Source organism: Commensalibacter sp. B14384M2 (assembly GCF_016101865.1).
GTDB lineage: Bacteria > Pseudomonadota > Alphaproteobacteria > Acetobacterales > Acetobacteraceae > Commensalibacter > Commensalibacter melissae.
Genome location: NZ_JACFPS010000001.1, coordinates 403700 through 821366, shown reverse-complemented (window position 1 = coordinate 821366; position 417667 = coordinate 403700). Strand labels below are relative to the sequence as shown.

Below are 417667 nucleotides of genomic sequence, written 5' to 3'. Positions count from 1 at the left end.
AATAACAAAGATGCCTCCATTAGCAGCTTGAACGGGGATGGAACACTTGCCATCGCCAATAGCCTTCTCAATGCGGGAAGTCTTTACAGTTCTAAGGGTTATTTAACTTTATCGGCATCTTCTCTGTCCAATTCAGGCTCTATATTCGGTAAAACAGCAACGCAATTATTAATAGGCAATCTCTTAACTAATGAAGGTTCTATTTCCGATACAGATAATACTTTAAAAGGCGGAATGATCCAGTCAGAAGGTGACATTAACATTGCAGCAAATTCTCTGAATAATACAGGGTTAATAAATGGATCAAAAGCGGTTACCCTGACATTGGGTGGAGATGTTATCAACCATTCTATGGGTCAGTATTCAGGCGTAATTCAGTCTGGAAAGATCATGCAGATGACGGCTAAAACCCTGCAAAATGACAATGGACAAATTTTAAGTGATGATAATTTACATTTAAATGTTTCTGATAAAATAAGTAATGGAGGATTTCTGCAAGCCAGTAAGGGATTAACGTTATCAACATCTTTTTTAGACAATTCAGGAAATATACTGGCGCTAGATGGTGATTTGGCTATTATACCCTCACAACTTATCCCTACTTTGTCATCAATTACAAATACAGGCAAAATTCAGGCAAATGGAAATATTATAATCAATGCTGCTGCCTATCAAGGTGATGATATGGCTTTATTGACAGCACAAAAGCAAATTCACGCTACCTATACTGGTAATGTTGGTAATAATGGCCAGATTGCAGCAGGTTCTGGACTGGATTTAATTTCTAATTCCTTAATAAACGGAATTTCAGGATTGATTTATACCGGTAATAATGATCTGACCCTGACTGTGATGGGGCAACAGGGATTATTTAATCAGGGAAATATTCAAACAAATGCTGTGGACAGTCATCTTTTACTAAATAGCCTAACCATGATTAATGAGGGCATCGTTTTTGCAAAAGGGAAAGCCACTTTAAAGGCTAATCAGCAGTTCATAAATCGGATTAACCAAGATCATGTTGGTCAAATTCTTGTTCAGGGAGGTGACCTGACGGTTTTTTCTTCAAAGTTTAACAATGCAGGAATCTTGATTGGTCATCAGAATTTACAGCTTGTTTCCTCCGTTCTGGAGAATAACGGATATGTATCTGCTGTTCGCTCATTAAATATCCAAACATCAGAGAGCACAGGTAATCAAACAACCCATTCTGGAATTTCCTTTAATAATGAAAAGCTTGCTTCTGGTTCATTGATTGGTGACACTGTTCAGATATCTTCACAGGTTATAGATAATGGAGGAGGATGGATCCAGGGAAAAAATACTGTCAATCTTACAGCTGACAGGATTGATAATAATCTTGATGGTGTCATTTTATCAACAAATGCGAACACAATATTGCAAGGAAGAGGATCGACAGTTCAGGAAAGTGTTCCAGTTAATATAATTAACAACAATCAGGGGAATATACAGGCTTTTAGTGATCTTTCAATTGCAGCTAAACAATTGAATAACAATAATGGTGTATTGACCAGTCAAAAAGGAAGTATCCGTATCAATCAAGGTTCTTCCGCTCTTGCGCTGGAACAGTTTTTAAATGAAAAAGGAACGGTTCAGTCTTTTGGTGATATAGATCTTGCTGTCAATCATCTTGAAAATTCTGCAGAAAGCAAATTTCTTTCTAATGGATTATTATCACTTACGATTGGTTCTGACTTTGTAAATCAAGGGAATTTATGGGGTGGAAAAGGTATAAATCTGACTGCATCTAACCTGGTTAACACTCAAAGCGGAATGATCAGTGCAGATCAAGGTTCTATTATTTTTAATATTCAGAAAGGATATTTGAAAAATCAAGGAATCGTTCAAAATATTGATACGTCAGGGAATATCTCTGTATTCGCCAATACGTTTGTGAATGATAATGGCAGAATATATTCCAATTCGGATATAAATTTACAAGCTGATTCTTTGTTATCAAATCAAAATAATGGAGAGATTACTGCCTATAAACAAGGAAACATAACGCTTTCTGCTTCCGCTTTGAATAATCAGGGGCTTATTCTTGCAGGAGGTCAACTTGTTGCTAATAGTTCGGCAGATATCAATAATCTTGAAAACGGTTATTTATATGGCTCTAAAGGTTTAGTTCTTAACTCCAATACGGCTATTCACAATCAAGCCCATGGTCAAATCGGATCAGACACAGGAACATTATCGCTTGTTGCGCCTCGTGTAACATTGGACAGATATGGGCAGGTTCTCACCTCAAATGGCATGGCAGATCTGATTGCTTTGCAAGCTCTAAATAATAAAGGATGGTTGCAAGCAAAACAAAGTATCCAGATTTTTACACCATCTTTGGATAATTCTGAGGGAGTAATTATCAGTACAAATGGTGGCACGACGATCGCGCAAAATCAAAATGGAAACGGATTAAATGAATTAAACAATTACAAAGGAACTTTGCAAGCTGCAACAGGAATGAACCTTTATGCCAATAATATAAACAATCAGGGTGGAATGATAATAACGCAGCAAGCTACTGATGAAAATGTCAGGGGGAATATGGTTCTTGCTGCTAACCGGCAAAATCAGGCACTATCCTTTTTAAACCTGAATGAGAACGGTATTATACAATCTTCAGGTAATATAGATATGCACGTCCTAAGCAATGGACTTTCATCCACCGGCCAGATTCTTTCTGCTGCCGCACTGAATGCAACAATTGAAGGGGATCTAAAAAATAACAGTATTATCTTCGGGGCGTTAGGGGGAGCAAATGAAGGTGGTCTGGTTAATCTCGATATTCATGGAGATTATGAAGCCGGACAGGATGGTGGGATAACCTCTAATGGCGATATTCATGTCACGGCAAGAAACATCATAAATAATGGTGTCATATTGGCCATGAATGGATTGGTCTTGGATGGGACCTCGCTTCAAAACAATCAATCTGGACTATTAAGTAGCGGAAACAACCTGACAATCAACATTAAAGGCAATAATGGACAAAACACGCTGAATAATTATGGGGTTATCCAGTCGGATTTGGGATCTATCGCCATGGATGTTGATGGGGATATAATCAACAAGGGAGGGTTAATTCGTACACAGAGCGCCAATGGGGATATTGCAATCAAGGCCGCCTCTTTTACCAACAGCTATACTGGGAAACTTGTTACGGAAACAATTGACAGCACTACTATCTATGATAAGGCTATTAACGATGAAGGACAGGAAGGATACGGAAAATCCAACAAACAGATAGCCCTTGAGGAAGACTTAAATACAAGTGGCTGGGGTGGGGATAGCAATTTATACAAATATTTTTGGAAAGGTAATGTAAAAATGATCAAGGTTTACGCTCCCAAAGATATGTACAAAGCGGATGGGACCCCAGCAAGTGGTTATTTTTACATGTTTCTATCCCAGGGTAGGGGTAATCCAAAAGCCAGGATTGAGGTGACGGAAACTGGAACAAGAACAACCTTGAAAGGCAGTTCAGCCATTGTTACGGCCGGTCATGACTTGATTATTGAAACTTCCGGAAAGATTGTCAATGATGTAAGCCATTTGGAAGCGGGTCATGATTTGACCCTGAATGCGTCATCCCTGGACAATATCGGGTATAAAGATGATATAACTTTTAAACTGGTATGTCACAATGGTAAACTTTGCCGATCCCTATATCCAAAAGATCCAGCCAATGCAGCCAATCCTCCTTATTCACATCCACCTCCATTAGATGGTAACAATAAAAATATTGCATATGTATGGGGGGATAGTTCATATAACCCCGGATTGAGCGGCACGATTATGGCAGGTGGAACCCTGATAGGGATAGTGGCCAATCAGGTTAATAACCGGACAATCAAGATACATGCATCTCCTGATGACTATGTCACGGTCAATCCAAGCCTTCCCTCGGGAAAACAATTGACATCTGTCCAGAGTGAAACGGGCAGAAACGGATTGAATGGGCCTGAAGAAGGTAATCTGGCCAATAATTCATCAAGTGGAAAAGGGGTAAACGGTCAAAACACCACGCTTCCAGGATATGGTGGGGTAGGCAATCCCGAGGGAATTGATCCGGGTTTGCATGTCCATCTTCCAGGTTTTAATTATCAGGGAGTGTCTGAAAGTGTTGACGATATACTCTCATCCATTGCCGGTGGACACGCTTTGTTCAGGCCTAATCCGGATATTAAGGGCAATGACACCGCCAGTATTGGTGAAATAACCGGAGGAAACATTCACAGTATCGATAACGGCAATATCAATAATAATAAAACGAATGGTAATATTAATATTAATGGTAACGGTAACAGCAATATTAATAGTAATAAAACAATTGGTAATATCAATGTTAATGGAAACAGTAATATTGACAATATCAGCAATAATGAAAGCCTTGCCAAACCCGGTACAGCCCCAGCCAAGGTAGGGAGGGCTGTTAATATCAACGATGCGGGCAAAATCAGTGAAGCTGCCACCCAGCAGGGTAAGGTCAATACAAGTGGCGTGCCGGAGGGATCAAGCTATCTTATTGAAACCCGCCCACAATATACATCCTTGCAGAAATTCTATGGGTCGCAATATCTGCTGGATCACCTGAATATTGCCGGCTCATATATGTTCCTGGGGGATGCAGGGTTTGACAGCAACTATATACAGCAGCAATATCTTCAGGCCACAGGGCACAGCTTTGTCGGTGGAACATATAACAATGCCGCTGATATGATGAAGGAACTTCTCGACAATGCCACCGATGAGGCCGACCAGCACGGGTTCAAATTCGGCACCGCCTTGACAAAGGAGCAGCAGGCCTCACTTGCGAAGGATATTGTCTGGTATGTTCCCGCGCTGGTTGATGGCAGACAGGTGCTGGTTCCCCAGCTGTATCTTTCACCAAAAACCGCGGTGATATCCGGTGCCGCCATCGTGGGCAAGGATGTCGGTATCAAGGCCGGCTCCATTCTCAATTCCGGCCTGATGGAGGGGACACACTCGATCGCGCTCACCAGCACACATGGCAACATCATCAATGATGGCGGAACCATAAGGGGCGGGGACATGTCCCTTAATGCCCAGAACGGCTCGATCATCAACCGCGACACGATCAACAACTATCTTGTTGAGGGGGGAACGTCCTCCTATCTTGGTTCACAGGGAAAGATCCTTGCCTCTGGAACCATGGGGATCAAGGCGAGTGACAGCATCATCAGCCGAGGTGGAAGCATCCAGTCCGGATCCGATATGGCGATGCAGGCCGGTTCGATCGATATCGGTGCGGCACAGCTGAATGCCGCCGCCTCCAGCGCCAGTTACGGAAAGCATGAAATGCTGGCCTTTAACGGTAACCAGACCAAGAACTATGGAACCATGGTCAGTGCCGGTAGAAACGCCATCCTGCAATCCACAAGGGGTGACCTGAACCTTGCGGGCAGCACCCTGAATGTCGGGGGTGATGCAGCCCTGTCATCCGCGGGCAATATCGGACTGAACGCCGTCACGGACAAGGGCCTCACCGATGTTAGGGGACATAAATCAGGTGCATTCAATTCAAGTTCGTTCGAGGAAAAAAGAGCCTATACCAATGATATTGGATCGGCTGTCATTGCGGGTGGACAAATCGGCATCACTGCGAAAAACGATGTTAGCCTGGCAGGGGCTATCGCATCCAAAAATGATGTTAATATCAACGCTGGCGGCAATATAACCGAGAACGCGCTCAACTATTCCAACGATACATATGATTATCACCAGACGAAGAAGTTTGGTTTCTTCACGAACGAGGCGCAATTGAGCGTGCAAATTGGCCAAAAGAACGTCACTGATAAAAAGTCGACATCCAATTCCCTGCATACGGCCAGTGACATTATCTCAACTGAGGGTAATGTCAACCTGAATGCAGGCAAGGATATCAATATCAACGGTTCCAATGTTATTGCGGGAAGGGATATCAATATGTCCGGAGATTCAGTGAACTTCAATGCGGTTCAGGATGTATTCAGGGGCGACCAGAAACATAAGGACAGCTTTACCGGGATAGGCCTGAGTGCTAGTGGCTTGCTGGCGAATCTTGCGAAGACGGGCTTTGCGGCGGCCAACACGACGGATGAGAGAATGGAGGCGCTAAACGCCGCGGACATGGCGAGCCAGGGTCTCAACGCGGGATTGGGGAAAAGCGGGATCCTGACGGGAGCGTTTGCCCATGGAGCGGCGACAGCCGTTGACTATAACCTTATAGGGATCACGGCGACCTTCACGCATTCATCGAATAAGAGTCACATGACGTCGACGACGGTCACGGATACCGGATCGACCATAAAGGCTGGAGAGAGAGTGAGTGTGAATGCGGTGAAGGATATCAAAGCCACGGCCAGCAGTATCAGCGGGAACGACGTGATATTCAACGCGGGCCGGGATATCAGCCTGGATGCGGGATACAGAACCAGTCGAAGCAAGACGACCAGTTCCGGAAACAGGGAGGATATAGGGGCGAATGCCAATGTGGGGGCGCACGGGTTTGCGTTTGGAGCGAGAGGTGATGCATCGGTGAGCTGGGGCAAAACCACGACCTATGGCAGGACGGCCATTGACACGGTCGTGAATGGAACAAACTCGATCACCATCAATAATGAGAACGGCAGGCTCGCCCTCAATGGGGCGCAGATTGTCAACAAAAATCCCGATGTGAAAAACGGGGATGGAACAATCACCAAAGGAACACCAAGCAACGGTTCCATCACCATCAACACAGGCAGCATGTCCATTGCAACGCCGCAGAATGTCAACAGGTATCACAGCAACAACAAGACGGTTGGCATGGAGTTCAGCACACCCCTTAGCGACTATCACAATTTTGGTGAGGGAAATCAGCAGGTAAGCAATGAAAAAAAACAAAATGACGTAAATTCTGATATAGAAAATATAAAAAATAATAAATCCAATTTTAAAAAACCTGACACGCCCTATACGAGTGGTGATTTCTTCGGGGACATACGTGTCATTGACAATGATTACGCGTCAACAGAAAAGGAGATGTCCGGACTTTATGCCGGCACGGGAGGGCTGAATGTCAATGTGAGGGGGGACACGACTCTGACAGCCGGCGCCATCACCAGTGCCGCCGATGCCTCCAGAAACCAGATCACCACAGGAAGCCTGCAGGGCAATTCAGTCAGGAACCATTCGATATGGAGCGGTTTCGATATCCAGATGAAACAAAATCTTGATACCAAATACGCTATAGATACGGTTGGCACGGTTGAGGGTGGTACTGAAGTCATAAGTATTCCTGGGAACATACTCGGGAATGGAACGGGCACGAGGATATCGGGCAACAGCATCGTTCACAACAAGCATTCAACGACTGAATCCGTGATCGGGGACAATATCGCCGTGAACGCGGGCAGCGTGAACGGTCATTTCTCGCATGATATCAACGAGGCCAACGGCTATATGGAGGACAAGTTCAATCCTGGCAAGATCAACAATGATTTCAATCTCCAGAACAAGGCGACAGAGGTCATGAACAAGTATGGCAACATGATTGTCGACACGGTTGTCAGTGCGAACAAGCGTGCGGAGAACGTGAAAAACGAAGAGGACAAACTGGATCTGAATCATGCGCTTTCAGAAATCGGCCTGAATAAGAAACCTGATGAATCCCTGATCAATGGCGCGAACGCCACGGCGATAGTCGGGGCCGCGTCCTCGATTGGCGGGGCGATCATGGGGGGTGGCAATGTCGGGCCAACGGCCGCGGGCGCAGCGGGTGGATTGGCTGGCAACATCATCTATAACCACTTCTTCCCTGATGGTCCTTTCGGAAAGGATGACAATAGACTAAATCCCAATAGTCCTAATTATCATCAGGGTAAAAAAACGACAGTAAGAAAGAATGTTATAAATATTGATGAAGCTTTAAGTAATTCAACTCAAAAACAAAATGTTAACGGACATAATATAAAATACGATGACACGACGGACATAAACAAGATAGCCAGCGGCATGATCCATACCGGTATCATTGGCGGTGCGAGTGCGATTACCGGGATCATGGGTGGCAGTGACAATCTCAATGGCACCAACACAGCCATTGACGCCATCACGGGTGGCCTGACAGGTCTTGCCCAGAATGCACCCAAAATTGAGAAGGGCAAAAACAAAGGCAAAAAGCCGGCCGGTAAAGCGGGACCGAAACCCAAAGCCGAACAGGCTGACAGAAACCCGGAGCGGACTGAAAAGAAAGGGGATACAAAATGAGACTTTATTCTTTGGCTAGTTTAATGATGCTGTGTTTATCTCTAACCGCCTGTGCCAACAAGTTTTACATTCCTATATGGAACGAGAAAGGGACTGCGAAACCCCTTTCCAAAACGGATGATGTAATCAGGGTCGTTGTTCCGGAAAGGTTGACAAAATATATAGCTAAAGCACGAAGTAACGATCCTGACGGATACGAAAATGGAAAGAAGTTGGCTGATTATATAGCTATGGCAAAACTGAATACAGAAGACAGGTTGCAAAATTTAAATTATCAATTAACGGATACCGGTCCGCATTCTGGTGGTGATGGTAAACCAAAAAAAATAGACTGGATTGATAGCCAGGGTAATACGCAATATGCCATGACACATGGAGGAAAACCAACCGTATTCGCATTGATTGATGCAAAATTATTAGATACATATAAACAAAGGTTTATAGCCTACGAACCATATTCAAGTGATCCAAGCACAGGTGCAACCACCATGTGGACAAGTAATGTCGATGAAGTCACCATGAATGCAGTAACCTATCACGTTAAATTTGTAAGACCTATTGGTAAGGATAACAAACTTTTACAATGTAATAATTCTTCTTTAAGTATCAATTTTTGTACTTATCCTGACAGTTATTGGGAGGATAGTATAAAAAACACTCCTTATTATGAGACAATTTTTGATGGTGTTGGAGTAATGAATACTAATGCAAGTGATCCCGACTATATCGAAAACCATTTGGTTTCATCGGTATTGTATCAATATCCCAACTTGCTGGGTAGAAAACGTGTCATTCAAATCAGCCAGCCTTTCTTCCAGGTAACCAAAATCACCGATGATAAATAAAACATCATATTCTCATATAATTCTCCCCTTTCAACAGGGACAGCTTTACGGGGATAGGCCTGAGTGCGAGTGGCTTGCTGGCGAATCTTGCGAAGACGGGCTTTGCGGCGGCCAACACGACGGATGAGAGAATGGAGGCGCTAAACGCCGCGGACATGGCGAGCCAGGGTCTCAACGCGGGATTGGGGAAAAGCGGGATCCTGACGGGAGCGTTTGCCCATGGAGCGGCGACAGCCGTTGACTACAACCTTATAGGGATCACGGCGACCTTCACGCATTCATCGAATAAGAGTCACATGACGTCGACGACGGTCACGGATACCGGATCGACCATAAAGGCTGGAGAGAGAGTGAGTGTGAATGCGGTGAAGGATATCAAAGCCACGGCCAGCAGTATCAGCGGGAACGACGTGATATTCAACGCGGGCCGGGATATCAGCCTGGATGCGGGATACAGAACCAGTCGAAGCAAGAGGACCAGTTCCGGGAACAGGGAGGATATAGGGGCGAATGCCAATGTGGGGGCGCACGGGTTCGCGTTTGGAGCGAGAGGTGATGCATCGGTGAGCTGGGGCAAAACCACGACCTATGGCAGGACGGCCATTGACACGGTCGTGAATGGAACAAACTCGGTCACCATCAATAATGAAATCAAATTATAAAAAAATATGTTAATATTTTTTTAACGATTGAATATCTATAAAAAATTAGATAATTTTGTCATTAAAAATGATATAAAAATTAATGGAAATAAGTTAATAAGTTATTATATAAAACGTATAATATATATTATGCCAACTAGCTTTATAAAAAATATATATTTTTATCAATTAGTTTTTTAAAATTTTAAATATGACTCCAACCTAATTTCCCCAATTTGATTTCATTATCATATTCATCCAAAATGTGTATTTGACCATTGTTATATTCTGTGCAATAGCCAATTTTTGTTAATTTGATACCAACACGTTTAGATTCTTCAAGTGCTTTATTTTCTTTGTTAACAGGTATTGTAAGAATAAGTTCATAATCATCACCGCCTGTAATATACGTTTGAAAATAGTCCTTTTGAAATTTTTTAGCCTCATTTGATAATGGTATTGAATTGGTATATATAATAGCGTCAACCCTACTTTCTCGAGTTAAGTGACTAAGATCCTGTACAAGACCATCTGAAATATCCATGGCCGCTGATGCAATTTGATTTAACGATAATTCAATCCTGGGTTGAGGTATGTGATAACGATCAATAAAATACTGATTGGTAGATATTTTACCATCCAAAGCTAATAAACCCATGGCAGCATCACCAATGGTTCCTGTCACCCAAATCCCGTCAGTTGGTTTAGCAGTATTTCGACGTATTGCTTGACCTTTTCTAACTTTTCCTAACATTGTTACTGATAAGGTCATATTATTCAAATTTTTTATTGTATCCCCCCCAAATAGAGAAAGACCATATTTCTTTTGATCATGGGCCAATCCTTTTGTGAAAAGATTCATCCACTGGTGGTTAAAATATTGATCTGGAAGTGATAATGCCAATAAATATCCATATGGTTTTGCCCCCATTGCAGCTATATCAGAAATATTACATCTCAACAATTTGCGAGCAATAAGATCAGCTGGATCATTTTTGAAAAAATGGACACCTTCAGACATAGCATCCATAGTCAAAACAATTTCTTCATTTTGATTCAAAGATACTATTGCAGCATCATCTGTGAGATCAAGAGCTTCAGGGCCACTTAATTTTTTAAAATATTGATCAATAATCTGAAATTCGGGTGGCAATTCCATAAATTAGGCCTTGTTTTGCATCTCTTTCCTTAAACGGTTAGCAAGATTATTTAGAATTCCATTAATCAATACAGATTCATCACCATTACTAAACGCATGTGAAACATCGATATATTCATTGATAATAACTTTTTTTGGTGGTTCAATATTATCAAGCAAAAGTTCTGTAACTGCAGCTCTTAATATGGCTCTAATAATAGGATCCAATCGTTGAAAAGGCCATTCATTTGGTAACGATGATTTAATTATTGTATCAATTTCTGGAGATCGATGTACAAATCCCTGAACAACAGAAGTAAAAAGTGGAATGTTAGGGATATGAGTTTTACCATCAATATAAGTTTCATCATGAAAATCAGGTGAAATACGATGAATCAGAAATTGCTCTATCAATAAATTTGCAGCTTTTTCAATACCCTGTTCCCATTGAAAAATAGCCTGGACCGCTGCAATTCGGGTTAACGTTCTTGGCCTCTTCATTATATTTTTTTGGTCGCTCATTATCATCCTAAAATTAAAAAACTTATATTAATTATAATCTACTATTTTTCATGATGTTCAAGGGTAGGAAGAAGTTCGGCAAAATCTTCAATAACCTGAAAATCACAGTAAACACTGGCAAAACGTATATAGGCAACCTTGTCAATTTTTTTCAGCATTTCCATGGTTGCACCACCTATAGATTCAGATGTAATAACATTGTCACCTAAATCAACAAATTGTTTTTCTAGTTTATTGGCAATCTGATCAATATCTGTAGCCCTAAAAGGACGTTTACGCATTGCAAGTTCGATTGAACGCACAAGCTTTTCTTTATCAAACGGAACTCTTTGTCCATTTCGTTTCAAAACCATCAAGTCTCTTGGTTGAATTCGTTCAATAGTTGTAAAACGCTGATTGCATTTAATACAAATGCGCCTACGTCGGATGGCAGTCCCGTCCTCTGTGGTGCGGCTATCCTTGACCTGGGTATCTTCATTTCCACAAAATGGACAGAACATTTTTTAACCTATATCCCTAATAAAATAATGAATGTAATAATATTTTATTAATAATAACAATAACGGATTAAAATACGGATATTGATATTAAATTTATCTTTAACTTAATAAAGAACATTGAAATCAAATATCAAGGTTTGCAACGGTCAACGCATTATCTACAATAAAATCTCTTCTTGGTTCCACAACATCACCCATCAATGTTGTGAAAATTTCATCTGCATTTTCAAGGTCCCCCACTTTTACCTGCAATAAAGTCCGTGTAGCAGGATCAAGAGTTGTATTCCAAAGCTGATCATCATTCATTTCACCAAGCCCTTTAAAGCGATTAATGGCCAAACCTTTTTTTCCGTTATTCATTAGCAATTTATATACTGAAGATGGACCGCTCACTTTTTCATCTCTTTTATCAATGGACAAGTTTGCAGGTTCATTAAAATCAGTAATCAATTTTTGCCTGTGCTGATTAATCCAAGCAGCATTTTTACTTTTAATAATGGATAAAGGTATAGAATAAGATTCCTTGACACCTCTCACTACACGATGAATTTTCATTCCATCTTCAACACTGATTTGCCATCCTCTTTCTGATTTTGCCGATAAACTGTCAAGTCGATCTTGTAATTCCTGGCGACATTTTGGATCATTCATATTATCCTCGTTTAAAACACCGCACATGACCGCTTGTTCGAGAATCCATAAAGGTGCATATTTTTCAAAAAATCTCAAACGATGAAGTATAGATGAATAATCTTTTACATGATTCTCAAGCTCGTTTTCTCTAAGCTCTGTTCCATCGGCCAAGTACAAAGCTGTATTATTTATCGCTTTTTTCAATAGATAATCTTCAAGCGCTTCATCATTTTTTAAATATCGTTCTTCATTACCTCTTTTTGCTCTGTATAGTGGGGGTTGCGCAATATAAACGTATCCCTTTTCAATCAGTTCAGGCATCTGACGGAAAAAGAAAGTTAATAATAATGTACGTATATGTGATCCATCCACATCCGCATCTGTCATAATAACAATCTTGTGGTATCTTAACTTTTCAAGAGAAAAGCCACCTTGTTCAACATCTCCTCTACCAATACCTGTTCCAAGGGCTGTTATAAGCGTACCAATTTCAGCAGAATTTAACATTCTGTCAAATCGTGCACGTTCAACATTCAAGATTTTGCCTTTTAGTGGCAAAATTGCTTGAAAACGGCGATCCCTTCCCTGTTTTGCAGTACCACCAGCTGAATCTCCCTCAACAATAAAGATTTCCGATTGTGCAGGATCTTTTTCCTGACAGTCAGCTAATTTACCGGGTAAGGAAGAAACGTCCAAAACGCCTTTTCTTCGGGTAAGCTCTCTGGCTTTACGTGCTGCTTCACGAGCTGAAGCAGCATCAAACGCTTTGGAAATGATTAGTTTTGCCTCTTTTGGATGGGTTTCAAACCAATGGCCAAGCATATCAGATATTGAATTCTGAACAGCGGGTTGAACTTCCGAGGATACAAGTTTATCTTTTGTTTGAGATGAAAATTTAGGATCAGGAACTTTTACAGATAATATGGCGGTCAATCCCTCACGCATATCATCTCCTATTAATCCAAGGGATCCTTTTTTATTATTATTTAAAACTTCATCCGCATATTTTCCCACTATACGTGTTAGGGATTGACGAAAACCTGCGAGATGAGTTCCACCATCCTTTTGGGGAATATTGTTTGTGAAACATAATACATGCTCATTATAGGTATCATTCCATACCAAGGAACATTCCACTTTAATGTTGGTTTTTTCGTTATAGAAACTACCGGTAATGGGATCAATAATGTTATTTTTCGATTTAGTTAACCATTTGACAAATTCACTTAGACCACCCTCGTAATGGAATTCTTCCTTTACAACTTCATCTTCACGTTCATCTGTAACGATTATTTCCATACCTGAATTCAAAAAGGCCAGTTCACGTAGGCGGCGAGTTAATATTCCAAATTCAAATACAATATGCGTAAAAATTTCTTTACTTGGTTTAAAGGTGACTTCAGTACCAGTCGGTTCTTCACTTGATCCTTTTTCCGTTAAAGATTGAACTGTTTCACCATTTTCGAAACGGATAAAATATTCCTTACCATTTCGCCAGATACGTACTTCCATCCATTCAGACAACGCATTGACAACTGCTGCACCCACCCCATGGAGACCACCTGAAACCTTATAGGAATTCTGATTGAATTTTCCCCCTGCATGCAATTTTGTCAACACTACCTCAGCAGCACTTATTCCCTCTTCAGGATGAATATCAATGGGTATGCCACGACCGTTATCCCTGACTCTTATGCTGCCATCTTTACATAACGTTAATATACACTGATCGGCAAATCCGGCTTGGGCTTCATCAACGGCATTGTCAACGATTTCAAATACCATATGATGCAATCCGGATCCATCATCTGTATCTCCAATATACATGCCGGGTCTTTTCCTAACTGCCTCCAACCCTTTTAATACAGAAATTGAAGAGGCATCATATTCATTATCACTATCATTATTTAAATGAGATGAATGAATTGAATTATCGTTAGTATTAACCATGTTCAATGGGGCTCCAGAAATAATTAAATTTATATTTATTTTTATTAAACAACAGATGGGTAATAATGCGCATAAAAGAACATTTATTTTACCAGAAAGAATAAATAATCATACTATTTTTCCATGATTCAAGTTTAAAAAATCGTAGTTTTTCTCAAAATCATAAAAATCAGATATCTCGTTCCCTGTGATAATAACAAAACTATCAATATCAAGAAGACTGGAAAGTAGAATTTTCCTATGATAGGAATCAAGATGCGTTAGTGGTTCGTCCAAAAGTAACAAAGGTTGAATTTTCTTATTTGTTTTAATTAATTCAAGCAGTTTTAATATAACACTAATTAAAATCGCTTTTTGCTGACCTGTACTCGCCATCTGCGCAGAAATATTACTTTTATTTTCAAAAAAGACAACATCCATCCGATGGCAACCTAAAGCAGTTGATCTATTCTCCGCATCTTGATCTCGATTCATTTTCCATTTCTGTTTCAGATAGTCTTCCGTTACCAAGGCAGGATGTTTCATAAGATAATCTGCAATGGAACAATTTAATTTTAACAGGGTTTCAGGAAAAGCTTTTTGTATAATATTTATTTGATTTAATTGCTGGATAAAATTAATTCTCGCTGCAGTTATAGCCACGGCATGTCTTGCCATTGATTCTTCAACTGCTTTCAGCCAATTATGATCCAACACATTTGCTGAAAGTAATTTATTTCTTTGAAAAAGTGATTTTTCATAAGCTGCCAATTCTTTGGCATAATATCCCTCCAGACTAATTATAAGTTGATCAAGAAACCGTCTTCGACCAGATGGACCTTCTAAAAATAGTCGATCCATTTGAGGTGTTAACCAAACAGCCGCAAGATAGTGGGTAATTTCATTCTGATTTTGAATTATATTGCCGTTAATCCTATATTGTCGTTTTGATGAAAAAGGAAAACAGCCCGTAGAAAGTGTAAAATTGCTATCATATTGCTGATTTGAAAATTCACCTACTATCCCCCATCCCTGAGTTTGATTATTATTATTGGCCAAATCTTCAATTCTTGCTTTACGTAATCCTCTACCAGGAACCAACAAGGACAACGATTCTAATAAATTTGTTTTACCACTTGCATTTGGACCGTAAGCCACGATTTTTTGGCTTGGAACAGTCCAAACAAGTCGTTCAAAATTACGGAAATTTGTTAAAGTAAGACGTTCTAGCTTCGTCATACTCATTATATAAGCATCTAAATAAGAATATTAAACCCGCATTGGCATTAATACATATAATGCAGAAGGATCATCAACATCACGAACAATTGTCGGGGCTGAATTGTCAGCAAGAATAAATTCTACCTGATTGTCAATCTGGTCGGTTATGTCATTTAAATATCGTGCTTGAAATCCAATTTCCAACGGCGTGGATTCATATTGAACTTGTGAACCGTCAAGTTCTTCCTTTGCATTGCCTTGGTCAACGCTGCTCGCAGATAAAACAAGGGAATTGTTATCCAAAGACAATTTGACTGGACGAGATCTTTCCATACTAATTGCAGCCACTCTTGCCACAGCTGTAGCAAAATCTTGTTTTCCAACCCGTAAAACCTTTGTATTGTTTTTGGGAATGACCCTTTCATATTCCGGAAATGTACCATCAATTAACTTGGACGTTAATGTGACACTTCCAAAATTTAACTGAATACGGGTATCAGATAACATGATCTGGATATTTTCTTCCGCTTCTTCCAGCAATTTATATATTTCATATATAGTCTTGCGGGGTATTATTATACCAGGTATGTTTTTTGCACCTTCAGGCATTGTACATTCGACCTTGGCTAGACGATGACCATCAGTTGCGACAGCGCATAATTTATTTTCGTTTTCACTGTTTGTAATATGAAAATATATGCCGTTTAAATAGTAGCGCGTTTCTTCAGTTGAAATAGCAAATCTTGTCTGTTCAATAAGTTTTCTGAGCACCTCAGTTGAAATCTGAAAATTATGGGGAAAATCACCAGACGTCATGGAAGGAAATTCTTCTACATCCAATACATTCAGGCTGGTTACATACTTACCCGCCTTTAGCGATAATGGCATATCAATACTTGTATGGGTCAGTTCGATTATAGCACTGTCAGGCAGCTTGCGTACAATTTCATATAAAACCGAAGCCGGTGCCGTAACAGCGCCATTTTCCAATGATTCTGCTTGAATGGTTTCAACAATTGCGATTTCCATATCTGTCGCAGTTAATGTCATTTGTCCATCCTGAACCTCAATTAAAACATTGGCAAGAATGGGAATAGTATTACGTTTTTCAGCCACACTTTGAATATGCGCCAGGGCCTTAAGTAATATTGTACGATCAACCTTTAGTTTCATTAACTAAAACCTATTCAAGATATATATAAACAATATAAAATGCTATAAATTATAATGTTTAGCAGTATTCTAAAACAAATACCACAGGAAAATGTCTTAAGTTTCCAACATTCTGCGAAGTAACTCCACATCTTCAGCAAATGAAGAATCTTTTTCCATCAATTCAGCCACTCTACTAATGGCATGCATCACGGTAGTATGATCCCTGTTCCCGAATTTTCTGCCAATTTCAGGTAATGACCTGCTTGTTAATTGTTTTGCCAAATACATTGCGATCTGTCTTGGTCGTGCAACTGCACGGGCTCGTCGGGCAGATGTCATGTCCGTTTGACGAATATTGCAGTGTTCAGCAACCTTTCTTTGAATTTCCTCAATTGTAACACGTCGTTCATGGGATTTTAAGATATCATGAAGAACTTCTTGGGTTGCTTCCAGTGTTATGGGACGTCCGAAAAGATTTGCATGTGCGATTAAACGGTTTAGAGCTCCTTCAAGCTCTCTTACATTTGTAGTAATTTTATGAGCCAGAAATTCCATTACTTTTGGTGAGATAACTACCTTGGCGGATGCCGCCTTAGCTTCTAGAATGGAAATTCTTAATTCATAAGTTGTAGCATGAATATCAGCAACCATTCCGCACCCTAATCGTGTACGCAAACGATCTTCCAGCCCCGATAAATCAGAAGGTGATTTATCGGCAGATACGATGATTTGGCGACCCGCATCAATCAAGGCATTGAATGTATGGAAAAATTCCTCTTGTGTATTGTCTTTGCCAATTAAAAACTGTAAATCATCAATCATCAAAACATCAACCGATCGCAATTCTTCCTTAAATTCTATTGTGGATTGAGAACGAATAGAGGCAATAAAACGGTACATAAATTTTTCAGCTGACATATAGGAAATTGAAATGTTTCCTGCCTTTGCCAATTCAAATCCGATTGCATGCATCAAATGGGTCTTACCCAATCCTACCCCACCATATAGAAATAATGGATTAAACCCTGTGCTTGAAGGGCATTCAGCCACTCTTCTTGAACACGCATAGGCAAATTCATTTGGTTTACCGACTATAAAATTTTCGAAGGTAAATCGTGGATCTAACTGTAAATGTAAAGGAAGCTTATCTTCTTCTTTTGCCTTATCTCCCAAACTGGTATCATTATTAATAACATTTATAGAATGGGCTTCCTTAACATGATTGAGTTTAGTATCTGATTTTTGTTGGTTTGAGAATTCTGTTTTAATATTATCTATGCCAGAATATTTTTCCGCATCGGAACTGTTTTTATGAGATAAAATTTGATCATTTTCAATTTTTGAAGCCAGTTTTAACTCTACTCGACGAATTTGAGGCAGTTCAGCATGCCATAACTGACTTAACTTATTGTTGTATTGAGCTCTAACCCAATCTCTTAGAAAACGGGTGGGTAGATATAAGGTCAGTTCATCTTCATCAATTGCGCCAAGCGTTATTTGCTTCAACCATGTACGATATTCCACCTCACCAACTTCAACCTGCAGGCGGCTACAAATACGCCCCCAATGTATTTCCAATATTGATTTAAGCGTATTGGGGTCTGCATCCTGAAGCGATAATTTAAATTCTTGAGATTCGTTTGTGGGTTCGGACATACGTGAAGAAAACTTATTGAATATGAAAAGTAAGCAGATGTTTTATAACGGTTTCTTTAAAATACACCTCTTTTATACTTTTATAAAGTACCAAAATTTTCCTGATTATAATTTATTATTTCAACATTTAAAGTAAAAAAACCCGATGAATGATATTCATTCGTCGGTTTTCTTTTATAAAGCGAGTTACAGCAAAATGTGTAATTTGCTGTATATATTTAAGCCAATAACTAAGCTGTTTTTAAATTCTTGATCTTTCCTGCCAAGCGAGAAATTTTACGAGCAACAGTATTTTTGTGCATAATACCTTTTGTGCATGCTCTTTGCAATTCTGGCTGTGCATGACGAAGTGCTTCAACAGCGCCTTCTTTGTTTCCTGCCAAAAGAGCTTCTTCAACTTTTTTTACAAAAGTACGAACCCGCGACTTGCGAGCCTTATTACGTTCAGTGCGTTTTAAAGTTTGACGTATACGCTTACGCGCAGATGCGATATTCGCCATGGATTTCCTGTTTGTCTATTTTCGTTTAAATGGATTAATACTACACATTAATGCATGTTATTAATAGCTTACTGTTCATACGTCAAGCGAATTATTCAATGATTTTTTCATTTTTGGCAAATTTCGCAATAAAAACTTGAACGCCCTGCCTGAACCGTTCTTTTTATAACTGTTTTTCTTCCCTTTTGTAAACAGTAATTACACAATTCGCCTTTTTTACCATAAACATTCCATTGCATTTGGAAATAACCTTTTTCACCATTTGAATGAACATAATCACGCATACTAGATCCTCCCGCCTCGATCGCTTTAAGCAAAATGGATTGAATGGATTGAATCAATAATAGAATTTCTTGTCTTTTTAATTCACACGCACTTTGAAAAGGTGAAATTCCAGCAAGAAATAAAGATTCACAAACATAGATATTACCTAACCCAGCAATAACACGTTGATCAAGCATTGTATTTTTAATACATTGTTTTTTAAGTTTAAATTTTTCATGAAGATAATCACATAATATCTCCTGGTGAGAGGAAACGTTAATCCCTGTGTCGGGCAAAGGTTCAGGTCCCATCATTTTTAAAAGATTATGTATCGTATTTGTTGGAAACAAATCTATTATTCCAAAACGCCTTGGATCTATAAACTGAAGACATTCACCTTCATGGGTTAATATCGTTAGATGTTCGTGTTTTTGTTTTTCATAACCTGATGATCCAGAAAGTTGCACGATAATTTTTCCAGACATTCCCAAGTGAAATAAAACAGTCAATCCGTTGTTTAATTCCATTAAAATATATTTGCCACGTCTATTAAATTTTACAATTCTGGTATTTGCCAAGCATGTTTCTAATGTTATAGGTATAGATTGACGTAGGTTAATTCGATGGCGTTGAACGCTTTGGATTGTATGATTAGTCAATTTTTTTTCCAATCCACGTCTAATTATTTCTACTTCGGGCAATTCTGGCATAAGTTTTTCTGAAAATTAATCGTATGAAAAATAATAATGATACCGCTTTTCAATCCAACGAACATATTACCGATTTTGGATTTCGACAAGTTAATGATAAAGAAAAACCTTCAATGGTAAAGGCTGTTTTTGATAGTGTCGCACAAAAATATGATATAATGAATGATTTAATGTCATTGGGCATTCATCGGGTTTGGAAACAGATATTTATTCAAGAGCTGCATCCCACCCCCAATTTAACATTACTTGATTTGGCTGGAGGTACAGGGGACATAAGTTTCGGTTGGTTAAATCGTGGAGGTGGCACGGTTTTTTTAACAGATGTTAATTACAGTATGCTTCATGTAGGTCAGGAACGTGCACTTGACCGTGGATATGTGGACAATATCCATCTTTTTTGTGTTGATGGGGAGAAAATTTGTTTGCCTGATCGATCTGTTGATCGTGTAACTATTTCATTTGGCTTGAGAAATTGTACACACAAGAATCAAGTTCTAGAAGAGGCAAGACGGGTATTGAAACCGGGGGGAAGATTTTTATGTCTTGAATTTTCTAAATTGATCATTCCCTTTTTACGCCCTCTATATGATGCATGGTCTTTTCAGGTATTGCCACGTATAGGTCAAATTATTGCCAAGGATCGTGATAGCTACCAATATCTGGCAGAAAGCATTCGTACTTTTCCAGATCAGGAAACACTTAAATCTCTGATGGAACAGGCTGGATTGGAACGTGTTACTTATCAAAACCTTTCCGGTGGTATAGCAGCAATCCATTCAGGTTGGCGCATATAATTAGTTGCAATTTGAAAAAAAATTCCATGGTACCCAAAAACATTTTACTAATCATTTCTGGCGGAATAGCAGCCTATAAAGCTTTAGAACTCATAAGTCTATTTCGCAAAAATCATCATAATGTAAAATGTGTTTTGACGCAATCAGGGGCTGAATTCATCACTCCCCTATCTTTGCAAACCTTAAGTGGCAATGAAGTTTATCAAGATTTATTTTCATTGACCCAAAATCATAATATTGAACATATTTCATTAACCAGAGAAGCGGATCTTATAATTATCTATCCCGCCTCTGCCAATTTGATTGCAAAAATTGCCTTGGGTATTGCCGATAATCTTGCCAGCACTATTATTTTAGCTGCTCCACCAACTATGCCTGTTCTTATTGCTCCGGCAATGAATGTTCATATGTGGGAAAATCCTATTACACAAAATCATATACAAACACTTAAAGAAAGAAATATGGTCATTGCAGGACCCGCAAAAGGAAAGATGGCCTGTGGAGAGTATGGTTATGGACGCCTTATCTCTCCAGATAAATTTATAGATCATATTCGTAATATCTTGGCGCCTGATCGCCCCTTGGAAGGCAAGAAAGCACTTGTCACAGCTGGTCCAACTTTCGAACCGATTGACCCTATCCGTTTTATAGGTAATTATTCATCAGGCAGACAAGGTTATGCCATTGCAGAAAGCTTACGGGATGCTGGTGCAGAGGTTACCCTGATTTCAGGACCCGTATCACTATCACCACCTGACAATATAAACACCGTAAAAGTTAGGACAGCTAATGAAATGCTAGATGCATGTCTTGCACATTTACCTGTAGATATGGCTGTTATGACTGCTGCAGTTTCTGATTGGCGAGTCAGGAATGTTGCCAAACATAAAATCAAAAAGACAGCGGATATTCTCTCACCAATTCTGGAAATGGAAATCAATCCTGATATTCTTGCAAAAATTTCTCAACTTAAAAATAATCGTCCAAAACTTGTTATCGGATTCGCAGCGGAGACTGAAAACCATTTAAAAAATGCAGTTGATAAAAGAATACGTAAAGGTTGCGATTGGATAGTTGTTAACGATGTCCAATCTTCAACAAATATCATGGGGGGCTCAGAAAATGAGGTGACAATTCTGTCATCCTCTGGTAAGCAGCATTTTGAGAGAGCCAGTAAAGAAAAGATTGGATATCTTTTGACGCAGGAAATCATTACATTTTTCAAATCAGAAAATAGGGGGTAATTAACATGTCCTTGGCACCCTTTCCTAGAATTCGAGTAAAAAGGCTGGCACATTCCATGGAACTGCCACTCCCTTCTTATGCAACCATTGGTGCGGCAGGAATGGACTTACTGGCTGCCGTTAATGAACCGATTACAATCTTATCGCAAGAAATAGCGCTTATTCCTACAGGGTTACAGATAGCTTTACCCCATAATTATGAGTTGCAAATCCGTCCCAGATCAGGATTGGCCCTGAAACATGGAATATTACTTCCCAATTCTCCCGGTACGATTGATGAAGATTATCGTGGTGAAGTTAAAGTAATTTTATTGAACACTGGGAAAGAATCCTTTGTGGTCGAACGTGGTATGCGCATTGCACAAGCTATTATAGCCCCAGTTATTCGGGCAGTTTGGGAAGAAACAGATATTCTCGAAGAAACGGAACGATCGTGTGGAGGTTTTGGAAGTACGGGTGTCTGATCATTTTTTATAAAATATGATCGAGTTTAGTGAATAATTATCGTTCAATCTAACAATAAAATACAATTAAGAGGACTAGGCGGGCAAATGAAAAAACAGAATATTCCCGCCAGCGTAACTGTTCAATCGAAACCAAATATTTTTGATGCAATCACCATTATATGTGTGATTGCACTAGGGGTATCGATTGCAACAGCTACACGGCACGTTATACAACCCTTGAATATGCCAAATGCGCAACTTATACACCTGGATCCCATCTATTTGCCAGGATATGCCATGCGTACAACTTTACGCATGTTTGCCGCTCTTTTCGCTTCTTTACTTTTTACCTTTGGATACGCAGTCTTGGCAGCCAAAAGTCGTAAGGCGGAAATGCTGCTAATTCCTGTTCTCGATATATTGCAATCTGTGCCCATTTTAGGGTTTTTAACCTTTACAGTTGTCTTTTTTATGGGATTATTTCCCGGCAAAATTCTTGGTGCCGAACTGGCTGCAATATTTACGATTTTTACCAGTCAGGCGTGGAATATGGCATTTAGTTTGTATCAATCCCTCAAAACGATACCTCCTGATATGGAAGAAGCCGCACGTTGTTTTGGTTTAACTGGATGGCAACGTTTTTGGAAACTGGAAGTTCCATTCGCTATTCCAGGATTGATCTGGAATATGATGATGTCCATGTCCGGTGGCTGGTTCATGATTGTCTATTCAGAAACAATCACTGTTGGAAATACAAACATTGTTTTGCCTGGAATAGGATCGTATGTAGGTATGGCAATTGAACAAAGAAATCTGGTCGCAATTTTTTATGCAATTGGAGCAATGTTGTTTGTTATTTTGGCATATGACCAATTACTATTCCGGCCTCTGGTTGCATGGTCATCAAAATTTAGGTTTGAAACTACACAAAGCGAAACAGACACTGCTCCTTGGTTTTTACGTCTTATACATAAAACCTATTTTATTCGGTGGGTAATGACCATTATTGGTAAATTAATGCATAAGATTGCCAACCTGCCTCTTGGCAGGAAAAATAATTTCTTCAATGAAAAATTCATTGCAACAAAAACATCAGATGTCATTTATATTTCTGTATTATGTTTTCTGGGCATAATCGCTGGTTTTTACATTTATCACACTGTCCATAACCAATTGACCATTCATGAAATTTTATATGTTATCTGGCTGGGATTTTTAACACTTTTAAGAGTTATAAGCATGATAATTCTGGCAAGTATCATTTGGGTACCTGCAGGAATATGGTTGGGATTACGTCCCAAATGGGCAAAAAGAACACAGGTTATCGCGCAATTCATGGCTGCCTTTCCAGCCAATCTGTTTTTTCCGTTTTTTGTTGTTGGAATTGTTCATTTTCACTTAAGTAGTAATATTTGGTTGACGCCATTGATGATATTGGGAACACAATGGTACATTTTATTTAATGTTGTTGGTGGCGCCTCAAATTTTCCCGGTGATTTGAGAGAGGTGGTAAACAATTTACAAATCCATGGAAAACTATGGTGGTTTAAGATTATGTTGCCTGCCATTTTTCCCTATTATGTTACTGGAGCACTCACTGCATGTGGAGGAGCTTGGAATGCTTCCATCGCTGCAGAATTAGCAAGTTGGGGCAATACAACCTTGATTGCTGAAGGTTTGGGATCATATATCGCACTTGCAACAGAAATGGGCAATACATTTAAGGTCGGACTTGGCATGGTTGTAATGTCGGCCTTTGTCATTCTTTTCAATCGGATTGTCTGGCATCCTTTATATAGTTTTGCGCAACGACGCTTGTCCTTTATCTAAGGAAAAAACCATGAATCAAAAACAGGATATTTTACTTCAAATCAAGAATTGTCAAAAATCATATAAAAAAGATAATAATTCTGAATTGGTGGTTTTAGATAACGTCAATTTAACCTTGAAACAAGGGGAGATTGTCGGATTATTGGGACGCTCTGGCTCTGGAAAATCCACTTTATTGAGAATTATTGCTGGTTTAACCCCACCAAGCAAAGGAGAGGTAAAATGGAAAAACCAATTATTGTCAGGTCCGGCAAAGGATGTAGCAATGGTTTTTCAATCTTTCGCTCTTTTTCCATGGTTGACTGTACAAGATAATGTTCAGTTGGGACTTGAAGCAAAAAACACCCCACGAAAAAATATGGAACAGTTAAGTGAAGAGGCAATAGATCTTATTGGTTTAGGGGGTTATGAAAAGGCTTACCCAAAAGAGCTTTCGGGTGGAATGCGTCAACGTGTTGGATTGGCAAGAGCGTTGGTAGTGCATCCAGATCTTTTATTGATGGATGAACCTTTTTCTGCCCTTGATGTTCTTACAGCTGAAAATTTAAGAACTGATCTTATTGAACTGTGGGTAGAAAAAAAATTACCAGTAAAATCCATTTTGATTGTTACACATAGTATCGAGGAAGCTGTATTGATGTGTGACCGTTTACTTATATTTTCTTCAAATCCGGGTACAATTGCCCACGAGTTGGAAGTTACGTTTCCTCATCCCCGTAATCGGGAAGATCCGGCTTTTCGACAATTTGTTGACCGGATTTATATTCTCATGACTCATCGTGATCCAATCAATGTCGATCCAAACAATATCGATATGAAACAAGCGGTAAATAATCGTTATGCAGCGCTTCCACGTATGTCAATGAATCTTATGATCGGTATGATGGAAACATTATATACAGAACCCTATTGTGGAAAGGCAGATTTGCCTCAATTGGCCAAGAGTCTGCAAATGGAGCTGGATGATTTACTGCCTATTGGTGAAACCTTGCAAATGCTTGAATTCGCTGATATGGCCGAAGGTGATATCCGCCTAACTGAATTGGGAAAAAAACTTGTTAATTCTGAATTGGAAGAACGTAAGGATATATTCCGTAAGAGTTTGATAAAGAATGTTTCATTGATTCGTTCGATACGTTCCATTCTGGATGAACGACCCAACCATAGAGCAAGTGCTGAAAGGTTCCGCGATGAATTGACTGATACCATGTCACCAAATTCAGCACGTCAGACTTTGTTAACCATTATTGGTTGGGTCAGATATGCAGAAATTTTTGATTTTGATGAGGAAACTGACCAGTTTTTCCTTGATGAAGATGACAAGAATATTGATAAATCATAATATTATTTTTTTAGGTAGTCGATAAATTTCTGTCGGAATTTTCGGACTTTTGGTTCAATTACAGCCTGACAATAAGCCTCTTCAGGATGTAATTCAAAATAATTTTGATGTTCTTTTTCAGCTGGATAGAATTTATTCAGCATTTTAATTTCTGTTACAATTGGATTTTTCCATATTTTTTCATCTTGAATTTCTTTTTTAACTTTATAGGCAATTTTTTCCTGCTCTACAGATGCGGGTAAAATTATTGAACGATATTGCGAACCGATATCTCCACCTTGTCGATCTTTCGTCGTGGGATCGTGAATAACAAAAAATAATTTTAATATGTTATCAAGACTAATAGTATCAGGATCATAAATGATTTTTACCACTTCGGCATGCCCAGTTTGATTAGTGCATACCTCCTTATAAGTTGGGTTTTCAGTATATCCTCCTGAATAACCCGGTATAATAGTACGGATACCCTTAACATTTTTTAAAATTGCTTCTATACACCAAAAACATCCGCCACCCAAAACTATATTGTTTGTTAATTGATTTTTTTCATTTCCATGCATATTTTTTCCTTTATACAAGATAAATTTTTTTGATGAATAATCAATTATAATATTTGTAAATATTTGTACAATTAAAAGGATATTGAATTACCTTTTCAACATCCTTAATAGTTGAAAATTTTACTTTTAATTTAAATGCAATAAAGCGGTTTTAAATCGCTTTTCAGATTTTACCAACTGTTTTAACCGTTCACGATTTTCTTCAATAATTTCAGGTCTTGCCTTACTAAGAAAATTCTGGTTGGATAATTTTTTATTCAGCTGTTCAATTTCCAATGCAATTTTTTCGATTTCCTTTGTTAAGCGTTCTTTTTCTTTCTTTATATCAATAATGCCTTGTAAGGGTAAGACCAAAATTGTATCATCTATAATTGTTTGAATCGAACCAGATGGTATTTCATTCTGTAATTTGGCAATAGATTGCACTCTGGCCATTCTGCCAATGGCATCTGACCATTGTTCAATAATTTGGAAATATTTTTGATCAATATCTTTAACCAGAACAGGTATTAGTTTTGCTGGCGGGATATTCATTTCAGCTTTTAAAACACGAATTTCAGTTATTAATTTTATTATAAAATCTATTTCATCATTTGCCTTTTGAGAAATAGCTGTCTCCAATTCATAACTTTTTGGCCATGAAGACGTGATCAGGCTTCCTTTTTTACCAAATCCAAATTCAGCCCAAATAATTTCTGTTACAAACGGAATAACGGGATGTAAAATTTTTAACAAATTCTTTAATACAAAAGCAGTGATTGTTCTAACTTCTTTTACTGTATCGTGGTTATTTTTTTGAAACGCCGATTTTGCAAATTCTAAAAACCAATCACAAAATTTATCCCATGTAAAATGATAACAAACAGAAGCATATTCATCATAACGAAAATTATCCAGAGCAGCTGTGGCCTGTCTAATCGTTTTTGATAATTCTGCTAAAATCCATTGATTTAGGGATAACTGAATATCGGATGGTGAATATTCAGTATTTTCAGTCACTTGATTCATTTCGCAAAATCGTGCAGCATTCCATAACTTGGTGATGAATGTACGATATTCCTCAATACGTTTTTTACTTAGTTTGATATCTCGACCCGGCCCTGTCAAAGCGCAAATAGTGAATCGCATTGCATCAGCACCGAACTCGTCGATTATTTCAATAGGATCAATACCATTCCCTTTGGTTTTGGACATTTTTTGACCTTTTTCGTCACGTACAAGTCCATGTAAATAAATGGTTTTAAAGGGAATATCTTTCATAAAATGCATTCCCATCATCATCATTCTCGCAACCCAAAAGAAAATGATATCAAAACCTGTTATTAACACGTTTCCGGGATAATAACGGTCTAATTCTATTGTTTCATTTGGCCACCCCAATGTCGAAAATGGCCACAATGCGGATGAAAACCATGTATCCAAAACATCTTCATCTCTTCGTAATTCCTGCTCACATCCATAATATTTTAATGCTTGCTGTTTAGCCTCGTTTTCATCATAGGCTACAAAAACAGTATTATCAGGACCATACCACGCGGGTATTTGATGCCCCCACCATAATTGGCGACTTATACACCAGGGTTGCAGATCCCTCATCCAAGCAAAAAAAGTGTTTTCCCATTGTTTGGGAACGAATTTCATCCTTCCCGATTGTACCGCCCTGATAGCAGGTTCAGAAAGCGTTTTTGCGTCACAATACCATTGTGTGGTTAATCTAGGTTCAATAACTGCCCCTCCACGTTCAGCATGAGGAACCTGATGTTTATGCGATTCTATTTTTTCAATATATTCAAGCCTTTTTAATTCTTCGACAATGATTTTACGTGCTTTATCACGAGGTAATGATTGTAAAGAACATATAAAATCTGATTTTTCATTTTCAGATAACTCATTTAGATCAATTGCTGCACTTTCATCCAAAATTGTTATCAATTTCAGGTTGTGACGACGACCTACTTCAAAATCATTAAAATCATGAGCAGGTGTAATTTTCACTGCTCCTGTACCTTTTTCAGGATCTGAATATTCATCGGCAACAATTATAATTTCACGATTAGTTAATGGAACAACAACTTTTTTGCCTATCAGATCTTTATAACGGTCATCTTCTGGATGAACAGCGATTGCAGTATCACCCAACATTGTTTCTGGACGAGTTGTTGCAATAATGATAAATTGAGTATTATCCTCTACTAACGGGTATTTGATATACCAGAGATTTCCCTGTATTTCTCTATTTTCGACTTCAAGATCGGAAACGGCAGATCTGAAAACAGGATCCCAGTTCACCAAACGCTTATCCTGATAAATCAACCCTTCTCGATAAAGCGTGATGAAGACTTTTTTAACAGCTTCAGACAAACCTTCATCCATTGTAAAGCGCTCTCTCCTCCAATCAAGAGATGCACCAACCCGTCTCAATTGTTGGGTAATTTGACCACCAGATTCCTCTTTCCATTGCCAGACACGTTCAATAAATTTTTCCCTACCCAAGATTTTACGATCAATGCCTTGAGCTGTTAATTGACGATCAACAACCAATTGAGTCGAAATACCGGCATGATCCGTACCTGGTTGCCACAACACATCATATCCCTGCATACGACGAAACCTTACAAGGGTATCCTGTAAGGTCATCGTTAGGGCATGTCCTATGTGCAAGGTACCCGTCACATTTGGTGGCGGGATCATTATGGCAAAAGGTTTTCTTTCATTTATTTCCGGGTTGGCTGAAAAAGAACCATTTTTTTCCCATATATGGTATAAATCGTTTTCACAAGCAGATGGATTAAATTTTTTATCTAACATTTATTATATTTATTATACTAAAGAAAAATTATTAACGTCCAGGTTGATCCTGTGCGTAGTCACTCATACCCCACCATCTGTTTTTAACAGCATTATAATATGCTGTATAATCATAATGGGGAACATTCAGTTTAAGGTCTTGTGCCGTTAAACGCCCAATGGCTGAAGCAATACTATAAGATGCCGTTACCATTGAGCTTAAATTCTGAATAAGTGTGGTTTGTGAATTTAACAAGGTTTGTTGCTGTTGTAACATTTCCAATGTTGTACTTGTTCCAACAACAGCCTGTTTTTCAACACCAGCCAAAGCAATGATATTTGACGCAATGGCGGCACGGTTGCTTGCTATGGCCGCTTTGGCTGCCATTAATTTTTGCCAGTTTGTAGAGGCAAGCTGCATGGCACTTCTTCGTTGAGAACTGACTTGACGATGTGCAGCCTGAGCCAACTGTTTTGCTTCACGTATTTTAGAATATTCCGCACCACTTTGATAAATGGGAATGTTTAATTGCAACATACCCATTTTTTGATCTGATGTATTTTGTCCTACTCCTTGATTGACCATGCGTTGATAGGATAAAGAAGCATTAAGCTTAGGCATAATTTCCGATATAGCCACATTTACATCATCTTTTTGTGATGCTTCAGTAAACAGGGCTGAAATCACGTCTGGATTGTTTGATGCTGCCTGTGCAATTGCTTCCTGTTCTGTTTTGATCGGTAAAATCAGAGGTTGAGGTGGTTTAAGATTAGGAGCTGGCGCAATCCCCACAACTTGGGTATAGGTTGCCTCAGCACCACGCAAATCTCCTTCAGTCGTTTGACGCTGTGCTCGTGCTGCGGCTAATGCCGCTTCCGCCTGTGCAGAATCGGTTCGCGTAACTTCTCCAAGATTAAAACGCTGATGTGTGGCCTTGACCTGTTCAGCCAGAATTTTTTCATTGTTAATATTAATCTGTAACAGCTGCTGATATTGTATAACAGCTACATAAGCATCAATAACCTTACTAAAAACCTTTTGTTCAGTTGATAAAAGTTTTGCCCTTTCAGCCATGACCTTGTTTATTGCCTCATGCGTTTGAGCAGTCGTTTTCCCACCCTGATAAATAGGTTGTGTTATATTAACATTTGCACCATATCCAAGTCGTCCACCTGATTTTTGTTCTGTAGTAGATTTAGGATAATGAACTCCTGCAGCACCTAATGCCGGTTCAGAAACACCTAAGTTATAACCCTCTGTCACAACACCAGTCAAACCAGTCGTGATAGTCGGTCTCCAACCTGCATGTGCTGTCGAAACCTGTTCATCCACGGCTCTCAAGCTGGCACGTTCCTGTTGCAAATCTGGATTGGTTAAATAAGCTGTCGCCAGAGCTTCTTCAAGCGTATGCGGAATAAAACTTGGCATACCTGATCCATCATAATTTTGAGCATATACAGTAGTCGATGCAAAAAATGTTAATAAACTTATTCCAAAATTACGATTGACGATCATGATAATACCTTATTAATAACACTTTAAAATAAAATAGCAGCTAAAAAATATTAATTATTTCATGAATTCTGGTAAATAAGGTAAGGCAGCATAAAAACTTTTTTGTATTACTATACCTTCATCAGTCTTTTTTGCTGTAACTGCATGACCTATATCACCATCTTTTTTTAATACCGTAATAATATGACCATTTTTATTTAATTGATCAATCAGTTTTTTTGAAATTTCCTTAATACAGCCGTCAATTATTATGGCATCATAAAATTTATTTTTTGGATATCCATCCTGTAATATTCCATCACACCATTGCACGTCAGATGCATATTCATTACAGAATTTTTTTCCAATAACAGACAACTTTTCATTTTCTTCCAGTGCATATACTTCCGCACCCATTAAGGAAATAATGGCTGAAAGATATCCAGTCCCTGCACCAATAACCAATATTTTTTGCTTTGCCTCAATATTTGCTAGTTGAACAAGTCTGGCGAGCACTCTTGGCTCACTAAGATACCGTTGATCAAAAAGTGAAATATTAATATCTGAATAAGCCATTTCTTTTTGGTTATTCAGAACACAATATTCGCGTGGTAAAACACGCATTATTTCTATTAATTTAACATGACTGACTTCAGCTGGACGTAACTGATTTTCAATCATGTTTTGCCGGGCCTGAACAAAATCAAAATTCGGATGGGTCATTGTTTATAAAATCTCTATATCTATGCTTTCAAAATTAATACCATGAACTACTCAAATATGAAAAGTAAAGTTTTTATACATTTTTTTCTTGACCTTTTTACCAATTTCATTGATATAGGCAATAGCTTGATCAAATGGTCCGGTGGCAGAGTGGCTCATGCAGCGGATTGCAAATCCGTTTACGGGGGTTCAATTCCCTCCCGGACCTCCAGATCTCAAGATTGTTTCACTTTAAGACGAGAGAGAATAAAGTCTTTTAATCTGTTAGGCATAACAAGATCAATCCATTTTAGATAAACAAACAATTTAGGCATAATTAGCTCTGTTTTTCCCTCATCAACCGCTTTAATTATTTTTTGAGTTGCGGTTTCTAATGAAATCATAAAAGGTTTGTTACATTCCAACCTTTGGCTCATGGGTGTATCGACAAATCCAGGAGTGATTAAAGTGATTTTTATATTCCATTTTTTCACGGAAATTCTCAAAGAATCAACAAAACGACTTAAACCGGCTTTTGAACTACTATAGGCAGTTGCAAAAGGCAATGAATGAAATGCAGCAACCGAACCGACAAAGACCAATTGTCCATAAATTCCACGATCAATCATTTGTTGAGCTATTTTATTACCCATGACACATGGTGTTACATAATTCAAATGCATCAGTTTCAATAATAACTCATCACTTTCCAAATTGTTTTTATCCTCCCTTATATCCCCTGAACCGGCAGCCATGATTGCCATATCAATTGTATAATTGATTAATAATGTTTCCAGTTGGCGTAAGCTATTTTTTGAATCTGCAAGATCGATACTAAATATTTGAACCTTTGCCCCTTTGTTTAGACATAATTGTGCCGTTCTATCCAACTTTTCTTGAGAACGACCCCATAAAAAAAGAGTTTTGCCTTTGTTTGCACATGCTATTGCCAACGATTGGCCTATTCCACTGGAAGCCCCGGTAATCAGAATATTTTTTGCAGAATTAAATTGAGTTTTTGATTGATAATTTAAGGTTTGATTGTTTTTTGATAAATTTATATCTATCAAGACAAAATCCTTTTATATATAAAAGCAGAAAATGCTATTTTATAGTTTACATTGGTAAAATTCAAAAATAATAATTCATAATTTCTATGGTTTTTACATGTCCCTTAATTCTTGCTCCATCAATAATATTGATATTGTTCCTGTTCAAACCAAACAACAGCTTAAACTTTTTATTCAATTGCCACGTCTTCTATATAAAGGTTTATCTGGATATGTCCCTCCCTTGGACTGGCAAGAATCAAGCTTATTAGATCCAAAAAAATCAGCTTTTTTTCGATATGGTTCAGCAAAATATTTCATAGCATATAAAAATCATCAACCTGTTGGACGTATTTCTGCACAAATTGATCCGAATGCGTTAAGACAATGGAAGGAACCTGTCGGTTTGTTCGGTGCATTGGATGCAATTGATGATTTATGCGTCGTAAAAAAATTAATAGACGCCGCAACCAAATGGTTGAAACATAATGGCATGGAAAAAATCAGGGGACCTTATACTCTAAATGCCAATTCTGAAATAGGGATAATGATAACAGGGCAAAATGCCTTACCAACCGTTGCCATTCCCTGGCATCCAACCTGGCTTCATCACCATATTGAAGCAGTCGGTCTTGAAAAAGCCATGGATCTACTTTCATATCAGATGAAATTCGGTCCACGAGCTAAACAGGCCCATAAAATACCTGCAGGTTTGAAAATGGGATGTGGAAAATTGGGTAACATTACAACCAGAAAATTAAATACAAAAGAAATTGCGCGGGATGGTGAAATTCTTCGCCAACTTTACAATGATGCATGGCATGATACTTGGGGCTTTGTTCCTCTCACCTCAATCGAGATGTCTGTATTAATTAAAGATTTAAAATCCATGCTAAAACCTGATAATTTTGTTCTGGTTGAACAAAATTATATTCCAGTGGCTGTTGCTTTGGTAATTCCCAATATTTATGATTTAATCATTGATATCGGACCTGATCCATCCCTTTTGGGATATAGTAAATTGATTTATCGAATCTTACGACACCAATTTCATTCAGCCCGCGTTATTTTGCTTGGTATAAGTGGATCCATAAGAGATACAGCTCTGGGAGCTTTGATGCCATCATTGGTTATATCCGAACTTTTTGAACGTGGAGAAGTCTTACCCTATAAAACAATTGAATTGGGATGGATTTTGGAAACAAATCATGGTATGCGAAACTTAATTGAACGGATTGTTCCAGAACCCAATAAAATTCATCGAATGTATGAAATGAAAATATAAAAAAATTTTAGTACGTATAAAGCTGTTCAAATCGAGCTCTATCTATAGGAGAAAGTAACAGCGTTACCTGAATGATTTTTTCGCTATCATGACGCTCAAGAATTTCTCCATGATCATAAAGCCATGCTAAAGCTGAACCATCAACAATATCAATAGCATATGTCAATTTTTCCATTGAACATTGCAATCTTTGATCAATTTTAGAAATGAGCGAGGGTAGATTTTGTCCTGTCAAGGCAGATACACCGACAATATTATCATTTTTGCCTGTTAATTCAGTATAATCTACGAGGTCGATTTTATTGAGAACTTCAATTGTCGATGACCTCCAGTTTTCACTCAATACATCATCTTTCACCATCATGTCCAATACAGAAGAAACATCTTGTTGTTGTTGACGGGTCTCTGGATGTGAAATGTCTCTTACATGTAATATGATATCCGCTTCGGAAATTTCTTCAAGCGTTGCTCTAAAAGCAGCTATCAATTCGGTTGGGAGGTCGCTAATAAAACCAACTGTATCAGAAAGAATGACTGTTTTTCCTGATGGCAGATCAATCTTGCGCATGGTTGGATCAAGTGTAGCAAAAAGTTGATCCTGAGCATGAACAGAAGCCTCTGTCAAATGATTGAATAAAGTGGATTTTCCTGCATTTGTATAGCCAACTAAGGCAATTATAGGAAAAGGGACTTTTCTTCGAGCCTTACGATGCAATCCTCTTGTCCTTCTAACCTGTTCAAGATCTTTTTTTAAACGAGTAATCCGTTCATCAATCAGCCTTCTATCCGCTTCAATTTGGGTTTCACCGGGCCCCCCCATAAACCCAAACCCACCTCTCTGCCTTTCTAAATGAGTCCATGATCTAACTAGTCGGCTACGCTGATATTGTAGGTGGGCAAGTTCAACCTGTAACACACCTTCTCTGGTCTGCGCTCTTTCACCAAAAATATCCAGTATTAAGGCTGTTCGATCTATAACCTTACAATTAAGTTCTTTTTCAAGGTTTCGTTGCTGAATTGGACTTAAACGTGCATCAAAAATAACAACTTGAATCTTTTTCTCAATAATAACAGATTTTAAATTTTCGATATTTCCCCGCCCTATTAAGGTTGAGGAACGGAATGACCGAATATTTATAATCTCTCTATAGACAATATCAATTTTAATAGATGATACTAATCCAACAATCTCTTCAAGCCTAGATTTAGAATTCCTATCATTTTGTTTTAGATTTACATCCCATGGAACAATGACTGCAGCAAAATTTGATGATTTCACTGAATCGGATTCAATCATAAATATAAATTCTCACTTTTCTTCAGATGTTGTGGAAGTTGAAGTCGCTGCAGGTGCATTAAAGGGGAGTTGAACAGGTGACGAGGGCATAATCGTACTTACAGCATGTTTATAAACGAGCTGCGCATGACTTTCTCTACGTAATAATATGGAGAAATTATCAAATCCAGAAATGATTCCCTGTAATTTCACGCCATTCACTAAGAAAACAGTAACTGAAACTTTGGAACGGCGGATCTGATTTAAAAAAACATCTTGAATATTTTGATATGTATCTTTTGACAAAATAAAACCTTTACCAATCACTTTATGAAATTGAAACTTGCATATATTAACAGTTTAATTATTTATATTATTATTATTTCTTTCTTCTGATCCGGTAACTCCTAACTGTTTCAATTTTCTGTGTAAAGCACTTCGTTCCATTCCAACAAAACCAGCAGTCCGACTGATATTGCCACCAAACCGCATTAATTGAGCTTGTAAATATTGCGTTTCAAAAATATCACGAGCCTCTCTTAACGGAAGACTGATGATATCAGTTTGTGTATCGATTTTCAATAAACCCGGTGCGTTTTGACCGACATTTGATGGCAACATATCAGTACGGATGGCTTCATTAACATTTCCAGGCATCATGATTAAAAGCCGTTCCATTAAATTGCGTAATTCACGTACGTTTCCTGGCCATTCATAAGTCTGTAAGGTTGTTAGAGCATCTGCTGATAATTCAATGACTGGCACTCCGGTTAATTCAGAGTAATGCTTCAAAAATAAAGTTGCAAGTTCAGGTATATCTTCTCTTCTTTCCTTCAAGCTTGGAATTTTCAAAGGCACAACTGCAAGACGATAATATAAATCCTTGCGGAATCTTCCATTGGCAATTTCCTGGTTTAAATCCTTATTCGTAATGGCAATAACCCTCACATCAACCTTAACGCGGCTGGAACCGCCAACACGTTGAAATGTTTGATCCTGTAATGCCCGAACAATCTTTCCCTGTGTTTCAAGAGGCATGTCGGCAACCTCATCTAACACCAGCGTACCTCCATGAGCCTTTTCAAGAACACCGGTACGTCTTTGCAAATTATTTTGTGTATTGCCCTCAATACCAAACAATTCCTCCTCAAATCTTGTTGGGGAAAGGGTTGCGCAATTTAATACAAAAAAAGGCCCCTCTGCTCTTTTTGATAATTTATGTATAGCTCGAGCAGCCACTTCTTTTCCCGTACCTGGCGCACCATATATTAGAACTCGAGAATTCGTTGGCGCAACACGCTCAATTTGACTTTTGACAGAATTGATAGTTTGACTTTGTCCATTTAATTTAACTTCGTATCCACTTCGGAAACGTAATTCTTCATTTTCCCTTGCCAATTTTGCAGCTTCCAGAGCACGACGGACTACTACTAGCAGATGATCTGTCTTGAAGGGTTTCTCAATAAAATCATATGCACCATGTTGAAGTGCGGAAACAGCAGTTTCTATTGTTCCATGACCTGATATCATGATAGTGGGAACAGCAGGTTTTTCATTTTGTATGAGTTTAAGAATTTCCAAACCATCCATTTTTGACCCTTGCAACCATATATCAAGAATGACTAAGGATGGTCTTCGTGCATGAAAGGCCTTAATCGCTGAATCCGCATCCCCGGCAAGTCGAGTTTCATACCCCTCATCTTGTAAAATTCCCTCAATGAGTAGTCTAATATCTGGCTCATCATCGACGATTAAAATCTCATGCGTCATATTGTCCTCGTATTTGAAAAGTCAAAATTGATATTGTTCCCCGACCTTCGATCCGATCTTTTAACTGCAATGTCCCATTATGTTCTTCCATAATTTTTTTTACAATAGCGAGACCTAATCCTGTTCCCTTAGGTTTATGGGTTACATAAGGTTCAGTTAACCTTAACCTGTCCTCCTGTGGAAGACCAATTCCATCATCTTTTACTGAAATGATAATAGTATTCTTATTTAACTCTAATGTAACCCAAATATTTCCTATGTAATTTTCATGACCGTTACTTTTTTCATTTTCCATATTTATAGCATCTGATGCATTTTGAAACAAGTTGGTGAGAGCCTGACTTATCAATCGCGCATCACAATTCATTTCAATTTTGTCATTGGGCAAATCCGTATGATATCTTATTTCACAATGTGCATTCTGCTGAAGAAATAATGTTTCCCTAATAATGCGTGTCACTTCGTTTGTTTTGATAACAGGTTGGGGAAGTCGAGCAAAAGATGAAAACTCATCCACCATTCTACCTATATCACCAACGTGACGTACAATTGTATCAATACACTGATTATATATATCCTGATCTTTGGATATCTCTTTAAGAAAACGTCTTCGAAGTCGTTCTGCAGAAAGTTGGATAGGTGTTAAAGGGTTTTTGATTTCGTGCGCAATTCGACGGGCGATATCTGCCCAGGCGGCTTTTCTCTGCGCCGCTTGTAAATCCGTTATATCATCAAAGGTAATTACAAATCCCTCAATTTCATTTCCCCTGATTTCTGGCCCAATCTGGGCAAGCAACATTCTACTCCCAGCAGAGGTTTTGATCTGAATTTCCTTTTGAATTAATTTATGATTGTTATTGATGGTATCTCTTTCTTCGGAAATAATTGATAGCAAGGGAGAGAATTCTGGTACAACATCCGTAATTTTATGTCCTATATAATTCATTAAATCAATAGATAGAAGCTGATTTGCTGATCGATTAGGCAATTCAATTACTGCCTGCTTGTCCAACCCAATCACTCCACTGGAAACACCGGATAAAACCGCTTCGGTGAAACGTCTGCGTTCATCAATTTGCTGATTGGCCTCTATAAGTTCTTTATGCTGGACAGAAAGTTGATTGGTCATTTGATTAAAGGCACGTGCCAAATCGGTTATTTCATCATCCTTACCATATTCAGGTACCCTAACATTGAGGTTACCCTTACTGATCTTTTGTGCGGCTAACGTCAATAACCCGACAGGACGAGCAATTTGATTGGCAATAAAAAGCCCTATCAAAATGGCCACCAAAACAACAAGCAATGCAATCAATGCAAATATAATTACAAACATCACCTGAATTTTTGAACTTTTGTTGTTCAAATCATTATATTGCATAACAACTTTTTCAGTTTTATGCATATGATTAAGAATAACCGGATCAACAGGCCTTATAATCAGTAAAACGAGCGGCGGAGTATCGTTAATAGGAATGGCAGCACGAACTGTTTCCTCATCAGGTGAATCCAAAATTGCCACATCATTATGCGACATCAAGGTCGCTGATCGAGGTAATTGTTTGGCGTATGATGTGTTATTGAATAAACCGCCCGACGCAATTATTTTTTGGGTAAAAGAGTTGTAGACAAAGGCAGCATTTAATCCTCTTAATGTTGCTTGAGAATCAAGAATCTGATCGAGGCTATTACCATCATCATATAGATCCTGACCTGCTTGAGCGTAATTGTTTTGAATACCTTGTATATAATTGGCCAAAGAAAAGGCTTCAGTGCGTATATTGTCATTATGTTCCTGTAAATAACCTTTTGAAGCCAGCAAAGCCTCATTAAGCGCTGTGCTTACCCTGTTATTAAACCAGTTTTGAATGCCAAAATGAAATAAAATTGTCGCAAAAATTCCAACCAAGATGGTTGGAACTATGGCAATAATACTAAATAACACAATCAGCTTGATATGTATTTTTGAACCAACCAACCGTCGTCTATGTTCGGAAATCAAACGAAATATACAAAAGAATAAAGCTAGTATCAATAAAACAAGAACAAATCCGTTAATACTTAAAATAACAAATTGTACCGATGATTTATGAGATGTAACAATTCCACCTGAAAGAATAACAAAAGTGATGATTGTAAAAATCAAGGCCAGCACAACCAAGAAAATAGTGGCTTTTCTATTAGAAAATTTTTCAGTAACCTTATTCACTTTCTGCTTATAGATTTTTCCAGACATGTTGAGCCTTTATGTTTTTTACTCAATTCAAGAAGATTAAACATTTTCATTTTTTTACGTAACGTATTTCGATTTATTCCCAGCATCGAAGCCGTTTTTATTTGATTGCCTTCAGCTTCCACAAGAGCCATTTCAATCAATGGTCGCTCAACTTCCATTATAATTTTTTCATGTAAATTTGAAATTGGTTGACCTTTATTTTCAATAAAGTAACGGTTTAGATGACTTTCAATCAGTTTTGACAAAGGCTTTAATCTGTCCAACTTGAATGATTTATCAATCATGGAAGAATCATTTAAAATCTTTTTTACAAAATCAACCTCGATTGTTTCATAGGGATATAAAATCAATAGACGAGTTATGATATTCTTTAATTCACGAATATTTCCTGGCCAACTATAAGTCAAAAAATAATCCATAGTCTCGTTAGAAAAATTTATAATATTTTGATCATTTTTTAAAAAATGTTGGATAAGTAAAGGTATATCCTCAGTTCTCTCCCTTAAAGGGGGAAGATATAATGGTGCAATATTTAAACAATAAAAGAGATCTTCTCTGAAATGCCCGGTTTTAACCAACTCAAATAGATTGTTTTTTGACGTCGCTATGATACGGTAATTTTTTGTGTTTGAATTATTCGTTGAGAAACAAAAATTTTTTTCAAGAAATTTCAATAGATGAAATTGAGCAGATAGTGATAACTCACCTATTTCATCCAAAAATATTGTACCATTATAGTTTTTCTCCAGATTGTCTATTTCTTTTTTATTTTCAAGAATAAAAGGAGTATATTTCAAAAGCTCATTTTCAATATCATCATCCTGTAAAATAGCCAAATTTATCGTTATAAATGAATTGTTTTTTCTATTACCATAATTGTGTAAAACTTTTGCAACAAGCTCTTTACCTGTTCCGCTTTCTCCCGTGATAAGAACAGTCAAATCAGATTGAATTAGCCTAGCGATCATACGATACAATTCCTGCATCGCTGTTGACTGACCAATTAAGGGTAAATTTTCTTCATGAATAATTCCATCAAAATTGTAAAAATTGACCTTTAAGGATTTTAATGCTTTTTGTACCGTTGCAATTAACTTATTAAGGTCAAAAGGCTTTGGAAAATATTCAAAAATATTCTTTCTTTCAACCTCTAATGCCGTTGAAAGTGTTGATAATGCACTTATAGCAATAATGGGTATGTCAATATTAAATGATTTAATCCTGTCAATAACATCAAAACCATTTATATCAGGCATCATTATGTCTGTAATGACAAGATCAACTTTATTTTTCTTAACCCAATCCAATCCCAATTCAACTTTTGTCGTTGCCATTACATTATATTCTAGTCGTGTAAAGGCCTGACTTAAAACTGTTCTGATCGAGGTATCATCATCCAGAATTAAGATTGTTGATTTTTTTATAACCATTTTTAATTAATTACAACTTAATATCTCAGATTCGATCTGGATTGTTTGATGGGAAGATATATCTTAAAATCAGTGAATTTCTTATTTCGTTCAACATCAATCATACCTCCATGATTTTGAACAATTTTTTTACATAAAGCTAATCCAATTCCCAATCCATTTTCCTTGTCACTAATAAACGGATTAAAAAGATGATCTTTTATTTTTTCAGATATGCCTGCTCCAGTATCTCTAATAACAATCAATAATGGTAAAAAAATATAGTGATGACACGCCTCTTTTATCATCAAATCTGATTGATATTTGGTTATTATACTTATTTCATCTTGATTATCAAAATTTTGCAATGCTTCTGAAGCATTTTTGATAAGATTAAGAAATAATTGTATTAATGCATCTTTATCGCCCATTATTAAAGGTAAGGATGGATCGTATAATGCATTGATTCTGATATCTTTAGCAAAACCATTTTTTGCGATTTGAATAACATGATTCAAAATAGCATGAATATTCAACTTCGAATATTTGATATGTTTATGCGTTTCATCAATATATCTATCAAGCATATTACTTATCCGCTCAACTTCTGTACAAATTAAGCCGGTTAGCTTTTTATCTTCATTTGCAACAGTTTGTTGCAGCAATTGTGCCGCACCACGAATACCCGATAATGGATTTTTTATTTCATGTGAAAGCATTAGTGCCAGGTTTTTTTCAATCTGATTAAAATCAGTTGTTTCCCGTGAATTCCTGATCATATTAAATAAGGAATGATCATGAAATGTAACGATATATAGATCATCATTATTTTCAACTGGAGCCAGAGAAAGAAAAAATTCTTTATTATTACCGTTTTTCAATCTTAATTTCATTCCGTATTGCGTAACAACACGTCTATTTTCTTTTACTTGCGAAAACAATGTTGAAAAAGATATATTTTCCAGTAAAAAATCATTCAATTCACAACAATAGGCGGATTTTCTGGAAATATTCAAAAACAATTCTGCCTGATAATTCAGATAAACAATTTTTCCGAATTGATTGATAATCACCAATGGAAAAGGTAAAGCCTCAATTATCTCATTACTATCTGTAAAAACATGAATATTTTTGCTCATCATAAATTTCAATTAACAAATTCATGCCTTATTAAAAATTCATCACTATGGATATCATAGAATTCGTTAATTGCATAAATTACATCCCTGGCGTTGTCCATTTTATTAATTGATGCTCTGAATGAAGCGGAATCAGGTAAGCCCGCACAATACCATGATAAATGTTTACGGGCCAATCTTAATCCAGAATATTCCCCATAATAGGTTAACATGGAATCATAATGAGATAGAACGATCTCTTTTTCTTCCTGCAAGGTTATAGGTGCTGGAATATCCTTGCATTGCAAGTAATGGATAATCTTGGATAAAAGCCAGGGTTTTCCGTAAACACCCCGTCCAATCATAATTCCGTCAGCCTTTGATTGTTGCAAAGCAATCACAGAAGTATTGAAATCAACAATATCACCGTTAACGATTACTGGAATTTTAACAGCTTCCTTAACATACTTCACAAAAGACCAATCTGCTTTCCCCTTATATAATTGCTGTCGTGTTCTGCCATGCACTGTAATCATTTTAATCCCACATTCTTCAGCAATTCTGGCCAATTGCGGGGCATTTAGGGATTGATGATCCCATCCCATACGCATTTTAAGCGTAACCGGAACATCAACAGCTTTAACCACTGCTTCCAATATAATTGATGCTTTTAATTCATCCTTCATCAGGGCTGAGCCAGCTTGTTGACCCACAGCCACTTTCTTGACGGGGCAGCCAAAATTAATATCAATAATATCAGCGCCTTTATCAACAGCGATTCGTGCAGCCTCAGCCATGGCTTGAGGATCTGAACCAGCCAATTGGGTAGAGTTCAAGCCCTTTGTAATGGGTTCAGCCATTTGCAACGTTGTCTTGTTTTCACGAATCATGGCCCATGAAGCTATCATTTCGGAAACAACCAGACCCGCACCGAATTTCTTGACCAATTGTCTGAATGGAAAATCTGTCACTCCTGCCATAGGTGCCAGAATAACAGGATAGTTGATTATTTTATCCCCAGCAAGGCAAATCGGTTTCAAATAAGGAATGTCTTTAGCGGTATCTGTAATCATTTTCGGTATTTTTTTCAATTTGATTTAGTAAAATTTATCACAATTGATTTATTATTTAAAACATGATTAATAAAGTCTTTTACTTTAATTATAGTTTAACAAAAATATTTTTTTTTATACAATTCAGTTATTATGCGCATCGCCCTTATTCTTCTATCTGCCGGTTCAGGTAAACGGTTCAATCAAAATGGAACGTTACCAAAACAGTATGTTCAATTGCTGGGTCATCCTGTCATCTTTCATGCTACCAAAGCATTTTTACCTCATGTTGATCTTGTACAGCCCGTAGGTGATGCCTCATTGCTGTCTCCAGTTTTAAATGATCTAAAAAGTAATAAGATTTTACCAATCATTCAAGGGGGGGAAGAACGACAGGATAGTGTAAAGGCCGGTCTGGAAGCATTGTCAAAACTTCCCGAACCTGAACAGCCTGATATTGTTCTAATACATGATGGAGCAAGACCGAATGTATCATCTGAGATTATTACAAAGGTAATTGACGCTCTTAAACAATATCCTGCAGCTATTCCCGCCATTCCCGTTGCTGAAACACTTAAAAAATCTAAACAAAATATTATTGAGTATACAGTTTCGAGAGATGATTTATATCGTGCACAAACACCTCAAGGATTTAATTTTCGCCAATTACTTAAAATTCATCGCGGTTCATTCTCCAAAGGAGCGACAGACGATGCAGCGCTTTTTGAACAGGCGGGATTACCCGTTATGTTGGTCATGGGTGATGAAAACAATATTAAATTAACCTACAAAAATGATTTGAAACGATTGGAATGCCTTATGACTAAAGTGATGATTCCGAGAATAGGTTCCGGTTTTGACGTGCATGCTTTTGAAAAAGATCGTCCATTGATCCTGTGCGGTATTAATATACCCTATGAACATGGATTGGCAGGCCATTCAGATGCCGATGTTGCTCTACATGCTTTATGTGATGCTATCTATGGTGCTTTGGCTGAAGGGGATATCGGCAGTCATTTTCCTCCCTCTGATCCTCAATGGAAAAATGCGGATAGCCAAAAATTTATTGTTCATGCCGGAAAACGCATAATAGAACGTGGTGGTAAAATAAGTAATCTGGATATTACCCTGATTTGTGAAAAACCGAAAATGCGTCCGTATATCGATTCAATGAGGCAAAAAATCTCAGAATTGTTGCAACTCAAACTTTCAGCTATATCCGTTAAAGCGACAACTACCGAAAAACTGGGATTTACAGGCCGCCAGGAAGGTATTGCCTGTCAAGCGGTAATATGTTTGCTTATGCCAGAAGAGGAAACTTGGTCTAAAATTTAACTTTCAATATATTTTTTGAGGTTTGATAATCAATTTATTTAAACCTCAATTATTAACACATTCAAGATAATCTACACATTCATTGATTTCTTTCTGTATAAGGTTTAATCTTTGTTGTTGTTCTGCATCATAACCCCAAATTTGAGATTGAATATGTTCATCCAGATAAGCATACTCAAATCCTTCTTGTGCTGATAACTTTCTTTCAAAAATGGCAATTGATAATACAACACTTCCCAATAATGGTATAATTACAGCAAAAAAAGTCAATTCTTCATCAGAAAGCCTCATAATATATGTTTTTATCTTATTGATTGTTTGTTTATCCTGCACAATAGGCATAACCCCTTTTGTCACCCTAAAGGTTATATGTAAAAAGTCTTCAATCCATTGCAAAATAGGTTGCCATAGCTGATTTTGTTTATTTACTAATTGTTTAGGTTTTTCCGCACGATAGCAAAGCAATTCACCATTTACATAGGGAAGAAGGACATCAATATATTTCTTACGATCAGGTTTGATTTTTTCAATAAGAGTACTGATTATTCGCGTAATGGGTAAAGTATCAAATGAAAAAATATCTCCTTTTTTACAACCGGCATTTTGCCATTCATCTACTATTCTTTTTGCTAGCGTTTCGTTAGATACTGTTAGTATCGATTTCTGAGGAAGACGTAATAATTGTTTATCAAGATATATCCTAAAACCATCATCATCTTTGATATAAGTTGCCTTATCCCAAAAACGGCGCAATTTTAATGGTTTGTTCATATAATTTTTCCAATATCAGGTATTTATAATTATTGTGCTCTAGCTTTTGATAAGGAATCTGAACAATAATCGGTGCGTTCAAGCATTTTTTTTATCGTATTAATACTTAGGGTAAAAACCTTATCTTTATTTTTTTCAAAGTTTATAATCGGTTTGTCAAGATTGCCTTTAATAATGATTGGCACGGAGGCACTGAATGAACCCAATGAGATATCGGGAACAATATGAAAATCAATTTGATGTGCGGGTATAGAATAATACCCTGTTCCATTCAGGGCAAATTTTTTAGCCTGAAGTGTAAATGTATCAAAATATAATTGATCATTTTTCAGGTTAAGATGTACTGCCAAACATTGCGTTGAAAGATTCTTTTTCAATGGCAAAGTATCAGCCGCTTTACCTAGATAATGTCTTAATCCTTCAGCCTTGACGATTCCTCCAATTCCGGCCATTCCAACACGTCCAACCATTGAATGAATCCACTGATCATAATTTGAACCTTTAGCTGAAATATTTCCAGTCACTTCAATAGGACCACTATACAATTCTGCCAACTTATATCTTTGTTCCAGCCACTCCATCGGAAAAACGGATGGATGGATCGTAACATACAGTTTTTGATCATCATTGTTATGATTATAGGCGATATCAAGATTAAGATGATTTTGTTTATTAATGAACTGTGCATTGTTAATTTTTAACTGATTGTTATTCCAATTAAAATATCCTGAAAAATTATTAAAATTATATTGATTAAATTGAAGATTTTTACCGTTTATATTACCTTCTGCACCCAAATTGTGCAAAATTTCATCGCGAATATGATTGATTGACTGAATGTCAACTCTAAAAGGCAAATATATTTTACCACTATAAAATATATCATGTGCTTCAACAAAACCAATTTTAGAAAATTGATGGTCAATTTTTAATGCATTTAATTTTATTTTGAGAAATGGATTTTTTCCTCCCACTGTCCCGTGAATCTGTGCTGAATAATTATCTGATGATAAATTTCCCTTTATGGGTATTTCCTTGAGATTATCTGAAAACAATATTTGTTGAAAATTATTCAATGTTCCCAAATCGCCAGCCCAACTGAATATATTGTCATTCAGTTTTCCCTTAAACTGGATATTTATATTTTCATTAAACTGATTGGCCATGATTTGGACATTCGTCAAATCAAAATCTTTGTATGATTCCCTAATTGGAATATAACCCATATTTAATTGTAACAGTTTTATTTTTGGTTTTGAATTTTTCTCCGTTTCTGTATCAATATCTTCAAGTAGCGTATTGAAGGTAATATTTTCAACCAATGGTAAATTGGCATGTGGGAATAACAAATTAAGGTTCTGCAGGTTTAGAATCGCACCTCTTGCCGATATTGAGAAATTTTTCAAATTGATAGAATCTTTTACAGTTCCATTGACATGTATATTTCCGACATTTTGGTTTTGAAAATACTCTGTTAAAACCATTTGGAATTTAACAGGAGATGAAGAAACTACATTTCTATGCAATAGCAAAGCATCCGCATGATTGATACGTCCAGATAATGAAAAATTTGCTTGATGATTATGTCCATTAATTTCAAAACGTATCTTATTCCCTTCAAACTGATCAATATCAACAGTTTTCAAAAGAAAATGGGCATGTTTATTATTTCTAAAATTATCGTAACATGTCTGAACATGACTGAAATTGATTGTCCTGAAATTAACTGTCCATTTTTTCTTATTTTTTTTCTTATTTTTTTCAGACAGAATATCTGATTTTTTATAGGGATGAAATTCCCAGTTTTTTATACCTTCTTGATTTTCTTCCAAATTTAATTTTACATTTGAAAGTTCCAATGCATGAATATTGATATTTTTTTTTAACAAAGACAATAAATTAATTTTCGCTGAAAATTTCCCTGCATGAATGAAATAATCAGCCTTGCCATCTTTTATATTTTCCAAAGCAATATCCGATGCTTTGATTTCAGGCCAGGGAACCAATTGAAGAGACAAATGATTTAAATGGACTTTTCGTCCTGTTTTTTTTTCAATTATTTCTGATAATTGATCATTGATTTTTTGCCGGTCAATCATGTAATTGATTGCAAGGTTACTTCCCGCTATCAATAATACAGAGGCTCCCAAAACACCAATAAATATCTTTTTCTTTTTTAGCATCATTAATCTTTGGATTCATTTAATAATGGTAAGTTAAAAATATAAACTAATCAGAAATAACATGATGGTTTTTTTATGCAATCATAAAACGAAATTAATTTTTCAAATGAAATATTTTCAATTATATTTCTTATCTTTTATTAACTTTGACACAATTACCGGATGGCATATCAAATCCCAATCTCTTAAATGTTTCTTTCATATGGGATGACAATTCAACTTCAACCTCCAGATATCCACCCTGGGGATGAGGAATGATTATTGCGCGGGCATGAAGATGTAGTAATTCTGGAAAACCTTCGAGTGAGCCATTCACTTGATTATATTTTCTATCCCCCAATATAGGACAGTTCATCGCCGAACAATGAACACGAAGTTGATGCATGCGTCCAGTAAGGGGATATAATTCGACCCAGGCAAATTTCCTGGCAGCATAATCTTTAACCATATATTCCGTTACAGCTTTTTGCGCATTTTTATTTTCTTCTGAAACAACGACATATGATTCGCCCGGACGTTCAACTTTCAATAATGGTAGCGTCACCCTACCACTTGATGAAACGGGACGACCTGTTGTAATGGCCCAGTATATTTTTTTTACTGCCCTGCCTCTGAACGCAGCAGTTAGTTTTGCTGCAGCAGCTGGATGACGAGCAATCAATAATATACCGGAAGTATCTTTATCCAAACGATGAACCAAACAGGGACGATAGTTACTATTTTCCCTCAATGCTTCGAGCATTCCGTCAATATGAAATCTTACATTACTACCCCCCTGAACAGCAATACCGGACGGTTTATTTATAACAAATAAATCGCTATCTTCATAAATAATCCAGCTTTTAACTTTTTTTGAAAAATGGGAATCCATGTCATGATTTTTTTTTGATGATAGAACATCTTTTTCAACAAGAGGAAGCCGAACAACATTTCCAGTATTCAAATGTGTAGATGCCTGAATTCTTTTTTTATCAACCCTTATTTGACCGGTTCTGCACAATTTTTGAATCATGCCCTGCGTAAATTGAGGATAATATCTTTTTACCCAACGATCAAGACGCACTTCACCATCTTCATCTTTAACCGTAATATTTAAAATTTTCATATAATCTATTTATTTCTAAGTTTATTCCACTGTTCAAGACGTTTTGAAATGATCTCTTCTGTTCCCCGATGTGTGGGAAAATAAAACTGTTCACGTTTCATACGATCAGGAAAATAGTTTTGTCCAGAAAATCCCTCTTCTGTATCATGATCATACTGATATCCCTTGCCATAACCAAGTTCTTTCATCACTTTGGTTGGCGCGTTCAATATATGGGCGGGAGGCATCAAGCTTCCCGTTTTTTTTGCAACCGCTCTCGCTTTGTTATAGGCTTTATAAACAGCATTGGACTTTGGTGCTGTTGCCAAGTAAACTACCAGTTCAGCCAATGCGATTTCCCCTTCAGGTGATCCTAACCGTTCATAACTCTCCCAAGCTGAAATTGCCAGTATCTGAGCATTAGGTGAGGCTAATCCAATATCTTCCGATGCAAAACGGGTCAATCGTCTTGCAATATATCTTGGATCCTCTCCACCCTCCAACATTCTCGCGAACCAGTACAAGGCAGCATCGGGATCCGAACCTCGAAGTGATTTATGCAGGGCTGAAATCAAATTATAATGCCCATCCCTATCCTTATCATACAATACTGCTTTTTGGCTTAGTAATTCATTTAACGCATTTTCATCAATTTTATGATCAAAATTTTGTTTGATTAATTGTTCTACCATATTCAAGAGATAGCGACCATCTCCATCTGCCATGGCAATAAGAACATGTAAGGCTTTATCCGTAAGAGGCAATTTCTTTTCAGTATTAATTTCAACACGCTGAATGAGTTGTTTCAACGCTTCTTCATCAAGACGTTTCAGTACCATCAATTGGCAACGGGATAACAAAGCACCATTTAACACGAAAGATGGATTTTCAGTGGTCGCCCCTATCAGAATAATAGTTCCATCTTCAACAACGGGTAAAAAACTGTCTTGTTGAGTACGGTTGAAACGGTGAATTTCATCCACAAATAATAGGCTACCCTTACCGGTTTGTTGTCTATATTTTCTTGCCTCGTCAAAAATTTTTTTTAATTCTGCCACCCCGGAAAAAATTGCGGATATTTGAACAAATCTCAAATTTGTATACTGGGAAATAATCCGGGCAATCGTCGTTTTCCCTGTTCCAGGATAACCCCACAAAATCAAACTTGATAAAGTACCATGATTAATCATACGGGTAATAATGCCCTTTTTACCAACCAAATGATTTTGTCCGACAACTTCCTCCAATTCCACTGGCCGCAATTGATCAGCCAGAGGAACCTTATTATCAATCATTGACTTCTTATTTGAATTCTCACTTATAAAGGTGTGATCAGAGGCAAAAAGATCCTTGTCATTATTTGATGAGGAAAAGATCATGAGGAATTCCGAATTACCTTGTCAATTTTATTTATTTCGCGTGAACATTACCGTAGGAGGGCGCTCCTACACCAGGACAACTGCATGGAGAGCCCAGAGGAACTTGATATGGAGTATGACAGCTATAAATTCCTGCCTTGCAAACAGATCCATAACCAACAGATGATTGTGTTCCTGCCGGAACTGGTGTTTCAGCTGTTCCTGAACATCCATTAAGAAACAGTGCGGATGAAACTAAACAGATACCGATACAAAAAAAATGTTTGATATTATTTATTCTTAAATTTACCATTTTCTTTCCATTCATGTTCTTCAATACTATTTTTATTAACGTTATGATTGAATATTATAATTTTCTATCCAAGGATTGATTTTTATCCGACATAAAGTTATCCACAATTTGGGGGATAAACTTGAGGAATAGTTTGTGTGTTATTATAGGATAATATGCTAAAAAACTGTATAAATATATCATTTATGTTATAAACATATATAATATAAAGGTTTTTATCTAACTTTAACAGCTGGATAACATAAACTTTGCAATTATGAAATCAAGCCTTAACTAGAGACTAAATTGAAAAATAGAACAAGATTTTTAACTTTTATAATCACCCTATTTCCCTTGACTGTTTATGGACAATCAAGTGATGAAAAATCAATCAGTTTTTCATATGAACAATTACAACCTATTTTCAAAATTTTACGAACCCAATCAACAACAATAAGTCCCTCATGTATTGAAACCTTAAAAGATATACATGAATTGAAAAAACAAAAAGCCAATGACAAGTTTGACAATGACAGGGATGTCAACAGTAAAATATTAAGATCCCTATACAACAATGCATTGGAATTTTGCAAAGTGGACGCGAGAAATATATGCAGTCACCAAGTTCCCATTTCCATACGCATGGAATGTAGAAAACTTTCAGATTAACAATCCATACGCTGAAAAACCAAATCAATATATATATTTACAATTTTTTTATTTCCAACGCCAGTTTTTGATTTCTGGCATATCTTCACCATATTGGCGAATATATAATTCATGCTCAACAAGTTTGTCTCTCACAAACTGGTCTATATAAGCTATTTTTGATTTGTAACGATCAACCCTGTTCATGATGTTTGATATCAAGTGATAACGATCAAGATTGTTCAATACAACCATATCAAAAGGTGTTGTGGTTGTTCCTTCTTCTCTGAAACCATGAACATGAAAATTTCTTGCATTGCTTCGTTTATAAATAAGCGAGTGAATTAATCTTGGAAAACCATGATAAGCAAAGATAACTGGTTTGTTGATTGTAAACAAGGCATCAAATTCTTGATTTGACAATCCATGTGGATGCTGATCATCTGTCATGAGAGTCATCAGGTCAACAACATTGATAAAACGAATTTTGAGATCTGGTACATATTCGTTAAGAATTTTGGTCGCCGCCAATGCTTCAAGCGTTGGCACATCACCAGCGCATGCCACAATGACATCGGGTTCTTTTCCTTTATCGTTACTGGCCCATTCCCAAATGCCAAGGCCTTTATAACAATGTTTAATTGCCTCATCCATGGTAAGCCACTGGGGCTCTGGCTGCTTGCCGGCAACAATAACATTGATACGGTCCGAACTTTTTAAACAGTGACTCGTGACCAGCAACAGGGTATTAGCATCTGGTGGCAAATAAACCCTGCTCATTTTAGGTTTTTTCGAAACAACATGATCTATAAAACCGGGATCTTGATGACTGAACCCATTATGATCCTGCCGCCAAACATGAGAAGTCAAAAGGATATTTAAAGACGAAATTGGCCGCCGCCATTCCACCTTGCTCGCCTCGTCCAACCACTTTGCAAATTGATTGACCATTGAGTCGACAATATGGATAAAAGCCTCGTAACAGGAAAACAATCCATGTCTTCCAGTCAATAAATATCCTTCAAGCCAACCCTCAACCGTATGTTCACTTAAAATTTCCATCACCTGTCCCTTATGGGCCAAATGATCATCGAAATCATATATTTCGGCATTCCAGACCCGATCGGTTACTTCAAATACCTTATTCAAACGATTTGAATTATTTTCATCAGGGGAAAGAAGCAAAAATTTTTCAGGATTATTTTTAATGACATCTCTTAAAAACTCTCCCATTATCCTGGTTGATTCAGCAATTACATGACCATGTTTCGTCATTTTTACTGCATATTGTCGATAATCAGGTAACTTCAACGGTTGTCTGAGCAACCCGCCATTCCCATTCGGATTGGCGCTCATACGTTTATCCCCCTTGGGTGCCAATTCTGCAATTTCTGGAAATATTGCCCCTTTTTCATCAAATAACGCATCAGGATGATAGGATCTCATCCATTTTTCTAATAATTTCAGATGTTTTGGATTGCTCAAATCCCCAAAAGGAACCTGATGTGCACGCCAATAATCCTCCACTTTTTCTCCATCAATGGTTTTCGGACATGTCCAACCTTTTGGGCTTTTAAAAATAATGGCTGGCCATAATGGACGACCGGTATCATTATTTTTGCGTGCATTCTGTTGTATTCGATGAATACGATTGAATGCAGTATTCATGGCTGAAGCCATTTTCTGATGCATTGAATCTGGATCATTGTCTTCAACAAAAATTGGATCGTAGCCGTACCCCTTGATTAAATTGATTAATTCCTGATGGGATATACGTGCCAATATAGTCGGGTTTGCAATTTTATAGCCATTCAAATGAAGAATGGGTAAGACAGCACCATCTGTTTTTGGATTAACAAATTTATTACTGTGCCATGATGTTGCCAAGGGCCCTGTTTCTGCCTCACCATCACCTATAACACATGCAACGGTCAGATCAGGATTATCAAATATTGCCCCATATGCATGTGAAAGCGAATATCCAAGTTCTCCACCCTCATGAATGGATCCTGGTGTTGGTGCACCTGTATGGCTTGGAATGCCGCCGGGAAAGGAAAATTGTTTGAACAATTTCTGCATTCCCACTTCATCCTGTGTAATCTCGGGAAAAAGTTCTGTATAAGTCCCTTCAAGATAGGTTGACGCCACAACCCCAGGAGCCCCATGACCTGGCCCAGCTATAAAAAGAATATCGTTATCTCGTTCTCTGATAATACGGTTCAGATGAAGATAAATGAAATTGAGGCCCGGGGTTGTTCCCCAATGTCCAAGCAATCGTGGTTTGGTATGTTCCAGTTTCAATGGTTCCCTCAATAAAGGGTTATCCATTAGATAGATCTGTCCGATGGATAGATAATTGGCGGCATGCCACCATTTATTAAATAAGTCCACTTCATGTTCAGATAAAAGCTTTTTATCAGTCATTTTTTACTCCTTGATAAATAGCTATTGTTAAACTCAATAAGAGTTATTAAAACCCCGGATTCATGCACGCTGTTTCGAATTTGATAAAAGCTGTTGTATTTCTTTCAATATGATGAACTCCTCATTGGTCGGGATTGTATATACCTTGATATTGCTTTCTGAAGTACTGATCAGTTCATTTCCATCTTTATTTGCCTGTTCATCGATTTCAATCCCTAGCCAGGACAAAGTCTGACAGACTACAGACCGGACATATGTGGCATGTGCACCGATACCAGCTGTAAAAATCAATCCGTCAATCCCTTTTAGACAAACAATTAGCCGACCTATTTCTCCAATCAGTTTATAAATAAACAAATCCAGTGCCTGTTTGGCAAATTTCGATTTTGGTCCATTTTGGGCAATTTCATGAATAAGACCTCGCATATCACTTGAAACCTCGGATACACCTAACAAACCAGATTGTTTCCAGATTATATCCTCAATTTCATCGGGAGACCTTTTTTCTTCACGAGTCATATATAAGACGACATTTGGATCGATCTGTCCAGTACGTGTACCCATCACCAAACCGTCCAAGGGCGTAAAACTCATGGACGTATCAATGGATTTTCCCTTATTTATAGCCGCAACACTTGAACCATTTCCAAGATGCGCCACAACTATTTTACCCTTGATCAAGGGGGATTTATTTTTTTGCAAATAATGCACGATATAATGATAGGAAAGACCATGAAACCCATAACGTCTCAATCCACTATCATAATATTTTCTTGGAAGGGCAAAGCGTTTAGCTTTATCTGGCATTGTGGCATGAAAAGCGGTATCAAAACAAGCAACCTGAGTAATATCCGGATATTTATCCATTATGACTTTCATGGGAGCAAGGCTGGCCGGTTGATGCAAGGGTACAAATGGTGTCAATGAATCCAGATAACTGTAAATTTTTTGATCAATAACAACAGGACGGTAATATTTCATCCCACCATGAACCACACGATGACCGATTGCCAGAATTCTATCTTTTTTCATAAAATCGAAAAGCCATTTCAAGACCTGATCCAACAATTCATCCCTGGCATCAAGTTTTGCATATTGACCATCTGTCCATTTTTTTTCATGAATGATTTTATCTTGACGATCGGTTATTTTCAAATGTGGTCCTGATCCAATCCCCTCTAGTAATCCTTTGGAATATAATTCAAAATCTGAATTATTCTGACTCCGATACAGAGAAAATTTTAGACTTGATGAACCCGCATTAATGATTAATACGACCGATGCCATACACGAAACCCTTCTAGAAAAATAACCTATATATCTAGAAAAGCATAAAGTTAAAAAACTGTTTTAATCAATCAATAGCATAAATAATTGTGGATAAATCAATTAATTCATAAATTTATATTCAGTTTCTCTTCAGCCTTTCACATACTTAATGATTAATCGTAATTCTTTTTTTGTCAAAAGGATAATGTTAAAATTTATTCCTTAATAATCTTGCCTGATCACGTTTCCAGTCTCGATCAGCTATTGCCTGACGTTTATCCGCTTTTTTCTTACCCTGACCTAGACCTAGTGTTACCTTGGCTATCCCACGGCTGTTAAAAAAAATATCCAGTGGAACCAATGTCATACCATTTCTGCTTATAGCCCCTAGCAATTTAAAAATTTGTTTTTTATGAAGCAGCAGTTTCCTGGGGGCGCGTGGATCAAATTTTGAAAAAAATCCGCCCTGATATTCAGGAATGTAGCTATTGAAAAGCCATATTTCCCCTTCCCTTTCCCCTGCATGGGCCTCGTTAATCGTGGCCCGTCCTAAACGCAAACTTTTTACTTCCGGACCCTTTAACATTATACCCGCTTCCACCTTATCAACAATGGAATAGTTGAACGTGGCTTTACGGTTTTTTGCCACGTTTCCAAAAGAGATTAGAGAATTTTTCTTTTTTTCCGCCATTTAACCCAATAATCCCACTTTTTCCAAAGCCTCTTTAACCCTAATCCGTGTTTTCTCCGCAACAGGCGCAAGCGGTAAACGGCAAGTCTCTCCTGCCAACCCCAGAACGGACGCTGCAAATTTAACGGGGCCTGGATTGCTCTCAATAAAAAGGGCATCATGTAAAACAGACAAACGATCCTGCATAGCCATTGCATTGGCAACATGACCATCTTTCCAGGCCTGTTGCATTTCTGCACATAATTTTGGTGCAATATTAGCCGTCACACTGATACAACCATCACCACCAGCGGCCAAAAATGAAATCGCGGTACCATCTTCTCCCGACAACTGGTTAAAATTCTTTTTAACCGCCCGTCTTACCTGAATGGGTCGGACAAGATTAGCCGTCGCATCTTTGACACCAACAATATAGGGATTTTCTGCAAGTCTTGCCATAGTCTCCACAGACATGTCAATTACTGAGCGGGCTGGTATGTTATAGATATAAACAGGAAATTCCGTCGCCTCTACAATTGACATATAATGACAATACAATCCTTCCTGTGTTGGTTTGTTGTAATAAGGTGTTACGACCAAAGCAGCTGTCGCTCCAATTTCTTTTGCAAATTTAACCATTTCAATAGCTTCAGATGTACTATTTGATCCGGCTCCTGCCAAAACTGGAACCCTACCATTTGCAACCTTGACCGCCACTTCAACAATTTTCCGATGTTCTTCATGAGATAAAGTTGGACTTTCCCCTGTTGTACCAACGGGAGCCAGTACAGCAGTCCCCTCCTGGATCTGCCAATCCACAAATTTTTCAAAAGTAGGAACATCCAGTGAACCATCCTGTTTCATCGGAGTAATTAATGCCGTGATTGAACCTTCAAACCATATACTCATGTTGTCATTATTCCTTATCAATCATTGATATTCAATTATATATAAAATAAGTGTATCAAAATTTTATAAAATTATATATGGACTATACACCCTGACGATATTGTGAAGCAGGATACACCCCCAAAAGAACATAATCATCTGAATAAAATTTCAGTTCATTCAAGGCCTGATTTAACGGGTCATTGTGAACATGTCCTTCCACATCAACCAAAAATTTGGTTGCAACAAACCCCCCTTTATCCATACAGCTTTCCAAACGTGTCATATTTACATTATTTGTCGCAAAACCTCCCAATGCCTTGTAAAGGGCGGATGGAATATTTTTCGTTTTAAATAAAACAGTCGTCATCATGTTTTCACGTTGTGTTGGAATTTTCTTCTCACGTGAAACGATATAAAAGCGGGTTGTATTATAATTTTCATTTTCAACATTGTATCTTAATACATCCAGCCCATTCAATTCTGCCGCAAGTTCCGATGCGATTGCCGCATCTTCCCTGTTATTCATTTTTGCTATAATTTCAGCAGCACCTGCGGTATCAAATTCTGTTATCCGTTCAAGCGACAAATCATTGATTATTTCCGAAACCTGCCCCATTGCCACCGGATGTGTGTGAACCCTTTTGATATCAGAAATTTTTGCATTCTTGATACCTATTAGACAATGTTCAATCCTTTGGAAATGCTCACCAACAATGAAAAGTCCCGAAGAAGGCAAAAGATTATGAATATCAGGCACTCTTCCAACTAAATTATTTTCGCATGGCAACATGGCTTGTTCAGCTTTTCCAGACTGCACAGCTTTTATCGTTTCAATAAAATTTTCACAAGGTAACGTTTCCCATCCCCGCCTTGCCGAACGACAGGCCATATCGGAATAGGCACCTGGTCGACCCTGAAAGGCAATAATTTTGGCAGTCATAAAATAATCCTATTAAATAATTCGTTTTTTTATCCGTTCAAGATCGTCTGGTGTATCAATTCCCAATGGCGCTTCATCTATTACAGCACAACCAATATTCATTCCAGCTTCCAAAGCTCTCAATTGCTCGAGTTTTTCACGTTTCTCAAGTAAAGATTGAGGCAAGTTTATAAAACGGTTAAGAGATTTTCGCGTATATGCATAAATACCGACATGGTGCCATAATGGACCCTTTCCCCATGGAATTGTTGCACGAGAAAAATACAGAGCCTTCGCAAATAATAAATCCTCACTAAAACTGCAAGCCACCTTTACTACGGAAAAAGCCGTCTTTTCAAATTCATTTTTCACGGGAGCTATTAAGGTTCCGATATCTATTCCAGAATATTTCAGCGGTATCAGTGATTTACCAATATCTGATGGATCAATGAGGGGTAAATCGCCCTGAACATTGATAATCGTATCAATGTGATCATATTCCTGCAGTAAGGATAGTGCCTGATAAATTCGGTCTGAACCAGATAAAAGATTTGGATCCGTATCAATTGCCCTGCCCCCGTTCTCCCTGACAATCTCCGAAATTTCCCTGTCACCTGAAGCTACAACCACTGGTCCGATTTTCGTTTTTAAAGCCTGTTCCATCACCCTGACTATCATAGGTTTTCCACCGATATCAACCAAAGGTTTTCGTGGCAGTCTAGTTGAGGCCAATCGTGTTGGAATAAGGATCAAAGCAGGCTTCATCAACAATTCTCTATAAAAAATATATATCAGTTTTTCTTTATGTTGTATTATTAATAATAAGCTTTTATTCTATAATCAATTTAATAATCATAGTTGTTATTCAAGAAACCAAAGAAAAATAAAATGGATAGTTTTGACTGGAACCGTATAGCTGCAGCTTGTGTCATATCCTGTGGAATATTGTTTGGTAGCTGGTTGATAAGTAAGATTTTGATTCCTTACTCACCGCTTACATCATCAGTATATGCTAGTGAAAATCAAGAAACCATTGATCTCAAAACCGCCGATATAGGCAAAGGAAAAATCATTGCCTCACAACAATGCGGAGTATGCCACAGTTTCAGACAGGGTGAACCTGATAAAATAGGGCCTTCACTTTTTAATATCAAAAATAAAAAAATTGCCTCCAGTCCAAACTTTAATTACTCTTCCTCGCTTAAAATACATGAAAACGAATACTGGACTGTGGAAAATCTAAATAAATGGCTTGCCAAACCACTCGCTTTTGCTCCCGCTACTCTAATGGCTTATGGTGGTCTTTCATCAAATAAGGATCGGGCGGATGTTATTGCATATCTAAATTCTCTGACAGGCAATAATCCTCCATCAGGACAAAAATAAAAAAACTAAAATAAAGAACCATTTGCATATGCAATAAATTGTAACTATGCTTAACCCAAAAAATAATTTTTGAAAAATTATAATATTTTAAATTTTATTGATTTCAAACAATAGGTTTTATAATCTTTATGCTCCAACAATTTTAATGTTAAAATTATAAATCAATTAATTTTTTTACCTTTATCACCTATTGTCTAATCAGGAAAATATAGTGAAGAATTTAAATTCTTATCTTCAGATTGCTGAACATGCCCTTCAAGAGGCACAAAAAGTTATTCGTCCCTATTTTAGACATTCAATTCATGCAGATGACAAATATGATGAATCCCCTGTAACAAAAGCCGATCGTGAAGCCGAACAAACAATCCGACAAATCCTAAAACAAGAAACACCCGATTTTGGAATTATTGGAGAGGAATATGGATCAGATAATATAAATTCCAAATTTCAATGGGTTATAGATCCAATTGATGGAACCAGGGCTTTTATAACAGGCCGTCCCTTATTTGGAATATTAATCGCCTTATTGTATGAGGGTAATCCTGTATTGGGAATCATTGACCAACCGATACTCAAAGAGCGCTGGATCGGTCTTGAAGGGTATGAAAGCCAATTTATTTCTGAATTTGGTGGTCATATAGGTACAAGAAAATGTATTGACCTTTCCATAGCCGAAGGTTCTTGCACTGCACCTGAAATCCTTGATCATTCTCCAAACACCCGTTGGAAATCATTATGCCAAAAAATCAAGAGAATGAGCTGGGGTGGAGATTGTTACGCATATGGTTTATTGGCATTGGGTCAAATTGACCTCATAATTGAATATGGCAATAAAATTTGGGATTGGGCGGCCTTGGTTCCAATCATAAAAGGAGCCGGAGGATCAATAACCGACTGGAATGGAAATTCCCTATCTCTTCAAAACAATAATAAATCTGTGCTAGCTTTGGGTGATCCAGACTTAAAACAGGACGTTATCAAAATTTTAAATTTTTAGTTTCTATATATTAAAGAGAAAATTAATGAATTCACATCTATCATTACCCAAAGACAAAATTCATATTCTTTTATTAGAAGGTGTTCATCAAAGTGCCGTCGATTTATTAAAAAAGAATGGGTATAACAACATTACCTATCTTAAGACAGCCTTGGAGGGTGATGCTTTAAAAAAAGCGATCAAAGGTGTACATTTAATCGGTATTCGCTCCCGTACACAATTAACCAAAGAAATCTTGGATGAAGCCGATAAACTGATTGCTATTGGATGTTTTTGCATAGGAACAAATCAAGTTGATCTTAATGCTGCACGCAATCTGGGTATTCCTGTTTTTAATGCCCCCTTCAGCAATACCCGTTCGGTGGCGGAATTGGTAATGGGTGAAATCGTCATGCTTTTAAGGCGCATTTTTGTTCGCTCATCCGAATGTCATAAAGGGCTATGGGACAAAAGCAGTATAAACAGCTGGGAGGTAAGAGGAAAAACTTTAGGAATTGTGGGATATGGATCCATCGGATCACAATTATCAATTTTAGCCGAATCTTTTGGATTACAGGTTATATATTATGACATAGTTGATAAGTTAAGTCATGGAAATGCGCGTCCTGTCCAATCATTGAAAGATCTTTTACAGATAAGTGATATTGTTAGCCTGCATGTGCCTCATAATAAAGGCACTATCAATCTGATAGGCGAAAAAGAGATAGCCTTGATGAAACCCGGTTCATTTCTTATCAATAACGCTAGAGGACAGGTTGTTGATATTGATGCCCTTGTACAAGCATTGAAATCCAATCATCTTTTAGGTGCGGCAATTGATGTATTTCCTGTAGAACCCAAAGTTAAAGGTGAGGAATTCACTTCACCATTACGCGGATTGGATAATGTTATCCTAACACCTCATATCGGTGGATCCACAATCGAGGCGCAAGAACGAATTGGTCGGGAAGTAGGAAATAAGTTTATTGAATATTCGGATGTCGGTTCAACCCTAAGTGCCGTAAATTTTCCAGAGGTTCAGTTGCCAATCCGTTTAAAAGGCACACGATATATGCATGTTCATAAAAACATTCCTGGCATCATGCAAAAAATTAACAACATATTTACCAAGGTCAACGCCAATATTTCCGCTCAATATTTACAGACGGATGGTGAAGTGGGTTATGTTGTCATTGAGGCAACAACCGATGGGGATAAGGAAGTTGATATTGAAATTTTGCGAGCCTTACGCAATCTCGAGGGAACGATCAGGGCTCGAATCCTTTATCGTCCAAATGAGTTGTAATTAATTAAAATTTTAAAGGCAGGATCCATATTCTATAATGTCAATAACCAGAATATCAACTTTTGCCTTTTCTGGTATTGATCCTATTTCTGTGGAAATTCAGGTTCAAATTTCTCGAGGCTTACCGGCATTTACAATTGTTGGTCTGGCTGATAAGGCCGTGACTGAATCCCGTGAACGTGTTAAGGCCGCCCTTATTTCAATGGGCATAGCCTTACCACCGAAACGGATTTTGATAAATCTTTCTCCAGCCGATATTATTAAAGAGGGTACTCATTATGATTTGCCTATTGCATTGGGACTGTTGGTCGCTTTGGATATTATTCCTGAAGAAATGTTATTGAATTATGCAGCTGTTGGCGAATTATCACTTGATGGAAAAATTAGTGCTGTCAACAATGTAATTTCAGCAACTATTGGAGCTGTTTCTCAAGAAAAAGGTTTGATTTGTCCAGCCATACAAGGAAGCGAAGCCCTATTGGGTGGAGATATAGATATACTTGCTGCTCCCGATCTGCTTTCAATCATCCAGCATTTTTTAGGAAAACAGATTTTAACGCCTCCTAAAATGTTACAGTCTCCAAAAACCTCCCATGATTATGATTTGTTTGATATCAAAGGTATGGAAAGTGCAAAACGTGCCCTGGAAATTGCCGCTTCAGGTGGGCATTCAATGTTGATGATTGGGCCGCCAGGATCTGGCAAATCCATGCTTGCAACAAGATTGCCCAGCATTTTACCTGATTTAACCGTACAACAATCTTTAGAGGTTACTCGTATTTATAGTGCTGCGGGATTATTAAACGGTTCTGTCCCTATCAAACAACCTCCCTTTCGAAACCCTCATCATTCTGCCAGTCAAGTTTCATTAACTGGAGGAGGAATAAAAGTGAAACCGGGTGAAATAAGCTTGGCTCATCATGGAATATTATTTTTGGATGAATTTCCTGAATTTACGAGGAACAGTCTTGAAGCATTAAGACAACCGCTTGAAAATGGTAAAATATCTATTGCCAGAGCGATGAATCATATAACTTTCCCTGCGAAATTTCAATTAATTGCCGCAATGAATCCCTGTCGATGTGGATATATGGGCGATACAGAACGTGAGTGTCATCGTGTCCCCCGCTGTGGTGAAGAATATACTCGTAAGATTTCTGGTCCATTATTGGATCGTATCGATATTGTTACCTATATTGAACCGATACAACCACTCGATATCGTTTCCATACCGAATGGTGAAAAAAGTGTAAAGGTTGCAAAACGTGTAAAAAAAGCCAGAGAAAAACAATTTGAAAGACAGAACAATTTAAATTGTGAATTAAATAATAATCAAATATCATTATCTGCCTCGGTGGCGGAAATAGTAGAAAAAGCTTCAGTGCAATTACGCCTTTCTGCCCGAGGCATCACAAGATTATTGAGGGTGGCTCTTACAATCGCAGATCTTTCAGAAAAGGATGAAATTGATATTTCTAGTATTACTGAAGCGTTGTCCTATCGAAAACGTAATCTATTTTAACGTTTTATCAAAAGCTTGTTTTAAATCTTCAATCAAATCATTTTCATTTTCTAAACCGATATGAAACCTACAAGCCGAACCAGTTAAAGTTCTGCTTTTATATTTCCTTCTTATCTCTCCATCAGTGAGTAAAACCAGACTTTCATATCCCCCCCAAGAAGCACCAATTGAAAAAATTTTAAGATGATTAATCATTTCAATAACTTTTTGCAAAATAATATTTTTTTTGAAAACCACTCCAAATACACTGCTTGCACCTGTATAATCTCGTTTCCAAAATTCATGCCCATAACAACTTGGCAATGCGGGATGAAGAACCCGCTCAACATAAGGTTGCCGACTGCACCAGTGTGCAATTTTTAATCCGGTCACTGATTGTTTTTCGAGTCGCGCTGCCATAGTTCTCAACCCACGCAATGTTAACCAGCATACATCTGGCGCTGCCACCTCTCCCATGGCGACAGCATAATCCCTTAAAATATGCCAGTCATCATCACATTTAACTGTAATGGCACCAAGTACTAAATCTGAATGACCATTGGCATATTTTGTTAATGCCTGAACAGATATATCCACTCCATGCTCGAAAGGCTTAAATATACCTATTCCCCATGTATTGTCTAATATTAGTTTAGCTCCATATCTATGAGCTATTTCAGCCGTACCGGCAATATTCTGAATTTCAAAACTATGACTACCGGGACTTTCCGTAAATATTAATTTCGTATTGTTCTGAATATAGGTTTCAATTTCACCAAGATTACAATCAGCAGGGTAGTAGCTGATTTCAACTCCAAATTTTTCCAAAACAGTCTCTGCAAACCGTTTGGTTGGACCATAGATACTGTCAATTATCAAACAATGATCACCTGACGACAAAAAACCTAATAGAGGTATAGTACAAGCCGCCAAACCCGATGATACTACTTGACAATGTGATCCTCCTTCAATTTGGGCAATAACTTGCTCAAGCTGATGCTGATTTGGTGAACCCATTGCTCCATAAAGCGTTTCATGTTCATACTTACCTTTTTCCGAACGACGCATAGCCTCAACTGAAGGATATATAACTGTCGATCCCCGTGCGAGCGGATCATTTACAAACACACCTTTCTCGGGTAATGAGTAGGTCTGTCTACCTATTTGGACCAAAAATGTTGACAAAATTTTCCATCCATAGGAAACGGCCAATTCTTCAGATGATATATAAGACATGCTTTAACCTTTTTGATAAAAAATCTTTTACTTACTGAAAAATCATTTTATAAAGATTTGTCATATTTTTATATTTAAATACTGTTAGCAATAATTGAAATTCATACTTTATAATATTTGCCAATTAGTAATTGTTATCGATAATTAATTATCCCAAAAATGTTACTAAAATTCTTATATATTGAAACACAAAGATTAATTCTTAAATTTGTTGGATCAGAAATAGGTAGTAATATTAATTATATTATCAGATAACTATCCAAGAATATCAATTCATGACCCTTTCAATTACGCCACATTACAAAATTCCTAACATTCCTAAAATATTTTCTCAAATGAAAATTATCAGCTGGAATTTGTTAAGAAAAATTGGAGCATCTCCATATGACGTTGCTTATTTGATCAATAATCACAAACCTGATTTATTGTTAATGCAGGAAGCAACAGAGGAAATTAATATTTTACCCGATCTTGTTGGTGGTTATTACAGTCGTTTTCCATTACCTGGCAGAATTCATGGTGTTGCTTGCTGGAGTCCTTACCCATTTTTTTCGCCACCCACGATTTGCGATTTACCCCGAGGCACGTTAATCAAACGTGTTGCCCAATTGATCGATTATGGAAATTTCTGGATAGCTAATGTCCACCTATCCCATGGTCAGATATTGAACCGTAAACAATTACAGGCTCTTGCCGGTATTCTACCTGATCACGCTGCAGTTTTAGGTGACTTTAACCAGATTGGTCCCGCATTATTACATGGATTCAGAGATGTTGGGCCCAATGAACCAACACATAAAATGGTCAATCTTGTGCCAATTCGTCTCGATCGTTGCTTGATCAAGGGTATGGAATGTATTGCAAGTCAGGTTTTATCCAGATTTACATCCGATCATCATCCAATAATGGTGATACTACGTCCAGTCTTATAAATATGGAAGCAGCAATCGAGTGGTAGCATCTCTTAATTTTACCAAAAAGAATCTTTTTTCAAGCTCTTTTAATTTTAATAGCTTGTTTTTATGCAATATAATGAAATCGTCAATTTTTTCTGAAAATTTTTCATGATAAACTTCCATATTGATTTCAAAATTCAATCTTAAACTGCGCATGTCAATATTTGAACTACCCACAAAGGACCATAAACGGTCAATAACCATCAGTTTGGAATGATTGAAAGGAGGTTTGGCCAACCAGATTTTACATCCATAACGTAAGGGTAATTTATTGTTTATGTTTCTGGCCCAATCAACCAAAAACTGATTGCTTTGTTCAGGGGTAATTATATCAATTTCCACCCCTCGAATGGCAGCCATACATAACAATGATAGAAAACGGTCATCTGGCAAAAAGTAAGGGGTCATAATCCTTATTGATTTACGCGCCAAACTTATTGCCTGCATCATTGTATATTTGATTTTTTCCATATCTGAATCAGGACCAGCGGTTATAATACGACATACCATATCTCCTTCCTCTTTCACTTCTGGAAAAAATTTTTTATCATCCAGCTTTTCCGATGTAATAAAAAACCAGTCCTGCAAAAAAGCTTCGGTTAATTCATGAACAATGGCGCCTTTTACTCTAAAATGAGTGTCTGAAACCGGATTTTTAGGGCATTTTGATAACACGTTTACAGCAGCGATATTTAAACCTCCTATAAACCCAATCTTTCCATCTACCACCAAAATCTTCTTATGAGTTCTTAGGTTTATAAACGCCATTTTCCAGGGAAGAAATGTATGCATAAACCTGTCTATACGAACGCCATGAGCTTTTAAATATTTGGCAATGGGACAATAGAAATAACCGCTACCTATTCCATCGACAAGTACACGGACAACAGCGCCCCTTTCATGTGCCCTGATTATTGCATCGGCAAATTTCCTGCCAATATCATCACTTTTAAGAATATAAGAGGATAAGAAAACGCAACTTTTTGCAGAATTTATTGATTCCAGCATAACGGGATAGGCTTCATCCCCATTATGATATATATCAATATTATTTCCCTTTAATAATGCCCTTTGTGTAAAGCTTTCTACAACTTTAGCCAATGGATAAAAATGACCTTGAACTGTATAATTAAAATTGCTTTTGGTAAATTTATGATGCCAAGGCCTGTGTGTGGCCAATTTTTGTGCCTTTCGGGTAACACGATTTATACCAAACATAAAATACAGAATAAAACCCGTAATTGGCATTATCCACGAGAATCCGATCCATCCTATTGCAGCTTTGGTATCTCTCACATGTTTCAAAACATGATATGTAACCACTATTAATAAAAATAATCTTAGAACCGCCATTACCCAATCTTGCTTGACATCAATAAAAAACAGATAAGTATAAAAGGCAGTCATAAAATTCCATTCCAAATAATTAACAACATATATTTTTATTCTATTTTAATTATGTTATGTTTTAATTATGATCAAATTTAGTAATCGTCAAAACGATTTTAATTCTTATTCTTTCACCAATAAAAATTATTCTGCTGGATTATTTGCTGAAGAAAAAGTAGCGAGCTATTTAAAAAAACTTGACTGGAACATATTGAATCAAAGATACCGCTGTCCATTTGGAGAAATTGATTTAATTGCACAACGTGCTGACTATATATTGTTTGTGGAAGTAAAAAAAAGAAAAACCTTGCGTAAAGCTCTTTTCGCTCTTACTAATAGACAAAAACAAAGATTGATTAATTCCGCGAATTGTTATCTTGAAACATATAACATGAATAATATCAACAATGTTCAATTTGATTATATTATACTAGATTCTCAAAATCGAATTGAACATCTTGAAAATATTACCGCTTATTAGCTGCGATGACGACGAGCTTTAGATTTTTTATGGGATGAAACATTATATAGAGCGTTTCTTACCCTCATTTTTCCTAGATTTTTTTGTCTGTAGGAAATTTTATGAACCAATGATGAATAACTTTTTTTTGAACTCGTGTGATAGGCAACATTCCTTAACATTGGATGTCTTGATTTTCTCACAGTACGTTTGACAGAACGGTAATGATGTACTATAGGTGCAGCCGTAAGGGATGCAAGGGTTAACTTACCAGCTTCCGATTCCGTAACAATATGTTGTGCCTTAACAAAAGAAGGCGTTGAACATCCTAATATTGTAATCCCTAAAACCCAATAAAAAGTTTTTTTTACATTTTTTATCATTATCCCAGACCCTTAAACCAAATACCAACCTAGATATCAAGAAACACATTAAAGGATAATTTAGCAAGAATAAAAAGAAATAAAATAGAATTTTTATTCTTGCGTTGTAAAAATTCTACTATTTACTTGCTGATAATATTTTCATCCTGAAAAAGGGTTTTCAATTCGCCAGTGGCATACATCTCGCGAACAATATCACAACCACCGACAAGCTTTCCCTTGACATAAAGCTGAGGAAAAGTTGGCCAACTGGAAAACTCCTTTAATCCCTGCCTTAATTCATCATTTTCAAGAATATTTACATCCTTGAAGGAAACGCCCATATCAGAAAGAATATGAACCACTTTTGCAGAAAAACCGCAACTTGGAAAGTCTGCTGTACCCTTCATGAAAAGAACAACAGGATTGTTATCGATTTCTTTTTGGATTTGTTGAAATAACGGATTACTCATTTATTGTATAATTCCTTGATTAGATTATTTTAATACAGACGTTTGTAAAGCCAAGGCATGTAAATCTTTATCCATATAATTTTCCAATGCCTTATAGACAAGCTGATGTTGCTGAACTTTGCTTAATCCATCAAATTCTTTAGCGCTGATCTTGCAATAGAAATGTCTTCCATCATTTTTCAATGCACCAACATCAATAATAGCATCAGGAAATACTTCGACTAAGCGATCTTTAATTTCTGAAATATTCATCTTTAAACTTTCATTAAATTTTCAAAGAAGGACTTGGACGCAGCTTTCATTCTTGCAATTGTAATCATGGCACCTGATGGCATGACAAGGCTATCCCCACCAGTATACCCTATTAATCTTGCGGCAACACCCTGTTCTTTTGCTTTTGATATAATTAAATCGGCATCAGAAGTCATGACAATATAACGTCCCTGATCTTCACCAAACCAATAGGCTTCTGGTCGCATACCACTTTCAGGAACATCAAGCGTGCAACCGGTATTTCCTGCCATTGCCATTTCAGCAATTGAAATAAGAAGACCACCATCAGATACATCATGACAAGCTGCAACTAGTCCCTGGTTAATAATGGTGCGAACAAAATCACCATTGAGACGTTCGGTATTTAAATCAACAGGTGGTGGGTAACCTGCCTCTTGTCCCATAATTTCCCTGAGCCATAGTGTTTGACCCAAATGACCTTCCGTCTTACCGATTAGAACAAGTTTGTAATTTTTCTGTAAAGCGTTACCCACTGATTTTGAAATATCTTCAATAACACCTAAACCACCAATGGCAGGTGTAGGCAATACTGAAACATTTTCATTTTGTGCATTACGTGTTTCATTATAAAGTGAAACATTTCCACTGACAACAGGAAAATCTAGTGCGTTACAGGCATCTTTCATACCTTCAATAGCAGCAATAATCTGTCCCATTATTTCAGGTTTTTCCGGATTACCAAAATTTAAATTATCGGTTATTGCCAGTGGTTTGGCACCTACTGCGGTAATGTTGCGCCATGCTTCGGCAACAGCCTGTGCTCCACCCTGATATGCATCGGCTTGACAGTAACGGGGTGTACAGTCTGTTGTTAACGCAAGACCTAAATGATGACCATCAACCTTTACCACCGCTGCATCACCTTGTCCTGGACGATAGACTGTCTGACCGCCAATCGTGCTGTCATATTGATCCCATATCCAGGAACGGGATGCCAAATCAGCACAACCCAGCAATTTTATGACGGATTTTTCAATATCGATAGTAATATTTAAAGGCGCGATAGGTTGTGGTGCAGGATAATTGGAGGATGGTCGTTTATAAAGTGGTGCCTCATCAGCCAGGGGTGCAAGGGGAATATCAGCTTCTGTCTGGTTATGATGTTTGATAACAATACGTCCCGTATCCGTCAGATGTCCAATAATAGCAAAATCCAACTCCCATTTTTCGAAAATTTGCTTGGCAATCTCCGTTCGATCTGCACGCAAGACCATCAGCATTCTTTCCTGACTTTCGGAAAGCATCATTTCATATGCTGTCATCTGGTCTTCACGTTGCGGAACGTGATCCAAATTCAGCTCAATACCGACACCACCTTTTCCGGCCATTTCCACAGCCGATGAGGTCAGACCAGCAGCGCCCATATCTTGGATGGCAACAATGGCATCCGTTGCCATTAATTCTAGACAGGCCTCAATCAGCAATTTTTCAACAAATGGATCTCCAACCTGGACGGTAGGCCGCTTTGATGCTGAATCCTCATCAAATTCCGCAGAAGCCATTGTTGCCCCATGAATGCCATCACGACCCGTTTTGGAACCAACATAAATTACAGGGTTACCTACCCCAGCTGCAGCTGATAAAAATATACGGTCTTTTCTTGCAATTCCAACCGTCATTGCATTGACAAGCGGATTGCCGTTATAACTTTCATGAAAATTGGCTTCTCCACCGACTGTAGGAACACCTACACAATTTCCATATCCTCCGATACCCCGAACCACTCCATCCACAATATGACGAGTCTGGGGATTATCGGGGCTACCAAATCGTAAAGCGTTCAGGTTGGCAATCGGTCGTGCACCCATGGTAAACACATCACGCAAGATACCGCCAACACCTGTTGCCGCACCTTGATAAGGTTCAATAAAAGAGGGATGATTATGGCTTTCCATTTTAAAAACCGCCGCCAAACCCTCGCCAATATCGACAACACCAGCATTCTCACCTGGACCGTGAATAACCCATGGAGCTTTTGTCGGAAGATTTCTTAACCATGCACGGGAAGATTTATAAGAGCAATGTTCTGACCACATGACCGAAAAAATACCCAATTCGGTCAGGCTGGGTGTACGCCCCATGATAGACAAGACTTTCTGATATTCATCAGCAGATAAACCGAACTGTTTTGCCAAAGCTTCATTTACAACCAATTTTTGTATCTTACTCATCAAGCCAAGGTCTCCATAATACCCTGGAATAAAGGTTTTCCATCTTCACTTCCCATTAAGGGATTCACCATATCTTCAGGGTGAGGCATCATTCCACAGATTCTTCCATTCAAACTTACAATACCAGCTATGGCATTAATGCTGCCATTTGGGTTTAACTGTCTATCTTCCGGATTTACAATTCCATTTGCTGAGCTATATCTGAAGGCAATCTGTCCCTCTCCTTCAAGCTGTGTTAAGGTTTCTGAATCACAAAAATAATTTCCATCTCCATGCGCAGTTGCTGTCTTGAAAACATCACCTTTATTCCACCCGCATGTAAAAGCGGTATCATTTCGTTCAATCTTTAAATGACAATCACGAGATAAAAATCTTAGGCTTGCATTCGGTAGCAAAGCACCGGGAAGTAATTTGGCCTCGGTCAAAATCTGAAAACCATTACAAATTCCAAGAATATATCCCCCTTTATTCCCAAAATCACAGATTTCTCTCATTATTGGTGAATGTGCCGCCATTGCACCACAACGCAAATAATCCCCATAACTAAATCCACCAGGCAAAACGATCATATCCAAAGAAGGTAAAGTTGTTTCACGATGCCAAATAATAACGGGAGTTACACCCGTTACCTGTTCAAAGGCAATCACAACATCTCGTTCACGATTGGTACCTGGAAAAACAACGATACCTATTTTCATTACCTTACCCCAACAGATGCGTTTTTACATGGATAAGATTCATGCAAAGCACTAAAGACAGTCGCTCCTGCTGGCTGGTTCAATTGATCTGGATGTGTCTTCATATAATCAATAACTTTTTGACGCATTTCATTGCCAGATACGGAGGGATCAATGCAAAAACCGGCCGGTGCCTTGGGATCGCCTTCATTTTTGGCATAGACTTTTGAAAATGCGACAGAATCAGCAATACCGCTAATATAAATATTACATGCCCTAACCGTCTGTGATTTTTGACATAATTGCAGAAAATCGGCAGCTTTAACTTTACTCACTCTTTGCGCCTGCACTGTTGTATTTGCGCAAGCCATTAACAAAGCGATACCGGATACAGTAAATAATATTTTCTTACCTATACTCATGATAAAACCTCGACTTCAAAATCTTCGATAACACTATTAGCCAATAAATTTTGAGCCATTTCAGTTGTCTTTTTTTTGGCTTCACTTACTGACATTTCTGATAATTCAAGATCGACTACACGTCCAACGCGTACATCTTTTACTTCATTAAAAGACAGATTATGCAATGCATGGTTAATCGCCTTACCTTGTGGATCGAGCACACCCTGTTTCAACTGAATAATCAAACGTAATTTCATTCCATATGCTCCGGATTGCTACTTTCTATAACCTCAAAATTTTTTTCAGGAATAATTTTCAATCGCTTGGCGATTTCCTGATAGGCTTCTTCCACTTTACCAAGATCACGACGGAAGCGATCCTTGTCAAGTTTTTCACCACTTGCCATATCCCAAAAACGACAATTATCAGGTGAGATTTCATCTGCCAAAACGATATGAAATTCATCATCTTTCCATAAACGTCCATATTCAAGCTTGAAATCGATCAGCTTGATTCCGATACCCGCGAACAATCCTCTGAGAAAATCATTGATACGTAAAGTATAACTTACGATTTCATCCATTTCCTGCAAGGTCGCCCAATTGAATGTTGTAATATGATCTTCCAGAACCAGTGGGTCATTCAGTTCATCATTTTTCAAATAATATTCGACAATGGGACGGGGAAGTTTTTTCCCCTCATCCAATCCCAGACGTTTGACAATACTACCCGCCGCAACATTTCTGACCACAATTTCCAAGGGAATGATCTCAACAGATTTTACCAGTTGTTCCCGCATATTCAAACGACGGATAAAATGGGTAGGTATATTAATTTCAGCAAGCTGCAACATCAAATATTCGCTTATGCGATTATTCAATACACCCTTCCCCGTGATTGTACCCTTTTTTGCACCGTTACCAGCCGTTGCATCATCTTTAAAATATTGAACAATTGTTCCAGGTTCAGGTCCTTCGTAAAGAATTTTTGCCTTACCTTCATAAATTTTTCGCCGACGGGTCATTATGTCCCTTAATTTTACAATGTGATTAAAATAAATTGAAATAATAAGTACTTGAAATACAAGCAAATATTATATGAACTTAAATCTATAATATTGCGAGAATTACTGGATTTACAAGCTCTTTTATTCAAGAATGTTTATTCTGGTATAGGCCCGGTTTCACCAAAAACATTCGCATAAATATAATCAAGATTTTTTGTATGCATACTGCCATCCATGGCTTTATCCAGAACCTCAGGACTGATTTTCCCCATGATTTCTGGATCATTTTCCAGATTTTCCCTGAATGTTTTTCCATCTGCTGTATTCAATTTTGTCCAGGTAGCCATGGCACACCGTTGAACGATACGATAGGCCGCCTCTCGTGATAAACCTGCCTTGGCCAATACCAGCAATACCTCACCAGAATGAACAACACCTCCAAGACTTTCAAGATTTGCCTTCATTTGGTCAGGATAAACAACCAGTTTTTCCATAACTCCTGCCAATCTATTCAAGGCAAAATCAAGAGTTACGGTTCCATCAGGACAAATCATTCTTTCCACTGAAGAATGACTGATATCTCTTTCATGCCACAATGCTACATTTTCAAGTGCTGGTATAACATGTGATCTTACAATTCTTGCCAATCCTGTTAAATTTTCTGATAAAACGGGATTGCGTTTATGAGGCATTGCGGAAGACCCTTTTTGATCAGGATGGAAATATTCTTCCGCCTCACGCACTTCAGAGCGTTGCAAATGTCTTATCTCGATTGCTAGACGTTCAATAGAACTTGCAATAATAGCCAAGGTTGAAAAAAAGGCAGCATGCCGATCTCGAGGAATAACCTGTGTTGACACGAGTTCCTTTTGCAGTCCCAAATGTTCGGCGACATAAGCCTCGATCCGTGGATCAATATGCGCATAGGTACCGACGGCACCAGATATGGCGCAAATGGCAATTTCCTTACGGGCAACGGTCAAACGTTCCTTGTTCCGTTTAAACTCCGCATAATATCCAGCCAATTTCAAACCAAAGGTTAGTGGTTCGGCATGTATCCCATGACTTCGACCAATGGTCATGGTATATTTATGGTCATAAGCCTGCTTCTTTAAAGCTTCAAGAACTCGGTCAAGATCTTTTATCAAAAGGTCAGCAGCTTGTGTCAACTGAACAGAGAGACATGTATCCAACACATCAGAAGATGTCATTCCCAAGTGAACAAAACGACTATCCTCCCCTATTTTTCCTGCCAACCATGTTAAAAAAGCGATAACATCATGACGAACCTTGGCTTCGATTGCATCAATAGCCTGGACATCCTCTTTATTGAATGTGGCCATTGCGTGATCCCCATTCTGTCGAATTTTTTTTGCTGAATCCGCCGGGATATACCCATAATTCGACATTGCTTCACAAGCCAAAGCTTCAATTTCAAACCAAATACGATAACGATTCTCAGCATCCCATATAGAAGTCATTTCAGGACGGCTATAACGTGGAATCATTCTCTGGTTTCCTTTCTTCTTTCCGATAGCTTAAAAAAAGTTTATATCATAGATTTTATATAATTCGTCCAGCCTTATTTTGAATAAAATTAAGTTAAATCATCATGAAAGTAATTAATTCCCGATGCTTGATTATATCCTTTCCATTTTTATCGGTCTTATTCGGATAATCCTGCTTGATATAACGCTTGCAGCAGATAATGCCATCGCAATCGGTCTGGCGGTGAATGGATTACCCGAAAGTCAGAAAAAAAAAGCAATATTCTGGGGATTGGGAGCGGCCGCAATTATCCGGATAATGTTTGCTCTTGTTGTACAGTATCTCCTAAAGATCCCCGGACTGAATTTGATCGGTGGTTTCCTTCTTTTATGGGTCTGCTGGGAAATAGTTGATGGAATAAGAAATTCCAATCATGATAAACACAATATCACCCCACCGATTCATAATACTTTAAAAAAATCCATAAGAAGTATCATTATTGCAGATATTTCAATGAGTCTCGATAATATTTTAGGTGTTGCAGGTGCTGCAGGAAACAATTTATGGTTAATGGCGGGAGGAATTTTCCTGTCCGTTACTTTGATGGGAATGGCAGCTTCCTATATCGCAAAATTATTGAACCGTTATAAATGGCTTGCATGGATCGGTGCATTGGTTATTTTAAGTGTTGCTATCGAACTTATCTATAAAGGTGGTGTGCAGCTATACAATCTATTGGGTTAAATTTTAGACTTATAAGGATAATTTTAATGAGTTTTTTGATTAATAACAAAAATAAAATACCTTTCATTTCAATTTTAACTTTTATATCCTTATCATCTATTGGCTGCAGCCAGAGTCATTCAGTGCAAACAAGATCCAGTCATGTCTCTCCTTCACAAAAACTGGCCGTTTCTTTATCTCACGAAACCGGCAAAAATCTCAAAATAAACGATAAGCTCAATCTATACTTACAATTACTTCAGACAAATGACTTTTCAGCAACAACCTATGCTGATTTCATAACCAACAATCCGACATGGCCCAATCAAAATGTTCTCTTAGATCGTATGCAAAAGCAACTTTTGAATGAGACAGATAAAAATGCCATTTCAAACATTTGTAAAACCCAACCCATAAAAAAGGCATCTGCTCTTAAATTTTGTGCACAACAAACTGAGGTTAGACCTGAATTAATTCAAAAAGCTCGATCAGCATGGATATTCTCCATCAATTTACCTGCTGATGAACAAGATATTTTATCTGCTTATAAACAATATTTCACCAAACAAGACAATTGGAACCGATTTGATAGGCTGGAAAACGCGGGTTTAACACTTGCAGCGTCCCGTCAGGTTAAGTATCTTACCTCAGAACAAAGCAATTTGGCTTTGGCACGTCTTGCGTTTAGAAAAAAACAACAAGATGCGGAAAATTATCTAAGTAAACTTTCAAAATCCGATTTAAATGATACAAGTCTAATATACAATCGTCTAAGATGGTTACGTTTACAGAACCGCCAAGAAAAAGCCTTGAAATATTGGCGGTTTACTGGATTAAATGAAGAATTGAAATCAAACCAAAAACGTTTTTGGTTTGAGCGAAACAATCTTATTCGTGACTTTTTGAAAAATAATAATATTAAACAGGCGGCTTCATTAATTACGGATGCCAGTTGCAATCCATCCTCATGTCAACAAGATGAAATATTCTTGGGGGGGTGGATACAATTAAGAAAACTGAATAATGCTTTGAAATCAATAGATTATTTTAAAAAATTAATTCAATCCAATAACATATCAATCAAGTCTCGTGGATATTATTGGCTTGGACGTGCCTATCAAGCAAATAATAATAACAATGAGGCAAATCAGGCATGGAGGGCGGCCTCTAAATATCCGGTTACATTCTATGGACAACTTTCCATTGCTCAACTACACCATTTGAATGTTCAGAATTTACTATTAAATCCAAATTCCCTACAAAAAATTCTTCAAACATATCTTACCAATATCAAGGAAGCTTCCTCTTCCAATTCTCAATATATTTTTTTTAAAAACAATGAGTTAATACAAGCGGCTCAAATTTTGATTGAACAGGGTGATTATAATCATGCCCGTCCTTTTTTAGCAGCCTATAACAAATTACATTTTGATATTGCAAATCAGATCATTAGTGCAAATTATGCCAATCAGATACATTTACCGGACAATGCTGTAACCATATCTCGTCAAGCTGCAGCAAAAGGTTATATATTTTTGAAAAATGGCTGGCCAAGACCTTATGAATCACTTGCAAACGAAAGGTTACCTTCGGGTTTATCCTTGGCAATTATGCGCCAAGAAAGTAGCTTTAATCCAGTTATTGTTAGTCGTGCCCATGCATATGGTCTTATGCAGCTTCTTCCCTCAACCGCTCGTGAATTGTGTCATCAGAAAAAAATACCCCTTAATATGGGTAACCCTGGCAATCTTATTGTTGCTGACAACAATATTCGTTTGGGTACCGCCTATCTAGCAAAACTGATGGAAAGATTTGATAATAATCTCGTTTTCACAATCGCGAGTTATAACGCTGGACCCAACCGTGTGAAAAACTGGTTAAATTCATCAGAAAATAATTCAGTACAAACTTATACTGATATGATAGATTGGATTGAAATGATTCCATATACAGAAACAAGAAATTATGTTCAGCATGTAATGGAAAATATAATGATTTACCAAACCAATATAAATAAATAGAGCCTCTTAGTTTATCAATAAAGGGAATTTGTTTATGAATATGACATTATTGAAAAATAAATGTGATAAGCTTTGTCAGGATATCGCTTTGCTATCACAAAAATTTCCTTTAAAAATTGTCACAGCTGAAAGTTGTACAGCTGGCCTGATTTGTTCTAGTCTCACCAATTTAGCGGGTTCTTCGCACTATATTGAGGGTGGACTGATCACCTACTCCAATGAAATGAAAAAAAATATTCTGGACGTTTCAGAAAACAGCCTAAACCAATTTGGTGCAGTCAGTGAACAAGTTGCCAGAGAAATGGTTCATGGAGCATTAAAAAAAACACCCAATGCCAATTGTGCTGTTTCAGTAACGGGTATTGCAGGTCCAGATGGTGGTTCTTTTAATAAACCTGTAGGATTGGTCTGGATAGCATTTAAACAATCAGGTCATCAGTCTGTTGTACAAAAAAACAATTTTTACGGTAATCGAGATGAAATTCGATTTCAGGCCACCATAAACGCTTTGGTATTAATTAAAAAACATTTTACTTGGGTATAGATTTTTTATTTCTTATCAGCAGATCATTTTAAAAGATCTGCTGATAAACCAATTTTATATAGAATTAATTTGCAGGAGGCATATTATTTGGATTGACTGCACCCTGCGCATTCGCGGGTCCAACAGGTGCCCCCATTGTAGGAGGTGCCGAAGCGTTAATTGGTCCATTTACAGAGGGAGAGGACTGCATAGGAGGTTGTCCCACAACAGGTGTTGAGGGTTGTTGACCCGCTGGACTTTGTGGAGCAAGTACACCAGTGTTGGGATCACGATTTACTGATTGTGCAGTCTGCAAGCTACGGGCATTCAAATCACGCGTGGCTTGATTTTGGCTGTCTTTATCTTGATTATAGGCAGAATGATGATGTCTCGATTTATGAGACTTACCATGTCTTACTTTATGATTGGCAACATGAGAAGCATGATGAACATGCGTTGCCGCCATTGTTGTAGCAGGTAAAGCAAAGGCAAAAGCAGCAGCCATTAGAGATAATTTAAATGTAGAATTCATGATTCTATCCTTTAATATATATAATCAACATTTTAATTTTTATTTTTAGTTAATAAAAATCAGTTCATGTTTATTTGTGTTATTAGTCACAGTTTCATTATACTTTATTATCATTTAAATAGCTACAATCAGGAAAGTAAATAATCCCTCATTATGGGCTTAAACTGGCATCCATAATAAAAAATTATTATGCTGTTGCATAGATATCATCGGCACGCTTGATAAAAGCGGAAACCATTTTTTGGACCGCTTCATGAAAGATCAATCCCATAGCTTTTTGCATTAGCTTTGACTTGAACTCGAAATCGACAAAAAAATCAATTGTGCATCCTTTTTCATCGGGTAGGAAAACCCAATGATTACTTAAATATTTCAAGGGACCCCGATCATAGGTCACTTCAATCTTATCAGGACGATATAACTCAACACGACTACCAAAAACCTCGGTAAAAGGTCCAAAACCGACTTTTAAATCAGCGAGTAAAAGTTCACTATCCTTATATCGAATATACGCTCCGTTACACCAAGGCAAAAATTCTGGGTATAAATCAACCGCGGCAACCAGATCAAACATTTGTTCGGGTGTATGGTTAATTAAACGTTGTTCGGTATGCGTAGGCATCAATCATCACTCCAGAATATTTTGTTATATACACAACAGCTTAATGCAATGCATACCGTTTACGTTTCAACACCGTAAAATCCGCATCGGCATGATAGGATGAACGTGTTAAAGGAGAAGCGCTTACCATTAAGAAACCTTTTGATTTAGCCAATTTTTCCAATTCTTTAAATTCATCAGGATGAATATATTCCACAACAGGTGCATGTTTGGAAGAGGGTTGTAAATATTGACCCAATGTTAAAAAATCTACCTCAGCACATCTTAAATCATCCATAACTTGAATGATTTCTTCCTTTGTTTCTCCCAGACCAAGCATTAACCCCGATTTTGTGAATATGGACGGATTCAGTATTTTTGCCTCATGCAAAATTCGCATTGATTGAAAATAACGGGCGCCTGAACGAATGGATGGATATAAACGTGGAACTGTTTCCATATTATGGTTGAAAACATCGGGTTTGGCTGCGCTGATAACAGCCATCGCCCCATCTTTTCTGAGAAAATCAGGTGTCAGCACCTCAATTGTAACAGTTGAAGAAATATTTCTTATAGCCTTGATAACATTTGCAAAATGGGAGGCCCCACCATCTTTTAAATCATCACGATCAACAGATGTAATTACAACATGACGCAATTTTAATTTTTGAACCATATCAGCAATTTTTGATGGTTCATCATGATCAATTGGATCAGGTTTTCCCGTTGCAACATTACAGAACTTACATGCTCTTGTGCAAATACTTCCCAAAATCATTACTGTTGCGTGACCCTCTGACCAGCATTCACCAATATTTGGACAAGCAGCCTCTGCACAAACGGTATTTAGTTGATAACTCTGAAGCAAGGTATCCGTTTCATTAAAACTGGAACTATGTTTAATCCTTGTTTTAATCCACGCCGGTTTAGGAAGTTTCGCAATATTCTCACCAGATAAAACTGTCTGATGACGAACTACAATACGTTTTACAGTCATTTTAGATCATATTCCCGATTGTAAAAAACAGATACGCAAAACAACATAAAACAATTTTATTTAATTCCTAATAGATTTCTGGCCGCTGCCCCTGCATTTTTTTGTGATAATAGGCTTTCACCCACCAATACTGCACCAGCTCCAACTTTCTGGACAGCCTGAATATCCTCAAACGTTTTTAATCCACTTTCTGAAACAATAATACGGTCAGGAGGAACCAATGGAGCAAGATGTTGAGTTATCGATATATCCGTTTTCAGAGTTTTCAAATTTCTATTATTGATGCCAATAAGAGAAACATCCAATGCCAGCGCCCTGTTCAATTCTTCCCTGTCATGTACTTCTACAAGCACATCCAGCTCCAAACATGTAGCCAATTCCAGTAAGGCGGCCGCTTCCTTATCTTTTAGTGCGGCCATGATCAATAAGATGCAATCTGCTTCAATCACGCGACTTTCGTAAACTTGATAAGGTTCAAGAATAAAATCTTTACGTAGAACAGGAAGGGAACAAGCATCTCTTGCAATTTTTAGATCCTCATTATTTCCATGAAAATATGCATTTTCTGTCAAAACGGATAAACAACAAGCTCCTGCATTTTCATATTGAACCGCGATCATCGCCGGATCATAGTCAGGACGAATAATTCCTGCAGATGGAGACGCTTTTTTACATTCAGCAATTAATCCAATCTGTTTTTTTGCCACCTGGTCTTTTATTATTTTAGCAAAACCGCGAGTTGGCGTATTTTTATTTTTTGCTTCTCGAATAATATCCTTGAAGGATTTTATTTCCGCCCTTTTTGCAACTTCGGCTCTTGTTCTTGCACAAATTCGCTCCAATACATCAGAAGGATGATTTTCAGATTGCAAAATGGCATTCAAAACGGAATTGGATTTTTCTTCGTCATTCATGATATTGTCTAATTAAAAATGGTTTTCATTTTGTATGGCCCGAAGAACTGATAAAGCCTTACCGCTATCGATCGCTTCAGACGCTTGGTTTATAAGTCTCTTCAAGATACAAGGATCAATTTCACCATGTGAATTTATCAAAGAATAACCTTTTACAATATGTAGCGCAATAGCGGTATTTATCAAGACTGTATCACGATAGGCACCTTTTTCACCATAAAGAAGATCCAGCAATGCCTTCGCATTTTCGGAAGGTGTTCCACCCTGTATCTCTGTAAGTGGGGTATGTCTCAGACCGGCCGCTTCCATAGTGGACAATGTTAAATCAACCGGTACAATCCTGTTATTTTCCAGGGCCAGTATCGTTGATGGTCCTGCCAACGTAATTTCATCAACACCGTGTTCGGATTTATTGGGATCAATAAACCCATGAACAGCCCATACCCGTTTTGAACCCAGTTTTTGCAAGACCTTGATTAGAGGATACAACCATTTTTCATGATATACCCCAATCATTTGATATGAAACATTTGCAGGATTGGATAAAGGACCCAGTAAATTAAATATAGTCCGAATTCCAAGTTCTTTACGTACGATATTAATTTCTTTAAGAGCCGGATGATGAATAAAGGCCGATAAAAAAGCCAATTTATTATCACGCAAATTATTTTCAATAACTTCAAAATCATCCTCTGGCATAATACCCAGAGCAGATAGTACATCAACACCACCACTTTTGGATGACTGTGCCCGATTTCCATGTTTGGCAACCGGTATTCCAAGAGCGGCCAGAACAAAACTGACAGCAGTAGAAATATTCAAAGTGCTGCGTCCATCTCCGCCTGTTCCACATACATCAATTGTTTCATCATCAATCAGTTTTATGGACAGCATGCGTTGACGCATTGATTGAACAGCCCCTAAAAGCTCTTCAACCGTTTCACCCCGCATTCGTAATATTATTAAAAAAGCCGCTATTTGAGCATTTGGAACATTACCAGAAAATATATGTTCGAAAATTTCATAGGACTTTTCCGTAGAAAACTTTTGTCCTTGTAAGGCTTGTTGTAAAATATGTGTAAAAGACAAAGTTAAATCCTGTTTTTCAATGACTTTTTTTCATTCCATTCATTTGATAAAAAAAGGAAATTTTTCAATAAATCATGACCTTGTTCAGAAGCAATGCTTTCTGGATGAAATTGCACACCATATAAAGGAAATCTTTTATGTTGCAAAGCCATTAATATATGATCGTCGGTGAATGCCGTTAAATTAAAATCATCAGGGAGACTTTCCGTTTCAATAATTAAAGAATGATAACGAGTTACCTTTAGGGGATTGTGCAAATTCTTAAATATTCCCCTTCCATCATGTTTGATTTTAGAAATTTTTCCATGCATGGGATTTGTCTTGATAATTTTGGCTCCAAATGCCTGCCCAATAGCCTGATGTCCAAGACAAACACCCAAAATGGGGATTCTTGATGCGGCACTTTTAATCAATTCACAACATATCCCTGCATCAGAAGGTGTACAAGGGCCAGGTGAGATAACAATTGCCTCGGGTTTTAATGATATGGCTTCACTTACAGAGATTGAATCATTTCTGTAAACCTGACAGTCACATCCCAAATCACCAAGATATTGGACGAGATTATATGTAAAACTGTCATAATTATCGATAAGTAAAATCATGATTTCTTCGAATTCCAAAAATTTGATTAAAGCATATGATTAATTTGCTTTTTTAGAAAAATTCTTGTTGGTAAACGTATAACGCCAAGCCTCTTCAGCGGCACGAAATAATGCTTTTGCCTTATGTTTTGTCTCTTGGTATTCTGCTTCCGGATCGCTGTCAGCAACCACCCCACACCCTGCTTGAACATACATATGCTGATCTTTAATGAGAGCTGTTCGCAATCCTATACAGGTATCCATACTTCCATCCGCTCCAAAATAGCCAATACATCCTGCATAGGTTGTTCTGCGTGTTGGTTCTACCTCATCAAGAATTTCCATCGCTCTTATTTTGGGTGCTCCCGTTAATGTTCCAGCTGGAAAACCGGCAATCAAAGCATCCAGAGCGGTTAGCCCTTTACGCAATTTACCTTCAACATTTGATGAAATATGCATTACATGGCTAAATCGTTCAATAACAAATTTTTCTGTTACTTTTACACTTCCAATTTCACTGACACGCCCAACATCATTCCGACCCAAATCAATCAGCATAAGATGTTCGGCCAATTCTTTTTTATCAGCCAATAATTCTTTTTCTAACTTGAGGTCTTCTTCATAACTTTTACCTCTTGGACGAGTACCCGCCAAGGGGCGAACCGTTACTTTTCCACCTCTCAACCTGACAAGAATCTCAGGTGACGAGCCAACCAGGGCAAAATTTTCAAGTTGAAGACAAAACAAGAAAGGTGCCGGATTGATTCGTCTTAACGCACGATATAATGATACTGGTGATAAAGCAAAAGGAACAGAAAAGCGTTGACTGGGGACAACCTGAAAGACATCACCATCATAAATATATTTTTTGATATTTTGAACAATATCCCTAAACTGATCTTTGGTTAATGTTGATTGCGGTTTTGGTAATGTTAATGGATTGATATTCGAAGTTTTTTGCTCTAAAGGAAAAGGCTCAGCCAATGCTTCTTGAATTTTTTGCAAGTTTTTTTTTGCCTGAAATTCTGTTTTGTCTGACGTATCCCTTAGAGGTGCCGCCAAAATCAGTTCGTCCTTAACAGCATCAAAAATTGCAAAAACAGAAGGTCTGATCATGATTCCTTCAGGCAAATGAAGATCATTGGCCGGAGGATTGGGCAGATCTTCCATCTGTCTGACCATATCATATCCCAAATATCCAAAGATCCCACCAACCATGGGTGGAATATCCATATCAATTTCTAATTGGCTTTCAGAAATCAATGCACGCAGAGATTCCAGAGGCTTTTTATTTTCCTTAATGTAATTTTCCGCATTGTCTGATGGATTTCGATTAATATAGGCAATTCCATCTATAGATTTCCATATCAAATCGGGAAATAAACCGATAATGGAATAACGTGCTTTGTTTATTCCTCCTTGCACGCTTTCCAGCAAAAAAATATTGGTCAGATTCTTTCCAACCAATTCGGATAATCTTAAAAAAGCAGCAACAGGGGTCAGTAAATCAGCTGATTTAATTGAATATATTACTGTTTTTTGTTGATTAATCTGAAAATCTTCATTCAACACGAAATCTTAATCCCTTTTGAGTTAATGGCTCAGCTGATCAATTAACGCGTCAAGCGCTTTTTTATTGATTGTGGGTTTACTTGATTGTTCTAATGATATTGCATAACTAGCCTCAATATCGTTTTGTAAAGACTGAGCTAATTTATCTTTCAAAATTTGGTAGTTGTCCTGATCATTTTTCGATTGCGGTGTTTCAATCAAATTCAAACTTGCCACCACAAAACCATCATTTGATTCAATCATAGTGACATCCCCAAGTTTCATTGAAAAAGCTGCATTCTGCAATACTGGCGATAGATTCTGGGCTGGCTTTTGTCTAGTAAATCCCTGACTTAACTGTAAGGGAAAACCTGACTTTATTTCTTCAAGTTTCTTTTTCTGAACAAAAACAGCTTTATATATGTCTGTAGCGGCAATATTTGCCTGATGATAAATATCTGCATTTTGCCAGGCTTTTATAACCTTGTTTTTTGCTTTATCATAAGGTTCCTCATGAGCAGGCAATATATCCTCAATTAAAAATGCATAATATGAATTATTTCCGCCATCTATCACAGAAGGATAGGTATTTTTGGCAGTTGAGAAAATTTTGGTCAACATATTCTGTCTGAATTTTCCACTTGCTGGTATAGGTGCCTGTTCTCCATTAAGGGTCAATCCCTGTTCATTAATTGTTCCTTCCACTGCATCAGCACCTATATCAGATGTAATTTTATCAAGACTACTTCCTTCTGCCAAAATGTTCTGTAATTTGGAAACACGACTTCCCAATTCCTGTTTGGCTTGTTCATTTGCAATTTCAACTTTCAATTGTGATTTGGCCTGTTCAAAACTAACAATTTTGGAAGGTAGTATCCGGGTTACTTTAACTACCGACCAACCTAAAGTTGTTTTGAATGGTTCTGTCACTGTTTCAGGATTTGCATTAAAAACCTCATTACCCAGTTCGGGCAAAGGAATTGCCGTTTTTTCTAAACCTGTCATTTCCAAAGCCGTTCCTTGATTATTATGCGCATACTCCTGTATTTTTTCCCAGTTGTTTTGATGACGCCAATATACAGATGCTGTCTGCGCCTGACTTTGCTGGTTAAAAGTCAAGACTTGAAAACTTCTGGCTTCAGAATGAACAAATTGCTTTTTCTTGTATTCATAGGCTTGATGTAAACTTTTATCATCAATCTCCAGACTTTTAGCTATTGTGTCAGGCGATAGAATGACAATTTTTACCCTTCTATATTCAGGGATTTTAAATTCCCATAAATGATTGTCATAATAACGCTTCAATATTTCTTCCTTTGGCGTTTCTCCTGAATGAAAATGACTATATGGCACTGAAACAAAAGATAATTTTCGCGTCTGATTCAAAAATTGATAATAGGGCTGCACAAAACTATCAGAAACTTTAACCCCCGATACAATTGGATCAATCATGTTTTGAATGGATATTTGATCCCGAACCATGGAAAGAAAATATTTTTCGGATATATTTGCCGCTTTTAACTGCAAATTGAATTTTTCACGATCAAATTTTCCATCTGTTTGATATTCAGGCATATTCCAGATTGTATCTCTAATCACCGTATCAGGCACATTAAGCCCCAATGAATGAGCGTTATTAATCAAAATATTTTGCAAAATCAGCTGCTGCAACGTTTGATTAATTGTCATATTTTTAACTATGGGTGGAATTTGGGAAATATCCGAATATCCCTCTTTCATAGCCTCTTGGTATATTTGCTTTTGGGAAAGGTTATCCAATTCCATTACAGAAATTTTTCTATCACCAACCTTGGCAACAACATTAGGATCACCATTAAGGCCATTGTTCCAGACATTCATGAATATGTCACTGACGCCCCATCCAACAAATACAATAAATATGAGTGCGACGAGAATTCGCCCAAACCAGGAATCAATAAATAAATGCCTTAACCGAGATAACATGTGATATAATCCAACCGCGTTATTTTAATTGATAATGAATCATTCTATAATTGATAAGACCAAACTGATCCACAAAAACATTTGAAAATATTATTCATAAACAGCTTTAAAAAACATCCTTTCATAACATATCCACATTATATACTATAAGCTTTATATCTTATCTATCCTGATTATCAAACATTACCTTATTCAAAGGAGTATATTAAAATGAGCAGCCCGATTATTATTGGTAATTGGAAAATGAACGGATTAACCCAAGAGGCAAAACATATTGTTTCAACTTTGCTTACCTATGCAACAAATCATCAGAATTTTGCAAAGACAGTCGTGTGCCCACCGTTCACCCAATTACAACTTGTTAAAGAAATGATCGAAAGCAGCCCTTTTGGACTTGGTGCTCAGGATTGCCATTTTGAAGATAAAGGTGCACATACAGGTGATATTTCCCCTGCCATGTTACAGGATATTGGAGTGAAATACGTTGTTTTGGGTCATTCTGAGCGGAGAAAAGATCATCAGGAGAGTAATCAACTGGTTTTAAAAAAAACAATCGCAGCACAAAACAAAGGGCTATTACCTGTTGTATGTATCGGTGAAACCAAACAAGAGCGAGAAACAAACCAACAAGAAAAAATTGTAGAGGCACAGTTAAAAGCTTCCCTCCCTCAAAATTTTAATGGGTTAGTCGCTTATGAACCTATTTGGGCCATTGGTACCGGATTAACTGCCAATAATGATCAGATTTCTGAAATGATTCAATTCATTCGCAAAAAACTTGTTGCTCAATATGGAGAAAATGGTAAAAAAATATCTATATTATATGGGGGTTCTGTAAAACCTGGTAATGTTAGGGATATTTATGCCACTCCTGAACTGGGCGGTGTTCTAGTTGGAGGCGTTAGCATTGTTCCTGATGATTTCATAAAATTAATTGACATAGCTCAAGAATTTATTAGGTCTTAATCATTATTATCCCTATCGATTGTGAAAGTATATATACACCATGATGACTGCTCTATTAATTTTGCATATAATCGTAACCTTTGCACTGATCGGAATTGTTTTAATTCAAAGAAGTGAAGGTGGAGGATTAGGTATTGGAACCAGTCAAGGCATGGGGGCATTTATGACCGGTCGAGGAACAACCAATCTTTTGACTCGCACTACAGCGATTCTTGCAGCAATTTTTATGATCTTATGCATTACAATGGCTGTTATGAACAAGGGGGCTTCGACCAAAACAAATGATATACTTGCACAACCAGTGCCCAATGAAAAAAACATTCCCCAAAAATAGTTTTTCCCTTAATTACTTCAACTCTTATAAAAGCTACTCCGTGTAAAGAAAGCTGCATGACACGATATATATTCATTACTGGTGGTGTTGTATCCTCATTAGGCAAAGGCATTGCCTCTGCCGCTTTGGCAAGTTTATTGCAATCTCGTGGTTATTCTGTCCGACTGAGAAAACTTGATCCCTATTTGAATGTGGATCCGGGAACCATGAGCCCTTACCAACATGGGGAAGTGTTTGTTACGGATGATGGAGCTGAAACCGACCTGGATTTGGGGCATTACGAACGTTTTACAGGAGTCAATGCAACTAAAAATGATAATGCAACGACCGGTCGTATATATTCTGATGTAATCATGCGCGAAAGACGTGGAGACTATCTAGGCGCAACCGTTCAGGTAATTCCCCATATTACTAATGCAATCAAGTCCGTTATCCTGAACAATTCTGGAGATGTGGATTTCATGTTGGTTGAAATTGGGGGAACAGTCGGTGATATTGAAAGTCTGCCTTTTCTTGAAGCCATACGACAATTAAAAAATGAACTCGGAACAGATCATACATTATTCATTCATCTCACTCTTGTACCATGGATTGCTTCTGCGGGTGAGCTTAAGACAAAACCTACCCAGCATTCTGTCAAAGAATTGCAGAATGTTGGAATACAACCCCAAATTTTATTATGTCGTTGCGATCGCCCTATTCCCAAAAATGAACGACAAAAAATTGCGAATTTTTGTAATGTAAAACCTGAAGCTGTCGTCCCCGCCTTAAACGTTGACACTATTTATGACTGTCCAATTGCCTATCATCAAGAAGGGCTTGATACGGAAGTATTGAAACATTTCAATTTACCATATCAAACTGAACCTGATTTGAGCAAATGGCAGGAAATTGTCGATGCCATTCGTCATCCTCGTTCAGAGGTTAATGTTGCAATCGTGGGTAAATATACTGCCTTGCTCGATAGTTACAAATCCCTCATTGAAGCGTTAATTCACGGTGGAATTGCCAATAAGGTTAAAGTCAACTTTCAATGGATTGAAGCCCAAAAACTTGAAACAATGGATAATCTTTCCGGATTTTTTGAAAATGCAAATGCCATTCTGGTTCCGGGTGGATTTGGTGAACGTGGCAGCGAAGGCAAAATCAAGGCCATACAATATGCAAGGGAGCAAAATATCCCTTTCCTTGGTATTTGCTTTGGAATGCAAATGGCGGTTATTGAATGTGCCCGTAATCTGGCAAATCTTACAAATGCTTCCTCTTCTGAATTTGGTCCAACGGATGAACCCCTTATTGGTATTTTAACAGAATGGATTGATGCTGATCAGGTCAAACATCGATATTCAGGAAATAATATGGGTGGCACAATGCGTTTGGGATCTTATCAAGCTGTTTTGACCCCAAATTCAAAAGTTGCCGAAATCTATGGAGATGTCAAGATTCAAGAGCGGCATCGTCATCGTTATGAAGTTAACATTCATTACAAAGATCAACTTGAAAAAACCGGCCTTAGATTTTCAGGACTTTCTCCGGATGGTGTTTTGCCAGAAATCGTAGAATATACCGACCATCCCTGGTTTATTGCAGTACAGTATCATCCCGAACTCAAATCCAAGCCATTTTCACCTCATCCTCTTTTTTCAAGCTTTATTAAAGCTGCAACAGAACAGGCCATTCCAAAATGATTCTGAATAAATCAGTCAATGTTCAATCCCTGACACTTGCAAATAATTTGCCTTTCATATTAATTGCGGGTCCTTGTCAAATTGAATCTCTAGATCATGCACTTGAAACGGCTGGTATTTTAAAAAATATTTGTCAGGAATTAAATATTGGACTGGTTTATAAAAGTTCTTTTGATAAAGCTAATCGCACCAGTATTGAAACGAAAAGAGGGCCAGGAATGGATAAGGGTCTATCCATTCTTGAAGAGGTAAAGTCAAAGTTGAAAATTCCTGTTTTGACTGATATTCATCTACCAGAACAATGTGCGGAAGTCGCATCAGTTGTAGATATATTACAAATACCTGCTTTTTTATGCAGACAAACGGATTTGTTGATAGCTGCGGCGAAAACTGGAAAAGTTGTCAACGTCAAAAAAGGTCAGTTTCTTGCACCATGGGACATGAAAAATGTAGCCCAAAAAATAGCATCTACAGGCAATGAAAATATTTTGCTATGCGATCGTGGCACATCTTTTGGATATAACACGCTGGTTAGCGATATGCGGGGATTGCCTATAATGGCGCAAACAGGTTATCCAGTTATATATGACGCCACCCATTCTGTTCAGCAACCCGGTGGATTGGGAGGATCATCAGGTGGTCAGAGAAAATTTGTTCCATATTTATCCAGAGCCGCTGTTGCTGTGGGAGTTGCAGGTCTGTTTATTGAAACGCATGAGAATCCAGATCAGGCCCCGAGCGATGGACCAAACATGTTACATTTAAAAGATGTTGCCCCATTAATGAAAACCTTGATTAAAATTGATCAAATTGTTAAATCAGACGGGCAATAAAAACGCTTATCAAACAAACTTCAATCATGATTGTCAATATCCAGCGAATTGAATAATATCCACCTGGCAACTCGCTGGAAAGATAAATTTTTTTCTCATAAGAGAATAATAGCATATAACTTGATATCAAAAGAAAAATTGCGATCAGATCATATTTATAAATTGTCAGTACAATTGTTATTTCACCTATAATGCAGGGTGATATGGCCAGCAACATTCTTTTTTTATTTATTTCCTCACTCTCTGATTGCAAATAGAGAATTGGTTTTTGCATTGCAAGTATCCAGTTTATTCCCCCAGTGAAAGACAAAAGAATTACTGCATAACTGACAAAAGAAATTATCAATTTTTGAATTGAAACAGAAGCAGGATAAAATAGAATGAAAATTGTCATTAAGAACAAGGGTAAAGGCGACAGTATTCCTGTAATAAAAAATATAAAGGGAATACGATTCATAGATTTCTCCATAATGATCAATTATTTTTTTTAAAATTAGCTGAATATTGTAAATAGCTGGCAATTTGACCATTTCTTGATTATACTTGGTAATGTTTAACAAAATGTCCAATATTCTTGGCATTTTACTAAGTTATCAATCTAGTTAAATAGATTTGGAAATACAAATTTTTACTCTTATTAAAAATAAAAATGTAAGGATTAAATAATGAGTACAATTGTTGATATTCATGCTCGGGAAATCCTCGATAGTCGCGGAACCCCAACAATTGAAGTCGATGTAGAACTGGAAACAGGCGTTATTGGACGTGCCGCTGTTCCATCCGGGGCTTCTACCGGCGTTCATGAAGCCGTTGAACTTCGTGATAATGATAAAAACCGTTATAATGGCAAGGGTGTTCAAACAGCTGTTAAAAACGTCAATAGCGAAATATTCGAAGCAATCGTTGGTCTTGAATCCTTGGATCAGTTACAAATTGATCAAACCATGATTGAACTCGATGGTACTCCGAATAAAGGACGTCTTGGCGCTAATGCACTTTTGGGTGTTTCAATGGCTGCTGCCAAGGCGTCAGCAGAGGAATTGGGTCTTCCATTATATCGTTATATAGGTTCTCCATATTCACATATTCTTCCAGTTCCAATGATGAACATCCTGAATGGTGGTAAGCATGCCGACAATCCTATCGACATTCAAGAATTCATGATTGTTCCTCACGGGGCATCTTCAATTGCTGAAGCTGTGCGCATGGGTTCTGAAGTTTTCAATGCATTGAAAAAAGACCTTAAAGCAGCGGGACTAAACACGAATGTTGGTGATGAAGGGGGATTTGCCCCTAACCTCAAATCAGCACATGAAGCATTGTCCTATATCGTAAAAGCTATTGAAAAAGCTGGATACAAAGCTGGTGAGGAGATTTCCTTGGCGCTAGATCTTGCCTCTTCAGAATTTTTCAAGGACGGTAAATATAGTATGACAGGTGAAGGGAAAATTTTCAATTCCAGTCAGATGGTTGATTATATTGCCGAACTTTGCAACAGTTTCCCGATTATTTCTGCAGAAGATGGATGTGCTGAAGATGATTGGGAAGGATGGACTGAATTAACACAAAAACTGGGAAATAAAATCCAATTGGTCGGCGATGATTTATTTGTAACCAATCCTGAAAGACTTGCAAAGGGAATTAAAGCCCATGTAGGTAATTCATTGTTGGTTAAAGTCAATCAAATCGGAACATTATCTGAAACTTTCAAGGCGATGGAATTGGCACATCGTCATGGTTATACAACCGTTGTAAGCCACCGTTCTGGTGAAACTGAAGATGCTACTATTGCTGATTTGGCTGTTGCAACCAATGCAGGACAAATTAAAACCGGTTCCCTTTCCCGTTCTGATCGCATGGCAAAATATAATCAATTAATCAGAATTGAGGAAGATTTGGGAAATACAGCCAAATATGCTGGTCGTAACGCCTTTAGAGCTTTAGAAACCTTGTAATTCTTTTTCAATTGATAAACACGGGGAGAAAATCAATGCATATCATACATGCAATCAAAAGATTTGTAAAAGCAACGATTCCTCCCCTTTTCTTCTTGTTACTGACAGCATATTTTGTAAAAAATACCTTTGATGGGGATCATGGCCTAAAAAGTTATCATATTCAACAGGAACAGATGATAAGAGCACAGCAAAGTCAGCAAGATGCAATTTCCGAACAAGCGGCCTGGGAAAGAAGAGTAAAAGGATTAAAAGAAAATGCCCTTGATGCAGACCTTTTAGATGAGCGAACACGGGTTATGTTAAGTTATTCAAACCAGGAAGAAATTGTTATTCCTTATAGAACAAATGAACATCTTTATTAATATAAAAGATTATTGATTTATTGAAACAAATCTGAATAAAAAAACCCTGACTAAATCAATAGTCAAAGTTTCTTTTTGATCCATAAATTAATTTAAGATTAATTACTTAATTTTCGCTTCACGGAAAACAACGTGTTTACGAACGACTGGATCGTATTTTTTCAATTCCATCTTGCCGGTATGGGCTCTTGCATTTTTTCTGGTTACATAGAAAAAACCAGTTTCCGCCGTTGAAAGCAATTTAATTTGTATTGTGTTACTTTTCGCCATTCTGTCCTCATTTTGATCAGGCTGATTTACTAAAATATAACTATATATTTAAGGGTTATATTTTACATATAAAAGCAAGTCTATTCTTTAATTCAACTTACTTACAAAATTTTAAGATTTTGTCAAATATTATTTGTTCATAATATTTTACGGATTCTAGACCATTTCTTCAGGAATGGAAATACATTCACATAACGTGGAAAGATTATTTGGATTTACATTTGATAGAAAAGGCACTTGTCCCAAAATCTTGACTTTTCCATGACTTATTATAGAATTTTTACAATCCTCGTTCAACGGGCCATTTAAAATTACCCCTGAAATTTTTATATTTCTATTTCTTAAAGCCTCGATTGTCATTAGGGTATGATTCAATGTTCCCAAAATAGTCCGGGCTACAACTATAACAGGTAAATTAATCTTTTCAATAAGATCAATGATAAACAAATGATCATTGATAGGTACAAAAATCCCACCCGCGCCTTCAACTATGTATTTTTTTTCTTGTTTCAAATCAGATACATTCACGTGATCAAGGCTTAATTCACGATTTTCCAGTCTTGCAGCATCTTCAGGAGATAAAGGTGCTTGCAATTTTATAATTGGGGATAAATATTGTGTCTCGGAAAGTTCGGCTAAATGGCAAACTGTATCTGTATCTCCAATATCGCAATTTAAACCTGTTTGAATAGGTTTCCAATAAACCGCATTTAGCAATTTTGTTAAACATGCAGAAATTAGTGTTTTTCCAATATCTGTATCAGTTCCCGTAACAAAAAAACCTTTAGCGGAAAATTTACGGAAAACACCATAGGCTATATGATAAGAACAATAGTTGTAATTTTTACTAAAATCAGAAAGAACTTTCTTAAACTGAGATAACTTCAAGGGTTTTGAGGTTTCGAGAGGAACAGAAGCTCCTATAGAACGAAGTCCTTTGAAAAAATCAATTGCTGTGTCAATTTGAACAATGATCTCATCAGTTTCCCAACGACCGGTTCCTGTTTCTGGCCAAACTGATTGAATAGATTCAATTGATGGATAAGTCTGTAAATTACAGCTAAAATCATTGTCGTTATAGATAGAACGCCATTCTTTAAACGTTTCAAACGTTAGGGTAGAACAAATCAAATAGCCATTTTGTTTCAAATAATTTGTAAGAGTCCTGATTGCACTTGCAACATTATCAAACCATTGGAAAGTCAGGCTTGAACAAATCAAATCATATTTTTCATCCAATTCTGGATATTCACCATCCATAAGCTTAAATGTTAAATCGTATTTATGGTTTTTGAACTTATTTTTTGCACGATTCAGCATTTCAGGTGATATATCCGTCAATACAAAATGTGCATCAGGAAAAAAGTCGATAAGATATTGAGTTAATAATCCAGTTCCACAACCAATTTCAAGAATTGATATTTTTTCTTTACGATCGACTGAAGTTCTGAACTGTTTCCGAATACAATCAGACAATTTTTTCGCAACAATTTTTTGTATTGAGGCAAATTTTTCATATTGATCCGCCTGATCAAAAGCTTTGATTATTTTTTCTTTATAATTTCTAGACATTATTTATAAGTTCTCTGATGATTTCCGCACAGGCATTCGTTTTTGATAAAGGCAATATATGTGTATCATCGTCAAGCCACAAATAGTTGCATTCTTGAAATGATTGTATGGTCATGGTTTCATTAACAACAGGATCTTTTTTTGAAGCTATAACTGTGAGTTTATTTCTGATCTGTGGAATGATATTTCGAACATCCCCAAATTTAAGAAATTCAAGTCCTTTTTGCAATTCTTCAATATTAAAGCTGGGCAAAAAATTTACTACTTGACCACATTGCTGATAAAACTGTTTCATTATAAGATTTGAATCAGTGGATAATCCTCTGGACATACGATCCAGAACCCTTAATGCCACACCTTTCGGAAATGCAGGATCTCTGGAAAATCTGGCGAAACTGTTAATAGCCACGTAATATTTGAAACGAAAAGAAAAATTTTTTAAGAGATATAAAAAACCTAAAGAGTGTCCTACAGCAATATATTTCTCTTGTAAGTTTAAAATTGATTTAAGATTACAATTTTTACCCGTGTTTTTCCCTATAAAACCCAAATCAATTGTTTCCGAGTGGTATTCTTTTAGATTATTTTGTAATTTTTGCCAAAATGATGATGAATATCCCCATCCATGGACAAATAGCAAACGATAATTATTTTTCATGATCAATGAATTGAAATTAGATCAATTGAATGAAAAGATTTTAGTAAATACTCTATTTCATCCTCTCGATGACCGGCACTAAGGGTCAATCGTAAACGACTTCCATAAGAGGGAACGGTGGGTGGACGAATTGGGGTAATCCAGATATTTTTTTCTTTCAAAGCATTTGCCATTAATTGGGCCTTTATCGGTGATCCGACAATAATGGGAATTATATGTGAAATAGACTGACCACATTGATATCCCATTGACTCTAATTGTTTTCTAACCTTTTCAGACTGTTTAACCAAAAAGGCACGTTGGTTTGTTAATGAAGGCATTAATTCTAGTGCTGCCTCAATGCTACCGATTACGGCGGCGGGCAAAGCAGTCGTGTGGATAAAAGCAGAACAAAAATTCACCAGCCATTCACATAAATCTCTGGATCCAGCTATATAGGCTCCAAAACTTCCCCACGCTTTACTAAATGTTCCCATCGTTAAATCAGCAAAGGCAGGGGCCAATCCCTCACCTTTACTTCCAAATATTCCGGTTGCATGTGCGTCATCTAGAAATAAAAAGGCATTAAATTGGTCGGCAACTGATCTTAATCTTTTCAAGTCACAAACATCACCATCCATACTGAATATGGTTTCCGTTAAAATTATTCTTGAACCTTTTTCCCCCTCAATTTTTTTCAATCGTGTTTGTAGATGGTCAAGATCATTGTGACTGAAACGGATCTGTTTAACTTGACCAGCTTTGCATCCATAATGCAAACTGGCATGATTCAATTTATCCGTAAATACCCATACTGGTTTTGGAAAATTTTCAATGAGGGAAGCAACAACCCCGACATTTGCCTGCCAACCTGATGGAAATATTAATGCCGCTTCAGTTCCTAGAAAATTAGCTAGTTTATCCTCGATTTTACCATAATATGAAGCATTGGACGTAATTAATCTGGATGCCCCGCTTCCAGTACCATATTGTCTTAAAAACTTCTCACCTTTAATTTTTAAATTTGCATTGTTTGATAATCCCAGATAATCATTACTGGAAAAATTTATATAACTTTTACCCTTATTTTTTATATGTAATGAATCAATTATTTCAAATGTTGGCAATTCTCTTTTTAAATCCTCTTTAGCTCTTTTGTCTAATTCCCGAGAAAAAAAAATATCAAATCGGTTCATTAAGTTAGTCTTTTCAAGTTTTAAAATTTTTGTTTAGTTATGCAAACTCTACCTTAACAATTATAGGCAAAATCCCATGTTTCATTCAACTTTAAAAAATATATGGTTACCCTATACGCAAATGAATAATTGTAATGCCCCAATTGTTGCAAAAGCCACGCATGGAAGTACAATTATCCTAAATGATGGCGCTAAATTGATTGACGGTATTGCTTCATGGTGGACAGCCTGTCATGGGTATAATCACCCACATATTATCAAAACGGTAAAAAAACAACTTGAACTAATGCCTCATATTATGTTTGGTGGCATTATTCATCAACCTGCAATTGATTTGGCAAAACATCTGGCAAACCTGTTGCCTGGAGATTTAAACAAAGTTTTTTTTTCTGAATCAGGCTCCGTATCTGTGGAAGTGGCACTAAAAATTGCAGCCCAATTCTGGTTAAACCAAAATAACAATATCAAAAACAAAATCATTTCTTTTCATGGTGGATATCATGGTGATACCATGGCGACAATGGCGGTTTGTGATCCTGAAGAAGGAATGCATAATTTATTCAAGAATATTATTCCCCACCAATACAACATTCCTTTGCCTGATACCTCGGAGAAACAAAAGGATTTCATTCAGTTTCTAGAAAAGCATCATAAAACCATTGCTGCAATTATAATTGAACCTTTGATACAGGGAGCTGGAGGCATGTTATTTCATTCTCCAGAAATTTTAAGATTTTTGCGAAAACAAGCTGATCATTTTGAAATTTTATTGATATTTGATGAAATTTTTACGGGGTTTGGCAGAACGGGGAGTTTTTTTGCCTGTGAACAGGCAGATGTCATTCCGGATATCATTACACTTTCAAAAGCATTAAGTGGAGGCACGATGGCATTGGCTGCAACAATTGCAAAAGAATATATATTTAACGGGTTTTTATCTGATAGTGATCAACATGCCCTGATGCATGGACCAACATTTATGGCCAATCCTCTGGCCTGTTCCGCTGCCAATGCATCCTTGGAAGTTTTTGATCAATACAATTGGAAGAATGCAGTCAGTTCCATTGAAAGACAAATGAAAAAAGAATTAACACAATGTAAAAATTTAAAAAATGTCAAGGATATTAGGGTAAAAGGGGCCGTTGCCGTTGTTGAGTTATACAATATTTCAAACTTAAACCGTCTAAAGATAAAATTTATCCAACAGAATGTATGGATACGTCCCTTCAGAAATATCGTTTATCTTACACCCTCTTTCACCATAACATCGGAAGAATTATCCTTGTTAACTAATTCAATATATGATGTGATCAAACATGAATATTAATTTTCACCATCATTTTTTGATGATTTATTTTTACCTCTTTTATTTTCATTTTTAGATGTCGGCAATTGGCTATCCGGAATAATCTTTACAACACCCTTGGAATTGATAATGGTGCTGGTTCCATCCCCATTCGGAACGATTACTGGGGCGTCCTTACCTTTTTCAATATATTTCGCTCCCTGATCCTTAATTGAGTCAGGCAGCCTTCCATTGATGAAATCCGTCATTCCATTTTTGATCTGATATTGTTCCCCAACATTCAGATTACCATCTTCTGGAAAATCAACAGGAACAGATTGCTTATTGATTTGATCATGCGTTACGCTGTCTACATCACCACCTGCCGCTCTACTGTAATCTGATAGGGAGAAACTTTTATCATCACTCGCAACATCACTCAACGTAGGTAATGCAGGAGGACGAGAGGGCCAAATATTTTCACTTTGAGGTAACAAAGGGGTTGTAGCTATCGCCATATTGCCTTTTACCCTTTGCATATTTTCCGCATATCCTTCTGGAGCCTCGGGATTATTTCCTGGTAAAGAAACGGTATCATCAAAAAATTTATCTATCCCGGAACACCCACTTAATATCAAAAATGTGGTAATAAGTGCAGCATAATTCCGCATGATTGTTCTCCATCCGTTTTAAAAATTTGATGATACATAATTTAAAAAAATACATATCCAACAAGATAAAATTCAAATATAAGCTTTTTAAAAATCCGTTTTATTAATAAATCTGATACCCGTATGAATATAACCCCAACCCGTAATCATAGTTAAAATTGCCGCAATCCATAATAATATCGATCCGATAACATTAACCGGAAACCAGTTAATGTTCAATAATTCTGCACTGCTATCTCCAGCAAGTAAAAAACCAATAGCCACCATTTGAAAAGTTGTTTTCCATTTTGCCAGTTTTGTGACAGGTAGGCTGATCTCGAAAGAGGAAAGATATTCTCTTAATCCGCTGACCAGTATTTCTCTTGCCAAGATAATCATTGCAGGAATCAGTCCACCGTATGGAAGACGATCGTAACCAGCCATAACAATCAATATGATACCCACCAGTAATTTATCCGCAATGGGATCAAACATTTTTCCAAAGTCGGAAAGCTGTTGCCATGCACGGGCAAGCTTACCGTCTAAATAATCCGTAATACCAGCGATAATAAATAGTATACAAGCCAATAAATCTGTTACCGGCTTATGAACCATTACAAGAACAGCCACCAATGGTATTATAATTATACGAGACAAGGTAAGACAATTAGGTAAATTATAAAACATTTCTATTTAGGATCACGGCTGAACATTTATCAAAATAGTTATTTAACATTTTATAAAAAAAATGGAATAAAAAATATATATTTTCTTATATTTGTTACTTATATACACCAGGTCTAAAATAATCATATATTGATTCAGCCAATACTCTATTAATACCTGGAATATTTTCTAAATCCGAAACACTGGCCTCTTTAACGGCGCTGGCAGAACCAAAATGGTTTAGTAGATTACGTTTTCTCTTATTACCTATACCCGGAATTGAATCCAGTTCGGATTTTTCTATGCTTTTTAATCTTCCCACTCTATGAGTAGTAATGGCAAATCGATGCGCCTCATCTCTTAATCGTTGCAGATAATACAGAACAGGATCTCTTTCGGACAATTGAAAAGGATTTTGATCACGTGTAAAAAACCACTCTCTCCCTGCATTCCGATCCGGTCCTTTGGCAATACTGACCAAGGCTACATTTTCAATCCCGAGCTCTTTCAAAATTGCATCAACAGCCGAAAACTGTCCCGCACCACCATCTATTAACAGTAAATCAGGGAAATTCTGCCAATCAGCAATTTTACCCTTGTTAAAACGTCTGAATAAAACCTCGCGCATCATACCAAAGTCATCTCCAGGGGTGATATCAGATTTAATTGAAAATTTACGATAACCAGACTTAATAAAACCTTCAGGTCCAGCCACAACCATTGCCCCATATGCATTGGTACCCATTATGTGACTATTATCGTAAATCTCAATTCTTTTCGGAATATCAGACAGATGAAAAATATCACGAACCTGTTCTAATAATTTTGTTTGTGATGCAGTTTCAGCCAATTTCCGATCAAGCGCCATATGGGCATTATGTACCGCATGATCAACAACTGCCCTTTTCTCCCCTATTTTTGGTACATACAAGCTTACCCTTTTCGATGCCCTCATACTTAATGCCTTACTCATCAGCGCTTGGTCAGATAATTTAATATTCATGTATATTTGTGATGGCGGCGGCTTATTTTCATAGAATTGTCCCAAAAAGGCGTCCAAAATTTCTTCGGGGCTTTGATCCTCTGTTTGTATCGGGAATAAAGCACGATTACCATTATTTCTTCCCCCTCTAATAAAAAACACCTGAATACAGGTCAGATAACCTTTTTGCGCAAATGCTATTATATCAGCATTGTCAATTGTAGCAGGATTAATTACTCCATTTGTTTGAACATAGGTAAAGGCCCGAATACGATCACGCATCACCGCGGCACGTTCAAAATCCAATTGTTCTGACGCCTTCTCCATTTCGGTAGCCAATTGCTGCTGAATAATGTTTGTTTCTCCAGAAAGAAATGATTTTGCTTGATTTATGAGATCATCATAATCTGTTTTACTAACGCGATTATCACAAGGACCAGAACATCGTTTGATCTGATAAAGCAAACATGGTCGCTTTCTGGAATTGAAAATACTGTCTTCACAACTTCTTAGCAGAAATATTTTCTGTAAAAGTTCAAGAGTCTGATTGACTGCCCCAACCGAAGCAAACGGCCCCCAATAATAATTTTTCTTGGATATTTTTCCCCGATGTTTATCAATTCTAGGCCATTTTTCTTTTGTAATAACTAACCAGGGGTATGATTTATCATCCCTCAACAAAATATTATATCGTGGTTTAAGACTTTTAATCAGATTGGCTTCAAGTAGTAGAGCCTCAGCTTCCGTATAGGTGGTTATAATTTCCATGGAAGTCGTTTGCAAAATCATTTTACGTATACGCTCGGTCAATTGTGTCAAGCGTGTATAGGAGGATACACGTTTTTTTAAATTTTTTGCTTTACCAACATATAAAACTTCCCCTTTTTCATTAAGCATACGATAAACCCCTGCCGTTTCAGGCATTGTTTTCAAAGCATGCTTAATTGCTTTTGTTCCCTTATACGAATCCAAAGGTTTGTAATCATGAAGTTTCATTGCATTTTTTTTACCATCATCACAAATAAGTTCTGTTATCCTTTTATTTTCTAAGACTTATCTTACTTCTCCACTGATCTTGTGGATAACTCTATGGATGAATATCTAATATATGGATGTAAAAGGCAGTTTATCAAGCCCTTATATGTTTTGCCTAATTTTTAAGCAATTAATATAACTCATTGATTTTCAATCATTTTTATTGTTACATGGAATTATTCAATATTTATAACTAATTTATCACAAACCCTAAAATCACTGTCAAGTCCAATAGTGGACAAAATGAAAATTTTAATTTCAATAATGTAATTATCCACAATTTTCAATATTAAGATTTATTTATTTTTTACTGGACATTTTCTGATTAAATTCCTAAATTGACCTTCTTCTCTTAATTTGAATTTATTTTAAATTATAATCAATTTCCCTTTTCAAATTTGAAATTTCTATATGCGTATAATTAGTTGGAACATTAATTCATTAAGGTTACGCTTGCCTTTGTTAAAACAACTGGTAGAATTAGCAAATCCCGATATTTTATGCCTTCAGGAAACAAAAGTCCCTGATCCTCTTTTTCCCCGATCTGAAATAGAATTGATCGGTTTTCACAATTGTCTTTTTAAAGGAATGAAAAGTTATAACGGCGTTTGTATTTTATCAAAACACCCATTAGGATATCATGTTTCCAATACCAGACAATGGTGCAGTAAAAGTGACTGCAGACATATTTCAGTTCAATTCAATTATAAAAATAAAAAAATAAACCTTCATAATTTCTATATTCCTGCAGGTGGGGATGAACCTGATCCAACTATAAATCCCAAATTCAAACATAAATTAGATTTCCTGACAGAAACAAAAGAATGGTTTTCTCAAAATAAGGAGACCAGTTCAATTCTTGTAGGAGATTTTAATATTGCACCCTTGGAAAATGATGTATGGAACCACAAACAATTATTGAAAATTGTCAGTCATACACCCATTGAAACTGAAAAACTCAATCAATGGTTACATACGGGTTATATTGATGCAATGCGTGAAATAATTCCTCCCCACGAAAAACTATATACCTGGTGGTCTTATAGAAACCGTAACTGGGAAAAGTCAAACCGGGGAAGAAGATTGGATCATTTATGGATTTCCCCAGATCTACGATCACACCTAAAAACAATTCAGGTTTTTAAAGAGGCTAGAAACTGGGACAAACCTTCTGATCATGTCCCAATCATGCTTGAATTAAAATAAATAACTATTCTTCTTTTTTATCAGAAATTGAACTCAGTCGATATCCACCAGCCTCAGTTATCAGAAGGGTTACATTCGAAGGATCAGGCTCGATTTTTTGGCGTAGACGATAAATATGGGTCTCAAGTGTATGGGTTGTCACCGCTGAATTATATCCCCAAACCTCATTCAACAAGACTTGTCTTGGTACTGGTCTTGATCCTGACCGATATAAAAATTTGAGTATGGCAGCCTCTTTTTCAGTTAAACGGATCCGACGATTTGAATCCTGTTGCTGCAACGACTTTGCAGACGGACGAAAAATATAATTGCCAATTGTGAAAACAGCATCCTCACTACTAGCAAAAATACGCATCTGTGCCCTTAATCTTGCCAGTAACTCGGCAATGCGAAATGGTTTTGATACATAATCATTACCGCCTGCATCAAGCCCCCTTACAACATCCTCTTCATTATCTGAACCTGTCAGCATAATAATGGGTGTTCTGCAACCTTCCTTACGTAAATAGGCACATAGATCACATCCATCGCCATCTGGAAGTATTACATCCAATATGATTGCATCATAATGCTTATCAGAATCCAGAATTTTGTTTTTAGCCTCTTTTACCGTTAAGGCACTTGAAACCTCAAATTCTTGATTTTCTTGCAATTGTTCGGTTAGTGTTTCAATTAACTTTGGATCATCATCAACCACTAAAACAGGATGAATGCCTGTCATTGAATTTACCCTTCTTTTAAAACCATATCCCTATTACAAATATAAGGATGAAGTTAGAGATTAGTATCTTTATACTCAAAATTACGTTAATTTTTAATAATTTTTAACTAAAAATTACAAAAATTTTCAATTTTATAGCTCAAAAATAATTTACTTAAACTCAAATTACCCTAAAATTATACCTAAATAATAAAGGGAAATTAACATGAGTATCCTGACCCTTATTTCTTTATTGTTTCTTCTTACCGCAATCTGCGGGGCAATTAATCTGAAATATCTCAAACTTCCCATGACCATAGGGATCATGATTGCCGCATTCATATTTTCAATAATCCTGTTTATCTCGGATTATTTCCTTTCATTTGTTTCCGGATATTCATTTGCACAGAAAATTATCTCACAAATCAATTTTCCCACTTTGCTTCTCAATGGTGCTCTAGCATTTCTGCTTTTTGCAGGAAGTTTGCAAATTTCATTACATGAGTTGTGGAAAGCTCGCTATAATATTGCATCCTTGACAATTATTGGCACTTTATTATCGATATTATTTCTCGGTCTTGTTTTTTGGGTTCTGTTTTATCTATTTTCTATTCCCATTTCTTTACTCTGGTGTCTCACCCTAGGCGCTATTATAGCCCCGACAGATCCGGTTTCAGTTATCAGTATGTTCGGCAGACTAGGCCTTTCCAAACGGTTACAAGCAATTTTTGCTGGAGAAAGTCTTTTCAATGATGGTATAGCTTTAATTGCTTTTACAACATTTTTATCCGTAATCATTCATCAAAAGACCCCATCCACAACCAGTCTATTCTTGATTAGCATAAAAGAGATTGTTGGCAGTGGTCTTCTGGGTATTATAACCGCCACCATTGTTATTTTTATAATCAGACGATTGTCCCACAACGAAATTACCATATTATTTTCACTGGCTTTAGCGACAGGTACCTTTTCTATCGCAAGTGATCTTAACATGTCAGGTCCCATTGCAGTTGTGGCAAGCGGTTTATTGATCGGTAACCATCTTCAAAAACAGCCTGCGGAAAAAAGTGATTCGGTTATTTACTGCTGGCATGTAATTGATGAAATCCTCAACACCATGCTATTTTTGATAATTGGGTTGCAGATTGTCATCATCCCTTTCAGTTATCATATTCTGGTTATCACATTCCTGGCTTTTCCATTTCTGGCAATTACACGTTTCATAGCCCTCAGTCTAAGCGGTTTTGTATTATTATATCAGGATTCAAACCCGAAGGGTTTGATTTCCATTCTAACATGGGGAGGACTAAGAGGAGGCATTTCCCTAGCAATAGCCTTATCTCTCCCCAATATATTTCCAAAAAATGAAATCCTGCTCATCTGTTATGGGTGCGTAGTGTTAACCGTTTTAATTCAAGGATTAACCATGGAATATGTTGTTAATTATTTTTACAGGAAAGAAATAAATTAATTCTTCACCATAACCGTGCAAAAGAAACCATCCGTTTGATTTTGCGCTGGTGTTAATTGAAAACTTGTTTTCTTCATGAATTCTTCGGGTAACAATTCTGGAATCGTATCAGGCTCTACGAGTGAAAAATTGTTATTTCTTTCCAGAAAATTATTGATTTGATCTTGATTTTCCTGACGTAATATTGAACAGGTTGCATATATCAACCTTCCACCTTTTTTTACCATTCTGGCTGCAGAATCAAGAATGTGGGCCTGTTTTTCAACAAGTTCCAATAAATCATTTTCCTTAAACCTTAAACGCGCATCAGGATTACGTCTCCAAGTTCCGGTACCGCTACAAGGTGCATCAACCAAAACACGATCGAAACTTTCAACACGCCTTTTTAACCATTTTGCATCTTCAGCAAAAATATGGGTTTCACAATTAAAAACACCTGCCCTTCGCAAACGACTTTGAGCGGCATTTAACCGAGCGGGAAAAATATCTGATGCAATAATATGCCCCTTATTTTCCATCATCATCGCCATAGCCAACGTTTTACCTCCGGCTCCCGCGCAATAATCCAGGACACGCATTGACGATTTAACACCGGTCATGAGTGCAATTAATTGGCTACCTTCGTCTTGAATTTCAACCAGACCATTTTTGAAAGCATTTGTGGATGTTATGGATTGTCTTCCTTGCGCTCTCAATCCCCATGGAGAAATATTCATTAATTCTGTTTGTATATTTTCAGATGCTAGAATCTCCCTAGCCTTATATCGATCTTCCACTTTTAGAAAATTGACGCGCAAATCAAGAGTAGCTGCTTCCAACAACGTTGAAAGTTCTTTTTCTGTCTGATCCCCGTATTGGCCATTTATGATAGGATATACCCAATCTGGAACTTCATAAATTACCGCTTTGGACATTTCATCGGAAACAAACGGTTTGTTTACCAAAGATTGCAAATATAAAATTTCGTTACTATTCAACAATAATGGCGCATATTTTTCACCCGAATAAAAATTATGCACTTTAGGTATAGAATTTCCTGACAAAACCAAATAAGCTGCGACCATCATACGAGGATTGATCGGACTACCTATTCTTTTCAGCCACCATTCCAACTTTCGATAACAACGTAAAATTTCCCAAACTTTGCCTGAAACAAAACGACGATCCCCTCCTCCAATATAACGGCGCCGCCTGAAAAACCGATTGGCTGTTGAATCTGCCGGGATATATTTTTCTTTCTGAATAGCTAAAAGCAGTTCAATCACTGCCGAAATTTGTGCTGAAGGGGTCATACGTCTTTACTTAAATATCTGATAGACAAATTTATTATTTAATTATGATGATAGTTAGGCGCTTCACGCGTAATTACAACATCATGAACATGGCTTTCCCTCAATCCCGCTCCCGTAATTTTACGGAACTGAACATTTTTTTTCATTTCTTCAATCGTCGCATTGCCAGTATATCCCATACCTGCTTTCAAGCCGCCAACCATCTGATGTATAACTCCTTCTGCCGCCCCTTTGTATGGTACCTGCCCTTCAATGCCTTCAGGAACAAGCTTATGGCTTTCCTTGATATCCTGTTGAAAATAACGGTCAGCAGATCCACGAGCCATGGCACCAAGACTTCCCATTCCGCGGTATGATTTATAGGAACGTCCCTGATATAGAAATACTTCACCAGGGGCTTCATCAGTACCTGCCAGTAAAGATCCAATCATGACAACATCTGCACCCGCACCGATAGCTTTAACAATATCGCCAGACGTGCGAATTCCACCATCTGCTATTAAAGGAATATCGGCAGCATGACAAATTTCAGACACTTCCATTACTGCCGAAAATTGGGGAACTCCTACCCCTGCAACAACACGGGTTGTACAGATTGAACCTGGACCAATTCCAACTTTTACTGCATCAGCGCCAACATCGATCAATGCTTGAGCACCTTCTGGTGTCGCAATATTTCCCGCAATAATTTGAACGTCAGCATAATTTTTCTTGAGGCGCCCTATCGAGTCCAAAACACCCTGGGAATGTCCATGTGCCGTATCTACGACCAAAACGTCAACACCAGCCTCTATAAGCGTGACAGCCCGTTTATATCCGTCCTCACCAACACCTGTGGCAGCAGCACAACGTAAACGACCATATTGATCCTTGTTGGCCAAAGGATAAACGACTGATTTTTCCATATCCTTGACAGTCATTATTCCGACACAACAATCATTTTTATCAACGACAAGCAATTTTTCGATACGATTTTGATGAAGCAGTTTTTTAGCTTCATCGGGACTCACACCCTCTTTGACTGTAACCAGGTTATCTTTTGTCATTAACTCCGCAACAGGTTGTTTTGCATTTGTTGCAAACCGGACATCACGATGCGTGACAATACCAACAAGCCGATTCGTATTTTTTTCAATAACAGGTAGACCACTTATGTTATGGCGTTTCATTGTTGCAATGACTTCTTCTAAAGTCTGTTCAGGATGAACAGTTACCGGATCAACCACCATTCCCGATTCAAAGCGTTTTACCTGCTTGACCTGATTGGCCTGTTCCTGAATGGATAGATTTTTATGAATAACCCCTATTCCTCCATTTTGTGCCATAGCAATGGCCATTGCACATTCGGTCACTGTATCCATGGCTGATGAAATCAAGGGTATATTCAAACGGATAGATCGGGTCAAATTGGACCGAACATCAGCCTGATTAGGCAATACATTAGATTTTGCTGGAATAATCAAAACATCATCAAAAGCAAGGGCTTCTCGAATATGTTTTTGGGAAATAGATGAATGTGCCATTATGGTACCCTTTATTAAAAATTAGAAAATTAAAGATAAAAAGGGATAACCGAAAAAAATCGGGTTCCAATTATTGGCAATTCTTCATACCTAAAAAATTGTGATTAGACAAGCCAAAAATCAATTTTGTGTCAAATAGTGACAAAATCAAATTATCCTTGAAATTTTATCAACACATTCACGATTTATCTTCGGAATTATTCCCTTTAAACCCTGTAGCAATCACATATAACTCTCTGGATTCCTTACGACTTGCTGGAGGTTTTGCATGTTTTACAATTTTAAAGGATCGCTTGAGGTTATTTAACATCAATTTTTCACTTCCCCCCTGGAAAACTTTGGCAATGAAAACTCCATTCAAATTTAAAATTTTTATTGCAAAGTCCAAAGCCTGTTCTGTCAAATTAACTATTCTTATATGATCCGTTGCTGCATGTCCTGTCGTATTAGGGGCCATATCAGACATGACCAGATCCGCCTTACCCTCTAATTTATCCAGTAAAACTTCAAGATTATGGGGCTCTGTAAAATCTCCCTGAAAAATATCAGCTCCCATAACTGGTTCAACTTGCAACAAATCAATACCCACAACTTTGGATGCCTTGTGATATACCGCAACCTGAGACCATCCTCCTGGCGCTGCACCCAGATCAACAACCTTTATTCCCTTTTTTAAAAAATGAAATTTATCATTTAACTCTATCAGCTTATAAGCGGCACGGGACCGCCAGCCATGCTGTTGCGCAGCTTTTACATAAGGATCATTCAACTGACGCGTCAACCATCTTTGTTGAGATGTTGAACGTCCTTTTGTTTTTTTTAAGGTAACCGTTAATCCAGTATCAAAACGCGATTTCTTTTTTTTGCGCGAATTCGAATTCGCATTATCTTTATTCATAGTTTTTACTTTAATTATACTGATTAATTAAATTCATTACTGGTTTAACAAATAATGATGATTTTTATAATAGTTTCTTAACTTGTTTGTCGTCATTTTGGCAATTATTCCATCCCGAATACCCCGATCGGCAACGACAATGTCATTGGCGGGCCACAAGGTATGTATGGCATCAAATATTGCGCATCCAGGTAAAAGATAATGAATTCTTTTTTTATATCGGTCGGAAAGAATTTCAGTCTCTTTGAATTTCTGATCTAGCAAAGTCCTGATTATTTCCTTAAGTTGGGCTGTTTGCAAAGACAAACCATCAATCGCCGCACGATTATACTTGTTTTGATTTAACAAAATGCTTGCAAGGGTGGTTATAGTTCCACTTACCCCTATGAATTGAACCTGATTTCTTACAATCTCTGCCTGAATACGGTGAATGGCCTCGAATTCCATGACCTTGGATAAAACAAAATCAAACATTTGATAGTAATTTTGCAAGGTGGCAATATTGAATTGCTCCCTTAACGTAAGAATGCCAACAGGTATACTGAAACATCCAATCAAAATATATTTTCGTCGCGCAAAATCAATTTTAACCCATGCAATTTCAGTGGAACCACCTCCAATATCAAATAATAGTGCCTTGGTTTTATTACGTTTCAACACATTGTCATATAAAAATGAATTGCAGCCGGCCAAAGCCAGCTCAACCTCTTCCCGTGGTGAAATAACCTTAATTTTCAGTCCTGTTTCATATAAAACCTGACTAAGAAAATGATCAGCATTTGAGGCGCGTCGACAAGCTTCGGTAGCGACAGCATAAAAGGCGGAAAATCTTTTACCTTCAATTTTGGATGCACAATGTCGGAGCGCGACCATTGTACGTTCCATGGCAGCTTGACTCAACTGACCTGTTTCATACAATCCCTCACCCAATCGAACTACTCGATTATAATGGTCAACAATTCTCAACCTGCCACGATCAGATGACACGATCAGCAGACGACAATTATTTGTGCCTAAATCCAATGCCGCAAACATATTTACGCCCTAATTACTTTATCCAGTCAAAGTTAATTCCTTATTTTTTTTATAGCTCCTTAATATTAACACAATTTATTATTAATTTGGATTTTTTTATTAAAATAACTAAAAATTTTTGTAATTAATTTATTTTACCATACCCTTGTTTTATAATTTTTTACATGATATAAGCATCCACATTAAATATATTGGGAGATAGTTTAGCGGTAGAACTACCGGCTCTGACCCGGTCAGCCCTGGTTCGAATCCAGGTCTCCCAGCCAAAAATGTTTCCGTTATGACATTCAAAGATAATAAAATGGAATGGAAAACATTTGCTTTATACCCAGAATGTTCCGTAAAACTGATAGATTATAAAACTGAATTATCTATAAATCTTGAAAAACGGATTGAAAATTTATGGGTTGCCAAAAAAAGATTATACCCAAAATTGTTTAATGGACGTGTATTTACCGCTACTTTGATATTACCCCATCAAATAACGGGATATTGGACAGAATATAGATATGTTTCGGCCCAAATGGAAAATAAGGAGTTCAATGAATTTCTTTGTCTTAAACCTTTGGCTGTAACAGGTTTAATTTTTTGCGATGATGGTTTTATTCTTGGAAAAAGAAACAGTAACAGCGTTTATCTACCCAGTTACTGGCAATGTGCCCCTGCGGGTAGCGTAGAATCACGTCATGAAGAAAAAACTGTAAATTTGCATGAACAATTATTTGTTGAAGCAAGAGAAGAACTTGGATTAAAAAAAGATTTTTTTTCAAATAGCCGCATTCTTATTGCAACTCAACATCCCGAAAAAGGAATAATCGATATCGGAATAATGTTGAAAACACACTTGAATTTTCAACAAATATATAATTATTGGCAAAAAAAAGGCAACTCAGAATATGATGAACTTATATGTATATCCGATTTAACCCTTTTACCTAAACCAATTATTCCATCCACCAGATATTTAATCAAGGCCAGCTATAAAGATAATAATAGGATATGACTAGCTATTTTTAACAATGCCGATCTGTTTGATATCATGAAATTTTAAGTCTTTTTGCATTTCAACAGTCCGTTGCATCATGAATTCAGAAGTGGCCAGAAATACTGGATCTCCGTCTATGTCATCAGCAATGGCACTTCTATTGGAATTAATAAATTTCTCAATTTTGTTTTTTTCACCCTCAAGCCAACGGACCTGTGTAAAAGATACAGTATCAAATCCTATTTCAACGCCGTACTCATGTTTTAAACGCATCTGTAAGACATCAAGTTGCAATATTCCAACCACGCCAACAATAGGCGAAGACCCGTCCTGTGGTTTAAAAAGCTGGACAACTCCCTCTTCTGCAAGCTCAATTAACGCCTGTTTTAATTTCTTGGCTTTCATTGCATCAGCAAGGCGAACCCGTCGCAATATTTCAGGGGCAAAATAGGGTACTCCTGTAAACTGAAGCTCCTCTCCTTCCGTCAAGGAATCTCCAATACGTAATGTGCCATGATTGGGAATTCCAACAACATCTCCCGCAAAAGCCTCTTCTGCCAATTGTCTGTCTCGTGCAAAGAAAAACTGAGGCGTATGTAACGCAAAAGTTTTTCCTGTACGGGTATGTTTCAATTTCATACCTCGTTCTAAACGTCCAGAACAAATACGGGCAAAGGCGATACGATCCCGATGATTTGGATCCATATTTGCCTGAATTTTAAATACAAGGGCAGTCATTGATGGTTCATTTGCCGCCACCAGACGTTGATCACTTTCCTGATTTCGTGGACTTGGGCCAAATTCAACCAATGCATCCAAAAGATCATGAACCCCCAATTCCTTAATCGCACTTCCAAAAAAAACCGGCGTTAAAAAACCTGCCTTAAAATCATCAATATTAAATTCCGGCAGAGCAGCCTTAACCAATTCCACTTCTTCTTTTAATGCTATAACACGATCATCTGTTTCTGGAATTCCCTCTTTTAGGCACATGGTTTGTTTCCGAACATCATAAGCACCCAAAAATTTGGCAGCCCGTCCCACAGGCCATGTTAAAGGTGTTGTTTCAAGAGCCAGTGTAGAGGCCACTTCATCCAGCAATTCAAAAGGATCCTGAGATTCCCTGTCCATCTTGTTGATAAAGGTTACAATCGGTATATCGCGCAAACGACAAATTTCAAAAAGTTTCCGTGTTCTTGCCTCAATCCCTTTTGCCGCATCAATAACCATAACTGCGGCATCAACAGCCGTCAAAGTCCTGTATGTATCTTCAGAAAAATCTTCGTGGCCAGGCGTATCCAACAAGTTAAAAATGCAACCACCATATTCAAACGTCATAACAGAAGTTACAACTGAAATACCGCGATCCTTTTCAATATTCATCCAGTCCGAACGAGTTCGACGCTGTTCCCTTTTAGCACGGACATTTCCCGCCATCTGTATAGCCCCACCAGCATGCAATATACGTTCAGTCAAAGTCGTCTTACCCGCATCAGGATGGGAAATAATAGCAAAAGTGCGACGACGGGAAATTTCTTTATCCAGACTCTGAACTGTATCTAACATCAAGCAGACCTAAATTTATATTGAAAACAATAAACGCACAAAAGCCGAGCAAAAAAATTGCTCGGCATTTTTGTATAAAAATAAAATGTGATTAACGAGAATAAAACTCGACAACCAAATTGGGTTCCATAGTTACAGGATATGGAACATCATTTAATTTTGGCGTACGAACAAATGAACCCTTCATTTGACGATGATCAACCTCTAAATATTCAGGAATATCCCGTTCTTTACTTTGAACTGCATCCAGTACAATGGCAAGTTGTTTTGATCTTTCCCTAACTTCAACAACATCATTATCTTTTAAAGAATATGATGGGATATTAACACGCTTGCCATTTACTAAAATATGTCCATGGTTAATGAACTGACGTGCAGCAAATGGAGTGGATGCAAATTTTAACCGATAAACTACAGCATCCAAACGACGTTCCAACAAATTGATCAAGTTTTCAGAAGTATCACCTTTACGACGAGATGCTTCAGCGTAATAACGACGGAATTGCTTTTCACTGATATTTCCGTAATATCCCTTGAGTTTTTGTTTAGCCATTAACTGAACGCTAAAATCGGAAGGCTTTGCACGGCGGCGTTGACCGTGTTGACCAGGACCATATTCACGCTTGTTAACCGGTGATTTAGCACGTCCCCACAAATTAACCCCTAAACGACGGTTAATTTTATATTTGCTTTGTAAACGCTTACTCATACGTCTAAATATCTTTCTTTATATATGTTAAATATCGCATTGAGGTAAAGCAATATTAGATTTTATTGTACCAGTAGTTCTTTAACTCGCATCAAAGACGGGTTTATATTTGATACAAAGTAACCTCATCACTTCTTTGGATAAAAATAAACCACTTTTCTGGCAGTAGAAGCCTATATATTCAAACTTTAATGAATTGTCAAATAATTAACAGTTTGAATAATATTAAAAAAATTTAAAAATTATTTCGTATTCAACAACCGATATTTGTCGCAGCCTTTTTGAGATCTATTTAAACATGATTGTTTAAAATACTCTTTTGCCGTGGCCTCATCTTGAGGAACCAACTTCCCTTCATGATATATTTCCCCAAGTCGCAATTGGGCATCCGTATTTTCTTGATCTGCAGCTTTATGATAATAGAAAAGAGCCGTCTGAAAATCCTGTAATACACCGTGACCCGCTTCATACATTGTTCCCAACTTGTATAAAGCGCCCTCATATCCCTGATCAGCTGACTTCTGATACAATTCTTTCGCCTTGAAATAATCTAAATCTGTGCCTTTACCTGTATCATATAATGATCCCAGGATATACTGGGCAAAACTATTTCCTTGTTCTGCAGATTTACGGGTCCATTGAAAGGCTTTGGAAAAATCTTGTTTACATCCCTTACCTTCTAAATACATAATTCCAAGAGCGGATTGAGCCATTAGATTCCCTTGCAAAGCAGCCTTATGAAAATAATCAAACGCCTTGTCATAATTCTGCTCAATCCCTTCACCATTCTGATACAAATTACCTAAATAAAACTGCGCTTCAGCATTCCCCTGTCCTGCGGAATGGTTAAACCATTCAATCGCTTTATTATAATCTTGCGGCACAATAACACCCAAGGCATAAAACCGACCTAAAACAAACTGTGCTGGCGCAAATCCTCCGCTGGCAGATTGTGTAAAAAATATAAGGGCTAATCTATCGTTTTTCTGAACCCCTTTACCTGTTAAATAATTTACACCCAACCTATAACAATATTCAGCAGAGGGTAGATAGAGAATTTTTTCAAATTGACCGAACCAGTATGATAAATGGCTTTCATATGCATGGGAACGAACAGGATATGTACATATAAAAAAAGTAGCGGCAAGAATAACAATAATGTTTTTCATTATGAACCTTAATGATTTATAAAATGAAATAAAAAAATATCGTTAACTATCTGTTCATACCAAATTATGACTGATTTTATTAATAAATAAATAGATTAATTTCATAAAAAAAATTAAACTAACTACAATTAACCGCTTTACAAAATTATAAAATATTTTTTCGGAGATCATAATGGATCAATTAATAGCCCAAAAATGGAAATGGTTCGTAGGATTGGGAATATTGTGTTTGATTACCGGCATTCTGTGCCTAATTGACACGGTTTTTGTAACAATTGCAATGGTTATAATTATTGGAATTTTATTAATTATTACAGGTTTGGCCCAACTCATTCACGCCTGTTATCTTAAAGATTGGAGCAGTTTTCTCTGGTCAGCCCTATGCGGTATCATTTATCTTATTGGCGGTATATTATTGATTCGTGAACCTGTTAATGGTTCGGTTATAATTACCATTTTTCTTGGTATTTGTTTTTGTTTTGGTGGAATCATGCGTCTTATGATTGCCTTTAACAATAAAAATACCAAAGGATGGGGGTTGTTGGTATTCAGTGGTATTCTTGGCTTGATTTTAGGGTTTATTCTTTTTGTCAATCCAATAAACGGCCTGTGGTTTATCGGATTCATGGTTGGTTTTGACCTTATCTTCAATGGAACTGCATGGTTGCAACTTGGCTTTACGCTCAAATCCCAAATCAAATAATTTAATTATTTCATGGGGCCCTTAACCAATTCCGCCACAACACCATGAAGGGTTCGTAATTCCTGTTCTGTCACTTCCCCCCTTTGAAAAAGATGATACAGATTACGAATCATTCCTGGCCGTTTTTCCTGATTGCGTAGAAATCCACAATGATCAAGCTCCCTGATCAAATGATTCATAAAATTATTCAGCTCTCCTTTAGTAGCGATATGCGTTTTGTTAGTCTGCAACTGGCGCTCCGGTGTTTCTTCAGTGGACATCCACCACTCATAAGCCATAATCATAACCGCTTGTGATAAATTCAATGACATGAATCTTGGATCCAAGGGATAACGGATCCAATAATCAGTCTGAACAAAATCCTCATTTTCCAACCCGGTTCGCTCTGGCCCAAACAAAATACCGATTTTCAATCCACGATTGGTCATTTCCCGCATTTCACATGCGCCACCACGCGCCGTTAATAAAGGTTTGATAATTTGACGAGGTCTGGGACAGGTTGCAAAAACATGCTGTAAATCCGCAACAGCGGCTTCTACCGTATCGAAAACTTTTGTATGATCCAATAAACGGTCTGCACCAGATGCTGCTCTCCAGGCTTTTGGCTGTGGCCATCCATCTCGCGGGGCCACCAACCGCAAATGGAACAATCCCCCGTTCGCCATCGCTCGAGCTACACTGCCAATATTATCAGCAAGCTGTGGGCGAACCAAAATAACGACAGGTGTATTTCCAACTGGAATCAAATCAGCACCACCATCACGACCTGTCATATTTTTCTCCATGTCGTACCTTGTGGACTGTCTTCCAATAAGATACCCTGAGCTTTGAGCTGGTCACGTATTTTATCCGCCTTGATAAAATCTTTCGATTTTTTTGCATTATTTCTTTCTTGAATTAAGATCTTAATCTCATCTTCATTATCAATATCTTGAAACCATTGAGTTGGTAGACTATTAAACAAGCCAAGCTGTTGACCCGCTCGTTTCAATTTTAAGGCAGAATGTTCATCACCTTGTAAGGCTTTATCTGCAAGTTGATGCATAGATACCAAAGCTTGGGGTGTGTTTAAATCATTTGCCAAAGCATCCATGACTAATTCTGGTAAATCCATTTCTGAATTAAAATTCTGTTCATAAGGCAACAAGGCGCGATAGAAACGATCCATAACCTTTTTAGCATCTTTTAAGGCTTCATCAGTGAAATTCAAAACAGAACGGTAATGAGATTGCAATAATAATAACCGTAATGCTTCTGGATTATGCTTTGTCAATATTTCCCGTATTGTAAAAAAATTGCCCAGAGACTTGGACATTTTTTCACCATTTACCAACAGCATGGCATTATGTAGCCAATAATTGGCAAACTGACTGCCTGGAAAACAACATAGACTTTGTGCACATTCATTTTCGTGGTGGGGAAAAATCAGATCCTGACCACCGCCATGAATATCAAAATTTTCACCAAGGTAACGATGGGACATTGCAGAACATTCAATATGCCAGCCTGGCCTACCCTTTCCCCAGGGACTATCCCATCCTGGTTCATCCTCATTTGAAGGTTTCCATAACACAAAATCACCGGGATTTTTTTTGTAAGTCGCGATCTCAACTCTTGCCCCAGCCAGCAATTCATCTGGATTGCGGCCCGATAAACTCCCATATTTCTTGTATTGATGGACAGAGAAAAGAACATGACCATCAGCTTCATAGGCATATCCCTGACTGACAAGACTGATAATCATCTCTTGTATGTCTTCAATATGTTCTGTAGCTTTTGGTTCAATATCAGGGGGCAAGATAAACATTGAAGCCATATCTTTATGAAATTCTTCAATCGTTCGACAGGTCAATGCTTGAATAGATTCATGATTGGCTCTGGCACGGGCATTTATCTTATCATCAACATCCGTAATATTCCGTACATAAGTCACTTTAGGATAAATTTTCCGCAACAATCTTACCAAAATATCGGCTGTTAACATTGCACGCAAATTGCCAATATGCAAAAAATCGTATACTGTAGGGCCACAAAAATATAAACGGATATTTAAAGAATCTAATGGTTTAAAAGGTAAAATCTTATGATGACGACTGTCATATAGGGAAATTTCTGGCTTATTCATTGTTTTACCTTGTTCATATCCTGTATTCGATTGTGTCCAAACAACACTCAATAAATTAAATCTTTATTCTTTATTAGTCATAAATAAATATAATGCAACTTTCTCAACCAGCTTTTCTGAAAAAAGAACTTTCTGCGATCTTTTTTATTGCCATACCAATCGCATTTGCCCAACTATGTCAAATGGCTATGGGTGTAACCGATACGATTTTATTGGGAAAAGTCGATAAAGAAACCTTAGCAATCGGTGGATTTACAACACAGTTATTTTTTACTGTTTGTGTTGTTTTGCAATCGGCGTTGAGTTCAGCTGCAATTTTAATTGCTGAATATATAGGATCAAGAAAAATTTCACAGATATCCAAAATTTATTGGACAACCTATATATTTGGATTAATTCTCTGTATTCCCTGCTATTTTCTTTTGAAATCGACAAACTTTATATTGATGTGGACAGGTGAAAATCCTGATATGATTGCAAAATCCAGTCATTTTATGGATATTCTCTTATGGGGTATGCCCCCTGTTCTTGTTGGAACAGGTCTAATAAGAGTTGTTTTACCAGCTTTTAATGCCTCGAAAATTCTTTTGCAAATAACACCTTTAACAACAATTATCAATGCCTTGTTAAATGCAGCCTTTATTTATGGTTTATGGGGCGCCCCTAAAATGGGCTTGTATGGTTCAGCAATTGGCAGCACAATTACTTTGTGGGTTTCAACAATTTTATTTATTGGAGTAACACATTGCAAAAAGAATTTAAAACAATATCTTTATCCTTTTAAAATTGATTTGTCCTTGCTTTTACCCTTGATGCGTCTGGGGCTGCCCATCTGTGTCAGTTCAGCAGCTGAAATGCTTCTTTTCCTTGCAACTTCTTTCCGGGCAGGACTACTTGGAACCGATGCACTTGCCGCCCATCAAATTGCCAACAGCTTTGCCACTTTTACGTTCATGATACCCCTTGCCATTTCTCAGGCCGCCAATGTTCGGGTAAGTTATTGGGTTGGCGCTCAAAAACCTTTGTATGCAAAAAATTCAGGTTTTTTATCTATCGGTCTTGGTTCTGTTTTTATGGGGCTGATTGGTATAATCATTTTCATTTTCCCGAAAACCATTGTCAGTCTTTTTATTAATATTCATTCAGTCAGTAATCAATCAACAATTGAAATCGCGGTCGTTATATTGAAAATTGTTGCTCTTTTCCAGATTGTTGACGGTATGCAAGGCGTTGCGATGGGTGCATTACGCGGATTGAAAGATACCACAATCCCGATGATCTTTGCTTTGATAAGCTATTGGGTAATTGGATATACACTGAGTGGTTGGTTTGCATTTTCATTGAACTATAAAGCTCCAGGATTGTGGACAGGCATGGCTATTGGCCTTGCTGTTATTGCTGTATTGGCAACAGCACGTTTTTATTATCTTACCTATCGTCCAAGCAGAATAATGGAACGTGCCTTACGTTAGAGAAAAATCAAAATTTAAAGGATACGGAAACAGATCCATAATTAAATAATCCACTTTTTTGTCCCCTGAATTCTTGGGTCTGCCAAATTTGGGTATAAGCGATTTTATATCCTTTGATAATTAAAGCGGCCCCTGCAAGAATTTCGCCAACATCTGATCTTTTTGAAACATGTTGCGCATGTGATTTAGAGGGATCCCCTTGCAAAGTGGCATTATAGGCTACAGCCTGACCATCTACACCACCAAATAAATACCAGTTAACAAAACAGGTTCCAACATAGGCATCAGTACCGTCATTTCCCGAACCAATTCTTGCAGGTCCGAAATCACTTTCAAGACCCTGTCCAAAACGGAATAGGGAACCGATTTGCCCATAAATTCTATAAATCCCTATTGCACCATTAGCTGAAGGTAAGATATCAAAATCAACCGGTCCAGCATGCCCTGCGAGAAATCTCCATGTTCTACCCATTTGAACCTGAAAAACGGGCACACTCTTTAACTGGTTGTGCCAGCCACGGTTTTTGTGATCCCCAGTAATGGCATGAAAACCATTTTGAACCTGACGTCCCATAGCTCCGGGGCCTAAAACACCGGCTTGAATACCAAACACACTCCTCGTATCATCCGTGTCACTTATAAGATTAACGGTTGTTAATAAAACCCCAGCATAAGGTCGATCATAAGGCAATCTCTGGCTCGATTGAGTATCACGTGGTGTAAATATCGACTGCTGCAATCCCCAATGAATTCGTTGCATTCCCTTTCCCAAAAGAAACGTATTCATATCCGCAACAGGTTGAGGCAACGTGTCAGTAGGAGATGTCCACCCTATTCTAAGTCCGTTTGTATAATATTGATCAGACGTTCCTTTCAAGGTTGAGGCTGCATCATTTTCCCATTGTATTGTTAGGGTATTATATGGATCTTGTTTTGGTGTTGAAAAAGAAGAATGAGAATAGAATAAACCCATTGAACAGATGGAAAAACATGATAATAAATTTGTTAATGACAAATAATCCCGTTTGCCCATTTTCAACCTTTTGACTCTAAATATTCTATTTAACCTAAACTTATAAAATCAAAAAACAAAATTTGAATATAGTATATTAAAATAAAAGATTATTTTCTTAATATGCAACCTATTCACAAATTAAATTATTGAATAATCAATTTTTATCCATAAAATGATTCCATAAGGCATTTGGTATTTTCTCATTCAAAAATTCCTTGTGAATCTTCAATTCTTTTTCAGTAGCTTTCATGAAAACGGGTTGATGAATATGATTTTTTTTATAGGTTTTTCTTATTTTTTCCTTTGTTTGATTATCAAAGCTCAATCCTCTCTGACGGCCTCCCGTAAGCTGAATATACACCTCTGACAATAATTTACAGTCCAACAACGCGTTATGTGTTGTGCGTTCTGACAAATCTATTGAAAACCGTCGACATAATGCATCCAGGCTATTTGGCGAGGATGGATATTGAGCGCGGGCAATTTGTAAGGTATCAACCATTCTGTCCAGTAATAATGTTGGACGATTGATATATTTCAGTTCTGAATTTACAAATTTAAAATCAAACGGTGCATTATGCGCGATCAGGGGATCATTTTGAATAAAATTCAGAAACTCGTCAGCAATATCCTTGAATTTTGGCTTACCTTGCAGATCTTCAATTGTAAATCCATGAATTCGTGTTGCCTCAACAGGAATATCTCGCTCTGGATCAATCAAAACATGATAAAAATTATCTGTTGGCAAATCATTGATTAACTCTATTGCGGCAATTTCTATAATTCGATCGCCATTATCTGGATTGACACCTGTTGTCTCTGTATCAAAAAGGACAGACCTTTTTTTCATAATTGATCTTTCTTCATTAATATAGCCAAGCGCTTTACCTGAATGTAAGTATATGCCCTATTCAATCCTGTTTGAATAACCCTATCCGCCCATTGACATTTCAAACTATTGGGAAGCTGATGGGAAATAAGTATTTCAGCCTGTTTCCATGAAATTCCACCTCGATTGATAATGCGTATTTTTTGAATTTGCTTTGGTGCATTAACCAAAAGAGTTTTGGTGCATACTTGATCTATCTTTTTTTCGAACAATAAGGGAATATCCAATACACACCATAATTTTCTTTTTCCCTGCCAAAATTGGATGAATTTTTTTCGTTCCATATCAACCAATGGAAGAATAATGTTTTCAATTTTTTTTAGATTATTCCGATCCTGTGAAATTAATTTCCTCAAATAGGATCGATCAAGTATATTGTCATGCACTGACCCGGGAAAAGCTTTGGCAAGAAATGGTAAAGCTTTACCATCAGATCCCTGTAATTGATGCACAACATGGTCAGCATCAAAAACTGGGAAACCCTCTTTACGCAACTGGGAACATACCGTGGTTTTACCCATACCCATTCCACCTGTTACGCCCAATATCTTCATAATGAAATATTATTCTCTAATTGTTTTGGCAACATATTCGATTGTCTCGGAATCAACCTTGGGATCCACTCCAAACCATTCGCGAAAACCGAAACGGGCCTGGTGAAGCAGCATCCCCAATCCTTCAATGGTCTTCAAATTGAATTCTTTTGCCACTTTTAACAGAGGGGTTAAACGAGGAACATAGACAATATCCGTAACAACCAAACCTGATTTTGCTTTGGATAGATCAAAATTAAAACTTTCTTTCCCTTCCATTCCCAAAGAGGTTGTATTTACCAGTAAGTCATATTGACCCAATAAAGATGTCCAGGTATCCCATGCGATGACATTACCTGTCCCAAGATCTTGAGCAAGCTGCAATGCCCTGGAATTTGTGCGATTTGCTATTGTAATCTTCGCTTTCTCATGGGCAAGCGATGAAATAACCGAACGTGCAGCCCCACCTGCTCCAAGTATTAGTACATTACAATTTTTAATTCTGATGTTATGATCTCTAAGGGATTCTATAAAACCAGCACCATCTGTAGAAGTGCCAAATATCTTACCGTCATTTTTAAAAGTCAAGGTATTGACAGAACCTATTTTCCTTGCGATTTCATCAACCTCATCACAACATGAAAAGGCAATTTCTTTATTGGGGATGGTTATATTGCATCCTTTAAACCCCGAAGCTGACAGGCCAATTATGACTTTTTTGAAATTTTCAGGCTTAACGGCCAGAGGAATGTAAACCCCGTCAATTCCATACCGATTCAACCAAAAATTATGAAGCAGGGGAGATCGGGAATGTTTAACTGGCCACCCAAGAACCGCAGCCACTTTAGCCTTTCCTGTTATAATATTCATCGTTTTCCGTATTCCTGTAAAGTCAGTGGCAATAAGTAAGTCAGACGATCCGCCCATTCCCTTTGCTGTATTTCCGATCTTATTAAATCCTGTCGAATCTCCAGTTCCAAATATGGCAATTTTCTTCCAAACGCATGACAAGGAACAGAATAATCATTCTTCTCATTTAATCGATAGGGTTCGTTATCTCCAATTGGAAATTCATAATATTGCTCAAGATATTTTTTGAATATTAATCCGAATTCCGGATAACGATCATGCAAAATACCCGCATGCCAAGGTCTTTCAATATTATCCATTTGAGGTGTAAAGCTGTGCAGCGCTATTAAACAGGTTGAAATCTGCGCATTTTGTCGACGTTCAATATCCTGTTCAATACAAGCATGATAGGAATTGTAAATTGATGAAACACGTGATTTTTTTTCCTCATCAGACAAATCAAGATTACCTTTTATAACTGTTTTATCGCTAATTTCAATAATCAGGTTTTCATGTTTTGGATTTCTGTTGCAATCAATGACAAGTCTTGAATAGTTTTGAAGAATTAACGTGGCATTTAATTTTTTTGCAAGTTTTTTCCCTACCCCTTTTATTCCAATATCAAAAGCAATATGTCGCTCAAGATCATTTGGCTCCAATCCAAGGTTATTTAGTTTTTCAGGAATGAATTTCCCTGCATGATCACAAATAATCAAAAAGGGTGAAATCGAATGTCGGTTTATCATATTCACAGGATCAGGATCATTGACTGATAAAATACTGGATGATTTTGATTTGTAAAACATAAACGCAGTCAGTTTGTTGGGTTCTGGATTATTTTAATATACTAACATAATGATGATTAACACAAAATAAATGTTCACTGAGATTTAAATCAAAAAAACCAACCTTTGATTGCAACATTTTGGAGAATTGTTCAATCTGATATTTCATATCAGGAGTTATTTCGTCATTAACATAATGTACCAATACAATTTGAGTCGCATCATTTTCAATTGCTTTCTTTAGTATAGACGCAACAGAATTTTTTGATGGATACACCATAAAATATTCTTTGATGAAGTTATATTGACTGTTTAAATAAATTATCCTCAAGGATTTAAGATTGATTTTATCCTGTTTTGGAAAGTTTTTTTCCAAAAAAACAACCATTTCATTCAATCGTTTAAAACTTGTTGGCACAATTAAATCAGACATGCATAGACGCAAAGCCACCAATTGAATGAATTGTATCAATTCAGTAAATCTCTTACTGTATATGATCTGATCAATACAATCTGTATTTGCTTTGATAACATGCCTCAAAGAACCATGCTGGTTAATCAACTGTTTTGCCAAAGGTTTTGTATCCTTTCTGGGAATGACTGAATATAACAGCATTTCAAGGATCTCGTAATCTTCGAGAACATCTGTTCCCCTGGATAAAATTTTTGAACGCATACGGTTGCGATGTCCCCTACCGTCCAAATTTTTAAAAGGTTTGCTTCCTTTATCATTCGAGGGTAAAGAAGAATTATGATCCATTAATATGTTCAACCTGTTATCATTTGATTTCATCAATCACCTTATCAACAATATTGAAAATTAATTCAATCCTGTAAAGCGTAATGACCCAATATCTAAGCCAACTTAACGAAACGCAAAAAAAAGCTGTTGAAACAACAGAAGGTCCTATTCTAGTGCTGGCTGGTGCCGGAACCGGTAAAACTCGTGTTTTAACATCACGTTTTGCCCATATTCTCCTTTCAGGAAAAGCGTATCCCAATCAGATTTTAGCGGTGACTTTTACCAATAAAGCTTCAAGAGAAATGAGCGAAAGAATTGCCAGCCTTATAAATAAGCCAGTCGAGGGATTATGGTTGGGAAGTTTTCATAAAATATGTGCAAGGATGTTAAGGCAAAATGCTACACTTGTCGGATTAACCTCTAATTTCACCATTCTGGACACAGATGATCAATTACGCCTAATCAAGCAAATTACCCCCGCTTATTCAATCGACACAAAAAGAGTATCCCCACAGTTAATTCTTGGTACAATCCAGTTCTGGAAAGACAAGGGTTACTCACCGGATAATTTGCCTAATGATGAAATAAATAAATCCGGAAATTCCCTAATCAAGACAATTTATGCCCATTATCAAAAACGCCTGCGGGAAATTAACGCATGTGATTTTGGCGATCTTATGCTGCACATGTTTAATATTTTTAGCCAGCATCAACATATCTTGGAAAAATATCAGCGTTATTTTACGTATATTATGGTTGATGAATATCAAGACACCAATATGATACAATATTTGTGGTTAAAATTATTAGCCCAAAAAAATGGACAAGAAGCCAATATTTGCTGTGTGGGAGATGACGATCAATCCATTTATTCCTGGCGTGGGGCAGATATAACCAATATTTTGAGATTTGAAAGGGATTTTCCAGGGGCTAAAATTATCCGTTTGGAAAATAATTATCGTTCAACCTCCTCTATCCTTGGTGCTGCGTCAGGCTTGATATCATTTAACTCGCAGCGATTGGGAAAAACTCTTCACGCTGCCAATGCCACCGTTGAAGGAGAAAAAGTTAAAATTCTCTCAACCTATGATTCCGATGAAGAGGCAAGAATCATTTGTAAAAATATTATTGATTTTCACAAAAAGAAACAACATTTTGGCGATATGGCAATCCTGATGCGTACCAGTTCCCAAACCCGTCCTTTTGAGGAATGCATGATTAAATTGGGAATACCCTATAAAATCATTAGCGGGGTAAGGTTTTACGAACGTGCTGAAATACGCGATGTCATCGCTTACATGCGTATTGTCGCCCAGCCGTCAGATGATTTGGCATTTGAAAGAATCATTAATGTTCCGAAACGCGGGATTGGCAAAGCCGCCCTTCAGAAATTGCATCTGCTTTCCCGAGAGTCCAATATTTCCCTAACGATGGCAGCACAGCAAGCATTAAATCAGGAAATAATCAGGGGTAAGGTAGCGAGTGAACTGAATCAACTGATGCTTCAACTTGAAATGGCAAGATCCACGAGTGAAAAAGATGGTCATCTAAAGGCGATTGATAACCTGATTCATCAGTGCGGCTATATTGAGATGTGGCAGCAAAACAATTCTGTTGAATCAGAAGGCAGACTTGAAAACATCAGGGAACTTTTCCGGGCGATGTCCGAGTTTCAATCTTTGAATGAATTCTTGGAACATATCTCTCTTATAATGGATAATGATGAACTGAGTGGAGATGACAAGGTCAATTTAATGACACTTCACGCCGCCAAGGGCCTTGAATTTGATACTGTTTTTTTGCCGGGATGGGAGGAAGGCCTTTTTCCCTCACAACGCACACTTGATGAAAATGGATTGAATGGCTTGGAAGAGGAAAGACGTTTGGCCTATGTTGGCATTACCCGTGCCAGGCGAAATCTGGTGATATCCTATGCCGCAAACCGCCAGATTTATGGAAACTGGCAATCAGCAATTCCCAGCCGTTTCATTGAAGAATTACCCAGCCAGTTTATTGTAAATCCGTCAATCAGAATCAATAGAAACAATAGTAATCCAAATTATTTTGATAATTTGAATTTTGGAAAAAAACAGAAAGGAACCCGAGACACCATTTCTTTTGGAAATATTTTTACACCGAATAAACAACGTCAAAATTTGCCAAAATCAAAAAATATTCCTGTAGGTGCCCGTGTGTTTCATCAAAAATTCGGTTATGGAACTGTATTAAAGACTGAACAGAATAAACTTGAAATCAATTTCGATAAAACCGGAATTAAAAACGTTATAGACAGCTTTGTGACGGAAACATCATGACATTAAAAACTAAACGGCATGCCAATGCGCTTGAAACCATTTCACTAATTGTTCCAGAAAAACATATTGAAATATTTGAACAGGCCCTGAACACGGTTTGCCCGACCGTAGGGATATTTGAGGAAAATGAAGACAAGAATCTTTGGCGATTGGAGGGAATCAAGGATACAGGCTATGGAGATAAAGAGCTTAACAATGCAATTACGTTAGCAGGCGGCCTTACCCAGTTCTTTCCAGAAATCCAAAAACATTCCACTGAAACAGAAGGATGGCTTGCAAAAACCTATGAATCTTTTCCTGCACAAAAAGTGGGTAATATGTTCATTATTCGTGGCACGCATTTGAACGATCCAATCTCTTCTTCACGTGTTGTTTTAACCCTTGATGCAGGTGTGGCTTTTGGATCTGGTGAACATGGTTCAACTCGTGGATGTCTAATTGCCCTTGAAAAGATCGCTTATAAAAATCCTCGTAAAATTCTTGATCTTGGATGTGGTTCAGGAATTTTGGCAATGGCTGCAGCTGCCTTATTCCACAAAAAGGTTCTGGCTGTTGATATTGAACCATGGTCCGTTCGAGCTGCCCGAGAAAATGTTAAAAGAAACAAACTGGGGAATTTCGTCCATTGTGAGGTTGGTAATGGTTGGCTGACACCTTCAATTCGAAAGCAAGCCCCATATGATCTTGTTTTTGCCAATATTCTTGCACGTCCCTTATGTAAAATGGCCAGAAATCTAGCCAGAAATTTACAACCTGAAGGTATAGCAATATTATCGGGTCTACTTGTATCCCAAACAGCAATGGTATTGTCCGCACATCAAAAACAGGGTCTGAAGCTTGAAGACAAAGTTACACAGGGACATTGGGCGACATTAATTCTTAAAAAACCGAGAGAAAAATGATTCAAATCCGCCATGCATTAATTACGGATCTTAACAGTATCCTCCAGATCGTTAATCGAGAGATTATTTATGGAACGGCTTTCTGGATGACAAAAGTCCGCACCTATGATGAACAGCTAGTATGGTTCGAAAACCATGAAAAAGAGGGATTCCCGATTTTTGTTGCCGTCAATGAACAGCAAAAAATCCTCGGTTTTGCCACATATGGACATTTCAGGGCCTATGACGGGTATAAACATACTGTTGAGCATTCGGTTTATCTGATTCCGGAAGCCCAGGGTCAAGGACTTGGCAAAAAACTGATGAAGCATCTTGTGAATTATGCCTCCCAAAATAATGTGCATGTCATGGTCGCTGCCATAACCGCCAATAACCAGGCCTCGATACGATTACATGAATGGTTCGGATTCAAACATGCAGGTATCTTACCGCAAACAGGAATAAAATTTGAAAAATGGCTGGATCTATTGTTCATGTACAAAATAATAAATTAAGATCATTAATAACCTTGAATAAAATCATCTTATGCAACATACAGAAAAACTGTCTTCGCTACGTTCCATACTAAAAAAAGATCATCTTGACGGATTTATAATCAATCGCGGGGATGAATTTCTCAATGAATATGTCGCTCCTTATGCCGAACGCCTTGCGTGGTTGACTGGATTTACGGGAAGTGCAGGCATGGCTATTGTATTACCGGATAATGCTGCTGTATTTTCAGATGGACGCTATATTCTTCAAATGCAACAGCAGCTTGACCAAGAATTATGGGAATATCACCATATTTCCCATAAATCACCTCTTGCATGGATCTTAGATCACAATCATCTGCAAAAATTAAAATTAGGATATGACCCAAGATTAATGAGTCAAAAAAACTTGGAATCACTACAAAATAATAAAATAATACTTGTTCCAATCACTGATAATCCAATAGACACAATTTGGCTGGATCAACCAGGCTATCCTAATCAACCTATTGAACCTCATCCTCTGGAATTTTCTGGTTTATCGCATCATAATAAAATCGAAAAATTGCAAAAAGAACTACTTTTCAACAATGAAGATGCATTTATATTTTGTGATCCAGCCTCTATATGCTGGCTTCTTAATATTCGTGGTTCCGATGTTCCATATAGCCCTATCCCGCTTGTTTTTGCAATTTTATATAGAGATCATGTATGTTTATATGCAGATCAGGAACAATATTCCGAAACACTGTCAGATTTTCTCGGTCACACTGTAAAATTATGTTCACGAAATGATATATATTCAGATTTAAGAAAAATCACATCTTTTGTCATAGGATTGGATAGAAATCAGACACCGATAGGATTTATTCAACTTCTAGAAAAACAAGAAATATCAATTCATTATCGTACAAATCCCATTCTGTTGCCCAAGTCATGCAAAAATCAAGTTGAACAAAAAGGTGCCATAAATGCCCATATCAGGGACGGTATTGCAATGTGCCGTTTTTTATTCTGGCTTGAGAAACATGGTATTGATAAATCCGAAACTGTAGTGGCAGAAAAACTCAACCAGTTCAGAATAGAAACCGGGGGAAAATTTTACAAAGAGGAGAGTTTTCCCGCAATCTCTGCCATCGGTTCCAACGGCGCGATTGTCCATTACCAAGCAACAAAAACAAACCACTCGATTATAAGGAAAAATCAGCTTTACCTTATTGACAGTGGCGGGCAGTACAAAGACGGAACCACAGATATCACCCGCACCATTTGGATGGGAAAAAATTTTGCCCCCTCCTCAATTCGTGAACAGGCAACAATGGTTCTAAAAGGCCATATCGCACTTTCATCAGCCATTTTTCCAATTGGAACAACAGGGAGTCAACTTGACGTATTGGCACGTTACGCTTTATGGCAGAACGGTTTGAATTATGATCACGGAACTGGTCATGGTGTGGGAAGTTATCTTTCCGTACATGAAGGTCCCTGTCGAATATCATCACAACCCTTTCCTATTTCCCTAAAAGAAGGAATGATTCTTTCCAATGAACCAGGATACTATCTTGCTGGACATCATGGTATCCGTCTTGAAAACCTTTTACTTGTTTGCAAGGCCCCTTATGATAACTTTTTGAAATTTAAACCCTTAACGCTTGTCCCTTTTGACTGGAAAATCATAAATTCAACTTTGTTAACCCCACAGGAAAAAAATTGGTTAAACAATTATCATAAACAAATTACCGATTTGATCTATCCTCATCTGAATAAAAACGAGCAAACATGGCTCATGAAAATGTGCACGTTCATTTGATAGTTGATGCCTTTATTAACCCCGAGATCGATGATAAAAAATATATGAAATTAACATAGATTTAATTTTTATTTAGAATCATTCAAAGGTACAATCATGTCAAATCTATCTCTAATTCCAGCCACCCTTATCCCAGGCGATGGAATAGGTCCCGAAATTGTTGGTGCAACTATCGAAATTCTCGATGCCATTCAGGCACCATTCAAATGGGACAGACAACTTGCGGGCATGGCTGGCGTGGATGCATCAGGCGATCCATTACCTCAGTCAACAATCGAGAGTATTCACAAAACTGGCCTGGTATTGAAAGGACCCCTGACAACACCTGTAGGTAAAGGTTACCGTTCAATCAATGTTACCCTGCGCAGGGAATTCGGACTTTATGCAAATGTTCGTCCCACCAAAACTCTTATTAAGGGTGGCAGATTTGATAATATTGACATTGTTGTAGTACGTGAAAATCTCGAAGGTTTTTATGCCGCCATGGAAAATCATATCCCTGTTGATAATGATCTGAAAGCTATCGCTACATGTGCAGGTTACACCTCACGTAAAGAATGCCGGAGAATTGTTAAATTTGCCTTTGATTATGCAGTGCAAAACAATCGTAAAAAGGTTACACTTGTTCACAAGGCCAATATTCTTAAAGAATTATGCGGTCTGTTTCTTGAAGAGGGTCGCAAGGTTGCCAAGGAATACGAAGGCAAAATTGCCTGTGAGGAACGTATTGTTGATGCCTGTTCGATGGAACTGGTTATAAAACCCGAAACCTACGATGTAATCGTTACAACCAATCTCTTCGGGGATATTCTATCAGACCTGACATCAGGTTTAACAGGTGGACTGGGTCTTGCACCAGGCGCTAATATCGGTGAAAAAGCGGCAATGTTTGAGGCTGTTCATGGTTCCGCTCCAGATATAGCAGGTAAAAACTGCGCCAATCCTATCGCTGTGTTGAGAGCCGCAGCCTTAATGCTGAAACATGTTAAACGTGATGATCTTGCAAAAAGAATTGATAAGGCAATTCATAAGGTTGTTGTCGAGGATAAAATCAGAACCCGTGACCTGGGAGGTAATGTAACGACAAAAGAAATTACGGCGGCATTAAAACAAGCTGTAGCTTAATTTATCATAATCTTCGATTTATATAGATTTTCTTACAGGCATTTTGTAAAATATATTTACAGTTTTAAATAAGTTCATTTCAAATTTATTTACTTAATTTCTTGGAATGGTAATTGTTACACTTATTTACAAAATATTCATATTTAGGAGATTATAATTATGGCTAAATGTTGCAAAAAAATCTTTAAAACCCTTGTTGGTTTGGGATTTGCTGCATGTGGAACAAGCAAGGTTTTAGGCGCTAGCATCCAAGAAAAAAGATTTTCTGAAATGAATTGGTCTCAAACCAATATGAAAATAGTTGGTGGCCTTGAAGTTGCTGGGGCATCAATGCTTTTATGCAAAAAAACCTCTAAATTGGGCGCTCTTACCCTATTGGCAGCTGCAACATGCATGTTTGCTGCAGGTCTGAAACATAAAAGAAAACAGGATCTCGCTCTTGATGGCGTTGGTATCTTTGCCGCTCTCTCGCTTTTACGGTGTAAAAAAAATTAAAATCTGAATCTTAATGCCCCTTTTATTTAAGGTTAAATTACTTTAATAAAAGGGGCTTTAATGTATATCTCAAGGATTTTGATGCGAATTTCTCCTAAACGTCCGATAAAATCAGTCATTTCCATTTATTTTTTCTTGATACTTGCAAATATACTTGCATGGATTTGGGCGCTGAAATCATTTTACCAATCACCACTTCTTCTCAACACAGCATTTTTGGCTTGGGTATTCGGTTTACGTCATGCAGTGGATGCAGACCACATTGCTGCCATTGATAATGTTGTCAGACAATTTACCCAACATAAAAAACCTTCCCTTGCCACTGGATTATGGTTTGCTCTTGGTCATTCAAGTATAGTTATTCTTTTTTGTCTGCTCGTTGCAGTTTTTGCCAATCGGTTCAAAACACAAATTGATGAATTCCAATTAATTGGTGGCACCCTAGCGACTTTGGTATCCGGCAGTTTCTTGTTGATCATAGCATTTATCAATTTTTTTATATTTTTGAAAATTTGGAAAATATTCAAAGATTTTCGTGCAAATAAATCCTATTCAATCGAGGATATGGATAATATACTCGCTTCAAGAGGATTTTTATCGAGAATTTTAAAACCCGCCTTTCGCATGGTGTCCAAGGAATGGCATATGTTACCATTGGGTTTTCTTTTCGGTTTGGGATTCGATACCGCAACCGAGATCGGTTTATTGGGAATTGCCGCCATACAGGCAGCTAAAGGCATGGCCACGTGGGATATTATGGTTTTTCCGCTTTTATTTACTTGCGGAATGACCTTGATTGACACTACAGACAGTATTGTTATGACAGGTGCCTATAATTGGGCATTTAAAGAACCACTAAGGAAATTATGGTATAATCTAACCATGACTGGCCTTTCAATCTTTATCGCGACTGTCATTGGTGGAATTGAAATTCTAGGGTTGTTACAGGAAAAATTCAAGCTTTCCGGATTTTTTTGGGATCAAGTTCAAGAATTACAAGAAAATCTTGGGTCAGCAGGTTTCATAATTATCAGTATATTTATACTCTGCTGGATCTCATCCTTTACAATATTTCATAAATTTAGGAAAGCTACCTAATTATTCATTACATTTTACCCAAGATTGCTGACAGAGCATTTAGATCCTTTTGTGAAGGATCATCATTTACCCTGGATCTTCTTGCATTGTAATTATCGAGCAATTTTTGTTTCTGATTTAACTGCTGTTGCGTCAAACTATGATTCGCTCGAGCATCCTGCAATTTTTTCCGTACAGCCCAAGCCTGATTATCTATTTGAGTCAATTGATTGCGTCTTTGTTCTAACCTGGACTGCAATTCAATGGATTGTGAATGAGCCTGAGCCGCATTTTGTTGCTGATTTACCGCATTTTGCTGTTCATATTGCAATTGATTATTCAAATTCTGGGAGCGTTTATTATAACCACTACCAACGGAACATCCCAATCCGCTAAAAAAATTTGTTTTATCAGGATCACAACTTTGAGGATTGGAACAGTTTGTCAATATCATGAATGAAGTTAAGGGTATGATAAATTGATAGAATTTCATTAATAAATCCTTTTGAAAATTTATTTTAATCAACCTGCAGGTTGATTGTTCATGCCATTCACTAAAATATTCTCGGCATATTTTAAACGGCTAACTGCTGCATCTGTTGATTGTGCTTCCTGCTCAAAACGATTATCATGAGCTATCTGAGCGTATTGGTGCATTTGTTCACTTTGTTTAGAATAATAATTTATCTTATTGTTTAATTGGGCTTTTTGATTATTAAAATGAGATAATTGTTGTTTATATTGTCTAACAGTAATTTTTTTTGACGCTATCTGTTTATTAAGGTTTGCCAGTTGTCTCTGTAACTGAGTAACCTGCAGCGATGCCTGTTGCGCGTCATTACTTGCATTCAAGGCTATCTGATGAGCGGCGGCAATTTGTTTGTTTAATTGATCTTCCTGTAACTGCTGATTTTCTGTACGATGTGCAACAGCATATCCAGCACCGGTTCCCAATGCCGCTCCACTTAATGAACCAATCAAAGCCCCCTTACCATGACCAGCCAAACCTCCCACCAAAGCCCCAAGAGCTGCACCGCTCAATGCTCCTGTCCCAAGCGTTTGATTGAATTGGGAATTTCTTTGCATTTGTCGATTTTGTTCGGGAGATAGATTTGGATTATAGGCAGGTGTACATGCCATTAATGAAAAACAGGAACAGCCAATAATAATTTTAGTAAAATAGGATCTGGACATACGTTACCTTAATATTTTATTAAATACAAAAAATCTAAACCAAATGGGTTCATGATCCAATCCTTTAATAAATTTTGGAATCACGATAATTGTTGTAAGGTGATAATTATATCATAAAAGAGATATTTATTTATACTATTTGAGTTAACTGACCTATAAACATTCAGATTTGTTCATTTCATATAAAAGTACAATACGCATGTATGAATACCCTTTTTTAAAAAAAGTAATATTTCAATTTTTTTTCACATTTTTATTATCTTTGGCACTTATTACAATGACTTCAGCATCAACATCACATCCTTTTATTGAATTAAATAATCAAGGAAAACTTCAGGGATATTTTGATAACCAACTAGCTATTTTCAAAGGGATTCCATATGCCACGCCTCCTGTTCGTTCATTCAGGTGGTTTCCCCCACAGCCTGTTCAGCCTTGGCAGGGAATCAAAACAACCACTGAATATGGACCAAATTGCAGTCAGTATCCCAATCGATGGGATAAGAAAGAAACCTTTCCTATAACAAGCGAGGATTGTTTATATCTTAATATCTGGATGCCAAAATCCTTTTTTGGAAAAAACGAAACCCAAAAAAAATATCCTGTAATGGTCTGGATTCATGGCGGTGGTTTTGTGTCCGGCGGAAGTAATCAGGAAATCTTCGATGGCAGTTCAATGGCAAATGAAGGGGTTATAGTTGTCACTTTCAATTATAGACTTGGACGTTTTGGTTTTTTTGCACGTCCGGACTTGCAGCAAGAAAATGAGGAGAACAAATGGGCAAACTATGGAATTATGGACCAAATTGCAGCTTTACAATGGGTACAGAAAAATATTTCCTCTTTTGGGGGGGATAGCGATAATATCACCTTATTTGGCGAATCTGCCGGCGGCGCCTCAATTATATCCCTAATGACCATTTCAGAGGCAAAAGGTTTATTTAATAAGGCCATTATTCAATCTGGAACAGGGCATTCACGCTTTTTCCCACCCAGAACCATTGATGACGCAGAAAAAACAGGCCTAAATTTCGCAAAAAAAAATAATATCCAAAACGATGAATATGCTTTGGAAAATTTACGTAAGCTACCTGCTGAAACCATTGTCGATAAATTGAATTTAGATGATCTACAACCTGACTATTTTTCAGGATTGGTTATTGATGGTATCATGTTGAAGCAATCCCTTGATAGTGCTTTTGAAAAAGGTGATTTTTACCCTGTTCCTACATTAATCGGTGATACGAGTGGTGATGGTTTTATGATTAACCAATCCGGTTTGAAAGATTTGGCAGAAAAGCTGGGAATGAATATAAAGGATCTCAATAAAATTTATAATCCGGATGGAAAACTATCCGAAACCAGAATTTTGCATCAATTTATGGCCGATATTCAAATTCTTGAACCGACCCGGTTATTGACACAACAAATTGCCAGTAAAAATGTTCCTGTCTATCGCTATCGTTTTTCCTATATTACCAGTTCGGCCCGTCCTTATACTTCCTATGGGGCACCACATGCATCAGAATTACCCTATGTTTTTGGAACGTTGAACAAAGTCTACTCATCCTTGACACCTCAAGATAATGCCATGTCAGAAGCAATAAAAAAATATTGGGTCAATTTTGCAAAATATTCAAAACCTAAAGTAGACGGATTATCGGAATTTTCCGAATTTAAAATTCATCCTGATAAATTACTCAATTTTTCAACAACCGGTATCAATTTTGAAACTGATCCATTTCAATCGAGATTGGATTATATTGAAAATGCATTAAAAAAATAAAAAAATCCTGACTAAGAGATCAAATCTATATTGTCTCATGATTCTCTTTCGAAGTCTGTAACAGTAAGTTTATGGACTTCAATTATTGTTTTTATTATTGATGTTCACAGAATCTCTTGCCTGATTAGACTGAATATTTTTCATATCTTGCAGAACATATACATTTGTCCACTTACTTTTTGGTAAAGAGAGCAATACCTGTATTCGATTGGCAAAAAATGCCAGATTATTGAGTTTTCTAGCTTTATATGCTGTTTCAATCATGGTGAATTGTTTTTTTCTATCAATAATCGATGATGAATCTGCTATTTTACGGATAGTTTCCAAATACCCGTCAATTGAATTATTTAAGATTTGTTTATGATTGATAATGTTTGATTTTATATCGTTTTTTTGTTTTTGGCTCAACATATTCAAAAGCGATAATTCCTTTTCCAAAATCAATATTGTATGTTGATTCTCCCAAATATTTAGTGCCAGAGCGGATGCCGCTTCAATTTGGGCACGCATGGTTGCCGCCAAGAAATCATTACGAGCTCTGGCATCCTGATCCAGTTGTGTTGATATCTGTTCAAGTCCGGCCTTTAAGGATGCCTCTGTTGTCTGTTTCTTCAGCTTATCAATCAGCTGATGCGTATTGGCTGTCATTTTTTGGGATTTTTGTAATAATTGATCAAACTCAGATGAAGCCTGATTGGTTTCTTGCAGGCTACCCAATGTAGGTGCGGAAATAACAACTCTAAAACCCATGGTTGCGAGATGTGTCGGTTGATTGGTATTTTGATCATATAAAGGGATCTCCTCACGTAATGCCGTATTGAGATCCGATGGATTAAATGTATAATTTCCACCTTTTACAATTATTCCACCTGTTAGTCCATGCTGACGTCCCACACGATTCAAATGATAATAATCCTGCATCATTTGACCCACTTCTCCCAACATATCATATAACCCCAAAGGATTTGGTTTCATGCTACCTACCGTTTGAACCTGACCATTTGCCAGTTCCGATCCAGACATAACATATTCTTCAATTCCTTCTGGCATTGGCCATGTTGGTGCAAGAAAATCCGTTCCGCTAACCTTGTTGCCTCCCTGAGCAGCATAATACCATTCCGCTTCTGTAGGTAAACGGATATAACCATATTTATTACCACGTTTTGGCAATGAATTTTTAGCATGTTGCAATAGCCAAACAGACCATTTTTCCGCAAAATTTTCAGCCTCAAACCATGAAATATTATTGACTGCTTTCTGTCCTGACTGATCGGGTTGTTTGCATGAATCCTGATCTAGAATGGCATCATATTGATTTCTTGTAACGTCATATTTCCCAATATAATAGAAATTACTTCCATTCACCCCGCTAGAAAATGGTGCTGCAAGCTGCGCTTGCCTTATATAATCGCTATAACCTTGCTGGGTTTCAGATTGTCCTATCTGAATTGGTAAATCATCCAAAACTCCACCTTCTGTCGGCACTTCAACCTTACGAAAAACCATTTTACCTCCACAAGGCAATGGCAAGACAAAATCATCCTTCATTGGATGGATATCTATAAATTTACTTGGCCATGATGCGTTTATTGCTTTTGAAATAGTAGGAAAAAATCCAATACCAAGTCCAATAATCAAAACAATTTGTTTCATAAAGCAATTACCCCTTCCCATGGCTGTATTTTGGCTGCTCTCTTTCCCGATAAAAAACTGATTATTAAACTTGCCCCAAAGGTTAAACAGATAGTTGCCAAAATCAATTCCTTATTCAACAAAAATAAAACATGATTTTGTGGTAGAATATTTTTAAATAAATGATTGATCAGTTCTCCTGCTCCTATCGCGGCAACGAACGAGATCGCCAGACCGCAAAATGCAAGAATAAAAGATTGAAAAAGTGGAAAAAAAATTAAATCCAATGAACAAAACCCAGAATAGCGCAATAAAGCCAGAGATCTGTGTTTACGTTCGGTATTTGCCCAAAGGCCAGATCCCAATGAAATACATAAACCGCCCCCTCCTAATGACGCAATTAAGATGAAAAGATATTGCAAGTGTTGTGTTAACGATAATAATCCAGAAACATCTCCTGCTCTTGATATGATATCTATATTGTTATTACGTAGATTCCTGTCTAATTTTGGCACATCAGTCAAATTTTTGGCATATAACCGGAAACCAGAATACACGATATTTGGCGGTATTTTGAAATTATTAACTTGAACGGGCCAGTTTTCAATACCATCCTGATAGGTTTCCACTGCAACAGCCAATGACAAGGATACAAAGGCGCAATCCTTATCTGTAACGGAGGGTGGCAATACAGATACGACTTTCAAAGGAAAATTTACTTGCTGTTTAGTATTATGAAATATTCTTTCAAGAATGGCATTTACTTGGTCTCCCTCATGAATATGCAAATAGCTGGCCGCTGAGGCTGATAAAAAAATTTCATCATTTTCTTGTATAAAAGCAGAAATATTACCTAACAAGGGGTCACCTTTGGCTGAAGGTACTAACATGATATGCCTGCCATCACCATTATTCTTGTCAGCCATATTTTCCATAAACAAACTTGCTGCCAATGTACGGGTTCGAGGCATGATAAATGCAATATCGTTATTTGAATTAATGTTCTTTATATCACCAAGGGAAAAACTACGATTGGATATTGTGACTATTTCCCTGACATGAGGATCTTCAAGCAATGATTGCCTAATACTGGTTAATACACCACTTCTTAATCCGGCAATGACAATTAAAGGGGCCAAAACCGCGACAATGCCCAGAATATGGCATAATGATAAAATTGGTTCATTTTTCAAGTCTTTCCAGGCAAGTTTAGCGGATAAAAATAAATGCAGATTTTTATGCATGGATCCGTAACCGAGTTATTTTCGTTTCATTGTCAATATAACACGCCATCTCCTTTAAACCATATTGTAACGCCCTTTTAACATCATGTGAGGTCATGATTAAAACGGATCCAGCCTCTGTTACTGTCTCAACCAATAAATGTAAAATTTCGTCGGCTAGAGTGGGATGAACAGAAGCCGTGGGTTCATCCGCCAAAACAATCATGGGCCTATTGATTAATGCTCTTGCAACAGCCACCCTTTGACGCTGGCCAACAGATACCTGACATGGCTTTTTAAATAAAATTGGTCCAATTTCAAGAAAGGTAATCAACTGATCAAACCAGATTTTGTTCTTTTTTCCAATAATCGATAAGGGTAGAGTTATATTTTCCTTTACAGTTATAAAAGGAATTAGACCCGCTGTTTGCGGAACAAAACCAAAATATGCTGACCTTAAATGAGCCAATTGATCCTGCCTGTAATTATTCCATAATTTTAAAATATTATTTTGTTCAAAATAGAAATTACGTCCTTTTGTCGGTTTCAAGGATAAGGATAACATTCCCAATATCGTACTTTTACCACATCCTGAAGGACCAGAAATGAGTATACGATCACCATGTTTAATTTCTGCATGATCAATATTGATTTTGATACCGTCAGAAAATTCATATGCAACATTATCAAGAAAAATAAAGGGATTTCCCGAAAATTCTCTCATCAAGGCAAGGCTTCCAAGGGAACAGGATAAACCGCTTCACCAGGATCTTTGCTTCCAGTTAACTGTACCCAAAGATCAGGATGAGACTCATATTCCTGATAAAGTCGTAAACGGCTTTCAACATTATTCAGAACTGTTCTTTGCGCAATTGCTCCCATTGCCAGCCAATCCTGTTCCGAAATGTTCATGATATCCGACTTATAAGGTAAACCTTGCAAATATTCTCCCAGTAATCCGCCAATATTTTTAGATTGGGAAATTTTTTGCGGATCACGGGCTGCTGTTGCAAAGGCTGAACGAAGTTGGGTAAAAAACGTCTGTGGTTCGGTTCTTCCCGCTAATCCTGTTTTCAAGATGATCTGTAAGGATTGGGCTAAATCTGACAACTGGTTTTTGGTTAAGAGAACACGTACTTCAATGGCCTTTTTAACTGGATTAGTCAAATCCCGATCTGTTGTATAACTTGAAATCACATCAGGAACGGAAGTATTTTCCTCCTTACCCATATAGGCAAGACGCATAGCCTGGCTGACAACTTTGATTTGATCCTCTGCTTTTTTAGATTGAGCATTTTTCTTTGACGGATTCAATCCTGCTATAGGTCTACCTGTTGTATCCGCCACCTGTTGCAATAATGCCATTGTGAGGGTCTGAATCACTTCTGAAAAAGCCTCTGGTGTCCCCCCCCTAACAGGAAAATATAAGGATCCAGCCGTACCAAACTGACTTAGCTTTCTATATTGGCTTGTGGCCCTGGTATGATTATTGACTTTCTGACCTGCAGGCGTTAATAAATGAACAACAAATACAGCAACACCTTTTGATTCAGCAAGCTGTTTGATTTCTTCAATTCCCAGTTTAGTTATACTGTGAGGATCATTTGCCTCCCTTGCACCTGCATCCGTCACCAGAATAATATATTTACCAGCTGATTGATTCCAGTCAATTTCATCAAGTGCGGTTTTAATTCCAGCGATAGCATCCTCGTCAAAAGATTTTGACGAAACTTTTGCATCATGAACAGAAGCTATGGCATTGTTAACACTATCCACAGGTTGCTTGAAATCAGGTCTTGCAAAAACCTTTGTTTCATATTCCAGTGACGGATTATCTTTTAAACTGTCCCGAAAGGCAACCAATCCAAAACGAAAATTATTTTTAACCGCTGTATTTTTTATTGAATTAATCAATGATTTAACCGCTGCCTGAGTTTGTTCAATATAGGGTTCCATACTTACAGTCGTATCCATAACAAACACCAAACTGGCCTTGAAATTCCTCAAATTCGCTGGCGATGAATCAGGGTTGCTTTTTTGTGACGGAGCGGAAACGACATGAAGCAAACGTAATGGAGGACCACTTGGACGATCTATCTGCTGGGCATCAAGAATTGGCAGCAAATAGAAATTATGAGTGATATCTACATATGTTTCAGGTTCCATGGCTATCACCGGACCAGGATTACCGGCCAGCGCATTTTTTGCTAATTCCTTGGCTTTATCCCCACCAGATTGATCCAGCAATATCTGTTTTTCATCCTGCTCATTTTTCATGAACAATGAACGCTCGCGTCCAGCCGGATTGGTAAAGGCACCAACCATTGTATGCGCCCAGTTAATTACTTTATCAGCTGGCACCCAGCCTACAATATGACCCTGGGTATCGCTTCCAACCTGCAACCAATCTTCATTTCCCTGTATATCTTTCTGACGTTTATAAACATAAAAAACCTTGAAGCCCTCAATCGGTTTCGCATTCTGATTTGAGGGTGAATCTGATAAGACAACACCAGGTCTAGTTATGATTTTTTGATAAAGATTATGTTTTCCTTCCATAAGCAATGGTGTGGAGGATGGGGAAACAGCAGGATCAGCAAAAATAACTGAGGAACTTTCTATTGCTGAAAAATACAATAGCGAAAGAATTAATGATTTATTCAGAATTTTTCTCACTGCCAAAAATCCTTTAACGTAAGACGAGCCATTTCATCCCCAGTTTCAGCTTTTTTACTTAACCAGTCGTACAATGCCTGACGTGGGGCAACAACTTCTCGAGAGCCTTTTTGGGCAGCCATCTGGAAATATCGTGCCGCTTCACGCATATCAGGACTGGGAATGGGACCATCCACCTTGAAATTTACAGGACTGTAAAGTAAACCCAACTTGACCATTGCTTCACTTTCCCCCTTGGATGCTGCATTTTCCAGTAACAAAATTCCATCATCAGCCTGCTTATTTTCTAACCGCCTTTCCCCCTCTTTAGTAATAGCCAATGTGCTGGGTGCTTTGCTAAGAACATCCTGTAATGGCATTACTTCCAAATTTTCCGCCTTGTTTTGGGAATTGGATTTGGTTGATTCAGGAAAAGATTGCTTCTGGGAATTTTCAGATTGTTTTCCATCATCATTATTCTTTTTATCATTACTCTGTTTTATTACAGGTTTGTTTTCTAAAGTTTTTTCCTTAACAGAAGGATTTTTATTGGGAACATGATGTTTTTTTATATAAATTCCTGTTCCAATGCTGAATAACGACAAAAGACCCAAACCTGATCCTAAAATTATCCAGGGTAGTTTGCTTCTGGTCTTGTTTGATTCTCCATGCAGATTTTCACTATTCAATAAATCCTCTTTCTGTGGAAAAACGGAGCGTTTCTTTTGTATCTCTGGATTTATAACCGGTAAATCAGGTTTGTTTTCATTCTGATTAACTCGATTATTTTCAGTATCCATTACAACAGTTTCTATATCCGGTTCAGCTCCCGATTGATCCAGGGAAACAGTGGGTTCTTCTTGTTGCCCATTTATTTTATTAACTATTTCTAAATTTTCTTTCTCTTTCCCGGGACTGCTGACATCATCTATTTTTTTATTTTCAACAACTTTTCTGGAAACACTTCGTTTGCCGATAATGGGAGGCCAGATTACGGTTTGGACAAGATCCAGTTCCGGAACCTTGATCTGGCATGGGCTCCCCGCCTCCAGTAAATCACATAAACGGTCAGCTTCAATAAATAAAACTAGATCATTTCCTTGTTGTTCCTGACGTATAACCTTTTGAACAGGAATTGAGGGAAATTGTGGAAACGTAATATTAAAATTCTGTCCCTTCAAATCTGCCTTACTTATTACGGTAATAGCGGCTTCACCTGGTCCTGATGCTGAAATTTTTAATACCGAATTCATTTTATAAACCTTTTAATACGGTTATGATACGCCCCAAGGCTTCATTTGCAGCTGGATCAATTCCATCAAGACTGGACGCGCCAGCATTTTCTTCAAATCGCTGTACCATGGCTGAAATCCAATCTCGAACAAAACGTTCGTGATATGGAACGGGATGTTCAGGTAAAATCAATATATCATTGGGTGCCTCTCTTGGTTCGAACACATGATGCTCACCCTTTAATCCTCTTGTCATGGGTCTTTCAGATAATGGTACGGAATGATAACCCAAATAATAAACAAAATTACCAATTTCCATTTCTGCCAACAAAACCTGTGTTTCACCCTTTAATGAACCACTGGTGAAAAGCGCCGCATTGCGTCTTAATTGTTCAGCAAGCCTGTCCCTGAGATTTAACCGTCTTGCAAGCAAGGATATCTCTGCCGTTAATGCGGTTAATTGTTCTGTTGAAATATAAAAATGCTGTTCAACCTGATCATTACGAGAAAAATCATCCATAATATGATTCCATTTGGACAATACTAAATCGGCATATTGTTCATGACGATCTTTTGCCTGTCCCGTATCCACTTCTTTTTCCTGTTTTTGATCCGATAAATCAGCATCTGGAAACATATCCTGAAAAAGATCGTCTACATCACTTGTTCGACCGATCAACAATCTCTGGTTGGAAAGCTGCATTTCCATACTATGCCATGCTTCCATCATATCCTCTCGCCTAACCTGGAGTGACCGTAACAAAGATCCAAACATTTGTGATTTGACGGATTGCATCAATGATAGAGCTATTGATTGAGCCTCCGATGAAGCCTTTTTGATAGCTTTTTCCGTATTGCCACTATGATAATAAGGTGAAATAAAACGTGCCAGGTTAACAGCAAGATGTTCGATCTGTCCATTAATCTGTTCAACTTTTAACCGTGCGTCACATACTTTTCCCAATGCACCGGCAAGATAGGTGATACCTCCATCATTTGGCTGCAAAACAGCATTCCATGCCTTTTCAGGATCAGCCACATAACGCTTGATTTCAGGATTACTCAAATAAGCCTGTTTCATCGTTTCAACTAAATTTTTTGCCCGTTCAGCAATTCCAACTTCTTCCTTATGTCCGTTAACGACCGTATAATCCATAACAGCTGGGAAACTTATAGAGGGACTGCGTAACCAGTAAAGATTATTGAAAGGATGATTATCTCTCCAATTCTCAATCCAACTGCACGTTTTAAAAAAGTCAATTAGACTTGCATTAATTCTGGCTGTCCATCTTGTGCTTGATGAAGGAGATTCTCCTGCTTTTTGTTCAAACTCCCGATCAAATTTTGTTAAAACAACAAACAAATTATCTCTTTGTTTATTACGTTCTTCTTCCGTCGCACCAATACTGTTTTTTACCCATCCATCAATCATACCTGGCAGGGTTGAAACATTCTGTATGGAATCACCAATACACAATAACATTGCCGAAATTTCACGTTCGGCTTCATAGCGTTGAAAAAGATAGGCCACCTTTCCCCGAAGAAATAAACGTCCCAAAGCTTCTGGTGCCTGGAGAAACGCTTGTGGATCGTAAATCATTTCTCTTGATCTTGCGCCAGGAAAATCAAGCAAATCCGTTTCCTTGAGAAATGCCCATGGAGCATCACTTCCTATTGGAACGGTTAATTCTGCCGTCAATGCCGTTACAATTGAACGATCAATTGATTGTCTTTCCCCTTTTGAAGTCAAAACGGTAATTTTATCCTGGGAATTCATTCCAAGCGTGAATAGGGTTTCAACATTCAATATACTTTTCTCTCTTGGCTTCAATGCTTCTGTAGAGCAATAGACATTTTCCGTTTTTCCCAAATTTCCTAAAACTGTAAATAAATTTCTTCCTAAATTAGTAAATTGTCCCAGATTGTTCCATAATGGTGAAAACAAGACAGCCGATTCATGAGCTGGAATATACGGAACGGTTTCCCTCAGTTGCTGCCAGTAAATTTCTCTTAATTTTTCAAATCTATGATGGTCGGGATATTGTTTTTTTAAATATTCATATAGAACCTCTATATCATCAATATCTATAATTGAATTAATGATCTTGTCTTGCATAAAAGGTTTCATGGACTGAAACAAATTCTGTAGTGACTGATCGTCAATTTCGGCATCTTTTGTCTTAAAATCCTCAATTGATGTATTGGTCAATATTTTTATGACATCAACCGCTGACAACAATCGTAATGGAACAGGCATATTTTCATCAATAACGTCAATTTTCCGCGTCGTAAAACGAGATACAAGCCCCGTTGATTCATTACCCCCTTGTGGATTTATATCTGTTAAGAAATTAAGATTCTCTTTTTGATAATACGCTATCAATGCCTGTCCTGGTTTTGTCGCCAAACTTGAAACAAGATAGGATTTACCTGCCTGAGACGCTCCAAAAACCGCCACGGCAGGTGGCTGGTAAGCTGCATTGTCAAGTTGTCTGGCCTGCCGACGAAATCGACTAAGGGTATATTTGACTGCATCCCCATCTCCCCTAATGGCTTTTGGATTATCTTCAAACCAGTGTAAAGCCATATCAGCAGAACATAATACATTCCCGGTTCTTTTTTGCAGATGCCTGGTCATTTCTTGAATATCGTTTGGCATATTAAATAATCTTTCTCTAGGCTAAGGTAAAGCGACCTGTATCACGCCAATAACCTTCGGAATTCATCATGGTTTGCAATCTCAAGACCAAAAGCCGGGTGGGATATTGCTCGCCATTCCGATCTGTTATTTCAACAATCCTGAATTGTTCGCGATCTGAATAATCATTTTTTAGATTTTCCTTTTCTTGATCGATATCCTGACGCTTAATTGTTACCGTCAAAGGCAGGGCAATTTTATTGAGAGCATTGAAATTATTTATTTCCAAAACATATAATGGCGACGCTGGCCATCTTTCAATTCCAAGCTGACGAAAACCAATCTTGGTGGTATTTTCAAAATCATCAATCTTGAAACCTACATCTTCTTGAGGCTTCCTTTCGGGTAAATCTATATTTGAAAGCCAAACATTTTTATTCCTCAACTGACCATTTTTTTCCAAACGACCAATAAAACGTACAGTGGAATACATATGCAAATCACGTGATCGTAATACAAAATTCTGTAACTTCCCTTCCGCCTGTAAACATAAAGATGCACCAACTACAACGGTGGTTTTTGGATCACTTATACGGTTCTGAGCATCACGAAAAGGATAATATGCACCAACGCGATAATGGTACATACCTATAATACGGTGAACCGGAACCGGCATGGCGGCCATAATCATATCAACAATTCTGCGTAATCTTGAAGGTCTACCTGAAATCAACAAGACATCACAATCATAGGTCCAAATTGCTTCGCACAATTTCGCTATGACATCACCCATAACATATGTGATCGAGGCCTCAACCTGTTGCACCTTGGCTATGATTTCCAAGTCGGTTATTTTAAAATTTTCTGCTCCTGCCTTTTTGGCAAGGGTCTGAATGTAATTTTGGGATCGCTCAATATTTTCCTTGTCCTCACCAAGAACATCGCCAATATGGAATGCATCAAGTATATCGATTGTTCGATCAGTTACATTTTCATAACGGGACAATATTGCCAATGCAACCGGTTCCAAAACATTATTGACAAAAAGCTGTCTTAAATGACGCTCCTGTTCTGATTGCCCTCCCCAGTCCTGTCCAATGGCGGAACTAAAAAATGCCTGGGTGTCAATTACGCCCGCTTTACGTAGGGAATTTTCCATTATGGGTAAAATGATATGCGTTATGATATGTTCAAGAATATCATCCCCTGCTATTTTAAAGCTTTCCCTAAATTCCTGATGTGGACAAATTGTCTCACCCACAGGCACAGAATAGGAACTTATCATCAAGTCAGTCGTTCCACCTCCAATATCCAAGCTTGCTATCCTAATTTTCGGTATCCGGTTATCAGTTTCCCTATCTTTATCGACATGACCGTTTAATTGCATGAACTCATCCAAATTTCCACCGAGACGTTCGGTAATCTCGTTATATAACCAAACGATTTGGGTTGCTGTTGCCTCATCAAGATGCGTGTGAATTTTTGGCCGTTCATTTATAGATATACCCAGCATTTCGCAATATAAATCAATGGCTGAAATCGCACGATTACGTAAGATTTTCTGTTCCGCTACCGGCATACCGGGAGGTAATGTCAATGTTACAGACCGAAGATGTCTCATTAAAGTTTTATTTTGTCTTTGTTCACGATTTTGAGGCGAGTTCATCTGTAATCTCGCTTGAAACAAAATTTCCACAAGCATAAAGGTAAATAATGAACTCCGTGAAAAATTTGGTTGTGTAGTGATATTCTCCCCTATTAAACGTTCCTCCTCAGTCAAAACACGACCATCCGGTGAAATCATTGCCATAAATGCCCCCGTAACTGGAGGATCGATTATTCTGCCCGAAATACCCATGGAACGGCTATTGTAACGCCAGCTTTGCAAAGATAAACGCGTGTCCCATATATATCTTTTAGGAGATGTAATACCGGTTATACCTTCATTTCCAATTCTTGTCCCTGCCAAATGTGCCGCCTCATAACCTACCCTGACCGGACTTGGCCAATAAAAGGCAGACACCCTTCCGGAACGACGAGAGAGAAGATCACTTCCAAAATTTGCACGAGCAAATTCTATACAGCTTGGAAATGGTTTGTCATATTTAAGATTGGGACGTGAAAGATCTCTAAGAATCAAAGGATAGCTATTTGAAAAATTAACATCCTGTCCCGGATGATCCTCAACTAAAATTCCACAGCTCCTTGAATTTCCCAAATCCAGAATTAGGTCTACCTCAACCGGGACTTGTGATGTTATTCCCTTACCACCATCCAGCAAATGCACTGATGGTAAGGTTTGCAAGGAGGTTAAAATCTGTAGGAATGCCTGATAGACGGCATAATGCCAACAATATCGTTCTTCATATAAAGTACTATTGACAACATTTTCCTGTTTGATTTTCAAAAGCCAATCACCAACCCATCCTTCATTCAAAAACCATGCCACATCAGTAAAATTAGAAACGAATTTATAACAGTCCTGTCTTTGGCTATCTTCTATAGTGGGTGCATTATAAATTTCATTATTATCCTGTGTTTGCAAACTTGTATCAAAGACAAGATCAAATTGATACAAATCCTCCCTTATCTGTGTAAGATATCCACGTACCCAATTTGCCGGTCCATTTCGAAAATGCTCATTACCTGTTTCTTCACCCGATATGAGCGCAAAAAAAGGCAAGGGTATCCATTGATGCAGAAACATTTGCATCATCCCTTTCCAGGAAACCTCATAAATCTGATTTTCAGGTGGAACCTGACCGGATTGAACATCCCTCAACACACCTGTTTCGGGATCCTCCCTAAGGGAATGCAAGATATAACGTGGTGTACCATCATCATATTCACCATTACGCTCTTCCCAAAACCAGCAATGAACATTTTTTAATTGCGCAACAGGAATTTTTATAGACCAAAACTGTATTCCACTGTCAGGAATTAAAGTGATGATACGAGACATATGATTCTCAATCCCCTGAGAAATATTAGGATACAAATTGATAGATTAAACTATAACAGCTATTATAAAATAAAAAATAAATAATTGAATTGTTTTAACGACCGAATTTTTGTGAAATAATTTTGAAAATCTATTTAAATATAAATTTCAACCAATTAAAAAATAAATAATATTCTGAGTATGATTGAACATTATATTTATTAAGTTTCATATCTTGACTATATAAATCAAATACCGTACCTAAATTACTAGGTATATTAATAATCATGAACATTCCGATTGAAAACAATCAAAAACGGTTTTTGCCCATTGTCGCAGCAATATCATTTTTCATGGCTGCACTTGATTCAACTGCCGTCAATACAATAATTCCCTACTTATCCAATTTTTTTAACACACCTTTATTCAAAACAAAAAATATCATTATTTATTATATGGTGGCTGGATCCCTATTTATTCCTCTTACGGGATATCTATGCCAAAAACATGGATGTCGCATAATTTTTTGTCTTTCACTGGCAATTTTTACATCTGGTTCTCTTTTATGCGGACTTTCCCATAACTTGAATGAATTGTTAATCGCAAGGATTATTCAGGGTTCTGGAGGAGCACTTATGCTGCCGATCGGTCGATTGGCAATTATCCAGACCTTTTCCAAAGACGAACTGGTAAAAGCATTAAGTATGGTAACCCTTCCCGCTTTGACTGGTCCCTTGATCGGTCCCATTGTTGGGGGGATGATCACTTCTTATTTTCATTGGTCTCTAATATTTTTAATCAATATACCCTTCGGTATTCTTGGAATTATATTTGCCTTACGAATTTTTCCCGATATCAAGGATAAATCAATTAAAATGGATTATACAGGGTACGGAATATTTGCCATTTCAATAGCCTTTCTTACCTATGCACTCAGTCTATTTAGTGAAACAAAACAATTTAAAATTCCAACCCTGATTCTTATTCTGGGTATCCTTTTAATGATATTTTACTGGATAAAATCCTATAATCATAAACACCCCTTATTTCATCACAACCTTTTTAAAGTAAGAAGCTTCACAATTGGAATTTTCGGTAACATCGTTGCACGTATCGGATGCGGCGCCGTGCCATTCATGCTGCCATTGATGTTACAAATTCTATTGGGACTTTCACCCGTAAAATGTGGTTTTGCAATGTTACCATTGGCCATTGCTTCTTTTGTAGGAAAATCTTTCGTCGATCAGATTATAAGACAGACCGGTTACCGACGTTTTCTGTTTATCAACACTATATTGCTCAGTTTTTCATATATTTCGTATGTAACTGTAACAAGTTCATCCAGCTGGACATTACTGATTGTTCTAATGCTCATTACTGGATTTATAAATTCCATTCAATTTACAGCCATGAATACAGTTACCGTTATTGATCTATCTTTTAGTAAACAACCTTCAGGAAGCGGTCTATTATCCACAGTCATGCAACTTTCCATGGCTTCTGGTGTTGCCGTCTCTGCAATACTTTTAAATGTAGATCAATCTTTGCATCCCAATTCCGCTCCTGCAATGCATTTTCATTTTACATGGTTTTGGTTGGGTATAACGACACTTTTCAGCTCTTTTATCTTTTGGTTTTTGCCAAAAGGAAAATAATTATTCTTCTTTATTATTTATAAAATACAATTTTTCCCGTTTATAGGATATCCATATTTTATTTAGTGCAAACCAGTCTGAACCAATCAGCATATCTGCTTCATCATGCAATGGGGATACGGTCAATGTAGGTTTGATTTCAACCTGTCCACCAATTTCGAAACGCTTAAATTGATACCAGTGATAAACAACCTCTTTTGAACCAATCGAGCTTGCCAGTCCACCCGGACGTGTGGCCAGCTCATCTTCATGAATTCCCATTTCTTTTACTTTTTGAAGGGCAACTATTCGGGATCGTGCACCACTGTCAATTAGGGCTTCTAGGGGAAACTGATCAATTCTTACCTTTGTAAACACACGAAAACCTTTTTTGTCCAAATCAGTAATATGACCTTTTTCTTGCCAAAAAGGTGGTACCATACATAATAATGAATGGCTGTTCACCTCCCATAAATTCAGCTTTCCTGTTTTTAATGAAAATTCAACATCAAAATTTGATAATATATCTCCACCGATCAATCCTGAAATGGCAGGTTTAATTCTTGGAAATTGAGGTAAATTACCAACTGGTATAGATAAAGCGCCCAGATTGTACGTTCCTATGTGCATATTTCGGATAAAAACATTTTGTACTGTTTTACTTCCCCCTTTTGAACCCAGTATTACTGTTTTTTGGCCTGGATCCACAGGTAAATGCAGCCTTGAAGCTCCATCCAAAGAAATAAGACTTCCTTCTGAACCTGTGTCAATAATCAGGGAAACCATTTGTCCATTAATTTGAAAATCCCCTATTATATATCCTCCTATATTTCTGAGAGGAATTTGCGCAATTTTTTCATAACTGCATAAATTCCTTTCGGCTTTGGCTGAATCAAAAGACCATAAGCCTGTAAAAAAATAAAATGTCAGAATGAGTTTTTTCATATTTTTCTGTTTATATTCGCTTTGGGATGGGCTTTATTCCATACTTCCAGTAAATGAGATTCATCCATCAATGTATAACGCTGCGTTGTAGACAGGCTTGCATGTCCTAACAACATCTGTATTGTTCTTAAATCTCCTCCGTTTTGTAAAATATGGGTGGCAAATGAATGACGTAGAGCATGAGGTGTTGCCAATTCTGACAATCCCATCATGCGTCTGTATTCACGCATATTTTTTTGGGCAATCGATGGATTTAACCTTTTGCCTTTAACACCGACAAAAACTGGTGATTGAGATTTTATCATAAAAGGGTAATGTTTTTCCCATTTTATTAATGCCTCAGCCACATAGGACAAAATCGGCACAAGTCGTTCCTTATTTCCTTTACCGGTTATCCTTAAGGTTGCACCCTCACGGGTCAGATCTGCATTTCTGAGATCCCCCCAATTTAAGGATAAAGCCTCAGACAACCGCAAACCACAACCATACAACAATGTAAATAAAGCGATGTCACGATTTTGAGTCATTGGGGACTGATCAACAATCGCAATATTCCTAGTCAACTCTGAAGCCTCTTTTTCCGTCAATGGATGAGGTAAAGGTTGATTGACCTTTGGAATCTTTATTAATGAAGCAATATTATTCTCAATATAATAAAACCTTGCCAAAAAGCGATAAAATGACCGCAATGCGGATAAACGTCTTTTACGTGTACGGATTGCGGCATCTTGCGTATGTCGACCCTGACCAAGATAATGACTTTTAAGGGCTTTGTTATTTTCATCCGCCATCCATGCTCTGACATCCTTATATGAAAGATCGGCAAGATCATGCCCGGTTATTTCTTTACCCCTATAATTTGCAAAAAATTGTAAAAAAAGGGTTAAATCTTGTTGATAGGCAATAATACTATTAGATGAGGCTCTTTGACTGTCCCTCATCCATTTCAAGAAATGCTTTAAATAATCTTCTGCCAGCATGATTGGATCCTTTTCAACACGATTCTGTCACTGAAATGATAATTTATTATAAATTCCATATTCTGTAAAAATGATTGACCGGCCCATGTCCCTTACCCACTTGCAGCTGATTGCCAGCCTTAAGTGCATGCCCTAGATAAGTCTTGGCCTCTCTGACCGCATCAGGAATTTCCATAACGGGAATCAAGGCTGTTATGGCAGAAGACAACGTGCATCCTGTACCGTGATTATTATTTGTCAGCACTCTTTCATCCTCATAATCGAAAATTTCATTCTTATTACATAATACATCTAAACAGTTAAATCCCTCGAGATGTCCCCCTTTTAACAAAACCCAATGAGATCCAAATGAAAGTAATTTCTGTGCCTCCTCTTTCATTTCCAGCATTGTTATTGGATCATTTCTATTCAATAAAACACATGCCTCCGGGATATTCGGGGTAATAAGCGTGGCAAGAGGAAATAGTTCGTCCTTCAATGCATTAACTGCCGCATCATTGATCAAATGATCACCGCTTTTTGCCACCATGACAGGATCAATAACGACCTTGGCAACATTATATTCTCTCAGTTTCTGGGCTACAATCCTGACAATAAGCTCATTGCCAAGCATTCCGATTTTGACAGCGTCAACATGGATATCCTGAAAAATCGCATCGATCTGATCTGCAACCATATTAGGATCCATAATCTGAAAAGATCTTACCCCTTGGGTATTTTGCGCAACAACCGCCGTTATAACTGACATTGCATAAGTTCCCAATGCGGAAAAAGTTTTGATATCAGCCTGGATTCCCGCCCCTCCACTTGGATCGGTTCCAGCAATTGTTAAAATATTTTTAATCATGTAGATCCCAATTTATGTCTAATATTTTATGATTATAGTTTTAATTCATTCTAGAGATATATTTTATCTTAAATCCAGAACATATAGTCTCAAACAATGCTATACTATCCTCGTAAAATAAGATTTTGCCTCAATTTCAATTGAGTTTGTCAAATGAATCCTGATATTTTATCTGATATGCCTCTATCTTACCGTAAAATAGTCCCGGTTCTTCTTCCTTACCCATTCAAGGAACCTTTTGATTATATAATTCCACACGACCTAAAAATAGAAAAAATCATTCCCGGTACCCTAGTTATTGTACCGCTCAATCAACGTAAGGAAATAGGGGTTGTCTGGCAAGATCACGTTCTATCAGGCAATTTGTCTTTATTATCCACCCCCAAAAAAGAAAAAAGAAAATTAAAAGAAATTATTTCCATTTTACCCATTCAGCCCTTACCGAGAGTTTTAATGCAATTCATTGATTGGATGGCAAATTACAATTTTACAGAATCAGGTTCCGTTCTGGCAATGGCAATCCGTAATATCAGAACTCTCACCGTTCCCTTAAAAAAAGAATATGGATGGATAAAAACTTCACCTTTGCCAACAAACTTGAAAATTACCGAAAAAAGAAAAAAAATTCTGGATTTCATGAATATTCCAGATCAAGCCTATACAACAAGGGAATTGACAGAAAATTTACATATAAAACCCTCGGTTATTTATGGACTGGAAAAATCAGGAGGCATTTTCAAACAACCCCTTACCAATTTTACGCAATTTTCAAAACCTGATCCCAATTTTCATCAACCTAGTCTTTCCGAAGAACAAACCAAAGCAACAACTTTTTTAAAGAAACAAGTCGATAAGAAAAAATTTTCTGTTACTTTACTGCAAGGCATTACCGGTTCAGGAAAAACAGAAGTTTATATGCAAGCCATAGCTTCCTGCATCGAACAGAATAAACAAGTTCTGGTTTTATTGCCAGAAATCGCTTTGTCAGCTCAATGGACCAACCGGTTTTACAAACGTTTTGGCGTAAATCCTGCACTATGGCATTCCGATCTAGGTTTAAAACACCGTAAACAAACCTGGATGGCTATATTAAAAAATGAAGTTTTCGTGTTAGTTGGTGCGAGATCCGCCCTATTTCTCCCTTTTTATGATCTGGGATTGATAATTGTGGACGAGGAACACGAATCTTCCTTCAAACAGGAGGAAGGTGTTATCTATAATGCCAGAGATATGGCCATTGTCAGGGCTAAACTATCCTCGTGTCCTATTATTTTGGTTTCCGCCACCCCTTCAATGGAAACCCTGATAAATGCGCATCAGGGAAAATATTTTCATCTCACCTTAACCAAACGACATGGTGGGGCTATCATGCCACGAACCAAACTGGTTGACATGAAAATACATCCACCAGAAAAAGGACATTTCCTGTCACCACCTCTTGTAAAGGCAACACAGGAAAAACTTGACAAAAACGAACAGGTCTTGTTTTTTTTGAACAGGCGCGGTTACGCCCCTTTAACTTTATGCCGTGCTTGTGGTTACCGTCTTGAATGTCCACATTGTTCAGCATGGTTGGTTGAGCATCGCAGCACTAGAAAACTGGTATGTCATCATTGCAATTATTCTATACCCGTTCCGCTGGAATGTCCCCATTGCAATACCAAGAATAGTCTGGTTCCCATTGGTCCTGGAATTGAACGCATTACCGAAGAGGCAAGAATTACCTTTCCTGACGCAAAAATCCTTGTCATGTCCAGTGACTGTTTAAACAGCCCCAAAATGACAGCCGAAGCCGTTCGCCAAATTATGCAAAAAGAAGTCAACCTTATTATCGGCACCCAAATTGTTGCCAAGGGATGGCATTTCCCTGATCTTACTCTTGTTGGGGTTATAGATGCCGATTTGGGATTAACCGGCGCAGATTTACGTGCGGCTGAAAAAACATTACAGTTATTGCATCAGGTCGGGGGTAGAGCCGGTCGAGCCAGATTTCCCGGTACAGTTATAATTCAAAGTTTTTTAACAGATCATCCCGTAATGGAGACGTTAATCAAAGGTGATTTCAATCAATTCATGATCGAAGAGGCGCATGAGCGTAAAGCCGGATTTTGGCCTCCTTACGGTCGATTGGCCGCCATAATCGTAAGTGCGGATACAAATCAGGATGCTTTGGAAACAGCTCAAGAACTCGGTCTAAATGCACCCAGCCGAGATGGGGTCATCGTTTTGGGACCTGCCCCAGCTCCCCTATCTCTGCTTCGTAACCGTTATCGACAGCGTTTATTGTTAAGAACACATAAATCCATCGCCATACAGCCGATCCTACATCAATGGTTGGATCCAATTAAACCCAAAAAAAACGTAAAAATAACCGTGGATATCGATCCAATATCGTTTTTGTAAAATCAATTAAGATTTATAGTCTGAATATTTTCATAATTAGAATTCATATAAAATATTCTGTATGAAATCTTAATTAATCGCTCGCATCCAATGATGTTTTTATTTATTATGTTTTCTCGTTATTAATTTATTTGTACTGATCAGGAGATCCCATGCCTAACTCCCCTACAATTCATTCTGATTCTCTTACAGAAGGATTGATGGATTATTCAAAGGAACTTTTAATCGTCACACATAACGGACGTTTTCATATTGACGATGTTTTCGCCTTTACAACCTTATTTCTTGCATTGGATTTAGAAAATAGACCCTTTCGGCTAGAAAGAACACGTAACCCTGAAATCATTGAAAAAGCTGATATTGTTTTTGATGTTGGGGGAATTTTTGATGGCAAGCGTTATTTTGACCATCACCAGATTGGTGCTCCTGAAAGAGATATCAAACAGACACCCAAAAACATGGAAGGAACCATTCCCTATAGTTCTGCCGGTCTTATATGGACCGCTTTTGGCTTGGATGTCATTAAAAAACTAGCCCCTGACCTGGATGAGAAATCACATCGTGTTGCGCATAGTGTAATTGAAAAAGCGCTAGTCATTCCCATAGATGCAATCGATAATGGAAAAATGCAACCTGAAAACGGATTAAATTTTTCATCAATCATAAATATTTTCAATCCTGCGTGGGATTGCGACGACCCGTCAAACCAGCTGGAACGTTTTTTTGAGGCAAGTAAAATCGTTCAAACTGTTTTGATTTATCAACTTAATATTGAATTTGCTCGTAACAGAGCCATCAGCTGTTGTGAAGAAGCATACAAGAACAGCCCCGATAACCGTATTTTGATGTTGCCTCGCTGGATGCCACATATATATCCGATTTTTGCCAATGGTTGGAATACACAACTGGTAATTTACCCTGCAGAAAATGAATGGCGTGTCGGGACAGTTCCGATCCGTATGCACGGAAACGATCGACGTAGATTGTTTCCTGCCAGCTGGGGAGGACTAGAAGGTGAAAACCTAGAAAAAGAAACAGGAATTCAAGGGGCGAAATTCGTTCACAAGGGATTGTTCATAGCTGTTGCCACATCAAAAGAGGCAGCAATCGCACTTGCGCACAAAACCCTGGAATAATTTATAGAAAACTATAATTAAGGATTAGAATTCGTGTTAATCCTTAATCTTGTCTAATCTAATTTACAGGTGAATACCCAAGCATAAATATTTGATTTCAAGATAATCATCTATACCATATTTGGAACCTTCCCTTCCAAGACCTGATGCCTTTATTCCACCAAAAGGTGCCATTTCATTTGAAATCAAACCAGTATTAATTCCCACAATCCCGTATTCCAAGGCTTCTGATACACGTGTTATTCTTGAAATATCATTGGCATAAAAATATGATGCCAAACCAAATTCCGTATCATTGGCCAGATGAATAACCTCTTCTTCAGTTTCAAAGCGATATACAGGCGCCAAAGGTCCAAAAGTTTCCTCTTTCGAAACCAGTGCATTAAATGGTACATTCGATAAAATTGTCGGCTCGAAAAAACATCCTTCAAGAGCTTTACCACCCATGACAACAGTTGCGCCTTTATTTACAGCATCATCAATATGTTCTTTCACCTTTTTCAAGGCATTTCGATCAATCAAGGGACCAATGGTTACATCTTTATTCAATCCATTGCCAACCTTGAGTTTGGTAACGGCATGTTTAAATTTTTCAATAAACTGATCATAAACTGAATCATGAACATAAAATCGATTTGCACAGACACAAGTTTGACCCGCATTTCGATATTTGGACATCATTGCCCCTTCCACCGCCGCATCAATATCTGCATCTTCAAAAACGATGAAGGGTGCATTCCCCCCCAATTCCATTGATAATTTTTTTACCGTACCGGCTGATTCCTGTATTAATTGAGCACCAATTTCTGTTGATCCTGTAAAGGTTAGTTTACGAACTATTGAATTTGAGGTCAACTCTCCACCAATTTCCCCTGAGGATCCTGTAATGATATTGAAAACCCCTGGCGGTAATCCAGCTTCTTCAGCAAGCACACCCAGGGCCAAGGCAGAGTAAGGGGTCATACTTGCGGGTTTAAGTACCATTGAACATCCAACTGCCAATGCTGGACCAGCCTTGCGGGTAATCATCGCGTTGGGAAAATTCCAGGGGGTAATTGCTGCCGTAACCCCAATTGGTTGTTTGATAACCGAAATCCGTTTGTCTGCCATGTGTCCGGGAATGGTATCGCCATAAACCCTTTTTGCCTCTTCGGCAAACCATTCCAGATAAGACGCGCCATATTGAATTTCCCCCTTAGCCTCCGCCAAGGGTTTCCCCTGTTCAAGTGTGAGAATTAATGCAAGATCATCCTTGTTTTCTTCCATTAATTCATACCAACGACGCAAAATGACAGATCGCTCTTTTGCGGTTTTTTTTCGCCACGCAATCTGGGCGGTTTGTGCGGCATTGATAGCCCTTTTTGTTTCGTTACCACCCATTTTCGGAACAGTTCCAATAATTTCATCAGTTGCAGGATTGACAACCTGAATTACTTGACCATTGTCTGCATTCAACCATTGACCATCAATGAAACATTGCTGTTTGAACAATGACTTGTTTTTTAAATCGTCAAGACTTTTTTGAACCATGCCTGTTGCTTTCTACCATATGGAATAATTAATGTTATTGAGATTATAACAAAGCGAATTCTGTTTTGTTATAATTTACATTATTATAACAAAGAATTGTTTTTGATTTATATTTTATAATAGATCCATATTAAAATTTTACTGAAAACAACTTGCATAACAATCTATTTTGCTGTTGTATATTTTGTAACAAAATTACTTAAAACTAAAGATAAAAGAAAGATAAGAAAATGAATTCCGGAAAACAATTTCCGATTAAATTCTCCCAAAATCCAAACAGCCTGTCAAAAAAGGAACGTGAGGCAATTTTAAAAAAACCTGGTTTTGGGCAAAAATTCACAGACCATATGTTGATAATTCATTATAATGATGAAAAGAAATGGTATGATGCGGAAATCAAGGCTTACGGACCAATTAGTTTGGATCCTGCCGTTTGCGTTTTTCATTATGCACAAGAAATATTTGAAGGCATGAAGGCCTATAAGGCAAATGATGGTCGTATTCTTTTATTCAGACCCGAAGCCAACGCCAAACGTTTTGCCAATTCGGCCAAAAGGCTTGCCATGGCCCAACTTCCTGAATCAATTTATTTACAAGCCATTAATGAATTTGTTAAAGCGGAAAAGAACTGGATCCCAGACCAGGAGATAGGTTCTCTATATCTCCGTCCTTTCATGATTGCCAGCAAACCTTATCTTGGTGTTAAACCTTCCCCGGAATATCTGTTTATGCTGATTGCCTCGCCAGCCGGTTCCTATTTTTCCAAAGATGCGCAATCTGTATCTGTATGGGTTTCTGAATTCTATACAAGGGCGGCCCCCGGTGGAACTGGAGAGGTTAAATGTGGTGGAAATTATGCCGCCAGCCTTGCCGCCCAACAGGAAGCTACGAAAAATCAGTGTGACCAACTTATTTTTCTTGATTCTGTAGAGCATAAATGGATTGAGGAAATGGGAGGGATGAATATCTTTTTTGTATTCAAAGATGGAACTTTATTAACCCCCCCCTTAAGTGGAACCATTCTACCTGGGGTAACCCGTGATTCTCTTATTACCTTAGCAAAAGATAAGGGACTGACCGTTAAACAGGAAAAATATTCAATCCATCAATTGATTGACGATATTCAATCAAAAAAAATCTCTGAAATCTTTGCCTGTGGCACTGCCGCTGTCATTACGCCTATTGGAAAAATAAAAAATTCAAAAGGCGAATATATCATAAATGAAGGTAAATCAGGAAAAATTACCCAAGACCTTCGTAAAAGTTTGATTGACATTCAATTCGGAAATGTCATTGATCCCTATCAATGGGTAAAAATAGTAAAATAAAAACTTTTTGTTTTTCTTATCTTTAATAACCATTTTCCAAACTAAATAGATATATATTTTAGGGAAAATGGTTTTCGTATTCTGAAAATCCGAATTTAGCTTGGCTTATACAATAATTAAACTTACTTAACATGGATGGCAATCCAAGCAAATCAACAATATTTACGGGTTGTTGACCATATTCAACAACAACCAAATCTGCATAGGATAATTTTTGCAACAAATAGTTGAAATCCTTTAAATTCAAACGATTCATCAACATATTTTTATCCATCGCTTTCATCGTGAACAAAAAATGTTCCTTATTAATTGTCAAGGCTATATTTTTATTTCTACCCGGAATTTGCTTACCTTTTGAATCCCATAAAATCAAACCAACATTATTTGCATCCCTTTCAAACCCAAGAACCAGATCATTTGAAAGAACATGACATGAATTAATTTGCTGTTTCATATGTGAATAATGAAACGCTGTCCAATTTCCTTCATGTCCATCCAGATGATATGTTTGTTCCGCAGCTTTCACTTGCAAGCAAAATAAAAATAAACTGTAAACTAAAAATAAATAATTACGAAACATCATCTTGATTATCGTTTAAATATACCTGTGGACTGATGACCATTTTCGTCTATATATGTACATCTTGCTTCGCGATCATTCAATCTTGTACAAACATTTTTACCACTGATAAGATGAAAATCTCCCTGACAGTCCTCTGGTTGATTCAGTACAAGCTGTTCGCCCTGAAACCCGGCATATAAAGGTCCCTGACATGTCCCACCATCTCGCCTTGTTAAAACCTGATGACCCGCCGCGTTCGGATTAAAACACAAGGACCAGTTTGTTACAGGTTGATGAGAATTGAAAAATAAACCGTGCGTATATAATTCTAGATGTGTTGTCAAATGCCAACATCCCTTTAACATTGTCGTGTCTTTCTTGTTCCAGGATTCTTTTGGAAGATCAACCTTGTTATTGGATTTAACATCTGTTTTTGGTGGAACAGTTGAATTTACGGGAGGTTTTGGAACATTTTTTTTCTGCAAAGTTTCTATATCAGGTAAATTCGGATTATCTTTCAGGGATGGTATTTCAGGTAATTGTTCAGGTGGTGGTAAAGGGTCAATTTTTGTTGGATCAATAGGTACTAAGGGTTTTACCGAAGGAATTCGACATTGATTTTGTAAAATATTCCACTGTTCAAGCAACTTATTTCGTTCATCCGCCAATTGATCCTGACGTTTTTTGTCATTCATTACATGCCTGACTTTATTTTCCGAAGGATAAATGATTTCACATTTTTTTCCATTTAAATCTTCATCCGTCCAAAATATTGACGTCAATAAACCTAATGCAAAAGCACTCAATGCTGTAATCCAAGGAAATCTGTTCCAAAAAAACAAATGTTTTCTCTTTTTTCTCTCAACACCCATCAATGGATCATAGGTTTTCTGGTCACATGAAAAACCCCATGCAGTGATTACAGGTTTTCCATCAACGGCATACAAAAAATCCAAGCCAGGAAATTGACGGCATTGATTGAAAAATCTTGAAAGCGTGAGACCAGGATAATGTTGAGTTATTTCCTCAATATCCAGCAAAATTGAACGTGTTGCCTGTAATAATTTTTGCTGCTGATTTTGATCAAGTTCTTTCCATGAAAAACTTGTTTGTCCCTCCGCATTCCAACGAACGATATCGTTATTGAATTCTGGCTGAGCAAAAATTCTTGCGTGATCCGCATCACTATAGGTTAATATTTCATTATATATCTGATGATAAAAATTCTGTTGCCGATTAAAAAGAGGTTTTAACCGATTGATTTTTTGTCGACTTAATACCAAAACCATCAGGTTCATTCCTTATTGACCAAAGAATGAAGATCATTTTGTTTTTTTAGTATCACGCCAACAACAAGCAATGTCAAAAAAAACAACACCAAAGGTAAAAGCCAATAATAACGACAATAATTTATTGATATGATTCCTTTCCACCATGGCAATATCATCAATAATAGTAAAATGAGACCACTTGTTATCCATGGCCAAAAATTTTTGTTCTCAATGCGATTATTAAATGGTGAAACTGGAGGAGGAAGAATTGTCATAACTTTCATATTCCTCTCCTTTCCCTTGGCGGACAAAACTTCCTTTTTTGAATAAGGCTGATTTGATTCATGTCCCCATTCCAATATGGCTGGTCCATGAGGGGTTGCGATTATGAATTCGTCATTGGGAAATTGTAATGCATCCAAAAGAAGCTTGCCTCTTTGCTTTTGCAATGAATCTGGAGAGTTTATCAAACACTGAGCGTATTTTTTCCCTTTTTCGATATAATCATACGCCTCTTTTAAATTCTCCTCTTTTGATAAATGTTTGACAGGGAGATTTTGGCTGTCGACAGGCAAATACCAATCAACCTCTCCTCTTCCCCGATCCAATTGAGGTTCAAGCAATAAAGCGGCACATTCAGGACCGACATTCTTCTTCAAAAGATCATGCAGAATATGCCAGTTTTCCAATATTAATTGACCATTCATTCCAAGGGGTTTTGCCTTATTGAAATTAGTTGTAATAATCGGTCTTCCTGGAATAAATTGCAATTTCATTTTAAATTATCCTTTTTAGATTCAATAGGATCAGAAGATGATTGATTATTATCCTGCTCGGATTTGTCAGATTTAAATGCGGGCTTGTCAGCCGATTGGTCTTGCTTTTCCACCGGTTCAGACTGGCAGACTCCCGATTGAACCTGGATAGGTAGATTTGAGGATTGTAAAACTCTAACAATCATGTCGGATTTTTGGGCATAATTTCCATGGGAGGATGTATACTGATCCATCGTTACAAACGTGTTTACTCCAACTACCCTTCCACAAAGATCAACCAGTGGACCTCCAGAATTACCCGGGGAAACCATTGCGCTATGAGGCATTATTTTTTCGCCATTGTGATTATTCTGAATTCCGTTAATCTGTCCCTTGGTCAATATAACACCAGGAATTGCTTGTAGATCACCCTTCATCAATCTTTGCATCGCATCATCCTGGCTTATCATGATTGCCGGATAACCTGCAGCGACAACATCCTGTAAGGGTCGTGCATCTAATGAAAAACTCAGAGGTTGTTGCGGTGGCGCATTTTCAACCTTAAGAATTGCCAGGTCCAGTCCTCCATTTTCTATAGTCTGACTTACAGAAACAACATGAGCAAGTTTCAACTGTCCCAAGGATTTATTGGTAACCATTACAGAATTGTTCTTGGCATTTTCAACCACATGTCGATTAGTCACGATTGTGTCGGATGTGACGAAAAATCCTGTACCCGAAGCGGCAGATACATCATCGTCCTTTAACACCATTATAAAAACAGTACTTTTTTCAAGCAGTTCCGGTAAACTACCTTCAAAAATTTTTCCGGTTGAAGTCATTGGTGTAAATGGATGTTCTAAACTTTTATTTAATGATGGATCTGCACGAGATTCCCTTATGTTACAAGGTGGATTTTTTAACCTATCCTTCAAAATCTTAATTTCTGTTTCCAGATCATGATTGGATTTCTCTATTTGCGGATATTGTTTAACAAGATTATGAGCTTCCCGAACTGTAATTCCATTAATTTTGATTGGATGTTCAGCAAAAATTATTCGCCAACCCAACAATAAACCTATAAAAAAAAACAAAATCGCCGCTATTAATCGAGATAAAACAAATTGATTATTGAAATTTGTCAAAAACCGAAAACGTGATGATATTTTAGGATTTACCGTAGAATTTTCTTGTGATTTAATAGATGACTTTATTTGTCCATTAACCTTTTTTTCATCAGAGAAATGTGAAATGACGTCTTTTGCAGGTTTGGGCTCAGATGAAAATTCAAACAAGGATGGTAAATATATTCCTGAATTTTTATTGTCCTGAAAAGAATTTCCTCCCCAATTCTTAATAATTATCTTATCCCTGCTTGTAAGAATATCCCTAAAATCCCTAATATGTAAAACAGCTTCAACAATTTTTCCGCTCGAACTGTCCCTGGATATATTTTTAAACAAATTTTTAAATGAAATAGCCATTTTCTGATAAATTTGCTGCTTTTGCGGCCCAGTTATTATTTTTGGTTCTTCAAGGGTATCCACATACCAGGAAATCAATAACGTATCTTTATTTTGATTTTCTGTAACAACAGGTTCAGCCAATTGTATATCTGGACAATACTGAGAAAAAATTTTGATGATCAAATCGTATTTTTCATATATAATTTGATCATTAATAGTCATTATTTCTGATTTTTTTAGATTCTGTTTGTCAAGAAGAAATAATGTCATATTTGCTCGCAAATTTTATGAAATATCTTTTAAACTTAATGATAGTAATCCAATGTTATATTCTTGCCAAGTATGGCATAACAAAGCCAAGCTTTGAGTCCCGTATAACAAGCAATTATCAATAAAATAAAATCAGGCAAAACTTGCCAAAACTATTCATTTTTAAAGACAAAAAACAAAAAATAATTTAAGATAATTGAAAAAATCAAATTAGGATTTTTAAATAAACCTTTTTACCAAATTATATTATAATAATTTCAAATGTAAAAAAATAACGGAATGATTTTCCAAATCGGATACACCAATGCTAACTATCAAAAATTATTTGAATTTGAATATCATTATCGGAATTACATTGGCATTAATCCCCTTATCTGCTCATGCAAAAAATGACAAGTCTTTGACAACAATGGAAATTCGGACTTTACAGACAAGGGAATTCCCGAATTTATCTTCTTCTCAAGCCTATCAAATTGCTTTGTCTACCTTTCAGGATCTTGGATTTATTATTACAGAAACTTCACCTGCCATGGGGCTTATCGCTGCCAACCAGACTCACCCTGATTTAAATCAGGTTATTTTGGCAACTTTAACTTTAAGTTCAAAAAATGATTCTGTTCATACAATCATTGCACGCCTATCCTTAAGTGCCTATCCACTTTATAATGGTGAAGAAGGTGCAAATTTAAACGGTGGTCCTCCAAGACAATCTGAAATCATTCGATCCCCTGTAACATATCAACAGTTTTTTGATGCCTTTTCCTATTCACTATCCCTTCATCAAAATTACACATCTCGATGAAAATGACACTTAAATTTTTTCTTTGCATATTAGGGTTGTCATGTTTCTCACTGACAGCTTGTTCAAACAATAATGAATCTGTGCTTCCCGCCACTCAAAAACGTGTAAATGAAACGCGTACATTCGAGGCACCTAATCAAGATATTTTGTTGAAAACCATTATTACAACACTGCAGGATCAAGGTTTTAATATTGTAAAAGTCAATTTGGACAGTTCCGAGGTAACGGCACAACAAAACAGCAATATAATTTTGAGTGTAATGACATATTCCATTGATAAAAATAAATTTGCTGTAAGAGTCAATGGACAAATTTACAATAATTTCAGCGCTTCCTCAACCGGATATGAAAATATAGTAGACCCTGTTTTTTATCAAAAGAATTTTTTTGAACCACTATCCCGATCACTATTCTTGCAAAATCAACCATTTTAATCTTACTGTAAATAATGGCTTTTCTATTTAATTATGGACAAACATCATGCGCTTTCTCAAATATATGATTATTCCCACCACAGTTTTACTCATGGCTGGTTGTGAATCAGCATCAAAACAGACCCAAGATGCTCAGACGGCTCAAAATACAGATGCCCATCTGACTCTTGGAACCATTGAAAGCCAACTTCATAAAGGTATGAGTAATGCCTCGGTTGTTGAAATTTTTGGGCCACCCAATATTGTAACTTCCGATGATCAACATCAGGAAGTATGGGTGTATGATCGGATTTCAACCATGCGTACACATTCCAGTTCGGGAGGATGGGCAACCATTGTTATCCTCGGGTTGGGAAACAAAGCCAATACATCCAGCACGTCACAACGAACACTCACCTTGATTGTTAAATTTGACCATAATCAAAAAGTTAGAGATTATTCTTATAGATATAGCAATTTCTAGGAATGCAAACATTTTCTCGTATATATATTTCTATATCCCTTTGGGGCCAAATCTTCATTGGGATCATGGTTTTATTAAATCCGCTTCAAACTGTTTTGGCAAAACCGCAACAGACTCTTGCACTAAGGGCTGTTCAGAGTCGATCATTTGAAACTACGGATCAGCAAAAAATGATCCAGGCCATTTCATCTACGCTGCAAGACATGGGATATATCATTGTGAGATCAAATGATCAGATCGGTTTTGTCACGGCAACTCATTTTACAGATGACATAATTGAAATTACCGTTACGACACAACCCAATAAAGATCATATTATCGTCAGGGCTATGGCTCGTATGAATAACTTGCCATTGGACAAAAACCCTGAATTCTATCAAAATTTTTTTAATCAGTTATCTCAAGCCACATTCTTGAACGCCAACGCCATTTATTAGAGATCAGGATAAATTACGTGACAACGTATCAAAAAATTCCTGATAAACTTGGGGTGACGTTACGGGATATTGATTGTAGCGCAAAGCTATACGAACTGTCGTACCATGGTTCACCATTGATATTAACATTATATTTGCCTGCATAATATGTCCGTTTTCCAGACGTATGACTTCAATCAGATGGCTTAGATCATCCACCCTGACAATTTGAAAATCCAGACTGACCAGTGTTTTAATTACGGCTTGATTAACCCTATTTATATCTGACTGATCAAATTGCCGCATTTGCATATTACGAAGCTGACCTGTCGGTAAATCAGTTAATCTCAGGCTTGTTGGTATGGAATTCCCATTACATCCTGCCAACAATAAAACCACGACCACAGAAAATAAATGAAAAATTTTCATTAGGATTGAGCCTGTAAATAAATTGCTTTTGACAAAGCATCAAAGAAATTCTGATAAATTTTTGGATCCCGGACTAACCAGATTTCACCGACATGTCCGTCATTGTAAAAATCACGCATTTCAATTGAAACATGAATTTGAAATCCTTTTTTATTATTTTCCAAAGGCAAAAGCACAACAGAAACAGAACTGTTTTTCTTGGCAACATATAAACTATTTTGTCCACCAGCCAGTTCAAACGGTCCCAGCTGAATTGCCAAATTTCCACCCGCCCACGGTTTTTGATGAAAATGAGTGATCGGAATTCCAAAAAAACTCAAAGGCTGACCAATATCATATGTCTGGTCTGCATATAAGGTGCCAACCCCCGCATTCACCTCTCTTATAACATAATGCTGATCTTGGACAACATTCATTACAGCACGCATAAGCTCTGATCTATCAGTTATATCGAAATCCCTGCTTTGCATCGAAAAACGAGCGACCCTGTCTGAGGTTAACCTCATACTATTTTGAGGAGGTGTATCAGAAGTTGAACATGCACTTAAAAAAATTAAGATGACAACCAAACTGTCTAGACAATAAGAAATTAGGTTTTTCTTATCCATATTCACATAATCCGTCTTGACTTCTGAAATCTTGAAACGAATTTCCAATATTTAAAAGCCTATATTTAATAACTGTAACAAATATTGTAATCATAAAATATACAGTTTCATTCTACATTAATATTTTCCCATATTAAAATAAACAAGATATATTTGTTTGGATCGTTTCGTTATAAATTCTTTACCGTTTTACCATGGATTCTTTATGAGTGATAAATCAAACTTCAGGGCAGGTTCAATCTAAAGGGTAACTCCTAGCAATAAGCAGGGAAGTTTTCCTTTAAAAATTGATTCTGATTCAGTCATTGGTTCCAAAAATACTTTTTTTACTTAATTAACCCACTCTTTTGCCAGAATCCCTCTTGGAAAAACATGTTTGTGCCATTATTAATTTACCTTTCAACCATCAGGGATCAACTGCATTCGACACGATAGTGCTTTGTATGCCTGATTCCAAAAGTTATTACATTCCTATTCAGCCAGATTACTCAATTCCAAATGGAGGTTCTTTATTTTAATGGCTACCAAATATATGACCGTTTCCTGGGATCAATTACACAAAGATGCCCGTATATTATCTGAACGCTTGAGCAATTTTAATTTCAGAGGAATTATCGCGATAACACGTGGCGGGTTAATTCCCGCGGGAATTATTGCACGTGAATTGGAACTTCGTTTGATTGATACAATATCAGTTGTCACTTATGATGAAGAAAAAAGAGGTGAATTAAATATCATTAAAAATCCCTCCATTACCGAAGATGGTAATGGTTTTCTAATTATTGATGACCTTGTTGATTCGGGAATTACTGCCAAAGCTATTCGTAAGTTGTTACCAAAAGCTTATTTTGCCTGCCTTTATGCCAAACCTGCCGGCAAGGAATATACTGACCAATTTATCATGGAAGTTCAACAGGATATGTGGATCCTATTCCCATGGGATATGGCCCCCGCCTTTGCACCCCCTCTTATCAAATCCCAAAAAAAATAAAAAAAAAGCATATTTTATAAAAAAATAACTTGCCTTATAGCGCAGAACAGGATAGCTATAAGGCCATTCGGGGTGTGGCGCAGCCTGGCTAGCGCGCTTGTTTTGGGTACAAGAGGCCCCCGGTTCGAATCCGGGCTCCCCGACCATTAATAAAGACCTTGGGTTAAAATCCTTGGGTATTTTTTAATAAGCAAAAGAGGTTTTCATGACGCGGGCGCGAATTTATAAATGCCCTCAAAAGGCTACACAATCTGGTAAAATTCGCAGTCATAGATGGATTCTTGATTATGGACAATCCTCCCCTCGATCACACGATTCCTTAACTGGATGGGTAGGATGTAGTGAGACACAAACTGAAGTAAAACTCAGTTTCCCTACAAAAGATCAAGCAATTCAATATGCAGAAAAAAATTCAATTGCTTATGATTTGGAAGAACCAGGTAGTCATCATTATGTTGTCAAAAATTATGAAGATAATTTTCACAACAATCGGAAAATGAACTGGACTCATTGAAATTATTTTTTGCGCCCTTAGCTCAGCTGGATAGAGCAACAGCCTTCTAAGCTGTGGGCCGCTGGTTCGAATCCAGCAGGGCGCATTTCCAATTTTTCGCAAAGCTGCTTAATCATTTTTTATAGATGGCAAATTCCAAACCTGTTGTTTCTGATGATAAACAACTTTAGGTAATAATACATAAATTGGATGATAATCAGGATCAAGCCATCTAAGAATTTGTGTCATATCCTTTTCATCCATTGCTGTACAACCTGAAGTCACCGCATTCGCATTTTTTCTTAAATGTGCAAAGATACAGCTTCCATAATGAGGAATATTCTTCTCATTATGTTCAATGACAAAACCTAATTTATAAAGTTGGTCCCCTTTAAAATGAATATCCCTACGCATAGGTTCAGACAAAATAAATTTTTCTTTTAAAGAAAAAATTTGTTTATCAATAATTTGATTATATTGAGACGATGTAGGATCATCAATACAGTAGTCATATTGTGTCATGACATGGTAAGGATAATTTATAGAAAGATTATTCCTATAACCAAATGCAAAACCTATTTTGAATATTCCAACAGGACTGCGCTTATCACCCTCTTTTTTGTACAGACCTTCTTGGATAAATGGATGCAATCCCCTGCCCCAAGCCAATCCTTGACTACCTAGAGATACAGAAACACCATTTCCTTTTTTGTGCCATTTTGAATGCAAATATTCAAATTTGTATAACTTTCCCCTATTACTATACCATCCATCAGTTATAACAACGATCATTTGCTGTTTTTTTTGCCAGTGATACAAAATTGATTTTTGTGAATGATTACAACTTGAAAAAAATAAACAACCTATTAATGGAATGATTTTTTTTGAAAATAAATTAAACAAATTATTCAATATCCATTTTTGATGAACACCATATTCTCAAACAGAATCGAAAACAATTTTTACTATAAAAATACAATAATAACGTATCACCAAATATACGATTCATTAAGCTGCCACTTTCAATCAGTATCTCAAATAATATGTAATATTTTCAATTACTTACCTAAGGTAAAGCTAACCATCTCCGATTAAATTACAATATAATAATTTCGTTGCAGTTAAGTACATAATTACGTAAATATAGTTCATATCCTGTTTTTTTCATTATTAAATTAGAACAATAGCGCAATAAATAAACATAAAATTTATAATAAAATTATCATATTTATATAATTCTTGTTTTATTCAATGGATAAATTATGTAAGAAGCGACATAATCTTAAATATTATATTTTCAGTTTCGAGGATTTTTATGTCTGTTTTTTCTCAATTTGACAATAATATACGCACTCAGAACTCTTTAAGAGATAAAATTACGGCGACAATACGACTTCCAGAAACGGAATGTGTCAAAACCCTACTTCCACAAGCTACCCTATCTGATGAAATGAACAGACAGATATCGGAACATGCAAGATCACTAACACAATATTTAAGAGAACATCGCAACCTGAAGGGTGTCGAGACTCTTGTTCAGGAATTTTCATTATCTTCCGCCGAAGGCGTTGCACTTATGTGCCTTGCCGAAGCTCTTTTACGCATTCCTGATACTGAAACACGTGATGCATTAATCAGGGATAAGATCAGCACTGGTGACTGGATATCACATGCAGGTTTCAAGAAACCTATTTTCACCAACGCCGCCGCATGGGGACTTGCTTTGACAGGAAAACTCGTTACGCCTGTAAAAGAAAAAAATCTTGCAGCAACCCTTACAAAATTGGTACAGCGGCAGGGTGAAAGCATAATCCGTATCGCCCTTGATCGGGCTATGCGCATGATGGGTGAACAATTTGTTCTTGGCCAAACAATGGAAGAGGCTTTAAACCAAAGCAGAAAAATGGAGGATATCGGATTTCGTTATTCGTACGATATGCTTGGTGAGGCTGCGATAACAGAAGAAGATGCGGAACGTTACAGGGTTGATTATGAAAATGCGTTGCATGCAATCGGCCGTTCAACACATGGTAACTCGGTTTATGAACGTGCTGGATTATCCATTAAATTATCCGCTTTACACCCCCGTTATTCTCGTTCCCAATATGACCGAGTCATGAAAGAACTCCTTCCGACTTTAACGAATTTGGTTCTTCTTGCACGCCAATATAATATTGGCATTAATATTGATGCAGAAGAGAGTGAGCGCCTTGAAATCTCTCTTGATTTGATGGAAGCCTTATGTAATCACCCAGATCTGAAAAACTGGAATGGTATTGGTTTTGTTGTCCAAGCTTATGGCCGCAGGGCTCCCTATGTCCTGGATTATTTGATTGATCTGGCTCGTCGAACAAACCGCAGATTGATGGTACGTTTGGTAAAGGGTGCCTATTGGGACAGTGAAATTAAAAAAGCGCAGGTTGAAGGTCAATCCGATTTTCCTGTCTATACCCGCAAAATTCATACAGATATTAGTTATATTGCATGCGCGAAAAAATTATTGTCCAATAGAGACGCAATTTTTCCACAGTTTGCCACACATAATGTTCGAACACTTGCAACAATTTATGCACTTGCAGGAAAAGATTATGATATTGAACAATATGAATTTCAGTGTCTCCATGGTATGGGTGAACAGTTATATAGCAAAATCGTACAAGCGGGTGATCTTTCACGACCATGTCGTATATACGCCCCTGTAGGAACACATGAAACTTTGCTTGCTTATCTTGTTCGCAGATTATTGGAGAATGGAGCTAATTCTTCATTTGTAAACCAGATTGGCAACAGTGACATTTCAATTGATCAACTGATTGCAAACCCTGTGGATGAAGCTCTGAAAATAAATCCTGTTGGCAGTCCTCATCCATCCATCCGTTTACCACGCTCCATTTATGGTCAGGAAAGACTGAATTCAAGAGGCATTGATTTCAACAATGAATTTATTCTACATGATCTTTCTAAGGCCCTTAAAGATTCTCCAGCATCTTGGGAAGCATTTCCAATTCTTGCAGGAAAGAAAACTAAGTTCAAAAACAAACCATTGGATGTTTTAAATCCTGCTGATCATAACGATAAGGTAGGGACAGTTATCGAGGCATCACAAGCGGAAATTGATCGTGCGTTCAAATCGGCAGTAAAGGGTGCCAAGGACTGGGCTGGATTGGATCCTGATAAAAGGGCCGTTCCTTTGCTGAAAGCTGCAGATCTTTTGGAAGAGCAATTGTATCCTTTATTGGGATTGATTATTCGTGAAGCGGGAAAATCTTTTCCCAATGCCCTGGCTGAAGTAAGAGAAGCGATTGACTTTCTCAGATACTATGGTTCAACAGTTGCCAGAACTTTCAATAATAATACTCACGCACCATTGAGTGGACCCGTTGTTTGCATCAGCCCATGGAATTTCCCACTGGCCATTTTTATCGGGCAAATTTCTGCAGCTCTTGCTGCCGGAAATCCTGTTATTGCCAAACCAGCCGAGGAAACGCCTTTAATTGCCACTAGGGCAGTCCAAATCATGCATGAAGCGGGTATACCGGAAGAAATTCTTCAATTATTACCCGGTAAGGGAGATATTGGGGCATCTCTTATTTCAAATAAGGAAGTTCATGGAGTAATGTTTACAGGATCAACAGCAGTTGCCCGTGAAATTTCTAAAAATCTTGCCAGCAGAAGATCTCCATCAGGCAACATTATTCCTTTTGTGGCTGAAACAGGCGGCCAAAATGCACTTATCGTTGATTCCTCTGCCCTCGCTGAACAAGTTGTTGTTGATATCATCAGTTCTGCATTTGACAGTGCCGGTCAACGATGCTCTGCCCTAAGGGTATTGTACGTTCAGGAAGATTGCGCAGATCGGGTTATTACCATGTTACGGGGTGCAACCAAGGAGCTTATTATAGATAATCCTCTTTCTCTCAAAACCGACATAGGTCCTGTAATCAGTCAGGATGCATTAAATCGTCTAAATAATCATGTCGAATATATGAAAAAGAAAAGATTTAAGATCTGGTCCCTACCTTTACCTGAAAAAACAGAAAATGGTACATTTATGATGCCGACCATAATCGAAATCAATCAGATATCCGATATTCCTGATGAAGTTTTTGGTCCTGTCCTTCATGTTGTTCGATTTAGACGAGATCAGATTGACGATATAATTAAATCGGTAAACCAAACAGGATTTGGCTTAACGTTTGGTATTCATTCCCGTATTGATGAAACCATTGAGGATGTAACAAAAAAAATTAATGCCGGTAATATCTACATTAACCGTAATATCATCGGGGCGATTGTTGGCGTACAACCTTTTGGAGGAAAAGGTCTTTCCGGAACAGGTCCAAAGGCAGGTGCACCTTTCATTCTAAGAAGGATGTTGCAACAAAGCCCCGTATTCGATGAATTCCCCAAACAATCTCTATCCCCCATTGCACAGCAGTGGCTGGACTGGTTGACAAGCAATCAAAAGCAATTTGTTTCTACAGCAAAAAATCTGTTATCCCATACAATAGTAAATTCAAATATTGAATTAAATGGACCTGTTGGTGAAAAAAATATTTACTCTCTCTCACCACGAGGAACAGTATTATGTATCGCTAAAACACGAGATATCTTATTGAGACAAATTTCCTTGTCCCTGAAATGTGGAAATTCAGTCCTGATTTTTGCACCTGATCAGATCACAGAATGGTATTCACAATTGCCCCATGAATTGTCATTACACATCAGAAAGGTAAAATCAATGAATGAGCAACCTTGCACGATCATTCTGGGTGAAAAAGATGTTCCCGAATTTGAAGAGGCTCGTCAGAACATGGCATTTTCAGACAATGGAATTATTTCTGCACTAGATGTAGATGAAAATTTCGAAAATACGGATCTTCTCATGGAAGAGATCTCCATAAGCAATAACACGACTGCTGCAGGGGGAAATGCCTCTTTAATGACAATAGATTAATATCAATTTTGATTTATAAAACACAAACCCTTATTATTTTATATAATATAGGGGTTCAATAAAGACCGACCCTATTTACAGAATAAAAAAGATAGGGTTTTCATTTATTAATGTTTTCAATTATTTACCATATCCAAAACATTAAAACCCATGCCCCAACAACGGGTATTACAGATACAGTATAAAGGGTAAACGATAAAAACATTTGATAAAAATATTTATTATATTTCCGAAGAATTTTATAGCCCAAGTATAAACTCCAAATACTGGCACCCCCTAGAATAATCGCACGCATATCCTTTAGCCACCAAAAGACAATCCCCTCATATTGAAGTAATTTGACACTTGTTGCGTTGAGACCGAGAAAAAGACCTGCCGCTGCCAAAGGTATGAGTGCTTGTGAAAAATATAGATAAAAATCAGGTTTATGATAAAGTCTGGCCAAAAATTTGTAGATCAATGTTAACCACACGCCATAAAGGATTCCGGATCCAAGAATGTAGAAACTGACACAAAAGCCATCCAGCAAATTGAAACTATCATTGTTGGCAGGGTAATTCGTTAAAATCCACCAGGGAGCCGTTGCATTCAATGGCAAAAATATTTCATGATTAACCAACCATTCTGCCAAATATTGTTTAAAATAAACGAACCAAGGCGAAACCGTCCACGTAAATGCTCCAATAGCAACGCCAATCATACCGAATAACAATAGTCTGATCTGCCAAATATTTTGCTGTTCATTACCGTAAACAAGAATTTCTTCATTCACGGACCTCGTCTGCAAACTGACAGCATTTCTATAGCCTGCACAACGTCCACACATATGGCAAGCTGAAACGCCATGAAGCTGTCGAATATTAATCATTGGTGGGCAATGCGGATTTGAATGCTCTTTTTCTTGAAATTCTGACCATTTTTGCTGATCTGTCTTAAAAGTAAAAGGAGAAAGCCGAGAAAGAAGATTAAACACACCATTAACCGGGCACAGATAACGACACCAGACACGGTTACCATTTCCATATAGATAGCCTATAACTATTGCTGCTGCTGTTGAACCTCCCAGTATCAATAATGCAGGTATCGCATAATCATAAACACTTATAAGTTGTCCATACAAAGTGGTTAATATAAAAGCAATCGCTGGCCAACCTCTCCATTTGAGTAAACGGGGGATTTTCTTGTTTCGTCCGAAATTTTTGGATGTCCATTCCGTCAAAGTTCCCTCTGGACAAAATACACCACACCAAATTCGTCCTATAAATAACATTGACAATATTACAAAGGGCCACCAGATCCCCCAAAAAACAAATTGGGCAAATAAAACAATATTGTTAAAAATATGCGAATGTTTTGGGGGTAAATGCATTAAGGCGGGAATAATCAGAAGCAAAAAATAAATTGCAACAACAAACCATTTAATTCCCTGAATAATGGTTTGATGACGTTGCATAGCAATTCCCGTTTGATTAATTGCCTTTTTCAGCAAAACCCTCATTATTTGTTCCAATGTTATTTATTGTATTAATAAGTTTTTTTAAAAGTTACGTTGCACAATAAAATGGCAATGAACCAGTAAATAACAAGAGCTGAAATTTGCATTAATGAAGGTTCCGCATGATAACCTGTCAAACCTGTTAAGGTACTGTTGTCAGGAATAAACCCTGCTGTACTCCATACAGGATTATCCATAAAATTATAAATCCATTCCGGAATATCATAAGCGGCAATCTGGACAGAGGCTTTATCAATGGCGCTTATAAAAAGTCCACCACCAATTAGAAGCAAAAGAAATTCACTGACAATGAAAAACCATTTCCATGAAATGAATTTAAATGATTTCTGTAAACACCAAAATGTTAGCAATGCCAAGATTAATCCCAAAAAACCGCCCAGTATAAATAATCCCAATGAAGATCCCTTTTGTTCCGCACCAATACCTGCCAAAAATACAACTGTTTCTGATCCTTCTCTTGCGACTGCCAGCATGGATAAAAGAAGAATCCCTATTCCACTTCCGGATTTCTGTACACTTTCGGCTGCCTCCTGTTCAAGATGCTTTTTCATACCTCTACCATGATGATGCATCCAGATTACCATTTGCAATATCAAACATGCCGCGACAAACATCATAATGGTAAAAAACCATTCTCCACCTGCACCGGCAAACCAAGTGCTGGCGATCCAAAATGCAACAGCCAATAATCCTGCAAGCGCCAGACCAAGTCCCGTCCCAATCCATAGCTGTCTTGTCAGGGATACCAGATTTTCCCTTCTCAGCCATGCATATAAAATGCCTATAACCAGTAATGCCTCAACGCTCTCACGCCATACAATAAACAAAGGCGCACCCATAATAAAAACTCCTATTTGGAAATAATGTCAAAGCCTGGCATATTGACGTGAAAATCATCGATAAAATGATATTTCCCGGTTTTAAGCGGATGTATAACCACGAAAGAGGTCACATCAGGCCCCAAGACCTTTTCAACCCTTAAAGAAAGATTTTCAAATTCAGCCGGTACTTTACCTGTATTTTTAATGGTAATTTTAAAACGCTGGTTTGTCGGCACTTCTATTGATGAGGGTTTAAAAACACCATCCGTGATGGTGATATCATAATTTTGAAGTGGTGCACCGAAAACGTGTACTGGCCAAATGGAAAACAATGACAAAACAGCATAAAATTTTTTCATTCTAAATATCCGAAAATATGCTTTTAATGATTGGATTATCAATAAACAATCTCAAATTATTAAGATGTAATATTTATTTATAAATATGTTGAACGTCTTAATAATTTATATTTAATCGCTGGTTTAAATATTAATATCCACCCTTTTTACCAGTTCCGGCATATGTAAAGTCATATTGTGTGACACATTCCCCAAACCAGGGTGCAACACCCGTTTCCTTGTCAACATGACGACCAAACATGGATTCTCTGGCCGGTGGAAGAAGCGTGAGTTTTAAATGATATTTTCCCGCTCCCAGAAGTTTGATATTCTCGCCATAATGAGGTCCATCATTTGCAACCATTGGATGAAGTATACCTTGTAATTTTTTCTCATCACCAATTTTGGTTAACTCATAAGATACTTGTAGATAAGGCATCCAGCTGCCTTCTTGAAAACCATTTTTATTATTGGCTGTTGCATGAATATCCGCTTCAAGATGAACATCAGATTTTGCCGCTGACAACATGATACCGTCAGGCTCCATTTCAATTGGCTGCAGATAGACTGCAGCAATTTCCATATTTCCACATATCTGTGGTTTGCCAATGGGATATTCTACGGCAAAGGCTGGTGTTGACAATAGGATTGTACAACCTATCAAAAGATATTTCTTAAACATTATAAATTACTTTCCTTAATCAAATATGTGATCGAATCAATGAGTTAGAGCATAAAATGAGAATAGAAATCAATTTTATATGCAAATAAAAATTAATAGCAACTGTTTATATTAAAATATCAAATTTATTCATAAAAGTTTATAACAATGCATTCATATGGATGTTTAACCAGACCTGTATATTCAAAAAGAATTGCCTGATTGTCAGAAATCTTGGACAAATACAACCCAATATCTTATTTCAATAAGAAAACAATTATTATCATTTTACAAAATAAAATGTGAATTACTTAATAAAATTTATGTAATGTTAAAAAATTATTTAACAAGATATTTATGTAATTTTTTATTATTGATATTAGATAAATATTTTAATTAATTTATTATATATAATTAGGAACAATTTAATTGTTTTTAAAATTTATTATCAGGGATTTTTTATATTTCCATGATAATAAATTTATTTTCTGGTAAAATCATTCTTTATTTATATTTGAAATCAGTTTTTGAATGACTTGAATAACAAAAGTTGAAGTTATTGATTTCGTACATTCATAATGTCTGGGCGTATCACGATGTCGCGGACACCACGTATAATTATCATGTTCGAATTCATATTTCATATCATTCCAGCAGGAATTACAGACATGCCAATTTATAATCCGATAAGGCGTATAGAATTCGTTCATGGGATGGGTAAATCCGGAAATCATGACAACAGGAATATTCATTGTCCACGCCATCCAGGACAATCCTGAACTCAATCCAACAAAAAATTCGGCATGTTTCAACCACCTTGCGCGTTCTGATAAAGGCCGGTTTCCTGTTTCATTTTCCGCATTGTAAGGTATGGAATTAAATATTATACCATGTCCCGAAATGGTATTCTGATCAATGCAGATCACCCTGTAATTTTGACTTTTCAAATAATCAACAACAAGTTCCCAACCTTTGGGATTGTTCCAATATTTACATTGAGAGCTTGCTTGAACGGCAATACATACATATTTTTCTTTGATAGGCCTGGATTCATCAGGTAACCTAAGGGTTAGTTTCTCATCTTTTTCTGTCGATAACCCTAAAATGTAAGCTGCTGTTTTATGCAACCCCACCAACCTGAAATCACATGGCTGATATAAATTTTGTTCGTCCTTGAAAAACAGACCAAAATAATAACAGGCATAACTATCAGAAAATATGTTATTTTCCTCGGCCTTTTTCATTGTTGTAAAATTGATTTCTGGATATGATCTTTTTAAAAGATCAATAAATTTTTCATCAATTATACAGTGCAGCTTACACGAATGTTTTTTCTTGAATTCAATAGCATAGGGTAACCAGGCAAAAGTATCACCGATTGTTCCAACCGGACATTGAATGACAACCTTTTTATCTTTTAGATCAAGTTGATGATTGAACAATTGTCTGGTTACATTATTTTCTATTTCCTCCACAGTAATTTTAAAATTGACATAAAAACGTTTGGAGGAACTGACCGTTCCCCCAGCGACTTGACCTTGGAACAGGATATTGCCGGTATCAAGATCTTGCAATGTAACTTTCCATAATCCCTTTTCTCTTTTGGGAAGCATCACTCTGGCACCCAAATTGAAATCGTATCGGATTTCTTTGGGTGCCGACTGAGTAGGTACAGGTGTCACATTTACATAGGATTTTTTATCCTTTGATGATGCAGACGTCATGTAAATCCGATTTTACTGTTGTACCGCTTTTCTGTGTTCTTCATTTTCCTCAAGAACATAGGGACCTGCAGAAACGATTTCCAGAACGAGAACACATTTATCGTCTTTGCAATAATCCTCCAAAGGTAAAAAGGCATTGCCATTTGTCCATCTGACTGAATCACTGTCCAGTTTATGCCATCCATCAAGATTTTCTTCACTGAGATGAACATCAATATCAAAACTCTTATTTTTATTGAAAAGCTTGATGCTCTTGATCAATAGACCGAGATAGCGTCTATCATCAACAAATGGACCAATAACATCACTTGGTCGGCTTGCACGGGAAACAATCCGGACATTCTTGGTATTTTTTGGAATAACGAAGGTTACTTTTCCATTATCAATTCGTTTTTCGATAACATTGCCATTATCGGCTATAAGGCAAATATCATGATCATTTGTAATTAGGGGTTTTCTGCCTTTTCTATCAATATGTTTGGCCAAAGCCTGATCCAAGAGGGAATTATATACTTTTTCCACACTATCACGATCAACGTTTAATGGAGCCGCGGCATCATTTACCCAATTTTTAGGCAACCGGATAACATTATTTTCAACATCCTTGATGGTGTCCCTGGTATTCAAATAACTTTCAGTAAGCATCCCATTCGCCGTGATGACAGAATGTTCTCCTGTTTCAATATGATAGTATCTGTACATTTTTTGTGAATGATCGTAATAAATGGAATGATTATTGACCAACATACGCACGGGTATAAATTTACCATCAATAAACAGGCAATGTTCAGGTGTTACATAAGTATCTTGATACGGAATATTCTCGGAAATGGCATCTTTCAGAATACAGACAGGATATCCACCCTCATCATCGGGCAAATGCGTGTTAACAAAATGTGTATCACTGACTATGGAGGTTATGGGCTGTAATTGCAACCCGTTTTCTGTGTGAATATAAACCCTGTCATTCACCACAAGATTTTCAACCGCGATATCACCCCTATCAGTTTTGATTAAAGTTCCGGCTAAAAAGCATGGATATGTTTCATCACCTTTAACGGGTAATGTTATATCTGTTCCATTTGCATTTGCTGAATTATCAATATGAGGATTAACAAACCCTGCGCCATTTGCTATAGTATATTGACCTGCACCATCTGTTGTACGAAAAGAGCTTGATCCCCCCTTCAAATTGGGATTTCTTAATATACCTCCGTTTCTATAATTTTCATCTTTAACATCCTTACTTGTGGTAGGATTATAAAAAGTGTCATCATCAGATATTCCACCATTTTCAATTTTGGATACTTCTGATATATATTTATTGTGTTGTGAAATTCCCCCACTGGATATATTAAGATAACCATTAAAAACCGTGGAGTTTGTCAGTTTACCACCCGACTGAATATTTATAGTTGGATTAGCATCACCACTAAAGCCACTCATATTAGCTATTTGATTGAGACCATCCACGACTGCCCCACTATGAATAGTCAATATGCCATGAATCATATCTACAGGACCATAAATCTTTTCGGAGTTGGGCTGTCCTTCCCGTTGAAAATAGGTTTTACCTTCTTCATCCACATCCGCGATCCAGTTGCCACCTGTTAACAGAGGATAGTCATTTTCTATCGGATAATTTGTAAAATCAGGCGGGACATAGTCTTCAGGTTCATTATATACAGCCCCACTTGCTATATGTAATTTAACATTTTGAGCGCCTGAATTAATGGAGGTAATATCAGGCATATGATGATCGGTCATAACGGCACCTGACGCGTAGTAAATGTTTGACCTGTTTGCCGCAGTTCTGAAAGAGCTTGATCCCCCCTTCAAATTGCTATTAATTAATGTACCGCCACTTTCTGCTGTATCACCTGGATTGTAGAATGTATCATTATTTGAAATTCCGCCATTATCTATCGTCACTTTTTCTGATACCATAGAGTTATCGGATGAGATACCGCCATTATAAATATGAATATCACCATTTATAAGATTGGAATCTTTAATCACACCACCTGACTTAACATTAATTAATGGATTAGCATGATCACCATTGAATCCACTCATATTCGCTATTTCATTTAACCCACTTACGACAGCACCACTTTCAATATCCAATATGCCATGAATCATGTTTACTGGCCCCTTGACACTGATACCACTGCTTACATAGACAGTATTCCCGGCATCATCTAGTTTTGCGGTCCAACGGCCACCGGATAATATTGGATAATCATTCTTAATAACAAGATGCCTAAAATCCGTATCACTTGAAATAATATTATTACCAGCCATAACAGTTTTATCCCTATAAAATAAAAAATTAAATAATCTAAATCAATCTTTCCAATTGTTTAATATTTCACTTAAGCAATATGAAACCAATTTTCAATATATAATTATAATTTTACCACAATTATAATTATGATGTAATTAATGAAATTATTAACATAATAATTATTTTTAAGATACTGATTTTATTCAGAATTAAAATTCAACTTAAATTTATATAGGTAAATCGGACAAATTCAGTATAAATTTAACAAATTCATGACGTTTTGAAAACGTAAATAATCCTAAACAAAAATAATATGTGAATAATACATATATATTATTGATAAATATGTAAAAAATTTAATAATCGATCATATCAAAAAATTAGTTAGCATTTTTTAGCCTAGAATATATTAAAATATCATTAAAAAATTTTATTCTTTTTTGAATTGTAACATTTCATGGGACTAATTAATTTCTTTATTTACAAATCCCAGTACAGTAATATGCTGACCGATTTAATTTGAATAGTAATATAATTTAATTTTTAAATATAGGGCCATATTCATGACAATATTAGTTACAGGTGGTTGCGGTTATATTGGAAGCCATACTTGTATTCAACTAATAAAACAAGGTATTGATCCAGTTATCATTGACAATCTTTATAACGGCAAGGAAATCGTTCTTGATCGCATTAAAAAGATTACTGGAAAACGACCAAGATTTTATCAAGGGGATATTAGAAACAAAGATCTTTTAGACACCATATTCAAAGAAAACAATATAAAGGGAGTTATTCATTTTGCAGGACTGAAAGCCGTTGGTGAATCGGTACGCAAACCATTGGAATATTATGATGTCAATGTTTATGGTACTATCAATTTGCTTGATGCCATGAAAAAGGCCAACGTCAAAAAATTTATTTTCAGTTCATCCGCAACTGTTTACGGAACCCAGCCGATTATTCCATATATCGAAACCATGGAAACCGGAGAGCCAACCCAACCATACGGTCGCAGCAAGCTCTTCATTGAGAAAATTCTTCAGGATCTATCAATCGCGGACCAGGACTGGTCAATTACAATATTAAGATATTTCAATCCCGTAGGAGCGCATCCATCAGGATTGATTGGCGAGGATCCCCAGGGTATTCCCAATAATCTCATGCCTTATATCACTCAGGTAGCTATTGGAAAATTGGCCTCCCTTGCAGTATTCGGCAATGATTATGAAACCAGAGATGGAACGTGCATCAGGGATTTTATTCATGTTATGGATTTGGCTGATGGACACTTGGCCGCACTCAACTATAATGACACCCAATCAGGAGTTAATATTTTCAATTTGGGTTCCGGTCAGGGAAATAGTGTACTGGAGGTTATAGCCACTTTTGAAAATGTGTTCAGAAAAAAATTGCCATATCATTTTGCCCCACGCCGTGATGGAGATCTACCCGCATATTGGGCTAATGCTGATCGTGCCAAAAAATTATTGAATTGGGAAACGAGATTGAATCTGCATGATATGGTACAGGATTCTTGGAACTGGCAAAGTAAAAATCCCAACGGTTTTGAAGGGTAGCTTTTAAATTAGCGATATATTGATCAAATTATCACAATCTGTAAAACATTGATTGTGATAATTCATTCAACCTTTTAAATGACAGATCAATTGTGCAGAAGCCAATGAATGATGATGCACGTTAAAACCGACGAAAGCTGGGGTTGAGGAAGGTGTCACATCTATTCTTGCTATATTCAATGCATGAATCGTAATTATATAACGATGCGGTTTTCCAGGTGGTGGTGCTCCACCCCCGTATTCCTTTTGACCAAAATCATTTCGAATCTCGATTGCACCTTCAGGCAGCAATTTATTGGAGGAAGCCCCTTCAACCAGATGTGTTATGTTGGGTGATATATTGACAACAACCCAATGCCACCATCCAGACCCGGTTGGAGCATCAGGATCGTACATGGTTATAACAAAGCTTTTTGTATTATCTGGAGCATCCTCCCAAAATAAAGAGGGGGAAAGATTACCTCCATTCTGTCCCATGCCATGATAACGTTGGGCATTGGGCATTTCATCACCTTCTTTATAGGAATGGCTCCAAATTCGGAAAACCATATCAATCTCCTTTAATATGTCATTATATGACAGTTATATTTTATTTTTCTAAGACTGTATATGGTTTTAATTTTGCAGAGATTACAAATAATTTGATATTACATGCAAATTCTTTACATTTTTTATTTCATAAATCCTGGAAAATGAAATTGAATATCAAAAATTGTCAATATTTGCCGCCACTCTTTCTTCAAAATTTTTTCTTGCCCTGGGCAAGTCTTTATTTATTAAGGAAAACACATTTTTCTCTAGAAAATAACGGGATAATTTCAAACCATTCATCCAATCTTTCTGATTGCCATTTTCTTCCTCATTCAGAAAAAAAGATGGAAAAGGGAATAATTTTCGCTTCCACTTTCCTGCCATAACTTCCGTAACCACTTTTCCCGTACGTGGAGACACAAAAAAAGATTGACACTTGTCAGATTCATAACAGATTGATATATCCAACGCATACCCCAGTGCCGCAAGAAAATTTAATTCCCATCGTAATAGCCGAGGAACAATTTCTTTATTTGAATCTGTAGGGTTTTCCGCGACAAAATCAAGATATTGTAAAGATGATTTTGCAATATATTCCACCGGTTGACGCTCGAGTAATCCACTCTCGGCTACAGCACATAAGGACAGCATGGCTGAAAATGCTAATGGACAAAGCGATAGAATTGCAAAATTCGAACGTATCAATTCGCCTTTGAAATATCCCAACTGATCTGATAGTTTCGCTGACCAATCGACATTGACAAAATTTCCCGTCTGCCAAATGGAAATTTGACGACGGGAAATCATACCCTTGACAAGCCCCCTGAATAATCCCTGCTCTAGCGAAAGAACAGACACTATTCCATCAGTTTCTCCATAAGGGCGTGTATTCAAAACAATAACCGGGGAAGACCATTCCTGCATTCTATCTCCCCCACCCTGTTAATTGTAATCAACCCTTGGCAGCTTGGGCAACTTCAGCAGCAAAATCGCTTTCTTCTTTTTCAATGCCTTCACCCAGATGGAAACGTTCAAAGGCAACAAGTTTTGCTCCATTTTTGTCAACAACAGCCTTGACTTTGCTTTCACCATCATGAATCCACGTTTGTTCCAAAAGAACAACTTCTTCATAGAATTTACGTAAGCGACCCTCAACCATTTTTTCAATGATATTGTCCGGTTTACCTGATGCACGCGCCTGTTCAATAAAAATGCTTTTTTCACGTTCAACAGCGGCAGGATCAATTTCTTCAACACTTAATGCAATTGGACGTACAGCGGCTACCTGCATACCAATTTTACGACCGAGATCCTCAATTTCATCAGATGCTTCAGGTGCCTCCAAAGCAACCAGTACACCAATTTTTCCTAAACCTGGACGCAAGGCGGAATGAACATAGCTTGCTACAACACCAGAAGAAACTTCAAAAACACGCACACGTCGAATGGTCATGTTTTCACCAATTGTGGCAATCAAGTTGGTTAGATTTTCTGCAACAGTTTTTCCATTTTCCATTGTGGCATTTTTCAACGCCTCGACATCTTCACCCACTGTCAATGCAACTTTGGCGACATCCTCAACAAATTGTTGAAACTGTTCATTTCTGGCGACAAAATCGGTTTCAGCATTAATTTCGACCATGGCGGCCTTGTTACCCGCTGTCGCAATTCCTACCAATCCCTCAGCAGCCACACGGTTGGATTTTTTTGCAGCAGTAGCCAATCCCTTTTTACGTAACCAATCAATAGCTTCCTCGATATTGCCAGCTGTCTGATTAAGCGCCTTTTTGCAATCCATCATGCCGGCACCGGTTTTTTCACGTAATTCTTTTACTAATGCAGCTGTAATCTCTGCCATCATTTTTCCCTTTTCTTAACACACGAACGTCTCGATCAATATCGAGACGTTATGCTTGTATCATTTAATATAAATTGATTTTTTGACGAATTTCATATTGAATCGTCAACAATCAGAAAACTTATTGGCAATTAAGCTGGAACGTCTGGTGTCTCTTGTACAGAAACAGATTCCATAATAATTTCAGGAGGCAATTCCTCTGCTGCACCAATATCTTCACCTGCGGCACCTAATTCCTTGGAAATACCATCCAACACAGCACCGGCAACCAAATCACAATATAAATTGATTGAACGTAATGCATCATCATTTCCTGGAATTGGATAGGTAATCCCATCAGGATCTGAATTGCTATCCAGGACAGCTACAACAGGAATACCCAATTTGTTAGCTTCCTGTACAGCCAATTTTTCCTTATTCGTATCAATGATAAAGAGTATGTCCGGCAAACCACCCATTTCCTTGATACCGCCAAGTGAACGTTCCAATTTATCACGTTCACGGGTCAACTGAAGAATCTCTTTCTTGGTCAACCCAATTGTATCGCCATCAAGCGTTTCTTCGATCTGGCGTAAACGCTTGATAGAATTGGTAATGGTCTTCCAGTTTGTCAGCATACCCCCTAGCCAACGGTGATTGACATAGTACTGCCCACAACGTTTGGCTGTTTCCGCAACAATCTCAGAAGCTGTACGTTTAGTGCCAACAAACAATACTCTTCCACCATTGGCAACTGTATCACGAACGGCATGTAATGCACGATCCAGCATAGGAACCGTTTGTTGAAGATCAATAATATGAACCTGGTTACGGACACCAAATAAGAAAGGTGCCATTTTAGGGTTCCAGCGACGTGTATGATGTCCGAAATGAACACCCGCTTCCAATAACTGACGCAAAGTAAAATCTGGCATTGCCATAAATATTATCCTTATAACTGGTTAAACCTCCGTAAAGTACCGATTACCTTTTTCAAGCACCAGCGGTCGAACCTTTACGTGTGAATTGTCGAACAATTTCGATCATATCGTATATGATAGATTTTAGATAAAAATTCAAGTGAATCTTTAATAAAGAAACATATGCAAAAATATTGATCTTTATGAAAACATTTTTTAAATTTCTTTATTCTTGATTATCAAAAAAAATAATGAATAATTAGTGTAAAATAAATGACTTCATTATCATTTAGTCTTATGCGTAAAATCATCCAATATAAATAATCATTATCTATTATTTTGAAACTCCTTGATTATTTCTAATAATTTCAATCCATAATGTTCCAATTTCATATTCCCTACACCTTTTATATCCTTAAAATCTTTCAAGGTTTGGGGATTACAAAGAGCTACTTCCCTTAACACCGAATCATGAAAAATGATATATGGAGGAACCTGTTGTTTACGCGCCTCATCTGATCGCCATTTTTTTAATTCATCAAATAATTTATGCCGGTTTTGTGTTATTAGCAATGTATCGTCTGTATTTTGATATTTATATATTTCAGATTTTTCAATATCTTCACGCAGAAATAAACTCTTTTTCCCCCTTAACAACGGACGGGCTTTTTCTTGGTTTAGAAACAAATTTGAAAATTCCTCTCCCTGACGCAAAACATCTCGGGCCATCAATTGGTGAATAACGGAACGCCAAAAATTGTGTGACTTATCTTTCCCAATACCAAATAAAGAAAGTCGATCATGCTGGAAATTTTCAACTTGAATATTATATTTGCCTCGCAATACATTAATAATATGCATTGCTCCAAAACGTTGTCCGGTGCGGTATACTGCAGAAATCACTTTCTGAGCCGCTATAGTTCCATTTAACAGTCTTACAGGATTTTTACAATTATCACAGTGATTACAAGACTTATCCAGGTTTTCTCCAAAACAATGCAACAAAAGTTTTGTTCGGCATTCAGCCGTTTCAGATAATGCCACCATCATATCAAGTCTTGAACACGCGATTTTCTTCTGTTCATCTGTAATCGCAGAATGTTCAAGAAAATATCGCGCCTTAGCAACATCAGCACCATTATAGAATAAAACGGTTTCGGCAAGATCACCATCCCGTCCAGCTCGACCTATTTGTTGATAATAATCTTCTGGTCCCCTGGGCATATCCAAATGTACAACCAATCTGACATCCGGACGATCGATTCCCATTCCAAAAGCAACCGTCGCAACGATAATTAAAGGCTCTCCTGATCGAAACCTTAATAGGATACCTCTTTTTTCAAGTGCGGATAAACCGGCATGATAAGCCACAGCGTTAAAACCATAACGAACAAGATTATGAGCTGTTCGTTCAGATTTATTACGACTTCCACAATACACGATACAAGCCGCATCCCGATATTTTTTTAATAATTCCCTTAGCTGTTTGGATTCGGTATTTTTTTGTATTACACGTATAAATAAATTAGGCCGATGAAAACTGGATCGCAGAATTTTGGCTTCAGGCATATCCAAAGCCTGAATGATATCTTTTTGCGTGACTGGATCAGCTGTTGCTGTAAGGGCAATTCTTGGAACAGAGGGAAATATCCGAGGTAAATCACATAAAAGGCGATATTCCGGACGAAAATCATGCCCCCATACGGATATACAATGGGCTTCATCAATTGCAATCATGGAAATTTGAATTTTTTCCAAAAATTTCAATGTATCGTTTTGGAGTAAGCGTTCTGGGGAAACATATAAGAGTTTGAGTTTTTTTGAAGCAATATCATGACGGATATTGTATGCTTCCTCATTTTCCAATTCTGAGTGTAATGCACCTGCACTTACACCTAATTGCCTTAAAGCTGCTACCTGATCATCCATCAACGCAATTAATGGTGAAATAACCAAGCCCATTCCAGGACGACACAAAGCCGGGATTTGATAACAGATACTTTTACCTCCCCCGGTGGGCATCAATAACAAAACATCCTGATTTTGCATTACAAGATCAATCGCCTGTTTTTGCAAACCACGAAAACATTGATACCCAAAAACTGTTTCTAGTATTTTTTGGGGGTCTCTCTCATCATGAAATCTAACTTTATCAAACAAGTTAAAAAAGATTATCCAGATAGAATTTATTGAACTATAATTTCCACACGTCTTGCCGCCACTTGACTTTTACGATTTTCTGGCGGACGGGGAATATCATGAACACGATTTGACAGAACTCCATCATCCACAACCTTTTGTGCAACAATTTTGGCACGCTGAATTGCCATCATTTCATCTTTGGATAAATCGCCATAAATTGCTGCATAACCTTTGACATAAACCTGTTTTTCAGGAAATTTTTTCGCATAAGTAGCAGCTTGAGAAATGGTTTTGTTAGCCGAATCATCCAGATCCGTGGAAGCAAATGGAAAAAATACAACATAGGTTCTGTCATTCTTTTGCGTTAAAGAACCGGATTGGGAACATGCCCCCAACAAAATGGATGCTAGTAAAACAGGAACAAATCGACGCATTTAATTACTTTCTTTCAAGGCAACATTTTCAAATCAATATATAATATCAACAAGTAATAAAATATATAATTTTCTTTTATTCCGCAACTAGTTGTCCATTAGATAACCGCCATACCTCATCTATGTTTTCAACACCCGTTAAACGGTGCATTATCAAAATCACCGTTCGGTTGCCTGTTATCTGATTTAGGGTTTGAAAAAACGCTTTTTCAGTATCACCGTCTAATCCTGATGTTGGTTCATCCAAAAGTAAAATCGGGGCTTTTAGTAACAATGTACGTGCCAATGCAATCCTTCTTCCCTGTCCTCCGGAAACCTTTACACCACCCTCTCCAAGCCAGGTATCCAGTCCATCCGGCATCTCACGAACAACATTTGCCACTGCAGCATCAGAAAGGGCTTGCCACAAATCTTCCTCTGTCGCATCAGGGTTTACAAGCAAAAGATTCTGACGAATTGTATCATCAAATAAATGGGTGTTTTGAGAAAGCCATGCTATTCGTTTGCGGACTGATTCATTATCAAACCAGTCAAGATTTTGATCAGCCAATGTTATTGAGCCCTTTGTTGGCTGAATGACCTTTAATAACAAGGCCGCCAGAGTGGATTTTCCCACACCGGATGATCCTATAATGGCAATTTTTTTTCCTTGTGCAATCGTCAGGTTCAAATTCTGATAAAGCCATGGTTGTGAATCTCCCCAACGAAACGATACATTCCGAAACTTGATATCCCCGGTTTCAGGTGGAACTTTACTAGATTTAGAATTGTCTTCAACTTTTTTATTGTCATTAATATTCACAACTCTTATGGCGGCATTGACGATTTGACCTGCCAAACCTCCTGCCTTGCTCAAAGGAACGACCAATTCAAATGCTGTAATAGTCAGAAAAAGACAGAAAACCGTGTGAAAAGCGTTCAATCCATGAAAACCAATGTTCAATCCGCTCATCAATACAAATAAAACAGCAACTTGACCAAAAAAATATGCGATGACTTCTATTAACGCTACTTCCCTTGCCTGAATATATTGTTGATCAAAAAGTTCATTTTCATTTTTTTTGATTAATATGGAAACTCGATGTTCTGCTCCAAAGGCTCTTATTTCCCTTAAACCATGAATAAAATCCAGAACTGTTATTCTCAGCTGTGCCGTACCCTGAACAAGTTTTTTCCCTCTTTTCCGGGTTATGAAGCCCGCACCAAATGGGCATAAAAATGCAGAAATTCCATAACAAATCACGATAGATACAGCCAATGCCAAATTATAGTGGGCTATAACTGTAAAAAGCACAAAAGATGTCAATATGGAACCGAAAAACGGTAAAATAAGACGCAAATATAATCCGTCCAATGTTTCAATATCAGAAACCAATCGGGATAATATATCCCCACTATGACGGAAACCCAATCCTGCCGCACTCCCCATAGCAAGTGTACGGAAAAACCATATCCTTAAGTCTGCTAAAGCATGAAACATGGCATTATGGGTAAACAATCTTTCCACATATCGCATAATCATGCGGGAAACCCCGACCATTTTTAAAAACAGTGAGCTGGTTATGATTGCACCCATAGCTGTCAAGGCAACCTTGCCCCCGGCAAAGCTCATTAAAGCCAATCCCAATAATACGGCAATCAAGGAGATAAAAATTCCAAAAAGTAAAGCGGGCAACCGTTTATACCATATCGAAAATATTGTTTTAAACGCTGCCGTCACGGAGGATTTTTCAGATCTGGTAATATCTTGAATATTTTGCATATTATCCTTCCTTCTGACAGGAAATTATAAATCCATGATTTAAATTGATGTGTATACCAGGCAATTTTTGCCCCTGTTCCGAATGGGTGGCCATAATGACTGTTCTATTTTCAGTCAGTTTCAACAATTGATTAAAAATATCCCTCTCCGTTTCGGGATCAAGATGAGCTGTAGGTTCGTCAAGCAATAATAATGGAGCGTTTTTCAGATATGCTCGTGCAATAGCAATTCTTTGGGCCTGACCACCCGATAACCCATAACCGTTTTCACCAATCACCGTATCAAGCCCATGCGGTAAATCTAATAAATATCGATCTATTGCCGCCGCTTCAATGGCTTGTTGAAATTCTTGCTCGGTTGCGGAGGGTCTGGCAAACATAATATTCTCACGAATAGTACCGCAAAAAATAACAGGTTTTTGTCCGATCCATGCCATTAATTTTGACAATGAAGCAGCCGAATATTCGGTAATATCCAATCCATTTACCAAAACCTGCCCCTCATTCGGCTTTATAAATCCGAGAATCATTTCGATAATGGTTGATTTTCCTGCACCAGACTGACCTATCAATAAAGCTCTTTCCCCTGCCTTGATGTCGAAATTCAAGGAATGTAATATACGACCTCTTTGAGCGTCCCAATGATAGGAAACATTTTTAAAGCTTATTTCCACTTTATCATTGAAAGGAATATCCTTTACATTGGTTGAAAATTCATTTTTGACAGGCAATTCAACAATAGATGCAGCCGTTCCGCCAAGTCGTGCCCTGTCCTGATAGGCCAGAGCCAAACTGCGTAGAGGACCAAAAAACTCCGGAATAATCAATAAAGTAAAGAGAATATGCGTGACAGGAATAGATTGTATTGAATGAATTTGGACAAATTGACTTCCATCCATCAACACTACCAGAATAATCGCGATAATCATCGCACAATCAATAGAGGCAGACGACAAGAAAGCTACCCGTAATATTTTCATCGTTCTCTTACGCAATTCATCTGCTGATAATGCAAGTCTATTGGCCATGTCATCTGATCGACCAGCCAATACAATCGTTGCAATCCCTCTTACTCTATCAAGAAATTGAGCCTGCAAACGGGTCATTGCCAAAAATTGCTTTCTTGCAGCCATGGCTGCTCCAATTCCAAAAATTGCCTGTGCAATAGGAACCATCAAACCACATAAACCCATAATCAACGCTGACCATGGTTGAACCAAATACACGAAAAAAAGAATAAGTAGTGGTGAGGCAATCCATAGAACCGATGCCGGCAACCATCGTGAAAAATAACCATCCAAAGATTCAACCTGATCAACCGCCAATGCTGTCAAAGCGCCACTTGATTGTCGCCTTAATATTGAAGGACCGATTTGCATAATATGATTGATAATCAAATTACGTAGGCGATGCCGTGCTTTAAGACCGATTTTGATCGTAAAGTCACCTTCCAAAAAAAATACGCATCCTTTGAGAAGCGATAGTAACAGATAAAATAATATCAGTATTGAAATTGGAAATTGTATTGGTATGGATGGTACCAAGATTTTTCCGATAATTTCAGCAATCACCCATGCCATACCGACAGCAATCAAACTTGAAAGCAATCCTAAAATTACAAGAGGGAAAATTGCCTTTTTGCCAATTTTCGTTTGTAATCTTGTCCAGTTTTTAATTTTTGTTTTTTTATCAGGCATATAATCCACTCTTTATCACGATAAAAAGATGCATTGGCAATTCAATCTGGGTAATTTACAATTTAAAAAGTAAAAAAAAAATTATCAGATTATTCAAAATTTCAGTAATTTTATTTATTCCCAAATTTTTAAAAACAAAATCAATTTATTATCAAAATTTTGTCTATTTAATAAAAATATTTACATCTTCATATTTAATAAATATGTTTTAATATACAAATTTACTTATATAGCAAACATTCTGTAAACCACATTATCTCATTATATGTCATCCCCACTTTTGCTTATACAAAATCTTTCTTACAGTTTTGGAGGTCACCCCCTTTTTACCGACCTGAATTTCAATATTGCAAATAATGAAAAATTATGTCTGGTCGGTAGAAATGGATCAGGGAAATCCACCTTATTCAAAATTATAATGGGATTGCAAAATAGAGATTCAGGAAATCTTTTTATACAGCCTGGCACTACCATTCAATGCCTATCCCAAGAACCTGATCTTTCTTATTTCACAAAAACCATTGATTATGTTTGTTCAGAATTACCCAGTCCGGATGATCATTTTCGTGGGCGAATTCTGCTTGAGGCACTGGGATTAACTGGTAATGAAAATCCTGCACATCTATCAGGGGGTGAAACAAGACGCTGTGCACTGGCCAAGGTTTTAGCTCCAAGACCAGATCTATTACTGTTAGATGAACCCACAAATCATCTGGATCTTCCAACAATAGAATGGCTGGAATCTGAATTAAAATCTTTATCTTCTGCAGTTTTAGTGATCAGCCATGACCGTCGATTTCTGGATAATATGGCAAAAGGCATTATCTGGCTGGATAGAGGACAGGCAAGGCAACTTTCCATGAGATTTTCCGAATTTGAATTATGGAGGGAGAATTTTTTCGAACAGGAAGCACTGGAGTATCATAAGTTAAACCGTCAAATTGCAAGAGAGGAGGATTGGGTGCGTTACGGCGTTACCGCCCGACGCAAACGTAATGTTAGACGAATGGCGGAACTTTCAGAACTTCGTCTAAAAAGAAAAAACCATATACAGAATCCTTCCTTGGACACCCTACAATCAAGTGATGCAGAAAATTCCGGTAAAATTGTCATAGATGCAAAAAACGTAACCAAATCCTATAATTCAAGAACAATCATAAATAATTTAAATTTACGTATTGTACGTGGAGATCGGCTTGGCATTATTGGTCCAAATGGTGCCGGCAAAAGTACGTTGCTGAAATTATTGACAGAGCAGGAACTGCCTGATCAGGGAGAAATCAAACTTGGAAGCAAACTTGAGATCAATTATCTAGATCAACACAGACAGATTCTTGATCCTGAAAAAACATTGGCAGAAACGCTTACACGTGGACGTGGTGATTATGTAGATGTCGGAGGGGAAAAAAAACACGTTATCGGATATATGAAACAGTATCTTTTTCAACCAGAGCAAGCAAAAACACCCGTGAAGGTTTTATCTGGTGGAGAAAAAGCTCGATTATTGCTTGCTTGTGCTTTGAGCCAACCTTCAAACCTGATGATTCTGGATGAACCTACGAATGATTTTGATTTGGAAACGCTTGATTTGTTACAGGAAGTGTTGTCCACTTATAAAGGAACCCTTATTCTGGTCAGTCATGATCGAGATTTTCTTGATCGAATTGCCACTTCAGTTCTTGTAGCTGAAGGTGATGGTATCTGGACAGAATATGCCGGTGGATATTCTGACATGATGGCACTTCGTGAATATAAACAGGAAAATCTTATCAGGAAAACACAAAATAAATCGCAAAAATCAACATATTCAAAAACACCCATTAAACCCAAACCAAAAAAACTTTCATACAAAGACCAGTATGAACTGGATCATTTACCAGAAAAGCTTCAGAAACTTCAAATCTCTATAATGCAGCTGAACCAACATCTCAATGATCCAGGATTATATCAGGAAGACCCTGATTTATTTGAAAAATTCACACGGCAATTACTGGATAAACAAAAAGAACAAGAAAAACTTGAGGAAAGATGGCTTGAATTGGAAATTTTGCAGGAGAATTTGAAATCAAATGATGAATAAAGTAATCCATTTAATCAGTAAATCCTGTAATTTTAAATTATTTGTTTTACCTGATTGAATTGTCTGTCATGACAGCCATATATTTTGTAATATGTTGTAGGAATGACATGAAATATCAAGCAACTTCCGGCTTTAAATATCAACAATTTGAAAATCACGTATAATTATAAGGAGGAACCCTGTTCATGGAAAATCATAGCTATCCATTTTACAATCCAAGGTTAAGTTATGAGGAAAACTACCAGAAAGGCCCTTTTGGAGATTTTACACAAAAACCGGAAATTTCTATTGTAAACCAACCTACTGTTCATTTTCTGGGAAATAAGATTAATCTACCATTCGGTATTCCCGCCGGACCTTTACTCAATGGCAAATATGTAAAGGCGGCACTGGACTGGGGATATGATTTGTGCGTCTATAAGACGGTCAGAACAAAAAAATATAAATGCCATCCCCTTCCCAATGTCTTGGCTGTCCATCCGGAACATAGACTTTCAGAAAATGTTGATACAGTATTAGCTGATCAAAATTATGATTTGCCTTTATCCATAACAAACTCTTTTGGTGTCCCTTCTTTTGATCCAGATATATGGCAACCTGACATGGAGGACGCAGTTAATTATGCAAAACCTGGACAGGTTGTAATCGGCAGTTTCCAGGGCACATTGGGTGTTACCAATCATATCGAGGAAAATTATGCAGAAGCGGCCCGTTTGGTCGATGAGACAGGTGTTCCCCTTCTAGAGGCAAATTTGAGCTGTCCCAATGAAGGGGTAAATAACCTTTTATGTTTTGATATTGATAAGGTTGAACGGATTGCCCACGCGATCAAGAATGCCGTACCAGATAAACCATTGATGCTTAAATTGGCTTATTTTAAAGATAACAAACTTCTTTATTCTTTTCTTGAAAGATTGGCTCCTATCGTTGACGGCTTCTGCGCAATCAACACCCTTTCGGCAAGACCTGTGACCTCTCAAGGTAAACAGGCTTTGGGAGGGGATCGTCCAACAGGAGGAGTTTGTGGTGATGCAATTCGTTGGGCCGGTGAAGAAATGGTTTCCCGCCTATATGAATGGAGAGCCAATCATAATGAAAAATTTGTCATTATAGGTGTTGGGGGGGTCAATAGCCCAGAACATTATCAAACATATCTTTCCCTGGGTGCTGATGCTGTCATGAGTGCAACCGGCGCAATGTGGAATCCTGCGCTAGCATTACAAATAAAAAAGGCGCTTCAATAATTTTTTACATTAAATCAAGTTATCAAAATAAAAATATTTTCGATAACTTGATTTAAAGGCTTCTCCTGTTAATTTTTCATTTATTTCAAAAACAACAACCTTGTATTATTATAAATGTCATTTAATCTATATTATGACGATTATACAGTTCATTTTTTAGTAAATGGTTATTGTAATATTATCCTGTTTAAAAATTTTAAAATATAATCCTAGATAGCATGAAATCATTTGCCACTGGATCATATCATTTTCACATCAATATTAATTTTTATGGAAAATTAATTGTGAAACTTCGAAAATTAATACTGCAAAACTTTTTATCATGCTGATCATTTCCATCGATGTGAAAAACGCATTATTTACCATTTCTTCATAACAATTAGCACAAACCAACAAAACTGTTTTGTTACATCATGGTAAATTACAGAACCATATCCCTTTAAAGATATATTAATATTAAAAGCTATTTGTTTTAGAATTCAATAATCCAGAAACCTGCATTCGCTCTCTTGATTCTTTTATACTTTTGATCACCGCCAATGCTGCATTCAAAGCCCTTCGCCCCGCAACCCCATCCACGAGAACTGGTATTCCATCAAGACAGGATTTTACAAAAGCATTATGCTCAGCCTCCATATTATCATGATCTTTCCATTTCACCACTTCTCTTCTAAATCCATTGGTACCAGGTAAAGGCATACCCTTTTCTTTTCCAATCATGACCAATTGATTTTCCACAAAATCAGCCGATAAATACCCTTCTTCGGAAAAAATTCGCATTTTACGCTCAGTTTTTAAGGAAATACGACTGGCTGCAATGGTCGCAACGCATCCATTTTCAAAAGTAACCCGAGCATTTGCTATGTCTTCGAATTCTGATGTCACGGATGCACCCAACGCATCCACTTTTCGTATATGAGATGGTACGATAGCTAGAACAAGATCGAGATCATGGATCATTAGATCAAGAATAACAGAAACATCAACCCCTCTCGGCTTGAAAGGTGCAATTCGCATGGTTTCAATATATAAAGGCTTCTTTATACGTTCATGTATAACTTTCTGTTCCACTGAATAACGTAAAAGATGCCCAACTTGCAAGACAAGTCCACGACTATTTGCCAGATCAATGAGATGATCAGCCTGATCAAGCGTTGAGGCAATCGGTTTTTCTATTAAAACATGCCTACCTTTTTCAAGGGCCTCAAGGGCCAATTCATAATGAAATTCGGCAGGTGCGGCAATAATCAAGGCATCACAAGATTGTAACAGCTGGTCAAGTGGCATATAGGGAACATTACCGGCTTCTTTTCCAACTTTTATTGCATTGCCAATTACTGGATCATAGATACCGATCAGATTTTCACGCTCTGCTTTAAAAGATTTTAAAGCATGAAAACGACCAAAATATCCCGCCCCAGCAATACCCACACGCAAAATCGACTGTTCTGCCATTTGTTTTCTCGCTTTATATTAAATTTAAACTTACAATTTTTCTTAAATTTGGATAGAAAATAAAATATTCTTAAACGTATTTAAACATTGTTTTTATTTATAATGCTATATATACCTTGCCATATAATAGTATTATAACCAAAACATATTGCATCGAATAACATGACAACGACCCTGTTGTTAAACGTTCCCTTTAACCATTTTCAGTCCATCGGGACAAAAAGGATTTAGTCGTTACTGCGATGATGTATTACAGTCGAACAAAACTTGCCCTGGTTTTCGCCACTTGTTTCATGGGGCTATTATTATGTTTACCCAATTTTGTTAAACATCCATCTTTTAAGATACCTTGGCATCAGATCCATCTTGGCCTTGATTTAAAAGGAGGATCCTATTTACTGATGCAGGTGGATGTGGAGACCATCAGCAAAAACCGTTTACAGACGTTGAGTGACAATGTTCGGCAAACCCTTATTTCCAAAAATCTGGGTTATCGCAATTTACATATGGTTCCCAAAGATCATACCATTGTTTTTAATTTGCGTGATCCAAGTGAAAAAGAGGGTGTTATATCTGCATTGAGATCAATGCCAAAAGCGGTTCCCAATGAATTTGAGGTTAGTAATAACAATGATCAAATTAGAATGGAACTTTCAACTGATGCAATGCAGCACCGCGCAAGCGAGGCGGTAACTCAATCCATTGAAATTGTTCGCAAACGTATCGATGCAACAGGTGCTGTCGATCCATCCATAACCCGTCAGGGTACAGACAGAATCGTTGTTCAGCTACCGGGCGTCAGTGATCCGAACCGGATTAAGCAATTACTTGGTACAACAGCTAAAATGACATTTCACTTATTGGATGAAAATGCAAACCCAAACCTACCTCCACCCGGTGTAACATTTCTTCCAACAGCTGGAAATGAAAATGAAAAATTACCAATACGTGATCATATTGAAGTTGACGGTGCCGACCTAACAGGAGCAAGTGCTGGATTTGATCAGCAAAGTGGCGAATATGCAGTAAATTTCAGTTTTGACAATGCAGGCGCACAATCTTTCGCAAATGTTACCCGTGCCAATATCAACAAACGTTTTGCTATAGTATTGGATAATAAGGTTATAGAGGCACCTGTCATTCGGACTCCAATCACAGGCGGGAATGGTCAAATTACAGGCGGATTTGATGCGCAAAAAGCCACTGATCTTGCCTTACTTTTACGAGCAGGTGCCTTGCCTGCTCCGCTAAAAGTGATGGAAGAACGTTCAATTGGTCCATCACTGGGGGCTGATGCTATCAGGGCTGGAGGATTGAGTCTGGTAAGCGGTTTTGTCCTTGTGATTATTTTTATGCTTCTATTTTATGGTCGTTTTGGTCTCTATGCGAACATCGCTTTATTTGCAAATCTCGTATTGATGAGTGCCATTTTATCTCTTTTCGAAGCGACACTAACCTTGCCAGGTATGGCGGGAATGCTTCTAACCCTTGGAATGGCAGTTGACGCAAATATTCTTATCAATGAACGCATTCGCGAAGAAACACGTAATGGCCGTACGCCCCTTAACGCTTTACAAACTGGATTTGATCGTGCTCTCAATACAATCATCGACAGTAACGTCACCGCTTTCATTGCACACGTCATGTTATTCATATTTGGAACGGGTGCGGTCAAGGGATTTGCATTGACTATCACCATTGGTATTGTTACGACCCTTTTCACCACCTTATGCCTCTCCTGGATGCTGACAATTCGCTGGTATGCTGTCACCCGCCCTAAAGAACTTCCGATTTGAAAGAAAGAATATGCTTGGTCGTCCTTTATTACATCTCGTCCCACATGGCACAAAAATTCATTTTATGCGTGGACGCTTTGCCGGCCTGATAACATCAGCGGTTTTATCTATTGCATCAATTATTCTTTTCTTTCATCCCGGCTTGACATTGGGACTGGATTTCCGTGGCGGTATTGTGGTTGAAGCGCAAACTCCTGAACCTGCTGATTTTAGCAAATTGCGCAAATTTTTATCTGATGCCGACATTACAGCAGCTGGATTACAACAATTTGGTGGGAAAAATAATGTCCTGATCCGGCTTGACGCACCCAAAGAAAATAATGGCGATGCAACCCAGATATTGATCAGCAAAGTCAGATCAGCCGTTACAAATTATGAAACTGGTACAAAAATTGTACGAGCCGATGCTGTTGGTGCCTCTGTTTCCTCTGAATTATTCAGAAATGGGCTTTTGGCACTTGGAATTAGTCTTTTTATGATTATGATTTATATCTGGTTTCGATTTGAATGGGAATTTGCACTTAGCGCCATTATAACCTTGCTTCTTGATTTAACAAAAACAATCGGATTTCTTGTAATCACACATTTTGAATTCGATCTGGTCATGGTGGCTGCCATCTTGACAATTCTAGGTTATTCAACAAACGATAAAGTTGTCGTATATGATCGAGTAAGGGAAAATCTAAGAAAATATCATTCCATGCCATTTCAAGAATTGCTTGACCTATCAATTAATGAAACGTTAAGCAGAACCCTTGCCACTTCGTTTACCGTGTTTTTAGCCGCCTTACCTCTTGCTCTGTTCGGTGGTGCATCTCTTTCTGGTTTTGCCTGGATAATGTTATTTGGTATTATAGTGGGAACTTCTTCCTCCATCTTCATTGCCGCTCCCCTGCTTCTATTTATGGAAGAGGGAAGCTTGAGAAGAAAAACCAAAAGATCATCCTAGAATTATTTCATGAGCAGTTTAAAAGAACTGCTCAATTTTTAACGAATATTATTTTTATTCAAAGACTGTATCAGTATTTCCACAGAATTTTTTGCATTTTTCAAATTATGCTTATTCGGTTTCGATAATGCCATCATAACGTAATGTTTAGCATTTTGATCCTTTAAAAAAATATCCTGGAAATCAGTCAATGAAACAGAAGATAAGCTACCTAGATAACCAATACACATACCATGAGTAAATATGTAATTGTAGGCAATGGAATGTGGGGTTACGCGTTCAGATGACTTTAATGAATTTTCTTGTGATTGACAGGCACTCAAGGGAAACAAAAAAAGGGTTAATCCTAATAAAACATATCGCTTAAACATTTAAAACTTCTTTGTTCCCATAGACTTGTAATCAATTTATCAAAAATTGATCTATGATTGTTTTCTGTTTGCAAGAATATCTCTTATTTCCTGCAGTAAAACTTCCTGTTTTGTTGGTTGTGCGGCTTTAACTTCTTGCTGCGTCTTGATGCGATTATAGATATCATTCAACCCTCTGACAATCAGGAAAACAACAAATCCGATAATTAGAAACTGAATAATCGTGTTGAGAAAAACTCCAAAGTTTAAAGTTACCGCACCTATTCTTTGTGCCTCGGCCAGTGTTTTAACATGAGGTCCCTTTAAGGTGATAAATAAATTACTGAAATCGACACCACCTAGAAACAAACCAATGATGGGATTGAAAATATCATTCACCAAACTTTTAACCACACTTGTAAAAGCGGCACCAACGATAATACCCACAGCCAGATCAACAACATTACCCCGCATGATAAAGGATTCAAATTCATGAATCCATTTAATGCTCCTACTTTTTTTAGCCATATTTTCATTACTCATTTTCATTTCCATTCAATTGCTCTAAAAAATAGTTACGTATCAATTATATTTGAAAAAAGAATTTTAAATAAGAAAAAAATGTCAAACAGTAAAAAATAACAAAGAAGAGATTGATTTCGAGCAGTAAAATGACTATAAATACATTTTCTTTCTCCGTCTGTTAACGGAGTTTTTTTTACAATCTGTTAAGAGAAAATCATGAAAAACGATATCCATCCAGATTATCACGAAATTACAGTCGTCATGACAGACGGTACTGAATTCAAAACCCGTTCCTGTTATGGCTCTAATGGCGATACATTGCGTCTTGACGTAGATCCTAAATCTCATCCTGCATGGACCGGAGTTCAGCGTATCAATGATACACGGGGTCAAGTTGCGAAATTTAACAAGCGTTTTGCTGGTATCGGACAAAAAAAGGTTTAAATAATTAGATTATTTTATTAACCTTATTGATGTAAGGGTGACTTCATCACCCTTACATCAATCAAATAAAATTACTAAATTACATTACAACTTTTAAAATAGTCTATATTGTTTTAACTTAAAATTTACAGTTTTAAGTTTTTAATAATATTCTACTCTATTTTTATCATACAGGATTGTCATGACCTTACCTCTTATGCCTAAGGCTACCGCAGTATGGCTTATTGAAAAAACTGCTTTAACCTTTAATCAAATTGCAGAATTTTGTGGCATGCATCCTTTGGAAGTCCAGGCAATTGCCGATGGCGAGGTAGCTCAAAGTATCATTGGCTATGATCCTGTTGCTAATGGACAGTTAACCCAAGAAGAGATTAATCGCTGTGAGGCTGATCCAGATCGAAAGCTAAAACTATCAGCAAATCGCATGCAAATCGTCAAGCGATCAAAAGGCGCAAGATATACTCCCATTTCAAAGAGAAATGATCGTCCTGATGCAATTGCCTTCCTGTTAAGAAACTATCCCCAATTGCTAGATCAGCAAATTGCCAAGCTTTTGGGGACGACTAAAGATACAATTGCCAAGGTAAGAGATAAACAGCATTGGAATTCCGCTAATATTAAACCACGTGATCCAATCATACTGGGATTATGCAGTCAAATGGATTTAAACAGTGCTGTTGCCGAGGCGAACAGACGTGTTGAGAAGGATGAGACGGATACCTCTTCCCTTAATCCCTCAGAAACAACAGAACATCAGGAATCTTCAAAAACAAAGAAAGAAGAGCTAGATATCAATCATATATTTTCCAATTATTCTGAAAAAAACAATCAATCCGACGATCTAAATTAATTATGCCATTATCCCATCCCTCTTCATCAAATATCTCCCTTGCTGTTGGTGTTATTATGGGCAGCCAGTCGGACTGGGATATTATGAGTCACAGTGCTGATATATTAAAAAAACTTGATATATCACATGAAGTAAAAATTGTATCGGCTCATCGTACACCCGATCGATTAAGAGAATATGCAATATCCGCTGTTGAACGGGGAATCAGGGTTATTATTGCAGGCGCAGGTGGCGCTGCACATCTTCCCGGTATGGTTGCCGCCTGGACACATTTACCTGTTCTTGGTGTACCAATGCAAACCCATGCCCTAAACGGTAAGGACAGTTTGTTATCAATTGTGCAAATGCCTGCAGGTATTCCGGTTGGCACCTTGGCCATCGGAAAAGCTGGGGCCATTAATGCGGCACTTTTGGCAATATCTATCCTATCTATCGCTGATCAGTCAATCGCTCAACGCTTAGTTTCCTGGCGCAAAGCACAAACAGATTCTGTCGCTATTTCTCCACTTTAATTATACATTATTAATAAGAGGGACTTATGCTCTTACCTAATTCAACCATAGGAATCGTTGGAGGCGGACAATTAGGCAGAATGTCTGCTGTAGCGGCGGCACGTCTTGGATTTAGAACACATATTTTATCTGACATTATGGATGCCCCTGCCGCTCAAGTGGCTTCTGGCATTACGATTGGATCTTATCATGATCAATCAATTTTAAAACAATTTGCTGAACAGGTTGATGTCATAACATTTGAATTTGAAAATATAAATATAGAAGGAATAGAATATCTTGCCACCGTACGACCTGTTCATCCTTCCAGCAATGTCTTAAAAATCAGCCAAGACAGGTTTCTTGAAAAAGACTTTTTAAATCAACATGATATTCCAACCACTCAATGGATTTCTATTTTTCAGTTAGAAGATGGCATAAATGCGGCAGAAAAACTGGGGCTTCCTTTTATCCTAAAAACCACTAGATTGGGATATGATGGTAAAGGTCAGGCCGTTATCCGTACCGACGAAGAATTCAAAAAAGCCTTTAAAAATTTGAAGCCCCATCCTCTAATTGCTGAAAAAAAAGTAAACTTTTATAAAGAAATTAGCGTGATGGTTGTTCAGAATGAACATGATGAATTACAAACATTCGATGTTACTGAAAACCGACATAAAAATGGAATTCTTGACCTCAGCATCGCACCAGCCCGAATTACCTCAGCATTGCAAAATAAAGCCAAAGAAATCGCAGTTAAGATAGCCCAGGCTCTCAAACTTGTTGGTATCTTGGGAGTTGAAATGTTCATTGATGATCAGGATAATATTCTTGTCAATGAAATAGCACCCCGTCCTCACAATTCAGGACATTGGACAATGAATGCCTGTCCCTTTGACCAATTTGAAATGCATATTCGTGCTGTCGCAAATCTTCCCTTACCGCCTATAGCTCGACATTCGGATGCCATTATGAAAAATCTTATAGGCCCCCAAACACTGGAATATTGGCCAAAGATTTTAGAAAATGATCGAATGATAGGACATTTATACGGAAAAAAGGAAGCAAAACCGGGTCGAAAAATGGGACATGTCAATATAAATTTTCCATATAATGGTTTACCCGGAGAATTCGGAATTAAAGCGGCATTATCATTTCTTTGTTCTGGGGATTAAGCAATCCACTTTCCACAAAAGAAAAATAGATACCATTCCCGATTATTATATGATCGGCGATATCAATATTAACTGCTTCCAAGGCTTCAACTAATATATATGTTAACTTTTTATCCGCTTCCGAAGGTAACGCTATTCCACTAGGATGATTATGTACCAGAATCAAGGATTCAACATCGAATTTAAGAGCATATTTCGCTATTTCACGGATATGGATGGATGTGGTACTCACGGTTCCTGAAGTTTGATGACTGATTGAAATGATATGGGCATTCCTATCGAGAAGAATAATATAGAAATGTTCAATCGTTTCTCTTGATAAGAAAGCAATTAGATAATCGGTTAAATATTTTTTAAACTGTAGAATGTTTTTATTATAAATTTCTGATTTCAAAATACGTATACTTGCTGCATAAATAAGGGAAATAAACGCTATATCCTTTTCAGATAAATTAAATTCCTCAATTAACTGATTTTTGTCATAGGTAAAAAGATGCGGAAAAGATCCAAGTTTTGTTAGAATATTTTCTTGCCAATTTTCATTATGTTGTTCAAATTTTATCCATTGGGATAACAAAGTTAAATATTGTGAATCAGATTTTATATTATCTTGTTTTTCTTTCATAAAACTGTGCATTTTCATATTGAAAACATCCTCAATTCTCAAAATGTTGATTCCTTATGTTCGAATAGGATAAGTTCTTTATTAATACAGTTTAAATATTAATTACGTAAGATTATTAAGATTATATATACCAATAAATTAGGAGATTGAATTCTTGAATCAAAAAACTGCCAACAAACAGTGGGGAGGACGTTTCACCTCTGGACCTTCAGCCATTATGGAGCAAATAAATGCCTCTATCGGCTTTGATAAAAACTTATGGAAACAGGATATACAAGGGTCAATAGCTCATGCAGAAATGCTGGCCAAACAGAAAATAATTTCCGAAACGGATAAAAACAGTATTCATCAAGGCCTTAGGGAAATTGAGCGAGAAATTCAATCTGGTCAATTCGAATTTAGCAGAGCCCTTGAGGATATTCATATGAATATCGAAGCCCGTTTGGCAGAACGTATCGGTGAGGCAGGAAAAAGGCTTCATACAGCACGTTCAAGAAATGACCAAGTTGCGACAGATTTTCGTTTATGGATCAGACAAAATATCGATGAATTAATTCCAATGATAAATCATCTGATGCTGACCCTTGCTTCCCGAGCTCTGGAATATGCGGAAACAGCTATGCCCGGTTTCACTCATTTGCAATCTGCCCAACCGGTAACGTTCGGTCATCATTTACTGGCTTATACAGAAATGTTGAATCGGGATCGGGGACGATTGATAGATGCACGCAGACGACTAAATGAAAATCCCTTGGGTGCGGCGGCTTTAGCTGGCACCTCATTCCCAATTGACCGCCAATTGACTTCTAAATTATTGGGATTTGACCGTCCCATGGCAAATTCACTTGACGCGGTCTCTGATCGTGATTTTGCCCTGGAATATCTTTCCGCTCTTTCCATCATATCGATTCATCTTTCACGCATGGCGGAAGAAATTGTAATTTGGTGTTCACCTCCTTTTTCTTTTATCCAGCTTTCAGATGCCTATACTACAGGTTCATCCATCATGCCACAAAAACGAAATCCAGATGCCGCCGAACTGGTTCGGGCCAAAGTTGGACGAATTTCAGGGGCGCTTACAGGACTTTTGACCGTTATGAAGGGTCTTCCTCTCGCATATGTTAAAGATATGCAAGAAGACAAGGAACAGGTTTTTGCTGCAACCGAAACTATTATTCTGTGTTTAGCCGCTTGTTCAGGAATGATTGCAGATTTAAAGGCCAATCAAGACAATATGGCCTATTGGGCAGGGTCCGGTTTCTCTACAGCCACAGATCTCGCAGACTGGCTGGTTAAAGAATTAGAATTACCCTTCAGAACAGCTCATCATGTAACAGGAAAAATTGTCAGCTATGCCGAAACACATAATCTTGCTCTTGAGAATGTGCCTTTACAAAAAATGCAGGAAATCGAACCTTTGATTAACAATGATATATATTCAGTTTTAGGAGTTCAGTCCTCACTTGCCTCTCGAACCAGTGAAGGTGGCACCGCTCCCAAAAATGTAAGAAAATCTGCAAAAATATGGATCGATAAATTAAAGGATATATCATGAAACGTTTTTTTTCTCTTTTTTTCGCTCTTGGTAGTCTTGCAATCCTCACAATCACCCTGTCTGGATGTGGCAAAAAAGCATCTCCTAAACCGGTTGGTCCCCCCGAAAAAGTAATTTATCCCCGAGCCTATCCACCTCAAGACTAATCCATTAATCCCTGGGTGGAGTGGTGAGTAACACGGCCATGCCACCGGGACGATTTGAATAAGCGGCAATCTGAATGGCCGTTATAACCCATTCCTTATTTTTATTTACTGTAAACAAAGGGGCACCACTACTTCCATATGTGGCTTGACAGTCATGCGCAAGAATGGTTTTACCCCCATTATTTTTTAATATATCGGTTACATGACATTTTTGATCAGCATATAAGACTTCTTGACGGTCCTGATCATAACCAGCCAGATATATATTCATACCGATATAAGGTTGATCTTTATTAAAACCGAAAAAATCCTCTTGATTTGTTTTTTTATCATTAAGCACAAGATAGGCCCAGTCATGGTGAATATTGTCCAATGTGGCTTTTTCCGAACCCTCTCCCTTATAATTTTCTGATTTAATAATATTAAGGACATTATAAGCTGATCGATAAGTTTGTCGCTGGTATCCCAGAAGAAAATGAACAGAATGTGGGTTGACAAAATGATTGGTTTTTCTAATCCATAAACAATGAGCTGCAGTTATCACCAATCTTGAACTGACAAGAAATCCCGTACAATGCGTACCAAGCTCTGTTTGTACACGTCCCAAAATCTGCCAAGGTTTCTCTGCAGCATTTACCAATTGTCGATGATTGTTTTTTTGGCTAATGCCTGGCAAATCTTTTGCGGGAACGGAATAGGATAAGGTTGAAATCGATATAAATATCGTGCATGCAAATATCCTGATAAAAATATTCAATTTTCCATCCCTTATCGCTATTTCTTTTTTCCTTAATAAAGAATAATTATATTATTCTATCCTACTGTTTTTTATAGATTGTTATAAAATCAGTATAATATTATTTTTTTCCGACTAAAGGCTTTTTGATTAATGTCATCTTCTAAAACCGAACCTGAAACAAATTATCAAACCCTTTTACAAACGCATCCAGACTTTATTATTGATGAAAAGAAGGGGCTCTGTTTTGGTAAAGTTCCACTTCAATCTCTTACTGATCATTATGGTAGTCCTGTATGGGTAATCAATGCAGATATATTAACATCACGTTTTCAAAAACTTTCTAAAGCATTTCTGCAAAACAAAATGGACATTTCTATTCATTATGCTGTGAAAGCAAATGATCATCTGGCCATACTTGATCTTTTGGCAAAAGAAGGAGCGGGAGTTGACATTGTCAGTCTGGGTGAATTAAAGAGAGCACTAAAAGTCAATATCAACCCACGAAAAATTTGTTTTTCAGGAGTGGGAAAAACAGAGGAAGAATTAAAAGCCGCCATTCAATTAGAAATAGGCCAAATCAATGTTGAGAGCCGTGAAGAGCTTCATCTTATTTCTAAAATAGCAATAGATACAGGAAAAAAAGCCGCAATTTGTTTAAGAATAAATCCTGATGTCGATGCCAGAACGCATCATAAAATTACTACAGGTTTGGCGGAAAACAAATTTGGTATCGCTTATGAGCAAGCTCTTCAGGTTTACAAAGAAGCAAGCCAACTGAATAATATTCTCCCATTGGGATTTGATGTCCATATTGGTAGTCAGATTTCATCTGTAGAGCCCTATAAAAAAGCTTTTTTAAAAATGGGAAAACTTGTTAAACAAGCACGTAAAGAAGGATTAGAGGTCTCTGTTCTAGACTGTGGAGGTGGTTTTGGCATTTCTTACTATGACGAAAAAGAGTCCGACCCATATGCTCTAGCTAATTTAATGCAAGAAATTTTCTCTTCCCTTAATATCCGTATTTGCATTGAACCTGGCCGCTGGCTGGTTGGTCCGGCAGGTATCCTGATCAGCAAAGTTATCAGAAGAAAAAACAATGGGCCAGAGGCAGCCCCTTTCATTATTCTTGATGCTGCCATGAACGACCTTTTGCGTCCAGCGATGTACGATGCGTGGCACGGTATCTTACCTATACAGGTTGAAATATATAAGCGTCCCTTGGAAAAACAGAATATTGACGGTCCAATATGCGAATCCAGTGATATTTTTGCTCGCCAACGGTTACTTCCCCAATTAAGGGAAAATGATGAAATTGCCATTCTGGATGCCGGTGCCTATGGACACGTCATGAGTTCCTCTTATAATGCCCGTCCCCAAGCTTTACAATTGATGATCAAGGATAAAAGATTATTTGTTATCAAACCACGACAAACATTTGAATCCTTATGGAATAATGAAACTATACCCAACGGATAATTGATTTATATTATACCGAACATGTAAGCACAGTCAGTCATTATGGCATTCAGATTGGTTTTCTTTTATTTATAAAGGTCAATAAATAAAAATATATTTAATAAATATGTTTTTATTTCATTAGGTTTTAATCAAAAAAAGCACTTTATTTTTTTAGTGCTTTTTTAAAAATTATTTCAATCTATAGCTCACACCATAATCGCATCAAATTATGATAAACATTTGTCAACTCTAAAATCTGAGGATCATTATCATCCATTCTGGTTCTTAACTTAATAATCGACATATCCAGATCAAATAAAACCCGCCTCTTGTCAGAATCTCGAATCATTGACTGGGTCCAGAAAAAAGATGCCCAACGACTGCCACGCGTTATTTTGCTGACAGAATGCAAGCTGTAGGTTGGGTAAACAATCATGTCGCCAGCAGGGAGCTTGATTGATTGCGCACCACTTGGATCATGCATGATCAGCTCTCCACCATCATACTCCTCAGGATTATTTAAAAACAAAGTCGAGGATACATCCGTTCTGATACGCATATTGGCTTCATGAATTGGACGTAACGCATTATCAACATGATCAGGAAACTCCATGCCTTCATCATAACGGTTGAATAAAGGCGGGCAAACCCGATAAGGAACAACTGCGGAATTGAAAATCGGATTACGTCCCAGAGCTTTCAATATAATTTCTCCCAATTCTTTACTTTCGGATGATTTCTGGTCAATTTGTATATTACGCTTGACCTGGGCAGATTGTTCACCTGCTGTTACCTTACCATCTACAAAAGGCGCCCGTCTATAAACAGACTGAACGTAAGCCAACTCTTCTTTATTTAAAACTTGAGGAATATGAATGATCATCAAACTAACCTGATTATATTTTAAAGTTATTCTAACATGTTCAAACTGAACATGAATGCTCTACCATTAGATGGTGTCACACGATTACTGAATAAAGAGTCATAGTTCAAACGGTTGGTCAGATTGTAAATATTGAACGACACTTTCCAATGATCGTCGAATTTATGAGAAAGCATGGCATCAATCGTTACATTTGATGGTACTTTTGCATTGTTTCTGTTATTCAAATAAACTGGTCCACGCCATGTTACACCTCCACCAATCAACAGGTTGTATGGTGTATTGGGCATTATATTATACGTTGTCCATAAATTTCCCTGATGAGAGGGAACATAGAACATACGATTTCCCTTGACATTAGGCGTTAAAGAACCTGTAACTTTGCTATGATATGCAGCAAAGGCACCATAAACGCTCCAATTATTCGTGATATTACCGGATATACCCAATTCAATCCCCTGATTGTAACCTTTGTCACCCGTACTTGTCACCGCTCCTGACAATGGATCACTAACCATCTGGTTGCTTTTTTCAAGATGGAACAAAGATGCTGTCAGTCCCAGTCGCTGATTCAAAAGACTCCATTTTCCACCTAGTTCATATAAATGGCTTTTTTCCGGTTTCATTCCATTTTGACCATCCTTCATCGGTGCATACGAATTCGTCAAATACATACCCAATGGCGTTGTAGAGGATGACCATGTGAAATAGTAGGCCTGATTTTCATCAGGATTGAAGAGCAAACTTACTGTCGGATTGAACACATTATCGTTCGTCGACATACGGTGCGTTGTAAAGGATTTGCCCCCTTGGGTATTATAAAACGCTTCCCAGTTGTCATAACGGAAACCACCCTTAATTGACCAGGCTTTGGTGAACCATATCTGGTCATACAAGAAAACACCAACATCACGGGAATGCCCATATCTACGGGATGGATCCCCTACTTTACTGTTGGGATCACCAGGCATGATATGTATTGGATAATCAATCGCATCCGTTGGATGAACAAGATTGTTGTTTGGCAGGGATGCGGAAAATTGCCCGTAATGACGGCTTTCATGAGCATAGGCAATGTCAACACCAGCCGTTAATTGATGTTTGATAAAACTTGTATTGAAATTGGCAATTGTTGATAAAACGTTTTGGAACGACCAAGTGCTCTGTTCATATGGACTTGGACCTGCCGTTTGAATAATAGCGTCCTGAGGACGACCATCAAAATATGGGTCACTACAATCTGCTGGCGTACATTTAGGTCGTGTAACAGAAAACTGACGTTGATAATTACCATATCGAGTATCGTTATGGATAACAATATCAGGAGTGATGTTATAGGTTAAGCGTCCCGTAACCTGGTTATCCTGGGTTTGGTCCTTATCCATTTTGTTACCATACCAATTTCCCCTTCTTATTCCATATTCAGTCGCAGGTCTACCAATTGTATGACCAGGTTTTGTAATTACAGGAACACCGTAATCGGGAATGCGATCATCCTGTTGATGTACAAATTGCAAAACATAACTTAAATCTGTTCCCAGACCAAAAGCTATGGATGGCGCCAGACCCCAACGATGGGAATATAAATTATCTCTTCCCACAACATTATTGCTGTTGGCCATACCTTCCATACGAACAGCAATATTATCATTAATCTGCTTGTTCAAATCAAAAGTGCCACGGTAATAATCACCGTTTCCACCAGTAAATTCAGCTTTATATTGATCTTTCAAAATTGGTTTTTTTGTTACAACATTAATGGCACCACCCGTAGTTCCATTCCCAAATACAGATGAAGATGGACCCTTAATAACCACAACATTTTCATAATTGAAACTGTCACGGCTATAGACACCGAAATCTCTCAGGCCATCTTCATAAATATCATTCTGGGCCTGAAAACCGCGGATAAGAAACTGATTTCCGGACATGCCGCCACGTCCCTCCCCAACGGAAGAGGTTACCCCCGGTACATTTTTTAATGCTTCATCAAGAGATTTGACATTTTGCTCTTCCATAATTTTGGCCGGAACAAGATTGATATTCTGAGGGGTATGCATGATATCCTGTGGCATCAAACTGACACCTGTATTCTGCGTCAGAATATTATCATTCTTTTTTCCACGAACAAAAATATACTCATTCGTTGTTGACTGGTTATCTGTTGTTTGATCTTTTGTTATTTGTTGATTTACTTTATTTGCTGATGCTGCAACAGCATTGTTCGATTTTTCTGCATTTGCAGATTTGGTGATAGCGGCATTCCCTAATAATCCGACCATTACTGCCAATGATACAGGTTGAAGCGTCCTTTTTATTCCTGACAATTTAAAAATCCATCCAATAAAATACTGATAATGATAATTAATAACATGAGATATTGAGAATCATTATCAGTATACAGATACAATTGCAACTGGCGGAAATCAAATAAATCATGATGGTTTGTAAATGATTAAATAGACAACAAAAATTGTAAAATTATTTTTTACATATTTTTAAAGAGTTATAATAAATTTCATCCGTTTGAGATTGACTGAATTTTAATTCAAATTTTCAAAATATGTGATAATAATACAATAGGTATAAAAATAAATGTTTTATAAATATGACAAATTATTGGTTAATTAAATCGGAACCTTCTGCTTTTTCATGGCAGGAACAATTGAAAAACAAAATCGAACCCTGGACAGGGGTGAGAAATCATCAGGCAAAAAAAAATCTACAATTAATGAAAAAAAATGATCTGGCTTTTTTCTACCATTCCAATGAAGGTAAGGAAATTGTTGGTATTGTCAGAATTGATAAAGAGGCCTATCCCGATCCGACCGATACAGAACATAAATGGTTTTGTGTTGATGTAGAGACAATATGTTCGGTACCTGTACCCATTACCCTAAAAAAAATCAAATCCATTCCTGAACTGGAAGATATAGCACTTATTAAACAATCCAGATTGTCAGTAATGCCAATCAGTTCAAAACATTGGCAAATTTTATGTGATCTTGGAAATGTGAAATTATAAGTAAATTCATTTTTCTTGCTAAAATTTAATAAACACTTGGACAAGTTATGAAAAACAACAATAAACAAATTCCCGATCATATTCATCTTTACCAGCATGACATACCTTCCGGACTAGATCTTGGAAAAATAGTCGCAATTGACACTGAGACCATGGGATTAAATCATGATCGAGACCGGCTTTGTTTGATTCAGTTAAGCAAAGGGGATGGACAGGTTCATATTGTCCAGTTTGTACCCGAACGGCTTGGTGGTAAAGGGTTCAATTCCTGCCCCAATCTAAAAAAATTACTTACTGATCTCTCCATTGCAAAATTAATGCACTTTGCCCGATTTGATGTCGGGATATTACAAAAAACCTTTCAAATAAGTATGAAATCCGTAATTTGTACAAAAATTGCAGCTAAATTGGTCAGAACTTTTACGGATAAACACGGACTGGCTGTTCTATGCAGAGAATTACTTGATATTGAATTAAGTAAACAGCAACAAACTTCAGATTGGGGTTCACCAACCCTGAACATTGAACAATTGACCTATGCAGCTGCAGATGTTCTTTATCTTCATCAATTGTGGGAAATCTTGAAAGTTTTATTAATCAGGGAAAACCGTTTGGAAATTGCAGAATCCTGTTTTTCATTTTTACCAACAAGAGCCACCCTGGATCAGCTCGGATATCTAGATCCTGATATATTCGATCATCGCGGTTAAGAATTTAACAGTTTCATTTCATTTTGAAACTCTATATATATTATTATATCTGTTTTAATAATAATTAAATTTAATCAAGTGCATTGAAATGACCAAAATTGCCTCATCAGAGATTGATACAGCTCTTGAAGCTCTATCTATAGAATCTAATGGCATCCTGGATTTGATTAATGCACTTCGAGACAAAACCGAACTTACTCAATCTTTCCTGGAAACCGCCAATCTCATATCTGAAATTAATGGTCGGGTGGTATTAACCGGAATTGGCAAATCTGGGCATATTGCAAAAAAAATTCAATCAACACTGGCCTCCACTGGTACACCATCTCTCTTTGTTCATCCTTCTGAGGCTTCCCATGGAGATCTGGGAATGATTCAAAAAGATGACATCATTCTGGCTGTATCCGCTTCTGGTGAAACCCAGGAATTATTCAATATAATTATTCATGCAAAACGATTCAGCATCCCATTGATTAGCATAACAACCAATCCACAATCGACCTTGGCAAAAAATTCCAGCATAATTCTCTCACTTCCCCATTCAAGGGAGGCATGCCCACTGGGTTTGGCACCAACGACCAGCACGTTAATGCAACTGGCAATAGGAGATGCCCTGGCAATAACATTATTGAAAATGAGGCACTTCACCGCATCAGATTTCGGTATTTATCATCCTGGTGGTAGATTGGGCAGCAGACTTAAGATTGTTGAAGATTTAATGCACACAGACAAGGATATCCCCTTGGGGCATTCAAGGATGCCTATCACCGATGCAATCATGGAAATGACTCAAAAAGCCCTGGGTTGCATTGGTATTATTTCTGAAAATGGGAGGCTGATCGGGCTGATAACAGATGGCGATCTAAGGCGAGCATTCAACAAGGATATAAGAAAATTGACAACTCAAGAAATCATGAATCCCTCGCCTCTTACCATTAAATCCGATATGCTGGCTGCTGAAGCGCTGAAACTCATGAATAATGATAATCATCCCATTACCTGTTTATTTGTCGTGGATTCCAGAAATCATCCAATAGGGGTTTTGCACATTCATGACCTTTTACGAGCGGGCATTGCATGAATATGTCAACAAACAGTCAACCAAATGAAGAATCTAGTTCAAAAAACAAAATTGAAAGAACCGATTTTCAGGACAAGGAAAAATATTTAAGTCATAGATCACAAAATATCATTGAAAGACGGCATATTCCTAAACCCGCGGAAATGGAACGTCGGAACACCATTATGAAGTGGGTTAAATGGGGCCTACCAATTACAGCCCTTGTTTTGTTAAGTTCCATTGCTGTCTGGCCGGAGATTGATCGGGCTTTGCATACCAACAAGGAAGTGATGAAACAGCTTTCCCGTATCAAGATTGAAAGTGGAACCATGATTGACGCTACTTTTCATGGCTTGGATACACATAATCGACCCTATACCATAACATCTGAAAAAGTTGTTCAGAAATCTAACAATAGCAATCTTATCCATCTAGGCAATCCAAAAGCTGATATTTTATTGCAGGACAATGTTTGGATGATGGTCACGGCAGACAAGGGAAATTATACACAGCATGAGCAGGATTTAGAATTGATTAAACATGTTGTTTTATACCGAAATGATGGTGTTTTCATGTATAGCGATATGGCAGACGTTGCTTTAAAGTCCTCTGTTGTGACTGGCAACAACTGGATTCATGCTGAAGGACCATTTGGCATCTTGGATGCCCAAACCTATTTCCTTGACTTGCATACCGGGATTGCCCAATTTAAAGGACCAGGCCGATTGGTCTTGAATGATGATAAAAAAAATAATTCCTCCAATCTTACTCAAGCTAAATCATCGGAATAAAATTGATGAATAAACGCAATTTATTACCTTTCGCCATTTCTAGTATCTTTTATGGCTTTTTCAACATCCATACTGTCCATGCTCAAAGTATTGATCTATCACATGGTGGACAGATTACGGTTACAGCTCTTGGAGGATTTGACTGGGATCAAAACGCCAAAAAAGTGACCGCCTATACTCAAGCCAAGGCAGTTCGTGAAAATGTAACGGTCACAGCAGACAGACTTATCGCCTATTATCGAAAAAAAGCTGGCGATACAGAATCAAAGTCCTCCCAAAACCCCAATTCTCAACAAAAAAGCGGTGATATAACTCAAAGCGATTCAGGTTCAAATGAAATATATCGTCTGTACGCTTATGGTCATGTTCATATTTATACGAATACCGATCAGGCCTGGGGAGATAAAGCAGTTTATGATATTGATCAGGCAACCCTGGTTTTAACGGGTAAACATATGAAATTAACCACCCCTCAAAATGTCATGACCGCAAAAGATGCCATGGAATATCACTCCCAAACCAGAATGTCAGTTGGTCGGGGTGATGCAACCGTAATTAATATCAAGGATGGTCGACAAATCAATGCGGATGTACTGGTTGGCTATAGCAGCCCTGATGATCAAAAAAAACCTGAACAAAAAAATAACGTGACTGACAGTAAGAAATCTGATGACCTTACCAAATCCGGAAAGTTGGAAAAAGTCAACGCATTTGGTAACGTCGTCGTGCGAACCCAATCTGAAACTGTTCGTGGAGACCGCGGTGTTTATGTTCCCAATACAGGAATCGCCCGCATCGTGGGCAATGTTCATATCACAAGAGGCCAAAACCAGCTAAATGGTCATGCTGCCATTATCAACATGCATACCGGTATTGCTCACATGACAGAAATGCCTGGTCAAAGAGTCCAGGGACTGGTCGTTCCAAACCAAGCAAATCAAAATAATCAACCAAGCGATAAAAAATAGTTTTTAATTTTTATAAGTGAGTTTCAAATTCCATGCCTGAAACCGAATCTGCTTCCAATAATACATCATCAACCAAAAATTTACCTGATAATGAAGGGCTATTTGCAGACAACATAGGAAAAACCTATAAAAAACGACAGGTTGTCAAAAACGTGTCATTACGCGTTCATCGAGGAGAAGCTGTCGGTCTTTTGGGCCCAAATGGTGCTGGCAAGACTACAAGTTTTTATATGATTGTTGGGTTAGTTCAGCCAGATACAGGATCAATTCGCCTTGATAACACAGATATTACCAAATTGCCAATGTATCGGCGAGCAAGACTTGGCATTGGTTATCTGCCTCAAGAGGCAAGTATATTTAGGGGGTTGAATGTAGAACAAAATATTATGGCAGTTCTGGAAGTTGTTGAATCCAATGCCGATAAAAGACATGAAACGCTTGATGGATTATTGGCGGAATTCGGAATTTCACATTTACGACATTCCCCCTCCCTTTCCCTATCTGGTGGAGAAAGACGCCGTTTGGAAATCGCCCGAGCGCTTGCCAGCGATCCGAATTACATTCTTCTGGATGAGCCCTTAGCTGGAATTGATCCAATTGCTGTCGGAGAAATTCGTGATCTTGTTTCCCATCTCAAAGATCGTGAAATTGGTGTGTTAATTACGGATCATAATGTAAGAGAAACCCTGGAAATTATTGATAGGGCATATATCATGAACAGTGGCCAGCTTCTTATGGAAGGACGTCCTGAAGAAGTGGTCGCTCATGAAGATGTACGTAGAGTTTATTTGGGGGAAAAATTCACATTATAATTCACCTTAACGGTTAAAAGTTAACTATAGATCTTACCGTTAACCAAAATGATAGAACAATTACCACCCACGCGTTGATAAAGCTTTAATTTTGAAAAATTAGATACTAGAATAGTAAGGAATATAACTAAGGGAGAACCGTAATGGATATTTCCATCTTTGGTAATAAAATTGATATTCCTGATTGGTTTAGAAACAAGATTAATCAAAATCTTCAAGAAATCACGCAAAAATATTTTAAAAATATCGTTGATTGTTCAGTAACATTTAACAAATCCCCATCCGATTATCATTGTCAGATACATATCCATGCTTCTCGATCCCTTTCATTACGTGGAGAGGGAAATGCAGATAATGTACAAGAATCTTTTAATATTGCCCTTGAACATTTACATAACAGACTGAAAAAATATAAGGGACGGTTGATTACAAAAAGAGATCATGCCCCTTCTGCCCATGAATTATTCGAAGGTAACCAATATATTATTGATAATGATATCCCCTTGGAAACATCGGTGGAGTTTCAAAAAGATGTAAAAATCATTGATAAAAAAACGACTCATATAGATACATTATCGCTTCAAGATGCCATCATGGTTCTAGATTTATCTGAAAGACCGGTATTGATGTTTAAAAATCTGGATAATAACCGTATCAATGTCATATATAAGCAAAATGAAGATAGGATAATTCTACTGGATTCAGGAATGATATCTTGAACAAAAAAACAGGGATAAATCCCTGTTTTTTATACTAAATATTATCTTGTTATTATCAATTAATGAACCATGATAGGCATCATTTCCTGCTGCAAGATCGCAGCATATGCTGTCTTGGCATTGTCCGTCACTGCCATAGGTGTCCCATCAGCCGCATGAATGGCAAATGCCTGTTCACCATTGATCGTGATTTCCTTTACGTAAGCCAATTGGGACACACCCAAGGCTTTTAGCTGATTGTCTGTTAAATGACGAACATCAACAACGTCACTACCTTCTTTGGTCGCAATTAATTTAGATTTTTCCTTGATGTCGAAATCCTTCATAATTGATCAAGACCTCCTTTAAAAACAGATGGCAAGATAATCCTGCATCTTTCAATATAATATCATTCTTTTTCTGTAAGTTGCAAACTTCGTATCGCACCAGAGCGATAGGCATCTGATGTGCCAACTTTCTGTGACATAACTTTATTATATGATTTACGCCTTGCATTGGAATTTTGTACTATTTCAATATGGCGGATTCTTGTCTCCGGTTTGGGCCGGATAATATCAATATGAAGCAAACCATTATCCAGCCATGCTCGTTCAACCTTGATACCCTCAGCCAAAATAAAAGCTCTTTGAAATTGCCTTGCCGCAATTCCTCGGTAAAGAAATACACGCTCTTCATTATCTTCAAGCTGCCTGCCACGAATGACCAGCTGATTATCTTCCTGCGTTATTTGCAAATCTTCCATCATGAAACCAGCTACAGCCAAGGTAATCCGTAAACTGGAAGATCCAATTTGTTCTATATTATAGGGCGGATAACCATCAGAAGTCGATTTTGCCGCTCGTTCTAAAATCTGTTCCAAATGATCAAAGCCCAGGAACATAGGCGATGTAAAAAGCCTTCCTGACATGAAAGCCCCCTCCTTTAATATATTGAAGCGAGACATATAACTAGGCCCAAAATGGCACCTGTCTATTTTATTATATGGAATAATCGCCAAGGACTACAAGTATTATATCTTTTAAAATTAGATTTCGCACCATAACAAAATATTGTATTAATATATTAAATCTTTATATAGACAATGATAGAATAATTTAAACTATGGCACAAATTTAGAAAATGAATGACGATATTGAAACAAGACCTGTTTTACTTGCAACCAACCCTTTTTTACGTAAAAAAACCAAAATCGTTGTAAAAGAGGATTTGAAAGACGTAAAAGAACTTTTACCCATGATGTTTGAAACCATGTACAAGGCAGGTGGTATCGGTTTGGCTGCTCCTCAGGTTGGAATTGGGCTGAGATTTTTCGTTATTGATCTCATGCAGAATAATCAGTCAGAAAAAATTGTCATTTTAAATCCTGAAATTATTGAGAAATCAGAAGAATTGGAAAGTTATAAAGAAGGTTGCCTGTCTTTTCCAGATCAATATTCCGATGTAATTCGCCCTGAAAAAATTAAAATCAGCTATATGGATATTAATGGAAGTCGCCAAGAAATGGAGGCTGATGGATTGCTTGCACGTTGTATTCAACATGAAACAGATCATCTTGATGGAATATTGTTTGTGGATCATATTTCAAGCCTTAAACGTAACATTATTATGCGTAAAATTATCAAAGAGCAAAAAAGACACCGCTAATTATATATACGAGAAGCTAGGATGCGTATTGTCTTCATGGGAACACCGGATTTTGCTGTTCCCGCTTTACAGGCACTTTATCAAGCCGGACATGAAATTGTTGCCGTATATTGTCAACCTCCCCGCCCTGCTGGCAGGGGGAGGAAAATGACCCCCTGTGCCGTGCAAAATATTGCCGAGCAATTGCATATTCCCGTCTTTTCACCAATCAAATTAAAAAACCAGCCAAGAGAATTTGAACAGTTCGCCTCTTTTAATCCTGATATAGCTATAGTTGCAGCTTACGGACTTATTCTACCTGAGGAAATACTTACACTACCTAAATTAGGCTGTATCAATATCCATGCAAGTCTTCTTCCACGCTGGCGAGGAGCCTCGCCCATTCAGACGGCAATCTGGTCAGGTGATCAAAAATCAGGTGTCAGCATAATGCAGATGGACAAAGGTCTTGACACAGGAGCCGTTTATATTGAAAAGTCTATACCAATTACAAAAAAAACGACAACTCAAATTCTTCACGATCAACTTGCGCAATTAGGGGGTGAACTCATACTTGAAACCCTTTCAGAATTGACAGAAAATCCAAATTCAAAACCAGTTCCACAATTATCAGGGCTCGCAACCTACGCTAGGCAATTGACAAAAGAGGATGGCAAAATTGATTGGAATCAATCAGCTGAATCTATTGATCGACAAATTCGTGCCTTGACACCCTGGCCTGGGACATTCTGCTTTCTAGAAGGAAAATTACTTAAGATTCTTAAAGCTGAGCTCAGCTCTCAATCAAGCATGGCAGAATCTGGAACAATTATACATCCTGATTTTTATGTGGCATGTGGTGAAAATCAGGTTCTTAAAATTCTGGAATTACAATTGACTGGAAAGAAAAAAATGCCAATCAATGAATTTCTCAAAGGTTATCATCTCAAATTGAATACAAAACTTGTCTAATGAATTTTACCATACAGAGATGGGCCGTCAAAATCGAATATGATGGTACAGGTCTTGTTGGATGGCAACGGCAGGATAACGGCCTTTCTGTTCAGCAAATATTAGAAGAGGCTGCCTGCAAACTATGCAACGGTCAATTTAAAATAGCCAGCATTACCGCCGGTCGGACAGATGCCGGTGTTCATGCCTTGGGACAAGTGGCCCATCTTGATTTTCCGGCACATATACCCTTAACAGCCAAAAAAATTCGCGATGGCTTAAATTACTATATGAAACCTCATGCCGTTACAATCTTGCAATCAGGGCTGGTTGATGCAGAATGGAATGCACGTTTTTCTGCAATAAAACGAAAATATATTTATGTCATTCTCAACCGTCAGAGCCGTCCTGCTTTGGATATTAATCATGTATGGCATGTACGAAAGAAATTAAATGTTGATGCTATGAACGAAGCTGCTCAAACCTTATTGGGAAGCCATGATTTTACATCATTCAGAGCTACTGCATGTCAGGCAAAATCACCAATCCGTATTTTAGACAAATTTAACGTTTATCAAATTGATGATAAAATTTATTTTGAAACACAGGCCCGTTCATTTTTACATCATCAAGTACGTAATATGGTAGGAACCCTTAAAATGATTGGAGACGGATATTGGCCAATAAAACAGGCCTATGCAATTTTACAGGGTAGAGATAGAAAATTGGCAGGAATCAAAGCTCCTGCAACAGGTTTATTCCTCAAGGAAATAACCTATCCGGATGACCCTTTTCAGTGAACAGCTGACAATTCATGTGATAGTCTGACCAGTGTATCACTGTTACAAATTGACAAAACAAACAACAATATTACTTCAGAAAAAAACAAACTGATAACAACGATTAGAGATTGTTTATTGTTAATCTGTAATCCCACTTTAATTGTCATCCATGATATCCAGATCATGTAAGCCAGATATAAAATCATTAAAACCGCCATAAAGCCCAATATAATTGATGGCGTAAAACCAGGTAACGATACAATCATCATACCTATAATCAAATCTAAAATTGGCATCCATTGACACCAACAATAACTTGAAACTGTTCTTTTCCAAAATCTTTCCTTATGCCAAAGGACGGAAAAAGAATGAATCAAAATCGGTATAAGTAATACTGTACATAATTTATATAAAAATAATGATATGGTAAAAATAAATAAATATGCTTTTTTTGCCTGAACAACACTTAATATATTAAAACCATCAATGACCACCAATAATGCTATCCATGGTGCCAGAGCACTTAACACTCCATCTGTTGAAGAGGGAAACAAATTTATCCCTTCTTCCTTACCACCACCCAGAGCAAGCATCCCCTTGAAAATATCTTTGAGCTTTGAATCAGAAGATTTCTTTTGATTATTTGAATTAAGTGTCATAGGAAATAATTTTTCAAAAACTGTGTGTAAATTGAACTTAATTTTTTTAAATCTTCAATGGGTACAGCTTCATTCACTTTATGCATAGTCTGCCCGACAAGACCAAATTCAGCAACATTACAATAATTTGAAATAAACCGAGCATCGGAGGTTCCCCCCCCTGTATCCAGACGTGGTTTAACAGATGATATTTCTTCAATTGCCAAACGAATTGCCTGCACTTCATTTCCTGGTTCTGTCAAAAATGCCTCACCAGATACAACTATATCTATTTTACAATGTTCTGCAACACGTCTGGCTTGAGTTTCAATCCAGCCTATTAAAGAATTCCCATTATGTAAATGATTAAAACGAATATTTAACCGCGCCGTCGCAGTGGCAGGAATTAAATTTGTCGTTTTATTCCCTACATCAATAGATGTCACTTGAACAGATGAAGGCTGAAACCATTTATTCCCCTTGTCTAAAGATAATGTTGTTAAAGAGGATAATATTTCTATCAATTTATGAATTGGATTATCTGCAAGATGAGGATAGGCGACATGCCCTTGGATACCTTCAACAGTAATAACCGCATTCAAACTACCCCGACGCCCAATTTTAATTACATCGCCCAACTCCTGTGCTGATGTTGGTTCACCCACCAGACAAAAATCAGGAATATGTTTTTTTTCCTTCATCCACTCAAGTACTTTAACAGTACCATTAACACCGGGCCCTTCTTCATCTCCTGTAATCAAAAAACTTAATGACCCAGTAAAATTAGCTTGAAGAGATAGGAAATTTTCAACCGCTGTTACAAATGCAGCAATGCCACCTTTCATATCACAGGCACCACGTCCGTAAATGATATTATCTTCAATAACGCCTTGAAAAGGATTATGTTGCCAATCATTATTTCCCGCAGGAACAACATCTGTATGACCAGCAAAACATAAATGTGGCTTTCCTGTCCCGTAACGCGCAAAAAAATTCAAAACGTTGTCATTACTTTCACCATAAGGCAAATCATATATTTCAAAACCAATTTTTTTCAGTCTTGTTTTTAAAATATCCTGCGCTCCAAGATCTTGTGGTGTAACTGACGGACAACGAATCAGATCTTGCAATAGCTTTACGGGATCGTGCATATTAAATGGAACCAATCTTTTTCAGTATTTAACTTCTTAACAGCTCATTGATTGAAGTTTTTGAGCGTGTCCTTTCATCTACACGTTTGATAATAACCGCGCAAGCCAATCCAGGTAAAGTATTGCCGTCTTCACTTACCGCTTTTTTAGGCGGAAGGGTTCCGGGAACAACAACTGAATAAGCTGGTACCCGTCCCATGAACACTTCTCCGGTATTACGATCAATTACTTTCGTTGACGCACCTAAAAATACACCCATTGAAAGAACACTGCCTTTTTCAACAATAACTCCCTCTGCCACTTCACAGCGGGCCCCGATAAAACAATCATCTTCAATAATGACTGGAGCAGCCTGTAGGGGTTCCAATACTCCACCAATACCCACACCACCACTGATATGACAGTTTTTACCGATTTGTGCACAGCTCCCAACCGTTACCCAAGTGTCAATCATGGTTCCACTATCCACATATGCACCCACATTGACAAAACTTGGCATCAAAACAACATTTGAAGCAATATAGGCTGAACGACGTACAATTGATCCTGGAACAGCACGAAAACCGGCTTTGGCAAAATCGGCATCCCCCCAGTTGTTGAATTTTAATGAAACTTTATCATAAGCGGCAATACCAATTTCACTTTTCATCGCATGATTATCGTAAAGACGAAAAGACAAGAGTACCGCCTTTTTAATCCATTCATGTATTGTCCATTTTTGATCGGCTTGTGTTGCAACCCGTAACTTGCCAATATCAAGAAAATTTAATACTTGATCGACCGTTTCCCTTGCAACTCCCTGTGTTGTGGGCGATAATTGGGCCCGATTTTCCCATAATTTATCAATTTCATTTTGCAAGGCATCTATATCTGTCATAAATTTTTTCCCTTATCAAATAATAAAATAATTTATATTATAATACTTTACCAGAACGAATTAAGGTCCCTGATCCACCCTCAGTAAATAATTCCAGTAAACAGGCATGTGGTACTCGTCCATCCATAATTACTGCAGCTTGGGCGCCAGCTTTAACTGCCTCTAGACATGTTTCAATCTTTGGAATCATTCCACCTGTTATAATTCCTGATGCTATTGCTTCCTTGGCTTCTTCTTCCGTTAATTCAGAAATAAGATTTCCATCTTTATCCAAGACACCCGGTACATCAGTTAACATAAATAATCTTGATGCCCTGACTGCCCCGGCAATTGACCCTGCGGCAATATCGGCATTAATATTATAGGTTTGCCCCTGTTTATCGGTTCCAATAGGTGCAACAACAGGAATTAGTCCAGAACCAGATAAAGCATATAAAACCCTAGGATCAATATGAACAGGTTCACCAACCAGTCCCAGGTCAATTGTTTTCTCACATTTGAGAGTTTCATCCCAGACATGTTTAACAAGCTTGTGCGCCTCAATTAAGCCGCCGTCCTTACCTGATATACCCACTGCCAAAGCGCCAGCCTGATTAATGAGGGTCGCAACCTGCTTGTTGACTGTCCCGGCCAGAACCATTTCAATCACATCAATTATAGCCTCACTCGTAATACGCAAACCATCAATGAAATTCGATTCAATTTCCATCCGCTTCAGCATTTGATTTATTTGGGGACCTCCCCCATGAACAATTATTGGATTGATTCCAACCTGTTTCAAAAGCGCAATATCATGACCGAAATCGTTTGACAAGTGATTGTCAACCATGGCATGACCACCATATTTGATAACAATCGTATCACCCGTATAGCGTCTTAAATATGGCAGGGCTCTTGCAAGCGTCTTGGCTTGTTCATGCGCCTCTTTGGCAGCTTCCTTAACTGACTCTAACGATTGATGATTACCCATAATAGTTAAATCCTGATGATTCTCTTAGATAAGCTGAGCCAAATCAGCCCGAAGTTCTTGAATACCTATATTTTTTTGACTGCTTGTAAAACGTATATAAGGATAGGCAGCAGTATGTTTTGCAATCAAGTCCTTTATCTCTTGTTCTTTTTGTGAAAATTGAACCGAGCTCAAACCATCACATTTTGTCATTACAATCTGAAATGTAACAGCCGCTCTATCCAATAAATTCATAATCTGATGATCACTTTCTTTTAGCTCTATACGAGCGTCAAGCAAAAGCATAACCCTTAAAAGCGTTGGTCTTCCCCTTAAAAAGGAAAACATCATCTTTTGCCAATCTTTTTTAACGGATTGAGAGGCCTTGGCATAGCCATAGCCTGGCATATCAACAAAGACCAAACAACCACCAATATTGAAAAAATTCAATTGTTGAGTTCTTCCTGGCTCTGAAGAAGCTCTTGCCAGCGTTTTTTGCCCTGTTAACGCATTAATCAAGCTCGATTTACCTACATTTGAACGTCCGGCAAAAGCAACTTCCGGTAATAAGGAGGGTTCAAGCTGATTTAACCGTTGTGCACCAAAGAAAAATTTTGCTTCTCGAGAAAAAAGAAGCCGCCCAGCTTCAATAAACTGGGCATTTTCATTATTTTGATGAGTGGATATGCCATTTTTTGAAAACATGGCTACCTATCCTTTTTTTGATTTAGAAATGGCTTGTTTTTCCTTGATTGCCATATGTTTTTGAATAACAAGCTGCTGAATTGCTGTTAACAGGTTGTTCCAACTATAATAAATTACCAATCCAACAGGTTGCGTAGCCAGTACAACCGTAAAAATAGCTGGCATCAATTGAAACATTTTCTTCTGGACAGGATCAATTACGGCAGGATTCAATTTTTGCTGCAAGAACATTGTTGTCCCAAATAACAAAGGCCAGATACCGACATGCAACAAAGGTGAAATAACAGAAGGATCAAAAGGAATAAGACCAAATAAATTCAGTATATTCGTTGGATCCGGGGCTGACAAATCATGAATCCATCCAAAAAACGGCGCATGGCGCATTTCAATTGTGACGTACAAATCCTTATACAAACACCAGAAAATCGGAATCTGAATTAACATCGGCAAACAACCACTGGCAGGATTTACCCCCTGCTCCTTGTACAATAGCATCATCTGCTGATTCATCTGTGTCTGGTCGCCTTTATAGCGTTCACGAATTTCTTTCATTTTTGGCTGCAATTCTTTCATCTTGCCCATCGAATGAAATTGTTTTGAAGCCAAAGGATAAAAAACAAGTTTTACAATCAAGGTAAATGTTAATAAAGCAAGACCGAAATTACCCCATAAACCATTTAACCAATCCAGAACGATAAAAATTGGATAGGTAAGAAATGAAAACCACCCGAAATCAACAGATTTCCAGAAATTGGGAATATGATATTCTTTTTCATAGCGGTTAAGAAGGTGAAGTTCTTTCGCGCCAGAAAATACATTTCCATCCGTTACGACAACCTCACCAGGTCCTACAGAAATTGGCTGTTGTGAAGTGAAACCAACCTGGTATGTCCCTTTTTGATTTTCTGAATCTCCTGAATTATTCGCATGATCTTCTGGAACAAATCCATAATGAACTGTTACATTCTTGTCCTGTTGTGGAACAATGGCATTTAACCAGTATTTATCGGTTATACCCGCCCAGCCCCCTTTACTGTTCTGACTCCAGGCAATATGATGTTCCCCTTTGGAATTTTCCCGCAGATATTTATAGGAATTTTGTTCCAGACGATCATTTATAATTCCTAATGGCCCTTCATGCATTAAATATCCACCAACCTCTTTTGGTGCATATCCACGATTAACACGTCCATAAAAAACAAAATGAACAGGTTGACTTGATTTATTTTTAACCTTTTGCTCAATATGAAAAAGATATTCCTTATCAAGTGAAATAATTTTCTGGAATTCAATTCCTGCACCATTATCCCAAGTCAGGGTTAAAGGATGGCCAGGAGTTAATTTTTCTTCATCCGCCTTCCATACAGAAGTTGAATCAGGAAATTTAACAGACGTATTATCCGTATTAAACCAACCTGTTTCAATATAATTGGGTTCTTTACTATCTGCCTTGTCAAGGACTCTAACCAATGGTGAATCAGCTTTAACCGTTTCATGATAGTTTTTTAAAACCAAATCATCGAAAACAGCACCCCGAAGATTGATTGATCCTTTTACAGCGTTTGCCTCAAAAGGAATTCTCACTTCAGGACCAGTCACTTTTGCTATTGTTTTAATTTCATGAGGAATATTGGACTGGGACTGTCCGGTTCCAGTTTGTTGAGTCACCTGTTTTTCATTTTCATGCACTGAAGACGTTTGAGGCGTAAAATATTCAAATGCAAAAAGAATTAAAACAGAAAGTAAAGTCGCCAGAAAAAAGCGCTTATTATCCATTCAAAGCCAGCCAATCATTCTTTGTTTTAGAAAACTAATAACTTGTTTTTTTTGGAGGAACAGGGTCATTTCCACCCGCATTCCAAGGGTTACATCGCAAAATGCGCCATCCACCAAATAAAATGCCCTTTACAACACCATGTTGTTCTATAGCTATCTTCATATATTCACTACAACTTGGATTAAAACGACAATTATGTCCCAAAAATGGGCTTATACACAACCGATAAAAATCAATTGAATGAATAAGCAATTTTTTCATTTACGCATCAAATTTCATGCCAGCCTTCTTTAAAGCATGGTAAAAATCGTGGACGATATGGGGATAAGGTTTTGAAAAAGTTTTGTTACGTCCTATTAGAACCAAATCAACCCCACATAGACATATTTCTTTTCCAGCTTGATAAATCACGGCTCGCAATCGGCGTTTTATACGGTTTCGTACAACCGCGTTTCCTACCTTTTTTGTCACGGTAAACCCTACCCTTCCCGGTTGATTATCATGCCTGTTCAAGAATTGTAATACCAAACTGGATGTAGGGATTTTTTGCCCTTGAGCAGCCACTTTCAAAAAGTGCACTCTTTTTTTCAAGTGTAAAAGCTTAAAATCTGATTGAATTGACTGAACCCTTTGTAACCTTATCTTTCTAAAAAGTCGTTCTGACAAAGCAGATCTTACGCAGAAAGACGTTTACGACCTTTGGCCCTACGACTTGAAATAACCTTGCGACCGCCAACAGTAGCCATACGTGCACGAAAACCGTGGCGATGTTTACGAACAATTTTGGAAGGTTGATAGGTACGCTTCACGAAATTTCTCCTTAAAAATATTGCAAATTGTATTTATTCCAGAATAAGCCATCAAAGGTCAACAGAATAATAACTCTTAAAAAGCTGTTTATAATCTGATTATGGGAAATCGTCAATCAAACTCAATAGCCATAAAATGTTTTTTATGATATTTTAAGAGAATTACTCAATATATATAATGCTTGAAAATGACATTTCATAAAAATCAATTCCATTTATGCAAAAATTTATTAAATTATGTTGTCTATTTGCTTGAAGGCGTTTTGGTTTATTTAATTTTAATGTTACTCTATAAATACAATTTAGATATAAAGCTGATTTTGCTATCTGGTTGCCTGATTTTTTGTGCAACTCTTTTTCTAATGAATTTCTTGTTTCAATCGCAAATATATAAAGTTAAAAACAATCATTATCGACAACTTTCACTTTTAAGACATGATGTTAAGGGCTTGTTATCACCAGCCTTATTACAGGCCGATCGCATCATCCTCAATAAGTCTGCTGATAAAAAAATTATTCAATCAGCAGAATCAATCGCCAGTTCTATTGAAAAAACTTCTGATTATCTAAATTCCACAAAAAAGATTGATAATTTATTCTAATTATTTTGAATGAGTTCAATTTTGTAACCGTCTGGATCCTCCACAAAAGCTATGAATGTTTTCCCAAATTTAACGGGTCCTGGTTCACGAGTAATTTTGCCACCCGATTGTCTAATTTTCTCAACCAATTGGGTAACATCATCAACACCAAAAGCAAGATGACCAAATCCTGTTCCCACATTATAGGGCGTTTCACTTCCCCAATTATAGGTCAGTTCGAGTTCTGCCCCACCTTTGTCATTACCTTGATAGGCCATATAAACCAATGTATACTTACCCTCTGGCACATCCTTACGACGCACTTCATGAAGCCCCAGTGTTTTATAAAATGAAATGGACTTGTCAAGATCGAAAACCCGAAGCATTGTATGTAAAAACATTGACATTCAATTTTCCTTACGCAAATATTTTTGTTCAAATGTCACAGGATTATAGCTTAACAGAAACAGGCCTTTTTGATTTGCAATTGCAACCATTTCGTCTTTGTGGATTAATAACGTTCCCTCTGCCTCGAAGGCGATACCTCTTAATCCGGAATAATGGGCATTATATACCGTTTTTGGACCAATGGTTGGCATATCGGCTTTTCGTTCCTGATTCGGTTTGACCTGTTTGATCAAAATGCCGCCCAAACCTGGTTGCTGACAGTCTTTCGCCCGTTTTAACATGGCATCAGTTCCTTCCATGGCTTCTACAGCAATAACCAATTCATTTTGAACAATACAAGCCTGTCCAATATCAAGCTCTCCTATAACTTTATTAATTTTAATTCCTTTAGCAATATCCTGTAAAGCCAATTTATCTGGAATAACATCTCCTAAAATTCCCTCATATACAGGCTGTAAAAATTCATGAGCTCCTCGTACCGTAAACCCTTCCTCATTTAGCACACGAACAAGGGAGGCAAGCAATCCATCATCTCCAGCAAAAAGGGCCTTACCTATTTTTCCTAATATTCTTACCCCTTCCGGGTCTGGACGAAGATCAAAAAACGATGGTCGTTTCACTGGTCCAATCAAGACAAGTTCTTTACAATTATTCTGGCGTAAAATATTTAGAATATGTCCTGCAGCGGCTAATCTTACATATTCATGTGGCCAAGAGCTGACAATATGAGGTTCTGCAAAATCCTTAAAAGCCACAATAAAAATAGAATATCCTTTTTTCTTTGCAGCTTCTGCAACCTTTCCTGGCAAAGGTCCTCCTCCTGCCAAGATACCTAAAACAGGCTGTTGTCGGTTTTTATCCATCTAATATTTAATCATCATTTTCAGAAGAGGAAATCATGCGTCCAACTTTAACCAATCCACGTCGGCTCGGATTCTGAATAAAATCCAGTATTTCCTTTACACGCTCAATATGTCCATATTTTTCGTGCACTAATTTCAACCGTTCATCAAAAACCATTTCTTGTTCATTTTCTTTCGGGAAAAGAATTCGATAAACGCCTCTTAAAGCATGCAACTCCTGATTTTTAACCCCATTTCGTTTCAGCCAAATCCAATGCATTCCCACCAAACGGGCCCGATTACCTATTACACTACCGTAGGGTATGACATCAGATTCAACTCCTGTTACACCCCCTACCAAGGCCCCTCTACCAATTCTTACGAATTGATGAATAGCTGCACATCCCATAATTCGGGCATCATCATCTATGTGAACATGCCCCCCTAGGACAACATTGTTCACAATGATCACTCTATCTCCTAAATAGCAATCATGTGCAATATGAGAGTTAACCATTATCAGACAATCGGAACCTACGCGGGTCACCCCATTTCCGATAGCTGTTCCGCGATGAATTGTCACTTGTTCCCGAACAATGGTACGGGCACCAATGATACAGCTTGTCAACTCACCTTTATATTTCAAATCTTGCGGGGCCAGACCAATTGTAGAGAATGGATAATAGACTGAATCTTTACCCAAAACAGTTTTTCCCTCGACAATGACATTTGCTATAAGTTTTGCACCATCTTCAACAACAACATCATCACCAACAATACACCATGGACCAATATGTATTCCCTGTCCCAACTTAGCTTTTTCAGACACAATTGCCGATGGATGGATATAACAATCACGAGAGGAACGATTTTTTTGTATATTTTTTGTCAGAGTTTCCTCCATCCCCTTAAAAAACTTTAAAACAACTCAATACTTATAATTATGATAAAATTAAGTTTATATTTTAAATATTTCCATAAATGAATTTTTAGCCAACAATCATGGCACTGAAAATTGCCTCAGCCACTGAAACTCCATTAACTTTTGCTATACCGCGAAATTTCCAGACATTTGCACGGTTACGTTCTTTTTCCACATGAATATGCAATTGATCCCCTGGAACAACCGGCTTTCTGAATTTCGCGCTATCCACAGTCATAAAATATACGAGTTTACCTTCGAATTCACTTCCAAGTGTTTTTACGACCAAAACCGCTGCTGTCTGAGCCATAGCTTCAATTATTAAAACACCAGGCATAACAGGATGTCCCGGAAAATGCCCAATAAAAAACTGATCATTTACCGTAACATTCTTAATCCCTGTTGCAGAGCTTCCCAATTTTACATCGACTACACGATCAATAAGCAAAAATGGATATCGATGTGGAATAGCCTTCATTATTCCCTCGATATCAATAACAGATATATCGATTTCACTATTTATTGTATCTGATTGAACTGTAGAATTTTCTAGATTTTTATTCACGTTTTCAAACCATTATAAGAACGAAAAAATTAATTATTATTGCAAAACAAGAATGTTCATTCTTTTTCTTTTGAAGACGACTTAACAAGACGCCTTAAAAAAGCAACATTTCTGAAAAACTCTCGAAAAGGCATTGCCGGACTACCAATTACATCAGATTTAGCATCAATATCCGACATTACTCCACATTGTGCACCTATTCGGGCATGTTCCCCAATATGGATATGTCCAATCAAACCTGCCTGTGCAGCAATTGTAACGAAATCCTCCAATCGGGTCGAGCCGGATATTCCAGCCTGGGCTACCACAATGCAGCATTTTCCCATTTGGACATTATGTCCGATTTGAACTAGATTATCTATTCTCGATCCCTCACCAATAACCGTATCTCTTACCGATCCCCGATCAATTGTTGAGTTAGAACCAATTTCAACATCGTCTTTCAGGATAACTTTACCAATTTGAGGCACACTTAAAAAACCATGTTCACTAATGGCAAAACCAAATCCATCCTGTCCTATCCTAACTCCTGGATATAATGTAATTCTATTCCCCAAAATTGCACAGCTCAAAGAAACATGACTTCCAATTCGACAGTTTTCACCAATTTCCACACCCTGTTCAATGACAGTATGTGACCCAATAATTGAACCCTTTCCAATTTTCACGTTTGCCTTTATCACTACAAATTCCTGGATTTCAACTTCATCATCAATCTGGGCAGTTGAGTCAATACAGGCAGAAGAATGAATACCGGCTTGAACCGAACTTTTAGGATAAAACAAAGATGCTATTCTCGCCCATTCCAAATACGGGTTTTTTGTTACCAATGCATGAGAATGATGGGGTATTTTATCTGCAAAAGCAGGTGAAACAATTATTAATCCGGCTTTTGTTTGAGATAGCAAGTCAATATATCGTTTATTATCAAGAAAACTAACCTCATTTTGCGTGGCTGATTGCAAAGGTGCAATTCCCATTAAATCAAAAGATTTATCTCGACCATTGTATGCTGGAACAAATTTGGCTTCAGAAGTCCCAATAATCTGTTCCAAGGCAATAGGCGCAGACTTTTTAAAAAAACGAGAATCACCAGGACAATTATTAATCGTATTCAGATTCACTTTATAATAACACCTGATTTTATTAATTATTTGGTTGTTTTCTTTGGTTCAACCGCTTTGGTCTGAGATTTTTGAGGTTCAGGATTCGCTGTTGTTGGCATTGTTCCACTTTTTGCCAATTCTTCAGGATCGACATTTGCCGCAGGCACAAAAACAGATGGTAGATTTTTATTAAGCTCTTTTAAAACATCATTTGTAATATCAAGCTCATTAACGCTTAATGCGACTTGTTCACGATGTAGTACCAAATTCATATTATGACTGGAAGCCACATTCTGAATAATCTGAATCAATTCACGTTCAATCTGTCCAAAAGAAACTTGTGCCGCCTCTTGAATAATTCTGCTTCGATTGCGAAAATCCTTTTGTGCCTTTAAAACACGTGCCTGTAACTGACGTGCACGCGATTGAATTTGTTCAGAAGTCATTGTTCTAGCTTTTGCCTGAATTTGCTGCTGTTCCGAACGCCAAACTTTTTGTTCTTTTTGAACATCCTGTTGCAAATTGTCCCTACGAGCTTCCAATAATTTTGAGGCTTCAAGATAAGCGGTTGATTGACGCATAACATCCGGAACACTGATTACCCCAATTACAGCCTGTGGTGGTGGATTGGATTTTGCAATAGGGGCTGGTGTCGGAATTGGTGGTAATGGCAAAACAGGCTGATTTTGATTCTGCATATCGGTTTCATCGGAATCATCCGTGTCAGGAACAGAAGCAACCGGTACAGCTTTACTAACATTAGCAGTGGAATGCTTTACTGTTTTTGACGTATTGATAACAGGTTTTGTCTGGCTCCCTTTAGGAATGAACCATCCATTATTCTCGTCTGCGGCATGGACAGAATTATTAAATCCAGAAAATGAAGGAATAATCATTAACCCTGTCACTGCCAAAAAAAGCTTTAAATTTTTTGCCATTATAAATCCTTAAAACTGTTGTCCAAAACCAAACCTTAATAGTTGTACCCGGTCACGTCTCTGTTTGACAATAGGTATACCAACATCAACATTCAACATACCGAAAGGACTTTTCCATGAGATACCAGCACCAGTACTTACACGCGGTGTCATTGAATTTCCCCAAATCGGTGTATAACGATCTCCATCAGTCGCTTTATTGGTATAACGGCGTTTGACACGCATTCCTCCCAAAGCACCCATATCCACAAAATAACGACCCATTAAACCCAGATCACGTGAAGCGGGCATGGGAAAATTAATTTGTGCTGAAGCCGTGTACATGAAACGACCTCCCAGGAAATCTTCTTCACCATGGGATTTACCCTCAACCACATGACTGATTGGATGGGTTCTTGGTCCAACTCCACCATCATAGAAACCACGCAAATTGTTACCACCAAGATAAAAGTTATCAATAACGCTTCTATGATTATGTCCTGAAATATCGCTTATATACCCTGCACCACCACTGATACTCAATGTCCAATCACGATTACCGGTAAAATCATCCAGGGGGAAATACTGGGCAGCATCAATTTTACCGCGAACATATTTCGTGTCACCACCGACACCAGCAAAATCTCCACCCAGGCGAACCAAGGTTCCACTGTGAGGATTCATTCTCGAATCTCTCGTGTCATAAGTAATCGTCGTACCAATTTGCGACAAGAATGAATAGCCTTTTTGATCAAGAATATAGAAAGATGAGTGGCTCCAAATATCATGAACCCTTCTTTCCATAATCGAATATGTCCATTGCTGTGACAGAACGTTATTAAACGCGTATCCGATACGGAAAGTTGCGCCATACCTGTTTTCGGCATAGTTCTGATAAGTCTGATAATTATTTTCAAGATAGAATATATCAATTCCCGCAACCATATTTTTACCCAGAAAATATGGATCTGTTATCGAAAAATCAGCTTGTCGAGCATAATAGGCCATCGTACCGTTAATTCCCGCATCAACCCCTGTTCCAAGGAAATTACGCTGCCTTAACCCTATATTTCCCAACACACCGGAATCCGTGGAATATCCTCCCCCTAGTGAGAATTCACCTGTTGGTTTTTCCTGAACATTTACAGAAACCATTCGTTTATCAGGAGCGGAACCTTTACTTTTTTCTACTTTGACAGTTTTGAAATATCCCAAATCCTCAACTGATTGCTTTATATATTTTTCGGTTGTATCAGTAAAAGGATCATTTTCAGCTATAGGCAACTCACGACGGATAACCTTATCCTGAGTCACCGTATTACCGTTAATGTCTATTCTCTCAACATAAACCCTCGGCCCTTCCATAACATCAAAAAGCAGATCAACAATCTTTTTTTCCGGGTTACGCGCAATTTCAGGTCTTACCACGGCAAAAGGATGCCCCTGTGACTGCAATGTCTCCTGAATATCTTTAGCTAAGTCATCAATTTCCTTGCCATCATAGATTTGCCCTTTACGTATTGGAATCATCCGTTGAACTTTTTCAGCTGTCACATTTTCAACATTTGAACGGGCATCAACCTTACCCAGACGATATTGAGGCCCCTCTTCCATTGTATAGGTGATGTAAAAAGATTTATGGTCAGATGATAATTCACCCGTAGCATTGATCATTTTGAAATCGACATAACCGTTACGTAAATAAAATCTTCGAATCAATTCCGCATCATAACGGACACGTTCCGGATTATACTGATCGGAAGAGGAAAAGAATCGATACCACGCAGCTTCTTTTGAAGAGGTTACCTGACTTAAACGTGCCTCACTGAATGCATGGTTACCAACAAAAGTAAGTTTTTTAATTAAAGTTTTAGGACCCTCATCAATTCTAAAAACAACATCAATACGATTATGAGACAGGTTGATAATTTGTGGCGTAACAGTTACTGAATAACGTCCTTTTGCACCATACATGGCTAGGATACGCTGACGATCAGAAGCAATCAGTGAAGGGGAATAAACAGAACGCGCCCTCAAGGAAGTGTATTTTTGAATATCTGTATCCTTGAGTTTGGAATTACCCTCATAAGCTACACGATTGATAATCGGATTCTCTATAACCTTGATTTGTAACGTACTGCCGGAACGATGCAGGCTTATATCTTTGAATAAACCTGTGGCATAAAGTGTTTTTAAAGAACGATCCAATAAATCCTTATTAAATGGATCACCTGGTTGAGCCAGCATATAAGAAAGAACTGTCGGGGTTTCAACTCGATCATTTCCATATACTTCAATTGATTGGATAATGCCGCCCTGTTTCGTTATTTGATTATCAACAGAACGCTTTTTATTACGGGATTTTTTTATAGAACTTCGACGATAATCCGCTTTTTTATGATGAGATGCATAGGAAGTTTTACTTGTTGTTTGAGCATGTAACGATACGCACATAAAAGGAAATATGCATACAGAAGCAAACAACGCCGAACGTTTACCGGACAAATCAGCCACCCTTTATTACCAAAACAAATCCATTCAATTCAATATCACAAGAAATACAACAATTAAATCAAATTTTATTTCTTAAACTAAAGGGGTAACGATTTTTAATCCTTTTTACAAGTTTTTGATTACAGAAATTGAATAGAATTTATTTACTGTGGCTTGTAAACCAGCTTATCAAACCTAATTGTGATATATCGTTATATGTTGAAAATAAAAAAAGCAACAAAATCAATCCGAAACCGATTTGAAATGCCCATGCCTGAATTTTTTTATGCACAGGTTTACGATATACAGCTTCAATAACATAAAATAATAACCGTCCTCCATCCAACATTGGAATCGGAAACAAATTTATAAGGCCTAAATTAATGGATAAGACTGCCATCATTAAGATTAATTGATCAAAACCTTTTTCAGCAACTTGACCAGAAATCTGGGCTATTTTTATTGGTCCGCCCAGTTCACTCAAGGAACGTTGTCTGGTAACCATCTGCCCCAGTCCAATAACAGTGTCAGCGGTTATATTCCATGTTTCTCGGAATGCATATACGACAGAATCTTCGATTGACAATCGATGTTTTTCAACAAAAATTCTGCCCATGACAATCCCCAACTGCCCTACTGATTTATGGTCAATTAATTTTGAACTAATTGTGATCGGCAATGAAACTTCCTTACCTTCTCTCTTCACAATCACCGTTGTCATCATTCCCGGATGCTTTTTCGCAAATAAAGCCAGGGATTGAGCATCAGGATTTTTATATCTGTCAATTTGAATAATAATATCATTGGGCTTCATACCAGCTTGGCTGGCAGCACTATTGGGAACAATATTTTCCACCACTGGTTTAATAAAAGGTTTACCTGAAATTGCGAATACACCGGCAAACAGGATCACGGCTAAAACAAAATTAAAAAAAGGTCCTGCAAAAATAACGATTGAACGATCCATTACAGGTTTTGCATGAAATGTCTTCCCAGGAATCCAATTTGCTTTTTGTTCATCCGTGGCATCTTCCGGATCTTCAAATCCATGCGGTTTTACGTAACCACCCAACGGAATAGGACATAATCGCCATTCGGTTCCAACCTTATCACGCCATTTATATAGCGGTTTGCCAAAACCAATTGAAAATACGTCGACATGAACCCCACGCCAACGTGCAGCCAAATAATGACCAAGTTCATGAATGAATACAAGCACTCCTAATACAAATATGAAAGAGATAATTGTTACTATAAACGCATGCATCCAGTCTTACCCTATATTTCTTAGATTAGTTATTGTAATTGTTCAGCCACTCTTTTGCGCAACGACGAGCTTCCATATCCCAATGCAACACATCTTCTAGTGAATTCGCCGTCGGTGCACCAAGTTTTTGCATGACGGTTTCAACTAGAACCGCTATATGGAGAAAACGAATTTTTTCATGAAGAAATGCATCAACTGCCACTTCATTGGCTGCTGATAGAATGGTTGGCGCACATTTACCAGCTTTCAAGGATTCACGCGCCAATCTTAAAGCTGGAAATCTTGTTTCGTCAGGTGCTTCAAAATCCAACTTTCCTGCCTTGGCAAGATTCAATCGTTCAACATTTGAATACATTCTCTTCGGCCACGCCAGAGTATGAGCAATTGGAATTCTCATATCTGGAGAACCAAGTTGCGCCAAGATACTTCCATCTTCATATTGTACCATACTGTGTACAATAGATTGGGGGTGGATTAAAACATCAATTTTATTCTCGCTTACGGAAAACAACCTAGCCGCCTCAATAATTTCCAATCCTTTATTAAACATTGTTGCTGAATCAATGGTAATCTTGGCACCCATCGTCCATGTCGGATGTTTTAAAGCCTGATCTAGTGAAACATTTTTCATCTCTTCAAGGGAAAATTTTCGAAATGGCCCACCAGAGGCGGTTAGAATGATTTTTTCAATTGCATTATATTGTTTGTCCGCCATTGACTGAAAAACAGCATTATGCTCGGAATCAACAGGAAGTAATGTCGCGCCAGCCTTTTTCACGGCCTTTAACATCACATCTCCAGCTGAAACCAAGGCCTCTTTGTTAGCCAAGGCAACATAACGACCGTTTTTAACGGCGGCCAAAGTTGGTTCCAAGCCAATGGCACCAGTAATAGCCGCCATTGTCCAATCAACAGGAATAGCTGCCGCTTCCAAGACAGCCTGACGCCCTCCCATTACCTTTACAGGGAAAGAATTCAGCAATTCTTTCAATTCTGGTAAAAATTGATCATCTGCAATAACAGCATATTCAGCATTAAGCCTAATTGCCTGTTCAGCAAGTCTTTTAAAATTCTTGCCCCCAATCAAGGCAACCGTTTTGAACGCCTGGGGATCTTGCAACAAGAGATCAACTGTCGAACACCCAATACTTCCTGTACAACCCAATATTGAAACCGTCTTCATTTCCTGAAAATCCTCATCATGTCCAAAACCAGAATGCTCCCTTTATTATTTAAACAAATATAAAGGTATATTAGGTTTTATATTAAATATTAATTGATTATTAGCTAGCGATCCACCATTCCATTTGACACCCTCTATTTCAGATGGCAGGAAGAAAGTAAGAAGAGCGACCAAAATTGATACTGTCAACAAAGCATCGCAACGATCCAGAACCCCTCCATGTCCCGGAATGATTTTGCCTGAATCTTTAACACCTAAAATACGTTTAAGTTTACTTTCAAGCAAATCACCAATTTGCGCCATAATACCGATAAGAACACTCAAAACACATCCGATAAGATAGGAATGTCCTATTCCTTGATTCAAATATCCAATGATACAGGCGCCGATGCACCCGGCACCAATCAATCCGCCTATAGCCCCCGACCAGGTTTTGCCAGGAGAGACAGAAGGAATGAGTTTGGGTCCACCAACAAGCTTTCCAACAAGATAGGCACAACTGTCACTTGCAATAACAACCGAAACAATCCAGATGATCATCCAGGTTTGAAAGCCTGTCATAAATCGTAGCCATAATAAAGATAAACCAGCGCCACCGATAATCACTGATCCCAACCATAATTGTGGTCCAAAGATAAAGGCAAATCCCAATATGATATAAAGCGATTGTGTCCACATCCCTTCAAGGGCGGCGCAATAGGCTATAACGGGCCAAAATAAAAACAGGCACCCCTTAAAATTTTTATAACTAATTTTAAAAAGATTTTCCCATTCATATACCATTACGATACTTATAATGGAAATCATACCGATGTAATACCATTCACCCCATACAATACAAATCAAAGCAGCAGGAACAATAATCACTGCAGAAACAATTCGTACAGGCAAATCCTGCCAGGAAGCTTGCTGATTATTATTCACTATCTTCTAATCCCGGTCTGGCACCAAAACGTCGTTCCCGACGAATATAAATATCTATAACCCTATCAAAATCCTCTTTGTCAAAATCTGGCCAAAGCGTATCAATGAAAATTAATTCAGCATAAGCGGCCTGCCATAAAAGAAAATTCGATAATCTGCTTTCACCACTTGTTCGTAAAATAAGATCTGGATCTGGTATATCTGCCGTAAAAAGATATGATGCAAATAAATCTTCCGTTATGTCCCGTGAATCAAGCAACTTGTCAACCCGATCCTGACAAATTCTTTTAACTGCCTGAATAACCTCTCCTCTCCCTCCATAGGAAAGAGCCAAAGTCAGGACAAGCGCATCATTATTCTTTGTCAAATATTCCACTGCATGCAAATCGTTTTGAAGATTTTGGTCAAAACGTGTAATATCACCGATTATACGAATACGAATATTCTGCTTATGAAGCTTTTTAACTTCGCTTTTAAGGTAAAATTTCAAGAGGCCGGTTAAATCTGATACTTCCTCTGGTGTTCTTTGCCAATTTTCAGAAGAAAACGCATAAAGAGTCAACCATCTTATCTTTTTTTCAATAGCAAATTCTATACTGCGTTTGACCGCCTGTGCACCTGCACGATGTCCGGCAATTCTCGGCAATCCTCTTGCAGCCGCCCAACGACTGTTGCCATCCATAATGATCGCAACATGTTGGGGTATTTCACAATCATCCATTGTTGATGATATTTTGACATTATCATGAACAGTAGGTAAAACCATTAATTATCAACCTGATGTTTATGATCTATACCTGTTTAATGTCACGTTCTTTTTCAGCAAAAACCTCATCAATTTTATTGACATACTGATCTGTTATTTTCTGAATTTCATCAGACCAATCTTTTACATCATCTTGGCTGATTTCACCTTTTTTTTCAGCAGCTTTGGTTTTGTCCATTCCATCACGACGAACACCCCTCACCGCAATTTTTGCATTTTCAGCATACCGGCTTGCAGCCTTAACCATTTCATTACGTCGCTCTTCGGTTAACTGTGGAATAGGCACTCTAATTAATTGCCCGTCAGGAATAGGATTCAATCCCAACCCACTTTCCCTTATCGCCTTGTCTACAGCGGATGCTAGCGTCTTGTCCCATACTTGAACAGATAACATTCGTGATTCTGGCGCTGTAATGGAAGCGACCTGAGTAATTGGTGTAATGCTTCCATAAGCATCAACGCGAATAGGCTCCAGCAAGGCCGGAGTTGCACGTCCCGAACGCAACCCTGCCAGATCATGCTTAAAAGATTCAATAGCACTCTGCATACGTCGTGTCAGATCCTGCTTTAAACTATTAATATCATCAACCACATCAACACCTTTTAAAATTATTAAGATTATTTAATTTATCTTTTACTTATGATTTGAAGAAGAAGCAACCACTCTGGTACAAACACCATTCCCCAATAACACATTTTCAAAATTGCCCTCTTTGTGTACATTAAACACTATCATTGGCAACTTATTATCCTGAGCCAGACTGAAAGCCGTCGCATCCATGATATTTAATTCCTTGATGAGAGCCTCAGAATAGGTGATTGTATCATATCTTTTGGCATCAGGATTGTTCTTGGGGTCGCTATCATAGACACCGTCAACCTGTGTACCTTTCAGCATAATATCACATCCCATCTCAATGGCTCGCAACGCTGCAGCTGTATCCGTAGTAAAATAGGGATTTCCCGTACCCGCCGCAAAAATAACCACCCGTCCCTGTTTTATATGTGAAATGGCCTTGTTTCTTACATAATTTTCTGCAATCTGAGGAATATCAATCGCCGACATGATACAGCTTTCAATATGATGCTGTTCCAAAACATTATGCAAAACAATTGCGTTAATCACTGTAGCCAGCATTCCAGCATAATCACCATGAACACGATCTATTCCCTTGGAGGCTGCAGTCATGCCACGAAAAATATTGCCACCACCGATTACCAAACAAACTTCCACACCAGACTTAACAACATTGGCGATATCGCTTACAATAGCGTTTGCAATTTTTGGATCGATACCATAACTACCTTCACCCAGTAAAGCCTCACCTGAAATTTTCAATAAAACTCGTTTAGGAACAATTTTTTCTGAAGAAACCATTATAAATTCACATTGTAAATAAAGTTTTTTTAAGTGGTTAAAGATATTATATCAGCCATTAAAATTTTGAAAGAATGAAAATAAATTTTAATTGATTAACAAACAATGCTTACCCTATGAAAGATCAAGCCCTATGGCTTTTAATCGATTATTTTCACTATCCCAATTCTTTCTTTCCTTAACTGTTAAAAAAACGTGACATGGCCGTTCCAATAAACGAGAAAGTTCTTTTCGGGCCCGTTCACCGATCATTCGTATTTTTTGTCCTTGATGCCCAATTATAATCGCTTTGTGATTGGGTTTAGAGACATATATTACCAAATCAACCCGTATTGAATGATCAGATTTTTCTTTGAAACTTTCTGTTTCAACGGTTATTGCATAAGGAATTTCTTCATGAGTCTTCATAAAAATTTGTTCACGCACCAACTCGGCAGCAAGCAACCGGTCTGGCAAATTGGTCAAATCATCATCTGGATATAGCCATGGCCCTTCAGGAACCTCTTTTGCCAGTGCTTCCATTAAATCATTTACACCATTCCCCTTTTTCGCACTCACCATAAAACTACGTTCTATTGAAAGTAAACTATTAACCTGATCTGCAAGAGGTAACAGTTTCTGGGGGATAATTTTATCAATTTTATTTAATACCAACCAAATACGGCGGCTAGTTTCCTTCAATTTTTGAATTATAAGGTTAATCTCTTCATTTAATCCATTATGTGCATCCAGAATAAAAAGAGTTATATCTGAATCCACCGCACCGGTCCAGGCATTTGAAACCATCAATTCGTCCAGACGTCTTTTAGGCTTAAATATACCTGGTGTATCGACCAAAAGAATTTGAGATTGCTGATACATAACAATTCCCAATATCCTCATTCTTGTTGTTTGTGCCTTGGGGCTGACAATTGACAATTTCGCCCCTACCATTTGATTTAACAAAGTTGATTTACCAGCATTTGGCGCGCCTATTAATGCAACAAAACCGCAACGCATCACTTATTACCCTGTCTCTTGATTTTATTAACCTTATTTAGTTTGCCCAGCAAATCCTTGGCTGCCGCACTCTGTGCACTTCTTTTGCTTCCCCCTTTACCTTGTCCCTCCATATTTTGTGCCTTGACGTTTATAATAAATACAGGCGTATGGGACGGACCCTCTTGGGAAACCAATTCATATACTGGTAAAGGCAATCCTCTTGTCAACAGCCATTCTTGCAATGCTGTTTTTGAATCTTTGGGAGGCAGCGCCTGCGCTTTCATAATATCAACCCATAATTTACGGACGAATTTTCTGACAGGTTCAAGTCCTCCATCAAGATACATCGCCCCCAAAATAGCCTCTACAGCATCAGCCAGAACACTTTCGGTATAATTGACCCCGGCTTTTTCTTCATGTAATGCAACATGAATACTGTTATGAATTTCAAGTTTTGATGCTATTTTTGCCAAAACTGTTTTGGACACAAGATTGGCATGACGAGGTCCAAGATCACCTTCCTGCTCATCCGGAAAACGTTCCAATAACCATTCCGCCATCACCAATCCTAAAACACGGTCACCAATAAACTCCAACCGTTCATTTGACCGGGCTCTTTTCCTTTTTTTATGTGCATATTTTTGTTCATACACTGCGGAACGATGGGTTAAAGCCTTTCGGAACAATGACTTTTTTACAAATTCATATCCCAGTTTATTTTCAAGTTCTTTTTCAGAAGAATTCAGGGAGTTAATAGTTATTTTTGTCATTTTACCGCTTTAAACAATCTATCCCAACGTATTTCAACTGGCCAATACCAAAATTGCCAAACTGGATGCTGACTATCATAAGAATAAAAAATAAACTGCACTTTCCCGATTAAGTGATCAATTGGGACATATCCAAGATAATCTGGCGAATTAGGATCTGTGAATCGACTGTCCGCACTATGTTCACGATTATCACCCATAGCGAAAAAATGTCCCTGAGGCACCTTGTAGATAACAGTATTATTTACGTTTAATTCCCCATTCCATAAATAGGGAGATTGTTCATATTCATCAAAATCTTTTTGCAGAATATCGTGTTTAACAATTTTACTATTGGCTGGTAGGAATTCAGTAAATCGATGATCCACTTCAACAGGAACAGAAGAATTCTCTTTATAGTGATATTCTCCTCTAAATTGACGTTCAACGGCCTTGCCATTTACGTATAAAACACTATTTTTTACCTGAACAGTGTCTCCCGGCAAACCGATAATTCTTTTTACGTAGTAATCGTAGGGAGGCTTAGTACTTCTGAAAACAGCTACATCTCCTCTTTTCGGAGCTTTATACCATAGCCTGCCTTTAAGATCCGGATGATAGAAAGGTAAGGAATAGCGAGAATACCCATAACTGTATTTACTAACAAAAATATAATCCCCAACCAGAAGGGTCGGGATCATTGAACCAGATGGGATATTGCAGGGCTCGAATAGTAAAATGCGTATAACAAGAATAATAAGACCACCCCAAAAGATAGTAGAAATCAATTCCTTGATCTGATGCCATATTGAATCATGTTTTTCATTATTTCCTGTATCTTTTACAGGTTTATTTATCTTATCCTGATTATTTTCCATATAAACAATCTATCTTGTTAAATTCCTAATAGGTGCCCGATTTAGATGCGGTATTTCAAAGTTTCACGATCACTGTTCATTTACGGTATTCATTGGAAGCATTTCAATAATAACTTGCGCAAATGCATAAGGATATTCATCACTCATGGTCAGTAAAATATTCGTTTTTTTATTTTTATCAATTAATTTTTGTAAAGATCTGAAAGCGCCATTATATAATCTTAATGTTGGTTTACCTTTTTCGTTATTGACAATTTCAATATCCTTGTAAAAAACCTCTTCTGTAAATCCCGTACCCAATGCCTTGGCACAGGCCTCCTTTGCTGCCCACCGCTTGGCATAAGTCCCAGACTTAAGTTTGTCTGATCGCATTTCAGCCTTTTTTATCTCTTTATCAGTAAATATACGATGAAGAAAACGTTCCTTATGGTGTGTAATGACTTTTTCGATACGACGAATGTCACATAAATCTGACCCAATACCAATAATCACTTTATTTCTCCATTAATCATGAACATGATCGTTCAACATGGACAATCCCCTTGACCATTTGCAAACCATTGATAACCTGATTTAAATGTGTAAGGTCTTTAACTTCCACATCCAAAAGAATTTCGATGAAATCCATATGTCGGTTAACAATTTTCAAATTTATCAAAGAGCCATCATACTGAACAATACGATTGGCAATAGTTGCCAGAATGACGTTGTCGTTTTCCGCCACAATTTTAATACGCGCTGTATAATTTTTCTGTCTATTCACCTGGTTTAATATATCATAGTCCCAATCCAGACTCATAAAACGTTCTGGGGTAGCAGAAAAACTGTTTAATGTTGAACATTCCTTGCGATGAATAGTGATCCCCTTGCCTGTTGCAACAATACCAACAATGGCATCATCGGGAATTGGATGACAGCAACCCGCAAAATGAACCACAATTCCCTTATCCATACCTTTCAATGGGGAAGAGAATTTATGATCGTCTTTATTTTTATTTTGGCTAATACGGCCTTTATCGCTTAACCCGGGCACAAAACGAGGGGCACGTTTAATAGGTTTTAATTCTGGGTAAGCAACATATACTATATCTTTGGCAGAAATATTATCGCTACCCACCGCTATATATAATTCATCAAGAGAGGTTTGTTTAAAATTCTTTAAAACAGTTTCAAGAATTTTTTGTGATCCATCAACACCTTCCTGCCGAAAAGCCTTAGCCAACGCAACACGTCCAGCTTCCATTTTCAATTCTTTTTGTTGATTACTTACAAAATGACGAATTCGAGCTCTGGCTTTTCCAGTAACTACAAATCTTTCCCAGGATGGAGAAGGGTTACCTTCCCGTGCAGTCATAATTTCCACTTGATCACCATTTTTTAATTTTTGGCGCAAGGGAATAAGTCGTCCATTCACTTTTGCACCAACACAACGATCCCCAACCTGACTATGAACCGCATAGGCAAAGTCGACAGGTGTCGCTCCTCTTGGTAGCTGGATCAATTCCCCTTTCGGTGTAAAACAAAAAACGAGATCCTGATATAATTCCAGCTTCGTATTTTCCAAAAATTCATCTGGAGCTGTTGAATCTTCAAGAATTTCAAGAAGATCCTGAACCCAGCGTAATTTTTTCATCTTGGCAGCAATGCCAATAACCTGGTCATTATTTTTACTGTTTTTGTTAATAATCGGCAGCTGCTTATATATCCAATGAGACGCAACACCATTTTCAGCAATATCATGCATCTCTCTTGTACGGATTTGAATTTCAATTTTCTGATTGCGAGGAAAACGCAAGGTTACCCCCGTATGAATACTCTGATAACCATTGGCCTTGGGCGCTGAAATATAGTCTTTAAAACGTCCGGCTACAACAGGGTAATGACTATGCACTATACCAAGGGCTGTATAACAATCCTCTTTGGTTTCAACCACAATTCGAAATGCCATTATGTCGGAAAGCTGTTCAAAGGTAACCTGCCTTCGCTGCATTTTTTCCCAAATAGAGTAACAAGATTTTTCCCTTCCCGTTACCTCGACCTGCTTCAACCCACCCTTTTGGCAGATTGCCTTAAGCTCGGCACAGACTTCCTCAATAATATCTGCACCCTGTCCACGCAAGAAATTTAAACGCGCTTTAATAGAAGCATCTGCCTCAGGTTCCAAAACAGAAAATGCAATATTTTGCAATTCCCTTTTCACATTATCCATTCCGATACGTTCGGCCAATGGCGCGTAAATATCCATTGTTTCACGAGCAATACGCTGCCTACGATCCAGTCTTTGAACATAGTGTAAAGTACGCATGTTATGCAGACGATCAGCAAGCTTGACAATCAATACACGTATATCCTTGGACATCGCCAAGACAAGTTTACGAAAATTTTCAGCTTGTTTTGTCTTATCAGATTGTAATTCAAGCCTTGTCAGTTTGGTAACGCCATCCACCAAATCTGCAACAACCTTGCTGAATTCTTTTTCTATAAATTCTCGGGTAATTTCTGTATCTTCTATCGTATCATGCAAAAGACCTGTTACGATAGAGGCAATGTCAACTTTCATATGAGCCAAAATATTTGCCACAGCCAAAGGATGTGTAATATATGGGGCCCCATTGTCACGATACTGTTTCTCGTGTGCTTGAACAGAAATTCTAAAAGCTTTCTCTACACAAGCAACATTCGCCTCCGGCTCATATTTCCGAATACGATCAATTAATCCAGCGCAATCAATTTGATTGCTTTCACTCAAGGCTATGGGAAAGCTAATATTTTCCACTTACAATCCAAAAATTAAATGACACTCTTATTTAATTTTATAGATTATAAAACTGAAAAATAAAATTAAATTATTCCTCTTTATTTTCAGAAGCCATGCGACGACGATCCAATTCATGCATGATCTGATTAATGTTCTCAAAGGAATTTGTCGGTTTGGCCTGCTCTTCCTCGATTGAAACATCTTGAAGGCCAAAGATATTTTTTTCCGCCGGGATCAGATCTGCAACCTCCTCCTCCACTGGTTCAGGTTCAGGAGCACGAGTCAGGGTACGGATAATATCATTTTTAATTGTTGCAAGATCAATTTTTTCATCTGCAATTTCTCTTAGGGCAACCACTGGATTTTTATCATTGTCACGATCTATAGTTAACGCCTCACCTCTTGAAATGTTGCGTGCTCGTTGTGAAGCATAAAGCACCAATTCAAAACGATTAGGAATTTTTTCAACACAATCTTCTACAGTAACGCGTGCCATTCAAATTAATCTCCAGATTCAAAAGGATTTCACCAATATCATATTTTTATCAAGAAATCAAATATAAGGTTCAATACCCTGATCAGGTGGTAGTTCTGATATTAATTCATCAAGTGATTTCTTGCTTTCGGGATGAACCCAATTTGGCAATACATCTCTTAAGGGATATAAAACAAAAGCCCTTAAATGTGCCCGGGGATGCGGCACGATCAATCGTGATGAATCTTTGATGATTTTGTCATGATATGCGATTATATCGAGGTCAAGCGGGCGAGATTCATTTATCTTTTGACGTATTCTACCTGCTTTGTCCTCCAAATCATTTAAAATTGACAGTAAATCCTCGCATGGAATTTGACTATCAAATAATATGACACCATTTATATATAAAGGTTGAGATGACGGCGGAATTGGTGTAGTTTGGTACATTGGAGAAACGACCATGGAGGTATCATTAAGTTTTTTACCCAAATAATAAAATGCTTTTTGACACATTTCATAAGGGTTGTCTCCCCATACTCCTGGAAGGTTGCTTCCGACTGAAATAATAATCATAGTTTTGTAATAATTACCTAAATAAATAAATTTACATCACAAGGATACAAAATATCTCGCCTTTTAATGTAAAATTGATATAACCTATAAAATGTTGATATAACTGATAAAACAAATTATGTATAACGATTTTTATTCTTATTTAACTCCTGCTTTCAAAAATTTTAAGGTGCTTATAAATGTTTCTTAAAAATAATGAAAAGGTCTGCTTATTTATCGATGGAGCAAACCTTTATTCCGCATCACGCAATCTGAATTTTGATGTCGATTACAGAAATTTACTCAATTTTTTTAAAAAACAATGTAACGTCATTCGTGCCTATTATTATTCTGCCGTCCTAGATACAGAAGAATATTCTCCATTAAAACCCCTGACTGACTGGTTGGCCTATAATGGATTTCTTCTGGTTACCAAGAATGCCCGTGAATTTACAGACCAAAATGGTCGGCGACGGGTAAAAGGAAGCATGGATATTGAATTGGCTGTCGATATGATGGAAATCGCTCCAAAAATTGATCATGCCATATTATTCAGTGGTGATGCCGATTTACGACGCCTTGTTGAATCCGTTCAACGACAGGGGGTACGTGTTTCTGTCGTATCTTCTATCAAAACCAACCCACCCATGATTGGTGATGAATTAAGAAGACAAGCCGATCAATTTATTGAATTAACAAGCATTGCACCCGAGTTCACTCGACGGCCAAATGAAGCCCAACAATAACTATACATAATCTTTATATCCAATTTTATTACAGTCTATTTTTTCAAAAAATATTTAATTTCATGATAAATTTAACACCTGACATAAATTGTAGCATTTGTCCTCGTCTTAAAAATTTTAGAGAAGAAAATAAAGAAAAATTTCCCACAGGCTGGAATGCACCTGTTCCAACCTGGGGGAATATTGATTCAGAATTACTTATTGTTGGTCTAGCTCCGGGATTAAAAGGGGCAAACTTGACCGGGCGTCCTTTCACGGGAGATTATGCAGGCATTTTACTCTACAATACTCTTATCAAATACAAATTTGCCTCTGGAACCTATCAGGCTGATCCCAATGATAGTTTGACCCTGATCAATTGTAAAATCTTAAATGCCGTTCGTTGCGTACCACCTCAAAATAAACCCACAACGCAAGAGGAAAAAAACTGTCGCCCTTATTTGAAATCAGCAATTGAAAATATGATGAATTTAAAAATTATTTTGGCGTTAGGTGTAATTGCACATAAAAATATTTTGTCATGTTTTAACATTTCGAATTCTAAAGTGAAATTCAAGCATGGACAATATATTCAACTAAATAAAAAAATATCGCTAGTCGACAGCTATCATGTATCAAAATACAATACGAGTACCAGATTATTAACAACGGAAATGTTTGAAAATTTGATAGAATCTATTCACGTCAAACTTGATTAGGATTACTTTCTCTTTTTTAAAAAAAATTGAAAAATAATTATCAAGATCATTATTACAACTAATAATCCATAAACAAATAACGGGAATATTCCAAGAGCCATCTCTACTGTCATAACTTAAATTCTACAGTTTTTTACAAGTTATAATATTTTCTAAATAAAATAACCCATTTCAATTAAAATAAAAAATTTTGTTTCTAAAAATTGCAATAGATTTTGCTGATATTTTTATCTACTCATTTTATTTAAAATATTCAAATATACTCTTTAATTTTATTAAATAAATACCTTTATTAAAAGAAAACAAATATAACTAAATTAAAACTACAAACAACCTTTATAAAACAAAACACAAATCTTATACTTACACTATGATAGGAAATACTATGCCTTCTAAAATAAATGTAAGAGATATCCCCGTACAAAACATTAATTGTGGAAATATCATTTTTTATCTTGATCAACTATGGAAGGTCATAAAAATAAGATATTCCCTTAAAAATTCATGCATCAATTTTCATGCCATAAGACAAATCAATAATACAGACACAACATCTCTTGAAAATATAGACAAGGATATTATCCAATTGCAAAGAGTTCCCGAGGCTTCCATCACAATTGTTGAAAATACCTAACTTATTACTTATCAGCCATCTGAATTCTTTTTTATATATAAATGTTTCATTATTATTATAATTATTATTTATATAAAAAAAATTTAAATTCCTCTATAATAATATCAAGACTGTTGCTTTTTTATTATTTCTGATAATAATAATTATTATCATTAAGCGTTACAAATCATATTATGCATCAAAAAACTTTATTCTTGATAAAATCCATTCATCGCTGGATAGGGCTGGCAGGTGGATGGTTTCTTTTTATAATTATTATTTCAGGCAGCCTAACCTTATTTGATAGTGAAATCAATCAATGGATGCGGCCAGAACTTGCACGGGTCAAACCGGCCCCCCTTTCCTCCAAGGCACTGGATAATGCCTACAAAATTTGGACATATAGCCAAAATATGCCCAAAAATTTAATTAAACTTCCCTCTTCTCGCGATCCCTATCTATATGTTTCCTATTTAAAAGGCAATATAAAACGCAATATTGTTCTTGACCCTCATGAAGGGAATATTATTCCAGTCCGAAATACAGCAGGCGCTTCATTTATCGTTTCCATTCATAAAAAACTATATATGAATCCTAGATATGGACAATTTATTTTACTTATTGTCGCTTTTTTCTTTATTCTTTCAATCATTACTGGTGTGATTTTACATTATAAACCCTTTATCAAAATGCTTTTTAACCTTCAGGTCAAGGCTGCCCCCCTTCGACAACAACTTAATTATCATACGTCCATTGGAATAATTTTCTTGCCATTTCTTTTTATAATAGCATTAAGCGGTTTTTTATTCATCATTCCTCATTATCTACCTTCTCCTCATCCTCAATCAAAACCTGAAAATATATATAAAGACAATCTGAACACATTATCTAAACAAAATTTACTCAATTTAGTTAATGAAACTGAACGTTATTTTAATAATCCCGCAGGATTCATTTTTTTTACTCCTAAAGAAATAAAAATAAGTGAAGCGAACAATAGTCATCTAACCAGTTTTAAAAATCTAGTTGGTTTTGATAAAACTTCAGGAAAATTAACATCACATTCTTCCTTATCCCCCATGTTTGGTTATCCTGAAAAAGTTATTTTTGGCATTCATATGGCCAGGGCAGGTGGAGCCATATTCAGAACTATCAATTTTATATTAGGATTGGGCAGTGCGTTTTGCATAGCTTTTGGTCTTTTATATTATTCTAATCGCCATAAAAATAAACTTTTTACAAACAAAATAACCTATATTGGATATAAAACAATTGAAGGAATTAATACTAGCGTCATTATGGGAACTCTTATAGGATTCATATCCCTTTTATGGATCAATCGATTTATTCCCTTTGATTTTCCAAACAGAATCCATAATGAAATTTTTTTATTTTTCACAATATGTCTTCTTGTCTGCATTTACGGTTTTTTATCAGCATATTTTAACTATACAAATAATGCCTTAAAAAAATTAATGACAATATTCAGCTATCTCTGTCTACTTCTTCCTATTGTGGATCTGTTATTCAATAATACCCTGATAAAAGCCTCGTTACTGAATGGAAATTTCCTTTTTATAAAAATGGATGGCACAGTTTTTATTTTAGGAATTGTTTCATTATTGTTTTGCTCATATTTAAATAAAAAATCTTATCTATCATGATCATACTTATTATAACGTTAAATATTCTTGGCATATTCGTTTTTGCTGGCAGTCTGAAGAAATTTCAAGATAAACTACCAAACCAGTATTCAAACGAACAAATAAAATATTATTGTAAAATTATCAGTGTGTTGCTTATATTTTGCAGCTTTATACTTTGTCATTTATGTTGGAGGAAGATAGGCTGGATAATTGGGGTCAACCTGACTTCCATCAATGTGCTTGCAGTCACTATCGTGATAAGTTACTTTCCTCAATTTTTTTTAAAATGGAATGGCAAATTTCATTCTATATTTGCTTCATAGTCAGGCAAGTATCTATATAAATTTATTCATTTATGGTCTGGCAGTAATTTCGTATCAAGACCCATCAATTGACCTAATCGGGACAAACGACGTGAGACTGTCTCACTGATAACAGCATCCAGATGATGATAATAATATAATGTAAGTTTCTTTTTCCCAACTTTTAACCGTGTTCTCAACAAAAGGTTGGGAAGATTTCCTGATAATGTATATGCCAATCGAAATGCCAGTCCCAATATTACGGCCTGTTCATAATGTTTAGGAGAAAGAATTTTCTTGGAAGCAGACAGAAATTTATCATTCATGGTGGCATCATAACGTATCGCAATTGTCAAGGCCAAAAAGGCTCGCAACTGATGATCAAACGCCATGCCGGCCATTCGTAAAATACGATAATAAGCCTGCTCTTTACGATAGGCTGGATGGTCATGACAACCACAATCAGAAATCATACAGGCTACCCAGCGTTTTTGCTGCATATCCTGATCTTCATTATTAAAAAGTGAATCTGTCCACTTGATCAGGGCGGAAGGAAATTCCTGTACACGACCCAATCGTTTACAAATATCTAAAGCTGCAGCTTCTTGTGGGTTTTGATTACGATTATTTTCGGCAATAACATTTCGCATATACCAACCTTCCCGAACCCCCTCTGCGCAAAAAATAATTTTTGACGGTTTCAAAATCATTAATAACTGTTTCAACACCGTGGCGGCATATGGTAAATCGTTTAACCTTTTATGAATTAAGGCCTGTGTATTTAAATTTCCATCTTTTAGCTTAAGTAAAATCCAATCCACAAGAATTTTTGCTTCATTATAAGAAAGCGTGTAATAATGAACGATACAAATCGGATAAGAAGTGTATTCCATATATAATTGTGCCATTGCCCGAAAAGCGCCACCGACCAAATATAATTTTTTCTTTTTGGATTCATGCAACCATTTAACCGATTTTATATCCCTACCCGCAATAACATTCGCTTTTGGAATTTTCTTGCCTGCACGATCCATCAGGCGAATAACACCCAAAGACAAGGTTTGTGCATTATATCGCTGCTGATTTGAAATTTGCACCAGCTCCATAGAGCCACCACCAATATCCGCAACAACACCGTCCGCATTCGGAATACTGCACATTACACCTGCAGCGGCATAATCCGCTTCCTGTTCGCCAGTCAATATTTGAACAGGTACACAAGGCATCCATTTATGCAATTTTTTTAAAAATTCATGTCCATCATCTGCATCTCTAACCGCTGCAGTCGCTAGGACAACAAATGGATCCGCCTTCATTGTCGTGGCAATTGCATAAAACCTTTTAAAAACATCTTCGGCTAACAAGACACCTTGCGGATTGAGTTTACCTGTTTTTTCCAACCCGCTTCCCAATCTAAGTGTGGCTTTTTCATTAAAGATAATTACGGGATTACGCTCCCTTCCTTCAAAAACAACTAAACGAACGGAATTCGAGCCCAAATCAACAATTGCTGATCGTATTGAGGAAGAGGAATGGATCATTATTATTTCCTTTGAGGCAAAAAATTATAATAGATTATAGTCTAATCCAAAGGCCTTGTATCCAACGAGGGATTCTCCATAAAATAGTTATGTGCGGAAAAAGGAGGTTCCGAAGATTCAAGACGTTTCCATTTTTTATCCCTCCCCAATTGCCAAGACTGCATATTATCTTTCAGATTTGCAACCATTAACTGATTTAAAATTTTATAATGAATATCTTCTGGCAAGATAGGTATCATTTCCTCGATTCGACGATCCATATTTCTTTCCATCCAATCTGCAGAAGACATATAGACTTTAGCCGATCTTGAAGGAAGCTCGTACCCGTTTCCAAATACAAAAACTCTGGCATGTTCAAGAAAACGGCCAACAATTGATTTGACAAATATATTTTCAGAAAGATTTTTGATACCCGGACGAAGACAACAAATTCCTCGAACAATTATATTTATTTTTACACCTGCACAAGACGCCTCATATAATTTGTCAATTAATTGTGGATCCACAAGAGAATTCATTTTAAGCCACATCGCACCTGGTTTGCCTGCTTTTACGAAAGCAATTTCATCATCAATCAATTCATTTAAGGTTTTACGGATGGTTAAAGGCGAAAACGCAATTTTTTCCATTTTGTCAGGACGTGCATATCCCGTGACATAATTAAATAATTTGGCCGCATCACGCGTTAATTCGGCATTACAGGTAAAATAGGATAAATCAGTATAAATTTTTGCTGTAATCGGATGATAATTGCCAGTGCCAAAATGGGCATAAGAGCGTATGTTTCCCCCCTCTCTTCGAACAACAAGACTCAATTTTGCATGGGTCTTCCAATCGGCAAAACCGAAAACAACCTGCACACCGGCTGCCTCCAAATCCCGTGAAAGACGAATATTGGCTTCTTCATCAAAACGGGCCCTTAATTCAACAATGGCTGTTACGGAAATTCCATTTTCTGCTGCCTCAATTAAAGCTTTGACAATGGGACTGTCCCGGGATGTTCGATATAAAGTTTGTTTAATGGCTAAAACCTGAGAGTCTTGAGCCGCCTGACGCAAAAACTGAATCACAACATCAAAACTCTCGAAAGGATGGTATGCCAACAAATCTTTTGAGCGTAACAGGGCAAAACAGTCCCCGGCACTTTCCCGAATACGCGCGGGAAGATGAGGTGAATAATATGGAAAAAGGAGATCTGGCCTGTTATCAACAATGAGTTGCTTAACATCCACCAATCCCAGTATTCCCTTATGAACCGTCACCTCTTCTGGAGGCACTTCCAAAGCATGGGCAACTATTTCACCAAGTTTTGGAGGGAAATGTTCATCGATATCCAAATGAATCACAACCCCGCGTCTTCTTCTTTTCAAGGCTGTTTCATAGGATCTCACCAGATCCTCCGCTTCTTCTTCAAATTCGACATCTGTATCACGAATAACGCGTAACAAGCCATAATTCGCAATTTTGTATCCAGGAAATATCGATGAAATAAATATCCTAACCAAATCCTCTAATAAAACAAATCTTTGAATTTTATTGCTACATAACGATAAAGGCAAAGGTATAAAACGCAACAGCTGCGACGGCAATAAAATCATCACATATTTGCGGCTGCTATTTTGGCTAATCAATCTTAAAGCAATTGCGAGATTTAAATTTGGTATAAATGGAATGGGATGGGCAGGATCCAAGGCAATAGGGGTCAGGATTGGAAAAATACGCTCCATAAAAAATTGATGTAACCAGTCCAGATCTTCCTTGTTCAATTCTTCTGCCTTACAAACAATGATACCTGAATCACTCAATAATTTTATAAGTTCATGATAGATCCGTTGCTGGTCACTAAATAGTCCCTTAACCCTTTCCTGAATGGCAACTAATTGTTCTGCAGGTGTTAAACCATCAGGAGAAAGTGCTATCAACCCCTCTCTCACTTGACCGGTCAGTCCCGCAACACGTACGGAATAAAATTCATCAAGATTGCTTGCACTAATGGATAAAAAACGTAATCTTTCCAAAAGTGGATTATGTTTGTTTTCGGCTTCCTCTACGACCCTTTGGTTAAAATCAAGCCATGATAATTCCCGATTAATAAAACGCTCATAATCCATTTTGATATTATTAGATATCTGAATACTGTTTCGCTGCTTAATTTTGCGACCCGACTTTTTCACAGCAATTTTATTTTGTGTCAAATGATTGATATTCGATATATTTTTACGATTTTTTTGGATCATGTAATATTACTTTATACTGAATTATTTGCATTAAAAATTATTTTATTAATTTATCAATTTTAACACAATTTTCTCTAATTTTTTTAAATAATTCAAAATCACGTCTAATTATAACATATTATTTCTATATCATTATAAAATTGACAATTCATCAAGAATTTTCATGACAAGATTTCTGGTCATTCCCCCCTGTTCAACAAGGGTTATTTCATCTAACCGTTCAATAAACTGACGTACTGCAAAAGCTGTTCTTGGTAATCGTAACTGAATAATATCCATAATGGACGTTGGAATAACCAATTGCCTGTCAGCTACTAACCGAAGAAATAAAAGCCGTAATAATTCCTCTTCAGGTTGTTCAATTTTAATCGCTATGATTGACCGTAATCGGCTAGCCAAATCGGGCAACTCAACTTCCCATCGAGCTGGTGAGGAACGCCCTCCTAGAACAGTTATGATCCGCAACTCTTTGGTCATGTTTAAAATATGCAACAATGAATGAAAATCAGTGACTAGATCGGCATCATCTATAACAATGGCTTTTATTTCTTTATTTTGTAATTTTTCGGACCAATATACAGAAGAGTTTTTTTGTAAAGCAGAAGCTGGAATATATAGGGCCTGTTTCCTTTCCGCCCATATTTGCAATAAATGCGTTTTACCTGTTCCTGAATCTCCCCATATTGCCAAACGTCGATCTGGCCAATCTGGCACATTGTAGGTTGTTTTACTGATCCCAAGCCAGGTCCGTGCATCAAAATTTGAAGGTGAATTTATAAAATCTGAAGAAATAAAACGAGGTTTATAGGTAAAGGGTAAAGCGAGCTGCCTTGACGTATTAAAAAAACAATTTTGTTTATTTTTTTCCTGCATCACTACTTTACCAAAATTCAATCTATCCTATAAACCCTATTATGGTGTAAAACTATCCTATAACCATTTCAAGATAAACCTATAAAGCAAGAATAGAGGCTGCTTAATAATGAAGTCAGATTTTTCTGAGAATACAGAACTAAATAACCAGCAGGATGAAATCACCTATGAAAATGCTGGTGTCAGTATTGCCACAGGGGATGCATTGATCGAAGCTATAAAACCGGTTGTCTCCCAAACTCATAATAATGGTGTTATGGGTAATCTGGGCGGATTTGGTGCGTTATTTGACTTAAAAGCAACCGGCTATCTAGATCCAATTCTTGTTTCAGGAACCGATGGGGTTGGAACAAAGCTTTTGCCCGCAATCGAAACAGGGCTGTGCGACAATATCGGATTTGATCTAGTTGGAATGTGTGTGAATGATATCGTTGTGCAAGGCGCAAGACCTTTGTTTTTTCTCGATTATTTTGCTACCGGAAAATTAGAGCTTGATCAGGCACAACGTATCATACAAAGTATCAGTAAGGCCTGTGAAGCAAGTGGCTGTGCCTTGATTGGTGGAGAAACAGCGGAAATGCCGGGGATGTACAAGGAAAAGCATTATGATCTGGCCGGATTCGCCGTTGGAGCAGTTGAAAGAGATCAGATTCTACCCAAAAATATCACTAGCGGTGATAAAATTATCGCTTTGACATCAAATGGTGTTCATTCCAACGGATTTTCCTTGGTACGTTCAATTGTAAAAGCCCAAAACCTGTCATGGGACGATGTGGCACCTTTCGATCCCAACCAGTTTCTTGGAGAGGCATTACTCGCCCCGACACAGCTTTATGTAAAACCTGTACTAAAACTTCATGAGGCTGGACTACTAAACGGGGCCGCCCATATTACAGGCGGTGGAATTATCGGCAATCTTCCACGTATTTTGCCAGACAATCTTGTAGCTGTTGTTGACGGACAAAGCTGGCCCATGCCACCAGTATTTTCATGGCTGGCCCACGCTGGCAACGTTCAACCAGAGGAAATGCTGAAAGTATTTAATTGCGGTATTGGCATGATATTGATCACATCAGATTTTGAAGCCGTGAATAAACTACTTAATGATACCGATGTCCAAGCCTATATCATTGGCCAGATTGAACCAAAAACCGAACTCGATAATGATCAACAGGTATTCTTCAGCGACCTACCCGATTTTACCTTTATTCCTGAAATTGATTAACAAGGTGAGAACCCTTTAAATGTCGAAGAAAAAACGTATAGCGATCATGATAAGCGGACGTGGTTCAAATATGCGTTCCCTTATTGATGCATGTGCCAAACCCTCTTTCCCAGCATCAATTGAGTTGATCATTAGTAATAACCCAGATGCAGAAGGATTGGAAATCGCCCGCAAATCGGGTATTACCACTCAAGTCATTGATGACTATGATTTTGGCAATAACCGACAAGCTCATGAACGCCAAATTAATGCGGCCCTTCAAGCCCATCATGTTACAACAATCTGTCTTGCAGGTTATATGCGACTTTTAAGCCCGTTTTTGATCAATGAATGGAAAGGTAAGATCCTAAATATTCATCCAAGTCTCTTACCAGCTTTTCCTGGTTTAGATACCCATAAAAAAGCCCTTAAAAAAGGGGTGAAGATACATGGTTGCACCATTCATATCGTAACAGAAAAAATGGATGATGGTCCTATTCTAGGTCAGGCAGCAATTCCTGTTCTTCCCGATGATACAGAAAACACCTTGGCAAAACGTGTATTGGACCAAGAACATCTTCTTTATCCAAGAGTTTTAAAGAATTTTCTATTGGGATTTGAAGCTGATTCGACTTCTGATACCCTGATTAATGGATAAATTTAAAAAGGTTGGAGATAAAGATCTCCAACCATTGGTTTTATACGCAGATTTCAATGTCTGAAAAAAAGAAGCGAATTTCAGTAGCTGCATTTTCGGCAGAATCAGATCCATGAACTGAATTGGCCTCAATTGATTCAGCAAATTGCGCACGAATCGTGTGTGCTTGAGCTTTTTTAGGATCTGTTGCACCCATGATATCACGATTTTTTTGAACAGCGTTTTCGCCCTCCAAAACCTGAACCACGACAGGACCACTTATCATAAATTCAACCAGATCATTGAAAAAAGGACGTTCTTTATGAACTGAATAAAAAGCTTCAGCTTGCTGCTTGCTTAGCTGAATACGTTTTTGTCCAACGATTTTTAATCCCGTCCCTTCAATTAAAGCGTTGATTTTACCAGTCAAATTACGACGTGTTGCATCTGGTTTTAAAATTGACAGTGTTCTTTGTAAAGTCATATTGAAATTTCCTTTAATCTGTAAATATATTGCAGAGAAAAATACTCTATTGGTAAATAGAAGTATTTCTCTTATCTTGTCGATAGTTTTTTTATCATATTTTGCGGGCAGATTTGTGAGTACGCTGGTTATAAATCACCTTACCCTTCGAATTTTAGGTCGTCCCCTCTTGGAAGATGCTTCCCTTACCATTGAGAATGGGCAAAAAGTTGGACTGGTTGGCCGAAATGGAACAGGAAAATCAACATTGCTAGCCGCAATTTCTGGAGACATATCAATTGATGGAGGTGAGATTCTTTTATCAAACCGTATAAAAATGGCACGGGTTAAACAGGAAACACCATCTGGTAATTTATCATTAATTGAAACAGTGCTTTCTGCGGATAAAGAACGTACGTATCTCATAAATGAGGCTGAATCAACACGGGATGGGTATCGGCTTGCTGAAATTCATGAAAGACTAATAGCCATACAAGCTGACAGCGCTCCGGCTCGCGCAGCAACCATTCTTGCAGGTTTGGGTTTTAGTGCAGAAAACCAACAACGTCCTATTTCGGATTTTTCTGGTGGATGGAGAATGCGAGTTGCTCTAGCGAGCACATTGTTTTTAAATCCCGATTTACTGCTCCTTGATGAACCCACCAATCATCTTGATTTAGAAGCGACTTTGTGGTTGCAATCCTGGATCAACAATTTTTCTGGCAGTGCAATAATTGTCAGCCATGATCGCAATCTTTTGAATGAATGTGTTGATGCCATTGCCCATCTTCATCATCAGAAATTGTCCATGACAGCTGGAGGATATGATGAATTTATCAGAATAAATAACGAAAAAATACTTCAACAAAATCGGGAAACTGAAAAAATAGCCGCGAAACGTGCTCATATGCAAGCTTTTGTCGATCGCTTTCGTGCCAAGGCGACCAAGGCCAGACAAGCGCAAGCACGCTTAAAAGCACTTGAAAAACTGCCTGTTTTGGAAGAAATTGTTGAGGAAAAAGCAATACATTTCGAATTTCCCCAACCTGTACAATTACCGCCTCCATTAATTACCCTTGATCAAGTCAAGGTTGGATACGGCGATCATGTTGTACTTTCCAATTTAACATTAAGAATTGATCCAGATGACCGTATTGCCCTTTTGGGTGCAAATGGTAACGGTAAATCAACCTTTATCAAACTTATCGCAGGTTGTCTGAAACCAATGGAAGGTAGCATTCATAATCACACCAAACTTTCTGTTGGTTATTTTGCTCAACATCAGTTAGAAGAACTTATTCCTAATCAAACCCCATTCAGTCATCTTGAAAAGGTTTTACCAAAAGCCACACCCACTGAATTGAGAGCGCAACTTGCCCGATTTGGATTAAATACCGAGCAAATTGATACCCCTGTTCAATCCTTGTCTGGTGGAGAAAAAGCTCGACTTGTTCTGGCTCTTATCACACGTTATAAACCCAATATCCTATTGCTTGATGAACCTACCAATCATTTGGATCTTGATGCAAAAGAATCCCTAATTCATGCATTATCCTCCTTTGAAGGAGCTGTCATACTTATTTCCCATGATCCACGTCTGATAGAACTGATAGCTGACCGACTTTGGTTGGTTAATAATGGTACAGTTGAATCTTTTGATGGTGATATCAATGATTACCGTCAATGGCTAACGGATAATAAACGTATTCTTGATTCATCCGTAAAAAATACAGAAACTGGCTCATCTCAAAAATTAGCACGCAAGGAAAGAGCGGAAAAACGGAAAATACTTCAACCGTTAAAAAATAAAATAAAGGCTCTTGAATTACTTATTCAGAAAAATAGTGAAGCCTATCTCAAAATTGAACAAAAAATGGCTGAACCAGAGTTTTATTCAAATGTATCAGCTGAAGAAATAACAAAATTACAAATCGAATTGGCTGAATATCAAAAACGAAAAAATCAAGCCGAAGAAGATTGGTTTATTTTACAAGATAAACTGGAAAATACTGAAAAAGAATTGTAAATAATTTATAATATACTAACAGGCAATGAATATGATTTCATCATTGCCTGTTAATAAAATATTGAATCAGTCCAGTTTAGGATGTTGATCAATCAGTATCTGTCTACGTCGTTCCAAATCTGCGATTTTTTCATCAATTTCCTCAACTTTTTGCTCTATCGTATCAAAATGTTCTGATAAAATTTCTTTGGCCTCATTACGATCGGAAGCTGTTGGTGTTTCACCTCTTAAGGGTTTATTGGCCGTTTCAGGCATTCGTATTCCTGTCCACAGTCCTATTAATGAAATACCCATCAAATAAAATGCAGGCATATTTAAGTTATGCGTTGCTTCAACCATCCATGCCACAATTGTTGGTGTCATGCCTGCGATTAAAATCGAAATATTAAAAGCAATCGCCAGTGCGCTATAACGAATTTGAGTTGGAAAAATAGCTGGCAGAATTGAAGCCATCACACCGATAAAACAATTCAATAATATGGCAAGAATTAATAAACCAATAAATATAAAACCGACTGAATTCGTTTGAATCATCAAAAAGGCAGGATAAGATAATAAAAAAAGTCCAGTGCTACCCCCCAATATAAAAGGGCGTCGTCCAATTTTATCACTTGTCATTCCAATTATAGGCTGAACAAATAACATACCAACCATTACGGCAATAATAATCAATACGCCGTGATTTTCTGAATAATGCAAATTATGTGAAAGATAACTCGGCATATAAGTCAAAAGAACGTAATACGTCACGTTGGTAACAATTACTATTCCAACGCATATCATTAAACTTTTCCAATATTTACCGGCCACTTCCCGATATGATAGCTTGGGTGAATTTCTGAGGTTTACCTTACTTTCAGCCTCCATATCCTCAACATGCTTTTGAAAGGCTGGTGTTTCCTCCAATTCATGACGCAAATATAAACCTATTGCTCCCAAAGGAAGGGCTAAAAAGAAAGGAATACGCCATCCCCATCTCTCAAACTGCACATCAGAAATCATGCTGGATATCAAAACAACAACACCAGCCCCAATTACAAACCCTGCGATGGATCCAAAATCAAGCCAACTTCCCATTAATCCACGTTTACGATCAGGGGAATATTCCGCGACAAAAATTGCGGCACCAGAATATTCTCCACCTACTGAAAACCCCTGTACAAGCTTTGCAATCAATAATAAGACCGGGGACATAATACCAATGGATTGATAACTTGGGATTAATCCAATACTACAAGTACCCAATGACATTATGATTATAGTTATCGCCAGGATTTTTTGTCTTCCGTACCGATCTCCCAAAATACCACAAACTATTCCCCCCAATGGACGAACAAGAAAAGGAACAGAAAAAGTCCCCAATGAGGCAATCATTTGAACACTTGGTGAAGCATCAGGAAAAAAAACCTTACCCAATACAAAGGCCAAAAATCCATAAACCCCAAAATCGAACCATTCCATTGCATTTCCAAGTGCGGCTGCAGTTATGGCTTTTTTTAATTTATCATCATCGATAATGGTGATGTCATTAATATTCATTGGTTTATATATTTTTTTTACTGGCCTCATTAATATTTCCTTCAAAAGTATAATTTATCTTCATAAATCAATTTTTTTTATTTTTTAAATTTTTAATTTTTTTTGATTTTAACAAGATTTAAACATTTTAAGGAAAATCTGTCCTTTCATAATCATATTGATCAACAAGCTTTCTTAATGGATCAAAAGCACTATCATTACAATCTTTTACAAATATCTTGCTTTCACTCTCATTGATGACTTCATAAAATATCTTATTATTCCAATCCGCCTGGCTGATCCCAAGCCACAATACCAAAGTGAAAGGATGGGGTTTTTCCTGTTCAGGTTTGTTAATATAATAGTTTTTGTCCAGATCACGATTAAACTGAATTTCAACATCCCCGGTGGATGGCGGGTTCTGATGTAATGGTCCCCAACCTTTTAGATTGGATTTTATCCATTTCTTAACCGATTCAAGCTCTGAAGGTGTTAAACTACGTTTTTTGTGCAAGGGCCCAACAACAATTTCTGCATTGACTATCGGTGGAAAAGTAACAGGTTGAATTTTATCCCTGACCGAAAGCCATATAATCATCACAATGGTAAGACAAACGATTAATACAAGGGTTAAAATTATATTTTGCTTTCTCATTCTTTTATTTTTTTACTTTTAAAACTGCTTGAATAACACGGTTAACCTGAGCATTCGAAAGTTCTGGATGAATAGGTAATGCCAAAATCCGTTTGGAAATTTCCTCTGATACTGACAAATATGTTCCATCATGATAGGAGTGATAGGCAGGTTGTAAATGCAATGGTAAGGGATAATAAATGGCCGAGGGAATATTTTCAGCCTTTAACGTATCTTGTACAAATTTGCGTTCTGCTTCATCACTTAATAGAATTGAATAAATTGCCCAGGCACTTTTACTATTTAATACCCGAGCAGGTATTTTTACACAAGACAAAAGCGCGGCATCGTATAAAGTTGCAATTTCTTCTCTTCTTACAAGCTCCTCTTCAAGATAACCGAATTTGGCCAACAATATTGCTGCCTGTATCGTATCCAAACGTCCATTTATTCCCGTTCGCAAAACCTGATAACGTGTTTGTCCTTCGCCATGCGAACGCAACGAGCGATAAAGTTCAAACTTTTCTAAACTGTTTGTAAAAATTGCACCACCATCCCCATAGGCTCCAAAAGGTTTTGATGGAAAAAATGAGGTGATCGTGGCATCTGCCTGACTACCCAGTTTCTTTCCATGATATTGACCACCAAAGGACTGAGCACAATCATCCAACAAAAATAAATTTTCATCTTTAGCAATCTGGCATAATTCATTCCATGGCGCAGGCTGTCCAAAAAGATCTACCCCAATAATGGCTTTAGGTTTTAATTTATTTTCTTTTTTAACCTTATCAATTGCATTTTTGAGATTAATTGGATCAATTTGAAAAGTTTCAGGATTAATATCAACAAAAATGGGAGTTGCACCCAGCAATAATGGAACCTCAGCTGTTGCTGTATAGGTAAATGCAGGTAAAAATACAGCATCCCCTCTTCCAACATTTTCACCCATTAACGCAATCTGGATTGCATCTGTTCCAGATGAAACCCCTATACAATATGAAGCCCCGACATATTCCGCCAAACGATCTTCAAGTTCCTGAACTTCAGGTCCTAAAATAAACTTTCCATGTGAAAAAACCTTGTCTATACGATCTTTTAAAATCTTTCCTATACGTGCCTGTTGTTTGTTCAAATCTAAAAATAATATCGGATCATTCATATTCACCTCTAGTATAATTTTTTAAATTATCTTATTCGATTTTTTGATTTCGTTCATTTAATTCGACAAATGTTTAAATTCAGGCACTAATTTCTGCACATATGTTATTGCCTCAACAACATCATTATTATCACATGCATATCTAATCCGATCGATATATTCTGTAACCACCTTGATATCCATACCTTTGGGCGTTGCCATCAATAAACCGTCATGATCAGTTGGAACTGGGGCTTCACGACCATAAAATAATTCCTCAAATAATTTTTCACCAGGTTTTGCCCCGGTAAATTCTATGACTATGTCCTCATCCGGTTTTAACCCGGCAAGGCGAATCATCTGACGTGCCAAATCTAGAATTTTTATGGGTTTTCCCATATCAAGTACAAAAATGCCCCCCTGATGCAACATCTCATCCGTTTTGTCTCCATTCCCAAATCTTATTGTTGCTCTTACGCTAGCCTGTAAAACCAACCCTACCGCTTCTGGAATAGTCATAAAATAACGTTGCATATTTGGATCGGTAACCGTCAAAGGTCCTCCATGACTCAACTGACGCTTGAACAGGGGAACAACAGATCCTGTTGAGCCAAGAACATTTCCAAACCTTACCGTAATGAATCGCATTTTGCTCATACCCAACCATTCAAAACCCTGATTTTTCTTTTCAGTATCATGGTCACGAATGGTTTTATCGAGAGACTGACAATACATTTCTGCAATTCGTTTTGAAACGCCCATAAAGCTTGAGGGATTAACCGCTTTATCAGTAGATATCATAATAAATGCCTGTGTCCCGCATTTAACAGCAGCATCAGCCACAACACGCGTGCCAATAATATTTGTTAAAAATCCCTCGATTGGATTATTCTCGATTGTAAATACATGTTTCAATGCTGCAGCATGAAAGACCAAATCTGGTTTATATTTTTGAAAAAGGGAATCCACTCTTTTCTTCTCTCGAATATTGATCAAGATCGTTTCCCTTAAACCTGCAAAATTACTTTCCGATAATTCAATATTTATCTTCCATAGTGCATATTCGCTTTGATCAAGCAACAATAATAATTTAGGGGATAAATCAGCAACTTGCCGAACCAATTCTGATCCTATACTTCCTCCCGCACCTGTAATGGCCACGACTTTGCCCTTTATCATTTCAGCCATGCCAGCACGATCCAAGACAATCTGTGGCCTGTTCAATAATTCATCAAGAGCAATCGGTTTCAATTCTAAATTGGCGGCAGGTGATAAATGGGTAATTACTGGTGTTCTCTGAACATCAATATTCCATTTACCCGCAATTGCTAAAAAATCCCGCAATTGCTCCCCTCTTAATTCTTGACCAATAATCACGAATAAAGAAGGTAATTTTTTTTGTGCATCAAGCTGTGTCAGTATGACAGAAAAATCATCCAAACTTCCTAAAATGGGAATATTATGAATACGATGCCCTTTTCTATTCTGACGAAAAGAGATCAGTCCCATAACCGATAATGCGTTTGAATGATCAAGCCGTATAGCCCGCATAAACAGATCAATATCTGCATCATTTCCAACAATGATAATTTTTCTTTTTTTATTGAAATAATTCCTAAATGCTTCTGAAGATAAAATCCGGTAACCTATTCTACCACCGCCCATTAATAGCAAAAGAACCATTGCATAAATAAACGGAAATGTCACGGAAGGCAATGGATATCCGGTTACATACAATAAACAGGTGAATAATATCGCACTGCCTACAGATGCAGCGGCTATATTTAACAAATCCGCTATCCCGGAAAAACGCCAATATTGTTGTGGAATATGAAATGGTATTCCACTAACCAGCAAGGTCAATACACCACCCGTTAAAAACCATAATGGATGGATAAACCCGCCCTGTGGATCAGAAAGCCAACGTGCCAATGGAGCAGCAATGGCTGCCAACAGACCATCCATAAAAATATTGATAGCAATACGATTAAATATCTTTTTTTGTTGGCTAGAAATAGTTACACTAGGCTGTTGCAAAATCACTTTTCCATTTAAATAATGTAAAATAACTTTATTTAATTACATTACATTTAAAAAACAATGAACTCTGTAAACTATAAATATTTGTTACTTATCTGGCTTATCTCCAATACACTATTATCCGCAACAATTGTGAAATATGTTGCCTCAGTTGGTATTATGGATAATCCAAACCAACGGAGTTCTCATACATTTCCAATACCAAAAGGCGGTGGGATAGGTATCATTTCCGCCTTTTTAACTGCCAATATAAGTTTTATTTACTTATTTAACCAGCATTATTCTTTATCAATCATAGGTTTATTATCAACCATTACATTCATATCATTATTTTCGTGGCTGGACGATATCAAACAATGGTCAGCCTTATCCAAACTGGCAATTCAATTTATTGCATCCGTAAGTGTTTGTATTTTTGTCTTTCCAGCCTCTTTCTTAGAAAACCATTTATATTTGCTTCCTTTTTTTATAATCTGGCTTGTTTATATAACTAATGCTTATAATTTTATGGATGGTTTAAACGGTTTGGCTGCTGGAGTTGCCGCAATCTGCTGCCTGTTTATTTATTTTTATAGCACAAATCTGGAAAATAAAATTTTTGCATTATCTCTATTGACTGGATTGCTCGGTTTTCTTCCTTTTAATTTCCCAAAAGCTGAAATTTTTATGGGAGATGTCGGCAGTCAAGCTTGCGGTTTGATATTGGCCTCTTTTGCCATTATCCCCTTAGGCACAGCGATCAATTCAGACTTTGTCACCTTAATTTCTCAAAATATAATAATATTTTTTCTTTTGTTTGGTTTCATTTTTGATGTGACCTTTACATTAATACGTAGAATAATTAACAAGGAACCTTATTTACAAGCACATCGCAGCCATTTATATCAAATGGCACATCGCAGTCATATTTCTCCGATTTTAATCACGTTTATAGAATGTTTATTTTGCATTTGGGGTGGTTTTTTATTCTATCTATTCCCCCTTACTTCATTGCAAAACATTGAACTCGCATGCTCGCTACTGATTTTGCCTCAACTTATCTGGACTTTATTCATTCTTTACAAAACACAGTCTTTAAATATAAAAAAATGGTAACTGTATGATATCCAGTTACCATTTTCCAAAAATTCAAGCAACTATTTTTTCATTTTATCTAGTTGTTCACCATTTAATTCATCTGCAGTCATATGACTTTTATTTGCAGATTTTTTAATGTTTTTTTCTTTCTGCTTGTCAGCTTCAGCTGCTTTTTGCAAATGTTTATCAACAAATTTAATTTCAAAACCTGCAGGTGCACCGGCCAATCTTCCGCCAACAGTGTTTGTATCCATTTTAATGATAACATTCTTTGCATTTTTTAGATTTCCAGCCCCTACACCAACACCAGCTGTGGCTTCACCCGTAGCGGCGGCATATTTTCCAGCAAAATCATATATATTTTTTAACTGAAAAACACGTCCTGTTGCTTGAGATTTTGAAAAACCTAATGCAACAACATCACCACCCTTTATCTTGAACTTGTAAACATGTCCCCTATAATGAAGAATACCATCTCCCCAAGTATAACCAACGCCTAAATCTGCTGAATGAAAGGTCATAGTCACCGTACCTACGGATTTTTCAGAAGATGCAGCAGCTTGGTGAACACGTTTGTGATGATTGGTCGCATATATTGGATTAATTAAAAAAGACGATCCAATCAGAGTAGCGGCAAAGAGTAAGTTATTATTTTTCATTATGATTTCCCCAAATAGTTTCTGTACTATAATAACACTTACCTGGAAATAAATAAATATATTAAACTACATTCTCATTTTGGGTATTAAATAAAAAAGCAGTTATTAAATTAATAACTGCTCTTACAACATATATAGTAATTGTTATATAACCATTATTATTGCTTCACAGCTTCGCTCATAATGGATTGAATATTCTGCAAATATTCATAACCTTCTTCTGTACGCTGCACTAATACAGAGCGACGATCCATAGGGTCTGTTTTTCTACCTAGCAAATTGAGTTCTTCCAATCGATCCAGAGCTCTTGTGATAGCCGGTTTTGAAACTCTTAGAGCCGCTGCCAATCCACGAACAGTCTGAACTGTTTCATTCAAATAACAAATCAAGAAAACAGCCAATTGACGTGCTGACAAGTCAGGTTTATCCTGACGTACCATTGTCGTGATTGTATTCTGGAGAATAACAATCTGTTGTTCAAAAGGGATTTTTTTAGAAGTCATTTTATAACCTTTGAATAATTACTTACATATAACGTTGTGTCAGTTAAACAAATGAGTATTATGACTTAAAATATCAACCTTCTCTACAAAAAATTATAACAAATTAATTACAATTAATTTGACACACCAAAAAAACATAGGAAAAGTAATAAAAATTTCTCATTGAAAAATTAGTTTATTAAGATTTAAGCTTTATTTACCTCCTTTTATTTTGATAGTAAAATTATTTTACTCTTTTTTTTTGATTTTGTAACTATATAATAACAAAAAGTAATAAAAATAAACCAAGCACTTCCGATATATAATGCCATACGCGTGTCAAACTGTATCATTAGCGTCAATAACGTGAAAAAAATAAAAATTATGCAAAGAATGCAGGAGATATATCCACCAGGTAATTTGAAGAAAGAACTCATGTGTTTATGAAGATGTTTTTTTCTATACTGGATATAGGACAGTAATATTAGCAACCAAGTAAATAATGAAATAATTGTCGCAACGGAAGCCACCAAAGTAAAAATTTCAATAATACTTTTATTATTAAAAAGTAATAAGATAACTGAAGTTAATAAACATAAGCAAGAAAATCTCAGACCATTTATCGGTATAGAATGTTTGGATAATTTTCCAAAAAAAGCAGGCGCTTTATTAAGTCTTGCCAAACCATATAACATACGGCTACTGGAAAATACCCCGCTGTTTGTAGATGATGCAGCTGACGTAATCACAACAATATAGACTATTGCAGCAGCTGCAGGGAGACCAGCAAACAAAAACAACATGATAAATGGACTTTTGGATGGATTGATACTTTGCCAAGGAATAACCGCCATAATAACCATTACAGAAAATACGTAAAACATCAAAATTCTTAAAGGGATATTATTAATGGCCTTGGGTAAATTTTTTTCCGGATCTTTAGATTCAGCCGCAACAGTACCAATCAGCTCAACTCCAATAAAGGCAAAGGTGGCACTTTGAAATCCAGCCAAAAACCCCTCAAATCCATTAGGAAACAAATTACCATGATTCCATATGTTTTTTACAGAGGTCACGTCTCCTGATGGAGAACGAAAACCCGTAACGATAAAAAAGATACCAACAAGAATTAAAACAATAATGGCTAGAATTTTGATAATGGCAAAACTAAATTCCATTTCACCAAATATTCGAACAGTCAAACGGTTTAAAATATAAAATATTGCGATACAGCATAGAGCCGGTATCCAAGAATACAAATTGGGATAAAATATTTGCGTATATCCTGAAATGGCAATTAGATCTGCAATACCAATGACAATCCAGCACAACCAGTAAGACCAACCCAAAACAAAGCCGCAACAAGGTCCAAGCAATTCTGTAACAAAATCTACAAATGATCTGTATCGTAAATCAGATAAAAGAATTTCGCCCAAGGCACGCATTACAAGGAATACAATAATACCAATAATACAGTAAATAAAAATAATAGAAGGACCAGCAAGTGAAATCGTATTAGCCGCTCCCATAAAAAGACCAGTGCCTATACACCCTCCAATTGCAATTAACTGCATATGTCGGTTACTCAAATTTCTTTTTAATTCTGTATCTATACCCTGACCCATAAAAAACCTTTATTACATTGATTTTTCAAACGTGTTTGAAAATGATTAATTTTTTGCAAGCAATAAATTAATTATTTAATTATTAATTAAAATAAAATTTCAAAACAATTGTAATTTATAATTATCATTGAATGATTATCTAATTAATTTATCTATTATCCTGTACGCTTATCAAAAACAGCTGATATAAATTACCTAATAATGACACAAATCAAAGCAATACTTGGACCAACAAATACTGGCAAGACCTATACAGCCCTTGAACGCTTGCTTGCTTATCCTTCCGGAATCATTGGATTTCCCCTAAGGCTTCTTGCCAAGGAAAACTATGACCGAATGGTTAAAATCAAAGGAAAAAAAAATGTCGGGCTTATAACAGGTGAGGAAAAAATTGTTCCACCCCAGGCAAAATGGTTTTCCTGCACTGTTGAGGCAATGCCCGTTCATATACCCGTTGATATTGTCATCATTGATGAAATTCAGCTTTGTTCAGATCCAGATCGTGGACACATTTTTACCCACCGGCTTCTTCATTGCCGCGGAACATATGAAACAATTTTTCTCGGGGCTGATACAATCATCCCTATTTTGAAAAAACTTGTTCCATCTATCGAAATACAAACACGGCCAAGACTTTCATCATTAGTATATAATGGATTTACCAAATTAACAAAATTACCACCACGTTGTGCAATTGTTGCCTTTTCAGCCCATGAAGTTTATGCCATTGCAGAATTGGTCAAGCGTCAAAAAGGTGGATGTGCAATTATCATGGGACGACTTTCTCCCCGTACCCGTAATGCACAAATGGAACTTTATCAAAATAAAGAGGTTGACTATTTGATTGCCACCGATGCAATTGGCATGGGTTTGAATATGGATGTCAATCATATCGCTTTTGTGAATTTATCAAAATATGATGGACGACAGATGCGTAATCTCTATCCAAGTGAAATTGCTCAAATTGCAGGTAGGGCTGGGAGAGGCTCAAGGGATGGAACATTTGGCATAACCGCGAATTGTCCAATAATTTCTGATAAAATTGTCAATGCCATAGAAAATCATGCTTTCGATCCCATAAAACAAATTTATTGGCGTAATCATGATCTCGATTTTCAAAATCCCCTGACACTTTTTTCCACCTTAACCACACCTTCACTGTTTCCACAGCTTATAACTGGTCAATATTCTTCTGATCTTAAAAACCTATCTTATCTTATCCAAGACCATGAAGTACGTTCAATATGTACGTCACAATTTAAAACTGAATTGTTATGGGAATGTTGTCAAATACCCGACTTTAAAAAAATTGGCAGTGAATATCATGCACGGATATGTAAACAAATTTTCCTTTTTTTGATCAAACAAGGCCATATACCTGAAAATTGGATTGATCAGCAAATTCAACAGCTAAATCATTTGCAGGGGGACATCGATACCTTAATGCAGAGACTTGCCAGTATTCGTATCTATTCATTTTTAACAACAAAAAATAATTGGGTAGAATCATCATCTTATTGGCACGCCCAAACAAAAGAGATAGAAGAAAAACTTTCCGACGCGCTACATGACAGTTTGGTATCAAAGTTCGTTAATCAAAGGGTCACAAACCTTATCCATCATTTATCTCACTCTAAACAAATAAATGCCTTTACCTCTATAACAAATGAAGGGAATATTTCAATTGATGGCGAGTTTATTGGTAAAATTCGGGGATTTTGTTTTCAACTTCCGGATTCAATCCATAAAGACGAACGCTCTTTTATTTTAAAAAAAATTAATAAATCGATTGAAAAATTTATCCCTCAACAGGTTAATCGATTAATTCACGATAATGATAAAGAATTTATGATAGATCATGATAAAAAAATTATATCATGGCAAAAATCACCAATCGCTCAATTAAAAAAAGGCAAGGATTTTTTTCATCCAGATATCTGCCTTTTAAATAAGGATTTAATTCAACAAGTTTTTCAAAATTTAATCTTGAGAAGATTGAAAGAATTTTTAGAAAATTATAATCGAAGATTATTTCCAAATTTTTTTAATGCCTTGGATAATGATAACAACACATCAGAACTACGTGGAATTCTGCATCAACTTTATGAAAATGGAGGCATTTTATGGACTGAACAATATTTCAATTTGTCAAAAGACACAATTAAACAATTGAAACATTACAAGATTCATTATGGAAATCACGCAATTTATATCGAAAATTTTTTTAAAGAAAAACAATATTATTTACGACATACACTCCTCACACTCAATGAACAGATTGCTAATCCTGTTTTACTTTCACCTAAACAGATTGCTTATTTAACTTCTTCGACAATGAACAAAAATCTTGTTGCCAAGATGGGATGGCTTGTTGCCAATAAACAGATCATCAGATTGGATATTGCAGAAAAATTGACGTTCAAGCTTAAGAAAGCTTCAAAAAAACATCCTGTTTGTTTTCATAAAAAATGGATGGCACCTGTTCCATATTATAATGATAACATTATTCCACTACTTAAATCTCTAAAATTGCAACCCAAAAAACCTGAAAAATTAACATATGAAAAATTTGGCCCTCCAGCACCCTTATTAATTAAAAAAATTAAAATAAAAAAACAGCGCAAAATTAAACATATGACGCATCTTACCCAAGATAATCCATTTAACATTCTTAAAAACTTTCTTTTGAATCGTACATGAACTATCAAACTGAGCTAACCTGTCAACGTATTGATATCTGGCTTTGGCATGCTAGAATATATAAATCCCGATCGATTAGTCATTTCTCGATTAAAAACGAAATTATAAAAATAAATTCAAAATCAGTTATCAAACCTGCAACTTTAATAAAAAAAGACGATATCATTACCATTCCCTGGAACAACAGTAGCAGGGTAATACAGGTCTTGGGTTTTTCAACCCGAAGAGTTTCAGCAAAATTATGTCACTCTTTATACAAAGAAATTCTTGAAAAATAGATTTTGATGTAATAAAGAAAATGAATAATTTTCTTGTTAGTCATCAAGATGATACCTAACTTATATAAGTAAGCTATTTTATATAATTAAGAAAAACAATTATTTAGGGAAAAACCCTTATTTAACTAGTATGAATCGGAGAAAACAATGGCCTATGTGGTCACAGAAAACTGTATCCGCTGCAAATATATGGATTGTGTAGAAGTATGTCCCGTCGACTGCTTCTATGCGGGTGAAAATTTTCTAGTTATAAGCCCAGAAGAATGTATCGATTGTGGAGTATGTGAACCTGAATGCCCTGCAGAAGCTATATTCCCTGACAGTGATGATCGTTCTACCGACTGGATTGAGATCAATGCTGAACTGTCCAAATCATGGCCAAACATTACAAGAAAAGAAAATACACCTTCGGATGCTGATGAATGGAACGGAAAGCCTGATAAAAAAGATATGCTTTCCCGGAAACCGCATAAGAGCTAATGTATATCAGTCTTTAATCAATAAAAAACCCTTTATCAAATGATAAAGGGTTTTTTTACAACTTGATTTCATTTTGCCCCATAATGATTTACAGGACAAAACGTAAATATAATTATCGAGACATCATGTTATAACTTGCATTATGCATTACGAATAACGTTCCAAATACAATAACGATTGCTACGAAAAGCGAAAATGCATAACTTACCAAATCAACACGTTTTTCTGGAGACACACTGACATGCAAGAAAAATACTGACTGAACAATAATTTGTAATGCTGCCAATACCCCAAGCGTAGTTGCAGTAGCCATCGTTGAAAACATATGTTCCATAACGATATAAAAAGCAATTACCGTAAGGATGATCGATAATACATACCCGACTATATAGGATGCTACAGAGCCGTGTCCTGCCTCTTCTGAGGCTGTAGTGTGATTTTCTGTCATTATGCCATACTCAACAGGTAAACGAAACTAAATACGCAAATCCAAACAATATCCAAGAAATGCCAAAATAAACTCATACAAGCCAATCTTGGCATCATTGTTTTGTTTAGACCCTTTGTTACCAATTGAATCATCAGAACCGTCATCCAAATCAGACCCAAAGTAACATGTAAGCCATGCGTTCCAACAAGTGTAAAGAATGCCGACCAATAAGCGCTAACGGTTGGTGAGGCACCATGTTGAACAAAAGCGATAAACTCTTGAACTTCCAAAACAAGGAACCCTAAACCAAGAATGGCTGAAACCACCATCCATAAAAGTGTTCCATTGTTACTGTTACGACGCGCCTGAATCATCGCGAAACCGAAGGTAAGTGAACTTGTCAACAGCAAGGCAGTTTCAATAGCCACTCGTCCCAGTTCAAACATTTCTTTACTGGTTGGACCACCAGCAAACTGATTTCTTAAAACCGCATAACTGGTAAATAAACACCCAAAGACAATGCAGTCCGACATCAAATACATCCAAAAGCCAAAGAATGAATGATTTTCATGCTCATGTTCGTGTTCATGAACATTTTGTGAAGTATTTGACATCGTTGTACTCATATTCTCAGCCATTATTCAGCCACCTGTGTCATAAGTTTACGAGAATGTTCTTTTTCAATACGTTCAACTTCTGAAGCAGGAATGACATATTCTTTATCATCTTTAAAGCTATAGCCAATAGCTAATACAAAATTAAGAATTACGGTAACAATCACAAGCCACCAGATATGCCAAACTGCCGCAAATCCCAGAACCAATGCAAACATGCCATGCCAAAAACCTGCAGACGTGTTTTTAGGCATAAGAATATCCTTATAGGTTTCAGACGTACGACGTGTATCAATTCCATGCTCTTTATTATATGCATAAGCATCACGTGATTGAACAACTGGAATATGAGCAAAGTTATAAACAGGAGCTGGAGAAGAAGTTGACCATTCAAGACTACGACCATCCCATGGATCACCCGTTACATCAATATTTTCAGGTTTTTTCGCGTTAATAATACCAAGGAAAATCTGTAATAATTGGCAAACAACACCACAAAGGATACAAAATACACCAACACAGGCAATCTGTAACCAGAAATGCCAATTGGGATTGTCATAATGATTCAAACGACGAACCATTCCATCAAATCCGGTAATGTATAATGGAACAAATGAAAGGAAAAATCCAAAGAACCAGAAAAAGAATGCGGCCTTACCAAGTTTCTGACTCATCTTGAAACCGGTTACTTTTGGAGCCCAAAAATTCATCCCCGCGACATAACCAAAATAAACACCACCAATAATAGTATTATGGAAGTGAGCAATCAAGAATTCACTATTATGCAAAACGAAGTCACTGGCTGGAATTGCCAGCATAACCCCGGTCATACCACCAATAACGAAAACAATCATAAATCCGATTGTCCAATACATTGGTGCAGTAAATTCGATACGTCCTCTAAACATGGTAAAGAGCCAGTTAAAGACCTTAACTCCTGTTGGGATGGCAATGATCATCGTCATGATACCAAAAAAGGTATTAACATTTGCTCCGGCACCCATTGTAAAGAAGTGGTGAACCCAAACCAGCAAGGACAAGGTCGTAATCGCCAAACTTGCATAAACCATTGTTGCATAACCGAATAATGGTTTTTTGCAAAATACAGGAACAACTTCCGAGAAAACACCAAAGGCAGGAATTACAAGAATGTAAACTTCAGGATGTCCCCATGCCCAGATCAGATTCAAATACAACATTACATTTCCACCACCATCATTGGTAAAGAAATGCATTCCACAATAACGATCCAGTGCCAATTCAGCCACAGCCACTGTCAAGGCAGGGAATGTCGTAAAAATCATGATACAAGATGCAATAACAGTCCATGTGAAAACAGGAATACGCATCCATGTCATTCCTGGGGCACGCATTTTGACAACTGTAGTTATAAAGTTAACAGCAGTCAAAAGCGTTCCAACACCGGAAATCTGAACAGCCCAGATATAATAGTCTACCCCTACGCCAGGACTAAACTGCAATTCAGAAACAGGTGGATAGGCCAACCAACCAGCAGTCGAGAAATCACCAATAAACAAAGAGATGTTAACTAGTATAGCACCAGCAGTCGTTAACCAAAAACTTAATGAGTTGATAAATGGAAAAGCGACGTCACGAGCACCAATCTGCAAAGGAACGATAAGGTTAAATAGACCCTGCATAAATGCCATGGCCATGAAGAAAATCATGATTGTACCATGAGCAGTGAAAATTTGGTCATAATGCGATGGAGGCAGGTAACCAGGACTATTATAAGCCATGGCCTGTTGCAGACGCATCATGATAGCATCCGCAAATCCACGGAATAACATAACAAGTGCAAGCACGATGTACATTATACCGATACGCTTGTGATCAACCGAGAAAAGCCAGTTTCTGAACAATACACCCCATTTACCATAGTATGTGATCGCTCCTAAAACAGCCAATCCAACAATAACTACCCCAATAAATGTCCCTACCAATATAGGTACATGATATGGAATAGCCGAAAGACTTAATTTACCTAACATTTATCTATTCCTCTGCGTGCTTCATTTCACCAGATTGACTTGAGCTCATATGAATCATTTGCCCAGTAGCTTTATCCATAACCATACCATTGTTATATTTTGCTATGATTGTATCGAATAAAACCGGTTCAACATGAGCATAGTATTCAACTGGATTTTTAATACTATCTTCATGCAGTTTAGCATATGTTTCATTGTTCAAGTCTTGAGAAGACGCACGAACTTTTTCAATCCAGTCCTGAAATCCCTTTTCATCTTTAACCAATGTACGGAATCTCATATCTGAATATCCAGCACCACTGTAATTATTGGTTTCCCCCAAATAATCACCTTCTGTAGAAGCCAATAAATGCAATTGAGTTTGCATACCAGCCATTACATAGACTTGTGACCCTAGCTGCGGAATCCAAAAAGAGTTCATTGTCGCATCGGACGTTAATCGGAAGGAAACTGGTGTATTAACAGGTACTACCAATTGATTAACTGTGGCTATACCATATTCAGGATAAATAAATAACCATTTCCAGTTTAACGCAACAACCTGAACATCAATTGGTTTGACTTGTGGATTATCAGCAGGTGCAGCGATTGGTTTATAAGGATCCAATTCATGAGATGAAACAAATGTTTTATATGCAAGAAAAGCAATCAAACACATTGGAATTCCCCACATACATATTTCAATCGGAAGTGAGAAATCCCATTTTGGTGAATATGTTGCACTGGTATTTGATGCACGATAACGTCTTGCAATAATTAAGGTTGCAATAATAACGGGAATAACAACGCAAAGCATTGCCCCTACCGTCATCATAATCAATTCTTTCTCACTTTGTCCTATCGGTCCTTTTGGATCAAATAAAACCAAGTTACATCCACCCAACATAAGAGTAGATGTTAAACCCACTACCGATAATGTAATTTTCGGTAATAATTTTTTCATTCTATGCCTCGTTGATTCTGACATCGCTCAACTCATCAGCGTGTTTATTTTATAAAACTTCTTTTTAATTGAGAAATCATATAAAAAAACAGTTTTATATTATTAAATTTTTACATAAAATTCATTCTTCATAAAAAGACCACAATTTTTTCTAAATTTAGACATATAATCATGATCTTAGTATAATGTTATTTTATATCTAATTGTTTACTATAAATAACATCCCATTACAACTCACTTTATAAGCAAGCACTTATTAAATATCGATTATGGATTATGGCTATAATCAAAAAAAAATAGTGCTGAATAAATCAGCACTATTTTCAACATTCATAAAACTGTCATTTTAAACTTAGTTGTCGTTTTGACGAACACCCATGAATTGCAGCATAAACTGAAACAGGTTGATAAAATTCAAATACATACTTAAGGCATCATAAACGCTGGCTTTAAGCACGATATCAGACCCTTCATATTGATAGAGATTTTGATAGGAAAGCTTAATACGTTGAGTATCCGTAGCGGCAAGACCTGTAAAAATGATCACTCCAACTATATTAATGATTAATCCTAGTTGTCCGCTTTTGAAAAAGATATTCGCAACCATGGCTAAAACAAGACCAAACAGACCCATCCCTAAAAAAGAACCTATTCCTGTCAAATCTTTGTGAGTTGAGTATCCCCACAAAGACATTCCCGCAAACATACCTGCTGTGACCACAAACGTCCTTACGATGGATTCACCTGTATATACATAAAAGATATTTGCCATACTAACGCCCATGACACCACAAAATACCCAGAAAAGTGTTTGGGCAGCTTGCGTTGAAAGGCGATTGACCCCAAAGGACATTACCAATACAAATGCCAATGGTGAAAAAATAGCGATATAACCCAATAATGTTGGTGTGATTCCAATGGTTCTGTACCCCATCACTACCGGATGATAAAATATATTACCTAAAGATGTGTTAACAACCAAATATGAAACTAATGCAGTTAGCAACAACCCTGATGCCATCCAATTAAAGATACGAAGCATATAATTTCTAAGACCTGCATCATATGCGACTTTGGCATTGACATTGGTCATATTGTTATAAGAATCAGGACGAAATACCATTTACTTTACTCATTAAAATTTTCATAGACTTATATAATATATTTCATTTACAGCCCAAATATCAAGCATTGAAAAAAAATATGTTATATTCATAATTAATACGCAAAGAGTTGAATTATAAAAACAGAATTGATCATATGCGCTTATTTATAGGTATTGATTTCCCAGATTATGTAACTCGCCATTTAAGTCAATTAAGAGGTAGTTTGACTTATGTAAGATGGTATGACCCTAGGACCTACCACCTCACACTAAATTTTATAGGTGAAATTAATGACTATGATCTGTTGAATGATCTTGATTTAACACTTGAAAAAATATCGCCCCCTTCATTCAATTTGACAATTGATAAGGTTAATCTATTTCAAACAGCATCCAATACCCAAATATTATGGGCGGGGATCCAGCCTTCGGAGAGTCTGGTTCATTTACGTAAAAAAGTGGAACAAATCTTAAGACAATTAGAAATCAAAACTCAAAAACAAAAATTTGTTCCCCATATTACACTGGGGAAAGGTTCTTACCTTCCTCAAGAACATATCAAACAATGGTTGAATCATTATAACCTGTTAAAAATTCCCGATATTGAAATAACCCACTTCTCATTGTTCAGCTCGTATCCTGGTAAGGAGCAGCCCAATTACATAATTGAGAAAAATTATCCATTATCTTTTCAAACTTAAGATTTTTTGAATTTACCAATCAGATTAATCATAAAACTAGCATACTGGACTTCACAACAAACAAAATGATCCGTTTTATCCAGTTTCAAACTCGCCAATCCAAAATCGTGATAAATGGTCAGGTATTTTTTTCCCGCACCCCAAAAACCAATAGACCGATTTTCCTGTAACGCCAAATCCCTAAGACGCCAAATAGTATTGACAATTTCACGTTCATTACCCACGGGATCTCCTATTCCGACTAAAAAATTATCCTTACGAATAAAAGGTATAGCCGTTCCCTCCTTTGAGCAGATCAAGATACCATTCGGTTTAATATCATCCAGTAATTTATTGTCTGTATCAGACATAACCCGATATAATTCTTTAGTTTCCCCTGACCAGGGCCATGAAACTATTTTTGCTGGAAGCATCAGCTTAAACAATATTAAAATTCCGCTTATTCCCACCACTGCAATAATTATTTTTGTTGCGATTGAAATATTGCCAGAGAAAAAAACCTGAACAACTCCATATTGAGCAATTGATTGCGGGATTAACCAGTTTATTATCAATACAGTGGTTAAAAATAAAATAACCTCTACTATAATTTTGCTGGAAAACGGTGCATCCGTTAAACTGGCTGATCGATAATAACATTTTCTAAACGGAGCAATAAAAAACGCAACCAAAGTCAGTATGGCCGGAATAATGAGATAAGTTCCCATAATCAACGTAATTACTGCTGATGCAATTAAAATACAAAGACTTAATCCCCATGCGAGTGTAATTCTACGGACTAATGACACCGTAAGAGTTAATAGGATAAGACCTAAAAATGATAAAATATAATCGCCTGTAAGTTCAATAAATAATGAAAAAGTTCCTGCATCGTGAAGAATCAATCCTGAATCAAACAAAGGCACAGCCAGATCAATCAAAGCGCAAATAAAAACTGCCGCTGCTGCAATGGCTACAGAAAAAGCCGCATCACTCTCCCGCAGATTTTCATCAATGAATAGAGATGGATTGAATCGTAACAAATTCTTTTTTCTGGGCTTATCAAATATGGATTTGCTTCTAATTAAAATTTCATGCACTGCAAACATACTGCCTGCAATAAACAATGGTATTAAATAATACAAAAACCGGAAAACAAATATAACACACATAATATTGGCCATTGGCATATAATTTTTTAAAGCCAATATCATGCTGCCCTCAAACACCCCTGCACCTCCAGGTACACTTGATATTAACCCGGCAATATAAGAAGCGATATAAATCGCCATAAAAGACATAAAATCAAGTGCAGGATAACCGATCATGATTGAATGAGACGGCACGACACAATAAGGGATTGCAGCCGTTATTATAACTTCAGCAGTTGCGACAACAATTTGTGAAATAGCCATGGATGGCCGAGGAAACGATAAAGTATATTTCCAGACTTTTAACGTGTTGCATCGGAATGAAAGAAAAATATAACCAAAGACCCCTAACCACGCGACAATTCCGATAAAAATAAATATCCAGCCTGGCAATGCCTGCCCAATGATTGGTAATGAATTCGATTTAAATATTAATAACGCGCCTACTAGCACCGCAACACCTATAAAATAGGTAATGGAACAAAAGGCGATAACCTGAAGGATTTCTAAAGGCTTAAGCCCCCAACTCCCATATAACCGGAAACGAACCATTGCTCCAGAAACTGCCGATAAACCAATATTATGTGAAAGCACATAGGAACAAAAAGATGCAAAGGCAGTTTTCAAAAAAGACAAGCGGTATCCAATTTGTCTAACAGCCATTTTATCATAAAACGACAGGACAAAAAATGACAATAAGGTGCACGCTCCAGCCATTAACAAGGAAAAAGTGGGAATTTGTTCAAAAGATAGCTTAATCTCTTTCAGGCTGAGATGTTTGAATTCCTTTTGCACAACATAAATTGCAGCCATGAATAACAAAACACCAAGAATACGAGAACAATATTTTAAATGAATCTTCCAACCCGTGTTTTTATAATGTTTCCCATCATTCTGGGTGTTATTGAGTTTTTCGAAATCCGATGGCTGCATGAATCTTCTATGTTATAATTGATAAAGCAAAATCTTTCGATCTTCTTATATTTATCTTTTTACCGCCTTGTTAATCAACTCTATTGTTTCTTTTATTCCATATACGGCGATAAACATTCCGAAACGTGGCCCATCTTTTTGTCCGAGTAACACTTCATAAAGACAACCAAACCAATCCCTTAACGGTTCAAATTCGTATTTTTTACCGATTGCAAACACCAAATTTTGTAAAATATCTGGTTTATGCTCTTCCGCTGGTAATTTCTTCAATTCAACAGATAACTCAATCAAAGCCCTTGCCTCTCGTTCATCCGGTGTACGATAAACCTTGTGGGGACGAATGAAATCAGCATAATATGCCAGGGCATTCTCTACTAGCTGAGCCAACATGGGGTTATTATCTGGCGATACAGATTCATCATATCGTTTAAGAAATCCCCATAATATCTCGGCTCTTTCCGCGTTCGCAACACTGGCAAGATTTAATAACATTGCGAATGAAATCGTACTTCCCGCTTTTTTTGGTAAAACACCTCCATGTATGAACCAGGCAGGATTAGCATATTTCTTTTCTTTTTCAGCGGGTCCGACACTATCATCTCCCCGCTCTGATTTCTGCCAATTTTCAACATGTTTAAGATATTCATCTGTAGTCTTGGGTATAACATCAAAAAATAATCTTTTCGCCCGTCTAGGTGCATTAAACATATATTGCGCAAGACTTTCCGAGGGACCATATCGCAACCATTCTTCAATCGACAGTCCATTTCCTTTCGATTTTGAGATTTTTTGCCCCTGATCATCAAGAAATAATTCATATGTTAGATTGGCTGGTGGAGTGCCACCAAGAATTTTACAAATCTTGCTTGAAAGTCGAACACTGTCAATCAGATCCTTTCCTGACATTTCATAATCTACCCCCAGGGCATACCAGCGCATTGCCCAATCAGCTTTCCATTGTAATTTTGCATTTCCACCTGTAACAGGGGTTTCAAAAAGCTTGCCATTCCCATCACGCCATTGAATAGTTCCAGATACCGGATCAATTTTTTCCATAGGAACTTGCATAACAATTCCCGTTTCAGGATGGACAGGTAACACAGGGGAATAGGTGGCCCGTCTTTCTTCTCTCAGTGTCGGTGCAATTACAGCAACTATCTTGTCGTGAACTTCCAATATTCTTTTCAAAGCGGAATCGAATTTTCCTGATTGATAATATTCTGTTGAGGAGGCAAATTCATATTCAAATCCAAAATGATCAAGAAAGGAACAAAGTTGGGCATTATTATGTGCACCAAAAGATTCATGTGTTCCAAATGGATCAGGTATACTTGACAAAGGTTTTCCTAAATGTTCTTTTAACATTTCCTGATTAGGTACATTTTCTGGAATTTTACGTAAACCATCCATATCATCTGAAAATGCAAGAATGACAGCTTTTTTCCCTGTCAGGGCCTGATATGCCTGGCTGACCCAAGAAGTGCGAGCCACTTCGCCAAATGTTCCGATATGCGGTAAACCAGAAGGGCCATATCCTGTTTCAAGCAAGGCGGGTTTATCCGATTTATCTTTTTTATTCCGAACATGTTCAGCCAATTTTACGGCTTCCTCGAAAGGCCATATTTTGGGTATTGAAGTAAAAGAAGAAAAATCGTTTATTGTCATTATTTTACAGCCACTATAAAAATGCCTGCCCTCTGATTAAATATGGATTTAAAAAACTATTATCTGTTAGATTAACAGGATAAAAATCAATATATTATCATATACGTATGAATTGTTAGAAAATAAATGGTTTTAAAAGATTATTCCGCATTAATTATTCATGATAATCAATTTTCATTATTTAATACGGATGGAGAAATTCTTAATTTACCGTTACAGACATTGATTGCTGAACTTGAACAAACAACTGAATTGCTGATCATACACAAATCTTATACCTACCGTAAACTAAAATCCCCAAAAACCATTCATACTGACCGGTGGCTTGATTTGCTTGAACTTGCCGCATTTGTATTTCCCGTTCAATCATTTGGCTATACAGTCACAAATTTTGCCAATGCATTAAAAATCCCCATGCCTTTAAATCCTGAAGCTGATTTTTTAATAATTATCTGCGATTATCTTATCCTAAAATTCAAGGAAGAATATAATCATGGCAACAAAGACCTGATTGCCGCTCGGCTAGCGGCCCTCTATCATGCACAATGGTTATGGGCTCCAATATTATTATCTGCACTTGATATTTCTCTACCGTTACCAGCGCAACAACTGCAAGCTTCTGACGCGCTCAGAATATGGCAACGATTACCAAAATGGCAAGAACTTTCCCCACGTCCCCAACCCAGCCAATTTCCTGTCAAACGCCAGGAAACCTTTAATCGTTTAGCCGAAATTCTGGGACCTGGCGCTGAAGATCGAGCTGGACAAATTGATTTTACAGATGTTGCCCGTTATGCATTTGAACCTTGTGTGGAACAGGGAAAACCCAATATTGTATTAGCCGAGGCAGGAACAGGTACAGGAAAGACCTCTGCCTATATTGCTCCAGCAAGTTTATGGGCTGAACACAATAAAGGAACAGTTTGGATAAATACCTACACGCGCCATTTACAAAGGCAAATCGAACATGAATTCCATCATCTTTATCCAGATCCTGCCACCCGCAAGAAAAAAATTGTTGTCCGAAAAGGTAGAGAGAATTATTTATGTTTATTAAATTTAGATGAATATATTACGCTTCATTTCAATAAAAATGATGGTAACGGTGATAATATCGCCATTATTTTATTATGCAACTGGGCTGAACAAAGCAATGATGGTGATCTTTTTGGAGGTGACCTGCCCAACTGGTTCCATGATCTTTTTGACAACAGAATATTATCTATTCTTGCTGAAAGACGGGGTGAATGCATTCATGCAAGTTGCCCACATTACCAGACTTGTTTTGTTGAACATTCCATTCGCAGAGCCCAAAATGCAGAAATTGTTATTGCAAATCACGCCCTGGTCATTAACCACTTTGCCTGGTCTTTAGATAATGCCTCTCCTGAATGGGAAAGTAATCTACCGTCCCGCTTGATTTTTGACGAGGCCCATCATATATCGGATGCAGCTGATTCAGCTTTTTCAACCGCTTTCTCGGCTACTGAAACCAGCGAATTGAGACGATGGCTATTAGGAAATGAAGGAAACAATACACGTTCAAAAGGATTGAAAAAGCGTATTCATGACGTAATTATTGGCAATAAAGCGCTTGAAAAGGATTTGGAAGAAATTATTGATTCCGCCTTTATTTTACCCCCCTTAAATTGGTCAAGTCATCTTGCATCATTTCATGACAATAAGGATGAAAACCTAACCAATTTATCTGAGCGTTTCTTTTACCTCATATATCAGCAAATACAAGCCCGTTCTTCCCGTAACCAAATTATCAATCAGTCCTACGCAGAAACAAGACAATATGAATGCGATCTCTATCCGCTATTACCGGAATTAGTTGCACTTGTACCAAATTTAATTCAATCCTTTCAAAAATTGCTAAACTGTCTTTTAAAATTTACACGCAATATAGAAACCAAATTAAATAATGAAAAAGACTCTCTGGACAAAATGTCCCTTGAGAGACTTGAGACAACTCACGCAACATTAACCCGGAAAGCGGTTACTCCCTTAACTCTATGGTTGGATCTTTTGACTTCACTGAATAAACCAGAACATTCCAATAGCCAACCTAAAACTCATGTTTCATTTCTGAAATCTGAACATAAGAATAAAAATATAACAAACGTAGGTTTATTTCATCATTGGCTTGACCCAACCATTCCATTGATGAAAATGCTGGCACCTTCAATACAAGGTATGCTTTTCACCTCTGCAACCTTACGCGATGAAAGTAACAATGACACAGAAGCATCCTGGCAAGCAGCCGAACAAAGAGTTGGGACAGAACATCTTCCCGTTCAACCTCTTAGAGCTGCATTAAGTTGTCCCTTCAATTATGACAAACAAGCCCGCGTTTTTGTAGTTAATGACATTAATATTCATTCCATCAATGAAGTGGCCCATGCCTACCTGCATTTATTCAAGGCCTCCAAAGGTGGCGCATTGGGATTGTTTACAGCAATTCATCGGTTACGTGCAATTTATCACCAGATTAATGAATCTTTGGAAAAAGATAATATTTCTCTTTTTGCGCAACATATCGATCCATTGAGTAATAATAGTCTGGTTGAATTGTTTAAAAATGATATGCGCTCCTGTCTATTGGGTACTGATGCCATGCGGGATGGAATCAATATTCCAGGCAATTCTTTACGCCTTGTTGTATTTGAAAGAATACCCTGGCCTCGCCCTGATATTCTTTATCGAGAAAGAAGAATGTATTTTTATAAAGACAAACCCAATCTTTATGATGAGCAAATTGTTCGCTTGCGCTTAAGACAGGCTTTTGGCAGATTGATACGTACTCAATCAGACAAGGGAATTTTTATTATTTTGGACCGTCGTACACCAACTCGTGTATTGTCCGCTTTCCCAAAAAATGTTCCGATACGAAGACAGAGCCTACAAGAGGTAATCAATCAGACGACCCTTTTTTATGTAAAATAAATCATCATAAACAACAAAACCAGCTCTTTATCAAAAGAGCTGGCTTGCTTACGGTAAATAGATAACTCTAATACCAGTAATCGTATGCTTCGATCTTACAAAGGCTTGAGATTAGCTGCAGCAGCTTTACCTCTTTCTGTTACAATATCATAGCTTACACGCTGATTTTCCTTCAAATCACGAAGTCCAGCAGCCTGAACAGCTGTAATATGCACAAAAACGTCCTTGCCACCTTCTTCAGGGACAATAAAACCAAATCCTTTTGTAGGATTAAACCATTTCACGGTTCCAGTATACATTATAACCGCGCATCCTTATCATATATAGAATATCAAGCCCTGAAACATAGACCTGATATAGAGTTAAAATCAAAACGAATAAATCGTTTACCTATTCAGAAAGAAAACTTTCATGAGACTATTTGACACATAAAATAAATAAACTGTCAATATAATTATTATTTATTAAATAAAAAAAACATATATATTGTAAATTTAATATAAAATATAAATAAATTTTTAGTATTTATTAAAATTTTAGAATATTTATTTATTATTTAGAATAAAACACTTAAAAAATATATCGCAACATTTCATTTACAATATTATTCAAGACTATTTAATATGGTTAATTTAATAATTACTACTTCATAATTGTGATCAAATATTCACATATATAAAAAGGTTACTGCCATTATCGACAGTAACCTTTCAGGATAAGATAATTATTTAGTTATTATCCTTTGTGCAATAAGGGAGAAATTAGAAATCCATTCCACCCATACCACCCATACCACCCATGCCTGCAGGCATTTCAGGAGCTTTTTTCTCTGGACGTTCTGCAACCATCGCTTCAGTTGTAATCAACAGACCGGCTACAGAAGCCGCATCTTGTAAAGCGCTACGAACAACCTTTGTCGGATCAATGATACCGGCCTGAACGAGATCTTTATATTCTCCAACCTGAGCATCAAAACCGAAATTATATGAGTCATTTTCAAGAACTTTACCAGCGATAACCGCACCGTCTTCACCAGCATTTTCAACAATTTGGCGTAATGGGGTTTGCAATGCCTTGCGAACAATATCAACACCAACACGTTGATCATCATTTTCGTGAGTATGATTGGAAAGTCTTAAAGATGCACGTGCCAATGCGGTACCACCACCTGGAACAATACCTTCCTCAACTGCTGCACGAGTTGCATGAAGAGCATCATCCACACGATCACGACGTTCCTTAACTTCCACCTCTGTAGATCCACCAACGCGGATAACAGCAACACCACCTGCTAATTTAGCAAGACGTTCCTGTAATTTCTCACGATCATAATCTGAGGTTGTCTCTTCAATCTGAGCACGGATTTGGTTACAACGTCCCTTGATTTGATCAACGTCACCAGTACCTTCAACGATTGTTGTATTTTCCTTATCGATATGAACTTTTTTAGCGTTACCAAGCATTTTAATTGTAACGTTTTCAAGTTTAATGCCAATATCTTCACTTACAACCTGACCACCGGTTAAAATGGCAATATCTTCAAGCATTGCCTTACGACGATCACCAAAACCAGGCGCTTTCACAGCAGCAATTTTTAAGCCACCACGCAACTTGTTAACAACCAAGGTTGCCAATGCCTCACCATCAACATCTTCAGCAATAATCAACAATGGACGACCGCTTTGAACAACACTTTCCAACAAAGGCAGCATTGGCTGTAAAGATGAAAGCTTCTTTTCATGGATCAAGATTAAAGGATTATCAAGATCAGCGGTCATTTTTTCTGCGTTTGTAACGAAATATGGAGAAATATAACCACGATCAAATTGCATTCCCTCAACAACATCGAGTTCTGTTTGCAATCCTTTGGCTTCCTCAACAGTGATAACGCCCTCTTTGCCAACTTTTTCCATGGCTTTGCTGATCATATCACCAATTTCTTTTTCACCATTTGCAGAAATGGTTCCAACCTGAGCAATTTCAGATTGGGTAGAAATTTTCTTTGTTTTTGCCTTCAATTCTTCAACAACGATTGAAACCGCCTTATCAATTCCACGTTTCAGATCCATAGGATTCATACCTGCAGCAACCGATTTTAACCCCTCACGAACAATCGCTTGAGCTAAAACCGTGGCGGTTGTTGTTCCGTCACCGGCAACATCATTGGTTTTTGAAGCAACCTCGCGAACCATCTGGGCGCCCATATTCTCAAACTTGTCAGCAAGCTCGATTTCTTTTGCAACAGATACACCGTCCTTGGTAATACGGGGTGCACCAAAGCTTTTATCAAGAACAACGTTACGTCCTTTTGGACCCAAGGTTACCTTAACTGCATCTGCCAGAATATCAACTCCACGTAACATACGTTGACGTGCATCAGCACCAAATCTTACATCTTTGGCTGCCATAATCTTAATCTCCTACAAGAAATTCTTTAAAAAAAGTCAAAATCAAAACTGGTGAAAAATTGCGGATTAACCTACAATTCCCATAATATCGCTTTCTTTCATAATCAAAAGCTCTTCGCCATTTAATTTGACTTCGGTCCCAGACCATTTACCGAATAAAACTTTATCACCTTTTTTAACATCCAGAGGAACAATTTGTCCCTGCTCATTACGAGCTCCCGGACCTACGGCAATGACTTCGCCTTCTTGAGGTTTTTCTTTTGCTGTATCTGGAATGATAATTCCACCGACAGTTTTTTCTTCGCTGTTTAGCCGACGTACGACTACACGGTCATGTAATGGACGAAAATTCGTCATTTGGATCGCTCCATAATTTCTATATAATGCCCTTAATCAAAGCAGCATTATGGGTTTTAACTACGCGCGTTTTTGCCGCGTTACTCCAAATATTACAGTGGCATTATTGCCACTTATATTTGGTTTTAAGGTAACCATAATCATGTACAATGTCAACTAAATTTAATTCCTATGCACAGATATAAGTTACTTAAATTTTATCGATTGATTTATTGTGTATAATTACAATATATTTTAAAGAATAATACTTATTAAGTAAGTTGCTTACAAAAGATTTTATCACATAACATAACATGCTTTCAGACTTAAATCTCTTTTTCCGTAACCTCATATCGTCTTATGAATGCTAAAAATAAAAAAAATCTTCTTTTGAAAATTGGTCAGGAATTTTTTGCAAGCCAAGGTTTTACAAATGTTGGTTTAGCTGAAATTCTCAAACAAGCAAATATTCCCAAAGGCTCATTCTATTATTATTTCAATTCCAAGGAAGATTACGGCGTTCAGGTCATTGATCACTATATTGACAATTATATAATGGCTCTACAGTCCTTACTTAAGTCTTCTTCCCTTTCAGGAAAAGATCGTTTACTTAAATATTGGGAAAAATGGCAATTTTCACAATGCGACAATAATTTTGAGGGACATTGTCTTATCGTTAAATTAAGTTCTGAGGTGACGGATTATTCCGAACCGATGCGTAAGGCATTCTGTAGAGGAACCGACCGGATATTATCCCTTATCGCACAAATTATTGCCATAGGCCAAAAAGATAATTCCATTCACAATCAGGCTGACAATTTTTTTATAGCTCAACAACTATATCAACAATGGTTGGGAGCAAGTTTAATGGTGAAAATACAAAAACGGTCTACAGCATTTACTATCGCTCTCCATTTCACAAACTTTCTTCTTGACAATAATATTTAATTTTTCATAGATTAATAGACGACCGGTCTACTATTTTTTGAAAATATAATTATTAGTGAGGTTTACCACTATGCCTATTCTATTTGATCCCATTCAGTTGGGCGCAATAAAAGCTTCCAACCGTATCATCATGGCTCCTATGTCACGTTCAAGAGCGACAAAAGATCACATTCCCACCCCTATGATGATTGAATATTATCGTCAAAGGGCAACAGCTGGTTTGATCATTTCCGAGGGTACAGGAATTTCACAAGAGGGAATGGGATTTCCCTATGCTCCTGGTATATGGAATAAGGAACAGGTTGAAGCTTGGAAACCCATAACCCAGGCTGTTCATGATGAAGGCGGTAAAATTATTTGCCAATTGTGGCATATGGGACGCACAGTACATTCTTCATTTTATCCATCTCCCATTTCTGCATCAGCAACCACAGCGCCAGGTCATGCACATACTTATGATGGGAAGAAACCCTATGTCCAGGCAAGGGCTTTACCTGTTAATGAAATTCCAAGATTACTCAATGATTATGCCAAAGCGGCACAAAATGCTATGGACTCTGGTTTTGATGGTGTCCAGATTCATGCCGCAAATGGCTACCTGATTGATGAATTTTTACGTGACAGCAGTAATTTCCGTCAAGATGAATATGGCGGTTCAATTGAAAATCGCCTACGTCTACTAATCGAGATTACGAAAATGGTTTGCCATGAGGTGGGTTCAGATCGAACATCTGTGCGTCTTTCTCCAAATGAACGTGTACAGGGTGTATTTGACAGCAATGCCAAAAGCCTTTTTATCGCTGCCAGCCAAGCGTTGAGTAGAGAAAAAATTAATTTCCTGGAAGTCAGGGAACCACAAATCGGCAATAAAGATAATTATGTGGAGAAAGATTTGACAGATGCTGACTATCATCCACCGATTTTTCCTTCTATGCGGGAAAATTTCAAGGGTAATTTCGTTATTAATGGAACGTATAACGGTCAACTGGCCCAAAAAATTGTTAAAACGGGACAAGCCGATGCAGTTTCATTTGGTCGTCCTTTTATTTCCAATCCGGATTTGGTCGAAAAAATTAAAACGGGCAAACCCTTTGTCCCACATGATTCGTCCATTTGGTATACTCAGGATGAAAAAGGCTATATTGACTTCAAGTAAAATAATGAATGAATAGCCTTCCCGTATCTTTAATGATAATATCATTATGTTCATTTGCTTACGTCAATAGATAAAACTGACTTAACAAGATAATAACATTGGAAAAATTAAATGGTTACTTTATTTGACTCTATTCAATTGGGCGCAATAAAAGCATCTAACCGTATCATCATGGCACCCTTAACCCGGGGACGGGCCACAAAGGATCATATTCCAACTTCTTTAATGATAGAATATTATCGCCAAAGAGCCTCTGCAGGTCTGATCATTTCAGAAGGAACAGGAATTTCACAAGAGGGATTGGGATGGGCATATGCACCAGGCATATGGAATAAACAGCAAGTTGAGGCATGGAAACCTGTAACCCAGGCTGTTCATGATGAGGGGGGTCATATTATTTGTCAGTTATGGCATATGGGTCGAACCGTACATCCATCATTTTATCCTTCTCCTATTTCCGCATCAGCAACAACAGCTCCAAGATATGCACATACATATGAAGGAAAAAAGCCGTATGAAAAAGCACGTGCATTACCCAAAGAGGAAATTCCCCGATTAATCAATGATTATATAAAAGCTGCAAATCATGCCATGGAAGCGGGATTTGACGGTGTACAAATTCATGCCGCCAATGGATATTTGATTGATGAATTTTTAAGAGACAATTGCAATTTTAGAACGGATGAGTACGGCGGAAGTATTGAAAATAGAATCAGGCTACTAATTGAAATAACACATAATGTCTGCAAAACAGTGGGATCAGACAGAACATCAGTTAGACTTTCACCAAATGAGGAAATTCAAGGCGTTCATGACAGTAATCCCGAACCATTATTTATTGCCGCCTCAAAGGCTTTAAGTAAAGAAAATATTAATTTTTTGGAAGTGAGGGAACCACGACCAGGTGAAGACAATTTTGTCATGTCAACACTTACAGATCAGGATTTCTATCCTCCCATCGCTCCCGCAATGAGGAAAAATTTTAAGGGAAATTTTGTCATTAATGGCTCCTATAATGGGCACTCTGCTCAAAAAATTATCAAGAACAATGAGGCGGATGCCGTTTCATTCGGCCGACCATTTATTTCCAATCCCGACCTTGTTCACAAAATTAAAAATGATATCCCCCTAAAACCATCTGATAGCAAAACCTGGTTCAGTCAGGGAAAAGAAGGTTATACGGATTATCACGTTGCAAAATAATCCAAGCTCTACTCTGGTTTATAAAAATTGATCAGAGTAGATTCAAAAATGAAATTATAAAACCCGACCAGCAATCGTTTTTAAACGTTCAACCAAAACAGGATCACGTTTTTCCGGTGCCGTTATCAATGCATAATCCAGGGCATGTTTACATTGACATTCACTGTTTCCCTGAGGTCTTTTCCCTAAAGCTGGAATAAATTTCTCAACCAAAGAGCTAGCATGTCTGGCATTTTGCTTCAGTATTCCGACAACAGCTTCAACGCTAACCGCATCATGCTCCTCATGCCAACAATCATAATCGGTAACCATAGCAATTGTCGCATAACAGATTTCTGCCTCTCGCGCCAAAGCTGCCTCTGGCATATTGGTCATACCAATAACCGATGCACCCCATGAACGATAAAGCTGACTTTCCGCCCGTGTTGAAAACTGGGGGCCTTCCATAACAAGATAGGTTCCCCCCTTGACAACTTTGATTTCTAATTGTTTTGCCTGTTCATACAGCATCTGACACAATTTAGGACAAAATGGATCAGCCAGAGATACATGGGCAACCAATCCCTTTTCAAAAAAACTTTTGGTTCGTAAACGTGAACGGTCAATTAATTGATCCACAACAACAAATGTACCTGGGGACAATTCCTCTTTCAGGGAACCGACAGCAGAAACAGAAACAAGATCCGTAACACCTAGTTTTTTCATCGCTGCAATATTCGCCCGATAATTCACATCTGTTGGGGAATATACATGGCCCCGACCATGTCTCGGTAAGAATACACAGGAAACACCATCAAGTGTGCCTTTTAATAACTGATCGGATGGCTTGCCCCAGGGCGTATCAACTTCCACCCACTGTTGATCACTCAAACCTGAAATATTATATAATCCCGAACCACCGATAACCCCAATAACAGGTTTATCATGAGTATGACTATTTATTGACATTTGACCACACTTTACGATTAATAAGAAATACCAGAATAACGATAAAAATCATATAAAGGAAAAACATTATTCCCATACGATGACGTTCTGTCAAATGGGGATGTGCAGCCCAATTCAGAAAAATGACAACATCTTTTGCTTGTTGTTCAACAGTTGCTGGCGTGCCATCTTCATAATGAATACCTCCATCAGTCAAAGGAGGTTTCATCCCTATCTGGTGATGCGGTGCATAAAGATTATAATATGAGGCTTTATTGTCAAAATGAAAACCTGATGGTGCAGTTTCATAACCCAATAATAGAGCCATCACATAATCGGCCCCGTTTTTTCTAATCATCATGTAACGTGAAAAATCCGGCGGTATTTTACCGTTATTGGCTGTTTTCGCAATATTATCATTAAAGTACGGTTTTTTTAAATAATCAGTTACATTGGCTGGACGGTAATAATCCTGCCCTTGATTATCCTTGCCATCCATGACCTGCTCCCTATGGGCAATTTTATCAATATGCTCAAGAGTCAATCCCATTTGCTGCAAATCAGCATAACGCATCACATTGATGGAGTGACATGAGGCACATTTTTGTCTATAAACCTGATACCCCCTTTGCACACTCGCATTGTCAAAATATCCTAATGAACCTTTAAAGCTCCACTCATAATGCGGTAAAGTAATTTCATGATTTTTAATTAATTGATTTTTATCCGCTGCCCAGATTGTCATTATTGCCGTTATAAAAATCAGGATATTTAAGAAAAAACCTAGAACAATCCTCTTAACCATACCCATAAATCGCGTCCTATTTATTATCACATAATGAAGAATCATGTAATTTACATCCAATTTCAAAACGGGCCGATAAGGGTAAAATCACTAAAAAATGGCAATAATAATACAATAATGAAAGGCGTCCCAACCATATAAGTGAGTTAAATGTATGAAATTTTCCTACAATACCCAACATTACGAAAGCAATAACCAAAATAATCAATGATATACGGTAAATAGGTCTGTATCGTGCCGATTTAACAGGTGATGAGTCCAGCCACGGAACCAAGAATAAAAGAAAAATCGTTCCTGCTGATAAAACCATTCCCCCAAATTTATATGGTATTATTTGTAAAATTCCGTAAAAAGGTAAGAAATACCATTCTGGAGCAATGGACGCTGGGGTTTCCAGTGGATTGGCTGGAATATAATTTTCACTATTTGTCAACAACCCTGGTTCAAAAAAAATCAAAATAACCATTATTAATCCGGAAACGCCTAGAACTAGCCCATCTTTTGCCACAAAATAAGGAAAGAAAGGAAGAACATTCTTTTTTGATGTAATATCGATTCCTTCAGGATTATTGGATTTTACATGATGCATGCAAATGACATGAAGAAAAACGATAAAACAGATTACAAACGCCAAAACAAAATGAATTGTATAGTAACGATGTAATGTCAGTGCGTTTGGTATTTCCCCACCCATCAACCAACTGGACAAATTTTGTCCTATGATTGGAATGGATGAAATCGCTTGAATAACTACATTAGCAGCCCAGTAAGACATTTGCCCCCATGGCAATATATATCCAGCAAAAGCCGTTATCATTACAGAAACTGTCAAAATCATCCCCGAACACCAGACCAGCTCTCTTGGTGATTTATAAGAACCGTAATATAATCCCCTAAACAAATGCAAATATAGAAAAGCCAGAAACAAATTTGATCCTGCCATATGAATGGATCTAATTAACCAGCCGCTTGGCACCCTTCTTTCAATCATCTCTATTGATAGAAAAGCATGATAAGGCAAAGCCGTATAATATAAAGTTAAAAAAATCCCCGTCAGTAACATCAAGAATAAAATAACAGTTAAGGCAGCACCAAATGTCCACCAAATATTCAAATTCTTAGGCATTGGAAACTGAATGTATTCTTTCTGAATTACCGAAAAAAAGGGAAAACGTTTGTCCAGCCATAATTTAAAAGACTGTTTGTTCCTAACAGTTTTTTTTCTTTGCCCATTCTGGGATAAATTCAGATCACCCATGCCATTAACTTACTCAATAAAAAGCATACAAATTCTAAAAAATTATAAATAGTATAATAAATAACAATTTCGCCTTTATATTGCTACAATTCCATGTAAAATAAAACCAGTCATGTTTTTTATTAATGATTTACTTGTTTTTTCCTCTTAAAAAAATAATTTTCTATAAAGCAATCCTTCATGTCTTTATCGATATCCAGACGACATCTACTTAAATTTTTATCTCTGACAGGTATGACAACAGCTCTACCCTCATTACCTATTAAGGCTAATGAAGTTTTATCAACGGTTGACCCTACTAAAGATGGTAAAGATGACTATTCACTTATCGTGGGTGGTACAAAAGAAAGTCGAATAGGTCAATTTTCCAGCACACTAGCAGATTTATTTAAACAGAATATCGAGAGTAACCCTTTGTTATCTCTGCAATTCACAACTGGTTATGATAGTGTAACAGCATCAAATTTATTCGATACAAGATTAACCCAAGACGGCTCGATCGCATTGATAACTTCTGGATCTGCCATTATCGCAGCCTTGGCCGCTGATCCGCGTGTTCATTTTGATTATCAACATTGGATACCTGTATTTTCAACCATCACTCCAATTATTGTCATATCGAGGCAACCTTTTCACAACTCTATTCCTGATCTTTTAAAAAATAGAACAATGAAAGTTGGAGTCTCCACCCTTATTGGAAAAGAACTTCCAACATTATTGGGAATTGAACTTTTACAAATCAGTACTAAACCCGTAATCGGAATTACAACGTTATCAACTGGAATTGAAGCGTTACGTAACCGAACAATAGATATATTACAGATAGATTCCCCTGAGGGGTTTGCAGAACTGCCAAAATTGTTGGCCGAGGGATTTCATATCTTTTTTTCATTTGATCAGGAATCCTCGTATAGCCCTTCTTTTTCCAGTCTCTACACGAAATTGCCCCATTATCGCACAGGCAACACATTATTTGAAATATGGCAAACCCTTGCCCTTGCAGCCAGAATTAATTTTGCCGTTTTCTTGCCCATGCTGACCCCTTCAGCGCTTGTTACAAAATGGCGTTTGAATTTCGAAAAAATCACTGATAATCCTTATTTTCAATCAATTGTACATGCCAACAATATTGTCACTCAAAATAGTTTGAAAACAATTGATAATTTTTCAAAATTGATTCCTTCTGCTACAGCAACTTTGGCATTGAGACGCTGGTTGTCATTGAAAATTTCCCAATGGGAAAATTGAAAAAAATTCTAACGCCTTTTTTTCAGTAGAATTCTAACCGCTCCATTATTCGTAGCAGACACATAGGAAGTTGCAAGTATCATTGAATGTATATAAGGACGATTTAACCAATGAGGTAATTCTCTTTTGAGTATACCACCACCTTGGGATAGATTTCCAACACCTGTTATAATTTCGATACATCTTATTTGTTGTCTATAGGCATTTAAAATAAAATTTTCCAAGGATAAAAATGCATGATGTGCTGTAAAACCGTGTAAATCTAATCTCCATTGGGATTTTAACTCGCCATTCTGAAACTTCTTCCAGGTATTTTTATCCAGTCCGGGTTGTTTCTGTCCAATTGCCATGAAAGAATCATTTTTATTATCTAATTGATTCTTATGAGCTTTAAAAAGTTTATAATGCTGTATGAACAAGGAATTTTCATTCAGCACTATTTTCTTAATATTGTTCGTCTGTTTGAAATTATTTTTATTCGTTTGTTTTTGAGACATGAAAAATGAATCAAGATCATTTTTTATATATATTAATTTATCCCGTTTTGCAGATTTTTTAATTGAATATGTAAAATTATCCCATAATATTCGTTCCTCTATACTAAGCTGTCTTTTTTTCAAAATAATCCTCTTTCATTTACCCTTATCCTATCACAACAAAAAAACCTTTCACCCGTTTTAACAGGTGAAAGGTTAAACAAATAAACTAGCTTGAAATTATGGATTCATTTTATCAATAGATTGACCTTGATATTTTCCTGTTAATGATTTCAGGAATTCTACAATATCATCAACATCCTGATCTGGAATTTGATGATCAGGAGTTTGATATTTAACCATTTCAATTACAGCCTCTTTTAGGGTTTTCGCACTGCCATCATGAAAATAAGGCGCGGTCAAGGCAATATTGCGTAATAAGGGAATCTTAAAGAAGAAACGATCATTTTGATCATGTGTAAAATTAAATCGGCCAAAATCCGCATTTGTCAAGGCTTTGTTTAGACGATCCTGGAAAAAATCACGTTGCAGTCCCATTTTGGCAAAAGATGCTCCACCAACACCGACTCCATTATGGCAACTTGCACAACCGATATTCTTAAAAACTTGATACCCATGTTTAGCCCGTTCACTAATCGCACTGTCTATTCCCTTCAAATACATATCAAAGGGACTGTCTGGCGTAATCAAGGTTTTTTCATATTCTGCAATCGCTTCTGTTATTGTTTTCTGGTCAATTACGGAACTGTTATAGACATTCATGAAATCTTTTTCATATGAAGGGTCTTTACGTAATTTATCAGCAACTTCCTCCCATTTTTTTGATCCCATTTCAATTGGGTTCATTACGGGCCCTGCAGCCTGTGCCATCAGATCGCTGGCTCTTCCGTCCCAAAACTGGGTGTGATTGAATACAGAATTATATACGGTGGGTACATTGATAGGACCTTTTTGACCATTAATCCCGGTTGCTGTTACAAGATTATCCACCCCGCCCTTTTTCAGATCATGGCATGAAGCACAGGTAAGGGTATTGTCACCAGACAAACGTTTTTCGAAAAACAGTTTTTCTCCCAGGGCAACCTTTTTGGCATCGACATCTAAAGATTCAGGAATAGGTTGAATGGGTTCATCAGCAAATTGTTCTGCCACACCTGATGTTGCGTAACTTTGTCTACGTTCACGCTTGATCCATTTAATCACGGTATCCCGTTGCTCAGCTGAAAGGCGTGCATGCCAGTGCATTAATAAATACAGTGATGGCGGCATAAGATTTCGTTGCATTACGAATTCTATACGAGACAGGGAAACATTATCAACTGGCTCGCCTTTATTCATCGCATCAAGAACGGGTTCAAGATGAAAATTTTCCAGTCCCTTTGTGCGATCACTTTGCATCAACTGATTTGCCACAGGTATCTTGAAATAGAAAGGCATATCCACTTTTTGCGTATGACAGTAATCACAACGGGCTTCCCTTAAAACATTAAAAGCATCCATCGCCATTTTATCGTGACGCAATGGTGAACTATCTGACAAACTAGGAGCTGTAGAATGATCATAACGGGTTAAATACGTAACAACCCCTCCATAAATGATGGCAAAAACCACCAGAAGCATTAAAATAAGTTTTTTCATCCACTGTTTTCCAAACAATACATAACCTAGAATTTTTATAAATCTTTAGAATTTCAAAAAAAATATCAAGTTTTGAATTAATAATAAATCAGAATTTATCTTTTATTTGGTCAATATCGCTTTTTCCAACCTTTCTTTGGCAATTTTTACATAATTTTTATCAATATCCATTCCTATGGCCCTTCCCCCTTCATAATGGGCTGCCAATAAAGTAGTTCCCGTACCCATAAACGGATCCACTACAACTGGATTTTTTCTTCCATGCAACCTTAGACACATTTGGGGCAACGCAATTGGAAAAGTTCCAGGATGATTGAATTTTTCCGATTTTTTTCTAATCGTGTCATAGGGAATAAACCATACATCACCTCGACAACGTAGATCATACGTATGAGATCGTCTAGCAATATTGGACTTATCCTTATATGGAACCCCTACATTGAGACGATTTAACTGCACGATTCCAGTTTTCGTCAAATGGAATATATATTCATGATTGCGATGCAGAAATCGTTTGCTGACTACAGGTTTGAAATGACCGTAACTTTCCTCACCTATTGAAATAGACTTCACCCATTCTATGTGATTTTGCAATATGAAAATTTTTCTCAATCGGACAATCAGTTCAAATGGCAACCAAGGATTTGATGATGATCCGGCAATATTCAAAAAAAACGAAGCATCATCCTTCATAACTCTTTTAATTTCAAAACAGATTTTTTCAAGCCAATCGAGATATTCTGCCTCTCCCTTTTTATCCTGATAAGCGCTATAGACTATACCAAGGTTATATGGGGGAGAGGTAATAAAAACATCTACGGAACGGTCTTTCATTTTTTGCAAAACCGTTAAACAATCCCCCCTAATAATAGTATGCCTATCAACCCTGAAGCTATATGGACGCAATAAAAGTTCCTGTTTTATTTGAACTTTGGTCTTTTTACGTAAAGACACCTAAAATCTCACTTGATTATCGCTTCACTGATGCAGGAACTGACTGATTGGAATGGGAAAACTGACGGGGCAACAAAAGATATATCTTTCCTTTTTCATTCATCAGCCCCGCATACCATTCAGCGGTCTTACCCCATCCGGTGAATAGGTCCAGCCGGTTCATTCCATGAATATCCCCGCCCAAGTCATGGGCAAAGACCATATGTTTCCATGACCTTTTATCCTGATGTCCAGGTTCAGGCATTAGGGTTTCAATCCATAAAGGACTACCCAACGGTATCCATTTTTTATCAACAGCAGCAGATCGGCCTGCACTTAAACTAACATTAAAAGCACCTTTTGGTCCTTCATCAAGAATTTGATTATTTAAAATTTTAAAGAAAACGTAATTTTTATTTTCTTCCATCAGGGAGAGTGCTTGATCAGGATGGTTGAATAGCCACGTCCTCAATGAATAAATATTGATTGCATCAGAATTCATATATCCTTTGTCAATAAGGATTTTTCCTAATGGTGTATAGGGTTGTCCATTCTTGCCGGCATAAGCCAGACGTAAAATTTTACCGTCCGGTAACAAAATCCGGCCTGATCCTTGAATTTGCATAAAAAACAGATCTGCCGAATTTTTTAACCAGACAATTTCAAGATTTTTACCGTTTAATGCCCCTCTGTCAATTTCAGCACGTGTGTAGTAGGGAATGAATTGATTATTCTGCATGTGACCATACTGAATTTGACCATCAACAGTTTTACGCGCTTTCAGATCGTTGGGACGTGTATATACAGGTACTTGATAATTGCCTGTTTTTACAGTTGACCCTTCAATTTCTGGTTCATAATATCCTGTCACCTTTCCTTTTTGAATTCTATAGGAATATTGATAGGGTTGCAGCCATTGTTCAAAAAAGTTTTTCACTTGTAGAGGTTGTTTGATATCAATCTGTTCCGCAGCAATACAAACTGGAATCCAATCCTTAGTCTGACTTCCTGGCAAACCGCTGACTCCTCCAAGATAAGTGGTAGCTGGCAATTTTCTTATCTGCCTACAGGTTTGACGAAAAACTGTCAAAATTTGTGAGTGGTTTTCCTGATTCCATCCTTGTAATACCTGATAGGAAACGGGATAGAATTCTGACAGTTTTTCCTGACCTTCCTGTACACAAGCGGTCAGACATATCCCAAGGGATATCGATATTGCACGAACAAAACGTTTCATAACAAGCCTATTAAATTCAAGTTCCTGTACGAGTTGATTTTAAACGCCAGGAAATATCCTGACCATTCATTCCTAATACACGTTCAAATAACCAGAAATCAATAAATTCCGTCACAGATTCCGTACCAACTACAGGTTCTTTCTTTTTATCAAATATACAATTCAGTTGATCGGAAATGATCTTAACCTCAATCAATGCTTTTTTAGGATCAACTTCAGATTTAATCTCAGCTTTTGTTATAGCGATCGAACAAATTGCTTTGATTTCAATTTTTTGAATTTCGTGTGCCTCTTGACGTTTTTTAATGGCCCTTTCAAATGAAGAATAGGCATCTGATGTCAACATTGACCCAAGACTATTTAAGTCTGCATTAGCGAATGCAGTTAGAATTTTACGAAATACTATTTCAGTGCCTGCTACAAATTTTTGTGGAACAAAAGTTGAATCGAGCGCGCTAATTTTTTGTAAAGTCTGTCCTAATTCACTATTGGCAGCCGGTATTTCATAATTAACCTTGGGTACAGGTGCTACTGCTGGCTGTACGGGTTTATTTTTTGTATTTGATAAAAAAGCTGGTGCTTTAACTGTCAAGGAAATGGCTTCATGTTTCTCAAATCCGGTTTTTTTTCCTAATACGCTTCGCAAACGGAGAATCAGAAAAATCGCTATCAAGGAAAATATTATAATATCTATGGGAATATCACCTACAGAAAAATCCATCTTTTAACCTGTTAACTTGAACCTATATTGAAGTTATTTACTATATTCTTTTATGATCATTTAAAACATTAAAAACAAATTATTTTATTTAATTATTTCAATTTTTAAACTGCCTCTTGTTTTTTTATTATAAGTTTAATTAGTATAAATCGTTTTATTTAATGATAAAATTTATGTTATATGAAAATTTAAAAATTTTTAAATTAAGAATAAAGAATATATAGAGAATATAATGACTGACTCAACAAATACGGTATCGAGCAATCAAACAGAAGGAACACCCCCTTCCCTTCCATTAACCCTTAATATCCAGTTTACAAAAGATCTTTCATTTGAAGTCCCTCACGGAGCTGCCATTTTCGCAAGTTTGCAAGAGGCTCCCCAAATATCGGTTTCAATTGACACAAATGCCAACCGATTAAATGAAAACGGAGTTTATGAGGTCAGTTTAAAAATTAAAATTGACGCTGTAGAGGCACAAAAACAAAATGAAGGTGCCAGTCGCACAATTTTTATTGCGGAACTTATCTACTGTGCTGTTGTAACCCTGAATAATCCGCCAGAAGAATTGATTGAACCCATTCTTCTTGTCGAAGTTCCTCGTTTGATTTTCCCTTATGCACGAAATATTATAAGTGAAGTTACACGAGATGGAGGGTTTCCACCCGTTGTTCTACAACCCATAGATTTTGTTTCTTTATGGCAAAATAAACAACAACAGGCAGCCCAAACACATACCGAGGCAGGTCATGCATAATTTTGAGCATGCTATCACTTTATAAGATAAAGCATGGATTCAGTAGAGGGATGATCCGCAACGACAATCCCTTTCCACTGAAAATTCTCCAATACCTTTTTCACTTTTTCACTTATTGCAATAGCATAAATCTGGTTAAGCAAATATCTATACTCTTCATATAGAAGATCCTTAAAAAACTGGGCTGTTTCCGAAGAGAAAAATAGAATTGTATTAATTTCCCCCTGTTTGAGTTTCTCAATAAAAGAAAAAGGTATAAAATCTTTTCGTCTGGTTTCGTACACTTCTTCCACAATCATTTTGAAACCAGAATTTTGTAAATTGGAAATCAATTTTTTTCCCTGCCCTTTTCCTACAGGAAACAATAAACCGCCTTGTTTGGGAAACAATTCCCTTTGAATTAAATCATTCAAAGCGTTCGAATCTTTATGCGCACTTTGAACCTTTTCAAAACCAGCAATTTTAGCATCATGCGCAGTTATATCGCCAACAGCAAAAACAGGGATATCCCTATATCTTATATCTTGCCGAATAAATAATCTTACCGTAGAAATGATGGCTTGGCGGCTTGTAAACAAAATAGCCTGAATTTGATCAATATTGGTAAATTCAACAGACAATTGATTAACATTCATCAAGGGTAAGGCTAATGTTTTCCATCCCAATTTCTGAACCTTTAAAATCGTTTCACTCAACCCTGGTTCTGGCCGAGTTATTACAACATAATTTTTTTGCTTGTCACCCAATTTCAAGACTCAAAAATATCATTCGGACTATCTTTACGCAATTGTTTACCTAACTCATGACCGATCAATTCAGCTTCTTCCAGGGTTCCTATAACATCTTTTTTGATTAAAAAAGAACCGTCTTCTCTTGCAACCAATCCAGTTAAATGCAACCGTTCTTCCTGACCCGGAAAAGAAACAACCCTTGCATACCCGCCAATTGGTGTTCGACAAGATCCATCAAGCTCAGCCAGCAAGGCACGTTCAGCGCTGGATACCGCCTTTGCCTCCCTATTTTCAATTGCCGAAAGCATTTCAAGCAATTCTGTGTCCTTTTCTCTAACTGTGATTCCAACAATACCTTGACCCGCCGCTGGAACCATAATTGAGGGATCAATCAAAACATCAATTCGATGCTCCATATCCAGTCTTTGCAATCCTGCAGCAGCAAGAAAAGTTGCATCAAATTGTTTTGAGGTAATTTTATCCAAACGTGTCTGAATATTACCCCTCAACAATCCAAATTTCAAATCAGGTCTATAATGCAGCAATTGAGCCTGACGTCGTACGGAAGAAGACCCGATCAACGCGCCTTTTGGTAAAACATCAAATGGATTTTTAGAATCAATGGGTTGATATTCACTTCTAACAATTAAAGCATCCCTCGCATCTTGTCTTTTTAGCGCACATGCCAAAACAAGACCTTTGGGCAGGTCTGTTTCTAGATCTTTAAGGCTATGGACAGCAAAATCAATATTCCCTTCCAACAGCTGTTCATGAATTTCCTTGGCAAATAATCCCTTGCCACCGATTTCAGCCAAACGTCGATCCTGTATGCGATCTCCTGAAGTATGAATTTGAAATTCCTGAAACGCCCCAATCTGACGTAATAAAGGGCAGAATTGTGTCAATAATGTGAGAAAATTGCGAGTCTGGACCAAGGCCAAAGGAGAACCCCTGGTTCCTACTCGCAGGGGCAGTCCTCTTTTTCCATGGGCTTTAATATAGTTTGCTTTCTGTAATTCCGCAGCCTTGGCGGCAACCCGTTGTAAATTGGGATTTGAAGCAATATGTACTATGTTTTTGATATCCATAAAAATATACTTTATCTATATTTATGCTCATATTCTCTTTAAAAGAAAAATATTCATTATGATATCCATACACCAAACACGTATAAAAACAAATAACTGCTTTAAAATTCTGGCTATTGAATCTTCTTGTGATGATACAGCATGCGCAATCATTCGTTCGGACGGAATGGTTTTGGGAGAAAAGGTTCATTCACAAAAGGAACATGTTCATTTTGGTGGTGTGGTACCAGAAATAGCTGCCCGTGCTCATATGCACCATCTTCCTTCTTTGGTAAATTCATTGTTGGATGAGGCAAAAGTTTCTTGGTGTCAAATTGATGCCATTGCCGCAACCTGCGGACCCGGTTTAATTGGTGGGGTGATTGTTGGCAGCAGTTTTGCAAAAGGTCTGGCACTTTCAAAAAAAATTCCCTTTATTGGTATCAATCACATCGAGGCTCATGCCCTTACCGTCCGTTTACCGGATATTTCAAGCAAGAAAATAGAATTTCCCTATCTATTATTTTTAACATCAGGTGGCCATTGTCAATGTATCTATGTTGACGATGTCGGTAAATATCAGCATTTGGGAGGTACTATTGATGATGCGGCTGGCGAGGCTTTTGATAAAGTTGCAAAAATGCTTGGACTTCCCTGGCCTGGTGGTCCAGCCCTTGAAGCCTTGGCAAAAGAGGGAAATGAAAATGCATTCATCATGCCTCATCCTTTATATGGCCGTGACGGATGTGACTTCTCATTTTCCGGACTTAAAACGGCAGTGGCTAATTTACTTGAACCCTATAAGGACTTATCTTGCTTGCCACGCTCTTTGGCAGCTGACATTGCGGCGAGTTTCCAGAAAACTATAACGGATACCATTATCAACAGATTAGAGAATGCCATTCAAATGGCCCCTAAAACCAAAATTCTTGCAACAGCTGGTGGGGTTGCGGCCAACCAATATTTAAAGTTTCATCTAATGAGACTTGCCAGTCAATATAATATGGAATTTATAGCCCCTCCAATTCGTTATTGTACGGATAACGCAGTTATGATTGGATGGACAGCAATTGAAATTTTAAAAAAGACCATTACAAATAATTTTATTCCAAACGACATTGATTTGATACCTCGTCCACGTTGGCCTTTGTCTGAAATGAAGTCTCGTTTTGAACACTAAGTCTTTTATTATTTGAAGGATTATGAAACATGAAGAAATCAATTGCTGTCATTGGTGCCGGCGCTTGGGGAATAGCCCTTGCCATTCATGTTGCTCGTACAAATGCCAACGTATATTTATGGAGTAGAAAAGAGCTTCCCGATCCAAATACAAAAACACTTTCAAGATTAAAAAATTTCCCTTTACCAAATAATATTCAGGTTCATAATTCATTTCCAAAGAGGGCCGATCTTATTTTTTTGGCAGTACCTCTTCAATTTATCCGCTCCATTCTACCGAATATCAATAGTTTACAATGTCCGATTATTGTCTGCTGCAAAGGTGTAGAACAGCAAACCCTTAAATTTCCATCAGAAATAATTGAAGAATTTGTGCCAAAACAGAATATCGCCATTTTGTCAGGCCCAAATTTTGCTCACGAAGTAGCAGCAAATTTACCAACAGCCAGTGTTATCGCGTCTGACAACATACAAATGGCCCAGGAAATTTCAGATGAAATTTCAACTTTTAATTTTCGTTTTTATAAAAATGATGATCCCATTGGTGTTCAAATTGGCGGTGCTGCAAAAAACATATTTGCAATTGCCGCAGGAGCGGCAATTGGGGCCGGTTTGGGGGAAAATGCCCGTGCTTCGCTAATAACCCGTGGTATTAGCGAACTCTCGAGACTCAGTCTCGGATTGGGAGGATCTCCCAGAACATTATCAGGATTGGCTGGATTGGGAGACATGATTTTGACATGCACGGGAACGTCATCTAGAAACTATTCATTAGGAATCGAGTTAGGTAATGGAAAAAAACTTGACGCCATCCTAAAGGAAAGAACTGTCGTGACAGAAGGCGTTACAACCACTCCCGCCTTGCTTAAAAGAGCGCAAAACCATCATATTGACGTTCCAATTATTGAAACAGTCGCCGCCATATTAAGTGATAAAATCACCATTCATCAAGCAAAGGAAAGATTGATGTCCCGTCCCATTCCTTTCGAATAAATAAACATTTATATTTGAAATAATATTTAATATAATAAAAAAAATTTTAAAAATCTTGTCAACGAAACTGAATCCATAACATATATAATGACCACATCACTCTATGATTTAACTATATCCTCTTCTACAGGAGAAAGTATTAACCTTGGTAAATTTCAGGGTAAGCCTTTATTAATTATCAATACCGCGTCTCATTGTAAATTTACGCCTCAATATGAAGATTTACAGGATTTATGGCTTTATTTTAGAAATTGGGATTTGAATATTATCGCCATTCCTTCCGGTGATTTCGGCAATCAAGAGTTTGAAACAAATGAAGAAATCAGGAATTTTTGTCTTAAGCGTTATCATATTGATTTTATTCTGGCCCAAAAAAGCCATGTAAAGGGAAAACAGGCCATTCCACTTTTTCAATGGCTGAATAAGGCAGGGGGATATATATCAAAACCAAGATGGAATTTCTATAAATATATTATAAGCCGTCAGGGTAAGTTGTCATCTTGGTACTCATGTTTAACACGTCCTTCATCCAAGAGGTTTATTAATGCGGTTGAACGTGTAGCCTATGATTTATAAATCTGATAATAACTAAATAATATTGTTTTATAAAACACCTCCACCTTGGTAAAGGTTTCAATGTTTAAAAATCTTTTAACAGTCAGTGGATGGACCATGTTAAGCCGTCTTCTTGGACTGGTTCGGGATCAACTGCTTGCCGCCTTTCTTGGGGCCGGTTCTTTACAGGATGCCTATCAGGTTGCTTTTAGGTTACCAAACATGTTTCGCCGTTTATTTGGTGAAGGCGCTTTTAACGCCGCTTTTGTCCCCTTATTCACCCTAACTCTTGATAAGAAAAATATTAACGAGGCTAAAAAATTTGCAAATGAATCGTTCAATATTCTTATATTCATCTTGTTGATTTTCACCTTACTGGGTGAAATTTTTATGCCCCAACTGCTTCACATCATAGCTCCAGGTTTTACCACCGATAAAAATCGTTATCATGAAGCCATTATTTTAAGCCGTATTACCTTTCCCTATATGATCTTAATCTGTGGAGCAGCTTTATTGGCTGGTGTTTTGAACAGTTTACATCATTTCAGCATTGCCGCTGCTGCTTATGTCAGTTTTAATATATTTGGAATTGCCGCGCTGCTCTGGTTAACCCCTTTTATGCCAAACGCAGCATGGGCTGCAGCATGGGGAGTTACAATTTCAGGAGTGGCCCAGTTTGGCATTTTATGGTTAGCGGCAAGAAAAGCTGGGATCACTATCCTTTTCCATCGACCAAAATTAAGTCCAAGTATCAAAAAACTCTTTAGGAAGATGACCCCCGGCATTATTGGAAGTGGCATCACACAGATCAATTTAACCATTGATACAATCATCGCCACCTTGTTACCGACCGGTAGCGTTTCAGTCATGTATTTTGCTGACCGAATTAATCAGCTACCCCTTGGTGTTCTAGGAGCTGCTGCAGGAACAACCCTATTACCCCTATTAACAAAAGAGCTTAATACCGGAAATAAAGAAGCTGCCTTATCCATTCAAAATAAAACTCTTGATTATTGTTTGCTTTTGACACTTCCTGCAGCTTTTGGTTTATTTACCTTGGCCCCTCTTATAATTTCAACTTTATTTGGTCATGGTGCTTTTAATCTTGACGCTGTCTATAAATCAGCTCAATCCTTACGGACCTATACAGTTGGCCTTCCAGCCTTTATCCTTATCAAGGTTTTATCTCCTGGTTTTTTTGCCCGTGGTGATACATCTACTCCTGTAAAAATCGGTATATTCACCCTTTTGTTGAATTTCATCCTGAATCTTATATTCATGTATCCTCTTGCCCATATGGGCCCCCCTCTGGCAAGCAGTATTGCGGCCATTGCTAATGTCGGGGCCCTTGCTTTCATTTTATGGAAGAAAGATGCGTTTTACCTACCAGTTTCTATAATAAAACGTATCATTTATATGATTGTTGCCGCATTCATCATGAGTTTGAGCATATTTTTGACAGAAATGATTTTCTTTCAAAATATAATTAAAAACCCAATTTTATTTCGTATAATAGATCTTTCTATTTTAGTATTAACAGGCGGACTTGTTTATGGAGGAATTCTTCACATTCTTGATATCATTGATTTGAATTCGACTTGCCTAAAAGTCAGACAAAGAATTTTGAAACGATAAATAAAAAAGCAGTTTAAACAGGTATATATGACACTTCCTTCTGCAAAAGGTGCCACACCCGTAATGGCACAATGGTTTTCTCTTAAAAAAGAACATCCTGATGCCCTTCTTTTCTTTAGAATGGGTGATTTTTTTGAACTGTTCTTTCATGATGCAGAAGCGGCGGCAAATGCACTCGATATTGCCCTGACTGCTCGTGGTACCCATGCCGGACAGCCAATTCCCATGTGTGGTGTTCCCGTTGGTACTGCTGCAACCTATCTTGCTCGTCTCATCAAAAAAGGATTCAAGGTTGCCGTTGCAGAACAAACAGAAAGTCCAAAAAACAGAGGAAAAAATCAAAAAGGCCCGCTTTCAAGAGCTGTTATACGTTTAATCACTCCAGGAACCCTGACCGAAGATGAATTATTAAACGCTTCTCAACCAAATTATATCCTTTGTATCATCCCTGACCTTAAAAAAAATTCCTCCAATCTGGGAGCGGCATGGATTGATATCTCAACAGGAATTTTTGAAACTAGCTATTTCAAATCCTTTCAATTAGATGATTTTTTAGCCCGTATCAATCCCTCTGAAATCTTGGCACCCAATCAATTATATCTAAATTCTTATGAAAATCGTCAAACAATATTGAATGAAATCAGTAATATCAAGATTGCTCAAAAACAACTTGCGACTTTATTCAATATCAACTCCTTATCCGCACTAGGTGATTTCAAAAATGAAGAAATTATTGCTGGATATGAACTGATCACCTATATTGGCCAAACACAAAATGGTAGAATTCCACAATTATCACGTCCTCAATCACAAAAATACGAATCAATCCTAGCTATTGATCCAGCAACGAGAAACAGTCTTGAAATTCTTGAAAATAATGCCGGCAACAACCAATTTACCCTATTTTCCAGCATTAACCGTGCCATTACGGCACCAGGTTCAAGAATGTTGGCAAATTGGCTGTCGTCACCCCTGACTGAAATCGATAAAATTGAAGCCCGACAAAAAGGATGGATTTATCTATATCAAAATACACAGCTTCTAACCCTTCTACGCCAGACCCTGAAAGGTTCGCCAGACATTTCCCGCTCTTTGGGTCGAATTTCGGTCGGCAGAGGTTCTCCCCGTGACCTGGCATCCATACGAAACGGTTTGCATGTTGCCAGAAAAATAGCACAAATCTTGTCGAAATACGAAAAAAAAATTGACCGGACTCCACCCTATATCCATAAAATCAAGCATTATCTTTTATCAGGAAACATCCTTCTTGAAAATTTAACCAAAGCCTTGATGGAAAATCTTCCCCTTAAACTGGAAGAGGGTTCAATTATCAAAGAGGGTTATGATGAAAAGCTTGACACTTACCGTCATCTTCATCAGCAAAGCCGGCAAATAATTATTGATTTGCAACAAAAATACTGCAAAAAATATGATATCTCCACATTAAAGATTCGATTTAGCAACCAATTGGGATATATCATTGAGCTTAGTCGTACTGCAGCCGCAAAATTAAAAGATTGTCCAGAACTGATTTTAAGACAGGGAACAGTTAATCTTGCACGTTATACAACCGACGAATTAAATATCTTAAATACAAAGATCCTTGAAGCTTCCTCCATTTCTGCAGAATATGAAAAGATGCTTTTTGATAAGCTGATTGAGGAAACGTTACGGGAAAGGGATTTGCCGCTTCTGGCAAACGCCATTGCCGTCATTGATGTTTTACAGGCATGTGCGACGCTTTATTCCTCGCAAGAATGGTGTGTACCAACTTTAACCAATGATACACGCTTCACACTTAAAAACGCACGCCATCCAGTTGTTGAGGCCGCGTTACAAAAACCTGATAAGTTTACACCCAACTCCTGCAATTTATCCAACAATAAAAGGGTTATGCTGCTTACAGGTCCTAACATGGCCGGAAAATCAACATTCCTAAGACAAGTCGCCCTAAACGTCATTCTTGCACAAAGTGGTTTGCCCTTACCTGCAACAAATGCCGAAATTGGAATTGTCGATCGCCTGTTCTCAAGGGTGGGTGCCTCTGATGACCTTGCCAATGGCCGATCAACCTTTATGGTTGAAATGACCGAGGCAGCTTCAATTCTAAATCAGGCTGGTCCCCGTTCTCTTGTTGTAATTGATGAAATAGGAAGAGGAACTTCAACTCTGGATGGATTGGCCATCGCTTGGGCTATATTAGAAACCTTGCATAATACTATACAATGTCGTACAATTTTTGCCACACATTTTCATGAATTATCACAATTGACCCATCATTTGCCATTTATACAAAATTTTACCATGAAAATTAAAGAATGGAAAGGTTCCATAATTTTCCAATATGAGGTAGTGCCTGGCGCAGCCGAACATAGTTGGGGTATTCATGTCGCACAGTTAGCAGGTGTGCCAACAACAACGTTAAACAGGGCAAAATCGGTTTTACAAACTCTTGAAACGCAACAGTATGGTTCCCAAATCTCACTTCCTCTATCAGACACTGATGCAACGGTTGGAAATCAGGATCATTTCCAAGTAAATTTTGATACTAAAAAACGAAAAATGCTTAATGAAATAGAAACTGCCTTTATGGAAATCAATCCTGATCAAATCACTCCAATGGATGCCATAAATATTCTTTATAAACTAAAAAAAGTTATTGATAGATGATGATTTTTTTTTAATTATTATCTGTAAATGCCCTTTATTCTATTATGAAATTGGTTAAATAAATTGAAGCAATCTTTACTTAATTTCTCCTCTAACCCTGAAAAAGCGACAGAATCTCTTCGCAATTACGTTCAAAAGATTTTAAATAATAATCCAGATTTATCCAGAGAGGAATTGCTTCAAATTTTCAGACGTCATCTCGGGCGCATCCAGACACAAATTCAATCCGAATTTGAGATATCCAAAATTCCAGGACTGAAAGCCGCCACGGAATTGGCCGAATATATTGACGGTTTAATTACCGTTATATTTGATTTTATCTATAAAACCTTACCCTCCACAGATATCGCCACACATTCCATAGCATTGGTCGCGACAGGTGGATATGGAAGAAAGGCCCTTGCCCCGTTCAGTGATATTGACCTTCTTTTTTTAACGTCTGAGCGTCCCTCAAGCAATCTGCTCAATACGATTGAACAATTTTTATATTTTCTTTGGGATTTAGGGTTAAAAGTTGGTCATGCCACACGTTCCATTTCGGAATGTCTTTCAACAGCACAAAAAGACATAACCATTTTGACCACTTTACTTGATTCACGTTTTGTAAGCGGAGATCAGAAACTTTTCAACCAATTTAGTATTGAATTCAAAAGGACCCATGAAACCGTGGGTGATGTTCGTTATATTCAGGAAAAGCGTAAAGAGAAAAAAAACAGGTACAAAAAATTTGGAGAAACTCCGTATCTAGTTGAACCTAATATCAAAGAAGGTTTGGGAGGACTAAGAGACTTACAGACAATTCATTGGGAATGCCGCTATATCCTCGGGTTAAATCAGCAGGACAATATCTTCATCAATCCATATATTGGATCCTTGAATGTACTGAATGAACAAGAGGTTCGACGTTTAAGGAGAGCGCATAATTTTTTATGGACGGTTCGTTTTCAGTTGCACTATATCGCAGGACGAGCTGAAGACCGATTGACTTTTGATATGCAGCCCATCATTGGGGGGAGGATGGGATACACACGACATGGACAACAAGTCGGTGTTGAACGATTTATGCGACATTATTTTCTTACGGCCCGCGAAATAACGCGTTTAACCTATGTTATCGAGGCGGCTTTATATCTTCATGCCCAACGGCTCAAAATAACCGATTACCAAAACAATAAATTTCTTGAACATACCGGTTTTGCCCTTTTAGAAAACCAGCTTTTTCCAACGCCAAAAATTTCATTTGACAATCAGCCCATTTACATGATGCGGATGCTTAAGATTGCCCAGACCCAAAAACGTGCCATTCATCCTCTGGCAATTCATCAAATGATCAGAGCGGAACGACAGACCAACCTATTACGTGGGGACAAAGAGGCTTCCCATATTTTCCTTGATCTGTTATGCGATATACCGAAAGTACTTACTTCAAAGGCACGCTATAAACGTCTAAGCCAGAATAAAAATGAACGTCAGATAGCTGTTCCGTTTGACCCAGTCTCGGACGAACAATATAATTTTCATTGGCTGCAAATCCTTAATACAACAGGTGTATTGGGTCAGTTCATTCCTGAATGGCGTCATATGGTGGGACAGATGCAATTTGATACCTATCATGTATTTACCGTTGATCAACATAGTATTGAAGCTGTCAAACTTTTGGCGCTACTCGAAGCAGGATATTATCCCGAGGATTTGCATTTTGCCTACAAACTCATTCAGGGATTACAGTCACGACGGGCATTATATCTTGCCACCCTTCTTCATGATTCAGGCAAAGGCAAAGGTTCAGATCATTCTGAACTTGGTTCTCAAATGGCGGTTAATATTTGTGCAAGATTGCATATGTCAGCCGATGAATCAGATACCGTTTCCTGGCTTATCCTTCATCACCTGCTTTTAAGCAGTACTGCATTTCAACGCGATATCGATGATCCAAAAACAATTTTGGATCTGGTTGATACCATTCAATCTCCAGAACGTCTTCGTTTATTATTTTTACTAACCGTTTCTGATATTCGTGCCGTTAACGATAAAGTTTGGAATGCATGGAAAGCCACCCTTTTAGTCGAACTTTACAATCGAATATCCGAGGTTTTAGAAGGAAGTCTTGCAACTGCTGAACAAGATACCCGAGTCCACCAGAGTAAAGATAGTATCACCAACCTGTTGAATAGCAAAGAATTCAATTCATGGGAAATTGATGATTTTATCAAGCTGGGATATGCCAGTTATTGGCTATCTTTTGATCAAGACACATATTTGCGCCACGCGGAAATAATTACAAAAGCGAATCAAGCAAGCTCTCCCCTAACGGTCCATACCCATCCCATTCATGACCGTGGTGTCACAGAAGTCACCATCTATACACAGGATCACTCCGGTTTATTTTCAAAAATCGCAGGTGCCCTATCGATTGCTGGGGCATCCATTGTGGATGCACGAATTCACACCCTCACAAATGGCATGATTCTTGATACATTCTGGATACAAAACGCCTCCAAAGATGTTTTTGATGAACCCCACCGTCTGAAAAGAGTTGAGGAATTAATACATTCAACTCTCGAACAGAAAACAGACATAGAACAATGCATATATAATTATTCCCATCACCTGTTATATGGAAGACGTATGCGGGCAATTCATGTCCCTCCCCGTGTAGTTATAGATAATCAAGCTTCTAACAGTTTTACCGTCATTGAAATCAATGGACGTGACCGGATTGGTTTACTTTATGATGTGACAAAGACTATTAAGGAACAAAATCTACAGATAAGTTCCGCCCATATTACAACTTATGGTATTAGAGCCGTGGATGTTTTCTATGTTAAAGACGCGTTTGGTCTAAAAATTCAAGATAAAACCAAATTGTCTCTCATAAGAGACGCTATTCTTCAAAAACTATACCAAGCTGAAGAAAAAATTACTGGTCAACAATCTGAAAAATCTAAGGTAACACAACATCAACCTCAGTCAGAGAATATCAATTTATAAATTTACTTACTTTTTTTTCCAATGCAAGTTTTACCTTATCAATGACAGCTTGCCAGCTCTCTTCCCCATTCCTCGCTTTTTCTTGTTTAAATAATGTCAAAGTTGGATACCACAAATTTTTTTTTGGTATATCGGGACTTTGATTGTACCATCGCCAGTCCCCACCATAACGGTTTAAAAGCCAGGTCTCTTTACCTAAAATACCGGCAAGATGCGCTATTACAGTATCAACTGTTATGATCAAGTCCATTTTCTGCATAATTATGGCTGTATCAAGTAAATCACCCTGTGGTAAAGTCAATATTTTATATTTATCAAGTAATTTCTGAGAAAAATTCATTTGTAAAGATTGAAAAATCACATGTTGAATTGAAAATAACGTTGATAATAATTTAAAAGATATAGACCTTATTCGGTCAAATCGATAATCCGGACTACCTGCCCAACAAATTCCAACATGAAATTTGTTTTCATGCAAAACTATTTCATTTGTTTTATCAAGAATAACTGTAGGCATAATTGGAATGAAATTGATATCTAACAAATAGGGCAAACTCATTAATCTTGCCTGGAAATCAATTGGCTGATTAATTTCCTCCCCTTTTACAATAACTTTACAAATATTATTTAATTCTTGTTGAACAATAACCAATCCAACCAATCGATATACTGGTAAAGGAACTTCCAAAATTATAGAAAGGTTTTTATCTAAATATGGTAGATACCGGATAAACTGAAGAATATCCCCCAATCCCTGTTCTGATCTTATCAGCAATGTGCCTTTTAGCACTTTCCCATCCCAAAAAGGTATATCAGAATATTCTGGAGCAATTTCAAGTAGAGGATGACGAGATTCCATAAGTCTCCAGCCTTTTTTAAATTGACACTTAGCCAATAATATCGATGACAAATTATATTTTATTCTGTTCTGATCTTCCTCTGACAAAAAATGTAAATCATCATCATGAAACAATCTAATATACAATTTTTCAGCCTCGTCAATCATTCCTAATTCAAAAAATAACGTACCTAAATTCAAGCCTATTTTCAGATCTGCCGGAAATTTGTCATAAACCTTCTTCAGTAACTTTAGAGATTTCAGCAATGATCCCTCTGCCATATAAACAAGGGACAAATTAACCTGACATTCTGAATTGTCATTCTGCTTATCAAATGCTTTTTCCAAATAATGTTTGGCTTCATCAATTTGATTTAATTGAAATAATATCCCCCCTAAATTAGCATAGGCACCGTAATCATCATGTTTTAAATGAATAATTTTCTTATAAACAATAACAGCTTCATCCAACAAATTTAACGCCTGCAAAACCAATGCAAGTTTGAATAGAAAATCTATTTCTCCTGGATTATTCCTGACAGATTCCTGTGCAACCGACAAAGCTGTTTCATAAAAATGCCGATCCCAATAAAAATCGATCAAATCATTCCAATAATTGAATGTCTTCTGTTGTAATTCAACCGCCTGCTTAAATGCCTGTTCGGCACGTGTATAATCATCTAAATCATTATAAACTCTTGCTATGGCGTTTAATGCCCGATCATCGGATGGTTGTAAAATAATTGCACTTTTTAGCGCTGATTTAGCCTCATTTAAATGACCCTGACAATGCAACGCTTTCCCAAGAATTACATAATATTCAGGTTTGGAAGAAAATTGGACGGCCCTACCTGCGAAACCTATGGATAGATCAAACCTTTTGGCCATATAAAAAACAAGTGAGCGCCCATATAATGCATCTGGTTCATCAGGATTGCTTTCTAAAATTTCAAAGAAAGCTTGATCCGCTTCTTGAAATTTTCCCTCGGATATGTAATCCATACCCAATTTTATCAACAGCTTATAATTTGTCATAAACAAATGTCACTTTATAAACAGAAGAATGGTCAAAAATTAATCAATACAAATTTTTTGGTTTAAAATTTCGTGCGTTATACATTTTTTTTATTCTATTATGAGAATAACAGTATTAAATAAGGTTAGTCTCTATCATAATCTTTGATTTTAACTTATAAATAAACAAAAATTAACTGGTAATAGAATATTCATCATGAGCATTTTAAAATATTGTTTCATTGCCCTGTCCATGATCCTGATGGTTGTGTTCGTCTCTTTTGACAAGGGTATGGCAAAGCAAAAATTAGATCAACCCTCTCTATTACCATCCAATGCGTTACAAAGCGTTGCAACTGTTAATCAATATATTCCAAATTATATTGCGGTTGATACAGAAAAAAGAATTTTTGTTCAATTTTTCAATTACAATAGAGATTCAGGCCCTTCTCTGGCAACTATAAACGCTGATAACTCAGTTACTCCATATCCGGGAGGTCAATGGAATGACTGGAACAAGACATCCAACCTTGATCCCTCAAACGCATTTGTTGGATTGTCTGGAATGACCTTAACACCTGATGGTTATCTATGGATCATTGATAATGGTATCGATAAATTCGGGAACAAGCCAAATAAAAAAGGCATTAAAATAATTAAGATAGATATTAAAACCAATAAGGTTGTTGATACCTATCCCATTCCTTCCTCTGTCATTTTGCCTAAATCGGTTTTTAATGCGTTGGCTGTCCACGACCATCATGCTTATTTTGCAGATAAAGGTGCTCCCGCCTTGATTATTATGGATTTAAACAATAATCAAGCCAGACGTGTCTTAAGCAATTCATCCAGCCTATATTCTCGACAACCCATTATCGTCAATCATAATCTTATACGTCCAAGTAGCGATCAGAATTCTTTTTTCAATGTTAACCAAATCGCAATCACCCCCGACGGAAAAAGACTTTATTATCAGGCTGTCAGTGGACCACTTTATCGTATCGACACCATGTATCTCAATGATCCTACATATTCGGAATCCGAATTAAATGAAGCGATGATTTTATGGCTTGAAACTCCCTCTTCAGGTGGGATCACATGTGATAATGAAGGCAATCTTTATTTTACTGACATATCCACAAACAGTATCTATCGTTTTACCCAGGGACGCATTTTAAATAAAATTGTTACGGATCCCCGCCTACAATGGCCCGCTCATCCTTTTGTTCTACAGGATAAAACCCTATATACTCCTGTAAATCAGTTTATCCATCATTCGGCACTGGATCATAATAATCATTCAACGATTAAATGGCCTTTGACGATTTACAAAATTGACCTTCCACCCTTAAAATAAACTCTATCTAAAAAACAGGTTACCATGCGTTACATATCCACACGGGGACAAGCCCCAATTTTAAATTTTTCTCATACGCTCCTTACGGGTCTTGCAGAAGATGGAGGCTTATATATTCCTGAAACCTGGCCACACCTTTCCCATAATGATCTTAGGGAATTGAGAAAGCTTGATTATTCAGAACTTGCCGCAAAAATTATTGGTTTATTTACAGGGGATGATATACCTGCTCCCATCCTTTTGGATTTATGCAAACAATCCTACGCAAGCTTTAACCATAAAGCAATTGTCCCCTTGGTTCAGCTTGAACACAACCTTTTTGTTCAGGAACTTTTTCATGGTCCCACCCTGGCTTTTAAAGATATGGCGATGCAGCTTTTGGGACGCCTGTTTGATTATGTTCTCAGCCAACGAGAGGAGCATATCACAATTGTAGGTGCAACGTCAGGCGATACAGGCTCTGCCGCAATAGAGGCTTTTAAGGACAGTAAATATCTTACAGTCACTATTTTACATCCCTATGGACGCACTTCAGAAGTTCAGCGTCGTCAAATGACAACCGTCCTTTCACCCAATATCAATAATATTGCCATTAAAGGTTCCTTTGATGATTGCCAGGATTTAGTCAAGTCCATGTTTGCGGACATGCCATTCCGTAAAGAAATGCATTTATCTGCCATAAATTCCATTAATTGGGGGCGTATCGCCGCACAAATTCCCTATTATATTTATGCGGCACTATGTTTAGGCGCTCCTGACCGTGAGGTTTCCTTTACTGTCCCAACAGGAAATTTCGGCAATATACTTGCCGCATGGACGGCAAAGAAAATGGGGCTTCCCATTAGATTTTTAGGAGTCGCCTCCAATCATAATGATATCCTAACACGCTTTTTATTAAATAATGACATGAGTATACAAGAGGTAAAACCGAGTTTATCTCCCTCAATGGATATCCAGATTTCTTCGAATTTTGAACGGTTGCTTTTTGAATTGCTTGATCGTGATGCAGCGCAATGCTGTCAAATCATGCAAAATTTCCGCAAGGATGGAAAAATGAATATTCCTGAACAATCCTGGACAAAAGCGACTCAGAATTTTAAGGGAATGTCACTGAATAATGAAGAAACGAAAAAAGCCATTACAAAAATTTTCAAAGATTCACTGTATCTTGCAGACCCACATACTGCAATCGGAATAATAACCGCACAAAAATATCTTGAAAAAGATGTCCCTATGGTAGCTGTTGCAACAGCTCATCCGGCCAAATTCCCTGATGCGATTAAACAGGCAACAGGAATTCTTCCTCCACTGCCACTTGCAATGGCGGATTTATATGAAAGAAAAGAAAACTATCAAATTCTTCCTGCAGATTTACAAGCGATTGAAAATTCAGTCCGCACTGTAGCCTATCAAAATAATTTTTAATTTTAGGATAATTATGAATCAAGCCATAAATATCACACGTCTTCCTTCCGGCATGTTGGTCGTGACTGAACAGATGAAACATGTAGAAACCGTTTCCATGGGAGCTTATGTTTCAGTCGGGACAAGATATGAAAAGGCTGAAGAAAATGGAATATCCCATTTTCTGGAACATATGGCTTTCAAGGGTACACACTCGCGCTCTGCATCCGTTATTGCGGAAACGGTTGAAAATGTTGGTGGACACATCAATGCCTTTACCGCCCGCGAACTTACAGCCTATTATCTTAAACTTTTAAAGGATGATGTGGAACTTGGAACAGATATTCTGGGCGATATCTTGACCCATAGTATTTTTGATGCGGAAGAATTTGAAAAAGAAAGAAGTGTTATTCTTCAGGAAATCGGTCAAGTTAATGATACACCTGATGAAATCATTTTCGATTATTTCCAGGAAACCGCTTATCCCGATCAACCAATGGGACGTCCCACTCTTGGGACAAGCAGTATTATCAGATCTTTGCAAAAAGAACATCTGCAACACTATATGAATTCACATTATAATGCGGAAAATATTATTTTCTCTGCAGCTGGTAATATTGAACACAATAAAATTGTTGCGTATGTAAACAAATATTTCAAAGACTTACCAAAAAAAAAATCAGTCTCTCCTGTTGCAGCCCTATATAAAGGTGGGGAATTCAGAAAATTAAAACACTTGGATCAGGCACATATTATTCTGGGCTTTCCATCATTTACATTCAAACATCCATGTTATTATGCCTCCATTCTTTTATCTATTATTCTCGGTGGCGGAATGTCCTCTCGTCTTTTTCAGGAAATACGAGAAAAAAGAGGGCTTGTTTACACAATCTACGCTTATAACCTTACCCATCAGGATGATGGAATATTCAGTATTTATACAGGTACTGGTAAAGAACAGGTCAAGGAATTAATGCCTGTTCTTGTACAAGAATTGAAAAAAATTCAAAAATACATCAAGCCCGAGGAATTACAACGCACCAAGGCTCAATTAAAGTCTTCCCTGTTAATGTCAATGGAAAGCACTAACAGCCGTTGTGAACAACTTGCACGTCATTTACAGATTTATGGCCGGATCATTTCCCCCCAGGAAATTTCCAAACGCATTGATGCTGTCACCCTTGATGACATATGCCAAGTTGCAAAACACATTTTTACCCGTGTTCCCACGCTAACAGCGCTGGGTCCCATTGAAAACGTTCCATTTCTATCAAGTATTACCGAAAGTCTTGCACAATGACAGATCATAAAGATTTTATCAAAAACCTGATTTTAAAGGCTAAAAAGGCAGGGGCGACCGATGCGGATGCAATCTATCTTGAATCTACATCCGTTGGTGTGCAGGTCAGAAATGGTCAGGTGGAAGAGCTTGAACGTTCCGAATCAAAAACAGTTGGATTAAGAGTTTTAGTTAACAAACGCGTTTCAACAGTCTCAACAACTGATTTGCAACAACAGAATATGGAAAAGCTGGTAGAGCATGCTATTTCAATGGCAAAAATATTGCCAGAGGATCCCTATGCCGAATTGCCCGCACCCTCAGAAAAAAATTATATTGAACCGCAAAAGCTAGATCTGTATGACCCTACAGAACAATCAACCAAACAGATGATTGAGCAAGCCAAAGCCGTGGAAACTGCCGCAATAACCATAAAAGGAATAACAAATAGTATGGGAGGAAGCTGCAGTTATGGCAAGACAGCTATGACCCTGGCAAACAGTAAGGGTTTTTTGGGATCTTATCAACGTACCTCTCATTCGCTGGCTGTTTGTGTTCTGGCAGGAACCGGTACAGAAATGCAAAGAGATTATGACTTTCATTCCTCTGTTCATCTTCAGGATTTACAGTCCCCCAAAATCATCGGTGAAAATGCCGCCCGTAAAACGTTGGCCAAATTAAATCCTTCCAAACCCAAAACAGGTATATTATCTGTCGTTTTTCATCCTCGGGTTGCCAACAGCATTGTTTCTCATCTGGCAAGTGCATTAAATGGTCATGCAATTGCAAAAGGAACTTCTTTTTTGAAAGAGAAAATGGGACAGTTTGTTTTTCCCGAAAATATAACCATTATTGATAATCCATACAAAATAAGAGGGTTGGCATCTCGTCCTTTTGATGCTGAAGGATTGTTTCCTGAAGAATTGAAACTGGTTGATTCTGGTAAAATAGCCAATTGGTTGTTAGACAATCGTACAGCAAAACAACTCGGTCTGCAAAGCAACGGTCACGCAACCAGAGGTCCATCATCTCCACCCACACCAACGACAACCAATCTGTATATTCAGCCTGGCGAACAAACCCCCGAAGAATTGATGAAAGATATTGCAGAAGGTATTTACATAACAGAACTATTAGGTTCATCGGTCAATATTGTCACAGGTGACTATAGTCGTGGTGCCAGTGGGTTCATGATCAGAAATGGAAAAATTGCTGAACCAATTATGGAATTCACACTTGCCGGCAATCTAATGGACATGTTTTCAAAACTTCACGTCGCAAACGATCTTGATTTCAGATATACTACCAATAGTCCAACTCTACGGATTGATGAAATCAGTATTGCTGGACAATAATTTCATAACCTTAAGAGATGGATCAATAAAATGAAACGTGCGACCTTACACAGCCGTACACTGTTATTTTTATTAAGTGCTGCTTTGATTAGCCCCCCGCTCCTCATTTCTTCCTCTCATCAAGCTGAAGCAAGAGCAGGACGAGGGTTTTCCATGGGTAGCAGGGGAAGCAGAACCTTCAGCTCACCTTCCTATACTAGAATAACACCTAATGGAGGACAATCTTTTCAACGTACCATGACGAGACCTCCAGCAACTAATAATTCAGGTTTTAATGCGCGCCCTGTAGCACCGTCAGCTCCAACTACGCGACAGATATCCCCCAATAACGCAACAGCTCCGCAAAGAGGAAATTTTCTTAAAGGAATTGCCGGAGGAGTTGCCGGAGCAGCTGCCTATGATATGTTGATGGGTCATCATCAAACCAACGCCCAAACTCCCGCTGCTAATGCCAATCAAAATACTGATCAGAACATGAATCCGTCAGATCCCAATACAATGCAATCACATCCGACACCAATGTCTCAACAGACACCCAAAAAGCATAATTCATCAGGATCTCTTGTATGGATTATAGTTCTTGGGCTTCTGGTATGGTTTGGTATCCGTTATTTTCGCAAAAATTCTGCCATTAATAAAGAACAAGGAAACAATAATTCAATAAATCCGATTAAGGAATATATCAAGGAATCAAATATACAACTTAATCAAAACGATTATACTGTTTTTCAACAACGACTCATCGAAATACAGGAAGCCTGGAATCATCAGGATTTAGGAAGTATGCAAAAAATTGCCACTCCCGAGATGGTGTCTTATTTCAATGAGCAACTTACCGATTTGGCTAGTAAAGGTCTGCATAACAGCACTTCAAATGTACAATTTGAACAAGGGGATCTTTCCGAAGTTTGGACAGAAGGTACACGTGAATATGCTACAGTGGCTATGCGTTATTCGCTAATCGATATAACGACCGACAATAACGGAAACGTTGTAGAAGGTAATCCAAATCAGCCTGTAACTGTAACAGAACTTTGGACTTTCGTACGATCGGTTGATCATAATTGGTGGTTATTGTCTGCCATCCAACAACAGAAATAATTTAAACTTTGATTAAGGTGATAATATATAAAATTCCACTTAATCCCAAAAATGCATAAAATAAAATTTTATTCCTTTGAATGTTACGGCGTTTTTTTTCCTGCCTTTCTTCAAGGGATATTTTTTTTTCAAAATATATCATGATTGATATTAGACACCCCATAAATCATAAATATAATGATCTATAATCAAGGCTAAAAATAGAAAGAAGAGATAAATCAAAGAAAAACGAAAAGACCATCTTGCCGCTTTATCACTTCTTAAACTTTTTCCTGAATGATCCTGTTTTTCAAGTAAAACACAAATGGCCATAAACATAAATCCGACATTCAATATCAACGCTGCCACCATATAGACGCTATGCGTGAAATGAAAATACACAGGCAATAAACTGACAATGGCCAACAAAATAGTATATATGAAAATCTGCCACCGTGTATGTCTGGCCCCTTTTACAACTGGAAGCATGGGAATACCAGCCCGTCCATAATCCTTGCAAGCATATAGGGATAAAGACCAAAAATGGGGAGGTGTCCAGAAAAAAACAATCAAAAACAGTATTATTGGGAATAATTGGATCTGTCCAGTTACACTTATCCAACCTATCAAGGGAGGAAAAGCACCCGCTGCCCCACCAATAACAATATTTTGCGGGGTTGATCTTTTTAACCAAACTGTATAAATCACACTATAATAAAATATTGAAAACGCCAGTATAAAACTTGCAAAAAAATTTGTAGCCAGAAACATAAGGATGACAGAGATAATGGATACAGTTACCCCATAAATCAAAGCATCTGAAGATTGAACCCTCCCCGAGGGCAAAGGACGGGTTATAGTCCTGTTCATAACACGATCAATATCCTGATCGTACCACATGTTAATGGCACCAGCACCTCCTGACGCAAGACAAATACAAATAATACTTATCAAAGAAATAAAAGGGTTTGCATATCCAGGTGCCAAAATAATGCCGACAATTCCTGTAAAAACAACCAAAGAAATAACCCTCGGTTTTAACAGAAGGAACCAATCCCTGACATTGCTTCCAACAATTAATGGGTCGAAGCGTATACGCTGGTTGACTGCATTATTCTCAATCTGAATTTTACTCATCTGTTTTGCTTGTTTGCAGTAAACATGGGAGAAGGCAATTTCCATTCATTCGTGATTGCACCTTTACCCCAATAATTGGCTACAGGTTTAACCACGTTATAAAATATGGCATTGATAATCACACCCTGAAAAACAAATATGGATAGTCCCATAAATATGTCACCCCAAAAAACTGTGTTTCTACCTAATGGGATTATTTTCAATGTCAGAACAATTCCAATCATTGTAATCACAAAATGTGAAATTCCCAATGATTCTGAATATTGTTTTCCAAAAATTTTACCCATCCAAAAATAAAACCCTGCAAAAATTGATAATATAATTGCATAAGTTAGAGTTGAATGAATCTGATTTATTCCTTGAATTAATCCTTTATATGGCCAAGCAAAAAGTAAAAGGAACAAGCAACCCAACGACCATAACATAGGCGTTGATATGTTTTTTAAGCCTGTTTTAAACAATTTCAATGCAAAAATACTTAAAACCCATATCAATCCATATAAACCAATAGCAAATATAGTTTCGATGTTCGCAAATGAATCTGTCTGAAAGTAGACTTCTGTAAATATGGATTTATTCCAAAATAAAAATAATAGAAGAGAGAATGCTGTTGTAATGCCAATTAATAAAATTTTATCCGATTTGATTTTCTTTTCTGATATTGTCTGAAAAATATGAAATAAGATACCAAAAGATGGCAAGATTAAAACTACAACCATGGGAAAAACGAAATTTTTTACAGTTTGTGAAATCGCCCAATCCAACTGCATATTATAATTTAAATAATCTCGTGTTAATATCCCCAATAATATTGATCCCACTCCCAATAAAAAACTCGCACTTATAACATGCATCCAGGCAAATAGGGGAATTGAGTAATATTTAATATCCTGCCCACGATTATTAATAAAAGTAACAAGGACATTAATTGAAAATAAAACCGAACCAATTGACCAAAATACCAAGCTTATCAAGCTCATCAATCCAGTTTCTGAATTAAAAAAGGAAAAAAAATTAAAGAAAAATCCTGTCCATAATAAAATGATTGAAAGGATATTGATTAATGGAAACGCAAAATTTCTACTTCCAATTAAAACAGGAAAGAACCATGAACCGAAGGCTACCATTAATGCTGGCTGTAAGACAAAAAAAACCATCATTCTGGCATGAGTCTGGAAAATATTAATAGCAGCAGTTTGGTCATGAATTTGAAATAATAAAGGTAAAAATTCATTCAGTTGGTAATATAAAGCGGTGATCCCTCCACTTAATCCTGCCAAGATAGCCAAAATAATGGCACTCATTCCTACTTTATAATTGATTTTCATTAATAATTTTCCACAAATATACTTTTTTTAGAGTATATCTATCTTTCAAAACTAACCAAAGTAAATAATCCTAAAGGCGGAACCGAATTTACTTCAGCCCTTTTTAACACTTCTGGTGGTAACAAGGACTGAATGGCAAAATCGGGATGCCAACCCAATGCCTTGGATGCAGGAGCCATAATTCGTTCAACATATGACCGGAGTCCTTTTTGAGCTATAAAATGATTCACAAAAAGAATATGCCCACCAGGCTTCACTACACGTTGTAATTCCTTAAACAATCGGTCTGGATGAGGCACAACCGAGGCAACAAACATGCCGACCGCAATGTCAAAAGAATCCGTTTCAAAAGTCGTTGCCTCAGCATCCATTTCCAACAATGCATCAACATTATTGATTTTTTCTTTTTTCACACGCTGTTTGGCCTTTTCCAGCATATCGGTTGAAAGGTCAATACCCGTCACTCTTTTATCATTATGATAAGAAGGTAAAGCCAGGCCAGTTCCGACACCCACCTCTAATATTTTTTTTCCCGGTAAAGAATTAACCTTTTCAACGGCACATCGTCGGCCAAATGAAGAAACTGTACCAAAAACAGTATCATAAACCTTAGCCCAGCGACGATAGGCAAGCTTAACTGCATCTGCATTTAAGGCAGTATGAGGTAAAGGAGACACGCTATTGCTCCAAATTTGGTGAAATAACAAAATAATACAAAAATAACACCTTATAATCCAATTTCATAAAAATAGAAATTTTTTTTATTTACCTTAAAATTAAAGTATTATTTTTTATAATTTTTCTTTGGATAATCAAAATTCATCGAACACTCTTTATTGTTTCCCGAATTATGTCTATACTCCATTTTGTTAACAAATTAAATAAAATTATAATTAGGACTTAAGCGTTAAAATGTTAATGACAATTGTGGTATGGATCCTCGCGATTGGATCAATCATACTATGGAGCTATAATTTTACTTACCTAAAACATCGTGAAATATACGAGTGGTTTGATAATAAATTTGGCAAGGATGATCCCATACCGCCAATGCCTTCAAAATCGAATTCTGATCAATCCAGTGATGACAAAAAAAATAATCTTTAATTCTTTTTCATTTTAGATAGTATTCAATATTATTCCAGATACAAGCGGCAGAATTCATTTGATTAAAACGGTCCAGCTCTTGTAACCCTGTTGGTGAGGTGACATTAATTTCAGTAAGGTAATCCCCCAATACATCTATCCCAACAAAAATCAACCCCTGCTCTTTCAGGGTTTTACCTATTTTAGAGCAAATATAAAGATCCCGTTCAGTTAATTGAGTTTTCTCCGCCACTCCCCCAACATGCATATTGGATCGCATATCTCCTTTTTGCGGAACTCGATTGATTGCACCGATAGGTTCCCCATCAACTAAAATGATCCTTTTGTCTCCCCTTTTAACGGAAGGCTCATAACGTTGCACCATCAGGGGTTCATTGGATATTGAAAACTGCATTTCTAACAATGCATTAAAATTCTCATCCTCATCCTGAATGCGGAAAACGCCTACACCCCCATTCCCGAACAACGGTTTAACAACAATATCTTTGTATTCCTCCCTAAACATCCGAATTGTTTCGACATCACGAGAAACAAGCGTGGGAGGCATTAATTCAGGCCAAAATGTAGCCATTAATTTTTCCGGTGAATTTCGAACGGATTTTGGATTATTTACAACAAATACCTTGTCCTTGCCCACACCATGAATACGTTCCAGAATATGTGTGGCAGTAATATATCCCATATCAAAAGGTGGATCCTGGCGCATCAACAGCACGTCAAAATCTGCCAGATTCACGGTTTCCACTTCTCCAAATTTTACATGATCACCTATAACCTTTTGAATATTAACTTTTCGACCTCGTGCTGTTACATACTTACTTTTTTCATTATTGAACAAACTTAAGCTATTTACAGAATAAACAAAAAGTGAATAACCACGAGCCTGTGCCTCGATCATCAATGCAAATGTTGAATCTCCATGAATATTTATCTTTTCCAAAGGATCCATTTGTACCGCGATTTTTAACATTTTTAAATATCCATTCTATTCTGACTCTGCATCATAAGTGATTTCTAAAATTTCAAGGTATTTTTCACCAACAGGGGTTTGCAACCTTATTTCATCCCCTACTCTAGCACGCATTAATGCCCTAGCTACAGGGGATACTAGACTTATTTGCCCTTTTTCCGTGATTGCTTCATCTGTTCCAACAATAGTAACCCTATGCTCACAATCATCCTCGGTTAAATAGCGCACTGTAGCACCAAAAAAAACCCGATCTTTTCCCTGTTGATCAATGGGGTTTACAATTTGTGCGTTCTCTAACCGTTTGGATAAAAATCGAACCCGACGATCAATCTCACGCAATCTTTTTTTTCCATAAAGATAATCTCCATTTTCAGATCGATCTCCATTACCGGCTGCCCATGAAACAATCTCCACTATTTTTGGACGCTCTTCATGCAATAGTTGCAATAATTCCTTTTTCAAACGTGTATAACCCCAAGGGGTGATATAAGGTAAAGACATATAAACAAACCTAAATTTTAAAATAATTTCTATATTCCCATAAAGGAATAGAATATCCTGCCTTTTAAAATTTGCCCCGGTTTTAAGATAAACAAGCCGCGATCCGAAATTTCTGGCATATTGATTGCATTATTCATGTTAGTTGCCGGTTCCATAGTAAAAAAAGATTGGTCTGGTGGGGTATATACAACAAAATGCCGAAAAATAACGCTGGCAGAAACCGTTAAGAAACTATTACTATATTTCCAGCGGATAAACGCTTCGCGATCCCAGTTCACATAACAATTATCCAGAAAATCGTCTTGTTTCAAAATACGCATTTGATCAAAGTTCCATTGATCTTCGTTCAACATGCGACCCTCTGGCAATCCATCCGGACCATTGTTCCATACAGACGGTGCCGAAAAACCGATTTCAACAAGATTTCTTCTTGGCAAATAGGGATGAAAGCCCATCCCGATGGGTTGTTTGCAAATATCAGTATTTTTACATGACATTTGTATAAACAATCCACTTTCATAAACACAATATCTCAACCTGGCAAAATATGCATAGGGCCATTCCTTTTGAGATCCCTTATCCGGATTATAATTCAAAGTTAAAACAACACTATTTTCCGTAAAGGATTCAAGATCCCAAGACCTTTGCCATGCATTACCATGAATGGAATCCTTTCCGTTCGACGCATTGGGGGTTAATTGATAAACACTGTTATTGAATTTAAATTTACCGTTTGCAATACGATTAGAATAAGGCAACATTGGATAGGCTGCAATAATCTGGTCAGAATGTCTCGTCAAGGGCGAACGCTCGACTGGATAAAAAATCAATAAATCTTTTCTCAACCAATATGCTATGGCTCCACCCAAAGAAGGATATATGCCAATTCTATTATTTCCCGCCTTAATTTCCAGCATCCCGCATCCCTATTTAATGTTTCTTTGATCTTTGACGCCTCGATGGACCATAGCCTCCCCCACCAGGTCCAAGAGGTCTTGGTTTAAAATTGCTTTTTAGGATTCTCCCCTCTTCTCTGGTACGGATTGTCGGTTCAATATCAGAAATTAATCCCATATCTAAATCTTCCAATCTCTTTATTTCATCTCGTATACGAGCAGCCTCTTCAAACTCAAGATTGGTGGCAGCGTTACGCATTTCCTTTTCCAATTCTGCTATGGTTCCTTTCAGGTCCTTCCCTACCAGAGAATGAATATCAGAAAATTCTGTTGGGGAAACCGTTACATAATCCTGTTCATAAACAGAAGCAATGATCTCTCCAATTTTCTTTTTTACCGTTGCTGGCGTAATATTATGATCTTCATTCCATTGTGTCTGTTTTTCACGACGTCTTGCAGTTTCTTCGATCGCATATTTTAAACTGTCCGTAATTTTATCCGCATATAATAAAACACGCCCATCAACATTTCTTGCTGCCCGTCCAATCGTCTGTATCAAAGAGGTTCTTGACCTTAAAAATCCTTCTTTGTCAGCATCAAGAATGGCCACCAATTGACACTCTGGTATATCCAGACCCTCCCTTAGAAGATTAATCCCTACCAGAACATCTATCACACCCAAACGCAAATCCCTTATAATCTCTATACGCTCCAAAGTATCGATATCTGAATGAAGATAACGAACCTTTATACCAGCTTCACTCATATAATCAGTTAATTTTTCAGCCCATTTTTTGGTTAGAGTTGTAACAAGAACACGCCCACCCTTCTTGATGACCTTATTTGCCTCGGATAATAAATCATCCACTTGCAATTCAATTGGTCTTATATCAGTAACAGGATCAGTCAAACCGGTTGGACGTATGACCTGTTCAATAAACACGCCTCCTGTTTTCTCTAACTCCCAGGGACCTGGTGTCGCACTGACAAAAATGCTCTGGGGACGATAACAATCCCATTCCGCAAAATTAAGTGGCCTATTGTCCATACAAGAAGGGAGTCGAAAACCAAAATCCGAAAGCGTTTTTTTACGTGCATAATCCCCCCGTTCCATTCCTCCTATCTGAGGTACACTTACATGACTTTCATCCACGATAAGCAAGGCATCTTCTGGCAGATATTCAAAAAGAGTAGGTGGAGGTTCACCGGGATTGCGTCCTGAAAGATAACGGGAATAATTCTCAATACCCTTACACAATCCTGTTGTTTCGATCATTTCAAGATCAAAAGTTGTACGCTGTTGAATACGTTCGGCCTCCAACAATTTGCCTTCAGCTACAAATTGATCAATTCTTTCCTTCAACTCAACCTTGATATTTTTAATTGCCTGATTCAAGGTTGGTCTTGGCGTAACAAAATGACTATTGGCATAAATAGTTATCGACTTTAAGTTTGCTGTATTAACCCCGGTCAAAGGATCAAATTCGTTAATTGATTCAACTTCATCCCCAAAGAGCTGAATTCTCCAGGCACGATCAGCGTTTTGAACGGGAAAAATATCTATTGTTTCGCCTCTTACACGAAACGTTCCCCGCTGAAAGGCCATATCATTTCTACGATATTGCTGTTCTACCAAAGCTTTTAGCAAATCCTCACGATTTACCACTCCGCCTTCCTCAACCCGCACAACCATATGAGAATAGGTTTCTGGAGATCCAATACCGTAAATACAGGAAACAGAGCCAACTATAATAACATCATTACGTTCTAGTAAAGCCTGTGTGGCCGCATGTCGCATACGGTCAATCTGTTCATTGATCTGACTATCTTTTTCTATATAAGTGTCAGATCGAGGCACATAGGCTTCCGGTTGATAATAATCATAATAACTGACAAAATATTCAACCGCATTATTTGGAAAAAATTCTTTCATTTCTCCATAAAGCTGCGCTGCAAGCGTTTTATTGGGTGCTAAAATCAAGGTTGGTTTTTGCACGGCCTCAATAACCTTGGCCATGGTAAAAGTTTTGCCTGAACCTGTTACACCCAATAAGACCTGGTCACGATCTCCAGCCTCAATTCCATCAGTAAGTTGTTTGATGGCGTTTGGCTGATCTCCTGAGGGCTGAAATTGCGATACAATTTCCAACCTGTTCATTTTCGGCTTTGCCGGAATCTTTTCTGGATGAAAAATGACAGTTCCGCTTCTTTTTGGTTTTTTCATGGAAATTATCTGATTTTGTTATGATTTCTATATTTGATTTAAGATTAAGACTTTGTATTTGCTATATTATATAGCATAATAAATGGTCTACTAAAATGAACAATCCCAGTTCATAGATCAAAAAAACAAATGTCTGTTTTCATTGCCTGAAATATTCGATAAAATCCATTTATATAAAAAATCATTCATTTAAATCAAACAGAGATACAATGTCTAATTCATCTTGTCACACCAATCAACCGAATCATGATACAATAAAATCCGAAAAGAAAAAATCGGATCAACTTCCTTCTTGGGACCTGACAGATTTGTACCCATCACCCGATTGTCAAGAATTAAAGAATGATTTGCAAAAAGCTCAAACCCTCATCACACAATTTTCTGAAAAATGGAAGGGAAATTTATCCCAGACATCAAGTCAGGAATTAAACCAGGCTCTTAAAAGTTATGAAATAATCAACGAAATATTGGGAAGGATTGGATCTTATGCTCAACTGATTTTCGCAACTGATTCAACCAATCTTCAAAATACCAAATTTTATCAGGATATCCATGAAAAAATAACTGGATTAAGCACGCAGTTTCTTTTCTTTACTCTGGAATTGAACCAGCTTAGCGAGGAGAATATCAAGAATAAAATGCAGGACAACGAATTACTGCAGTGGAAACCGTTTCTTGATAAAATCCGTATATTGCGCCCTTATCAGTTAAGTAATGAAATCGAAAAGCTTTTCCATGAAAAAGCAGTTACGGGAGCCAATGCATGGTCAAGATTATATGACGAAACATTGGCGACACTGGAAATCCCCTTAAAAGATAAAACCGTCCCTTTAGGTGAGGCTTTGAATAAATTATCATCTTCACAAGCAAAAAAAAGAAAAGATGCAGCCCAGGGATTGAGTTCGGTATTTTCGAAAAATCTGAGACTTTTCTCGATTATTACAAATACGTTGGCAAAGGATAAGCAAATCTCTGACCAATGGCGTGGTTTTTCCCGTCCAGACTCACAACGAAATTGTGATAACCAGATTGAAGACAGTGTCGTTGATGCGCTGGTTACCGCTGTTACCAATAATTATCAAAATCTGTCACACCGCTACTATCTATTAAAAGCAAAATGGCTGGATGTGGACAAATTACATCATTGGGATCGTAATGCTCCCTTACCGGAAGATCATGATCAACTTATACCCTGGAGAGACGCGAAGACAATCGTTTATCAAGCGTATCATGAATTTGATCCTCGGCTGGGCAAAATGATTGATCAGTTTTTACATAGTCCATGGATTGATGCCACACTTCGTACTGGGAAATCCTCTGGTGCCTTTGCCCATCCCACTGTTCCATCGGTTCATCCCTATATTCTTCTTAATTACCATGGTCGCAGCCGAGATGTCATGACATTGGCCCATGAGCTGGGGCACGGAATTCACCAGATTCTTGCTGCAAAACAGGGATATATTCTATCTGATACACCGCTGACCCTTGCTGAAACAGCCAGTGTATTCGGAGAAATGCTGACTTTCCAGAGCCTTTTAAAAAACCAAACAGATCCCAGACATCGTCATATTCTCTTAAGCCGTAAGGTTGAGGATATGTTAAACACAGTAGTAAGACAAATTGCATTTTATCAATTTGAACGCAAGGTTCACGAAGCCAGACGTAAGAACGAGCTTTTACCTGAACAAATTGGTCAGCTCTGGCTTGAAACGCAACAAAAAAGCCTTGGCCCAGCTTTTGAATTTACACCAGACTATAATACATATTGGACATATATACCGCATTTCATCCATACACCTTTTTATGTTTATGCCTATGCGTTTGGTGATTGTTTGGTTAATGCACTCTATAATGTCTATCAGGAAGGGTTTCCCGACTTCCAGGACCTTTATATTGAAATGCTGAAGGCGGGTGGAACAAAAAGTCATAAAGAACTTTTGGCGCCTTTTGGATTGGATGCCTCTGATCCAGCCTTTTGGCAAAAAGGATTGAATGTAATCAATGATTTCATAGATGAACTGGAACAAATTTAGATGGTGCATAATAACGATAATCTTGATAAAACCAGTTTATTCAGTGGAATGAAACGTATGGTCAATTCTACCCGGGCGGTGGGGGGAATTGCCGCACGGTTGGCTGGTGAAAAAATGGGAATACCGATTAACAAAGCTTCCCATGCAGAAGAGTTGAAAAACATTCTTGGGAATCTCAAAGGCCCCATGATGAAGGTGGCGCAATTAATCAGTACCATTCCCAATATCCTGCCTGATGAATATGCCGATGAATTGGCGCAATTACAATCAAATGCCCCTCCGATGGGATGGTCTTTCGTCCGTCGTCGCATGAGGGGAGAATTGGGTCCGAACTGGGAAACCGCTTTTGACGAATTTTCACATGAAGCTGTCGCCGCAGCCAGTCTTGGTCAAGTCCACAAGGCAAAATTGCACGATGGAAGGGAAGTTGCCTGTAAATTACAATATCCCGACATGATTAGCACTGTTGAATCAGACCTCAAGCAACTTCGTCTATTAATTGCTTTATACCATCGATTGGACAATGCAATTAAACAGGATGAGGTTTACAAAGAACTTGTTACACGTTTACAGGAAGAACTGGATTATAAAAGAGAAGCGGCCAATTTAAGACTTTTCTCCTATATGCTCAAAAATAATGACACAACAGTTATACCAAATGTAATTGAAAATCTTTCCACTGAACGTCTTATAACCATGGATTGGATAGAGGGAAAGAATCTAAGATCCCTGATCACACCTGAATTAGATCAGGCTCATAGGAACAATATTGCCTGCGCACTCTTTAAAGCCTGGTATATTCCTTTTTATCAATATGGTGTCATTCATGGTGACCCGCATATGGGAAATTTTCTTATCAATCATCAAAATCAACTGTGTCTTCTTGATTTCGGTTCGATACGAATTTTTCAGGGTAAATTTGTCAAGGGTGTTATTGATCTTTGCCGTGCCGTAGAAACTAACAATGAGGAATTAGCCTATCAGGCCTACACCTCATGGGGATTTAAAAACATTTCCAAAGAGACAATGACTGTTCTAAATGAATGGGCAAGTTTTCTCTATGCCCCCCTTACCCAGGATAAAGACCGTTATATACAAGATGATACAGATCCGGATTTGGGACGTAAATTGGCCAATAAAGTACATAAAGGGCTTCAACAGGCTGGGGGAGTGACACCACCACGAGAATTTGTTCTGGTTGATCGTTCTGCGATAGGACTTGGAAGTTTATTTACAAGATTAAATGCAAAATTAAACTGGCATCAATTATTTCAGGAAATCATTGCAGATTTTGATGTTGACAAACTAGATCAGGAACAGGAAAAGGCAATAGAATTGGCCCGTGTTCCTCCCCCTTTGGAATAGAATAACGGCTACAGTGATTTAGTATGGAAAATTTGCTAGATCACTGTAGATATCAGGCAGTTAAAAGATTTAATACAAACCTTTAACTGCATGATATAATTTTTTGAATTTTTGATATTTTTCTTGATATTGCGCACTGACAGATTGATTGGGAACATAGGTTGCCTGTATGGAAGGTTCTGGCAATAAATCTCCAAATACTACATTTGGATGACAATTCAACATTGCCAATCTTGCGGCACCCAATGCTGGCCCCACATCTCCACCTTCACGATATTGCAACGTTTCTCCTGTAATATCAGCCAGCAATTGACGCCAAAAAGAGCTTCTTGCCCCTCCGCCAATCAAACTGATATGGTCTGGCCTTAAACCCGTGGCATGTAAAACTTCCATACCCTCCGCCAATCCAAAACTTACCCCCTCTATTACTGCCTTGGCTATATCCTTCCGATCATGTTGATGGGTTAAGCCAAACAACATTCCATTTGCCTGGGGATTATTATGAGGCGTTCGCTCACCCGAAAGATAGGGAAGAAAAATAACGGATGATGGAATTGAAGAGGCCTGTCCTGCCATTTCCAACAATTTAGGCACTGTCTGAATTCCCATAATCCGAGCAGCCCAATCCAAACAGGAAGCAGCACTCAGCATAACAGACATTAGATGCCAGGTGTTCGGCAATGCATGACAGAAACTGTGAACAGCCTGTTTACAATTATTCAAAAACCCATCACTTGCTACAAAATATACCCCGGATGTTCCCAAAGAAAGCATAGCCTGACCTTTTCGCCAGATACCAACCCCAATTGCTCCAACGGCATTATCACCACCACCGGCAATAACCGAAGCTTTTGAAGTCATTCCCCATCGTTGCGCTAATTCAGGTTTAACCGTTCCGGTTGCCTGATTGCCTTCAAACAATTGAGGCATATTTTTTCGCGTCAACCCACATGCCTTTAATAAATCATCATTCCATTGACGATTTTTGACATCAAGCCACATAGTTCCAGATGCATCAGACATATCAGATGCATAAATTCCCGTTATCAACCAGCGAAGATAATCCTTGGGTAATAAGACTTTATCAATTTGTTGATATACTTCCGGCTCATGTTTGCGAACCCAAGCTATCTTGGGTGCGGTAAAACCAGGCATCAGTATATTGCCTGTTATCTCTCTTGAATTTTGTACATTCTCCTCAATTTCATTACACTCCCGATAACTACGCCCATCATTCCATAAAATAGCAGGTCGCAATATTTTACCATTTTTATCCAGCAAAACTGCCCCATGCATTTGACCCGTCAACCCTATCGCTTTTACATCTTTCAAGGAATATTGACTCGATAGTGACAAAAAAACCTTGTCTGTCGCCTCCCACCAATCAATTGGATTTTGTTCTGACCAAAGGGGATGGGGACGATAAACTTTCAGTTTTTCAGTATGGCTGGCGACAATCTGATGGTTATCATTCAATAAAATACCTTTAATACCTGATGTTCCAAGGTCAATCCCGATATACATAACCATCCTTTATAATGAAATATAATACAAAAATAATATCACTTATTTGACTGTTCCAAGCGTGACGCAGGAATTTGAAAATCCCTTATTGCAACTTTCATTCAAAAGTTTTTTAGCCTTTCCCTTATTCTTTGGAAAATCCTTGCCAGACAGAAAAGCCATTCCAAGATTATACATTGCCTGGGCATTCCCTTCCTTAACAGAATTTTGCAAATAATATTCTGCCTTGCCAATATCCTTCTTAACATCCTGTCCAGTCAGATATATCTGTCCCAACAGACGGGCCGCTTCGGAATTTCCATTACTAGCCAAGATATCAAATAGTTTAATTGCCTCAGATACGTCTTTTTTTGTACCAACCCCCTTATAATACATCTTGGCAAGAATGAATTGGGAATCTAGATCTCCTGCCGCAGTGCCTTGCATATAATATTGGAAAGCCTGACTGTCATCTTTTTGAACCCCCAATCCATTTTCATAAAGTTGACCCAGATTATAATAAGCCTTTACTTTTCCTTGTTCAGCCGCCTCCTTAAACCAATAAATGGCCTTGGAGTAGTTCTTGTCAATCTGATCATTATTTTTATATAATTCTGCCAACACAAACTGGGTTTGTGCATCTCCCTGATTTGCACCCTTTTGATAGTATTGAATGGCCTTATTGATATCCCTTTTCACCCCTTGACCTGTTTCATACATCAAACCTAGAGTATAGATCGCATGAATATTATTTTGCGCTTCAGCCTTTTCAAACCAGAATTTGGCCTGATCATAATTTTTTTCTATGAAAAATCCCTGTTCATATAATTTACCCAGATAGAATTGCGCCTGAGCGTTCCCCTGTATTGCAGATTTTTTATACCAATCAACAGCTGCTGACGGGTCTTTCGGAATTCCGCTGCCTTTTTCATACATAGTGGCCAATTGAAATTGTGCCTTACTATCTCCTGCCTGTGCCGCTTTTTTAAAAAGGTCAAAGGCTTTCTGAAAATCCTTGTTAACCCCTCTTCCTTCCAGATATAATTCCCCCAAGGCATAAATTGCGTCATTATTTCCGGAATTGACCGCCATGTTGAACCAGTTCAGTGCCTTGGAATAATCCTGGGAAACAATTTTTCCCTCTTCATACAAAATCGCCAATTTATATTGTGCTTCCGAATATCCTTTTTCAGCAGCCTGCTGCAATAAAGATAATGCCAATTGCGAATTTGGATTAACCCCTTTACCCACCATATACATCATTGCGAGATTGTATTGAGCTGTCACATTCTTTTTCGAGGCTTTTTCATACCAATAAAGAGCCTTGGAATATTCTTTATCAACCCCAGTCCCGTTTTCATACATATTGCCAAGTTTATATTGGGCGTCAGCATAACCTTTATAGGCGGCCTGTTCAAAACATCGTTGAGCCAATTTCGGACTTTTTGTAATATATTTCCCTTCCAGATAAAGATTTCCAAGAAAATACAAGGCATGAATATTTCCCTGATCGGCAGATTTTTTGATCAGTTCTATACCTTTAGTTACATTTCTATCATTTCCCTCAAGATAAATGATACCCAATTGATACTGCGCATTTGTCTCCCCCTTGTCTGCAGCGGTTTGATACCAGCGAATTGCACGTGAAAGATCTTTTTTTACCCCCTTGCCATTCTTGTACATATTGCCAAGTACATATTGGGCCTTTACATATCCGTGACGGGCTGCCTTGCGATATAACTGAATAGCTTTTTGATAATTCTGCTCGGTATTTTCGCCATATTCATACATCACACCCAGCATATATTGAGCCTCGACATTTCCCGCCTCAGCTGATTGCTCAAAATATTCACGTGCTTTTTTATAGTTCTGAGACGTACCCTCACCCTGCATATAAAGATTTGCACGATTAAATTGTGCCTCAATAAATCCCTGACGAATCGTTTTATAGAAACAGATGCACAAAAACACAAAAATTATGCAAATTACTGCTGCACTTTTACCGATAAAGGCAATCTTAGATCTGGACATAAACCCAACAATAACAAAAAAGAAAATGAATTAAGGCTGAATTATAAAGAATTTAATCGATAAAATAAACTTAACAAATCAATTTATTAAAGGCTCGGATTCCGCTTTATCTCATCTTGAAACCTGATAATGAAATATATCAGTTACAGATATCATGTTTCGCTTAATCGAATTAGCTCCATCCCTTTTTGATGATCGTGAGGTATTCCTCTTCCCTCTAGATACATTTTTCCAAGGATTAACTGTGATTTTTTATGATTTTGATCGGCAGCTTTTTGAAACCATGCCGCAGCCTTATGATTATCCTGGATAACACCATCTCCCTTATAATACATGACCCCCAAATTAAATTGAGCCAAAACATAACCTTGTTCCGCAGCTTTTTTAAAATAATCATAGGCCTTTTGAAGATTTATTCTTGATGTCTTTCCAGTTAAATAAAGATATCCCAAATTATATTGAGCATTCATATCATTTTGATCGGCTGCCTGTTCATACCAATACACGGCTTTGTCAATATTCTGGAGGACACCCTTACCCTCCTCATACATTTGTCCAAGCATGAATTGCGCCTTGACGTAACCCTGCATCGCGGCCTTGTTATAAAAGCTGAAAGCCCTCTTATAATCTAATTCGACCGTATTTCCAGTAAAGTACAGATTGGCTACAAAATATTGTGCCTCAACGTCATCCTGATAGGCGGCTTTCTCAAAATAACCTCTGGCTTTATTAGTATTTTTTTCTCCACCTTCACCATTCCAATACATCAAAGCTAGATTATATTCCGCTTTACGATCTCCCTGATTAGCAGACAGTTCAAAATATTCACGTGCTTTTTCAAGATCCCTCGAAACACCTTGACCATTCATATAGATGAACGCCAGATTAGTTTTTGCCTCCATATTACCTTTTTGGGCGGCCTGTTCGAAATAAACCCTTGCTTTACTATAATCCTTATCAACACCCTTACCATCAAGATAGATTAAACCTAGATTGAATAAAGCCTCACCCTCACCCTGACGAGCGGCCATTAAAAAATATTCATTGGCCTTTTGATAATTTTGCTCGACAATTTGGGCATCCATATAAATCTGCCCCAGTATCATCATTGCCTTTGTATTACCTTTTTGGGCCGCATTTTCAAACAATTCAAAAGCTTTTTCAACGTCAGCTTTAACACCCAAGCCCTCGTAATAAATTATAGCCTTATACAAAATACCTTGCGCATATCCCGATGCAGCAGCTTTTTCAAAATATTCCAAGGCTTGTTTGTAATTTTGTGAAACACCATCCCCGTTAAAATACATTAAACCTATATCAACAGGATTGTTTCGTATTGCAGGTGAAGTTTCAGTTTGTATCCGATGATTTTTTTTATTATTGGATTTATTGATTATATAAAATAATGCAATGAAACCTGTACATAAAAGAATAATTATAAAAAAAATCATATGAACCCTATCGATTCAAATTGAATGTTTAGATCCAAAATAATTCTGAAAACGAAGATAATCAATAGTAAAATTAGTTATTTATAATTCGAAAATACTTGTTCACACTAAATTAATACTTGCCTCTTATTCAGTAACAACTTTATATTTCCTATAAATCCAATTTGAATTTTTTAAGAAAATTTGATCATGAAAAACATTAAACCAATTTCTCTTGAAGATTGTCTTCCTCTCAGACAGAAAGTCTTATGGCCTTCATTAACAGTGGAGGAATGTATTGACCCAGAAGATCAATATTCAAAACATGTTGGATATATTCTTGATAACCAGGTTGTCAGCTGTTTTTCCATTTATCCAAAATTGCAAAACAATTATCAAATTCGTAAATTTGCAACTTCCCCCTCTTTTCAAAGAAAAGGTATTGGGACAAAACTTTTCACAACTGTTCTTAATGAGCTGAAACAAAAGAAAATTGAATTTGTGACGCTGAATGCAAGAATAACCGCGGTTGAATTTTATAAAAAATTTGATTTTTATTTATCCGGAGAAAAATTCATTAAAAAAAATATATTATTTATTCCAATGCAAATCGCATTGAAAGGTTTTAATTTTAAATATAATTCAATTGAATAATTATTCTAAAGATATGTAACTATACAGAATAAAAATTTATTGAATGGCGGAGGGGATGGGAATCATATTCGTTATTTATCCTATTGATTAAACATAAAATCAATATCATAAATAATGATTTGTACCCACTTTTGTACCCACTTTCTACAAACTGCCCAAATATCTTATAAAACAGAAAAAATCATGACGATTCGAACGCATGATTACTCACAATCAATTCTTCATTTATCTTTGTTGATCTGGAATTACACGAATATTTAATTGGAACAATATGATAATGGAAATCTTTAAATATATCCCTTGTCTCATTTGTATTATTGATTGAAAGGATAAAACTACCTTTTATATTTTTTAACATATCGGCAAGTTTATAAAAATCATCCTTAGAAAATTGATTTCCATAATAACGCTCTGTACCTAAATACGGTGGGTCTAGATAATGAAGCGTATTAGCTTTATCTTGCCTTATGATAAATTCATCATATGGAGAACACTCAATAAACACTTTAGACAATCTTTTATGCAATAACCGTATTTTTTTTTCTAATAGATAAATATTGAAATTTGATCCAGATAATTTCATACCGCTATGATTAGCTTTACCTCCAAATGCATGTTTTTGAAGATATAAGAAACAAAAGGCCCGCTCAATATCTGTCAGGCTCTCCCTTGGAAATGTTCTCAATCTATAAAACTCATCTCTTGATGATAATTGCCATTGGCATAATTCAATCAAGGCATCTTTATGGCGTTGCACTACCCTAAATAAATTAATGATATCTTTATTAATGTCATTTATTACCTCTTCACCAACAATTTTATTTCTTCTTAGAAAAATACCTCCCATACCCAGAAAAGGTTCAACATACCGTTCATGAGGTATTTGATTGATCACATTAATTATTTTTTTTGCAAGTTTTCTTTTTCCTCCAATATATCCAGCCAATGGTTCAACTGGTTTTAAATTATCCATAGATTTTCCTTTTCATTTAACAATCAATGGCTTGTTGGAAACGATTAATATTCTTTTGCCAATCCGCCTTTCCCAACGCCGTATTGTAGTACTTCTTGTGATACTGGGCCATTGCTGTTGCATTATGGGAATCTGGCAGTATCTCCCTGATCCGGATATAGAAAACGCGGCACATGGCCGCTGCAAAGAAAAGATTTCCTGTCAATGTCTCGGGTTTCGGTATCCCCCTGTTGTCCAGGTTAAAATCACCCGCGATATGCATTAAAAGACTTCTTAGAGGTTGCCTTCTCGCATTGTTGAGATAATTTTCCCAGATATCGTGATAGGTCACAGGCTCCATCTGACATGGACCCAACGCAGGTCCCTTTCCAAGCTGTTTGAGATATGTATAGTTGCTTGCATATCCCTCCACCAGAAAAGTTCCCGTGACCTGATTGATCGCCCTTTGACCACCCAGATTTATATAATTCAGGGCTGGTGTTATCACTTCATGTTTTAAATGATTAAGATAAATTCCACCTGTGGTTTTTGTCATACTGGTTTTTCCTTTTTAGAATGGGAAATGGATAATAAAAAACCCACCGCAATGGGTGGGTAAGAAAGAAAAATAAACAATTAACTTAATTATTTACAACCAGTTTCAATTTAATTCTTGGCTTTTCAGTTAATCCATACATTATTCTTAATTCGTCTTCATTTATATTCGTTATTTGGCACAAATCTTCCATTGAGTATCCAAGCTGTTCCAAATGCACCTTGATTAATTGACTTAAGGATGAAGGAATTTCTTTAAAATTATTCAATTCCACAGGCTCATTTTTTCTATATCCACGCCTGGACATCTCAATCTGATAATATTTTAACCCCCTATCGGTGATTTTTCCTAAACTCCAAGCCTTAAACATTAACGCCTGCATAGAAACACCCCATTTTCTTTTCAATTCCGCAAATCGTTGAATGGATAATTTAAACGCAAAATCACGTTTTATCTCCTCATCTGGGATTAAAAAAGATGCAGCAAAACAATTTGCTTCGTTTTCCTGTTCTTCATTCGGGACACGGTGCATTAATAAATGTCCTAATTCATGCATTAACGAAAAACGATAACGATCTATAGATAAATACTTGTTAATGAAAATAATAGGTGGCATCCCTCCATAAGACGCATGACAAAAACCATCCATTTTCATCGTGCCAAAATCCATAGGAATGACAATAATACCAGCACGTTCAATCATACAAGTAATGTTATACACTGGACCCAATGGAACATTCCATACATGCTTGAGAAGAGCTGCTACCTCGGCAGGGTCTTTTTCATCACAATTTATTTTATAGATTTCTTCCAACTCTGGCTCAAATTCTATGGAATCTAAAAATTTACAAATATGCATTCTGTATAAATTAGCTTTGGCCTGAATCACCTTATGATTATTTACTGAAATGGATTTCTGTGTCCTATAAAAACTGTATGAAAAATCATACAAGGGAACATGATTGAAAAAAAACTTGGGTCGAACATCTAAAGCTTTTGATAAATTTTCAATCTGTTCTTGAGTTGGTTCCAGCAAACCATGTTCTATTTTTGATAATGTTCCCTGTGTTATCCCATCGTTCATTTTAGCAATCAACTCCTTTTGTGTTAATCGCCTCAAATTGCGTGCAAGAAGCAATAAATCACCATTAAACTGATTGCTTCCTTTGATCATCATTCAACCTCTTTGATTTTATAATATTAGCTTGTCTAACTGTATTGTCATTTATATTTACCAAATCATTATTTGCTGTTTCATTGATTTGATCTTCTATCATATTAGCAGAAACCAGATGCATGTACCAGTCTAAACCAGCTTTTTGATCACCAATTGTATGTAATATGACTAACTGCATAATATCCGCATCTCTTTGGGATAAACTCCATCCCAAATGAAAAAAGAAAATTTGCTGATTTTTATAATCTTTCAATTCATTTTTTAATGCAATATTGTTTGGATGATTTAAGTATCCATTGACGTTATGTTCTATATAATATTTACTACTCTCTGACCTATTATATAACCCGTTTCTTATATTTAGTGTATCAATAGGATTTGTTTTCCTGATTTTAAAAACCAAAGCGTATTCTGAGTGCCTATAAATTAAATATTTATTCTCTTTACCACCCTCAAAACAAAACCAATAATTTGAATCAACACAAAACCCTTTTAGATAACCATATAAAACAGTGGTAACAAGACCATTTTTAATACGAGGTTCTAAATGACAATTCATAATTTCAGTTTTTTTTAATCCTGTTTTTGTCCCTTGTATTGCAACATTTATAAGGATATCCACTTCACGCAATTTCAGAGCCTTAAAATTATCTTTATACATATTTTAAAACTTTCAATAAAAATAAACATTTATATTTACGATAACATTCATACTGTCTTTTACAAGAGAAAATATTCTTAAAATATTTCATATTGTAGAATATTTTATAAATTTTACAGAAGATTTTCCTTTATTTTTTAATTTTATTAAAAAATAAGCTTTCAATGATCAAACTATGTTCAAGCATGAATTTTTTAATCCTAGTTCTATTACATATATTTAATAAAATTTAATTTATTTTGAAATATCTGCCACTTATAGCATAATTACATAAGATATAAACTTTTATTCAATTAGAGAATAGGCAGGTTCTTTATAAGAATTGCGCCTTTTATAATTTGAAATTAAAGAGTAATTTTTATCTCCTTTTTAGAATTATTAATTTAATAAAATTATAATTATGAGTAATATTAAAGTAATAACTGTTTTATTGTGCGACCAAAATACTATTAGTATAATGGAATCTTTTAATAAAAAAAAAGAACTTGATAATAATGCTAAAAAAATAATTAATTTAATAAAACAAAATGATAAACCTAACGTTTATCTTAGTTTTAACTTATCCATTTTAGAAAGTGACAAAAAACGATTTCCTACAATGGAGGAGATGCATGCTTATATAAATAATGAATATAATAAAATTATAAATTTTATAAAAGAAAATTGTAAATATATTCAACATGATTTAGATATATTAAAATATTTATTACGTTTTCCAAACGAAGAGGAAGAGAAGTCCTTTGAAAAATCAATAAAAAATAATGATTTTATAAATTTTTTAAATAAAATGAACAAAATTTTATATAAAGATTTTCCTAACGAAAAAGCCCTTGAAAATTGTAAAAAAATTATAAAAATAGCGTCACAATATAATTTAAATCCTTTCGCTCCAATTGTTATGAGTTGTATACTAATTGCTTGTAAACATAAGAATATATCTGGTAAATCTGCTATAAATATTAAACACGTTTTCAAATTTGGCGAAAATTTTAATGCATATAACGCTTTTTGTGACGTTAATAATATACACAAACGATTACTTATACTCAAAATGGATAGGGAACAAGAAAAGGAAAATTGCGAATCAAAACAAATTAATTGTCAATTACTTACTGCAGATAAATCTCTAAAATATTTAGATAGCTTATTCGAATATCAACCTAATGATTTGCCTACTGAAGAAGATGATAAAAATGATAATAAAATTGTATATATAAGTTATAACTTTGATAAATTTACTTCAGACTATTTCCCCGCATTAGATAAAGAAAAAGGTGAATATAAAGAATTATTAAAACTTTTATCTACCCCGCCAAATCCTGACAATGGCACAGATGGCGTGAATGACCATGCTTAACGGTATGCAGATCGCTATGATCGGAATGACCCAGGGATCATGGATCCTGATCCACTCACAATTGTTCAGCCACCACCATTTGCAAAACTCATAGACTGTATTCATGATCCCTTATCACCCCCGCCAGTATTCTTGCCAGGGTGTAAAGGTTCACCAGAGCGAATGTTCCCCAGGCGACAATGCCAAAATGCCAGTGCCTCTCGTAGACAAGCATGTTCAGCACCCCCCATATGAAAAGGGATGCCGCCAGAAAAGAGGCCACACCCCTCAACCTGAAACTTCCGCACATCAATGAAACAAGCTGCAGCGTCCCTGTAAGTATGAATGACCCTTCCCAAATACAGGCCGGAAGGATAGCCCTGAACCCATTGACGAACGAACAGTGAAAGATGTTGCCGGCCATGAAATATGCAAGTGCATACATTCCCGTCATGACCAGCAGTATCGAGCTCCACCACTCACCCGGGCAATGGTTACGATGTTTTTGGTGTCGCCTGTTTTCCATTGGTGCCATCCCCGTTCTTTCCATCTTTTCCAGCCTGCCTGTCTGGCAGCCTGAAAGAGGCAAGAAGATGAATGAGAGACCACAGCCTGTGCAATCCGCTTTTTGGATCAGGCTCTTTCCAGAACCGTATGACAAGGGTGCACAGGGTCACGATGAAAGTGACAACCGCGACAACATCACCCGCCACATTGCTGGGCAGGACATTGATGATATATTGCAGAAGCTCGGCAAAAAAATCCATTTGTTTTTTCCTTGGATATAGACATAAAAAAACCACCCTAGCGGTGGCTGGTATCTCTGGTGTTCTGGCATGCCATGATCATGTCACGCAGGCTTTTGTAATCCAGCAGGTAACGAATGATCTCGCTGTCAGGTTTTAACGCCTTGATCTCGCTGGAAAGCTTTTCCTGTGACTGGGACGTGTAATCCCTCAACGGCGGGCATTCAATCCGGTAGACAACGCGTGGTGATGACGAGCATGCCGCAAGAAAAACCGCCGCGAGTAAAATAATGGCTTTCATCAGAATTGCCCTTTCTCCAGCACATCTTCCAATTCCTCCATGTTTCCAGGTGAATGATTGGCTGCCTGCTGCATTGCCTGAACAGTCTGAATGGTATGCCGGTCATTTTTGATGACTTCATCCTGTGTCCTGATCAGGTTGTTTCTATTCGCGGCCCTTCGGCCTGTCAGGTAAAGCAGTCCCGCCATGATCAACCCTTTCCCTTTCCATAAAAAAGAGCATACGGACTTGATAATAAGTATTATATTTTCCATCTGTGTTTCCTTTTCCAGACATGAAAAAACCACCCGTTAAGGTGGTTTGTTATTTCTTATATTATGGATATTATTTTTTATTTTTTAGAAAGTTACGTTTTATCAATTCCAAGACATTTTCTTCACGAGTAACAAATAGTCCATGTAAAACAATCTTTACCATTCCAATCACCGCGATAATACTTGTCCCAACCAAAATCATCATGACATTTTTATTTAGATGAAAATGGTTAAACTTAAATCCCTGAAAAAAAATAATAATAAAAATAAAATATGTAAAAGAATATAAAAATAAAAATATCAAATAAGCATATTTTTTACGTAAATATGTATTGTCATTATAACGATTATTAACCGACGTTATTATTTTAAAAATATATTCCTGATGAAAAACTTCTTGGGTATTATTTAATTGATCCAAATCTCCAATTATCTTTTTGTCAGATTTTTCATTAAAATTTTCTTTTATTGAAAATTCAGGTTTAATAGCAGATAAAATTTCCTCGTCATACGTCTCATTACTTTTAAAATCTGACATTGAGGATTACCTTTTATTTTTTTTTCTGTTTTCTAACAAATTATTATAATGATCCTTAATTAATTCATTAGGAATTGTTGATCTGTCACCAAATTTATTATGAATCTTACTCCAGGGCGTATCAGGTTGATGCGTTAAAGCTGATAATTGAAAAGCATTGAAATCTTGATAATTATTCCATACCGCATTAATCAGGTTTATGTCATCTTGGGTCAAATTCGCCTGAACCTCATCTCCTCTTTTATCCAAAGCCCAGGCACCAGGGCTACTATCATTTTCTCTTATAGATTCCATAACCGAGCCTGAACCATATATTGCCAATGAAGAATATAAATTAGGATAAACAGGCCCATAACGCCATGCTTCAACTGGGTCTCGGATAAGTGGAATGTTTCTTAAGGCAAGGCTCCAACCATGTGCGATATAGGGGAGTTTTTGCAATTGCATATTAGTAAGCTGTCTACCACTATTTTTTGCCAAATATAAAAAATAATTTGCAATTGCTCTGGCGTCATAACCTTGATTTTTAGAATTTACATTACGGGGTTCCATCATCTTAATTGAACTCCTTTTATTAAAAAATATAGTGGTATCGTCATAAAAAATTGTACTAGTAAAGTTTATTTAATATTATCAATGATAAACGACAACCTATGTTATTACAACATTATCCTACATTATCCTACATTATACAACAATGAAGCTAATTTATCCATCTATATTGGATTATGGAAAGAGGATGACCCAAAAGCAATAGGGATAGAAGATATTGGCTATACACAAAATGACAACCTGTACAACCGATATGATTGCCTGGAAACAAAATGTTACCAGATGATATCTCTAGGCAATTCCCTCCTATCCGTAATACCTGAATTGCTGATCCAGCCACTGGATACGGCGTTTGGCGAAATTAAGGATGAAATTCACCGACCATTTCTTGCCATCATCTGAAATGACCTTGCCATTTCCCAGTCCGACCTCTGCGTTCATGATCCACAAATCAAGGTCTTTCCTTATCATGTCCGGATTGATAAGGTCTGATTTGTCCTTGATGATTTTTGAAAATGTTTCGTGGGATATCTTTCCCGTGTCCCTAAGGTAACGCCATCTCGCCCGTATTTCCGGCGTGAAACTGTTATGGATTGTTTCAAAGAATACCGGATCCTGCCCGTCAATCATCCTGTCACGTTTGGTTATCCATCCAATCCTGAAAGGATCACTGTCATCCGCACTCAGATATTGATCGACAATACCGAATGTCTGGTCCTCATCGTAGGGATATATATACGTGACACCCGATGCCGGCGTGGCATTCCAGCTGCACAGCATGAAATTGTTCACCAGACTGTCAGGGGAAAAACAGACCTCGCAGAGCAGGATATAGTCAATGAAACATTCAAGATCGATATATTCCCGATATGTCTCTTTCATGCTCACCCTGCCCGCGATACAGTCCGAAGACCATCGCAGGAATCTTTTCAGGAAACTGACACTGTCATCCGTGTTCGGATCGGGCGAGTATATCTCCCATTCTTGAGGATTGTAGTTACCGTCTGTCCAGAACGTGCTGGCATGATCGGGCTGGGCAAGAAAATGTCTTGGGTTCGATGAATCAATCAGGTACTGGTCATTGTCATTGTCCGACCTTATTATATACATCCCAAGGAATTCCCCGTCATGATACAGCTCGCATGGAAAACCGTCGGTTGAAAACAGCACTGATGTTCTCATTCCGAGATTGTCCCTGTCATAATAGGAATAGGCGGAGGCCGGTGCAAGCAGCCCCGCCTCATCCCGATGGAAATTCCGCCATATCTCGGTTGTGACGATATCCCTGAGCAGGGTTCTGTCTGTTCCGTAGCCTTTCAGGACAAGACCGTTCATAGGGGCCCAGTCCCCGATTTTCACCTTAAGTTTTTTACCTGTCTCCGCATTTTTGAACTTGATCTTGAAATTTTTCTTTGCGGAATTAAGGCTTGTCTGTCCCTGCAGGTTCCATGTTCCTGTCGAGGAAAACAGGGGTATTGTTCCCTCGAAAACGGATACACTCATATCCACACCGTCCTTGCCTGCCGGAATGTCCCCCCTGATAGAGACCCTCCATGGCCTGTCCGGTTTCGATATCACGATATAGTCCCAGTCACCAGCCGTGTTGTCATTTCCATACTGGACAAGGCTGCCGTTATTGACAAATCCTGTCGTTGGTTGTTTGGATAGATCAGCCATAGATCAACCTTCCATAATAGTTTCCAATACCGTCAGACATGAATTCGACAATAGTCACCGAACCCGCCCTTGTATCGATAAAAGGCTGTTTATCATGCCATCTGACAGATGCGTCGAACTCAACCTCGCAATTCCCCTCACAGGGTTGCTGGAGAATGACTGTCATGCGTTGCAGCTGACCCTTTTGCCCTTTACCGAGTGAAATACTGCACGCTTTCCGGAACAGAAGACGATAGCTGATCTCTCCCGATTTCGGGAACATCAGGGTAATGGCCGGATCATTCACGATCCTGTTTTCAACCGGTATACCGGCAGACAGACGGTCGACAATCTGCCCGCCTGTCATTTCCTGTCCCAACGATCCTTTCGCGAGACCCTGTGTCATGTCAAACCGGCTCATTTTGATTTGCCCTCAAGTTTCACCAGACGTGCCTCGAGATCGTTGATCTTCTGTTTATGAGCGGCCAAAAGCATGCAGAGAACCTCTGTATATCTCAGGTTCTGGCGTAAAATGACATTCCCTTTCTCATCCTTTGGCATTTCCTGGACAGACTTGAGGATCGGGTTCCCGTTTTTATCCCTCTCTCCTGTATCCACCATCCTGAATTCAGGTGATGCATCCTGCGTCCACATGGCATAATCGGACGGGTCAAGTCCGGCATCCATGATCGCCTTTTCGATATCCTGCGCGATAAAACCTGTATGGACACGCGCCTTGTCCTCACCCTTCTCTTTTATCGCGTCATTCAGCCTGTAATTGACAACATTGACATTATACAGGGCCTCCATCAGTTTTTTGTCTGAATTTCCGGCTTTCTCATCAAGGATGGACGTGACGGTCTTGACATTTTTGTCCGAGGTCACGTTTGGTGCGGTCTTTGTGAAAACATTGTTCCATGAATTCCCCCCACGTCCCAGATCACCACCGCCATCATTGAGGGGATGGAAGGAAATGGCCCCGAAAGCGAAATTGGCATTGGTTCCGTCCGACCATATCGTGTTGACAAAAGTCTTGTTGTTTCCCTCATTCCCATCGGAGTTCACGGAATACTGCATGTGAATTTCCCTGGAATTTGGATTGGGTTCATAATCCTGTGTATAATCATCATTTATTGCTCTCAGGCCCGCATTGATCCAGGTGAAACCGTCATCAATTTTTGGAGGCGGATAGGTGAACTGACCGGTTTTATCAAGAATTGTGGTTCCAAGGGGTTTGTTCGCTCCGTCCTTCGTGAAATAGGTATCGGGGTTTATCTTCTGGTTGATATCGTCAACACCCTTCTTCGCCTCATTAGCCGCCGCATTGATATTGGCGATATTGCCGTTTATATCATTTACCGTTTTGGCGACTTCAGAGATTGTCTTTGGTGTGACTCCACCATCAATTGAAACGGTACATGCGGAAAGATCAAGGTCTTTTGGAGAATTGTTAGCCATTTTAATATCCTGTTTGATTTTATTGATAGGTTTTAGGTCTGCATGTCAGTCTGGCGAGCAGAGAACGCCGCCATTGTTCATGCTGTGTCTGTAATGGACACTGCCGTCCGTAAGAACGATATTGCCGTCCAGGGACAATCCTTTCGGCATGGACTTGCCACCGTTGACATAGCTGTCCGGTGCGAGGAAAACGCTTCCGTTTACTGAAAAGTCATCAGGCAATGACGCGACCTGATCAATCGCCACGATCTGTCCGTTATCGTCCCTGAACAGTCCCGTATCCACACTGATGACTGTCCCGTCATCCATTGAGAATTCAAGATTGGCATCATTGCCCATCGCGATGGAGCGAATACCGTTGCCACGGACACCTGTAGCCCCCATAACGACAACAATACCGTCCTGATTTTCGTAAAGTATTCCCTCCTCGCGAATGGGAAGGATACAGACAAAATCAAGCGTTTCCTCATGTTCTGTCGTTATCTCGCAACGAACGGGAACATTCGAGTTCAACTCACCGCCACTCAGTCGAACCGTGAAAGTCTGGTCCTGGAATGTGTATTTGTCAGCCGTTACCTTGCTGTCACTGGCAGGCCCAACCTTCACCGATGCAATCCTGTCATCCGCAAGCATGCGGTTCCTTACAGAAAAACTGTAGAATTTCTTTTCTGTTGGCCCCTTGCATGACAGTTTCAGTCTGGTACTCCCAAGACATCCGCCAGGCAATTCAAATATTTCACGATCAGTCTGTGAAACATCTGTTTCCTTGTTATTCTGTATATTGTTTGGTTTGTCTTTATCCGTTGCGGTATCTTTGGATTCATCTTGATAAGGTATAGTCATCTTTGTATTTTTTTGGCTTTTTGAAAAATCATACACCATTATTTATATCCTGATTTTCTAGTTAACGTGTGAACTGGAATTTTATGTAACCTGTGGAACCGTCCCCTCCCTGCCATGTATGGGGTTTCTGTCTGTCCCTGGTGCATCCACCCGCACCACCGGCTCCATAACCGGAACCGGATTGTGCCTTGTCATCCCAGTTTGGTGTCCCACCCTGTCCCAGTGGTGTGCCTCCACCAGCACCCCCAAGGTGATCATCCTCTGTGGCGTTATCGACACCATGTCCCCCGTCTGCACCATTGGGACTTCCCCCCTTGCCACCAGCCGTGTCCAATATGCCGCCTCCGGCATAGGGTGTGTTTCCACCGCCACCGCCTGTCACCCTGAGTATCTCTGTTTCATCAATCCTTACAAAACTGTCACCACCATTGCCCCCTACCTCATAATTGCCAATTCCACCGTTCCCGATTTGTAAAAAAACCTTTTGGTTGGGCATCACGTCATGAACGATATCCTGCCGGTAACCGCCTGAACCGCCGCCACCTCCAGATTTTCCTCCGCCGCCCTCTTCACCGCCACCGCCACCGCCGCCACCGGCGATAAGCCATCCGATTTTCATCTTGCGGCATCCCCTGGGAATGACGTAGTCATACTGGCCGGCTGTCAGTTCAATGACAGGCTGATCATTCCATATCGCCTCTCCCCATTCCATCTTCGGTATCAGGTCAACGCCGGCCACCAGCACACGCGGTGTCTTCCCGATACTGTATCCGTTCCGGGACGCGTGGTTTCTCACCCCGTTGCTCAGGTCATTCAAGATATCCGCCGTTATCAGGTCGCCCTTCCTGATCATGTAATGGTCGAAGCCGTCCATCTCCCTACGGTATTTACGAACGACCTCGTTGTAATCATCCGCATAAAAAATACCGTTGATAAAAAGTGTGTTTCCCTCATAGTTGTGCATTGTTTCCCACCCTAGTTCTGTTTGATAACGCACTCGACATGACGGATTGACGTTTCATGACTGTTTTCCATGGAAAATCCGATATGTTTCTCACCGTCTCCCGCTTTTCTCGCCACACCGGATATTTCGGAAATGGTTATGGGATCACCCTTGTCGATCATGCCTGTCATGAGAACGGGAACACGGCCTGCCAGTGCGACCGGCAACGCGTTCCTCTCGTCCCTGATTGCCGTATTCATCACATAGGCTGGGGCTGTTGAGATTACCCCATAAAAAAAGCCCCCTATGGAGGCTCTCGTTATCTCTTTCTCACCGCCTATTTTCACAAGCGTCCCTGGATCATATCTCTCGTCGGCAATATAGTATTCCGCAAGGTCTGCGCAAAATGCGGACATGGAAACCCCGTTGAACTCTTTGGCATCAATGGTTCCATTGTCACGAAAATGAAACTCATACTTGTCATTGACGCTCAGTTTCACCATGCTTCCAACATTCAGCTGATCATAGAGCCATAATTTATAAAACAGGCCGTCATCTTTTTTGCAGAACAGTGCGTTTCCATTGAAATGTCCGCCATCATCCCATGTCCTGTTTCCGGAATTGATGGTGATGTCACCAGGCGTCTCAATGGTGTTGGCATTCATTTTACCGGATATGTCGGCACTGCCTGCATGAATATTTCCAGATGCGTTTATCATGCCCGCTGTTATCGAATTGCATGAGAAATCTCCAAGATTGCTGAGACGGAAATAGCCGGTTGTTCCACCACCTTTCACACCAAGAACAATATTGGTTCTGTCACCGATTATCTCCTCGACATTCACCCATCCTGACACGTCATCTCTGATCCATATATGATACATCTTGCTGATGTTCACCTTGCCATCGGACTTCTCAATACCATACATATTGATATTGCCGTTTACCGTCTGATTGTTGGTTGTAATCGTGTCGCAGTTTATGGATTCGTTGATCTGGAGATCATTGCATGTTAATTTTCCCATATTGCTGAGACGGAAATAGTTTGTTGTCCCACCACCCTGCACACCGACAACAATGTTGGTTACCAGACCGATTATCTCCTCGACATTCATCCATCCTGACACGTCATCTCTGATCCATAGATGGATCATCTTGCTGATGTTCACCTTGCCATCGGACTTCTCGATACCGCGTATATCGATATTGCCGTTTACCGTCTGATTGTTGGTTTCCAATAATTTGGAAAATTTAACATCACTTTTAACCTCTTGTTTGGTTTCTGATTTTAATCTTAAAAATTCTGAATTAGCCCATTTTATAGCACTATCAAATAAATTGACCCAATCAGAATTTACATTTCCAGGAATGGTTAGATTATTATCTTTTGTGGAAACCCAAAAATTATTGTTATCACCACTAACAATTGCATATTTTCTATATCCACCGATAGCATTTGCAAAAGATTGGTTAAAAGGGTTTATCTGTGCCAATTTCAAGATGGAATTCGTTATTCTATCTGAAAATATATTAATAGAGTCATTATCATTCACATCAATATCTAAAGTGTTTACAATAAATTGTGACAGACCGGATGCCGGAACTGTAGCCTGTCTCAATGTTTTGTTTATTTGTGATGATGATGCAATTCCTGATTTCACACCATTTTCATATATTCCATTTGTTGATAGTGCATCAACATATTCTTCATCTGTCAGAACATTGGCATTTATTCCTTGTGCCCAAGGATAAATATTATTTTTTACCATTTATTGGTTTTCCTCAAATTTGTATATGACATTTACCCCAGCAGGTTTTAAAGGCAAATAATTGTTTTCAATCATTGACCTGCATATTTTTGAAACTGAACCTTTTATCAAAAAGGTCACATTCATATTATTTTCTTCAATATCAGCAACATACCCGTTCGGCTTAATCGCGTAATTAATGATATTTATTGCACCTGGAAGCGTTCCATCCCAATGATTGCAAGCTATTTTTAATTTTATAAAAGTCCTGTAGATATTATCGGATAATTTTGCGATTTCATTTTTTGCATTACCAATTTCCCACCATATGCCCTCATCCCATCCCAATTTTTCCGTATCCCATGAAAAAAAAGCCTCAATATCAAGTGCGACATATCGAGATAATCCAACCCACATTCCAACAGCATCAAGTTGTGTTCCAGTCGCCGTGTCCAAATCATAATATTTATAGGCTCTTTCACAGAGATTGACTAAATCTGCAAAACCCTGGCATGAAAAGGCAACTGTTTGAACAAACTTGGGTTTGTCCTGATGTTCCGAGGTGATTAGATCAGTAAAACTATTGTCATAAGCTGTCATATTTACTCTGTTGCATTAATCGTTATGTTGGCGACTGGACACATGGGTTTCTGATTAAATGCCAGTTTCAAGTTTGATGAAGATAGGTTATTCCTGTCCAAACCTATCTGAATATCAATGATGTCATAAGTTAAACCGCCATTATCATTAGGCAAGGTAGATTGCGCAAACAATCTCGTTGTATAAATTACACATCCAATTTTTTGAGATAGAATATAACTTGAAACATTTTGTGCGATTGATTGACCAATTTCATTGGTATAATCTGTAAGGGCCTGCAATCTAATTGAAACAAAGATATCAATTTCAATTGGACGTAAAAAATTGATTGTCTGTTGTCCACCAATCGGGTTTATCACTGTAACACTTGTCTCACCATAAGTGCCAACACCCATAGATTTTTTGTTTGCGATGATGGTTGCTATTTCATTAGCGTCACCTCCATCAACAACAAGTGCTATACTGTTTGCAGGAATACCTTTTTCATCTTTATTGCCAAGGTTGTTTTCGTAACCCTTGACATCAATCACACCCTTTAGATTTAATATCGCACCTATCAATGCATCCATTATACTGTATGCAGATATCATTGTGCTTGCAGCCTGTTGAATACGCAAATCAGCATCAGACTGGGGCTCTTTCCCGACAGATGCCGTAGTTGCGTTCGTAACTGTCTGCCAGCCATTCGTTGGGGTTTTTATAACTGTCAATGTCGATATATTGACAGTTACCGCACCTGGAACCTGACATATGGAAGTTACCGTTATTTCTCCTGAAGACGGAATAACGACCGTAACAGGCAATTTCCATGTATAATTGTTAATTGTATCCTGTATCAATCCGTTTTGTATAATTGTTCCAGGAACACCAGTGATGATAACATCACAAGAGGAATTGCTACCATCCTTACGTTTAATTCCATTTATTTTTACATTACTTGATAATGCGGTACCTTGAGCCTTTGCGGGAGAAAATGAGTTGAAGACAGCTATCATGGCCTGATTGCTCGCATTTACAGCCTGAGCCTGAATGGCGATCCATTGTCCGTCCTGGGTTGAATTATCCAAGACAATATCCTGTCCATAAATTGAACGGTATTGTTCTTGAAACCAATTTAGAATAACATCATAAGTTGGAGCGGTAATACCTTTATCTGTCACATTACATATAATTTGAGAAATACTCATTTATTACGTTTCTCCATAATCTATTGATGTCTTGCCATAGGTTGTTTGTACAATTGCATTTACATTCAACTTACGGTTGTTAAGCCGGCTTTGATAATGTTCAATATGACTGACACCTTGTGTGTCCAATATTCTTTCTCTAATAACAGCATCATAAATATTGGCTGTATGTTCACCCAAAACATTGGTTGCCCAGGGTATCCCGTCACTTGTGTCGAAAAACCATTCCCCTGTCCATAATTTCAATCTTGAATCAAGCAGTTGAGAAACAACCCTTGGATGATCAGAAAGGAAATTGTTCAGGGATTGTCCAAACTGCATGTCTCCATTTTTATCAACAATTCTTATTTTCATTTTGGAGTTCCCGTTTCCTCACCACCAGGTTGAACACCACCATGTTTATGATTTTTCAGACTTATTCCTCCACCAATAACATCACCAGATGCTTTCATCTCACCTTTTATATTTACATCACCTTCAATATTGATGGATTTTGCCTTGATATTGATCTGATTGTTATCTAACTCGATTAACAGATCATCATTATCACTTTTTATCTGTAAGGAAGATGTGTTTATGTTTTTGAATGGTTTCGATTTGCTTGTCAGACCGACAAGACATATTCCATCTGAAAGATCATGCTGACGAAAATCATATGGTGGTTGACCTGTACCGGATTGCCACCATTCATCTATGGAGCGGCTTGCGAAAAGAACCATGCACTCATCACCGGATTTTATTGGGAAAGTTATGGAATATCCACCACCTCTCGGGAACATTACCGGACAATGGGGCAATATTGGTAAATCATGAAAAGTCTTGCTACCATCATCAATAATGTCATATCCCTTGATTGCCAGTTTCACTGATGCAACAGGTGTATTGTCTTGTATAAAATATTTAACGACTATACCTGGCAACATCGTCCACATACGTCCTTGCAAGGCATCACCGATCAATAAAAGTTCCTCTTGTCTGTCAGGATATCTTTCCCTGGTATCCATTAAAAAGCTCCTATGGTTCTTTGTGTCTGAACCGCCGATACATCAACGGCAATGCAACAAATAGTCGAGTACCAAACATTATCTCTTGTATCTCCCTCATGATCTACATAGGCGATACGATAGGTTCCTGTTGGAGATGTTCCTATAACACTTCTACGTTCAACACCATTTTCATTTGTCATGACCTGATTTCCACCATTGATTGCGCTATATGAGACATCGGCTTGCGCATCAAGAGTTCTGGCATCCTTTATTTGAACAAGTACATTTCTTTTTAAACGGGCGTTCATTAGGCAGGTTGCCTGAACGCCATCAGGAGTCTGAACGGGAACGCCAATAAGACCTGTTTTTGGTGACAGGATTATTGCCTCTTCATTTTGCGATTGTGGCTTCACCATATCTGGTATATGATAAAACGAAACACCATTATCATCTATATTCCATGCGGCAGATGTTGAATGCGCAAGAACACGACAATGATCACGTGTCATGCCATACATTATTTTCGGACGTGGAGCCGATCCTGTCAATGATGGGAAATCGCCTTTGCCAACATTTTCTTTTTTGGCCATATCCTCAACAATCTGGGAATGCGCATGTTTATATGACCAACCTGCCGGTAGCACTGCTGAACTTACTGCCTCTGCATATGCCATCCCACCAGTCACAGCTATAATTTCCAAAAAGGTGTCTACAGGATTTTCCTGTCCATCTCTAATTTGCTGTATTTTTCCCTCAAACAATACTGAAGATTCTTTTTGATAACCAATTGATAAACTAATGGATGTATAGAATGATTTGGCATTATTTATAGTAATTGGTGAAGGATTCCATATTTTTAATACAAGCTTTCTTGGAGTTTGAATAGTTCCATGCGTTACCCTGAATGTAATCCTCAACAAGGATAAATCTTCTGTATTACCTGCATTATCTGAAACCACTAATATACAGCTTCTCAAGAATTGTAATGACATAATTTATCCAATAAAAAAGCCACCCAAATGGATGGCTTGTATCGTTTTGATGGTTATTTAGAAAAACTGGTTATCTATACGGTAAGCCCAGATATGGGCTCACCATAGAGATTAGGAATCTGGTCGCTCATCGTTAAAATCATATATTCCGCAATGAATCGATATCATCATCAATATTCCCCAGTAATGAGGTGATGCATTTTAACGTATTTATCAACTCAAGTTTGTAAGTCGGGTCTTTTGGAGACAAACAGTCAATGCTCTTGATAACCTTCTTCATGATTTCATTATGGACATTCAGATTTTTCACGCAATTTTTTACCGTTTCCTCAATATAATGTATCTTTTTCTCGTGAGAGCAACTCTCGTTAATATTCAGAGTTATATTGGTCATAACACTAGCCATTCAATCTTTCATTCAATTGTTGAATAACAATTAATAATTTTTAATAACACTCTTGATATCCACGAACATAACCCTACATAAAAGAAGCCTATATATTTTTTAAACCATACTAGGTGCGTAGATAGTGAACAGATTGTTCAGAGAAGGTCACTATCTACAATATGGTTTTATCGATGTTTATCGATACAAATAATAAAGCTTGTTTATATATGATTAATATTCATTAACTAAAATTAACCAGTAAAGATAAGATATCAAGATAATATTTCTTAAAGGAATTAACTTTTATTTCTTTGAGTTATTAATATTTACTTAATAAAAGAGTATATATATTATAATCCACGTCATTAATTCCGGTGATTACTGTTCACGATCACGTCTATACATGATTCGAGAACATTTCGGACAATCTGGTCAGTCCCTTTGGCGTTATCCTCACCTGTTCACTGATCCTGCCTGTTCCATCACTCAATGAAACCTCCGTCACCTTATGCTCAAGCAATCCCTGCTTGATCTTGTCCTGATAGGCAAGCCAGTTCTTGTTGCCAGTCCGTCGGTAAATCCATTCATGGGAATTGAGATAGAAAAACAGTTCCTTTGGCCCCATCTGAAGATTCTTCGCCACGTCCGTGATGCATAACGAACCGTCCGCCGCTGCAATGCGATCAAATCCATCCGCCTTCGGTTTCAATTCCTTAATCTGCTCGGCTTGATCTGCAGCAAGACGTAATGCCTCAGGATAAGATTGTGGAATTTGGAAATGGCCAACAGGTTGATATTTACCTTGAACCAAATCATCATACGCACGAATGACCTTCAGATGAAAAGCCGGACTGATCCACATTGCATAGGCGTAAACAAGTTCCTTGACTACGTATGTTCCTTGGTTATTTCCACCCTTGATTACATTAACAGGATTAACCAATTTATCCGATGCTATAATTTTAGCATCGCCTAATTCATTAATTAATTCAACAGTTTGAGCATTTTTTAACCAATTACCTGGTCTTTTTGTTTCACTCATGCCAGAAGCACGATGACAGTCATTCAGACAGTAACGACCCTCATCATCCTGTCTGATTTTAGTGTTAGCAATTATTAATTTTTGATGAGAAAAAGAATGAAAAGGTTCATGTGAATTTGTATTTAGATTTTGATCCATAACGGCTCTCCTTTACCCTCATTAATAATGAGAGTATTTTTTCATCGTCTCTTGTTAATGCTTGAAAGAATTGTTGGTTGAGGGTACCAGATGAAGCCGACCCTGCCCCATCACCTTATCGATATGGTTCCGGATGATGTTCTCACCTTCATAACCGAGCCATTCACTGATCCCGTCGATGTGATAGATATACCGACCCGTTTCACGACTGATCTGGATCATCGATGCCTTGTCCATCCTGATAAGATAACGGTGTATCCTTCCCGAACATCTGCATGACAATGTCCGTCTCCCTTTCTGGGGAACATTCTTTTCCTTAAGGACGGCGATGATAGGTTTGTAGTATGTCACGAAAGCGGCGGATGGATCGAAACCTGTTTTCAGGAATTCGACATCCCGATACACTTTCTCGAAATCTTTCCGTAAAATGGCAACGGCCTTGTTGACAACCGATTTGGTTATCCCGCCGTATTGGATAGGTGATAATGTTTTTGATTGATTACGTAATTGATTTTCACACCAGATAAAATAACGACGAATTAGGCGACCCTTTTCATTATTCTCAACCATCGCCAATTCTTTGGCCATATCAAGAGTCAAACTATATGTTTTAGATTTTCTATCACCACCATGACTTAATTTTTGATTCCCCCGTTTGGGGGAATCAAAATATTGATAATCTACACCTTCAACAAAACTATATCTTGTTATTCTTTTTTGTATCCATGTAGAAAAATCTCTACCAACGCCTAAACATTCATGTAAATTTCTCGCATCATCAATTCCCAAAACATTTTGTCCACCGATTACAACATCTGTCGCAATACATAATTGAGATATTTCTGAAAACTCTTTTGGCAGTGTATTTGCATTATTAGAAATATTTGCTATATTCTGATTATTCATGTTAGAATTTCTTTCGTGATGATTTGAGATAAAGCAGCGGGTTCGTCGTCAAACTGTGCCGCTGCTTTTTTATTATCAAAATTGCATTTCATTATTTTTAACTCCCTCATTTTTTAAAATTTTCAAGCCAGTTTCCAAAATCTTGCACATGGCCCTTGTCCTGCTTGAATACTCATTTTCAATCCCCCATTTATCAATATTTTCCAATAATTTCGTTGGGATACGAAATGAAACATTACTTCGATCAATTAACGGAAATTTATTACCATATCCAATAGTCATTATTATTATTCCTTTTTATATTTTTTTAATGATATGCACATATTATGCATTACAAATTAGTATACTAAATTTATCTATAATTCAAGCTCTATTTGCAATTTTTTTGTATTACATATATTTATTTATGAATAACGGAAATTTATTAAGTATAAAAAATGGCACAAACAACTAGAAAGCGTAACATTAATAGAACTGAGAGCTTAACGATACGTCTTGATCCTAAAACAAGATTCGCATTAGAATTTGTATCAAGAATTACCAAACAAACAATCACAACAGTTGTAGAAAGTGCAATCAGGGATATAGCAGAAAAAACATATTCTGATATTTCTAAAACCTATACAGATAATTATAAAGAAGTGAATGACACCAATTGGAAATATTATTGGGACGTTAATGAGGGAGTTAGATTTATTAACCTGGCTAAAGATCCAAATACAAATCCTACTTATGATGAGGAAGAAATATTAGAATTTATAAAAATACATTGGAAATATTTTTCAGAAGATGAAGTTTTATATAGGTTACGAAGAGATTGTATTGATGTAATATGGCCCCATATAAATAAGTTAATTAAGATATGGAGAGAAACAAAATCAAACAATAGACAAGAAGCTTCTGACTATATGCAGCAATTACTTGATAAAGCTAATATATCCATAGATAAAAAAAGTTAATTAAAAGATTACAATCCTTTTATTTGTTAAATTTTTGCTCCCCCGTTTGGGGGAGCAAACAATATTGATCCATAAACATAAGTTATTTCTTAACATAAGGTTTTCCCCAAAACGGGGGAAAACCCTATAATAATGAAAAGGGTGTAGATAATATCTACATCCTTTGATGCTATAAACCGTAGAAAACTCCCAAAGCTCAAATTTGAGCTTTGGCGGAAAACAGCCATTTATAACCAAATCAATGATGCTATTTCTACTCATTGTAAAGCAGAAGAAAACTACAAATCTCCCATTTTGGTAAGTTTAGGAATAAAGATAAATTCTCCTTCTATAGGGGCCCTGAATCAGGGATCCATAGACCTTTAAACGAAAAGGGGGTACGCAAAACGTACACCCTATATATTAATGATAGTAATGAAGGATGATGTCGGTATTACCGACGCCATGGGTATAATGATTATGTCGGTATTACCAACGCAATCGGAATGATGAAAAGGATGTCATTAATAGTGACACCCTTGAACCATAGAAAACGATATAAACAAGGTTTGCTCCACCGTGGCGCGAACCCCCATTTCATCTAATTTTACCACTCATCAAATATGAGGAACGCTCCTATTTCCTGTATGATCATAGGTGACTCCATATTTGGCGTCACCTTCATCTGCAAACCACTCCAATATTATGACATTACTGCATAAAAATTATGTGATTTTGGTTTTTAAAATTTGTTCCATTCTGTTTTCTGTATGATGTCCGCGATAATGTCAAACCGCTCACCCGTCAGTATATTGAAGACTATAGTGAAGAGATTTTCATTTTCCCATCTGAAGATTCTTCGCCACGTCCGTGATACATAACGAACCGTCCGCCGCTGCAATGCGATCAAATCCATCCGCCTTCGGTTTCAATGCATTATTCTCATTTTCAAGCATCAAGCATTTTTCCGTATAGGTTAATAGCGTGTTTCTCAGAAAGATGGGATCATCAAGATTGACAACAGGCTGATATTTTCCCTGTACCAAATTAGAGAGCGAAAATCAAAAGTTATAAAGCTTACTCAAAAGCTGTTTGAACAAAAAGTTCAAAAGAGAATTAAAAGATTTCAAGAAAGGTTAAATAATAATCGTGATGGAGGGATAGAACTTTAATCATCATTAAGTAAGAAGTTTTGAAAATTCTTCATAAGGTAAAATATAATCTAAGGAAGGTATTGAATACACAAATTCTGTTATTGGTCTACCTTCATTTAAATTTTCAATATTAAAAGTTGCTTTTTCAAAAAGTTTATTTTCAGGTTCATCTCCTCGTTTTACTTGAGTTGCAAAAGATAATTCTGAATAAATCCAAGGAGATATTAATTTTTTATTTTCATTAATAGATTGTTTGGTCTCTAAGAAAAAAAAGTAATCTGATTTTTCAATCATTCTATGTAGAGCTGCACTTAAAATTAAAAAAAGATTGCTTGTTGTAAAATTTCTTTTATCATAATCATAATTACCAACGCTGTTTAAACAGCATATTTTATCAATTTCTTTTAATAATTCATATATATTTCCCCAAAGTATAGAGTCGACAAAAACCTTATATTCATATTCTTTTTCTAAAAAATTTGCTAAGTTAATGACCTTATTATTATCGCTGTGTGCGTAAGATAAAAAGATATCATATTTATTTTCTGGAAAAAATTTTTCAATAATATCATCACCAGATATAGTTGCTTTATTGTTGTTAATATCTTTTACAAAATCACCAAGATATTCATTAATTTTTTTGCGTTTATCGCTATAATCATTTAAATTTATGAATGATTCATTACTATAATTATCAAAATTTTCTACATAAAAACTTTTATACATTTTATTATACCTACGTAACTTATAAAAATACAAAATAATATTAATGATAAATAAAGTAAAACAGATACAGAATAAAGAGCTTTAAGCATTTGATAGCATGTAATGCTTTCTCTTTTTAAATTATATAAATCAGTAAATTGCAAATTATGACTGTGAAGTTTTTCTATAAATTTTTTATGATTGTTCCTGAAAGCGCGTTCCATACACAAGTAGTAAGCATCTAAAATCCAGCAAGTAATTATAGGAAATACAGCATACATACAATTGGATATTTGTTTATTACTAGCTAAAATAGAAAACACTGCTGCAGTTATAGCTAAACACCATTGTTTACAATTCACACTATTATTAGCAAGCCGCGTGATAATATTCTGAAGTATATTAATGTGTTGTTGTACCGCAGAGGAGTCATAGTTTAAAATTTTTTCTGACATGTGTGGCTTCTTATTTTAAATTTTTTAATAATCCGACATTAATAACAATTACCCACCGTAAAAGTATCTGAAAATCATAAATGATCTACTAATCATTTTTCATTTATCATGCACGATATTAACAAATTTTTTAGAAAATCTATAAATTTTACATTTCAAAATTATTTTACTATAGTTTCTAATTTCAAGTAATTTTCATCTTTAGAAAATCCCTGTTAAGATATATTCTCCTCATCCTTATTATTCCCCTTATTTGTGAATGCACAGGAAAACAATAGCAAATCTCCCAATCTGATAACTGTTGATGGTGAAGGGATATCGCAAACAAAACCTTATAAATTAAAATGATAAAACATTGCGCTTTGCGAGATGAATATATAACTTATTTGAAAACCAAAGGATGGTGCTGGGGCAAGCCAGGAGATTTTGTATATCAAGAAAAGTGGGAGCACTGTCAAAACTAGATAATGACATATAAATATGATTCATTTCCCAGATTATTGAAAGTCGGAACTTTATCAGAATTTCCATCTGTAACCACGACAAGACCAAACGAGAACTTTATATAGCTGAACTGTTCAAGCAAATTGGCCCCCGTGACAAGAGGAACACCCAACAGGATCGGAGTGCCGTCCGCATTCATAATATCAAGAATCCATCCTCCATTAGGCGCATTGCAATAGAACAGACGCAATTGATAGTTTTTTTGTAAAATTGAGATGTTGAAACTCTGGTTTGCTGGAATCAATGGTATTTCATACAGCTTGTTCATTGGAACAGCTCACTTATTCTATCTGACAGGCTGTCATTATCGACATTTTTCAATTGTTTCGTGCCCATCTTCAATTGGGATGATGTTTTGGAGGAAAATTTTTGCACATTTGTCGGGGTTGATATTTTCCCCATTGATGTCTCGACTATTTGCACAGACCTGCAATTCAATATGACCATCATGGAATATGTGGTGTTTTCAGTTGTTTCTGTATCAATGGATTCAATCAGGACATTTTTATATTTTCTCTTGCTTGTGACAACTGTACACAAAACACGTTTTTGTTGCAATTTTCTTAACGACTCATAAACCTCATTGATATAATTCTCTCCCAATTTACCGGTTACGAAATTGCTCAGCTTAAAATCGGAAAAATTTTCAGTCAAGGCTTTCAGACTTGAATTTGACCAACCCCATTCAAGCGTGAATTGAGGTGGAATAACATAGGCATGATCCGTAATTGCGGCACCGGTTTGAATGGGATGCGAGGTTATCCCCAATGTATCTTTATGTCGTTCACGCATGACAAGGTCAGGAATGACCTTAACATCTCCATTGCCAAGAGAATGACCACTGTTAAACAATAGACTGGTTGCAATATCGGTAAAACTCATGCCCTGCGTCCTTTCATATTTCTCACCAGTGAATTATTCTGAGCCTGCCGTGTTATATTTTTAATCTCGTTTGCAGTCGCATGCGGGTCTTTTGCTCCATTAACGGTAATATTCTGATTGATTGTTTGACTGTTATTGACACTTTTCTGTGCCATGGGCATCAATTTTGTCATCAGATCAATGTTATGAGCATAACCTATGCGTTTAAGCATATTCGGGTCATTCATGTTTTCCCCCGATATTTCAATATATTTATTAAAAGCCGCAGTAGCAGAATCAAGATCGGAAGATTTCATAAAATTTCTAAAGTTCTTTGTTTGATCTCCATTCTTCAATTCCCAAACCGCCGCTCTCATGGCATCCGCAAAATTTGCTTTCCATACATCAATACCTGTACCTTTCAAGATTTTGTCACGACGATCTTCATTCCATTGCTCCAACCCGCCATGACCTCCCGGCCCTTTTTTCGCGGGATCAAGACTGCTTTCCTGTTGCCAGTTCCCGATCATGGCAATAGCGTGAACCCTGTCAATCCCTTGAGAGGTGAGATATTGCATGGCCTGCTGAACCCTGTCAAAATTCAGGCCTGTCAATTTTTGCTGGGCACCAACAACAGCACCCGCCGCACGCTCCCTATAATCCCGCATCATTTGATCAGTGGCCTCAGCATCTTTTTTACTGAAATCCTTTAGGTCATCGAATGCCAGCTTGATATTATCCCATGATGAATTGAATCGACCATTTAGCAGGTCATCCAGCGCGCCACTGATATGCTGGATCAATTTTCCAAGTTCCGTAAAGGTCGCGAGAAACTCTGTTTTGAAATAGCTTAATAAAGGGGCTGTCCATTCTCTAATATTGGGCCACATAGTCCTGAAAATATCCATGATATTCTCTATGGATTTTGTGAACGCATCGATACCAGGTTTCCATTTTTCCCAATCTATTAGGGATTTGCTACCATCTTTCCATTTTTTATAATCATTGTATAAAGAAAGGATAAACGCCCCAAGTAAGAATACAATACCCAGGGGAGTTGCCTTCAATGCCGTTGATAGGACTACCCATCCCAAATATAGCTCACCTAATGTTTTGATCCATCCCAATGATCCATCATCCAGTTTCATAAACTGATTATAAAGACCGGAAATGGCATCAACACCTTCGCTGAACATTCTAAACAGTTTTTCAGAAAGATCGATCACGAAACGCGATATTTTTTCAATGGCATCAGTTATTTCCCTTGAATGGGATATCAACAAATTGCGGAATTTTACAATATCTCCGCCAATACCATCCATTAGGGAGACAGCCACACGGTCTCGTAAAGCCTTTATCGCGACAGCGGTCAGATTGAACTGCCGCATGAATTTCACTGATTTTCTGGCGGCCTGATCCTGATTGACACCAACAGCCTTATAAATATCAGAATATTGTTTTCCAAAATTTCCCAGGCCTCGCATCATGGCCTGAAGAGTGTTTTCATCAATTCCCAACACGCCCGCTGATGCTTTGGCCTGCCAGTATGGCATTGTCTTGAATTGTGAGGAAAGGTCTTGCATGATCATGGATGTGTCACGCAATCTGCCTTCAGCGTCCCTGGTATTGACTCCCAAACGTTGAATGAACGATTCCGCTCCGGGAGAAGACCTTAAAAAGTTGCCAATTGACTGCAAGCTTGCTCTTGCCGCCTCCGCATTTCCCCCAACCTGTGACACTGCAAAAGCCAATTGCTGCATACCAGCTACAGTAGACTGAGCTCGATCACTTGAAAACTCAAGCTGATTATATGATTCGGCAACTTTTGAAACGGCAACAACCACACCCATGAATGATGCGGTAACAGCCAATGCTGTTTTTTTAACTGTTTCGAGAGCCTCAATAAATCTCTGTTGTCCCTGCTCGTCGATTTTCCAACCCAATCCGACAAGGAATTCCTGAATTACACTAGATGATGCCATTGTTTTTTATTGATTCTGATTTGCTTTTTGAGCTCTTATCTCGTTTTCCGCCTTTGCATTCAACGCGTCATTCATAAGAGCGAAATCATTTAGATCAAGTGTCCCGTTATATAGTGATTCCATTTTACATATACCTGCCAAAACAGGACGCATCATGAAATCCATACAATCCGGCAATGTAACTGCCTTGAAATTTACGCCGCACCCAGTCGCTTCGTATTGGAGGGGACGGCGGGAATAAAACCCCCGAGATTGTATAAAATCACTGACCATGTCAATGTAAGCATGTCAGGCAATTCAATCCATTCATAAGCCAAACCACCAGTTCTATGCCATATCGGGAAATCACGTTCATGTTCTTCATCACGATATTCCACAGTCTGCAAACACGTGCTAATGATATAATCAGCATCATTATCTGATAATTTGGCTATTTCCTCACCAATTTTAGTTAAATTAAAAGATTTTTTTGCCTCCATGATGTTGCTGCCAGAAGGAACACCATCAGCAAATGAGGCGATAATTGGCGCAAGTCGACGTGTCAGATGAAACTGTTGCATCGCCGATAATTTTTTAAAAGTAAATTTTTTACCCTTGATTACCACATGATCGCTGATTTTAAAAAAATCTTCTCTAAATGAATTTTCCAATGTTGATTTTTCCATTTTTAATATGTTCCCAACATACCTATAATTTGACCGCAGTGAAAAGACCATGTAAGTATGGCACCATTATTTGCATATGATATATCCGGCTGTTTTTGAAAGGCGCAGGTATTGCAGACAATAGTATCTTTTGAATTTTTCTGTTCAATTGAAATGGTATTTTTTCCCCATAGGGAAGATGACATTCTTGTCGCATTGTAAGCCGCTTGCAAAAGTGCGTTTTTGGGACTCACCTGGAATAATTTTACCGAGACAGTACCAGCATTTGTTGCATGTAACGAATGCATTACCGTATGATCCGCCCCAGTCAACATGGTATTTTTGTCACCCACCATTTGAATGGTGATACCTTCTTCCGCATTTCCGGAACCCTCTCCCAAAGAAATGGAAAATCCTGGCCCACCTATAGTACAGGTAACGTCTAAAAAAGAATAAGTTGATCCTACTTGCATATCTAATTTCTCACATTAACAATAAGATTGGAAAAATGAACGGCTCCAGCCAGTTTACAGGCTATCTGCATAGTCACCGCCTTACGGGCTGCCCGATCAGCGGAAGATTGTGTGGCAATAGGTGGAGCATAGATATAATAGCCATTATTAAGCATATGATTTGTTTTCAGAATACCTATATCTGGGCCATCCCATAATCCTGGTGCAAAAAATCCATTAATGACATATTGTTGACAAACCTGATCATAGGCATTTTTTAGAGTTGTCATCCCTTCATCTGTCAATGGTATTTTATTGTCACTATATAAAAGGTTGAAACCGGCCACTTGTAAGTTATTTTGCAATGAATCAACGCCTATTCTTGTATCAGCCCATGTTCCATCAGACATATACCCTTCCTGAATAATTGATTCACCATTCTGAAGAAGAACAAAAACATTGCATTTTCTTGATGCGAGAACTTTATATTGTGAAGATGTTAATGTTTCACTTTCAATTGTAGGTTCATTTTTAAACTTTAGAGTTAAAGTTGTATTTTCACCCGTATAATCAACAGTTGCAATTCTTGCAAAAGCACTGATTGCCGCATAAGGATTTGAAGAACTGTACTGGCACCATGTTCGAGACAATTTTGCCTTGTTTAATAAATAAGCCAGATTGTTGTCACTGTTTTCCTGAATGGCTCCCACTTCCCGAGTTGTCACCCATAATGTCCTGGAAGGGGAAAAACCTTCTATATCTTTTGCGACTTCCACAATTTGCTGATTATCAATTTCCTTGGAAAAGGCAAGTCCCAATCCATACCAATCACAGGAAGATTGTGAAAGCCCCAATACCGCTTGTCGCAAATCATTTTCTGTTCCTTCAAAATCCATTCTTGCTATATATAGAGTTGAAGGTTGCGGTGACTGGGCAAAAAAAACTTTCGCCGCATTGTATTCTGGGCTATCTACCGTAAATCCATCAGTGGCGAGTGCATCTAAACTTTCATATAAATGCAAGGTTTTATTATCCAAAACCTTACTGTCACCCAATATCAAGAAAGAACCAAAATTACGGGTGGATGTAGCTTGTGGTTCAAGGGTAACTGACACATTGACAATATCAGATAATGGCAGACCTTGCGTCATTTTATATTCTCCGTTGTGAATGATTGTTTAACATATTCCGCTGTAATGACGCCATCTGATGAAACAGCACTTTTAATAGGATAAATTCTTTTTTCATGACGTCTTATTTTTAATGTTATGTCCGTTCTTGGTAAAAATAGCCTATTGATCAATTCAGGAAATCTTATGGGATTTGTTGCATTCATGAATGCCATTCCATGTTCTGATAAAATAATCCTGTTTTGGGATAAGGTTAGACCAATCCGTAAATTCATTGCATTCAATGTTGCGTTTGGCCCATAAAATGAGACAAGCAATGATAAGGTTTCATGGAAACCAACAATCAATCCAATTCCATCCTGGAAATATTTATAGTCATTAATATCTGGTTCGATATCGACAATACCCAAAGCACACCAATCCATATTTCTATCTGGTTGCGGTGGAGGGTTTTCTTGCCAACGTCTGCGACATAAATTTCTTGATAATCCTGTTATTTGTGAAATTAAGTCGCCAAAGATTATATCTAAATCTTTGTCATTTTCCGCACCGCTACCTTCTGTTGGCATAATTCCATCAGGCGTTGGAGAATTGGCTTTCATGCTGTATCACCATTATCTCTCATATTTAAAAGAGCACATTTTGCCATTGTGTAGCCAAGTCCAAAATTTCCCCAATTATCAACTGATACAACCACATATGAACTGTTATTGACATCAATAATATCTGCCGATATATCATCATGACCAGCAATCAGATGAAATTTTGTATACACAGTACATCCGCCTTGCAATCGTTCAGCATTAGGCAATCTTATCAATTCCTGTGCGGATATCGGTTGAACCACACCATGTGTTTTATATTTGAAAGTATCAAGTTTACTTTCACCATTTTCATCAATCCTGTTAATCGAGCGTTTCACCTCGATAAATTGTGAAAAATCAGGATCATCCAATACATCTGTAACATCTAAAAAAGGCATGGTTTAATTTTTCTTCTCACGAATTACATAAACAATACTATTTTGTAAGTTTCCAGTATCGATTAAAGGTTGAGCTAAAGAAGTCCCAGGAGAGCCTCCATTCAAACGATTTTTCAATTCTTCTTCAGCACCGATTTTTGATCCACCACCTCTTCTTATTCTTGCTTTTAATGTTGCATCAGAAAGTGGTGCAAATGGCCCGGTATCCATTTTATCCTTGACTGCACCAACAGCCATTAAACCAACTTTATGCAAACCCTTTATGAATTCATTTTCCCTTCCATTCAAAGCATGGGCACCAGCCTTTTTTAAAATATTAACAGCTGTATTTTTGACGGAATTTACTCCAGGAACCAAAAAAGGTCTTGCAGGTATGTTATGTTCAGGAGAACCTGTTTCCAGGACATATCCAATCAATGCGTTGCTAACACCAGTTCCATCATTACGATCAGCTGTGTCTTTGGGAATACCAATTAAGACACGTTTATTGGACATTGATCGAATTGTTTTCAATATTTTTTCAGATTTGTCATTATCTATTGAAATTCTCATCAGAATTGCAATCCTCCCAACAACCGTCCATAACGCTTCGACCAAATCCAATAACGTTGTCCATATGAGGTCAGGTTATAATAGCCTGCATCGCTATAACATGCGTTTCCTGTATCATAACTTTTGCTTACAGAACCAACGGACTTACTGGCAATAACTCCGTTGGTTAACCCTGGTGTGGCATTCCCATTCTCATTTTGGTTAATAGATATAACCAATTCATGAGCCGCGAATAGACATACACCCCATTTCCAATTATCTCCCCAAAGATCGATATTGACGAATTCAATACCAATTTTGATGAAACTCAATATTGTTTGATCTGGATATCGCTTTTGTTCAGTATCATCGCCTTGAATAAATTCTGGGAAATAATAAAAAAAATCATCAAGACCTATTTTATGGGTTGAGTCTATGATGATTTCGTTATTATTTTCCATTTTTATTATTCTTATTCAAACCAGTTTTTTGATCATTCTGATTGGGTGGTTCGGGTGGATCAAAATCTCTCTTGTTTTCTTCCAATACAATTGCCCGTTCTTTGACAAAAGGATGAGAAACAAGTTTGTCATCTATTTCATGTCTACCCACCTGATAGTATATTTTATCAATAAAAAATGGGTATTTAACCAATATAACAGACATTATACACCATCCATATATGAAACTGTATCAGGATAGACAATTTCCACCTGTCCTAATGTGCAATAATAACAAAGTGAATATATTAAATTGGAAACAGATAAAGTTGACGCTTGAAGAGGTGTCATTGGATAACGAACATAATTCTGATCTTTTGTATAGAATACTATCCTGTTTTCCTTGTTTTTACGGACTTCAGCATCCAGCCATTTAACAGGGTAAATATTTAAGGGGGCACCATTCATTGACTGTGTATAAACATTGTTCTTTTTAATATACTCCAATATGGACATTGTACCAGCTGCTGATACGGTAATATTTAATTTATTAAACAATTTAGGTGGCACCAGAATATGAGATGGAGGGACACGAAATGCACTTGCTTTCCATGTCTGTGACATACCATCTAAAATACTGTCCTGAATGGCTTTTGCATCAGCTGTATCCCATTTTATGGTTGAATTGCCAACTGATACATCGGCATGATTGGTTAATCCATATGCTTTATCCCATTCCGGTGCACCCATATAAACCATATGATCTATATTCATTTGATGGGCGGATTGTATTGCGGCCAATTTTTGTTGATCAATTGGCTGCCCAGTTTCTTTTGATCTTTGCAATTCAAGTTCTGAATATTTTAAATTGTAAACAACATCCCTGATAGGCAATGTTACTTTTTCAGTATCAACACTTGCAGATGGAATAGCGGTGGATTCATCACCAAACCATGGAATACCAGAACCAGAAGCTTCGGTACCTCCTGTCAATCCAAATTTAGACCTTGAAAAACTTGATAACTGATGGGCAACCGTGATATCTTCACGTAAATCAATATCCCTTGACCAGGAACAATACTGCAAAGGTTGGTGAAGAATATAGTCATATTTTTCCAATTGACTTATAAGATAAACACCATTGCTATCATTAACTTGTACTCTTGAAGTATCATATGTTATAGGCATAATTATTTAATCCCAAAAGAAATTTCTGTTATTCCATCAACACCAGCATTACCTTCAAACTGTGCATTCGGAAGCTTAATAGTATTCCCATCGCCTGAATCAGCGGCCTCAACACCTCCCAAAGGGGATGTATCAGATGGGGAACCAGTACGGATAAAAACAGCTGCACCCTTTTTCGCCATTGCCGCTCCATATAATCTGACAGTCATATAACCACGCCTTGCGACTGGAACCGCACCACCGTTAACTTGTGGATATCCGCCAAAACCATCATCTGCGATTGCACGACTTGGAAAATTACGCACTAAAAAACCCTGGATAACATCTGCTGTATCCTTTTCTGCCAAAGGAACAATTCTTCCTTTATCATCATATTTTACAGGTCGTCCGAAACCGTATTTACTCCAATCGGCATCAGGTGATAAAATTTCACTGAATACATCACCATTAGCGGATTGCCTTGATAAATTTCCTTCAAAACCTGTGTCTATTCGATATAAATAAGCAACCATTTATTTTATCCCTGTTTTTTATTCCAAAATTCATGATTAATATTATTAATATGAGCTAAAGTTATTTCACTATTTCCCACTACTGATCTGGCCGACATACTTCCGCCAGTATTATTATTGTTGTTATTATTGTATTTGACTGCTGTTCCAGCGGCCTGGAATGCGGTGAAAAGGGCATCACTTGTCATGTTGCGAGGTGGTTTATTGCCAATAAATTGACGAATAATGTCTCCATTTTCCCCTTTTAATCCCCGTTCCAATGCGGCGATACGAGTTGCATTGATCATTTTATATTGATCAGCTTTCTTGGCTTTCATATCTATTGCACCAGTTTTAATGCCAGGTGATAGCAATTCAGCATTTGCCAATGTGTTTTGTCTCAGATAAACAAAAGCCGCATCACCAATTGGTGCCTGTTTACCTTCCTCAACCAAAGCTGACACTTCATCCTCTACAGTTTTCTCAACTTTCTTTTCTTCGATATTATCGTCGCCAACAGTTGATGGTTCTGATACAGATTGGTTTGAATTTTCACTTGATGGATTACCATTATTCTGTTGACCATTATCATCAGATGTTTTAGCTGTATTTGTTAACGCATTAACCAAAGCGTCAATTTTACCGCCCAACCCTGTAATGGCATCCAGAATTTGCTTTTGCATGGTTTGGCCATTTTCTGTATTACCTTCACCTTCCTCTTTATCTTTAGGCATGATTTTTGGAGGTATTGGCTCCTGTCTTGTATTAGTATCTTGGTCTGGCACTTCACTTGCTCCTTCACGAATAGCATTGCCAAGGCTTTCAGCATCGTTTGCCGCAATAGCGTTCAATGCTTTCTCCGCCCATTTAAGTGGTTTAAAACCCATTCTTTTTTTCCTTTGAAAATTATGATTGTCTCCAATACGGACACCTCTGCCACCTCGTCCACGATCCACAATTGCAAGGTGATTACCAATCATGGATGTTTGTTTATAATGTCCTGGCTTACCTTCAATAGGTTCATATTCAGCTTCATAACCAGGACTTACCTCTTGCAATCTCTTACTTTCAACTGCATTCAAGGCATCTCTGCCTCTAATCACCAGATCAGCCAAGAGGTAATTATTTAAAGCATCCTCACCCTGTCTAATATTTCGAATGGTACCTTGTGTATATTCATTCATATTGTCAGGATTAACAAAAACAGGTGGATGTTGTAATGTTATTGGAGATGCTTCAAAACTTTCAATGACGGGCTGACTAAATAATAAATCACCATCACGATGAACAGTAATAATCCCATTTGGTGAATCAATAGGATCATCATTGGTATCCATTTGTCCGCCCAATTCAGAAATACCATATTCCATTGTTCCTGTTCTGGCGAAAGGAACATTTCTGCATAAGATACCTCCATCTGGCAAACGCTCACGCGTTATACCTTCCTTTCCTATCGTAAACACATCGTTTAACAAATAAGGTAAGGTATCTTTCATCTTAACTTTATTCATTTTTAATCTCAAAATTGAACTAGGGTAAAACACCTGCAATTAGGTAATGCACCAGCATGACCGGTTAGGTTATCCAATGTTGGAGGATCATCCCATTTAACAAATTTACCATTCATTGATTTATGAGAAGGTCTGGTACGTTTGTATTTATGCGCACGCCATATATATCCAGGTGAACCAATTTGTTCTGCCCTTGCCTTGGTAAGTGCAAAAGAAGCTTTATTCATTTCAGTTCTTGCAATAAGTCTGGCTCTTGTTTCAGTAACAAGACCTGATTTCATGATATCATCTTTAATCTGATCATATCTTTCACCGCGAATAAGGCTTTCTTTTGCCAACCTTTGAATACGTTCAGCCGCATCTATTGGTAAAGAGGTTATGTAATGCACCTGTTCCTTTAAAATCTGGTCAAAAGCATTACTGATATCAGTGTTTTTTAACTCTTCCCTTAAACCAATCCCGATTTCATCTGCATATGTAAACCATTGTTTTTTATTTATTTGTTCAGCATTTTTAATAACGTTTTCTGCAATATTAACAGCCCACGGAGTTAGTTCATTGGCATAATTATGAAGAATACGTTCTATATTTGAAGGGTCTTTAAGTATTTTTTCAGGATCACCAATCCGCTCTATTAGCTTACCTATATTTACAGCGATTTTCCTTAAAGAACGTTCATATTGTAGAGAAGCTGACCTAGATGGACTGAACCTTGGTTTGTCCTGTCTTTTCATTATTATTTTCCATTATATGATTAGGAATACTTGTAAGATTAGTCCTGTTCTCATCAATGGGCGGTGGATCATTTTTAGATTCTTCTATCAAATCTGGTGAAATTGTATCCCATGCACCATCTTCATCAGATTTTGCCTTTAATTCAGAAAGAGCTGTCTCTCTGGTTATCAATCCGCATTCAAACGCACTTATAACCATATTTGTTCTAGTAGATGCCAATTCAGCTTTTTCTTTTTCATTTAATCCCCATAATGAATTAAATCTGAAATCAAGAGTTTCTGGTGCTGCCTTTCCAAAAGTAGATTGATATAATAATTTTAAAATATTATGAACCGCACCTCTATACCCCTCCTGTCTCTGGGCAATTCCTTCCTGATATTGACGAATCTCGCTTTCACCAGTTGCAAAACCAGAAGGACTTTGTCCCATTAAACGAGTTAGGGGTATTTGGAATGCACCACTCAATTGAGCTGAAAACTGCATTAATATTGAATCCAGACCAGTAAATGCATATGTTGAAACTTCAAATTCATCTTTTGCATCCAGACAGGTCAATCCTTCATTGGATTGCAGTGATCTTATATACTCAAGTCTTTTATATAAACCCTCCACGGCTTTTTTATTACCGCTACCAATAACCTCAGATAAATTATTGAGCTTTAAAGTTCTTAATCTTGCCTGATAGACAAGTTGTGCGGCTCCCAATGTCGCACTATCAAATGCGGTAAGGATATCGAAAGCTCTCTCTACAACAGACATCCCCCATCCGTTTTCTGTTTGCCTGGAATATGGTGGCAATTTAATGCCATCCATCCGTATTACACGTGTATAATGAACTTTCCTTCCAGCATAAACCCAACCACCTGATATCTGTTCAAAACTTGGTAAAATATCATACCATTCAGGATAGCCGTAATTTCCACCAAATTTATGAACTGTTTGAATAAGATTTTGATTAACAACCCAACGGTCTAATGGGAAAATACCCTTGAACTGATCCTTCCCAACCGTTTCCATATTTAATGGAGTTTCCGGATTTTGACCATCGATCATTAAAATACCGATTGAACCGCCATATAACCTTGCCCATTTTATTGTTTCGCCAATTGAAGCCCATATATTTAAATTTGAAATTTGAGACTGTATAGCCGCCAATTCATTTGGATCATCCAAACCAAGGATATCAATTCCTGCACGTGTCATATCATCAGCAACACAGTCAACCGCATTGCCAATAACCCATGAACCACGATAAATACTATCTAAAAGAGCCCTGTCACGAGTTACAATGTTGTAATTGTATCCACTTCCTGATGAAAGATTTCTTTGATGACGACCTGTTCTTGTTAATGGATTAATATAGCCATCATTAACATTGGATTTGGATTTTGATTTGGATCCTCCTCTATAATTTCTTTTTATTTTCACCATATTAAACCATCTGCCATACGTTCATAAAAAGCGGTTATATTTTCTTTAAGACATATTTGTTCAAATGCCCCAGAAGAAGCATCAATCTGGTCATCATGCGATCCACTTGGAAAAGCTGCCAATTCATCAATATAAGTCCTGTTCCAGTTTGCTCTTAGCAGGGACACGTTTCCTATATTAACCTGTGATGCAAAAGGATCTGCTCTTGTGGCTTTATCTCCGGTTTCCCTGACAGCCTCAATTTTATAACCTGAAAGGATTTTTGCATAATATTGCGCTTGTGCCACACCGGCCTGTCCTGGGTCTTGTGGGATAACAATCTTAACATCATAACCATCCTGACTGGCAACAGCCTTGACTGTTTTTTCAACTTCATCAGGCAAGCCACGCAATCTCACGATATCAAGAATGGTATATCCTCCATCCGTATTACGTTGCATTTTAACGCCGACAGTCCAATCAGGATCGTATTTTCCAACATCTTTTGAGGCGGCAAAATCCCACCGCCTGACAACTTGAGAATTAGTAGGAGCCGCATCAACAATATTTAGCATATTGACTTTGAAAATTGATCCAGTTGATAGCGTTGGTTCACCTTGATACAAAGCTGACCAATCACGTTCACCGACTGCCTTTTTGATTTGCTCCAACTCTTCTCGATTATAAGCTTCCGGCCATAAAGGATCGCCGATATTTCTGTTTAATAAATCATTACTATCATTTGCAATAGCTGGTAAATTAATAACCTCCCATTTTTCACCAGTACCATTATTCATTTCATTCAATAATCTTCCTGATAAATCATCAACATGCCAACGTGTCTGAACGATAATGATTGCCCCACCAGGCATAATTCGTGTTCTTAGAACTGACTTGTACCAATCCCAGATATTTTCACGCATCACTTCGCTTTCCGCATCTTGCCTATCCTTAACAGGATCATCAATTATTGCCAGATGCCCACCGTAACCAGTCATACTTCCACCGACACCTGCTGTTAGGAAAACACCACCTTTGTTTGTTTCCCATAAATCCTTTGCCTTACTGTCGGTTGCAAGTGTCACATCAGGAAATAAACATTGAAATTTATTTGAAGCCACCAAATTACGAACATCACGACCGAATTTATCCGCAAGTTTAGCTGAATAGCTTGCCGTAATAATTTGTTTTGAAGGATTGCGTCCCAAAAACCATGCAGGAAACCTTTTGGAAGCAAGTTCACTTTTTCCATGACGCGGTGGCATGAAAACCATCAGGCGATCAATTTCACCTCGTTCAACCGCCTCAAGCTTTTCACATAATAAATGATGATGTTGACCTATGTGATAATCATGTTTTGTATATGTAGTAAAATCAATCAAGTTCTGCCGTGCAAGCTTTCGGCATGACAGTTCTCTAAGTATCCTCTTCTTCGCTAACTGTCTCTTCTCCATCCTCGATAAGTCTATTAAGCTCATCGTCACTCATTTTATCCAGTTTAACTTGATTTAATTCAACTTTTGATTCTGACAGCTTTGCATGTATATAAGGAGCGGCACCCCTTGCCGCTTCCAATGCAAGACGATAATCATCTTCTGCATAAGCCCTATTCATAATATCAACCATAATTGTCAATGGATCCTTGCAATCTTCAGAATCAATTTTTGCAAGAACCTTCTTGGCGGATATCTTGTTTCGCAAACCTTTCTTTCTACCAGCTCCGTTTCTGTAACCACCACGCGCCATTTTTAGTCTTCATTTTTGATTTATTTGATTTATTTGATTTTTTTTCAAACAATATTGGTTTTCTGCTGTTTTGATCGTAAACTAAATATCTTCAGTCATGCAATTTTGGCAGTTCAAACTTCTTGCGTTTTACACTGGAACCCAAAGCTGGGAATGGGTCTATACCTGTTTTATGAGTAAAAAAGGAAATGCTTGTTATATAACAGGTTGAATTGTTTTTATTATAGCATACATATACAGCCCCTCTATTCAATACCGGAATATAAATGGCCTTGAACACAGCATACGGAACCCATATATGAAAATATCCAATTGTCTTGACAGGTAAATTAAATATAGGGCCTGTAACTACATATAACTTTTGATATTTTAAAGCCAACAATCTTGTTTGGTGTTCTATCCAATTCCATTTTCCACTATTCAAATGATGATCTTGTGGAATAATATTTTTCCATATAAAAGTCTGAACTTGTGAATTATAGTCAGGCATATCCCCACTAGGAGTCATGTGACCACGATCATAACCTGTTTTAATATAATTTCTTATAACAGAATTTTTATAATCAAAATGTCCATATCGTTTCATACGAAATGTGGATTGGATTTGATCCTTGGTTAATATTTCTGCTGAATATATATTTCCAAATGTAATATCTGAATATCCAATTGCATACTTGTTATAACAAGTGTTATGAGTAACGATATTTACTTTTGGAGGTTTATTGTTTAAATAAAATTGCGAACAGGTTGTTTGTGATTTAACGTTTTCACTAAAATATATAGAAAAGCAAAATAGAAAAAATAATCGTAACATATATACTAATAAATTGGATAAATTAATTAACAAGATATGGAAAATCTTAATATCAATTTATCCATTTATCAATTATGATAACTATTTATCATAAACTCTAGTCTTTGCTAGAGACAATTATCCATTTTGATAAAAATGTATCATACGAGTTGAACTCGTGCAAGTGTTATTTTTATTTTTTTATCGGGGAGGATAAAAAACCCCTATTATTACAAAAGGGTTTTTAGGTTTTCTATAATGCCACTTATAAGTAGTTCCTAAATATAAATATAAATCTTTTTTTTGGAAAAAATTATCTAAATATTGTTTTTTAACTTTTTCAACAGCTTCTTCTTCACTATTTGAATTTTTCAAACAATTAAGATATAATTGCCCAACCTCCCAATCTATAATACTTAACGTGCTTTTCTTATCCTGATCATCAATAAATTCATAAAAAAATTTTTTTGATAATAATGGCATTAAATCGCGCTTGTTAGTATCGGATAAATCAAAAAAATCAGGTTGTTCCACCATACCCCTATAAAATATTTCCTGTTTCTTTTTATCAACGTCTTTAACATGGAAATTAATAAATTTTTTTGGTTTAAATATCGCTAAGGAAATTTTATTTTCATAAGCTAAATTTATAATTTCATTTTTATTTTTATAAATTTTACTTTTTTTAAATATTATATCTTTCCGCTTTTCCCATCCATCTTTTTTAGTATCAATCAATTCACCTGGTTTAATTTTTTCTACATCTACGATTCTATAACTTTCTGGACGTGTATCTTTTGTATTTTTTTCTATTTTAGCTTCAATCCATTGATACTTTTTATAACGATTTTTATAATCGCAAAACCGGAAAGGTATAGGATATAATCTAATCCATGATCCATCCTCTCTAAATCCAGCGGTACAAACGGTTTCAATATATTTAGAAGAACGACTTGGATATGTTTTTACTACAATAAAAATTTTAGCATTTTCCATTTTTACCTTCTTAAATATGTTTTATTTTGTAATTCCAATCCGGTCTGGATGCTAGTAACTTTGCCACTCTACTTCTATGACATTTTATATATACAGATTCGAAACAAGTTATTGCAATTCTTTTGTTATTGTCCATTATAACTTTTAATTTATCCAAATATTCCGACTTTTCCGTAGAAATATATTTTTCATATGAATCAAATAAATTATCATAATCATTTTGAGTATTTAATTCTTTTCTAGATTCCGAAACAATTCCCAATTCTGGTAAGTGACAATATTCAATATTTAACTGTTTTAATATTTGTTTTAATGAATCTTTAGAAAATCCATACTTACGACTTATTGCATTTTTTCTTACATCACAAAGAACACTTATATTATTCTTAATTAAACTGTTTAAATAATTCTCAAGTGTGATTCCTTCATATCCAATAGTAAAAAATGTAGAGTCTTGTTGCCTTGGTCGTATTTTATTAATTAGATATAACTCATCTTTATTCAATATTTCAGAAATGATCTGGCTTTTTATTCCATAATAAGGATAGTTTTTAAAAATATAACGGCTTAATTCTTTATTTTTAAGATATTTAAAACGATTTATAAATAATGTAAGTCTTTTTTGCTCTATATTATCCAACTCATTGATATAATCATTACTTGTTATCAATCTCCATTTATCACTGGAATCGATCAATCCAAAATCAATCAATTTCCGACGATCTGCATAAGATTGATATGAAAAACAACCATATTTAGAAGGGATAAATTCATAACTTTTATTTTCCTGATATAAAATTGTATATAAAAAAAGATATTCCTGTAATTCCAAGCTAGACAAACACCCATCAAACACCTGCAATAGTGCAAGCAATAATTTTTGACGTTTATAAAGTTTAATATTTTTTCTATAAGACATAATAATTAATAATTTTATTAGATGGGTGAAGAATATATTTTACCAATATCACTTTCCATTATCTCTTCCAAGCGTATACAGGCCGAATTAATATTCCCGTACAGTTTATTTTTCTCGATATTCAAACGTTTCCCTATTTCTTGACAATCCATATTACCTATTGCAAGCATGACAATGATATCGCTATTAAATACACCCAACATATTTTTGATCTTGAAAATCTTTTCAAATGCACGGCTTTGCCTGAATGTTGGTTCAAAATCACGTCCGTATATCTTCTTGTTATGGAAAAGATCGCTGATTGTCGCATATATGTTCTTTGTCCTTCCAACAGACTGTTCACACAATATCGCGAACCTGTCCAGGCAATCCCTTTGTTTCTGTGTTATTACGCAACGACTTAGAAGCCTGTCATACGAACATTGACGACGTATCCTTGTCTCTTTCTGCTTTGGATTTTCCGGATTTACACCGATTTCCAGGACAATTTCACGTGTTGCAAAACGTTTTTCAAGATTATGCAACTTTATAATCGGTGGAATTGACCTTGTATTCCTGTTTTTTCTTGCCATGCTCTAAATATTCCATTGCCTGATCAGTTTTTAATGGATATGCGATCCAGTTCTGCGGTCGGTCTTTTCCATCCATGGTCGAACACGAACCATGCATAGGTCTGGGTGCCGCTGTTTCTTGAAACATTCTGGTAATCGCCTGGATACATCGTGATCCTCTCGACGAATGTATGAACCCGTGCAAGCTTGCCAAGCCTGAACAGATCCTCGCGTGCCATTGATGCATAGAATGTTATGTTGAGGAACAGATAGACACGGTGTCTTGACTGTCTCAACGCTTTCCATGCAATCTTTTCAGCATGTTTGTAAGGAGGATTGGATATGATGCAATCCCACCGCCTTTCATTTTCATACTCAAGAAAATCACGTTGCTGGAAACAAGTTGTTCTGTACCCCCTGTCCTCGATATCGCCACCCTCGACATTATGGTAACCATGTTCATAAAGGGTATTGAGTATGTTTCCCTGTCCACAGCATGGATCAAGAATTGTGTTTCCCAACCCACCGTATATTTCCTCCGCCCTGATCAAGGCTCTGGTACATTCCACAGGCTCGACGTACCAGTCATTTTTCTCACGTTCTGTCATGTAAAATTCCTAGAAAGGTATTTCGTCATCATGGAAACCGTCATTGTTTCCCGATGAATTCTGGTCACGTCTCTGATTGCCGATATTTATGAGACTACCCTTGTAATCACTGACAACGATCTCGGTAACATACCGTCTGTTTCCCATATTGTCGTCCCATGTGTGGGTCTTGATCCTGCCCTCTATGTAGACCTGATCACCCTTTTTAAGGTATTTTTCCGCATATCCAGCCATGTTATCGCTAAATACAACGATCCTGTGCCAATCGGTCAGCGTTTTCGTTTCACCCGTATTTTTGTCCCTGTATCTTTCACCAGTCGCAACGGACAACAAAGCGATCCTGTTTCCCTGCCGCGTTGACTTCATTTCAGGATCACGACCAAGACGACCGACAATGATTACCTTGTTTATGCTACCGGACATCTTATTTCCCCACCAGTTTGCTTATCTGTTCTTCGCTCATTCCTGAAACGACAAGCTGGCTTTTGTAATAAAATGGGATGATTAATGAAGGAATAAACAATATCAATAAAATTATGACAAATATAGATAATCGTTTAATATGTTTAGAACCTCTTTTTGGTGATATTTCATATTCATCTTCATAGGAAAAATATTTAACAGATATTAAAATTATTGATAAAAATATAAAAATAAAACAAGTAATAGAAATAAAACCACATAAATCATGTAAAGAAACATACATGATTTTTGCATGGTTAATTGCGTTGATGTCCATTTCCATAATCCTTTAAATAAGCATCCAAATCCTCCATGACCGGAATTCCATATTCCGTCATTAATGGAACAAGAAAGTTATTGAGTGCAAAAAGCCTGTTTTCCAATGTTTCTTTTGATACTTTTGTATTATTGCAATACTTGCCAGGATTTGTTGATCTTTCCTGTATTTGTAAAAGAACCAGTGTCAGATGGGCTGAAATAGCCCTGGACAACTTTTCATTGCTCTTTAACATCGCAGATATATCAAAAACAACCTCATCGATTTTATTCTCGTTTTCAGGGGATATTTTGATATTATAGTTGTTTGTAACCTGTTTATTATCCATCATGCAACTCCCACAATCAATCCGGCATTGCTGATTATCTCAAACTGACGTTTTGCACTTTCAACCAGCCTGATTTTTTCAAGAAAAATATTCCTTATTCTCTCGTCCTCAATTTCATTCATTTTCTCTGTAAGGAACTGAATGATCCGGTCATGATCCCTTCTCGAGATATCATCCGGGAAATACCTTTCAACCACTTCATCCATCTCGGTAACAAGATTGTCGACAGGTTTCAAACGCTCCCTGATTGCCCTTATCCTCAGACTGTATTCCTCTTCCTCTTTTTCCCTTATTCTTGCCTCTTTCACGCGTTTTCTTTCCATCTCTTCCAGAACGCTATCTTTCCCTGATGAAAATACGCCATTCACAATAGATTTCAGATTTTCGATTTCGTCATCCAGTTTCTTTTTCTCCTCATCAAGAACCCGCTTTATCTCGTTCGCTGACGGGAAGAATTTGCTGATGGTTGACAACCTGTAGGCAATTGTCTCGTTGAATATACAATCCGGATAATTCCGGAATGTTCCATAGGTCGCCTTCACCCTGAAACTAAAATCATTTTTTCCGTAGGAATTTGCGACTTGCACATTCACAATCGACAGAACCTTGCAGACAGTTTCCATTGTCAGCGGAATTGAGGACATGTTTATCAATCGATCAAGATGCTCTTTCGCCTCCCGACGTGATTTCTCATCGATACCGACAGGTTTGGAAGAGATCACCAGGTCAGTCATGCCTTCTCGTGAATATCTGGAAATACCCGCATGATTTCTAAACTGTCTGATCCATTGTGGAATGGAAGCGATAACCATCTGCAGGGATTGATTTCCTGACGTTCTTACCTGGTTCATCAAAAACCTCCGTATCGTTCATTGTGTTCCTCAATCATCCAGTCAAACTTGCCCGGTTTTTCCTGATTGCAATTTTGCCAGTTTTTCCTTGGGAAAGGATGAATATTCCGGTATTGGGACGATCTTCTGCACCAGTTGCGCCACGTCGCGTTCCAGTCCCGTTTTTTGGCATTCGCTCCAGCTTTTGAACGCCAATAATCACAGAACTCCCTGTGAGTGTTCTCTGGATCAATTCCCTCATCCAACGCGCATTGACGGTTTTTATCCGTCAGCTCCCAATCGTCTGGCAAAATTGTTCCAGACAATGGATTTCTGGATTTTGGCTTGACCTGCTTTTTTTCATCAGGGGGAATTAAAGGGGGTATATTATCTACGTTAGTAGATATATCTTGTTCTTTATTCTTGTTCTTGTTCTTATATATAGACGAATCTTGATTTATTGGCTGTTTACCGCAAATCTGTGTAACACTTTTGGTAACACTACCGGTAACAGGGGTGGTAACACCATCGGTAACAGGCCTGGTAACAGAAGGCGTGACAGACCTGGTCATGCGTCGACAAAAGATAACACCGTTTTCGTCTTTTGATAAAACACCTTTCTTCTCCAGTTCCGCCAGATAACGGATGACATATTGTTTGTGACCGTTTGTGAAATTGGCTATTTGAGTGATCGTCATCGGCTGTCCGTTCAATTCCAGATATCCGTAACGATCAGACCGTGTCATGAGACCGATCAACTCAAACCACAAACCTCTTGCGCCATAAGAGCAGCTTTGAAGATTTATATCGAGTTGCCAGTCTTTGAAATAAAACTTTACCCAGCTATGATTTTTAGGCATATTTGTCATGATAATTCCCCTTCCGTATGGTTCCCGGGGAAAATCGACGTTTCATATATATCGTGGACTGGATATACTTTTTCTGTAAAGTAAGACCCTTTTATATTTACCGGGTTTACAATTTTTGAATCATTCTCTAATTTTATCATTGCTCTTACTTTCAAAAGAGTGGGCATTGTGGGGTGTCGCGGCGTCGAAACTCTGACCCCCACAATTGAGTGTTTCATGTCTATATTTTTTCATTTACATACCCAACGCACGACGATAGACATCAAATAGATTCTCCTGATATCCTCGTTGATACATTTTTTATCAACCTCGAAATCCTCTATTTTATCGACCGCCTCGCATAAATATTTCCTGAATTCCTGTTCACTGACCATTGTCTATCCACTCCTTTATATCGCCGGTTCAGTCCCTTCCTATTTTCCATCCTGTTTTACCTTTTCCTGCAAATCACGATTAACCTCCAGCAATTTTCTGGCCTGATTATTCATGATAATGACTTGAGACCATATTTCCCCTTTACATAATGCAAAAGACAGAAAACCCAATCGCAATTCGATAAAGCCATCACCATGGTCAAATCCAAAACCACGCCAAGCAGCTGTTATAATTCCTGTAAACACTTTCTGGTTTCCTTTACTGTTCTTATGATCTCTTTTTCCAATTCAGGACAATCAGCCATTAGGGTAATCAAGTCCTGCATTCTCGGTGCGTTTTTACCATATAGCCAGTTTTTAAAAGTGACCATTGACCAACCACGCTTAACAGCGACAAGCTTTGGAGCGTTACGCACTTTTCCATATCTTTTCTGTATGTGTCGTTGAGTCATCTCAACACAAAATTCATTGGTAACCATGGTAAAAATTTTACACTTTTTTTGACTAAAAATTTTCAACAATTTCCTCCATAACTATAACTGTTCGTCAAAATAGTTATGGAGGAAGAAAGTATGGGCCTAAGAATTTTTTCTAACTCCCCTGTATTTTTTTAAAAATATCAGGACGCAATTCTTCACGGGGGATACCTGTCATATGTTCAACCTCGACTACCCGCTTGGGTGGTACCTGTTTCCATTGACAAACAGCAGAATGTGAAATTCCCAATTTTTTCCCCCAATAAGAAGGGCCGCCTGTTTTATGAATAAGTTTTTTTAAATTCATCATAAAATTAATGTAAGAGATTCTTACCTTAAAATCAATATAAAAAGTAAGTAAAACAATCACAATAATCATTAATTTATAGTTTTATAGAAAAATGGAAACTTTAGGTCAAAAAATTAAGAGACTAAGACAGCTTAGAAACCTTTCTCAAGTCACGGTCGCGGACGCCATAGGAATTACGCGTCCATTTTTGACTGGCATTGAAAGAGGAAGAGAGGCTCCAGGAAGGGAAACTTTGGTCGCGTTGGCAAATTTTTTTGAAGTTTCCGTAGATTGGCTTGTCAATAGCCAGAATAAAGATGAAGCCACTTATACGCTCAATAAAAAAGAGGCTCGATTACTTTTCGCCTTTAGAAACATGAATGCGGAAAAAGCGGATATGTTTTTAAAGCTGATGACTGATGCGGCTCAACATAATGAGAAAACCAACAAATAAAAAATATAAATCCCGAATGACAAAAAAGTAAATTAAAGTATTTTTATCATATAACAAATATTGAACTATATAACGCTAATATTAGCTTATTAAAAAAAAAGAAATCAATCAAAATAAGGATGCAAAATCAAGATAATTCATCAAATCAAAATTTTAGATTGCTATACAAAGCTTGGTAATTTGGTCTTTAAACAGTGTAGGAAAGGTAAAATTATAATTAACACAAAATAAAGAAAACAATTACCCAAAATTCACTTTATATTTAAAAACAATTTCTTTAATATCCAATCATTGCATTAAGGAAATTATTATGCCTACTAAAAATAAAGAAAAAAGAATTACGTTAAGAGCTTTTCAAATTAACAATTCAAGAATAGATAAAACAACAAGTGATTTTTATAAGATTTTAAAAGATAAATTAATAATATCATCGAATTCTGGTAGTCGAGCAATGCCTGCAAATCATAACGAAAAAAATGGTGAAAGAGATCTTATTTCATTCTACAATTTTATAGATAATCCTACAGCTATTTTTTGTCTTATGATGCGTATTGCCCCAGGAGACAATCATGAAGCTTTTTCTGAAAAAATATTAGATAAAAAAACATTTACACTTGAAGATATAAAAACAAACTCTAACTCTGCAAATTCTATTACTTGCCTTGATTCCTATTATTTTTTATTACAAAGTGATGTATTAATTACAAATCTGCCGAGTAATCAAACTATTAAAAACCTGCAAACCTATCTAAATTGGTTTACTAGCAATACATTAGTAGAATTCACCCCTATTATTGAAACTCAAAATATTAAACTGAGTGAAGTTAAACAAATAACAATAGGTGATGAAGCAATAAACATTACTTTAAGAAAAAATCAAGATCAAGAAACTTCTTCTCATTCAACTATTGTTTCAACAATAATAACTCTAAAAAATTTAGGGATAGAGCAAATTAGAAATATATTACAAGATGCTAAGTCATTAGAAGAAATAAATATAGATGAATTTATTGATGTAGATTTAACAATTAAATTCAAAAAACCACGGAAAATGACAAAAGAAGATTACCAAAACAAATTTGGGGCAATGTTAAAACCTGTATCTGATCTCCAAAACTTCACTTTTAAAGATAAACATGGTAAAATAATAGCACATGGAGATAAGATTTCAAAACATAAAGAGGTAATGATCCCAATGACAAAAAATAACAATCTAAATGAAATAAAACTTATGCAAGATATGAGCAAATATGCAGCAGAAATAAATAATGAAAAAAGCACTTCTTAAAATTTGCATTATTATTATATGTACAGTTGTATACTCATCTATAACTTTACTAAGACCTAATTCAACCTTTACATCAACTGTTTTTAATATTTCTGGTATTATGTTTTCAATAGGTTTAGGGTTAATCGTAACATTTAATTTAACAGGAGTAAAAAACAAAAAATATATTAAAAAAATTAGACAAAATATAAAACATATATCGCAATTATTTATTATACACTTTTCTCTAGCTTCCATATGCTTTTTGCTTAATAGTATCGATAACAGTTCTAAAAATATAGTTATTTATTCTCACTTACATGTTAGATTTAATTTAAGCGTAGCTTACAATATAGTTATTATTTATTCTATCATATATTTCATCATTAACTTTTTGGCTATACAAACACTTAAAGATGATATTTTTGACAAAACTAATGAAGAATAATTTATAAAAATAAATTCACTTAGGCAGCGATATACTCAAATATATATTGAAATTTAGATATTTCAAAAACGGTATAAAATCTAATTAAAAAAAACAATTAATAATAAAAATTATGTAAATTTTTCTTACATTTCCTATTGACAGTAATGTAAGAATCTCTTACTGTAGATTACAGGAATGATTGATACACCCTTCAACCAACACTATAAAGAGGCAAACCATGAAACATGACATAGATTCCAAATGGTTAAACAAGGGACAGGTATGCCAGCGATTAGGTGGCATTAATTATACAACCCTGGACTATCTGATCAGTGAAAATAATTTTCCTCAAGGGTTCAAGGCAAAAGTTGTTCGTTTTGTTAAATGGTATATTCCCGCCATTGAGGCATGGGAACGAAAACAGTTTAACATTCTTCCTCAAAAAGGAATCCCCACAGAGGGAAAGGATATGACGAAAGCCACATCCTAGTTCTATTCACAATGTCAATGAGCTGTTATCATTACTTATTTCGCATAATGCGATTTAATTGTCAATATTAAAATAACGGATAATGCTAATTAATTTTCGCAATTTTAATATCTAATGGAGATATGAAAATAGGAAATAGTTTTAAATTGTACAGAAAAAGTAAAGGTATCGGGCAAGCGATGATGGCAGAAATTGCCGGAGCGTCCATAACCTCTATTAGTGACTGGGAAAGAGGACGAAATAACCCTGAATTATCAAAGTTGATTAAGATTGCGGAGTATTTCGATGACACACTAGATGAAATTATATTTTTTAATGAGAATCGACAAAAGAAAAATACCAGAGAAGAACAGAAAATTTTGGAAAACTACAGAAAAGCTCCCATGAATATTCAACAATCTATCAGGATCATGCTTAATATATAAAATTAATTTCGCATGATGTTAAATAAATATCTTGACTGATATAACGCATTATGCGAAATTAAGGTCATAAAGGAAACAAAATCTTTAATACCGTAAGGAAATATATAATGAAACATAATTCATCATAAATCCCAACTAGGGAAGACCATGACAAAGCCACGGTCTTAAATATTCACAAGGTCAATGAGCTGTTTGTTAATTAATTTATTACTTTATAAGTAAATTACTTGTCAAGCAAAAATTACGTATAACGTTATGTTTTCAGAAATACAAATAATCGATAATGCATTAGGAGGAATCTTAATGCAGAATAATATCAAAAAATGGCGAGATAAGATTGGCAAAACACAAGAAGAGCTTGCTGACTATATGAATGTTAGCGTTCCTACTGTATCAAGATGGGAAACAGGAGTTAATGATGTAACTTTAACAAGATTAAAGAATATTGCTGAATATTTTAATATAACAGTTCCTGAATTACTTTCTGATCCCGAAGATATCACACGATTCTTTAAAGCAAGAAGAATAAGTGAAAATATGGATAAAGACACTTATAACGCATGGATTGAAGTTGGAAATATTATGCAAAAGAAAAAATAATTTACTTTTAAAGTAATAAAATATTTGACATTAATATTACTTATTAAGTAAGTTAGAGTCATAAAGGAAACAAAAACCTTTTGATCGGCTACAGTACAAACAAAAAAAAGACCGAGCGGCAACTCGATCTTTTCCCTAACCCATAATGGAGTAAAAAATAATGTATTTTATCAGTACTATTAAAAAACTGTTTTGTCCAGAAAATTCTTCCAGTGAGATCGACAAACGGTATGACAGTCATGATTCGTATATCATTCATTTTTATGAATTAGAAATACAGGGAATGAAAAACAGGATTTGTTCATTGAAAGACAATATAAAAAAAATGGAGCGTTGTGAAATAAGGATAGCCGGTCTCAATCAGGAAAGGGCGAAACATTACCGTGACCAGCGTGAGGAATATGAACGCCAGGTTAAAGAACTGCAAAACAGTATCTCCCTAAGAGAGGCGATACTTGATGTAAATCATTCAATTTTTGGAATGAAAGGCATAAATGGCCATGCATGATACTGATATAGACAGTTTCCTGAAAGAGAAACATAACGACCTGATCAAACCGATTTTCAATGAGTATGTTCAGATCATGAAAAGAGAGAATATGCCGGACGATCATAGATTGGCTGAATCCGTGTATACATTGAACAGGTTCGTTGGTGCGATAAAATCGTTTACGGAACTGGCAAAATTAAAGCTTACTGAAAACATGCAAAAAGATGGTGTCTTGAGCTACAAGACAAAAGACCTGACAGTTTCCCTTGTCAGTCCGGTTCCGTCCTGCATCATATCTGATCCCGACATTATTTCCAGGCAGCATCCTGAGTTAATGTCCCCTCCCAAACCTGACAAGACCGAGATAGCGAAAAGACTTCGCAAGGGTGAGGAAATAAATGGAGCGTATCTGAATAATGGTGGGCCACCAACATTGAGAATTACGCCGGTAAGTAAAAATGCAAATCCATATGCGGGAGAAAATAGCCATGAACAATAAAGTAGTCACACTTCCAAGGGAAAACCTGCCTGTTCAATCTGTTCAATCAATTCAACATAAGCAACCTGTCGGATCGAGTACAAAGTTTGAACCAAACAGTTTTCAGGAATTGATTTTATTTTCCGATAGACTGGCAAGAACAAACTTTGTTCCCAAAAATTACAGGGGTAAACCGAATGACATATTATGCGCCATCCAGATGGGTGCCGAGCTTGGACTTTCCCCAATGCTTTCCTTGCAGAATATAGCCGTTATAAATGACAGGCCTTCCATATATGGCGATGCAATGCTTGCGATATGCAAGGCATCCCCTCTTTGTGAAAGTATAGAGGAATATCTTGACGGGGATCAATCACAAATCAATACATTGACAGCTATATGCAAGGTCAGGAGAAGAGGTTTCAAAAATGAGATAACAGGCTCTTTTAGCTGGAAAGATGCCGAAAAGGCTGGACTTACAAAAAGAGGTGTCTGGTTATCATACCCAAAAAGAATGCTGCAAATGAGGGCCCGTGGTTTCGCTCTCAGGGACGCTTTTCCTGATTTGCTGAATGGCCTGATAACCCGTGAAGAGGCAAATGATTACCAGCATGAGGAAAACGGTTGCAGACAGAAAGATGACAGTCATACGTGCGATGACAATAACAGGTTTAGCAACCAAATTAACCATAACGGTGATGGCAACCTGTCAAACAATGACATTGAAGACAAATATGAACGCTGTTTCCAATATATCAAAACAATAGAAACAACCAGAAAACTTGAGGATTTTACACGGCATTCAAAATTCATAAATCTATGTAGTGAGATAAGTCATGAACAGAAAGAAAGGCTGTATGAACTTGTAAATCAAAAGGCGGATAGTCTCAATCAGGAATATCATGATGATTTCATTGAGGAAATGCCTGACTGCTGATTGACAGGGGATATATTGAAATGCTGGCAATTCATGAAAAAAACAGTATAAAACCTGATAAATGGTACGATTGCAATGGAAAGGATTTTTACAATTTTGCGATTGACAGATTAAGACCAAGCCAGTTGGAGGTCTGGGGATACCGCTATTATGAGGACGATCCGAATTACAGGGACGAAACGGATGAACTGTTTTATCTTACCCGTATTGGAAGCACAATTTCATATGGTCTTGATGATAATTATGACGAGGTGGCGATACTTACATCATCAATCAGCTGCTGGAGATTGAGACCGCAAAAATTAAGTGAAATAAACCGCTGACACAAGGATTTTCCAGATGGATATGATTGTGTTGCTGACAATATTGATATCCAGTTCCGCATGGTTTGGATACGCATTGTCAAACGTTATGAATAATAGAAATAAACACCAGTGATTAAATGAGGCGAGATCATGAATAACAAATTATCATCTATCGTGAAAAAATCAGCAAGAAAACGATTCTGTCTAACTGTCAGGCAATTCGCGATAATGACAATGGTCTATATGGATGGAATTGAGGACAGTACGGGTTACTATGCAAACGATCTCAATCTATCAAGAGCGGATGTTTGCAAGGCACTCAATCGCCTGGAAGAAATACATCTTGTAAAACGTGAAAAACATTTATGCGATGACAGAAAAATCAAGGTTACAAAAACCGATACCGGTATCCAGTACATGAAAAATATTGGTGCCATTCATTAATATAAAAGATCAAACAAGACAAAATAGACTGCCGATACAATGAATAAAGATCATATTAAAATAGAAAGTGATGATATCAATCTTATAGTTGAAAAAATTATTCAACAAATAGATAAATATATCAATAATGAGAATAAATTTTTTAGCCTTCAGGGTTTGCAAAAAAGATATGACCTGCCAAAGCTGGATAGAAGAACCCTGATTGATATGTCCAATAAAAAGGGATTCCCGAAACCATTACAGTTTTCAGAAAAGAGGGATATATGGTTGAGAAGTGAAGTGAAGGAATGGGAAGAGAAAATCAAAAAGGAACGCAACTGATCACCTCCTGGGCATAATGGTCAATTCCCTTACTGGTCTCAGTCCGTCGAACAGTAAATCCGCCCATATCTGGTATAACTGTTTTCTTCTTTCAGAATGTTCCGCACGATTATATGCTGCCTCAACCATATTTTTTGGTGAATGTGCCAGCATCATATCAATGATAGAGCGGTCTTCTGGATATTTTTCATTCATGATACTTGAAAAAGACGCTCTGAACCCATGCGGTGTGTGAATATCTTTATAACCAGCCCTGTTGATTAAATATCCCATCGCATTTTCACTCATTGGTTTCAGTATCGAGCGATCACCTGGAAATACATACGGACTGTTTCCAGAAAAATTTTTCACCTCATTCAATATTTCCCTTGCCTGACTGGATAGAAAAACTTTATGTCCTTTTTTCATTTTCATACGTTGCGATGGTATTGACCATACATCTCCATCAATCTCATCCCATCGCATTCCCCGCAATTCTCCAGGCCTTACAAATACAATCGATAATAAGCGTATGGCAAGCTTGGTTATCGGTCTTCCCGGTTCCAATTCAATTTTATTCAGCATTTCCTTTAGTGATTCGAGATTGGTAATAGCGGGCTGCTTTCTTTTCCTTACAACTTTTTTCAATGAACCTTTAACGAGATAGGCCGGATTATTCTCTTTATAAATTCCAATTGAAATGGCGTAGTTGAAAACAGATTCGATTCTTTGCCTTATTCTATGGGCGGTTTCAATAGATCCTTTATTTTCTATTTTTTGCAATAAACCGTAAATCAGCGGGGTATTGATATCATGAATAACCAGATGCCCTATATGAGGAATGATATTTTTCCGCAGTGAGGTCATGACATCATTGGCGTGCCGTTTTGTCCATCTATCCCTGTTTAAATCCCACCATCTGTTTACAATATTCTCGAACGTGTTTTCCTGCTGTATGGATTGAAAATATTTTTGTTGCAATTTGGCGATTCCAGGATCAATACCTTTTGCAATATCCTCCTTTGCCTCATCTCTAGCTTTTCTTGCATCCGCCAGTGATACCTGTGGATATAAACCGAAAGTCAACAGTTTCTCTTTTTTTGCGAAAGTGTATTTGAAACGCCATATCTTGGAGTTTGCTTTTGTGATAACCAGGTATAAACCGCGTTCATAAAGCTTGTTTCTACCCTTTTCCTGATATTTGGCTGTTTTTATGGCTTTATCCGTTAACATCTATATACCCCAAGATGAAAAATCATATACCCCAGAATATACCCCAATATTAAATGCGTTCAAATGTTTTATAATGTAGGATAATGTTTGTTAATTTACTTAAAAATACCAGTTTTCTGCGGGAAATGTTGGGTAATGTGGGATAATGTTTTATTGAATGGCGGAGAAGGTGGGATTCGAACCCACGGTACGCTATTCACGCACGGCGGTTTTCAAGACCGCTGCCTTAAACCACTCGGCCACCTCTCCGACTTATGAAAACTTCATATATGATTTAACGTGGATTTGGCAAGCATTTTTTTTACTTTTATTAATAAAACTGATTTTGAAAATGAAATATCATTATAAGATTAATTTGTTTAGATTAATAATAAAATAAAACATTAAATCGCCAAATCTTTGATAGAGTGACAAACATATCAGGTATTTCTTGATTATGTCTTATAAACCTTCTTTTTATCGGATATTTTATTACAATATTGTGCAATGATCGCAATTACAAATAGCTGAATTTGATGAAAAATCATTAAAGGCAATATTATCATTCCCACCATTGAGGGAGGCAATAACACGTTTGCAATTGGAACCCCGGAAGCTAGAGATTTTTTTGATCCACAAAAAACAATGCTGATTTGGTCCTGCCAACAAAATTTAAAAAGTTTCGATAGCAAAAAAGAAATTATTAAAATTGAATCTAGTAAAACCACGTCAATTAAAATCAGTTTCATAAGCTGATACAAGGATAATTTGTACCATAAACCCATATTCACTGCCTGACTAAAAGCTGTATAAACAACAATCAGGATTGACCCACGATCAGAACAGGATAAAAGACGGGAATTTCTTAATGCCCATTCCCTTATCCACGGCTGCAGGATCTGTCCCATGATAAAGGGTAATAACAATTGGTAAACTATGTTAAGATTATCTCTTGAAAAAATAGCCTGATGATGATTAGAAAATATTAATCCAACCAAAAAAGGAGTTATGAAAATTCCCAGAATATTTGAGGCAGTAGCTGAACATATTGCAGCCGGCACATTTCCTTTTGCGATTGATGTAAATGCAATTGACGATTGTACTGTAGATGGTAAACAGCATAAAAAAAGAATGCCTATCCATAAATCAGGCAATAACATTTTTGGGAATAAATAATGCAAGCCTAATCCCAGTATAGGAAAAATGACAAACGTACATGCAAAAATTAGTAAATGTAATCTCCAGTGAAAAATACCCTCAATCACTGCTTGACGAGATAACCTTGCACCTTGCAAAAAAAACATAAGAGCAATGGCTATTACAGCCAGATTATTAAAAAAAAGAACACCCGAACCGTGACATGGAAAAAAACTTGCCATTGCAACGGTCATTAATAGTAAAATTAAAAACGGGTCCAGATATTTCGGCATTGAAAATCCTTAACCTTTTAGTTTTGATCCAAATCATTATCCAACTATTATAATTTTCAATCTTTTGTAAATAACCCTTTAATATCTTTCTTAATATCGATATAGTTTAATTCTTTTTTGAAAATGAAAAATGTTTCTATGGTTATGAGTATATTTTTAAAGTCTTTGCCTTTTTTCGTGCTGATGCTTATTTATTCACTATTTAATAATGCAGTAACTTTCGCTTCTGTAACTTGGCATTCATACTGTTCAAATATATCATCAGACACTGTTGATCATCATATCAATTCTTTACAAGTTACTAATTATACTGTCAAAATTCCGGATAATTCCAATGTTTTCCTGAATAGCAAACAGTTAATGGTAAACCAGAGCGGTAAAACCTTGTCCAAGGATCAGTTGCAAAGAGTTACCAATATCACATCGACCGGATTGTTGACCGTATTTCTGAAATATCAAATCAATTCCTGTAACAAAAATTACTATACTGATTCTATTACACCTATATTAAAACAACTTAAACAAAACGAACAACTTACCATTATATGGCGAAACATTTTAATAAAAAATTTAAACAATGCCTACAAAGCTGATGAAATACGGTTGCAAGTTCAAAATATCGCTGACAATGTAAATTTGAAACTGTTTTTTTCAGGTCTGAATGAAATAAATCCCTCTCAAAAATCAAACCTTTTCCTTCCAAGAGAAGGCATTTTGAATCTGAATACCCCTACAAAATATTATCCCCTAATTTTAGCCGCCGCGAGTGGCAATAATGAGGATAAATTTTATGACCTGTCATTACCGTTAAAAATCAATAACTTAATGATGCAGAACAATTTAACCCATATTACTGCGTATGGAAACGCCTTACTTGACCGAGAGCTCAACTTCCAATCGGCAAAAGGTAAAATCACTGTAAGCAATATGGAAAAATTGATTGCAAATAGTGGTTCTACCCGTATAAATAATCTAAAGACAGCATTGATTTTGGCTAAATTTGCCGGACGTTCTGTCGGAAACAATAATCTTGAATGGGATATAAACTGGCAGGGAAATCTGTTCAAGGTTAATAATGTTCCCATTCCCGTATGGTAATTTAAACAAAGAATATGAATTAAACAGTAACCTGATTAATGGGTTTGATACCATACTGATTATTTTCTGAACCGGGAAAACTTGCTATAACAAGAAAAATAATCTGAATTAAAAAATTGAGGTATAGATAGGGTAAGGGAATAATCATCAACAAAACCCACCAACCTGACAAATTAAGATCATGCAGGCGACGTATGAACAGTACAAATGATGGAAAGATCGTTAATAAAAAATATATTAAAAAAAATAGATGGATATCACAATAATAATAATGAAAAGTCACTCTGTAAATCAAATGAAAATATTCATCTATACAAAATAAAAAATATAGAATCAGACTATTTAGAATTGCAAAACACCAAAAACCTGATCTGCTTGTCCTGCCACTGAAATAAAAATAATGAAGTATAGCATCCCACCAATTCGATATAAAAATTGAAATCACCCGACCCAATCGAATATTATGCATCTTCATCATTTTATTTATTTCTCAAAAAAAAGCGAAACCATGGCTTCCCATGACTGCACCAATGATTGTAATGAAACTGATGGTTAATAAAAACCAGTGTAATCTCTGAACCTTAACATATACATTATCGGGTTGTTGCTGACCACTATCCCCTAATTTTTTATTGAGTATAAAGGGTTCAATAACAAATAACATGGTTGTAAAGATTAACCACACCAAAAACATGGCATGCATCCACCAAAATTCTATATGCTCAAATCGATTCCATATTTGCATTCGCCATACCATGTAAAACCCGGATAATCCGGCTATCAAAGTTGTAAAACGAGCCTGTGTAGCAAAACGCCTTTCAATACGATGAAATATAGACAATCGTTCGCTGGATGAAAAATTTTTACGAATGGTTGGTAGAAGAACCGTTGTCACCATACATACCCCACCTATCCAAATTACAATTGCCAATACATGTAAAGCCCGCGCCAAAATTAAATCTGACATCTTGTTTCTCTTGAATTAATTAATATGTATATTTTTTACATCAATTTAATTTGAAAAAAATAAAAGTGCAATTATAATTTGCAAGGTAATAATATAAATAGCGAAATTTAATGTTCAAAACTTTGCAATAGCAAAGAAAATGCCTGTGTAAAATTGTTTCGATTGGGGTATCTCAGATAATATCCTGAAAAAGAGGGACAGTATTCAGATAAAACATGTACAAGATGTTTTTGCTGAATGGCGTGATAAACCTCTTTCAAGGGTATATAGGCAAAACCAAAACCATCCAGTGTGGCCTGTATGACCTGGGTTAGGGTATTACAAGAAAATTGACCTTCCATATGGATTATTTGTGTATTACCCTTTACAACAAATTCCCAATCATACTGATTTTGCATAAAAGAAAGAAAGTAGTTTATAGATTGATGTTTGAGCAAATCATGCGGCGTTTTTGGAATTTTTTTATCTTGTAAATATAATGGTGACGCGACAACCGCTATTTGGACAGGTGCGCTAATTTTTATTGATAAGAAATCTTTGTCTACAACTTCGCCAAGGCTTATTTTTGCATCATATTTTCCATGAATTTCTTTTTGAAGATTGGAAGAAACCTCTACATTAAATTTTATATCAGGATAATGTCGCAAAAAATTTCGCAAATGAGGCCATACAACAAAGTTTGCAGCATGTTCATCTGTTAAAAGATTGATATTTCCAAAAGGCCTTTTTTTCAAATCAATAATCTTGCCAAGCTCTTCAACAATTTCCTCTAATCTCGGCGCAATATTTTTCAATAAAATCTCACCAAGCTTGGTTGGCTCTACACTTCGTGTAGTACGGGATAATAATTGCACATCTAGATTTTTTTCAAGATTTCGCATGGTATGACTTAATGCGGATTGGGATACACCTAATTTTGATGCTGCCTTTGTAAAACTTCTTTCTTTAGCAATTGTTAAAAAAACCAAAAGATCATTGACATTTTTTTGCAACATAATCTAATTTCTCTACTTAACTTTATTTATTTCTTAAAAAAACATTTAAATTACGTAACATTATCATTGGATTAAAAAATATTCAATGATTTTAATAAATTATGTCTTATTAATAAATAAATTCATGAATGCTTCAAAATGTCATTTCTAGCTAAATTCAGTCTGCCTAATTTAGGAAATGACGTTTTATTATCGGTAAATTTCAACAAGCTTGTTTAATAAGAATTGACAACGCTGAATCCGTTTTGCAAACGGGGTTTCTCGCAAATATATCAATTTACCATCAGGACGCAATCTCACAGACTGATCTTTAATACCGGCTATCCATTGTACTAATCCTTCAGGATTTTTGAATTGATTGTTAAAAAACTGAACAACAACCCCTTTCGGTCCAGCCTCAATGCGATTAACACCAACTTTTTTACAAAGTTTTTTCAGTTTCATTACATGAAGCAGATTGCTTACTTCTTCAGGCAAGGTCCCAAAACGATCTATCAATTCCACTTGCATGGCTTCAATATCATCATGATTTTCCAGATTGCCTATTCGTCGATATAAACCCAATCTTACTGATAGATCCGTCACATAGGTTTCCGGGATCAGAACAGGTAATCCCAAAGTGATATTGGGTGTCCAATCCTGATTTTCCAATAACTGATTATTTTTTTCTGCACGGAGGCTTGCCACTGTTTCTTCAAGCATCTTCTGGTATAGCTCAACGCCAACTTCCCGAATATGACCAGACTGTTCTTCTCCCAGCAGATTACCCGCCCCTCTCAAATCCAGATCGTGAGATGCCAAAGTGAATCCTGCCCCAAGATTATCCAGTGACTGCATTATTTCCAGTCGCTTTTCAGAATTCTTGGAAAGAAAATGATGCTGTGGCCATGTCAAATACGCATATCCACGCTGTTTTCCCCGTCCCACACGACCTCTCAATTGATATAACTGACCTAATCCAAAATGATCAGCCTTATAGATTATCAGTGTATTGACAGTTGGCATGTCCAGTCCACTTTCAACAATATTGGTCGAAAGCAATACATCATATTTACCTTCATTGAATTCAGTCATCACCCGTTCAAGTTCTGTAGGGGATAACCGCCCATGAGCTTGTACCAACCGTAAATCTGGAACTATATCCAAAAGTTGATCTTGCAGGTTTTGCAAATCCTGAACACGTGGTGCAACACAGAATATTTGCCCCCCTCTGAATCGCTCCCTTTGAATAGCCTCTCGAATAACGATACGATCAAAGGGCATGATAAAAGTTCTAACAGCCAAACGATCAATTGGAGGCGTTGCGATTAGACTTATCTCTCGCATTCCAGTCAATGATAATTGCAACGTCCTTGGTAATGGGGTGGCAGATAATGTCAATACATGAATATCTTCACGCAAGGTTTTCAATTTCTCTTTGTGCGCAACACCAAAATGCTGTTCTTCATCTATAATAAGCATACCCAAATTTGCAAACTTGATCGTCTTGGCTAGTAAAGCATGTGTACCAATCACTATATTGACATTGCCATCTGCCAATTCCTTTTTGATCTGTGCCGCATTTTTTGATGTCACCATTCTGGAAAGTTGGGCAATTTTTACCGGAAATCCCTCAAAACGTTTCACAAAGGTTTGATAATGTTGACGTGCCAATAGGGTTGTCGGTACCACAACCGCCACCTGGCTTCCATTCATGGCCACAATAAAAGTGGCACGTAATGCCACTTCTGTCTTACCAAAACCAACATCACCACAAATCAAACGATCCATGGGACGTCCGGAAGCAAGATCCTGAATAATATCAGCAACAGCCCTTGCCTGATCATCCGTTTCAATAAAGGGAAACCGTGCACAGAACTCCTCCCACAATCCTTCAGGAGGGGTCTCGATCGTCGCTTCCTGCATCAAGCGGGCCGCGGCTGTTTTCAATAACTCACCAGCCATGTCCCGAATACGAGCCTTCATTGTGGCTTTACGTTTTTGCCATGCAGGACTTCCCAGTTTATCCAGAGCAACACCCGTTTGATCAGATCCATAACGGCTCAATAACTCAATATTTTCGATAGGTAAGAATAATTTTTCATCACCATGATAAACAAGTGCCAGACAATCGTGTGGCGCAGCACCTATTTCCAGATTAACCAGTCCTTGATAACGACCAATCCCATATTCCTGATGTACAATAAGATCTCCCTCGCTAATTTCAGAAGCTTCTGAAATGAACTGCTCGGCTTTTTTCCGTTTTCTATGTGGACGTGAAATTCTTTCCCCTAACAAGTCGGCTTCAGAAACAAGAATGAAATCATCGGCAACAAATCCGCGATCCAAACCAAAAGTCAATAATCCAACAGAAGCTTCCCTGAAATTTTTAACTTCTTGCCACCCTTCCAGTTTCTGAACTGCGATTTTGTGTTCTTTCAATAATGTAGCGATGCGCTCTCTTGATCCGTTTGTCCAGCCGGCAACCAATGTTTTCCGTCCAGATGAATACCATTCCCTGAATCTTGACTTGAACATATCAAAAACATTATCGGCTTCGACTGTCAGATTACTTTTAGCAAAAACTATACCTGGCCTTCCCCCTGCATCCATTCCACTGGATCCGTCAGGCATTGCAAAAGGATAAAAATACACCCCTTTATATCGCGTGACTATATGATTCCACTCAGATTGAGTAAGATATAGCAAATCAGGTGGTAAGGGACGATATACAACTTCGCCATTTCTTACTGGCTGTTTGCGGGCTTCATAATGATCAGCAATCATTTCCAGTCTTGGTTGCAATGCCTCCTCGGCCTGATATGAAAAAGACAGTTTAACATCAGAAACATAATCAAAAAACGTTTCCATCTTATCATGAAAAAGAGGTAACCAATGTTCAAGTCCTTGAACCATTCGGCCTTCCGAAACGGCTTCATAAATTGGATCACTCATTGATCCCTGACCAAACAGTTCTCGCCATTTCGTACGAAACCTTGATATGCTTTCCCCATCCAGAGAATAAGCTGCGGTAGGTCTTAAAACAAGTTCCGTAACTTTCCGAGTTGAACGTTGCGTAATCGGATCAAAACAGCGAATTGAATCTATCTCATCTCCGAATAAATCCAAGCGGACAGGCTCTTCTTCCCCAGCCAGGAAAATATCAAATAAACTACCCCTCAAGGCAAATTCACCCGGTTCCATAACTGTATCCGTACGATTGTATCCCTGCGCAACAAGAAGTTCGACTAAAAATTCCTGATCCAGACTTTCACCCTGTTTAAGGGTCAGAGCACGTCCTGCAAAGACTGATCTGGGTGCTATTTTTTGTAACAGTGCGGGTATTGTCGTCAATATGATCCTTGGCCCGGTCAAGGGTTCAAGTAATTGCGTCAATGTTGCTACCTGTTCCGAGGTTATCGCCTTGTTCGGGGATACACGGTCATAAGGCAAACAATCCCAGGCAGGAAAATTCAAAACATTTAGTTGAGGTGCGATATAATAGAGTAAATCAGCCAACCGGTTCATATCTATATCATTCCGTGCGACATGAACCAGAACATGGTTATCTTTTTGATAACATTCCTGAGCAATTTTACTTAATAAAAAGGCATCATATCCCTCGGGAGCTCCCCATATCGGCAAAAAATTTTTAAATTGCTTTTTTGAGGCTCCCCCCATGCGATTTCTCCTTAATGTTTATTCGGTTTATTTTGTTGAGCAAAATGATATAGCGAAAGAAAAACAGGACTCTCAATTTTTTTTGGGTAAGGCTCGAAACCTGTCAACCATAACATCAAATCTGTATCAGCCAATTCCATTATTTTTTCAAAATCCTCAATTTCAATAATTGTCATTGCTGGTACATTCATCATCGCAAACTGACCGATGATTAAGTCAGCCTCGAAGGTCCCTCTATGAGTTGCACGATAAATCAGTCTGCGTTTTCGTGCCTCAAGTGAACTTATATTTTCTTTTTGCTCTACCATTTAACATATCCTATACTGATATCTAAATTTAAACAATTCTACACTCTCATAACCAAAATAATCATGAGTCCCCCCTCTATTCCACCTTCCCTTTATCTTTCCATAAAACCTATATTGTCCCCCTTATCCAGTCTTAAAGGTATAGGTCCGAAATTGAGCAAGTTAATGACCCATGCAATTGGTGGTGAGCGAATTATTGATTTACTCTTTCATTTGCCCACTTCAATAATTGACCGACGATATCGCCCCAAATTGCAAAATGCAATCCCTGGAAAAATAGTTACACTTCAAATAGAAATTACCCATATTGAAAAACCCCGTCATCATAAACAACCCTGGCGTATATTTGTTAACGATGGCAGTGCTAAAGCTGAAATGATATTTTTTTCATCGTGGCAAGCAAAAAAACTGACCCTTGATACAATATTTGTTGTTTCAGGTCTTTTAGAAAATAAAAATAACAAACTGATTATAACCAATCCACATTATATTGAACCTATATATAACCAACAGGCCATTCCATTAATCGAACCTGTATGGCCCTTAACAGCAGGCCTTTTCCCAAAAAATCTTTCAAAAGCTTTACGCCTGGCATTAAACCTATGTCCCGAATTGCCCGAATGGATCAATCCTTCCCTTTTACATCAACACCATTGGCCAAGTTTTAAAGAAGCGCTTCATTTGCTACATTTTCCAGGAGATTTCCCCACTTTTTTTGAAAATCAAACCTATGAAGCTGTTGAAAGTCGGGCACGTTCCCGTTTGGCATTTGATGAGTTATTCGCGGAACAATTAGCCATTACAAAAATAAAACATACAAATCAGTTAACCACAGGAAAATCCCTGATTGGTGATAATCATCTTATTTGCCACGCTTTACAAAAATTCGGATATTCACTGACATTTTCCCAAAGACAGGCATTCAGGGAAATTCAGACAGATATGGAACGCCCTTATCGCATGCTAAGATTATTACAGGGAGATGTCGGTTCCGGTAAAACCATTATTGCTATAATGGCCGCCTTACAGGCTGTTGAAGCGGGATTCCAAAGTGTTATTATGGCACCCACTGAAATTCTTGCCAGACAACATTATGAAACCTTTATGAAACTTGCTCCTGTTGAAATTTCATTTTTAAGCAGTTCCATAAAAGGAATAGCTCGCAAGGAAACCCTCGATAAAATTAAAACCGGAAAAACAAAAATTGCTATCGGTACACATGCCCTGTTTCAGGAACAAGTTGTTTTTCATAACCTGGCGCTTGTCATTATTGACGAACAACATCGTTTCGGTGTTGAACAACGCATTAGACTGGGGGAAAAGGGGGAAAATACAGATACACTTGTAATGACAGCAACCCCTATTCCAAGAACCCTTTTACTGACAAGATGGGGAGAATTGCAGGTTAGTCATCTTACAGAAAAACCTGCAAACCGGAAACCTATACATACCACGCTACATGCATTAAGCAAAACTGATAAAATCTTGGAGGGTATCAAAAGAGCCATTCAAAAAGGTTGTCAAATATTCTGGGTCTGTCCTCTAGTTGAAGAAAGCGAGGTTATGGATCTGGCTGCAGTCAAAGATCGTTACATGAGCCTACAGCATTATTTTGGTATCGAGAATGTAGGCCTAGCGCATGGCCAACAAGATACCGGCAAAAGACAAGCTGAACTTGATAAATTTGCACACAATAAAACCAAAATACTAGTTGCCACCACAGTCATCGAGGTTGGCGTCAATATTCCCAATGCTAACATCATGGTTATTGAACATGCAGAACGTTTTGGTCTTGCACAATTGCATCAATTACGTGGGCGTGTTGGAAGAGGAGAAAAACAGTCATACTGTCTTCTTTTACATGATGATAAAATTAGTTATATAGCGAAAAAAAGATTATCCCTCATACGAGACACAGAGAATGGCTTCCTGATAGCTGATGAGGATTTCAGGATACGGGGCGGCGGAGAGGTAACAGGTCGTAGACAATCCGGTTTACCCAATTTTAAAATGGTCAATGAAATCATGTTGGATCATTGGATTAATACAGCCTGGAAAGCTGCTGAATACTGGTATAACAAAGAAACTCAAGCCTCTATTGATGAAAAAACGTCAATACAAGTTTTACTCATGTTATTTGAAAAAAATAATATTCAAAACCTTATCAAAGCAGGATGATTTCCAGAATAGCATCACAGTAATGCAACAAAACAATTTTCAATAAATTATAATTTGTAATTCAAAAAATCTGAGGAAACATCATTTTAAGATAATTAAATTAACATAAATTTATTCTTCAATTATTGAAATAATTTCATATTTAATTTGCCACAAATCAATAATATTATAACATATTGACAAATATTTCCTTTCTCTTTTTTATATTTTCATTTATTTCAAAAAAATTAAAGTTTCATATAATGATTTCAAATAATTTAATTTTAAAACAAGATTTCCGTTCATTTGAAAAAATATCAAAGCAAAAAAAAATTTGTATTTCATCCCCTGCCATTTTATCTCTTCCCAAAAATTTTAATACTATAACAGGTAAAAGGGATTTCATGCGAGGGTTGTCTTATTATAACGTAAGATCAAATCCTAAAAATAATGATCAAATAACTTTACCTCTTACGTATTTGACTCTATTTACCCTTAAAAACGCATATTTTATCGTTTTCCCGGGACTGGACGGAGTAATCGTAACATCCGAAGGATATATCGTTGATGAACCTTCTTTTTTTTTATAAAACAACAATTGCCACCCAGTGAAAATCATTCTGGCTTTTTATTTCCAGACATTGAACAAAAGTCCAGTTTAGATAGTGTTTTTGTGGGTTTTGACGCTGCTTGCTTTAATTATTATCATTGGTTATTGTATGGAATCTCCAAAACACAATTAGCCAATTCCATATTGCCACCTGATACAATTCTTGCCTTACCATCTGAACATAGCCTATTCGACAATCGGCAATGCGCTTTCTCCCCAACAACTTATGTTCAAAGCCTTGAATATAGTGGATTGATTAATCGTGCCACTTTTATGAATTATGGTATTTACCCTGTAAAAAATCTGCATTTCTTCTGGCATAAACCCCTGATGCCGGAATTATATCTAACATTTGATGAAATTTATACCTTATTCGATACAATCCAGCCCCCTGTCAATACTTCATTACCCAAACGTTTTTACATTTCAAGGGAACATCATCCAAATCCTCGAATTAGTTTTGATGAACAGCGTATTATTGATAAAGTTTTGAATGAGAAATCAATTGAAAAAGTGTTTCTTGAAAACATGGATTTTGCTGCACAAGTCAATCTTTTTCGTCAGGCTGATCTGATTATCGCCCCTCATGGTGCAGCTTTAGCAAATATGGTCTTTGCAAAAAAAGATACAGCTCTATTGGAGTTAAATAGAAAACTGGATAACCAAAATCATCTGCGTAATTGTTTCTATCTTCTTACCGCAGTTAAAAAGCAACGTTATGGTTGCATAAATTTAAGTGATCAACCTTTAACAGAAAATGATTTATCCAGTGCGATAAATCAATTGATAAATTAGAATTCCTTCATCTGATCATTAAATGCAATATTAACAAACAAAAATCAAGGTAAGGTAAATTAAGAAATATTATAATATTTTAACAGTTCACCCTTTAGGAAAAATTTTTTCCGCAGTTTAATAAATCCCCCCAATGATTAATAAACCCAATATTCTCAATTATGATTCAGTTTTCAGATATCGCATAAGTAACGCATATTCGAGAGAAAGATTTTTCTGGACAGGAATATAGACAATATGACTATTTCCTGGTGCGATTTTAATGGCTTCCCCTTTCGTGTTTTCCATTTTTTCTAAAGTAAAGCTAACATTTCCGCCAGGAGTCATTATTTCTAGTTGATCACCAATTTCAAAACGGTTTTTAACCGCGATTTCGGCAAGGCCATCCCTGAAATTACCAGTGAATTCACCAGCAAATTGCTGTTTAACCGAAATTGATGAACCTGTTTCATAATTTTGATATTCATTATGTTTATGTCGACTTAAAAAACCTTCAGTATATCCACGATGAGCCAGAGATTCCAAACTTGTCATCAAATTCATATCAAATGGCCGACCTGCCAAGGCATCGTCAATTGCCTTGCGATATATTTGAGCAGTACGGGCACAATAATAATGAGATTTTGTTCTCCCTTCAATTTTAAGGGAATAAACACCAATATTAACCAACTTTTCAACATGCTGGATTGCTCTCAGATCCTTCGAATTCATGATATAAGTGCCATGTTCATCCTCAAAGGCTGTCATCTCCTCATCAGGGCGTTTTTCTTCGCGCAGAATGAAAACTTTATCCGTTGTCTCCCCTTCACCCAAGGTAGGTGGAACATCACCAGATTTACAACATGTTTCAGATTGGTTTTTATTGACAATTTCTCCCAATTCATTTTCACTTGCCTCTTCAACATCATATTTCCAGCGACAAGAGTTTGTACATGTTCCCTGATTGGCATCACGGTGATTAATATATCCCGACAATAGACACCGACCTGAATAAGCCATGCAAAGGGCCCCATGCACAAATACCTCCAATTCGATATCTGGAACATGTTGATGAATTTCTTCAATTTCCTTGAGGGAAAGCTCACGTGACAAGATAACCCGTGTTAATCCCATCTCTTTCCAAAATTTAACCGTGGCCCAATTAACAGCATTGGCCTGGACGGATAAATGTATGGCCATTTGAGGAAAATGTTGCCTCACCATCATAATTAGTCCAGGGTCAGACATGATCAAAGCATCAGGTCCCATGGTAACAACAGGCTCCAAATCTTTGATAAATGTCTTTAACTTTGCATTATGAGGTGCAATATTAACCACCACATAGAAAGATTTTCCTTGAGCATGTGCCTCATCAATACCGATTTTAAGATTTTGGTGATTGAATTCATTATTGCGAACTCGCAGACTGTAACGTGGCTGTCCTGCATAGACCGCATCTGCACCGTATGCGAATGCATATCGCATGGCTTTTAACGTACCGGCTGGACTTAAAAGTTCTGTTTTCAAAGATTGACGCATAACAAGGTAAAACTTTAATGAAATAAAAAAGCCTTTTTAACAAGGCCAAGAAATTTTTCAACCTTTTAAAAAAGCTATATGAAGATAAAATTATTTATCTTCATAATTTAATTTATCTAGGCAAGAGAACATGCCTCCGTTAACCGTCTGACCACTCTTTCTCGCCCAATCAGCGGTAAAAGCCCTCTCATCTCCGGCCCTTTATCCTCTCGTGTTAATGCCAGACGCAATGGATGAAAAAGAGATTTTCCCTTTCGACCACTAACCTCTTTCAAAATATTGGTCCATTGGCTCCAGGTCTCTTGCCCCCAAGGTTCAGTTGGCAAACATTCCAAGGCCAGATGAAGATATGATTTATCTTCATCCGCAACTTCAGGAATAATATCCTCATGAACCAAATCCCACCAATATCGCGTTTCAGACAATATATCGATATTGGGTCGGACAATATTCCAGAATTCTTCTGTAACAGCTTCAGGCAATCGATCTCTGACTTCTGAAAATTCCATTGTATGTAAACACTTTTTATTCAATGCCAACATTTGTTGAATATCGAACCTTGCTGGTGAACGCGAATATGAGGATAAATCATAATCCTTTGCCAATTCGTCAACAGACAACAATTGTGGATCTCTTGATGTCCCCAATCTTGCCAGATAGGAAACCACAGCTTTTGCCTCCAATCCATCCTCGCGTAATCGGCGCAAAGAGATACTTCCCAATCGTTTTGAAAGCTTACCCCCATCCTCGTCAAGCAGTAACGGTAGATGTGCAAACTGGATCGTATTTGGATGATCAGTCAATGCCTCAATCAAATCCAGTTGAACACCTGTATTTGTCACATGATCCTCACCCCGGATAATATGCGTAATGCCACTTTCAAGATCATCGACAACTGATGCCAAAGTATATAAAACGGTACCATCCGCCTTGATCATGACTGGATCGGAAATGGAGGATAATTTGACGTGACAGTCACCCATAACCAAGTCTTTCCATTTCATTTCACGCCCAGAAAGCATGAAGCGCCAATGAGGTTTTTTTCCGTTTGCCTCTGACTCTTTTCGTTGTTCAGACGTAAGCTTAAGCATTGCCCGATCATAAATAGGAGGCTTATTTTGCCGACGACGCAACTCTCTTTTAAAATCAAGCTCCTGTTTAGTTTCAAAGCATGGATACAGACGCCCAGACTGTTTTAATTTTTCTATTGCCAATTGATAACGATCCATACGTTCAGATTGACGCATGAATTCATCCCAGCCAATCCCAAACCATTTTAATGCCTGATATATTTCCCGAACATATTCCTCCTTGGAGCGTTCAACATCCGTATCATCAATACGCAACATAAAGGTTCCACCATGATGACGGGCATAAAGTGCATTAGCAACTGCTAGACGGGCATTTCCTACATGCATTAAACCAGTAGGACTTGGGGCAAAACGTAATTTCATAATCTGTACTTGTATTTTAATTAACAAAGAAAACTTATATTATTTGTCGTCTTCAGGAAAATCATCCTCTTCCACCAAACGACGTGGATCAAGCGCACGCCAGTCCCTTTCCATTGGCGTAGCAACATTTTCAATAAACATCATAATGGAATCCGAAGAATCCCAATTCTCTTTTTCTCGTGAATCAACAACTTTCGCATCTTCTCCAAAAGCTGACCAAGCATCAAAGATTTCCTGTCGTGAAGCTCCCGGAATACGGCATCTTTCAACACTGTCCCGAACATAAGTTTTGGCGAATGCATTGGCATGTTCCAAACTGTAAAAACCGGCAACCACTTCAGTGACCTCATTTTTTTGCTCACTCGAAAGATCAAAGATCTGTACATTATATTCTCTCTTGTCTTCTTTGTTCTGATCTTCTTGATTTTGCAAATTATTTACCCCATTCATATATTATAAATTATCATATTCCCAAGTTAGGCATATACTGTCGGGCAAGATTAATCAAAAATTCCCGACCTTTTTTAACCAAAGGTTTGCCATTATAGGCAATAATATCGGCAGTTGCATATGTTTCATTCCATAAAACAGGAATGAATGAACCGGTCCCGACAATATCAACCGGGGCTCTTGCTTCAGAAATGATACGACATTTCTCGATATCAAACCCCGATGAGGCAATGATCTTAACCCTATCAAATCCGGCCTCATCAAGTTTTTTACGCATATACCATATTGCAGCCGCAGAGACACCTGTTCCTGCCAGATATGTCAATTCTTTTTCGGAACAATAGCGTTGAATTGTTTCAGGAGCATATCGCATTAACAGTTCATATGATGACTGTCTATTCAGTCCTTCAATGTATCGTCCACCATGAGTATCCAAGCGCAGCAAAACTTTACCCTGGGCCGCCAATTCTGGAAAAGCCTTGCAAACCGCCAATCCATCGGTAATTTCTTGACCAAAGTAATCAACCAATACACCAAGTTCCTGATCTGGAAACTGCCCATGAAACATTTCAGCAGCTTTAAGGGTTGAACCGGCATAACCGATCAAGGCGTGCGGCATTGTTCCAAGTCCATGATGTAATCCATAAAATTTTGAGGTTATCGTACTCGCAGTCCCGATAAATCCTTTCGCTCCGTTCTTTTTTTGTGCTGCCTTGCTACCAACCCATGCAGCATACTCCACCAACTCCTGCATTTCATAACCGGCACAATGTCGCGCATCCATCGCGATGAAGCTTGTATCTGGCAAAAGTTGGGTCATCTGAAACGCATTGCAGGCGGCAACACAACAGGCGCCGAGTTTTTGCAATAATATGGTTTCCAGTGTGACAAGCTGTTTAAAGGATCCCTTTAAGTATAGTATCGGCAACCCTGCTCCAACCCATTCCCCTTCTGGAAATGCCAGTTTATAACTGGCATTAATTTTTTCCCTGGCGATAATATGCTCTAGCCATTCAAGAGCAATACGAGGTGCAGAAATTACAGGACGTCGTAAAAAAACGGCATAAACAACTTCTGTATCCCCATATTGCTCGATTATTTTCTGTGTACGAACAAAATACATATCCGTACGATTTAATATTTCCTCATTATTACCAGGTACTGTCACAGCCAAGGTAGATGACAGAATTTTATCCACGTTCTTTTTCTCTAATCCATCAGTCATCCATTTGACTTTCAATAATATTACAAAACAATATTCCTGTTAATGAGCCGCAAAATTTCTTTTGGTCAACTCATCAGCAAGCAGAAAAGCGATTTCCAAAGACTGTTCAGCATTTAAACGAGGATCACAAAATGTCTGGTATCGTTTTGCAAGATCAGACTCCTTTAGATGATGGACTCCACCGATACATTCCGTAACATTTGTTCCGGTCATTTCAACATGAATACCACCCGGAATAGCGTTTGAAGAAGTCATTACATCAAAAAAACCTATAACTTCAGCAAGTATTGAATCAAATGAACGTGTCTTGACCCCGTTACTTGTTGAAATCGTGTTCCCATGCATTGGATCGCAAAGCCATGTAACAATATGACCAGAATCTTTAATCCCCTGAACTATCTTGGGCAAATAATCCCTAACTTTTGCAGCCCCCATGCGACTGATCAGAGAAATACGTCCCGGTTCATTGTTTGGATTCAAAATATCCAACAATTTTAATAAATCCTCCAAATCGGCAGATGGACCAACCTTGATACCAACCGGATTTTTAACGCCTCGCAAAAATTCAACGTGCGCACCATCAGGTTGACGTGTTCTATCACCTATCCATAAAAAATGCGCCGAACAATTATACCAGTCATCGGATGTTGAATCAATTCGTGTCAAAGCCTGTTCATAGGGCAATAATAAGGCTTCATGAGATGTGTAAAATTCTGTTTCATGAATTTGCGGCGTATTTTGTGATGTCAAGCCACAAGCTTTCATAAACGCTAGAGTTTCATCTATTCGATTGGCCAATTTGTTGTATTGTTTTGCCAGAGGCAGGCGCTTGACAAAATCCAGATTCCAGCGATGGACTTCATTTAGATTAGCATAGCCACCATTTGCAAATGCACGGATCAAATTCAAGGTCCCAGCTGACTGGAAATAGGCAATTTCCATTCTTCTCGGATCTGGAGTACGGGCCTCTTTCGTAAATTCAGCTCCATTGATAATTTCGCCACGGTATGATAAAAGACTCATACCGTTCTTATTTTCATGTGATGAAGAGCGTGGTTTGGCAAATTGACCTGCAATGCGACCAATTTTTACAACAGGAACTTTTGCTCCAAACGTCAGGACGACAGCCATTTGAAGAATAACCCTGAACATATCCCGAATGATATCAGCCGTAAATTCCTCAAAATTTTCAGCGCAAGGCCCACCCTGTAATACAAATGCCTTACCTTCCGCTGCTGCTGCCAATTGCTTTTTCAGTTTACGCGTCTCACCTGCAAAAACCAAAGGTGGATATTGGAATAATTTATCTTCGATTAATTTCAATACGGATTGATCTGGATATTCTGGCACCTGTTTAATTGGAAATGAACGCCAAGAATCTGGTGTCCAGTTCTTATTTACATTAGCATCAGACAATATCTTACTATCCATTGTAAATCCTGTTTCAATAAAAGCTTAAATTACAAATATTTTATCTAATATTTTACATTCAAACATACAATAACATTTTCCTAAAAAAACATATTATTTATCTTATAATATAAAAAATTAACCATATTTATAAAATAATTAACCAGCAGCTTTAATATTGTATGGTGTTTCATATAATATACTCTATACAGATACACGATTTTTATATAAAACTTTCCTTAAATATCTTTGACCTTGAACGAATGGGAACAACAGTTAATGATGATTTTCTCTCGCCGGGCTTTTCTTGCCAGCTTAACCGCATTTATCCTTTATTCGGGTATTCCGCAAGAAACTAAAGCCGCCTCCACCGTTCAAACTATTCGTGTCGGTATCATTAGTGGTCCTGAAGAGGAACTGGCCCTTACCGCCAAGGAAGTTGCAAAAACAAAAAACATTGATATTCAACTGGTCAATTTTGACGATTACAATATTCCAAATGAAGCGCTTGTTGGTAAAGATATTGATGCCAACGCTTTCCAAACAGTTCCCTTCATGGATGCGCAAATTCAAGCAAGAAATTATAAATTGGCCGTTCTTGGAAAAACATGGGCAGAACCACTGGGTTTTTACTCACATAAAATCAAATCCATCCGTGATCTTCCTGACCAAGCAAAAATCGCCATTCCCAATGATCCTTCCAATCAAGGCAGAGCTCTTAATCTTCTAGTGAAAGCCAATCTCATCCAACTACGGCAGAATGCTCCGGCATTACCTAGACTTGGGGATGTCATCAGTAATCCACATCATTTTCAACTTATTGATCTTGACGCCGCCCAATTATCCCGTGCCCTAGATGATGTCACAATGGCCGCGGTCAATACGAATTTCGTCATACCGGCCGGGATCAATCCAAAATCTGCTTTACTTAGAGAGGATATTAAAGACAGTCCTTATGACAATATCTTGGTTGTACGTAAAGGGGATGAAAACCGCCCTGAAATGAAATTGTTGCTGGAGAGTTTTCAATCCGATGCCGTGAAAAAGACAATGGAAGATAAATTTCACGGCGCTATATTGCCTGCATGGTGACACATTCTTTTCCTCAATGCAGTTTAATTGATAAAAATTTATGACTTCAGATTTACCCGTTATTGAATTTGACAATGTATGCAGAAATTTTGGCAATCATGCCGCATTATCCAACCTTACTTTCTCGATTCAAAAAGGAGAAATAGTTGGAATTATCGGACACTCTGGAGCAGGAAAAACAACTCTGCTACGATGTTTGGCGGGGCTGGAAAAACCAACAAGTGGCAAGGTCAAGATTGAAGGAAAAGATATAGCCCATTTGCCTGAAAAGGCTCTTATTCCATTGAGACAGCGAATTGGGCTGGTTTTTCAGCATTTTAATCTACTTAATTCTAAAAATGTTTTAAATAATATTGCCCTTCCCTTGAAAATTGCAGGGATTCCTAAAGCCAAGCGAATTGAGAAAGCAAAAGAATTGCTCGAGCTGGTTGGCATTCCTGACAAGGCCCTCAATTATCCAGCCCAGTTATCGGGGGGGCAAAAACAACGTGTTGGAATAGCAAGAGCCCTGGCAGCCAATCCCGCCCTTTTGTTATGTGATGAGGCAACCTCTGCCCTTGACCCAGAAACGACACGTTCAATAATTGAACTTTTATTACGAATTAATCAGAAACTAAAACTTACAATTGTTTTGATCACTCATGAAATGAGTGTTATCCGCCTTTTAGCAGATCGAGTTTTTGTTCTGCAAAAAGGTAAAATCATCGAGGAGGGAGCAGTCGGTAAAGTTTTTGCTCATCCGCAATCGGAAACAACCCAACAATTATTGCAAGAGGAACAGCCTTCCCTTCCCCAAAGTATATCGCAAAATATTCATCCCAACCCTGACAGGAATGACCATGCCATTCTACATGTCGTCATGATGGGCAAGGTTGTAAGAGATCCCTTAATAGCTAATCTTCAAAAAGATTATCAAATTTCCGCAGTACTGTTGGAAGGAAACATAACCCATATACGTGAAACACCAATTGGCACGACATTTCTTGCCGTTCCTGCGGATCAATGGCAACAAACAATAACAGCTCTTACAAGCATGGGTGTTGAGACAGTTGAAAAGGTTGGTTATGTCCGTCTTTAATCTTGATCAAATGAATAATCTCATAAGTCAGTACTCTCATATTTCAACATATCAACTTGAGCAGTTATATATTGCTATTGGCCAGACATTGAAAATGACTCTAGCTTGTGGTTTGCTAACCTTGACAGGTGGATTACCTCTCGCCCTTTTCCTGGTTATCACCGCACCTGACGGTTTAAGGCCCGCACCGATATGTAATCGATCGATTGGATTCATTATTAATATATTCCGATCCATTCCTTTTATAATATTGCTAGTGGCCCTAATTCCCGTAACACGATTTCTTGTTGGAACCGCTATTGGCACGACTGCAGCAATTGTTCCGTTAACTATTGCAACTATTCCCTATTTTACCAGAATAGCGGAAGTTTCCCTTAAGGAAGTCGACCGTAATCTTATTGAGGCAGTTAAAGCGATGGGAGGAAGCAATTTTACAATTATTAAAGAGGTTCTATTGCCTGAAGCTTTACCGGGACTCATTTCCGGTTTTACCGTGACTCTAATCCTGATTATTGGAATATCCGCCATGGCTGGGACCATTGGGGCAGGTGGATTGGGTCATTATGCTATACAATATGGATATCAACAATTCAGATCGGATATTATGGGAATTGTAATCGTTATATTGGTGCTCATGATTTCAGGAATTCAATGGTTGGGAGATTATCTTGCAAGAAAATATAATCACCGTTAATCCTTAGATAAAATTAAAATTACTGATATTTCTGAAATCATCAAATATGTTTTTATTTCATTTTATGTTATAGATTGAAGAATAAACCCATCCATTTCATCACGGGCTTAACTTTTCAAATTTGGTATATTATATCAAGAACGTAAATTATAAATCTATATCAGCTATTTTTTAGAGCCATAAAGGATAAATTATAATGAATTGGTTTAAAACTGGATTGTATACAGTTTTACTTTCTACGACTTTACTATCTGTCAAAACTTATGCACAAGTTACGCCAATCAATCAAGAAGAAAGCGGAACTTTACCAGGCTTATCCAAACAATCCGTTCAAATGAAATCCCAGGAAGCTGAAAAAGGGGGTGAACATATTACCGTTCGAGGACACCGTGAACCACCTCCCGGTTATACCTATGCGCCTTCCATGAACATGCAAAATGGACCAGATCCCGAGCATCAACAAGCTTTGGCTGAATCGAAAGACAAGGTAAGTGGTGCCAATCTTTCAAAATATGGTACAGCGTATCAGGAAAGTGGCCCAATGGGACAGGGGAAATTAGGAGATTCAACAGGAAATGGATGGTTAACCCCCCGATAATCAAACTTTTAATTTTGTTTATCTGTAACCCTTGCAACCTGACGAAGGGTTACAATTTCCTCCGCAGAGGTTGGATGAATACCGATTGTTTCATCAAAAACTGCCTTGGTTAAACCTGCCGCAACTGCAACTGAAAATCCTTGCAGCATTTCTGGTGCGTCATCTCCGACAATATGAAGTCCAACAACCTTTTGCGACGATTGATCAACGATCATTTTAATAAAGGTTTTAACCTTACGTTCCGTTAAACTATAGCGCATTGACGTAAAATTGGAGATATAGATATCAACTGCTCCTTTTAGCGCAGCCTCATCTTCAGTTAAACCAATGCTTCCAATTGGTGGATTAAAAAATACAGCCTTTGGAATGTAGTCATAGTTACTTTTACGAATTTTATTTCCGAATAAACGATCAGCCAGGGCATGTCCTTGAGCAATGGCTACAGGAGTAAGATTAACAAAATCTATCACATCACCGATGGCATAAATATGGGGAATTCGAGTTTCAAAATCTTCATTAACAATGATTTCCCCTTTTTTCCCCTTTTCAATCCCAATTTTTTCAAGATTTAATCCTGACAAATTGGGATGCCGACCAGTGGCAAAAAATACACAATCTGTTTGCACCACTTCTCCGTTATCAAGATAAAGATGATATTGCTCACCTTGTTTAATAATCTTTTTTGGATGGGCTTTGACATGTTGAATAATATCCTTACGCTGTTCAATCGCATCATAGACAGCCTGACGTATATCCTGATCAAATCCTCTGAGGGGAACAGGTTGACGATAGACCAAATCCACATATGAACCCAGTCCGGCAAATATGCCGGCAAATTCAAGTGCAATATATCCAGATCCAATGATGGCAATATTTTCCGGACGTTTTGACAAATAAAAAGCTTCATCTGAAGTAATGGCGTATTCATTTCCTTCAATATCAAGTTTCGTGGGTGATGAGCCTGTTGCAATAACAATATGTTTGCCTGTAATAAATTTATCTTCTGCTTTTTCATCAGATAATACAGAAGATGAAATTTTAAGAGTATGATCATCTTTGAAAGAGGCATGACCTGTAAATAGAATCACTCCCGCCCTTTCCAACATGGAAATATAAATATTATTTAACCGTTTTATTTCCTTGTTTTTTGCCTCAATAAATTCAGGCCAATGATGGTGTCCGGGAACCGTATCCCATCCATATCCATGACTATCTTTGACCTGATTGTTAAAATTGCTTGCATAAACCATAAGCTTTTTTGGTACACAGCCAATATTTACGCAGGTACCACCCCAATATTGTTTTTCAACAACCGCAACACGGGCACCATGGGAAGCTGCAATACGGGCACAGCGAACACCGCCTGAACCTGCTCCTATAACAATAAGGTCAAAGTCGTATTTCATGAATTATTGCTCCGCAAATGCTTTTTCAATTACAAAGGAACCAGGTGATGAACCGTTACCTTCTACAAAACCTCTTTTTTCAAGAATTGACTTGGTTTCCGCCAACATTTCTGGAGAACCGCAAATCATAGCACGATCATGTTCGGGATCCATAACAGGTAAATTAATATCAGAAAACAGTTTCTCATTTTCAATCAGGGTCGTGATACGATCTCTTACAGGAAATTCCTCACGAGTAACTGTAGGATAATAAACCAGTTTTTCTTTCACATATTCTCCCAGAAATTCATTATTTGGCAAATCATTTAAAATATAATTATGATAAGCCAGTTCCCCTTTGATGCGTACAGTATGGGTCAGGACCACTTTTTCAAAATTCTCGTATACCTCTGGATCACGAATAAGGCTCATGAAAGGTGCCAATCCGGTTCCCGTTGAAAAGAAATATAAGTTTCGACCGGGTTTCAAATTAGGAAGCACCAGGGTTCCCGTTGGTTTACGTCCAATAAGAACCGTATCACCGACCTTCATATGACATAAACGTGAAGTCAAGGGACCATCAGGAACCTTGATTGACAGAAATTCAAGATGTTCTTCATAATTAGCGCTTGCAACACTATAAGCTCGCAATAAAGGTTTGTCATTTACCTCGATTCCGATCATGCAAAATTGACCATTTTCAAATCTTAAACTTGAGGTGCGCGTACAAGTGAAAGAAAAAAGACGGTCCGTCCAATGATGAACAGATAAAACCTTTTCAGCATTTAAGTGACTATATTCTTTAGAGGGCGGGGAAAGACGAAAAGAATCATCAATCATCACTGATTCTGTCATTATTTACTAATCTCCTGCAATATTGGTCAATTTATATGAAATTTATCTTATATATTGAAACCCAATTCGTCATTTTTAAAAAATTACCGTGTTTAAAATTATCTCTAATAAGAAAATACTGATAAAATTTTTTGATTCAATCTTATTTAATCAATTTTTTCAAATTATACATAAATATAAGGCATTAAAATAAAAAAACTTATATTATAAGTACAATATGTTGCGAAAAACCTATATCATCTTTTATCTTGTATTCTAGATATGTACTAAATAATAAAATTCAATTTTTTAATCTGTTAAATCATATGAACTCATCCCCTGCTGAACTTGCCCTTTACAAAGTCTTACAAGAAACCCGGCTAGATATTACGCCTCAAGAGGAAAATCGTCTAAAAAAACTCATTGAACGCCAACTTGAAACTGACTCTGACACGATTGCACCAGCAAATTTTATAAAACTTCTCTGTACTATTCGTAGAAAGGGATGGGCCAAAAAAATAACCCAGCTTGTCCAACAAAAAAAATATGTTTGGGTTCAACCCGAAGATATTGCATGGGCGGTTTCGTTTATTCACACACCTGAACCCAATGAAACTAATTTTGAAAATGCATTGCAGCTTGCCCTAGGAAACCGTTTGAAACAATCAAGCGGCAATGCCCATGAGGCAATTCAAAATTTACAGCTTGAAACCAATAATGTCTCAGCTAGAACATTCGATAATGAACAATTGACAATTATGGCAGATACCGTTGCCATGGCTTTTGATATACAGGATAAAGATAGTTTTATTGATCAGATTTTGACAGATTATAAGATCAATAAAGAAAAAGATGAACAGTTACTACAAACAGCCAAGGCCCGTAAGAAACAGGAGATAAAACGACAAAGGGAATGGGAAAATAGCCTTGTAAGCTTCAAGGATATACCCGCAATATTGCATTGCTCGTCCAGGGATGCCCTAAAATGGATTGGGCAGAACAGAATTCCAATTGCCCAGAAAATAAAGAAACGCGGAAAAGATATTTGGAAATTTGATCCTGTTGAATTGAGAAAATTACGCAATCAAATTACAAGTTGGATCGAAGAAATCCCTAAGGAAAAAAAGGGTAAATATATAAACCTTGGTGATCTCAATATCAAAAACAAGGTATTGGCCAATGTAGCGGCAATGGATCGATATGCAGGGCATTTTATAACAGCCCGCTCCCTGAAAAGACATATCACCATTGTGACTGGACCAACCAACAGTGGAAAATCTTATACTGCCTTGGAAGCAATGGCTAAAAGTGAGAGTGGAATTGCCCTTGCACCACTACGTTTATTGGCGCATGAATTCAAGGAAGCCCTGGCGGAACGTGATATTGAGGCATCCTTAAAAACGGGTGAGGAGCGCAATATTATCCCCGGAAGCCGTTTTCTGGCAGCTACTGTAGAAATGTGCCCGATGGACAATCCTGTTGATGTGGCATTGATTGATGAGGCGCAAATGCTGACAGATCCTGATCGTGGCGCAGCATGGACGGCTGCAATTATGGGCGTTCCGGCACGCCATGTTTTTGTTCTGGGTTCACCAGAATGTATCCCTATTGTCAAACGCATTGCCAATTTATGTGATGACCCCTGTGACGAGATTATTCTACAAAGAAAAAGTCCCCTTATCACTGCCAGTTCGCCAATCAGGTTATCAAAATTGAGAACGGGTGATGCACTTATCGCCTTTTCAAGAAGAGAGGTTTTGGATCTACGTTCCCTTCTAATGCAGAAAGGTCACCGCGTTGCTGTAATATATGGGGCCTTGAGTCCGGAAGTCAGGCGGGCGGAAGCAAAACGCTTCAATAATGGCGAGGCAGATATTTTAATCGCAACAGACGCTATCGGTATGGGATTAAATTTAGCCATCAAACGTGTTATATTCAGCACGATCTTTAAATTCGATGGTCAAACCAGGCGCCCCCTCACATCCCAGGAAATCAAGCAAATAGGCGGACGTGCAGGTCGATATGGCAAGCATGAAAACGGAATTGTAGGTATTATGGCTGGTGCGGGCGATCCTACCTTCATCCATCGTAATCTGGAGGCCCCTCCAATCCAGGAAGATGATTTGCGACCCCTGGTGCAACCTGACAGTGATATTGTTCAAGCAATTGCCAATGAAATCAATTCAACGAGTTTATTCGGTGTATTGACACGCTTGAAACGGGCTGTTTTACGTCCTGATGATCCCAATTATCGATTGGCAAAAATGGAGGAAACATTCGCGATTGCATCCTCACTGGAGGGAGTGGATGGTCTTTCCCTTAAAGATCGCTGGACATACTCAACATGTCCGGTCGATGACCGTGACAATGGCATTCAACGGCTTACCCATTGGGCAGCAGATCATGCTGCCGGCAAAACCATACCCGCCCCTGGATCTGGAAAATTACCCAATCCAGCCCAGGCATCCCGACGCGAACTTGAACGCGCTGAAAAAATGCATAAACGCCTGGTAAGTTGGCGCTGGCTATCCTTGCGTTTTCCAGATTTTTACCCAGATTTGGAAAATGCCGAGAAAAATACAAAGAAATTAAATGAATGGATTGAATCAGTCCTTCGCCAAAAACGCAGGAAAATTGAATTGTAAATTGTTGATTTTTACAAATTCTTTAATGAAACAAGATGATACAATAAATTATTACTATTTCATCTTGTTTATTTTAAAAGTGAATTAATCAAAATCTTTTCGATAAAATCGATTTTGGAGAAGGCAATGTTGTGGTTTTATCAATTAGGGTATCCACGACTTTATTCTTAACAGGCTTTAGTAAATTGGCCGTTTTAATACCTAACCTCCTTAATTTCCACAATCCCTTTTCTTCACGTGTATAAAGCGTTGCAATAGTGTTTGTCAGGGTAAACATCGGCATGGTTTTGATTCTTAACCGTTTTTCGAAATGACGCAATTGTTTCGATGTGCCGATTTCCTCTCCCCTTTTTAAACCTGCCAAAACTTCATCTGCCAGGATTTCCTGGGCAATCAGGGCAAAATTGTAACCATGGGCTGTGATAGGATGCATTCCAATAGCCGTATCGCCGACCAAGGCAGCATGTCTTGTTTCAAACCGGTTGGCAAATACAGTTTTCAAAGGATAAACATGCCGGGTGGAAACAAGCTCCATTTTTCCAAGCCGTCCATGTATGCGTTTCATTATTTCCAGATTGAATTGTTCGGCTTCCAACGATCTGACCCGATTCATTTCATCAGGAGGAAGAGACAATACAACAGAAGTGACATTATTATTCAATGGCAGTAAGGCAACAGTCTGTCCTTTGTCAAACCATTGCAAGGCAACTTGATGATGAGGCAACTCATGCTTCATACGACATACCATCATATGACGATGAAAATCATGCAGCAAATATCCAATTTCAAGACTGTCTCTTATTTTGGAGAAACGTCCGTCACTTACAACAGCCAGTTTTGTAGAAAAAACTGCATCGTCCTGATCTGCATTGGAATATTCAACCCGGGCATAATCAACAAAGCAATTTAATTTATTACAGCGTGTCTTGGATAAAACAGTAATCCCTTCACGAGATTGAACCTCTTCAAATGTTGCCTTTCGGATCAGATGATTTGGGACAAGATAGCCAAGAGCCTCTTCGCCCTTTCCCTGCGTGTCAAAAATCAAAGGATTGTTTTCTTCCCCATTCTCAACCCTGGCCTCCCTGAGCGAAGAAATTTCATCTTCAGGAATACGGTCCCATATCCCCATTGATTTCATCAATGAAACGGAATGATGGGTCAAAGCTATTTCACGACCATCAAAAGAAGGTTCTTGCAAAGCTGTCATTGGGGCTGGATCAATAACAGTGACTTTCAGTCCAATTCCTTCCAGGGACAATGCCGCACTTAATCCTGCAGGACCCCCGCCAATCACAACAACATCCATCATATCTTTAATCTTTAACATCGTTTCATCTCTTTAACTATTTATGAATCAATTTTGAAATTTACTGCACTTCCCTGCCAGTTAGCGACATAATCATCCACTGAAACCCGTGGAGGTGCCTCAGATCCTTCCACTGGTGTTCCGATAAACATAAACCCGATCATTCTATACGGTTTTTTCAGTCCCAATAATTCCGTAATTTCAGGAACATCAATGGGGCCTGTAATCCATTTTGCACCAAATCCCAGAACATGGACAGCATTCAATATATTCATGGTTGCTGCTGATGCTGCCATCAACTGTTCATCAAGGGAGATAGACGTCTTGTCATCATGAAATTGACGAAATCCAAGTGCCAAGATCAAAGGGGCATTCGAAAAATTTTGCACTATTTTGGTTATATAAGCGGGGGGATAACAAGAATCCGGTTTTGTAAGGATCTTTTCCAATGATCTTACCCATTTTTCTCGATACTCTTTACCAATAATCACAAAACGCCAGGGACGTAAGCGCCCATGATCAGGAGCCCGCATCGCTGTTGATAAAATTTGATGCAATTCATCGTCATTTGGCGCAGGTTGAGTTAATGAACCACATGAAAAACGAGAAAGCAGAAAATCAATATTTGACATAAAATTATCCATTACAATAAAGTTATTTATAATTTTACCATTTATAATGTAAGTTTCATATCAAATCTAAACTTACTGTAATTTCCTCGAGACAAAAATACGTAAAAAGTATTATGAATTTAAGTTTTATTCATAAGAAATTCATCATTTCATAATTTCATTTCTTACTCTTTAATCTTGGCATTCCGGCAAAAGCAAGTTATTAATTGAATGTCAAATATAATTTATATTTTAAAGTTATCTTTTATGAATACGCAAAGACAGGTATCCGTACATCGCAAAACCTCGGAAACAGATATCCAGCTCACCCTGAATCTTGATGGAGCAGGTCAGTCCAATATCGAAACGGGAATCGGTTTTTTTGACCACATGCTGACAGCTCTTACCAAACATGGCTTGTTTAACTTGGACATAATGGTCAAAGGCGATCTACATATTGATTTTCATCATACAGTGGAAGATGTCGGCATAACTTTGGGTCAAGCATTCCAGAAAGCGATTGGAGAGAAAAAAGGAATCTGTCGGTTTGGACAAGCCTCTGTTCCTCTGGATGAGGCCTTGAGCGAAGTCGTTATCGATATTTCTGGTCGCCCATACCTGGCATGGAACGTGTCTTTTCCAACAGAAAAGATAGGAAAGATGGATACCGAATTATTTGAAGAATTTTTTCGTGGGTTTGTGATGAGCGCCCATTTGAATCTGCATGCTATATTGCATGCGGGTCGTAATTCCCATCATATTGCCGAGGCAACATTTAAAGCAACTGCACGTGCTTTGCGAATGGCTTGTGAATTCGATTCACGTGCTTTGCATTCCATTCCATCAACCAAAGGTGTGTTGTGAAATATTTTACTGTCTATGCAAACCAAAACCAACCTTCCGAATTAAAACTGGTGCCTGAGGGTTTTTCCTGGCTCGTATTTATACTTGGACCTGTTGGTCTTTTTGTCCAAAAAAGCTGGATTCATGGATTAATTCTTTTAAGTATTTGTTTTTCACTGATTATCTGGATACATCCATCTTTCTTCTTGATGGCTTTGGTACATTTTATAGTAGGTTGCTTTGCCTTCCACTTTCAAAGAACGGAATTGCAATGGGCAGGATGGAATCTTCAAACCGTAATTGCCGCACCCAATAAGAAATTTGCTCTTCTTCGTTTACTTGATAAAAAACACCGTTTAACAAACTATATCAATTCATGAAACATAAACCCGACAGCATTATTGTTATTGATTATAACGGCGGAAACCTTGCCTCCGCTCAACGCGCCCTGATTGCGGCGGCCCACATGATCAATCTGCCTGTTAATGTTGAAATCAGCAACAAACCAGAACATGTTCAAAATGCGGACCGTCTTATATTACCTGGTCAGGGAGCGTTTGCAGATTGCATGAGTGGATTGCAATCCATTCCCGGTTTGCTTGAATCGTTAAATGCCAAAGTTCGGCAAGGGACCCCTTTCCTAGGAATTTGTGTTGGCATGCAAATAATGGCTGAACAGGGATTGGAACATAAAACAACCAAAGGTTTGGGATGGATCCAGGGTAAAATAAAACCTATCGATACAACAGATTTACCTTTACCCCATATGGGATGGAATGAACTAAATTTTAAAGTAAATGCACATCCTGTTATGAATGGAATAAATCCAGGTGATCATGCATATTTTGTCCATTCATATGCTTTGTCCGCTGAAGATAACAAGGATATTATCGCCACAACCGATTATGGCATATCCATTCCGGCCATCATCGCCAAAAAGAATGCGATTGGCACGCAGTTTCATGTCGAAAAGAGTCAACAGGTTGGATTACATATTTTGGCAAATTTCCTAAGATGGAATCCTACCCCCGCTTAGCAAGTATTTATTAATTACAATGGATAACATCAACTCAAACCTACTTCCAAAAATCGAATTAGAACAAATTACCACCCTTGATAATGACGATGATTTGCATGCAATCTGTGAATCTCTGGAAGCCGCGATATTGGCTGGTTATCATTGTCGCTGGGTTAAGGCACCACCAAGACAATTGTTGGAAAGCTATATAAAGGGATCGTTACTTGTTCCCGAAAAAACTCTTTTCACAGGTCGAATGGATGGACATATTGTCGCATTTTGCGAGGTTGAAACACCACTAAAGGAAGAGGAATCTCCCTATATTGCTGCAGAAATCACCATTTTTGCAGTTGCACCCTATGCCATAAATGTCGGCGTCAGTAAACGTTTACTTTTAAAAATCGAACAGACCATTGCCCAACTAGGTTTCCCGATCATTAATGTGCAAATTGATGAAAGTCAGAAAAAATTATTTCAGTTTTATTTGAAAAATGGATATCATCATTGGGCAACCCACCCTTATTATCGAAAAATCAACGGGCAAATTTTCAGGGGATATTTTTTATATAAATCCTTTTTGAACCTACCATAATTTTAACTTCATGAAGTGTAACTTATTTATGTCCAGCTTTTCTTCAGCAGTCCATCCCCTAACATTATATCCCGCGATTGATTTGAAAAATGGTCAATGTGTTCGATTACGTCAGGGTGAAATGGATCAGGCAACAATATATTCTGACAATCCCGGTGAACAAGCGCGAAACTGGAATAATCAGGGTTGTAAATGGTTACATGTTGTTGACCTTGATGGTGCCTTTGCAAAAAAATCTGTTAATACAGAAGCTATTTTAAGCATTCTTGCCAATTCTCAGGTGCCTGTTCAACTTGGAGGTGGAATACGGGACTTAAATGCTATCGAATATTGGCTTTATAAGGGCATAAAAAGAGTTATCCTCGGTAGTGTCGCCGTTAAAAATTCCAGACTAGTTTATCAGGCCTGCAAATCCTTTCCTGGTCAAATCGTGATTGGTATTGATGCCAAAAAAGGATATGTATCCACCGAAGGTTGGGCGGAAACCTCTGAAATGAAAGCCCTGGACCTCGCCTTACGTTTACAGGACAGCGGTGCTTCTGCCATTATCTTTACTGAAATTGAACGAGATGGCATGTTATCCGGACTTGATCTTGAACAAACTGCCAATCTTGCCCATCATCTCCAGATACCGATTATCGCCAGTGGAGGCATTGGTAACCTTGCACATATTGAGGCATTACGAAACGTTGCCAATCAGGAGCCAGGAATAGAGGGGGTAATTGTTGGT

The 417667-nt window shown here is 37.4% G+C and carries 400 protein-coding genes and 5 tRNA genes (1 of these 405 only partly in view); 138 read left to right on the top strand and 267 right to left on the bottom strand.

Annotated elements, in window-relative coordinates; translation table 11 throughout:
* Positions 1-27: 27 nt before the first annotated feature.
* From H3R33_RS03835 to H3R33_RS03825, 3 genes are all read left to right on the top strand, one after another.
* On the top strand, positions 28-8274 hold the full coding sequence (locus tag H3R33_RS03835; protein ID WP_232351101.1) for a hemagglutinin repeat-containing protein: 8247 nt from the start codon (positions 28-30) through the stop codon (positions 8272-8274).
* Positions 8271-9119, top strand: coding sequence for a hypothetical protein (locus H3R33_RS03830; RefSeq protein WP_198185360.1), 849 nt, complete (start codon positions 8271-8273; stop codon positions 9117-9119). The genes H3R33_RS03835 and H3R33_RS03830 overlap by 4 nt, the downstream gene beginning before the upstream one ends.
* 131 nt (positions 9120-9250) lie before the next feature.
* Complete coding sequence (locus tag H3R33_RS03825) at positions 9251-9781, top strand: hemagglutinin repeat-containing protein (RefSeq protein WP_198198871.1); 531 nt, start codon at positions 9251-9253, stop codon at positions 9779-9781.
* 184 nt (positions 9782-9965) lie between these two features.
* Here the strand turns inward: H3R33_RS03825 and thiL are convergent, their stop codons facing one another.
* The 9 genes from thiL to mutM form a co-directional block, all read right to left on the bottom strand.
* Positions 9966-10919 (bottom strand): thiamine-phosphate kinase, encoded by a 954-nt coding sequence (gene thiL, locus H3R33_RS03820; protein ID WP_198185358.1) that lies wholly within the window; start codon positions 10917-10919, stop codon positions 9966-9968.
* A gap of 3 nt (positions 10920-10922) precedes the next feature.
* Positions 10923-11420: a transcription antitermination factor NusB gene (gene nusB / locus H3R33_RS03815; protein ID WP_198185357.1), complete on the bottom strand. Its 498-nt coding sequence runs from the start codon at positions 11418-11420 to the stop codon at positions 10923-10925.
* Positions 11421-11461: 41 nt separating this feature from the next.
* Entirely contained in the window at positions 11462-11920 is a 459-nt protein-coding gene (gene nrdR, locus H3R33_RS03810) for a transcriptional regulator NrdR (RefSeq protein ID WP_198185356.1), read from the bottom strand.
* A gap of 123 nt (positions 11921-12043) precedes the next feature.
* On the bottom strand, positions 12044-14503 hold the full coding sequence (gyrB, locus tag H3R33_RS03805) for a DNA topoisomerase (ATP-hydrolyzing) subunit B (protein ID WP_198185355.1): 2460 nt from the start codon (positions 14501-14503) through the stop codon (positions 12044-12046).
* Between the two features lie 108 nt (positions 14504-14611).
* On the bottom strand, positions 14612-15727 hold the full coding sequence (gene recF / locus H3R33_RS03800; protein WP_198185354.1) for a DNA replication/repair protein RecF: 1116 nt from the start codon (positions 15725-15727) through the stop codon (positions 14612-14614).
* 24 nt (positions 15728-15751) lie between these two features.
* The gene (gene dnaN / locus H3R33_RS03795) at positions 15752-16876 is read right to left on the bottom strand and encodes a DNA polymerase III subunit beta (RefSeq protein WP_198185353.1); all 1125 of its coding nucleotides are present in this window, start codon (positions 16874-16876) and stop codon (positions 15752-15754) included.
* Positions 16877-16972: 96 nt separating this feature from the next.
* Complete coding sequence (dnaA, locus tag H3R33_RS03790; RefSeq protein ID WP_198185352.1) at positions 16973-18514, bottom strand: chromosomal replication initiator protein DnaA; 1542 nt, start codon at positions 18512-18514, stop codon at positions 16973-16975.
* Positions 18515-18744: 230 nt separating this feature from the next.
* Positions 18745-19014: a 30S ribosomal protein S20 gene (gene rpsT / locus H3R33_RS03785; protein ID WP_110437968.1), complete on the bottom strand. Its 270-nt coding sequence runs from the start codon at positions 19012-19014 to the stop codon at positions 18745-18747.
* Between the two features lie 107 nt (positions 19015-19121).
* Positions 19122-19988, bottom strand: a complete 867-nt coding sequence (mutM, locus tag H3R33_RS03780) for a bifunctional DNA-formamidopyrimidine glycosylase/DNA-(apurinic or apyrimidinic site) lyase (RefSeq protein WP_198185351.1) — start codon at positions 19986-19988, stop codon at positions 19122-19124.
* Positions 19989-20011: 23 nt separating this feature from the next.
* On the opposite strand from mutM, the gene H3R33_RS03775 reads away from it, so the two are divergent.
* From H3R33_RS03775 to H3R33_RS03755, 5 genes are all read left to right on the top strand, one after another.
* Complete coding sequence (locus H3R33_RS03775) at positions 20012-20782, top strand: class I SAM-dependent methyltransferase (RefSeq protein ID WP_198185350.1); 771 nt, start codon at positions 20012-20014, stop codon at positions 20780-20782.
* 26 nt (positions 20783-20808) lie between these two features.
* Positions 20809-22026, top strand: a complete 1218-nt coding sequence (coaBC, locus tag H3R33_RS03770) for a bifunctional phosphopantothenoylcysteine decarboxylase/phosphopantothenate--cysteine ligase CoaBC (protein ID WP_198185349.1) — start codon at positions 20809-20811, stop codon at positions 22024-22026.
* Between the two features lie 5 nt (positions 22027-22031).
* On the top strand, positions 22032-22490 hold the full coding sequence (gene dut, locus H3R33_RS03765; RefSeq protein WP_122123561.1) for a dUTP diphosphatase: 459 nt from the start codon (positions 22032-22034) through the stop codon (positions 22488-22490).
* Positions 22491-22577: 87 nt separating this feature from the next.
* The gene (locus H3R33_RS03760; RefSeq protein ID WP_198185348.1) at positions 22578-24302 is read left to right on the top strand and encodes an ABC transporter permease subunit; all 1725 of its coding nucleotides are present in this window, start codon (positions 22578-22580) and stop codon (positions 24300-24302) included.
* 10 nt (positions 24303-24312) lie between these two features.
* Entirely contained in the window at positions 24313-25644 is a 1332-nt protein-coding gene (locus H3R33_RS03755; RefSeq protein WP_110437974.1) for an AAA-associated domain-containing protein, read from the top strand.
* 2 nt (positions 25645-25646) lie between these two features.
* On the opposite strand, the gene msrA is transcribed toward H3R33_RS03755, so the two are convergent.
* From msrA to H3R33_RS03735, 4 genes are all read right to left on the bottom strand, one after another.
* Positions 25647-26204, bottom strand: a complete 558-nt coding sequence (gene msrA / locus H3R33_RS03750) for a peptide-methionine (S)-S-oxide reductase MsrA (RefSeq protein WP_198185347.1) — start codon at positions 26202-26204, stop codon at positions 25647-25649.
* Positions 26205-26330: 126 nt separating this feature from the next.
* Complete coding sequence (locus H3R33_RS03745) at positions 26331-29012, bottom strand: valine--tRNA ligase (RefSeq protein WP_198185346.1); 2682 nt, start codon at positions 29010-29012, stop codon at positions 26331-26333.
* A 31-nt stretch (positions 29013-29043) separates the two neighbouring features.
* Positions 29044-30507, bottom strand: a complete 1464-nt coding sequence (locus H3R33_RS03740; protein WP_110437977.1) for a TolC family outer membrane protein — start codon at positions 30505-30507, stop codon at positions 29044-29046.
* A 54-nt stretch (positions 30508-30561) separates the two neighbouring features.
* On the bottom strand, positions 30562-31209 hold the full coding sequence (locus H3R33_RS03735; RefSeq protein WP_122123565.1) for a protein-L-isoaspartate O-methyltransferase: 648 nt from the start codon (positions 31207-31209) through the stop codon (positions 30562-30564).
* A gap of 136 nt (positions 31210-31345) precedes the next feature.
* Between H3R33_RS03735 and H3R33_RS03730 the strand changes: the two genes are divergently transcribed.
* Positions 31346-31420, top strand: a tRNA-Cys gene (locus H3R33_RS03730).
* A 4-nt stretch (positions 31421-31424) separates the two neighbouring features.
* Here H3R33_RS03730 and H3R33_RS03725 read toward each other — a convergent pair.
* Positions 31425-32258: an SDR family oxidoreductase gene (locus H3R33_RS03725; RefSeq protein ID WP_198185345.1), complete on the bottom strand. Its 834-nt coding sequence runs from the start codon at positions 32256-32258 to the stop codon at positions 31425-31427.
* Between the two features lie 97 nt (positions 32259-32355).
* On the opposite strand from H3R33_RS03725, the gene H3R33_RS03720 reads away from it, so the two are divergent.
* Positions 32356-33522, top strand: coding sequence for a hypothetical protein (locus H3R33_RS03720; RefSeq protein WP_122123567.1), 1167 nt, complete (start codon positions 32356-32358; stop codon positions 33520-33522).
* Between the two features lie 7 nt (positions 33523-33529).
* Here the strand turns inward: H3R33_RS03720 and hflX are convergent, their stop codons facing one another.
* Genes hflX through dusB form a run of 7 tightly spaced genes read right to left on the bottom strand, consistent with a single transcriptional unit; the run spans position 33530 to position 42404 of the window.
* Positions 33530-34819: a GTPase HflX gene (gene hflX, locus H3R33_RS03715; protein ID WP_198185344.1), complete on the bottom strand. Its 1290-nt coding sequence runs from the start codon at positions 34817-34819 to the stop codon at positions 33530-33532.
* Positions 34820-34831: 12 nt separating this feature from the next.
* Positions 34832-35104: an RNA chaperone Hfq gene (gene hfq, locus H3R33_RS03710; protein WP_122124269.1), complete on the bottom strand. Its 273-nt coding sequence runs from the start codon at positions 35102-35104 to the stop codon at positions 34832-34834.
* A gap of 54 nt (positions 35105-35158) precedes the next feature.
* Positions 35159-36568: a sigma-54 dependent transcriptional regulator gene (locus H3R33_RS03705; protein WP_155571923.1), complete on the bottom strand. Its 1410-nt coding sequence runs from the start codon at positions 36566-36568 to the stop codon at positions 35159-35161.
* Positions 36558-38804, bottom strand: a complete 2247-nt coding sequence (locus H3R33_RS03700) for a PAS domain-containing sensor histidine kinase (protein ID WP_198185343.1) — start codon at positions 38802-38804, stop codon at positions 36558-36560. The genes H3R33_RS03705 and H3R33_RS03700 overlap by 11 nt, the downstream gene beginning before the upstream one ends.
* The gene (locus H3R33_RS03695) at positions 38774-40234 is read right to left on the bottom strand and encodes a sigma-54 dependent transcriptional regulator (RefSeq protein ID WP_198185342.1); all 1461 of its coding nucleotides are present in this window, start codon (positions 40232-40234) and stop codon (positions 38774-38776) included. The genes H3R33_RS03700 and H3R33_RS03695 overlap by 31 nt, the downstream gene beginning before the upstream one ends.
* A gap of 17 nt (positions 40235-40251) precedes the next feature.
* Positions 40252-41352, bottom strand: coding sequence for a nitrogen regulation protein NR(II) (locus H3R33_RS03690; RefSeq protein WP_198185341.1), 1101 nt, complete (start codon positions 41350-41352; stop codon positions 40252-40254).
* A gap of 8 nt (positions 41353-41360) precedes the next feature.
* A complete protein-coding gene (gene dusB / locus H3R33_RS03685) occupies positions 41361-42404 on the bottom strand; it encodes a tRNA dihydrouridine synthase DusB (protein WP_155568101.1) in 1044 nt (347 codons plus the stop codon).
* 132 nt (positions 42405-42536) lie between these two features.
* Between dusB and H3R33_RS03680 the strand changes: the two genes are divergently transcribed.
* Positions 42537-43718, top strand: coding sequence for a bifunctional 2-C-methyl-D-erythritol 4-phosphate cytidylyltransferase/2-C-methyl-D-erythritol 2,4-cyclodiphosphate synthase (locus H3R33_RS03680; protein ID WP_198185340.1), 1182 nt, complete (start codon positions 42537-42539; stop codon positions 43716-43718).
* A 45-nt stretch (positions 43719-43763) separates the two neighbouring features.
* Here H3R33_RS03680 and H3R33_RS03675 read toward each other — a convergent pair whose 3' ends face one another.
* The 5 genes from H3R33_RS03675 to H3R33_RS03655 form a co-directional block, all read right to left on the bottom strand.
* Positions 43764-44489: an ATP12 family chaperone protein gene (locus tag H3R33_RS03675; RefSeq protein ID WP_198185339.1), complete on the bottom strand. Its 726-nt coding sequence runs from the start codon at positions 44487-44489 to the stop codon at positions 43764-43766.
* 29 nt (positions 44490-44518) lie between these two features.
* Positions 44519-46675, bottom strand: a complete 2157-nt coding sequence (locus H3R33_RS03670; RefSeq protein ID WP_198185338.1) for an AsmA family protein — start codon at positions 46673-46675, stop codon at positions 44519-44521.
* A gap of 127 nt (positions 46676-46802) precedes the next feature.
* Positions 46803-47777 carry an RluA family pseudouridine synthase gene (locus H3R33_RS03665; protein WP_155568105.1) on the bottom strand — a complete coding sequence of 325 codons (975 nt, stop codon included), beginning with the start codon at positions 47775-47777 and terminating at the stop codon, positions 46803-46805.
* Between the two features lie 5 nt (positions 47778-47782).
* A complete protein-coding gene (locus H3R33_RS03660) occupies positions 47783-49051 on the bottom strand; it encodes a replication-associated recombination protein A (RefSeq protein WP_232342206.1) in 1269 nt (422 codons plus the stop codon).
* Between the two features lie 115 nt (positions 49052-49166).
* A complete protein-coding gene (locus H3R33_RS03655; RefSeq protein WP_155580410.1) occupies positions 49167-49427 on the bottom strand; it encodes a hypothetical protein in 261 nt (86 codons plus the stop codon).
* A 285-nt stretch (positions 49428-49712) separates the two neighbouring features.
* Between H3R33_RS03655 and H3R33_RS03650 the strand changes: the two genes are divergently transcribed.
* Positions 49713-50075: a hypothetical protein gene (locus H3R33_RS03650; protein ID WP_110437991.1), complete on the top strand. Its 363-nt coding sequence runs from the start codon at positions 49713-49715 to the stop codon at positions 50073-50075.
* Positions 50076-50123: 48 nt separating this feature from the next.
* Here the strand turns inward: H3R33_RS03650 and H3R33_RS03645 are convergent, their stop codons facing one another.
* The 6 genes from H3R33_RS03645 to H3R33_RS03620 all read right to left on the bottom strand — a co-directional run bounded on the left by H3R33_RS03645 (position 50124) and on the right by H3R33_RS03620 (position 56992).
* Positions 50124-52478 carry a phosphoketolase gene (locus H3R33_RS03645; protein ID WP_198185336.1) on the bottom strand — a complete coding sequence of 785 codons (2355 nt, stop codon included), beginning with the start codon at positions 52476-52478 and terminating at the stop codon, positions 50124-50126.
* Between the two features lie 60 nt (positions 52479-52538).
* The gene (locus H3R33_RS03640; RefSeq protein WP_198185335.1) at positions 52539-53765 is read right to left on the bottom strand and encodes an acetate/propionate family kinase; all 1227 of its coding nucleotides are present in this window, start codon (positions 53763-53765) and stop codon (positions 52539-52541) included.
* 190 nt (positions 53766-53955) lie between these two features.
* On the bottom strand, positions 53956-54438 hold the full coding sequence (gene smpB, locus H3R33_RS03635; protein ID WP_198185334.1) for an SsrA-binding protein SmpB: 483 nt from the start codon (positions 54436-54438) through the stop codon (positions 53956-53958).
* Positions 54439-55326, bottom strand: coding sequence for a 4-hydroxy-tetrahydrodipicolinate synthase (dapA, locus tag H3R33_RS03630; RefSeq protein WP_198185333.1), 888 nt, complete (start codon positions 55324-55326; stop codon positions 54439-54441).
* An 82-nt stretch (positions 55327-55408) separates the two neighbouring features.
* Entirely contained in the window at positions 55409-56248 is an 840-nt protein-coding gene (locus tag H3R33_RS03625) for a prephenate dehydratase (protein WP_198185332.1), read from the bottom strand.
* 12 nt (positions 56249-56260) lie between these two features.
* Positions 56261-56992, bottom strand: a complete 732-nt coding sequence (locus H3R33_RS03620; protein ID WP_198185331.1) for a 3-deoxy-manno-octulosonate cytidylyltransferase — start codon at positions 56990-56992, stop codon at positions 56261-56263.
* Positions 56993-57115: 123 nt separating this feature from the next.
* Here H3R33_RS03620 and H3R33_RS03615 point away from each other — a divergent pair, with 123 nt between their 5' ends.
* From H3R33_RS03615 to H3R33_RS03600, 4 genes are all read left to right on the top strand, one after another.
* Positions 57116-57613 (top strand): cytochrome c family protein, encoded by a 498-nt coding sequence (locus H3R33_RS03615; protein ID WP_122123584.1) that lies wholly within the window; start codon positions 57116-57118, stop codon positions 57611-57613.
* Positions 57614-57824: 211 nt separating this feature from the next.
* On the top strand, positions 57825-58610 hold the full coding sequence (locus H3R33_RS03610; protein WP_347401041.1) for an inositol monophosphatase family protein: 786 nt from the start codon (positions 57825-57827) through the stop codon (positions 58608-58610).
* A 25-nt stretch (positions 58611-58635) separates the two neighbouring features.
* Entirely contained in the window at positions 58636-59895 is a 1260-nt protein-coding gene (gene serA, locus H3R33_RS03605; RefSeq protein WP_198185330.1) for a phosphoglycerate dehydrogenase, read from the top strand.
* Positions 59896-59932: 37 nt separating this feature from the next.
* On the top strand, positions 59933-61417 hold the full coding sequence (locus H3R33_RS03600; protein ID WP_198185329.1) for a YifB family Mg chelatase-like AAA ATPase: 1485 nt from the start codon (positions 59933-59935) through the stop codon (positions 61415-61417).
* Here the strand turns inward: H3R33_RS03600 and metC are convergent.
* The gene (gene metC, locus H3R33_RS03595; RefSeq protein ID WP_198185328.1) at positions 61409-62632 is read right to left on the bottom strand and encodes a cystathionine beta-lyase; all 1224 of its coding nucleotides are present in this window, start codon (positions 62630-62632) and stop codon (positions 61409-61411) included. The two genes, H3R33_RS03600 and metC, sit on opposite strands and share 9 nt — an antisense overlap.
* A 275-nt stretch (positions 62633-62907) precedes the next feature.
* Here metC and H3R33_RS03590 point away from each other — a divergent pair, with 275 nt between their 5' ends.
* Positions 62908-63564 carry an endonuclease/exonuclease/phosphatase family protein gene (locus H3R33_RS03590; protein WP_155566812.1) on the top strand — a complete coding sequence of 219 codons (657 nt, stop codon included), beginning with the start codon at positions 62908-62910 and terminating at the stop codon, positions 63562-63564.
* Here the strand turns inward: H3R33_RS03590 and cls are convergent.
* Positions 63559-64995, bottom strand: coding sequence for a cardiolipin synthase (cls, locus tag H3R33_RS03585; protein WP_198185327.1), 1437 nt, complete (start codon positions 64993-64995; stop codon positions 63559-63561). The genes H3R33_RS03590 and cls overlap by 6 nt on opposite strands.
* A 67-nt stretch (positions 64996-65062) precedes the next feature.
* On the opposite strand from cls, the gene H3R33_RS03580 reads away from it, so the two are divergent.
* Positions 65063-65458, top strand: coding sequence for a YraN family protein (locus tag H3R33_RS03580; protein WP_110438004.1), 396 nt, complete (start codon positions 65063-65065; stop codon positions 65456-65458).
* Here H3R33_RS03580 and H3R33_RS03575 read toward each other — a convergent pair.
* The 9 genes from H3R33_RS03575 to purB all read right to left on the bottom strand — a co-directional run bounded on the left by H3R33_RS03575 (position 65455) and on the right by purB (position 72332).
* Entirely contained in the window at positions 65455-65820 is a 366-nt protein-coding gene (locus H3R33_RS03575; protein WP_198185326.1) for a hypothetical protein, read from the bottom strand. The two genes, H3R33_RS03580 and H3R33_RS03575, sit on opposite strands and share 4 nt — an antisense overlap.
* A gap of 122 nt (positions 65821-65942) precedes the next feature.
* Positions 65943-66272 carry a Grx4 family monothiol glutaredoxin gene (gene grxD, locus H3R33_RS03570; RefSeq protein ID WP_155565467.1) on the bottom strand — a complete coding sequence of 110 codons (330 nt, stop codon included), beginning with the start codon at positions 66270-66272 and terminating at the stop codon, positions 65943-65945.
* Positions 66273-66296: 24 nt separating this feature from the next.
* Entirely contained in the window at positions 66297-66524 is a 228-nt protein-coding gene (locus H3R33_RS03565; protein ID WP_110438007.1) for a BolA/IbaG family iron-sulfur metabolism protein, read from the bottom strand.
* 2 nt (positions 66525-66526) lie between these two features.
* The gene (gene purL, locus H3R33_RS03560; RefSeq protein WP_198185325.1) at positions 66527-68737 is read right to left on the bottom strand and encodes a phosphoribosylformylglycinamidine synthase subunit PurL; all 2211 of its coding nucleotides are present in this window, start codon (positions 68735-68737) and stop codon (positions 66527-66529) included.
* Positions 68737-69435, bottom strand: a complete 699-nt coding sequence (purQ, locus tag H3R33_RS03555) for a phosphoribosylformylglycinamidine synthase subunit PurQ (RefSeq protein ID WP_198185324.1) — start codon at positions 69433-69435, stop codon at positions 68737-68739. The genes purL and purQ overlap by 1 nt, the downstream gene beginning before the upstream one ends.
* Positions 69435-69836: a Rap1a/Tai family immunity protein gene (locus tag H3R33_RS03550; protein ID WP_155568119.1), complete on the bottom strand. Its 402-nt coding sequence runs from the start codon at positions 69834-69836 to the stop codon at positions 69435-69437. The genes purQ and H3R33_RS03550 overlap by 1 nt, the downstream gene beginning before the upstream one ends.
* A complete protein-coding gene (purS, locus tag H3R33_RS03545; RefSeq protein WP_198185323.1) occupies positions 69833-70075 on the bottom strand; it encodes a phosphoribosylformylglycinamidine synthase subunit PurS in 243 nt (80 codons plus the stop codon). Before purS ends, H3R33_RS03550 begins: the two co-directional genes overlap by 4 nt.
* Entirely contained in the window at positions 70072-70842 is a 771-nt protein-coding gene (purC, locus tag H3R33_RS03540; protein WP_110438012.1) for a phosphoribosylaminoimidazolesuccinocarboxamide synthase, read from the bottom strand. The genes purS and purC overlap by 4 nt, the downstream gene beginning before the upstream one ends.
* 137 nt (positions 70843-70979) lie before the next feature.
* The gene (purB, locus tag H3R33_RS03535) at positions 70980-72332 is read right to left on the bottom strand and encodes an adenylosuccinate lyase (RefSeq protein WP_198185322.1); all 1353 of its coding nucleotides are present in this window, start codon (positions 72330-72332) and stop codon (positions 70980-70982) included.
* A 124-nt stretch (positions 72333-72456) separates the two neighbouring features.
* On the opposite strand from purB, the gene H3R33_RS03530 reads away from it, so the two are divergent.
* The 3 genes from H3R33_RS03530 to H3R33_RS03520 are packed head-to-tail and all read left to right on the top strand — an operon-like array spanning position 72457 to position 75600.
* The gene (locus tag H3R33_RS03530) at positions 72457-73056 is read left to right on the top strand and encodes a YjbE family putative metal transport protein (protein WP_198185321.1); all 600 of its coding nucleotides are present in this window, start codon (positions 72457-72459) and stop codon (positions 73054-73056) included.
* A gap of 26 nt (positions 73057-73082) precedes the next feature.
* On the top strand, positions 73083-75056 hold the full coding sequence (locus tag H3R33_RS03525) for a lytic transglycosylase domain-containing protein (protein WP_198185320.1): 1974 nt from the start codon (positions 73083-73085) through the stop codon (positions 75054-75056).
* A 34-nt stretch (positions 75057-75090) separates the two neighbouring features.
* The gene (locus H3R33_RS03520) at positions 75091-75600 is read left to right on the top strand and encodes a CinA family protein (protein ID WP_198185319.1); all 510 of its coding nucleotides are present in this window, start codon (positions 75091-75093) and stop codon (positions 75598-75600) included.
* Between the two features lie 64 nt (positions 75601-75664).
* On the opposite strand, the gene H3R33_RS03515 is transcribed toward H3R33_RS03520, so the two are convergent.
* From H3R33_RS03515 to H3R33_RS03480, 8 genes are all read right to left on the bottom strand, one after another.
* Positions 75665-76111, bottom strand: a complete 447-nt coding sequence (locus H3R33_RS03515) for a hypothetical protein (protein WP_198185318.1) — start codon at positions 76109-76111, stop codon at positions 75665-75667.
* 187 nt (positions 76112-76298) lie between these two features.
* Positions 76299-76733, bottom strand: coding sequence for a type II toxin-antitoxin system RatA family toxin (locus tag H3R33_RS03510; RefSeq protein WP_110438018.1), 435 nt, complete (start codon positions 76731-76733; stop codon positions 76299-76301).
* Between the two features lie 40 nt (positions 76734-76773).
* Entirely contained in the window at positions 76774-77709 is a 936-nt protein-coding gene (lipA, locus tag H3R33_RS03505) for a lipoyl synthase (protein WP_198185317.1), read from the bottom strand.
* A gap of 56 nt (positions 77710-77765) precedes the next feature.
* A complete protein-coding gene (gene trpC, locus H3R33_RS03500) occupies positions 77766-78623 on the bottom strand; it encodes an indole-3-glycerol phosphate synthase TrpC (protein WP_122123602.1) in 858 nt (285 codons plus the stop codon).
* A gap of 12 nt (positions 78624-78635) precedes the next feature.
* Positions 78636-79712 (bottom strand): anthranilate phosphoribosyltransferase, encoded by a 1077-nt coding sequence (trpD, locus tag H3R33_RS03495; RefSeq protein ID WP_155565479.1) that lies wholly within the window; start codon positions 79710-79712, stop codon positions 78636-78638.
* Positions 79713-79714: 2 nt separating this feature from the next.
* A complete protein-coding gene (locus tag H3R33_RS03490; protein WP_198185316.1) occupies positions 79715-80317 on the bottom strand; it encodes an aminodeoxychorismate/anthranilate synthase component II in 603 nt (200 codons plus the stop codon).
* Positions 80318-80356: 39 nt separating this feature from the next.
* Entirely contained in the window at positions 80357-81868 is a 1512-nt protein-coding gene (gene trpE / locus H3R33_RS03485; protein ID WP_198185315.1) for an anthranilate synthase component I, read from the bottom strand.
* Between the two features lie 21 nt (positions 81869-81889).
* A complete protein-coding gene (locus tag H3R33_RS03480; protein ID WP_198185314.1) occupies positions 81890-83812 on the bottom strand; it encodes a peptidylprolyl isomerase in 1923 nt (640 codons plus the stop codon).
* Between the two features lie 210 nt (positions 83813-84022).
* On the opposite strand from H3R33_RS03480, the gene tpiA reads away from it, so the two are divergent.
* Genes tpiA through kdsA form a run of 4 tightly spaced genes read left to right on the top strand, consistent with a single transcriptional unit; the run spans position 84023 to position 87633 of the window.
* Positions 84023-84778: a triose-phosphate isomerase gene (tpiA, locus tag H3R33_RS03475; protein ID WP_155565482.1), complete on the top strand. Its 756-nt coding sequence runs from the start codon at positions 84023-84025 to the stop codon at positions 84776-84778.
* Positions 84779-84818: 40 nt separating this feature from the next.
* Complete coding sequence (secG, locus tag H3R33_RS03470; RefSeq protein WP_155580432.1) at positions 84819-85112, top strand: preprotein translocase subunit SecG; 294 nt, start codon at positions 84819-84821, stop codon at positions 85110-85112.
* Positions 85113-85168: 56 nt separating this feature from the next.
* The gene (locus H3R33_RS03465; protein ID WP_198185313.1) at positions 85169-86800 is read left to right on the top strand and encodes a CTP synthase; all 1632 of its coding nucleotides are present in this window, start codon (positions 85169-85171) and stop codon (positions 86798-86800) included.
* Positions 86797-87633 (top strand): 3-deoxy-8-phosphooctulonate synthase, encoded by an 837-nt coding sequence (gene kdsA, locus H3R33_RS03460; RefSeq protein ID WP_198185312.1) that lies wholly within the window; start codon positions 86797-86799, stop codon positions 87631-87633. The genes H3R33_RS03465 and kdsA overlap by 4 nt, the downstream gene beginning before the upstream one ends.
* Here the strand turns inward: kdsA and H3R33_RS03455 are convergent.
* Complete coding sequence (locus tag H3R33_RS03455; RefSeq protein WP_196424853.1) at positions 87614-88090, bottom strand: DUF3429 domain-containing protein; 477 nt, start codon at positions 88088-88090, stop codon at positions 87614-87616. The genes kdsA and H3R33_RS03455 overlap by 20 nt on opposite strands.
* 208 nt (positions 88091-88298) lie before the next feature.
* Between H3R33_RS03455 and eno the strand changes: the two genes are divergently transcribed.
* Positions 88299-89588, top strand: coding sequence for a phosphopyruvate hydratase (gene eno, locus H3R33_RS03450; protein WP_155568132.1), 1290 nt, complete (start codon positions 88299-88301; stop codon positions 89586-89588).
* 35 nt (positions 89589-89623) lie between these two features.
* Positions 89624-89953 (top strand): septum formation initiator family protein, encoded by a 330-nt coding sequence (locus tag H3R33_RS03445; RefSeq protein ID WP_155565488.1) that lies wholly within the window; start codon positions 89624-89626, stop codon positions 89951-89953.
* A gap of 102 nt (positions 89954-90055) precedes the next feature.
* On the opposite strand, the gene rpmG is transcribed toward H3R33_RS03445, so the two are convergent.
* From rpmG to H3R33_RS03425, 4 genes are all read right to left on the bottom strand, one after another.
* Positions 90056-90223, bottom strand: a complete 168-nt coding sequence (gene rpmG / locus H3R33_RS03440) for a 50S ribosomal protein L33 (protein ID WP_008853818.1) — start codon at positions 90221-90223, stop codon at positions 90056-90058.
* Between the two features lie 156 nt (positions 90224-90379).
* Positions 90380-91795, bottom strand: coding sequence for a dethiobiotin synthase (gene bioD / locus H3R33_RS03435; protein ID WP_198194837.1), 1416 nt, complete (start codon positions 91793-91795; stop codon positions 90380-90382).
* A complete protein-coding gene (locus tag H3R33_RS03430) occupies positions 91788-92453 on the bottom strand; it encodes a hypothetical protein (RefSeq protein WP_155565490.1) in 666 nt (221 codons plus the stop codon). The genes bioD and H3R33_RS03430 overlap by 8 nt, the downstream gene beginning before the upstream one ends.
* A 2-nt stretch (positions 92454-92455) precedes the next feature.
* Positions 92456-93628: a pyridoxal phosphate-dependent aminotransferase family protein gene (locus H3R33_RS03425; protein WP_198185310.1), complete on the bottom strand. Its 1173-nt coding sequence runs from the start codon at positions 93626-93628 to the stop codon at positions 92456-92458.
* A 76-nt stretch (positions 93629-93704) separates the two neighbouring features.
* Here H3R33_RS03425 and H3R33_RS03420 point away from each other — a divergent pair, with 76 nt between their 5' ends.
* A complete protein-coding gene (locus H3R33_RS03420; protein ID WP_198185309.1) occupies positions 93705-94955 on the top strand; it encodes an adenosylmethionine--8-amino-7-oxononanoate transaminase in 1251 nt (416 codons plus the stop codon).
* Here H3R33_RS03420 and H3R33_RS03415 read toward each other — a convergent pair.
* From H3R33_RS03415 to uvrC, 3 genes are all read right to left on the bottom strand, one after another.
* A complete protein-coding gene (locus H3R33_RS03415) occupies positions 94952-95584 on the bottom strand; it encodes a hypothetical protein (protein WP_198185308.1) in 633 nt (210 codons plus the stop codon). The two genes, H3R33_RS03420 and H3R33_RS03415, sit on opposite strands and share 4 nt — an antisense overlap.
* 87 nt (positions 95585-95671) lie before the next feature.
* A complete protein-coding gene (pgsA, locus tag H3R33_RS03410; protein ID WP_155565494.1) occupies positions 95672-96250 on the bottom strand; it encodes a CDP-diacylglycerol--glycerol-3-phosphate 3-phosphatidyltransferase in 579 nt (192 codons plus the stop codon).
* A 94-nt stretch (positions 96251-96344) separates the two neighbouring features.
* The gene (gene uvrC, locus H3R33_RS03405; RefSeq protein ID WP_198185307.1) at positions 96345-98207 is read right to left on the bottom strand and encodes an excinuclease ABC subunit UvrC; all 1863 of its coding nucleotides are present in this window, start codon (positions 98205-98207) and stop codon (positions 96345-96347) included.
* 450 nt (positions 98208-98657) lie between these two features.
* Here uvrC and xth point away from each other — a divergent pair, with 450 nt between their 5' ends.
* Positions 98658-99452 (top strand): exodeoxyribonuclease III, encoded by a 795-nt coding sequence (xth, locus tag H3R33_RS03400; protein ID WP_198185306.1) that lies wholly within the window; start codon positions 98658-98660, stop codon positions 99450-99452.
* Positions 99453-99456: 4 nt separating this feature from the next.
* Here the strand turns inward: xth and H3R33_RS03395 are convergent, their stop codons facing one another.
* A complete protein-coding gene (locus H3R33_RS03395; RefSeq protein WP_198185305.1) occupies positions 99457-100173 on the bottom strand; it encodes a response regulator transcription factor in 717 nt (238 codons plus the stop codon).
* Positions 100174-100378: 205 nt separating this feature from the next.
* Here H3R33_RS03395 and H3R33_RS03390 point away from each other — a divergent pair, with 205 nt between their 5' ends.
* On the top strand, positions 100379-101623 hold the full coding sequence (locus H3R33_RS03390) for a sodium:proton antiporter (protein WP_198198869.1): 1245 nt from the start codon (positions 100379-100381) through the stop codon (positions 101621-101623).
* Here the strand turns inward: H3R33_RS03390 and H3R33_RS03385 are convergent.
* The 4 genes from H3R33_RS03385 to H3R33_RS03370 form a co-directional block, all read right to left on the bottom strand.
* Positions 101620-102915, bottom strand: a complete 1296-nt coding sequence (locus H3R33_RS03385; protein ID WP_198185304.1) for an RsmB/NOP family class I SAM-dependent RNA methyltransferase — start codon at positions 102913-102915, stop codon at positions 101620-101622. The two genes, H3R33_RS03390 and H3R33_RS03385, sit on opposite strands and share 4 nt — an antisense overlap.
* Positions 102916-102953: 38 nt before the next feature.
* Positions 102954-104438, bottom strand: coding sequence for an IMP dehydrogenase (gene guaB / locus H3R33_RS03380; RefSeq protein ID WP_110438043.1), 1485 nt, complete (start codon positions 104436-104438; stop codon positions 102954-102956).
* 178 nt (positions 104439-104616) lie between these two features.
* Positions 104617-105336, bottom strand: coding sequence for an RlmE family RNA methyltransferase (locus H3R33_RS03375; protein WP_155565500.1), 720 nt, complete (start codon positions 105334-105336; stop codon positions 104617-104619).
* A 36-nt stretch (positions 105337-105372) separates the two neighbouring features.
* Complete coding sequence (locus H3R33_RS03370; RefSeq protein WP_198185303.1) at positions 105373-106371, bottom strand: Ppx/GppA family phosphatase; 999 nt, start codon at positions 106369-106371, stop codon at positions 105373-105375.
* 192 nt (positions 106372-106563) lie between these two features.
* Between H3R33_RS03370 and H3R33_RS03365 the strand changes: the two genes are divergently transcribed.
* Positions 106564-106637 (top strand) — tRNA-Gln (locus H3R33_RS03365).
* Positions 106638-106672: 35 nt separating this feature from the next.
* Positions 106673-107374, top strand: coding sequence for a hypothetical protein (locus tag H3R33_RS03360; protein ID WP_198185302.1), 702 nt, complete (start codon positions 106673-106675; stop codon positions 107372-107374).
* Here the strand turns inward: H3R33_RS03360 and H3R33_RS03355 are convergent, their stop codons facing one another.
* The 3 genes from H3R33_RS03355 to H3R33_RS03345 form a co-directional block, all read right to left on the bottom strand.
* The gene (locus tag H3R33_RS03355) at positions 107375-108922 is read right to left on the bottom strand and encodes a peptide chain release factor 3 (RefSeq protein ID WP_198185301.1); all 1548 of its coding nucleotides are present in this window, start codon (positions 108920-108922) and stop codon (positions 107375-107377) included.
* Between the two features lie 91 nt (positions 108923-109013).
* Entirely contained in the window at positions 109014-109631 is a 618-nt protein-coding gene (rpsD, locus tag H3R33_RS03350; protein ID WP_110438048.1) for a 30S ribosomal protein S4, read from the bottom strand.
* Positions 109632-109873: 242 nt separating this feature from the next.
* Positions 109874-110800, bottom strand: a complete 927-nt coding sequence (locus tag H3R33_RS03345) for an SEL1-like repeat protein (protein ID WP_198185300.1) — start codon at positions 110798-110800, stop codon at positions 109874-109876.
* 172 nt (positions 110801-110972) lie between these two features.
* On the opposite strand from H3R33_RS03345, the gene H3R33_RS03340 reads away from it, so the two are divergent.
* Positions 110973-111503, top strand: coding sequence for an HdeD family acid-resistance protein (locus H3R33_RS03340; RefSeq protein WP_110438050.1), 531 nt, complete (start codon positions 110973-110975; stop codon positions 111501-111503).
* Between the two features lie 5 nt (positions 111504-111508).
* Here the strand turns inward: H3R33_RS03340 and H3R33_RS03335 are convergent, their stop codons facing one another.
* Positions 111509-112276 carry an RNA methyltransferase gene (locus H3R33_RS03335; protein ID WP_196424250.1) on the bottom strand — a complete coding sequence of 256 codons (768 nt, stop codon included), beginning with the start codon at positions 112274-112276 and terminating at the stop codon, positions 111509-111511.
* Positions 112273-113628 carry a cysteine--tRNA ligase gene (gene cysS, locus H3R33_RS03330; protein WP_198185378.1) on the bottom strand — a complete coding sequence of 452 codons (1356 nt, stop codon included), beginning with the start codon at positions 113626-113628 and terminating at the stop codon, positions 112273-112275. The genes H3R33_RS03335 and cysS overlap by 4 nt, the downstream gene beginning before the upstream one ends.
* Before the next feature lie 92 nt (positions 113629-113720).
* Here cysS and H3R33_RS03325 point away from each other — a divergent pair, with 92 nt between their 5' ends.
* Positions 113721-115100 (top strand): MATE family efflux transporter, encoded by a 1380-nt coding sequence (locus H3R33_RS03325; RefSeq protein ID WP_198185299.1) that lies wholly within the window; start codon positions 113721-113723, stop codon positions 115098-115100.
* A gap of 7 nt (positions 115101-115107) precedes the next feature.
* On the opposite strand, the gene H3R33_RS03320 is transcribed toward H3R33_RS03325, so the two are convergent.
* The 6 genes from H3R33_RS03320 to H3R33_RS03295 all read right to left on the bottom strand — a co-directional run bounded on the left by H3R33_RS03320 (position 115108) and on the right by H3R33_RS03295 (position 119931).
* Positions 115108-116133 carry a lipid A deacylase LpxR family protein gene (locus H3R33_RS03320; protein ID WP_198185298.1) on the bottom strand — a complete coding sequence of 342 codons (1026 nt, stop codon included), beginning with the start codon at positions 116131-116133 and terminating at the stop codon, positions 115108-115110.
* Positions 116134-116269: 136 nt separating this feature from the next.
* Positions 116270-116965 (bottom strand): DNA polymerase III subunit epsilon, encoded by a 696-nt coding sequence (gene dnaQ / locus H3R33_RS03315; RefSeq protein ID WP_155568149.1) that lies wholly within the window; start codon positions 116963-116965, stop codon positions 116270-116272.
* Positions 116962-117558, bottom strand: coding sequence for a dephospho-CoA kinase (gene coaE / locus H3R33_RS03310; protein ID WP_198185297.1), 597 nt, complete (start codon positions 117556-117558; stop codon positions 116962-116964). The genes dnaQ and coaE overlap by 4 nt, the downstream gene beginning before the upstream one ends.
* A 9-nt stretch (positions 117559-117567) precedes the next feature.
* Complete coding sequence (locus H3R33_RS03305) at positions 117568-118407, bottom strand: shikimate dehydrogenase (RefSeq protein ID WP_198185377.1); 840 nt, start codon at positions 118405-118407, stop codon at positions 117568-117570.
* Positions 118404-119192 (bottom strand): N-formylglutamate amidohydrolase, encoded by a 789-nt coding sequence (locus tag H3R33_RS03300; RefSeq protein ID WP_198185296.1) that lies wholly within the window; start codon positions 119190-119192, stop codon positions 118404-118406. The genes H3R33_RS03305 and H3R33_RS03300 overlap by 4 nt, the downstream gene beginning before the upstream one ends.
* Positions 119193-119220: 28 nt before the next feature.
* Complete coding sequence (locus H3R33_RS03295) at positions 119221-119931, bottom strand: JAB domain-containing protein (protein WP_198194851.1); 711 nt, start codon at positions 119929-119931, stop codon at positions 119221-119223.
* Between the two features lie 83 nt (positions 119932-120014).
* Here H3R33_RS03295 and H3R33_RS03290 point away from each other — a divergent pair, with 83 nt between their 5' ends.
* From H3R33_RS03290 to H3R33_RS03260, 7 genes are all read left to right on the top strand, one after another.
* On the top strand, positions 120015-122228 hold the full coding sequence (locus tag H3R33_RS03290) for an ATP-dependent helicase (RefSeq protein ID WP_198185294.1): 2214 nt from the start codon (positions 120015-120017) through the stop codon (positions 122226-122228).
* Positions 122225-123130 (top strand): 50S ribosomal protein L11 methyltransferase, encoded by a 906-nt coding sequence (locus H3R33_RS03285; RefSeq protein WP_198185293.1) that lies wholly within the window; start codon positions 122225-122227, stop codon positions 123128-123130. Before H3R33_RS03290 ends, H3R33_RS03285 begins: the two co-directional genes overlap by 4 nt.
* Positions 123127-123624: a GNAT family N-acetyltransferase gene (locus tag H3R33_RS03280; RefSeq protein WP_110438061.1), complete on the top strand. Its 498-nt coding sequence runs from the start codon at positions 123127-123129 to the stop codon at positions 123622-123624. Before H3R33_RS03285 ends, H3R33_RS03280 begins: the two co-directional genes overlap by 4 nt.
* Before the next feature lie 31 nt (positions 123625-123655).
* Entirely contained in the window at positions 123656-125413 is a 1758-nt protein-coding gene (locus tag H3R33_RS03275; RefSeq protein ID WP_198185292.1) for an aminopeptidase P family protein, read from the top strand.
* 96 nt (positions 125414-125509) lie between these two features.
* Complete coding sequence (locus tag H3R33_RS03270) at positions 125510-126538, top strand: isocitrate/isopropylmalate dehydrogenase family protein (protein WP_198185291.1); 1029 nt, start codon at positions 125510-125512, stop codon at positions 126536-126538.
* 159 nt (positions 126539-126697) lie between these two features.
* Positions 126698-127033 carry a DoxX family protein gene (locus H3R33_RS03265; RefSeq protein ID WP_110438064.1) on the top strand — a complete coding sequence of 112 codons (336 nt, stop codon included), beginning with the start codon at positions 126698-126700 and terminating at the stop codon, positions 127031-127033.
* An 81-nt stretch (positions 127034-127114) separates the two neighbouring features.
* A complete protein-coding gene (locus H3R33_RS03260; RefSeq protein WP_198185290.1) occupies positions 127115-128131 on the top strand; it encodes a HoxN/HupN/NixA family nickel/cobalt transporter in 1017 nt (338 codons plus the stop codon).
* 7 nt (positions 128132-128138) lie between these two features.
* Here H3R33_RS03260 and H3R33_RS03255 read toward each other — a convergent pair whose 3' ends face one another.
* On the bottom strand, positions 128139-128603 hold the full coding sequence (locus tag H3R33_RS03255; RefSeq protein WP_198185289.1) for a hypothetical protein: 465 nt from the start codon (positions 128601-128603) through the stop codon (positions 128139-128141).
* Positions 128604-128632: 29 nt separating this feature from the next.
* Entirely contained in the window at positions 128633-129304 is a 672-nt protein-coding gene (locus tag H3R33_RS03250) for a glycine zipper domain-containing protein (protein ID WP_232342197.1), read from the bottom strand.
* Between the two features lie 277 nt (positions 129305-129581).
* Here H3R33_RS03250 and H3R33_RS03245 point away from each other — a divergent pair, with 277 nt between their 5' ends.
* Complete coding sequence (locus H3R33_RS03245; RefSeq protein ID WP_198185288.1) at positions 129582-131090, top strand: carboxylesterase/lipase family protein; 1509 nt, start codon at positions 129582-129584, stop codon at positions 131088-131090.
* Positions 131091-131168: 78 nt separating this feature from the next.
* On the opposite strand, the gene H3R33_RS03240 is transcribed toward H3R33_RS03245, so the two are convergent.
* The 7 genes from H3R33_RS03240 to H3R33_RS03210 are packed head-to-tail and all read right to left on the bottom strand — an operon-like array spanning position 131169 to position 143432.
* Positions 131169-132743, bottom strand: a complete 1575-nt coding sequence (locus H3R33_RS03240) for an SUMF1/EgtB/PvdO family nonheme iron enzyme (RefSeq protein WP_198185287.1) — start codon at positions 132741-132743, stop codon at positions 131169-131171.
* Positions 132740-133966 carry an ABC transporter permease gene (locus H3R33_RS03235; RefSeq protein ID WP_198185286.1) on the bottom strand — a complete coding sequence of 409 codons (1227 nt, stop codon included), beginning with the start codon at positions 133964-133966 and terminating at the stop codon, positions 132740-132742. The genes H3R33_RS03240 and H3R33_RS03235 overlap by 4 nt, the downstream gene beginning before the upstream one ends.
* Positions 133959-134669, bottom strand: coding sequence for an ABC transporter ATP-binding protein (locus H3R33_RS03230; RefSeq protein ID WP_198185285.1), 711 nt, complete (start codon positions 134667-134669; stop codon positions 133959-133961). Before H3R33_RS03230 ends, H3R33_RS03235 begins: the two co-directional genes overlap by 8 nt.
* The gene (locus H3R33_RS03225) at positions 134669-136621 is read right to left on the bottom strand and encodes a vWA domain-containing protein (protein WP_347401042.1); all 1953 of its coding nucleotides are present in this window, start codon (positions 136619-136621) and stop codon (positions 134669-134671) included. The genes H3R33_RS03230 and H3R33_RS03225 overlap by 1 nt, the downstream gene beginning before the upstream one ends.
* Positions 136618-137853: a sel1 repeat family protein gene (locus H3R33_RS03220; protein ID WP_198185284.1), complete on the bottom strand. Its 1236-nt coding sequence runs from the start codon at positions 137851-137853 to the stop codon at positions 136618-136620. The genes H3R33_RS03225 and H3R33_RS03220 overlap by 4 nt, the downstream gene beginning before the upstream one ends.
* A 1-nt stretch (position 137854) precedes the next feature.
* Positions 137855-140491: a virulence factor SrfC family protein gene (locus H3R33_RS03215; protein WP_198185283.1), complete on the bottom strand. Its 2637-nt coding sequence runs from the start codon at positions 140489-140491 to the stop codon at positions 137855-137857.
* A gap of 16 nt (positions 140492-140507) precedes the next feature.
* Complete coding sequence (locus H3R33_RS03210; RefSeq protein ID WP_198185282.1) at positions 140508-143432, bottom strand: virulence factor SrfB; 2925 nt, start codon at positions 143430-143432, stop codon at positions 140508-140510.
* Between the two features lie 266 nt (positions 143433-143698).
* Between H3R33_RS03210 and H3R33_RS03205 the strand changes: the two genes are divergently transcribed.
* Positions 143699-145066, top strand: a complete 1368-nt coding sequence (locus H3R33_RS03205; RefSeq protein WP_198185281.1) for an MFS transporter — start codon at positions 143699-143701, stop codon at positions 145064-145066.
* On the opposite strand, the gene H3R33_RS03200 is transcribed toward H3R33_RS03205, so the two are convergent.
* Genes H3R33_RS03200 through thiD form a run of 3 tightly spaced genes read right to left on the bottom strand, consistent with a single transcriptional unit; the run spans position 145067 to position 147817 of the window.
* Entirely contained in the window at positions 145067-145990 is a 924-nt protein-coding gene (locus H3R33_RS03200; protein ID WP_198185280.1) for a retroviral-like aspartic protease family protein, read from the bottom strand.
* Positions 145987-146970, bottom strand: coding sequence for a tyrosine recombinase XerC (locus H3R33_RS03195; RefSeq protein WP_155580470.1), 984 nt, complete (start codon positions 146968-146970; stop codon positions 145987-145989). Before H3R33_RS03195 ends, H3R33_RS03200 begins: the two co-directional genes overlap by 4 nt.
* 46 nt (positions 146971-147016) lie before the next feature.
* Positions 147017-147817 carry a bifunctional hydroxymethylpyrimidine kinase/phosphomethylpyrimidine kinase gene (gene thiD, locus H3R33_RS03190; RefSeq protein WP_198185279.1) on the bottom strand — a complete coding sequence of 267 codons (801 nt, stop codon included), beginning with the start codon at positions 147815-147817 and terminating at the stop codon, positions 147017-147019.
* A gap of 153 nt (positions 147818-147970) precedes the next feature.
* Between thiD and H3R33_RS03185 the strand changes: the two genes are divergently transcribed.
* Complete coding sequence (locus tag H3R33_RS03185) at positions 147971-150220, top strand: primosomal protein N' (protein WP_232342196.1); 2250 nt, start codon at positions 147971-147973, stop codon at positions 150218-150220.
* A gap of 152 nt (positions 150221-150372) precedes the next feature.
* Positions 150373-151356 carry an MYG1 family protein gene (locus H3R33_RS03180; protein ID WP_155565528.1) on the top strand — a complete coding sequence of 328 codons (984 nt, stop codon included), beginning with the start codon at positions 150373-150375 and terminating at the stop codon, positions 151354-151356.
* A 63-nt stretch (positions 151357-151419) separates the two neighbouring features.
* On the opposite strand, the gene gabD is transcribed toward H3R33_RS03180, so the two are convergent.
* Positions 151420-152886, bottom strand: a complete 1467-nt coding sequence (gene gabD, locus H3R33_RS03175) for an NADP-dependent succinate-semialdehyde dehydrogenase (protein ID WP_198185278.1) — start codon at positions 152884-152886, stop codon at positions 151420-151422.
* Between the two features lie 230 nt (positions 152887-153116).
* Between gabD and H3R33_RS03170 the strand changes: the two genes are divergently transcribed.
* Complete coding sequence (locus H3R33_RS03170) at positions 153117-154214, top strand: branched-chain amino acid aminotransferase (protein ID WP_198185277.1); 1098 nt, start codon at positions 153117-153119, stop codon at positions 154212-154214.
* A 58-nt stretch (positions 154215-154272) separates the two neighbouring features.
* Here the strand turns inward: H3R33_RS03170 and H3R33_RS03165 are convergent, their stop codons facing one another.
* Genes H3R33_RS03165 through H3R33_RS03150 form a run of 4 tightly spaced genes read right to left on the bottom strand, consistent with a single transcriptional unit; the run spans position 154273 to position 158538 of the window.
* A complete protein-coding gene (locus H3R33_RS03165) occupies positions 154273-154797 on the bottom strand; it encodes a hypothetical protein (protein WP_198185276.1) in 525 nt (174 codons plus the stop codon).
* A gap of 5 nt (positions 154798-154802) precedes the next feature.
* On the bottom strand, positions 154803-156065 hold the full coding sequence (locus H3R33_RS03160; protein ID WP_198185275.1) for a hypothetical protein: 1263 nt from the start codon (positions 156063-156065) through the stop codon (positions 154803-154805).
* Between the two features lie 5 nt (positions 156066-156070).
* Complete coding sequence (locus H3R33_RS03155; RefSeq protein WP_198185274.1) at positions 156071-156823, bottom strand: hypothetical protein; 753 nt, start codon at positions 156821-156823, stop codon at positions 156071-156073.
* On the bottom strand, positions 156820-158538 hold the full coding sequence (locus tag H3R33_RS03150; RefSeq protein WP_198185273.1) for a serine protease: 1719 nt from the start codon (positions 158536-158538) through the stop codon (positions 156820-156822). Before H3R33_RS03150 ends, H3R33_RS03155 begins: the two co-directional genes overlap by 4 nt.
* A gap of 304 nt (positions 158539-158842) precedes the next feature.
* Here H3R33_RS03150 and H3R33_RS03145 point away from each other — a divergent pair, with 304 nt between their 5' ends.
* The 4 genes from H3R33_RS03145 to H3R33_RS03130 all read left to right on the top strand — a co-directional run bounded on the left by H3R33_RS03145 (position 158843) and on the right by H3R33_RS03130 (position 160674).
* Positions 158843-159340 carry a hypothetical protein gene (locus H3R33_RS03145; RefSeq protein ID WP_110438086.1) on the top strand — a complete coding sequence of 166 codons (498 nt, stop codon included), beginning with the start codon at positions 158843-158845 and terminating at the stop codon, positions 159338-159340.
* Between the two features lie 2 nt (positions 159341-159342).
* Entirely contained in the window at positions 159343-159774 is a 432-nt protein-coding gene (locus H3R33_RS03140) for a hypothetical protein (protein ID WP_198185272.1), read from the top strand.
* Positions 159775-159820: 46 nt separating this feature from the next.
* Positions 159821-160237 (top strand): outer membrane protein assembly factor BamE, encoded by a 417-nt coding sequence (locus H3R33_RS03135; protein ID WP_110438088.1) that lies wholly within the window; start codon positions 159821-159823, stop codon positions 160235-160237.
* A 65-nt stretch (positions 160238-160302) separates the two neighbouring features.
* A complete protein-coding gene (locus H3R33_RS03130; RefSeq protein WP_146206640.1) occupies positions 160303-160674 on the top strand; it encodes a DUF1499 domain-containing protein in 372 nt (123 codons plus the stop codon).
* Positions 160675-160677: 3 nt separating this feature from the next.
* On the opposite strand, the gene H3R33_RS03125 is transcribed toward H3R33_RS03130, so the two are convergent.
* Both H3R33_RS03125 and H3R33_RS03120 read right to left on the bottom strand, forming a co-directional pair.
* On the bottom strand, positions 160678-161082 hold the full coding sequence (locus H3R33_RS03125; RefSeq protein ID WP_110438090.1) for a hypothetical protein: 405 nt from the start codon (positions 161080-161082) through the stop codon (positions 160678-160680).
* Complete coding sequence (locus H3R33_RS03120) at positions 161082-161690, bottom strand: hypothetical protein (protein WP_197037441.1); 609 nt, start codon at positions 161688-161690, stop codon at positions 161082-161084. The genes H3R33_RS03125 and H3R33_RS03120 overlap by 1 nt, the downstream gene beginning before the upstream one ends.
* 517 nt (positions 161691-162207) lie before the next feature.
* On the opposite strand from H3R33_RS03120, the gene gpt reads away from it, so the two are divergent.
* From gpt to H3R33_RS03100, 4 genes are all read left to right on the top strand, one after another.
* Complete coding sequence (gene gpt, locus H3R33_RS03115; RefSeq protein ID WP_110438092.1) at positions 162208-162681, top strand: xanthine phosphoribosyltransferase; 474 nt, start codon at positions 162208-162210, stop codon at positions 162679-162681.
* Between the two features lie 68 nt (positions 162682-162749).
* Positions 162750-162827 (top strand) — tRNA-Pro (locus tag H3R33_RS03110).
* Between the two features lie 59 nt (positions 162828-162886).
* Positions 162887-163195, top strand: coding sequence for an NADH dehydrogenase ubiquinone Fe-S protein 4 (locus tag H3R33_RS03105; protein ID WP_122123665.1), 309 nt, complete (start codon positions 162887-162889; stop codon positions 163193-163195).
* 11 nt (positions 163196-163206) lie between these two features.
* Positions 163207-163280: transfer RNA gene (locus tag H3R33_RS03100), tRNA-Arg, on the top strand.
* 23 nt (positions 163281-163303) lie between these two features.
* Here the strand turns inward: H3R33_RS03100 and H3R33_RS03095 are convergent.
* A complete protein-coding gene (locus H3R33_RS03095; protein ID WP_198185271.1) occupies positions 163304-163966 on the bottom strand; it encodes a L,D-transpeptidase in 663 nt (220 codons plus the stop codon).
* Between the two features lie 523 nt (positions 163967-164489).
* Here H3R33_RS03095 and putA point away from each other — a divergent pair.
* Positions 164490-168131 (top strand): bifunctional proline dehydrogenase/L-glutamate gamma-semialdehyde dehydrogenase PutA, encoded by a 3642-nt coding sequence (gene putA / locus H3R33_RS03090; protein WP_198185270.1) that lies wholly within the window; start codon positions 164490-164492, stop codon positions 168129-168131.
* 124 nt (positions 168132-168255) lie between these two features.
* Here putA and H3R33_RS03085 read toward each other — a convergent pair whose 3' ends face one another.
* The 6 genes from H3R33_RS03085 to H3R33_RS03060 all read right to left on the bottom strand — a co-directional run bounded on the left by H3R33_RS03085 (position 168256) and on the right by H3R33_RS03060 (position 175495).
* Positions 168256-169629: a 4Fe-4S binding protein gene (locus H3R33_RS03085; protein WP_198185269.1), complete on the bottom strand. Its 1374-nt coding sequence runs from the start codon at positions 169627-169629 to the stop codon at positions 168256-168258.
* 26 nt (positions 169630-169655) lie between these two features.
* Positions 169656-170486: an FTR1 family protein gene (locus tag H3R33_RS03080; protein ID WP_110438097.1), complete on the bottom strand. Its 831-nt coding sequence runs from the start codon at positions 170484-170486 to the stop codon at positions 169656-169658.
* Positions 170487-170497: 11 nt separating this feature from the next.
* Positions 170498-170827 (bottom strand): cupredoxin domain-containing protein, encoded by a 330-nt coding sequence (locus H3R33_RS03075; RefSeq protein ID WP_198185268.1) that lies wholly within the window; start codon positions 170825-170827, stop codon positions 170498-170500.
* A gap of 130 nt (positions 170828-170957) precedes the next feature.
* Positions 170958-171488 carry an iron transporter gene (locus tag H3R33_RS03070; RefSeq protein ID WP_122123669.1) on the bottom strand — a complete coding sequence of 177 codons (531 nt, stop codon included), beginning with the start codon at positions 171486-171488 and terminating at the stop codon, positions 170958-170960.
* 476 nt (positions 171489-171964) lie between these two features.
* Positions 171965-173191, bottom strand: a complete 1227-nt coding sequence (locus tag H3R33_RS03065) for an autotransporter strand-loop-strand O-heptosyltransferase (protein WP_122123670.1) — start codon at positions 173189-173191, stop codon at positions 171965-171967.
* A 12-nt stretch (positions 173192-173203) separates the two neighbouring features.
* Positions 173204-175495 carry a Hint domain-containing protein gene (locus tag H3R33_RS03060; RefSeq protein ID WP_198185267.1) on the bottom strand — a complete coding sequence of 764 codons (2292 nt, stop codon included), beginning with the start codon at positions 175493-175495 and terminating at the stop codon, positions 173204-173206.
* Between the two features lie 546 nt (positions 175496-176041).
* On the opposite strand from H3R33_RS03060, the gene galE reads away from it, so the two are divergent.
* The gene (galE, locus tag H3R33_RS03055) at positions 176042-177058 is read left to right on the top strand and encodes a UDP-glucose 4-epimerase GalE (RefSeq protein WP_155565546.1); all 1017 of its coding nucleotides are present in this window, start codon (positions 176042-176044) and stop codon (positions 177056-177058) included.
* 66 nt (positions 177059-177124) lie between these two features.
* Here galE and H3R33_RS03050 read toward each other — a convergent pair whose 3' ends face one another.
* From H3R33_RS03050 to cydD, 8 genes are all read right to left on the bottom strand, one after another.
* A complete protein-coding gene (locus tag H3R33_RS03050; protein ID WP_110438103.1) occupies positions 177125-177607 on the bottom strand; it encodes a YbhB/YbcL family Raf kinase inhibitor-like protein in 483 nt (160 codons plus the stop codon).
* 156 nt (positions 177608-177763) lie between these two features.
* Complete coding sequence (recO, locus tag H3R33_RS03045) at positions 177764-178513, bottom strand: DNA repair protein RecO (RefSeq protein WP_198185266.1); 750 nt, start codon at positions 178511-178513, stop codon at positions 177764-177766.
* A 28-nt stretch (positions 178514-178541) separates the two neighbouring features.
* On the bottom strand, positions 178542-179447 hold the full coding sequence (tsf, locus tag H3R33_RS03040) for a translation elongation factor Ts (RefSeq protein ID WP_198185373.1): 906 nt from the start codon (positions 179445-179447) through the stop codon (positions 178542-178544).
* Positions 179448-179578: 131 nt separating this feature from the next.
* The gene (rpsB, locus tag H3R33_RS03035; RefSeq protein WP_110438106.1) at positions 179579-180367 is read right to left on the bottom strand and encodes a 30S ribosomal protein S2; all 789 of its coding nucleotides are present in this window, start codon (positions 180365-180367) and stop codon (positions 179579-179581) included.
* Positions 180368-180673: 306 nt separating this feature from the next.
* Entirely contained in the window at positions 180674-182506 is a 1833-nt protein-coding gene (gene recQ / locus H3R33_RS03030; protein WP_232351043.1) for a DNA helicase RecQ, read from the bottom strand.
* A 26-nt stretch (positions 182507-182532) separates the two neighbouring features.
* Positions 182533-182922, bottom strand: a complete 390-nt coding sequence (locus H3R33_RS03025) for an OmpA family protein (protein ID WP_122123676.1) — start codon at positions 182920-182922, stop codon at positions 182533-182535.
* 76 nt (positions 182923-182998) lie between these two features.
* Positions 182999-184684: a thiol reductant ABC exporter subunit CydC gene (cydC, locus tag H3R33_RS03020; protein WP_198185264.1), complete on the bottom strand. Its 1686-nt coding sequence runs from the start codon at positions 184682-184684 to the stop codon at positions 182999-183001.
* Position 184685: 1 nt separating this feature from the next.
* On the bottom strand, positions 184686-186380 hold the full coding sequence (gene cydD, locus H3R33_RS03015; RefSeq protein ID WP_198185263.1) for a thiol reductant ABC exporter subunit CydD: 1695 nt from the start codon (positions 186378-186380) through the stop codon (positions 184686-184688).
* 265 nt (positions 186381-186645) lie between these two features.
* Here cydD and H3R33_RS03010 point away from each other — a divergent pair, with 265 nt between their 5' ends.
* Positions 186646-188460, top strand: a complete 1815-nt coding sequence (locus tag H3R33_RS03010; RefSeq protein ID WP_198185262.1) for an ABC-F family ATP-binding cassette domain-containing protein — start codon at positions 186646-186648, stop codon at positions 188458-188460.
* 185 nt (positions 188461-188645) lie between these two features.
* A complete protein-coding gene (locus tag H3R33_RS03005) occupies positions 188646-189704 on the top strand; it encodes a tRNA-dihydrouridine synthase (protein ID WP_198185261.1) in 1059 nt (352 codons plus the stop codon).
* Between the two features lie 456 nt (positions 189705-190160).
* Here H3R33_RS03005 and H3R33_RS03000 read toward each other — a convergent pair whose 3' ends face one another.
* Positions 190161-191159 (bottom strand): Gfo/Idh/MocA family protein, encoded by a 999-nt coding sequence (locus H3R33_RS03000; protein ID WP_198185260.1) that lies wholly within the window; start codon positions 191157-191159, stop codon positions 190161-190163.
* Between the two features lie 242 nt (positions 191160-191401).
* Between H3R33_RS03000 and secD the strand changes: the two genes are divergently transcribed.
* Together secD and secF are read left to right on the top strand one after the other, a co-directional pair.
* Positions 191402-192955: a protein translocase subunit SecD gene (gene secD / locus H3R33_RS02995; RefSeq protein WP_198185259.1), complete on the top strand. Its 1554-nt coding sequence runs from the start codon at positions 191402-191404 to the stop codon at positions 192953-192955.
* Positions 192956-192965: 10 nt separating this feature from the next.
* Complete coding sequence (secF, locus tag H3R33_RS02990; RefSeq protein ID WP_198185258.1) at positions 192966-193904, top strand: protein translocase subunit SecF; 939 nt, start codon at positions 192966-192968, stop codon at positions 193902-193904.
* A gap of 38 nt (positions 193905-193942) precedes the next feature.
* Here secF and H3R33_RS02985 read toward each other — a convergent pair whose 3' ends face one another.
* Together H3R33_RS02985 and mscL are read right to left on the bottom strand one after the other, a co-directional pair.
* On the bottom strand, positions 193943-194275 hold the full coding sequence (locus H3R33_RS02985; RefSeq protein WP_198185257.1) for a hypothetical protein: 333 nt from the start codon (positions 194273-194275) through the stop codon (positions 193943-193945).
* A gap of 51 nt (positions 194276-194326) precedes the next feature.
* Positions 194327-194797, bottom strand: coding sequence for a large-conductance mechanosensitive channel protein MscL (mscL, locus tag H3R33_RS02980; RefSeq protein ID WP_230880500.1), 471 nt, complete (start codon positions 194795-194797; stop codon positions 194327-194329).
* A 198-nt stretch (positions 194798-194995) separates the two neighbouring features.
* Here mscL and rpmE point away from each other — a divergent pair, with 198 nt between their 5' ends.
* From rpmE to H3R33_RS02960, 4 genes are all read left to right on the top strand, one after another.
* Complete coding sequence (gene rpmE / locus H3R33_RS02975) at positions 194996-195223, top strand: 50S ribosomal protein L31 (protein ID WP_110438117.1); 228 nt, start codon at positions 194996-194998, stop codon at positions 195221-195223.
* A 181-nt stretch (positions 195224-195404) separates the two neighbouring features.
* Positions 195405-196073: a DUF1013 domain-containing protein gene (locus tag H3R33_RS02970; RefSeq protein WP_198185256.1), complete on the top strand. Its 669-nt coding sequence runs from the start codon at positions 195405-195407 to the stop codon at positions 196071-196073.
* A 2-nt stretch (positions 196074-196075) separates the two neighbouring features.
* Positions 196076-196585: a 5-(carboxyamino)imidazole ribonucleotide mutase gene (gene purE, locus H3R33_RS02965; protein WP_198185255.1), complete on the top strand. Its 510-nt coding sequence runs from the start codon at positions 196076-196078 to the stop codon at positions 196583-196585.
* Positions 196586-196611: 26 nt separating this feature from the next.
* Positions 196612-197739: a 5-(carboxyamino)imidazole ribonucleotide synthase gene (locus tag H3R33_RS02960; RefSeq protein ID WP_198185254.1), complete on the top strand. Its 1128-nt coding sequence runs from the start codon at positions 196612-196614 to the stop codon at positions 197737-197739.
* Here the strand turns inward: H3R33_RS02960 and H3R33_RS02955 are convergent.
* Positions 197702-198364, bottom strand: a complete 663-nt coding sequence (locus tag H3R33_RS02955) for a RadC family protein (protein WP_198185253.1) — start codon at positions 198362-198364, stop codon at positions 197702-197704. The genes H3R33_RS02960 and H3R33_RS02955 overlap by 38 nt on opposite strands.
* A gap of 154 nt (positions 198365-198518) precedes the next feature.
* Here H3R33_RS02955 and argH point away from each other — a divergent pair, with 154 nt between their 5' ends.
* Both argH and H3R33_RS02945 read left to right on the top strand, forming a co-directional pair.
* Positions 198519-199919: an argininosuccinate lyase gene (gene argH / locus H3R33_RS02950; protein WP_232342195.1), complete on the top strand. Its 1401-nt coding sequence runs from the start codon at positions 198519-198521 to the stop codon at positions 199917-199919.
* On the top strand, positions 199916-200065 hold the full coding sequence (locus H3R33_RS02945; RefSeq protein WP_196424512.1) for a hypothetical protein: 150 nt from the start codon (positions 199916-199918) through the stop codon (positions 200063-200065). Before argH ends, H3R33_RS02945 begins: the two co-directional genes overlap by 4 nt.
* A gap of 4 nt (positions 200066-200069) precedes the next feature.
* Here the strand turns inward: H3R33_RS02945 and H3R33_RS02940 are convergent, their stop codons facing one another.
* Positions 200070-200822, bottom strand: a complete 753-nt coding sequence (locus tag H3R33_RS02940; protein WP_198185252.1) for a serine protease — start codon at positions 200820-200822, stop codon at positions 200070-200072.
* A gap of 132 nt (positions 200823-200954) precedes the next feature.
* Between H3R33_RS02940 and lysA the strand changes: the two genes are divergently transcribed.
* Positions 200955-202280 carry a diaminopimelate decarboxylase gene (gene lysA / locus H3R33_RS02935; RefSeq protein ID WP_198185251.1) on the top strand — a complete coding sequence of 442 codons (1326 nt, stop codon included), beginning with the start codon at positions 200955-200957 and terminating at the stop codon, positions 202278-202280.
* Positions 202281-202461: 181 nt separating this feature from the next.
* On the opposite strand, the gene H3R33_RS02930 is transcribed toward lysA, so the two are convergent.
* Together H3R33_RS02930 and H3R33_RS02925 are read right to left on the bottom strand one after the other, a co-directional pair.
* Entirely contained in the window at positions 202462-203145 is a 684-nt protein-coding gene (locus tag H3R33_RS02930; RefSeq protein WP_198185250.1) for a Fe2+-dependent dioxygenase, read from the bottom strand.
* Positions 203146-203171: 26 nt separating this feature from the next.
* On the bottom strand, positions 203172-205472 hold the full coding sequence (locus H3R33_RS02925) for a TonB-dependent siderophore receptor (protein ID WP_232342194.1): 2301 nt from the start codon (positions 205470-205472) through the stop codon (positions 203172-203174).
* A gap of 281 nt (positions 205473-205753) precedes the next feature.
* On the opposite strand from H3R33_RS02925, the gene H3R33_RS02920 reads away from it, so the two are divergent.
* From H3R33_RS02920 to hpf, 7 genes are all read left to right on the top strand, one after another.
* Complete coding sequence (locus tag H3R33_RS02920) at positions 205754-206170, top strand: EVE domain-containing protein (RefSeq protein ID WP_198185249.1); 417 nt, start codon at positions 205754-205756, stop codon at positions 206168-206170.
* Between the two features lie 47 nt (positions 206171-206217).
* On the top strand, positions 206218-206880 hold the full coding sequence (locus tag H3R33_RS02915; protein ID WP_198185248.1) for a ribonuclease D: 663 nt from the start codon (positions 206218-206220) through the stop codon (positions 206878-206880).
* 88 nt (positions 206881-206968) lie between these two features.
* Entirely contained in the window at positions 206969-207961 is a 993-nt protein-coding gene (locus H3R33_RS02910) for an SIS domain-containing protein (RefSeq protein WP_198185247.1), read from the top strand.
* A complete protein-coding gene (lptC, locus tag H3R33_RS02905) occupies positions 207958-208731 on the top strand; it encodes an LPS export ABC transporter periplasmic protein LptC (RefSeq protein WP_232342193.1) in 774 nt (257 codons plus the stop codon). The genes H3R33_RS02910 and lptC overlap by 4 nt, the downstream gene beginning before the upstream one ends.
* A gap of 5 nt (positions 208732-208736) precedes the next feature.
* Entirely contained in the window at positions 208737-209699 is a 963-nt protein-coding gene (locus H3R33_RS02900) for an LptA/OstA family protein (RefSeq protein WP_198185246.1), read from the top strand.
* 32 nt (positions 209700-209731) lie between these two features.
* Positions 209732-210511, top strand: coding sequence for an LPS export ABC transporter ATP-binding protein (gene lptB / locus H3R33_RS02895; RefSeq protein ID WP_122123696.1), 780 nt, complete (start codon positions 209732-209734; stop codon positions 210509-210511).
* Positions 210512-210654: 143 nt separating this feature from the next.
* Positions 210655-211230: a ribosome hibernation-promoting factor, HPF/YfiA family gene (gene hpf, locus H3R33_RS02890; protein ID WP_155568206.1), complete on the top strand. Its 576-nt coding sequence runs from the start codon at positions 210655-210657 to the stop codon at positions 211228-211230.
* A 59-nt stretch (positions 211231-211289) separates the two neighbouring features.
* Here hpf and H3R33_RS02885 read toward each other — a convergent pair whose 3' ends face one another.
* Positions 211290-211556 carry a DUF1150 family protein gene (locus H3R33_RS02885; protein ID WP_110438132.1) on the bottom strand — a complete coding sequence of 89 codons (267 nt, stop codon included), beginning with the start codon at positions 211554-211556 and terminating at the stop codon, positions 211290-211292.
* A 62-nt stretch (positions 211557-211618) separates the two neighbouring features.
* On the bottom strand, positions 211619-212137 hold the full coding sequence (locus H3R33_RS02880; RefSeq protein WP_122123698.1) for an Hsp20 family protein: 519 nt from the start codon (positions 212135-212137) through the stop codon (positions 211619-211621).
* 212 nt (positions 212138-212349) lie between these two features.
* Between H3R33_RS02880 and def the strand changes: the two genes are divergently transcribed.
* Genes def through truA form a run of 3 tightly spaced genes read left to right on the top strand, consistent with a single transcriptional unit; the run spans position 212350 to position 214604 of the window.
* A complete protein-coding gene (gene def / locus H3R33_RS02875) occupies positions 212350-212874 on the top strand; it encodes a peptide deformylase (protein WP_198185245.1) in 525 nt (174 codons plus the stop codon).
* 21 nt (positions 212875-212895) lie between these two features.
* Positions 212896-213825 (top strand): methionyl-tRNA formyltransferase, encoded by a 930-nt coding sequence (fmt, locus tag H3R33_RS02870; protein WP_155568208.1) that lies wholly within the window; start codon positions 212896-212898, stop codon positions 213823-213825.
* Positions 213825-214604 (top strand): tRNA pseudouridine(38-40) synthase TruA, encoded by a 780-nt coding sequence (gene truA / locus H3R33_RS02865; RefSeq protein ID WP_110438136.1) that lies wholly within the window; start codon positions 213825-213827, stop codon positions 214602-214604. The genes fmt and truA overlap by 1 nt, the downstream gene beginning before the upstream one ends.
* Here truA and H3R33_RS02860 read toward each other — a convergent pair.
* From H3R33_RS02860 to rpmH, 9 genes are read right to left on the bottom strand one after another with little or no spacing between them, the layout of a single operon-like run.
* Positions 214598-215245 carry a hypothetical protein gene (locus H3R33_RS02860; RefSeq protein ID WP_110438137.1) on the bottom strand — a complete coding sequence of 216 codons (648 nt, stop codon included), beginning with the start codon at positions 215243-215245 and terminating at the stop codon, positions 214598-214600. The genes truA and H3R33_RS02860 overlap by 7 nt on opposite strands.
* Positions 215242-216375, bottom strand: a complete 1134-nt coding sequence (dapE, locus tag H3R33_RS02855) for a succinyl-diaminopimelate desuccinylase (RefSeq protein WP_198185244.1) — start codon at positions 216373-216375, stop codon at positions 215242-215244. The genes H3R33_RS02860 and dapE overlap by 4 nt, the downstream gene beginning before the upstream one ends.
* A gap of 28 nt (positions 216376-216403) precedes the next feature.
* On the bottom strand, positions 216404-217252 hold the full coding sequence (gene dapD / locus H3R33_RS02850; RefSeq protein ID WP_198185243.1) for a 2,3,4,5-tetrahydropyridine-2,6-dicarboxylate N-succinyltransferase: 849 nt from the start codon (positions 217250-217252) through the stop codon (positions 216404-216406).
* A gap of 37 nt (positions 217253-217289) precedes the next feature.
* Positions 217290-218222 carry an acetylglutamate kinase gene (gene argB, locus H3R33_RS02845; RefSeq protein ID WP_155568211.1) on the bottom strand — a complete coding sequence of 311 codons (933 nt, stop codon included), beginning with the start codon at positions 218220-218222 and terminating at the stop codon, positions 217290-217292.
* A 24-nt stretch (positions 218223-218246) separates the two neighbouring features.
* On the bottom strand, positions 218247-218906 hold the full coding sequence (gene yihA, locus H3R33_RS02840) for a ribosome biogenesis GTP-binding protein YihA/YsxC (RefSeq protein ID WP_198185242.1): 660 nt from the start codon (positions 218904-218906) through the stop codon (positions 218247-218249).
* A 6-nt stretch (positions 218907-218912) separates the two neighbouring features.
* Positions 218913-220682: a membrane protein insertase YidC gene (gene yidC / locus H3R33_RS02835; protein ID WP_198185241.1), complete on the bottom strand. Its 1770-nt coding sequence runs from the start codon at positions 220680-220682 to the stop codon at positions 218913-218915.
* Between the two features lie 34 nt (positions 220683-220716).
* Complete coding sequence (gene yidD, locus H3R33_RS02830) at positions 220717-220944, bottom strand: membrane protein insertion efficiency factor YidD (RefSeq protein ID WP_155565576.1); 228 nt, start codon at positions 220942-220944, stop codon at positions 220717-220719.
* Complete coding sequence (gene rnpA / locus H3R33_RS02825) at positions 220945-221301, bottom strand: ribonuclease P protein component (protein WP_198185369.1); 357 nt, start codon at positions 221299-221301, stop codon at positions 220945-220947.
* Positions 221302-221357: 56 nt separating this feature from the next.
* Entirely contained in the window at positions 221358-221492 is a 135-nt protein-coding gene (rpmH, locus tag H3R33_RS02820; protein WP_110438144.1) for a 50S ribosomal protein L34, read from the bottom strand.
* Between the two features lie 371 nt (positions 221493-221863).
* On the opposite strand from rpmH, the gene H3R33_RS02815 reads away from it, so the two are divergent.
* On the top strand, positions 221864-222094 hold the full coding sequence (locus H3R33_RS02815; RefSeq protein WP_155565578.1) for a hypothetical protein: 231 nt from the start codon (positions 221864-221866) through the stop codon (positions 222092-222094).
* On the opposite strand, the gene gloA is transcribed toward H3R33_RS02815, so the two are convergent.
* The 20 genes from gloA to folK all read right to left on the bottom strand — a co-directional run bounded on the left by gloA (position 222091) and on the right by folK (position 241261).
* Positions 222091-222480, bottom strand: coding sequence for a lactoylglutathione lyase (gloA, locus tag H3R33_RS02810; protein WP_198185240.1), 390 nt, complete (start codon positions 222478-222480; stop codon positions 222091-222093). The two genes, H3R33_RS02815 and gloA, sit on opposite strands and share 4 nt — an antisense overlap.
* Positions 222481-223344 carry an LpxI family protein gene (locus H3R33_RS02805; RefSeq protein WP_155569347.1) on the bottom strand — a complete coding sequence of 288 codons (864 nt, stop codon included), beginning with the start codon at positions 223342-223344 and terminating at the stop codon, positions 222481-222483.
* 7 nt (positions 223345-223351) lie between these two features.
* Complete coding sequence (gene lpxA / locus H3R33_RS02800; RefSeq protein WP_198185239.1) at positions 223352-224227, bottom strand: acyl-ACP--UDP-N-acetylglucosamine O-acyltransferase; 876 nt, start codon at positions 224225-224227, stop codon at positions 223352-223354.
* An 85-nt stretch (positions 224228-224312) separates the two neighbouring features.
* Positions 224313-224768 carry a 3-hydroxyacyl-ACP dehydratase FabZ gene (fabZ, locus tag H3R33_RS02795; protein ID WP_347400847.1) on the bottom strand — a complete coding sequence of 152 codons (456 nt, stop codon included), beginning with the start codon at positions 224766-224768 and terminating at the stop codon, positions 224313-224315.
* A 98-nt stretch (positions 224769-224866) separates the two neighbouring features.
* The gene (lpxD, locus tag H3R33_RS02790) at positions 224867-225934 is read right to left on the bottom strand and encodes a UDP-3-O-(3-hydroxymyristoyl)glucosamine N-acyltransferase (protein ID WP_110438150.1); all 1068 of its coding nucleotides are present in this window, start codon (positions 225932-225934) and stop codon (positions 224867-224869) included.
* Between the two features lie 26 nt (positions 225935-225960).
* Positions 225961-226854, bottom strand: a complete 894-nt coding sequence (locus tag H3R33_RS02785) for an OmpH family outer membrane protein (protein ID WP_232342192.1) — start codon at positions 226852-226854, stop codon at positions 225961-225963.
* A 9-nt stretch (positions 226855-226863) separates the two neighbouring features.
* Positions 226864-229287, bottom strand: coding sequence for an outer membrane protein assembly factor BamA (gene bamA, locus H3R33_RS02780; RefSeq protein ID WP_198185367.1), 2424 nt, complete (start codon positions 229285-229287; stop codon positions 226864-226866).
* Positions 229288-229486: 199 nt separating this feature from the next.
* Entirely contained in the window at positions 229487-230593 is a 1107-nt protein-coding gene (gene rseP / locus H3R33_RS02775; protein ID WP_198185238.1) for an RIP metalloprotease RseP, read from the bottom strand.
* Positions 230594-230618: 25 nt separating this feature from the next.
* Entirely contained in the window at positions 230619-231776 is a 1158-nt protein-coding gene (dxr, locus tag H3R33_RS02770; RefSeq protein ID WP_198185237.1) for a 1-deoxy-D-xylulose-5-phosphate reductoisomerase, read from the bottom strand.
* Between the two features lie 45 nt (positions 231777-231821).
* Positions 231822-232700 carry a phosphatidate cytidylyltransferase gene (locus H3R33_RS02765; RefSeq protein WP_198185236.1) on the bottom strand — a complete coding sequence of 293 codons (879 nt, stop codon included), beginning with the start codon at positions 232698-232700 and terminating at the stop codon, positions 231822-231824.
* A complete protein-coding gene (locus H3R33_RS02760) occupies positions 232693-233466 on the bottom strand; it encodes an isoprenyl transferase (protein WP_232342191.1) in 774 nt (257 codons plus the stop codon). The genes H3R33_RS02765 and H3R33_RS02760 overlap by 8 nt, the downstream gene beginning before the upstream one ends.
* Positions 233467-233491: 25 nt before the next feature.
* A complete protein-coding gene (gene frr / locus H3R33_RS02755; RefSeq protein ID WP_155565942.1) occupies positions 233492-234013 on the bottom strand; it encodes a ribosome recycling factor in 522 nt (173 codons plus the stop codon).
* 87 nt (positions 234014-234100) lie between these two features.
* The gene (gene pyrH / locus H3R33_RS02750; protein ID WP_198185234.1) at positions 234101-234844 is read right to left on the bottom strand and encodes a UMP kinase; all 744 of its coding nucleotides are present in this window, start codon (positions 234842-234844) and stop codon (positions 234101-234103) included.
* 114 nt (positions 234845-234958) lie between these two features.
* Positions 234959-235843 (bottom strand): GTPase Era, encoded by an 885-nt coding sequence (era, locus tag H3R33_RS02745; protein WP_198185233.1) that lies wholly within the window; start codon positions 235841-235843, stop codon positions 234959-234961.
* Entirely contained in the window at positions 235843-236595 is a 753-nt protein-coding gene (gene rnc, locus H3R33_RS02740) for a ribonuclease III (protein WP_198185232.1), read from the bottom strand. The genes era and rnc overlap by 1 nt, the downstream gene beginning before the upstream one ends.
* Positions 236592-237452: a signal peptidase I gene (lepB, locus tag H3R33_RS02735; RefSeq protein WP_155565588.1), complete on the bottom strand. Its 861-nt coding sequence runs from the start codon at positions 237450-237452 to the stop codon at positions 236592-236594. Before lepB ends, rnc begins: the two co-directional genes overlap by 4 nt.
* Positions 237453-237521: 69 nt before the next feature.
* Entirely contained in the window at positions 237522-237944 is a 423-nt protein-coding gene (gene acpS, locus H3R33_RS02730) for a holo-ACP synthase (RefSeq protein WP_122123716.1), read from the bottom strand.
* Positions 237945-237960: 16 nt separating this feature from the next.
* Positions 237961-240228 (bottom strand): bifunctional (p)ppGpp synthetase/guanosine-3',5'-bis(diphosphate) 3'-pyrophosphohydrolase, encoded by a 2268-nt coding sequence (locus H3R33_RS02725; protein WP_110438162.1) that lies wholly within the window; start codon positions 240226-240228, stop codon positions 237961-237963.
* 70 nt (positions 240229-240298) lie between these two features.
* Positions 240299-240706, bottom strand: coding sequence for a DNA-directed RNA polymerase subunit omega (rpoZ, locus tag H3R33_RS02720; RefSeq protein ID WP_110438163.1), 408 nt, complete (start codon positions 240704-240706; stop codon positions 240299-240301).
* 57 nt (positions 240707-240763) lie between these two features.
* A complete protein-coding gene (folK, locus tag H3R33_RS02715; protein WP_198185231.1) occupies positions 240764-241261 on the bottom strand; it encodes a 2-amino-4-hydroxy-6-hydroxymethyldihydropteridine diphosphokinase in 498 nt (165 codons plus the stop codon).
* Between the two features lie 179 nt (positions 241262-241440).
* On the opposite strand from folK, the gene H3R33_RS02710 reads away from it, so the two are divergent.
* From H3R33_RS02710 to H3R33_RS02695, 4 genes are all read left to right on the top strand, one after another.
* Complete coding sequence (locus tag H3R33_RS02710) at positions 241441-241986, top strand: NYN domain-containing protein (RefSeq protein WP_110438165.1); 546 nt, start codon at positions 241441-241443, stop codon at positions 241984-241986.
* 62 nt (positions 241987-242048) lie between these two features.
* The gene (locus H3R33_RS02705) at positions 242049-242684 is read left to right on the top strand and encodes a uracil-DNA glycosylase (protein ID WP_198185230.1); all 636 of its coding nucleotides are present in this window, start codon (positions 242049-242051) and stop codon (positions 242682-242684) included.
* Positions 242685-243069: 385 nt separating this feature from the next.
* On the top strand, positions 243070-243318 hold the full coding sequence (locus H3R33_RS02700) for a hypothetical protein (RefSeq protein WP_110438167.1): 249 nt from the start codon (positions 243070-243072) through the stop codon (positions 243316-243318).
* A 173-nt stretch (positions 243319-243491) separates the two neighbouring features.
* The gene (locus H3R33_RS02695) at positions 243492-244961 is read left to right on the top strand and encodes a PepSY domain-containing protein (RefSeq protein ID WP_198185229.1); all 1470 of its coding nucleotides are present in this window, start codon (positions 243492-243494) and stop codon (positions 244959-244961) included.
* 331 nt (positions 244962-245292) lie between these two features.
* On the opposite strand, the gene H3R33_RS02690 is transcribed toward H3R33_RS02695, so the two are convergent.
* From H3R33_RS02690 to H3R33_RS02680, 3 genes are all read right to left on the bottom strand, one after another.
* Entirely contained in the window at positions 245293-246786 is a 1494-nt protein-coding gene (locus tag H3R33_RS02690) for a Ppx/GppA family phosphatase (protein WP_110438170.1), read from the bottom strand.
* Positions 246787-246827: 41 nt separating this feature from the next.
* Entirely contained in the window at positions 246828-249023 is a 2196-nt protein-coding gene (locus tag H3R33_RS02685) for an RNA degradosome polyphosphate kinase (RefSeq protein ID WP_198185228.1), read from the bottom strand.
* A gap of 132 nt (positions 249024-249155) precedes the next feature.
* Positions 249156-249896: a DnaA ATPase domain-containing protein gene (locus tag H3R33_RS02680; RefSeq protein WP_198185227.1), complete on the bottom strand. Its 741-nt coding sequence runs from the start codon at positions 249894-249896 to the stop codon at positions 249156-249158.
* 109 nt (positions 249897-250005) lie between these two features.
* Here H3R33_RS02680 and purM point away from each other — a divergent pair, with 109 nt between their 5' ends.
* Both purM and purN read left to right on the top strand, forming a co-directional pair.
* A complete protein-coding gene (gene purM / locus H3R33_RS02675; protein WP_198185226.1) occupies positions 250006-251121 on the top strand; it encodes a phosphoribosylformylglycinamidine cyclo-ligase in 1116 nt (371 codons plus the stop codon).
* A gap of 19 nt (positions 251122-251140) precedes the next feature.
* Complete coding sequence (gene purN, locus H3R33_RS02670) at positions 251141-251758, top strand: phosphoribosylglycinamide formyltransferase (RefSeq protein ID WP_198185225.1); 618 nt, start codon at positions 251141-251143, stop codon at positions 251756-251758.
* Between the two features lie 40 nt (positions 251759-251798).
* Here the strand turns inward: purN and ndk are convergent, their stop codons facing one another.
* A complete protein-coding gene (ndk, locus tag H3R33_RS02665; protein WP_198185224.1) occupies positions 251799-252221 on the bottom strand; it encodes a nucleoside-diphosphate kinase in 423 nt (140 codons plus the stop codon).
* 115 nt (positions 252222-252336) lie between these two features.
* Here ndk and H3R33_RS02660 point away from each other — a divergent pair, with 115 nt between their 5' ends.
* Positions 252337-254226 carry an ABC-F family ATP-binding cassette domain-containing protein gene (locus tag H3R33_RS02660; protein ID WP_198185223.1) on the top strand — a complete coding sequence of 630 codons (1890 nt, stop codon included), beginning with the start codon at positions 252337-252339 and terminating at the stop codon, positions 254224-254226.
* Between the two features lie 66 nt (positions 254227-254292).
* Here H3R33_RS02660 and proP read toward each other — a convergent pair whose 3' ends face one another.
* The 4 genes from proP to H3R33_RS02640 form a co-directional block, all read right to left on the bottom strand.
* Complete coding sequence (proP, locus tag H3R33_RS02655; RefSeq protein WP_198185222.1) at positions 254293-255795, bottom strand: glycine betaine/L-proline transporter ProP; 1503 nt, start codon at positions 255793-255795, stop codon at positions 254293-254295.
* A 97-nt stretch (positions 255796-255892) separates the two neighbouring features.
* On the bottom strand, positions 255893-256399 hold the full coding sequence (locus H3R33_RS02650; protein ID WP_198185221.1) for a hypothetical protein: 507 nt from the start codon (positions 256397-256399) through the stop codon (positions 255893-255895).
* 4 nt (positions 256400-256403) lie between these two features.
* Positions 256404-257537, bottom strand: a complete 1134-nt coding sequence (locus H3R33_RS02645) for a DegT/DnrJ/EryC1/StrS aminotransferase family protein (RefSeq protein WP_198185220.1) — start codon at positions 257535-257537, stop codon at positions 256404-256406.
* Positions 257538-257594: 57 nt separating this feature from the next.
* Positions 257595-259553 carry a nucleoside-diphosphate sugar epimerase/dehydratase gene (locus tag H3R33_RS02640; protein ID WP_232342190.1) on the bottom strand — a complete coding sequence of 653 codons (1959 nt, stop codon included), beginning with the start codon at positions 259551-259553 and terminating at the stop codon, positions 257595-257597.
* 63 nt (positions 259554-259616) lie between these two features.
* Here H3R33_RS02640 and H3R33_RS02635 point away from each other — a divergent pair, with 63 nt between their 5' ends.
* Positions 259617-260651: a UDP-phosphate alpha N-acetylglucosaminyltransferase gene (locus H3R33_RS02635; RefSeq protein WP_198185219.1), complete on the top strand. Its 1035-nt coding sequence runs from the start codon at positions 259617-259619 to the stop codon at positions 260649-260651.
* Between the two features lie 41 nt (positions 260652-260692).
* On the opposite strand, the gene H3R33_RS02630 is transcribed toward H3R33_RS02635, so the two are convergent.
* From H3R33_RS02630 to H3R33_RS02620, 3 genes are all read right to left on the bottom strand, one after another.
* Positions 260693-261292 carry a hypothetical protein gene (locus tag H3R33_RS02630; protein ID WP_198185218.1) on the bottom strand — a complete coding sequence of 200 codons (600 nt, stop codon included), beginning with the start codon at positions 261290-261292 and terminating at the stop codon, positions 260693-260695.
* Between the two features lie 158 nt (positions 261293-261450).
* Complete coding sequence (locus H3R33_RS02625; RefSeq protein WP_110438182.1) at positions 261451-261795, bottom strand: MarR family transcriptional regulator; 345 nt, start codon at positions 261793-261795, stop codon at positions 261451-261453.
* Between the two features lie 206 nt (positions 261796-262001).
* A complete protein-coding gene (locus H3R33_RS02620; RefSeq protein WP_198185217.1) occupies positions 262002-263399 on the bottom strand; it encodes an amino acid permease in 1398 nt (465 codons plus the stop codon).
* Positions 263400-263600: 201 nt separating this feature from the next.
* Here H3R33_RS02620 and H3R33_RS02615 point away from each other — a divergent pair, with 201 nt between their 5' ends.
* The 3 genes from H3R33_RS02615 to fdxA all read left to right on the top strand — a co-directional run bounded on the left by H3R33_RS02615 (position 263601) and on the right by fdxA (position 266857).
* Positions 263601-266099 (top strand): helicase-related protein, encoded by a 2499-nt coding sequence (locus H3R33_RS02615; RefSeq protein ID WP_198185216.1) that lies wholly within the window; start codon positions 263601-263603, stop codon positions 266097-266099.
* Positions 266096-266377 (top strand): RNA-binding S4 domain-containing protein, encoded by a 282-nt coding sequence (locus H3R33_RS02610; RefSeq protein ID WP_155566944.1) that lies wholly within the window; start codon positions 266096-266098, stop codon positions 266375-266377. The genes H3R33_RS02615 and H3R33_RS02610 overlap by 4 nt, the downstream gene beginning before the upstream one ends.
* Positions 266378-266524: 147 nt before the next feature.
* Positions 266525-266857 carry a ferredoxin FdxA gene (gene fdxA, locus H3R33_RS02605; protein WP_198185215.1) on the top strand — a complete coding sequence of 111 codons (333 nt, stop codon included), beginning with the start codon at positions 266525-266527 and terminating at the stop codon, positions 266855-266857.
* Positions 266858-266969: 112 nt separating this feature from the next.
* Here fdxA and cyoD read toward each other — a convergent pair whose 3' ends face one another.
* The 5 genes from cyoD to H3R33_RS02580 form a co-directional block, all read right to left on the bottom strand.
* Positions 266970-267305 carry a cytochrome o ubiquinol oxidase subunit IV gene (gene cyoD / locus H3R33_RS02600; RefSeq protein ID WP_110438187.1) on the bottom strand — a complete coding sequence of 112 codons (336 nt, stop codon included), beginning with the start codon at positions 267303-267305 and terminating at the stop codon, positions 266970-266972.
* Positions 267305-267925, bottom strand: coding sequence for a cytochrome o ubiquinol oxidase subunit III (cyoC, locus tag H3R33_RS02595; protein WP_196424137.1), 621 nt, complete (start codon positions 267923-267925; stop codon positions 267305-267307). Before cyoC ends, cyoD begins: the two co-directional genes overlap by 1 nt.
* The gene (cyoB, locus tag H3R33_RS02590; protein ID WP_110438188.1) at positions 267925-269913 is read right to left on the bottom strand and encodes a cytochrome o ubiquinol oxidase subunit I; all 1989 of its coding nucleotides are present in this window, start codon (positions 269911-269913) and stop codon (positions 267925-267927) included. Before cyoB ends, cyoC begins: the two co-directional genes overlap by 1 nt.
* 4 nt (positions 269914-269917) lie before the next feature.
* The gene (cyoA, locus tag H3R33_RS02585) at positions 269918-270880 is read right to left on the bottom strand and encodes a ubiquinol oxidase subunit II (RefSeq protein ID WP_370552698.1); all 963 of its coding nucleotides are present in this window, start codon (positions 270878-270880) and stop codon (positions 269918-269920) included.
* A 328-nt stretch (positions 270881-271208) separates the two neighbouring features.
* Positions 271209-271979: a Bax inhibitor-1/YccA family protein gene (locus H3R33_RS02580; RefSeq protein ID WP_198185214.1), complete on the bottom strand. Its 771-nt coding sequence runs from the start codon at positions 271977-271979 to the stop codon at positions 271209-271211.
* A 137-nt stretch (positions 271980-272116) separates the two neighbouring features.
* Here H3R33_RS02580 and thpR point away from each other — a divergent pair, with 137 nt between their 5' ends.
* Complete coding sequence (gene thpR, locus H3R33_RS02575) at positions 272117-272662, top strand: RNA 2',3'-cyclic phosphodiesterase (RefSeq protein WP_198185213.1); 546 nt, start codon at positions 272117-272119, stop codon at positions 272660-272662.
* Here the strand turns inward: thpR and H3R33_RS02570 are convergent.
* Entirely contained in the window at positions 272659-274725 is a 2067-nt protein-coding gene (locus tag H3R33_RS02570; protein WP_198185212.1) for a lysylphosphatidylglycerol synthase domain-containing protein, read from the bottom strand. The genes thpR and H3R33_RS02570 overlap by 4 nt on opposite strands.
* Before the next feature lie 51 nt (positions 274726-274776).
* On the bottom strand, positions 274777-276390 hold the full coding sequence (locus tag H3R33_RS02565; protein WP_198185211.1) for a lysine--tRNA ligase: 1614 nt from the start codon (positions 276388-276390) through the stop codon (positions 274777-274779).
* Positions 276391-276516: 126 nt separating this feature from the next.
* On the opposite strand from H3R33_RS02565, the gene H3R33_RS02560 reads away from it, so the two are divergent.
* A complete protein-coding gene (locus H3R33_RS02560; protein WP_198185210.1) occupies positions 276517-279339 on the top strand; it encodes an ATP-dependent DNA helicase in 2823 nt (940 codons plus the stop codon).
* Between the two features lie 95 nt (positions 279340-279434).
* Here the strand turns inward: H3R33_RS02560 and H3R33_RS02555 are convergent, their stop codons facing one another.
* The 3 genes from H3R33_RS02555 to groES form a co-directional block, all read right to left on the bottom strand.
* Positions 279435-279638 (bottom strand): cold-shock protein, encoded by a 204-nt coding sequence (locus H3R33_RS02555; RefSeq protein WP_110438195.1) that lies wholly within the window; start codon positions 279636-279638, stop codon positions 279435-279437.
* A 462-nt stretch (positions 279639-280100) separates the two neighbouring features.
* Positions 280101-281747, bottom strand: coding sequence for a chaperonin GroEL (gene groL / locus H3R33_RS02550; protein ID WP_110438196.1), 1647 nt, complete (start codon positions 281745-281747; stop codon positions 280101-280103).
* A 66-nt stretch (positions 281748-281813) separates the two neighbouring features.
* A complete protein-coding gene (gene groES, locus H3R33_RS02545; RefSeq protein ID WP_110438197.1) occupies positions 281814-282104 on the bottom strand; it encodes a co-chaperone GroES in 291 nt (96 codons plus the stop codon).
* Between the two features lie 339 nt (positions 282105-282443).
* On the opposite strand from groES, the gene H3R33_RS02540 reads away from it, so the two are divergent.
* From H3R33_RS02540 to H3R33_RS02530, 3 genes are all read left to right on the top strand, one after another.
* Entirely contained in the window at positions 282444-283031 is a 588-nt protein-coding gene (locus tag H3R33_RS02540; RefSeq protein WP_122123737.1) for a TetR/AcrR family transcriptional regulator, read from the top strand.
* A gap of 70 nt (positions 283032-283101) precedes the next feature.
* The gene (locus H3R33_RS02535; protein ID WP_198185209.1) at positions 283102-284187 is read left to right on the top strand and encodes an alkene reductase; all 1086 of its coding nucleotides are present in this window, start codon (positions 283102-283104) and stop codon (positions 284185-284187) included.
* A gap of 111 nt (positions 284188-284298) precedes the next feature.
* A complete protein-coding gene (locus H3R33_RS02530) occupies positions 284299-285390 on the top strand; it encodes an alkene reductase (RefSeq protein ID WP_198185208.1) in 1092 nt (363 codons plus the stop codon).
* 54 nt (positions 285391-285444) lie between these two features.
* Here the strand turns inward: H3R33_RS02530 and H3R33_RS02525 are convergent, their stop codons facing one another.
* Genes H3R33_RS02525 through H3R33_RS02515 form a run of 3 tightly spaced genes read right to left on the bottom strand, consistent with a single transcriptional unit; the run spans position 285445 to position 288380 of the window.
* Positions 285445-286338, bottom strand: a complete 894-nt coding sequence (locus tag H3R33_RS02525) for an S-methyl-5'-thioadenosine phosphorylase (RefSeq protein ID WP_198185207.1) — start codon at positions 286336-286338, stop codon at positions 285445-285447.
* Entirely contained in the window at positions 286325-287128 is an 804-nt protein-coding gene (locus H3R33_RS02520; RefSeq protein WP_198185206.1) for a cytochrome c1, read from the bottom strand. Before H3R33_RS02520 ends, H3R33_RS02525 begins: the two co-directional genes overlap by 14 nt.
* 10 nt (positions 287129-287138) lie before the next feature.
* Positions 287139-288380 carry a cytochrome b N-terminal domain-containing protein gene (locus H3R33_RS02515; RefSeq protein WP_198185205.1) on the bottom strand — a complete coding sequence of 414 codons (1242 nt, stop codon included), beginning with the start codon at positions 288378-288380 and terminating at the stop codon, positions 287139-287141.
* Between the two features lie 180 nt (positions 288381-288560).
* Between H3R33_RS02515 and H3R33_RS02510 the strand changes: the two genes are divergently transcribed.
* On the top strand, positions 288561-289628 hold the full coding sequence (locus tag H3R33_RS02510; protein ID WP_110438204.1) for a hypothetical protein: 1068 nt from the start codon (positions 288561-288563) through the stop codon (positions 289626-289628).
* Positions 289629-289636: 8 nt separating this feature from the next.
* On the opposite strand, the gene H3R33_RS02505 is transcribed toward H3R33_RS02510, so the two are convergent.
* The 5 genes from H3R33_RS02505 to H3R33_RS02485 all read right to left on the bottom strand — a co-directional run bounded on the left by H3R33_RS02505 (position 289637) and on the right by H3R33_RS02485 (position 294654).
* On the bottom strand, positions 289637-290125 hold the full coding sequence (locus tag H3R33_RS02505; protein ID WP_198185204.1) for a Smr/MutS family protein: 489 nt from the start codon (positions 290123-290125) through the stop codon (positions 289637-289639).
* Positions 290126-290344: 219 nt separating this feature from the next.
* Complete coding sequence (locus tag H3R33_RS02500) at positions 290345-291763, bottom strand: cytochrome-c peroxidase (protein ID WP_198185203.1); 1419 nt, start codon at positions 291761-291763, stop codon at positions 290345-290347.
* A 102-nt stretch (positions 291764-291865) separates the two neighbouring features.
* The gene (locus H3R33_RS02495; RefSeq protein WP_370552700.1) at positions 291866-292687 is read right to left on the bottom strand and encodes a site-specific DNA-methyltransferase; all 822 of its coding nucleotides are present in this window, start codon (positions 292685-292687) and stop codon (positions 291866-291868) included.
* 46 nt (positions 292688-292733) lie between these two features.
* Positions 292734-293933: a murein transglycosylase A gene (locus H3R33_RS02490; RefSeq protein ID WP_198185202.1), complete on the bottom strand. Its 1200-nt coding sequence runs from the start codon at positions 293931-293933 to the stop codon at positions 292734-292736.
* A gap of 16 nt (positions 293934-293949) precedes the next feature.
* Positions 293950-294654, bottom strand: a complete 705-nt coding sequence (locus H3R33_RS02485) for a Tim44/TimA family putative adaptor protein (RefSeq protein WP_155566959.1) — start codon at positions 294652-294654, stop codon at positions 293950-293952.
* Positions 294655-294886: 232 nt separating this feature from the next.
* Between H3R33_RS02485 and secB the strand changes: the two genes are divergently transcribed.
* Positions 294887-295411, top strand: a complete 525-nt coding sequence (gene secB, locus H3R33_RS02480; protein WP_155565623.1) for a protein-export chaperone SecB — start codon at positions 294887-294889, stop codon at positions 295409-295411.
* Positions 295412-295425: 14 nt separating this feature from the next.
* Here secB and H3R33_RS02475 read toward each other — a convergent pair whose 3' ends face one another.
* Both H3R33_RS02475 and hemC read right to left on the bottom strand, forming a co-directional pair.
* Positions 295426-296163: a uroporphyrinogen-III synthase gene (locus tag H3R33_RS02475; protein WP_198185201.1), complete on the bottom strand. Its 738-nt coding sequence runs from the start codon at positions 296161-296163 to the stop codon at positions 295426-295428.
* On the bottom strand, positions 296160-297230 hold the full coding sequence (gene hemC, locus H3R33_RS02470; RefSeq protein WP_198185200.1) for a hydroxymethylbilane synthase: 1071 nt from the start codon (positions 297228-297230) through the stop codon (positions 296160-296162). Before hemC ends, H3R33_RS02475 begins: the two co-directional genes overlap by 4 nt.
* A gap of 58 nt (positions 297231-297288) precedes the next feature.
* Here hemC and tsaD point away from each other — a divergent pair, with 58 nt between their 5' ends.
* The 6 genes from tsaD to H3R33_RS02440 all read left to right on the top strand — a co-directional run bounded on the left by tsaD (position 297289) and on the right by H3R33_RS02440 (position 307232).
* Positions 297289-298389 (top strand): tRNA (adenosine(37)-N6)-threonylcarbamoyltransferase complex transferase subunit TsaD, encoded by a 1101-nt coding sequence (gene tsaD / locus H3R33_RS02465; RefSeq protein ID WP_198185199.1) that lies wholly within the window; start codon positions 297289-297291, stop codon positions 298387-298389.
* A gap of 29 nt (positions 298390-298418) precedes the next feature.
* Entirely contained in the window at positions 298419-299381 is a 963-nt protein-coding gene (locus H3R33_RS02460; protein WP_110438213.1) for an NAD(P)H-dependent glycerol-3-phosphate dehydrogenase, read from the top strand.
* 87 nt (positions 299382-299468) lie between these two features.
* Positions 299469-299957: a glutathione peroxidase gene (locus H3R33_RS02455; protein ID WP_110438214.1), complete on the top strand. Its 489-nt coding sequence runs from the start codon at positions 299469-299471 to the stop codon at positions 299955-299957.
* 60 nt (positions 299958-300017) lie between these two features.
* On the top strand, positions 300018-301571 hold the full coding sequence (gene murJ, locus H3R33_RS02450) for a murein biosynthesis integral membrane protein MurJ (protein ID WP_155568250.1): 1554 nt from the start codon (positions 300018-300020) through the stop codon (positions 301569-301571).
* 27 nt (positions 301572-301598) lie between these two features.
* Positions 301599-304241: a DNA mismatch repair protein MutS gene (gene mutS, locus H3R33_RS02445; RefSeq protein ID WP_198185198.1), complete on the top strand. Its 2643-nt coding sequence runs from the start codon at positions 301599-301601 to the stop codon at positions 304239-304241.
* 63 nt (positions 304242-304304) lie between these two features.
* On the top strand, positions 304305-307232 hold the full coding sequence (locus H3R33_RS02440; RefSeq protein WP_198185197.1) for a [protein-PII] uridylyltransferase: 2928 nt from the start codon (positions 304305-304307) through the stop codon (positions 307230-307232).
* Here the strand turns inward: H3R33_RS02440 and H3R33_RS02435 are convergent.
* Complete coding sequence (locus tag H3R33_RS02435; protein ID WP_198185196.1) at positions 307222-309105, bottom strand: lipopolysaccharide assembly protein LapB; 1884 nt, start codon at positions 309103-309105, stop codon at positions 307222-307224. The genes H3R33_RS02440 and H3R33_RS02435 overlap by 11 nt on opposite strands.
* A 196-nt stretch (positions 309106-309301) precedes the next feature.
* Here H3R33_RS02435 and H3R33_RS02430 point away from each other — a divergent pair, with 196 nt between their 5' ends.
* Genes H3R33_RS02430 through H3R33_RS02410 form a run of 5 tightly spaced genes read left to right on the top strand, consistent with a single transcriptional unit; the run spans position 309302 to position 315580 of the window.
* The gene (locus H3R33_RS02430; RefSeq protein WP_122123758.1) at positions 309302-310441 is read left to right on the top strand and encodes an L-dopachrome tautomerase-related protein; all 1140 of its coding nucleotides are present in this window, start codon (positions 309302-309304) and stop codon (positions 310439-310441) included.
* 24 nt (positions 310442-310465) lie between these two features.
* Entirely contained in the window at positions 310466-311866 is a 1401-nt protein-coding gene (thrC, locus tag H3R33_RS02425; protein WP_198185195.1) for a threonine synthase, read from the top strand.
* A gap of 13 nt (positions 311867-311879) precedes the next feature.
* Positions 311880-313145, top strand: a complete 1266-nt coding sequence (locus H3R33_RS02420) for a pitrilysin family protein (RefSeq protein ID WP_198185194.1) — start codon at positions 311880-311882, stop codon at positions 313143-313145.
* Entirely contained in the window at positions 313142-314479 is a 1338-nt protein-coding gene (locus H3R33_RS02415; RefSeq protein WP_198185193.1) for a TldD/PmbA family protein, read from the top strand. Before H3R33_RS02420 ends, H3R33_RS02415 begins: the two co-directional genes overlap by 4 nt.
* 30 nt (positions 314480-314509) lie before the next feature.
* A complete protein-coding gene (locus H3R33_RS02410; protein WP_232342189.1) occupies positions 314510-315580 on the top strand; it encodes a TIM44-like domain-containing protein in 1071 nt (356 codons plus the stop codon).
* Positions 315581-315730: 150 nt separating this feature from the next.
* Here the strand turns inward: H3R33_RS02410 and H3R33_RS02405 are convergent, their stop codons facing one another.
* From H3R33_RS02405 to H3R33_RS02395, 3 genes are read right to left on the bottom strand one after another with little or no spacing between them, the layout of a single operon-like run.
* Positions 315731-316696, bottom strand: a complete 966-nt coding sequence (locus H3R33_RS02405; RefSeq protein ID WP_155565948.1) for a heme o synthase — start codon at positions 316694-316696, stop codon at positions 315731-315733.
* Positions 316693-318024, bottom strand: a complete 1332-nt coding sequence (locus H3R33_RS02400) for a cbb3-type cytochrome c oxidase subunit I (protein WP_198185192.1) — start codon at positions 318022-318024, stop codon at positions 316693-316695. The genes H3R33_RS02405 and H3R33_RS02400 overlap by 4 nt, the downstream gene beginning before the upstream one ends.
* A 38-nt stretch (positions 318025-318062) precedes the next feature.
* Entirely contained in the window at positions 318063-318737 is a 675-nt protein-coding gene (locus H3R33_RS02395) for a class I SAM-dependent methyltransferase (RefSeq protein WP_370552699.1), read from the bottom strand.
* Positions 318738-318942: 205 nt separating this feature from the next.
* Between H3R33_RS02395 and H3R33_RS02390 the strand changes: the two genes are divergently transcribed.
* On the top strand, positions 318943-319131 hold the full coding sequence (locus H3R33_RS02390) for a hypothetical protein (protein ID WP_155565638.1): 189 nt from the start codon (positions 318943-318945) through the stop codon (positions 319129-319131).
* A 7-nt stretch (positions 319132-319138) separates the two neighbouring features.
* On the opposite strand, the gene gshB is transcribed toward H3R33_RS02390, so the two are convergent.
* From gshB to uvrB, 4 genes are read right to left on the bottom strand one after another with little or no spacing between them, the layout of a single operon-like run.
* Positions 319139-320101, bottom strand: coding sequence for a glutathione synthase (gene gshB, locus H3R33_RS02385; protein WP_198185190.1), 963 nt, complete (start codon positions 320099-320101; stop codon positions 319139-319141).
* Between the two features lie 15 nt (positions 320102-320116).
* A complete protein-coding gene (greB, locus tag H3R33_RS02380; protein WP_110438227.1) occupies positions 320117-320602 on the bottom strand; it encodes a transcription elongation factor GreB in 486 nt (161 codons plus the stop codon).
* Positions 320603-320631: 29 nt separating this feature from the next.
* Positions 320632-321519, bottom strand: coding sequence for an aldose 1-epimerase (locus tag H3R33_RS02375; protein ID WP_110438228.1), 888 nt, complete (start codon positions 321517-321519; stop codon positions 320632-320634).
* Positions 321520-321532: 13 nt separating this feature from the next.
* A complete protein-coding gene (gene uvrB / locus H3R33_RS02370) occupies positions 321533-323722 on the bottom strand; it encodes an excinuclease ABC subunit UvrB (RefSeq protein WP_283949375.1) in 2190 nt (729 codons plus the stop codon).
* 209 nt (positions 323723-323931) lie between these two features.
* Between uvrB and H3R33_RS02365 the strand changes: the two genes are divergently transcribed.
* Positions 323932-325755: a M3 family oligoendopeptidase gene (locus H3R33_RS02365; RefSeq protein WP_198185189.1), complete on the top strand. Its 1824-nt coding sequence runs from the start codon at positions 323932-323934 to the stop codon at positions 325753-325755.
* Positions 325756-327120, top strand: a complete 1365-nt coding sequence (locus tag H3R33_RS02360; protein ID WP_198185188.1) for an AarF/ABC1/UbiB kinase family protein — start codon at positions 325756-325758, stop codon at positions 327118-327120. It abuts the gene before it with no gap.
* Positions 327121-327189: 69 nt separating this feature from the next.
* Here H3R33_RS02360 and xylB read toward each other — a convergent pair whose 3' ends face one another.
* The 3 genes from xylB to H3R33_RS02345 form a co-directional block, all read right to left on the bottom strand.
* Positions 327190-328644, bottom strand: a complete 1455-nt coding sequence (gene xylB / locus H3R33_RS02355; RefSeq protein WP_198185187.1) for a xylulokinase — start codon at positions 328642-328644, stop codon at positions 327190-327192.
* 42 nt (positions 328645-328686) lie between these two features.
* Positions 328687-330654 carry a tetratricopeptide repeat protein gene (locus H3R33_RS02350; RefSeq protein WP_122123772.1) on the bottom strand — a complete coding sequence of 656 codons (1968 nt, stop codon included), beginning with the start codon at positions 330652-330654 and terminating at the stop codon, positions 328687-328689.
* A 152-nt stretch (positions 330655-330806) separates the two neighbouring features.
* Positions 330807-332105, bottom strand: coding sequence for an SEL1-like repeat protein (locus H3R33_RS02345; protein ID WP_155566981.1), 1299 nt, complete (start codon positions 332103-332105; stop codon positions 330807-330809).
* A 189-nt stretch (positions 332106-332294) separates the two neighbouring features.
* Between H3R33_RS02345 and H3R33_RS02340 the strand changes: the two genes are divergently transcribed.
* Positions 332295-332738, top strand: a complete 444-nt coding sequence (locus tag H3R33_RS02340; RefSeq protein ID WP_198185186.1) for a GNAT family N-acetyltransferase — start codon at positions 332295-332297, stop codon at positions 332736-332738.
* 181 nt (positions 332739-332919) lie between these two features.
* On the opposite strand, the gene H3R33_RS02335 is transcribed toward H3R33_RS02340, so the two are convergent.
* The 4 genes from H3R33_RS02335 to H3R33_RS02320 form a co-directional block, all read right to left on the bottom strand.
* Positions 332920-333711 (bottom strand): Dam family site-specific DNA-(adenine-N6)-methyltransferase, encoded by a 792-nt coding sequence (locus tag H3R33_RS02335; protein WP_155568907.1) that lies wholly within the window; start codon positions 333709-333711, stop codon positions 332920-332922.
* A gap of 16 nt (positions 333712-333727) precedes the next feature.
* Positions 333728-334246, bottom strand: coding sequence for a hypothetical protein (locus tag H3R33_RS02330; RefSeq protein ID WP_198185185.1), 519 nt, complete (start codon positions 334244-334246; stop codon positions 333728-333730).
* Between the two features lie 85 nt (positions 334247-334331).
* The gene (locus H3R33_RS02325; protein ID WP_198198867.1) at positions 334332-335423 is read right to left on the bottom strand and encodes an ImmA/IrrE family metallo-endopeptidase; all 1092 of its coding nucleotides are present in this window, start codon (positions 335421-335423) and stop codon (positions 334332-334334) included.
* Positions 335395-336054, bottom strand: coding sequence for a hypothetical protein (locus H3R33_RS02320; RefSeq protein ID WP_198198864.1), 660 nt, complete (start codon positions 336052-336054; stop codon positions 335395-335397). Before H3R33_RS02320 ends, H3R33_RS02325 begins: the two co-directional genes overlap by 29 nt.
* A 430-nt stretch (positions 336055-336484) precedes the next feature.
* On the opposite strand from H3R33_RS02320, the gene H3R33_RS02315 reads away from it, so the two are divergent.
* On the top strand, positions 336485-337441 hold the full coding sequence (locus H3R33_RS02315; protein ID WP_198184689.1) for a hypothetical protein: 957 nt from the start codon (positions 336485-336487) through the stop codon (positions 337439-337441).
* A 101-nt stretch (positions 337442-337542) separates the two neighbouring features.
* On the opposite strand, the gene H3R33_RS02310 is transcribed toward H3R33_RS02315, so the two are convergent.
* From H3R33_RS02310 to H3R33_RS02210, 21 genes are all read right to left on the bottom strand, one after another.
* Positions 337543-337896, bottom strand: coding sequence for a hypothetical protein (locus tag H3R33_RS02310; protein ID WP_198184688.1), 354 nt, complete (start codon positions 337894-337896; stop codon positions 337543-337545).
* Positions 337897-337914: 18 nt separating this feature from the next.
* Complete coding sequence (locus tag H3R33_RS02305; protein WP_198184687.1) at positions 337915-338187, bottom strand: hypothetical protein; 273 nt, start codon at positions 338185-338187, stop codon at positions 337915-337917.
* Positions 338188-338224: 37 nt separating this feature from the next.
* Entirely contained in the window at positions 338225-338467 is a 243-nt protein-coding gene (locus H3R33_RS02300) for a hypothetical protein (protein ID WP_198198862.1), read from the bottom strand.
* The gene (locus H3R33_RS02295) at positions 338467-338721 is read right to left on the bottom strand and encodes a hypothetical protein (protein WP_198198860.1); all 255 of its coding nucleotides are present in this window, start codon (positions 338719-338721) and stop codon (positions 338467-338469) included. The genes H3R33_RS02300 and H3R33_RS02295 overlap by 1 nt, the downstream gene beginning before the upstream one ends.
* Before the next feature lie 70 nt (positions 338722-338791).
* A complete protein-coding gene (locus H3R33_RS02290) occupies positions 338792-339259 on the bottom strand; it encodes a hypothetical protein (protein WP_198184685.1) in 468 nt (155 codons plus the stop codon).
* Between the two features lie 6 nt (positions 339260-339265).
* Positions 339266-339814 (bottom strand): Panacea domain-containing protein, encoded by a 549-nt coding sequence (locus tag H3R33_RS02285; RefSeq protein WP_198184684.1) that lies wholly within the window; start codon positions 339812-339814, stop codon positions 339266-339268.
* Between the two features lie 303 nt (positions 339815-340117).
* On the bottom strand, positions 340118-341314 hold the full coding sequence (locus tag H3R33_RS02280) for a CotH kinase family protein (RefSeq protein WP_232351104.1): 1197 nt from the start codon (positions 341312-341314) through the stop codon (positions 340118-340120).
* Between the two features lie 166 nt (positions 341315-341480).
* Complete coding sequence (locus H3R33_RS02275; RefSeq protein WP_198184682.1) at positions 341481-341888, bottom strand: hypothetical protein; 408 nt, start codon at positions 341886-341888, stop codon at positions 341481-341483.
* Positions 341885-342925, bottom strand: a complete 1041-nt coding sequence (locus H3R33_RS02270; protein WP_198184681.1) for a tail fiber domain-containing protein — start codon at positions 342923-342925, stop codon at positions 341885-341887. Before H3R33_RS02270 ends, H3R33_RS02275 begins: the two co-directional genes overlap by 4 nt.
* Before the next feature lie 45 nt (positions 342926-342970).
* Positions 342971-343807: a hypothetical protein gene (locus H3R33_RS02265; RefSeq protein ID WP_198184680.1), complete on the bottom strand. Its 837-nt coding sequence runs from the start codon at positions 343805-343807 to the stop codon at positions 342971-342973.
* A 22-nt stretch (positions 343808-343829) separates the two neighbouring features.
* A complete protein-coding gene (locus tag H3R33_RS02260; protein WP_198184679.1) occupies positions 343830-344732 on the bottom strand; it encodes a glycine-rich domain-containing protein in 903 nt (300 codons plus the stop codon).
* Between the two features lie 11 nt (positions 344733-344743).
* Positions 344744-346480, bottom strand: a complete 1737-nt coding sequence (locus H3R33_RS02255; protein ID WP_198184678.1) for a hypothetical protein — start codon at positions 346478-346480, stop codon at positions 344744-344746.
* Positions 346481-347059: a DUF2612 domain-containing protein gene (locus H3R33_RS02250; RefSeq protein ID WP_198184677.1), complete on the bottom strand. Its 579-nt coding sequence runs from the start codon at positions 347057-347059 to the stop codon at positions 346481-346483.
* A 2-nt stretch (positions 347060-347061) separates the two neighbouring features.
* On the bottom strand, positions 347062-348246 hold the full coding sequence (locus tag H3R33_RS02245) for a baseplate J/gp47 family protein (RefSeq protein WP_155569789.1): 1185 nt from the start codon (positions 348244-348246) through the stop codon (positions 347062-347064).
* Between the two features lie 3 nt (positions 348247-348249).
* Entirely contained in the window at positions 348250-348600 is a 351-nt protein-coding gene (locus tag H3R33_RS02240; protein WP_230880462.1) for a hypothetical protein, read from the bottom strand.
* Entirely contained in the window at positions 348597-349250 is a 654-nt protein-coding gene (locus tag H3R33_RS02235) for a Gp138 family membrane-puncturing spike protein (RefSeq protein ID WP_155567734.1), read from the bottom strand. Before H3R33_RS02235 ends, H3R33_RS02240 begins: the two co-directional genes overlap by 4 nt.
* The gene (locus H3R33_RS02230; protein WP_198184676.1) at positions 349250-350224 is read right to left on the bottom strand and encodes a hypothetical protein; all 975 of its coding nucleotides are present in this window, start codon (positions 350222-350224) and stop codon (positions 349250-349252) included. The genes H3R33_RS02235 and H3R33_RS02230 overlap by 1 nt, the downstream gene beginning before the upstream one ends.
* A gap of 139 nt (positions 350225-350363) precedes the next feature.
* Positions 350364-350618, bottom strand: coding sequence for a hypothetical protein (locus tag H3R33_RS02225; protein WP_155567732.1), 255 nt, complete (start codon positions 350616-350618; stop codon positions 350364-350366).
* A gap of 391 nt (positions 350619-351009) precedes the next feature.
* Entirely contained in the window at positions 351010-351792 is a 783-nt protein-coding gene (locus H3R33_RS02220; protein WP_198184675.1) for a phage antirepressor KilAC domain-containing protein, read from the bottom strand.
* A gap of 54 nt (positions 351793-351846) precedes the next feature.
* Entirely contained in the window at positions 351847-352698 is an 852-nt protein-coding gene (locus H3R33_RS02215; protein WP_198184674.1) for an antA/AntB antirepressor family protein, read from the bottom strand.
* A gap of 75 nt (positions 352699-352773) precedes the next feature.
* Complete coding sequence (locus H3R33_RS02210) at positions 352774-352980, bottom strand: hypothetical protein (RefSeq protein WP_198184673.1); 207 nt, start codon at positions 352978-352980, stop codon at positions 352774-352776.
* A gap of 155 nt (positions 352981-353135) precedes the next feature.
* Here H3R33_RS02210 and H3R33_RS02205 point away from each other — a divergent pair, with 155 nt between their 5' ends.
* Positions 353136-353657, top strand: coding sequence for a hypothetical protein (locus H3R33_RS02205; RefSeq protein ID WP_155572452.1), 522 nt, complete (start codon positions 353136-353138; stop codon positions 353655-353657).
* A 457-nt stretch (positions 353658-354114) separates the two neighbouring features.
* On the opposite strand, the gene H3R33_RS09120 is transcribed toward H3R33_RS02205, so the two are convergent.
* The 36 genes from H3R33_RS09120 to H3R33_RS02030 form a co-directional block, all read right to left on the bottom strand.
* Positions 354115-354237: a hypothetical protein gene (locus H3R33_RS09120; protein WP_255520029.1), complete on the bottom strand. Its 123-nt coding sequence runs from the start codon at positions 354235-354237 to the stop codon at positions 354115-354117.
* Positions 354238-354472: 235 nt separating this feature from the next.
* The gene (locus H3R33_RS02200) at positions 354473-354682 is read right to left on the bottom strand and encodes a phage antirepressor KilAC domain-containing protein (RefSeq protein WP_155572450.1); all 210 of its coding nucleotides are present in this window, start codon (positions 354680-354682) and stop codon (positions 354473-354475) included.
* A 132-nt stretch (positions 354683-354814) separates the two neighbouring features.
* Positions 354815-355516: a toll/interleukin-1 receptor domain-containing protein gene (locus H3R33_RS02195; RefSeq protein WP_198184672.1), complete on the bottom strand. Its 702-nt coding sequence runs from the start codon at positions 355514-355516 to the stop codon at positions 354815-354817.
* Positions 355495-355950: a hypothetical protein gene (locus H3R33_RS02190; protein ID WP_155572448.1), complete on the bottom strand. Its 456-nt coding sequence runs from the start codon at positions 355948-355950 to the stop codon at positions 355495-355497. The genes H3R33_RS02195 and H3R33_RS02190 overlap by 22 nt, the downstream gene beginning before the upstream one ends.
* A gap of 460 nt (positions 355951-356410) precedes the next feature.
* Positions 356411-356722, bottom strand: a complete 312-nt coding sequence (locus tag H3R33_RS02185; protein WP_198184671.1) for a phage baseplate plug protein — start codon at positions 356720-356722, stop codon at positions 356411-356413.
* The gene (locus H3R33_RS02180; protein ID WP_198184670.1) at positions 356719-357336 is read right to left on the bottom strand and encodes a phage baseplate protein; all 618 of its coding nucleotides are present in this window, start codon (positions 357334-357336) and stop codon (positions 356719-356721) included. Before H3R33_RS02180 ends, H3R33_RS02185 begins: the two co-directional genes overlap by 4 nt.
* Positions 357333-359297 carry a phage tail tip lysozyme gene (locus H3R33_RS02175; RefSeq protein ID WP_155572428.1) on the bottom strand — a complete coding sequence of 655 codons (1965 nt, stop codon included), beginning with the start codon at positions 359295-359297 and terminating at the stop codon, positions 357333-357335. Before H3R33_RS02175 ends, H3R33_RS02180 begins: the two co-directional genes overlap by 4 nt.
* A 6-nt stretch (positions 359298-359303) precedes the next feature.
* Positions 359304-359474, bottom strand: a complete 171-nt coding sequence (locus H3R33_RS02170) for a DUF6889 family protein (protein WP_198184715.1) — start codon at positions 359472-359474, stop codon at positions 359304-359306.
* A gap of 17 nt (positions 359475-359491) precedes the next feature.
* Positions 359492-359962 carry a phage tail assembly chaperone gene (locus H3R33_RS02165; RefSeq protein ID WP_155572426.1) on the bottom strand — a complete coding sequence of 157 codons (471 nt, stop codon included), beginning with the start codon at positions 359960-359962 and terminating at the stop codon, positions 359492-359494.
* Positions 359963-359964: 2 nt separating this feature from the next.
* The gene (locus H3R33_RS02160) at positions 359965-360414 is read right to left on the bottom strand and encodes a phage protein (protein WP_155569803.1); all 450 of its coding nucleotides are present in this window, start codon (positions 360412-360414) and stop codon (positions 359965-359967) included.
* Between the two features lie 2 nt (positions 360415-360416).
* A complete protein-coding gene (locus tag H3R33_RS02155; protein ID WP_198184669.1) occupies positions 360417-361544 on the bottom strand; it encodes a DUF3383 family protein in 1128 nt (375 codons plus the stop codon).
* Positions 361541-362125, bottom strand: a complete 585-nt coding sequence (locus H3R33_RS02150; protein ID WP_198184668.1) for a hypothetical protein — start codon at positions 362123-362125, stop codon at positions 361541-361543. The genes H3R33_RS02155 and H3R33_RS02150 overlap by 4 nt, the downstream gene beginning before the upstream one ends.
* Entirely contained in the window at positions 362122-362505 is a 384-nt protein-coding gene (locus tag H3R33_RS02145; RefSeq protein ID WP_198184667.1) for a hypothetical protein, read from the bottom strand. The genes H3R33_RS02150 and H3R33_RS02145 overlap by 4 nt, the downstream gene beginning before the upstream one ends.
* A 3-nt stretch (positions 362506-362508) precedes the next feature.
* On the bottom strand, positions 362509-363108 hold the full coding sequence (locus H3R33_RS02140; RefSeq protein WP_232351040.1) for a hypothetical protein: 600 nt from the start codon (positions 363106-363108) through the stop codon (positions 362509-362511).
* Positions 363057-363497 (bottom strand): DUF4054 domain-containing protein, encoded by a 441-nt coding sequence (locus H3R33_RS02135; protein WP_155572423.1) that lies wholly within the window; start codon positions 363495-363497, stop codon positions 363057-363059. Before H3R33_RS02135 ends, H3R33_RS02140 begins: the two co-directional genes overlap by 52 nt.
* Positions 363487-363702: a hypothetical protein gene (locus H3R33_RS02130; protein ID WP_155569809.1), complete on the bottom strand. Its 216-nt coding sequence runs from the start codon at positions 363700-363702 to the stop codon at positions 363487-363489. Before H3R33_RS02130 ends, H3R33_RS02135 begins: the two co-directional genes overlap by 11 nt.
* A complete protein-coding gene (locus tag H3R33_RS02125) occupies positions 363702-364664 on the bottom strand; it encodes a major capsid family protein (protein ID WP_155569810.1) in 963 nt (320 codons plus the stop codon). Before H3R33_RS02125 ends, H3R33_RS02130 begins: the two co-directional genes overlap by 1 nt.
* Positions 364665-364666: 2 nt before the next feature.
* The gene (locus H3R33_RS02120) at positions 364667-365176 is read right to left on the bottom strand and encodes a hypothetical protein (protein WP_155569811.1); all 510 of its coding nucleotides are present in this window, start codon (positions 365174-365176) and stop codon (positions 364667-364669) included.
* Positions 365177-365181: 5 nt separating this feature from the next.
* Positions 365182-366666 carry a DUF2213 domain-containing protein gene (locus H3R33_RS02115; protein WP_198184665.1) on the bottom strand — a complete coding sequence of 495 codons (1485 nt, stop codon included), beginning with the start codon at positions 366664-366666 and terminating at the stop codon, positions 365182-365184.
* An 8-nt stretch (positions 366667-366674) separates the two neighbouring features.
* Positions 366675-367400, bottom strand: coding sequence for a phage minor head protein (locus tag H3R33_RS02110; RefSeq protein WP_198184664.1), 726 nt, complete (start codon positions 367398-367400; stop codon positions 366675-366677).
* The gene (locus H3R33_RS02105; protein WP_198184663.1) at positions 367363-368832 is read right to left on the bottom strand and encodes a DUF1073 domain-containing protein; all 1470 of its coding nucleotides are present in this window, start codon (positions 368830-368832) and stop codon (positions 367363-367365) included. Before H3R33_RS02105 ends, H3R33_RS02110 begins: the two co-directional genes overlap by 38 nt.
* A complete protein-coding gene (gene terL / locus H3R33_RS02100) occupies positions 368826-370289 on the bottom strand; it encodes a phage terminase large subunit (RefSeq protein ID WP_232342108.1) in 1464 nt (487 codons plus the stop codon). Before terL ends, H3R33_RS02105 begins: the two co-directional genes overlap by 7 nt.
* A complete protein-coding gene (locus H3R33_RS02095; RefSeq protein ID WP_155569815.1) occupies positions 370228-370557 on the bottom strand; it encodes a hypothetical protein in 330 nt (109 codons plus the stop codon). Before H3R33_RS02095 ends, terL begins: the two co-directional genes overlap by 62 nt.
* Before the next feature lie 91 nt (positions 370558-370648).
* Entirely contained in the window at positions 370649-371371 is a 723-nt protein-coding gene (locus H3R33_RS02090; RefSeq protein WP_198184662.1) for a DNA/RNA non-specific endonuclease, read from the bottom strand.
* A gap of 180 nt (positions 371372-371551) precedes the next feature.
* Positions 371552-372346 (bottom strand): hypothetical protein, encoded by a 795-nt coding sequence (locus H3R33_RS02085; protein ID WP_155580618.1) that lies wholly within the window; start codon positions 372344-372346, stop codon positions 371552-371554.
* A gap of 10 nt (positions 372347-372356) precedes the next feature.
* Positions 372357-373265, bottom strand: a complete 909-nt coding sequence (locus H3R33_RS02080) for a DUF488 family protein (RefSeq protein ID WP_155580619.1) — start codon at positions 373263-373265, stop codon at positions 372357-372359.
* 17 nt (positions 373266-373282) lie between these two features.
* Positions 373283-373837: a hypothetical protein gene (locus tag H3R33_RS02075; RefSeq protein ID WP_198184661.1), complete on the bottom strand. Its 555-nt coding sequence runs from the start codon at positions 373835-373837 to the stop codon at positions 373283-373285.
* A gap of 23 nt (positions 373838-373860) precedes the next feature.
* Positions 373861-374424, bottom strand: coding sequence for a hypothetical protein (locus tag H3R33_RS02070; protein WP_198184660.1), 564 nt, complete (start codon positions 374422-374424; stop codon positions 373861-373863).
* 9 nt (positions 374425-374433) lie between these two features.
* Positions 374434-374847, bottom strand: a complete 414-nt coding sequence (gene ssb, locus H3R33_RS02065; protein ID WP_198184659.1) for a single-stranded DNA-binding protein — start codon at positions 374845-374847, stop codon at positions 374434-374436.
* Between the two features lie 296 nt (positions 374848-375143).
* On the bottom strand, positions 375144-375494 hold the full coding sequence (locus tag H3R33_RS02060) for a hypothetical protein (protein WP_198184658.1): 351 nt from the start codon (positions 375492-375494) through the stop codon (positions 375144-375146).
* Entirely contained in the window at positions 375491-376342 is an 852-nt protein-coding gene (locus H3R33_RS02055) for a hypothetical protein (protein ID WP_198184657.1), read from the bottom strand. The genes H3R33_RS02060 and H3R33_RS02055 overlap by 4 nt, the downstream gene beginning before the upstream one ends.
* Positions 376342-377190, bottom strand: a complete 849-nt coding sequence (locus tag H3R33_RS02050) for a hypothetical protein (protein WP_198184656.1) — start codon at positions 377188-377190, stop codon at positions 376342-376344. Before H3R33_RS02050 ends, H3R33_RS02055 begins: the two co-directional genes overlap by 1 nt.
* A gap of 230 nt (positions 377191-377420) precedes the next feature.
* The gene (locus tag H3R33_RS02045; RefSeq protein ID WP_198184655.1) at positions 377421-377564 is read right to left on the bottom strand and encodes a hypothetical protein; all 144 of its coding nucleotides are present in this window, start codon (positions 377562-377564) and stop codon (positions 377421-377423) included.
* Between the two features lie 39 nt (positions 377565-377603).
* Positions 377604-377810, bottom strand: coding sequence for a hypothetical protein (locus H3R33_RS02040; protein WP_198184654.1), 207 nt, complete (start codon positions 377808-377810; stop codon positions 377604-377606).
* Positions 377792-378043 (bottom strand): hypothetical protein, encoded by a 252-nt coding sequence (locus H3R33_RS02035; RefSeq protein WP_198184653.1) that lies wholly within the window; start codon positions 378041-378043, stop codon positions 377792-377794. Before H3R33_RS02035 ends, H3R33_RS02040 begins: the two co-directional genes overlap by 19 nt.
* A gap of 112 nt (positions 378044-378155) precedes the next feature.
* Positions 378156-378350 (bottom strand): Cro/CI family transcriptional regulator, encoded by a 195-nt coding sequence (locus H3R33_RS02030; RefSeq protein ID WP_155572409.1) that lies wholly within the window; start codon positions 378348-378350, stop codon positions 378156-378158.
* Positions 378351-378441: 91 nt separating this feature from the next.
* Between H3R33_RS02030 and H3R33_RS02025 the strand changes: the two genes are divergently transcribed.
* The 11 genes from H3R33_RS02025 to H3R33_RS01975 all read left to right on the top strand — a co-directional run bounded on the left by H3R33_RS02025 (position 378442) and on the right by H3R33_RS01975 (position 384970).
* Positions 378442-378783: a helix-turn-helix domain-containing protein gene (locus H3R33_RS02025; RefSeq protein ID WP_198184652.1), complete on the top strand. Its 342-nt coding sequence runs from the start codon at positions 378442-378444 to the stop codon at positions 378781-378783.
* A gap of 310 nt (positions 378784-379093) precedes the next feature.
* The gene (locus H3R33_RS02020; protein ID WP_198184651.1) at positions 379094-380071 is read left to right on the top strand and encodes a hypothetical protein; all 978 of its coding nucleotides are present in this window, start codon (positions 379094-379096) and stop codon (positions 380069-380071) included.
* 647 nt (positions 380072-380718) lie between these two features.
* Entirely contained in the window at positions 380719-380970 is a 252-nt protein-coding gene (locus H3R33_RS02015) for an AlpA family transcriptional regulator (RefSeq protein ID WP_198184649.1), read from the top strand.
* Positions 380971-381092: 122 nt separating this feature from the next.
* Entirely contained in the window at positions 381093-381395 is a 303-nt protein-coding gene (locus tag H3R33_RS02010) for a helix-turn-helix transcriptional regulator (protein WP_155572405.1), read from the top strand.
* A gap of 303 nt (positions 381396-381698) precedes the next feature.
* Entirely contained in the window at positions 381699-381995 is a 297-nt protein-coding gene (locus H3R33_RS02005; RefSeq protein ID WP_196424204.1) for a helix-turn-helix domain-containing protein, read from the top strand.
* A gap of 160 nt (positions 381996-382155) precedes the next feature.
* Positions 382156-382503 (top strand): hypothetical protein, encoded by a 348-nt coding sequence (locus tag H3R33_RS02000; RefSeq protein WP_198184648.1) that lies wholly within the window; start codon positions 382156-382158, stop codon positions 382501-382503.
* A complete protein-coding gene (locus tag H3R33_RS01995) occupies positions 382496-382984 on the top strand; it encodes a siphovirus Gp157 family protein (protein ID WP_198184647.1) in 489 nt (162 codons plus the stop codon). Before H3R33_RS02000 ends, H3R33_RS01995 begins: the two co-directional genes overlap by 8 nt.
* Positions 382974-383900, top strand: coding sequence for a hypothetical protein (locus H3R33_RS01990; protein ID WP_198184646.1), 927 nt, complete (start codon positions 382974-382976; stop codon positions 383898-383900). Before H3R33_RS01995 ends, H3R33_RS01990 begins: the two co-directional genes overlap by 11 nt.
* A gap of 20 nt (positions 383901-383920) precedes the next feature.
* Positions 383921-384223: a hypothetical protein gene (locus tag H3R33_RS01985; protein ID WP_198184645.1), complete on the top strand. Its 303-nt coding sequence runs from the start codon at positions 383921-383923 to the stop codon at positions 384221-384223.
* 132 nt (positions 384224-384355) lie between these two features.
* The gene (locus H3R33_RS01980; protein WP_155569419.1) at positions 384356-384649 is read left to right on the top strand and encodes a MarR family winged helix-turn-helix transcriptional regulator; all 294 of its coding nucleotides are present in this window, start codon (positions 384356-384358) and stop codon (positions 384647-384649) included.
* Positions 384650-384688: 39 nt separating this feature from the next.
* On the top strand, positions 384689-384970 hold the full coding sequence (locus H3R33_RS01975) for an AlpA family phage regulatory protein (RefSeq protein ID WP_155580639.1): 282 nt from the start codon (positions 384689-384691) through the stop codon (positions 384968-384970).
* Here H3R33_RS01975 and H3R33_RS01970 read toward each other — a convergent pair whose 3' ends face one another.
* From H3R33_RS01970 to H3R33_RS01960, 3 genes are all read right to left on the bottom strand, one after another.
* Entirely contained in the window at positions 384971-386182 is a 1212-nt protein-coding gene (locus H3R33_RS01970; protein WP_198198856.1) for a phage integrase central domain-containing protein, read from the bottom strand.
* 158 nt (positions 386183-386340) lie between these two features.
* Positions 386341-386431, bottom strand: a tRNA-Ser gene (locus H3R33_RS01965).
* Between the two features lie 185 nt (positions 386432-386616).
* On the bottom strand, positions 386617-387591 hold the full coding sequence (locus H3R33_RS01960) for a bile acid:sodium symporter family protein (RefSeq protein WP_198184643.1): 975 nt from the start codon (positions 387589-387591) through the stop codon (positions 386617-386619).
* 144 nt (positions 387592-387735) lie between these two features.
* On the opposite strand from H3R33_RS01960, the gene H3R33_RS01955 reads away from it, so the two are divergent.
* Complete coding sequence (locus H3R33_RS01955; protein ID WP_198184642.1) at positions 387736-388689, top strand: hypothetical protein; 954 nt, start codon at positions 387736-387738, stop codon at positions 388687-388689.
* Between the two features lie 19 nt (positions 388690-388708).
* Here the strand turns inward: H3R33_RS01955 and H3R33_RS01950 are convergent, their stop codons facing one another.
* From H3R33_RS01950 to H3R33_RS01930, 5 genes are all read right to left on the bottom strand, one after another.
* Entirely contained in the window at positions 388709-389167 is a 459-nt protein-coding gene (locus H3R33_RS01950) for a DUF805 domain-containing protein (protein ID WP_155568267.1), read from the bottom strand.
* A 12-nt stretch (positions 389168-389179) separates the two neighbouring features.
* Positions 389180-389656 (bottom strand): hypothetical protein, encoded by a 477-nt coding sequence (locus H3R33_RS01945; protein ID WP_198184641.1) that lies wholly within the window; start codon positions 389654-389656, stop codon positions 389180-389182.
* A gap of 107 nt (positions 389657-389763) precedes the next feature.
* The gene (locus H3R33_RS01940; protein ID WP_122123776.1) at positions 389764-390651 is read right to left on the bottom strand and encodes a LysR family transcriptional regulator; all 888 of its coding nucleotides are present in this window, start codon (positions 390649-390651) and stop codon (positions 389764-389766) included.
* Between the two features lie 189 nt (positions 390652-390840).
* The gene (gene mfd, locus H3R33_RS01935; RefSeq protein ID WP_198184640.1) at positions 390841-394311 is read right to left on the bottom strand and encodes a transcription-repair coupling factor; all 3471 of its coding nucleotides are present in this window, start codon (positions 394309-394311) and stop codon (positions 390841-390843) included.
* Between the two features lie 11 nt (positions 394312-394322).
* Positions 394323-394619, bottom strand: a complete 297-nt coding sequence (locus H3R33_RS01930) for a succinate dehydrogenase assembly factor 2 (protein ID WP_110438242.1) — start codon at positions 394617-394619, stop codon at positions 394323-394325.
* A 63-nt stretch (positions 394620-394682) separates the two neighbouring features.
* Between H3R33_RS01930 and recG the strand changes: the two genes are divergently transcribed.
* The 3 genes from recG (at position 394683) to H3R33_RS01915 (ending at position 398181) form a co-directional block, all read left to right on the top strand.
* A complete protein-coding gene (gene recG / locus H3R33_RS01925; protein ID WP_198184639.1) occupies positions 394683-396797 on the top strand; it encodes an ATP-dependent DNA helicase RecG in 2115 nt (704 codons plus the stop codon).
* A gap of 383 nt (positions 396798-397180) precedes the next feature.
* The gene (locus H3R33_RS01920; protein WP_198184638.1) at positions 397181-397366 is read left to right on the top strand and encodes a hypothetical protein; all 186 of its coding nucleotides are present in this window, start codon (positions 397181-397183) and stop codon (positions 397364-397366) included.
* An 8-nt stretch (positions 397367-397374) separates the two neighbouring features.
* A complete protein-coding gene (locus H3R33_RS01915; RefSeq protein ID WP_198184637.1) occupies positions 397375-398181 on the top strand; it encodes a DUF563 domain-containing protein in 807 nt (268 codons plus the stop codon).
* A gap of 159 nt (positions 398182-398340) precedes the next feature.
* Here H3R33_RS01915 and yegQ read toward each other — a convergent pair whose 3' ends face one another.
* From yegQ to H3R33_RS01890, 5 genes are all read right to left on the bottom strand, one after another.
* Positions 398341-399699 (bottom strand): tRNA 5-hydroxyuridine modification protein YegQ, encoded by a 1359-nt coding sequence (gene yegQ, locus H3R33_RS01910; protein WP_198184636.1) that lies wholly within the window; start codon positions 399697-399699, stop codon positions 398341-398343.
* Between the two features lie 116 nt (positions 399700-399815).
* On the bottom strand, positions 399816-401153 hold the full coding sequence (gene gltX, locus H3R33_RS01905) for a glutamate--tRNA ligase (protein ID WP_110438246.1): 1338 nt from the start codon (positions 401151-401153) through the stop codon (positions 399816-399818).
* Between the two features lie 39 nt (positions 401154-401192).
* Positions 401193-401585 (bottom strand): hypothetical protein, encoded by a 393-nt coding sequence (locus tag H3R33_RS01900; RefSeq protein ID WP_110438598.1) that lies wholly within the window; start codon positions 401583-401585, stop codon positions 401193-401195.
* A gap of 31 nt (positions 401586-401616) precedes the next feature.
* On the bottom strand, positions 401617-402828 hold the full coding sequence (locus H3R33_RS01895) for a nicotinate phosphoribosyltransferase (protein ID WP_370533600.1): 1212 nt from the start codon (positions 402826-402828) through the stop codon (positions 401617-401619).
* A gap of 39 nt (positions 402829-402867) precedes the next feature.
* Entirely contained in the window at positions 402868-404259 is a 1392-nt protein-coding gene (locus H3R33_RS01890) for a class II 3-deoxy-7-phosphoheptulonate synthase (RefSeq protein WP_110438247.1), read from the bottom strand.
* A 258-nt stretch (positions 404260-404517) separates the two neighbouring features.
* Between H3R33_RS01890 and H3R33_RS01885 the strand changes: the two genes are divergently transcribed.
* From H3R33_RS01885 to H3R33_RS01870, 4 genes are all read left to right on the top strand, one after another.
* Positions 404518-405330, top strand: a complete 813-nt coding sequence (locus tag H3R33_RS01885; RefSeq protein ID WP_232342107.1) for a MetQ/NlpA family ABC transporter substrate-binding protein — start codon at positions 404518-404520, stop codon at positions 405328-405330.
* Positions 405331-405370: 40 nt separating this feature from the next.
* A complete protein-coding gene (locus H3R33_RS01880; protein WP_110438248.1) occupies positions 405371-406408 on the top strand; it encodes a methionine ABC transporter ATP-binding protein in 1038 nt (345 codons plus the stop codon).
* A gap of 40 nt (positions 406409-406448) precedes the next feature.
* The gene (locus tag H3R33_RS01875) at positions 406449-407102 is read left to right on the top strand and encodes a methionine ABC transporter permease (protein ID WP_198184712.1); all 654 of its coding nucleotides are present in this window, start codon (positions 406449-406451) and stop codon (positions 407100-407102) included.
* Between the two features lie 196 nt (positions 407103-407298).
* Positions 407299-407700 carry a hypothetical protein gene (locus tag H3R33_RS01870; RefSeq protein ID WP_110438249.1) on the top strand — a complete coding sequence of 134 codons (402 nt, stop codon included), beginning with the start codon at positions 407299-407301 and terminating at the stop codon, positions 407698-407700.
* 8 nt (positions 407701-407708) lie between these two features.
* Here the strand turns inward: H3R33_RS01870 and gorA are convergent, their stop codons facing one another.
* Both gorA and H3R33_RS01860 read right to left on the bottom strand, forming a co-directional pair.
* Positions 407709-409106 carry a glutathione-disulfide reductase gene (gene gorA / locus H3R33_RS01865; RefSeq protein WP_198184635.1) on the bottom strand — a complete coding sequence of 466 codons (1398 nt, stop codon included), beginning with the start codon at positions 409104-409106 and terminating at the stop codon, positions 407709-407711.
* A gap of 3 nt (positions 409107-409109) precedes the next feature.
* Positions 409110-409940, bottom strand: a complete 831-nt coding sequence (locus H3R33_RS01860; RefSeq protein ID WP_198184634.1) for a ferredoxin--NADP reductase — start codon at positions 409938-409940, stop codon at positions 409110-409112.
* A gap of 305 nt (positions 409941-410245) precedes the next feature.
* Here H3R33_RS01860 and H3R33_RS01855 point away from each other — a divergent pair, with 305 nt between their 5' ends.
* Positions 410246-412564 carry a helicase-related protein gene (locus tag H3R33_RS01855; protein WP_198184633.1) on the top strand — a complete coding sequence of 773 codons (2319 nt, stop codon included), beginning with the start codon at positions 410246-410248 and terminating at the stop codon, positions 412562-412564.
* Positions 412565-412652: 88 nt separating this feature from the next.
* Here H3R33_RS01855 and ubiM read toward each other — a convergent pair whose 3' ends face one another.
* The gene (gene ubiM, locus H3R33_RS01850) at positions 412653-413894 is read right to left on the bottom strand and encodes a 5-demethoxyubiquinol-8 5-hydroxylase UbiM (RefSeq protein WP_198184632.1); all 1242 of its coding nucleotides are present in this window, start codon (positions 413892-413894) and stop codon (positions 412653-412655) included.
* 20 nt (positions 413895-413914) lie between these two features.
* On the bottom strand, positions 413915-414505 hold the full coding sequence (locus tag H3R33_RS01845; protein ID WP_162988599.1) for a nitroreductase: 591 nt from the start codon (positions 414503-414505) through the stop codon (positions 413915-413917).
* Positions 414506-414751: 246 nt separating this feature from the next.
* Here H3R33_RS01845 and hisB point away from each other — a divergent pair, with 246 nt between their 5' ends.
* The 5 genes in view from hisB to hisA are tightly spaced (at most 28 nt apart) and all read left to right on the top strand, a layout consistent with a single transcriptional unit that may run on beyond the window.
* Positions 414752-415348: an imidazoleglycerol-phosphate dehydratase HisB gene (hisB, locus tag H3R33_RS01840; protein WP_198184631.1), complete on the top strand. Its 597-nt coding sequence runs from the start codon at positions 414752-414754 to the stop codon at positions 415346-415348.
* Positions 415345-415707: a hypothetical protein gene (locus H3R33_RS01835; RefSeq protein ID WP_110438255.1), complete on the top strand. Its 363-nt coding sequence runs from the start codon at positions 415345-415347 to the stop codon at positions 415705-415707. The genes hisB and H3R33_RS01835 overlap by 4 nt, the downstream gene beginning before the upstream one ends.
* Positions 415704-416363, top strand: coding sequence for an imidazole glycerol phosphate synthase subunit HisH (gene hisH / locus H3R33_RS01830; RefSeq protein WP_198184630.1), 660 nt, complete (start codon positions 415704-415706; stop codon positions 416361-416363). Before H3R33_RS01835 ends, hisH begins: the two co-directional genes overlap by 4 nt.
* A gap of 19 nt (positions 416364-416382) precedes the next feature.
* Positions 416383-416937: a GNAT family N-acetyltransferase gene (locus H3R33_RS09190; protein WP_347400684.1), complete on the top strand. Its 555-nt coding sequence runs from the start codon at positions 416383-416385 to the stop codon at positions 416935-416937.
* 28 nt (positions 416938-416965) lie between these two features.
* Positions 416966-417667 carry the 5' portion of a 1-(5-phosphoribosyl)-5-[(5-phosphoribosylamino)methylideneamino]imidazole-4-carboxamide isomerase gene (gene hisA, locus H3R33_RS09185; RefSeq protein ID WP_347400748.1) on the top strand. The gene runs 63 nt beyond the window's last position, so the window shows 702 of its 765 coding nt (coding positions 1-702); the start codon lies at positions 416966-416968; its stop codon lies beyond the right edge, outside the window.

Excerpts from the sequence above, each read along its gene's own strand:
- H3R33_RS03830 (WP_198185360.1), top strand. The coding sequence starts at position 8,271 with ATGAGACTTTATTCTTTGGCTAGTTTAATGATGCTGTGTTTATCTCTA.
- H3R33_RS03825 (WP_198198871.1), top strand. The coding sequence starts at position 9,251 with ATGGAGGCGCTAAACGCCGCGGACATGGCGAGCCAGGGTCTCAACGCG.
- thiL (WP_198185358.1), bottom strand. The coding sequence starts at position 10,919 with ATGGAATTGCCACCCGAATTTCAGATTATTGATCAATATTTTAAAAAA.
- nusB (WP_198185357.1), bottom strand. The coding sequence starts at position 11,420 with ATGAGCGACCAAAAAAATATAATGAAGAGGCCAAGAACGTTAACCCGA.
- nrdR (WP_198185356.1), bottom strand. The coding sequence starts at position 11,920 with ATGTTCTGTCCATTTTGTGGAAATGAAGATACCCAGGTCAAGGATAGC.
- gyrB (WP_198185355.1), bottom strand. The coding sequence starts at position 14,503 with ATGGTTAATACTAACGATAATTCAATTCATTCATCTCATTTAAATAAT.
- recF (WP_198185354.1), bottom strand. The coding sequence starts at position 15,727 with ATGAGTATGACGAAGCTAGAACGTCTTACTTTAACAAATTTCCGTAAT.
- dnaN (WP_198185353.1), bottom strand. The coding sequence starts at position 16,876 with ATGAAACTAAAGGTTGATCGTACAATATTACTTAAGGCCCTGGCGCAT.
- dnaA (WP_198185352.1), bottom strand. The coding sequence starts at position 18,514 with ATGTCCGAACCCACAAACGAATCTCAAGAATTTAAATTATCGCTTCAG.
- rpsT (WP_110437968.1), bottom strand. The coding sequence starts at position 19,014 with ATGGCGAATATCGCATCTGCGCGTAAGCGTATACGTCAAACTTTAAAA.
- mutM (WP_198185351.1), bottom strand. The coding sequence starts at position 19,988 with ATGCCAGAATTGCCCGAAGTAGAAATAATTAGACGTGGATTGGAAAAA.
- H3R33_RS03775 (WP_198185350.1), top strand. The coding sequence starts at position 20,012 with ATGAAAAATAATAATGATACCGCTTTTCAATCCAACGAACATATTACC.
- coaBC (WP_198185349.1), top strand. The coding sequence starts at position 20,809 with ATGGTACCCAAAAACATTTTACTAATCATTTCTGGCGGAATAGCAGCC.
- dut (WP_122123561.1), top strand. The coding sequence starts at position 22,032 with ATGTCCTTGGCACCCTTTCCTAGAATTCGAGTAAAAAGGCTGGCACAT.
- H3R33_RS03760 (WP_198185348.1), top strand. The coding sequence starts at position 22,578 with ATGAAAAAACAGAATATTCCCGCCAGCGTAACTGTTCAATCGAAACCA.
- H3R33_RS03755 (WP_110437974.1), top strand. The coding sequence starts at position 24,313 with ATGAATCAAAAACAGGATATTTTACTTCAAATCAAGAATTGTCAAAAA.
- msrA (WP_198185347.1), bottom strand. The coding sequence starts at position 26,204 with ATGCATGGAAATGAAAAAAATCAATTAACAAACAATATAGTTTTGGGT.
- H3R33_RS03745 (WP_198185346.1), bottom strand. The coding sequence starts at position 29,012 with ATGTTAGATAAAAAATTTAATCCATCTGCTTGTGAAAACGATTTATAC.
- H3R33_RS03740 (WP_110437977.1), bottom strand. The coding sequence starts at position 30,507 with ATGATCGTCAATCGTAATTTTGGAATAAGTTTATTAACATTTTTTGCA.
- H3R33_RS03735 (WP_122123565.1), bottom strand. The coding sequence starts at position 31,209 with ATGACCCATCCGAATTTTGATTTTGTTCAGGCCCGGCAAAACATGATT.
- H3R33_RS03720 (WP_122123567.1), top strand. The coding sequence starts at position 32,356 with ATGTCCCTTAATTCTTGCTCCATCAATAATATTGATATTGTTCCTGTT.
- hflX (WP_198185344.1), bottom strand. The coding sequence starts at position 34,819 with ATGATTGAATCCGATTCAGTGAAATCATCAAATTTTGCTGCAGTCATT.
- H3R33_RS03705 (WP_155571923.1), bottom strand. The coding sequence starts at position 36,568 with ATGACGCATGAGATTTTAATCGTCGATGATGAGCCAGATATTAGACTA.
- H3R33_RS03700 (WP_198185343.1), bottom strand. The coding sequence starts at position 38,804 with ATGTCTGGAAAAATCTATAAGCAGAAAGTGAATAAGGTTACTGAAAAA.
- H3R33_RS03695 (WP_198185342.1), bottom strand. The coding sequence starts at position 40,234 with ATGGTTATAAAAAAATCAACAATCTTAATTCTGGATGATGATACCTCG.
- H3R33_RS03690 (WP_198185341.1), bottom strand. The coding sequence starts at position 41,352 with ATGAGCAAAAATATTCATGTTTTTACAGATAGTAATGAGATAATTGAG.
- dusB (WP_155568101.1), bottom strand. The coding sequence starts at position 42,404 with ATGATTACAGATACCGCTAAAGACATTCCTTATTTGAAACCGATTTGC.
- H3R33_RS03680 (WP_198185340.1), top strand. The coding sequence starts at position 42,537 with ATGCGCATCGCCCTTATTCTTCTATCTGCCGGTTCAGGTAAACGGTTC.
- H3R33_RS03675 (WP_198185339.1), bottom strand. The coding sequence starts at position 44,489 with ATGAACAAACCATTAAAATTGCGCCGTTTTTGGGATAAGGCAACTTAT.
- H3R33_RS03670 (WP_198185338.1), bottom strand. The coding sequence starts at position 46,675 with ATGATGCTAAAAAAGAAAAAGATATTTATTGGTGTTTTGGGAGCCTCT.
- H3R33_RS03665 (WP_155568105.1), bottom strand. The coding sequence starts at position 47,777 with ATGAAAATTTTAAATATTACGGTTAAAGATGAAGATGGTGAAGTGCGT.
- H3R33_RS03660 (WP_232342206.1), bottom strand. The coding sequence starts at position 49,051 with ATGATTGATAATAAGGTTCCTCTGGCTGATCAATTGCGGCCAGTGGAA.
- H3R33_RS03655 (WP_155580410.1), bottom strand. The coding sequence starts at position 49,427 with ATGGTAAATTTAAGAATAAATAATATCAAACATTTTTTTTGTATCGGT.
- H3R33_RS03645 (WP_198185336.1), bottom strand. The coding sequence starts at position 52,478 with ATGACTGATAAAAAGCTTTTATCTGAACATGAAGTGGACTTATTTAAT.
- H3R33_RS03640 (WP_198185335.1), bottom strand. The coding sequence starts at position 53,765 with ATGGCATCGGTCGTATTAATCATTAATGCGGGTTCATCAAGTCTAAAA.
- smpB (WP_198185334.1), bottom strand. The coding sequence starts at position 54,438 with ATGGCGGAAAAAAAGAAAAATTCTCTAATCTCTTTTGGAAACGTGGCA.
- dapA (WP_198185333.1), bottom strand. The coding sequence starts at position 55,326 with ATGAGTATATGGTTTGAAGGTTCAATCACGGCATTAATTACTCCGATG.
- H3R33_RS03625 (WP_198185332.1), bottom strand. The coding sequence starts at position 56,248 with ATGACTGCCAAAATTATTGCCTTTCAGGGTCGACCAGGTGCCTATTCC.
- H3R33_RS03620 (WP_198185331.1), bottom strand. The coding sequence starts at position 56,992 with ATGAAGCCTGCTTTGATCCTTATTCCAACACGATTGGCCTCAACTAGA.
- H3R33_RS03615 (WP_122123584.1), top strand. The coding sequence starts at position 57,116 with ATGGATAGTTTTGACTGGAACCGTATAGCTGCAGCTTGTGTCATATCC.
- serA (WP_198185330.1), top strand. The coding sequence starts at position 58,636 with ATGAATTCACATCTATCATTACCCAAAGACAAAATTCATATTCTTTTA.
- H3R33_RS03600 (WP_198185329.1), top strand. The coding sequence starts at position 59,933 with ATGTCAATAACCAGAATATCAACTTTTGCCTTTTCTGGTATTGATCCT.
- metC (WP_198185328.1), bottom strand. The coding sequence starts at position 62,632 with ATGTCTTATATATCATCTGAAGAATTGGCCGTTTCCTATGGATGGAAA.
- H3R33_RS03590 (WP_155566812.1), top strand. The coding sequence starts at position 62,908 with ATGACCCTTTCAATTACGCCACATTACAAAATTCCTAACATTCCTAAA.
- cls (WP_198185327.1), bottom strand. The coding sequence starts at position 64,995 with ATGACTGCCTTTTATACTTATCTGTTTTTTATTGATGTCAAGCAAGAT.
- H3R33_RS03580 (WP_110438004.1), top strand. The coding sequence starts at position 65,063 with ATGATCAAATTTAGTAATCGTCAAAACGATTTTAATTCTTATTCTTTC.
- H3R33_RS03575 (WP_198185326.1), bottom strand. The coding sequence starts at position 65,820 with ATGATAAAAAATGTAAAAAAAACTTTTTATTGGGTTTTAGGGATTACA.
- grxD (WP_155565467.1), bottom strand. The coding sequence starts at position 66,272 with ATGAGTAATCCGTTATTTCAACAAATCCAAAAAGAAATCGATAACAAT.
- H3R33_RS03565 (WP_110438007.1), bottom strand. The coding sequence starts at position 66,524 with ATGAATATTTCAGAAATTAAAGATCGCTTAGTCGAAGTATTTCCTGAT.
- purL (WP_198185325.1), bottom strand. The coding sequence starts at position 68,737 with ATGAGTAAGATACAAAAATTGGTTGTAAATGAAGCTTTGGCAAAACAG.
- purQ (WP_198185324.1), bottom strand. The coding sequence starts at position 69,435 with ATGAAAATAGGTATCGTTGTTTTTCCAGGTACCAATCGTGAACGAGAT.
- H3R33_RS03550 (WP_155568119.1), bottom strand. The coding sequence starts at position 69,836 with ATGAGTATAGGTAAGAAAATATTATTTACTGTATCCGGTATCGCTTTG.
- purS (WP_198185323.1), bottom strand. The coding sequence starts at position 70,075 with ATGAAATTACGTTTGATTATTCAGTTGAAACAGGGTGTGCTCGATCCA.
- purC (WP_110438012.1), bottom strand. The coding sequence starts at position 70,842 with ATGACCCGTCGGCGAAAAATTTATGAAGGTAAGGCAAAAATTCTTTAC.
- purB (WP_198185322.1), bottom strand. The coding sequence starts at position 72,332 with ATGATTCCACGTTATAGCCGTCCTGAAATGACTTCTATATGGGATGCT.
- H3R33_RS03530 (WP_198185321.1), top strand. The coding sequence starts at position 72,457 with ATGCTTGATTATATCCTTTCCATTTTTATCGGTCTTATTCGGATAATC.
- H3R33_RS03525 (WP_198185320.1), top strand. The coding sequence starts at position 73,083 with ATGAGTTTTTTGATTAATAACAAAAATAAAATACCTTTCATTTCAATT.
- H3R33_RS03520 (WP_198185319.1), top strand. The coding sequence starts at position 75,091 with ATGAATATGACATTATTGAAAAATAAATGTGATAAGCTTTGTCAGGAT.
- H3R33_RS03515 (WP_198185318.1), bottom strand. The coding sequence starts at position 76,111 with ATGAATTCTACATTTAAATTATCTCTAATGGCTGCTGCTTTTGCCTTT.
- H3R33_RS03510 (WP_110438018.1), bottom strand. The coding sequence starts at position 76,733 with ATGCCTACGCATACCGAACAACGTTTAATTAACCATACACCCGAACAA.
- lipA (WP_198185317.1), bottom strand. The coding sequence starts at position 77,709 with ATGACTGTAAAACGTATTGTAGTTCGTCATCAGACAGTTTTATCTGGT.
- trpC (WP_122123602.1), bottom strand. The coding sequence starts at position 78,623 with ATGAATGACGAAGAAAAATCCAATTCCGTTTTGAATGCCATTTTGCAA.
- H3R33_RS03490 (WP_198185316.1), bottom strand. The coding sequence starts at position 80,317 with ATGATTTTACTTATCGATAATTATGACAGTTTTACATATAATCTCGTC.
- H3R33_RS03480 (WP_198185314.1), bottom strand. The coding sequence starts at position 83,812 with ATGTTATCTCGGTTAAGGCATTTATTTATTGATTCCTGGTTTGGGCGA.
- tpiA (WP_155565482.1), top strand. The coding sequence starts at position 84,023 with ATGAGCAGCCCGATTATTATTGGTAATTGGAAAATGAACGGATTAACC.
- secG (WP_155580432.1), top strand. The coding sequence starts at position 84,819 with ATGATGACTGCTCTATTAATTTTGCATATAATCGTAACCTTTGCACTG.
- H3R33_RS03465 (WP_198185313.1), top strand. The coding sequence starts at position 85,169 with ATGACACGATATATATTCATTACTGGTGGTGTTGTATCCTCATTAGGC.
- kdsA (WP_198185312.1), top strand. The coding sequence starts at position 86,797 with ATGATTCTGAATAAATCAGTCAATGTTCAATCCCTGACACTTGCAAAT.
- H3R33_RS03455 (WP_196424853.1), bottom strand. The coding sequence starts at position 88,090 with ATGAATCGTATTCCCTTTATATTTTTTATTACAGGAATACTGTCGCCT.
- eno (WP_155568132.1), top strand. The coding sequence starts at position 88,299 with ATGAGTACAATTGTTGATATTCATGCTCGGGAAATCCTCGATAGTCGC.
- H3R33_RS03445 (WP_155565488.1), top strand. The coding sequence starts at position 89,624 with ATGCATATCATACATGCAATCAAAAGATTTGTAAAAGCAACGATTCCT.
- rpmG (WP_008853818.1), bottom strand. The coding sequence starts at position 90,223 with ATGGCGAAAAGTAACACAATACAAATTAAATTGCTTTCAACGGCGGAA.
- bioD (WP_198194837.1), bottom strand. The coding sequence starts at position 91,795 with ATGTCTAGAAATTATAAAGAAAAAATAATCAAAGCTTTTGATCAGGCG.
- H3R33_RS03430 (WP_155565490.1), bottom strand. The coding sequence starts at position 92,453 with ATGAAAAATAATTATCGTTTGCTATTTGTCCATGGATGGGGATATTCA.
- H3R33_RS03425 (WP_198185310.1), bottom strand. The coding sequence starts at position 93,628 with ATGAACCGATTTGATATTTTTTTTTCTCGGGAATTAGACAAAAGAGCT.
- H3R33_RS03420 (WP_198185309.1), top strand. The coding sequence starts at position 93,705 with ATGTTTCATTCAACTTTAAAAAATATATGGTTACCCTATACGCAAATG.
- H3R33_RS03415 (WP_198185308.1), bottom strand. The coding sequence starts at position 95,584 with ATGCGGAATTATGCTGCACTTATTACCACATTTTTGATATTAAGTGGG.
- pgsA (WP_155565494.1), bottom strand. The coding sequence starts at position 96,250 with ATGTTTTATAATTTACCTAATTGTCTTACCTTGTCTCGTATAATTATA.
- uvrC (WP_198185307.1), bottom strand. The coding sequence starts at position 98,207 with ATGAAACTTCATGATTACAAACCTTTGGATTCGTATAAGGGAACAAAA.
- xth (WP_198185306.1), top strand. The coding sequence starts at position 98,658 with ATGCGTATAATTAGTTGGAACATTAATTCATTAAGGTTACGCTTGCCT.
- H3R33_RS03395 (WP_198185305.1), bottom strand. The coding sequence starts at position 100,173 with ATGACAGGCATTCATCCTGTTTTAGTGGTTGATGATGATCCAAAGTTA.
- H3R33_RS03390 (WP_198198869.1), top strand. The coding sequence starts at position 100,379 with ATGAGTATCCTGACCCTTATTTCTTTATTGTTTCTTCTTACCGCAATC.
- H3R33_RS03385 (WP_198185304.1), bottom strand. The coding sequence starts at position 102,915 with ATGACCCCTTCAGCACAAATTTCGGCAGTGATTGAACTGCTTTTAGCT.
- guaB (WP_110438043.1), bottom strand. The coding sequence starts at position 104,438 with ATGGCACATTCATCTATTTCCCAAAAACATATTCGAGAAGCCCTTGCT.
- H3R33_RS03375 (WP_155565500.1), bottom strand. The coding sequence starts at position 105,336 with ATGAATAAAGATAATGCGAATTCGAATTCGCGCAAAAAAAAGAAATCG.
- H3R33_RS03370 (WP_198185303.1), bottom strand. The coding sequence starts at position 106,371 with ATGTTTGCGGCATTGGATTTAGGCACAAATAATTGTCGTCTGCTGATC.
- H3R33_RS03360 (WP_198185302.1), top strand. The coding sequence starts at position 106,673 with ATGGAATGGAAAACATTTGCTTTATACCCAGAATGTTCCGTAAAACTG.
- H3R33_RS03355 (WP_198185301.1), bottom strand. The coding sequence starts at position 108,922 with ATGTTAGATACAGTTCAGAGTCTGGATAAAGAAATTTCCCGTCGTCGC.
- rpsD (WP_110438048.1), bottom strand. The coding sequence starts at position 109,631 with ATGAGTAAGCGTTTACAAAGCAAATATAAAATTAACCGTCGTTTAGGG.
- H3R33_RS03345 (WP_198185300.1), bottom strand. The coding sequence starts at position 110,800 with ATGAAAAACATTATTGTTATTCTTGCCGCTACTTTTTTTATATGTACA.
- H3R33_RS03340 (WP_110438050.1), top strand. The coding sequence starts at position 110,973 with ATGGATCAATTAATAGCCCAAAAATGGAAATGGTTCGTAGGATTGGGA.
- H3R33_RS03335 (WP_196424250.1), bottom strand. The coding sequence starts at position 112,276 with ATGACAGGTCGTGATGGTGGTGCTGATTTGATTCCAGTTGGAAATACA.
- cysS (WP_198185378.1), bottom strand. The coding sequence starts at position 113,628 with ATGAATAAGCCAGAAATTTCCCTATATGACAGTCGTCATCATAAGATT.
- H3R33_RS03325 (WP_198185299.1), top strand. The coding sequence starts at position 113,721 with ATGCAACTTTCTCAACCAGCTTTTCTGAAAAAAGAACTTTCTGCGATC.
- H3R33_RS03320 (WP_198185298.1), bottom strand. The coding sequence starts at position 116,133 with ATGGGCAAACGGGATTATTTGTCATTAACAAATTTATTATCATGTTTT.
- dnaQ (WP_155568149.1), bottom strand. The coding sequence starts at position 116,965 with ATGAAAAAAAGGTCTGTCCTTTTTGATACAGAGACAACAGGTGTCAAT.
- coaE (WP_198185297.1), bottom strand. The coding sequence starts at position 117,558 with ATGAAGATATTGGGCGTAACAGGTGGAATGGGTATGGGTAAAACCACG.
- H3R33_RS03305 (WP_198185377.1), bottom strand. The coding sequence starts at position 118,407 with ATGAATATTATAACAGGAAAGGCTAAAGTGGCTGCGGTTCTTGGGTGG.
- H3R33_RS03300 (WP_198185296.1), bottom strand. The coding sequence starts at position 119,192 with ATGTTTTACAAATCAAAATCATCCAGTATTTTATCAGTCAATGATCCT.
- H3R33_RS03295 (WP_198194851.1), bottom strand. The coding sequence starts at position 119,931 with ATGGATCATAATTCTTCTTTACCCTCGAATGATAAAGGAAGCAAACCT.
- H3R33_RS03290 (WP_198185294.1), top strand. The coding sequence starts at position 120,015 with ATGACCCAATATCTAAGCCAACTTAACGAAACGCAAAAAAAAGCTGTT.
- H3R33_RS03285 (WP_198185293.1), top strand. The coding sequence starts at position 122,225 with ATGACATTAAAAACTAAACGGCATGCCAATGCGCTTGAAACCATTTCA.
- H3R33_RS03280 (WP_110438061.1), top strand. The coding sequence starts at position 123,127 with ATGATTCAAATCCGCCATGCATTAATTACGGATCTTAACAGTATCCTC.
- H3R33_RS03275 (WP_198185292.1), top strand. The coding sequence starts at position 123,656 with ATGCAACATACAGAAAAACTGTCTTCGCTACGTTCCATACTAAAAAAA.
- H3R33_RS03270 (WP_198185291.1), top strand. The coding sequence starts at position 125,510 with ATGTCAAATCTATCTCTAATTCCAGCCACCCTTATCCCAGGCGATGGA.
- H3R33_RS03265 (WP_110438064.1), top strand. The coding sequence starts at position 126,698 with ATGGCTAAATGTTGCAAAAAAATCTTTAAAACCCTTGTTGGTTTGGGA.
- H3R33_RS03260 (WP_198185290.1), top strand. The coding sequence starts at position 127,115 with ATGCGAATTTCTCCTAAACGTCCGATAAAATCAGTCATTTCCATTTAT.
- H3R33_RS03255 (WP_198185289.1), bottom strand. The coding sequence starts at position 128,603 with ATGAAATTCTATCAATTTATCATACCCTTAACTTCATTCATGATATTG.
- H3R33_RS03250 (WP_232342197.1), bottom strand. The coding sequence starts at position 129,304 with ATGTCCAGATCCTATTTTACTAAAATTATTATTGGCTGTTCCTGTTTT.
- H3R33_RS03245 (WP_198185288.1), top strand. The coding sequence starts at position 129,582 with ATGACTTCAGCATCAACATCACATCCTTTTATTGAATTAAATAATCAA.
- H3R33_RS03240 (WP_198185287.1), bottom strand. The coding sequence starts at position 132,743 with ATGAAACAAATTGTTTTGATTATTGGACTTGGTATTGGATTTTTTCCT.
- H3R33_RS03235 (WP_198185286.1), bottom strand. The coding sequence starts at position 133,966 with ATGCATAAAAATCTGCATTTATTTTTATCCGCTAAACTTGCCTGGAAA.
- H3R33_RS03230 (WP_198185285.1), bottom strand. The coding sequence starts at position 134,669 with ATGAGAGAATTTTCGGGAAATCCCTTTATTTTTCTTGATAATGTTGCA.
- H3R33_RS03220 (WP_198185284.1), bottom strand. The coding sequence starts at position 137,853 with ATGAATTCGGTATTAAAAATTTCAGCATCAGGACCAGGTGAAGCCGCT.
- H3R33_RS03215 (WP_198185283.1), bottom strand. The coding sequence starts at position 140,491 with ATGCCAAACGATATTCAAGAAATGACCAGGCATCTGCAAAAAAGAACC.
- H3R33_RS03210 (WP_198185282.1), bottom strand. The coding sequence starts at position 143,432 with ATGTCTCGTATCATCACTTTAATTCCTGACAGTGGAATACAGTTTTGG.
- H3R33_RS03205 (WP_198185281.1), top strand. The coding sequence starts at position 143,699 with ATGAACATTCCGATTGAAAACAATCAAAAACGGTTTTTGCCCATTGTC.
- H3R33_RS03200 (WP_198185280.1), bottom strand. The coding sequence starts at position 145,990 with ATGAAAAAACTCATTCTGACATTTTATTTTTTTACAGGCTTATGGTCT.
- H3R33_RS03195 (WP_155580470.1), bottom strand. The coding sequence starts at position 146,970 with ATGCTGGCAGAAGATTATTTAAAGCATTTCTTGAAATGGATGAGGGAC.
- thiD (WP_198185279.1), bottom strand. The coding sequence starts at position 147,817 with ATGATTAAAAATATTTTAACAATTGCTGGAACCGATCCAAGTGGAGGG.
- H3R33_RS03185 (WP_232342196.1), top strand. The coding sequence starts at position 147,971 with ATGAATCCTGATATTTTATCTGATATGCCTCTATCTTACCGTAAAATA.
- H3R33_RS03180 (WP_155565528.1), top strand. The coding sequence starts at position 150,373 with ATGCCTAACTCCCCTACAATTCATTCTGATTCTCTTACAGAAGGATTG.
- gabD (WP_198185278.1), bottom strand. The coding sequence starts at position 152,886 with ATGGTTCAAAAAAGTCTTGACGATTTAAAAAACAAGTCATTGTTCAAA.
- H3R33_RS03170 (WP_198185277.1), top strand. The coding sequence starts at position 153,117 with ATGAATTCCGGAAAACAATTTCCGATTAAATTCTCCCAAAATCCAAAC.
- H3R33_RS03165 (WP_198185276.1), bottom strand. The coding sequence starts at position 154,797 with ATGATGTTTCGTAATTATTTATTTTTAGTTTACAGTTTATTTTTATTT.
- H3R33_RS03160 (WP_198185275.1), bottom strand. The coding sequence starts at position 156,065 with ATGGTTTTGGTATTAAGTCGACAAAAAATCAATCGGTTAAAACCTCTT.
- H3R33_RS03155 (WP_198185274.1), bottom strand. The coding sequence starts at position 156,823 with ATGAAATTGCAATTTATTCCAGGAAGACCGATTATTACAACTAATTTC.
- H3R33_RS03150 (WP_198185273.1), bottom strand. The coding sequence starts at position 158,538 with ATGACATTATTTCTTCTTGACAAACAGAATCTAAAAAAATCAGAAATA.
- H3R33_RS03145 (WP_110438086.1), top strand. The coding sequence starts at position 158,843 with ATGCTAACTATCAAAAATTATTTGAATTTGAATATCATTATCGGAATT.
- H3R33_RS03140 (WP_198185272.1), top strand. The coding sequence starts at position 159,343 with ATGACACTTAAATTTTTTCTTTGCATATTAGGGTTGTCATGTTTCTCA.
- H3R33_RS03135 (WP_110438088.1), top strand. The coding sequence starts at position 159,821 with ATGCGCTTTCTCAAATATATGATTATTCCCACCACAGTTTTACTCATG.
- H3R33_RS03130 (WP_146206640.1), top strand. The coding sequence starts at position 160,303 with ATGGTTTTATTAAATCCGCTTCAAACTGTTTTGGCAAAACCGCAACAG.
- H3R33_RS03125 (WP_110438090.1), bottom strand. The coding sequence starts at position 161,082 with ATGAAAATTTTTCATTTATTTTCTGTGGTCGTGGTTTTATTGTTGGCA.
- H3R33_RS03120 (WP_197037441.1), bottom strand. The coding sequence starts at position 161,690 with ATGGATAAGAAAAACCTAATTTCTTATTGTCTAGACAGTTTGGTTGTC.
- gpt (WP_110438092.1), top strand. The coding sequence starts at position 162,208 with ATGGCTACCAAATATATGACCGTTTCCTGGGATCAATTACACAAAGAT.
- H3R33_RS03105 (WP_122123665.1), top strand. The coding sequence starts at position 162,887 with ATGACGCGGGCGCGAATTTATAAATGCCCTCAAAAGGCTACACAATCT.
- H3R33_RS03095 (WP_198185271.1), bottom strand. The coding sequence starts at position 163,966 with ATGATCGTTGTTATAACTGATGGATGGTATAGTAATAGGGGAAAGTTA.
- putA (WP_198185270.1), top strand. The coding sequence starts at position 164,490 with ATGTCTGTTTTTTCTCAATTTGACAATAATATACGCACTCAGAACTCT.
- H3R33_RS03085 (WP_198185269.1), bottom strand. The coding sequence starts at position 169,629 with ATGAGGGTTTTGCTGAAAAAGGCAATTAATCAAACGGGAATTGCTATG.
- H3R33_RS03080 (WP_110438097.1), bottom strand. The coding sequence starts at position 170,486 with ATGGGTGCGCCTTTGTTTATTGTATGGCGTGAGAGCGTTGAGGCATTA.
- H3R33_RS03075 (WP_198185268.1), bottom strand. The coding sequence starts at position 170,827 with ATGAAAAAATTTTATGCTGTTTTGTCATTGTTTTCCATTTGGCCAGTA.
- H3R33_RS03070 (WP_122123669.1), bottom strand. The coding sequence starts at position 171,488 with ATGTTTAAGAAATATCTTTTGATAGGTTGTACAATCCTATTGTCAACA.
- H3R33_RS03065 (WP_122123670.1), bottom strand. The coding sequence starts at position 173,191 with ATGACGTCTGCATCATCAAAGGATAAAAAATCCTATGTAAATGTGACA.
- H3R33_RS03060 (WP_198185267.1), bottom strand. The coding sequence starts at position 175,495 with ATGGCTGGTAATAATATTATTTCAAGTGATACGGATTTTAGGCATCTT.
- galE (WP_155565546.1), top strand. The coding sequence starts at position 176,042 with ATGACAATATTAGTTACAGGTGGTTGCGGTTATATTGGAAGCCATACT.
- H3R33_RS03050 (WP_110438103.1), bottom strand. The coding sequence starts at position 177,607 with ATGGTTTTCCGAATTTGGAGCCATTCCTATAAAGAAGGTGATGAAATG.
- recO (WP_198185266.1), bottom strand. The coding sequence starts at position 178,513 with ATGCAGGAATGGTCTTCCCCGGTTATTGTTTTGAATACACGCCCTTAT.
- tsf (WP_198185373.1), bottom strand. The coding sequence starts at position 179,447 with ATGGCAGAGATTACAGCTGCATTAGTAAAAGAATTACGTGAAAAAACC.
- rpsB (WP_110438106.1), bottom strand. The coding sequence starts at position 180,367 with ATGGCAATGCCAGATTTTACTTTGCGTCAGTTATTGGAAGCGGGTGTT.
- H3R33_RS03025 (WP_122123676.1), bottom strand. The coding sequence starts at position 182,922 with ATGCGTCGATTTGTTCCTGTTTTACTAGCATCCATTTTGTTGGGGGCA.
- cydC (WP_198185264.1), bottom strand. The coding sequence starts at position 184,684 with ATGCAAAATATTCAAGATATTACCAGATCTGAAAAATCCTCCGTGACG.
- cydD (WP_198185263.1), bottom strand. The coding sequence starts at position 186,380 with ATGCCTGATAAAAAAACAAAAATTAAAAACTGGACAAGATTACAAACG.
- H3R33_RS03010 (WP_198185262.1), top strand. The coding sequence starts at position 186,646 with ATGTCATCCCCACTTTTGCTTATACAAAATCTTTCTTACAGTTTTGGA.
- H3R33_RS03005 (WP_198185261.1), top strand. The coding sequence starts at position 188,646 with ATGGAAAATCATAGCTATCCATTTTACAATCCAAGGTTAAGTTATGAG.
- H3R33_RS03000 (WP_198185260.1), bottom strand. The coding sequence starts at position 191,159 with ATGGCAGAACAGTCGATTTTGCGTGTGGGTATTGCTGGGGCGGGATAT.
- secD (WP_198185259.1), top strand. The coding sequence starts at position 191,402 with ATGATGTATTACAGTCGAACAAAACTTGCCCTGGTTTTCGCCACTTGT.
- secF (WP_198185258.1), top strand. The coding sequence starts at position 192,966 with ATGCTTGGTCGTCCTTTATTACATCTCGTCCCACATGGCACAAAAATT.
- H3R33_RS02985 (WP_198185257.1), bottom strand. The coding sequence starts at position 194,275 with ATGTTTAAGCGATATGTTTTATTAGGATTAACCCTTTTTTTGTTTCCC.
- mscL (WP_230880500.1), bottom strand. The coding sequence starts at position 194,797 with ATGAGTAATGAAAATATGGCTAAAAAAAGTAGGAGCATTAAATGGATT.
- rpmE (WP_110438117.1), top strand. The coding sequence starts at position 194,996 with ATGAAAAACGATATCCATCCAGATTATCACGAAATTACAGTCGTCATG.
- H3R33_RS02970 (WP_198185256.1), top strand. The coding sequence starts at position 195,405 with ATGACCTTACCTCTTATGCCTAAGGCTACCGCAGTATGGCTTATTGAA.
- purE (WP_198185255.1), top strand. The coding sequence starts at position 196,076 with ATGCCATTATCCCATCCCTCTTCATCAAATATCTCCCTTGCTGTTGGT.
- H3R33_RS02960 (WP_198185254.1), top strand. The coding sequence starts at position 196,612 with ATGCTCTTACCTAATTCAACCATAGGAATCGTTGGAGGCGGACAATTA.
- H3R33_RS02955 (WP_198185253.1), bottom strand. The coding sequence starts at position 198,364 with ATGAAAGAAAAACAAGATAATATAAAATCTGATTCACAATATTTAACT.
- H3R33_RS02945 (WP_196424512.1), top strand. The coding sequence starts at position 199,916 with ATGAAACGTTTTTTTTCTCTTTTTTTCGCTCTTGGTAGTCTTGCAATC.
- lysA (WP_198185251.1), top strand. The coding sequence starts at position 200,955 with ATGTCATCTTCTAAAACCGAACCTGAAACAAATTATCAAACCCTTTTA.
- H3R33_RS02930 (WP_198185250.1), bottom strand. The coding sequence starts at position 203,145 with ATGATCATTCATATTCCTCAAGTTTTAAATAAAGAAGAGTTGGCTTAC.
- H3R33_RS02920 (WP_198185249.1), top strand. The coding sequence starts at position 205,754 with ATGACAAATTATTGGTTAATTAAATCGGAACCTTCTGCTTTTTCATGG.
- H3R33_RS02915 (WP_198185248.1), top strand. The coding sequence starts at position 206,218 with ATGAAAAACAACAATAAACAAATTCCCGATCATATTCATCTTTACCAG.
- H3R33_RS02910 (WP_198185247.1), top strand. The coding sequence starts at position 206,969 with ATGACCAAAATTGCCTCATCAGAGATTGATACAGCTCTTGAAGCTCTA.
- lptC (WP_232342193.1), top strand. The coding sequence starts at position 207,958 with ATGAATATGTCAACAAACAGTCAACCAAATGAAGAATCTAGTTCAAAA.
- H3R33_RS02900 (WP_198185246.1), top strand. The coding sequence starts at position 208,737 with ATGAATAAACGCAATTTATTACCTTTCGCCATTTCTAGTATCTTTTAT.
- lptB (WP_122123696.1), top strand. The coding sequence starts at position 209,732 with ATGCCTGAAACCGAATCTGCTTCCAATAATACATCATCAACCAAAAAT.
- hpf (WP_155568206.1), top strand. The coding sequence starts at position 210,655 with ATGGATATTTCCATCTTTGGTAATAAAATTGATATTCCTGATTGGTTT.
- H3R33_RS02885 (WP_110438132.1), bottom strand. The coding sequence starts at position 211,556 with ATGAAGGATTTCGACATCAAGGAAAAATCTAAATTAATTGCGACCAAA.
- H3R33_RS02880 (WP_122123698.1), bottom strand. The coding sequence starts at position 212,137 with ATGTCAGGAAGGCTTTTTACATCGCCTATGTTCCTGGGCTTTGATCAT.
- def (WP_198185245.1), top strand. The coding sequence starts at position 212,350 with ATGAATGACGATATTGAAACAAGACCTGTTTTACTTGCAACCAACCCT.
- fmt (WP_155568208.1), top strand. The coding sequence starts at position 212,896 with ATGCGTATTGTCTTCATGGGAACACCGGATTTTGCTGTTCCCGCTTTA.
- truA (WP_110438136.1), top strand. The coding sequence starts at position 213,825 with ATGAATTTTACCATACAGAGATGGGCCGTCAAAATCGAATATGATGGT.
- H3R33_RS02860 (WP_110438137.1), bottom strand. The coding sequence starts at position 215,245 with ATGACACTTAATTCAAATAATCAAAAGAAATCTTCTGATTCAAAGCTC.
- dapE (WP_198185244.1), bottom strand. The coding sequence starts at position 216,375 with ATGCACGATCCCGTAAAGCTATTGCAAGATCTGATTCGTTGTCCGTCA.
- dapD (WP_198185243.1), bottom strand. The coding sequence starts at position 217,252 with ATGACAGATATAGATGCCTTGCAAAATGAAATTGATAAATTATGGGAA.
- argB (WP_155568211.1), bottom strand. The coding sequence starts at position 218,222 with ATGGGTAATCATCAATCGTTAGAGTCAGTTAAGGAAGCTGCCAAAGAG.
- yihA (WP_198185242.1), bottom strand. The coding sequence starts at position 218,906 with ATGTTTTCAAAAAATGGCATATCCACTCATCAAAATAATGAAAATGCC.
- yidC (WP_198185241.1), bottom strand. The coding sequence starts at position 220,682 with ATGGATAATAAGCGCTTTTTTCTGGCGACTTTACTTTCTGTTTTAATT.
- yidD (WP_155565576.1), bottom strand. The coding sequence starts at position 220,944 with ATGAAAAAATTGCTTATTCATTCAATTGATTTTTATCGGTTGTGTATA.
- gloA (WP_198185240.1), bottom strand. The coding sequence starts at position 222,480 with ATGTCAATGTTTTTACATACAATGCTTCGGGTTTTCGATCTTGACAAG.
- H3R33_RS02805 (WP_155569347.1), bottom strand. The coding sequence starts at position 223,344 with ATGGATAAAAACCGACAACAGCCTGTTTTAGGTATCTTGGCAGGAGGA.
- lpxA (WP_198185239.1), bottom strand. The coding sequence starts at position 224,227 with ATGGAGGAAACTCTGACAAAAAATATACAAAAAAATCGTTCCTCTCGT.
- H3R33_RS02785 (WP_232342192.1), bottom strand. The coding sequence starts at position 226,854 with ATGGCAAAAAATTTAAAGCTTTTTTTGGCAGTGACAGGGTTAATGATT.
- bamA (WP_198185367.1), bottom strand. The coding sequence starts at position 229,287 with ATGTGCGTATCGTTACATGCTCAAACAACAAGTAAAACTTCCTATGCA.
- rseP (WP_198185238.1), bottom strand. The coding sequence starts at position 230,593 with ATGCATGCGTTTATAGTAACAATTATCTCTTTCATATTTGTATTAGGA.
- dxr (WP_198185237.1), bottom strand. The coding sequence starts at position 231,776 with ATGAAGACGGTTTCAATATTGGGTTGTACAGGAAGTATTGGGTGTTCG.
- H3R33_RS02760 (WP_232342191.1), bottom strand. The coding sequence starts at position 233,466 with ATGGTTTTACCTACTGTTCATGATAATGTCAAAATATCATCAACAATG.
- frr (WP_155565942.1), bottom strand. The coding sequence starts at position 234,013 with ATGCAGAGTGCTATTGAATCTTTTAAGCATGATCTGGCAGGGTTGCGT.
- pyrH (WP_198185234.1), bottom strand. The coding sequence starts at position 234,844 with ATGGTTTCTTCAGAAAAAATTGTTCCTAAACGAGTTTTATTGAAAATT.
- era (WP_198185233.1), bottom strand. The coding sequence starts at position 235,843 with ATGCGTTGCGGTTTTGTTGCATTAATAGGCGCGCCAAATGCTGGTAAA.
- rnc (WP_198185232.1), bottom strand. The coding sequence starts at position 236,595 with ATGACAAAAATAACTATTAACTCCCTGAATTCTTCTGAAAAAGAACTT.
- lepB (WP_155565588.1), bottom strand. The coding sequence starts at position 237,452 with ATGGAAAATAATCAGGATAAGATAAATAAACCTGTAAAAGATACAGGA.
- rpoZ (WP_110438163.1), bottom strand. The coding sequence starts at position 240,706 with ATGGCACGCGTTACTGTAGAAGATTGTGTTGAAAAAATTCCTAATCGT.
- folK (WP_198185231.1), bottom strand. The coding sequence starts at position 241,261 with ATGATTATTATTTCAGTCGGAAGCAACCTTCCAGGAGTATGGGGAGAC.
- H3R33_RS02710 (WP_110438165.1), top strand. The coding sequence starts at position 241,441 with ATGTTTCTTAAAAATAATGAAAAGGTCTGCTTATTTATCGATGGAGCA.
- H3R33_RS02705 (WP_198185230.1), top strand. The coding sequence starts at position 242,049 with ATGATAAATTTAACACCTGACATAAATTGTAGCATTTGTCCTCGTCTT.
- H3R33_RS02700 (WP_110438167.1), top strand. The coding sequence starts at position 243,070 with ATGCCTTCTAAAATAAATGTAAGAGATATCCCCGTACAAAACATTAAT.
- H3R33_RS02695 (WP_198185229.1), top strand. The coding sequence starts at position 243,492 with ATGCATCAAAAAACTTTATTCTTGATAAAATCCATTCATCGCTGGATA.
- H3R33_RS02690 (WP_110438170.1), bottom strand. The coding sequence starts at position 246,786 with ATGATCCATTCCTCTTCCTCAATACGATCAGCAATTGTTGATTTGGGC.
- H3R33_RS02685 (WP_198185228.1), bottom strand. The coding sequence starts at position 249,023 with ATGATCCAAAAAAATCGTAAAAATATATCGAATATCAATCATTTGACA.
- H3R33_RS02680 (WP_198185227.1), bottom strand. The coding sequence starts at position 249,896 with ATGCAGGAAAAAAATAAACAAAATTGTTTTTTTAATACGTCAAGGCAG.
- purM (WP_198185226.1), top strand. The coding sequence starts at position 250,006 with ATGAAGTCAGATTTTTCTGAGAATACAGAACTAAATAACCAGCAGGAT.
- purN (WP_198185225.1), top strand. The coding sequence starts at position 251,141 with ATGTCGAAGAAAAAACGTATAGCGATCATGATAAGCGGACGTGGTTCA.
- ndk (WP_198185224.1), bottom strand. The coding sequence starts at position 252,221 with ATGACTTTACAAAGAACACTGTCAATTTTAAAACCAGATGCAACACGT.
- proP (WP_198185222.1), bottom strand. The coding sequence starts at position 255,795 with ATGAGGCCAGTAAAAAAAATATATAAACCAATGAATATTAATGACATC.
- H3R33_RS02650 (WP_198185221.1), bottom strand. The coding sequence starts at position 256,399 with ATGAGAAAGCAAAATATAATTTTAACCCTTGTATTAATCGTTTGTCTT.
- H3R33_RS02645 (WP_198185220.1), bottom strand. The coding sequence starts at position 257,537 with ATGAATGATCCGATATTATTTTTAGATTTGAACAAACAACAGGCACGT.
- H3R33_RS02635 (WP_198185219.1), top strand. The coding sequence starts at position 259,617 with ATGAACTCTGTAAACTATAAATATTTGTTACTTATCTGGCTTATCTCC.
- H3R33_RS02630 (WP_198185218.1), bottom strand. The coding sequence starts at position 261,292 with ATGAAAAATAATAACTTACTCTTTGCCGCTACTCTGATTGGATCGTCT.
- H3R33_RS02625 (WP_110438182.1), bottom strand. The coding sequence starts at position 261,795 with ATGACTTCTAAAAAAATCCCTTTTGAACAACAGATTGTTATTCTCCAG.
- H3R33_RS02620 (WP_198185217.1), bottom strand. The coding sequence starts at position 263,399 with ATGGGTCAGGGTATAGATACAGAATTAAAAAGAAATTTGAGTAACCGA.
- H3R33_RS02615 (WP_198185216.1), top strand. The coding sequence starts at position 263,601 with ATGACACAAATCAAAGCAATACTTGGACCAACAAATACTGGCAAGACC.
- H3R33_RS02610 (WP_155566944.1), top strand. The coding sequence starts at position 266,096 with ATGAACTATCAAACTGAGCTAACCTGTCAACGTATTGATATCTGGCTT.
- fdxA (WP_198185215.1), top strand. The coding sequence starts at position 266,525 with ATGGCCTATGTGGTCACAGAAAACTGTATCCGCTGCAAATATATGGAT.
- cyoD (WP_110438187.1), bottom strand. The coding sequence starts at position 267,305 with ATGACAGAAAATCACACTACAGCCTCAGAAGAGGCAGGACACGGCTCT.
- cyoC (WP_196424137.1), bottom strand. The coding sequence starts at position 267,925 with ATGGCTGAGAATATGAGTACAACGATGTCAAATACTTCACAAAATGTT.
- cyoB (WP_110438188.1), bottom strand. The coding sequence starts at position 269,913 with ATGTTAGGTAAATTAAGTCTTTCGGCTATTCCATATCATGTACCTATA.
- cyoA (WP_370552698.1), bottom strand. The coding sequence starts at position 270,880 with ATGTCAGAATCAACGAGGCATAGAATGAAAAAATTATTACCGAAAATT.
- H3R33_RS02580 (WP_198185214.1), bottom strand. The coding sequence starts at position 271,979 with ATGGTATTTCGTCCTGATTCTTATAACAATATGACCAATGTCAATGCC.
- thpR (WP_198185213.1), top strand. The coding sequence starts at position 272,117 with ATGCGCTTATTTATAGGTATTGATTTCCCAGATTATGTAACTCGCCAT.
- H3R33_RS02570 (WP_198185212.1), bottom strand. The coding sequence starts at position 274,725 with ATGCAGCCATCGGATTTCGAAAAACTCAATAACACCCAGAATGATGGG.
- H3R33_RS02565 (WP_198185211.1), bottom strand. The coding sequence starts at position 276,390 with ATGACAATAAACGATTTTTCTTCTTTTACTTCAATACCCAAAATATGG.
- H3R33_RS02560 (WP_198185210.1), top strand. The coding sequence starts at position 276,517 with ATGGTTTTAAAAGATTATTCCGCATTAATTATTCATGATAATCAATTT.
- H3R33_RS02555 (WP_110438195.1), bottom strand. The coding sequence starts at position 279,638 with ATGTATACTGGAACCGTGAAATGGTTTAATCCTACAAAAGGATTTGGT.
- groL (WP_110438196.1), bottom strand. The coding sequence starts at position 281,747 with ATGGCAGCCAAAGATGTAAGATTTGGTGCTGATGCACGTCAACGTATG.
- groES (WP_110438197.1), bottom strand. The coding sequence starts at position 282,104 with ATGACGAATTTTCGTCCATTACATGACCGTGTAGTCGTACGTCGGCTA.
- H3R33_RS02540 (WP_122123737.1), top strand. The coding sequence starts at position 282,444 with ATGAATGCTAAAAATAAAAAAAATCTTCTTTTGAAAATTGGTCAGGAA.
- H3R33_RS02535 (WP_198185209.1), top strand. The coding sequence starts at position 283,102 with ATGCCTATTCTATTTGATCCCATTCAGTTGGGCGCAATAAAAGCTTCC.
- H3R33_RS02530 (WP_198185208.1), top strand. The coding sequence starts at position 284,299 with ATGGTTACTTTATTTGACTCTATTCAATTGGGCGCAATAAAAGCATCT.
- H3R33_RS02525 (WP_198185207.1), bottom strand. The coding sequence starts at position 286,338 with ATGTCAATAAATAGTCATACTCATGATAAACCTGTTATTGGGGTTATC.
- H3R33_RS02520 (WP_198185206.1), bottom strand. The coding sequence starts at position 287,128 with ATGGGTATGGTTAAGAGGATTGTTCTAGGTTTTTTCTTAAATATCCTG.
- H3R33_RS02515 (WP_198185205.1), bottom strand. The coding sequence starts at position 288,380 with ATGGGTGATCTGAATTTATCCCAGAATGGGCAAAGAAAAAAAACTGTT.
- H3R33_RS02510 (WP_110438204.1), top strand. The coding sequence starts at position 288,561 with ATGTCTTTATCGATATCCAGACGACATCTACTTAAATTTTTATCTCTG.
- H3R33_RS02505 (WP_198185204.1), bottom strand. The coding sequence starts at position 290,125 with ATGTCTCAAAAACAAACGAATAAAAATAATTTCAAACAGACGAACAAT.
- H3R33_RS02500 (WP_198185203.1), bottom strand. The coding sequence starts at position 291,763 with ATGAAAAAACTTATTTTAATGCTTCTGGTGGTTTTTGCCATCATTTAT.
- H3R33_RS02490 (WP_198185202.1), bottom strand. The coding sequence starts at position 293,933 with ATGAAACGTTTTGTTCGTGCAATATCGATATCCCTTGGGATATGTCTG.
- H3R33_RS02485 (WP_155566959.1), bottom strand. The coding sequence starts at position 294,654 with ATGGATTTTTCTGTAGGTGATATTCCCATAGATATTATAATATTTTCC.
- secB (WP_155565623.1), top strand. The coding sequence starts at position 294,887 with ATGACTGACTCAACAAATACGGTATCGAGCAATCAAACAGAAGGAACA.
- hemC (WP_198185200.1), bottom strand. The coding sequence starts at position 297,230 with ATGGATATCAAAAACATAGTACATATTGCTTCAAATCCCAATTTACAA.
- tsaD (WP_198185199.1), top strand. The coding sequence starts at position 297,289 with ATGATATCCATACACCAAACACGTATAAAAACAAATAACTGCTTTAAA.
- H3R33_RS02460 (WP_110438213.1), top strand. The coding sequence starts at position 298,419 with ATGAAGAAATCAATTGCTGTCATTGGTGCCGGCGCTTGGGGAATAGCC.
- H3R33_RS02455 (WP_110438214.1), top strand. The coding sequence starts at position 299,469 with ATGACCACATCACTCTATGATTTAACTATATCCTCTTCTACAGGAGAA.
- murJ (WP_155568250.1), top strand. The coding sequence starts at position 300,018 with ATGTTTAAAAATCTTTTAACAGTCAGTGGATGGACCATGTTAAGCCGT.
- mutS (WP_198185198.1), top strand. The coding sequence starts at position 301,599 with ATGACACTTCCTTCTGCAAAAGGTGCCACACCCGTAATGGCACAATGG.
- H3R33_RS02435 (WP_198185196.1), bottom strand. The coding sequence starts at position 309,105 with ATGACAAATTATAAGCTGTTGATAAAATTGGGTATGGATTACATATCC.
- H3R33_RS02430 (WP_122123758.1), top strand. The coding sequence starts at position 309,302 with ATGAGCATTTTAAAATATTGTTTCATTGCCCTGTCCATGATCCTGATG.
- thrC (WP_198185195.1), top strand. The coding sequence starts at position 310,466 with ATGCGTTACATATCCACACGGGGACAAGCCCCAATTTTAAATTTTTCT.
- H3R33_RS02420 (WP_198185194.1), top strand. The coding sequence starts at position 311,880 with ATGAATCAAGCCATAAATATCACACGTCTTCCTTCCGGCATGTTGGTC.
- H3R33_RS02415 (WP_198185193.1), top strand. The coding sequence starts at position 313,142 with ATGACAGATCATAAAGATTTTATCAAAAACCTGATTTTAAAGGCTAAA.
- H3R33_RS02410 (WP_232342189.1), top strand. The coding sequence starts at position 314,510 with ATGAAACGTGCGACCTTACACAGCCGTACACTGTTATTTTTATTAAGT.
- H3R33_RS02405 (WP_155565948.1), bottom strand. The coding sequence starts at position 316,696 with ATGAGTAAAATTCAGATTGAGAATAATGCAGTCAACCAGCGTATACGC.
- H3R33_RS02400 (WP_198185192.1), bottom strand. The coding sequence starts at position 318,024 with ATGAAAATCAATTATAAAGTAGGAATGAGTGCCATTATTTTGGCTATC.
- H3R33_RS02390 (WP_155565638.1), top strand. The coding sequence starts at position 318,943 with ATGACAATTGTGGTATGGATCCTCGCGATTGGATCAATCATACTATGG.
- gshB (WP_198185190.1), bottom strand. The coding sequence starts at position 320,101 with ATGTTAAAAATCGCGGTACAAATGGATCCTTTGGAAAAGATAAATATT.
- greB (WP_110438227.1), bottom strand. The coding sequence starts at position 320,602 with ATGTCTTTACCTTATATCACCCCTTGGGGTTATACACGTTTGAAAAAG.
- H3R33_RS02375 (WP_110438228.1), bottom strand. The coding sequence starts at position 321,519 with ATGCTGGAAATTAAGGCGGGAAATAATAGAATTGGCATATATCCTTCT.
- uvrB (WP_283949375.1), bottom strand. The coding sequence starts at position 323,722 with ATGAAAAAACCAAAAAGAAGCGGAACTGTCATTTTTCATCCAGAAAAG.
- H3R33_RS02365 (WP_198185189.1), top strand. The coding sequence starts at position 323,932 with ATGTCTAATTCATCTTGTCACACCAATCAACCGAATCATGATACAATA.
- H3R33_RS02360 (WP_198185188.1), top strand. The coding sequence starts at position 325,756 with ATGGTGCATAATAACGATAATCTTGATAAAACCAGTTTATTCAGTGGA.
- xylB (WP_198185187.1), bottom strand. The coding sequence starts at position 328,644 with ATGTATATCGGGATTGACCTTGGAACATCAGGTATTAAAGGTATTTTA.
- H3R33_RS02350 (WP_122123772.1), bottom strand. The coding sequence starts at position 330,654 with ATGTCCAGATCTAAGATTGCCTTTATCGGTAAAAGTGCAGCAGTAATT.
- H3R33_RS02345 (WP_155566981.1), bottom strand. The coding sequence starts at position 332,105 with ATGATTTTTTTTATAATTATTCTTTTATGTACAGGTTTCATTGCATTA.
- H3R33_RS02340 (WP_198185186.1), top strand. The coding sequence starts at position 332,295 with ATGAAAAACATTAAACCAATTTCTCTTGAAGATTGTCTTCCTCTCAGA.
- H3R33_RS02335 (WP_155568907.1), bottom strand. The coding sequence starts at position 333,711 with ATGGATAATTTAAAACCAGTTGAACCATTGGCTGGATATATTGGAGGA.
- H3R33_RS02330 (WP_198185185.1), bottom strand. The coding sequence starts at position 334,246 with ATGACAAAAACCACAGGTGGAATTTATCTTAATCATTTAAAACATGAA.
- H3R33_RS02325 (WP_198198867.1), bottom strand. The coding sequence starts at position 335,423 with ATGATGATCAAAGGAAGCAATCAGTTTAATGGTGATTTATTGCTTCTT.
- H3R33_RS02315 (WP_198184689.1), top strand. The coding sequence starts at position 336,485 with ATGAGTAATATTAAAGTAATAACTGTTTTATTGTGCGACCAAAATACT.
- H3R33_RS02305 (WP_198184687.1), bottom strand. The coding sequence starts at position 338,187 with ATGGATTTTTTTGCCGAGCTTCTGCAATATATCATCAATGTCCTGCCC.
- H3R33_RS02300 (WP_198198862.1), bottom strand. The coding sequence starts at position 338,467 with ATGAAAGCCATTATTTTACTCGCGGCGGTTTTTCTTGCGGCATGCTCG.
- H3R33_RS02295 (WP_198198860.1), bottom strand. The coding sequence starts at position 338,721 with ATGGAAAATATAATACTTATTATCAAGTCCGTATGCTCTTTTTTATGG.
- H3R33_RS02290 (WP_198184685.1), bottom strand. The coding sequence starts at position 339,259 with ATGTCAGATTTTAAAAGTAATGAGACGTATGACGAGGAAATTTTATCT.
- H3R33_RS02285 (WP_198184684.1), bottom strand. The coding sequence starts at position 339,814 with ATGATGGAACCCCGTAATGTAAATTCTAAAAATCAAGGTTATGACGCC.
- H3R33_RS02280 (WP_232351104.1), bottom strand. The coding sequence starts at position 341,314 with ATGAGTGTATCCGTTTTCGAGGGAACAATACCCCTGTTTTCCTCGACA.
- H3R33_RS02275 (WP_198184682.1), bottom strand. The coding sequence starts at position 341,888 with ATGAGCCGGTTTGACATGACACAGGGTCTCGCGAAAGGATCGTTGGGA.
- H3R33_RS02270 (WP_198184681.1), bottom strand. The coding sequence starts at position 342,925 with ATGGCTAACAATTCTCCAAAAGACCTTGATCTTTCCGCATGTACCGTT.
- H3R33_RS02265 (WP_198184680.1), bottom strand. The coding sequence starts at position 343,807 with ATGGTGTATGATTTTTCAAAAAGCCAAAAAAATACAAAGATGACTATA.
- H3R33_RS02260 (WP_198184679.1), bottom strand. The coding sequence starts at position 344,732 with ATGCACAACTATGAGGGAAACACACTTTTTATCAACGGTATTTTTTAT.
- H3R33_RS02255 (WP_198184678.1), bottom strand. The coding sequence starts at position 346,480 with ATGGTAAAAAATAATATTTATCCTTGGGCACAAGGAATAAATGCCAAT.
- H3R33_RS02250 (WP_198184677.1), bottom strand. The coding sequence starts at position 347,059 with ATGACAGCTTATGACAATAGTTTTACTGATCTAATCACCTCGGAACAT.
- H3R33_RS02245 (WP_155569789.1), bottom strand. The coding sequence starts at position 348,246 with ATGAGTATTTCTCAAATTATATGTAATGTGACAGATAAAGGTATTACC.
- H3R33_RS02240 (WP_230880462.1), bottom strand. The coding sequence starts at position 348,600 with ATGAAAATAAGAATTGTTGATAAAAATGGAGACATGCAGTTTGGACAA.
- H3R33_RS02235 (WP_155567734.1), bottom strand. The coding sequence starts at position 349,250 with ATGGATACCAGGGAAAGATATCCTGACAGACAAGAGGAACTTTTATTG.
- H3R33_RS02230 (WP_198184676.1), bottom strand. The coding sequence starts at position 350,224 with ATGTCATTACAATTCTTGAGAAGCTGTATATTAGTGGTTTCAGATAAT.
- H3R33_RS02225 (WP_155567732.1), bottom strand. The coding sequence starts at position 350,618 with ATGACCAATATAACTCTGAATATTAACGAGAGTTGCTCTCACGAGAAA.
- H3R33_RS02220 (WP_198184675.1), bottom strand. The coding sequence starts at position 351,792 with ATGGATCAAAATCTAAATACAAATTCACATGAACCTTTTCATTCTTTT.
- H3R33_RS02215 (WP_198184674.1), bottom strand. The coding sequence starts at position 352,698 with ATGAATAATCAGAATATAGCAAATATTTCTAATAATGCAAATACACTG.
- H3R33_RS02210 (WP_198184673.1), bottom strand. The coding sequence starts at position 352,980 with ATGACTATTGGATATGGTAATAAATTTCCGTTAATTGATCGAAGTAAT.
- H3R33_RS02205 (WP_155572452.1), top strand. The coding sequence starts at position 353,136 with ATGGCACAAACAACTAGAAAGCGTAACATTAATAGAACTGAGAGCTTA.
- H3R33_RS09120 (WP_255520029.1), bottom strand. The coding sequence starts at position 354,237 with ATGAAATGGGGGTTCGCGCCACGGTGGAGCAAACCTTGTTTATATCGT.
- H3R33_RS02195 (WP_198184672.1), bottom strand. The coding sequence starts at position 355,516 with ATGTATAAAAGTTTTTATGTAGAAAATTTTGATAATTATAGTAATGAA.
- H3R33_RS02190 (WP_155572448.1), bottom strand. The coding sequence starts at position 355,950 with ATGTCAGAAAAAATTTTAAACTATGACTCCTCTGCGGTACAACAACAC.
- H3R33_RS02185 (WP_198184671.1), bottom strand. The coding sequence starts at position 356,722 with ATGAACAAGCTGTATGAAATACCATTGATTCCAGCAAACCAGAGTTTC.
- H3R33_RS02180 (WP_198184670.1), bottom strand. The coding sequence starts at position 357,336 with ATGAGTTTTACCGATATTGCAACCAGTCTATTGTTTAACAGTGGTCAT.
- H3R33_RS02175 (WP_155572428.1), bottom strand. The coding sequence starts at position 359,297 with ATGGCATCATCTAGTGTAATTCAGGAATTCCTTGTCGGATTGGGTTGG.
- H3R33_RS02165 (WP_155572426.1), bottom strand. The coding sequence starts at position 359,962 with ATGGAAAAATCAACATTGGAAAATTCATTTAGAGAAGATTTTTTTAAA.
- H3R33_RS02160 (WP_155569803.1), bottom strand. The coding sequence starts at position 360,414 with ATGCAAGTAGGATCAACTTATTCTTTTTTAGACGTTACCTGTACTATA.
- H3R33_RS02155 (WP_198184669.1), bottom strand. The coding sequence starts at position 361,544 with ATGACGCAAGGTCTGCCATTATCTGATATTGTCAATGTGTCAGTTACC.
- H3R33_RS02150 (WP_198184668.1), bottom strand. The coding sequence starts at position 362,125 with ATGAAAGCCAATTCTCCAACGCCTGATGGAATTATGCCAACAGAAGGT.
- H3R33_RS02145 (WP_198184667.1), bottom strand. The coding sequence starts at position 362,505 with ATGCCTTTTTTAGATGTTACAGATGTATTGGATGATCCTGATTTTTCA.
- H3R33_RS02135 (WP_155572423.1), bottom strand. The coding sequence starts at position 363,497 with ATGGAAAATAATAACGAAATCATCATAGACTCAACCCATAAAATAGGT.
- H3R33_RS02130 (WP_155569809.1), bottom strand. The coding sequence starts at position 363,702 with ATGTCTGTTATATTGGTTAAATACCCATTTTTTATTGATAAAATATAC.
- H3R33_RS02125 (WP_155569810.1), bottom strand. The coding sequence starts at position 364,664 with ATGCCTATAACATATGATACTTCAAGAGTACAAGTTAATGATAGCAAT.
- H3R33_RS02120 (WP_155569811.1), bottom strand. The coding sequence starts at position 365,176 with ATGGTTGCTTATTTATATCGAATAGACACAGGTTTTGAAGGAAATTTA.
- H3R33_RS02115 (WP_198184665.1), bottom strand. The coding sequence starts at position 366,666 with ATGAATAAAGTTAAGATGAAAGATACCTTACCTTATTTGTTAAACGAT.
- H3R33_RS02110 (WP_198184664.1), bottom strand. The coding sequence starts at position 367,400 with ATGAAAAGACAGGACAAACCAAGGTTCAGTCCATCTAGGTCAGCTTCT.
- H3R33_RS02105 (WP_198184663.1), bottom strand. The coding sequence starts at position 368,832 with ATGGTGAAAATAAAAAGAAATTATAGAGGAGGATCCAAATCAAAATCC.
- terL (WP_232342108.1), bottom strand. The coding sequence starts at position 370,289 with ATGAGCTTAATAGACTTATCGAGGATGGAGAAGAGACAGTTAGCGAAG.
- H3R33_RS02095 (WP_155569815.1), bottom strand. The coding sequence starts at position 370,557 with ATGGCGCGTGGTGGTTACAGAAACGGAGCTGGTAGAAAGAAAGGTTTG.
- H3R33_RS02090 (WP_198184662.1), bottom strand. The coding sequence starts at position 371,371 with ATGTTACGATTATTTTTTCTATTTTGCTTTTCTATATATTTTAGTGAA.
- H3R33_RS02085 (WP_155580618.1), bottom strand. The coding sequence starts at position 372,346 with ATGGAAAATGCTAAAATTTTTATTGTAGTAAAAACATATCCAAGTCGT.
- H3R33_RS02080 (WP_155580619.1), bottom strand. The coding sequence starts at position 373,265 with ATGTCTTATAGAAAAAATATTAAACTTTATAAACGTCAAAAATTATTG.
- H3R33_RS02075 (WP_198184661.1), bottom strand. The coding sequence starts at position 373,837 with ATGGCAAGAAAAAACAGGAATACAAGGTCAATTCCACCGATTATAAAG.
- H3R33_RS02070 (WP_198184660.1), bottom strand. The coding sequence starts at position 374,424 with ATGACAGAACGTGAGAAAAATGACTGGTACGTCGAGCCTGTGGAATGT.
- ssb (WP_198184659.1), bottom strand. The coding sequence starts at position 374,847 with ATGTCCGGTAGCATAAACAAGGTAATCATTGTCGGTCGTCTTGGTCGT.
- H3R33_RS02060 (WP_198184658.1), bottom strand. The coding sequence starts at position 375,494 with ATGATGGATAATAAACAGGTTACAAACAACTATAATATCAAAATATCC.
- H3R33_RS02055 (WP_198184657.1), bottom strand. The coding sequence starts at position 376,342 with ATGAACCAGGTAAGAACGTCAGGAAATCAATCCCTGCAGATGGTTATC.
- H3R33_RS02050 (WP_198184656.1), bottom strand. The coding sequence starts at position 377,190 with ATGACAAATATGCCTAAAAATCATAGCTGGGTAAAGTTTTATTTCAAA.
- H3R33_RS02045 (WP_198184655.1), bottom strand. The coding sequence starts at position 377,564 with ATGGTCAGTGAACAGGAATTCAGGAAATATTTATGCGAGGCGGTCGAT.
- H3R33_RS02035 (WP_198184653.1), bottom strand. The coding sequence starts at position 378,043 with ATGGTTACCAATGAATTTTGTGTTGAGATGACTCAACGACACATACAG.
- H3R33_RS02030 (WP_155572409.1), bottom strand. The coding sequence starts at position 378,350 with ATGATGAATTTAAAAAAACTTATTCATAAAACAGGCGGCCCTTCTTAT.
- H3R33_RS02025 (WP_198184652.1), top strand. The coding sequence starts at position 378,442 with ATGGAAACTTTAGGTCAAAAAATTAAGAGACTAAGACAGCTTAGAAAC.
- H3R33_RS02020 (WP_198184651.1), top strand. The coding sequence starts at position 379,094 with ATGCCTACTAAAAATAAAGAAAAAAGAATTACGTTAAGAGCTTTTCAA.
- H3R33_RS02015 (WP_198184649.1), top strand. The coding sequence starts at position 380,719 with ATGAAACATGACATAGATTCCAAATGGTTAAACAAGGGACAGGTATGC.
- H3R33_RS02010 (WP_155572405.1), top strand. The coding sequence starts at position 381,093 with ATGAAAATAGGAAATAGTTTTAAATTGTACAGAAAAAGTAAAGGTATC.
- H3R33_RS02005 (WP_196424204.1), top strand. The coding sequence starts at position 381,699 with ATGCAGAATAATATCAAAAAATGGCGAGATAAGATTGGCAAAACACAA.
- H3R33_RS02000 (WP_198184648.1), top strand. The coding sequence starts at position 382,156 with ATGTATTTTATCAGTACTATTAAAAAACTGTTTTGTCCAGAAAATTCT.
- H3R33_RS01995 (WP_198184647.1), top strand. The coding sequence starts at position 382,496 with ATGCATGATACTGATATAGACAGTTTCCTGAAAGAGAAACATAACGAC.
- H3R33_RS01990 (WP_198184646.1), top strand. The coding sequence starts at position 382,974 with ATGAACAATAAAGTAGTCACACTTCCAAGGGAAAACCTGCCTGTTCAA.
- H3R33_RS01985 (WP_198184645.1), top strand. The coding sequence starts at position 383,921 with ATGCTGGCAATTCATGAAAAAAACAGTATAAAACCTGATAAATGGTAC.
- H3R33_RS01980 (WP_155569419.1), top strand. The coding sequence starts at position 384,356 with ATGAATAACAAATTATCATCTATCGTGAAAAAATCAGCAAGAAAACGA.
- H3R33_RS01975 (WP_155580639.1), top strand. The coding sequence starts at position 384,689 with ATGAATAAAGATCATATTAAAATAGAAAGTGATGATATCAATCTTATA.
- H3R33_RS01970 (WP_198198856.1), bottom strand. The coding sequence starts at position 386,182 with ATGTTAACGGATAAAGCCATAAAAACAGCCAAATATCAGGAAAAGGGT.
- H3R33_RS01960 (WP_198184643.1), bottom strand. The coding sequence starts at position 387,591 with ATGCCGAAATATCTGGACCCGTTTTTAATTTTACTATTAATGACCGTT.
- H3R33_RS01955 (WP_198184642.1), top strand. The coding sequence starts at position 387,736 with ATGAGTATATTTTTAAAGTCTTTGCCTTTTTTCGTGCTGATGCTTATT.
- H3R33_RS01950 (WP_155568267.1), bottom strand. The coding sequence starts at position 389,167 with ATGATGAAGATGCATAATATTCGATTGGGTCGGGTGATTTCAATTTTT.
- H3R33_RS01945 (WP_198184641.1), bottom strand. The coding sequence starts at position 389,656 with ATGTCAGATTTAATTTTGGCGCGGGCTTTACATGTATTGGCAATTGTA.
- H3R33_RS01940 (WP_122123776.1), bottom strand. The coding sequence starts at position 390,651 with ATGTTGCAAAAAAATGTCAATGATCTTTTGGTTTTTTTAACAATTGCT.
- mfd (WP_198184640.1), bottom strand. The coding sequence starts at position 394,311 with ATGGGGGGAGCCTCAAAAAAGCAATTTAAAAATTTTTTGCCGATATGG.
- H3R33_RS01930 (WP_110438242.1), bottom strand. The coding sequence starts at position 394,619 with ATGGTAGAGCAAAAAGAAAATATAAGTTCACTTGAGGCACGAAAACGC.
- recG (WP_198184639.1), top strand. The coding sequence starts at position 394,683 with ATGAGTCCCCCCTCTATTCCACCTTCCCTTTATCTTTCCATAAAACCT.
- H3R33_RS01920 (WP_198184638.1), top strand. The coding sequence starts at position 397,181 with ATGCGAGGGTTGTCTTATTATAACGTAAGATCAAATCCTAAAAATAAT.
- yegQ (WP_198184636.1), bottom strand. The coding sequence starts at position 399,699 with ATGCGTCAATCTTTGAAAACAGAACTTTTAAGTCCAGCCGGTACGTTA.
- gltX (WP_110438246.1), bottom strand. The coding sequence starts at position 401,153 with ATGAAATTACGTTTTGCCCCAAGTCCTACTGGTTTAATGCATGTAGGA.
- H3R33_RS01895 (WP_370533600.1), bottom strand. The coding sequence starts at position 402,828 with ATGACTGATGGATTAGAGAAAAAGAACGTGGATAAAATTCTGTCATCT.
- H3R33_RS01890 (WP_110438247.1), bottom strand. The coding sequence starts at position 404,259 with ATGGATAGTAAGATATTGTCTGATGCTAATGTAAATAAGAACTGGACA.
- H3R33_RS01885 (WP_232342107.1), top strand. The coding sequence starts at position 404,518 with ATGATGATTTTCTCTCGCCGGGCTTTTCTTGCCAGCTTAACCGCATTT.
- H3R33_RS01880 (WP_110438248.1), top strand. The coding sequence starts at position 405,371 with ATGACTTCAGATTTACCCGTTATTGAATTTGACAATGTATGCAGAAAT.
- H3R33_RS01870 (WP_110438249.1), top strand. The coding sequence starts at position 407,299 with ATGAATTGGTTTAAAACTGGATTGTATACAGTTTTACTTTCTACGACT.
- gorA (WP_198184635.1), bottom strand. The coding sequence starts at position 409,106 with ATGAAATACGACTTTGACCTTATTGTTATAGGAGCAGGTTCAGGCGGT.
- H3R33_RS01860 (WP_198184634.1), bottom strand. The coding sequence starts at position 409,940 with ATGACAGAATCAGTGATGATTGATGATTCTTTTCGTCTTTCCCCGCCC.
- H3R33_RS01855 (WP_198184633.1), top strand. The coding sequence starts at position 410,246 with ATGAACTCATCCCCTGCTGAACTTGCCCTTTACAAAGTCTTACAAGAA.
- ubiM (WP_198184632.1), bottom strand. The coding sequence starts at position 413,894 with ATGTTAAAGATTAAAGATATGATGGATGTTGTTGTGATTGGCGGGGGT.
- H3R33_RS01845 (WP_162988599.1), bottom strand. The coding sequence starts at position 414,505 with ATGTCAAATATTGATTTTCTGCTTTCTCGTTTTTCATGTGGTTCATTA.
- hisB (WP_198184631.1), top strand. The coding sequence starts at position 414,752 with ATGAATACGCAAAGACAGGTATCCGTACATCGCAAAACCTCGGAAACA.
- hisH (WP_198184630.1), top strand. The coding sequence starts at position 415,704 with ATGAAACATAAACCCGACAGCATTATTGTTATTGATTATAACGGCGGA.
- H3R33_RS09190 (WP_347400684.1), top strand. The coding sequence starts at position 416,383 with ATGGATAACATCAACTCAAACCTACTTCCAAAAATCGAATTAGAACAA.